Here is a 461,373-nt window from a genome sequence, read left to right as displayed (position 1 = left end):
ATGAAATTGGTTTTGTAGATACTTCGGATGCCAATAAACTACTCAATGATACCTGGAGAAATCGTTTTACTGATGCTTATTTAGTTGCACTCGAAAATGATTTAAATACTACTTGCTCAGGAGGAGGAAACTCTGGAGATACAGTTGCTCCAACTACTGCTATTTCTGCCACAGGAGGAAATACACAATCAGGGGATTTTACAGCTAATTTTAATGACAATGACAATGTAGGAGTCACTCGAAGATTTTATCAGGCACTAGAAAAGTACGGTAATAACTGGTATGCCAATAGAGGTAATGGATTCTTTAACGACAACTTTAATGTTTTCTACTCTGGGTATACTCAAGGTGCAGGCAATTGGTCCATTAATGACGGACACCTGCGTCAGACTAATACCTCATCAGATAATACTAAATTGAATACCTTTTTGTCTCAGAACTCTGGTTTACCGTACTTATATGAATTTTCGGCCAAAACAATTTCTACTACAGGCCCTCGAAAGTTTGGCATCCATATTATGTCGGATGATGTGACACAGAGTCAAAGAGGTAATTCCTATTTAATCTGGTTTAGTGGAGAAGACAACAAATTAAGAATTTATGAAACCGTAAATAATGTTTTAAACTTTAGAGCTATTACAGATGTTTCTTTAGATAACCAATGGGCTAATTATAAAATTACCTATAGTCCTGCTTTTGGAGTGTTAGAAATTTTTAGAAATAATGCTTCTTTACTGAGATGGACCGACACATCTCCTATTAAAAATGGAAGCTCAATTTCTTTAAGAACTAACAAAACCAGTATAGAATTCGACGATCTTAAAGTATATAAATTTAGGGCGAACCAGACTCAATCCATTACAGCAGGATCTGCCGTTACAAAAGATATTAGAAGACAGAATGGGAAAATTAAAAGTTTGGTTAGGGATGCAGCTGGTAATTGGTCTACACCAGGAAATCTGGACATAACCATCAGTTCTCTTTCCAGACAAAATCCTAATCTTGTTGATGACACAAAACTTAAGAATAACACCCCAATCATTTATCCAAATCCAACAACAGGCGAACCTCTTACACTTACTTATAATGCAACTTCTAATCAGCAGACAGAGATTTCGATCTGGGATATTACCGGTAAACTATTAAATACAATGAATGATAAACCTTCAGAAAACAATCAAAGAAATTTAGATATTAGTGGCTTATTAGAAAATGTAACCTCCGGAAATTATATAATAAAAGTGAAAAATGGTAAAAACATATTTTACTCAAGAATATTGAAACAATAGATAGGTGTTAAATTCTATATACAATAAAACCGACTATCTTTTAGTCGGTTTTATTGTATATGTTATATGCAGGAGCTTTGTGAAAACTATTTAACCAAAGTCTTCCCTTTATATTTCCATTCTGTAATCCCGCCATCCAGATCATATATTTTGGTAAACCCTGCTTTTTGCATATAAGCAGAACACTTACCGCTTCTTCCTCCACGACCACAATACACGGCTACAGGTTTTGATTTATCTACTTCAGAAATCAAAGTTTCAAAGTTCTCATCACTAAAGTCTATATTAATCGCACCTTCAATATGTCCTTCGGCATATTCTTGTGGCGTGCGAACATCTACTAATTGAACTTTTTCCATTTCCAGTAAAGAGTCCATTTCTTCTACCGTAATAAGTTCTACAGCAATATCTTTAGTATTATTATCTTTACAATTAAACAATAGAATTGAAAGAAAAATTACAGTTAGTATCGTTTTACTTTTCATAAGTATTATTAGATAATATTATTCGGCAACTTCGCCATCCCAATTCATAAATCCACCGATTAAATTATACGTAGTTTCGAAACCCATCTGATTCATTAAAGTACAGGCTTGTGCGCTACGAGCTCCCGAACGACAATATACATAATAGTTTTTGGACTTATCTAGCTTCTCTACCTCATCGAGAAACCCCTGCCCCATACGTATATCAAGATTAAGCATATTTGGTATAAAACCATCTTCTACTTCCTCTTCTGTTCTTACATCCAGAATTATCGCATTATCGTCTTTAGAGATAAGATCTTCCCACTGATCTTGAGTTATATCTTCGGCCATTTTATATTTTCTTTTTTTTAATTGAACTTTTATCCATACAATTCCCTACAAATATAAGAGTACTAAATGAAATGTACGAAACCATACATTCATTTATCCAAAAATATAATATTAGATTCACTTATGCTTTTATACTACAACCAATAGCCTTTGTAGTTTCAACAGGAACTTTTTCTCCTTTGAGTAGTGCATTAACTGCATCTTCTACATATTTTTGATCAGCTGACGATGCATCTTTGTAATTATTATCAATTGCTCCAATATAGCGAACGACATTACCGTTTGCAGTCTTTTCCAGAATATATACATGCGGAGTTTTTGTAGCACCATATTGCGGATAAATCTTTTGTTCATCATCAAATAAATAAGGAAATGTAAATCCTTTCTCCTTAGCTCTAACCTTCATATTATCAAAACTATCCGTAGGATATGCTTTAGGATTATTAGGATTAATTGCAATTACGGGATAGCCTTTTGATTTAAAATTTTTATCTAATTCAATAATTCTATCTTCATAAGCCACAGAATATGGACAATGGTTGCAGGTAAAAATGACAATAAAACCTTTAGCATCTTTATAATCCGTTAAGGAAACCATGGTATCATCAATATTCTTAAGTTTAAAATTTGTTGCAGTATCTCCTATACTATATCCTGCATCAGTCTTAGATACCTTAACTTTATCAATCGCAAATGCGCTTATGGCAAGTACTAAAACAACCGCTACTAAAATCTTTAAAGTTTTCATTTGTTTGTTCTATTAAATTTTACTCATTAAGATCGGAAACTCTTCCTAATATTATAACATCTTTTTCAGTTCTCTTTCCAGCTCGTCATATGTAAAAGATCGTTCATAAAAATTTGAAGTATTTCCTTTATATATAATAGTTGCAGGAATAGAACCTGACCAATTTTCATTTACTTTAGGAATCCAGCTATTAGCATCTGGATCATCTAATAGTACAATTTTACTTTGTATCCGCTGTTTTCTAACAAAAGGGATCAGTTTAGATTCTACTTGATTAGGAAGATCTAAACTTACCAAAACTACTTCGACTTCATTATCCGGATACCTGCTATTAATCAATTCGAAATAAGGTAATTCAGCAACACAAGGTTTACACCAAGTAGCCCAGAAATTAATAATCCGAGTTTTTCCATCATTAATACTCAGCAAATACTCAAAATTTTTAAAATCGTACACCGGTATTTCCACACCTTTACCAGAAAACACATTAGAAGCCTCTATAGCTACCTTCTGTTCTCCCTTACAGTTAACCAACAATATGGTCAATCCTATATATATCCACTTCTGCATTATACTAATGTATTAAAACGTGTCATTACCAAAAAGGAAATTAACAAGGTTTATGTAATTCATAAAGAGAATTTTAGGATTTTGGCTTTTTTTTAATCGAACAATAATAATATTTAACAATAGTAATCCTGAGAACTTTAACAAAGAATTAGTATCTATTTATAGTTTAGTAAACATCTTACAACATATATTTGTATATACAAATATTGTATAGACAAATGAATATCGAAGATATTATAAAAACTAAAAAAGAGCTTCCACTTTCCAGAAAAGCGATTGTAAACCTATTATATACCGAGAACTGGATAAGTGATCATATAAATTCTGAACTTAAGGTTTATGACATCTCTATTCAACAATTTAATGTACTTAGAATTCTGAAAGGTCAAGAAGGTAAACCTGCTAATCTATCTACCATACAAGAAAGAATGGTAAGCAAAATGAGTAACACCACAAGGCTAGTAGATAAACTTATTAAAAAGGATCTAGTAAAAAGAGTTATCTGCGAATCCAATCGAAGAAAAGTAGAAATTACAATCACGGAACAAGGTTATAAGTTCTTAGAAGAAGTAAGTCCAGCCATGAATAATTTCGAAAAGAAGATAACATCTAATCTTTCACAAGAAGAACTAATTATACTAAACAATCTATTAAATAAACTTAGAAATTAATTAACTAACACAATTATATAATCATTAAATTTTAAAAATCATGAAAACTAAACTTAAATCATTATTATTAGCATTCACCCTAATAGCAACTGCATCCATCTATGCACAACAAAAACAAATCAACGCTGCGGAAAGCTCTATTAACTGGACTGGTAAAAAAGTTACAGGCCAACATACAGGAACACTTAATTTCTCTAGCGGATTCTTAACCTTCCAAGACGGCGCTTTAAGCGGAGGAGAATTTGTAGTAGACATGACTTCTCTTACAGTTACGGATCTAGAAGCAGGAAAAGGAAAAGAAAAGTTAGAAGGACACCTTACCTCGGATGATTTCTTTGGTATTAAAGACCATAAAAATGCCAAACTAGTAATTAAAGAGGCTTCAAAAATGGATGGAGGTTATAAAATTAAAGGAGACCTAACCATTAAAGGAAAAACACATCCGATCACTTTTGACCTTGCAGTAAATGGAGATACCGCCTCGACTACACTAAGCGTAGACAGAACTAAATATGATATCAAATACGGATCTGGTAGTTTCTTCGATAATTTAGGAGATAAAACCATTTCTGATGAGTTTGAATTAGCAGTTAACTTAAAAATGTAATTTTTTGTTTTTTGAATTATAATAAATTTATATCTTTGACTCAAGAAATTAGAAAATGAATTTAATCTTAACAAATACTTGGTGGTGGTCATCTTATAACGAAAACGTCGTGAGATAGCTCCTGTCATATAGTTAAGTAAACATATCAAAGGCTTGTCAAATCACGACAAGCCTTTTTTTTGTTCGTATAAATAAAGGGGTTTTATAAATTATTAATATTAAAATATAACATGAGTTATACATTAACGACACATTTCAAACAAATTCTCGCAGATACTATCACTCCGGTAAGCGTGTATCTAAAAATAAGAGATCGTTTTCCTAATAGTTTGTTATTAGAAAATAATGATTATAGAGGTAGTGAGAACAGCTTTTCGTATATCTGTTGTAACCCTATTGCTACAATTAAAATTGAAAACGAAATTATTTATGAATCTTTTCCTGATAAAACGAACAAAAAAACTCCGATAACTAAGGATACTAATATCCCTCAAATTATCGAACAATTTGGGCAGAAATTTAAAACATCCAAAAGTGACTTTAAGTTTATAAACAATGGTTTATTTGGATATATCTCTTATGATGCTGTGAGATATTTTGAAGATATTGATATCACTAAAAAAGAAAGAGGTCTAAATATCCCCGACATGCAGTATACTGTTTATCAAAACATTATTGCAATTAGCAACTTCACAAACGAAGCTTGTATTTTTGCACACTGTTATGAGTCAGACAGTAATATTGATGAAATAGAATCTTTGTTAAAAGTTAAAAACTTTGCGTCATACAACTTTACTACTATAGATGAAACCACCTCTAACTTGGATGATGAGCAATATAAAGCACACGTCGCCCTAGCTAAAAAACATTGTCTACGCGGAGATGTTTTTCAACTAGTTTTATCCAAACGTTTTTCTCAGAAATTTAAAGGAGATGAATTCAATGTGTATAGAGCATTAAGAAGTATCAACCCGTCTCCTTACCTATTTTATTTTGACTATGGCGATTTTAAAATATTCGGTAGTTCACCAGAAGCCCAATTGGTAGTCAAGGATGAAATAGCTGAAATCCATCCAATCGCAGGAACTTTTAAACGAACAGGAAATGATGAGCAAGATGCAGAACTAGCTAAAAAATTATCCAAGGATGAAAAAGAGAATGCAGAACATGTGATGCTGGTAGATCTTGCTCGTAACGATTTAAGCCGTAATGGAAGTGAAGTTACTGTAGACACATATAGAGAAGTACAGTTCTACTCACATGTGATTCACTTAGTAAGTAAAGTAACTGGTAAAAAGCATAAGGATACGACAACGATGCAGGTAGTTGCAGACACATTTCCTGCAGGAACACTAAGTGGCGCCCCAAAACATATGGCAATGCGGCTTATAGAAAAATATGAAACCGTAAATCGTGACTTCTATGGTGGTGCAATTGGTTTTATGGATTTCTCCGGAAATTTTAATCACGCCATTATGATCAGAACATTTTTAAGTAAAAACCATCAACTACATTGGCAAGCAGGAGCTGGATTAGTTAACGAATCCAATGAAGAAAACGAATTACAAGAAGTATATAATAAACTAGGAGCATTAACCAAAGCATTAAAACTAGCTGAAGAAATATAAGGAGCTGATAAACTCCTGAACAATGAGATGAAAAAAGTATTAGTAATTGACAACTACGATTCATTTGTCTACAATCTAGTTCATTATTTAGAAGATCTAGGTTGCGAAGTAATCGTAAAACGTAATGACCAACTAACATTAGAGGAAGTAGCTTCTTTCGAAAAAATATTACTTTCACCGGGACCTGGAATTCCTGATGAAGCCGGGCTCCTAAAAGACATAATCAAAACCTATGCAGATACCAAAAGTATATTTGGAGTCTGTCTTGGCCAACAAGCTATTGGTGAAGTATTTGGCGGAAGCCTTATTAATCTGGATGAAGTCTATCACGGTGTTGCAACCGAAGTAAAACTCACCGTATCAGACGAAGTTCTTTTTAAAGGACTTAATGAAACTTTTGATGTGGGTCGATACCATTCATGGGTAGTAGCAGATACTAATTTACCTTCTTGTCTGGAAGCAACCTCTTTTGATGAAAACGGACAAATTATGTCTATACGACATAAAGAGTTTGATGTTAGAGGTGTGCAATTTCATCCCGAATCTGTACTTACTCCTGATGGAAAAAAAATGTTAGAAAATTGGATAAATAATTAATCATGAAGAATTTATTAAACAGATTAATCAATCACGAAACCATCTCTAAAGAAGAAGCCAAAGGTGTTTTAGTAAATATTTCTAAAGGAGCTTATAACCAAAGTCAGATTGCCTCTTTTCTAACTGTTTATATGATGCGTAGTATTACGGTAGACGAATTAGAAGGATTTAGAGATGCATTATTAGAGCTTTGCATTGCAGTAGATCTTAGTGAATACAATCCTATTGACCTTTGTGGTACCGGAGGAGATGGAAAAGATACTTTTAATATTTCTACACTTTCATCTTTTGTCTCTGCAGGTGCTGGTATTAAAGTAACCAAGCACGGAAATTATGGAGTTTCTTCGAAATGTGGTAGTTCTAACGTAATGGAACATTTAGGTATTAAATTCAGTAATGATAAAGATTTCCTAAAACGAAGTATTGACGAAGCAGGAATTTGTGTGCTGCACGCTCCCCTATTCCATCCGGCTATGAAAAATGTAGCCCCAATACGAAGAGAATTAGGAGTAAAAACATTTTTTAACATGCTTGGACCGATGGTGAATCCTGCATTTCCAAAAAATCAAATTGTAGGTGTTTTTAACTTAGAATTAGCCAGAATGTATGGCTATTTATATCAGAATACTGATAAAAACTTTACCATCATTCATGCCTTAGATGGATATGATGAAATATCACTTACAGGAAGTACAAAGACCATATCTAATCATACGGAAGGAATACTAACTCCACAGGATTTTGGTGTAAATGCTCTAAAAATGGAAGAAATAGTAGGTGGAGATTCTATCTCAGCATCTGCATCAATTTTTATGGATATATTAAATGGAAAAGGTACTGAAGCGCAAAACAATGTAGTTTGTGCTAATGCAGGTATGGCCATTGCTACTGTAGAAGGATTAGAACCCATACAAGGATTCGAAAAAGCCAAAGAATCATTGCTTTCTGGAAAAGGATTAGAAGCGCTTAAAAAAGTACAGGAGTTAAGTAAGAATTAAACATTAAACTGGCATTCCAATGCAGACTGGAATCCAAAAGAATATTAACTATTAAAAAGATCCTGAAACAAGTTCAGGATGACATATATGAACATACTAGATAAAATAGTAGCAGACAAATACAAAGAAGTTGAACTTAGGAAGGGCTTGATACCTATCCATCAACTAGAAAACTCGGTATTATTTGATCGAAAAAGAAATTCTTTGGCAGACGCTTTACGTAATAGTAACACAGGAATCATTGCCGAACATAAACGAAGATCACCTTCTAAATCAGTAATCAATCAAAAAGTAAGTGTGCAAGACGTAACCATTGGTTATCAAGAAGCTGGAGCTTGTGGAATGTCTGTATTAACGGATGGAAAATATTTTGGAGGTTCTCTAGATGATTTAGTACTTGCTCGTGCTTCTGCAACCATGCCTTTACTGAGAAAAGAATTTATAATTGACGAATATCAATTATTAGAAGCTAAGGCATATGGCGCCGATGTTATTTTGTTAATAGCGGCCGTATTGTCTAGAGATGAGATTAAATCATTATCAGAATTTGCTAAAAGTATCTCTTTAGATGTATTATTAGAAGTACATAACTTGGAAGAGCTAGAGAAATCAATAATGCCTTCTCTAGATATGTTAGGAGTTAATAATCGTAATCTTAAAACTTTTGATGTCAGTACCGATGTAAGTAAAGAATTAAGCAAACATATACCGGATGACTTTGTAAAAGTTTCGGAAAGTGGCATCAGTAGTATTGAAGCTATAAAAGATCTGCAACAATATGACTATCAAGGTTTTTTAATTGGAGAAAACTTCATGAAAACGGAAAACCCAGGGGCTAGTGCCATAGAATTTATTCAAAAATTAAATTAGAAAACATGAATACAATATTAGTAACCGGAGTTACAGGAAATATAGGATCACATGTACTGTTTGAACTCTTATTTGATTTGTATTCTAAAAACGAAAAAGCACAAATTTATGTTTTGATCAGAAAACAAAAAAACATTTCTGCCAAACAACGTTTGTGGAGTGAGGTTTTCACTGAACAACTTATTCCGGAAAAGATAGTACCTTTTTATAAAGAATATGTAAAGGAATATGTAAAAATAATCGAAGGAGAAATACATAATTTCACTATTCCTAAAGAAGCTGGAAATAGCCTAATCGTATATCATTTAGCAGCCTCGGTAAATCTAAGTAATACAGAAAAGGCTAGAAATGAAATTGCAAATATAAATTATAATAACACACAAGCTTTTTTTGAAGCTATTAAACTTAGAACCAAAAAATTGGTTTTTGTAAGTACCGCTTTCTCTAGAGGAGAAATAGCTGGTAAGATTACCGATGACTATCATTCTGTTGTCAATTTTGATTTTAGAAACTTTTACGAAGCCTATAAAATGAAAGTTGAAAAATTAATCCTAGAAATTGCAAAGGAAAACAATTTCAGTTGCACCATTGCCAGACCTAGCGTAGTATCCGGCAGACTTATCGATATGCCAAAATACGTAAGCAGTAGATATATCGTTTTTTATTCTATTGGTGAATTCTTTAAAAAAATGAAGGAGACTTATCCAGAAATGGGAAAAATAAGAATGGCGCTAAATATGGAAGGTGGACTTAATATTGTTCCTGTCGATTATGTAGCCAAAGGAATTATAAAAGCAAGTGACAGTACAGAAGAACAACTAAATATTACGTTAACAAAAAACGTTCCTACACGATACATCATCCATAGCATTTTAAATAAATGCGGCGTAGAAATGGAATTAGTGCCTGATGAACCAGAGAACAAGACAACGATGGAAAAAATATTTTACAAAACTATTGGATCTCAATTACTAAAATATTCGACCTCAAAAAAACATCATTTTGAATCTAAATTAATTCGAAAGTTACTTTGTGATATCGAAGAACCTGATATGGAAGCGCATTTTAAAAAAGTATATGACTTTGCGCACGATATTAATTTTAACAATGCTAATATTACATTAGAACCAAATCTTTAACATTAAAAAGATAAAAACATGAAACTGAAGGTGTGCGGGATGAAATATCGAGAAAACATTGAAACTGTAGCTGGATTACAACCAGACTACCTTGGTTTTATTTTCTATGAAAAATCTCCAAGAAACTTTAATCAAGATATTCCTGAACTACCAGAAACTATTAAAAAAACAGGAGTTTTTGTAGATGCATCTATTGATTTTATTTTAGAAAAAGTTGAAAAATACAATTTTAAGGCAATTCAATTACACGGAAATGAATCTGCAGAATATTGTAAAGAGTTAGCTAATACAATAAATAGATCTGACGAGTCTGGAAGAAATAAAATCGAGATATTCAAAGTGTTTTCTATCAAAGATGAATTTGACTTTGAGATACTCAATCCATATGAAGGCATTGTAGATTACTTCCTTTTTGATACAAAAGGAAAAGAAAAAGGAGGAAATGGATACACCTTTGATTGGAATGTATTAAAAAACTATAATTCTACTACGCCATTTATTTTAAGCGGCGGAATTGGATTGCAAGAAATTGAAAAAATAAAAGCGATCTTAAAAACAGATTTACCGATATATGCTGTTGATGTCAATAGCAAATTGGAAATTAAACCTGGATTAAAAAATATACGTGATTTAGAAGAATTTAAAAATAAAATAGCTGTTATCCCAGCCTAAGCTGGAATCTAAAAAAATTGCAATATGAGTTATCAAGTAAACGAAAAAGGATATTACGGAGATTTTGGCGGAGCCTATATTCCTGAAATGTTATATCCTAATGTAGAAGAGTTAAGATCTACATATCTAGATATCATGAACGAACCTTCGTTTAAAGAAGAATTTGATCAATTACTAAAAGATTACGTAGGGCGCCCTTCTCCATTATACTATGCAAAACGTCTTTCGGAAAAACACAACACCAAAGTATATCTAAAACGAGAAGACCTTAATCATACAGGAGCGCACAAAATAAACAATACTATTGGGCAAATTCTAGTAGCTAAAAAACTAGGTAAAAACAGAATCATTGCAGAAACTGGAGCGGGACAACACGGAGTTGCTACCGCAACCGTTTGTGCTCTAATGGGAATTGAGTGTATCGTATACATGGGAGAGATCGACATAAAACGTCAAGCTCCTAATGTGGCGCGCATGAAAATGCTTGGTGCAGAAGTAAGACCAGCTAAATCCGGAAGTAAAACCCTAAAAGATGCTACTAATGAAGCAATCAGAGATTGGATCAACAATCCTGTAGACACACATTACATTATAGGCTCTGCTATCGGACCTCATCCATATCCGGATATGGTGACTAGATTTCAATCTATCATTTCTGAAGAAATCAAGTGGCAATTAAAAGAAAAAGAAGGACGAGAAAACCCTGATTACGTAGTAGCTTGTATTGGTGGAGGGAGTAATGCAGCGGGAACTTATTATCATTTTTTAGATGAACCAAGTGTAGGAATAATTGCAGTAGAAGCAGCTGGAAAAGGTGTAAATAGTGGAGAAAGTGCTGCTACATCTCAATTGGGTAAAGAAGGAATCATTCACGGATGCAAAACCCTTTTGATGCAGACACTTGATGGGCAAATTACAGAACCGTATTCGATCTCTGCAGGATTAGATTATCCCGGTGTAGGTCCGCTACATTCGCATTTATATAAAACAGGTCGAGGGGAGTTCTATTCGGTAACGGATGATGATGCCATGACCGCAGGATTAGAATTGTCACAGCTAGAAGGTATTATTCCTGCTATAGAAACCTCGCATGCTTTGGCAATATTTAATGACAAACAGTTTAAACCTGATGACATTGTAGTAATCAGTCTTTCTGGACGAGGAGACAAAGACCTTAACACATATATTGATTATTTTAAATTGAAGTAAAGTAATGAGTAAAGAGTACAAAGTATTAAGAATATTATATCCTGTACTCTTTACTCATTATTTAATACTCATTACTTAATACTTAGTACTATAAAAAATGAACAGAATTAACCAAAAACTAGCAGAAGACAAAAAACTGCTTTCTATATATTTTACGGCTGGATATCCATCATTTAATGACACCAAAAAAATCATTCAAGATCTTGAGGAAAGTGGCGCAGATATGATAGAAATCGGATTGCCATTTAGTGATCCATTGGCCGATGGCCCGACTATACAAGAAAGTTCTACAGCTGCTCTAAAAAATGGAATGACCACCAAATTATTATTTGAACAACTTGCAGATATTCGTCAGTCGGTAAATATTCCTCTAATTATTATGGGATACTTTAACCCAATGATGCAATATGGTGTCGAAGCTTTCTGTGCTAAATGCCAAGAAATTGGTATTGATGGATTGATAATACCTGATTTACCAGTTGCAGAATATCACGAACAGTATCAAGAAATTTTTGAAAAATATGGATTGATCAACGTATTTTTGATCACACCGCAAACCTCTGAAGAGCGTATTCGTTTTATTGACAGTGTTTCTAATGGGTTTATATACATGGTTAGTTCTGCAAGTGTTACAGGATCAACATCCGGTTTTGGAAACACTCAAGAAGCTTATTTTGAACGAATTGCGAACATGAACTTAAAAGCTTCGCAGATTGTAGGATTTGGTATTAGTGATAATGAAACATTTACGCAAGCCACAAAAACTGCAAAAGGTGCAATTATTGGATCAGCTTTTATCAAACATCTAACTCAACAAGGAGTGGAAAGTATTGATGGTTTTATAAAAGGAATTCGATAGAGGTAAATTTATTAATAAAAAAACCGGAAGTAGATTCTTCCGGTTTATCAATTAATTATCTTAAAATATAATTAATACTCTCCAAACTCTTTTGACCAATACTGCATTCCGTAGCGAGCAGTAGCCATCGTAGAAAGCACTATTTGTTTGTCTTTCCTTTCCAAAATGCTATTAACAATTAATTCTTCTGCCTGCAACGAATAATCTACAAACTCTTGAATATTATTTGAGTTTTCGAGAATCTTATAATACGGCTTAAGGATCTCGTAAACCAATTCCGTAATAAAGCCCTTTTCAAATTTATATTCTAATCCTCCTAACAGCCCATAAGTTTCTAATAAATCACTGCTAAACATTAGTTTTTCATTAGCTTCGTCTAGAGAGAAATTTTCATAATCAGAATAATCTCCCACATTATTATCTGAAAGAAACTCTTTGGTCGCTTCATAAAATTGTTCATTATCAAAGTCTTCTCCATTTAGATATCGCTCTGGATTTACTAACACATTATCTATAGAAGAGTAATGCCAATATCCGTAAGAATCATATGGATTTGTTTGGTTAGGATCAATTTGTCCAGTTGTAGAACCATTTGGATCAATATTAGTTAAAGTACTTTGCTGGCTATTGTATTCCTTAACAGATGCTGCAGCTGCTACTAGTGTAACCGAAAGAACTGTAGAACTAGGATCTGCAGATTCTCCTGCTCCTGCTGCAACATCCGCTATTGCGACTTTTTTCCAATCCGTATCTTTTTTTCCAAAATCATTTATAAAAAATCTTTCGGATAATTTAGTCATCTGATCCACGATAGACTCTTTTTGTTGAACTTCTTCGTTTATTTCGTTATCCTTTGTGCAAGCAATTATTGTAAAAATTGCACATATAACAGTTATTAATTTAGTTTTCATGATTTGTATTTTTAAAAGTTATTCTTGTTAGAAATTTCATTTTTTTTGTGACTATCTATCCCATACTCTAAAAGAAGAAGCTTGATCGTTCCAAGATTTTCTCCAAAACCACCAACCTGATAAAGTAGCTGTTCTTAAGTCAAATACCCCAGCATGAGCCACACTAGGCATAAAACTAAAGGTATAGCTACGCCCTCTAAAGCAGCCATGTTCAAATAGATATACTGAAGTAGTACTCCCAAATTGCTTCCTTACTTCAAAAGATGATAATCTATCATTTAATCCACCCAAGTCGAAATCTTGTCTAAAAGAGATATTATTCTGGCGAATAAAAGTCATTTCATTTTGTAAAAAAATATCATGATAGAATCGCACACTAGCCTCACCGTTCATAGTATGATCATAACAAAAAGACTTGTTTTTCTTACTTTGGCGAGTAACCAAAGTCTTTTCTTCTTCGTTTTGGTATTCTTTTAACTCTTCAAATGAGTCAAATACAACAATATCAATAACATCTTTTGATTCAGCCTCCGTTTCCGTTATGGGGAAATACAATGCCTGTTCTGGATTTTCTTTTCCAAATACTTCTTCTGCCATTGCAATATCACCTTCAACTTCTAGTACTTCTTCTCCTTTGGTATCAAATGTATAGACTACAGAGAATTTTTCACTTTTGTAAGTATAGTTATGCGTTACCTCTATCACGGCATTTTCCGTCTTTTGTTCCCCTTTGACTTCTTCTACGAACCCATCTTCTTCTTTTTCACAACTTGTAAAAAACAAAAGACTTGTAATAATTGATAGTGTAATGATTTTAAAATTTTTCATAATAAATGGTTTTAAGATTCCCTACTCTTACGATTTTCGGTTTCCTCGATCACCGTGCACTGTGATTACTTTTTGTTAACAGGAACAAAATTCAAGTTTTTTAAGTATCTAGATTGACCCTATAGAACCTTAACTTCTTATTTTATCAACCTTTATTTTTTAGGTTATTTAACCCTATTAAATCAGGTTCTTTTTTATTGCCAATACAACAATAGATTTTCGTTATTTGTAAGACATAATTTTCAACCTTTAAACCATCAAACAAATGATTTCTACAATACTCTTAGCTACCGTAGCCATTGGTTTTATTACTTATGCTTATTTTCATCCTCCTAAAAATTTTCTATCCTCCACTAAAAAGGACACTATTTGTATGAATTATGCGAATGAAACCTTTAGTGAACTAAAGGTCAATCTTGTTCATAACATGGCTAACGGCTATAAACAAAATCAGCTTAAACATATCAAAGCTGTAATGAAAGATGATGCACATTCTATATCATTTGAATTAGAAACACTAAAAAGATTTATTTATCATGTGGAGATCAATGCGAAAAGAAATGGTGTTTCTAAAGAAAGTTTAGGTTTACGTATGTACTATTCTCGTTATCCAGAAATAGAAACGTGGAGTAATCAATATGATGATCTTAAAGATTTTTTAAATGACACAACAACAGAAAAATTTCAACAACGTCATACTTTAGTAATGATACCAACATTACTAAAAAAGGGAGTGCATATGGACTTCAATCCTTTGCATAAAGAAACTTATACTGAAAAAATGAGTTTATTCTCTGAATATCAATCCACCAATACCACAAATTCAATTCCCGCTCTGACCCTGACTAAAAGATCAGATCCAGACTATAACACAACTGCTCAAAATCATGGAAGTCTTATTCCTCCAGCTGATGGCAGTGGAGAATCTTTTTAATATAAATTATGCCCGACTATTATTATATTTTAAAACCAGTCCTATTATTAGCGGAAATTATTGCTGCAATAGTAGGATTGATTTATCTCCCCAGATTAAAAAAGAGTTACTGGAGATTTTTTATATATTATCTGATTGTGATAGCTATACAAGAAATCTTCTGGCATTTTTTTACAAATTTTGATCCTAAAATAAAACAATATTACTATGCCTACTTTGGTATACCTTTACAGTACATTTTCTTCTTTTGGTTATATGGAGCTAAATCTTTAAATCGCAAAAAAACCTTTATTGTTTGTACTGTATTGTATTTGCTTACTTACCTTCCAATACAGTTGTTTTTTAAAAAATTGTATGTGGTTTACTCTCTTAATCCTAGCATTGGAACTATATTTTTAATTTTTTTAGTTCTACTAGAGTTTTTAAAACAAATTAAGAATGATAGCATACTGTATTTTAGACATAATAAAATGTTTTATATAAATCTTGGCGTAATTCTTTTATACATTGGTACTTTTCCTTTGTTTTGTTTTTATCAACTATTACGAAACCAGTATAGAGAAATTTGGACAATTTACTATGCATATTTTTTGATAGCTAATATAATTATGTACTCACTATTCACGATATCATTTATATGGGGGAAACATCGTTTAAAATAATGCTCATTTTGTTTAATATCATCTTTGTGGCTTTTGTTGCAGGGATTGTATTATTTATATTCCAATATCGAATAAAGAAAAAAGAGCATAATAAACAACTTCAGTATAAGGATGAAACCCATAAGAAGGAACTTCTTAAAACTCAAATGGAGATTCAAACCAATACTATGACCCATATTGGTCAAGAAATACATGATAGTGTTGGGCAAAAGCTGACTTTAGCTAGTTTATATCTGAAACAATTACCCATTGCAGATTTTGATCAGCTTCAAGGAAATTCCATTCAATCTATAAATGAAATTATTGATGACTCTCTAGAAGAGCTAAGAGAAATTTCTAAATCATTGACTAATAACAATATACAAAACAATGATATTATTTCATTAATTGAACAATTATGTGCTAGAATAAACAACCTTAATAAATGTAGTATTAATTTTGAGTACAATAAGAAAGTTTATTTAGATACTAATGCAACTAAGACTGTTATTTTTAGAATCATTCAAGAGTTTGTACAAAACAGTATTAAACATTCTAAATGTGACTTAATTACAATCAATCTAGACCAAAATGAAAATAATATTGTATTATCATTAAAAGATAATGGAATTGGTTTTAACATAAACACTTCTATAGAAAAAGGTATTGGTCTAAAAAACTTTAGAAAAAGAGCAGAATTGATAAAAGCGAAACTTGAATATACTAGTGAAATTGAAAAAGGAACACAACTAACATTAGAACTAGTCAATTATGAATCATAATATTGTTATTGTAGATGATCATGTTCTTATTGCCAATGCTTTGGCAGAAATCATCTCAAAATTCAAAAATTTTAATGTAATATACACCTGTGAAAACGGAGTTGATTTACAACAAAAGTTACCTTCTTCTATCAAACCGGATATTATTTTATTGGATATCAGCATGCCAGAGATGGATGGTTTTGAAACCTCTTTATGGTTACAGAAAAATTACCCTGATATTTTAATTATGGCACTTAGCATGCAGAATGATGATGCCAGTTTGATAAAGATGATCAAAAATGGAGCAAAAGGTTATATGTTAAAAAATATTCAACCTTCTGAATTAGAACAATCTCTAGAAATGATTATTAAAAAAGGGAGATACTTTCCTGAGTGGGCCGCTATTAAAGTTTTTGACTCTCTTAATACTGATGATACCGACGACACTAACAACATTAAACTGTCTGATAGAGAGATAGAGTTTCTTAAATACTCAACCACGGAAATGAGTTATAAAGAAATAGCTGAGAAAATGTTTTGTAGTCCTCGTACTGTAGAAAATTACAGGGATAGTTTATTTTCAAAATTAAGACTCAAAACTAGAGTTGGTTTAGCTGTTTATGCAATAAAAAATGGTTTCTAGCATAAAAAACGGATGAAATCAGATGTATTTCAAAGAAACATAAACTAACTTTTATTTTATTTTTTTAATCCTTGGATTTTTATAAAATTTGTTCTCAGACAATATTTTACAACTATATTTTATGTCCATTCCTTTACTAATTGCTATAATTCTCATTTTTGTTTTTATCAAATGGCTCAAACCTGATTTTTTGCAATTCAAGAAAAACATCCAACAAAAACCAGAAGGATTATTAGATATTGATGATCGCTACAATGTTAATAAAATTGAAAAGGAAAAAGAATTAAATCGCTTATTGGATAAAATAAACAATCAAGGAATAGACAAGCTTAGCAAATCAGAAAAAGAAAGATTAGAAGAGTTATCGAAGTAAGACTATTATTCTTTTGTAAATAAACTACCTAAGAATTTTTCTAATTTTTCTCTTTTTAATTGCTGAACATTTAGTTTGATTTTTGTAATAAAACCATACGAATCACCATCAATTCCGACTGCACCGGAAATATACAATTTATTTTTTTCATCCAATCGTATTTTATGAAGATCAATAATTGGATACTTCAGAAAAATAGATGCCACCCCATCAACACCATAGTCAGTATCTACATCACCATTACTTAGTAGTTTTTTAATTAGTATTTCGAACTCACTATCTAAACTTTTAGAAATAATAAAAACTTCTCCTACTTCATTCACTACAAAATCAGAGTTATAAATATCTGTACTATACCCCATTTTTCCAGCGTCTAGAAAAGAGTTATCTAGATTTCCTTTCTCGCCATATTTACGAATGCGATACACACCTTCTGCTTCATTTTCTATCTGAGATGTATATAGTTTAGAATTTGAAAAAACGATATGATCAAAAGATTGATAATCTTCTTCTATAGTAAGGCAGTATAGGTTATTAGACGCCATCTGACTACTGTCGAACCCCGCTAAATAAGTTGATTGTTCCTCTCCATTATCTACTGACTCAGAATACCCAAGTAACAAATAGTCATCTTCCATTGCAGAACAATTTAATGTAAAATGATGATCATCGTATAAACTAGATGATAAGGTTTCTCCTATATCCGAAAGCTTTAGGATGGCAATTTTTTCTTCCTCTTTCGAAGTGCTAAACCCTCTAACTTTAGCAACAACAATTATTTCATCACTAGATGATGCATAAATGTATTGACCATAATTATCATCTAGGTTGTCCAGTATATTCTTTTTATATACTCCACTACTTCCGAATTCGTCGTTAACACTTCCATCTTCATAAAATCCATTTATAGAAATCATCCAACTATGTTCATCCCAAAAATTAGATAAAACTAAAATGCTTCCATCTGATCTAGAACTCATAGCTATTGGTATCGTATTTTGATCAACTAAATCAGTAGAAGTTATATCAAAATTAATATCTTTTGCACCATTCTCATGAAGACGTACTAAGTTTTTTTTAGCATCCGCCTCATAGAGGACGTTAATTTTATCCTCTTCGATTACATCAAAATCAATTATATGAGAAGAAATCATTCCTAACTCTTTAAATAACAGCAATCCATTTCTAGAAAACTCGTTATCTATCTGCTGAGAATAGCAATCGGTTAGGATGCAAAAAGAAAAAATAAATACTTGGTAAATTCTCATAACGAAATATCGTAGTAACTTTTAATTAGTCACCTTCGCAAAAAGAGGTATATTCAGAAAAGAAGATTAGGGGGACAAAACAAACTAATACAATTTACATAAAGTAATCAGTTTATTTTTAATCAGGACCAAAAAAAAGAATTATTATATTATAATGCAAGATTTTTCTTAATAATAAAAAATTAATTTTGTTAACATTGTCAAAACAAAACCTATGAACAAGCAAATCATACGCTTACTATTTTTTATAGTTTCTTTATCTCTTTTTGCTCAGGAGGATTTTTATCATCAATTGTCTGATGCTTCCTTATCATTGACTAAACAAGACGTAACATATGATCCTGCATACTTCTCTATCGAATATCCTAACGGAGATGTTCCTAGTAATAAAGGTGTATGCACAGATGTAGTAATCAGAGCATATCGAAAATTAGGTATTGATCTCCAAAAAGAAGTTCATGAAGATATGAAAGTTAATTTTGGTCTATATCCTAAAAATTGGGGGCTATCAAAAACTGATAAAAATATTGATCATAGGCGAGTTCCGAATCTTATGAAGTTCTTTTCTCGATTTGGCAAGGTGAAATCTATTTCTAAGAATTCGGAGGATTATGTACCTGGAGATATTATATGTTGGAGTTTAGGCGGTGGACTTACCCATATTGGATTAGTAGTTGATAAAAAATCTGAAGATCAACGCAGATATTTAATCGTTCACAACATAGGAGGAGGACAGGTATTAGCCGACTGTCTATTTGACTATAAAATTATTGGGCATTATAGATATAAAAAGTAACCCTAAAAATCAAGCATAATTGATATTAGGATTACTTCTTTAGTATTTAACACAATGACCAATCTGGATTTAATGTTTCATCTTCTCCTGCTTTTTTGGTTCTATACTGAATCGAATCAGGAATATCGGTTTTGGGAATATGAACATGTACAATGAAATTATCATTAGGGTGTTTATCAATTTGTTGTAATGCTGTATCCAACTCCTCTTGTGTTTTAACTTCTAGCCCAATTCCTCCAAAAGCATCCGTAAGCTTAGCGTATTTCCAATTATTTAAATCATTGTATGGATATACTTTATTTAGATCTTCTTGTGGATAGTCAATCTTATCTTTTCCTCTGAATGGATTTGGATTGACCAACATTTGTTCGATCCCGTATATTTTATTGTCTAATACAAAAACCACTGTATTCTGTTTTAGGTGATGCTGTGTAGAAACTGCTTGACAAGTTTCCTGGAAAGCACCATCTCCCACAAACACCATCACTCTTTGATCAGGTGCTGCGCATTTAACTCCTATAGCTGCTGGAACAGAATATCCAATAGACAACCAATTGGCCTGTGCGATAAATGTATTCGGTTTCCCTCTATGTAATCCCTGAGCTCCAAGTAAAGGGAATCCTGCATCAACAACTACCGTATTAGAAGCTGTGATATAGCTATTCATTTTTGTAAAAAATCGATCATATGTTAACTCATCAGAAGTTTGAACTTGCATTGATTTTTTAAGATTATTACTGATGGCAGCATCCATAGAGAACTTGATAAACTTCTCTTTACGCTGTATCAACTCCTCTCTAAGTGCATCAATAAATGCCTCTAATGACATATTTGCATAGAACTTTGCACCTACTCTAATTCCAGAATGATTTGCCAATACAGTATTATCATCCCAAATATTAAATCCGCCTAAGTTTTTGCCAGTGGTCCAGGCACCTATTCCGATTTTAGATCCTGCTTTCGTAAATCTTTCGTAAACATCATCCGGAGAAGCATTTCCATTAAAAACACCTTTAAATAATGGATGATCTTCAGAAACAATGGATTTACCCATAATAGAGGTTGTAAACTCGATATCTGTATCTTCTACAAGTTGTAAAAACTTCTTCTGAAGTCCTTTACGTTGAATCTCTACTCCTGCCCAAAAAATTGGTTTGTCTTTTGCTTCGATCAAATCGGCAGTTGCACTGGCTGCACTTTTTGCAGTGGATATACACAGATCACTATGTTTTCGGGTAATAGGACGATCCGGAATATCGCATTCCGAACGCCAAACATCTTCAAAAACCTCTAAATAAACAGGTCTACCATAACTAATCATAGCATTTAACACACCATCTATTTTATAAGGTGCTTCTCCTCCTCCTGTAACTTGTTCCGCAGCAACAGTTATATTCCGAAAAACATTAATATTACTATACATATCTCCAGTCATATGCGAAGCCATCAAACCTTCTCCAAGGTTTTTTGATTGTTCTGCATTTGTCGGAGCTCCATTAATCACTAGTACAGGATTATGTTCTACATAAGAACCTGCTACTGGATTCAAGACACTAAATGCTCCAACACCATAGGTAACTGCCACAGCACCGATACCTTTTAGTCTGGCATAGGCATCTACGCAGTGTCCTGCATTTATTTCATTAGTATTCCCTATAATCTTAATTTTAGCTTTCGGATCCTCAATAATTGTATTTAGAAAGGGTGCCGAATAATTTCCTGCAACACCAAAAACCGTATCTAATCCAAGTTCTTCAAGTCGAAGTTGTAGATATTTTGCTACTGTTATTTTACTCATGATACTAGATTTTTAAAATTCTACAGGTGTTTCATTCACTTCTAGTGCTGCTCGAATACCAGATTCGATAGCTCCTTCTATCCACGCATGCTTTAAGGATGTGTGTTCTCCTGCAAAATGTGCTTTTCCTTCCCATTCAGGTTTTTCTATAGCTCCTTGTAATAAATTTAATTGTCCTGGAGTAAAAATAGCTGCTTCTCCAAAAGCATACGGATTCTGCATCCAGGATACCGTTGCTGCTCCTTTTATCCCATCTACATACTCTGGATCTTCTGGTGTATCTGGATTGAAGACAGATAAGGATTTAATTCTTCTTTGTTCTTCTAAATTATCTGGTGCATGTGCTACAGCAATATTATCTAATGCATATATATAACGGTCCTTATGACTCATAGAATCCCATTTTCTGGCATCATCTGCCCAACAATAGCATGCTAGCATTAATCCATTTCCTTCTCTATTTATATGTTGGCTTGGATAATAAATAAATCGATTAGACAAATCAGTAATAGTTCCACCTCCCACAATATTATATGGATCTTTTTCCCACCAGCGCTCTGTAAATTCTATCAATACTTTAGTAGCAGAATCATAATGCAGTTCTCGAATGGCTTTTCTCTTATCCTGAGAGAATTTAGGCCATACGTGCACCATTCTGAAAGCCGAGAAAGGTATCGTTACTATAACCTCATCAAACTCCATTTCACTTACCGGTACTTCCTGTTTTTTAAACCCTATTTTTTCATAATAGGATGGATCTCGCTTGATTTCTATTTCTGTAGAGATTCTTACTTTTCCATCTCTTAGATAGAGGTCTGTCATTTTGGTATCCAGATGAGTGATATCCTTTAACTCATGTTTTTCATAAAAAGATTCAGTAATAACATCTGTTCCTCCAACTACCTGCCAAAAAATAGTATCATTTTTAATAATATTCACCTCGATAAAACTCTGTAGAAAGTCATACGACATACGCGATTCTATATTTTGGATTACCGCGATCATCTCTATAGCATTCTCTGAGTAATTAGTGAATTCTTTGAGAAAGCGACGCATGGAGTATTCTCCTAGTTTCTCAATCAGTTTGGGCCAATTTGCAACTGGATCAATAGCGATAAAATCTTTAAGCGGCTGTAATGCATTATGAAGCAAAATATTAGCTGCTTGATTTTCGTCCGGAACATTTGGATCTTTATTCGTTTGTACATGATAATCCAACAATTTATTGATATCAGCACCTTCTTTATAATACTCACTCTGAACTACTTGTTCATAGTTCACAAATAACAATGAATTGAATGTTTTCTCAGGAAATGTGGCGCTATCTTTTTCATAGTTTACATAATTCTGTTCTTTATTTTTTAGCGCTTCTTCTTTATCTACAGAAACATAATAAAATGGTTCTAAAGGAACCTTTAGCTGCTTACAATACTCCAGCACCATATTATGAAAGTTTGGCAAACGCATGGCTCCTGCCTCGGCATATAATGCGTTATCTTCCCAATACTTCTTTCCTTTAGCATTCCTAAAAGTTTTTACCCTTCCTCCAATTCGGGTATTTGCTTCTACGATGGTAACATTATGTCTCGATTGTCTTAAGGCAGAAGCTGCGACCATTCCTGCCATCCCGGCTCCTACAACCAGTACATCTTTTTTCTTCCCTTTGGCTTTGGGAAATCCTGTTTTAATATATTCTAAATATTTCTGAACGATTGGATCATTGTCCTCATCTAATAAACTATGTAAGTATGTTTTCATGAAAAGTGTTTTAGTGCGGTGATAAACCACAGGGAATTAATATGATGTATGTTATGCATAAGCATACTACAATTTACTCCATATCAGGGCGAAATGAAATAGGTATTTATACGGGAAATCAGAGGGAAAATACAGTTAAAAGAATTCTCGATACTGCATCACTCTAAAATCAATGGTATTGAATGTAGGATTTTGATTTTTCTGGTCCTTATAGGATTGTAAACTTCCTATAGATCTATTTGCTGCTCCAGAAGGTGCTGTTAGAGACACCGTTTTTATTGTTCTTTCTTCTAACTGAAAGCTATGTATTCTGGGAATGTCATTCGACACCAATGCTAACTGTAATTGGTAGTCTTTAAGATGTTTTCTAAAGAAATATTCCGGGCCATTTTTACTATTACCACCTGTAAATAGAAGTGTATCGATTTTAGGATACTGATGCAAATATGACACTACGTCTCTAAGTTCTATGTATTGCATTCCCAGGTCTGAAGCATCAATTTTATCTCGTTTACAACTATGGACGATATCACAAACTCCTATTCCTCTAGATGCTAAGAAATTCTTACGCTGATTTACAGCTCCTAAGGTAGTTTCAAATTTTAGATTTAAGTCAAAAATACGATCCAAAACTGGCCATAGTAATCCACTGATACTGCCATAACAAAAATCAACATCTCCTTTTTTTAGTTCTCCTGAAGTAAAGCGTGGTGGCGGCAAAGTTCCTACTATTAATTTAGTAGCTCCCTCAGGAAAAAAAGGTTCGTATGGATGGGTGTGTTGGAACAATACGGAATAACGATTTATGAATTATGAGTTACGAAGGTAGCAAGATTTATGAAATAGTAGTGAGTATTAAGTATTAAGTAATGAGTACAAAGTAGTGAGGAGTTAATGAGTGGTGAGTTTGTGAGAAATGAGAAGACAGGAGAAAAGAAGGTTGAGGACTGAGGCTCCTCCTGAGGCGGACAAGTCTCGAAGTCCGAAGTCCGAAATTCCCCCTTCGAAGGGGGTTAGGAGGATGTTGTTTATGAGTAGTTAGCACAAAGTAAAGAGTATTAAGTAATGAGTAATGAGAAGACAGGAGAAAAGAAGTTAATGAGGGCTGAGGCTCCTCCTGAGGCGGACAAGTCTCGAAGTCCGAAGTCCGAAGTCCGAAGACCAAAACCCGATAGCCAATAATCCCCCTAATTCTTAACAGAATCAAAGTAGATAATCCATAGAATCACTATACAATTTTGTTATATGGGGAATTTTACGCTATTTTTAGAATCTATATAAAAATTAACCGTAGAATTAAACGTTTATTAAACGTTTAATTCTACGGTTATCAACAAACATAAAAAGGATATATAGTTACTTTTGGTGACTATATACAATTGTTACCACCAATTATGAAAAAGCTTCTAGCAATGTTAATCCTTTTGCTTTCTTTTAACCAATCATGGTCTCAAACAACATTGACTAAAAATATTATAGAGGAATTAAATAAAAAGAATTTATCGCTACCAGAATTAATTGACTATGCAAAAAACAACATTGCAAATGATATAGAAAGAGCAAGGTTTTTCTATCATTGGATTAGTAACAATATTGAATATGATTTTGAAGTTAAGGATAGACTAGATTCTAGTATATATACTGAAGAAGATTACATCAATAATACAAATCCAAATAAAGTCTTTGAACGGAAAAAAGCAGTTTGCGCTGGTTATTCCGAACTTTTTAAGTGGTTTATGCTTGAATTAAATATAGAAACCGTTATAGTGAGTGGATATATTAGGCATCTTACAAACCCATATGTCGAACCTGAGTTGGATCAAAGTTTCAGTCACGCTTGGAATGTTAGCAAAATAAATGATCAATGGTTAATTATAGATACAACTTGGGCTCAGCAGTTCGAGACCAATGTTCCAGATTTCTATTTTAATATTAGCCCCAAAAACGCAATTATTACTCATTTTCCATCTGATAACAAATGGCAATTATTAGAAAAACCATTAACATTGACTGAATTCAATGCTTCTCAATATTTAGATCCGCTTTACTTTTTAACAGGTTTCTCCGAAAAACCAAGTTTAAAACAAGATGAAAAATTCTATTACTTTGTCTATAAAAATAACCCTAACAAAAATTGGCTTGTAAGATTACAATTTGGAACTGATAGTATAAATTACCAATCTGTTCTGGGAATAGAGGTTATCAAACAAGATGGCTACACTTATTATAAATTTGACAAAAAACAAATCCCAGAAAAAACAGCTTTCAAAGTAGATTTGAATAATTTTAATGAGGAAGAACAAACTTTTACTCTATATGAAAACATTATATTATTCAAAATATGAAAAAGAACTGGTGGTAACATTATATATGAAATCAGAGCAAAGTTTAGTGATAGATCGAAAGGTTATTTCCTTTTTGCAATGGCGCTAGATTTTTATAAATTGAATAAGAAATAAAAATGCGCAGATAAATCGATTGGTTAAGGCTTGTTCCCTTGCTCCGATTCATATATTTGGCGTTAGGTAGCATAAACGAAATTAAAATGGGAGCTTGGGGAACTGGAATATTACAAAATGACACAACCGCAGATATTTGGGCTGAATATAAACACCTATATAATCTAAGTCATAGTGTTACTGAAATAAGAAAAAAATTGGAAAACGAATATAATCCTGACAATGATGAGGACGAATATGCAGATTTTTGGACGGGAATTGCACATAGTCAATGGATGTGTGGCGAATTAGAACCTGAATCGATATTAAAAGTAAAAGAGTGTATCGAAACTGGTAAAGGACTTAGTCTATGGAAAGAAAATGAAAAAGACTATAAAAAGAGAATAAAAACTTTAACAGAATTCATTGAAAAAATTCAAAAACCAAAAGAAAAGCCTTTAAAGAGGAAAAAGATTACTCTTTGTCCAGCCTATTTCACAAAAGGAGATATTGTATCTATTCAATTAGAGTCAAAGCAGTTTATTTTTGCTTTAGCTTTTGAACAAGAAAATGACGAGATAGATGGTGGTAATAGATTTGTATTTAGTTCGCTAATATCGGACTCTCTAATATCAGTTGAGGAGTTTCTTAATTCAGAAATAATGTACCTGGATAATGGAGGAGATCATAATTATCATCAAGGTTATTTTTGGAGTCAATTTCAAGCTAGAAATATGAAAAGGAAAATTAAGAGAACTAAAGTAATTGGCAAAATTACATTTGATGACTATTTAGGGTTTTCCAATTCTGTGCCGTTCGGAGATTGGAATAATATAAGTGATTTGTATAGCGAGCAAATAAAATTCCAAAAAAGTAACAATACAAGAAAGCCTTTTAAAATTTCGATAAAAGATTTTATTCAAGGTGAAAATAAAGAGTTTGAACTAAAGCTCCTCAAACACGCAAATGAACTTTGGAGAGAGCAATTAAAGAAAATAAACGCTACCTAACACTATATAACAAAACATAGTTGCCCTTCGGGACAACAACGTTTGTTATATTTACCGTTGTAGCAAATTAAAATAACCCTTATGAAGAGGAAGCATACTTTCGTAACATTAGTTGGAATTATTGCGATTATTGGAGTCATATTTTTAGTTAATTGGCGACCAAAAAAAAAATTGAATAAAAAGCATATATCGCTTGACAGTATAATAACATTTAAAAAAACAGATATAAAAAATTTAAAATTATTCATATTAGATGATTTTAAAGGTGACCCAATCATGATTTCTGATAATGATTTAATAATGATTTCAGAAAAAGCAACTTCAGAAATAATAAAAAATACAATATCAACGCTTGACTGGAAAAAATTTAATGTGGTACAACTTAAAAATGAAAATAATGCTATACATGTAAGCGGAAAATTCAAATATGGTTTTTATTCTGGATACACAAATGGAGATTTTAGTGTATTAAAAGAAAAACCTTTAACTTCTGTTGACGAAATGACAGAAATGCTACTTGCCTTCTTTGCTGGAAAAAATACTTGGGTGGATAAACATAAGAATAAATAACTTGCTACAACAAGATATATGTGATCATAGCTGATAATTGATTAATCGATTGGTTCTTGTTTATTTAGAATGGCGCATTGATTTTAAAGCTGAATAATGTATAAAATCTGCGCAGAAATGTCGATAGTTAGGTAACATTTTGCCCTGCTACGACACATATATTAAACGTTATGGTTCATTAAAAAACATTGTGAATATAAAAGATAAACTAACGAAAATAGAATCCGAAATAGATAGCGGATTGAAATTAAAAGCTGCGGACAGACTAAGGAATTTGATTAATCAATATCCCAACGAAATTGAACTATGGAATCGACTTGCTGAATTATACTATGAAAGTGGATTTTTAGATGCGGCGGGAAGATATTGGATTTTAACTGAACCAAGTGAAGATCGAATAAAAAAGTGTGTTGAAATTTATGAAAAGTCAGTTAATTATTCAGGAACAAAGATTTTACAAAATATTACTTTTCGAGGTGACAAATCTCAACTGAGTGAATTTGCTCAGAAAAAACTAACTGATTTAGAATCTGACAGTAAAAAGAAGTCAAATTATATCCCAAAATTTGTTCCTAAACTGAATAAACAAAAACGAAAAACAGAAAAACACAAAGACCCGTTGAGTAATAAATTAATCGGATTTATTTTAGGAGGATTCCTATTATCAATCCCTGTTTTTGCTATAATTGGTTTAATAAAAGTTATTGATTGGATCTTTTTCTAATAAAAAACGAAACCACAACATTATATATAAAATCAGAGCAAAGTTTAACGCTTGATCCAAAGGCTATTTCCTTTTTGCAATGGCGCTAAATTTTTATAAATTGAATAAGAAATAAAAATGCGCAAATAGATCAATTGGTTCAGGCATGCTTGCCTTGCTCCGATTCATATATTTGGCGTTGTGCATAATTATGAAAACATTACTAAAATCAATATTTCTGCTAATTATAAGTTTTTCGTGTTTTAGCCAAAATAGCGAAAAAGAAAACTTGAGTTTAGTTTTTTATGACAACTGTTCTAATCAAATAATTGAACCTGAATATGATATTTTTTCAAGTAAGGATTTAAATTATGACTACATAACTGTTTTTAAGAAAATAGATGATTGGGTTTTACAATACTCGACTTCAATCAAGACGATTAACGACACTATACGAATTCCGAAAATTCTCTTTGCTGGAGGGAATGAATTGCATTCCCAACGCTGGACTTATTTAAATTGTGATAAAGTTTGTAATGGAACAGAAACTGACTTTTATGCAAATGGAACTAAGAGGACAGAAGGAAATTATAAAAATGGAAAACCAATTGACATAAAAGAATATTGGGAAAACGGAGAATTAAGAGCTCATTACTTCTATGATAATTTCACTCTCGATTATAAAAGAGTAGATTACTATAATGAAAATGGAGATTTAGAAGAATATCAGCTCTATGAAAACAAAAAGAAAAAAACAATAATTAAAACATTCAATAAAAACGGAAAGTTGACTGAAACTCAAACTGAAAAGAAATATATTGAACGGAATAAATAACTATGCACAACAAGGGCTCCTATGAAAAGCTTTAGTCCAGTTCTTTAAAGATAGGTAATATTTTATTTTCTTACTTAAACCACTTTTTCTTTTTTAATATAACTTGCTCCGCATCCTATATGTGATCGATTCTATATAATGAAACGTCACCAGCATCTGTATGATTATAAGTTATAATAAACTCGGTCACTTGCTATAAAAATGTGATACTATTTAGATTATAGTTCACCCACGTTGTTTTGTGATACGAGCTTTAAATTTTATGAGCTTTGTTATGGTTTCTTTTATCTTTTTAGGAGACTACCCCTATCGTATAAGGAGTCTCCGTTTTTATAACTGCCAATGTTCTACTTAATAGTTTTCTTGCCACTTTGATAATAATACTCTTAACATTCTTTCCTGTGTGCTTTCGATAGTATGCCTGCATAACAGGATCAGCACGAATAGCTTGCCAAGAAGCTTCTACAAAATAACTCCGTATCAAACGATGCGCTCTTGGGGTAATACCCATCACTTTATAGTTAGCGCCACTTTGATGAATTCCAGGAGCTAATCCAACATATCCTGCCAAATGTTTTACGCTACTAAAACGTCGCAAATCCCCTAACTCACATAAGATTCCACAAGCGACAATACCACCAATACCTGGTATACTTCGTAACAACAGATAATCTTTCTTATAATGAACCTTGCAATACCTACGTAACTCCGTAGATATATCTCGTAACTCTTGATCTACAAAACGAAAAAAACGCATCCGGCTATCCAAAGTCGACTTTGCTGTTGGGTATTCAAAAACAATACCATCTAACCAACTCCGATACTTATGACTCCAATGATCATTATCAAATTCTAATGGCTCCTTAATACCAAAATATAGCAACTGCATCTTAATATAACTCTTAATCCTACGAAAATCTTTCACTAAATCATTGCGCCTTCTAAATAAACTACGAAGTTCTTCTCTTTTGATATCTGGAACAAAAATGCTCTCTAATCTACCATCTTTAAGCTCTCGACTAATTAACTGTGCATCGATCTTATCTGTCTTGGTGTGGCGCTCCTTGCCCTTACGATGTATATCAGCAGGATTCACAACAAATGAAGTCCAACCATAACTCTCGAAACAACGATGCGCATAATAACCACAACAACCTGCTTCGTAAGCAACACTTACAACATAATCAGAATAATGTTTTGAAACATAATGCAACAATTGCTCTGGATCTGGAGACATACTAAAACTCTTACCAGAAAATAGATCTGTACTGCAATGTACCTTCCAACTGCGTTTGTGAATATCAATACCAATGTATAACTTAGATGGGACGATAATTTGAGTGTTCATATCTTTAATTTTTAATGCATCTTAAAGATACTCGACTTATCGCTTTTTCATCGATGCTATAAAAAATAGGGCGGTTATTGCTAAAATAAAGGCTTGTGCTTTTTTGCAAAGTCCACCATATTTTTAAATTGTATTTTAGTAAAAAGTTAAAAATAAAATGAAAAACATGGCTAAGTGTAAAACCGAAAGTAAGTGCTTATCAACTGCCCTACTTTTCATATACTAACCGTTATGTACAATTCCTAAAAAATTGAATATTGAAGTTTAAAATCATTATAATATTAATTATTGGACTTTTTTTTTCTTGTAAGAAAAAAAAACAACAACCTAAAAAAATAGAGGAAGCTATAACATCAAAAACAGTAGAAAAACGAGAAAAATCTCGAAACTCTAAAGAATATTTTTATACCGTTGCAAATAGATTGTCTTTACGTAAAAAGCCTTCTCTAGCCGCGAAACGAATCGCTGTTTTAAAATACCTAGAACCTCTAGAAATCATAGAGAACTTTCCAAATAAAAAGGAAACCATAAGTGATAAAAAAGACGGAATTGTAAGAGGGAACTGGTGTAAAGTAAGATTATTAAACGGAATAGAAGGATATGCTTTTAATGGATATATCAAATCTTTTGAAGAATTACCTCAGAAATTAAACCCTAAAGGAATAGAACCGAATGAACTTTTAATTAATGGAAAATTAAAAACAACTACATCACTTAAATATTTTTTAGACATTATTGGGAAACCTGATAGTATTATGTCCTATGAATTAAGCAAAAAAAATGACTTCTCTGATAAAATTGAACGAGAAGATAGAGATGGTATCTTATATATTCTACAAAATATAAATGCATTTACCGATGCTAATAATGGTGATTTTCTTGATGCTGGTTATGGTGGGTGGGTCTATAACAATATTAGAATGAAATATTTTTACAAAAATGGAATTGAATATGAAGAATTAAACGGTGAAGTAAGTTTTTCTAATATAGATTTCGCAATTAATAATAATTTTATAACATATATAAGATTGATAGCTCTTCAACATTGAATATTATTGAGAAATTATTCCCTGTTCAATCTAGGAATAATGACCAATTACAATATGATTCTAAAATTCTATATGAGTTTGGAAATATCAGAGAAAAAAAAATCCCTAATGAAATTTACTATCAATTACATTGCTTACAAAAAGCAAAATCATTTAATGTATATTGGTATGATTAAAATAGCACATAACAATATGTAAAAATACATTAAAACGTATTTTACATTAATCGTTATAGCTAATTAAACAAAATGCAAAAATCAACCTTGACAATAATATTAATTATGCTTTCATTTTTTTCTAAAGGTCAATCTAACTTGGAAACTAGATTTTCAGAAGCGAACTCTGATTTGAGTTTAAGAAATATGTACCAAAGAATTGTTTGGAATATGCAACCGACAAATGAGTATTTGTTTGACCAAACGAAAGGAGAAGTTAAGTATATAATTGAGGAAAATGGATATGAAGTAATTGCAATACCAAAAATTTTAGGAACTTTTAATCTTGATGATAAAACATTTCTATGGGCGGACAAAAACTCTTCAATTAATAAAAATTTAAATGATAAAGTAGATTCGTTTAGAGAAACTTTACCAAAGAAATATCAGAAGAACAAATTCAAATCAGATACAGATTTTATTAAAGATCTACTATCGCTATTTAGTTTTCATATAGACGCCAATGGATTTGACAATCAACGTCAGGATAATACAATAATTTACTATTCACTTTTAGAGATTAGCATTTTTAAGAATGGAAAAGAAATTAAAGTGATTAAACCTAAAAATCATATTCAGGTTTTGGAGAATACAAATAACATCAGTCGGATTAGAGAGTTTCACAAAGAAAAATTAGCAGTAAACAAGCTTTATAATGATGGAGAGATTGAATCTGATGAAGCATTTAAAAGAATAAAAGAAGTCCATTTAAAATATTGGCTAAATGAAGATACGTATTTCTTCCCTTCATTGTCTTGGCCTTGCGACTTTGATGAAAAATCAATTCTTAAGTGGCTAGAGTTTAAGACTAATGATAATCGATATTTTGTTATGTATACAACTGACTTAGGATGGACAACCGAAAGTTATGCTTATGAGATTGATGTAAATGAAAAAGGAGATAAAACGATAATTAATGAATATTAAAAAAAACTAGCTACAACAATTTGTATATTGCATATGTTGACTTCAATAGGCAAATTCAACATTCAGGAAACGATATACCACAACTCATACGCAAGCCCCATACACCCCAACCCTATTCAGGCAAAGTCAAACCATCAACCATCAAAAAACCCAACTTTCCAAAAAAAAATTCCAAAAACACTGGTAACAATTCTATGGTTCCATACACAATGGTATAGTGACTCGCTACAAAAGCGGGTGTAATAAGAATACTAATTATAAAAAAATTGAACGTATGGCACAAGAGAACCAAATTAGTGTAGTCATTCCACAAGAAACTATTGATGAAGTAGCTACTAAACTACAAGAATGCAAAACTGCGTTAGCCCCTTTTTTACAGGCGTTAACCGCAAACGAACGATCAGGGCTTTTTAAAATGGGAGATAAATCCTTACCTACGGTACAAAAGGTAAAAGGATATACAGAAACCAATCCAGAGTTTATGCCAGGCTATATGGATAAAGACGAGTTCTTAAAAGATGAAACCGTAGTATCTCAATTAACACCTATTGCTAATGTGCTGGAACAATTGTTTTCTGATGTAGATGACACGCGACTATTAGCCGGCAGTGAAGCCCTACAAGCTGCATTATTGTACTACGGACAGGTAAATGAAGCCAACAAAAAAGGAGTACCTAGCGCCAAACCGATTTATGAGGATTTAAAAAAGCGGTTTTCTAAAAAATAATTTTTTCAATCAAGAAAATCCGGTAACATCACCAGAAAGATACGTCCTTGAGTCTTTCTGGTTTTTTTATGAATATCTGATACTGGAATTTGAGTATAAAACACTCGTCGTTGAGTATAAAACATTCAAAACTGAATATAAAAGACTCGAATTTGAGTATAAAACACTCAAACTTGAGTATAAATCACTCAAAATTGAGCAAAAAACATTCAAAATTGAGCAAAAAACATTCAAAATTGAGTATAAATCACTCAAATTTGAATATAACAGACGCGACCTCATTTTGGCAAACCATCAACTAATTATCAACTTTTTTACCCAGATAGCATCTCGATACATCCGCCAGAGGCGGACACTCGATGTGACGTATTAGTTAAGGAGTAAAGAAGGTTGAGGACTGAGGCTCTCGAAGTCCGAAGTCCGAAATCCCCCTTTAGAAGTGGGTTAGAGGGATGTTATTTATGAGTAGTTAGTACAAAGTAATAAGTACAAAGTGATGAGTGATAAGTTTGTGAGAAATGAGAAGACAGGAGAAAAGAAGTTAATGAGGGTTGAGAGCTAAGCGGTCCTCCTGAGGCGGACAGGTCTCGAAACTGTCAGTCTGAGCTTGTCGAAGACCAAGATACCCAATAACAATACGCTATCTAAAACTGAAAATAAATAAATGGTTGAAAATCGGCAGCATACGTTTGATAGCAGATAATAGCAACGATGGTTGCTATTAATCCTTTAATCACGATATTACTTTTTATAAACTGATCTAGCAACCAATCTTTTGTTTTATAGGGTAACCAATGTGTAATATATCCGATCAGCATTACAATAAAAACCACTCTATATTCCCAAAGTACTGCTAATGCATTTGTCCAATCCATATTGGTCATTATGGACTGATAAAAACGATCGATATGATCCATACTATTCCCTCTAAAATAAATTCGGGTAAAGGTGATGAAAATAAAAGTAAAGGTAATCTTCCAGATAGTCGCTAACCACGCATTAGAGTTTTCGTAAGGGCTTATTTGTCGCCAATATTTATAAGCAACAACTCCTAGACCGTTAAGTCCTCCCCAGATCACAAATTTCCAAGATGCTCCGTGCCATAACCCTCCGACCAACATGGTAATCATAATATTCACATTTCTATTAAAATGCCAGGCGATTTTAGATGAAAAAACGGTAATAACAAGTAGCCCTCCTATTATAGAAGTGGCAATAATAGCCACCCCAAAATCTGCAAATGCCAATGCTCCTAAAAATGTAAAAATAATAATAAATATATAAGAGAAAATACTTCCGTTTTGGTTCCCTCCTATTGGGATATATAGGTAATCTTTTAACCAACTGGATAGTGATATGTGCCACCGTTTCCAGAAATCTCCACAATGTATAGCTTTATAAGGTGAATTAAAGTTAACTGGTAATTTATATCCCATGAGCAATGCTAATCCAATAGCAATATCTGTGTATCCTGAGAAATCACCATAAATCTGCAATGAATATCCGAACATTGCCATAATATTAGTAAATCCAGAAAACATTTCTGGAACATCAAATACTCGATCCATAAAATTCATGGCTATAAAATCTGCAAAAAGCATCTTTTTAATCAGTCCCTTAAGAATCATAAAAGTTGCATTACCAAAATCTTCTTTGGTAATATTAATTTCTTTTCTGATCTGTGGCACAAAATCGGCTGCACGAACAATAGGACCCGCAACTAACTGAGGGAAGAAACTTACGAAAAAACCAAAATCAATAATAGAATTCAACGGTTTTATCTGTTTCCTATAAATATCAACACTATAACTTATTGTCTGGAAAGTATAAAAAGAAATTCCTACGGGTAATATAATCGTATCAACAGTAAAGTAATCTACACTTGCCCAAGTATTAGCAAACTGAGCCAGATAATTGATTACCTCATAATCTGTATTAAAAAGATTGTTATATGATTCTGTAAAGAAGTAGGCATACTTAAAATAACAAAGTGTTCCTAAATTTACGATGACACTAAAGGCAACCAGAAATTTCTTTACTATAATGGATTTGCTATGATATATTGCTTTACCCAAAAAGAAATCGTTTACGGTACTAAAAAGTAAAATCCCAATAAACAATCCACTCGTCTTATAATAAAACAATAAGCTAATGGCAAAAAGATACGCACTACGTAGGCTCTTTTTACGATATACTATTGCATACAAAAAGTAGATTACTGCAAAGAATATCCAGAAATCTGCTTGCGTAAATATCAAAGGAAAATCCTCTGAAAAAGAAAAAATATCTTTTAATCTATTCATTAATAATTTGATTCAAAACAGAATTTGGCGCTAACTGTAATTCTTTTTCCCACGAATTAGTCAATGCCTGTAATAGTAAATCTGCTTTAATTCTATATCCCAACTGTGTAAAATGTATTCTATCTCTAGGCATCAATTTATTCTGATACCAATCTTTGGAGGAATTAAAACCTCCCATTATTTCATAAAAATCCCAAACTGCCATCTTATGCTTCTTTGCCAAGTCATAGATAATCTTCTGCATCACTCTTGTTCTAGGATTTGGGTATTTCCGCTTATAATAAGAATCATTAGGTACTGTAAGTAAGACTGCACAATCAGGATTAGCTTTTTGGGCCATTAAAATAAGATTTTCATAATATTTTCTGTATTCATCTGGCTTAAAATCAGGATGGTACCCATCGTTAGTCCCAACAGAAACTATAAATAAATCCGGTTTATACAACATCAATTGATTGTCAAAATACTTACACCGATTGTAATAGTTAAAACTAGCACCATTTACCCCTATCGTCGTATATTCTACGCCTCTATTATCATTCATTAATTCCATCCCCATCATTAAAAATTCTGGGTTTTCAGGATTTCCAATCCTTTGTACACAAAACTCTAATTCTTCTAATGTTTGGGTGAGTACAAACTCAATAAAATGAGCTTCTTTATTTACTTTAGTATCTGCAATTAATCCTGATTCTTTAAAATTAATTTCATAGTCATCGCTCCAATTATCATAAAAGACTCTGATCCTATTAAAATCATATTGCTGCGCATCATACCCTCTATGATTAGCTTTGATTTTTATATTAGCAACAGAATCTTTAAAAACTGCACTAACACCTGCCATCCCCCAAGCTACACTATCTTTTTTTATGGAACAGCGATATCCTTTCCATTTCCCATCGAACTCTACATTATAATTACTTGGATTATTCGTACCAGCAATTTTATAAGGATAAATAAATCCTCGCTGTCCTTTTGCGGTCGGACTCATATGCTGTAAATATGTTCTCAATCTATTCGAATAAATATCTGCCTGAATATGTGATCCGCCAATATGAAAAATATGAACATCTTCTTCACTTCCTTTAGCAATAGTATCAAGCTTACGAAATAGCTTGGCAAAAGAAGGAGCATTTTCTACAAACTTAATCTGATTAGCTTTCCAATTCACAAAAGGATATTTATTCTGAATTGTATCCAACACATAATCCTGAGCCATTATGGAAGAACTCACTAAGAACAAACAAAATAATACTATTTTATGTTTCATCATTTGGTTCTTCTTTTAGGTCAAGGTATAACGCTGTAAAAAATAATTCCGAAATAATTTTGGTTCCTTTCCAGGTAAAATGCATATAATCGTTAGCAGTAAGCTTTTCTTCTACCCAAAACGGCATAGATCCTTTTCCTCCCATAGCATCATACATACTCCAATACGCAACATTATTCTGAGAACAAGTTTCCATTAGTTTAGCATTAAGATATGGTAGTAAAGGATATGTTTCCATCTTACCATTTACAGGAAGACACATATCTGTAGGCCCGATAAATATAAAGCTTACATTTTTAGTTCTACGTCTTAACCAGTTTATTTGATTGACGATAGATTTAGCATAATTATCCACTTTTGTAGAATCCTTAAGATACGGCATTGTATTTCCTCCATACTGCATGATGATGATCTTAGGTTTTAAATTCCTCGTCATCTGCCCATAGATAGCAGCATTTGTACTAGAAAAAATCGTCCCCGAAGAACCTCGCATAGCCACATTATCCATCTGCACTCTTGATCCTCCATCTAAGGTTACTCCATAAAAATCAGCACTTATTTTTCCTTCTAATTCAATTTTTAAATTACTAGGAGTGGTATTGGTTTTTATCTTGTATTTATGATATTTCCCATCGGGAATCAAACTATCTTGTTGTATTAACTTTCCTTCATTATAGACGGAAATTTTTATTGGAAAATTACAATTACCATAGTGCAATCCTATATTCGTAAATCTTCTGAATTTAGCATATGCTTTTTTAGATTTACCAATGGTTACAGAAGCCTTTACTACGGGTAACGAATCTAATGTAATACTGTCCGGAAGTGTCTTTTTATGTTCTGTAAATCTAGAAACAGACATATATGCACCGTACTTTCTATGCTTAAATTTTTTCTGTGTAGGATCAAATCTTGCATATCTAAACCAGTTTTCACTTGGCTTTACTATCGCTGCAATTTGTTTATATACTGGTTTCACAGGAATAAACCCAGGACCACTCCCACCATACATCCCCTGTAATCTATTTCTAACGTACCCTGTAATCCTATCTCCTTCAATCTGAGAATCTCCGTAATGAATAATTCTACAAGATCTAGAAGATAATTTAGCTTTTAATTCTTCGGCAAAATTAGGGTTATCAGCAGGATATCTGATTCTTTCAATTCTTGTGGTATCAATTTTGGAAAAATCAGGCCTCTGAAGACTATCTTTTTTGGCAACCCCATCAGCAGTTAGGGTTTCTGGTTCTATATCCGCTTCATCCGCTACGGGTATAACTGTTTCAGTAACTTTAAGAATATCTTGTTTCCTGATAAGTGATGAGTCTTGTTCTAAGGCTAAGAAAGTTTTGTATGTAGGGTACTTAACAGAAATTCCTTCGTAAGAGAAACCATCTTCTTGTATTTGCTCTTTTTGGATTCCTCCTTTTTCGCTTAAAAACATTAACCCAAATAATCCACCCAATACGAGTATCAAAAACAAGGATATTTGAATAGGTTTGATTTTCAAAGTTATCGGGGGCTATTGATTTTTGTAAAAATAGAAAGTTTTTGCGAAATGCAAAGAAATTATTAGCCTATAGTAAAGAAAAGATATAGCACATTTTACTTTATATAAAAAAAGCTGCAATGTTTCCATTGCAGCGTATAATTAAACTATAGCGTTTTATTTATGCAAATATTGGGCCTCCACCACCACCGGATCCACCACCGCACTGGCTAGCATTGTGAATAATTGCTGGGTAATTCAGAAGACAATACTGACTTGCTCCTGATGGTTGTCTAGCGGTAGTTCCTGGACAGTTGCAGTTTAATCTACAGGGGCCCAAATGAAAGAATGGGTAGCAATTGCCTCGTGACGATCCACCACCATTAATTGTTTCTTGTTCTTTTTTAGTAATTGCCTGAGCCCCGTTTAGTTTTAAGAGATTTTTAAACATAATAAAAAATGAATTAATATTAATATTCCTTGAACTATTATAAAGGCAATCAAGGTTTTGCCTCTGTAAGGAATAGTTTTAATAGATGGTTAAACTATTAATCAAAATGAAATTCCTTATACTTAAAGATAGTATAATTTAGGGAAAAATCAACCTCTATCAAGAAACATAACATTTCATTATTATAATGAAGACATTAACTTCTTTACATCGTTTACTACTTCCCGATACTTATTTTGGTTAGGTTTCGACATATTTTGGGATTCTAATATGACCTCTTCTAAAATATCTTTAGCTTCTGAAATTTTTCCTTTCTCAACAAAAAATTGAGCCAAAGTATAGCGCTCTTCATAATTAGAATACCGTTGATCAATTGGTCTTAGGTTTTCTTCTGCCTCTTCAGATCTTCCTTTTTCTTCTAACGCCAAACCATAAAGAAACTGACTTCTAGTACCTCTAAAATCTGATCTAGAGTTTATTTTCTCTGCACAAAAAATCACTTTATCGAATTGACTTGTTTTATAACACCCTTCGAGTATTTTTTTAACAACACCAGCATCCTGATCATAATTACCCTTTACAGCTATTTCGTATTCTCCTATACCTGCGTTATAGTCACCGATTTCATAGAACGCATCTCCAAGATGCACTCGATTCTGAAAGGTGTCTGCAAATTCTACTTGCTTTCTAAGATCGTTTACTTTCTTAGTAGGATTAATCACACTTACAATCTCATTTTGAACCACATCAAGATCTTTTTTATTAAAAACCTGGGTGACTAAATAGATAATACTACCGACAACCGGTAAAAATAAAATCAAAAAGTACCAATAATGCTCATTTCTATTCTTGATAGCGTGATAAATACAAAATGCTTGTAAAGCGATAATTAAAAAATATAGCATTCGGTAAAAGTAATGAAACTCAAGTATTTTACACTAGCATTTCCAAAAGCCTTGATATTAATATATATACAAAATGGAACCGCTTATCTAAACTGATCAGGATATAATTATTGACAAAATTAACCACCAAACGAGTCTATTTAACTGTTAAAGTTATTAACAAAAAATAATTATCTATCTTTACGCTGTAAATATTTAATAACCTTAGAGTCATAATAGTAGACATCCTTATATAAATAAGCCCCTATCTACATTGTTAATAACTTTTAAACACGTTGTTAATAACTCAAAAAGGTGTATTTAAAATACTTAGAAAGTGAAAAAAATTATACTTGTAATTGCAATATTCTTTATTGCACATACTAGCAATGGTCAATGTTCCACAGAAAATATTGATGAAACTCTTGTTGGCGTAACTAATGGTGCAATTGATGGTTCAACTGGCCAAAGTTTTACACCTACTTGTAACGGAATTTTAAACACTATTGGCGTTCCAGCACTAAACAATAGTGTAAATGCAACAGTCACTATACGCAGTGGTGAAGGTTATGGCGGATCTGTTTTGGGAACTTTACTTAATCAAACTACATCTCCTTCAACAGATTTTGCAAACGACTATTCCGTATTTGATTTTTCTTCATTAAACATAATTCTAATAGCTGGACAGCAATACACATTCGATATATCCAGTACCGCACTTATCGTGTTCGATGATGAGACTGATCCTGATTATCCAAATGGACAACGCTATTCTGCAGGAACTGCTCAACCCGGAACTGATTTATTATTCTCATTGGATCTTACTGCTATTCCATGTACTGATCCAGATGTACCGATGGTAACTTTTGCTCCATCAACAATTTGTGACGGCAATAATGCCACACTTACAATTTCCGGAAATCTTAACGATGCAACAGCATGGCACATATATACAGGATCTTGTGGTGGTACAGAAATAGGAACTACAACATCTACTACTTTTGTAGTAACAGCATCTGCACCAAGTACTACCTATTTTGTTAGAGGAGAAGGTGGTTTATGTGTGATTCCTGGTTCCTGTGGAAACGTTAATGTTAATGTTACTGCAAATGATATTGTTGCATTCACAACTCCTGCAGATTTATGTTTAGATGCCGGCATACAAAACGGATTAAGTGGTGGAACTCCTACAGGAGGAACGTATACCGGACCTGGTATAACGGATGATGGCAATGGAACAACCTATTCTTTTGATCCTGCAACTGCTGGTGTAGGCACACACACAATAACATATACAAGCTCCGGTACTTGCAATGATAGTGTTAGTGATACGATAGAAGTATTTGACTTACCAACCGTAACATTTACAGCTCCTGCCGATCTGTGTGTTGATGCAGGTATACAAACTGGATTAAGCGGCGGAACTGCAACTGGTGGTGTATATTCTGGAACTGGAGTGACTGATAATAGTAATGGAATGACTTTCTCTTTTAATCCTGCAACTGCTGGTGTAGGTATTCATACCATAACATACAGCTTTACGAATGCTAATGGATGTGCTAATTCAGCATCTGATACGATAGAAGTATTTGATCTTCCAACAGTAACATTTACAGCTCCTGCTGATCTGTGTATTGACGCAGGTACACAATCAGGATTAAGCGGTGGAACTGCAACTGGTGGTGTATATTCTGGAACTGGAGTTATGGACAATGGTAACGGAATGACATTCTCTTTTGATCCTGCAACTGCTGGTGTGGGTATCCATACAATAACATATAGTTTTACGGATGCTAATGGATGTGATAATTCAGCATCCGATACGATAGAAGTATTTGACTTACCAACCGTAACATTTACAGCTCCTGCCGATCTGTGTGTTGATGCAGGTATACAAACTGGATTAAGCGGCGGAACTGCAACTGGTGGTGTATATTCTGGAACTGGAGTTACTGACAATGGTAACGGAATGACTTTTTCTTTTGATCCTACAACTGCTGGTGTAGGTGTTCATACAATAACATACAGCTTTACGGATGCTAATGGATGTGCTAATTCAGCATCTGATACGATAGAAGTATTTGATGTACCAACAGTAACATTTACAGCTCCTGCTGATCTGTGTATTGACGCAGGTATACAAACTGGATTAAGCGGTGGAACTGCAACGGGCGGTGTATATTCAGGCCCTGGAGTTACTGATAATGGTAACGGAATGACTTTTTCTTTTGATCCTGCAACTGCTGGTGTGGGTATACATACCATAACATATAGTTTTACGGATGCTAATGGATGTGATAATTCAGCATCTGATACTATAGAAGTATTTGATGTACCAACAGTAACATTTACAGCTCCTGCAGATCTGTGTATTGACGCAGGTACACAATCAGGATTAAGCGGTGGAACTGCAACTGGTGGTATATATTCAGGAACTGGAGTTACCGACGATGGTAACGGAATGACTTTCTCTTTTGATCCTGCAACTGCTGATGTGGGTGTTCATACAATAACATATAACTTTACAAATGCTAATGGATGTGCTAATTCAGCATCTGATACGATAGAAGTATTTGATGTACCAACAGTAACATTTACTGCTCCTGCAGATCTGTGTATTGATGCAGGTATACAAACTGGATTAAGCGGCGGAAATGCAACTGGCGGTGTATATTCAGGAACTGGAGTGACAGACAATAGTAATGGAATAACTTTTTCTTTTGATCCTGTAACTGCTGGTGTAGGTGTTCATACAATAACATACAGCTTTACGGATACTAATGGATGTGATAATTCAGCATCTGATACGATAGAAGTATTTGATGTACCAACAGTAACGTTTACGGTTCCTGCTGATCTGTGTATTGACGCAGGTATACAAACTGGATTAAGCGGTGGAACTGCAACGGGTGGTATATATTCAGGAGCTGGAGTTACAGATGATGGCAACGGAATGACATTCTCTTTTGATCCAGTAGTAGCTGGTGTGGGTATTCAAACAATAACATACAGCCTTACGGATGCTAATGGATGTGCTAATTCAGCATCTGATACTATAGAAGTATTTGATCTTCCAACAGTAACATTTACTGCTCCTGCGGATCTGTGTATTGACGCAGGTACACAATCAGGATTAAACGGTGGAACTGCAACGGGCGGCGTATATTCAGGAACTGGAGTTACAGATGATGGCAACGGAATGACATTTTCTTTTGATCCTGCAACTGCTGGAGTCGGTATTCATACAATAACATATAACCTTACTGACGCTAATGGATGTGCTAATGCTGCTTCGGATAACATCGAAGTATTTGACTTACCAGATACTTCAGTAGACGATTCTTCTGCGCCTACTTTTACCGCTACTACAAATGGAGGATTCTATCAATGGATTAACTGTGATACGGATACACCTATTATTGGAGAAAACAACCAATCTTTTACTGCTACTGAAAATGGTAATTACGGGGTAGAAATAACAATAAATGGGTGCATGGAAAGATCTTCTTGTTTTGCTGTTGCAACTCTTAGTACGGAAGAGGAAGAACTTACGATTGATCAGTTACGTGTATATCCTATTCCTACAAAAAGTTTAATTAATATTTCAATTCCCATAAAAAAGGTGATGGTATATAATATAATAGGTAAGAAAGTGTTCGAAACACTTAATAATCCTTTTGATATTTCCGAATTAAGTTCTGGAGTATATTTTATTAATATTGAAGGTGAAAAAGGAAATATTATAAAACGAATTATTAAAGAATAGCATCTTATTAAATTAAAACAAAAGCCTCTTAGTTTTCTAAGAGGCTTTTGTTTTAATAGGTGAAAAAATATTATTTCAAGGTTATCACCAAATCATCTGCTTCTACCATCGTGCCAGATTTAAGAACTATTTTTTTAACAGTCGCATCTTCATTAGCAGTAATAGTAGTTTCCATTTTCATAGCTTCTATAATAAACAATGGATCGTTCTTCTTTATTTCCTGACCAGTCTTTACCAATACAGAGGATAAGGATCCTTGCAATGGAGCTCCTATCTGCTTAGTATCTGATTTATCTACTTTTGCGTGTACAACTTTATCTACTTTAATAGAGTTATCTTTAATCTCTACGTTTCTTGTCTGACCATTTACTTTAAAGAATATGGTTACCATCCCATCATCATGAGGCTCTCCGATTGAGATTAGTTCGATCAATAAGATTTTACCTTTATCTAATTCTATGATAATCTCTTCCCCAGGAGTCATTCCGTAAAAGAAGTTTTTAGTCGGAATATTCATGACATTTCCGTACTTAAGATGGTGATTATATGCTCCGGTAAACACCTTTGGGTATAACTTATATGAAAGAAAATCTGTAATATCCAGTTCTCTACCCATTCCTTTCTTAAAGATTTTCACAAAATCTTTAAACTCTGTTTCAAAATCTACTGGTTCCAGATGTGCATTTGGTCTATTGGTAAATGGCTTCTGATCTTTTAGTATTGATTTTTGAAGATCTTTCGGAAATCCTCCTTCGGGTTGTCCTAATTCTCCTTTGAACAGATTAACTACAGATTGCGGAAAAGAAATAGTTTCTCCTCGTTCTTTTACATCTGCTATCGTTAGATTATTACTTACCAGATATTGCGCCATATCCCCAACCACTTTAGAACTTGGTGTTACCTTCACAATATCACCAAACAATGTATTGACTTCACCATACATCTTAGTTATCTCATGAAAACGATCAGCCAATCCTAATCCTTGTGCTTGTGGTTTCAAATTAGAATACTGCCCTCCCGGAATTTCGTGTTGATATACTTCTCCTGTTCCTGCCTTCAGACCAGATTCGAAAACATAATAATATTCGCGAACGGCTTCCCAATAATTAGAATATTCATTTAGCTTTGTCATGTCCATTGAATTTTCTCGGTCATGAAACCTAAGCATTTCCATAATTGCGTTAAAATTAGGTTGTGCAGTTAATCCGGAAAGTCCTCCTAAAGCAACATCCACGACATCTACTCCTGCTTCGATAGCCTTTAAATAGGTTGCCGATTGCACAGAAGATGTGTCGTGAGTATGTAAATGAATAGGAATATTAATTTCAGATTTTAATGCTGAAACTAACTCATAAGCTGCGTATGGTTTTAATAAACCTGCCATATCTTTAATTCCTAATATATGCGCACCCGCATTCTCAATATCCTTTGCCAATTGCACGTAATACTCCAAGGTATATTTAGTTCTCTTGGGATCTAAGATATCTCCGGTGTAACATAAAGAACCTTCAGCCAAACCTTGTGTTCTAGTTCTCACATGTTCTATACATGGAGCAATAGATTTCATCCAATTTAATGAATCAAAAATTCTGAAAACATCTACTCCATTCTCCCAAGATTGCTCGACAAACTTTCCTATCAAATTATCAGGATAAGCAGTATATCCTACTCCATTAGATCCTCGAATTAACATCTGTAATAGGAGATTAGGCATTGCTTTTCTTAAAGCTCGAAGGCGTTCCCAGGGATTTTCTCTTAAAAACCTAAGGCAAACATCAAAAGTTGCTCCACCCCAAACTTCCATACTAAAAACTTCTGGATGGTTTTTAGCAAATCCTTCTGCCACTTTTTGCATATCATAAGTACGCATTCTAGTAGCCAATAAACTCTGATGCGCATCTCGCATCGTGGTATCTGTAAAATGAACTTTCTTTTCATTTTTTAACCAAGCTGCAAACTTCTCAGGTCCCAATTCCGTTAATAAATCTTTGGTCCCTTTTTTATATCCGTTCGTTTGATCAAATTCCGGAACCTTAGGAAGAACAAAAGTTTTTGTTGGATCCACTGTCTTTACATCAGGATTACCATTTACGATAATATCTCCTAAAAAATTAGCTAGTTTGGTAGCTCTATTTCGAGATTCTTTAATCGCGAATAACGTTTTTGTATCTCTTATAAAATTAACCGTAACTGCTCCTTTTCTAAAAGTGTCATGTTGCAGAATATTATCTAAAAATGGCATGTTTGTTCTTACACCACGAATCCTAAATTCTGAAAGCGCTCTGCGCATTTTTCTACATGCTCCATCTAAGGTTCTACTATTCGCAGAAACCTTTACAAGCATAGAATCAAAAAATGGCGAAATCGTCACTCCTTGATACACACTCCCTGCATCTAATCGAATACCAAATCCTGAAGCACTTCTATAGGTGGTAATAGTTCCGTAATCAGGTTTAAAGTCATTTTCGGGATCTTCGGTTGTGATCCTACATTGTACCGCATATCCATTTACTTTCAGGTTCTCTTGGCTTTCTATTTTGATCTGTTTATCAGATAACTTATAACCACCTGCAATAAAAATTTGAGCTTTGATCAAATCAATACCCGTTACTATTTCGGTAACTGTATGTTCTACTTGTACTCTAGGATTTACTTCTATAAAATAAATACTACCATCATCATCCACCAAGAACTCTACAGTACCTATATTATTATAATCTACCGCTTTACATATGGTTAAAGCATAATGATATAGGTTATCTAAAATTTCTTGTTCAACTCCATAAGAAGGAGCATACTCAATCACTTTTTGATAACGGCGCTGCACAGAACAATCACGCTCGAAAAGGTGTACCATATTACCATGATGATCGGCAACAATCTGTATTTCTATATGTTTGGGATTTTCTACGAACTTTTCTAGAAAAACGGTATCATCTCCAAAAGCATTTAAGGCTTCTCTTTGGGATTCTGGATACGCTTTTTCTAATTCTTCTACACTACGGATTACACGCATTCCTCGTCCTCCACCACCAGAAGCAGCTTTAAGCATCACTGGAAATCCAATCCGTTTTGCTTCTTTGATTGCTACCTTTACATCTGTAAGATCCTCTTTATTACTTTGGATAATAGGAATATCGTTAGCAATAGCGACTTCCTTAGCCATGATCTTATCACCTAATGAACGAAGTACTGTTACTTTAGGTCCAATAAAAATAATATCATTCTCCTCACATCTTTGTGCAAAATCAGCATTTTCCGAAAGGAATCCATATCCCGGATGTATTGCGTCTACGTTGTTCTTTTTTGCAACCTTAATGATCGCTTCAATATTTAAATACGGTTTTAATGGCTCATTATCTGCTCCTATTTGGTAAGCCTCATCTGCTTTATATCGGTGTAAAGAATATCTATCTTCATAGGTATAAACTCCTACGGTTTGTAAACCTATCTCCGTACAAGCTCTAAAAATTCGAATAGCTATTTCCCCTCGATTGGCAACTAAAACCTTTTTGATTTGCATGATAATAATTTTGTGTTTAAATAATATTTAGCGAACATTCGCTGCGAAGATATTGATTAGAAAGAATACTTCCAATACATTTTAATCAGAATAAATCAAATAATTAATTTTTATAGTAATAATTAACTAATTCTTCTACAGTGTTATCTAGAATACTTTTATGGATTCCAATTAAAAAAAATGTAGAAATTATTTCTGAATTTTATTGTAGTAAGCTTTCTCTGTTACTTCCGACCATTTTGAGATTCTATTTTGAAAATTGGAATAACTCTCATATACTTCCTTAGACAAAGCGTCATCTCCTATCATTTCCTGTATTGCTTCATCTGTAAAACCCCTTAATGCATCAAGCGTTTCTTTAGAAAATTCTCTGATCTCTACTCCTTCTTCATTCATCAACTTATCAAGATAAATACCGTTTTGTTTATCAAACTCCGATAACACCCAAACTTGAGCTCGTTTAGAAGCAGCTTGCAAAACAGCCTGTAGATGTGGCGGTAAGCCATCATGAAGGTTTTTATTAATAAAAAACTCTAACTGAGAACCCGTTTCATGCCAACCTGGTGTATAATAATATTTCGAAATTTTATGGAATCCCATTTTATAATCATGATATGGGCCAATCCATTCTGTTGCATCAATAACACCACGCTCTAAACTTGTATAAATTTCACTACCTGCAACCAAAACTGCAGCTCCACCTGCTTTTTCTAATACTTTACCTCCAATTCCAGGCAAACGCATTTTTAGTCCTTTAAAATCTTCTATTGAATTAATTTCCCGGTTAAACCATCCTCCCATCTGCACTCCCGTATTCCCTCCCATATAAGGCACCAAATTAAATTTCGCGTAGGTCTTTTTCCAAAGCTCATAGCCACCGCCTACTTCTAACCAGGAAGTAATTTGCTGACTATTCATACCAAAAGGCACTGCTGCAAAGAATTGCGCTGCCGGAGTTTTTCCTGCCCAATAATATGCAGCTCCGCATCCCATCTCAATAGTTCCCTGAGAAACCGCATCAAACGCTTCTAGCGGTGGTACTAATTCTCCACCTCCATACACTTTAATTTTAATCTGTCCATTAGAGAGTTCATCAACCCATTCTGCATACTTCTCAGCTACTTCACCAACTACCGGAAAATTAGGTGGCCAGGTTGTTGTCATTTTCCAATGAAATACTTTATTTGGTTTTGTTACATCATAAGACGCCGGATTATTCATACTTGCCGGAGGCTCTCCTAAACAGGATAAAAAAAATGAACTAATTAATAATAATACGAATAACCTTTTCATCCTACATATTTGGAATAGTTGTATTAAAATAGAGTTCATTTTTTTGATTTTCATTACGCTTTCAATTTATAATTATTCCTAATTAAATACTATTTCTTATTACAAAAATTCTCAAAAAACCTCAGCTTTCTGAAAAATAACACGTCCTTATTTCAATAAAAAAGTCATTTGGATCCTAATGAAAAATAACGAAGTGTTCTCTTCAGTTTTATATTAATTTTAATATTTAAAAACTCGATAGGGAATGAAGTTTGATCATTAGACAATGATCATTATTATACTTAAAATTAATAATTATAGAATATATACCAACATATACCCATCTAACTCCCCACTTAAAATGTATTTATTCAAAAAAAAACGTACGCCATTACTTACAAAAAGAGATGAATTGTATAAAACCATTATTTCTAAACTCCCTATTCAAAATCGCATAGATTATTGCGAATCTCTAATTTGTAGAATTCAGCTTGACTTGTTGAAATCAGAATGTAGGATACAAAAGAGAAAATTTAAAAAAATATTAAAAGCTGCCAAAACTGAAATAAACAACCTAAAAAAACTTTAATTATGACTTAAAAACACTTACTGGCTCTTCAAGTTACTTCGAATTAAAGATAATCTCAGGAAAAAATATTACTAGGCTTACAATGATTAACTGAATCACAATAAAAGGAATAATCCCTCGATATATCTGACTAGTTTTAACTGTTTCTGGAGCAACTCCTTTTAGATAAAACAATGCAAATCCAAATGGTGGTGTAAGAAATGACGTTTGTAGATTCAATGCCATCAAAATTCCTACCCAAAGCATATTCATATCAAAAGCATTAAAAATCGGAGTTACTACAGGAACTATTATGAATATAATCTCAATGAAATCAATAAAGAACCCTGCAATGAAAATTACCAGCATTACTAATAACAGAAACATTAAAGGAGTTAATTGAGAAGACATAATTAATTCCTGAAGATATTGATCTCCTCCTAATGTTCTAAATACTAACGTAAAAGTCGTTGCGCCTAACAAAATAAAAAAAACCATGGAGGTTAATTTTGTGGTTTCTTGTGCAACTTCTTTTAGGATTTTAAAAGAGAACTTTTTCTGAACAATGGTTAAGGCAGTTGCCCCCAATGCCCCAATTGCAGAGGCCTCTGTTGGAGAAGCGACTCCTGTAAAAATCGAACCCAAAACAATTACTATCAGCAAGACAGGTAACAAGAGTACCTTAAGTACCTTAGGGATGAAATTATCTTCTCTAAATGCTGCAATTTCTTCAGCTGGAATACTTGGCGCATCCTCTTTATGAATAAATGATTTTATCAAAATGTAAACTATATACAATCCAACTAAAATCAACCCAGGAAACAAAGCCGCAGAAAACAATGTTCCAACATCTACCGATGCAGCTCCTCTTGACGAACTATTGATCGTATCTGCTAATAATACTAAAACAATGGAAGGTGGAATAATCTGACCCAAAGTTCCTGAAGATGCAATTACTCCTACCGCTAACTCCGTTTTGTATCCTCGTTTTAGCATTGTAGGCAAACTAATTAATCCCATAGTTACTACAGTTGCTCCCACGATGCCTGTTGAAGCAGCCAATAAAGCTCCAACAATCACTACAGAAATTGCCAGACCACCTCGTATTCGTCCAAACATCATGGCCATAGTTTCTAATAAACTTTGTGCAAGTCCCGATTTCTCCAACATAATCCCCATAAAGATAAACAAGGGCACTGCCATCAAAACATAGTTATTAACCACTCCCATAATCCGAGCAGGTAATAAATAGAAAGTAGACATAGAAAAGTATTCTGGTGCGAAAATCGAAACTCCAAAAGCAAAAGCAACAGAAATACCTCCTAACGTAAAAGCTACCGGATACCCTTTCAGGATTAAGATAAAGATAATTACGAATAAAATAATTGCTAAAAACTCCATTAATTATCTTTATTAAAAATGATCTGAATTGATTTTAGCATCTGAGAAATCCCTTGAAACAGTAAAAATACAAAACCTAAAGTGATACAAAACTTAAGCACATATAAAGCTGGCAACCCTCCTGTTTGCGCAGAAGATTCTCTTATCATAAAAGACGACAATCCGTAATACCAAGAAGACACAATCACTACATAACACCAAGGGATCAATAAACAAGCACCTCCTAACAAATCGATCCAGGCTTTGCCTTTTTCTGACATCTTGGTATAAAAAACATCTACTCTCACATGTTTTCCATACTTAAAAGTGTATCCAGAACCAACCAGAAACAAGATTCCGAATAGATAAATCTCTGTCTCAATCATCCAAATAAACGTAAACTGAAACACATATCGTATGATAACATCTAATCCTATAAGAAGTGCTAAAAGAACAGCAACCCAACTTACCAGAGTTCCCATTTTCTCACCAATCCAATCGAGAAAGTTTATGATTTTTTGCATCTAATGATTTGTGATATCTGTCTAAGGGATGAAGATACTAAAATTAGATACATTTAGAAATTAGATAAACTATTAGTGATACTTACAGAGGCAATTAAGGGATCGTCTAAACTTTATCTAACAAAAACCAGTTCATTTGGTTTAGTAGTATGTTCTTCGCTAAAGCCATAGCCCTCATAATTGAATCCCTTTAGATCATCTATTGTTTCCGCGCCGGTATCAATGATATAACGCACCATCATACCTCTTGCTTTTTTTGCAAAGAAACTAATCATCTTTAATTTATCACCTTTCCAATCTTTAAATTGCGGAGTAATAATCGGAACTTTTAATGTCTTTTTATCAATTACACTGAAGTATTCGTTACTTGCCAAGTTCACAAATAACTCATCATCTTGAAGTTCTTGATTTAACTGCTCGGTTACCTGCTTTTTCCAAAACTCATACAAATTATTCTTTCGCCCCACTTTAAGTTTTGTTCCCATCTCTAACCGATAAGGCTGCATTAAATCTAATGGTTTTAAAATTCCATATAACCCAGAAAGTATTCTTAGTTTATCCTGCAGTATATCCAACTTATCTTCTGGAATTGTATAGCTATCTAATCCAATATATACATCTCCTTTAAAAGCATAAATAGCGGGCCTAGCATTTTCTGATGTAAAAGGAAGTTGCCAATCTTGATTACGCTGCCAATTTAGTTGTGCGAGATTATCACTAATACTCATCAAATCAGAAAGTTTCTTAGGAGTCTTTTTTTGAAGCACAGTATTTAGTTTTTCTGCTTCGTCTAAGAAAGATGGCTCTGTATATTTTTCTGTTGGTAACGAGGTTTCAAAATCTAATGACTTTGCTGGAGATACTACAATTTTCATTCAGGTAACTTTTTATTTTCCCAAAAATACAATAGTGTCTTGACAAATAAAATCAACTTGCGTAATTCTTATCTATTCGAGTATTGGAATGTTCTATTCTGGTGAATATTAGAATATATTTTTACTCAAAAAAGTCAATTAATTACAACAAAAACTTAATTATATTTTTTTTAACAGAAAAAATCCCCTAGCTTTACAACGTTATTAACGTAACATAGTCATTAAAAACTTCATAATTGTCATATAAATCTGATTAAAAATATAATCAGTTCTTCACTATTAAATCTTCACAACTCACTAAAATTGATTTAATAATAAATAATTTTATATGACATGAAACTACGATTTACAATTAAATTTAGTGCTATTATTTTTATAGTTTTCTTTTACTCTTGCGAAAAAGATCAACTCCCAAGAAAAGAAATAGAAATTATCACTTCACAAAAAATTCAGGATACTACATATACGGATGCACAACTTCAAAAAGTACTTAATGAAGAATTAGACATAATAGAACGAGTAAAAAAAGATTACATCAAAGATATATCTGGAATGAATGTGAAAAAAGAAAACCCTAAAAAAGTATATATTCATTACATGCCCTGGTTTCAGAGCAAGGATTTTGATGGCTACTGGGGACAACATTGGACTATGACTAATAAAAATCCCGAGAATATCGATATGAACGGAAAAAGAGAAATAGCTTCTTATTACTATCCGATAATTGGACCGTATTCTTCTAGTGACCCTCACTTACAGGAATATCATTTTTTAATGATGAAATTAGCCGGTGTTGATGGGGTTATATTCGACTGGTATGGCAATCGTGATCTTCATGATTATGAAAATATAAAAAGTGCAACTGAAAGTTTTATAAACACATTAGAAGATTTAGATTTTGATTTTTCTATTATGTATGAAGATAGAGTGGCAATGCAAGCTTATGATCAACAGTTGTCATCAAGTATTATAGAAGCTGCTCAAGAAGATCTACAATACATTAATGACACATACTTTTCGAGTCCGAACTATATCAAATATAATGATAAAAATCTTCTGTTTGTATTTGGTCCACATCACATTACAACACAACAGGAATGGGACTCTATTTTTAGTGTATTACCTGTAAACGATAGACCAGACTTTTTAACATTATGGGCTTCTAACAATCTAGTTGGTCAAAATGCAACCGGCGAATTTTTATGGGTAGCTCAAGATCATTTAAACGCACACGAGCATTATTATAATACTTATGATATACAAAATATGATCACCGTAGGATCCTCATATCCTGGTTTTAAAAGTTATTATGAAGAAGGTGATTGGTTACAGGGTATAAATTCTTGGAGTATCAATCACAATCAAGGGCAAACTTTTGCGGAAACATTAAATTACACTCATCATGAATTATCTGATTTTATTCAAATAATCACTTGGAATGATTTTGGGGAAGGTACCATGATTGAACCTACTCAAGAATTCGGCTTTATATACTTACAACTTTTACAACAATACACGGGCGTAGAATACACTGCTAGTGATCTAAATGTTGCTCTAGAATTATATCAAACTCGAAAAAAATTTCAGGATAACACTATAGCGCAAAAGTATCTTGACAGAACTTATAAATACATTAAAAATCAAAATCTAAAACGTGCTGATAAAATAATAAAGGCAGTTAATCGATTTCTATAAAAATTTATAAGACGAAATTTTCAATAAAAAAAGCCCGTCTATAAAGACGGGCTTATGTTTTAAAAAAGTCAATATGTATATTATAATACTTTCACGTTTACCGCGTTCATTCCTTTTTTACCTTCTTTAAGTTCAAACTCTACTTCGTCACCTTCACGAACTTCGTCGATTAAGCCTGAAATGTGTACAAAATGATCTTTGTTTGATCCTTCTTCTGTGATGAATCCAAATCCTTTGGAGTCATTAAAAAATTTTACTGTTCCTTTGTTCATTGTAAATAATTAAAGGGCGAAGATAATATTATTTCCTGAGCAATCCCCATTTATTTAAAAATAAAGTTTTTAGTAACGTTTATTTAATATTGAATACTTTGTAATCATAACACCACTTTACGAATTATTTTTTTACTTTTTTTACTTCATATTCAACTTCTTTGAGCATCAAATTAAGTTTTTTTCTGTTCATCCATTTTCCTTTAAGCATTACTCCTTCAATGGTCTTAGTATTTTGTATGTCCTGTAATGGATTTTTATTCAATAATACCAGATCTGCTGATTTCCCTTCAGCAATAGTACCGCTTGACACTCTATTTAAATAGTTAGCAGGGTTTACCGTTGCCGTCCTTAAGGTCTCATAAGGTGATAATCCTGCATTACATATCAACTCTAATTCTCTATGCAATGAGAAACCAGGTAAAAACAATCCATACGTATCACTTCCCGCTAACAATGGTACTTTTTCTTTACTCAATATCTTAGTAAATTTTTTTTGCCATTGTAACTCTTCTTGTAATCTAATCAAGGATTCTGGAGCCGTAAACCAAGAATTTGTTCTATAATGAGTACTATCAGACATACAATAAGCTGCGTATTTTTCTGGAAGATATTTTATTTCATCACTTTTTTTCAAAATCTCGAACTTCTCATCGTCAGCGTATCGACTAATCATCTCAAAAATACCCAGAGTGGGTGAAACATAAACACCACTTTTCTTTATTTTAATCGCGGCTTGCTTAAGGTAGACGGTATCTTCTTTTTGTTCAGAACTAAAAATATTCATGAACTCTTCTATATGCGCGATTGATTTCATTTTTAAGGAATATTCCAATGGCAGCTTTCTTTGACCATGTCCGATAACAGGAATATTATGTTTTGTCGTCTCTTCCAGAAGTTTCAGATATATTTCTTTTGGTAAGTTATCTGCAATTTTCAGAAAATCATATCCTCTATCTTGATGCTTCTTAACTACATTTAGAACATCAGGAATTGTTTGCAAATCTTCTGCTTTAAGATATGGGCCCGATGTTACATAATAAGGAGCTAATATTTGGTTATTATTGGCTTGCTCTCTAATTTTTATTTGATCCTGCCCATCATATTCTGCCATGTTTCTAGCTGTAGTAACACCATTAGCTATTAATAACTTAAATTCATTTTCTGCATCATTTTCTAAATGATAATGCATTTCTGCTAAACCAGGAATTAGATACTTATCCTTAGCATTGATTATGCTATCAATATCTTTAGTTCTTTTTTCTGAAACAGGTTCAATTTTAGATATTTTTCCGTCTATAATAATCACTCGTTGATTATATAATACTACTTCCCTATTCATTGGAACAACATTTACGTTTTCAAAAGCAAAACTTTTATGTTGACTAAATAATGAAGTGAAACTGATTACTAATACAATGCAAGAAATAAGGGGTTTACTAAATTTAAACATCTGGTATGATTTTATCGTTAACAGTGTCAAACCTAGTAAAAGCGATTATTTATAATGTTCGGGATTGTAAGACTCTGATAAATCCGAACCTATTTTTGTTCTTTCTTGAATGTATTTGGAGACATTCCTGTTTCTTTTTTGAAAGCAGTATAAAAAGTTGTTTTGGATTTAAACCCAGCTTCCATACCGATAGCTAATAAACTATATTTATCGAACTCTGGATCAAGAATCATCTGTTTTATATCATTTACTCTATAATGATTAATAAACTCAGAAAAATTCATATCACAATTGGTATTTATTTGCTGAGACAAATAACCACTACTTATTCCTAATCTTTTTGCAACCAAATCCCTACTTAAATCAGGATTATGATGAATATGTTCTTGTTGTATAAGGGTCATCAACTGATCTATATATGGATTAGTATCTTTCTTTATTGGAGGTCTTATATCTTTCGTTGAACGATTGAGAAGCTGCCTCACCTCGTATTGCTCATTAGACAATTTAAATTGATATAGTCCTTTATAAATTAACCAGTACATAAAAACTGAAACTGCAATCCATAAAAATGTCAATGACATCTTAGATCCATATAGAAAACGCTGTCCTTCTAAAACAATCCCATAAAGCTCTAAAAAAGATATAAATATCCAAATCCATTTAATCCACTTAATAGCAATTTTTGTTTTTGTATAAAAAATATACTTGGCAGAAAAAAGCATTAAAACAACCGGAAAAACAATTGAAGAGATACTGACTATCTTATAGAAGTAAAATATAACTTCTTCTTTGTATAAAAAGATCATTTCATATACACTAAATATGGTATCCAAAGAGATTAGAATATTGACAACACTAAGTATAACAAATGGGATATAGAGAAGTGTACTTTTCTTAGTTTCTACAAATGGATGCTTAACTTTCTTTAAGAAAAAAACAAACAATGTTACAGGATATAAAAACTGCCATAGAAAAAGGTCTAAAATCGAAATGATTATTGGGTTTCTTCCCAAATCCCAAAACCAGTTATTCATTCCTATAATGGATAATACCACAAGGGTATATCCTAGATAAGAATTATCTTTATTTTTAAAAAACCTAGAAAACAGAATGATAAGCCCTAAAACGAATCCGTGAACAATTCCTATTAGGGTAAAAATTTCTACAAAAGATATATTTTCATTTCTTTATTTGAAATCCGATATACTATACATCTAATTGATTCTTAGCATAATTTCTCCAACGCTCAACGCATTGTTCCATATCGTCAGGCACAGAAGTTTCAAAATGCATTTTCTCACCAGTTATAGGATGTACAAACCCTAAAGTCCTAGCGTGTAAAGCCTGTCTTGGCAGGACTTTAAAACAATTCTCTACAAACTGTTTATATTTAGTAAAAGTGGTTCCTTTAAGAATCTTTTCTCCTCCATAGCGCTCATCATTAAATAATGTGTGACCTATATGTTTCATATGCACACGAATCTGATGCGTTCTTCCTGTTTCTAATTTGCAAGAAACTAAGGTTACATATCCTAAACGTTCTATGACTTTATAATGTGTAACTGCTGGTTTTCCTTTATCAGCATCATCTCCTTCGAAAACAGTATTCTGTAATCTATTCTTAGGGTGACGTCCTATATTACCTTCAATGGTTCCTTCATCTTCGTTCATATTACCCCAAGCAATTGCAACGTATTCGCGTTCTGATGTTTTATCAAAAAACTGCTTTGCTAAGTGCGTCATAGCCTCTTCAGTTTTGGCAATTACCAATAATCCGCTTGTGTCTTTATCTATACGATGCACCAATCCTGGACGATCGCTACTGTTGTTCGGAAGGTTATCAAAATGATAGATTAAAGCATTAATTAAAGTACCTGAATAATTTCCGTGACCTGGATGCACTACCATCCCTGCAGGTTTATTTACTACCAACAGCACATCATCTTCGTATACAATATCTAAGGGAATATCTTCTGGGGTCAATAAATTTTCATATGGAGGATGCGAAAACAAAACCCGAACAACATCATTTGGTTTTACCTTATGATTTGACTTTACCGCCACATCATTAACAAAAACACTTCCCTCTTTGGCGGCTTGTTGTATTTTATTTCGTGTAGCATTTTCAACAAAATTCATTAAGAATTTGTCTACACGAAGAGGAACCTGTCCCGCTCCGGCCACGAACCGATGATGTTCATATAAATCATCTTCATTAGGTCCTAAATGTTCAATATCCGGATTCTCTTCCAAAAGTATTTTATTTATGATATTAGTTTTATTGGGAAAGTCTTAGGTTTCCACTCTCATCACCAACTACCAGATCGATAGTGGAAGTTTTCATTATTTTATCTCCTGGCTTTAATGCTTTTCCTTTGTATCTAAGCTCAAGCACCTGATCTGATGGATCCGGCTTAAAAGTAATCGAACCTATCTTAAACCCAAGAGCTACAAGTCTTGGCTCTACTTGTCTTCTTGTCTTTCGAATCACATTAGGGACCTCAATCTTCCGATAGCCAGATGGATTTAGCGTAACATAGATCTTTCTATTTTCTTTGACCATATTACCAGCAACGGGATTTTGTTCTATAACAGAATATCTAGGAAAATCTGGATTAAAATTAGCAGAATCCTGAACTTCATATCTCAAATCCTTAGACTCTAAAAGTGTTTTCACTTCATCCAATGTCTTCTTACTCAAGCTTGGTACTACAATTCTCTGATCGTGGTTCGTAGAACTATCCAGCCACTTTAATGCGACATAACATAATATTACAGTCATTGCTATTGCAATTACAAGTTGAATAAGAAATGTTTTACTCCAAATAAATCTCAAAAGGCCTTTTATAAAATCCATGTATCGGTTGATAGTTTCGGCAAAGATATAAAAACGGAAACTTTTTAGCTTTTGTTGTGAGATAAATGATATTTTTGTTTGTAAACAGTACTCGATGAAGAAGAATATTGCCATCCTTATGGGAGGTTACTCTAGTGAATTTGATATTTCTATCCAAAGTGGAAACGTAGTATACAAGCATCTGGATAAAAATTTATACCAACCTTATCGCATTCATATTACTAAAGATTCCTGGTTTTATGTTGATGACAATGATCAAAAAACCAATGTAGACAAAAATGATTTTTCACTATTTCTTGATGGTTCCAAAATCAATTTTGATGCTGCCTTTAATATTGTTCACGGCACTCCGGGAGAAGATGGTTTGTTACAGGCATATTTTGAATTAATCGGGATTCCACAAACTGCTTGTGATTTTTATCAGGCTGCGCTTACTTTTAATAAAAGAGATTGTATTAGTACTCTAAAACCATACGGAATTCCAACTGCCAAAAATTATTTCTTAAATAAAGGGGATGTAATACAGACCGAATCTATAATCAATACTGTAGGTTTGCCTTGTTTTGTCAAAGCTAACAAAGCTGGCAGTAGTTATGGAGTTTCTAAAGTTAAGACCATAGAAGAACTGCTACCTGCCATTGATTTAGCCTACAAAGAAGATAATGAGATTATCATAGAATCTTTTCTAAGTGGAACAGAAGTTTCTGTAGGCGTAATTACTTATAAAGGAGAAGACCTAGTATTACCAATTACTGAAATTGTTTCTGAAAATGAATTCTTTGATTACGAAGCTAAATATTTGGGGAAATCACAAGAGATAACGCCTGCCAGACTTAGTGAGGTAGATAAGGAAAAGGTTAAAAATCTCGCTTTAAAAATATATCAGATACTTAAAATGAAAGGTTTCTCTAGAAGCGAATATATTTTTCATAATGGAGAACCTCATTTTGTAGAAATGAACACTAACCCAGGATTTAGCGAAGCTAGTATTTTACCTCAACAAGCAATTGCTGCAGGTATTAGTTTGCCAGAATTATTAACCAATACTATTGAAGAAGCAATAAAAGCGGATAAATAGTTGACATCCTAAATTAGATATAAAACTAATTTTTTACTTCGTAACTTTACCTATCTTTATATAAACTATCACAAATCACTTATGAGAAGAGCTGTTTTTCCAGGTTCATTTGATCCAATTACTTTAGGACATTATGATATTATCGAAAGAGGATTGACTCTTTTTGACGAAGTTATATTAGCAATCGGTGTTAATGCCGAAAAAAAATACATGTTCTCTTTGGAAGAACGGAAACATTTCATCGAAGAAGCTTTTAAAGGCGAACCAAAAGTAAAGGTAATGACCTACAAGGGACTTACCGTAGATTTCTGTAAACAACAGAATGCTAATTTCATTCTGCGAGGACTTAGAAATCCCGGAGATTTCGAATTTGAAAAAGCTATTGCTCATACAAATAGAAAACTAACAGAAATAGAAACAGTTTTTCTACTTACCTCATCAGGAAAAAGTTATATTTCATCATCCATTGTTCGTGATGTTATCAGAAATAATGGTGATTACACGGGATTAGTTCCTGATACAGTGAGAGTAAAAAAAATATAGAATTCGTCAAACCCCAAAAATTATACTTATGCAATCTATACCTAGCCTCTTTAAATTAATACTAATCTTTTCTATTATCACAATATTTTACTCTTGTAGTAGTGATGACACAACTGGTAATGATATTAATCCTGTAGCATGTCAGGATGCTAATACTGCTATTTATGAAGAAAAAGATGGATTGATTGCTGTAGAATTTGAAAGTATTTCAGATCATAATGATTGGATAAAAGAAAACACAATTGCCGGGTTTCTAGGTACAAACTATCTGGTTTGGACTGGAGATCAATCTACAAATACTCCAGGTAATGGGCTGCTTACTTATAAAATAAAAATCAACAATCAAGGTACTTACAGGTTTATCTGGAGATCTAGAGTAACTAATGGCACATCCGGATCTGAGCATAATGACTCTTGGTTGCGATTTGCAGATGCTTCTAGTTTTTATGGTAAAAAAGGAGAAAGTATTGTATATCCCGCAGATACCGGCCAATCTCCTACTCCTAATGGTTCTAGTAAAGATGGTTGGTTTAAAATTTATAAAAGCGGTGCTGCAGATCAATGGAAATGGCAATCCTCCACAAGTGATAATGATGCACACGATATTTTTGTTCAATTTGATACACCTGGAATATATACCATGGAGGTTTCTGCGAGATCTAATTTTCACGCACTTGATAGATTTGTTCTTTTCGCTGAAAATGTAGCCCAAAATGACGCTATAAATGAAACTGCCGTTTTGAGCGAAATAACCTGTAATTAATAATGAAAAGAGGTATTGGAGCTATTACACTAGTTGTTAAAAACTATGATGAAGCTATTCATTATTATTTAGACAAGCTTAACTTCAAACTTATTGAAGACACTAAACTAAGTGATAAAAAACGTTGGGTTACCATAGCTCCTTGTAATAGTTCTGAAACTATAATTCTATTGGCAGAAGCTGCCACTTTAGAACAGAAAAAAGCGATTGGAAATCAAACAGGTGGTAGAGTTTTCTTATTTCTACATACCGATGATTTTTGGAGAGATTATAATGACATGAAATCTAATGACGTATCTTTTCTTGAAGAACCTAGAGAAGAAATCTATGGAACAGTCGTTGTTTTTGAAGATCTATATGGTAATAAATGGGATCTCATAGAGCATAAAAATTAAAACTCTTATTAAACCTTTTTCCGAAATTACAGTCCTATAGACAAAGCCTGTGATTATGAGTACTTCTTTATCGGATAAACAGATACAACATCTTTATTGGAGAACTGGTTTCGGAATTTCTTCATCAGAATTAAAATCTGTTAGGAGACTTTCTAAACAACAGATTGTAGATCGTTTGTTTTATGAAAGTAAGCTAGAAACTCCATTAGCACTTGATTTTGGTAGTTTACTTAAAAATCAAAAAGACTTATCTCGCGAGGAACGAAAAGAATTACGAAAACTTCGCAATCAAAAGATGTTAGAACTTAATGTGCTTTGGATAAAACAACTTACCGAAACAAAACAGGTACTAAGAGAAAAGATGACTTTATTTTTTCATGATCATTTTGCTGTTAGACTAAAAACTCCAAGAGCGAGTCTTCACCTCAATAATGTTATTAGAAAAAACGCATTAGGAAACTTTGGAGATATGTTAATGGAAGTCTCAAAATCTCCTGCAATGTTATTGTTTCTTAACAATAGACAAAATCGAAAAAATAGTCCAAACGAAAACTTCGCTCGTGAGGTCATGGAGCTTTTCACACTTGGCAGAGATAATGGATATACAGAAAAAGATATCAAAGAAGCAGCAAGAGCCTTTACGGGTTGGAATTTTAATAAATCTGGTTCTTTTGTTTTTAGAAAAAACCAACACGATTATGAATCTAAAACAGTTTTAGGAAAATCCGGAAATTTTACTGGAGAAGATGTTATTAAAATTCTTCTGGATCAAAAACAAACCGCCAGATACATCACAGAAAAGATCTATCGATATTTTGTAAACGAAAAAATAAATCCAAAACATATTGAAGAATTAGCAACTACTTTTTACGAATCTAATTATAGTCTGGAAACCTTAATGCGAAGGATATTCATGAGCAATTGGTTTTATGAATCTCAAAACGTTGGAATCAAAATAAAATCTCCTATAGAATTGATAGTAGGATTAAGCAAGCCATTTCAGGTAGTATATAAAGATCCGAAAGTTCTCCTTTATCTGCAGCGTAAACTAAATCAAACACTTTTCCTTCCTCCTAATGTAGCAGGCTGGCCAGGCGGAAGGTCATGGATCGATAATTCTACATTAATGTTAAGAATGAAATTGGCATCGGTAACCTTAAACAATGGAGTGATCGAGTGGCATAATGAAACGGACGAAGAAGCTACGATGATGATGAGACAACAATTTTATAAAAAGATGAAATCTCAGATTGAGAAAAAAGTAAAAGCTACACCAAATTGGGAAAGGTTCCTTACTTCTCTGGAACAAAGAGATAAAAAGGAACTAGTGAATTTTATAATCCAACCTAAGCCATCTAATGGAGCGAGCACTATTATAAAAAAGCTTGATTCGTCTGACACCAAAAACTTCATTATTGAATTAATGAGCTTACCTGAATACCAACTTTGCTAAAACTTTAAGATTATGGACAGAAGAGATTTTTTAAAACAATCCGTTTTTGCCTCGGGAATGGCATTAGTCCCTTCATTTCTGAAAGGGATGGAATTTTTAACACCTGATCAATTATCTGGATATAAAAATGTAATTATCATACAACTATCTGGAGGAAATGATGGTTTAAATAGCATTATCCCAATTAGTAATGACATATATCACAGTTTAAGACCAACAATTTCTAAAAAAGCAACGCAAACCTTAAAAATAACAAACGACCTAGCTTTTAATGATAACTTAAGAGCAATAAAAGACTTGTATGATCAAGGCGAAGTATCTATTATTAACAATGTAGGATATCCAAATCCAAACAGATCACATTTCAGGAGTACGGACATCTGGCAAACGGCTAGTGATACTAACCAGTATTTATCTACTGGTTGGGTAGGCAGATATCTCGATGCTAGTTGCCAGCATCCGTATCAAGCAATAGAAGTAGATAACTCACTATCTCTTGCTATGAAGGGAAATCAAATGAACGGCATAGCTGTTTCTGATCCTAACCAATTATACAGAACTACGAGAGAACCCTTTTTTAATAAGCTTGTAGACAACACTCATAAAGACATGTTAGACGAAGATAATCAAGGGTATCTATACAAGACAATGCTTGAAACGTATTCATCTGCATCCTACATCTATGAAACTTCTAAAATATATAAAACCAATACCGAATACCCACAGTCACCATTTGCGAAAAATCTAAAAACTATTGCTGATTTCATTGTTTCTGGATTAAAAACTAGAGTTTTCTATAGTTCGCTAGGTGGTTTTGATAGTCATGTTAATCAAGTGAATAGTCAAGATAGATTATTAGGAATATATTCTGAAGCTGTTGGCGCCTTAGTAAAAGATTTAAAAAAGAATAATAGATTTAAAGACACTCTGATACTAACTTTTTCTGAGTTTGGTCGTAGGGTAAAACAAAATGGAAGTCGCGGAACGGATCATGGCGCAGCTAATAATGTACTTGCTATAAGCGGTTCTCTTAAAAAAGCCGGCGTGTATAATGAATTACCCAACTTATCCAATCTAGATACTAACGGGGATATCAAGTACAGTGTAGATTTCAGGAGTATATACGCAACGATAATAGGTGATTGGCTAAAAGTTGATGATGAGAATATTCTGAATAGAAATTTTAAAAAACTAACGTTTATATAATAATTTCATTGAAGTAATATTAGTAAACAAAACTTTTACTATCACCTGTAGTCCACCGATTACAAGATACACATTACCCATTATTATATACAATATCTATTTCTTTAGAAATAAATCAATTTCTGACGTAAATCCTTAAGCTTAAAGGACTATAAGTCAACAAAAAGTACAAAAACGGACAAAAAACAATACTAAAAAATACGGTTAAACCGTAAAATATGTGTTGTTTATCGATATAAAATATCGCTTCATCTAAAACATTACAAATCGTTTTTTTTCATAAGTGTTTGATTGTAAATTTGCTACAGATCAAGTAATAACTTCATTAAGCCCCAAAAATTATGAAAACTATTATTCTTACGATTATCATTTTATTTTCTTTCTCTAATGTAAATGCTCAAGAAACGACTTTTACAGAAACTACTAAAGAGGAATCTAATAATGTTAAGAATACTAAGATTGATTTTTATGAAACTTTGATCGCTGTTAATAATTTTGACATTAAAATCAAAAAAACCAAAACAGTTACTACAACTACTGCAACCAAAACTGACTTTTATAAAGAATTGATGATCAAGAATGGATTTACTATAGACAGTAAAGAAAGTACTAGATTAGCAAGTAATGATAAAAAAGAAAAAGACAGCATAATTACTGATACCACACAAATTACTGGATTATTGCCATAATTTTTAACATAAATATGTTATAAACACCGCTTTTTTCTTGCTTGGAATAGCGGTGTTTTTTTATGCTCACTTTTAAAAAATAACAAAACCATCAATACTTAATAGAATATTTTTGATAATTTTATAAATCAATCGATTCTAATAGTATGCAAATCCACGAAACTGCCTTTGTAGTATCTACATATAGATCACAGCATGAAGATGTTAGTAAAGATATATATGCTAAACTTTGGAACAATCCTTCTACCGATAATTTGATTCCTGAAATTCTAGAAAATGTTTCTGTACATGAAGCAATTATGCATAGTCTTAGGAATAGATTTTTTTATGAAAGCATGAAATATTTTTTCGATAGTAATAAAGATGGAACTTTGATTAATTTTGGATCTGGTTTTAGTATGTATCAATTCTTGATGGATGATAATGTTTCAACTATTGAGATTGATAAAAAAGATATTATTGATTATAAAAAGGAAAAAATAGATCAATGGATTCAGGAAGAGAAGTTACCCAATCGTGATATACTATACGTATCATTAGATTTTAACACTCTTTCGGAAGAAGAAATCGTAAAGTCGTTAAAACCGCTTATAAAAAAAGCGCCTGTTTTTATATTATTAGAAGGAGTATTATTCTTTTTGGATCAACAAACAACGAAAAAATTATTCAAGGTTTTCAAAGGCTTACAACAACCAGGTGATATAGTAGGAAGTGTATCGTATCTTCCTGAAATAGAAAACACCAAAGTTTACAAGAGACTACTTCATTATTTTGATAGTAATAATGATACAAACGATTCTTTTTCTCATCAAACCATACCCAATTCATATTATCAAAACATAGATGGATACGCCTTAAAAGAGCATGTTGATGAATATAGTCTAGCAAAAACGTATGCTTCAGAATTTGACATCAATGATAAAAATGAAATTCTTAATGAACACATGTACCTTCTAGAAAGAGATTAATTTTGACTTATTAATGCTCCACAAATTCCTAATCCAACTACAAGATAGACCCCTGCAAGAATAAAAAAGACTTTTCCTGCTTTGCGGTTTTTAGTTCTAAAAAGAATTAGTCCTATAAGTGCTAAAAATATAGGAGGACCTAACAATACTAATAATATCAAATAAATCAACCCATCGAGATTTCCCACTTCTAATAAAATTGAATTTACAATCATACCGTTTCTTTTCTTAATTGTTCCAGATATTCTTTTTTATCATCTCTATAAAAAAGATTCATAGTCTCAAAAGGGATAATTTTATAATCCTTATTCACTATATGAACACACGATTTTTTAATAGCCCTTACATCAAAATTATACGCATCAATGAATTGCATGATAATAATTCTAAATAAATTATCATACCCTAGATCTGGTGCATCAATCTCTGGCAAACAACACATAATAGATTTAAGATTCTCTGAGGCTACATCTACAGAATTCCCTGTGCTAAACAATTCTAACATTTTACCGTGCAATTCGGTATCTTGTTCATAAACAATAGTATTCTTACCATTATCTAATAAATCAGCAGGATTAATATAGCGAGTTAAAGGAATAATACCATCTTCGTTCTTTAATGCATATCCCATTACCAAAGCATCTGGATTGCATGGTACAGGAATCAAATCATCAGATTCAAAAACAGGAAATTGTTCCAGTATTTTTCTACGAACTTCTGTTAACGTAATTCTATTTTCTTGTGTATCAAAATCTTCTAATCGACCAGCAATTTGCGTAGGCTGGAGCGTTACTCCTCTTACACATTTCTGCTTAGTAGCAAAAGTGATAATTTCTCCTATCTCTTCATCATTCAATCCTTTTTCTAAGGTAACTACTAGCGTGGTAGAGAGATTAAACTGGTTTAAGTTTTCGATTGCGCTCTTTCTTACCTTAGTAAGATCTTCTCCTCTCAATTTTTCTAAAACCTCTGCTTTTAATGAATCAAATTGCAAGTAGATTTCAAAATCCGGCATATATCCTGCTAATCGTTCCACAAATTTTAGATCCTTAGCAATTCTGACTCCATTTGTATTCACCATTAGATGCCGAATGGGTAATTGTTTTGCATAATCAAGTATCTCAAAAAATTGAGGATGTATTGTTGGCTCACCACCACTAATCTGAACCACATCGGGTTCTTTCTCATTTTCGACAATAGTGTCCAACATTTTCTTTATTTCATCCAGTGTTCTATGTCTGCCATAATGAGGTGATGAAGATGCATAACACGTAGGACAGGTCAAGTTACATCTATCCGTAACTTCGATAATAGATAAACAGGAATGCTGTTCATGATCAGGACATAATCCACAATCATATGGACATCCATAATCGGTAGCCATGTTGAATTTATAAGGAAATTCTGAAGGTTTGTTATAATTCCTGATATTCTTATAATATTCGATATCATCAGCTATCAACACTTTTGATCTGCCGTGTTCTGGACATCGTTTTAGCATAAAAACCTTGTCATCTTCAAAAACAATTTTAGCGTCAATTCTTTTAAGACAGGTAGGACATAAACTTAATGTAAAATCGTAGTACGTATAATTTCTAGTTGGCATAAAAGAATTTTCGGATAGTTTTTTGGTAGTAAATCAAGCATAAGATACATAAATACTGAATACTACTAAGTCCTAAAACGAAAAAAGTATTTGGTTTTAAAAACTCTATCAAAAAACGAAACAAAAAATAAGAAATCATAAAATACCTAAAAAGCAAACCAGATGCTGAATAGAGTTTACTTTGATATCGTTTTAAAACAACCCATAATAGTATTAGAAATATCAATTCGAAAAGTGCGATTGGATATCTTAATAAACCATCTCCCAAATCCATTCCTAAAAAAGAAGATGTCTCTTTTCCATAAGTAAACTCTTTGATTCCAGCCAAAAAACAACCTACTCTTCCTATAATAATTCCAAGTATAATAGGAAATGTAAATAAGTCACCAGACGATTTTTTTTCTCCAATTATTTTCTTGGCTAACTCAACCCCAAGCAAGCCTCCAAAAAGACCACCCATGATAGTTTTAGCACTTAGCAGCTGTACTAGATATTCTAGGTTAAATGATAAAAAGGAGGGATTTTCTAAAAAACCAATAATCCTGGATCCCAAAAATGCTCCGAATACTGCTCCTATAATTATTGACAACCTATTAGAAGAAGATATTGAGTCTGTCGTATTCTTTTTTAAAACTAGATAATACCGAAACCCAACAAAAAAAGCAGCATATTCTAAAACCAAATGGATATTCACTTTAATACCAAAAACTACAGGCTCAAAAGGAATATCCATTTATTAGTGTTTTTATTAAAAAAATTGACATCAAGAGATATACATCTAACTTACTCTAAAACAATTTTTTTGGTAATTGATGGATGATTTCCTTCCATTTTAAGTATATATACACCTCTTGATAAAGCATCATCAAATTTAAGTATTTGGGAGTTATTCCCGACATAAAAATCAGGTTCTGAAACTTTTTTACCATTGAGGTTATATAACATAAAAGTCGTATTACTAAAGTCAAAATTGGTGCTTTTAATAATTACCGTATTGTTAATTACTGGATTAGGAAAAAACAATGTATCGGCGTGAGTTCCATCGATATCATCAATAGACAATATCATAAAATCAGGTAAATCAAAAGGATGCTGAAAACCCATAACATCCAGTGGAATCGTATACAAATTCTTTTCTGCAGTAATAAAAAGTGTTTTTTTATCTACTCCTCCAAATGTGCAATTAGTTGTTTTTTCAGGTACACTTATAACCCGAGTCCGATTTCCATCTTTATCAAACACCTGTACTCCTTCTGTACTCGTTACATATAAGTTCCCCTCTACATCAGTAGCCATACCATCAGCACCTGTATTTGTTCCGTTATTAGCAGGAATTATGAGCTTTCCAAAAACTCTTTGATTAACTAGACTTCCATCTTCCTGTACATCATATGCTCTTATCTCGTCACTGAATGTATCATTGATATAAAGTATATTTCCATCATTAGAAAGTAGAATTCCGTTTGGCTTTTGCATATCATCAATAAGTCGAGTAGTTACTCCTTCTGAATTTAAATAATACACACTATTGTTAGGCTGAAATTCTGTACTCCCAAAAGTTGGATCCGTAAAATATATCCCACCTCTAGCATCTATACAAAGATCATTAGGGCTATTAAAACGAACATTGTCATATTCTGAAACAATAGTATTTATGATATCTCCATTAATACTACGCTCGGTAATTCTACCGGCACTCCCTTCACAAACAACAAGATTCTTATCTGCATTAAACATCAATCCATTTCCTCGATTAGAGTTTGTAGTAATAGCAGAAAATGTATTTTGAACTACAGAGTATTTTACAATTGTATTATTCGGAATATCTGTGAAGTAAATAAATTCTTCTCCATCCCAAACTGGGCCTTCTATAAACTGAAAAGATTCTCCAACACTTATGTTGGTCACCTGTGCTTTAAGAGTTGTACTAACAAAAAAAATAGCTAATAAAAAGTAAATAGATATTATTTTTCTCATGAATCCTTAAGTTAAGTTGGTTACTACTCAAACTATAACTATATAAAGCTTCTATTATTACTTATGAACAAAAAAACATCCGATCAAAGCTTCATAAGTTTTCAATCTAAAAAAAGATAATAAGAAAAGTATTTTTCGACTTATTTTAAAAATTGAAATAGAGCTAATCCCAAATCTTAATTTTAAGCTAAAAGTCAGAAGAGGCTTTTCGAGAAAGCATAAAACAATACGATATAATTGTCTTTTAGGATATCATTTATTTCATAACTTTAGCCATAACGTGATATCTTGGATCATCAATATCATGCTCTATAACACTAGCTAATCTAGGAGAAGCTTTAATCATCAACGCCTGACATTCTTCGCTCAGGTGTTTTACACGAACTTTTTTACCAGCTTCTTCATATTTACCAACAAGATTAAAAATAGCTTCTAGCGCAGAATGATCGCTTACACGCGATTCCATAAAATCAATTTCTACATTCTCAGGATCATTAGCCACATCAAATTTAGCATTAAAAGCTTGTATACTTCCGAAGAACAAAGGCCCCCAGATTTCATATACTTTCGTACCATCTTCTTTAATATGTTTTCTTGCGCGGATTTTCTTAGCGTTTTCCCAGGCAAAAGCCAGTGCTGACATAATTACTCCTGCAATTACCGCTACTGCCAAATCAAAAAATACAGTTAGTAAAGAAACCGAAATCAAAACAATAGCATCCGTTAAAGGAATTTTATTCAATATTCTAAAACTAGACCAGGCAAACGTACCAATCACTACCATAAACATCACTCCGACCAATGCGGCAATAGGAACTTGCTCGATTAATCCGGATGCAAACAATATAAACATCAATAATGTCACCGCAGCTACAATCCCAGATAAACGCGTACGTCCACCACCTTTGATATTAATAATGGATTGCCCAATCATTGCACAACCTCCCATTCCACCAAAAAGACCTGTCACAATATTTGCACCTCCTTGGGCTAGACATTCTCTATTAGAGTTTCCACGCGTCTCTGTTAATTCATCTATTAGATTTAATGTCATTAATGATTCTATCAAACCAATTGCAGCTAGAATTATCGCATAAGGTCCTATAAAATACAATGTCTCCCAATTCATTGGCACTTTATTAAAAATATCGAATTGAAATTGCGGCAAACCACCTTTAAGACCTTCTCCTCCACCATCTCTAATAAAACTACCTACAGTAGCCGCATCCAATTTACCGAGAATTACTATTGCAGAAACTATCAAAATAGCAATTAACGCTTCTGGCAACTTTGCCGTAGCTTTAATTTTAGGTAAGCCCCACATTATCAACATGGTTAACAACACAAACCCAAGCATAATCCATATAGAACCATTTGTTGTCAAACTAGTAAAAAACTCACTAAACCAAGTACCCATATCTCCCCAAAAGGAAACATCTTCAGACACCATATCCGGAAACATACCTAACTGAGAAAGAAAAATTACAATCGCTAAACCGTTAACAAATCCCATCATCACTGGATGTGGTATCAAACGCACGAACTTACCAAGCTTAAAAACACCTGCTAGCATTTGGATAACACCCATTAAGATTACTGTTGCAAAGAGATAATACAATCCTAATTGTTCTCCCTCTGCCCCCATTGCATTTCCTTCTGCCACAAGACTTACCATTACTACTGCCAATGCACCAGTTGCTCCAGAAATCATACCTGGACGTCCTCCGAAAATAGAAGTGATCAATCCAATCATAAATGCTGCATATAATCCAACCAAAGGATCTACTCCTGCAACAAAAGCAAAAGCCACCGCTTCAGGAACTAAAGCCAAAGCAACAGTTAAACCAGATAAAATATCATTTTTGGCATTTGCCACTCTTTTTCTTACAAACTCAGTCATAATCAGTCTATTTTGAGGCTGCAAAAATACAGTTATTTTATGGCCTGACAAGTAAATTCAATTGCTATTCTACACATCATACAAACTAAAACGTTATAGGAGTTTTAAAAATCATAAAACTTAGTATATTTAGCCCTTACACATATCACCTATGCGAATTACACTTCTCACTATCAGCTTACTAATGATTTTTTCCTGCAATATTTCGGAAAAAAAATCTACTGAAAATATAGATTTCACCACTATTTTCGAAAAAAGTAACGGCACTGAAACACCAACGTATACAGAAGTGATTACTTATTATAAAAATCTTTCTGAAGCATATCCAGAAATCAATATTCAAGAAATTGGCTTGACTGATAGTGGCAATCCTTTACATATAATTACTCTTAACCCTGATAAAGAGTTTGATTTTGAAAAAATTCGTAAAACCAAACGTATTCTACTAATCAATAATGGAATTCATCCTGGAGAAAGCGATGGTATTGACGCAACAATGCTACTTTTTAGAGATATTGCTAAAGGAACTATTGAAGCGCCAAAAAACACGGTCATAACAGCTATTCCTGTCTACAACATTGGCGGTGCATTAAATCGTAATACAGGTACTCGAACTAATCAAAATGGCCCTAAAGCATATGGTTTCAGAGGAAATGCTCGTAATTATGATCTGAATCGCGATTTTATAAAAAATGACACAAAAAATGCTCAAACCTTTGCTAAGATTTTTCATTTAGTACAACCTGATGTTTTTATTGACAATCACGTAAGTAATGGAGCTGATTATCAATATACGTTAACCCATTTGTTTACACAACATAATAAATTAAATGGTAAACTTGGTGATTATCTAAATACCGAAATGCATCCACAACTCGAAGCATCTCTAACTAATAAAAATTGGGATATTACACCTTATGTAAATGTTTGGGGAACTACTCCCGATAAAGGCTGGACGCAGTTTATGGATTCTCCTAGATATTCTACTGGATATACAACTTTATGGAATACTTTAGGAATGATGGTTGAAACTCATATGCTAAAACCTTACAAGCCAAGAGTAGAAGGTACCTATGAACTAATGAAGTCCATGATCGACATTACAGAAAAAGATGGTAAAAAAATTAGATCACTTCGCGAGCAGACTTTTATTGATTTACCAAAACAGAAAACATATTCGGTAAACTGGAAAGTAGATACAACCAAAGTCACTAAATTCAATTTTAAAGGATATGAAGGCGAGTATATAGATAGCGAAATTACAGGAGCGAAACGATTAAAGTATGATCAAAACAAACCATATACTAGAGAAATTCGATATCGAAACTACTTCTCTCCTACTTCCCAAATAACAATTCCCGCTTCTTATATAATCCCCAAAGGCTGGTGGAATATAATAGAGAAATTAGATCTAAATAAAATAACATACAAAACCTTAGAAAAAGATTCGACTATATCCGTAGAAGTATATCACATTAATGATTACAAAAGCCGAAAAACGCCTTATGAAGGTCACTATTTACATTATGCAACAACCGTTAATAAGAACGTTGAAGAAATAGTTTTTAAAAAAGGAGATTTAATCATTCCTACGAATCAAAAAGGATTTAGATATTTAGTAGAGACATTGGAGCCAGAAGCTCCTGATTCATTTTTTAATTGGAATTTCTTCGACACTATTCTACAACAAAAAGAAGGGTTTTCTCCATATGTTTGGGAGGATAAAGCGTTGGAACTCTTAAAAAATGACCGAAATCTGGAACAAAAGTTCGAAGAAAAGAAAAAAGATACTGCTTTTGCCAAAAACTGGTATAAGCAATTGGATTGGATTCATAAGCAATCTAACAACTATGAGAAAGCACATATGAGGTATCCTGTTTACAGGATTCTGAAGTAAATACAACTACAATACTTTTCTTGGTTTAATAAATGCTGCTTCTAAAATCAATCTACAGGCTTTAGAGAAATTTGGACTTCTGTTTTCACCTTTATATCCAGGAGAGTGTAATTTATATTTTATACTATTAAAAGAATTACCATACTCAATCTCACAGTGGTAACCATCACGAAAAGCCATTCCAATATTTTCATAAATCTTCGAAGAATCGATACTAGTAATTGCTTTAACTATATTTTCATACTCCTCAACCGTCAATTCGTAAGTATTCCTAGTAATCATATCCTTTGGAGCTTTCTTCATTAATTTGATAGAATCTTCTTTGGTTTGAGAAGCTTCAAGAGTACTTCTTCATTTTTCGGTTTCTGCACGGTAATATTGTCCTCTGCCATCTGTAAAGACACTAATTTTGCAATAGCGCCCTGTTCGTTCTATTACAATCTCTATTCTACTATATCCCGGTCCTGAAAAATAACCTGAATCGGAAATTTTTTGGCCTGCTCGCTGTGCTGGCATACCCTGAGTAGTAAGAACAATAAACAGAAAGAAAAGTATTTTTATAATTAACCTCATTATTTTTAAATGTTAAATGACAAAAATTCTTTTTTCTGATATATTATGGTCTGAAATATTCAAAAGAACAACCTATTTAATTTTTCAGAGCTTTAGAAAGATTTTCCAGCTCATTGAAAACGTCTTCATATTTCACAAAAAAAGATGCTTCTTCTTCATCATTTTCATCATTATATCGTATCATATCGCCTCTTACTAATTCCGAACCATAATCTTTTACATTTCGTCTAAATACATGTTTCAATCTTCCCACCACACCAGTTTCTATATTAGTAACAAAAATGTTATCAAATACGTCAGGGGCTCCAGAAAATTGAACAATTAGATACCTATCTATTAACACAACCTGTATGATGGAATCCCATCTTAATTTTTCAGGACTTCCTGTTAAACCGATATCATTTACAAGAACCCATTTTTGTAGCCCTTCTTTTTCCACAAATATCCCGTGAGAAGTTTTATATACTTTATAGGTATCAGTATTGGCTACTAACTCTGGCGAAGGTTTATTGTACAATAAACATCTACCACAATATCTCAAAAATGCTTTTCCACGATCTCCTAGGGATAACGAATCTTCTTCATTCTGAAATATATCCAGTTCATCTCCTTCTAGAATAAGACTATAATTCTCTTCAGGTATTTTAATTTTTTTAGTACTCCAATGAATTTTAGGGTGAATGATTAAATTAAAATATTCATTTTGTGAAAGCTTTTGGTTTGAAGAATACCCATTAATAATCCATTGAAGTGAAGGGTCTGGATTTTTTTTAATCACAGGAAACAATCTCTTTTGGATAACCGATAAGAAGGGTTGATTTTCTGGCTTATTCAATATTGATGGCACCAAATACACTGATTTCATCTGGCAATAACAACTGTAGTCGCTAAATTCATAGACTTCAGCAGTTTTACCATTCACAATTTTAACATCAGTTCCACCAAATGTACTTCCGCTTTCATAAAAAGAATATAACGTATCCAAGACCTTATCCTTATTGAAATCTTCAATTACTGGAGGATATTCCTTATGCGACTGAGCATACATACTGCCAACCAATAAAAGGAATATTATTAAATATGATTTCACTATAAGTTTATTAAATAGTATATACTAAATGTAAATTGCATTCTAAGACAAATAATCGTGTGAAAAAAGCTTTTTTATATTCGCATAAGAATTCGTTAATGCTTTTTTTGCTTTTTTCCTATTTTTCCATTTCACCTTGGTAATTCCTTCATTTTTCTGAGGCACCAATTCGCCATCAAACTCTGTAATCATTTCAAACCAGTAGGTAACTTTTAATCGAAATTCTCCATTTCTCTTAAAAACGTGAAACGTTTTATATAAAAACTTGGTGATTTCTAACCCTGTAACTCCAGTCTCCTCCTCTACCTCGCGGATTGCGGCAGTTTCTAAATGCTCCTTTTTCTCTACTTTACCTTTTGGTAAATCCCATTTACCATTACGCTTAATAAATAAAATTTCTTTATCAGCATTATACACCTTTCCTCCTCCTGCGACCACAACTGGTAATTTAGCATACAAATGCTCTAAAAGTTTATCCTCAATTTTATGATAGAAATGATATTTTGCTTCTACACCTTCATCTTCTTTTCGCAAAATATTTCTGATAATTTTAGGAAATTCTACTTCTTTGATATGAATTGTTTCATAATCTTCAATTCCCTTTTTTGTAGATAGAATAATAGGCGTATTATTCACAAAAACTTTATACATTTGCAACTATGATTTTTGATAAAAATACAGCAAAAAAAACTGCTGAACTATTATTGCAAATTAATGCAATTAAATTACAACCGCAAGAACCTTTTACTTGGGCTTCAGGATGGAAATCTCCAATCTATTGTGATAATCGTGTTACCCTCTCATATCCAGTTATTCGTAACTTTTTAAGAGAGAACCTCGCTAAATTTATCGAAGAAAAATATGGCAAACCCGATGTAATAGCTGGTGTAGCTACTGGTGCGATTGGCATCGGAATGCTTGTAGCTGAGCAACTAAACCTACCATTTATTTATGTTCGGCCAGAAGCAAAAAAACACGGAAGAAAAAACCAAATAGAAGGAATTGTACCTTCTGGAAAAAATGTAGTTGTAGTAGAAGATCTTATAAGCACTGGAAAAAGCAGTCTTAATGCAGTTAAAGCTTTGAATGAAGCTAATGCAAATGTAAAAGGGATGGTCGCAATTTTTAATTACGGTTTTGATATTGCTTCAAAAAACTTTGAAGAAGCGGCATTATCTTTGCACACTTTAAGTAATTATGAAAATCTTCTGGAACAAGCATTAGACACTAATTATATTACAGAAGAGCAACAAAAAACGCTACAAAACTGGAGAATTAATCCAGCAGAGTGGAATCAATAAATTTTTAATCTCAATGAACTTAGAAAGCCCTACAGTTACTGTAGAAAAAACTCAACAAGAAGTATTTGATTTTTTAACAAAGGTTGAAAACTTCGAACAATTAATGCCAGAAAGCAAACAAAAATTCGAAAAACTAAGCGACTCAAGATTTCTTTTCCAACTAAAAGGAATGCCAGAAATCGTTTTAGAACAAAAAGGAAGTACTGAGTACTCAACTGTTGTTCTTGGCGCTGCTAGCGAAAAATTACCTTTTACACTTACTGCAAATATCGTAGATACTGAAAGTGGAAAAAGTACAACTCAACTTGTTTTTGAAGGTCAGTTTAACGCAATGATGGGTATGATGATCAAGAACCCAATCCAGAATTTCATTAATACGCTAAGTGAAAATATTAGTAAACTATAAATTGAGTATGTGAGTAAAATATTAATTTAAACTTTAATAATTTAATTCTTTTCCTCATTAAGCCATTAACAAAATTAATCTCTCATTGCTTAATAAAGTAGCCTTACTTCTTTCAAATCAAAACTTTTTACGATTTCATCTTCTAAAAGTATCTGAAGTTTACCGAAAGTAGTAATGTCTTGAATAATACCAACGAAAGAATTACCCTTTGCATCTAAAAATGTAGAGGGTTTGTTTTTTCTAAAAAGTAATAATTCATATTCTTTCTTAAGAATTGTAAATACAGAAGTATTAAGCACAGAAAAACGGTATTCTAACTTTGTTAACAATAAAGACAGTATTTCATCTAAGTTAAAACTCTTTCCTAAAATTTTCCTGATAGACGCTGCACGCGGAAGATTTTCAAAATTTTGTTGATTTACATTTATTCCAACACCAACAATAGCACCTCTTAATCTGCCATTATTAACAACATTCTCTATTAATATACCACAAATTTTGAACCTGTCTGACAGAATGTCGTTTGGCCATTTTATGGATAATTTGGGGAGCATTAAAGAATACAAAACATCATATACAGCGAGAGAAACTGTGATAGAAATATAAAACTGATCCATCACATCGAGTTCATCAACAGGCATAAACACACTACACGTAAGGTTTTCTCCAGGGTTGCTTTGCCAAGTTGTACCAATTTGCCCTTTACCCTTTAGTTGTTCTCTTGCAATAACACAAACAGGTTTAACCAAATTTTTCTCGCGATTCATATCCCGAAGAAAAGTATTTGTAGAGTCAATGGCATCAACTTTGATTATATCCATAAATAACGATGTGAAAGTTTTTACAAATGTCCACAAATACGGACATTAAAACCATAAAAAGTAATAACTTTACACAAATTAAAAAAATGCATGACTAAAAAAGAAATCGGTACTGATCAATTAATAACTCAAATTATTAAAGGTATTGAAGAAGTAAAGGGTAATGACATTAGTATATTAGATTTAAGAGAAATCGAAAATACGGTTTGTAGTTATTTTGTTATTTGTAACGGAACTTCTAATACTCAAGTAAATGCCATTGTTAACTCCATCCAAAAAACAGTAAGCAAATCACTTAAAGACAAGCCTTGGCATGTAGAAGGAAGCGAAAATGCAGAATGGGTATTGATTGATTATGTAAATGTAGTTGTACATGTTTTCCAAAAACACATCAGAGAATTTTATGACATTGAAGGATTATGGGGAGACGCGAAAACAACAACTATTGAAACAAACTATTAAAAAAAGCATAAATGGCTAAAGAAAATAAAAAAGTAGAACCTAATAAAAAACCAAAATTTAGTGCATATTGGATTTATGCAATTATAATTGTTGGATTTTTAGCATTAAATTTTTTAGGCGGTAGCAATATGGGATCAGCCCCAGAAACCACCCCTTCAGATTTCAACAATTTCTTAAGTAATGGCGAAGTAGCACGTGTACTAATCATTAATAGAAGAAAAGCAAAGGTTTTCCTGACTCAGGAAGCAAAAAGCCAGGAAAAACATTCCAAGAATAAAAAGAATTCTATCTTACCTCAGAGTCCTAATGACCCTGACTATGAATTCGAATTTGGAGATCTGCAAAATTTCGAGAATGAAATTGCTAGAATAAAAAGTGATAATGGAGTATCTACTGAAGTAGGTTACGACACAGAAAGCAATATGTGGGGCGACCTTTTCATTACTTTACTGCCATTCGCATTAATCATTGGTGTTTGGATATTCATAATGCGAAGAATGAGTGGTGGTGCTGGTGGAGGTGCCGGAGGGCAGATTTTTAATATCGGAAAATCCAAAGCAAAACTTTTTGATCAGAATACAGATGTAAAAGTTTCTTTTGAAAATGTAGCTGGTCTCGAAGGTGCAAAAGAAGAAGTTCAAGAAATCGTTGATTTCCTAAAAAACCCTGAAAAATACACCTCATTAGGAGGAAAAATACCTAAAGGAGCATTATTAGTAGGACCTCCTGGTACAGGAAAAACATTGTTAGCAAAAGCAGTAGCTGGTGAAGCTAAAGTACCTTTCTTCTCTTTATCAGGATCTGATTTTGTAGAAATGTTTGTAGGAGTTGGTGCTTCTAGAGTACGTGATCTTTTTAAACAAGCAAAAGAAAAATCTCCTGCCATTATTTTTATTGACGAGATTGATGCTATTGGTAGAGCAAGAGGAAAAAGTAATTTTTCAGGATCTAATGACGAAAGAGAAAATACCTTAAATCAACTCTTAACAGAAATGGATGGTTTTGGTACAAATACAAATGTAATTGTTATTGCTGCCACTAACCGTGCTGATGTGCTCGACAAAGCTTTGATGAGAGCAGGCCGTTTTGACAGACAGATATATGTAGATTTACCTGATGTTAGAGAACGTAAAGAAATATTCGAAGTACATCTTAAGCCTCTAAAAAAAGAAGAAGGACTGGACACAGATTTCTTATCTAAGCAAACACCAGGATTCTCTGGTGCTGATATTGCCAATGTTTGTAATGAAGCAGCACTTATAGCAGCGCGTAAAGGAAATAAAGCAGTTGGCAAACAAGATTTCCTTGATGCTGTAGATAGAATTGTTGGTGGACTAGAAAAGAAGAACAAAATAGTTACTCCTGGAGAAAAACGTGCAATTGCATTTCACGAAGCAGGACATGCTACTGTTAGCTGGATGCTAGAACACGCAGCTCCGTTAGTAAAAGTAACTATTGTTCCTAGAGGTCAATCTCTAGGTGCAGCTTGGTATCTTCCTGAAGAAAGACTCATAGTGCGTCCTAATCAAATGTTAGATGAAATGTGTGCAACCCTTGGAGGTCGAGCAGCAGAAAAAGTCATTTTTAATGAAATTTCTACAGGAGCTTTAAGTGACTTGGAAAAAGTAACTAAACAAGCACGTGCGATGGTAACCATATATGGTCTTAATGATAAAATTGGAAACTTAACGTATTATGATTCTTCTGGTCAAAATGAATATGGATTTACCAAGCCTTATAGTGAACAAACAAGTGAACTTATAGACAAGGAAATATCAAATATTATTGAAGAACAATATCAAAGGGCTATTAAATTATTAGAGAACAATAAAGACAAGTTAACCGAACTTGCAGAAGTATTGTTAGAAAAGGAAGTCATCTTTAAAGATAATTTAGAGAAAATTTTTGGAGAGCGTCCATTTGATAAAAAAGGAGAGACTATAATAGAACCTTCTTAGTATATTATAGTAATTTTTACTAGTAAAATAAAAAAATCTTAATCTAATAAGAATATTGGATTAAGATTTTTTTATCTTTGGAAGTATTGTTAACCCGTAATCCCCGATCGAATTTAAAAAATGAGTCTATTTAGAAGATTATTTTCCTCAAAATCTAAATCAGACCAAAAGAGTAAGGAACGTCACGCTGAAGATCGCAGTAAATACATGCCCGAAATCAATCTTCCGGTTGATGAAAGCTTTATGATTAATTTCAAAAGAAATGGAGGCAAATTTCTGTATTGCGATAGTGAAGAAGAAGTCCTTGATTCTTTTGACAAGATCCTATTAGAAAATGATTGGTACGAACAAGATGTATGCTGTTTTGACATGGGACTGGAGCATAAGTTTTCTGGATTCAATCTTAACTATGTCAAAAAACTACCGTCATCGTTCTTTTTCGCTACTTGTGAATATCTTATTGCGGATAGCGGAGCAATCCTTATCTCTTCTAATCAATTAAGAGAAAAAAAATTAACTGAACTACCTGATAACTTTGTTATACTAGCATCTACTAGTCAATTAGTTAATACTATTGGCGAAGGTTTAAAAGGAATTAAAGAAAAAAACAAAAACTCAATTCCTTCGAACATTACTACTATTAAAAACTTCGAACCGCAAAAAGAAAAAGACTTCTTAAGCTACGGAAGTAGCTCAAAAAATCTATATTTGCTGCTGCTGGAAGATTTATAATATGAAGGAACTGCTTACAAGGTCTTTATCGGGGTTTTTATATATCTCGATATTATTAATTTCTATATTTACTCATAAATATACCTTCATTGGAGTATTCTTTGTCTTTGGTATTATCTGTATTTATGAATTTCAGAAATTAATTCATTTAAAAAAAGCCTGGCTATATTTTATATTTATTGGTTTTTTCCTCTTATTCCATACCCCAAATTTTTCCACACCATATACAGTTACTCTAGTCGTTCTAGGACTTACTATAATTACACAATTATTTTTAGTTAGAGATCTTATTACAATTCGAATAATTCCGATGTTCGAAAAAAGAAAATATTTCACCAGTATATTTTACCTTATTACATCAATAGTGTTTTTAACACTTATACCATCATATGATAACGAATACAATCCTATTATGGTAGCAGGACCTCTTTTAATGATTTGGACGAATGACACATTTGCCTATTTGGTTGGTAAAAATTTTGGAAAACGTAAGTTATTAGAACGTATATCCCCAAAAAAAACAATTGAAGGGTTTGTAGGAGGTTTTCTTTTTACTTTATTAGCTGGATACTTAATATCAATATTTTCTGATACCTTATCAATTATGATCTGGTTGATTATAAGTATAATTATGAGTATTTTTGGTACTCTAGGTGACCTTATACAGTCTAAATTCAAAAGGCAAGCTGGAGTAAAAGATAGTGGATCTATAATGCCTGGTCATGGTGGGATTTTTGATCGTTTGGATAGTATTATATTTGCTAGTCCATTTTTATATGCATTTTTACAAATATTGAAGCATGTTTCATAAAGAAGGTTATAAAATTATTTCGGTAGCAATAGTACTTTTTCTAGGTATTAATGCAGCATCTTACGTATCGATTCAGATAGATGAATGGATTATTGGTATATTTTTGGTCACATTGATCTTTTTGATCTTAATATTACAATTTTTCAGAAATCCTAAGAGACATACTGATATAAACGACAATACTATAGTAGCTCCGGTAGATGGCAAAGTAGTCGTAATAGAAGAGGTATTTGAAAAAGAATACTTCAAAGAAAATAGATTACAAGTTTCTATTTTTATGTCTCCAATTAATGTTCATGTTACCAGACATCCAATTAATGGAGATGTAAAATTCAGCAAGTACCATCCAGGAAAATATCTTGTTGCCTGGCATCCCAAAGCATCTGAGGAAAATGAACGAACTACAGTTGTTGTGAAAAATAGTTTTGTTGAGATTCTTTATCGACAAATTGCTGGGGCATTAGCAAAAAGAATCGTAAATTATGCTAAAGAAGGCGAAAAAGTAATCCAAGGTTCTGATAGTGGGTTTATTAAATTCGGCTCCAGAGTGGACGTGTATTTACCAATAGGAACGGAAATTAATGTTTCACTAAACCAAAAAGTTAAAGGAGGAGAAAGTATTATCGCTAGCGTATAGTTATGACCAATGAGGAATTAAATATCACTTTCCAAAAGGCTTTTGAAAAAGCTTGCAATACCAAAATAGAATTGCCACCTGATGTTATGCTACATTTCTATGCATACTATAAACAAGCAACATATACCGAGGGTTTTTATACTCCATCCGGAAATAGTGAGCTTAGAAATGCATTTAAACTCAATGCGCTGTTTCAGGTAAAGAACCTTACTCCGGAAGAAGCTAAATTAAAATATATAGAACTGGTTAATAAGCATATTACCGACATATAAAAAAGCACTTTAAACCATTAAGATCAAAGTGCTTTTTTTATTCACTAAAAAATTTAATAACTATCCTAAACTAGAAAGACTAGATTTCAAAGTAGCTATTTTAGCTTCCGCATCCGCTTCTTTCTTTCGTTCATTAGCAATAACTTGTTCGGGCGCATTGTTTACAAAACGTTCATTTTGGAGTTTTTTCTGAACGGATTTCAAAAACCCTTCAGTGTATGTTAGCTCCTCTGTCAGCTTTTTAATTTCATCCTCTACATTAATAGCCCCAGATATAGGTATGAAATATTCATTAGATTTTACTCTAAAAGAAAGCGCTCCATCAACCTTATCTTTTACATAATTTAAAGATGAAATATTACCCAGTTTGGCCACTACAGAATCAAAAGTGACAGGAGCATTTTCGTTATTCAATACTGATAATTCAATTGTTTCCTTAAACGATATATTCTTTTCTTTACGAATCGTTCTAATTCCGGAAATCACATCCCCAGCAATCTCGAATTCTTTTATTAAACTTTCATCAACAGAAGTCATCTTCGGCCAACTTGATATGATTAACGCCTCTTCGGGTGTTCTCTTAGTAATATCTTGCCAAATCTCTTCTGATATAAAAGGGACAAAAGGATGTACAATTTTCAAGGTATCTTCTAATATCTCTATTACTTCATTATAAGTTTTTCCGTCAATTGGGCTTTGATAAGCAGGTTTGATCATTTCTAGTAACCAACCACTAAAATCATCTCTAACCAATTTATACGTAATCATTAGCGCATCACTAATTCGATATTTAGCATAAGCATCTTCTAATTCTATCAAAGTCTTCTGAAACTTAGATTGATACCAGGCGATTGCTACTTTAGAAGCTTCTGGCTGCTCGATGGAAGCATCTACTTCCCATCCACTAATCAAATTATAAGAGCTGTGTATTTTATTTACAAAAGACTTTCTTCCTTGATCACATAAATCCTCGTCAAACATCAAATCATTTCCAGCCGGTGAACTTAATAACATCCCTACCCTAATGGCATCTGCTCCATATTTATCAATTAAATCTAATGGATCAGGAGAATTTCCTAAAGACTTAGACATTTTTCGTCTTTGCTTATCTCTTACAATACCTGTAAGATACACATTGGTAAAAGGTTTCTCTTTTCTATATTCATATCCAGCAATAATCATTCTTGCCACCCAAAAGAATAAAATTTCTGGCGCCGTTACTAGATCATTGGTTGGATAGTAATAGTTGATTTCTTTGTTGTCCGGTTCTAATACACCATTGAATACGCTCATTGGCCATAGCCAAGATGAAAACCAGGTATCTAAGGCATCAGGATCCTGGGTTAAATCAGTATCAGTCAAAGAAGTATTTCCGGTTTTTTCTTTTGCTAAAACTAATGCTTCTTCTTTACTCTCCGCAACTACAAAATCCTCTTTACCATCACCATAGAAATATGCCGGAATTTGATGCCCCCACCATAATTGACGAGAGATATTCCAATCTCGCACATTCTCCATCCAATGACGATATGTATTGATAAATTTCTCTGGAACTAGATGCACATCTTTTTCTATAACCGCATCCAAAGCAGGTTTCGCCAAGTCTTCCATTTTTAAAAACCACTGATCACTCAATTTAGGTTCTATTACAGCTTTAGTACGCTCACTTGTTCCAACTTTATTAAGATGCGTTTCCGTTTTTTCCAGAACACTTAGACTTTCTAATTCTTTTAGAATCTCTTTTCTTACCACAAATCGATCCTTCCCTTCATAATGCAATCCAAAAGAATTTAGCGTAGCATCATCATTAAAGATATCTATCACCTCTAATTTGTGTTTATCTCCTAAAATTTTATCATTTTGATCGTGAGCAGGTGTTACCTTAAGACATCCAGTACCAAACTCCATATCCACATATTCATCTTCAATTATTGGAATTGCTCTATTAGCGATAGGTACAATTGCTCTTTTCCCTTTAAGATGTGTAAATCTTTCATCGTTTGGATTAATACAGATTGCAGTATCTCCCATGATTGTTTCCGGACGTGTTGTAGCAATTGTTAATGTATCTTCACTTCCTTCTATCTTATACTTTAAATAATAAAGATTTCCTTGTTTTTCTTCATAAATAACTTCTTCATCAGACAAAGTAGTCTTTGCTTCAGGATCCCAATTTACCATTCTATAACCTCTATAAATAAGGCCTTTGTTGTATAAATCAACAAAAACTTTAATCACAGACTCAGACAAATTGTCATCCATTGTAAACGCAGTACGCTCCCAATCACAAGAAGCACCTAGTTTTTTAAGCTGTTCTAGGATAATTCCTCCATGCTTATGAGTCCATTCCCAGGCATGCTCTAAAAATCCCTCTCTAGTAAGGTCATTTTTATCGATTCCTTCTTCTTTTAACTTTGCTACCACTTTAGCCTCTGTTGCAATAGAGGCATGATCAGTACCTGGCACCCAGCAAGCATTATACCCCTTAAGACGAGCTCTTCTAATCAATACATCCTGTATTGTATTATTAAGCATATGCCCCATATGCAATACACCTGTTACATTTGGCGGAGGAATGACAATAGTATATGCCTCTCTTTCATCAACCTCGGAATGGAAATAATTGTTCTCCATCCAGTAGTTATACCACTTATCTTCTATTGATTTTGCATCATACTTTCCTTCTAAAGCCATAGTTTGGTTCGATTTTTGGAATTTAGAGTGCAAAAGTAATTATTATATACGACAACGTGAAAGTCTTTCGCAATTTTGAAGTTGGATAAAAAGTAACTACTTTTACACATTATAAAAACCTACGTTATGAGAAATGTAATGATGATTTTATTTATTGGTTTTCTGGGGATTGCCCTAAACGCTCAGGAAGCTAAAGCAAAAATCGAATTTAAATCAGAAGTGATCGATTATGGGGAAATTACCAAGGGTAGTGATGGTATTCGCCAGTTTGAGTTCACAAATACAGGAAATGCTCCATTGATCATTTCCAGAGTATATTCTAGTTGTGGATGTACCATCCCTAAAAAACCTGAAGATCCAATTGAACCTGGAGCAACAGGGGTTATAGAAGTAAAATACGACACAAAAAGAGTTGGACCAATTCGTAAAACTATTACTGTGTATTCTAACGCTGAGGAATCTACCAAAGCTATTAAGATAAAAGGAACTGTACTTGACGACACGAAAAGTGTTTTAGAAAAAAAGAACTAGAAGTACATTGACATATACTTACAAAGGCTCTACGAATTAACGTAGAGCCTTTTTTAAATGACTTTTTTAAGAAAAAACGTAAATTTCATTTCGACTCCAAGACGTTCTACTTCAATTGTAATTCTCTTTCCCTCTTCTGAATAAAACAAATCATTCAAATCCGAAAGTTTATACAGATAAGACCTTCTACCATTCACACCTAGAACTTTATCTCCCTTTAATAAACCAGCTATTGACGCAGGTGAATTCGGCCTAACCTCAGTGATTCTATATTCTGGCTGTAATGAATAGACAAAAGTGCTTGCATCAGCTTTAAGAACATTAACTAAGATCTTACCATCGTCATTCGCTATAAAGCCTAATGATGGTTTAGAAGGAGCTTTACGTATATTATAGTCTTTAGAAACTCTTACCCCACTGTGCTGAATAGTAAGACCACTCATATTATAGTGGAATGGTGTATTAAAAAATTTATTCTTTCTAAAAGTTATTTTTTGATTAGGATAATCCATAATCACATTAAACCTTCTTAACACACTACCCCCAATAGAACCTTGACGATTTTTTAATGAAATTCCTTGAATATAAAGAGAATCAGGAAAAGACGCTGTGACTTCATTAATTTTAAAATCTCCTATATGTAGGCTTTCGACCTTTGTTTTTTTTCCATATATATCTCCATTGAATCCTGTTCCTAAAAAATCTTCAAAAGAATCTTTAGGAACATTAAGGTTGATCTCTGGATTTTCAAACAACCATAACGCCGAACTAGATCCAGAATCTAATAAAAGGTTTACATCAATTAACCCCTTATCTGTTTTGTATTTAGCCTTAACTAAAGGTCTCTTTCTACCATTACTTAAATTTAGATCTGTCTGATAACATTTTTTGCATTTTCTATATTTATAGGATTTAGCATTAAATATTTTAATGAATTCTTTCGAATAATTAATATCCAGAATAAATTCTTTAAAAAAATCATACCCTATAATCCCATGAACTGGAAATCCCATCATAGGAGAAAAGTTCATAGTCTCATCAAAGATCATATACACAGTATGATCATTACTATAAGAATTTCCTATTTTTAATAAATTGCCTGTGGATTTTATTGCCTCTGCAGGTTCATCGTTCCCTAATCCTCTAAGAAGAATTTTTGAAGCATTTTTTAATTCTAAAGATTCTCTTTTATCGATACTAAAAAGAATAGTAGAACCTACTCCTGTATCTAAAATAAAAGACAATTGAACTCCATTAAGCTCTACTGGTATTATAATAAGATTATTAGCTAATTCAAACTTAATCTTATCGCTACGCAAATCATCGGGCAACTTAAACCCCTCTTGACCACTGCAAGTAAAAGAAACAATTAAAAATAGAATTAAGGCTTTTTCTTTAAGAAAATGATAAAAATCTAGGTACAAAATCTCCATTACACTAAATATAGAAAAATACTTGAAAATTCCTGATAATAATCTACTTAAATCCTAAATAATTTAAGAAATTTACTGCTATTTTATTTTAAAAATTAAAAAGAATGCCAGTAATATCAAGTAAAGGTAAAGCAATGCCCGAATCACCGATTCGTAAATTAGCTCCTTTTGCAGAAAAAGCGGTAAAAGAAGGAAAACATATTTTTCGTCTTAATATCGGCCAGCCCGATATCAAAACGCCCATAGAAGCCATGAATGCTGTAAGAAATCACAAATTAGATGTTCTTGCCTACAGTCATTCTGCAGGTTTTGAAAGCTTTAGAAAAAAATTAGCTGGATATTACGCAAAACATGATATTACAATATCTTCTGATGATATTTTAATAACTACTGGAGGGAGTGAAGCATTAATTTTCACAATGGGCAGTATTACGGATCCGGGTGATGAAATTATTGTTCCTGAACCATTTTACGCTAACTATTACAGTTTTTCTACACAGTCAACAGTAACCGTAGTGCCAGTTATTTCTAAAATTGAAAATGGATTTGCATTACCACCGATAAAAGAATTCGAAAAGCTTATTACTACTAAGACGAAGGCTATTCTTATTTGTAATCCTGGTAACCCCACAGGTTATTTATATAGTAAAGAAGAAATACAGCAATTAGCCAAACTAGCTATTAAACATGATCTATTCCTAATCTCGGACGAGGTATATAGGGAGTTTGTATATGGAGATTCTGAGCATTACTCTATTTTACAAGAAAGAGCTCTTGATGATTACGCCATAGTGGTTGATTCAGTATCTAAACGATATAGCATGTGTGGCGCTAGAATAGGTTGCATGGTCAGTAAAAACAAAAGTGTTATGGAAACGGCAATGAAGTTTGCACAAGCCAGACTGAGTCCTCCTACCTTTGCTCAAATTGCCAGTGAAGCAGCCCTAGAAGCTCCAGAATCCTATTATATTGAAACCGTGGCAAAATATAAGGCGCGAAGAGATACATTAGTTGAAGGATTAAGACAAATACCTGGGATTAAAGTAGCTATGCCAAGTGGAGCTTTTTATTGTATCGCTGAATTACCAATAAAAGATGCAGATCATTTTGCAAAATGGTTGTTAGAAGAATTCCACGTAAATAACGAAACCTTAATGTTAGCACCGGCTTCAGGATTTTATTCTAGTCCTAACGTGGGATTAAATCAGGTAAGAATAGCTTATGTTCTAAACAGAAGGGATCTAAAAAAGGCTATTAATATTCTAAAACTGGCTTTAGAGAAATATACTACCGATCAGAAAGCAATTACAGTCGCCGAAGAAAATATTACTTTATAAAACTATAAATAATCATATATTTCGGAACTTAAAGTGAAAAGAAAATAATAGTTAACTCAAATTCCATCTTTTTTGAAAATAGAACGTAACAAATCTCTTAAAAAACATAATACCTTCGGTATTAACGTAAAAGCAGCAGAGTTTATAAAAATCAATTCTGAAAAAGAGCTTACAGAGACACTTTCTATACATAAGGAAAGAAATATTTTCATCCTTAGTGGCGGAAGCAATATGTTGCTTACTCAAAATTTAGAAGCACTAGTCCTTCATATTGCGATTAAAGGGATTACAACTAGCTCCCAACCTGATAGTTCAGTATTAGTTTCTGCCAATGCTGGGGAAAATTGGCATGATTTTGTTCAATTCTGTATCGATAATGACTTTGGAGGATTAGAAAATTTATCACTAATACCTGGATATGTAGGAAGTGCTCCGATTCAAAACATTGGTGCATATGGCGTAGAACTAAAAGATAGCTTTATCAGTTGCGAAGCTATTCATGTTATCAGTGGTGCAAAAAAACACTTCACAAAAGAAGAATGCAATTTTGGATATAGAAATTCTATTTTTAAAAACGAATTAAAAGGAAATTATATAATTACAAAAGTAACTTTTAGGTTAACTACTAAAGATCATGTTTTGAATACAAGCTACGGAGCTATTGAAAACGCATTAAAAGAGAAAAATATTACATCCCCAACAATTAAAGACATTTCAGAAGCTGTTATAGCTATCCGTAAAAGCAAATTACCAGACCCCAAAGAAATTGGTAATAGCGGAAGTTTTTTTAAAAACCCTGTAATCACTTCAAAAAATTTTGCCGAGCTTCAAAAATTACACCCTGACATTCCTTTTTATCAGGTAGACAAGAATAATACTAAAATTCCGGCAGGATGGCTTATTGAACAAAGCGGGTTTAAAGGGAAACGCTGGGGTGATGCTGGTGTACACGCTAAACAAGCACTAGTACTGGTAAACTACGATAACGCAAGTGGACAGGAACTATTAGAACTCTCTAAAAGAATTCAAAAAACCGTTAAAGAAAAATTTGGAATTATATTAGAAACTGAGGTAAACATAATTTAAGTGCTCTTCTGTGTTTCTTTTAGACATGAATCTAATTTTCTATAAAACCATAATTTCGGCTATTTTTCTTTGTATCTTTGCACACTAATTTAGACAGTATTAAATTATGAAACTGGTATTACTTACAGTTGGTCTTCTATTAATAGCCTTTGCGGGAATTGCTATTAAATTATGGGCCAAAAAGGATGGGAAATTTGCAGGAACCTGCGCAAGCCAAAGTCCTTTCCTTAATAAGGAGGGCGAGTCTTGTTCTATGTGCGGCAAGACCCCTGATCAATATGCTAACTGTAATGAAACAGAGCACTCTAAATAATTGATCAAGGATTTCCTTTCAAAAAAATTTCATTGGAAAAAGAACTCTTCACACTATCTGAACATATAAAAAAGGCTAAAGAAGGCAAACAAGCATCCTTTAATTATCTTTTAGATACTTTTTGGAATGATGTCTTTAATTTTCAACTTAAGAGAACTCAAAATGAGTATGAAGCAGAAGATATATCTATTCAGAGTTTTTCTAAAGCATTCGATAAAATAGACACATTTAAAGAAGAATATAATTTTAAGACTTGGTTAATCCAAATTTCAAAAAATATTCATATCGATCTATTAAGAAAAAAAAACGCTTCAATACGTTCTAAAACAACTACCGAAGTTGATGATGTTGTTTATAAAATAATAGATGACACACCAACACCCGAAGATAAATTGATTACTGAGCAAAATCTTGCCCAATTACTTAGATATATCAAACAGCTGAAACCACATTATCAAGAGGTTATAAACCTACGATATTTTCAAGAATTGAGTTATAAAGAAATTTCTGAAGTATTAGATGAACCCATGAATAATGTAAAAGTAAAATTACTAAGAGCCAGAAAACTTCTTGCAGAAATTATTACTAATAAAAAAGAGAATTAATTAAATTTCAGAAATCTAATTAACTCTCTTTTTGTTGTTCTCAATAGATCACTTTAATCTATTTAATCTATCTAAGACTAAAAGTGGCTATTCTTTTTAAAACCTCGTGTAATGGATTAATCCATTTATCATTTATTTTTTTATCGTATTTAATAAATTTTTGTACGAGTCCTTTAGGAGCAGATATTTCTTTTTCAATACCGGTTATATTAATAAAATTTTGATTATTAATTAACCATTTTTCTACTCGTTTCCTGTTTTTTTGCAATTGTTTCTGTTGTTCTAAATCTTCTTTTGACATTTGTGTTTGGTTTTTTAACTTTTTTTTAATGAATAAAAAATGGGGTTAAGCTAATTTTAACCATGATTTAAAGTATTTCTACTCAAAATTATGTATGTCAAAAATATGAAAAGAAATTAAATTATGTATAAAAACCACAAAAAAATTACGGTTTTACCATAATTTTTATTTAAAATCCCAAAGAAAATATCCCCAAAAACATGATACCCACCCAATCTCTTCACCTCTTAATCAACTGAATATCAATTAATAATATTTTTTAATTACATAAAAAAATTCCGCAATTGTTAATTTTATGATTATCGTTTTTTTCTATCTAAAAATTCCCTCCAAAACACGTTTTGTAAGTATAATACTACCGAAATAGGTTTGTTGAAAAATCAAAACTTGTAGATAATTCATTAAAAACGACAATATTCTAATCATAATAATTCGTTTAAAGAGATCTAAATCAAAATCCAGAAGAATATCTAAAACTGTATTTTAATATAAGCTTTCTTTGTATTTTTGTACAAAATATTGCTTAGTATGAATAATGACGTTACTATTGTAGCTCCTCCAAAAGGAAAACCAAAATGGTTACGGGTAAAACTACCAACCGGAAAAAAATACACCGAACTTCGAGGTTTAGTCGATAAATATAACTTACATACAATATGCACTTCAGGAAGCTGTCCTAACATGGGAGAATGTTGGAGTGAGGGTACTGCTACTTTCATGATACTCGGTAATATTTGTACCAGATCTTGTGGTTTTTGTGGTGTGAAAACAGGAAGACCAGAAACTGTAGATTGGGAAGAACCTGAAAAAGTTGCCCGTTCTATAAAAATTATGAATATCAAACATGCCGTGGTAACCTCTGTAGATAGAGATGACTTAGCGGATGGAGGGTCTATCATCTGGGCGGAAACGATTCAGGCAATTCGTCGAATGAATCCTGAAACCACCTTAGAAACTTTAATCCCCGATTTCCAGGGGAAGACTAAAAACATAGATAGGATTATAGCTGTAAAACCAGAAGTTGTTTCGCATAATATGGAAACAGTGAAAAGACTTACAAGAGAAGTTCGTATTCAGGCTAAATATGAACAAAGCCTTCAGGTTCTTAAATATTTAAAGGATAACGGTATCAATCGCACAAAAAGCGGAATCATGCTAGGTCTTGGTGAAACTGAAGAAGAAGTTATACAGGTTCTTAAAGACCTAAGAGCTGTAAATCTGGATATCGTAACCATCGGACAATATCTACAACCGAGTAAGAAACATTTACCAGTAAAACAATTCATTACACCAGATCAATTTAAAAAATATGAAGAGATCGGGTTAGAAATGGGCTTCAGACATGTAGAAAGCGGAGCATTAGTTCGCTCTTCTTACAAAGCTCAAAAGCATCTGACTTAATTTTTCTCACAAGCAACGAGTAATGAATACACCTATAAGAGTAGCCATTAACGGATTTGGAAGAATCGGTCGTAATCTTTTTAGATTATTAATCGATCATCCAGATATTGAAGTTATAGCAATAAATGATCTTGCTGATGCCAAAACACTAAGTCATCTTCTTAAGTACGACAGTATACATGGAGTTTTAACCCATGACATATCTTATAAAGACAATTCTATTGTAGTTAATAACAAGTCAATCTATTTACTAAACGAAAAATATCCTAGTGACTGTAACTGGCAAAAACATAATATTGATATCGTTGTAGAAGCAACAGGAAAATTTAAAACTAAAGAAGCTGCCCAACAACACATTACTGCTGGAGCTAAAAAAGTTATTCTTTCGGCTCCTCCTCTAGAAGATTCAATAAAAACTATTGTATTAGGTGTCAATGAACATATTCTCAATGGTAAGGAGACCATTATATCTAATGCGTCTTGTACAACCAATAATGCTGCTCCGATGATCAAAGTAATAGATGAACTTTGTGGTATTGAGCAAGCATACATAACAACAATTCACAGCTATACGACAGATCAAAGTTTACACGATCAACCTCATAGAGACCTAAGAAGAGCACGAGCAGCAAGCCAATCCATAGTCCCCACAACAACTGGAGCTGCAAAAGCATTAACAAAGATTTTTCCCAAATTAAGTAATGTTATAGGAGGATGTGGGATTAGGGTTCCAGTTCCAGATGGATCACTAACTGACATAACATTTAATGTAAAAAAAGAAACATCTATAGAGGAAATCAATAATGCTTTCAAAAATGCTTCAGAATCTCATCTAAAAGATATTTTAGCGTACACAGAAGATCCAATCGTATCAGTAGATATCATAGGAAATCCGCATTCTTGTGTTTTCGACTCTCTAATGACTTCAGTTATAGGAAAAATGGTGAAAATTATAGGTTGGTATGATAATGAAATAGGATATAGTAACAGAATAATAGATTTAATTATCAACATTTGTAAGAAATAACTATATTAGTTGAGTTATTTCAAGGAAAATGCCAACCCAAATCAAACATTTTATATTTATACTTTTACTTAGTTGTAGTTTCATGGCTTCTTCACAAACTGGAGAAATTCAGGAAAACAGGGGAGTTAAGGATTCTATTGAGAACTATCTAACCAAAGCTTCTTATGCTATAAACACAGCTCAATTAGCAACTGCTTTAGAAAATATCACGCTAGCAAAAGAACTTGCTGTAGAAAATCAAAATAAAACATATAGAGCTAAAACAAATCGAGTTTTAGCAGAATTATATCTGGAACTAGGTGATCTCAAAAGTGCAAAAGAACAAATAACAAGCGCAATCGAGATTCAAATTAAGCAGAAAGACGAAATAGCATTAGCTAATTCTTATAATGTCTGTGGATCCATACACACAAAACTCAAAGATTTCGAAAATGCTAAAAAACACCTGGAACTTGCATACGCATTGATTGAAAAAAACAATATAGAAAAATTAGAAGGTCCTGCCAAAATCAATGTAGGTCTTTTAGCGCTGGAAATGAGTCAGCCAGAAGCAGCTATTAAGCATTTTAACAGTGGACTTCCGAAAGTTGATTATCTTGAGCAATCCTATTACAAAGCAAAACTTTACACAAATAAAGCAAGAGCCCAAATGGCATTAGATTCATTAGATGATGCCATAGCTACTAATGATTTAGCAATGCAGATAGGTTCTGAAATGGGATATTTCGAAATACAATCAGAAAGTTTTCAATTGTATAGCCAGATCTACGAAAAGAAAGAAGAATTCGAAACATCGCTTGCTAATTTAAGATCTCATCAACAATTCAAAGATTCTTTATTTAACATTAACAAAGAAATAATTGCCCAAGATGCAAGAGCAAAATTGGGTCTAGGCGATGACAAAGTAAAAATAGAAGAGCTTACAGAGGAAAATAAACAACAGCAAAAGTCACTTAAACTTGGGCGACTTACCACTATTTTGAGTATTGCACTGATAACAATTTTATCACTCCTTACGCTTTCCCTATATAAAAACAACAATCTTAGAGCAAGAGCCAACGAACTGTTGCAAAATAAAAATACTGAACTAATTTTAGCAAAAGAAAATGCAGAACGAGCTAGCGAAGCAAAAGTTCAGTTCTTATCTACTATAACACACGAATTACGAACACCTTTATATGCTGTTACAGGATTAACCCATTTATTGCTAGAAGAAAGCCCTACTCCTAACCAAAAAGAACACCTAAACTCTCTTAAGTTTTCTGGAGAATACTTACTTTCTTTAATTAATAATATTTTAGACCTAAATAAACTAGAAGCAAACAAAGTAGAAATAGAAAACACTTCGTTCAATCTACAGAAAAGAATTAATGATGTTTTAATAGCTTTAGGAAAATCAGCAAAAGACCGTAACAATAACCTTCATTACGAATTTGACAAATCAATACCCACTAAACTTAAAGGAGATCCTCTGAAAATCTCACAAATCCTGATTAATCTTATTGGAAACTCTATTAAGTTTACTCAAAATGGAGACATCTGGATCAAGGTTAAGATGATCAACCATATTGAAAATAAGGTTTTTCTTAATTTCGAAATTAAAGATAACGGAGTTGGTATATCTGACAAAAAACAACTGAGTATTTTCGAAAACTTCACACAAGGATCCGTTCAGATTAATAGAAAATTTGGAGGTACTGGCTTAGGATTATCTATAGTTAAGAATCTACTATCATTAATGGATAGCGAAATCAAATTAGAAAGCGAATTAGGACAAGGATCCAGATTTCATTTTGATCTTAAGTTTGAAGTGTTTGAAGATGTTGTCTCTAATTATCAGGAAGAAGCAAAAAAGATTGATTATAGTGTAATGATAGACAAAAGAGTTCTGGTTGTAGAAGACAATAAAATCAATCAACTTATAACCAGAAAGATTTTAGAAAAGAATAAAATGATCTGTGATGTAGCCGATAATGGTGATATTGCTGTCAATAAAGTAAAAAATAGTGAGTTTGATTTAGTCCTTATGGATATTCATATGCCAGGAATAAGTGGAATCGAAGCAACAAAACTAATTAGAGAATTTAATACAGAAATTCCTATTGTAGCATTAACGGCTGTAACACTAGATGATAATCTAGATGAATTCTATAATAATGGCTTTAATGACATCATTCCGAAACCATATAAAACGGAAGAGTTTTTCACCAAATTACATAAAGCTTTGTCAAAAAAACAAACCACTTCTTAAAGGTTTGGCATATCTATTGCTTAATATATAACTCAACGTAAGAGACATCTTTATTCTCTTTGTTTGAGTTAGCCAAAACATATAAAATGAGGTCCTAAATAGGACCTCATTTTTTTATATAGCTCACTATATAATTATCAAAAACATCTTGATTTTTGATAAATTTCATCTCAATCGGCTGATACCATAATGCATCTTCAGAAAAATTAGGAGCTAATCTCACATAATCCTTTTCTGTTGTAATGATCAAGCTGTATTTTTTTAACTCATCCAGTTCAGTATCTGTAAAGTTGTGATGATCCGGATAATTGATATGATTAAAATTAAGGCCTAAAGAATGATAATACTCTAATAAAGGTTTTGGGTTAGCAATTCCCGTAACCAATGTAAACGAGGTTCTTTTTAGAGTATCTAATGATCGTCGGTCTGATGCATTAATAATATTATTTCCATAATCAATTGTGGAAAACAACAAGGCCTGAGAAGGTTTTACTCTTAATTTCTTTTCAATTTCCTGCATGGTTTCATCTCCTAAATTGTTTGGACATTTGGTAACCACAATAATATCCGCACGATCTGCACCACTTCTAGGTTCTCTTAAATTTCCTGTCGGCAATACGATATCATTACAATATAAATCATAATATGGAGTAAGTAAAATGTAAAATCCTGCTTTTACTTTACGATGTTGATAAGCATCATCTAACAAAATAACTTCGAGATTAGGATTCTGGGTTTTTAAGCTCCTTATACCATTGCGCCTATCTCCATCAACAGCAACAGTGACATTAGTAAATTTAGTTTTAAACTGTAATGGCTCATCTCCTACATCTTTTGCAGTAGCATTGACTTCTACCTCCAGAAATCCTTTAGTTTCTCTTTTATACCCTCTACTTAGTGTTGCAAGCGACACTTTATCTTTCAGCAATCGAATTAGATATTCAACCATGGGTGATTTACCAGTTCCACCAACACTTAAATTACCCACCGCGATCACAGGAAAATCATATGAAACTGATTTTTTTAGCCCTAAATCATACATTTTATTACGTAACCAAGTAACGAAATAGTAGACAGGAACAATCGGTAAAAGTATTTTTCGTAATAAATTCAAACGCTTATACTTACTATTGATAATATTATAATGACAAATGTATAAAACGAAACTTTGATTATTGGCAAAAGTTTTTTTACATTCAATTTATATTTAAAAATATTCGCAAATGCAGATTAAAGAGGTCATACAACACCTTGAAACTTTAGCTCCAACAAACTACGCTGAAGATTTTGACAACGTAGGGTTATTAGTTGGAGACAAAAACACAACCGTTACAGGAATTCTCGTTACATTGGATACTTTAGAAATTATAATAGATGAAGCTATAGAAAAAGATTGTAATCTTATCGTTAGCTTCCACCCTATAGTTTTCAAAGGCATTAAAAAATTTAATGGTACTAATTATGTAGAGCGTGTGGTCATGAAAGCTATCAAACATGATATAGCTATTTTCGCAATCCATACAGCACTTGACAATGCCTTGCACGGAGTAAATGACATGATTTGTGAACAACTAGGATTATTGAATCGACAAGTTTTAATTCCACAAAGTGGAAATATAAAAAAACTAGTCACTTTTGCTCCCAATAAAGAAGCTGATTCGCTACGATCTAAACTATTCGATGCTGGAGCTGGTACTATTGGTAATTATGATCATTGTAGTTTTTCATCAGATGGAATCGGAACTTTTAGAGCTTCCGAAAATGCAAATCCATCTATTGGGGAAATTGGTAAAACGCATTACGAAAGCGAAACTCAAATACAGATCACCTACCCTAAACACAATGAGAGTAAAATTTTAAAAGCGTTAATAGACAATCATTCTTATGAGGAAGTTGCCTATGAAATCACAACTTTAGAAAACAGAAACCAACATATTGGGATGGGAATGATTGGTGAGTTACCCGAAGAAATGAATGAGATTGCATTCCTAAAACATATCAAAGAAGTTTTCAAAACGGGCTGTGTCAGGCATTCTACATTGCTAGATAAACCGATTAGAAAAGTTGCTGTATTAGGTGGTAGTGGTAGTTTTGCAATTAAAAACGCCCAAAACGCTGGAGCAGATGTATTTATAACAGCTGATTTAAAATACCACCAGTTTTACGAAGCAGAAAATAAGCTTATTCTAGCAGATATTGGTCATTATGAAAGTGAGCAGTACACAAAAAACCTAATTGTTAGCTATCTTAGAAAAAAAATTAGTAATTTTGCAATCATTTTATCGGATAAAAACACCAATCCCATTCAATACATATAAAATATGGCAAAGAAAGAAGTTACTGTTGAGCAAAAATTAAGAGCATTATACGATTTGCAATTAATTGACTCTAGAGTTGATGAGATTAGAAATGTGCGTGGAGAGCTTCCATTAGAAGTTGAAGATCTCGAAGATGAAGTAGCCGGATTAAACAAAAGATTAGAAAAATTAAACACAGATCTTGAAACTATCGACGAAAGTATCAAGACTAAGAAAAACCTAATCGAAGAAGCTAAATCTTTAATCAAAAAATACGGAGAGCAACAAAAAAATGTACGAAACAATCGTGAATACAACTCTCTTAGCAAAGAAATAGAATTTCAGGAACTAGAAATTGAGTTATCTGATAAGCATATAAAGGAGTTTAAAGCGCAGATCGTTCAGAAAAATGAGATCATCGATCAGACTAAAGAACGTCTTTCTGAAAGAAATAAACACCTTAGCCATAAAAAAGGTGAGCTTGATGCTATCCTTGCAGAAACTGAAAAAGAAGAACAAGCTTTAATAGCTAAGTCTGAAGATTTTCAAAAACAAATAGAAGAAAGACTAGTAGCTGCTTATAACAGAATCAGAAATAATGTGAAGAATGGACTAGCAGTTGTACCAATTGAGCGTGGAGCATCTGGAGGATCTTTTTTTACAATTCCTCCTCAAGTTCAGATGGAGATAGCTTCTCGTAAAAAAATTATTACTGATGAGCATAGCGGTCGTATCTTAGTAGATCAAGCATTAGCGCAAGAAGAAAAAGAAAAAATGGAGACAATGTTTTCTAAACTGTCTTAAATTTATTTTTTTTACATAATATTATAGCCTCAGAAATTTCTGAGGCTTTTTTATTTTTACAAAGACAACAAATGAAAAGCATTCTCATCATAGGAAACGTCTGGCCGGAACCTAATTCATCTGCAGCAGGAACCCGAATGCTACAACTAATTCAACTGTTTTTATCCGAAGGATGGAAAATCACCTTTGCAAGTGCAGCCGCAGAAAGTAATCACATGTACGATATCCAAACACTTGGTGTTACCAAAGCTAATATCGAAATCAATAATACTAATTTTGATAACTTCGTTAATGATTTAAACCCAAATATCGTAGTGTTTGATAGATTTATGACAGAAGAACAATTTGGTTGGAGAGTTTCAAAACATCTTCCAGATACTCTTAGAATTTTAAATACAGAAGATTTGCACAGTCTTCGCAAAACAAGGCAAGAAACATTTAAAGCAGGAACTATATTTAACTATTCAGATTTAAAGAATAGTGATATCGCAAAAAGAGAAATTGCCAGTATCTATCGCTGCGATCTCTCTTTAATTATTTCTGATTTCGAAACAAACTTACTAAAAGAAGAATTCAACATCGATAAAAAGCTAATACACTACCTCCCTTTTCTTTTGGACCCTATTACAGAAGAAATTAAACAACGATGGCCCGTATTCAGCAAAAGAAATCACTTTACAACTATAGGAAACTTTCGTCATGAACCAAACTGGAACAGTATTCTATATCTTAAAGAAACCATCTGGCCATTGATAAGAAAACAATTACCTGAAACAGAACTACACATATACGGAGCTTACCCTCCTCCAAAAGCTACGCAATTACACAATCCAAAGCAAGGTTTCCATATAAAGGGTTGGGCAAAAAATGCACAAGAAGTTATAAAACAAGCACGTGTATGCCTTGCTCCTTTACGTTTTGGAGCTGGAATCAAAGGTAAATTAGCAGAAGCAATGTTATGCGGAACTCCTAGCATCACTACTACAATTGGAGCAGAAGGCATGCTCGGAGAAGACTCTGACTGGAATGGCTTCATTAAAGACACACCAGAAGAGTTTGCAAACGCTGCGATAAAACTATATAACAATCAAAACATTTGGCACCAAGCGCAACAAAATGGAATAGAAATTATTAATACACTATTTCAAAAGGATAGACACACCAATCAACTCATTCAATGCATTAGTAATTTACAGAATAATCTTAAAGAGCATCGCTCTAAAAACTTCATTGGATCCATGCTACATCACCACAGTATGAAAAGCACAGAATTTATGTCTCGATGGATTGAAGAAAAGAATAAAATCAGTGACCAAGATAATTAACTATTAGTTGCTCCATACCAAAAATTAACATCATCACTCCGAAAACAAGACTAATTTTGACCAGTTTTCTCGATAAATTATTATTCATTTTTTGACCAGAACTATCCTTAACGATGGGCGCTTTCATCAACATAACTATATTCTTCTTATTATACCAAAGAATATAGAGCAAGAGCAAGAAATACACAATAGCGCTAGCTAGAGCTCCATAAGTTTCTAAAAAGATAGTATCAAAAACAATTATATTAATCAGAATCGGAAGTAGTATAATCACACCTATCAATTTGGTTTTACGAAATAAAAGAAGAAAAGCGCCAACTAATTGCGAAGTTCCAATAAACAGAATATAGGAATATGAATACCCCATAAAAGTCCAAGCTAGATCAAAGCCACCAACCTCCGATAAGGAGATTTTTGCAATTTCTTCTGGCAAGTTACCTTTTCGGTAAAATTGACCTCCTAATAGTTTCCCTGAACCATATATAGATAACAATATAAAAACGTGCCATCTTGCGGCTAGTTCCAAATAATAAGAAAATTTTGTATTCATCTTAAAGCTTTTCCATATGACAGATATTATAGCGTGCAGGTTACACAGAAACCAGAAAAACTTAATATTAAAAAACAAAAAAAGCCTCTTCACCTGAGTGAAGAAGCTTATATATCGTTAAAACTCTTTCTAACTAAAGAGCAGCTACGTGCTTAGCTAACTTAGATTTTATATTAGCGGCTTTATTATCATGGATAATATTACGCTTTGCCAATCTATCGATCATAGAAACTACAGAAGGAAACAAAGTCTCAGCTTCTTTCTTATCAGCTTCACGTAATTTCTTGATAGCATTACGTGTAGTTTTATGCTGATATTTGTTTCTAAGACGCTTTGTCTCACTATTTCTTATTCTCTTTAATGCTGACTTATGATTTGCCATCTTTTCTTTGTTAAATTTCTTTACTATAAAATTCGTAGCCCGTAGGGGAATCGAACCCCTCTTACCAGGATGAAAACCTGGCGTCCTAGCCGATAGACGAACGGGCCTTTTTCCTTTTTCAAGGATTGCAAATTTATAGCTTTCACTCTAAACTTGCAATTAATTTTTTAATTCGTAGCCCGTAGGGGAATCGAACCCCTCTTACCAGGATGAAAACCTGGCGTCCTAGCCGATAGACGAACGGGCCATAGTTGTTTGTCTAATTGCGGATGCAAAAATACAACTATTTTTTAATGGCGCAAGAGTTATTTTATTTTTTTCTAAAACTTAATACGCTTTAGCAAATAACACCCTCACTTTAGAAGGTTTACCACTATACACACAGCTACCATTTTCTTCTTTAGCATCAAAAGGAATACAACGAATAGTTGCTTTAGTCAATTCTTTTATCTTTTGCTCAGTTTCTGCGGTACCATCCCAATGAGCTGATATAAACCCTCCTTTACGCTCTAAAACATCTTTAAATTCATCAAAAGAAGAAACCTCCGTGATATGACTATCTCTATACTCTGTAGCTTTCTTATGTAAACTCTCTTGTATCTCCACAAGTAAAGACTCGATAGTACTTACAACTTCCTCTTTATCTACAAATTGTTTCGACAAAGTATCACGACGTGCTAGTTCCACTGTTCCTTTTTCTAAATCTTTAGGACCAATTGCTATTCGCAACGGAACCCCTTGTAGTTCATATTGCGCAAACTTAGCGCCCGGTCTATATGTATCTCTATCATCAAATTTTACAGAGATTCCTTTCGCTTTTAAATCACCAACCAACTCATTAGCCACTTCCGAAATTTGACCCAACTGCTCTTCTCCTTTATATATTGGAACAATAACAACTTGTATCGGAGCAAGATTAGGAGGTAAAACTAATCCATTATCATCACTATGAGTCATAATAAGAGCTCCCATCAACCTAGTTGACACCCCCCAAGATGTAGCCCAAACATAATCGAGCTTCCCTTCTTTAGAAGTGAATTTCACATCAAATGCTTTCGCAAAATTCTGTCCTAAAAAATGCGATGTTCCTGCTTGTAATGCTTTACCATCTTGCATCAATGCCTCTATACAATATGTATCTTCCGCTCCCGCAAAACGTTCACTTTCTGTTTTTCTTCCTTTAACAACTGGAATAGCCATGAAATTTTCCACAAAATCAGCATACACATTATTCATCTGCTCTGTTTCTGCAATCGCTTCCTGTCTTGTTTCATGAGCTGTATGACCTTCTTGCCACAAAAACTCGGCAGTTCTTAAAAATAAACGTGTTCTCATCTCCCATCTTACCACATTCGCCCATTGGTTTATCAAAATAGGTAAATCTCTATATGACTGAACCCAACCTTTGTAAGTATTCCAAATAATTGCCTCAGAAGTAGGACGAACGATTAGCTCTTCCTCCAACTTAGCTTTTGGATCCACAACTAATTTTGAAGGATCCTCGGGATCTGTTTTTAATCTATAATGAGTAACTACTGCACATTCTTTTGCAAAGCCTTCTGCATTTTTTTCTTCAGCTTCAAACAGACTTTTAGGAACAAAAAGAGGAAAATATGCGTTTTGATGACCTGTTTCCTTAAATTTTCGATCTAATTCAGCCTGCATTTTCTCCCAAATCGCATATCCATAGGGCTTGATTACCATGCACCCTCTTACCGCCGAATTCTCAGCTAAATCAGCCTTTACGACCAGTTCGTTATACCATTTAGAATAATCCTCACTACGTTTCGTTAGATTTTTGCTCATAACCTGCTATTTGGCACAAATGTTGTGACTTTGTTAAATAAAAAATAGTTAGCGCAAAACTAACTAAATTTGTATTGTTCAACAATAAAATAAGGAGATATGCGACTTAAAATTTATTTTCAAAAAAAAGGAGCTGTTGGGATTTTTCTCACAGCCTCTCTACTTATGTTGACATCTTGTGGTTCATATGACTATGTATCTTATGATGATGGCATTTACGGTGAAGCAAGAAGCCAAAGGAATTATGAACCTCAACCTACCAGAACAGAAACTGGGACAACCTCTAATTATTACTCTAATTACTTCTCAGAAAAATCAGCTCAAATCGATAATGCTATCGAGCAGGACGCTATTTTTACAGATGTTGATTCTTATTCTAGTGAAAATTACAATCCATCTGACACTACTGGTATAGCTCAAAATTATGAAGGCGGGCAACCTGCTTGGGGCAGTAATAGCGATGAAGTTTCTATAAATATAATTGATAACGGTTGGAATAATTGGGGCTGGAATGCTTGGGGACCTGGTATTGGCTGGGGCTGGAATAACTGGGGCTGGAATGCCGGTTGGGGCCCTGGATTTGGATTAGGATGGAACGGTGGCTTCGGATGGGGCTGGAATGCTGGCTTCGGATGGGGAAATCCTTATTGGTATGGTGGTGGATTTTGGTGCCCTCCTTATTATAACAACGGTTTTGGATTCTACGGAAGAAACCGAATTGCATATAATAGAGGTTTTAGAAATAGAGGTTACAGAAATGCATACGCTAGTAACTACAGAAGTCGTGGTGCTTACAATAGCAGATCTAGAGCATATAATAGTAGGTCTCGTAGCCGCTCCTATAATAACCGAAATTCTTACAACAATAGAAGAAGAATATCTGCTGACAACAATAGAAGAACTAGGTCTTCCTCTTACTCGAATGGAACAAGATCTCGCAGCAATAGTACATACTCCCGTTCAAGATCAAGTTCTTCTAACAGAAGTGGCTCAAGAATAAACAGCAACAGTAGATCAAGGAGTCGTTCTGGAACAAGAAGTTATTCGGGCTCCAGTAGAAGTAGAAGTTCTGGTGGTTCTATCAGAAGTCGCAGCTCTAGCCGTAGTAGCGGATCAAGATCTGGTGGTAGCCGTGGCGGAAGAAGTCGTGGAGGAAGAGGTTAAAACACTGATTAAAAGTTAAAAAACCATTGCTACTTAAACCTAAAAGTATAATTTGGATTATTCTAAACTGACAATTGTCAGAAACCTTAACCAAATGTCTTACTATTTTTGAGGCAATCAGTAATACGCAAAAAAATTAAGAATTCATAAAAACCTATTCGATCTAGATAGTTATTAACCCAAATAGGATTAAATAACTATCTAAATCGTGAAACTCATTTGCAATAAGCGAATAGGTAAACTATAATATTGAAAATAAATATATGAAGAAGATATTTTTATTAATCAGTCTGTCATTCATGTCTTGTTTACACGCTCAAGACATTACAGACGCAGTAAGATATTCTCAACAGGATATTTTAGGAACCGCACGTTTTAGAGGGATGAGTGGAGCGTTTGGAGCTTTAGGAGGAGACATGTCTGCTCTACAGATAAATCCTGCAGGTTCTGCAGTATTTCTAGGCTCTTCTGGCTCAATTACCCTTTCTACGTCTAATGTTCAAAATGATGCTGACTATTTCAATAGTTTTAGCGGAACTTCGTCTTCAAATTTTAATTTTAATCAAATTGGAGCTGTTTTCGTATACAATAACCAAAATGAGTCTTCTAAATTTAATAAATTATCATTAGGCATAGCGTATGACCAAACTACAGACTATGCCGAGGAATTCTTTGCGTTTGGTAGAAGTAATAATTCGATAGATTCTTATTTCCTATCTGAAGCCCAAGGCATTCCTCTAGATTTATTAACCAGAAGATCAGGAGAAAGTGTTGATGAACTTTATAATTTTCTGGGAGAAACAGAAGGATATGGTGCTCAGCAGGCCTTCTTAGGACGTGAATCACTTATAATTGAATCAACTGATCCTACAGATTCAAACAACTCTGTATATTCCTCAAATGTCGCACCTGGATTTTTTAACCAAGATTACTATTACGAAAGTACTGGATTAAATGGTAAGTTCACTATAAATGGTGGAGCACAAATACACGATAGATTTTATATTGGAGTTAACCTCAATTCTCACTTCATTAACTATGATAGAGTAACTGAGTTTTTTGAAGGAAACAATAACACCGGAAGCTCTATTAATGAAATACTATTTACGAATCGTTTATCTACAATTGGCGCAGGTTTCTCTGCGCAAGTGGGAGGTATTGTAAAGGTATCCAATATACTTAGACTTGGTGCTTCTTTCGAATCACCAACCTGGTATTATATCGAAGAAGAAACAACACAACGTGTAGAAACTTTTAGCAATGCTAACGGCAGAGAATTAGTAAATCCTAATGTCATTAACGTTTTCCCAGAGTACCAACTACGCACTCCAGCAAGAGCAACTGGAAGTATTGCTGTATTGTTTGGAAAACGAGGATTAATTAGTTTAGATTACTCTTATAAAGATTATTCATCTACGGAATTTGATTCTGATGGATTTGATGATTTTTCAGATTTAAATAGGCAAATTGAGAATACTTTACAAGGTGCCTCCACACTTAGAATCGGTGGAGAATTAAGAAATGGAAATTGGAGCTTTAGAGGTGGTTACAGCTATGAAGAAAGCCCATACAAAAACGAATCTATCCTAGGAGAAAGAACAGGACTATCACTAGGTATCGGTTATAACTTTGGAAAAGTAAAATTTGATATTGCTTATGACTATTCTGAGCAAGAACGTAATCAGGAATTTTATCCTAATTCTGCTTTTACGAACTTCACATCTATTGATAGCTATAGAGATAATCTTACCTTTACGTTAGGTTTAAATTTATAATAACAAGTCGCATTACATATATACAAAGGAGTTGAATAGTATTCAACTCCTTTTTTTATCTGATCAATGAAAAACTAGCATTAAATTCTTTCATGACTCCGCTTTCTGTATACCTTACTTTAAACCAATATTCACTAGATGGGAGTAGATTTCCATTATAAGTTCCATCCCATTCACCAAGAGCTCCAAGATCTTTTAAGAGTTTTCCGAATCGATTGAAAATTTGGATACCATTAATCTGTACATTATCATTACCAACTATCCCCCAAGTCTCATGAAAACCATCCCCATTAGGTGTGAAATATCTTGGATAATCAACTATAAATTCTACTGGGAGTTCTATTTCAGAACACATACGAACATCCCTAACGTATATCACATGTTCCCCTCTTGATACTCTAGTAAATATAGGAGAAGTCTGCCAATCGCCATTATCCAACCTATATTCATACTCGCCAATCGCCTCATCCGCAACTATCACCTGAACAGTGGCATTATCAGAAAAAGCACCGGAAATCAACTCTGCGGTAAAATCCTCCTGTCGTGGAGGGTATGACTCTATGACTACTGTTGATGCGGATGAAACACATGTAGTTCGGATATTTGTTACTAACACAGAATATTCACCAGACGCAGTAGGACTATAAATTGATCCTGTTTCACCAGGGATTTCATTTCCTGCTGTAGTAGCAACACCTGCATACCATTGAAAATCATAAACAGTATCATCCAATCCAGTATCAATTACATCTGTTGGCATTAAATTAATAATAGTTCCATCATTTTCAAGACAAAGAACATAGTCATCTTCTAGTGTAAAATCCGGTAATTCATTAACTATCAACTGAACTGGAACTACCCTAAAACAATCATTACCGCTCACTAGAGGGTCAAAACGAATATAAATTGTTTGATTAGACTCTTGCGTATTCTGATATGATGAAGGAAATGCAATTGTAGCCGTATTACCCGACTGAGCATCCTCTTCAATCTGATAGTACTGAATATTATAATCAGAAGCATTTAAATCATTTGAACCATCAGCGTCGTTTAAATTAAGAATATCTTGTGTCGCTGTCGTAAGATCAAAGATTCCGATACCAGCTTCATCCAACTCGCATGTTTCTAATGGGTTTGGCGTTAGATTAAAATCATCATATAAAATAGTTTGTAATTGAAGTATCACATCAGAAACACAACCATTGTCATCATCCCTACCAACTACTATGATGTCGCTTGTCAACATCATACTGGTATATGTAGTTGGATTAGCAATGGGATTGTTTGTATCAACATCATTTTGGGATTCATAATAAGTAAATGTAATATTTGTAGCACTCCCTGAAATCTGAGTTTCTCTTACCGTTAAATCATATACTGTATTCACCTGATCACTGCACAATACAATAGGATCTGGGTCTGTTAATACTGGATTACCAAGCACTCGCAAATCAAAAGAAATGGTAGACCTAAAACACTCATCGGCATCCCCTACACCATTATTATTTTCGTCAAATTGGACACGAACCCATATAGTTTGAGGGTTTGTCTGATTCGTAAACGCTCCGACAATAGCTCCCGTATTGTTATTGGCTTCTGCTTCTGTTCTATGATAGCTTATCAGCAAAACCTCAGTTTGTGTTCCAGTTACTTCAGAATCTTTCTCCGTTAAATCAAAGGTTGCCCGATTGGGATCATCACTACATAAAACAAAATCAGATACCGGATTATTTAGCGGCAATGGATCAACCTCTAATCGTATGTGTTGCCCTAAACCTAAACATTCATTATCGGTTCCATCATCTACTCTTATATACAAATCTTGAGCAAAAGGAGATACATCATTTCTATGGTTTGAAGGATCAACAATCTCATTCTCTTCTGCCAATGCATCCGCTAAATTCTCATAATAGGTAACGACTAAACTTTGACCAGGTGGGTACAATGCCTCCACTTGACTTGTTGCGCTACTAAAATCAAAAGTTGCGATTCCGTTAGCATCGTCATCATCTACATCAGTAGTATCGCATTCGTTATACACAAGATTAAAACCAGCAGGAATTTGCGTGGCAGAAACTACCAAATCAATCTGGGCAGTTCGAAAACAACCATTGTTAGTTTCTATCCTAGAGAAAACCGTACTATTGATAGGTGTTGGATTAGGATACACCGTAAAATCTACAATTTGATTTGTTACATCCTCATTAATTGCAGCAATTTCTGTTAAATAATATGTAAAAGTCTCGTTTATAGAATTCCCAGAAACCAAAATATTCGCCTCAGATAAATTAAATAAGGAAATACCATCTGTATCATCATCACATTGCAATAAAGATACCACTGGAGATATCACTGGAAGAGGATTTACAATTAATCGAAAACTTGTCGTCTCATAGCAACTTTGCTCGGACACATTTTCTATCCTCACATATATGGTTTGTGGATTCGAGATGTTTGTGTAAGTATTAGGCAATTCTGTTCCTGAAACTCCAGCATCAGCATCTACCTGGGATTCATAAAGAGAAACAGAAAAATCAGTGGTGTTTTGTGTTCCAAAAACTTCGGTTATGGCATTAGAAAGATCAAATTCTACAACTCCATTAGTATCGCTACCATCAAGATCATTATCACATAACTCTATATCCATTGGCACATTTGCTACTGGATTCTGATATACACGCAACACAAAAGACGTCACTTCGAAGCATATCTGATTCGTTCCGCCAATTCTAGCCCATATTGTTTGATCCGCAACTGTATTCACAAAATTATCAGGATCGGCAATAACATTATCACCTGCAGCACCTCTATAATTTTCAGCGTCTTCTTGAGTAAAATGATATGTCACTGTAAACTCTAAAGGATCTTGCCCCCCAATAATAAGAGGTGAATTCTGAGTAAGATCAAAAGTATCAAAACCATTTCCATCGTCATCACACAACATTAAATCCATTGGAGGATTAGCCACTATTGGTTCTGGATAAAAAGTAATTAATATCTCATCCGTTTCCGTATTGCCATCAATATCCTCGATTAATAGCTGATATCTTCCTGTTGTGGTTACGGTATATGTTGGAGCCGTTTCTCCCGAAATAACATCAAACACCATTGTTGTTTCATTGAACACAGACCATTCATAACGTACAGCTCCATCTGACTCTCCATCCAAAACTACAGGATCAGATCCACAGATATCCTGATTTGGTCCTAGGGTAGCTTCTAATATGGAACAATCAGTAGAACCTGTTCCACCAGTCTGCTGGAAATTAATAAAACCGGGGGATTGAGAAAAATTAGTAATCAATACCAAATAAAATTCTCCCGCGGTAGCACCAGGAATATTCATTGTTTCAACTGCATCTGGCAAATAACTGCAATCCACGGTATTAGCCGCTGTTAACTGAGCCGTACAAGGAGAAACAGGATCTGGAAAAGGTCCATAACATATAAAATCCACATCTAACTCATTACCAGTCCCATCTTCATTAGCAGTTTGCGAAATACGAAAAGTTAAGGCACCTGTATCATCTATCTGCAAATAATACCAGGCAGGAAAAGGTTGAGTATCCAAACATCCGTAATTAGGACCAACTTCGGAACTCCCTACACAATCTGCATTAGCACTATTACAATTTGGAAAAACAATACCTGTAGCACTACAAAATGGATCAGCACCATTATCTCCAATTGCGTCTGCACAAACCGAACCTTGTGCCACACTCAGACTTGTGTAGATAAAAAGGCACAAAAACAATATTAACTTAGGTATTCTCTTAATCATTACCAACTTTTAAAATCAATGATAAAACTGTTATTATTTCTTAAACTCAAAGCATTCCTATATAAAACAATCTTACAAAGAGAAACCCTAAGAAATACTACTATAAAATTGAAAATAATTACGTTTTAGATTTTTTCAGTTGAAACCATTGCAATTGAAGAATAAGATAATTCCCTTTTAGCAAAACCTCAAAACAGATATATTATCAAACTATAACAGTTGGCAAAAAAACAAATTCTATTTTAAAAAATTATCGAATTAAAGAAAAACTACCTGCAAAAACTTTTCTCCTTCTATCAAGATCACGGTTGGCTTGTTCATTAAATTCTACCCTAAACCAATATTGTGAGGAAGGCATTAAATTTCCATTATAAGTTCCATCCCATCCAGGCCCAGTTGGATTCAATTGTTTTAATAATTTCCCATGTCTATCGAATATATAAACCAATGCGGGAATAGGTTGATCCTCGGGATTAATTAAATTCCAAGTATCATGAAAACTATCACCATTAGGAGTAAAGTATCTTGGATATCCTAGTATCATTATATCTACGGATGTTCTCTCACTATCCGGACAATTAGCATATCTAGCAACAATTCGATAATCACCGGCAGGAACACCTTCGAAAACTGGTGAAGACTGAAAATCCCTATATTCTACAAAATTTCCATCCATATTAACATCGCGATCTAATCGATATTCAAAATCAGTAAATCCACCAGCTTCCGCCTCTGGAGTTGACAGCACTTCTGCAGTTAAAGTATAACTTACAGAAAAAGATTCTTCTTCTATACTATACCCTACGCTTATGACCGAAGCAGAGATATCAAGAACCACAACTTCGTCCCTACCTACCTCATTACCTCCAACTACATCACTATACCCTCTCAATTGATATGTCCCACTATCTGGCACTGGATAAAAAGGTGTTTCTACACCAGTAGGATCAAAATTTCCAGTTACAGGATTTAAAACAAACCACTCAAATGCTACCGCAGCAGGGATTTCGGGCGGCCCTTCTACTCGAGGAAACCTTCCCTCAACGATAACCGGAAATTCGCTTGCACCGCACACAGCAATTCTATCCTGAGGAATTCCTGGTTCTAACACGCTGCAATCTGTAGTTCCAGCACCATCTTCTCCAAGATTTATCTGTTCTAACTGAATGACTCCGGGCTCATCTGCAAAATTGGTAATTAAAATAATATAAAACTCTCCTGTTTGAGCATCAGGTATTGTAAAAGTTTCAATAAAATTGTCTTCTGACATCCTAGCATAGCTACAATCTACGATATTAGTATTATCCTCATCATTAATATAAAAATCAGGTTCATCAACATTATTCGCACATTCCGCAGGACGAATATTTTCTCCATCCCCATTACGATCACATCCCCTAGACAATTGATCTTCACAGTCCAAAATAAAAGAAGTAGGAAACGGTCCCCAAACAATAAAATCGACATCAAGTTGTCGTTCATTACGATCTAACCTTCCATCTCCATCCGTATCCATCCAATTACGAGTCTCAAAAACTAATTCCCCTGGTTGATCAATGAGGATAAAACGCCAAAACGGATTAGGAGTAGTATTCAGGCAGCCTACTTCACCCAAAACTTGCTCGGTTCCTAGTGGAATATTATCAAAAGTAAGCTCAAAAGAACTATCTGAACAAAAGGGTTCTACTGTGGTACAGGCTCTATCAAAACCTATCTGACCTTGAGCGTGAGATTGCGTGCTAGCAAAAAAAAGCAGCACAAACAATAATAAGATTTGAGGTAGTAATTTTGTCATATATAGTATAACGTAGGTTAGTTCATTTTCTTATGTAGGAATTAAATTTACAAATTTTAAAATATAGTGCTTCAATCGCAATCATATTATTTATAATTGTTAACATAGCTTTCACTAAGTAAAAAGACAAAATCGTATCTTTGCAGCCCGTTTGTCGTTGATTTTACGAGAATTCAATATTTTGTAAGGATTTAATCGTAATTTTCAACGAAGACATTGTAGGGAATTAAAAAAAGAATGAGTTGAGGTTATATATCCTAGTGAAATATTATTTCAATTTTAAAGAGAGAACACATTTTACATCGTAAATCGTATTCAGGTGTTTTTTTGTAATTCTTTTATATTTTGTAATAATAAAATTTTAAACTTTTGAAGATAGACAAGGCCCTTGAAGCTATTGAAGCGTTAGGTGATAATCATGTAGCTACTAGCGCAACTACTCCTCTGAGAGAAGATGCATTTAAATTAAGTGATAAGGAAAAGATCGCTTTGATTAAAGATGATGTTAGACATATTATGGAAACTTTGGGATTAGACCTTAGCGACGATAGTCTTAAAGGTACTCCTCAGAGAGTTGCAAAAATGTTTGTAAACGAAATTTTCTCAGGACTGCATCCTGAAAGAAAGCCAGATGCTTCTACTTTTGACAATCACTATAAGTATGGTGAAATGTTAGTAGAAAAAAATATAACGGTTTATTCTACTTGCGAACACCATCTTTTACCAATAGTTGGTCGTGCCCATGTAGCCTATATCTCTAATGGAACTGTTGTGGGGTTATCTAAAATGAATCGTATTGTAGATTATTATGCAAAACGTCCTCAGGTACAAGAGCGCTTAACTATGCAAATCGTACAGGACCTTCAGGTAGTTCTAAACACAAAAGATGTTGCTTGTGTGATAGACGCTAAACATTTATGTGTAAATTCCAGAGGAATACGGGACATAGAAAGTAGTACGGTAACCAGTGAGTTTGGCGGAAAATTCAAAGATGAAGCTGTGCGAAGAGAATTTTTGGACTATATCAAACTAGATACTACTTTTTAATTTTATCTTTAATCAATAATCAATAGCATTTACCAAAATTATGGCAGTAGCTCCGTTGTACAAAACTCAGGAACTAAAAATTTATAATTCTATTTCGAGTCAAAAAGAAGTGTTCATTCCTATTACAGAAGGTAATATAGGAATGTATGTTTGTGGTCCAACCGTTTATAGTAATGTGCATTTAGGAAATTGTCGTACGTTTATTTCTTTTGATTTAATTTATAGGTATCTTAAACATTTAGGGTACAAAGTTCGCTATGTGCGAAATATAACAGATGCTGGTCATCTGGAAAATGACGCTGATGAAGGAGAAGATAAGGTTTCCAAAAAAGCGAGATTAGAACAGCTAGAACCTATGGAAATTGTACAACGTTACACGTTAGATTTCCATAACATCTTAGCTAAGTTTAATAATATACCTCCTAGCATAGAACCCACAGCAACAGGTCATATTGTAGAGCAAATCGAAATTATCAAAACTATTATCGATAATGGTTTTGCGTATGAAGCTAATGGTTCTGTTTATTTTGATGTAAAGAAATTTAACGAAACTAATAATTACGGAAAGTTAAGCGGTCGTAATCTTGAGGATATGATTGCCAATACTAGAGAACTAACTGCCCAAAGTGATAAAAAAAATCCTCAGGATTTTGCGCTATGGAAAAAAGCAGAACCAGAACATATTATGCGTTGGCCTTCACCTTGGAGTGACGGGTTTCCTGGATGGCATTTAGAATGTACTGTAATGAGTACAAAATATTTAGGTGAAAAATTTGATATTCATGGAGGTGGAATGGACCTTAAATTTCCGCATCACGAATGTGAAATTGCTCAAGGAGAAGCAGCTTGTGGTGTGACTCCAGTTAATTACTGGATGCATGCAAATATGCTTACTCTGGATGGTAAGAAAATGTCTAAGTCTACAGGTAATATCCTATCCCCGGCAGAAATTTTTAATGGAGAAAGTGATAAATTAAATAAAGCTTTTGCTCCGACGGTTGCAAGATTCTTTATGCTACAAGCACACTACAGAAGTATCCTGGATTTTTCTAATGATGCACTAGAGGCCTCAGAAAAAGGCTTCTATAGATTAATGGAATCACTAGCAACTTTAGAAAATATAAAAGCTGGCAAAACTACAGAAGGATTTAATATTGAAAATTGGATTAAAGAATGTTATGAAGCAATGAATGACGATTTTAACAGTCCTATATTAATCGCAAAGTTATTTGAAGCTGTTAAATTCATCAATTCTGTTAAAGAAGACAAAGCTACTATTTCTGAAGTAGATTATAAGCTCATTCAAAAAACTATGAATGAATTCGTTTTTGACGTTTTGGGATTAGTAAATATAAACGAGGCTTCTTCGGATATTAGCGATAAGCTTTCCGGCACTGTTGAATTATTAATTCAGTTAAGAGCAGAAGCCAGAGCTAATAAAGATTTTGCTACTAGCGATAAGATCAGAGATGAGCTACTTGCTATGGGGATTCAATTAAAAGACGGACGTGAAGGCACAAGCTTTACTCTCAATTAATATCATAGTTTGGCTTCAAAATTAACATTAAAAAGGATTTTGATTATGCCGTTTGTAGGATTGGTGAAATTATACCAAAATTTAATTTCACCTTTAACTCCGGCTACGTGTCGATACCAACCTACTTGTTCTCACTATACTGTAGAAGCATTACAAAAACATGGACTTCTCAAAGGAGGAAAACTTGCCATAAAACGAATTTTTAGCTGCCATCCTTGGGGAGGTAGTGGTTATGACCCTGTTCCGAATACTAACGAAGAAAAAGAAAGTTAACTCATCCAAATAACACTTTAACTCATTATTATTCTATTTGTAATTTCGAATTTAATTAAATACCTATATTTACCCTTGAAAAACAGATTTCCACATGATATTCTCTAAAATAGTTTGGAATCCCATTGAAGGATTCGATCTTGGCTTTTTTGTCATTCGTTTTTACAGTCTAATGTTTGTAGTTGCATTCTCATTAGGTTGGTATTTAATGAAGAAAATATATATCCGAGAAAATATTTCTATGGAAAAACTAGATTCTGTCTTCATTTATGCAGTAATAGGTACTTTATTAGGTGCAAGATTAGGACATGTCTTTTTTTATGACTGGGATTATTATAGAAATAATTTATTAGAAATCATTTTACCTTTTAAATTCAATCCGGAGTTTGAGTTTATTGGATTTAGAGGGTTAGCAAGTCACGGAGCAGCAATTGCTTTTATTATTGCGATGTATTACTACTCTAAAAACGTTCTAAAGAAACATCCACTATGGATTATGGATAGAGTTACTATTCCTGCTGCAGTTGGAGGAATTTTTGTTCGACTAGGAAACTTTTTTAATTCGGAAATAATAGGAGAACCATCTGGTGATTCAGCTTTTGGAGTAAAGTTCATCAGAGATGGCTTGCGCAAAGCTGAAGTAATTAGGGAAACCGGAATCAAAAATGTAAATGAAGCATATTCCGCTGTAGTCAATGATACGCAGTTCTCTAACCTATTAGAAGCAATTCCATATCGTCATCCTGCTCAACTCTATGAAGCATTTGGATATATCTTTGTATCTCTAATACTTTGGCTATTTTATTGGAAAACAGACAAAAGAAACAACAGAGGTTTTCTTTTCGGAATGTATTTGATGCTGATATTTATTGTTCGTTTTATTGTAGAAAATGTTAAAAAGAGTCAAGGTGGTTTTGAAGATGCTTTAGGAGATGCATTGTCTACCGGTCAATGGTTAAGTATCCCATTTATCCTTGTTGGTTTATATTTTGTAGTTAGAGCTAAAAAAATTCCAGAAGATCCTAAATCATATACACTGAAATAACAAACTCAATAAGAGTTAAAAAAAGAGGGTAAATTTGAGAATTTACCCTCTTTTTTAGTTTTATTAAACAGATATAAAACTTCTGTAGGCTCCTTTAATTTATTCCCGTTTATCATCAAAAAAATCTAAAGAGAATACAGAAAAACCCTAAATCATGCACCTTTAGATAATAAATCAATCCTTTACAAAAAAACAGTTTATTTATTTTTTACAGCAATAGGATTTTTTTAAAATATTTTTAAAAACGAAAAAACTTTTGATTCTGTAAAATTTATTAACAATAAAAAAACAGAGACCAGTAACTAAAGCTACTGGTCTCTGTTTTTTGTAGGTTTATATTACACCTAAAAAACTTCGTTAGACTCTTTTAACTTCTCTGTATTTTCCACCAACTGAAGTTCGTCTATAATTTTTTGAATATCTCCATTAATAATATTACCAAGATCATATAAGGTTAATCCGATACGATGATCAGTTACACGTCCTTGAGGATAATTATAGGTTCTAATTTTTGCAGATCTATCGCCAGAAGATACCATACTCTTTCGTTTCTCTGAATCAGCTGCTTGTTTTTTAGCCAACTCTATCTCATATAACCTAGAACGTAATACCTTTAAAGCTTTTTCTAAGTTTTTATGGGATGATTTCTGATCCTGACAACTCACAATCATACCTGTTGGCTCATGATGTAATTTAATTGCAGAATATGTAGTATTTACCGATTGTCCTCCAGGACCTGTGGAAGTAGTTCTTTCAATTCTAACTTCTGCCATATCCAGTTCTACGTCAAACTCTTCAGCTTCTGGCAATACCATTACGGTAGCAGCACTTGTATGAACACGTCCTTGTGTTTCTGTCTGAGGCACACGTTGCACACGATGTACTCCAGCTTCGAATTTCATAGTTCCGTAAGCATCTTCCCCATTAACTTCTAATATAATTTCTTTATAACCACCACTAGTTCCTTCGCTAAGATCAACTACACTAACACTCCAGCCTTTACCTTCGCAATATTTAGTATACATCCTAAATAAATCTCCCGCAAAAATACTTGCTTCATCTCCACCTGCTCCGGCACGAATCTCTACCACACAGTTTTTAGCATCTTCTGGATCTTTAGGCACTAACATATACCTTATTTTTTCTTCTAAAGCTGGTAATTTTTCTTTGGCTTCTTCTAACTGCATTTTAGCCATCTCGACCATTTCCGCATCACTGCCATCATCAATGATTTCTTCTGCTTCTTTCTTATTATTAGTCAACTCAATATAGTGATCTCTTACATCCATCAATGCCTTAAGATCTTTATATTCTTTATTGAGCTGCACATATCTTTTTCTATCAGAAATAACATCTGGTTGGATAATAAGATCCGTCACCTCATCAAATCGTTGCTTTACAATATTTAATTTATCAATCATAATTCTATCTATCCTGTGCTTGGAATTCACAAAAGTACGCTTTTTTGTTCAAAGGTCACATTGCCTTTTAATATTCTCTAGGGGTATGATGTAACCCAAAAAATTGTATTTTTACAACTTAAATGTTAAATCATAAGCGCACATATAATAATAACCTGATTTCAAGCTGGTTCATTACGCTTCTACTTTTTCTCGGTATTGGAGGATATACTAATTATACTCCACCAATTGTTAATCAAACCACAATTGAATTAGTAATTTCTAATGAAAAAAGTTGTGACAAGACATTATCATATGCAAATGCTATAAAGGTTAATGAATATTTCAACCTTTATCACACTTACCTTAAACAACTATCAAAACATCACACTACGATATCTTTGGTTAAGACGAAAGAGTTTAATAGTACTATCTCTTTAACAATAATACATAAAGTATTTCTTATTAGAAGTAACAACTACATTGCTGAAGAAGATTCTTTTCATTTAGTATAACACCTCATTCTTGGCTTTTTAGCCAATTTTAAAAACGTCTAAACACTGCTATCATAACAGATAGTAGCTTATACTATTACCAAAAATGAAAAGATTTAAAAAAATACTAAGACGTATCGTCTTACTTATGTTTATTGTTATGGTTGCTATGATTCCGGTTCCGATTTTCTTTCAGAAAAAAGAAGGAAAATTTAACGATGATAACGCTATAGAACTTACAGAAACAAAAGAAGAAGATACAGAAACCAAAACGGTTAAATTTAATGATGAACTAGGATCATAAACACATCCTTATCAATTAATAATTAACACGAATTCGTTATAACTTAAACCTATATAAAGCAGTCAAATTGAATGGTTTTTCATTATGAAATGGAGAAAAATTAGCTTGCCCGCCTGTGGAGGGTATCGAAATTAGGCTTTATGACGAAAACCTCTTGTTTTCGATACATCCGCCCCAGGCGGACACTCAAACTGACGAGGCTTCCTTATATCGAACTCACGTTAATTATATAGATCGAGAGTCCGAAAAATTATCAAAAATTATTTTTCAGGTTTTCGAAATAAAACATAAGGATTTATAATAATTTGCGACTTTTATATATAATGAATAATTCACAAATTGGTTTAGGTGGAGGGTGTCACTGGTGCACAGAGGCAGTTTTCCAATCTTTAAAAGGGGTGACTTTGGTAAAACAAGGTTATATTTCTAGCACTGAAAAAAATAATTCTTTTTCTGAAGCTGTACTTGTATCTTATAATCCCAACATCATTAAGTTAAAAGACTTGATTAAGATTCATTTACATACTCACAAAAGTACTTCTGATCATAGTTTTAGAGAAAAATATCGTAGCGCTGTCTACTATGCTCATGAGAACCAAAAACTTGTTATCGAAACTTTTATAAATGAACTAAATGAAGACTTTGAAAACAAAGTAATTACGCAGGTTTTGAAATTAGATAAATTCAAACTGTCAAGACCCGAGCTTTTAGATTATTACAAAAAAAATCCTGAGAAACCATTTTGTAAGCGATATATACACCCTAAGCTTGACTTACTTAGAAAAAAATATAATGAAAAAACAAATTTCTAATTATACGTATATGTCCCAAATTCACTATTGATCGTAAGTTTCTTTTTATCTGCACTTTCTACACGACCAACAATTTTAGCATCTACATCAAAACTTTTAGAAATCGAAATAATCCCATCTGCAATCTCTGGAGAGACATATAGCTCCATTCTATGCCCCATATTAAAAACTTGATACATTTCTTTCCAATCCGTACCTGAGTTTTCTTGTATCAATTGAAATAAAGGAGGAACCTCGAATAAATTATCTTTAATGATATGCAAGTTATCTACAAAATGTAAAATCTTAGTTTGCGCTCCTCCACTACAATGAACCATTCCGTGAATAGTTTCGCTATCAAACTTAGATAAGATCTTTTTTATTATTGGCGCATAGGTTCTTGTTGGTGACAATACCAATTTTCCTGCATCAATTGGAGCGTTCTTCACCTCGTCTGTAAGATTGGTTTTTCCGGAATAGACAAGATCAGAAGGTACGGCAGCATCAAAACTTTCTGGGTATTTCTCTGCCAGAACTTTATGAAACACATCGTGACGAGCAGAGGTAAGACCATTACTTCCCATACCGCCATTATATTCTTTTTCATATGTTGCCTGACCAAAAGAAGCTAAGCCAACAATTACATCTCCTTCTTTTATATTCGCATTATCAATAACATCGCTACGTTTCATACGCGCCGTTACTGTAGAATCGACGATAATTGTTCTTACTAAATCCCCCACATCTGCAGTCTCGCCTCCTGTAGAATGAATCGTAACTCCAAAACTTTTTAACTCTTCTAGTAATTCTTCGGTTCCATTAATAATGGCAGAAATTACTTCTCCAGGAATTAGATTTTTGTTTCTACCTATGGTAGATGAAAGCATTATATTATCAGTTGCTCCAATACATAATAAGTCATCTATATTCATTATTAATGCATCCTGAGCAATACCTTTCCACACAGAAACATCTCCTGTTTCTTTCCAATACATATATGCCAGAGAAGATTTAGTACCAGCACCATCTGCATGCATAATCAAACAATAATCTTCATCACCTGTAAGATGATCTGGGACTATTTTACAAAATGCCTTTGGAAAAAGACCTTTATCTATATTCTTGATAGCACTATGAACATCTTCTTTTGATGCCGAAACCCCACGCTGAGCGTAGCGTTTACTTACTTCTTGACTCATTATTATAATATTATGCGGATAATAAAGCGCAAAGATAATCGAATTAATTACGAATTATGAATTCTTAATAAGTAAATCCAAAATCGTTCTTCACATATCATATATCAGATTATTCCCAATCCACCATAGAAGCATCAGTAATCAAATCAGCTCTATTAGCAATTTCTACAACTGACATCATTTGTATATTTTTTTGTGATATTCCGTCATTAGAAGTATTCACAAAAATCACAGAGGCTTCATTTGGAGAAAAACGTGCATCCAAATCATTTGTTCCTGGTGGTTTTTCTATAGAAATATCTATTATAGAGCTATCATCAAAATCATAAATAAACAAATGAGAATCTAATTGCCTGTAATCACTACTCTCAAAACCAGAAACATCCTGGGAATATAATAGCTTAGTACCATCTATAGAAAGATTCACACTTCCAGCTGCTCCAGTCGCTCCCGATAATACCATTTCTAATAAGGTACCGGAAGTATTGATCGTAAAAATCTCTACTTCATAGCCGTCAAGATTATTTGTTTTAAGCACTATAATATTATTGTTGTCGTTCTGATCAACTTCCGAAATCAAGTTTCCATTTGCAGTTTGATATATTAGAGCTAAACCACTTCCGTCTGCATTAATACTATATAGTTTATCCTGATTAGGAAATAATAATTTCGAACCATTATCAGACCATGAAAAATCAATCTCTCCTAAGTTGAATCCTGCAACTGAAACTTGAGAAGTAACTTGTCTCATCTGAGAACCATCTTCATTCATTATAAACAAATGTGTTTGCGAACCAACCGATTGCAAAAAAGCAATTTTACCAGTTCCCACGTGCCGTCTTGGTCTGAAACTATTTTTAGTTTCAGAAGTAAGCTGAATTTCAGTTCCTCCTTGTTCATTTGCTGAAAAAATAACACTATTTCCATTAACAGATCTTGTATATACAATTCGGTTATTTGGAGGACTCATCGTTTCGAAAGCAAAAATACTACTGTTAACAGGGTCATTTATTCCATCACTACTAGTCACCTGCCAGAAATACTTAACTTTATACGAAAGATTAGTCAAGGTATAAGTAGTATCTGTGATATTTTCAAAAATAGCAACTTCAGAATTCTCGTCATTACGCAATATTATTGTATAAGTAAGCGTATCATCATCATCAGGATCTGTACCGGTCCAAACCAGATCGACCTCTAATGGTTGATCTATTGAATTATCCGCTGGAGTATCCAAGATAGCTGCATCAGGAGGTCTATTACCAGCTGTTTCTATATCCATTTCGAAAACTATTTCTAACTCTCTATCGGCGATTACAGTGATCCCTTCGAATTGTGCTAACAACCCCTCTTTTTGCGCTGACAACGAATAATCTCCTGAAGGTATATTTTCTATAAGGTATTCTCCGTTTGCATCCGTAAAAACTGTACTGGTCGAGGGATTTGTAGATATCTTCACATTCTCTAAAGGTTCATTTGTTCCTATAGCAACTACACTACCCCTTACAGCACCTAAACCTTCTAAATCTATAGTATCTTCACTACAGGAGGCCATGGTGAATATTGTAAATACCGTTATTATTTTTATAATATATTTTATCATTTTCATCAGGGTTTTATCCTTTTGGAGCATCACCATTTTCAATTACTTTTCGATTTCTTTTTTTAAGCTTTCTGAGTTCTTTTTGCTCTCTCCGTTTTTGTTTACGAAGCTCTTTATCCATTTTTAAAGGATTCTTGAAATACCAGTTTAAGCCGAAAGAGAAATTAAAATACTGATCGTCTCTTTTTCCTTGTGTAACATTATCTAGTTTATCTCCCAGAACAAGGTTATGTGTTGCATTTAAAGAGACACCAATATGATCAGAAACCAAGTATTCAATACCTCCTCCATACTGAAACTTAAAAAAAGTTCTGTCAAAATCATCACTATTTACAGTTCCCATTCCTCCAAAAAAGAAAGGAGTTAATTTTTCGAAAGGTAATAGTGTTAATTCTGCGTTTACATCTATAGCATTAAATCCTTCCGAAAAAGCACCTTCATTTCTCAACTGAAATTTACTAAGACTTGCATTAGCATTTAAATATGGATTGAAATACCACTTCCCTCCTATTCTGGCAGAATATGATAAATCTGCATTATTATAGTCCCCGCTCATCAATGCTAACCCTCCATTAGCAAAAACTGCTTTTTCACCACGTCTTTCTTTAAAATAACGCTCATAAAGTCCCGTATTTTGAGCCTCATTTTTCTCTGCGTTATAATCAGCCACTAATGTATTTATTGCTTCCGGTTCAGCTTTAGAATTCCATAGTTTATCTTCTATCCCTTCTATTATTAGAGCTTCTACAGCTTTTTCAATAGCTTCAGAAACTGCAATTTGTCCTGGTTCATTTTTTGTAAAACCAGTTTCAGCTTCTAACAACCTACTAAATTTTACATACCTAAAGAAGCTTGCATCTAGCGCTTGTGATAATATAGTTTTAGAAACATATACTGTTTTCAAGATCTTACCGCTTGATGTAGATACAGCTCTTAAATAAACCGTTATCCTATCTTGTCGATATTGAGTGGAACCACCAATCCCAAAATATCTTGCTCCAAGTCCTCCTGTTATAATATTAGAGTCGTATGACACAATTCCTCCTTCTAGAATAATTCCTGCATACAATAACGGAGGTAATTGAGGCTCATTTGAGTTTTTATTTTTTCTATATTCTTTTCTAGTTGAACGTATAATATTTCGTTCGTTCAAAAGATTACTTAGATTTTCTCTTTCAATCGGCACAAACCATTTAGAATCCTCTAAAGCTTTAACCAAAATAGTGGTTGCTCCTTGAGTAACTGCAGTACTAAAGGTACTACCAGCCTCTGTGGGCTTATACTGACCCGTTTGATCTCTAAATTTATAAACACCAACTACTACTGGTTCAATTGGGAGAGGAAAATCTCTTAAAGCTTTGGTAAATCGTGTGTCTTCACCGATTCGTGCTTGCTCTATTGTGATGGGTTGATTAAAATAGGTACCACATCCAGATAGCAATATCAAACAAGAAATTACTAGAATTACTTGATAAAACTTATGACGCATTAAAAATTAATTAGGAATTATTACTTGAGATTGATCTCCTGTATTGGTATCTAAAATATTGATCACCAAACCTTCTCCAGATGGAAAAATCTCTATAAACAATGTTCCAAAACTAAAGGTTCCTTCTGTAAGACCTTCTTGTCCGAATTGTTCGTTAAATAAAGTTCTGGATATTTGACTTAACAACTGATTATTAAGGCTTTCTGTAAATCGTTCCAGTTCCGATCTATTATCTGCATTTTGGTCATTATCTTCTGTAAATGTATTCTGAGCTTCTGCTGAATTTAATAACCATTGATAATTAAATGTATCACCTCCAAAAGCAGGGTTTTTTGGTCTATACACTAAATCCTGCCCAAAGCTATATTGATACGCTGAGAAAATAAGTATAATAGTTATTATGATTGACTTCATTATTTTTTAGAATAAGTAATTAATACTGAAAAATATCTCTCTTTTGTTTCTTTAGATCTTTAAAATATTTATACACTCTACGTATTGCAACTTTAGACATTTGCTCTAGATACTCTATATCTGGTTTCCCCAGAAATTCGTGAATGACTTTATCTTCTATTTTAACCTGAATAATAGTACTTCTACCAAAACTAAGTTTTTCATAAACTCCTACTATTTTAGAACCATTTATTCTGTTTAATGTATATGAGTTATAAAAGAATTCATAAAAATCCTTTCCCGGTTTTGTCTTGGTTTCTTCGATAACAATACCCTTTAATTCTATACCATCATCTTCAGTAGATTCTTCTTCTTTTTTCTTTTTATTAGCTTCTTCATTAAAAGCGATACGATCTTTACCTACAATCGTTTCTTCTTCATAAACCAATAAAAGGATTACAATCTTATCACTTTCATCGATTCCAATAGATGTTGTAGCGAGGTTTTTCTGTTCGTTAGCTTCTAATGTAAATCTACCTTCTTGATCGTTTTTTGTAACCTTATTATTCGAATCAGTTCTGAAAATTGAAAATGTATATTTTAAACTTTTATAAACCTCCGTAGAATTTACAGCTTCTGCACTAACAGAAACTATATCATCAATTCTCTCGGTTTTAATTTTAGCAATAACCTGTGTATTTGTAAACTGACCATTTGAAAATTGAAACACTAAAAGAAATAATATGATCAGTTTAAAATTCATAAAGCAAGTAGTAAACTTTATTAGAAACTTCTAACAATAATTGTACGATCGTTTCCGGTCATTTTAAACTTTAGGTTCTTGGATAACTCATTACTCCCGAATTTCTCAAAAGAAAGATTATCTCCTTCCTGAAGAATCTCTAAACTCGTTGAGATATCAGAATTAAAAGAAAAATCAGTAACTGTATTATTATTACCATTTTGAGTAATAAACTTTTCTATTTCTCTGGATGTTTCATTTATATCAATCAGATTTTGTTCTCCATTCTGACTTAAACGAATATCCGATGATTGTGCTGTAATACTAGAAAATATCTGGTTACCTGCCCCAATCTGTTGAATAAACACTGTACTATTTCCAGCCATATTCTCCCTAGCCACTTGAACCGCTGTATTATTCTGCAATTGATTTAATGTAATAAATCGCTCCTGACTTTCTACCAATGATTCCTCTTGATTTTCTGTGTTTTGGGCATACACATTTCCAAAAAACAATAAACTACAAGCAACAAAGCAAAGTGTGATATATTTTTTCATTGATAAAGGTATTAAAAGTAGTAAAAGAGTTACACTACCTTAAAGATAGTGCAACTCTCTCAAATATATTAAAATTATTTCTTAAAGCTCTCCTCCAGAACCACTCTGTGTTACCACAGCAGCGTTTCCTGTTCCACTTTGAAGAATGATACTGCTATGAGACTCTCCTGTTTGAGTAACAAAAGTAGTATTACCTTCACCAAACTGAGTATCTCTTGCGAAGTTAGAATCACCTACTTGGAATATATCACTCACATTACTAGCTCCATTTTGGAAAGATTCTGCAATATTTTCATCTCCTATTTGTCCTTGAAGTACTAAGTTTCCTTCTCCGAAAATACCAAAATCACCTTCCTGAGATGCAGTCGCAACGTTTCCATTACCTAACTGAAACTGATCAGCAACGTTTTCTCCACCAAAGAAAGCTAAATTCTGAGTTGCAGAAACAGAGTTACCATCACCAAGTTGAGTTTGAACAATAACGTTAGCATCTTCTTCATGTTGAGCATACGCTTCATTCTCGTCACCTGATTGTAACTGATCTACTATTCCTCCTCTAGAATCAAACAAACTACTTCCTTGAAGAGAAGTCGCAACATTACCACCACCAGTTTGTACCTGAATTAGTGTATTGTTTGTTCCCCATTGCTCACCAGTACCAAGATTAGCTTCTCCTGTTTGTGCTTGGTCCGCAAAGTTGACATCTCCAACCTGAGCCATTGACGCAGTATTGAAAGAACCGTCCTGAATGATTATACTGAAATTTTCTTCACCTCCTTGAGACGTAGTAGCTGTATTAGCATCTCCGAACTGACCTTGACCCGCTTGGTTTAAAGACCCATCTCCGAAGAAACCTGCTCCCTCTTGCGAGATAGTGGCTGTATTACCGTTACCTTCTTGTACCTGCACGGCTAGATTATCTCCTCCGAAGTTTAATAAGTTTTGAGTAGCAGAAGCAGAATTCCCATTTCCTATTTGCTCTTGAAAAACTTCGTTTCTATCTTCTTCGTGCTGTGCAAATGCAGTGTTTTTATCACCTGTTTGCGTTTGCGTAACTATTCCATTTCTAGAAGTAAATGCTTCACTACCTTGTATAGCTTCTGCACTATTCCCTCCTCCTAATTGAGTAGTTGTATTAGTATTTGCTAAACCTACCTGTGTAATATTGGCTCCATTCATATCACCAGATTGATCAACACTACTAACGTTCGACTGTGCAACCATCACTGACGCGCTTAATAAAGTTGCTAGACTAAAAATTACTTTTTTCATACGTAAAATATATTAAATTTGATTAATAATTCAATTTAAGTATTAAACATTTTGGGGTGTACAAAGGAGTCGTAGGTAATTACACCTAACGCTCTTTTTCTAAAAAAATCTGGGGGATTTATCAAGCAAAAACCTATAGATCATTGCTAACACTGCAAATTTAGGAAAACATTAAGGGTATTTTTGGAAATTCTGTAAGAATTCGACAAAATGCATTACGGAAAACCCATAAAATCAGCAACTTCCTATGGATTTGTCAAGGGTTTAACAGATATTAATTTTTTGTTAATAATAAAACAAAAAACATCATTAGTCAGTTAATTCTTACCTATCTTGTAAAAAGAAGCTCTCTATATTTAGTCAAAGGCCATAATTCATCATCGATCAATAGCTCTAATTTATCACAACTATATCTAATTTCATCAAACAAAGGTTTCACCTTATTACAATAATCAGCAGCTTTTTTTTCAGCAGCTTCTAATTTATTAGCCTTTCTGCGTTCTGCCGTCATTTCATTCACTTTCGTATTTATTTTACCTATATGTTCAGAAATCTCTTCAATAATCTCCATTTGTTCTTTTGCATATTTCTTAAAATCCTTTTCATATAGATTTTTCAATCCTGAAACATTACTAATCAGCATATTCTGGTACTTAATAGCAGTTGGTATAATATGATTCCTGGCAATATCTCCTAATACTCGGCCTTCTATTTGAATACGCATTACATATTCTTCAATTTCTATTTCATAACGGGCTTCGGCTTCAATCTTGTTCATTACTCCCATTTCTTCAAAAAGATCTAATGTCTTTTTAGAAATCTTTGCTTTTAATGCCTCTGGTGTTGTCTTATTATTACTTAAACCACGTTTTTTTGCTTCCTTCTCCCATTCTTCTCCATACCCATTACCCTCAAACAGAATATCCTTAGATTTCTTAATATACTCTCTTAATACATTAAAAATAGCCTCGTCTTTCTTTAAATTTTTCTTATCAATTAGCTTGTCAACTTCTTTTTTAAATTCCACAAGCTGTTTTGCCACTATAGTATTTAAGATCGTCATTGGATTCGCACAATTGGCCTTAGAGCCAACAGCTCTAAATTCGAACTTATTTCCTGTAAAAGCAAAAGGAGATGTTCTATTACGATCTGTATTATCTAATAAAATCTCAGGAATTTTACCTACCACATTAAGTTTTAGATCCGTTTTTTCTTTTGGAGATAATTTACCATCCGTTACTCCTTCTAATTCTTTGAGGACCGACGTAAGTTGTTCTCCAATAAACACAGACATAATAGCCGGAGGCGCTTCATTAGCTCCAAGACGATGATCATTACTTGCAGAAGCAATTCCAGCTCTCATTAACTCTTCGTGCTCATTAATCGCTTTAATTGTATTAATAAAAAAGGTTAAAAACTGGAGATTACTCATCGGTGTTTTACCCGGTCCCAATAAATTTACACCTGTATTGGTACTTAACGACCAATTATTATGCTTACCAGATCCATTTACTCCTGCAAATGGTTTTTCATGTAACAAAACTTTTAGATTATGTCTGGATGCCACCTTTTCCATGATATCCATTAATAAGGAATTATGATCCACTGCTAAGTTTGTTTCCTCATAAATCGGAGCTAACTCAAATTGATTCGGAGCCACTTCATTATGACGAGTTTTTACAGGAATTCCCAGCAACATACACTCTACCTCTAAATCCATCATAAAAGCCAAAGCTCTATTTGGAATACTCCCAAAATAATGATCATCCAGCTGCTGACCTTTTGCTGAAGAATGCCCTAGCAAAGTTCTTCCTGTCATTACAAGATCTGGTCGAGATTCTACAAGCGCTCTATCAATCAAAAAATACTCTTGTTCCCAACCAAGTGAAGCATTTACTTTTTTCACGTTTTTATCAAAATACTTAGCAATTGCTGTTGCAGCAGTATCCACGGCTTGCAATGCTCTGAGTAATGGCGTTTTATAGTCTAGTGCCTCACCAGTATATGCCACAAAAACCGTAGGTATACACAAAGTTGTTCCATAAATAAATGCGGGAGAAGTAGGATCCCAAGCAGTATAACCTCTGGCTTCAAATGTATTTCGAATACCACCGTGAGGAAAAGAAGAAGCATCTGGTTCCTGCTGCACTAGTTGCCCTCCACCAAACTTTTCTATACCTTGCCCATTACCTATCGTTTCGAAAAAAGCATCGTGTTTTTCTGCAGTAGCACCAGTAAGTGGCTGAAACCAATGTGTATAATGTGTAACTCCCTTAGACAATGACCATTCCTTCATAGACGACGCAATTTGATCAGCGATCCTTCGATCAATCTTAGCACCGTGATCAATCGCATCCATTACACTGTTGTATGCGTCTTTAGTCAAATACTGAAGCATGGTAGCTTGATTAAATACATTTTCGCCAAACAATACAGATCGACGTTCGGTCTCTGTAACTATCACAGAACTACGATTTAAGGTTTCTTTTAATGCTTGGAATCTAAGTGTTGACATAATTGAGTAAGTTTTTGGCAAATATAAAAGAAGTTTTTATTGTTGATATTAAAAAAATGTTCTTTAAAAATTAGAATAAAACCAAAATACCCTGCAAAAAAGTAGGGTGTTGATAAAAATTAATAAAAAAAACACATTTGACCCCCTATTTTTTTTCCGTTATCATAAATTAAAACTAATTTTGAAACCTTTAAGAGTTCAATTTATAAAGTATTAATTATGAGTAAAGCTAAATTAGAATACATTTGGTTAGATGGTTATAAGCCAACTGCTAATCTAAGAAGTAAAACAAAAGTTGAGGATGATTTTAGTGGAAAGCTTGAAGATTGTCCTGTATGGTCTTTTGACGGTAGTTCTACAAGACAAGCAGAAGGAGGTTCTTCTGATTGTTTATTAAAACCAGTAGCTATTTATCCTGATCCGACAAGAAGAAATGGGTACTTAGTAATGACAGAAGTTCTAAATGCTGATGGAACTCCGCACGAATCTAATGCAAGAGCAACAATAGACGATGATGGTGATTTCTGGTTTGGTTTCGAGCAAGAATACTTTATTATGGATAGAAATACACAACTACCTTTAGGTTTCCCTGTTGGTGGTTATCCTGGACCACAAGGGATGTATTACTGTTCTGTTGGTGGAAGAAACACTCATGGTAGAGATTTCGTAGAAGAACACGCAGATCTATGTATCGATGCTGGACTTAACTTCGAAGGAATCAATCAGGAAGTTGCAAGTGGTCAATGGGAATTCCAATTATTTTCTAAAGGTGCTAAAAAAGCAGGTGATGAAATATGGGTTGCTAGATATTTACTAGATAGACTTACTGAAAAATATGGATACTATATTGAATATCACCCTAAGCCAGTAAAAGGTGACTGGAATGGTTCTGGTATGCACGCGAATTTCTCTAACGAAATATTAAGAACTTGCGGATCTAAAGAAGTTTACGAAACTATTTGTGAAGCATTCAGACCTGTTACTAAAGAACATATCGCTGTTTATGGTGAATTTAATGACCAACGATTAACAGGAGAACACGAAACACAATCTATTAATGAATTCTCTTATGGAGTATCAGATAGAGGTGCTTCTATAAGAATACCAATTATCACTGTAGAAAACGGATGGAAAGGATGGTTAGAAGATCGTCGTCCTGCATCTAATGGTGATCCTTATAAAATTGCAGCTAGAATCGTAAAAACTGTAAAAACTGCAGATGTTTCAGCAGTTACTGCATAATGATTCTTAGCAAGTAACTAACTAAAACTTGTTAAACGCAAAAAAAGTCTCTTGATATTTTCAAGAGACTTTTTTATTTTTAATTCTTCAATACTCATTCTCATACAATACTAGAATTTGTTTTACTATTGATCACTACTTCAGCGCCAGAAGACCTCTTTAGCTTTCTTATATAGACAATTTTAGTTTTAACAAACAACTATCTAACACATCTAAAACTTGACTCTTATCGGGTGTGTATTTAATCAAGAAATTCTTTTAGACAGCTACAAAATATTAACGAAAAATTGTTACCTCCTTTATTAGTAATGAAAAGATTTACTTTATAAATACTAAAGCTATAAACACACAATATCCAGCAAAAATCAAAAACCCCTTTAGTCTACCTAAAATCATTTTTTTTGGAATAAAAGCTAGAGGTAATAGAATCAATGCAAATCCAAGCATCCAAAAGATATCGATATTCATTAATCTTGGATCGGTAACCGCTATTGGTTGAATCAACGAAGTAACACCAAGAACAGATGCTATATTAAAAATATTAGAACCGATAAGATTACCCAAAGAAATTGCTTTTTCTTGTTTTAATGCAGCAATTACGGAGGCTGCTAATTCTGGAACACTAGTTCCTATTGCAACCATAGTAAGTCCAATTACAGCTTCACTTACTCCCATTCTAGTTGCTATGTCCTTTGCTCCTTCTACCAACAATTCTGAACCGAAATACAGTGCCACCCCTCCTATCAATAACCAAAGAATCATCTTAAAATTAGAAACCTTTTCTAACGCGTCATCTACTTCTTCGATCATTTTATCAGCATGTCTTCTTGCTCGTTTAATTAATAAGAACATATAAATAAACAAAGAAATTAATAGCGCACCACCTTCGGTTCTGGTTAATACACCATCGTTATCCAAAAAGAAATACAATGCCAAAGATAGTAGCATCATTACAGGCCAATTAAATTTATAAAAATCCTTGTCTATAGCTAAAGGCCCAATAAGCGCCGTTATCCCTAAAACCAATCCGATATTCGCTACATTAGAACCTATAATATTACTAAGAGAAAGATCTGCAGACCCACCTAAAGCTGCCTGTAAACTCACCAATAACTCTGGTGCAGAGGTAGCAAATGACACAACGGTAAGACCAATAACCATTTTTGATAGCTTTAATCTAAAAGATAAGGCTACTGAAGAACGCACTAAATACTCTCCTCCAACTACTAAGAGTACAAACCCGATTATTACAAAAACTATGCTCTGTATCATATGCTATTTATTTGTTTGCGAATATAAAATAAGAATACCATATGTCACGGATGTAACTAGCATTTTTTGATTTCATTTTATATGGTTTCATAACCAAAAAACTAAAAAAATAGTTAAATAACTACAAAAACAGTTGTATAACTATTTTTATAGTTATATATTTGAAACTACTTAAAAATCTGTAAATGGAAAAATTGACTAATAAGGAAGAAGAAATCATGCAAGTTTTATGGAAACTAGAAAAAGCATTTGCAAAAGAAGTACAGGCCGAACTAAATAACACGGCACATTACAATACTGTATCTACGATCATCAGAAATTTAGAAGACAAAGGTTATATAGGACACAAGGCATATGGAAAAACCCATCAGTACTATCCTATCATTACTAAAGAAGCGTATCGAAATAATTTTGTAAGCAAAGCGATGACACAATATTTTAATAATTCTTATAAAAACATGGTCTCATTTTTCGCCAAAGAAGAAAAAATTACAGCAAAAGAATTACGAGAAATTTTAGATGTAATCGAACAAAAAAAATAACACTATGGAAGCTTTTTTAATCTACTTACTTAAGTCAAGTGTTATATTATCTTTATTCTACCTTGTTTATTTCTTTCTTTTAATAAAAGACACATTTTTTAAAGTTAACAGGCATTTCTTACTTACAGGAATACTAAGCTCATTATTGCTTCCATTTTTGGAGTTTACTACAATAGAACTTATAGAACAACCCATTTTCCAAACAATAGAATACAACTCTTCACACTCAGACATTATAGAAAACCAACCCGAACCAATACATTGGTTGTTAATTGTCTTTAATATATATATCACTTTCGTACTGATTCTATTGGGACGTTTTGTTCTTCAACTAATATCCCTATTAAAAATCTTTAAAAGGAGCCAGAATAGAAAAAATGAAGGGTTTTCTTTTTTAAAAACAACAGAAGATATTGCTCCATTTTCTTTCTTCAAATACATCATATTTAACCCAATACTCCATGATGTTAAGGAATTAGAAATGATTTTGAAGCATGAAAAAATACACGCAAAACAATACCACACAGTAGACATATTAATAACCAACATTTTTGCAATATTTCAATGGATTAACCCATTTATATGGCTTTACAAAAAAAGTTTACAACAAAACCTAGAATTCATTGCTGATCAAGAAGCAACCCGCGATCTTACTTCAAAAAAAGAGTACCAATTAACTTTAGTTAAAGTATCATCAAGTAATTACTCATCAATCACGAATAATTTTTATCAATCATTAATCAAAAAACGAATCGTTATGTTAAACAAGAAAAAATCAAATCAACAGAATCTCTGGAAAGCAACAATTATATTGCCTCTATTATGTTTGTTTTTATGGAGTTTTAATACTAAAACAGAGATACATTATATTCAAAATAAAACTCCAGATCAAGTTACTTCTGTGATGGAAGATTTGCGCAATGATGCCGATATTATTTCCGAAAAAATTAAATTTCCTACTAAAAAGGAAGATGATACTAAAATTAGTGAACATTTGCTTCCTTCTAAAAAAGAGCATCCCAATATAATACAGCATCAAAATGTAATGGCTCATAATCTTGCTGTTAGTAAGTCCACCGTAAAAATCACCTCTCCAATAGAAGAAAAACCTTTGACAAAGTCAAAAAACACCAAAGTCAAAAAAAATGCAATCGAATTCATTATAAACAAAAGCGCTACAAAAGATCATTTAGAAAAAGTTAAAAGGATTTTTAAAAATGAATATGATGTAACAGTAACATTTAGTGATCTCAACAGAAATAGCAAGAATGAAATTACCAGCATCAGCGTTAAAGTATCATCCAAAAAGAGTAATGCTAATTTCTCTATTGCTAACGACACTCCAATAACTCCGTTTGTTTTGTCTTATGACAGTAAAAGCGATAAGATTAATATAGGACAATCTAGCAGTGGTCATAAAAATATTAGGATTAGTAAAAACAAACACAATAAACATAGCGACGGTCACGTAATAGAAATCAATTCAGGTGATGAAGGAGAAAGTCTTTTTATTGTAGAAGGTGACAAAAAGCATAAAAGAAAAGTAATCAGAAAAAAAGGTGATAAAAACAAGTTTATTATAAGAAGTGATCACCATGATGATGAAGATCATATATTCATCAATTCAGATGATCACAAAACAATTTTTGATTTTGATGGTAATTCGAGAAAAGATCCTTTATTTTTTATTGATGGAAAAAAAGCCAGCAAAAAAGAAGTAAAAAAACTAAAATCCGAGGAAATTCAAAGTATTGATATCTCCAAAGGTAAAGCTAGTGTTAAGAAATACGGAAAAAAAGCAAAAGATGGTGTCATCAATATTACCACAAAAAAACTCGAAAAAAAAGGCACAGGTTTTAATCTAAATATTGACAAAAATAATATGAGTATCGGTGAAGTCGATACAAAACCATTAATATTTGTTGACGGAAAAGAAATTAGTCGTAAGGAATTTGAAGAAATTAAACACAAACAAATCGAATCAGTAAATGTTTATAAGGCAGAAAAGGCAATAGAGAAATATGGTAAAGGAGCAAAAAATGGTGTTGTAGAAGTTATTTTAAAAAAATAAACATACTGTACCATACATAAACAAGTAACCAAAAACTCATCATAATTCGATGAGTTTTTTTATTTTAGATATATGGAAAAACAGCTTTTTATCTTTATCGCAAAACTAAACAAACTACTACTTCCCAGCTTTACCAAAAAACGTTTAGACCTTAGTAAAGCCAGCAAATTACAAATGCTAATTTTTGGTTGGAGGTTATACGTAACTAAAAGAGCTCTTTAAAAGCATTCTTAAACCGTTAATAAAGGAATTCTAAGGCTACTATATCAAATTCACCGAACTCACCTCCATTAAATGGGAAACAAGCATTCATGATTGAGCCTGGATCCTGACTAGCTCCTGGGGTACCAGGAATATAAATTGCTCCATTCGGATTTACGGGTTCTCCGGTTTGTCCGCAGGATTGACGAGTATCCCAATCAGTATGTCTTAATCCAAAACAGTGTCCTAATTCATGAGTGAATAACCCCTCTAGTAGTTGATCATTATTATTAGTATTTGCTCCACCATTAATGATTACTCTTTTAAAAGGTTCTCCTCCACTTGGAAACCCAGCCCTTCCTCTCACTCCATCTTGAGCTATCTCCGATGCACTGGTTTGTGTATAAGCCACAATATCATTATCATTAAAATTAGTTGTAAACACTAATTCAAGCTGAAAATCCACATTAATAGCATTATAGTTATTCACAGCATACCTCAAACCTGTCTGAGCAATATCACTTAGACCAAAACGATTATTTCCGTTGTAGCCCACAACACGAATGGCTCTTGGAGTAGTTACAAGATTAGTAGTATGATACTGTTTACTATGCACACCATCTCCATTATCCATTTGCATAATTTGATCGTAAGTAAAAGCAATATCGTCTTCTATAAGATACATCTCGCTTTGACTACCATCGATATCTGTCAATATTTCTTTAGTGACTTGGGTATGATTAAAGTTCAATTCTGAAATTTTCTCTACTATTTCTTTAGGAATATCTTGAGAAGATTCATTGATCGCGGTCACTGGTTCTTTTTCGCACGAGAAAAACGAAAAAACAAATAGCACTAAAAGTGTCCTTGTTAAAATTTTTAAATTTTTCATAAAATTAGAGTTTGTGTTTATACTTAAATTAGTTCCTCCAAAGCTAGAAAAATCAACACCAAATTATTGATACTAAATCCACTATTACATACATTAAATTACCCAAAACTCCTTATTACAATGCTCTTTAAAGATTCACTTTGCAACATTGATTTCTATTTTTCGTATTTAAAAAAGAATACATTTCAATTAAAATCGAAAACCGAAAAACAATATTTAGTATGAAAAAATGGATCATTCTAGGAATGGGTATACTAGGTATACTATCCCTAACAGCATTTACTTCTGGCACATATATTAATAGAATGCAGAACGAATCTCAACCTAATGAGATCATTGCCACTATCAATAAAAACACTACAGAAAAGGAGCTCGAGGATCTTAAAACTTTTTTCTCTGAAAATGGTATTGAATTTATCATAGAAAGAATAGAGTTTAACAAACAAAATGAAATTACTAGTTTAAGCATTATTCTTAAAAAAGGAAGCGCTAAAAGCAAGTACTCTTCCTCTTCTTCAGAACCTATATCGGATGTAGAGCTTGGCTATAAAAATGGCAATTTATATATCACTAATTCTGGAATGTTTGATATTGCTTCCTGGAAAAATCAAATTGGCTTTAACCATCAGAATATTGACCTAGATAGCATTTTAAAAAATCAGAATTTCAGATTTAACTTCGATTTTGATCAAGAAGGAGATTCCATATTTTTTAACGGCCAGCATTTTGATATAAGTAAGCTAAAAGATCAAATCACGAATTCTTTTGAATTTAATGAAGATGAAGATGGAAACTTTATTTTTAATGGTCAACAATTCCCATCTCACTTTAGTAAATCGAAGAAATTTAGCTTTGTAGATGATCCAGATATTGATAAATTAATCATTATCGATGGAGAAGAATCTAATTTCAAAACATTAGATGAATTAGCCAAATCAGATAAATTAGATGAAGTTGATTTCCTAAAAGCTACAACGGCGATCAGTATTTACGGAGATAAAGCAAAAGATGGAGCTATTATTGCAACCACCAAAAAATAATCCTGTAATAAATTGTGTACAAAATGAGTCTTCAAAATACTGAAGGCTCTTTTCTTTTCTATCTATTAATAATTTAATAAAGAAGCCACCTTAGTCTCTAACTTTTCTCTTCCTTTAAGAAAGTTCAACTCCATAATAAAATTACATTGCACTACAATACCTCCTAACTCTTCTACGAGTTCACATACAGCTTGTGCGGTTCCTCCAGTAGCCAAAACATCATCATGAATTAATATATGTTCCCCAGCTTTAATAGCATCTTTGTGAATTTCTAAGACATCTTCTCCATACTCTAATCCATACCTTTTAGAATTTACTTTTGACGGTAGTTTTCCTTTCTTTCGAACAGGAATAAAACCTGCATCTAATCGCTGTGCAATCATACCTCCCAAAATAAACCCTCTAGCCTCAATACCAATTACTTTATCAACTTTTATGTCGGTTGGACATAATCCAGCCAATTGATCTGCACAATGCACTAAAGCTTCAGAATCTGCTAAAAGTGGAGTGATATCTTTAAAAACAATTCCTGGCTTTGGAAAGTCTGGAATATCTCTTACTAAATCTCGTATGTTCATGTCTGCAAAATAACCAAAATCAAAAAAGAGCCCTAAAAATGGAAAAGAAATTTTAAAATAGTTTCATAATTTATAAAATAGCCATATATTTGCACCCGCAAAAAAGGCCTCGTAGCATAACTGAATAGTGCACTTGATTACGGCTCAAGAGGTTGCAGGTTTGAATCCTGCCGAGGTCACATCAAAATTAAAGCGTTACAGAAATAAATCACTGTAACGCTTTTTTATTTGCATAAAATTCTTGTTTTAAATCCTGAACTAAAACCTTCTTTAATAAGATTCAGTAGATCCCAGATTGAAACCTACGTAGGCTGCTTTTAAATAAAAAAACATTGATAGAATATTATCTAACAGGAATATGCTAATCGTAGATAATACTATTTTTTGAAAACACATCTAGGCAAAACTAAAATCATGTTACCAAAAAAGATATCCGTTAACTTTTAAAATGTAAATGATAATGTCTTAAAAGAAATTCTAAAAAAACCTCTATTCGAGGATATGTAGATAGTAATGTTGTTAATTTTTCTAATGCAGACCTTAAAAAGAAAAAATTACAATACACCTGTAAAAGTTATGAATAATAGTTTTCCATACTAGAATTGCTAAATCTAAATTGAACTATTGTTATTCTTAAATAGAGATAATTTTTTCCTATTCATTATTCTTTTTCCGATTAATCAATTTTTCTGACAAGCCGATCCAAAAGGGACTAATTATTAGAGTTAAAGAAATTAGACTTATAGTGAAGTTATAGGAGAATTCTTCTATAATACCTAAACCTAATGCAGTGGAACTAATCAAAAAACTTAATTCTCCTATTTGAGCCAGAAGAGCCCCTCCTAAAAATGCCTCTTTCCAGGTGTTTGAAAAAACCTTTAATATTACAGTATTCAATAAATGATTGGTTATATACACTACAAAAATAACAGAGAATATGGTCCAAAGATTATTGTACACAAAACCAAGATCTATTTGTAATCCAACACTAATAAAAAATAAGGATACAAACAATACTCTAAAAGAATGTAATGTGTCGTGTATCCAATCTGTTGCCTTTGCTGCATTAATAATCATTCCTCCAACAAAAGCTCCCAAAGCAGGAGATATGCCGAAAAAAGATGTTGCTAAAGCACCACCAAAACATAGAAAAATAGCCATAAAAACTTGTAATTCATGATCTCGGTATATTTTTTTTGAATACGGTAATACAATTACACCTTTTATATAAATATATACTAGTGTGGCAACAATCACTATTGCTCCAATAATCATTAATACAATACTTTCTGTAGATTCAGCTTTACCTCCAAGCTGGGAGATAATTATTAATAGAGGTACAAAAACTATATCCTGAGCTAACAAGATACTTAACACATTTTTCCCTATTCTAGTATCAATAAGATGCTTATCCTGTAGAAGTTTGATTACCACTGCAGAACTACTTAAAGCAATTACAAATCCTAATACTACCGACCTAGCTAAACTCCAATCGTAAAAACTCCCAATAAAAAAGACTAATAATACACTTAAAATAATTTGCAGCAAGGTGCCAAGTACTGCAAGTTTCCATCGTTTAAGAAAATCAATAAGATTAATTTCCATGCCTATAAAAAACAGTAAAAGAATCACTCCCAATTCTCCTAAAAGTTCAACCGATTCTTTATCATCAACAACTGCCAATCCTTGCTCTCCAAGAAGGATACCTGCCAAAATATATCCAATAATGTATGTTTGATTCATTTTTCTTAAGATGATGCTAAGAACAATGACAAGTATCGCCAGAACAGAGATTATTTGAATAATTGGTTCGATCTTAGAAATTAAAAACATACAAAAAACATTTATTCAAATGTAACTGTAATTGCTAATTAATGCATACTATATTTCAAAAATGTACGGCGCTTATAAATATTAATAACGAGTTATTTAGTACTTTTTATAGTAGTATAAATCTCAAGAAAAAATGAAAAATGTTTTGATTCCTATAGATTTTCCTAAAAAGTTTTATTTTTCTTTTTTCATTGATGAATAAAAAATAGTTTTACCAAAAACTATAAAACATTTGTTATGTTGATATTCAAACATGAGTTACTATTCACTATCATATTATTAGTTATTATGATTTTAGTAATATTTCTTACTCAGAGAGCAATCAAGAAGTTTAGTTTCGTTAAGTCAATTGATGTAAACCGAAGAAAAATTATATTTAATTTAAGCTATCTTCTTATTTATATAACCGGAGGCTCTTTCTTGGCCATCATTTGGGGTGTAGATCATAAACAATTTGCGCTATTTATTTCTTCGATTTTAGCTGTTTTGGGTGTTGGTTTTTTTGCACAATGGTCAATTCTATCTAATTTAACTGCAAGCGTAATTTTATTTTTTAGTCATCCTATGCGAATTGGTGATAGAATTAAAGTTTTAGACAAGGATTTTAACTGGAGTGGAGAAGTTAAAGACATCACGGGGTTTTATCTTTTTATGAAAACAGATGATGGATGTGATATCACACTTCCTACCTCCCTTGTAATACAAAAAGGTATTGAGATTTTAGGAAAAGAAAAAACTCAATTAGAAGAACCTAAAAAACAATCTTCGTAAACCAATGTTTAAGTAAGTAATAATTAAAAAAAAGATAATTTGTTACGTATTGCCAAGCGCCTATTCTGAAACAACAACTCCACCAGTAGTGAATGCAAATCCTTGTTGACCAGAGATTCCAACCATAACTCCTTGAAAAACTGGTTTAATAATTTTATTAGTCCCCAAGTAATCAAAAAATTAGCTCCACTCACACCCAAAGTATCCTTCTCTTCAATCACATATTCGATAGATTCTAGTGGTTTAAGATAGCTGTAAGTAGAAATCGAGAATCCTTGGTATTATTATAGATGTCAGAATAAATTGGCACATCTATTTGTTGTTTCATCGGATAACTAAATTGCGTTATTCTCTATTTTATTTTCTTTAAGTACACCTTGTTATAATTTTTTGTTAGGATTTTGTTTAATACACCCCGATAAAACAAGAAAAAAAACTGATACAGCACAAAAGTTTTTATATATATCCATGATCTGAAATAATTACTATTAATTTAGATTGAAATTATATTTTTTAGAATTTAACTGGGTATTGTTATCGAAATTTTATGCAAAATTTCTTTTTAATACATTTACAGTACAACCGTTACACTATGAAGAAAAACAAACCTATTCACAAAAAAAGTAAGAAACCTAAATCCTCACAAAGTCTGGGGAAAGCACCTGGAACTGTAGTGTATATTGGTGAAAAAGAACATCTCGAAACCAAAGTTGAGATTCAAGATTATACAAGGGATACCCATAATATTTCTGAAACAGACAATATTGAGGATGCATTTACTTTTAAAGGCAACGATCATGTGAGTTGGATTAATGTAAATGGTCTAAATCACACCAAAGAAATTATTAGCATTGGAGAATTTTATGGCCTACATCCTTTAATTCTGGAAGATATAGTAAATACTGATCAGCGACCAAAGATAGATGAATACGAAAATTATATCTTTTTGGTGCTAAAAATGATGTATTTTAATAAAGAAAAAGAATTTATTGTAGAGCACATTTCTATAGTACTAGGAAAAGATCATGTTATTACTTTTCAAGAATCTGACGAAGATATTTTTGATCCTGTAAGAATTCGAATAACGAATGCCAAAAGCAGAATTCGAAACTCTGGAGCAGGGTATCTTGCATATTCTTTACTTGATGCTATTTTTGACAATTACTTTGTAGTTATTGATGACCTTGGTGATAAAGTAGAACAATTAGAAGAAGAGTTATTTAATGAAAAGGAAGGAGATCATATCACACAAGAAATACAATCGCTTAAACGCGAAATCTTACGCATAAGAAGAAGTATTTTACCACTTAGAGAGGTTATCGGCAGGATTGTTAAATCTGACACGACTCTGATCCTAGAAAAAAACAAAGACTATTACAGGGATTTGTATGACCACATCATTCATATACAAGAGAACATTGATGTTTATCGAGAAATGATCTGGGGGCTCATGGATATGTACATGACCACCATCAGTAATAAAATGAACGGTATTATGAAGGTATTAACCATTATAGCGACCATATTCATTCCTCTAACTTTTATTGCAGGAATATACGGAATGAACTTTGAGCATATGCCTGAACTTAAATATCGATATGGATATCACGCCCTAGTGAGTATTATGATTATCATTTTTATTGGGCTATTGATTTTCTTTAGAAAAAAGAAATGGTTATAGCCTTATACTGTATAGCTTGATAATTACTTACAAAACATCTATTTATTAACGTAAAATATCTTGTTGCATTTGAGGTACTATTTTGGTCAAATGCGTTAACATAATCTATAGAATTTCATTTACTTACATATACTAATCAACCTACGTTTGAATTTCTTTTCAAAACTTAGTTGATTAAAATTAAAGTGTAAGGTAAAAATATAGAAATGAAGAAACTAGTTATGTTAGTTGTAGCGGCAATATTATTGATAGGTATTACCATTTTTACATTACAAAATTCTCAAGTGGTAGCCATTCAACTATTTTTTTGGGAAGCTGAAGCATCTTTATCCATGATTCTGTTTACTACATTTTCAACAGCTATTTTAGTTACAGTAGTAACTATTATACCAACGATCTATCATTTAAAAAAGCTTAGAGATCAATCTCAAAAAAAAGTAAAATCGCTAATAAAGGAAAATGAAACGTTATCAGAACCTGAAGCAAAAAGCATACTATCTGAAGGTCAAGTAGAAAAATAATCTAAAACATAAAATGAATATGTCAGAAACAATGAAAAAACAAAAATCTTATAAAAAATTAGGATTCACCTATTTGGAAACAGCAGAAATAGTTGTGTCCCTAAATCAACTATTATCAAATTATATTGTGCATTATCATAAGTTGAGGATGTTTCATTGGAATGTAGAAGGAGGAGACTTTTTTGAGTTACATGAACAATTTGAAATTGAATATAATGAAGTAAAATCACAAATAGATATTCTTGCCGAACGCATTAGGGTATTCGGTTTAAAACCAAAAAACACTCTAAAACAGCATATAGCTCTATCTCAAATTGAAGAAGTAGAGGGAGAATTGATTCCAATAGCAATGGTGCAAGAAATCTTAAAAGATTTTAACGTACTGCACCGTGCTTTATTAGACCTTATCGACGCCGCTCTAAACACGGGAGATTCTGCTACAGAAGAATTGGCTACAGAATTTTTAAGAAGATTAGAAAAGAGACACTGGATGTTTACTGCCTGGTCTAAATCATCATAAAATTTAGATATTAGGAAAATAAAGCAGACTGATAAAAAAAGAATAGTCCATTACAGAAAATAGGCTTCAGAGTATTATAAAATAGTCAGTGTTTTTTTACAATACTCCTCTATTTATTCTACATTAGCCTATAAATCGTTCATCATATAATTAATTGCATTGTAAATGAAAAATAAAAATAACATTCAAAGACCAGGTTTGCGTAGAAAAAAATTTGGAAGTAAAGCATTTTTAAGAAATGTTAGAAAAAAAATAGGTAAGATCACGAAACCCCAAAAAATTACAATACTATAAACCTCAATAATCTCTTCGTTAAAAATTTAATTGCTGATATCAATTTTGATGATTTTAAAAAATATTTTTTATGAATACTAAAAAAGTATCTAAGATCAAAGCCTACTTTTTTAATCAGCACTATTTAAAAATGTATACGAGTTAAGGACTAAACGTTTTGAGTTAAATTCTTTCTTCAACTAAAAGTATCTTTAAAATAAAAAGAAATGACAAAAGAAGTTGTTGAAATGAAAGACACAAAGTTTGAAATACTCCCTATTTTAAAGGAAAGGTATAGTCCAAGAATATTTTCAGAAATTCCAATTACAGAGCCTGAGTTAAGATCTATTTTCGAAGCCGGAAGATGGGCACCAAGTTCTTACAATCGACAACCATGGAGGGTAATCTGGGGTATAAAAGGTAGTAAGACGTATGATAGAATTTTTAGTTGTCTAAGTGAATTTAATCAATCTTGGGCGAAAAACGCCCCTGTATTACTACTAAATGCTTACAAAACAACAACTGAAGACGGTAAAGAAAACTTCCACGCATTACACGATCTGGGTTTGTTTATGGGAAATGCCTCAGCACAAGCACAACACCTTGGTATAGCCTTACATCAGATGGCTGGAGTAGATCATAAAAAAGCCAGAAAAGAATTTAAATTTCATGAAGAGTTTCACGTAGCTACTGCAGTTGCAGTGGGCTATTACGGCGGAAATATAAATGATTTACCAGAGAATTTAAGGGATGAAGAAAAACCTGAAAATAGAACAAGAATGTTGCAACGAGAATTTACCTTTAATGGCGATTATATGAATGAACCTGGGTTAGACTCTTCTAAAAGTGGATTAAACAATTCTAAATAGGGGCTTATTAAAAAGATTAATAATTAAGATTAAGCACTTAGCAGAAATAATATGATAGAAGATCAAGAATTGAAAATTGATAAAGATATAAAAAGCGAATCTGCAGAAAATTCACCCATGTCACATTCTGAAATCTTGCGAGAACAAGTATCGGAAGCATTAATCATTTATGACAAAACAAACTCAAGTATTCTATTGAGTTCATTCTCTGCGGGCTTAGAAATTGGGTTTAGTTTTCTACTCATCTGCGTAATGACCGCTTTTTTCACTGATGGAACAAATAGTGCTGTAGTATGGAAGATAAATGCACTGGTTTATCCAGTTGGATTTATTCTTGTTGTTTTGGGAAAATCCATGTTATTTACTGAGCAAACATCTTTGCTTACACTACCTGTATTAAATAAAAAATCAAAAATAATAGATCTTTTCAGGTTATGGGGATTGGTACTTACGGGTAATATTTGTGGAGGAATATTAATAAGCTCGGTCGCCATTTGGATTGGTCCTAAATTGGGAATCTTTGATCTAAAAATTGTTGAAGAAGTTGCAGAACACGTACTTCATAGCGATCTAGCTGTCATATTCGTGAGTGCAATATTAGCAGGTTGGTTAATGGGATTATTATCTTGGTTACTCACATCTTCAGACAGTACGATTAGTAGAATTTTGGTTATTTATATCATTACAGCAGTAATTGGTGCGATGGGCTTACATCATAGTATTGTAGGGAATATTGAGGTTTTCTCAGGACTAATCGTATCAAAAAATATCACAATGATAGACTATCTTTCCTTTCAGGGAATTGCGATTGTAGGAAATGCTATAGGTGGAGTGGTATTTGTAGCCCTATTGAAATACAAAGCTTTTGCCTACAACGGTAACAATTAATAAATACAAAAAATAAAAATAAATGAAAACAGTTTTTGAATACACTAACGTAAGTGCAAGTGATCGATTAGAATCATTTGTAGAAGAAAAATTAGGCAATTTATCTAATAAGTATCCTTTCGTAATTCGTGCAGATATCTTCTTTAAAAAAGAGAACAGAGATGACAACTCTGGACACATTTGTGGTATCCGATTAAGTGCTCAGGGACCAAGATTGTACGCCTCATCTGATAAAGTAAGTTTTGAGGAAGCAATTACCGAAACTATTAGAGACCTCAACGATCAATTAGAAAGAAGGAAAGACAAAATGAAAACTTATTAATATTAAAAAACAAAAAGGATGAAATTTTTATTTGTATTAACATCACATGACAAACTCGGAGATACTGGAGAAAAAACAGGATTTTGGATTGAAGAATTTGCTGCCCCTTATTATTATCTTACCGGCAAAGGTGCAGAAGTTACGTTAGCATCCCCAAAAGGAGGCCAACCTCCGATAGACCCGAGCAGCGACAAGCCGGAAAATCAAACGGAAGCTACGAAACGCTTCCATAATGATAAAAAGTTACAGGAAAAACTGAGTAAAACTTTACAACTTTCTGAAGTTAAAGAAAAGAATTATGATGCCATTTTCTACCCTGGTGGTCATGGTCCTTTATGGGATCTTGCCAATGACAAAGATTCTATTAAATTATTGCAATCATTCTACGAAAGTAATAAACCCACAGGTTTGGTATGCCATGCACCTGCAGCTCTAAAAAACGTAAAAACTAGTGACGGTGAATTTCTTGTAAAAGGCAAAAATGTAACCGGATTTACCAATAGTGAAGAAGCAGCGGTTCAATTAACAGATATTGTTCCGTTTTTAGTAGAAGATATGTTAAAAAACAATGGCGGAAACTATAGTAAAGCCGACGATTGGCAATCCTATTCAGTGCAAGATGGAAACTTAATTACTGGACAAAACCCAGCATCTTCTGAAGAAGTAGCCGAAAAACTATTTAATATACTGAAGAATTAATTCTTTAACAACAAAATATATCTTACAAAAAATGCAGGATTTAAAGTTCCTGCATTTTTTATGATAATATAATTAAGTATAATAGATCATTCAATACCTTAGTGAAATATGAAATTGCTAGCCATCATAATATTTTTTTCAGCTCTATCTTTTCTTTTGTATGGATTCAGTTGTCTACTTTCTAGCCATATGAAAAATGAATTTATTCGGTTTGGTCTTGAAAAGAAAAGGAATTTGACTGGTGTATTACAAATACTAGGAGGCTTAGGATTAATTGTAGGTTATTTTTATTCTCCCATTCTTATCTCAGTGTCCTCCGGTTCTTTGGCCTTATTAATGCTACTTGGTTTTGGAGTACGAATAAAAATCAAAGATTCTATACTCGCTTCTTTACCATCATTGTTATATGCTATTCTTAATTTATATATATTTCTTCAATATACTTTTATTTAGAACTGTTTTAAAAATAAATATTGATATGACTACTAGCTGCGATAAGAGTACACATTACAAAAAACAAAAAAGCTGGAAAAGATTTATATAATGGATCTTTAATTTTAAAATGCATTAGTATTGATCCTAATAAAAGAGTTGCCAAACCAAGTGCTGAAAATTCTTTTAGTTCAGGATACCAAATCGATATTATTAATAAAACTGCCAAAACAACCTTTAGCGCGCCTATAAAATAACAAGACCATATTGGAAGTCCGTACACCTGAAACTCTTCGATAATATTACCGGCAGTGCCTCCTCTCCATTTTGTAGCTCTTTTATTCTGAATGAGCCATACGTTTAATATACTTAGTCCTACGACAACCTGCATAGCAATGATTACATAATTCATAATTATTAGTTTTAATTATTCCATAGTGCCTTCGACTCGATAGATTCTATATTCAAATTTATGAATCTTTCTTTTCGGCGTTCTGTATTGATTTATTATCTGAGATCATACGGATTTCTCTCTGCGGGAATGGTATAGATACACCTTTATCTTCCAGGCGTTTTTTAGCTTCTTCGATAGTATAGAAATGAACTGCCCAAAAATCTTCATTTGTCGCCCAGTAACGCAATGACAATGTTACTGCACTATCTCCTAAATCAGAAACGTAAATTTCTGGAGCTGGGTCTTTCAAAACTTTTTCCTGATTGTTAATCAAATCAAGTAATATATCTTTTGCTTCTTTAATATTACTCGTATATGCTATTCCTATCTCTATTTTATCCCGTCTTTTATCTTCTGATGAGTAATTTATAATATTACCATTAGATACCTTGCCATTAGGAATTACTGCCAATTGATTACCAAAAGTATTTAGTTTGGTAGTGAATATAGAAATTTCTTTTACTGTACCAGAAACTCCTTGGGTTTCTATAAAATCTCCTATTTTGAAAGGTTTAAAAAACAGAATCAACACACCTCCAGCAAAATTAGCCAGAGAACCTTGAAGCGCTAAACCTACGGCTAAACCAGCTGCACCTAATATCGCAACAAGAGAAGAAGTCTGAACTCCTAATTGAGTTACTACCAAAATTATCAATAAAATCTTGAGACCTATATTAATAAGGTCATATAGAAATCTTTCTAATGTCTCGTCATAATCTTTTTTCTGAAAGAATTTACGAAGCCCTCTACTAATAAGGTTAATAACCCATATACCAACAAAGAAAATTACAATTGCAGAAAAGAGCCCCGGTACAAAATCCCAAACCCATTTTACAAATTGCTCCCAATTTTCTCCAGTAAGTCCTAATTTTTCCATTTTATTTTATCCTATCTATCTATCTATTTATTAATATTGATTTGTTATTCTGATATGCTTTTCATTTCTATCAATTGTCACTTAATCTAATCAAAATAAGCTTCTATTTCTTGTTTAATATTTTCCCACTGTTCTTTTTCTCCATTAAATGCTCTAAATATTTCTTTAATTTTTGACAGTCCAAAACCCTTAGCTTCTTCGAAACCTATCTTAGGAGATAAAGATAGTTCTGCATTTGTAACTACTGCATCAATGATGAAAGGCTTTTTAGAGTTTTTTGCCATTTGTATAGCCGCCAAAATGTCTTTTGCATGAGTAACTTTTATTCCATCGCCTCCACAAAGCTTTGCGTACTCTGCAAAATCGAAATTATCGACCTTGAGAGCTTCAAAATTAGGTGCTAATCCAGCTTCTTCCATTTCTATTTTGACAAAACCTAATTGAGAATTATTGAATACAATAATCTTAATTGGCAATTCATACTTCACTGCTGTAGAAAAATCTTGTAGTGACATATTAAAAGCCCCATCCCCGATTAATGCCCAAACCTCTCGATTGGGAAATTGAAGTTGTGCTCCAATAGCTGATGGAAGACCTACTGCCATTGATCCATGATTAAAAGAACCTATGATTCTCCGATCAGAATGAAAATTCATAAAATTAGAAGCCCATATGGCAGCGGTTCCCGTATCGATAGCAAAAATAGCATCATTGGAAGCCAGATCGCTAGCAGCTTTTGCAAAAATGTGAGGGTGCAAAGGTTCCATGTCCCTAGCTGGATTTGCTTTTTCATCGTTAGATTTTTTCCAATCAACGAATTTTTCCGTTAAGGTATTTAAAAAGGAATCATCTTTTTTTTCTGAGCATAAACTATGAAGTGAAGTAATTGTTGTTTGAATATCACCGTGAAGACCTAAAGTTACAGGTGAACGATTACCAATATTCTCTGGTCTAATGTCAACCTGAATAGTTTTAGTGTTTTCAGGAAGAAAATCGGTATATGGAAAATCTGTCCCTAACATCAATAATAAATCACAATCCATCACCGCTTTATAACCTGAAGGATTACCAATGAGTCCTGTTAATCCAACGACATTATCAGTTGAGTGATCAAATACATCTGCTGCTCTTAGTGTATGCGTTATTGGAGCTTTTAATAATTGTGAGAAACTAATCACTTCTTCTCTAGCTTCTCTACACCCGGCTCCTGCTAAAATTCCTATTTTTTTGGATTCGTTGATGAGTTTTGCAGCAAGGTTCAACTCCTCTTGACTAGGAATAATGTTACTTTTTGATCTGAATATCGTATGAACAAAATTTCTATTTTCGGCTTTCATTTGCGCAATATCTGCCGGCAATTCTATTCTACAAACGCATTGGTGATTTACTGCAATCCTGATAGCCCTAAGAATAACCCTTGGCGCTTCTTCAGGAGATCTAATGACCGCTTGATATTCACATATGTCATCATATATTTTTTTAAGATCAGCTTCTTGATGATAGTTTGTCCCTAAATGCTCGATTGGTATTTGCCCAGTTATCGCAATTACAGGAGATCGTTCTTTTTTTGCATTATATAAGCCATTAATCAAATGTAACGCACCAGGACCTACAGTACTTGCGCAAACCCCAAAATTATGATTAAGTTCTCCCTGAGCAAACGCTGCATAAGATGCATTACCTTCATGATGTACTCCAACCCACTCAATAATATCCTGTTTACCAATAGCATCTATAAGAGGATTTAAAGCATCTCCTGCAACTCCAAAAATATGTTTCACTCCTTCATTTTGCAATATTTCCAATAACTGTTCAGATACATTCATTTTTTTATTTTTAAATTAACTATTCAACCTCAGCATCATTCTTTGTTTTTAAAAAACTAGCTGGGATTCAAAAGGTTTTGACCATTTTGATACTCTATCTATCGCTGGAATAAGTGTGGCAAAAACTTCAAATTTTCTAGTATATACCGAAGTATTGCCTTGTAATTTCCCCAATCTGATAGTCATAGGTGTTTTAATACTTATATTTTCTTTATTTGCTTCTTCTGATCTTATCAAAATACTTTCCTTGCATAAAAAATCATCCTTCCGTTCATTTCTAACTACTCGCAACACTTTGGTATCGTCCCAATTAGAAATCAATACAGGGACATCTTTCATGCCATGAACATCGTAGACAAATAGATGTAATAAATACTCCATATTACCAGATATATCCAATGGATGAAACTGTATTTCAGTTTTTACGATGATAGTGTTTGTTTTAGCATCATCTACCTCAATATATTCTGGAATTTTATCAAGGGTCACTTCAGTTATTTTTGCCATATTGTTATTATTTACCTATTAAAAAAAAGATTGTGATTTCTACTTATTCACTATTTTGCCGTGATTATTACTTTCAAAAGCATCAATAAACATTAAAATACATCTAAGAAAACTCCTGAAGCAACAACTCCAACTATCAATAAAATCAATACCAATACAATAAACTTTGTCCCTACTTTTGTCTTTGTGTTTTTCTGAAAAATATAATCTCTTCTTTCCTCGTCTTCTTCTTTTACGAATTTCATTTTTTATATGTTTTAATTAAACTTTTATTATTTATGTAAACCATTTTCTTATTTGTAAAGTCAAAATTCTCTACCGTATCCTGTAATCTCAATACCAACAAAAAATAATCTTTGAGCAGAACATGCTTCCTACATTTTTCACGGAAGTACCAACATCATTTACGTAAATACGATAATTTCTCCTGTAGAAGGTTAAATTCTTGTGATTGTACTTGCCATCCAACATCATTTTAACTACATTCCAAAGATAGATTGAGAGATGTAAAAGGATGAACGCTTTTGATATAAATGTTAGTTCGTTTGCCAAAAATCATTTCCGTTAACATCCTTATGGTTTGAGTCAAAGCTTACAACTATTTTTGATGAATTTTGTAATAAATATTTTAACAACATAAAAAACAATAACAATGAGTAATAGTGGAAATACATTTTTAGGAATTTTGGCAGGAACCGCAATTGGTGCAGCCTTAGGGATTCTATTTGCGCCAGATAAAGGTGTAAATACCAGAAAAAGATTAGCAGATGAAGCGCAAGCGACCAAAGATCATTTAGCAAGAGAAGCTTCTAGTTTAAAACATCAGATAGCAGATACTGTATCTACCCAAAAAGAAACGTTAGACACCAAAATTGAGTCTCTAGTTTCTGATGCAAGTTATAAAGCAGATGATGTTATTACTTCCCTTGAAAAAAAATTAAGCGAGCTGAAAGCTAAGAACAAGAAATTACAAAAATCGTAATGGGAGTAATTAACGCATTAAACGAAACCTCTAATAAAGCTTTTGATTCTGGAGAAAAGTATGTAAAAGCCTCTCAAGAATATTATAAGCTTAAAGCTTTCCAGCAATTGGCAAGAGCATTTTCATTCTTAAGCAAGCTGGCCATTATTGGTGGCTTGCTTTTCCTTGGATTAATATTCTTGACGGTGTCGGGAGCAATTTGGCTAGGACAACTTATTGGCAGTACTGCATTAGCTTGTTTAATAGTGGCTGCAGCACTGTTTACTATTACAGGTATAGCATATCTTATTCGCCAAAAAATTGATAAAAACATTATAAGAAAAATGTCTCAAGAATTTTTTGATTAACGCTATGAAAAAGACATACACTTCATTCAAGGAAATAGAACAAGATCTGCGTAAATTGAGTTTACAACGTCAAATATCCTTAGAAGAAATGAAACTTCTAAAATCTGAGTTCAAAGATGATTTACAACCGTATCAGTGGGTTTCCACAGTTCTTAGTGCGGTAAAGAAATATAGTATATTTTATCTGATTAAAAAGTTCTTTAAATAGTATCGTTAGGACACACCTACGACTTCGTCTAAAGGCAATTCAGTTCTGTTTTTGAAATTATTAGGGCTAATATCATACTTTTCTTTAAAAATTTTAGAGAAATAACTTCTACTACTAAATCCTATAGAATAAACAATCTCTGAAATATTCATGTCAGTTGTTCGTATCAAATCCCTGGCAGCTTCTAATCGTACGTGTCGAATATATTCTGTTACCGTTCTAGCATATAATAATTTAAATCCTTCCTGAAGCTTTGCCTGAGGTAAACCTGTTTCTTCGGATAATTGTTCTAAAGAATAATCTTTCGCTACATCCTTGATAATTTTCTTAGCCAAACCTCTAACTAACTTTAATTCTCTTTTTAAAAGCGTAGTAGGTAATACTTTCTCTTTCATTGCTCGATCATGTTGTTGAATATGCATAGATAAAATTTGATAAATCATACCTTCTATTTGTAATATCCTTATCATACCTTTTTGCTTTATTTTCCGTAAAGCACTTATCTGGTCTGCTAATTTTAAATTAAAAGTACCAAAATAAGCAAAGGCTTTTTCGTGATCTTCATCCATAAAAACCTTATACAGCCTTTCATTAAGCTGTGATACATTATTAAGTCGCTTTTTTAAATATTTCTTTCTAGCAATTTGTATTACATTAATTTCTAATTTTTCTTCTTTTGGAAAATACCCGTAGTTATATCCTCCATCTCGGCTAGTGACAATAACTGACTGAAACTGTTCTAAAGTATGTACTTCATTTTGGAATCCAAATCTATGTCCACAATGTCCTGTAAGGCAATATGCAAAGTGAATTGGATTGTATTCTGAAGCATCCATTACTAATACAAATTCTTTATGAAATATAATATCATATTCCAATAAGTTTACTCCCCAATCAAACGTAATAAATCTAATGGATCCATGAGCATTTAGATTATTAACAGTGAGTTCGTACTCTCCCCATCGTTCCTCTATTCTTCCCCCTATAACTTCCTGAATTTGCCTAACTGTTCCTTCAGTATCCTTAGCAGTAATATTAATTTCTATAGCGGTTGTTGGTTCTGCGTACATCTTTAAAAAAATGATTAGAATGTTATTTTGTTGAGCGTTATCGTAAAATTAACAAACAAAAATAATTTATTCTTGATTTGAAGTATAAGATTTTGTTAAGGTACATCAAAAAAGAAAGGCTATTACAGATAGCATCTTATAAAATCAAAAAAAAACTCCCGAAAAAGGGAGTCTTTAAAAACAATTATTTCTTTAAATATTTTTTTAGATCGAATCAAATTCATCTACAAAAAAGTAATCTTTGTCTGCGTTATTCACGAAATATACTCCTTCTCCAAAAATATATTCTACATTTTTATTATCAACTATTACTTTAAAACCCTTTTCTGTAGGCTTTAATTCAAAACTATCATTAGCATCTTTGGTGTATCGTAATACAATATATTTATCATAATCACTATATAGATCATTATCTACATAAATCAATTTTGTAACTTGTTGCGGAGTGGCTTTTATATCTTGATTCAACTTTCCTTTATCAGATTCATCCAACATTACTTTTGACTTTCCTGTTTTGTACACAGTGATTCTGTAAGGCACTGTTTTACCGTCTTTCTTGAACTCGTATGTTTTAGTAGTTCTAGTTTTTACAACCTGTTTATTACTTTGTGCAATAGCACCTGTAAGTGTAAATGTGATTAACAATGTTGTTATTAATTTTATCATTTTCATTTTATATAATTTTAAAAGGTTATTATTTATTAATTTGGTTATTTGGTTATGCTTTTCTAATCATACTAGTATCCAAATGGTCTGAGGTATTTTTAGACCAAGCATTTAACATCCAGCTTGACTTTTCTAACTCTCTAATATAAGCTCCTACCATATCTATTGTACCTTCGTCTCCTGCCTCTCCAGCATGTTCCAGTATCACCCTCATTTGAGTTAGTAATTTTTTATGATCTCCAAGTAATTCTGTAACCATTTCTATATCTTTCATCAAAGGTGTCACTTCTTTTAAATCTGATAATTTGATATACTCTGCAAACTGACTTACTGGATGATGCTGTAATGTTAAAATACGCTCTGCGATTTCATCAATTTTTATTTTAGCATCATTATATAATTCTTCAAATTTTATGTGGAGATCAAAGAAATTTTTTCCCAAAATATTCCAGTGGAACCCTCTTAATTTTTGGTAGTATAAATTGTAATCGGCTAAAAGTATATTTAATTCTAATACTACTGGTAAAAGCTTTTTCTCATCCATGTTCAAATAATTCATAGCAATTTTTTAAGATTAATAATATAGTAAAGTCGAACAATAGAATTGTATTATTCTTTTTTTGTTCATTACAAAGATACCTTGAGTAGAATGGCATCTTTTGCTCATATACTATTTATCTTAACTCTATCGTAAAGAGAGCAAACATAAGATGGAAATTATAAGAATATGGTTTTAGAAATTTAGTGTTACTTGAAAAAAAGCACCCTTTTCGGATTTGACGAAACTATATAAAATTCAAGTAAAACGAACCTTAATCAACCAAAGGTTCAAGATTAATATAGCTATAGTTAATTTCTCCTATATGCTTATATTCAGTTTCTCGATCGTGAAGTTCTCCCCATCCAAAATTTCGTTCGATAGTCTTATCTTTATATTCCGATAACAAATCTTCAGAAAGTAAAATATATTCATCTATTGGTATTTTGTTTTTTAGTAATCTATGGGCGATAATAACATCTTCTCCCATAAGTTTTATGTTTTTACCAATTGGAACCGCACTAATTTCCTGACCATAATGTAACACAATTTTAAGACCAAGCATCTCCGGAATATTTCTTCCTTCTTCTGTATCTTTATATTTTTTATGGAGTATTTTTAACTGTTCATAAAATTCTGTGTAAAATAATCTGCACTGATACACCAATTCTGCGAATGTTGGTAATGGTCCGGTTCTATAAAACAAAATAGCATCACCTTCAATTTCTGAAACTTTAAGGTCTAATTTATTTGCATAGATTACTTTATTAAGTAGTGATGGTATGACTTTAGAACTTAATTCTATATTTGTGGAACTCATAAATTCAGTAAAACCACTGATATCCGGTATACATAGTAAGGTTGGTGTTGCTTTCATATATTTTGAAGAAAAAAGTTAAGTCTCTAATAACTCTAAGATACGTTTTAGATCTTGATTATTACTTATGTGTTTTTTTAAATCATTACCTAATGCTATAATTTCATTTTGTACAGCTTTTGCATATTCAGGATGCATCTCTTTACTTTTTCTAATAAAAATCAATGCGCTCAATAGTTCATAAGAAACCGTGCTATCTGTTTTTGCATATACACGAATCGGTTCAATCACAATACGCATTAATTCTGAAGCACTTATCTTATTATGTATAACCGTTATTTCACAATCCGCTATACATAAAATAGTTTTTGGTTCAATTTTTAGCGCCTGTTGCACTAACTGACCTAATTTAGAAATAGCATTGATTGCAGTTCCTGGATCATTAATACCTGGAGACAAGGCTTTTACGGCTACCTCTGTTAATTTTATCATTCCTCCAACACCACTATCATCTTCATGTCGATTAGACAGAATATAAAGACAGATATGTAAAGAAGTTAATTCTTCTTCAGAAATAGGTTCTTTAATTCCAAGAACAGGGTCTCCTTTCCAGATATGTTGATCTGCATAAGGGATAATTTCTATCGTGTTTTCTTTACTTTTCAAAGAATCCTGTAATAGTGTAATATCAAATGATCGATAATAACCAGTTTTTTTACTAAGTATCGTTTTCCAATATTGACATGAGGTATTTTGATCTTCAGAACTGTTCTCTTTTTGTTCTTGTTTTTCCTTTTCAAGCAATTTAGTACTGGACACATAAATCTTGTCTATAATATTATGTATTTGTATCGCTTGAGATATACTATGAATAAAATACACAAACAACCCAATACAAAATGCTCCCAGCACTGCTGATACCATTACAGAGAATCCTACAGCGTTTGTGGATGAACCATAAGCGCCTAAAGACATTAAAACCAATATCGAAAACAATATCGTTCCTATATAAAATCCTAATATAATTTGATGCTTTTTGTTAGAGATCAATCCCGGCAAAAGTCTTGGAGAAAAGTTAGAAGAAGCTTGATTTAATACTACCATTACCATAGTAAAACTAAAAACAGTCAACGACAATATCCCTCCAAACAATGTAGAGAGAATTGTTCTAGCAGTTTCGTTATCCTGTACCAAAAGATAAGGCACTTCTTTTTTCAGCGCATTAGTAACCTCTAGATTTTCCACAAATAATAAAATGATTGCTAAAAAAAAGAATCCTGCACTAATTAAAACAGGATAAAATGCAATGCTATGAAAAACGGCGCTTTTTACTCTTTTCAAAAACTTCAATGTGGATTTCATAACAGTCTGTCTATTTTTCTTAAGATAATAGATTATCGATATTCAGGGTTTTCAAAACTCCAACGTGTTCCATCATCCCAATCTTCTCTAGAATTACCATATCCGCTATAACCATCATTATTCTTTAACATCGCAGCTAAATGAAGTAAATTATACGTCATAAAGGTAGTGTTTCTGTTAGTAAAAGCATTGTTCTTTGCACCAGACTCTTCATCCAAGTAACTTGGTCCGGGACCTGCTTCACCAATCCATCCACAATCTGCCTGCGGAGGTATGCTATATCCTAAATGCTGTAAGGCGTATAAGACACCCATTGCGCAATGTTTTATCCCATCTTCATTACCAGTGATGACACACCCACCTACCTTTCCATAATAAATATACTGCCCTTTTTTATTAGTTTTACCGCTCATTCCGTACAATCTTTCAATTAGTTTAGTGGCGACAGATGATTTTTCTCCTAACCATATAGGTGTTCCTACAATTAGAATATCAGCATCCATTATTTTTTCATAGATTTCCGGCCAATCATCTTTTTCTTTTCCTTCCTCCTTCATATCCGGCATTAATCCATAAGCAACATCATAATCTACTAATCGAAGATACTCTACTCTTACATTTTCGGATTTCATAATACCCATAGATACATTCATAAGTCCTTCAGTGTGACTTTTTTGGTTGGAGCTTTTTAAAGTACAATTAATGTATAATGCTTTTAGATTAGAAAAATCAGGTTGTTTCGTAGTACTCATGCCATTTTAGTTTTAAGAATTATGCTGAGTCACAAGTTGAGGAATTAATCTTCGATATTGGTGTGCAATCACTAGATTTATTAACTCAATACCTAATAGAGAATATTCCTTGCCCAATCTTACTTGACTATCAAAACAGTCAAGGAAAATTGTATATGCGCACAGTTTATCAATCTTCGAAATCTACCTTTGTCTTGTAAACAAACAGAAATAAGGGCTACAAAAAATTAAAAACGTAAAATATCATTAGGGCAAATGTGATGTGTTAAAATAAGTAGCCCTTAATTTTTAAACTAAAAAACCTTTTAACTATGAAAAAAATTACAGGAATATTTATGATCATTCTTTTAGTAACCAGTTGTGATGTGCAACAAAAAAAAGAAGCAAAATTACCTGAGGTAGATGTAGATATTGATACAGAAGCGGGGCAGCTTCCAACATTTGATGTCGATTGGGCTGATGTAAATGTAGGAACCAAAACTAAGATGGTTAAAATCCCTAAAGTTGTTGTGGTTATGGAAGAAGTAGAGGTTGAAGTACCTTATGTTGATGTAGACATGCCAAACAGTGGAGAGAAAGAAGAATTGACATTGACTGTTGAAGCAGAAGTGACTGATAAAGAACATTCTATTGATATCAAAGAGATTATTGCTTCTAATGACAAATTGTATGTGATTTCCAAATTGAAAGAACTAGATCAAGATCTGGGTGACAAAAAATTAAGAGTTTCTGATCGTGTAATTCTTAATGCTCCTGACCTTAATGTAAAACATATCATTATGGGAGAAAAGCCGGATAGAGTGTTTAATGATCAGTACAAATATGTGAAAGACATTAGTGCTTTTAAAGCAGACTTAAAAGAATCTAAAGTGATTTTCACTAAATAGTATATCTAATTCCAGATAGATATAGTTAGTTGATGAAATGGCCTCTTTAGATATATTTAAAGAGGTCATTTTTATTTTATGAACGTAACGTAATGAATACAGATTTTACAGATGCAACATTTTTAACTCAGATCATCAAAGAACCCGAATTAGTAATTGATCAACTAAATCTAGTATATGTAAAAGACGATGCACTAATAATAACTAGAGTAAAACACAAGAAAGGTTTTCGATATCTTCAGAATGGTATACCACTGTCAACTAAAAAAGAGTTGGAAAGAATAAAAAAAATAGTAATTCCTCCTGCCTGGAATCACGTCAGAATTTCTTCTATAGACAATGGACATCTACAAGCCATTGGTAGAGATCTAAAAAACCGAAAACAATATAGATATCATCCACTCTGGAATACTATACGCAACCAAACAAAATTTTACAAAATGGCTGTTTTTGGTAGACAACTTCCTAAAATAAGAAAACAGGTAGATCAAGATTTAGAACAAAAAAAATGGTCCAAAACTAAAGTACTAGCACTCATCATAAGGCTAATGGAAGAAACTCATATTCGTATCGGCAATGAGCAGTATGCTAAACGCAATAAAACCTATGGTTTATCTACAATGAGAACTCGACATGTAAATATAGAAAAGAACAAACTTAAATTTGAGTTTGTAGGTAAAAAAGGGAAAAAACATTCTGTAACGCTTCGAAACAAAAAACTCATACGCCTAGTCAATCGCTGTGAAGAAATACCAGGTTGGGAGCTATTCCAATATTATGATATGCAAGGAGAAAAACACAGTATTGAAAGCAACATGATTAATGAATATCTTCATGAAATTGGAGGTGAACTTTTTACGGCAAAAGATTTCAGAACCTGGGGTGCTACTACAATTTTTTTTGAAACTTTAATGGATTTGGGAGTTAGTAAGAAAGAAAAAGAAACTCAAAAGAATATTCTAAAAGCATACGATATGGCTGCAACTAGTTTAGGAAATACGAGAAATGTATGTCGTAAATACTATGTACATCCCTTTGTAGAATCATCATATAAAAATGGTTCTATAAAAAAGGTATTTAACAAAATTGATACTTCTAATCAATCAGCAGATTATTTTACCAATACAGAACACGCCATTTTAAATTTATTGACGGACTATACACCTACATTTTTAAAAAATGTTAAACACTAAAAAACAAAAAACATGAATGATAAACTGATCGATGCTTGGAATAAAATGTATGAGAAACTAGAATCTTGGTTAAATTCGATTGTAGTGAACTTACCTAATATCTTGATAGCTGTTCTTGTTTTCGTAATGGCACTTATCGCTTCAAAATACATTAGCAAACTAGCGCGAAAGATATTAGATAAAAGTAGACTTCAACCATCGATGAAAAATCTGATTGCAAAATTTATATCTATTGCTGTTGTCATTATAGGATTATTTCTGATTTTAGGCATTCTTAATCTGAACAAAGCACTCAACACTATTCTTGCAGGTGCGGGGGTAGCTGGTCTTGCCGTTGGTTTGGCATTACAAGGAGCGTTAGCGAACACTTACTCTGGTATAATCCTATCTTATATCAAGCATATCAAATTTGGTGATTGGATAGAGACCAATGATTTTGAAGGAGAAGTTATAGATATAGATCTCCGTGCTGTTACTATAAAGCAAGTGGATAATAATTTGGTATACATCCCTAATAGGTTGGTAGTTGAAAATCCAATCAAAAATTATTCAACGACCGCACAATCGCGTGTAATTCTTGAATGTGGTGTTGGATACGAATCAGATCTACGATTTGTCGAAAAGCTTACAAAAGAAACTATTGTTTCTAATTTTGAAGCAGTACAGAAAAAAGACGACGTTTTATTCTTATGGAGAGAATTTGGGGATAGTTCAATTAACTACGAACTCCGTTTTTGGATTAATTCTACCTCTGCTTTGGAAGTTGCTAAAGCTAAAAGTGAAACCATGATGTTAATGAAAGAAGCATATGATAAAAATAACATCAACATCCCATTCCCTATACGAACATTAGATTTCCCTAAGGGTTTTGATTTAATAAAAGAAGAAGAAGAGGAAAAATAGGATATCTTTAGAGAATAAATTACAAATCATAAATGAAAAATATTAGCCCAAACATTATACGGCAAGTTTTTGTATTACTTCTTATATTTTTAATTGGCGGACTTATCTTTAGAGAAATCCTCCCGTATCTATCCGGTATTTTGGGAGCGATCACCATTTATGTCATTTTACGAAAGTGGATGGTGTTTTTGATTCGCAAAGGCTGGCATCCAGACCTTGCAGCAGTAACACTATTAATCGGCTCCTTCTTAGGAATATTAGTACCTGTAGTGGGTTTAATTCTTATGTTGAGCAACAAAATTGGACACGTTGCAGATAATTTTGAAAAAGTCATTGTGGCACTTAAGGGAAGGTTGGACACTTGGGAGAATGAAATTGGCTACGATCTAAGCGAACAATTAGACGCAGAAGCCATTTCTAATTGGACTACAGAAAACTTGCAAAACTTTGCTGGAGGCACTTTTAATGTGTTTATTTCTATTGGTATTATGTATTTTCTACTCTATTATATGTTTACGAACAGAAGAAAACTAAGGGAATCACTTTTTGAATATATACCAATCAATAATGATAATTTAAAAATCATAGGCGACGAGAGTCAGAAAATGGTTCGATCTAATGCCGTTGGTATTCCATTGGTTGCCATTACACAAGGAGTCGTTGCGCTTATTGGATTCCTGATATTTGGTATAGAAGATCCTTTGTTTTGGTTCGTTATCGTAATCGTTGGATCTATGATCCCTTTTGTAGGTACGATCATAGGTATATTACCCGTTTTTATAATTACTCACTCAACCGGAAACGTTTTTCAGGCTTGGGGGATTTTAATATATGGATTAGTAGTTGTTGGGTTTTCTGATAACATAGTCAGACTATATATTTTACAAAAATTAGATAATGTACACCCAATAATAACTCTTATTGGAGTTATTGTAGGTGTTCCCTTATTTGGCTTTATAGGACTCATTTTTGGTCCGCTATTAATTAGTCTGTTTTTAATAGTGGTTCAAATCTATAAATCAGAATATGGAAAACCAACACCGGATGGTGAAGAAAAATTATAAGTACAATGAGATGCAGATTTTTTTACTTACGCTGTTAGCAGGACACTACCTCTTTTTCATATCATACAACTTCATCAAAAGAAATTGTTTCAGTAAATTTATGAGCGTATTTGTTTTTTTAGCATACTCCGGTAATTCAAAAATCAAAAAAGCAATACAACCAGAACCTCTATTGCTCCTCTGAAATATCTTATTCCCATCGTAAAAAGAACGTTTAATCCTTTTGTAATTCGCCTCTGATATTCATACCACTGACTTTATTTATTAACTATAAAGGCGTGAATAACACCTGGCAACCATCCGATTAAAGTTAATACCAGGCTAATTAAGAACGTAGTTCCGAGTCCGTGTTTTAAAAAGACAGCTAATGGTGGTAATAAAATGTTTAACAGTATTGTTAGTAAAGACATAGTTTTATGATTTATTAGTTATTAATTCTTTATTGGTTTACTAAAATTGCTTTCTTCAGCTATTCTAATTATCTACATAAAACAACCTCCGTATCATTTTTCAACACGTGTGAACCATCGGAACTTTTAATGTATAGCGCCATATTAGCACTACTAAAACGGACCAATGAATTCTCCTTTATTTTTCTTGTAATCTTGTATACATACGTTTCTTCGACAATACCGAATTGGGTAGTTTGATCTTGAGTCCACCTTACTTTTTCTCCTTTTTTTATCATGTCTTAATTTTTAGCTGTACCAATTTAGCTATATACGATCAACCTCGTTTTCACTTTTCAGGACATAATCCCCATCATCTTGTTTTATATAAAGCACTTTATTTCCTTCCTCCCCAATTCTGGTTACTTCAGTTCCTTTTATTGTTTTGGTTACCTTAGTAGTATACGTTTCCACTACCTTTCCTATTGCTTTACCCTGACCCCATTTCCAAGAAACTTCACTGCCTTTACGTATCATATTTTTTTCACAAGATCAATTATAAACATCAGGCACATTAATCCAATCAAAAAAATTATTAACTCAAACCCATTGAAAAATCTATACCTAGTTAAAAAAAGTTAAATTCTAAATGAGTCAATTTTTCGTTTATCTGAGCAAAAACAAAATACAGAACGATTTTATCTTCGTGTAAAATCAAATAAATATGATGCTTCAATTTCTATTAATATTTGTTAGTGGATTTGCTTCGGGTGTGATTACAGTTGTCACAGCAGGAATGCGGAAAAAAAGAAACAGAAGATAGGATAATACAATTACCAGTATTTAAAATAACTGGTAACGCTAAACATAAGATGTTAATCGGTAAGCATCTTTAAACAATTATCGTTCACTTAAAACTAAAATTTATGGCAACTTATTCTGAAAAAGTTGGAAACAAACTTAATGATTTATTAGAAAAGACGTATGATGCAGAAAAGGGATTTAAAAAAGCTGCTGAAAATAGTAATCACTCTGGATTAAAAAATTATTTTAATCAAAAAGCTCAAGAGCGTTATGATTTTGGTCATGAGCTTAAAACAGAACTCACATCCGTTGGTCAAGAAATTGAAAAAGGAGGAAGCATAGCAGGGTCAGCACATCGAGCGTGGATGGATGTAAAATCGTTTTTATCATCCGACAATGAAGAGTCCATGCTAGAAGAGGCTATTAGAGGAGAGAAATCTGCATTGGAGGAATACAACGATGTTCTTTCTGAAACTACATTACCACCAACTACACAAACGGTATTAACGCAACAAAAAAATAAAATATTGCAAGGATTATCTTCTATTAAAAGATTAGAGGACTTACACTAGATGCATTGTTTTTTACATACAAAAAAAGATCATTAACCTATTAATGATCTTTTTTTGTATGTAAAATTAATTAGTCAAAGAGCTTTTATTGCCAAAAGAAAAAGAAGCAATAGTTTCCTCTATAATATAACATCTACTTTAGCTCTAATCACAAAATACTTTATAACAAATCAGAATACTATTAACTATCTTGATTTGTATTCTTTTGGGCTACAGGAGTATTTTTTCTTAAAAATTTTACAGAAATAACTTCTACTAGTTAAACCAACGGAATACACAACTTCAGAAATCGTTAACTCAGTAGTTTTTATTAATTTTTCTGCTTTTTCTAAACGTACATTTCTCACAAAATCAGAAACAGTTCTCTGAAACATAAACTTAAAACCTTCTTGCAGTTTTGCAGGAGAAAGTCCGGACTCTAAACATAATGATTTTATACTGTGCTGTATCTCCGGATGCTCTTTAATAAAATCACTAACTTGAGAGATAGCCATTAATTCATTCTTTAACAAACCACTTGTGTTAGAGTTATTCTCAATTTCTGCATGGAATTGTTCAATATGCTCTGCCAAAATCAAATAGTATCTCCCTTTTTGAGATAATAATTCGGAAACTTCATTGCCATACTCTATTCCAAATAACAATTTTAATTGCTCTGCAATTTTTAAGCTATAGCTCCCCAAATGAAAGTGTTTTGATTTGGTTCCGATATCATATAGTAAACCTTGAAGTTTTTTACCAAACGGATTATTCTCTTTACTAAATTTATCAAAATATTCTTTCTTATTTACACAGATGATATTAAGTGTCAAATAGGCATCTTTCTTAATTATAATTTTGCTTGCTAAACTTTTATCGCTATGAGCAACTGCAGTTTGGAATTGCTCAACAAGCGTAGCTTTTTCGAAAGTTTCAAATTGATGATAACATTTGCCATCTAAACAATATAAAAATTGAATGGATTCTGACGTTATAGAATCGATAGGAATTTCTATATCCTTTATTAGTTTTAAATTGAAATCAAAAGTTTGTAAACCACTTTGTAAATTTGTGTATCGTACTTGCCCTTTCCCAACTTTCGAATCTAAAGTTAACGTATGCATATCATAGTTTACTGTAATATTTCCTTGGAGATGTTCTTTGAGATCATTTAACTCAGAAGGAACGCTCACCAAATCATTTTCTATTTTTTCCATAATACCCTTCTTAATAATTTAACAATTGATTATAAGATAGTTACGCAACATATCCACACTACAAAAGTAGTAAGTTGACAAACCATTGTTTAACGTTTTTGGGTATTTACTTATCGTTATTGTGTAAATCAATAAATAATTATTAAATTTTCACGTCCAACTTATTAAATGCGTTATTATTTAATTGATACGCGCTAACTTAGCACCTAGTTTTTTATTTACTTGCACAAGTAATTAATAATAATGTATAAAAAGATTTCAAATATTGCGGAGAGAGAATTCATCGAAAATGAATTAGGTATTAAGTATAAGTTTCCGAGGTTATATACCCCAAGTTCAGTAATCGATGGTACTCAAGAGGCTACATTATCTATTATTACCATGGATAACCCAGATCATATATTATATGCTATTTGGGGACTACTGCCTGATAACTATGAAGGTGAATGGTCTGATTTTCAAAAAGCGCTGGACACCTTAAATGTCCCTAAAGAAAATTTAAATTCTAAAGGTATATTTAAAGAGCCTTACTATAAAAGACGTTGTCTCATTATTGTGACTGGTTTTTTTATATATCATTTACACAACGGTACGCTATATCCTTATTATGTCTATCTGGATGATAAAAAACCTTTTTATATTGCTGGAATTTATAATATACTAGATGATGGATTTATTACTTGTTCAATGCTAATGACAAAAACGTCAGGTGTTGTAAACAAAATACAAAATCTAAGCTCTACGATGCCCATATTTGTCCCTAATAACCTAAGTGATGTTTGGTTAAATTCTAAAACTGATATGGATGAAATCGATTATATCCTAAATCTTCCTAATAAGCTTAAATTAAGAGCACATCCCATCGCTAAAGAGTTCTTCAAGAATGATATCTCTTATGAATCCATGCTTGAACCTGTTTATTATGAAGGTATTCCCCTAGTATAATAATAAGGAGCTATTCTATATTATCTCCTTTTATTTCACCTTTTAGAGAACCAATATCTATCTTTAATGTAACCGGAATTATTCCATATTTTGGACCGATACCCTCAGTCAAAAATTTTCCTAAATATTGATGTGCTAGATGTATATTTTCAAAAATATAAGTACCACCAATCGTTTTAGTCTCTTCGTTTGTATAACAAAATAAAGAAATCAATCCTTCTGTATTTTTTAGTATCTCTTTACGGTTTGTTGATATTTTACAGACCTCATCGGTTGGTAGATTTGATTTAAATCTGAGGTTCACAATTGTTTTTTTATTCTCCATTTTCAATGATTTCGATTTGGGTTATGAATTTATCAATCAAAAACCTGATCCAGTATTAAATGATATCAAGCTTAAATTCTGAAGTAAATTTAAAGTAGAAAACAGTGTTGTTTTTAATCCAAAAAAGTAAATTATTGACCTTAATCCTTTGCTTTGATTTTTTTTCTGTATTCCGTTGGTAAAATTCCATAACGTTCAGAAAATATTTTCGAGAAGTAGCTTCGACTTTTAAAACCAATATTATACACTATCTCAGAAATAGAATCATCTGTATTTTTTATGTAGTCCCTGGAGATTTCTAGTTTTAACTGTCTTATATATTCGTTTACAGATTTAGAATATAAAACCCTGAATCCAAGTTGTAATTTTTTAGGACTCATACCTGCCTTGGTTGCCAAAGATTGTACTGACAATGGTTCTGAAATATTATCAATGATAAATCCTGATAAATTATGAATCTTTTTGATATCCTCTTTAGAAAGTGATTCCGGCAACGCTAAATCGTTTTCATAATTGTTATGCTCTAGCATCTGCATGGCCAGAATCAAATTGAGTTGCCCCTCGATAGAAAGCGTGCGTACGATACCACTTTCATAACTTTCCTGTAACTGCTTGATCTGATCCGCTATCTTAAGGTTATAATTACCATAATGTTTATATGGCGATTTTTCGTTTTCTTCAGTAAAAGCAGCGAATAAACTTTTACTCAAATAAGATAAGTTGTTGTTCTTTTTCTTAGCATATTCGCCTGGTAACACATAAATAAAATTGACTTTAACAGCTGCAGTTTTAGGAAAAATATAGGTTTCCTTAGAAAACTTTTGGGTAGATATAATTATATTCTGATATCGTTCGAAAGTATATGGCCTTTCCTCGGTATTATTCGTATAATCAAGTTTACCTTCGGATATAAAAATAAATTCTATAGGGTTGGCTTTTTTAATACTGAATACAATTTTAGTGTCTTGAACAAAACTAACATCATAATCTACTAAAGAAACTCCCCAATCAAATACAATACTACGCACAACTCCTTTTCCGAATTCATTATCGAATTCTAGAACATGTTCTCCCCATTGATCGGTTAATTTCCCTTTCAAATGGGCATTAAGTTGTTCTAAAATTTCTACACCATCTATGCTATGTATCTCAATTTTTTGCATTCTATTTCTAAATTCTATGCTATATTTTATGCTTTGTGCAAAGAAATTAGATTTAGAGTAAACAGATTAACAATTTTGAAACATATACTAACACTATTGATCAGTTTAAGACTAATGGGATAATGAATTTTTGCAGTTAAAAAGAGTTTTATTGATTATTTTATTAACGTTAAACGTTTTATGCAGATTTGGAATCATCTTTTTTATTCCGCACCTGATTTAAGTATTGTTTTGGACTTATACCAAAACGTTTTTTAAATAGTTTAGCAAAATAACTTCTGGAGTTGATACCTACTTTATACGTAATCTCAGTAATATTAAGGTCAGAAGATTCTAGTAATTCCTTAGCTGTATCTATTCTGTAGTTTTTGATATACTCGTTTACTGATGTTTTGTATAGTTGCTTAAAACCATTTTGCAATGTATTTTGATTAAGCCCCACACGCTTTGCTATATCTACGATATTACCGATGCTATCAATTTCATCCCTAATGATAGAAACGGCATCTTCTATACTCTCTATAGTAGCTTGCCGTAAAATTAATCTTTTATCCGGTTCATTAAGGTCATCAAGATATTGTTGTAATTGATGTGTTAATATTTCGTACGCCTTTCCTTCTAGATAAACTTGGCGCATAAAGCCGGTAAGCTCACACTCTGTGAATTCTGAAATAAACTTAGAAATCTCAAGACTATAATAATTCTTATAATAAAATTGATTGATCCCATTTACATCTCTAAACAACTCTATAAGATCTTCGTTCATATTCGGTAGAAAAGATTCTATTTTTTCCTCAAATAATTTTCTATTGATCTCAATACTAAAAATACAAATAGGCGTATTCGCTGGAGTTTTAAAAATATGATTGTTTTTGGAAGTACTAGAAATCATTGCATTTTCTAGTCTACGTATTTCATGAAACTCTTCGCTATTTTCAAACTTATGATAAAAACCAGATTCCCTGTTAAACATGATTTTTAAAGGATGAACAATTCCTTTGGCCAATTCATAGTTAAACTCCTTTTTCAATAAATAATCAGTTTCTACAACTCCGATTCCAAAATCAAACTGATAAGATTTCATATATCCGGAACCAAATTCCTCAGGTAATCGCACACAATATTCGTGTTGAGAATTCTCATAATCTATTCCAAGACTATCAGCTAAATCAATCACTAAATTTTTAACGTGATAGTCTTGCACTTCTATTTTTTTCTTCATCTATCTTGATTGTTGAAAGCTATGCGTATAAAGATACTTCTAATTTAACCATTTCGAGTGAGAAATAGGTCTTACACTGTAATGGAGTTAACAATCTTAGTGATACAGTTAATGCTATACCTAATAATTTAAGAAATTTACATTGTAAAAATTTGAGAATCGAATTGCTCTAAAGTAAAGAGCTATTACTAATTAAAACTATCACTATGTTACGTTACACTATTATCTTTGTTATTCTGGCAATTGTTGCCGGTATATTCGGTTTTGGAGGTATTGCCGCAGGAGCAGCCAGTATTGCTAAAATCTTATTCTTTATATTTATAGTGCTCTTTATTTTATCTCTAATATTTGGTAAAAGATTCAAAGCATAACTAACCTTAAATTTAAAAATCATGAAAAAAATAATAATATCATTTGCAGCACTTTGTTTAATTGTTGCAAGTACAAGTTGTAGAGAAAAGAAAAGTACAGGAGAAAAAATAGAAGATGCAGTAGAAGAAGTAGGTGATGCAGTAGAAGATGGTGCAGAAGAGGTTAAAGATGCTGTTGAAGATGTGACTGATGATAATTAACCATAATAAAGCAAAGCCATTAGTACAAACAGGTAAATTCAAGTAATTACCTGTTTGTACTAATTGTTTTATGAATTAATAATTATGTTAAGACTAAAAAGGATACTTCTTTTTAAAGTAGGATATAAAAGAATAGCAACCTATGCTATCCTTTTCTTTTTTCTACTATTTTTCTTAATGTGCTTCTACTTTCTTATCATTTTTAACATCATAGGATAATAAAAAAACAAATTAATGGAATCAAATTTTGATGTCAACGAAAATAAATATAAAGAGATTTATAAAAAAAAAGGATATACGTCAGATTATATTTTACATCAAAATAAACTTATCGATGTTTCTAATTCTAAAGAATTTAAACCTAACGAAGTATATGTAATCGCAAGATACCTGTTCGAAGGAATTAAAAATCCTGGAGATACTTCTGTTCTATATATACTCAAAACTATCAACGGATCAAAAGGAACTTTTATTCAAAGAAATAACCTCAAAGAAGATCGAGATTTAGTAGCAAACTTCTTTGATGATATACCAGAGGAAAACATTTCAAAAAAAGATAATTTACTTTAATTCCGAAGGAAATTATCTTTTTTTTAAGATAATTTTCTTGACATATCGGCGCTATTTGAATCGGTTAAATTAATAAAATCAGAAGGAGCTTTAATTAGATAGAAACTATTTCCCATAATTAAAATAGGGAACCAAACCACCTCTGGATGATTTTGAATGATCTTTATCCAATCTTCTGGCTTAAGTTTAACTTTTGGATCGTACAACTTTCTATAGTTAGGAAATTCTTTCTGGATCAAATCCGAAATATCCAAATTAAGACCATCTGCAATTTCCAACCATTGTGTTCCGGTAATATTGGTTTTTGAAGTGTCAATGGCTAAGATATCTTTATCAGATGATTTTACGTAACTGTAAGTTTGCTTACCTAATGAAATACCTGAGTTATAAATTAGTGTAATTTTATTTTTATCGGTAGAAATGACCCCCATATTATTTAAATTTTTACTTTTAATAAAAATAAAAATCACTACCAAACTTTAATAATCCAATAGCTATAAATAGTAACCCATTTAAAAATCATAGCAATTGTCACACTCATTTAAAATATTATTAATATGATCATCACAATTGGCCTATATAGCACTATTACTCTTTTAGCTATTCTACATATTATTCTTTACGGATCTAGACCTACAAAATCCTTAAGTTGGCTTCTTATTGTCTTAATTTTTCCATTTTTAGGAATCATATTATATATTGTTTTTGGCATAAACCGAAGAAGATTTAAGTTTTTTAAACTCAAACAGACCGTTAGAAGGCGTTTATATGATGAAAATTTTCGAAATCGATTGGTCAAAGAACAAAAAATAGAATTTGAAAACAAGAAGAGCTCGAAGTTATCTAAATTATTACGAAATAGTTCAAATTTTGCTACCCAACCCGCAAATCAAGTTAAAGTGCTCCAAAATGGGAAAGAGACTTTTGATTCTATTTTTAAAGAACTTCAAAAAGCTGAGAAATTCATACACCTCCAATACTACATTTTTGAAGAAGGAGAATTATTTGACAAACTTTATTCTTTATTAAAAGAAAAACTGGAAAACAATGTCGAAGTACGAATTTTATATGATGCTATAGGCAGTTATTCATTACGCAAAAAAGCGATTAAAAAATTTAAGGATATAGGAGCGAGCGTATATCCAATAATGCCCCTACATTTTGGGAGTATTTTGTTTACTTTAAATTATCGAAATCATCGTAAAATTATAATCATAGATGGTAAAGTTGGTTTTACAGGAGGTGTTAATATTTCTGACAAATATATTAATCCCAAATCAGAACTGGGAATTTGGGATGACACACACTTATATCTGAATGGTCCAGCAGTGGATAGCCTACATCGAGTGTTTATCAAAGATTATTATTTTGCTAGTAATGAAGAGTTATTATTAACTAATAAATACCTCCCCGAAACTAAGAAACAGGGAGATGTAGCGGTCCAGATTGTAGCAGGTGGGCCTGATGCAGATCATCCTTCGATTATGCAGCAATATATTACCATGATTAATCTCGCTGAAGAATATATTTATATTTCTAACCCATATTTCATTCCAAACAATGCGATGCTTGAAGCTCTTAGAATAGCGGCTTTAAGTGGAGTAACCATTAAATTATTAGTGCCAAAAAAATCAGATTCCTGGTTGGCTAAATATAGTATGCTATCCTTTTTTGAAGAATTATTGTTTCTAGGAATTGAGATCTACCAACAAAAAGATGATTTCTTACATAGCAAAGTCATTATAATGGATGGTGAAATTGCTTCTGTAGGTTCAGGTAATTTTGATCACCGAAGTTTTGAACATAATTTTGAAACTAACGCCTTGATCTATGACACACCTATCGCAGAAAGCATTTGTCAAGATTTTATCGCAGATTGCCGAGAGAGTATATTATTGAAGTATGATACTTATAAAAGACGGGGGATAAAACGAAAATTATCTGAAGGTATTGCAAGATTCTTTAGTCCTTTATTATAGTTAGCATCAAAGTATTCTTTTATAATTTCTTAAATTCTGTTAAACTATATCTCCCTAATGAAATGGGTTAAAAACTCCGTTTTTTGAGTCAATCATCAATATGCGTTAACTGTAATTTTGAGCAAATAAAAATTACAAACAAAAACGTAAAATGATGAAAAAAACAACTTTATTTTTAAGCTTTATTTTCTGCAGTATCAGCCTATTTGCACAAGAAATAGAAAATAGATTTCAATTTGGAGCGCGTGCTGGTATCAACTTTTCAACGATTACAGGAGATGATTTCGAGGATCCAAATTCGAGAACTAGTTTTTATGCAGGTCTTGTCGCAGAAACTTTTGTTACAGAAAAATTTGCGTTACAAGGAGAAGTTTTCTACTCTGGGCAAGGATTTGATATTGAAGAAACAACTTTTGCCGGAGTAACAGTAACTCCTGAAGCGGAATTCCAAATTGATTACATCCAAGTGCCACTTTTAGCAAAAATCTATTTGATCGAAGGATTAAACATTCATGCAGGACCTCAATTTGGATTTAAAATTAATGAAGAGATTGATACTGATCCAACCGGAGATGGCGGAGATTTTGACACTGATCGAATTAAAGATTTTGATTTTCAATTGGCTGCTGGTGCAGAATTTAAATTTGCCAAAAGCTTTTTTATCCAAGCAAGATATACCTATGGCTTTTCTGAAGTGGTAGAAGATACTGATGCACATAATTCTACTTTCTCGGCTGGTATTGGATTCATGTTTTAGAAAGTTTTTACTATTATAATTATGAATAATGAGGCTCGCCAAATGGTGGGCCTTTTTGTTTACTAAATCCCCGAAAAGGTTAAAGAATATGGTATTTGAGTTAATCAATAAATCTGATTTGTTTTAATTTAAAATTTCTTAATCTTATAGTACAAAATGAAACAAAGCCACTTATTCCTTATAATAACCGTACTCTCATTCTAAACCTTGAACGCTCAAGATTATCCGCTACAACCTACTTTAATGGGCGTTAAAGGAGGTGCGAATTTTTCTACTGTCTATTCAGAAAATATCAATGATCTTGATTTCAGAACTGATTTTTATGCCGGATTAGCGGTGGAAGCAATGTTAACTGACAAATTTGGATTTCAGGTGGAAGCATTCTACTCAAGGTAAGGGTTTACATCTAACGAATCGCTTCAAACAGAAAAGATAGCGGTAAAAATAGATTATATTCAATTTCCTATTCTGGCAAAAGCTTACCTATTAAAAGGACTTAATATACAAGCAGGAATACAACTCGGGTTTAAAACTGATGAAGAAGTGAATAATAGTTTATCAATAAATGACGTAGATCTAGAATCAGATACTATAAGAGATTTTGACTTTCAATTAGTCTCTGGGATTGAATACAAATTCAAAAATGGATTTTTCATGCAAGCCAGATATAGTTATGGACTATCAGAAATTATTAATGATTTAGAAGTATATAGCTCTGTGTTATCCGTTGGAATTGGGTTTATGCTCTATTAATGAAATAATTTATGCTATATTTTAAACTTTAACCCACCTCGAATATAAAAACTATTTTGATCATTAATTGTGAGTACATTTTCCTGATCATCATTACGTAAACGTATATCATTTACAACCGTAAAACCAGCATAAGAATATAAAACCAAGTGATCCGAGAGATATCTTTCATATCCTAGTCCAGCAAGTACAATTGTCATTGAAATATTGTTCGCTATTTTCTGTTCGGAGGTTACGATATCTGTGAAATTTCGATTATTTTGAATATTAGCAAAGAAGCCATCTAATGTAACAAAGCTCTGGAAAGCATTTTTCTTTTTAAAGCGATATTTAATATTAGATTTTGGGACTCCTAAAACAAACGACCAATTAGGACGAAACTCCCGATAGTAATTTATAAAGGGTAATGGAAAAGGTCTTCCAGCAGTTGTAGAATATCGCATCCCCAAAATAAGGCGCCAAGGTTTTGAGACAGCCTCTTTTGTTTTATCCTTTACGAAAAAAATCGAACCTGTAAACAAAATATCTTCCGCACCTACCCCTTCTCCCTCAAAATTAGAAGCTACTATAGCTCCCGTCTGTGCTGCAAAGCGCCAGTTGTTTTTTAACAAAAAAGTGTATGTCAGACTACCCTCAAACGAACTGAACCGTTCTAATTCATTAGTATCAAAAGCAGTTTCATCTCTATAAATAAAATTCACGTTTCTATATTCGATACCAGGTACCAGATAGCTTCCTTTGTTATTCAATTTTATTGGATATTTAGCAAATACTCTGAGTCTCCGAAAAGAGTTATCGCTATCCTTTTGCGGAAAAAAAGTATATTCTACTCGTGCAAGATCAGAAACCTGAGATTTAACAGATACTGTAATAACCAATAATATAAGAAGTAGTATATGCTTAATCATAAAATGTTTTAAAATTTAAAAGCAAAAGAAAATGAAAATCTGGCTCCGTCTTCTCCAGTAAATAGATTAAAAGTTCCACTCATGGCATTCGCACTATTTATCCAAAAACCACCTCCATAATCACTATGCCATTTATCAGAAGTATCATTATCGGCAATCCACACTCGACCTGTATCGCCTCCAACAAATATTCCAATTTGTAATGGTAGAATTCGAGTTTTAAATTGATTAAAACTATATCGAATATCTGCACTACCAGCCAGTGAAGATTGTCCAGTAAAACGTTCCGTTCGATAACCTCTTAACAAGTTCTCATCCCCCAATTGTGCCGCTTGATAAAATTCATAATTTTCTCCGATATTAAATTGTCCTTGAGCTGCAGTTTTGAGAACCAACTTACGATTACGGGTTAGTGCGTTATAAAACCCAAGGTGTGGTTTGATATACCCAAAAGTTCGATCAGTATCTTCCACATTCATTCTTCCCCCGACGTTAACTTCAAGTTTCATTCCCCTGGTAGGATTGACAACCACATCATAACTTTCATATCTATAGGTTCCATCCAATCCAGCGAACCATTTGCGATCAAAAGCTTCTGGATTTTGTAAACCTGCTTCCTGAGTGATAAAACGATCTGGAGTATCATCCACCTCTATACCTTCTATAGAACCTTTATATTCAAAGTAACTACCTAAACGTCCATTTTTAACTGCTCCTAGAGAAACTCCATAAGTACTTAATCTCACTCGATTATAATCAAAATCTAATTCGTCTTGATTATTTTCTGTCTCATTTCCAAAACCAAAGAAATTTATTGCAAAACTAGGACTAGTGTATTTAAGACCGATCAACATATTATAATCTCCTAATATCCCCGCAAATTCACCACGATATCCAAGGTCAAAACCTTGTGTCGCAAAATAATATCCACCAGAAAGACTATGACTACTGGAAAAAGGATTTCTATGGAATCCATTAATTGTATACACTGCCATCGGACCTATACGCACACCGTCATCTGGATTAAAACCAATGACTGGTAATACAGAAGAAGTAGTTAACACACCTTCATTCTTATCAAAATTATTAATTTGATAATTATCTGTAAATCTAATTCTTGCTCCACCTTTTTTCTCAATGGTATTAGGCTTACTCTTGTGATCATACACAGCAATTTTACGACCTTTTTTAAATCGATAAATGTCGTTATTCTGCCCTCCAATAATATTGATTTTTATAGGATTATCTACTTTTCCACTTGACTCAAAAACATCATCATCATCTAGCCCATAAATCCAAATTTCTTTGGTTTCTTTCTTATCAAATATTTTATCACTTACAATTTTCCCTTTTAGACCATCCTTAATTCTGGAAACTGTTACTCTAGTCTTCCCTTTCTTCATCCGATAAATCTCTATAAGATCATCTTTATCCGTACCCATTACAATAGCTAGACTAGTAAGATAATCATAGTATCGATCTGCGATATCAACTATATTTTGTCTTCTTCCTTTTAGGTTCTTCTTAATATTATCTAAGTCCTCTCCTTTTGCTTCAGTAGGAATATTCAGAAAAGCACTTTCTATAGCTGTATCTGTAAGATTTTGTTGTATGTATGTTGCTTGCTTTAGCCACTCATCTCTTCCACTATTTCTAATCAAAGTACGATCTAATCTAGTAGCAGAAGAATTAATCCACTTTACATCTTTTAATTCCTCATCATAAACCTGAAATTGATTTGCAAATCCCATTAATCCTCTCAAAGTTCCTAAAAACCCTCCATCAAAATTAGAAAAGGCTTGATCTCTATCCCTTGGTATAGGTTTAAAAATATGATCTCCATTTTCCCGTTCATATTCTGCCCATCTCCATTGATCTTGATGGCGATCCCAATCTCCAATTAACATATCAAAAATTCTGGCTCTTATATACGATGATTCATCTATTTTATATTTTTCATCTCTTCTCAATCTTTCATATACATCCGAAGTACTTTCTATGTCATCAGGTTTTCCAAAGGAAGCTAAATCTTTATGATTCTCTTCAGGTCGTTCCTCAATCATATACAATTCGTCTCCATAATCAACGTTGTATTTTCCTAAAGCATTTTGTTTTGGGACATAATACAGCTTAGGATTCGTATGAAAAACTCCAACAGCATCTGATAATTCAGGAATTACTGTAAAAATATATGGATGTCCTGCTGTATAAAAATCCAACAGAATATCTTCTGAAATAGTGTTTTCTAAAGATTCTTCTACATAGTTATTCTGAAAAACAGTAGATTGTAGAAATTTTATACCACTCTTTTTTAGAGCTCGCATATTGTACTCTTTACCATCTTTTCTTTTTAATCGTAATGATCTAGTTTGATGTCCTCCTCCTTTACGCACAACTTCTAACCCTCCATATAATGTATCCAAAATAGCAACTTTAGTTTGGATTTTTGTACCATATAAATCTCTATAATGATCCCCCCAAATGCTTTCATAAAACTCGGTTCGATCAGTACCTTCTTTTTCATAAATCGAAGCAGCAATAGTTGGTTGGGTTATTTCAGAAATAGAAGAAAGATCATATGTTGGAGTTTTTTCATAAATTTCTTTCTTGAAAAGCAATTCTGGCTTATTATTTTTACTGCCAAAAAACGAAGCCCATACAGCTCCATCTTTATAAACATCTAGCTTTACAAAACCTTGTCCTCCATAAGCAAAAAGTCCATCATTACTTAAAGTAGCGTATGAATTTTTAGCTCCAGCTCCAGAGACAATCTGCTTGATTCCATTATGTTCTATATACTGCAAAGAATGTTCGTGACCCGAAGCAAAAATGATTCGTTCTGATCCTTTAGCCAATGTTTCTAATCGCTTCACCAAAGATTTATATTGCTTGTTCTGATTATCCTGAGTGGATATTGCTCCTGCTGTACGGATTTGCATGGCCAGTGATCCCAAAATAGGTACTGGCACTTTTTTTTGTGATGGATATAGGTGTTTAACAGGAGCATATTTACCTCCGTGAACGCCATTAGTATATAAGGGATGGTGTAAAGCAAAAAGAATTGTTTTATCTTGATTTTTCTTGAATTCACTTTCTACCTCAAGAAACATCGCCTCGCGAGTTTTGATCTCTGGACAATTATCATTAACTGTTGGGTGTTTATCCCAATCTTCAAGATACCATTGTGAGTCTAGAATAATCAATTGGATATTATCTGTAATTTCTATACTTTCCAGTGCACAACCTTTTGATGGCCTAAACACTTTCTTATCTTTTAATTTCTCCTCAAAGTACTTTTCCTCTCGCTCTAATCCTTTTAAGCCCTCATTATACCAATCATGGTTGCCAGGAATGAAATAAACTTGCCCATCAAAATTTTTTACAGCATCTATTTGAGCATCTAAACGATGTTCTGCTATTTTTCTGTCTTTTTTATCCTTTTTAGGCATTCCATCAGGATATATATTATCCCCAAGAAAAATGGTATAGTTTCCTTTTTGTTTATGATTCTCTAAATATTTTTCTAAAGCTAATAGTGCAGAGGTACTCTGATCTGGTTTTGCATATCCAGCATCTCCAATTAGATAAAAAGTTTTTTCTATTTCTTTTTCTTCCAGTGCAACAGAATCATCAAAAGGTTCTCTGTATTTTGGTTCATACAATGCACAACCAGAAACAAAAATAGTAAGTATAATAAGAGTTATATATTTATAGTTCATAGACCGATCTTTTTAGTTTGAAATATTTTCTGACACAAAGTTTTCCCATTCGGCAAACTTTTCTTCGGACATAACACGTTCCATTTTTACTTGCCCTCCCTTTTTCTTTTGTGCCCCACTCCATTCTGAAAATATTGACATCGGCACTGTGGTCACTTTTACTCCTTTTAAAGCCTTACTTCTGGCTACTCTGTAATTCTTATTAGCCTTTTTAAGTACCTCATCTAGTGTTTCCGCTAAAACGTTGTTTTCTACAGAAGTTTCCGTACCCAAATACCAATGATGATGAAACTCGTCATTAATCCGTGTCGCTGCTAACGTAAACTCAGGAACTTCGATATCAAACTTTTCTTCAATCTCTCGTAAAGCGGTATTCATTTTATTAACTGATAATTGCGAACCAACAACATTTAGAAAAAACTTGGTGCGTCCTGTAATTCTAATTTCAGCTCTTACTACATCAGTAAACTCTATAGTATCTCCAATGATATATCTCCAAGCACCAGAAACAGTACTTATCAATAACACATAATCCTGATCTGTTTCTACTTCTGCTAATGTGATTGAGGGTGCATCTTGTTTTAAGGACCCATCTTGGTTGATATACTCCGGTTGAAAAGGAACGAATTCGAAATAAATACCATTATCTGTAATTAACTTCATCGCATCAGTTTCTGGACGTTCTTGATAGGCTATAAATCCTTCTGAAGCGAGATATGTATCGATTACGGTAATGGGATGTTCCAATAAATTATTAAAGCTTTTCTCATAAGGTGCAAAAGCTACTCCTCCAGAAGTATAGACTTGTAAGTTTGGCCAAATATCGTGTATAGTTTCAGCATTGTGATAGTCAATAACTTTCTGAAGCATTAACTCCATCCAGGATGGGATACCACTCAATGCTCCAATATCCCAATCTTTTGCTTTTTCTGCAATACGCTGAACACGTTTATCCCAATCATCAATTTTTGCAATATCACGACCAGGTTTATAAAACCCTTCAAACCAAAAAGGAATATTGCTAGCACTAATACCACTGATTTCTCCTTCGAGATGTCCATCTTTTTCTTGTAAATCAGTAGAGCTCCCCAACATCATGATTTCTTTTTCAAAGAATTCTGCAGGTAAATCAAAATTAGATAATGCTTCAACTTGTTTAATTCCCGCATTACGAATGGCTTCAATCATATCATTTGTAACCGGAATACGTTTACTTTTTTTTCCAGTAGTACCAGAACTCAATGCGAAATAATCAGGATTACTTGGCCAGGTTACATCCTCTTGACCATCAATCACTCTAGACCACCATTCTTTATGTAACTGATGGTAGTCGAAATAAGGTACTTTATCAGCGTATGCTTTTTGTAAATCTTCTGATTCGAGAACCTTATTGAACTCATATGTTTTACCAAAGGCAGTATCAGAAGCTGTTTTTAATAGCATCTCCAGTATTTTTTGTTGCGCTTCTACATGATTGGGTTCAGAGGTTAATGCCCCTTTTAAGTCAATTGCTCCTTTTATTAATGATCCTATAATTGCCATGTTTATTCTGTGATTTTATCTAAAATTTCTGGATTACCTACTTGTTCTACTAAATCTATACCTGTAAAGGCTATAATAAAAGCTAGTACCGATAGTATAATTCCTATGGTAAATACGATGTATGTTATTTTTAATAAAGTGTACTTCTTCTTCAACACCAATCCCAATAAATAAAGATCTTTGGTTAGCATTTTATATACATAGGACTTATCATTAATGATTTCATCAATTGCCCATTGATATCTTTCATAAGGCATTTTGTAAAAATTCCCAAAAAATAATAAGTTTACTTTTCTATTCTTTACCTGCTCTGTAGTAAACTCTCCTCCAGTTACTTTTGGTTGTGTAGACATTATTGATAAAATAATAGAGGCCACACTAAAGAGTACTAAAATTAAACTAGGAATCATTAAGTGACGATTGCTTGCTGCATCAAGTTTAGGAATTAGATTTGCTAGCGCCAATGAAATAATAATCGCGTTTACAGAAAGTAAGATATTAGCCTTCGTATCCGCTATATCACTTAACTTAATATGATTTCTTAGGGTGACTCTAAATAAGGTCTGAATACTTCTCTCCGGGCTTTCGTCTTTGTATTTTGCCTTAAGTTTTGCTTTGACAACCTCTTTTTTGTGTTTCTTTTTATTTTTCTTTTCTCTTTTAAGAAGATTTAATAAGTTTTTATTTTTTTCTGGTTCCCAATTTTCGACTGCATATCGGGTGTAGTATTTGTGTTGTTTAGAAAATAATTTTACATTTTCAGCTCTCCATTCTTTTCCAGAAAGTTCCGAAATACCTAGGAGTATTAGCTCCTGATGCAGAAGTTCACTCACTTCAGCAAAATAATCTTTAGCCAAATGAGAGCTGTCAGCATCTTTGATAATTTCTTCAAGAATAGTATTTGGCTTTTTCTCAAACTCTGTCGCCAAAATACAGTTTTCTATTATCGATATTGCCTTGTCACTTATTTGATGTTCTGATAAAAATTCTGATGCTATTCGTACACTTTCTTTTTCGTGGTTTTCTTCACCTTTAATATATCCTGCATCATGAAACCAAGCGGCAATCTGAACAGCTTCTGAGTCTTCATTACTAATATCAGTTTTTTCGATAATCTCTTTTACACTTTCTACAACTCTTTGTGTATGCAGAAAATTATGGTATAAATACGTCGTGGGTAATTGTTCCTTAAAGAGTTCGAATATGTAATTTTCTGCTTTTTCCAGTATAGCTTTCATTAGTATTCTTTTTAGTTAAATGATAGTTAGTTGAGTATATTCAAAGTTTCAATTTGTTTGTCTCTTGCTCCTTAACCAAAAGCAATATTTCATCAGGAGATAGATATAGTCTTCTAATACGTGCTTTATATTTTTCAGATAAGGAACTATGGTTAAGGATAAACTTTTTAGTTGCTAAGATGTAATCTTGCATCGCATGTGTTATTGCATAGGTATCTGCTATACGCTCTGCCTCTCTTATGTAATTTGGAGAAATCCAGTATTGTATTCCAAATAGCATAAGATTCAAACTACTTCTTCTATGATAATCCATAATATGACCTAACTCGTGCCCCAACCAACCTATCAATACATTTTCTGGGACATCTTTAATAGAGAGTTGTAAACTGTCTATTTTAAAAATTTCACTCATCAAAATGACATAAGCTCTTTTCTTTTTTGATCTAAAAATCGAAGAAAACTTTGGTTGCGCCTTCATAAATGACTTCTTAAGAGAAGACTTAAACTTAAATTCGATTCTCACTTCTTCTAATTCTGGATAATGTGATAATGCAATTCCAGCCTCCTTTATAATTGATAAAGGAATAATTTTGTTATTCAAATGTGAAGTGTCGAATGAAGCCATAATATTACTTATAGTCACTAAGTAGAGACTAAGAATTAAAATTATTTTTAAACTTTGTGAATATCGCATTACTGTTAGCAAGATAAATTAGAACTAGCAGAGACATTAATGCATATGATATAAAGGGTAACTCTTTTGATGGATATGGCTACTTTTTCATTAAAAGGAGCTTTTTTTTTGAATGTTATAATCAAAAATTACTGTAAATCATTGAAATAACTATCTAAATATAGAAGACGATCGGACAACCAAGATTCCATATAACTTAAATGATCAGATAATGCTACGTCCGAGGGCCAAATTAATGATTCTCTTTCGTACACTTTATTATTTGCGAAATAATCATAAGACTTCTTCAAGTTTTTAAATAACATTTCATTACTAAATTGTTCTTCTCTTAGAGAGAACCAGCGAGCTTTTAATCGGTTTCGATAGTTACTTGGATTCATTTTAAGCAATCTATCGAACAACCCATTGCTTAAAATATCATTTGTAGTTGGAATTCTTTTACCATCCTGAATAGTTCCTAAAACACCATCTAAATCCCAAGGCACATTAAAGTAAGGTGTTTTCTTATCATATCTCGCAACATAAAAGTTTTTCCCCAGATTATCCGTAGCACGAACAAGATTAATAAACAAAAAATAATCAATGGCATTATCTAAATCAAACTTTTTTGCTATTCTTTTCTTGAATGTGGAATCTTTAGATTTGATCACGAATTTTGTAAATCGATAAATGTTTTTCCATTGAGCTTTATAGTTTACAAAAGGATACTCTACCTCGTATCCTGCCCAATGGGGGAAAATATTTTTATATTTTGGTACCATCTTATACGCAGGAGCCCCATTATGACTTCCTGCCTTAAATAGCTCACCTCTTACTTTACCTTTTTTATACTTTTTGAGTTGTAAGAGTTTTCGATCTACTTGCTCCGTCAGCGCATGTATTCCGATATATTTTGAATCCAAAAAGACTTCTGCAAACATTAAATCAATACCACTTTTTGCCTTCTCTTCTTGAATTATATATGAAGGCTTGTAAATCGATAACCAAAGTTTATTGCAGAAATAAGATCGTAAACGAAGTGGTTCATTATACAACCCATCTAGAATCCAATCATCATCTTCTCTTAGGTCTCCAAACATCATATCAACCGAAGTTTCTCCTTGAGAGGTTTCCCAAAACTCTAAATCATAAGATTTTTTTGGGAATTTTAGTGAAATGTTACCTCGCAATTCAACGCCTGCTATAGCACTTTTAATACTATCTTGGTTAGCAAATGTAAATTGAGAAGGAACTTTTGGATCATCTTCTATAGCTTCTTCTGTAGTTATTTTAATAACAGGCAGTTGCGTAATATATAATTTAAATATTTCTCCATTATAGTTCACATCATAACTTTTTTCGTATGACAAACTATCTAATGATGAAGAAAATAAATAATCACCTTCAAAATTTATATTTAGCATATTGCTGTTAGAATCCGGAACGTCTGGGATCTTAAAATTCCATACAATAATTTTATGTTTCTGATCAATACCATAATTCTCTTTTTTAGGAATCATCATCTCAATATTTTGAGAATGCATTTGAGAATGATTTACAAGTATCAATATATATATGAGTAGTCGTTTTTTTTTAAACTTCATTGAGTTTATTTAGTAGACATTTTTTTCTAAGACAAATATTGAAACAAATAGTGTTTAAATATGACGTAATCCCTAGAAGTTTTGACTGTATCCATAAATCACCATTAAGTTACATACTTTTTGACTACTTTGAAGTTTATTATGAGTTTGATTTTATGATTTTCAAATTAACTAATATCATTATCCTACTTTTCTAAACAACATATGCTCAAGAAAAAATTGAAAACGATACAAAAAAAATAAAACCAAAACTCATCATAAGTATTTTGATCAATTAAATGCGTTATGATTTTTCATCCTCCTTTTATAATTGATTTAATGAGGACGGGTTAAAAATATTGATAAAGTGTATAGAATAAATCAATTAGAAAACAGAAGCGATACATATAGAGCAGAGGTGCTAATCCCTGTAGAATTTTATCAAAAGAAAAGTGTATCTATTCTTTATACACTTACCTCATCAATAATTGCCTGTTCTAAGACTTATTCTTCTCAAAGAATTGAACCCACCTACGATTCCCAAACCTCTGTACTATTTTACAGGAAAAGGGATACTACGGGAAGTAACAAATATAAGTACATGAAATATTACAAATGAAATCATCGATTAACTTACCTTAGTATTATGAATCATATACTGATACCTTTAAAATCATTCTTTAAGATTCTCGTAGCTACCTATAAAAATTGGAATGCTAATGAGCCTTTCCAAATGAGTGCAGCGGTAAGCTATTATGCGCTGTTTTCTTTTCCTGCCTTACTTATTATCATCATCCAGACGACCGGACTGTTTTATGAAAAAAATGAAATAAAAAGTAAAATTACTAAAGAAATATCAATTGTTTTAGGAACAGATGCAGCTCAAACTGTAGAAATTATGCTAAAAAATGCTATTGACCAAGAACAACCTACCTTATTAATCATCATTGGTATTTTCACACTTCTTTATGGAGCAACAGGAATGTTTATTGCTTTACAAAAAGCATTAAATACGATTTGGGGTGTTAAGCCTAAACCCAAAAGCGAAATATTAAAAATGGTTAGAGACCGAATTTTTTCCTTAGGATTGATCCTAATGATTGGTCTTTTGCTATTAACATCATTGGTATTGACAACTTTGGTAACTGCAACTACAAATTGGATAGGCAGGCATTTCCCAGATATTATCATTTATGTTATTCTCATTATCAATTTTCTACTATCTATTATTTTAACCACAGTACTATTTGCAATGATATTTAAAGTCTTACCTGATGTGAAAATGAAATGGAGGTACGTGTGGTTAGGCGCTTTCGTAACTACAATTTTATTTAGTATTGGTAAATATGCTTTAAGTATTTATTTTGGAACCGTCAATCCTGGATCCACGTTTGGTGCCGCAGGATCTGTAATATTAATACTGTTGTGGGTTTCGTATTCTAGTCTAATTTTATTCTTTGGAGCAGAATTCACAAAAGTGCTTGCCCTAGCATATGGATCAGGAATAAAACCTTCTTCGTATGCAGAGAAAGTTTCTTAATCATATAACTTCTTATCATAATGATTTGAAATATTTATAACACAATCTCTTCAAACAATAGGAGAAAACTGCTTCTTTTCTAAAAGGAATGGAAGTTATAGTCTCTTAAGTATTTTTTTTTAATCAGTCATAAATTGAAAATAATTAATTTTTAATCTAAAAAAAGTAAACTTCTCTATAATTAAACTAAAAAAAGACCCTCGCATATCTATTGCAAGGGTCTTGGATTTGTAAAATAAATTGTACTTAAAGCCTGTTCTTTTTAATTTCGAACTAACTTCATTGTTTTATCAATTCCATCTAGAGATACACTAAGAAAATACATACCTTTTGAGTAACCAGATAAATCAATTTGTGCAGTATTCTCTGAAGAATTCAATCCACTTCTAGAAGAAATTAATTTTCCAGCTAGATCAGTAACTCTATACGAAACTTTTGTAGCATTTCTCCATTGGATATTGAATATATCACTAGAAGGGTTAGGGAACAAACTAAACGCTGGCCTGTTCTCAAAATCATCTATACTCAGCGTATTACCTTCTATCTGAAGATCATCCACAATTACTCCTTCTTCATTAACTCCTCCATCAGTTACAAAATTAAATCTAAATATGAAGCTCTCTTCGTTAGCAAAAGCTGCAAGATCATAACTATATTCTTTCATAGTAGCGTCTCTTCCTGTCCATTGTGCTCCAGGGCAAGTAAAGCAATTAGAATTATTTGGCAAAGTATTACTATTATACCAATTTGGATCATTTGCTGTTCCTAAAATATTCCAATTTAAACCGCCATCAGTAGAGTATTCTATGTTTACAAAATCCCAATCTAACTCAATATCAAATGCCATATTAAATTTTAAAATTGGGCTCCCGATAGTCGTAAGATCATAACAATTAGATACTAAAAAACTAGTATTAGAATCTGGATAATTACCATCTAAATTAGTTCCATACACATTTTGTCCTGATGTAGCTGTATTAAGATTAGTTCCTGTAGGAATTCCACGTTCCCAAACACCTCCTACAACCAAAACATCATCACCTGAATCTTCAAAATCATTAATATCTATACCAACTGCACTTGCATTAGTAATAAAAGTACCAGATAGTGCATTATTACCCGGATTAGTATCACCAGAAGTTGTAGTTATTATGTTCAAAGTATGCTCCCCAAGGTCTACACTTAATTGAGGTAAATCAATAGATTGTGTTTCACTAGGATTAATATTTCCAGTCCAAGTAGTTGTATTAGAGTTACCATCGACAACATATTCTATATCTAGAGACGTAATTGCATTAACTCCATTATTTCTAACTTCGATAGAAGGAGTTACGTCTCCACAGTTAATTTCGATACCTGGAGCATTTATAGCAAGTAAACGCACATCCTCCTGAGCTAATTGAGTAGGTATTTCTGATTGCCAAACTCCTCTACCATAAGTTGCAGCGGTTATATTAGCATCATTTACATTAATCTCTAAATCTCTAACTGGAACATTTGGCAAGTTATTATCAAAAGCCTCCCAAACTCCTGGAGTAGTATCATCGGTTCTGTATACACCTGTAGATGTACCTACAAACAACGGATCATCAGAATGTGATCCTTGATGCTTTATAACTAGCTTCGGAACATTTGGTAAATCTCCGGTAATATCCGTAAAATCAAGACCCCCATTCACCGATTTATAAACTTTTCCTGAAGTACCAGAAGTGGTAACATATAAAATATTACTATCACTATTATGTATATTAACAGATGTAATCGATCTTCCAAAACTTTCAGCTACTTCAAATGTAATTCCTCTATCTATACTTTTGTACAACACTCCGTTAATAGCAACAAACATATTATCCGAATCAGAAGGATCTATTTCTAATCTATCAACACTACCTCCAAAAAAATCAGGAGAAACTCGTACAAAACTAGAACCGTCAAGCTTGTAAATTGCATTATACCCCGCATATAACTCACTTTCTTTATTCATAACAAGAGGAGTTATCCAATTTCCAGAACTACCAGTTGGTTGGGATACACTTGCAGCCTGACTTACCCCTCCATTATTTGAGATCCAAAGGTTCTGTCCAAACTGCATAAACCCATAATAATTATTATCATTATTAGGATCAATCGCCGCATCCATTCCATCTCCTCCTCCATAAACATTCCATTCACCAGAACTGGTTAATCCAAAACTTCCATTATCTTGTAATCCACCAGCCATTTTCTTGGACTTTCCATTAGACTTAGAAACAGCAATTTTATAAAACTGTCCTATCTGCATTTTTTCTGTCAAATCAGAAAAAGTATTACCTCCGTTATTTGACTTAAAAATACCTCCATCACTTCCGCAAAATAATTCTCCATTAAAAAATCGTAGGAAGTGAATGTCAGCATGAGTATATGAAGCAGTTCTAGATGACCAGTTGTTTACCTGTGTAAAATTATCTCCTCCATTAGTAGATTTCCATACATCTAACTCTCCAGTGTATAACTCTTCCGGATTGGTGTCAGAAACAGCAAGTGCCATGTCATACCAAGCCTGACCTGCCCCAAAAACATTTTGAGTAGTCAATGTTCTTGTAAAAGAACTTCCGCTATCTGTGGATTTATATATCCCTTGAAAAGAACTTCCTGATCCTGCGCTTAAAATATATACGTAATTAGGGTCAGCCACAGTCACATCAATAGCTAATCTAGTTGACGAACTTGGTAAACCGTTTGTTATGATAGAAAAAGAATCTCCATTATCAGTAGATTTATATATCGTATTATCAGAAACTGCATATATAATATTTGAATCTCCTGGTTTCAATTTCATGTCATTTACATCCGCACTTAATGTTCTAGTAAAATTTACACCAGCATCGGTAGATTTATAAAAACCACTACTTGTTCCAACAAAAACTTTGTTTCTATCTAATGGATCTAAATATATTTCACCTATTTTACTTCCATTTGAAATAGTAAAACTTAAACCTGTAGTATTCCAAGTCTGCCCTCCATCTGTAGATTTTAACAATCCTACGCTAACTGTATCATTGGCATCATCATCACCTGTACCGATATAGACTATATTAGTATCTACAGGATCTATCGCAATTGCTGAAACTCCAATTTGCGGAAGCTCGTCTGATAATGGAACCCAGCTTGCACCAGCATCTTCTGATTTCCATATACCTCCTGCAGGAGTACCTGCATAATATTTATTTGGATCTACTGGATCTACAATAATAGTATTTACACGACCTATATTGGCACTAGAAAAAGATCTATCAATAAAATCATCTGGTCCTAAAGCGATCCAATTACTCTGATCCGCCATTTTATTAAAAGAAGCTTTTTTCTGTAACCCTGCATCCCATATTTGCTTTGCGGTCATTAATGTACCATCATCATTTAAACAATCTTTCCAGAAATTCTCCCATCTTTTAAAAGGCTTATATCCTGATCCCTTTTTGGTATGATCCTTATCTTTCCAGTACTCATTAAATGCATCTACAATCTCATGAAATTTTACCGGTTCTTCTATTCCAGCAGATCTTTTTTGTGCAGTTAGCTCTTTCATCCAAGGAGCATTTGAATTAAACTGCGAACTACCTGAAAAACAAACACATAATACGACAATTAAAAGAATATTTTTTTTCATTTTAAAAATTTTGTTGAGTTACTTCTATAGTAAACAACTAAATACAAGGAAACCCTAATTAAATAACCGTTTTTTTTTCAAAAATTCATAAACATATTTTATTTATTTAAATCATCAACTAAAACAGCACGTAAACCAGCTTGTCTTTAATTCAGTCTCAAGAATGAACCAAAAAAAATCCATCAGTAAAGCTGATTCAAACAAAAACTATAAACCATTAAATTTTAAAATCTCAATAAAATAAATATCTTCGAAAAATATATGGAAAAGAAATCTGTTTGTGATGAAAAAAATTTTGAATCAATCTTTGATGATTGTTCAGAATCGTTACGGAATCTTATCTACTATAAATGTGGTGATATTGCTTTGGCAGAAGATATAATTCAGGATGCTTTCATTAAATTGTGGCAGAACTGCAAAAAAGTCATCTATTACAAAGCAAAATCGTACGTATTTACTGTAGCTAACAATACTTTGTTAAATCATATCGCTCATAAAAAAGTAGTGCTTAGATATGAACAAAAACCACATTCAGAACTTAATAATCAGGATCCACAATTCATTATTGAAGAAAAAGAGTTTATGTCTAAACTTAAAAATGCAATAGACGAACTTCCTGAAAAACAAAGAGAAACATTTTTATTATCTAGGATTGACAAGAAATCATATAAAGAAATTGCAGAAATTACAGGGGTATCTGTAAAAGCTATTGAAAAAAGAATACACTACGCATTACTAAGTTTACGGCAAAAGTTAGGTAATATTTTATAATCATATGTAGGGTAATATAGTATAAGGCTGTTATTATTATTAGAAAGCATAAATAAAGAAAGTAAAAAATAACTGATGGAAAATCCATATTCTGATGAAACGTTTTTAGCAAGATGGCTTAATGGGACTCTAGATGCTAAAGAAAAAATAGAATTTGAAAAATCGGAAGATTATCAGAAATACGTGACTATTATAAATAAAATAGATACGCTGGATTCTCCTGAATACGATAAAGAGAACATATTCCAAGCGATTAAAGATGATATCACTAAAAACAAAAAGACAATACCTTTAATTCCGAACTGGAGCTACGGTATCGCGGCTACCCTATTAGTATTAATAGGGTTGTTTTTTTTCTTTGATACGGCTACTACACATACAACTGATTATGGTGAACAAATTACCATAGAACTTCTAGATGGATCTGAAGTAATCCTGAACTCTAAATCAGAATTATCATATAAAGAGTCCAACTGGAAAAATAATAGAACAGTTACCTTGACTGGAGAAGCATTTTTTAAAGTAAAAAAAGGTTCTGATTTTTTAGTAGAAACATCATCCGGAAATGTAAAAGTAATAGGAACACAATTTAACGTAAATACCCAAAAAGATTTTTTTGAAGTTATCTGTCACGAAGGTAAAGTAAAAGCAATAGGATACAATTCTAAAGAAGCTATTCTTGCTAAGGGAAGAGCGTTTAGAGTAGCCAACAATATTGTCGAAAACTGGGAAACTGAAACAACAAAACCAAGTTGGATATCTGGAGAAACTACATTCACCAATACTCCCTTAAAACAAGTAATACTTTCTCTAGAGAATCAGTTTAATATTACTTTTAACAAAGACAAAATTGATCAAAATCAACGTTTTACTGGTAGTTACAATCACGACAATATTGAACTAGCTTTAAAAACAATCTTTGTTCCTATGGAAATTTCATATACTTTTAAGAACGAAAACCACATAGTTCTCGTTAAAGAATAAATGAAGTCATTTTTTTTCTATTTTTTTATATTCATATACTTTAGCTCTTTTTCTCAAAAAGCAGCTGGTTTAGAATATGATGACACTCCTTTAAACAATATTCTTAAAGTTTTAGAAAAAACACATGACATTAAATTTTCTTTCAACCCTGAGATTATTAAAAGTGAAAGAATAAGTATTTCTACTAAAGATTCGCTAAAAAGAACTCTCCAAAAAATACAATCTCAAACTTCTATATTTTTTCAAAAGATCAATAACAGATATTATGTTATTCGACAAAAAAACAAAGAAGGAAGAATTTCGGTCTGTGGATACTTACTTGATAGTACTACCAAAAAACCTTTAGCTGAAGCTTTTGTAAATAACAGGACTCAATCTAAATCAGTGATCTCGGATGCTAACGGTTATTTTCAATTATTCTTATCCGAACCTAATGACACGATTAATATTAGACTTTTAGGATACAAAAAACAGCAATTTATTGCTAAAGATCTTGAAAAGAATGACTGTATTAAAATTTTTCTACCTGAAGATGATTTTCAGTTAGACGAGGTTCTTATTACGGAATATGTGACGTCGGGAATATCACGACAAGGTGCTAGTAGTGCCATAAATATTGACCCAAGCAAGTTAGGCATTCTGCCCCGATTAGTAGAACCAGATGTGCTACAAACCCTGCAATTTTTGCCTGGGGTACAAAGCCCTACTGAGACTGCTTCTTCTTTACATATTAGAGGAGGAACTCCTGATCATAATCTGATTTTGTGGGATGGCATAAAAATGTATAGTACAGGGCATTTTTTTGATCTACTGTCTATTTTCAATCCATACATTACAGAAAATATAAAACTTTTTAGAAGCAGTTCAGAAGCTAAATATGGAAACAGAATTTCGGGAGTTATTGATATAGAATCTAAAAGTGAAATCCCAAAAGATTTTGGTTTTGGTGTTGGCTTTAACATGACCACAGTAGATGCTTATATCGAAGCTCCCATTGATGAAGGTTTTGGAGTAGTTATATCCGCAAGAAGATCATTCACTGATCTTCTTGAAACATCTACTTTTCGAAGTTACTCGGATCGAGCTTTTCAAAGCATTCGTTTCTTTATAGATAATCAAAAGTTAGATCAGGAAACTGTAGAAAATGAGAATGTGTTTTACTTTACAGATCTTACAGTAAAAGGAATTTTTAAAATATCTAACAATGAAAAGTTTACCATAAGTTCTATATTCACAAATAACAATCTGAATTACACATTAAACATCAAAAACATTCTGGGATTTAGTGAACCATTTGATGATAATCAAAAAGACAAATTAGAATATGTAAATCAAGGAATTAATATGAAATGGGAAAAAAGATGGACTCCACATTTCTCTCATTCAACTAATATTTACTTTTCAAACTATGAATTCGACTATAATGGACTGAGAGAATCTAGAGCGAGTAGTGATGGATTCCTATTTTTTGAAAATAATATTGTAGAAAAAAATACAATACGAGATGCAGGTGGATCTATTCACGGAAATTGGTCTATACACCCCATGCATAGTTTTACTTCGGGTTATGATTTTTCTAATAATGATGTAGCCTACACTGCTGATTATTCTGCTAATGACATTTCTTTCGACGAAAGTGATAACAATATGACACACGCCATATTTGGAGAATATAAATTTAATTCTAATGAAAAGCTAAAAATAAGCGCCGGTATACGAGGTAATTATTTCTCTGTCCTTGAAAAAACATATTGGGAACCAAGAATTAATCTGGAAGTCAATTTGTCTAAAAATATCATAGCCAAATTATCAGCAGAAAGAAGAAATCAAGTGATTAGTCAAGTTTCTAATTATCTACCAAATGATTTTAGTCTGGATAATCAAATTTGGTTATTAGCTGATTCAGAATTTGTTTCAATGCTTGCGAGTAATCAGGTTTCTAGTGGTTTCAGTATTAACAAAAATGATTGGTATATTGATATCGAAGGCTACTATAAATCCATAGATGGTCTCACATCCTTTGCAAATGGTTTTAATGGAGTTCTTGCTTTAGAAACAGGAGAAAGTGAAGTTCTTGGTTTAGACGTATTGATCAAAAAAAGAATAAGAGATTATAGAACCTGGATCTCCTATTCCTTAACCGATCAGGATTTTAAATTTGCAAACGTTAATGAAGGAGCATCTTTTCCAGGTAATTTCGACATCAGCCACTATCTATCCTGGATTCATAGCTATCAATGGAATAATTTCGAGTTCTCTTTAGGATGGACAATTAGAACCGGAAGACCTTTTACTCCTGCAGAAAGCATTACTGAAACTGATGAATTTCTTTTTATCGATTATGGAGAAATTAATAGTGAACGATTAGACACTTATCATCGATTAGATTTTTCTGCCTCTTATAAATTAAATTTGTCAAAAAAAGATACATGGCGAAGCAAAATTGGGTTTTCCCTGTTTAATCTATATAATAAAGAAAATATCTTAAATCGAACATACAGTATCAGATTTGATAATAATAATTATTTATTACAAGAAGTAAATACATTCTCTTCCGGTATTACTCCTAATGTATCTTTTAGAATCGATTTTTAATAACCATAAAGCATCAGCATCTATTTAGTTGTGCCTAGTACTTCTATTTTAATTTTTACTTCACTATCAATTAAAAAAAATACGTTATCTACTTTATCAAACTTATTCTTTATTCAGGTTTAGACCTACTCATTATATAATTCTAAAAACATCGTTTATAATTTCATCAGTTTAACCGTTTTCTATAAAAAAACCATCCGTCTTGGACGGATGGTTTATAAAAAGATTCAAAGTTTATTATATTATGATAATATATACTTAGTTTTAGTATAAGAAGTTTAAAGCAGTAATATCAAAACTACTAAATTCTCCATCTTCACTTCCGTCGAAGCAAGAAATCATTATAGAATCAGAATCTAAACCATTCTGACCCCACTGATTAGCAGTTGGAGTTCCTGGAATGTTGATTGCTCCAACACCTCCACTACCTTCGTTTCCTCCACCACATCTTCTACGTGCGTAGTCTGTGTGTCTGAAACCTATAGAGTGTCCTATTTCGTGACCAATTACGTGCTCATTCAGGTTATTACTAGCGTTACTTAATCCGTTTAAAATCTGAACAAATTTAAAAGGAGCTCCACCACTTGGGAAACCAGCAGATCCACCTTGACCAGACTGATTATTATTATACACTACCATATCAGCAGCTTGGAAATTAGTCCCAAAAGTCAATCTAAATGTTAAACTATTATTTAATCTGTTGTAATTGTTAACAGCCCATTGTAATCCAGTTCGCATATTGCTTGAAAGTGCGTTTCCAGAACCAGTAAATCCTAAAATATCAATAGTTCTTCTAGAACCTGTTACAAGGTTAGAGGTTCTATACTGCTTAGTATCTCCATCGTCTTCAATACCTAATTTATAAACATCGTTTTCTAATAAACCTAAGTTTAAAGTAATATCACCAGATTTTACATACTGTGTAGGATTACCATCTAAATGGGTAATTGTTACAATTTCTGCATCTCCAGGATTTACTCCAGCAGCTAACATTTTGTCCTGTAAATCTTTACTAAGTTCTAATGAAACTGGTTGAGCGTCGTTGGCGATTTCGTCTTTTTGGCAAGATGTCATAACACCAGCTGCGATAGCGCAAAGCGCTAAAAATTTGATTTTTTTCATTTTTAAAAAGTTGAGTTTGTGTAGTTACTATTAAACAAAACAGATCTACTACAGTTTCTATTTTGTTGAAATAAATTTAGTAATGCTTTGAACCTTTTTAAAATTTAAGCGGGTTGAAGATATGATAATTTTTTTTAAATATCAGTTAATTATTTAAATTATTCTCTGGTTATATACAAAATACATACATTAAATTCAATAAATCAAGCTTTTACTTAACAAATATATATCCTTAAATTACACAATAAAATCGATTAAATGCATCAAGATTATCATTATACATATCCGTTAGCAAGTAAAGAAACGTAGGATTATCAATGATCTCTACAAATCCAATGCAACTCTTTTTTCACAATATTTTGTAAGTTATTTCTTATAAATCATAAATTTTTAACTAAAAAGTGTTAAGAAAATACTAATGGATGTTTTACCGTAAATTATTTAAATAATAATAATGAAATCCAATAAGACAAAATCGTATTCCTAAAACCATAATTACAAAAAAGAACATAAAAAAACCCAACTTATAAGTTGGGCTTTTATCTATCAATAAATTAATAAGTAGCGTATATTAACATTATGCTAGTACAGGTAGTTTAATGCGGTCACATCGTTTCCATTAAACTCACCATCAGCACTTGTACTGAAACATGCTAACATAATAGAAGTGGAATCATATCCTGTTGGTGTTCCTGGGATATGGATAGATCCATCAGATCCAGCACTTTCTCCAGACTGCCCACAACTTTGGCGGCTAAACCAATCTGTATGACGGAAACCAATAGAATGACCGATCTCATGTGTAATTACGTGTTCATTTACATTATTAGAATATCCTCCTAAACCGTAAATTGCAACCCACTTATTTGGTCTTCCTTGTGAGTCAGGAAATCCTGCTACTCCTCCTTGCTCTCCTGCAGCTTCTTCATTTGGATCATGATAAACTACCATATCCTTAGATTGATAATCCGTACCAAATGTTAATCTAAAACTAACTGACAAATTCAATCTATTATAATTATTAACTGCCCATTGTAGTCCTGTTTGTTCTTTACTATTCAAACCATTACTATCATTTCCTGTATAGCCAATAATATCAATCGTTCTGTTTGAACCTGTCACTAAGTTATTGGTTCTATACTGCTTAGTATTGGCTTCGCCAGTACCTAAAGCAGGAGTATTCATAAGATTTTCTAGAGTAGAAAAGTAGTCACCTGATCTAACTCCTGAAACCTCAGAACCATCTAAAAATGCTCTAGTTTGTATAGTAGCATTATCAGGATTTACTCCAATTGCTTCTAATTGTAGTTTTACTTCTTTAGAAACTTCTTTGTTTACTGTATCGATTTCTGTTGAAACGTCTTCCTTTTGGCAAGATGTAACAAGACCTGCCGCAATAGCACAAAGTGCTAAGAATTTAATTCTTTTCATTGTAAAAATGTGTTGAGTTTGTATAAATTATTTTGGGAAAGTACATTCAAAACCAACGAATTGCGCTAGCTTAAAAATCAATAAGAAAGTTTTGGGGCGTACAATTTTTCCGATCCAAAGATATGATAATTTTTTATTAAAAAAAGTTAATCTGTTGAATTATTCTCTGTAAAATCAAATAATCATTAAATATTCATTAAGATAATGATGTTTTTTCGACAAATGACACAATTCAAAGAAAACCCTCAAGACCTTACTATCATTGTGTTATAACCACAATTCTGTTTTTCGGATAAAAAAAATCGCTCAATAAACAATTTAATTGAACGATTATTCCTACAAATATTATTGTATCTAAACGATTTCTGCACTTAAGCCCGCCTGTAATAACTTAGAACATCTAGGAACTAATTCTTCGTAAACACCTGTTTTTACAGTGCATTTACCTTTATAATGAACTAACATTGCACATTGTTCTGCCTGTACCGGAGTGTGCTCACACGTATAGATCAAAGTTTCAATTACGTGATCAAATGTATTGACATCATCGTTATATAAAACAATCTCATTATTATTTTTCTCTACCGTTTTTTCTAAAACCTCCTCTAAAACTTTTTCTTGAGTGCTCATCACATTAATTTTATACAAATATACTATTTCGAAAAGAAAAATTAATCGTCTATTAAATTATTTTAACTTGTAATTAGCTGCTATCCAATTATTTCGATCAAAACTTTCTTGAAGTTCCAAATTATGAGCAGCACATTCTTTGGTAATCATCTCCAAATCTTCCTTATAGAAACCACTTAGAAAAAGACTTCCACCTGGAGTCAATGTTTCGGCATATACGGTGATGTCGTTTAGCAATATATTTCTATTTATGTTAGCAATAACAACATCATATTGATTACCCACTAACAATGATGAATCGCCTTCATAAGCGATTATTTCTTTACAATTATTGCGTTCCACATTTTCGATAGTATTCAGATAACACCAATTATCAATATCAATAGCATCAATAGGTTTTGCTCCTTTCATTTCCGCTAATATTGCCAAAACTCCTGTTCCGCAACCCATATCCAATACCTTTTTACCTTCTAAGTTGTTCTTTAACAGATGTTGAATCATCATATGAGTCGTTTCGTGATGACCTGTCCCGAAAGACATTTTAGGTTCTATCACAATATCATATGCCACCTCTGGTTTTTCGTGAAATGGGGCTCGTACACTACAAATATTATCCACCGTAATAGCAGTAAAATTTTTCTCCCACTCTTTATTCCAGTTCACTTGTTCTATTTCCTCAGAAGTATATGTTATTTCGAATTCATCTGAATTCAGAATATGAATATCATTCAAAATATTATCATTCCATTCTTCCTTCTGAATAAAGGCTTCTACTCCTTTCTCTGTTTCTACAAAACTCTCAAAACCTGCATAACCTAATTCTGCAATCAAAATTTCTGTAGCTGGTTGTAAAGGCTCTATAGTAAAGTAATAGCCTATATATATAGGAGTTGTCTTCATCATCATTTAAAATTAGGTTGCAAATTTACTATTTTGACTAACAAAAAAAGGTATTCGCACAAACGAATACCTAATTATTTATTCTCTAAATTTTTATTTAGAATGAATTTGCTATAGCTGCAAAACTCTGAGGATCTAAAGCTGCTCCACCTATTAATCCTCCGTCAACATCTGGCTTAGCAAAAATCTCTTTTGCATTGGCTGGTTTTACACTTCCTCCGTATAGTATAGAAACTTCTTCAGCAATTTCTGCATTAAATGCATTGGCAATCGTTTTACGAATAAACGCGTGCATTTCTTGAGCTTGTTCAGGACTCGCAGTTTCTCCTGTTCCTATTGCCCAAACTGGCTCATACGCCAAAATGATATTCTTCCATGAATCTGCATCAAGTTTAAATAAGGCATTTTTTAACTGACTCTCTACCAAATCAAAATGGTTACCAGCCTTACGATCTTCTAATTCTTCTCCGAAACAAAAGATAACCGTCATATCATGTCTTAACGCCGTATTTACTTTTTCCTCTAGCAATGCATCTGTTTCTCCAAAATACGCTCTACGTTCACTATGCCCTAATATAACTGTATCTACTCCAGTGCTTTTTAGCATGTCTGCAGAAATCTCTCCGGTAAATGCTCCATTTTCCGATTGATGCATATTTTGTGCCGCTACCTCGATATCAAACTCTTTTAGCTCTTCAAAAGCATAATATAAATTGGTAAATGTTGGGGCAACAATGATTTTTGCATCTGGTGCTTCCTTGAGTTTTGTCTTTAGCTCTGAAAGTAAAACTCCGGTCTCCGCGAGGTTTTTATTCATTTTCCAGTTTCCTGCTACAATTTTTGCTCTCATTAATTTTAATTTATGTGTGTGGTTACTATTTGGTTACAATTTTAAAACACGATAATTACACCCGGATTCTTGGGTCTAACCATCTATAAATAACGTCTACAAATATATTGATTAGAATGAACACTGAAGAGATTACAATTACCGCTCCCATAATAATAGGAAGATCCGATGTATTCAATGCATCCACTATCTCCTTACCCAGTCCATTCCATCCGAAAATATACTCTACGAATACTGCTCCTGCTAACATGGATGCGAACCATCCTGAAATTGCTGTTATAACTGGATTTAAGGCATTTTTTAACGCATGCTTTCTAATAACTTGGAGTAAAGACAAGCCTTTCGCTTTAGCAGTTCTTATATAATCCTGGCTCATTACTTCTAACAAAGAGTTTCGCATTAATTGAGTAACTACCGCTAATGGTCGTACTCCTAAAACTATTGCAGGTAGTATTAAATTTTTCCACTGGATATAAGTACCTTCTCCAAAATCATCCACTTCATACAGGCTTCCGGTCATATTAAGGTTGGTATATTCATGTAATACATACCCGAATAGCCAAGCAAAAATAATAGCACTAAAAAAAGAAGGAACACTCATTCCTATAGTACTCACGAATTGAATTAATCGATCCGGCCATCGATCTTTAGTCAATGCACTAACAACTCCCATAGAAATGCCCAAAAATATAGCTATCAAAATTGCAGATACTGCCAATACAGCTGTATTAGGCAATGTTTCTTTAATCACCTGACTTACTTTTTTTCCGTTTTTCTGAAAAGATTCCCTAAGATAAGGGTACTTAAAGACCGTTCTTATAGTACCTATAGTAAATAAGGAAACCCCAGAATATTTTTTAGAATTGAAATATGAAAAGTCCTCCTCCTTGGTACTATGAAATGAAATAGGTGAAAGATCATTTAAATAATAACGATATTGAGTACTAATAGGAAGATCGAAACCATATTTTTTATTTATGATATCTAACTGTTCTTTATTTTCGTTCTGCCCCATCATCATTTGTGCTGGATCACCCGGAAGAATAGTAAACAATAAAAAAATCACAGTAATTACTCCTAGTAAAGTAAGTAACGCATACCCAAATTTATAGAAGTATTTTATCATAGTTAATTAGACTTTTCTGAATCTACAGACAAAGTATCAACCGATAAGGTGTCTATTTCTACTTCTACTGTTTCCTTAATAATTGGCTTTGATCGTTCTACCTTGTCTAAAATTAATTTATCAGCATCATTCCAGTGCAGTTTTTCTGTGATGATCCCTTTATTCAATTTTACGATTCCTGGATTAGATCGTAAAATAGTTTTAAGCGCAGTCTCATCAGTGCTATAAAAATCAAAACTTAAATCATACTGTGCTTTTTTCTGAGAAACTTCCTGAGGAGAGGATGCTGTAAGTCCTATTACATCATAGCCTTGAGATAAAGCTTTATCAGTAAGCCCTTTTATCGCATTCATCCCTTCCCCTTCACTTTTAGAAAGGTTATACATAACAATAAGGACCACATTTTCTCTTTCTAGAAACTCCGCGGTATAATCCTGACCATCTTTTTCTATTGCGAAATCGTGGATAGGTGGAATATATCCTTCATTAATCATTTTAGTTTCCACTTCAATATATTTTCCTTTGACTTGTGGGTATTCACCACTAGTTTTTATGATTTCTTCTTTACCATCTATATCGAACTTCCAAAAATATTCAAACTCTGCTTCTGGAGCTCCTTCGGGAACTGACATTCCTTCTTGTATGTTTGTTCCTATTTTATAGGCTCTGAAATCAAAAGTTGGCAAATGCATCAGTACGTGGTATGCAAATCCTAAACAAGCAGTAAAACACGCAAAAACAATCCATTTATGAAAAGACACCTGTAAGATTGGTGTTATATATTTTCTTCCGAAGAACAAAATCAAAATAAACACAAGTAGAATAACGTCTTTTGTAAAAGACTCCCAAGGAGTCAGCGGTAAAGCATCCCCAAAGCAACCACAATCTGTCACCTTATTAAAATAAGCTGAATAAAAGGTTAGAAATGTAAAAAAGACGATCATACCCAGTAAAGACCATACTGTAAATTTTGGTAGATATCCTAACAATAATGTCACTCCTACTATGATCTCAAAAACACATAAGAACACTGCCAATAATAATGCGAATGGAATCAAAAACTCCATATTTAGCACGCCTTCACTAAAGTATTCTTGTAGCTTATACGAAAATCCCAAAGGGTCATTAAGCTTAATAAATCCTGAGAATAAAAAAAGAGCAGCTACAAATATTCTGGAAAAACCAACAAGTATCTTCATATGTTTATAAGATTATTTTAGATGTCATACGTAACTCGCCAAACCATAAGTTCGATATGAATCAAAAGTCTTAGCATGGCTCGTTTCATCTTTAAAATGGTAATTATAATTTATTTCGAACAAGATAATAGCTTTATATCTTGTTGCTTTTAGTTTAACAGTATTTTATAAAATCACAAATCAATTAGCTTCACCTAAATGAATCATTGCAAAAACAGCATAGTTAATCATATCTTGATAATTAGCATCTATACCTTCACTTACCAGTGTTTTACCTTTATTATCTTCAATTTGTTTAACACGTAGTAATTTCTGAATAATTAAATCTGTGAGAGAACTAACTCTCATATCTCGCCAAGCTTCACCATAATCATGATTTTTATTCATCATCAATGTTTTTGTGATTTCTATATGCTTATCATACAAATCCGTAGCTTCTTCTGTAGACAAATCGGGCTGTTCTGCAATTCCCTCCTCTAGCTGAATTAGGGCCATCAAACTATAATTTATGATACCGATAAACTCAGAAACCTCACCTTCATCCACCTTTCGAACCTCATTTTCTTGTAGCCCTCTAATGCGTTGTGCTTTTATAAAAATCTGATCTGTGAGTGATGGTAATCTAAGGATTCTCCAAGCACTCCCATAATCTTTCATTTTCTTAATAAACAGATCACGACATTTCGTGATTACCGCGTCATATTGTGTTGACGTATCTTGCATATAACTGTTGAATTTTGCGTAAATTTCGCTTTAATATGGCAATTATACCAAATAAACATTAAAAATATAGTATAAACTCTTATATGACCATTAATTGCAAAGGTTCCCTGATAGATCTCTCCTCTCCAAAAGTAATGGGGATTTTAAACCTAACACCAGATTCATTCTATGATGGAGGAAAATATAAAGACGAATTACAAATTTTACATCAAGTAGAAAAAATGCTTCTGGAAGGAGCTACTTTCATAGATATTGGTGCATATTCTTCCAGACCTGGTGCGGATCATATTTCTATTGAAGAAGAAGAGAAAAGAATTTTACCAGTAGTAACGTTAATTCTCTCCAAGTTTCCAGATACTATCCTATCGATAGACACATTTAGAAGTGAAATTGCAAAACAATGTATTGATATAGGAGCAGCAATAATTAATGATATTTCTGCAGGAAATCTGGACAAAAACATGATTGAGACTGTTGGACAGCTTAAAGTACCATATATTATGATGCATATGAAAGGTACTCCGCAAACTATGAAATCGTTAAATCAATATGAGGATTTAGTAAAAGATATTCAGTTTTATTTTTCTCAAAAAGTAATCGAAGCAAGAAAAAAAGGTATTAATGATATTATTATTGATCCTGGTTTTGGTTTTGCAAAAAATATAGATCAGAACTTTGAACTTCTTAGAAAGCTGGACTTATTAAAGTTTCAAGGGTTACCAATTTTAGCAGGAATATCCAGAAAATCTATGATTTATAAATCTTTAAACATTAACCCATCAGAATCATTAAACGGAACGACTTCATTAAACACTATAGCATTGCTTAACGGGGCTTCGATTTTAAGAGTACACGACGTAAAAGAAGCAATAGAATGTATTGCTCTTACTAATAAGTATCACAAACAATCTTAACGAACTAATATGAATGCTCTGTCTAAGGTGGATTTTCTAATCAGAGTTTCACTAATTTTCCTATTTTTACAAAAACTCCCAACATTTGGATTTAATCAACCTTAGAATATTAGATATCCTAGATATCGTACTCGTAGCGCTCCTACTTTACTATATCTACAAGTTGGTTAAAGGAACCGCAGCCATCAATATTTTTATCGGTATTGTGATGATCTACCTAGTTTGGAAACTCACACAGTTTCTAGCTATGGAAATGCTTAGTAGTGTACTAGGCGAGTTTATTGGTGTGGGAATGTTTGCATTAATCGTTGTTTTCCAACAGGAAATTCGAAAGTTTCTATTAATGATTGGCTCCACAAATTTCGGAAGAAGAAGGAAATTTCTTCGCCAACTAAAATTCATCCGGGACACTCCAGAAGATAGTCTTACCGATGTAACCGCAATTGTTAAGGCCTGTCAAAAAATGGGAACTACTTTTACAGGAGCTTTGATCGTAATTAAAAGAAGTACTTCTCTAGATTTTGTAAAAACCTCTGGTGACGAATTGGATATTTTGGTAAAAACTCCAATTATAGAAAGTATTTTTTATAAAAACAGTCCATTACACGATGGTGCTATGATTGTAGAAGATAATAGGATTGTGGCTACTCGTGTTATTCTACCAGTAACTAATGATAGAGATATTCCTTTACGTTTCGGATTAAGACACCGTGCCGCTATAGGTATAACAGAAAAAACAGACGCACTAGCCCTTATAGTTAGTGAAGAAACTGGTCAAATGTCTTACATCAAAAATGGTGAGTTTGTAATTTTTAAAACACCCGAAGAGTTAATAGAAAAAATAAAGAGAGATCTTCAATAATGAGTAACAATCTTACTAACATAAATCACTGTAAAAACTGTGGTTTCCAAATTGACAACTACTCTTTTTGTCCAGCTTGCGGAGCTAAAAAGATAACTAAACGAATTACTTTTAAAAACCTAACTCAGGAATTTAGTGATCGTTTTCTAAATCTTGACAATTCATTCATAAGAACTTTTATCCAATTATTTACTAAACCAAAGTATGTGATTGATGGTTACATTCACGGCGTCAGAAAAAGGTATATAAATGTTTTTAGTTACTTCGCCATCTCTCTTACTATTGCTAGTTTGTATACTTTCGTCTTAGGAAAATACAAAGACACAATTTTCTCAAATGTTTTTACTGATGCTAGTCAAATTGAAGTTTCCAAAGTAGCTTCGGATTTATCTTTTGATTATCAATCTCTGATCTCATTTTTAACGATTCCATTTTTAGCCTTCATATCAAGAATTGTATTCTTTAATTATAAAAAATATAATCTAACGGAACATTTCGTTATCCATTTATATGCCTATTCGCATATTACAATGGTTATAAGTTTTATCACTTTACCACTACTTCTAGGCTTAAAAAATATATTCTTAATTCTCTGGATTCAATTTCCTGTTTCCATAATATACATCGCATATGTTCTTAAAAGTCTTTATAATCTTAGTCTGAAAAAAATAGTAATCAAAACCTTATTATTTTCACTAATTATGGCCGTCTTATTTATAATTTTTTCAATAATTAGTGGCATTATTATGATAAAAATGGGTTTAATACCTACTAGAGAACCTGCTACCATATAAACTCTAATTTGGGTTGAAAAATATTTTTAAAATCAAAAAAGGAGATTAATACCAAAATAAAATGGCTAAGACTATTATGATTAACAATTGCAAAAATTGTGGAAATAATATAGAAGACGTTAATTTTTGTTCTAATTGCGGAGCCAAAAAAATCACAAAACGTATTACTTTTAAAAACCTAATCACGGAAATAAGTGAGGTATATCTTAATGTCGATAGCACATTTATTAATACAATAAAAGACTTAACCATAAAACCTCATATCGTAATAGATGGTTATATTAATGGAGTAAGAAAGAAATATCTAAATGTAGCTTCATACTTCGTATTATCAGTTACATTAGCAGCCATACTTTCATTCGTAAAAGAAAGAGGATTTGACATACCATTAGATTCAGGAAAATTCGATGAGTCACCTAAAATAGTTCAACTTTTTATTGATGTAACAGAGAAATTCCCTACGTTAGGGTATTTTATTTTAATTCCATTCTATGCGATCATATCACGCTTCATATTTAGGAAGTATAAAAAATATAATTTCACAGAACATGTTGTTATCAACTCCTACCTCACATCTCACCTTACCATATTAACTTTTATCCCTTACATCATAACTTTTATTTTCGGAGATTATATAGAAGAAAGTAGTTTTATCTTTCTATTAATTCAGTTCATATATGCTACTTTTTTATTCAAAAATTTATACAAGATCAGTTACAAAAAAGTAATAGTTAAAGGATTAATTGGGTGGTTCCTCATTGTGTTAATAACGATAGGCGTATTAATACTTGCGGCTCTAGCGTCCAAATTTCTAAAAGAATATGGATTGATAAGCTAAACCTCTCTCACTTCTGCAAACTGAACATCATAAAGATTCTTATAATATCCATTTTCTAATTCTAGCAGTTCATTATGATTACCTTCTTCTACTATTTTACCGTTATCCATAACGATAATCTTATCAGCATTTTTAATAGTAGCCAATCTATGAGCGATTACTATAGAAGTCCTACCTTCAGTTATTTTATCCGTAGCATCCTGGATGAGTTGCTCGCTATGTGAGTCAATAGAAGAAGTTGCTTCATCTAAAACTAATATCTCAGGATTTGTAACATATGCTCTCAAAAAAGATATTAATTGTCTCTGACCAGAAGAAAGCATTACACCTCTTTCTTTTACATTATAATGATACCCATTAGGAAGACTCATTATAAAATCATGAATTCCAATCTCCTTAGCAGCTTTCTGAACTTGTTCTTCTGTAATATCAGGATTATTAAGCGTTATATTGTTCAGGATCGTATCAGCAAAGAGAAATACATCTTGCAATACTACGGCGATATGACTTCTCAAAGATTTTAGATCAATAGTATTAATTGGTTTTTTGTCAATTGAGATTGTTCCACTATCTATTTCATAAAATCTACTTAACAAATTAATAATAGTAGACTTACCAGCTCCAGTAGCTCCAACTATAGCAACGGTCTCTCCAGATTTTACAGATAGGGTTATTCCTTTCAACACTTCTTCTCCTTCTAAATAACTGAATCTTACGTTATCAAAATCGATATCCCCGTTAATCGATGGCAATTCTAATTGGCCAAAGTCATTAATTTTTGATTCGGTGTCCAAAATTGCAAATACTCTATTGGCAGCTACCATACCCATCTGCAGTGTATTAAATTTATCAGCAATCTGACGTAATGGTCTAAATAGCATTTGGGATAACTCGATAAACGCAATGACTACTCCCAATGTGATTACATCACCTTGTGCAGCTCTCAATCCACCGTACCAGACAATCAATCCAATAGTTATAGAGCTAGACATTTCTGCAATAGGAAAGAATATAGAGTTATACCAAACTGTTTTTATCCATCCCTTTTTATGCTTATCGTTAATTTCTTTAAAATTAGCATACTCTATTTCTTCTCTGGTAAATAGCTGCACTATTTTCATTCCAGTAATTCGTTCCTGAACAAAAGAATTCAAATTTGAAACCTGGGTCCTCACTTCCTCAAAAGCAGTTTTCATTTTTCTTTGAAAAACCCTAGTAGCAAAAACTATAAAAGGTAGTACTGCTAGAACTATTAAAGTAAGTTGCCAGCTATAATAGATCATAAAACCAAGAATAACCATCATCTTTAGAAGATCACTAATGATCATAAAAAGACCTTGACTAAAAATACTGGCAATAGTTTCGATATCACTCACCGCTCTTGTAACCAAACGACCAACCGCAGACTTATCATAATACTGCTTTTTAAAACCTAGCATATGATCAAAAAGTTTTACTCTTAAATCTCTAATCACTTCTTGCCCTAACCAATTGGCAAAATAAATAAATAGGAATTGGAATATCACTTCTAATAATAACACCCCTAACATCAAACTGATATAAAACAGTATCAGCTCTTCATCTTTTGGGATAAAACTTTTATCAATGGCTTTTTGTAATAAAAGAGGCCTAAGTATTGCAAATACAGATAATAATATTGCAGATAAAGCCACAAAATAAAATGTAATACGATATGGATTGGTAAAACCAATCAATCTCTTAAACAATTTAAAGTCAAATGCTTTACCGTTTTTTTCTGCCATTATTATATAAGGTATATAGTTTTTGGGTATTGTACTTCTGTTAAATATAAACCATGTGCTGGCACAGAATAACCAGCTTCACTTCGATTTTCGCTTTTTATAATACTCTTTAAATCATTCAGATCAAGTTTATGTTCTCCAATTTCAATTATGGTACCAACAATAGCTCTAACCATATTTCTAAGAAAGCGATTTGCCGAAATCTTAAAAATCAATACGTCACCAGTCTTCTCCCAGACAGCATCGGTTATGTTACAATTATACGTTTTTACATCGGTTTTAGACTTACTAAAACATTTAAAATTAGTGTAGTTTAACAGTAATTTAGCAGCTTCATTCATCAAGTCTACGTCTAATTCTTTCTTAAGATAATACGCACTATTTATTCTAAAAGGATCTTTAGACACTGATACAATGTACTCGTAAGACCTACTAACTGCATCGAATCTAGCATGCGCATCTTCTCTTACTAAACTCACTTTTTGTATTGCAATTTCCTTTGGAAGAAGTGAATTCAGCTTGTACTTGAACTGAACAACATCCAATTCTGTTTCACTATCAAAATGCGCCATTATCTGTCGTGCATGAACTCCTGTATCTGTTCTACCTGCACCCACTACATCAATTTTACATCTCAATAATAATGATAAAGCATCTTCTAAAACCTCCTGTACAGAAATTGCATTAGGCTGGCGCTGCCATCCATGATAAGGTGTACCATTATATGAAAGTTCTAAAAAATATCTCAAAGCTTTATGCTATTTTTGTTCAAAATCTGATGGCAAATATACTTCATATAATAGAGATGAATTGTAAAGTACCGTTTCAGTTTATTTATAACATTATAAATCATTCCTATTACCGATTTGAAAAAAATACTTTTACTTAGCGACACACATAGTTATATCGACGAACGTATTTTACATTATGTAAAAGAATCAGATGAAGTATGGCACGCAGGAGATATTGGAGATCTAAAAGTCACCGATGCTATTGAAGCTCTTAAACCGCTTCGCGCCGTTTATGGAAATATAGATGACGATAAAGCGAGAGCTACCTTTCCTTTAAACCAGAGATTCTCATGCGAAGATGTTTCTGTTTGGATCACGCATATAGGAGGATATCCACCAAAATATAATATAAACACTAGAGAAGAGATCAAAACCAATCCACCTAAACTATTTATTTGCGGTCATTCTCACATTCTTAAAGTAATTCCTGATAAAATTAACAATGTATTACACATGAACCCTGGTGCTGCGGGAAAACACGGATTTCATAAAGTAAGAACCATGTTAAGGTTTACATTAGATCAAGGTAAAATCGAAAATCTAGAAGTTATTGAATTAGGTAAAAAATAAGACCCGAAGTTGGCATACTTCGGGTCTTAACGCACTAATACTACTAAGATTTTAGGTTTATCGTAATCGATCAACAGATTTTACAAGATTCTCATCCTTTCTGATAGCCTTGTTGGCTACTACTAATAAAACGATAGAAATAACAGGAATTAACATCCCAATACCTTTCTCCGAAACCAAAGTTTCTCCAGATAAAGTTAGTGACCAATAAACAAATACTCCTAGTAAAATAAAGTTTAATAAGATATTGATACGCCCCAATACAAATTGAAGCTGTCTATTTTTAAATAAAAAAATACTTACCAAAGCTAACACAGCAACTCCAGTAAACATTCCTAAAACCAAAAAATTATTCTGAGACAATAAAGCTTCTCCATCTTGATTTAGTCCATACGGTAATATCGTGGATATCCCACCAGATATTACTACTACTAAAAACAAATAAACAGATTGGATTCTTTGTATCATTGCCCCTTACTTCTTTTGGAAATGCAAAAATAAGAGTTTCTTTTTATAAATATGTGTAAAAAATCAAAAATAAAGTCGTATACTTGCAACACAATTTATGTAACCCATTCTATTTAGGTTACTTACCTTCAAAATAAAATTTTCCTAGAATTCTTCTTTAGAAAATTTAATACCAGAACCTTAAATTATATAACAAATTTAAATGTTAGAGATTTCTGAATTAAAAGCGAAAAAGCTTCCTGAGCTACAGGAAATTGCGAAAAATTTAAAAGTACCTAAATTTCGCACCATGAAAAAATTAGATTTGGTATACCAAATCTTGGACTATCAAGCTGCAAATCCCAGCAAAGTAAAAGAAGTTATTACTGAAGAATCTTCCGGTAAAACTGAAAACGAAAAGCCAAAACAAGCTCCTCGTCAGAGAAGACCTCGTAAGGCACCGAATACTCAGAACCCTTCTAGTAAAAACCAAAATCCTCCTAACAAAAAGGAAACTAATGTCGTTGTAGAAAAGAGCCCAGCTCCAAAAACGGAACATAAAGAACCCAAAACACCCAAACCTACAGAAGTTCCGGAAAACAAAAAACCTCAACAAAAAAGAGAAGACAAAAAGGACGACAGAAAGGACGACAGGAAAGATAATCGCAACAGGAATAACGATAAATCTCAAAATAAAAACCGAAATACCAATAAAAAGGAGAATAACGGAAACAGAGATAGCGGTAATAGAGATAACCGAAATCGCTATAAAGAACCAGATTACGAATTTGATGCAATTATCCAAAGTGAAGGAGTACTAGATATTATGCAAGATGGATATGGTTTTTTAAGATCCAGTGATTACAACTATCTTTCTTCTCCAGATGATATATATGTATCTCAATCACAAATAAGACTTTTTGGACTTAAGACAGGAGATACAGTTCTTGGACAAGTAAGACCTCCTAAAGAAGGGGAAAAATACTTCCCACTGATTAAGGTAAATAAGATTAATGGTCTTGACCCACAAGTAGTAAGAGATAGAGTATCTTTTGAACATCTTACACCGCTTTTCCCACAGGAAAAATTCAAATTAGCAGAAAGACAAAGCACTATTTCCACAAGGATAATGGACCTGTTTTCTCCTATTGGAAAAGGGCAACGTGGAATGATTGTATCTCAACCAAAAACAGGTAAAACAATGTTATTAAAGGATGTAGCAAATGCAATTGCCGCAAATCATCCTGAAGTATACCAAATGATATTACTAATCGATGAACGTCCTGAAGAAGTAACGGATATGCAACGTAATGTGCGTGGGGAAGTTATCGCTTCTACATTTGACAAAGAAGCACACGAGCACGTTAAAATTGCAAACATCGTATTAGAAAAAGCAAAACGCTTAGTAGAGTGTGGTCATGATGTAGTAATACTTTTAGACTCTATTACTCGTTTAGCAAGAGCATACAATACTGTACAACCTGCCTCTGGTAAAATCCTTAGTGGTGGTGTTGATGCCAATGCCCTGCACAAACCAAAACGTTTCTTTGGAGCAGCGCGTAATATAGAAAACGGAGGATCACTTACCATTATAGCCACAGCTTTAACGGAAACGGGTTCTAAAATGGACGAGGTTATTTTTGAAGAATTTAAAGGAACTGGTAATATGGAATTACAGTTAGATCGTAAAATATCTAATCGTAGAATTTTCCCTGCTATTGACCTTACATCTTCAAGCACACGTCGTGACGACATTCTTTTAGATGAAAACACCATTCAAAGAATGTGGGTAATGCGTAAATACCTTGCAGATATGAATCCTGTGGAAGCAATGGAATTTATAAATGAAAGATTTAAACAAACTCGTAATAATGACGAATTCCTTATTTCCATGAATGGATAAATTTTAAATCACACAATATATAGGTAACGGCTGTCAAAAAATTTGGCAGCCGTTTTTATTTAAAACTTCTTTAAGATTCAAGCTCCTTTTATCTAGTTAATTTTACATTTTAAAATTATAAGTAGAAAGGTTTATAAACAAATCCAGACTAAGAGTTACTAAAAAGACATTTATTATGAAGACCTTATTATATAGTACATTTATCACTTTACTTTTATTAACAAGCTGTCAAGGCAACAGTCAAACACAGGATCAAAAAAAAGCCACCTTACAAAACCAAAATATAACCCCAGTTCAAACCAAACCAATTAACGGGATAGAGCGCGCTTATTTTGCCAGTGGATGCTTTTGGTGTGTAGAAGCAATTTACGAAAGTGTAAAAGGAGTAAAAGAAGTTGTCTCAGGATATTCAGGAGGACATACAGAAAATCCAACGTACGAATCAAGTAATACAGGACGAACCGGTCATGCAGAAGCTGTAGAAGTTTTATACGACCCTAAAATCGTCTCCTTCTCCTCTTTAGTTGATGTTTACTTTGGATCACAAAACCCAACACAGATAAATGGACAAGGACCAGATAGAGGATCTCAATACAGATCTATTATATTTTATCAAAATGACAATCAAAAAAACATAATCCAAAAAAAGAAAGATTTACTAGGTAAAACACTAAACAGAAAGATTGCAGCAGAAGTTACTCCTTTTCAAAAATTTTGGAAAGCAGAAGGCTATCATCAAGATTATGAAAAAAGAAACCCTTATAACAGATATATCCAAAATGTTTCTATTCCAAGACTGAAACGTTTTCACAAAAAATTCCCCGAACTAATTAAAGAAATCCATTAATCGATTTCTCATTACACATTTACAAATTCTTTATCAAAAGAATCGTATTCTCAATAAAATCGTACAGATAAAAAAGGTCAGCAATTTCTGACGACACCATAAATCATTAAAAAAAAGTGAAGTAAATTCTCCTTTTTTGAAGATGAAACAAAAGATTAATTTTGTTAAATTTTACTGGAAATTTAACACTAAAACAGTCTTTCAAACTTTACGAAAAATAAAACCACACAATACCGTAAGCACCTTACTATCAAAATTATACACATCCACTTCATAAGGCCTTATATCTAAAAAATCAGGAAAATACCATGCAAGCATAGCAATAAATGTTAAAATATTGTAAAAAAGCTCAATTTCGATGGTGAATATTTTCTCATAAAAAAGTTGAGGAAATCGAGTTTACAGGTAAATTATCCTTAACCGACTTCAACCCTTGTAAATTCAGCATAAATCAGATGTAATACACAAAATAATCGTTGAAAAACACAAATTGTTTAAAAAAAAAGTAGAATTTTATACAAAAAAAATGGAAACAAGTTGTGTTTTTCATATTAATAACTTACTTTTGTTTATAGTTTAAGAGTTTTCAACTCAGTTAATTAATTAACAAGTTTAAACTTATACTAAAGAAAAACATGTGTAAGTCATTGAAAAACAAATATTTAAACTAATAAAAGTTCTTTAAAAGATTGTAAATTTTAACACAATATAGAAATTTGTTAATAATTTATAAATGCCAAAAAAAATGTTTGGCATATTTTTTGAGAATGAAATTTTTGAACAATAATTTTAACAAAAACTTATAAAACGGATAAAAAAAAGAAGACATTAAAGCAAGAAAGATTAACATCTTTTATACAAGAACCCTAATCTGCTTTATTTTTTGAATTTTAATTATGTAAACACAGAAAGATTATGAAATCAATTTTTACATTTATTTTACTATTGGTGATGACATCCTCGACTTTTGCTCAGATAAGGTCGTTGGATCGCTATTTAATGGCAACCTCCAAACTAGAATTACGAACTGGACCAGGTGCAAACTTTGACATTATCGCAGAGATTCCTCAGGGAACGCAGGTATATGTTATTAGTTCTGGATACGGAGACTGGAGTACAGTCCAACACAAAAACGGTAATGGTTTTGTACAAACGAAATTACTAGCTGAAGATAGTAGTATTGCAGATGCTGAAAGAGCTGCAAAAGCTGCTGAAGCTAGAAAAAATGCTGCGAAACTTGCCGCTGAAGAAGCGATAAGAAAAGCAGAAGCTGCAAAAATTGCTGCTGCAGAAGCCGCAAGAAAAGCTATTGCTGAAGCAGAAAGATTGCAGAGACAGGCTGAAGCTGAGGCTACTGCCGCTGCCGCTGCCGCTGCTGCTGCAAATCAAAATAAAAGTGCCGCTGAACGTAGACGATTAGCAGAACTTGCTGATACGCAAAGAGCTTTAGAAGCAGCAAACAGAAGAACATTAGGTAACACGGATACAGCGTACAATCCTATAGAGTCTAAAACTGCTTCAAATGGCAGTAATGCTAGTTCCTCAAGAACTACTGCTGCTCCATCTAGAGTTACTAGAGAAAATAAGTTCGCTAGTTGGGAGAAAAAAACCTATAAGTCAGGTGCTACTCCTAAATCGTTCAACTTCAAAGGTAAATTCGAGTACAAGTTAGATAACTACCTTAAAGTAGATGTTGGTAATAACACAGATGTTGTTGTTAAACTTGTAAAAATGGGTAAAACCGAAAAAGATGATGAAACTGTGAGAATTGTTTACATTAATAGTGGATCTACTCAGTTTATCAGAAATATTCCTCAGGGTGAGTACTATTGTGTAATTGCTTATGGAAAAGAATGGAAAGAATCCCCTAGTAAAAACGGAAAACGTCAAGGAACTTTCACAAAAAATCCTTTATATGAGAAAGGACAAGATATCTTAGATTACAATACAATTAAGACCTCAGAAGGTATCAATGTACCGTCTTATAGCTTGTCTTTAGATCTAATGCCTAATGGAACATTATACAATAATGATGCAGAAGATCAAGATAATATTGATGCAAGTAAATTCAATGCATTCTAAGAAAATAATCTAAATAAAAATATATTTTATTATCACCAATAATAAATGTAAAGTAAAAAGGCACCATTAAATGGTGCCTTTTTTATTTCTAAATTGTCCCGTCCTGAAATATCGATACACTAAAATCTTAGTGAAATGAAAAAATCAGTAACGACAGGTTCTGTCAAGCGGACACAAAAAGACTACTCGCTCTCTTTTAAACTTCAATTAGTCGAAGAAGTTGAGTTAGGTTTGTTGTCAAAATCTCAAGCAAAGTTAAAATATGGTATTCAAGGCGATTCTACAGTCACAAAATGGTTACAAAAATATGGTACCTTTGATTGGGAAAACCAAGCTCCTAAAACAATGTCAAAAACTCCTGAACAAAAAATTTTAGAACTTGAGGCAAAAGTTAAACTTTTAGAAAAGCAGAAAGCTAGAGCAGAACACCTAGCGGAGCGTGCAGATAAGAAAGTAATTATCTTTGATATGCTTGTTGATATGGCAGAGAAGGAATATGACATTCAGATAAGAAAAAATTACAAACCCGAGTTATCGATTACTTCAAAGAACAACACAAAGAAACCTTAGTTTCTACCTGTGATTTACTCGGGGTAAATAGACAGGTTTATTACAGATCTATTAAATCAATTCAGCATAAACAATTAATCGCTCAGCAAGTTATTGACCTAGTACGCTCTATTAGAAATCTGATGCCTAAATTAGGCACTAGAAAACTATATCATCTACTTGAGCAAAAACTAATGGTTTTAAAAGTTGGTAGAGACAAACTTTTTAGAATACTTAAAGCTAATCATATGCTCATAAAACCCAAAAGAAGCTATCATATTACCACAGACTCACATCATAGGTTTAGAAAACATAAAAATATAGTCAGTGATCTAGAGATTGTTAGACCCGAACAAGTATGGGTAAGTGATATTACTTACATAGGAAATAGAGCAAATCCATCCTATTTAGCTTTAATTACTGATGCTTATTCCAAAAAAATAATGGGGTATAATGTATCTAATACTTTAAATATGGAAGGTTCTTTGCAAGCTCTAAGTATGGCATTAAAAAACAGAAAATACCAAGCAAAGTCTTTAATACATCACTCCGATAGAGGCTTGCAATATTGTTCTAACGAGTATCAGGTTTTACTGAAACTAAATAATATAAAAGCCAGTATGACTGAAAAGTATGACCCATATGAAAACGCCATCGCAGAAAGCATCAATGGAATATTAAAACAGGAATTTGATATTGCAAAACATAGTAGTAATCTTGAAATGAAACAAAAAATGGTGAAAAATGCAGTCGAAATCTATAACCAAATTAGACCTCATTTATCAAATGCTATGCTAACTCCTATCAAAATGCATAATCAATCCGTACTAAAAAGAAAACAGTACAATACAAAAAAGCTTAAGGATGCTAGCATCCTTAAGCTTTAAATTATAAATTTAATCCTTTAATAATCTGTATCGATTATTTAGGACTAGACATTATATTTAAAACAACAAAAGACAATTCAATTCATAATAAGATATACAATTACAAATTCAATCTAAAGTAATTGTATTAGGTTGATCTTTTCAACCTTAATCCACCATAATAAAGGCCTTAGTGTTTATAATTAAACTACTAAGGCCTTTATTAAAATTTTATTGATTTCTAATTAAATATAGCGAGTTTTACTCTTAATTTAAACACTACTACTTTAACTATAACTATACCTATCCATTATTACGGTGTCTTTCCCTAGCTAATAATGTATTTTTAAGAAGCATTGCTATAGTCATTGGACCAACTCCTCCGGGAACCGGTGTAATAAAAGAAGCTTTTTTACTAACATTTTCATAATCCACATCACCTACAATCCGATACCCTCTCTCTCTAGTATCATCTGCAACTCTCGTTATACCAACATCGATAATAACAGCATCATCTTTAACCATTTCAGCCTTCAAGAAGTTAGGAACTCCTAAGGCAGAAATAACAATATCCGCTTGAGAAATAATCTGAGTTATATTTTTAGTATGACTATGGGTTAATGTTACCGTAGAATTACCAGGCCATCCTTTTCTTCCCATTAGTATACTCATAGGTCGTCCTACAATATGACTTCTTCCTATCACCACTGTATGCTTCCCTTTGGTATCAACATTATAACGCTCCAATAGTTCCAAAATACCAAATGGAGTAGCAGGAATAAAAGTTGACATATCTAATGCCATTTTACCAAAATTCATTGGATGAAAACCATCTACATCCTTATCAGGATCTACTGCCAACAATACTTTCTGTGTATCAATTTGTGGTGGTAAAGGAAGTTGAACAATAAAACCATCAATATCCGAATTTTCATTCAATTCTTTGATTTTAGCTAACAGTTCAATCTCACTTGTAGTACTAGGCATTTTAACCAAAGTAGACTCAAAACCTATTCTTTCACAGGCCTTCACTTTACTTCCAACGTAAGTTAGACTTGCCCCATCATTTCCTACTAATACAGCTGCAAGATGCGGAACTTTTTCGCCTCGATCTTTCATTTTCTGAACCTCTACAGCGATTTCATTTTTTATATCATTACTTACTTTTTTTCCGTCTAAAACTTCCATATTAAACCCCTACTCTATTTTTAAATTATATATTGTTTATACAAATTATTTCATTTTACCCATCATCTGCATCATACGCTTTCCGCCCCCACCTTGCATCATCTTCATCATTTTACTCATTTGATCAAACTGCTTAAGTAATTGATTGACTTGCTGTACAGAAGTACCAGAACCTTTGCCTATGCGCTTTTTTCTGCTTGCATTTATAATTTGAGGTTTTGTTCGTTCATCTGGCGTCATAGAATGAATAATTGCTTCTATGTGCTTAAAAGCATCATCATCTATATCTACATTCTTCATCATTTTACCAGCTCCAGGAATCATGCCGACAAGGTCTTTCATGTTACCCATTTTCTTAACCTGCTGAATTTGCTTCAAAAAGTCATCAAAACCAAATTGATTTTTAGCAATCTTTTTCTGTAATTTTCTCGCTTCCTCCTCATCAAATTGTTCTTGAGCTCTTTCTACAAGGGAAACTACATCTCCCATTCCCAAAATACGATCAGCCATACGAGAAGGATAGAACACATCAATAGCTTCCATCTTCTCTCCAGTACCAATAAACTTAATCGGTTTATTAACAACAGATTTAATAGAGATAGCTGCACCACCTCTAGTATCACCATCAAGCTTGGTAAGTATTACTCCATCAAAATTTAAAACATCATTAAATGCTTTTGCCGTATTCACTGCATCCTGACCTGTCATAGAATCTACAACAAATAATGTTTCATCTGGGGTAACCGCTTTATGAATATTCGCTATCTCGGTCATCATTACTTCATCAACAGCCAAACGACCTGCTGTATCAATAATCACCACATTAAATCCATTAGCTTTAGCGTGAGCAAGACCGGCTTTAGCTATTGCTACAGGATCATTATTACCTCTATCACTAAATACCTCAACGCCTATTTGCTCTCCTACTACGTGTAATTGATCTATCGCTGCCGGTCTATACACATCACAGGCTACTAAAAGAGGTTTTTTAGTTTTTTTAGTTTTCAGAAAGTTAGCTAGTTTTCCAGAAAATGTAGTCTTACCAGAACCTTGTAATCCTGACATCAAAACTACAGATGGGTTTCCTGATAAATTAACTCCTGCAACTTCTCCACCCATCAATTCGGTCAACTCATCTTTTACAAGTTTCACCATTAATTGTCCAGGCTTAAGACTTTTAAGTACGTTCTGACCTAATGCCTTTTGCTTTACAGTAGCTGTAAAATCTTTTGCGATTTTATAATTTACGTCCGCATCAACTAACGCTCTACGAACTTCCTTAAGTGTCTCAGCAACATTTACTTCTGTAATTTGACCGTGGCCTTTTAGAATATGTAACGCCTTATCTAACTTATCACTTAAATTATCAAACATATGCTTTCTTCAGGTTTTTCTACTTCTGCTTTTTTAGCAGACAGGTGCAAATTTAATGATTTGAAGTGTATTAATAAAGAATGGTTAAGACAGAATTCTAAATATCCTAAGAGAAATTAGCTTAAAATAAAAAAGCTATTAGAAAGAATATGAATTCTCTTTCTAATAGCTTTCTGGACATAATAATTTTGGCTAATTCAAATTTACGTCCTTTACTTTATAAAGATGGAGGAATTAATACTCCGTTAATTACATGTACGACACCATTAGACGCCTCAATATCGGCTATATCGACTCTTATAATTTCGTTTAAAAATACTTCTCCATTGATCATTTCAATAGTAACTTCATCTCCTTGAACCGTAGCAACAGTCTGACCTGCAAGCAAATCAGCTGCAGTAAATTTACCTGCTGCAACATGATACAAAAGCACTTCTGTTAATGCTTCTCCTTGAGGAATCGCATCCAAAGCATCAAATGCATCATTAGTAGGTGCAAATACTGTAAAAGGACCTTCGCCATTTAAGGTATCTACCAAATCCGCTACTTGTAATGCTCCAACCAACGTAGAGAGTTCTGGTGTTGCAACTGCTATCTCTACAATAGACTGCAGATCAGCTGGAGGAAGTAATACTCCTTCAATTACGTGCACGATACCATTAGACGCCTCAATATCAGCAATACTAACTTTTATATTTCCATTCAAAAACACTTCCCCATCGATCATCTCTATGGAAACTTCATCTCCTTGAACCGTGGTTACAGTCTGACCATCAATCAAATCAGCTGCAGTAAATTTGCCTGCCGCAACATGATACAAAAGCACCTCTGTCAATGCATCTCCTTCGGGAATCGCTTCCAAAGCGTCAAATGCATCGTTAGTTGGAGCAAATACGGTAAAAGGACCTTCACCGTTTAATGTATCTACTAAATTAGCAGCTTGTAACGCTCCAACTAATATAGAAAGCTCTGGCGTCGCCACTGCAATCTCTACAATTGATTGCAAATCAGCTGGAGTAAGTAATACTCCATCAATAACGTGCACAATACCATTAGAAGCTTCAATATCAGCGATACTAACCTTTATATTTCCATTTAAGAAAACGTCTCCGTCAATCATCTGGATAGTAACCTCATCACCTTGAACAGTCGTAACTGTCTGACCGGAAAGTAAATCTTCTGCTGTGAACTTACCTGCAGCAACATGATATAAAAGCACCTCTGTTAATGCATCTCCTTGTGGAATAGCATCCAATGCATCGAACGCATCGTTTGTAGGAGCAAATACTGTAAAAGGACCTTCGCCATTTAGCGTATCAACTAAATTAGCTGCTTGTAACGCACCTACCAAAGTAGAAAGCTCTGGTGTTGCTACTGCAATTTCTACTATAGAAGGTAATGGTTGAAAAGATGGTGGTATTAATACTGCGTCAATAATTTGGATTACTCCATTAGATCCGCCAATATTAGCAGAAAGAAGTTTTACTGTATCATTGATAACTATTTCATTATTCTCGTTTAGACTAACTTTTACATCTTCTCCTTGTAGTGTTGTTATCATCTCTTCTACTAACAACTCAGGTGTATTAAATCTTCCACTGGCAACATGATATAAAAGAACCTGCTTCAACACTTCTAATTCTGGAACTTCATCTAAGGCTGCGAAAGCTTCATCTGTTGGTGCAAAAACTGTAAAAGGACCTTCGCCCGATAATGCCGCTACTAAATCTGTAGCTTGTAAAGCTCCTACTAAAGATGTAAATCTACCATCCTCAACAATTAAATCAACTATAGTCTTATCCGGAAAAGTGATTTCTATCAATTCTGCACTCCACTCTCCTCGTCCTATACCGTTACCAAAAATTCTAAATCCTCCTTGTAGATTACCTTCTGCATTCACTCTTCCAATTCCGAAAATAAAACCTCTACCGGGTGGATTGATTATTAAATAAACAATTCCATCACTTACAATAGCTCCTCTTGCTCTTGCTCTAGTTCCATCAGGCAATAACAAATTTCCTCTTACAATTGTAAAACTTGCATGATACAAAGTGAAATGTAATCTAAGCTCACCTTCAATCTCGGTTCCAGCTCCCGCTCCACTATTTACTGTAGCTGAAAAATCATATACTCTTCTTTCTCTGCTAATATCGAATCTAGAATTTTTAGAATCTGAAAAAGATTTTCCATCATTTTCAGGTTCTGAAAGCTCTCCATCAATAATGTTTTGGGTCATTTCTTCAATTTCGTCAAAGCTTATAATCTTTGACTCTTCAAATTGGATCTGATCAGGGTTTGATTGGTCTAACTCGTTATTATCCGTTTGGCAAGAGACCAAAAGAGACGTTACAAAAAGGCACAAGAACGGTACCGTTAATCTTTGGATTAGCGTTTTCATTAGTTTTAATTTAAATTAGTTAATACTTAAAATGAGTGTGAAAAAAAAGGGCATTTAGTTTTGAAAAAATTGGAGGTTCCAATTTCTAAATGCCCTTTCGGGGGAATTATATTTTGAAGAAAATTATATTAGTTTAATGGATTTGGAATCATTACTTTATTGATCACGTGAATAATTCCATTACTCGCTTGCACATCAACAGCAACAACTTCTACATCGTCATTTCCTGCTCCATCGGTTAAATTAGCTATAGCACCATTAGTTCCTGGAATACTAACCGTAAGAGCATCTCCTTCTAGTGTACCTGGTGTAACCAAACCATCACTTAAATCACTAGAACGTACATTAGCCGCTCCAATTACATGGTGAAGTAATATTGGTGTTAAACCACTTTCGTCAGGAATTGATGCAAGTGCATCAAATGCCGCATTCGTTGGAGCAAAAACTGTGAAAGCAGGATCCAAACCATCCAAATTGCCCGCTTCAGTTCTAGACAAAATGGCAGCAAAATCTGTCATTGGAGTTAAATCTGTTAATGCGGATACTAAGGTAGAAAAATTAGCATCAGCTGTTGCAAAAGTTACTACGGTAGGCAATTCAATTACTGCATCTACCTTATGAATTACTCCATTAGATGCTACAATGTCTGCTTCACTAACGTCAGAAATACCATTGAACGAAACACCATTATCTGTATTGATATAAATACTTAGGTTATCCGCAGTATCACCATAAGTAGCTAATGTATTAGCGTATGTTGTAGTTAGTGCTGTAGAAACATTTGTTCCTGCGATTACGTGGTTTAATAATATCTGTTCTAAAGCAGCAGCCGAAGCTCCTGAAATATCACCCAAATCCGTGAAAGCATCATTGTCTGGAGCTAATAAAGTTAAATTACTATCTTCTCCACTTAAAACAGCAGCAAAATCTGTACTAAATCCTGCAGTTGTAGTAGCCACCGTTGCTAGTGTAGAAAAATTACTATCTATCCCAACGAATGTAAGCATTGTTGGTAATGGAATCACTTTATCAACTGCATGTATTACACCGTTATCTCTCATTATATCCGGTGCAGTAACTGTAGACTCTCCATTAATAACTACACCATTGGTAGTATTAATATACATACTGATGTTTGCTCCAGAATTAGCCTCAGTAGCTATATTTTTCACATAACCAGTTGTTAAATCTGTAGAAGTTTCAGTAGTACCTAGTACATGATTTCGTAAAATTTGTTCTAGAGTTGCAACAGGCACATCATCTAGGGATGCTCCATCTAAGAATTCGGTGAATGCAGCATTATTTGGCGCAAATACAGTAAATGTACCTGTTCCGTTTAAAGCAACATCCAGCCCCGTTCGTTGTAATGCTGCTAACAATGAGCTATAATCTGCATTATCTGCAACGAAATCGGCTATAGTCATCGAATCTGGAATAAATGTAGTATCATCATCATCACTACAAGAAGCGATTGAAATTATACATAATACTAAAAAAGCTTTTTTGAAAAAATTTTTCATGTTATTGGTTTTAATTTTTATGATTAATTGTTCGATGATTAAACAACTGATAAAAGAAAAGTGCTACCTCAAAAATTGATTTTAATACTTTTTTAACTTTTTGTTTAATGTTTTAGTTAAAAAAATTAAACAAAATTTATCCATCATTTTCTTCACAGGATGTCTCAAAGGCAAGAATTCTAGACAGTAGCTCATCGTTATGTGTTGCATCCAGATACTCTCCATTACTAAGTAGTAATCTAATAGGGTAATTTATTGCCACCAAAGTATTTTCATCAAGATTCTCCATAAACCCAAACACTTGAGCGTCATGCAAAACCTCTAAAGTATTAATTACATTATTATTAGAATTAAAAGTTGCAAATCGAAAAGGATACACGAAATCCACGCATTCAATATCATCATCCTGCAGTTCGCAGCTATTGGCTAACAATTGCAACTCTATATCATTTTCAATAATTTCTTCTACGTGATTATCCCTAGTTACAGTAATAGGAAATTGAATTTTAATATCATCAGATTGATTTAATCGATTATAATCTCCTATTTGATCGATTACAATTTCCTCTGTCATATTTCTTATTATGGAATACGGTAAATTAATACTATAGCAATTACCTCCATCTACCAAATCGTCGTAAGATCCGTCATGAGTAACAATATTCCTCATTAATCTTGCTAATTGTGAATCTTTCGGAATTGTATTATCAAGCGTCGGATCAATAAGCTCTCGCTCTTCTTCTTGGCAAGAAATCATAAAAAAAGCACAACTAATAAACACACCTACAATACAATACCTTAACTTTTTCATATCCCTATTCTTTATACAATTTACTATAATAACAATTTAAGTGCTCAAATTCCCACTAGCTTAAGTTTTTTTTTAATTTTGAAGAAAACTAAAAATGCCTAAAGACCTATTCGAAAATGTTTGTGAAGAAAGATTGTTTTCAGAACTTTTCGTAAAACATTCAAAAAATCTTCACGACTTTATCTATTATAAATACGGTGAACATATCAATCCAAAAGATCAAGTTCAGGAAGCATTTATTAAACTTTGGGATAATTGTAATAAAGTTTCTTTGGAAAAAGCAAAAAGTTTTTTGTTCACAGTTGCCAATAATCTTTCGTTAAACCAAATAAAACACGATAAAGTAAAATTAAAGTACCAGCAAATAGAAACAAAGGGCTCAACCAACGAAAGCCCACATTTTGTATTAGAAGAAAAAGAATACCTTCAAAAATATCAAACAGCACTTACAAAATTAACGGAAGCTCAGCGAGTGGCTTTTCTTATGAATAGAGTTGAAGGAAAAAAACATAAAGAAATTGCTGAGTTACTGGGGATTTCGAGAAAAGCTGTAGAAAAAAGAATTTATGGTGCTTTGGAGAAATTAAGAAAAGATATTGAGGGAATTTAAAAAAACATAACGTAAGGGGTAGGAATTAATGCCTTTCGATTGTTATAATATTAAGAATCTTGTTATGAAAAAGAAGGATCTTATTAAAAAGTGGTTGAACAACGAACAACTCACTAAGCATGAATCACAGGCGTTTGAGAAATTGGACGCCTATGATTCTTATTTGAAAATATCTGAAACTGCGAAAAAATTCAGTGCTCCGGATTACGATATTACAGGTAATCAGGAAATACTTAAACAGAAATTATCAGAGCGAAAAAGAATTACACCTAAAAACTCTTATCGAAAAACGTTTTTGCGAATTGCTGCGGTTTTCGTTCTCGGACTTGGGTTGTATTTTTCTTTCTTTAAAGAATACGATACAACAATAGATACTATCGCAAGCCAAAAAACTACTCACGAGTTACCTGACAAGTCTATTATAAATCTTAATGCGCTTTCTTCCATATCTTATGATAAAGAAAATTGGGATGATGAGCGCAAACTATCTTTAAAAGGAGAAGCATATTTTAACGTAGCAAAAGGTAAGAAGTTTGACGTTTATACACCATCCGGAGTTGTAAGTGTTATTGGAACTCAATTCAACATTAAGCAAAGAGATGATATTTTCGAGGTAACTTGTTATGAAGGAGTAGTAAGTGTTACTATTGCTGATCAAACAAAATATTTAAAAGCAGGAGACGCTTTAGAATTAGTTGCAGCACAGATAAAAGAAAAGAAAATTACGGATAAAGAACCTATTTGGTACTCTTCTAATAAAAGTTATTTTCAGGAAACTCCATTCATAAGAGTGTTGAAAGAACTAGAATGGCAGTATGGAGTAACAATAAAAACAAAAAATATTGATCATTCTATACTTTTTACGGGTAATTTTGTACATTCAGATATTCAAAACGCACTAAAGGCAATTACGATTCCGATGCGTTTAAAATATGTGATTAATAACAAAACCGTAACTTTATACAAAGAGTGATTAAACCCAAAATCCTCGTTTCCAGTCTCCTAATATTTTTTGTTCTTTTTACGGCTACATCCCAAACCGAAAAAGACACATATTCTCTTATATCTATTTTAAAGACTATCCAGAAAAAATTTGGATACGATTTTTCATATATTAATCAAGAACTAGAAGGAATTCATATTCCCAAACCTTTGGATTCAATAAATTTTGAAGAAACCATAAGGCATCTTGAGACCAACACACCTTTTAACTATACTATTTTAAAAAATAATACTGTCGCATTAAGTTTTAAACCTGTAGAAATTTGTGGAATTCTAAAAGGCACTGATAATCTTATTATAAGTGATGCGACTATCCAGAGTTCGGAGCATGCTACAATTAGTGATCCTGAAGGTAAATTCATACTTAAAATTGAATCACCTAATGAGAAAATCAAAATTAGTTATCTAGGATATGTACCACTAATACTTTCTTCACTAGACTTTATTAAGGAACCTTGTAAAAACATTACTCTAACGCAAAAAGTCGAATATATAAATGAGATTATACTTAATAATTATTTAATTAAGGGGATAGATAAGCAACTAGATGGTTCTGTTCGTATAGATTATAATAAGTTTGGCATTCTACCAGGCCTTACCGAACCTGATTTATTACAGACTATCCAAGCCCTTCCCGGTATTCTGAGTGCAAATGAGACTGTTTCTGATATTAATGTTCGTGGTGGAACTAATGACCAAAATCTTATACTATGGGACGGGATAAAGATGTACCAATCCAGTCACTTTTTTGGACTTATTTCTGCATTTAATCCATATCTAACCAAAAACGTTCAAGTATTCAAGAATGGTTCTAGTGCAAGGTATGGAGATGGAGTTTCGAGTGTGATCGCTATGAATACTACCAACAACATTAATGATGAATTAGATGCTAGTATTGGTTTAAACTTAATAAGTGTGGATAGCTATATTGACACTCCTATCAACAAAAAATCTTCCATTCAATTAGCCGTAAGACACTCGATCAATGACATCTTGAAAACCCCTACCTATAATAGATTTTTTGATAGAGCTTTTCAGAATTCTGAAGTAATTATTAGTAATAATTCTGATGAACGATTTTCTTTTTATGACGCAAGTATGAGATGGTTGTATCAACTATCATCCAAAGATCTTATTAAAGTGAACGCCTTGGTAACGCGTAATAATCTTGTTTTTCAGGAAAATAATATGGATAGTCAGATTGATATTTCTAGAGAAAGCAGTGCTAAACAAAAAAATATTGTAGGCGGTATTCTGTACCAACGTAATTGGAGCGAAGTTTTTCTGAGTGAACTACTCCTCTATGGAACAAACTATACACTAAAAACGGTTAATTCGGATATACCAAACAATCAAAGGCTTTTACAAGAAAATGATGTTTTGGAAAATGGTGTAAAACTGAATACATTACTTAAGACTAATTCAAATATTAATTTAAAAAGTGGATATCAATTTAACGAAACAGGAGTATCATATCTACGGGATTTAAATAATCCAACGTTTAGAGATCTTACAAAAGAAGTCGTTCGAACGCATGGTATATTCTCTGAGATAGAATACAAATCTGACAGTAACTCTATATATGCCAATTTGGGAGCTCGTCTTAATTATTTAGAGAAATTTGACACCTATATTTTTGAGCCCCGTATAAATCTTTATAAACGATTTACGAATCATTTTACATTAGAACTTCTCGGTGAAATAAAAAGCCAATCAAGTTCTCAGATTATTGATCTTCAAAATGATTTTTTAGGGATAGAAAGTCGAAGGTGGGTATTATCAAATAATGAAGATATCCCTATCCTAAAAAGTAAACAAGCATCTATTGGTCTAAGTTACAACCATAATAATTGGCTAGTTACAACAGATGTTTATTATAAAAATGTTGAAGGTATTATTACGCGAAGTCAAGGTTTTCAAAATCAATTTGAATTTGAAAATGATCATGGTAGTTATTCTGTCTTAGGAATTGATTTTTTAGTCAACAAAAGATTTAAAAACTTTAGTTCTTGGCTTAGTTACTCCTATGCGGACAATGAATACACATTTAATAATTTAAGCCCTTCTAATTTTCCTAATAATATTGATATACGTCATAATATAAACTTTGCTGTTGCATATAATAAGAACAATCTAAAAATCTCTGGTGGTATTAACTGGCATAGTGGAAAACCGACTACTTTACCTAACCCTAATAATATGATCGAAAATGAGACTATAGATTACTTAAATCCCAATAGCGAACGGTTGGATAGTTATATTAGATTAGATATTTCCTCTACCTACACTTTTAAAATTACAGAAAAAATAAATGGCCTTGCGGGAATTTCTATTTGGAATATTACTGATCAGGAAAACCCTTTTAACACATATTACACTATAAGAGATCAAAATGATATGGAAGAAGTCGAAGAAGTAAAAGAATTAGGTCTTAGTATTACCCCAAATGCGGTTTTCCGTCTAAATTTCTAAAGATTCTTTACTCCATTGTAAGTAACTATATCTTCTCCTCCAGCTACTTTCTCTATACTTTTGATTATTTCAAAACCATTTTTCTTAAAAAAATCTCTTGTGCTAATATTAATTCGAGTTGTTAAGACTTCTATGTTAGCATCTTCCGCGACGTTCTCTAAAGTTTTATATAACTCTTTTGCAATGCCTCTACCTTGATAATTCTGATGGACAAAAATATATTCTATTACTCCATCTTTACTAAGAGAAAATGAACCAACCACCTCTCCATTTAGTTTTGCATTGTACACAAAATCTTCAGTAAACTTTTGAATCCAATGTTTTTTATCTAAAGCTAATCTAGAAAATATTTTTACTTCTTCTTTAGTAAAAATTTTGGAACCATAAATAGTAACTGTCTGATAAAACAGACGCTGCATTAAAGGTAGATCACTATCAGTAGCTCTAGAAATTTGATAATTCATTTCGTATAGTAGAAGAAAACTTCTTTTATTATGGGGTAAAACAACTTTTTCCTAAAATAAACAAAAAACACTTAGAAATAAAAATTTTTGTTAAAAAAAACATAAAATTAGATGAAAATATTGTAATTTATACCTGCCCTAAATAATATACATGAAACATCGCTATAATTATCTGACATTGATATTACTCTTTTTTAGTAATATTTCTCTTTGTCAACAAAAACAATTAGACAGTCTTATTCTAGTTACTAATTCTGTATCGGATTCATTACATATTAACTTAGCAGCTGACCTAATTTATGAATTGGGCTTAAATGAACAATTTGAAGAAGGTTTAAAATATTGCGACTCTTTTATAAGAATTTCTAAAAACATAAAATATGACAAAGGAGTTGGTCAATTACACAATGAAAAAGCATCTATATATAACCAAACTGATGAACTCTATGAATCATTGAAATGTTTTGATCAGGCGGCTTTATATTATGGAAGAATCAATTACACCAGAGGACTTGCAATGATTCAAAACAACAAAGCTGTTATAGAACAGCGATTAGGGAATCCAGAAAAGAGTATTACCCATCTCTTAGAAGCAAACATATACTATGAAAAACTAAAAGACAGCGTTAGTCTATCGACAACTATCAATAATATTGGCAATGTATATGGAGACCTTAATGAATTTGAAGCAGCTAAAAAATATTACTACCAATCATTACAACTTAAAAAGAAAACGAATTCAAAAACTATCGGTTCCACACTAAATAATTTAGCTATAGTTTATACAAAAGAAAAGAAGCTAGATAGTGCATTAGTATTACTTAATCAATCTTTAAGAATAAACAAAGAAGAAAATGATAGTAAAGGTATCTCTGAGACATATAGCGCATTGGGAAAAATCTCTTTTATTAAGAAAGAATATCATCAGTCCAAAAAGTATTACGAGTCTGCACTTTTTCTCGGTGGAAAAATAACTTATAAAGAACGGCTTACCCGAACAAAACTATCACTAGGCGAAATTGCTATCAAAACGAACAAATATCAAGAAGCAGACACATATATATCAGCAGCTAGGAAAGAAGCTGAAAATCTTAACTCTACCCCTTTATTACTTCATAGTTATGATCTATCTTCTGTATTAGATTCTGCTAGAGGTAATTATGTAAGTGCCTACAAGTGGCAAAAAGAATACAAAAATCTATTTAATGAACATACACTTAAAGAAACCAGCCAGAAAATAGACCTAGTTAAAAAAAGGCTTGAAAACGAAAAAAGACAACAAGCTGTTTTGGATAAACAAAAAATAGCAGAACAAGGAGTTAAGGAAGAACTATTTAAACAAAAAATTTACACATACGTTGCAATTGCTGCTTTTGCTGTGGCATTTATTTTTATCATTGGTATCGTAAAAAGTAGATTACAAAGGGCAAAATATATTAAGGAACTTAACGAATCTAATCAGGTAAAAAACAAACTGTTTTCTATAGTCTCCCACGATTTAAAAAATGAAATTCACGGACTTGATAATACTCTTAATTTATTAAGAGATGATGTGATTTCCGAAAATGAATTTAAGGAAATAATTCCACTATTGTCTAATAGTGCTCATCAGACATCTTTACTGCTAACTAATCTTTTAAACTGGTCTAAGTCTCAAATGAATGAGCTTAAGGCCAATCCCAAAACTTTTGATTTCTCTGAAATAATAAAAGGTAAATTTGTGTTTTTTGCATCCAAAGCTTCTAAGAAAGGAATTAGACTTATTAATAATATGAAAGAAACTACGATAGTCTATGCAGATAAGGATATGTCCACGATTGTAACTCAAAACCTAATTGCTAATGCTATAAAATTTTGCAACTCGGGCGATACAATCACCATTTATAAAAAGGAAGAAGAAGATAGTACCAAAATTTATATTGAAGATACAGGAATAGGGATTTCTAAAGAAAATATAGTCAAACTTTTTTCTGATGAAAACCTAACTACTAAAGGCACGAACAATGAAACAGGTACTGGGTTAGGATTAAAAATCTGCACAGAGTTAATTACCCTCAATCGAGGAACCCTAGACGTTGAAAGCAGTCAAGGAGAAGGAAGCACTTTTTGCATTGCACTTCCTAAAACACAAGTCTCATAGATTATTACATACGCTCTGGAACCTGAATTCCTAATAGTCCAAATGCTGATTTAATAGTAGCACCAACTACTCCCGAAAGCTGAACTCTAAAAATCTTTTCTGCTTTAGAATCTGCCCCAAATATAGATACATTCTGAAAAAATGAATTATATCCCTTTACTAGATCATAGGTGTAATTAGCTATAATTGCTGGACTTAAATCCTTTGCTGCATTCTGAATAATTTCAGGATATATTTCTAATAATTTTATTAATTCTTTCTCTTTTCCATCCAATGATATATTTTTCGAAGAATCATTCAAATCAAAATCTGCTTTACGTATTATAGCTTGAATTCTTGCATATGTATATTGGATAAAAGGTCCAGTATTTCCTTGAAAGTCTACCGACTCGGAAGGATCAAAAAGTATTCTTTTTTTAGGATCTACTTTAAGAAGAAAATATTTTAACGCCCCTAAACCTATAGTTTTGTAGACATCATTTTTTTCTTCTTCAGAATACCCTTCTAATTTTCCTAATTCTTTAGAAATCTCTCCTGCAGTTTCTGCCATTTCTATGATAAGATCATCTGCATCTACTACAGTACCTTCTCTACTCTTCATTTTCCCACTTGGTAGATCAACCATTCCGTAACTAAGATGGTGTAAATTCTTGGACCAATCATATCCAAGTTTTTTAAGAATCAGAAACAGCACTTTAAAATGATAATCTTGTTCGTTACCAACGGTATAAATCATTCCTCCGATATCTGGATTATCTTTAACACGCTGTATGGCTGTACCAATGTCTTGGGTCATATATACTGCTGTACCATCACTACGTAATACCAATTTTTCATCCAGCCCTTCATCCGTAAGATCACACCAAACTGATCCATCTTCTTTCTTAAAGAATACGCCACTAGTAAGACCTTCTTCTATATTATCCTTTCCTAAAAGATAGGTGTTACTTTCATAATAATAACTATCAAAATCAACACCTAATGCTTTATAAGTCTGATCAAAACCAGCATATACCCAATTGTTCATGGTTTTCCAAAGTTCCACAACATCTTCATCACCAGCCTCCCATTTTCTAAGCATTTCTTGAGCTTCTATTAAAATAGGAGCTTCTTTTTTTGCTTCATCCTCTGTTTTACCAGAAGCAATCAACTTTGATATTTCACTTTTATATTCCTTATCAAACTTTACATAATAATTCCCTACTAGTTTATCTCCTTTTAATCCACTAGACTCTGGAGTTGCGCCATCACCAAATTTTTGCCAGGCCACCATACTTTTACAAATATGAATTCCTCTATCATTAATAATCTGGGTTTTATATACTTTTTTACCACTAGCTTTAATGATTTCTGATACCGCATAACCTAATAAATTATTTCTTATATGGCCTAGATGTAATGGTTTATTTGTATTAGGAGAAGAGTATTCTACCATAACAGCTTTATCTCCATCTTTTGGAGTTACAAAACCATAATGTTCGATATCTTTTATTTCTGTAAAAAAGTTAAGATAATATTGATCAGCAATTACAAGGTTTAGAAATCCTTTTACCACATTAAATGATGTAATCTCTTCTACCCGTTCCACCAAATACGTTCCCACAGCTTCCCCAATCTGAACGGGATTACCCTTTACGACGCGTAACATAGGAAAAACTACTACTGTAATATCGCCTTCGAACTCCTTACGAGTGCCTTGTAATTCTACAGATTCTAAGTTAGCACTATATAGTTCTTTTATTGCTGCTTTTACCTGTCCTGAAATGGTTTGCTGTAATGTCATTTTATAAATTGTATTTGATACAAAATTTAGGCAGCAAAGATAATAGAAATATAATCTTCTGCCACTTCAATACGCATCAATTCGTATCTTATAACAAAAGCCAGTTTACAACAATTTAAACGGTTACTATATAAAACTTAGCCCTAAAGGTATTTTAGTAGGTGTTAGAGTTCGCTTAGAAACATATGTATTAGCTATTCCTAGTTCTAAAGTGAACATTTACAAGAAAAAGCAAAAGAACATAGTGTTGGCAAGGATAAATATTTTATTAAATTTTATGCAAAAAGTACTGATATCTTAATCCATAGACATAAAAAAAATAGTAAGCTACGAAGCAAATAATAGGTTCACAAACATGGAAGATTTATTATAAAAAATTACTAAATCTTTAATCACTACCATATATAAAATCCTTCTCCTCCCAGTTAGTAAAACCAATTTATTTCTTCGTATCTTTTACCTAAAAAGATGCGGATATTACTTACTGGTGCCAATGGCTATATTGGTATGAGATTGCTACCTCTATTATTAGATTCTGGTCACGAAGTCATCTGTACTGTTAGAGATAAAGACAGACTGTCAATCGATCAAGAGACTGTGAAAAAAATTTCTGTTGTAGAGATCGATTTTTTAGAAGATCCGGACATTAAAATTCTACCAAAGGACATTGATGCAGCCTATTATCTAATTCATTCTATGAGTTCATCAACTTCTGACTTTGACAAAAAAGAAGAGATTTCTGCTCAAAACTTCAATACATATGTTGCTCAGACCAATATTAAACAGGTAATCTATCTAAGCGGCATTGTAAACGAAAAGAATTTATCTAAACACCTTTGGTCGAGAAAGAATGTTGAAGAAACCTTATATCAAGGAAATTTTAATCTAACCGTTTTACGATCAGGGATTATCGTTGGATCTGGAAGTTCTTCTTTTGAAATCATAAGAGATCTATGCGAAAAATTACCTGTTATGATAACCCCAAAATGGGTCAACACCAAAACGCATCCTATTGCCGTTAGAGACGTTCTAAGTTTTATGACAGGAGTGTTAGGCAACTCGGAATGCTACAACCAATCATTTGATATCAGTGGGCCTAATGTAATTACCTATAAACAAATGTTATTGCTTTATGCAAAAGTAAGGGGAGTCAAACTATTTATTTTTACGTTACCTGTTATGACTCCTAAACTTTCTTCTTATTGGTTGTATTTTGTAACCTCTACTTCTTATAAACTTGCATTAAATCTGGTCGATAGTATGAGCATACCAGTAGTTGCTAATGACAAACGATTACAAGAAATGTTAGGAATTGAGCCAATGACATATACCAAAGCGCTGGAATTAGCATTTATCAAAATTGAACAAAATCAGGTTGTATCAAGTTGGAAGGATTCTATGATTAGCGGCCGTTTTGATAAAGATATTCAGAAATATGTTACGGTTCCTAAAAAAGGATGCCTTAGAGACAAGAAGAAGATTAAAATTAGTGATCCTAATCTGGTGGTTGAAAGAATATGGGCAATAGGTGGAGAAACCGGTTGGTATTATGGAGATTGGATGTGGAAAATAAGAGGACATATTGATAAATTTTTTGGAGGAGTTGGATTAAGAAGAGGAAGGACAAACCCTGATAAAATTTACTCTGGAGATGCTTTGGATTTTTGGCGAGTTTTGGTTGCTGATAAAAACGAAAAGCGCTTACTACTTTTTGCTGAAATGAAGGTGCCGGGAGAAGCCTGGTTAGAATTTGACATTGACGAAAACAACATCCTCCATCAAACCGCTACATTTAGACCTAGAGGAATTTGGGGCAGATTATACTGGTATCTGATGGTTCCTTTTCATTACTTTATATTTGGAGGAATGATACGCAATATCGTATCACTAAATAAAAAATAATATAGACAAAAAGCGTTATTTATCGATAAATAACGCTTTTTTGTTAAAATATTAGTATTTTTGTACAAAAATCACATGCAGAGATCATTACTTTTTCTAGGCTTATTAATTACTACAATTAGTTGTAGCAATAAGATAGAACAAGGCTCTCAAATTAATGATCTCACAGAAATATTATCAGGGAAATTTTCTTCAAATAAACAAGCAAAGGAAGAATCTGGTTATTCTGCAGTATGTTTGGTCAATATTCCCATCTGGGATGATAGACCAGGGTATTGGTTTTATCAAGAATTGTATGATGAAAAAAACAGCACCTCAATTTATAACCAAAGAATAATAAACTTTAAGAAATTAGATAGCTTAACCATTAGCAGTGTTAATTATATTATTCCCGATCGAAAAAGATATGCAAATGGCTGGAAAGACATTTCAATTTTTGATCATTTAACTATTGATAGCCTCAAAATCAGAGATGGATGTGAAGTGTATTTCAAAAAGAAGACATCTACTATTTACCATGGAAAGACAAAGAAAGGAACTTGTTCGAGTAGTTTCAGTAATAAAATATCTTACACAACAAGTAACATAGTTATCAGTAAAAATAAAATCACTTCTTGGGATCGAGGTTATGATACACAAGGAAAACAAATATGGGGCAAAATTCAAGGGCCTTATAAATTCATTCGAGTCCAAGAAGACTAAGAAATTAATTCATAAAATCTCCTAGTGTTTTATTTTCTAAAACTTTTAAGGTATTATCTCTTACCTCAATCATAAGCTTATGCACTGTACAAGCATCTTCATCAGGACAATCATCACATTTTTCATAAAAGTTCAAACTTACACAAGGTAACATTGCTATTGGTCCTTCTAAAACCCTTATTACCGAAGCCATTGAAATTTCTTTAGGTTCTTTAATCAGGTAATACCCTCCTCCTTTTCCTTTTTTAGAACCTAAAAAACCATTCTTACGAAGGGTGAGTAATATACTTTCTAAAAATTTTTGAGAGATATTTTCACTTTTAGCAATCTCAGATATTAAAACAGGATGTTCACACCTTTTTCTTGCTATATAGGTTAGTGCCTTTAATCCGTATTTTGTTTTCTTCGAAAGCATTTATTCATTTATTCTATCAAAAATAGTTAAAAGATATCACTTCGTATTTTAACAATATCTTTCAACTATTTTTCTGATCATAATTATCTTTTAGGGAGAAAAACTTCCGCCATCATACAACGGGCACTCCCACCGCCTAATCTTTCAATTGTTTCAAGATTGCTATGCAGAATATCACAATGCTTCTCTATTTTAGAGACTTGATCTTTTGACAAACTATTATATGCTGCAGAAGACATTACTAAATATTGTTTTTCATCAGCACCAACTACTTGTAACATATTCCCAGCGAAGTTATTTACCTGAGCTTCAGTTATAGCAATTATTTCTTTACCGTCATTCTTTAGGTGATTTACTAAGCTTTTTCGTTCTTTTTTATCATCTACACAATCTAAACACACTACAGCAAAAGTCTCACCGACTCCCATCATAACATTAGTATGATAAATTGCCAATCGCTCACCTTTCACCGTTTGATATGCTGTGAAAATTACTGGAGTATATTCAAAATCTTCACAGAACTCAATAAGCAATTGTTCATCTGCTCGTGGCGAAAGTGCGCAGTACGCTTTTCTATGAAATCTATCTAAAACTAAACTTCCTGTACCTTCAAGAAAAACATCATCTTCCTCCGCTGTGGTATAGTCTATTACATTTTTTATTTCAAATCCAGCGTCTTCAATCATATCTAATACTTCCGGACGACGTTCCCTTCTTCTATTAACAGCAAACATAGGATATAAACCTACATCTCCATTTTCGTGAAAAGAAACCCAGTTATTTGGGAAAATAGAATCTGGTGTATCATTTTCTGGCTTATCATCTATTACAATAACATTCACACCTACTGATTTTAGTTTTTCGACAAAACTATCAAATTCTTTTTGTGCTATTATATTGACGTCTTCCTTACTATTATTATCAGTAGTATCCTGATAGTAGTTGTTAACCGCTGTTTCCTCATTCATCCTAAATTTAACTGGACGAATCATTACTATGGTATTTGTGATTTGTTTCATTATCTAATCTCTTATCAATGGCATAGTAGAACAACGTAAAAGACCTTCTTGTTTTGCTATTTCTGAATAAGGAACCTCTTCTACAGTTATATTTAAGCTACGTAGCCACGTATTTAATCTAGTAAAACCTTTCTCCGAAATCACTATATCTTCTGATATAGAAAATATATTAGAGTTCATATAATACATTTCATCTTTATTGATATGAAATAAATTTTCATTTCCAAAAAAGTCAACTAAATATTTATAATCGTTTACATTTCTGAATCCTTCTTTATGAATTATAGCTTTATTCTTACCAACAGGTTGAAAACAACAATCTAAATGTAAAGCATTATCTCTTGGGTCGTCCATTGATTTATTAAGATCAAACTCTTTCACTATTTTGTTGGGAAAAAGCGACTTAATATATTCTACCCCTTTCATGTTTGTTCTTGCTACAATGCAATCACTATAATCTTCTCCTTTATAAGTACCTATAAAAACGTGATCATTATGGATCATAATATCACCACCTTCAAAATGAATATCATCTGATGGGGCTTTATAGACCTTGTCTGGATGAATTTGATCAATTACATATTGAATTGCCTTAATCTCTTTTTCTCGATCTGGGAGTATATTTGATTTTATAAATGCATCATCTATTACTAACCCAATATCTCTAGCAAAAATTTGATTATAGTCCTGTATTACTTCAGGTCTAAATACTTTTACATCGTATTTTGCAAAAACCTTGGCTACAGCTTCCATCTCTGAAACCATATCAGACTCTTTGGGATATGTCCCCGCTTTAATATGCTCTATAGATTTAGGGTCGTAAGCTTCTTCAATTTTTGGAACAGCACCATTACTTATGGCCGTCCCTAAAACGACTGCTCTAAGTCTTGAAGTTTCATTTTGAATATTTAGTTTCAATCGTTTAATTTTAAGGTAAAACTATAGTTATCATATGATTTTATGATCCAACAAATATAGGAAGAGGGGCTATGTAGATACTAATTTTATTCAAAAAAAATGTCAACTTTTTATCAAATCCCTAAAGTAAGCTTCTTTAAAAACAATGTACTGATGATTTCATAAAAAAAGGGTGTTGAAATATTTCAACACCCTTTTTACTTTTATTAGCCTTATTATCTTTCGGAAACTGATTTAAAAGCTCTGTATGTTTCTCCAGTATATATTTGTCTTGGTCTTCCTATTGGTTCTTTACGAAGGCGCATTTCTCTCCATTGTGCAATCCAACCGGGTAATCTTCCTAACGCGAACATAACCGTGAACATTTCAGTCGGTATCCCTAAGGCTCTATATATAATTCCGGAATAGAAATCCACATTCGGATATAATTTTCTTTTTACGAAATATTCATCTTCTAAAGCTACTTTTGCAAGACCTTTAGCAATATCAAGAACAGGGTCTTCTATTCCTAGATCGGCCAGTACCTCTTCCGCAGCTACTTTTATAATTTTTGCTCTTGGATCAAAGTTTTTGTATACTCTATGTCCAAACCCCATTAGTCGGAAAGAATCTTCTTTGTCTTTAGCCTTAGCAATATATTTTGCTGTATCACCTCCATCTTCTTTGATTGCTTCGAGCATCTCGATAACTGCTTGATTTGCTCCTCCGTGTAACGGTCCCCAAAGAGCAGAAATTCCTGCTGATAAAGAAGCAAACAATCCTGCATGAGACGATCCTACAATTCTAACAGTTGAAGTAGAACAATTCTGCTCGTGATCTGCGTGTAGGATTAGCAATTTATCTAAAGCATCGTTAACAATCTTATTAGCTTCATATGTTTTATTAGGCCTAGAAAACATCATTTTATGCAAGTTCTCAACATACCCTAAAGCATTATCTCCATAATCTAACGGAAGACTTTTTCTTTTTCTCATTGTCCAAGCTGCTAATACAGGAAACTTGGCTAAAATTTTAACAATAGCACCATACATCTCTTCCTCAGAATCAACATCTACAGATCCTGGATTAAAGGCTATCAGTGCACTTGTTAAAGATGAAAGAACTCCCATAGGGTGAGCACTTTTTGGAAATCCATCAAGAATTTTTTTCATGTCTTCATCTACATGAGACTCTTCCTTGATGTCTTTGCCAAATTTATTGAGCTGCTCAGCTGTTGGTAACTCTCCAAAAATTAATAAATAAGCTACTTCTAAAAAATCGGCTTTCTCAGCTAGCTCTTCTATAGAATATCCTCGGTATCTTAGAATTCCTTTTTCTCCATCAAGAAAAGTAATCGCACTCTCACAACTCCCTGTATTTTTATATCCAGGATCTATAGTAGTTACGCCTCCTGTGACACCTCTCAGAGTTTTGATATCAATTCCTAATTCTTTTTCAGTTCCTTCTATTATTGGGAACTCATATTTGTTACCGTCTATTTCTAAAGTAGCTTTTTTTGACATTGTGATTATTTAGAATTTTGCTGTTATAATAAGGATTGCTAAATTACAAAATATAGTGTTAATATATTATTAATCATACCATCTATTTTACAATAGAAATCTCTCTTCGGTATTATGAATAAAAAAAGAGGATTCTCAATGAATCCTCTTTTTAAAATCGATGATTTTTTATAAAAAATCAACTTATAAATTATAGAAGTTGACTAATTATTTTCAAATACATAAAACTCTATGAATAAGAACAATCCTACAAAGAGCTATTCTATTCTTGCGTCTATTATTTTTTAACTTTAAATGCTTTTTCCTTAGGATAATAAGCTACCACACCAAGTTCTTCTTCTATGCGAAGTAATTGATTATACTTTGCCATTCTATCACTACGTGATGCTGAACCTGTTTTAATTTGCCCAGTATTTAAAGCCACGGCTAGATCAGCAATAGTATTATCTTCAGTTTCGCCAGATCGGTGAGACATTACAGAGGTATATCCAGCATTATGTGCCATATTTACTGCTGCGATTGTTTCTGTAAGCGTTCCTATTTGGTTTACCTTAATTAAGATTGAATTAGCTATGCCGTTTTCAATTCCTCTTGATAACCTTTCTACATTTGTAACAAATAAATCATCTCCAACCAATTGCACTTTATCTCCAACTTTGTCTGTTAAATATTTCCAACCATCCCAGTCATTTTCATCCATACCATCTTCTATTGAAACAATTGGGTACTTAGAAGCTAATTCTGCAAGATAATCAGCTTGTTCCTCGCTCGTTCTTATTACACCTGTTTTTCCTTCAAATTTAGTGTAATCATACTTTCCATCAACAAAAAACTCAGCAGCAGCACAATCTAAAGCAACCATTACTTCGTCTCCAAACTTATATCCTGCTTTCTCAACAGCTAACGCAATCGAATCCAAAGCATCTTCTGTTCCGTCTAATGTAGGTGCAAAACCACCTTCATCTCCTACAGCAGTACTTAATCCTCTGTCGTGAAGTACTTTCTTTAAATTATGGAAAATTTCCATTCCCATTTGCATTGCATGAGTGAAATCTTTTGCCTTTACTGGCATCACCATAAATTCTTGAAATGCAATTGGCGCATCACTATGAGATCCTCCGTTAATGATATTCATCATCGGAACAGGCAATGTATTTGCACTAACTCCACCTACATAACGATATAGAGGCATATTAAGTTCGTTTGCAGCAGCTTTTGCAGCTGCTAAAGAAACACCTAAGATTGCATTTGCTCCTAATTTAGATTTGTTAGGAGTTCCATCTAATTCGATCATCGTTTGATCCAATAAATTTTGGTCAAATACAGAATATCCCAATAATTCTTCAGCGATTATAGTATTTACATTTTCTACGGCCTTTTTAACCCCTTTACCCATATAATCACTTCCACCATCTCTTAGCTCCACAGCTTCATGTTCTCCTGTTGAAGCTCCAGAAGGAACCGCAGCTCTACCTAAAACACCATTTTCGGTAATCACGTCTACTTCTACTGTAGGGTTACCACGTGAATCTAAAATTTGTCTGGCGTGAATATTTATAATTACACTCATTTCTTGATTTGTTTTTGTTGGATAATTTTAATTCTTCGCAATATACAAAACAGGTAAATTTAAATACCTCAGAAAACCTCTTAATTTATTGCCTAAGCCACAGTAAACACCACAAGTTATCAACTATAACGTTATAGATCAACTTCTTGCTAAACACGAGGTATTTTGCAACAAACCCAAAAGTTTTAAGCTTCTACCTTTGCTTTTTTAATGTTATTAATAAACTGATCAAATAAATAGATTGAGTCATTTGGACCAGGGCTAGCTTCTGGATGATATTGTACCGAAAAACAATTTTTGTTTTTCATTTTAATTCCAGCTACTGTATGATCATTTAGATGCACATGAGTTATCTCTACATCAGGATTATTTTCTGTTTCTTCTCTGTTGATTGCAAAACCATGATTCTGAGATGTTATTTCTCCTTTTCCTGTAATTAGATTTTTTACCGGGTGATTGATACCTCTATGACCATGATGCATTTTATATGTACTGATACCATTAGCTAAAGCAATTACTTGATGCCCTAAACAAATTCCAAATAATGGCAAATCTCTTTTGATGATTTCTCTAGCCGTTTCAATAGCCTGCGATAATGGCTCTGGATCACCTGGTCCATTAGAAAGAAAATATCCATCAGGAGCCCATTCACTCATTTCCTCGAAAGTTGTATCATAAGGAAAAACCTTAATATAGGCATCCCTTTTTGAAAGATTACGAAGTATATTCTTTTTTATCCCAATATCCAAAGCAGAAATCTTATAAGTCGCATTAGGATCACCAACAAAATAAGGTTTTTTAGTTGAAACCTTAGACGCCAACTCTAATCCATTCATATCAGGAACTGCTGCTAATTGTTTTTTTAATGAATCAATATCCTCTATTTCTGTGGAAATTAAGGCATTCATTGCGCCATTATCTCTTATATAGCTAACCAAAGCACGTGTATCTACATCTGACACTGCTAACAAATTATGCTTTTCCAAAAATTCTTGCAGAGAACGATCCGCAAGATCTCTAGAGAATTCATAACTGAAATTTTTAACAATCAAACCTGAAATTTTAATCGAATCTGATTCTACTTCTTCATCATTAGTTCCATAATTTCCAATATGAGCATTGGTAGTAACCATTAACTGCCCGAAATAAGAAGGATCTGTAAAAATCTCCTGATATCCTGTCATTCCTGTATTAAAACATACTTCGCCGAATGCCGTACCCTCTTTTCCGACAGCTTTTCCGTAAAAAATAGTTCCGTCTGCTAATAAGACAATTGCTTTTTTTCGAGATTGATATTTCATCTTATATACTTTTTGCTATTTAATTTCCTATAATAGGTTGTAAACTTTTTTTTCAAAAATATTCAAAAAAAAAGGATAAACGACGAACGTTTATCCTTTTATAATTATGTGTAAATCACATTTCTCATTTATTCTTCTTCAGAACTAGGAGTTTCAACTACTGGTGCAGTTTCAGTTTTCTTAGTTCTACCTCTTCGAGTAGATTTCTTTTTAGCTGGCTTACCTGCATTATAAAGCTCATTGTAATCAACTAACTCTATCATTGCCATATCAGCATTATCTCCAAGACGATTACCTAATTTAATAATTCTGGTATATCCGCCTGGTCTATCACCAACTTTAGCAGCTACATCTCTAAACAATTCTGCTACTGCATACTTGTTACGTAATTTACTAAATACGATACGACGATTGTGTGTAGTATCTTCTTTAGACTTAGTTACTAATGGTTCTACAAACTGCTTAAGCGCTTTAGCTTTTGCAACTGTAGTATTTATTCTCTTATGCTCTATAAGAGAACAAGCCATATTAGCAAGCATAGCTTTACGATGCGCTGTTTTTCTACCTAAATGGTTTACTTTTTTTCCGTGTCTCATGACATTAAAAATTTAAGCATCATCTTGCTCAATCTACCTCGTGTAGAGAGCAAAATATGATGTGTTAGTCTTTATCTAATTTATATTTAGAAAGATCCATACCAAAATTAAGACCTTTAACATTTACAAGCTCTTCAAGCTCTGTTAAAGACTTCTTACCAAAGTTACGGAACTTCATCAAGTCATTTTTGTTATAAGATACTAAATCACCTAATGTATCTACTTCTGCAGCTTTCAAACAGTTAAGAGCTCTTACAGAAAGATCCATATCGATTAACTTAGTTTTCAATAACTGTCTCATATGTAATGACTCCTCATCATATGTTTCAGTCTGAGCAATCTCATCAGCTTCTAATGTAATACGCTCATCAGAGAATAGCATAAAGTGGTGAATCAAGATTTTTGCCGCTTCAGTCAACGCATCTTTAGGATGTATTGATCCATCAGTAACAATTTCGAAAACTAATTTTTCGTAATCCGTTTTTTGCTCTACACGGTAATTCTCAATACTATACTTAACATTCTTAATCGGAGTATAGATGGAATCTGTAAAAATTGTACCTATCGGAGCATTAGCCTTCTTGTTTTCTTCAGCTGGAACATAACCTCTACCCTTTTCGATAGTAATCTCAAGGTTAAGCGCTACTTTCTTATCCATATTACAGATAACTAAATCTGGGTTAAGAACTTGGAAACCTGAAATAAATTTCTGGAAATCTCCTGCAGTTAATTGCTCTTGACCAGAAATCGAAATTGTAACAGATTCGTTATCGATATCCTCAATCTGACGCTTAAAACGTACTTGCTTAAGATTTAGAATAATTTCTGTTACATCTTCTACAACTCCAGAAATAGTAGAAAACTCGTGATCTACTCCTTCAATCCTTAATGAAGTTATAGCGAATCCCTCTAAAGAAGATAGCAAAACTCTTCGCAAAGCGTTACCAACTGTTAATCCGTACCCTGGTTCTAATGGTCTAAATTCGAATTTACCATCAAACTCACTAGAGTCGATCATGATAACTTTATCGGGCTTCTGAAAATTTAATATTGCCATATTATTGTTTCTTCTAAGAGTTATTACTTCGAATATAATTCGACGATGAATTGTTCGTTGATGTTTTCCGGAATTTGAATTCTTGCCGGAACAGATACGAAAGTACCTTGTTTTGTGTCATTATTAAAAGTAATCCATTCGTATACCTTGCTATTATTAGCAAGAGAATTAAGAATAACTTCTAATGACTTTGATTTCTCTCTTACCCCTACAACATCTCCAGGCTTTAGCTGGTAAGATGGAATATTTACTAATTCTCCATTTACAGTGATATGTCTATGTGATACTAGTTGTCTAGCACCTCTACGAGAATTTGCTAATCCCATTCTAAAAGCTACATTATCTAAACGCGATTCACATAATTGAAGTAAAACCTCACCGGTAATACCTTGTGATCTTGTTGCTTTTTCGAACATATTACGGAATTGACGCTCTAGAACACCATACGTATATTTAGCTTTTTGCTTTTCCATTAACTGGATAGCATATTCACTCTTTTTACCTCTACGTCTGTTATTACCGTGCTGACCAGGAGGATAATTTCTTTTCTCGAAAGACTTATCGTCTCCGAATATCGCTTCACCAAACTTACGAGCGATTTTAGTTTTTGGACCAGTATATCTTGCCATTATATTATTAATTTAATTTTTAGAGGAGGTTATGAATTAAGGTCTCTTTCCTTCGATAATCCTTTGTTCCTCTTTTAGACTTACTTTTAGTTATTATTTATGAAGTATAAAAGATCCCGAAAAAAATTCGGGATACAATTATTATACTCTACGTCTTTTTGGAGGACGACATCCGTTATGTGGCATTGGAGTTACATCAATAATTTCTGAAACTTCAATTCCTGAATTGTGAAGAGATCTTATCGCAGATTCTCTACCATTTCCAGGTCCTTTAACATAAACCTTTACTTTCTTTAATCCAGCTTCGATTGCTACCTTAGAAGCATCTTCTGCGGCTAATTGAGCAGCATATGGAGTGTTCTTTTTAGAACCTCTGAATCCCATTTTTCCAGCTGAAGACCAAGAAATAACGTCTCCTTTTTTATTTGTTAACGATACAATAATGTTGTTAAAAGAAGCTGTTACGTGCGCTTCCCCTACTGATTCAACAATTACTTTACGTTTTTTTGAAGTTGACTTTGCCATACTACTTATTATTTAGTCGCTTTTTTCTTATTAGCAACTGTTTTTCTTCTTCCTTTACGTGTTCTAGAGTTATTCTTAGTACGTTGTCCTCTAAGTGGTAAACCAGCTCTGTGACGAATACCTCTATAACATCCTATATCCATAAGACGCTTGATATTTAACTGTACTTCAGAACGTAATTCTCCTTCGATAGTAAAGGTTCCTACAGCTTCACGTATACGACCAATTTGATCATCATCCCAGTCAGAAACTTTAATACTCTCATCTACTTTGGCAGCCGCTAAAATTTCTTTAGCTCTACTTCTACCAATTCCGAAGATATAGGTTAATGCTATAACTCCTCGCTTTTGTTTAGGTATATCTACCCCTGCAATTCTTGCCATAATTACCCTTGTCTTTGTTTAAATCTAGGATTCTTTTTATTAATTACGTAAAGACGGCCTTTTCTACGCACAATCTTGCACTCGGCACTTCTCTTTTTTATTGATGCTCTAACTTTCATCTCTTTGTGTTTAAATTCTGAAAATACATATTAAGCATTTCAGAAGGTCTCGTTAACAAGATTTTCAGCCCGCAAAAGTACGTAAAAAATCTTAATTAACTAATATTCTTAAAATTATTAGTATCTGTATGTTATACGAGCCTTTGACAAATCATAAGGACTCATTTCTAACTTAACCTTATCTCCAGGTAGTAATTTTATATAATGCATACGCATTTTACCTGAGATATGAGCTGTCACTACGTGACCGTTTTCTAGCTCTACTCGGAACATTGCATTAGACAATGCTTCGATTATACTTCCATCCTGTTCTATTGCTGGTTGTTTTGCCATTATGCTACTGCTTTACGGTTTTTACCAGTTTTCATTAATCCATCGTAATGTCTATTCAATAGATATGAATTGACTTGCTGCATTGTATCGATCGCTACACCTACCATAATAAGTAGTGACGTTCCTCCAAAAAACAGTGCCCAACCTTGTTGTACATTTAAAAGTTTTACAGCAATTGCTGGAAAAACTGCAATCAACGCTAAGAATATAGATCCCGGCAAGGTTATTTGTGACATTATTTTATCCAAATACTCTGCAGTTTCACTACCAGGTCTAATTCCAGGAATAAAACCACCGCTTCGCTTTAAATCATCTGCCATCTTATTGGTTGGAACCGTTATGGCTGTATAGAAGTAAGTGAATATAATGATCAATAATCCAAATAATAAATTATACCATAGTCCAAAAATATCACTAAATGCAGCTGCTATTCCTTGTGAAGTTTCCGACTCCGAAAGACCCGCAACCGCAGCTGGAATAAACATAATCGCTTGAGCAAAGATAATTGGCATTACACCTGAAGCATTAAGCTTTAAAGGAATGTACTGACGTGATCCGAAAACATTCTTTTCATATCCTCCGCTAGCAGTTCTTCTAGCATATTGAACTGGTATCTGACGCACAGCCATTACCAATAACACCGATGCTAAAATGATCACAAACCATATCACTAATTCAATCAATACCATAATAATATCTCCACCTTCTCCAGAAGTTCTAGAAATAAAATTCTGAACAAATGACTGTGGCAATGTAGCAATGATACCCACCATAATTAATAATGAAATACCATTACCTATACCTTTATCAGTAATTTTTTCACCTAACCACATAGCAAAAATACAGCCAGTAGTTAAGATGATTACAGATGATACAACGAAAACAGTTTGACTGATCTCTGTACTAAAAGCAGCAGGAGGAAGTGTTGCAAATAAATTATAAATATACCCCGGCCCTTGAACTAATGTAATTCCAATAGTCAACCACCTTGTAATTTGATTAATTTTCTTTCTTCCGCTCTCCCCTTCTTTTTGTAATTTTTGAAGATATGGAATAGCTATTCCCATCAATTGCACAACAATCGAAGCGGATATATAAGGCATGATTCCTAAAGCAAATACTGAAGCGTTTGCGAACGCTCCTCCTGTAAAGGCATTAAGTAATCCTAGTAAACCATCTTGAGTCTGAGTACCCAAATTAGCTAACTCTGCCGCATCTACTCCTGGTAGTACAACTTGCGCTCCAAATCGATATACTAAAAGTAATCCCAGTGTAACTAAGATTCTATTCTTTAGTTCTTCGATTTTCCAAATGTTTTTTATTGTATCAATAAATTTCATGAAATGTCTTTTATAAGGTTACTGCTTCACCACCTGCTGCTTCAATAGCTGCCTTAGCAGTGGCTGTAAATTTATGAGCTGAGACTTTTAACTTAGCCTTCAATTCACCTCTACCCAGTATCTTAACTAAATCATTTTTTCCTGCGAGACGTGTATCTAATAACACGTCGAAATCAACGGTATCAGTTATTTTACCAGCATCAACTAATTTCTGTAAAGTATCTAAATTGATTCCTTGATACTCTTTTCTATTGATATTTGTGAAACCAAACTTAGGCACACGTCTTTGAAGTGGCATCTGCCCACCTTCAAAACCAATTTTTCTAGAATATCCAGAACGTGATTTTGCTCCCTTATGACCACGAGCAGCAGTTCCACCTTTTCCGGAACCCTGACCACGACCTAATCGCTTACTGTTATTTTTTACTGAACCTGCAGCAGGTTTTAAGTTACTTAAATCCATGTGCTTATATTATTTTGTTTCTACGGAAACTAAATGTTTAACTTTATTTACCATCCCAAGGATATTAGGAGTGTCATCATGCTCTACAACCTGACCGATCCTTTTTAGCCCTAAAGCCTCCAAAGTTCTTTTTTGTCTTTGCGTGCGGTTAATAGCGCTTTTTACTTTCTTAACTCTAATCTTTGCCATCGTTCCTAATATTTATCCTTTAAACACTTTTTCCAGTGAAACACCTCTTTGTTTTGCTACTTGCTCTGCACTTCGCATTTGCAATAAAGCATCAAAAGTTGCTTTCACCACATTATGTGGGTTAGACGATCCTTGATTTTTAGATAGTACATCGTGTACACCAACAGATTCTAATACTGCACGGATTGCTCCACCAGCAATAACTCCTGTACCAGTTGCAGCAGGCATTAATAATACTCTTGCTCCACCGTACTTACCTTTTTGTTCGTGAGGTAAAGTTCCTTTAGTTAAAGGTATACGAACTAAATTTTTCTTCGCATCTTCTACCGCCTTTGCAATAGCTTCAGCAACTTCTTTAGACTTACCTAAACCGTGACCTACAACACCATTTTCATCTCCTACAACTACAATAGCAGAAAATCCAAATGCTCTACCACCTTTAGTTACTTTAGTAACACGTTGTACTCCAACTAAACGGTCTTTTAATTCAAGTCCACTTGGTTTTACTAATTCTGCGTTTTTATATTTTTGATACATAATTTCTTAGAATTTAAGTCCTGCTTCTCTAGCTCCTTCAGCTAATGATTTTACTCTACCATGATATAGATACCCACCTCTATCAAAAGACACAGTATCTACACCTGCTTTTTTAGCTTTTTCAGCAAGAGCCTTACCTACCAAGCCTGCTTTTTCTGCTTTATTTCCTGATGCAGCAGCAATGTCTTTATCTCTTGAAGAAGCTGAACCAATAGTTTTACCGGTTACATCATCTATGATTTGCGCATAGATCTCTTTATTACTTCTAAAAACAGATAATCTAGGACGTTGTTCTGTTCCGCTTACTTTACCGCGGATTCGCTTTCTGATTTTTAATCTTCTTAAATCTTTTGAGAATGCCATAACTTCGTTATTATGCAGATTTACCTGCTTTTCTTCTTAATTGTTCTCCTACAAACTTAACTCCTTTACCTTTGTACGGCTCTGGCTTACGGAAACCTCTAATTTTAGCTGCTACCTGTCCCACTAATTGTTTGTCGTGAGAAGTTAATTTTACGATCGGGTTTTTACCTTTTTCAGATACAGTTTCTATTTTTACCTCTGGAGCAACATCTAATACGATATTGTGAGAAAAACCTAGAGCTAGATCTAATTTTTGTCCTTGGTTAGAAGCTCTATAACCTACTCCTACTAATTCCAATTCTTTAGTAAAACCTTCAGAAACACCTTGCACCATATTATTTATCAAAGCTCTGTATAAACCATGCTTTGCTTTATGATCTTTAGTCTCACTAGGTCTTTCTAGAACAACCTTACCATCTTCTACTTTCACACTGATAGCATCTATCTCTTGCGAAAGCTCTCCTAATTTTCCTTTAACAGTAACAACATTACCTGTCACTTCTACAGTGACACCAGACGGAATAGTTACTGGATTTTTTCCTATTCTTGACATTTCTTTTGTCTTTTATACTGTTAATATACGTAACAAAGTACTTCTCCACCTACATTCTCTTGCTTAGCCTGTTTACCAGTCATTACACCATGAGAAGTAGAAACAATCGCTATACCTAATCCATTAAGAATTCTTGGTATTTCACTTGATCCTGCATATTTACGCAAACCAGGCTTACTGATTCTTTGTAATTGTTTTATTACAGGCTCTTTAGTCAATTTATTGTATTTAAGAGCTATCTTAATACTACCTTGTGTTGTATTATCTTCAAATTTATAACTTAAAATATATCCTTGGTCGAATAATATTTTAGTGATCTCTTTCTTAACCTTAGATGCAGGAATCTCAACAACTCTATGCTGAGCACTATTTGCATTACGTATTCTGGTTAAATAATCTGCTATAGGATCTGTATTCATTGTATATAATTTATGATCTTGGTTTTCCACTAGTTTAGCAGAACCTTAGACCAATTAATTTTTTATTATTACCAACTAGCTTTAGTTACTCCTGGAATTAATCCTTGATTAGCCATCTCTCTAAATGTAACACGAGAAATACCAAATTGACGCATATATCCTTTTGGTCTTCCTGTTAATTTACAACGATTGTGCATACGGATTGGAGACGCATTTTTTGGTAGTTTCTGTAATGCTTCATAATCTCCAGCTTCTTTTAAAGCTTTACGTTTTTCAGCATATTTAGCAACTGTTTTTGCTCTCTTCACCTCACGGGCTTTCATTGATTCTTTAGCCATAATTAATTCTTTTTAAAAGGTAACCCTAGTTCTGTTAACAATGATTTTGCTTCTTTGTCTGTATTCGCCGAAGTTTCAAAAGTGATATTCATTCCTGAAATCTTATTCACTTTATCGATATCAATCTCCGGAAAAATGATCTGTTCAGTAATTCCTAATGAATAATTACCTCTACCATCAAAACCAGTAGCGTTAATTCCATTAAAATCTCTTACACGAGGTAAAGCTGAAGTAATCAGACGATCTAAAAATTCGTACATTCTTTCTCCTCTTAACGTAACTTTTGCACCAATTGGCATTCCTTTACGTAATTTGAAAGTTGCAACATCCTTTTTAGAAATTGTAGCTACGGCTTTTTGACCTGTGATCATTGTTAATTCATCTACTGCGTAGTCGATTAACTTCTTATCTGCTACAGCCGCACCAACACCTCTACTTAAAACAATTTTTTTAAGTTTTGGTACTTCCATTACATTACCATAGCTGAATTCTTCTGTAAGAGCTGACATTACTCTGTCATTATACTCTTGTTTTAGTCTTGGGATATAAGCCATAACTATATTACTTCATTAGATTTTTTAGAAAATCTTACTTTCTTATCTCCTTCTACTCTATATCCTACTCTTGTTGCATCACCATTAGATGTTAACAACGTTAAGTTAGAAATATGAATAGCTGCTTCTTGCTTCACTATACCACCTTGTGGATTAGCAGCGCTAGGCTTCTGGTGCTTTGAAACTAAGTTCACACCTTCTACGATTGCCTTGTTCTTATCTTTCAATACTTTCTGTACAGTTCCCTGTTGACCTTTATTGTCTCCAGCAATAACCTTTACTGTATCTCCTGATTTAATTTTTAGCTTTGTCATCTTTGCTATACTATTAAAGCACTTCTGGCGCTAGTGAAACAATCTTCATGAACTGTTTATCACGAAGTTCTCTTGCTACAGGACCAAAAACACGTGTTCCTCTCATCTCTCCGGCTGGGTTCAAAAGAACACAAGCGTTATCGTCGAAACGAATATAAGAACCATCTGGTCTGCGCACTTCTTTTTTGGTACGAACTACAACTGCAGTAGAAACGGCTCCTTTTTTAATGTTTCCATTAGGAGTTGCTTCTTTTACACTGACAACTATCTTGTCTCCTACAGAGGCGTATCTTCTTTTTGTACCACCTAAAACACGGATAACTAAAACTTCTTTACCACCTGTGTTGTCTGCTACTTTTAATCTAGACTCTTGTTGTACCATAATTACTTCGCTCTTTCAATTACTTCTACTAATCTCCAGCATTTGGTTCTACTCATAGGTCTTGTTTCCATGATCTTTACAGTATCACCAATATTGCAGTCATTTTTCTCGTCGTGTGCAACGTATTTTTTCGTTTTTAACACGAACTTTCCGTACATCGGGTGTTTTACTTTTTTTACTTCAGCAACAACAATTGATTTTTGCATCTTGTTACTAGTAACTACACCTATACGCTCTTTTCTTAAGTTTCTTTTTTCCATCTTTCAGCAGAATTAACCGTTTAATTCTCTTTTAGTTAACTCAGTAGCCATTCTAGCAATAGATCTTCTCACTTTACGTAATTGTAAAGGGTTTTCTAATGGAGACATAGCGTGAGCCATTTTTAAATCTGAATACTCTTTACGAGATTTACCAAGTTCTTCTTGCAATTCGGCTGTAGACGATTCTTTTACTTGTGATTGTTTCATAGTCTCTTTTGAATTTTAACCTTGATAGGTTCTTGACACGATAAACTTAGTTTTTACTGGTAGCTTCTGTGCAGCTAAGCGCAATGCTTCTTTTGCTACATCATATGGCACACCACTGATCTCAAATAAGATTCTTCCTGGTTTTACAACTGCCGCCCAATATTCCACAGCTCCTTTTCCTTTACCCATACGTACTTCAAGAGGTTTCTTTGTTATAGGCTTGTCTGGGAAAATTTTAATCCACAGAGAACCTTCTCTTTTCATATAACGTGTAGCAGAAATACGTGCTGCTTCTATTTGTCTAGCAGTAACAAAACTTGAATCTAATGATTTAATTCCGAAAGTTCCGTTAGAAAGTGTATGTCCTCTTTGAGAAAGACCTTTCATACGTCCTTTTTGTTGTTTACGGAATTTTGTTCTTTTAGGCTGTAACATTGTTAATTTACTTTAAAAAATTACTTTCTACGACGTGATTTATTATTTCCACCTCGTCCGGCTCCTCTATCGCCTCCTTTTCCTTGTTTCTTAGAAAGACCAACTAAAGGAGAAAGTTCTCTCTTACCATATACTTCGCCTTTCATAATCCATACTTTAACACCTAATCTACCATAAGTAGTATGTGCCTCAACCAAAGCATAATCTATGTCAGCTCTAAATGTTGATAAAGGAATACGACCATCTTTATACGACTCTGAACGTGCCATCTCAGCACCATTCAAACGTCCTGAAATCTGAATTTTGATACCTTCCGCATTCATTCTCATTGCAGCCGCTATAGCCATCTTGATCGCACGACGATAAGAGATACGACTCTCTATCTGTCTTGCAACGCTAGATCCAACTAAAAACGCATCAAGTTCTGGTCTTTTGATTTCAAAAATATTGATCTGAACTTCTTTATCAGTAATTTTCTTAAGCTCTTCTTTTAGCTTGTCTACCTCTTGACCACCTTTTCCGATAATAATACCAGGTCTAGCAGTAGTGATAGTAACGGTTACAAGCTTAAGCGTACGCTCAATAATTACTCTAGATACACTAGCTTTAGATAAACGTGCGTGTACGTACTTTCTAATCTTATCGTCTTCGGCAAGTTTATCACCGTAGTCATTACCTCCATACCAGTTGGATTCCCATCCTCTAATGATACCAAGGCGATTTCCGATTGGATTTGTCTTCTGTCCCATACTATTTATATTAGCTTTGTGTATTATTTTTTGCTGCAACCACGATCGTTACGTGATTAGAGCGTTTTCTTATTCTGTGTGCACGACCTTGTGGAGCTGGACGTAGTCTTTTTAACATACTACCTCCATCTACACGGATCTCTTTTACAAAAAGATCTGCATCTTCGATGCTAGCGTCTTCATTTTTCGCCTGCCAGTTTGCTATTGCAGAAAGCAATAACTTTTCTAAACGACGTGATGCTTCTTTAGGGTTAAATCTAAGAATATGAAGTGCTCTTTCAACTTTTTCACCACGAACTAAATCCGCTACTAAGCGCATCTTGCGAGGTGACGTAGGACAGTTATTAAGTTTAGCGAAAGCAATTTGCTTTTTCTCTTCCTTAATTCTTTCTGCCATTTCTCTTTTACGAACTCCCATAGCTTAAATTATTTTTTACCTTTATTTTTAGCACCAGCGTGCCCTCTAAAAGAACGTGTTGGCGAAAACTCTCCTAACTTATGACCTACCATGTTTTCTGTAATATATACAGGAACAAATTGGCGACCATTATGTACTGCTATTGTCTGACCAACAAAATCAGGTGATATCATTGATGCTCTTGACCAAGTCTTTATCACAGTCTTTTTATTAGCCTCTACATTTGCAGCTACTTTCTTCTCTAATTTATAGTGAATGTAAGGTCCTTTTTTTAATGAACGTGCCATATCTTATTATTTCTTTCTACGTTCTACAATATACTTATTACTCGCTTTCGTCTTAGAACGGGTTCTGTATCCTTTAGCAGGAAGACCTTTTCTAGAACGTGGATGACCACCTGAAGACTTACCTTCACCACCACCCATTGGGTGATCGACTGGATTCATCACAACTGGACGTGTACGTGGACGACGACCTAACCAACGACTTCTACCTGCTTTACCACCAACTAATAATTGATGATCACTATTAGAAACCGCACCTATGGTTGCCATACAACTCATCAGCACCAATCTCACCTCCCCAGAAGGTAATTTTACCGTAGCAAATTTACCATCACGAGCCATAAGCTGCGCAAATGATCCCGCACTACGTGCCATAACAGCACCTTGACCAGGACGTAATTCTATACAAGAAATGATTGTACCTAAAGGGATATCACTAAGCGGCATTGCGTTTCCTATTTCCGGAGCAACATTACTTCCAGAAACAATGTTCTGACCAACTTGTAGACCATTTTGAGCTATAACATAACGCTTCTCACCATCTTGGTAGTTCAAAAGCGCTATAAAAGCAGTTCTGTTTGGATCGTATTCTATTGTCGCAACGGTAGCAGGAATTCCTTGCTTATCACGTTTAAAATCAATAATACGATACCTTTTTTTATGACCACCACCTTTGTAGCGCATGGTCATTTTTCCTTGATTGTTTCTACCTCCAGATCTTTTTTTCGGAGCTAATAAACTCTTCTCCGGCTTATCAGTAGTAAGGGCATCATACCCGTTAACTACTCTAAAACGCTGACCTGGGGTAATTGGTTTCAATTTTCTTACTGACATTTTTTAGTCTTAAAGATTACTATATAAATCAATTACATCACCTTCCGCCACCTGTACAATAGCTTTTTTAATAGCTTTTGTTTTACCAGTGACCATTCCCGTTTTTGTATAACGAGTTTTACGGTCTGGACGGACATTAATTGTACGAACCTTAGTAACAGATACACCATAAGCAGACTCAACCGCTTTTTTGATCTCTACCTTATTCGCTTTTTTATCTACTACAAAACCATAGCGGTTATACACCTCACTATCAGCAGTAGCCTTTTCCGTAATAATAGGTTTTATTAAGATACTCATGGCTTCTATTTACTTAAATTCGTTTCAATTCCTTTCAAAGAACCTTCCAAAAGAACAACATTCTTCGCATTAAGTATTTTATAAGTACTTAATTCTGAGGAAGTTATAACTTCGGAGCTTTTTAAATTGCGTGACGACAAATATACATTTTTATTTGACTCTCCCAACACAAATAAAGATTTTTTACCATCAAGCCCTAAAGACTTTAAAACAGTAGTAAAATTCTTAGTTTTAATCGTATCAAAAGTAAAGTCTTCTACAATTGTAATTGCCTTCTCATTTGCTTTAATACTCAGTGCAGATTTACGCGCTAATCTTTTTAAATTTTTATTCAATTTAAAAGAATAATTACGAGGTCTTGGACCAAAAATTCTACCTCCACCTTTGAAGATAGGAGATTTAATACTACCTGCTCTAGCCGTACCAGTTCCTTTTTGTTTCTTTATCTTTCTTGTACTACCTACAATCTCAGCACGCTCCTTAGCTTTGTGAGTTCCCTGACGTTGATTTGCCAAGTACTGCTTCACATCTAAGTACACAGCATGATCATTAGGCTCTATACCAAAAACAGCATCAGAAAGGTCTACCTTTCTTCCTGTTTCTTTTCCGTTAATATCGATTACTGCTACCTTCATTACTTCTGAATCGTTACATAAGCGTTTTTATGTCCAGGAACACACCCTTTCACAACAAGTAAGTTCTTTTCAGCAACTACCTTTAACACTTTTAAGTTTTGAATTTTTACCTGATCTCCACCCATTCTTCCGGCCATTCGCATTCCTTTGAATACTCTAGCAGGGTAAGATGCTGCACCTATCGAACCTGGAGCTCTTAAACGGTTGTGCTGACCGTGTGTTGCTTGACCAACACCAGCAAAGCCGTGTCTTTTAACAACACCCTGAAAACCTTTTCCTTTAGAAGTTGCTGAAACATCAACAAACTCTCCTTCAGCAAAATGATCTACTGTTACTGTATCTCCTAATTTGTACTCCTCATCAAAACCTTGAAATTCGACAACTTTACGTTTAGCAACAGTTCCTGCTTTTTTAAAGTGACCTAAAGCCGCTTTAGTAGCATTTTTGTCTGCTTTGTCATCGAAACCTAATTGAATAGCTTCATAACCATCCACTTCTTCAGTTCTGACTTGGGTAACCACACATGGCCCAGCTTCGATAACCGTACATGGAATATTCTTTCCATTTTCGTCGAAGATGCTAGTCATGCCGATCTTTTTTCCTATTAACCCAGACATATTTATTAATTATTAATTAGTATTCTACTTATTGTTTTGCAAAAAAACAGGGTCAAAATACTTCAACCCTGAATGTATTTTTTTGCCGTTTTTCCCTCGCACGCAGCTTGGGACATTTATCGTAAGATTTTCTTACTTAGAAAGTTCTATCACACTTTGATCTCAACTTCTACTCCACTCGGTAATTCTAGCTTCATTAACGCATCAATCGTTTTTGAAGATGAGCTATAAATATCCAAAAGTCTTTTATAAGAACTTAGTTGAAATTGCTCTCTAGATTTTTTATTAACGTGAGGAGAACGTAATACTGTAAAAATCTTCTTATGTGTTGGCAATGGAATTGGGCCAGTAACCACAGCTCCAGTACTCTTAACGGTCTTAACAATCTTCTCTGCAGACTTGTCTACTAAGTTATGATCGTAAGATTTTAGTTTTATTCTAATTTTTTGACTCATTTCTGTAAAATTAAGCGTTAACTCCTTTTGCTGCTGCAATTACTTCTTCTGAAATATTAGAAGGAGTCTCAGCATAGTGAGAAAATTCCATAGTAGATGTTGCTCTACCAGATGACAATGTTCTTAACGTTGTAACATATCCAAACATTTCTGAAAGTGGCACAGTAGCTTTTACAGTTTTTGCACCAGCTCTATCACCCATATCACTAACCTGTCCTCTACGTCTATTAAGATCACCTACGATATCACCCATATTCTCTTCTGGAGTAATAACTTCTAATTTCATAATAGGCTCCATTATAACCGCTTTCGCAGCTTTTGCAGAGTTTTTAAACCCTAATTTAGCAGCCAATTCGAAAGATAATTGATCCGAATCCACATCATGATAAGATCCATCTTTCAATGTCACTTTCACAGCATCAACTTCATACCCCGCTAATGGACCATTTACCATAGCCATTTTGAATCCTTTCTCAATTGAAGGAATGAATTCCTTAGGAACATTACCACCTTTGATAGTAGACTCAAACTGAAGACCTACTACACCTTCATCAGCTGGCTCAATTGTAAATACAATATCAGCAAATTTACCACGACCACCAGACTGTTTTTTATAAACCTCTCTATGATCAGCAGATTGCGTAATAGCTTCTTTATATTCAACCTGTGGCTGACCCTGATTAACTTCTACTTTAAACTCACGCTTCAAACGATCTACAATAATATCCAAGTGAAGCTCACCCATTCCAGAGATAATAGTCTGTCCTGAAGCTTCATCAGTTCTTACCGTAAACGTAGGATCTTCTTCTGCCAATTTAGCCAAAGACATACCCAATTTATCTACATCTGCTTTCGTTTTAGGCTCAACAGCAATACCAATTACCGGATCAGGAAAATCCATTGATTCTAAAACAATAGGATTTTTTTCATCAGTCATTGTATCACCAGTTTTAATATCCTTAAAACCTACAGCTGCACCAATATCTCCTGCCTCGATATAATCGATAGCATTTTGTTTATTAGAGTGCATCTGGTAAATACGTGAAATACGCTCTTTCTTACCTGAACGGTTATTCAATATATAAGAACCAGCATCTAAACGACCTGAATACGCACGGAAGAATGCCAAACGTCCCACAAAAGGATCCGTAGCAATCTTAAACGCTAAGGCAGCAAATGGCTCCTTTACATCAGGCTTACGAAGTTCCTCTTTATCCGTATTAGGATTAACTCCTACTATACCCTCTTTATCTGTTGGAGAAGGTAAGTAACGACATACCGCATCTAAAAGAAACTGTACTCCTTTATTCTTAAATGCAGAACCACAAATCATAGGAATGATTGACATATCCATTACAGCAGCTCTCAATGCAGCATGCACTTCATCCTCTGTAATAGAATCCTCATCTTCCATATATTTTTCAAGAAGATTTTCATCATAAGCTGCAACCTCTTCAATTAGCTTACCTCTTAATTCAGCTGCTTCTTCTTTTAATTCTTCAGGAATATCAATAACATCAAAAGTAGACCCCTGTGTTTCATCATGCCAAACAATTGCACGGTTTTTCACCAAATCTACGATCCCTTTAAAATCCGCCTCATCACCAATATTCATTACGATTGGGACAGCATTGGAACCTAACATATCCTTAACCTGCTGACAAACCGCCATAAAGTTAGATCCTTGACGGTCCATTTTATTTACGAATCCTATACGAGGAACTTTATAATTATCAGCAAGCCTCCAGTTAGTTTCTGATTGTGGCTCAACACCATCCACAGCACTAAACAAGAAAACCAACCCATCAAGTACACGAAGAGAACGATTTACTTCCACCGTAAAATCAACGTGACCCGGAGTATCAATAATATTAAAGTGATATCCTTTTGTATCATCTATTGCTTGACCATTTTCTGTCGGGAACTTCCACTCACAAGTGGTTGCAGCAGAAGTAATTGTAATACCTCTTTCTTGCTCTTGTTCCATCCAGTCCATTGTAGCAGCACCATCGTGCACCTCACCAATCTTGTGACTAACTCCCGTATAATATAAAATACGCTCAGTTGTCGTAGTTTTTCCTGCGTCAATGTGCGCAGCAATACCAATATTTCTTGTATATTTTAAATCTCTAGCCATTTCTGTTCGTGATTAAAATCTAAAGTGTGAGAATGCTTTATTTGCTTCAGCCATCTTATGAGTATCAACTCTTTTCTTAACCGCAGCTCCTTCTTCTTTTTCTGCAGCAAGAATTTCTGCAGCAAGTTTTTGAGCCATAGACTTTTCATTTCTCTTACGAGAAAACTGAATCAACCACTTCATAGCAGTAGATATCTTTCTATCAGGTCTAATTGGGTTAGGAATCTGGAAGGTAGCACCTCCAACACGACGGCTTCTTACCTCTACATGTGGCATTACGTTAGACAACGCATCTTTCCACATTTCCAAAGCAGTTTTTTCTTCGTTTTGTTTTTTCTCTTCTACGATATCAATTGCATCATAGAAAATTTTGAAAGCAACCGATTTCTTTCCGTCCCACATCATCATGTTTACAAAACGAGTCACTAACTGATCGTTAAAACGTGGATCCGGCAAAATAGGTCTTTTTTTAGCCTTTCTTTTTCTCATGTCTTCTTCTTAAAGTTTTTTAATTACTTCTTAGGGCGTTTTGCACCATACTTAGATCTACGTTGCGTTCTTCCTTCAACACCAGCGGTGTCTAAAGCTCCACGAACAATGTGATACCTAACTCCTGGTAAATCTTTTACCCTTCCACCTCTAACTAATACTATCGAGTGCTCCTGTAGATTGTGACCTTCACCTCCGATGTATGCGTTTACTTCTTTACCATTTGTTAACCTAACACGAGCTACTTTACGCATAGCTGAATTTGGTTTTTTTGGTGTAGTAGTATAAACACGCGTACAAACACCGCGGCGTTGCGGGCACGAATCCAAAGCAGCCGATTTACTCTTCTTAGTTATTTTGGCTCTACCTTTTCTTACTAATTGTGAAATTGTTGGCATAATTTGCTTTACACTATTATTTAAATATATTTTACAATACCTCTTTTATGAGGGCTGCAAAGGTAGAAATATTTTTCAGCAATTCAAATCCTAACGCATTAATTTTCAAATAGATTTAAAATCATATTATTAAACCGTAAGAAATCCCTCTATTTTCCGTTATTTTAGCACTATTAAAAAGCAAATTGAAAACATCTTTATTTTACATTGTACTCCTTAATGTATGTATACATTCATTTTGTAATGCACAAAACCCAATTCTAAATCTATCTATTAAAGGACAGGATTCCATTGAAACTTTAAAAATCGATAGTATTGGATACAAAAAGCATTTTAAGAATTTTCTAAATTTAAAAGCAGAAATCAATATCACCCAAAAAAAGCTTTTAAAATCCGGATATCTCGACATCAGATTGGTTAAAGTTGAAAAAACATCTGATTCGCTGTTTACAGGTCTTTTTGAACTAAATAAGGAATACACCAAACTAACCATTTCTTACAACAAGGAATTAATCCCAAAAGAAACCTTACACCAAATATCAACCAAGGTAACTGACAAACACTTCTCTATACCCTTTAAAAAAACAGAAGAAACACTTCAACTTCTAACAAACTACTTAGTTAATCAAGGAAACACATTTAGCAACTTATCACTTATTAATATTAAAAAAAATAAAGATGAAATTTCAGCAAAACTCATAAGCACAAAAAGCAAAACCAGAATAATTGATGACATCATTATCAAAGGCTATAACAAGTTTCCAAAATCCTATTTAAAATATAATAGTAGAATACGAAAAGGAGCTGTCTTTAAAAAAAATAGCATTATTGAAAAATCTAAGAAAATCGATAATCTTGGTTTTGCAAAAAACATTAAAGCTCCAGAGGTTTTATTCGAGAAAGACTCCACCAAAGTATACCTATATCTTGAAAAAAAATCAGCAAATACTTTTGATGGTTTTCTTGGGTTTTCTTCAGATACCGAATCTGGTGATCTAGAATTAAATGGCTATTTAAACTTAAACCTAATCAACAACCTGAATTATGGAGAACAGCTTAATCTCATATACAAAAGTGACGGAAACGAGCAACAAAGATTTCAAGCCAACATTTCACTACCCTATATACTAAAAACTCCTATTGGCATAGAGGCTGGTTTAGATATTTTTAAAAAAGATTCCAGTTTTCTAATTACTGAGCAAAAAGCAAATCTTAACTATCTCATCAATGACAAGAAGAGTGTTTTTGTCGGATACAAAGCTATTTCTTCGAATAATCTTCTCGACAACCCACAACCATCCTTAAACATTAGCGACTATTCATCATCTTTCTTCACAGCTGGATTTAACCACACTAGAAGACAAAATAACAACTTATTTCCAATCAAAAATAAATACGCTATTTCAGGTGAGTTTGGAAACAGAAAAACGGATACTGAAAACATCAACCAAATAAAAGGAAGCATAGATATCAGCTACACTTTTGAACTAAACCGAAGAAATTCTATTCTAATAAAAAATACTGCTTCCGCAATTTTCTCTGACAACCTATTCACTAATGAATTATTTAGGTTTGGAGGCATTAATTCAATACGAGGTTTTGAAGAAAACAGCATCAATGCATCCTTATTTAATGTCTTAAATACAGAATACCAATACATATTATCTTCAAACTTATATATTCATTCTATCATAGACTATTCATATTTCGAAGATGAAAGCTCTAAACTATCTGAAAACCTAACAAGCTTTGGGTTTGGCTTAGGGCTAAACACTCAAACAGGATTATTCAGAATAATCTTTGCAAATGGAAAAAACAGTGATTCGAACTTCAAATTCTCTAACACAAAAGTTCATATTAGCCTTAATGCGTCATTTTAAAAAACAATAAGCAACCACATTAGAACTAAAAAATCTACGACAACATTATAAACAAACACTAAATCCAAAATTCAATATAACAATCAACTAACAAGACTGCCAATAGCTACTTAAACCATATAATATTTAAAAAAAAGTCGATTACCCTTAAAATACAAGAACGACAATAACGAAAAAGCCAATACCCACGACACTCCAGAAACAAAGATTAACAAATTAGCAAAAAAAAACACTGATTACTAAAATTTAGTAAGGATTATGTCCTGTTTTAACATGGTAAGAGTAATAATCTGATTTCAACCAAACAAAAGTTGTTTTATTAAGATATTATTAAGAATTTTGGAATAGGCTAATTCTAATAATTAAAACAATAATGAAATCACAAACAAATCGAATTCTGATGCTTTTTCTAGCATTGGTCACACAAATCTCGTTTGCGCAAGAAAGCACTGTAACAGGTAAAGTTACGGACGACACAGGCATACCACTACCTGGAGTAAACATAATAGTAAAAGGAACAAATAGTGGAACTCAGTCAGATTTTGACGGTAAATACACTATAAATGTTAACTCTGGAGCAGTTTTAACTTTTAGCTATCTTGGTTTTGCTACTAAAGAAGTTACTGTTGGAAGCAACAATGAAATTAATGTTCAACTTTCGGAGGATGCGGCAGCTCTTGAAGAGGTTGTAGTAACTGGTGTTGCCTCCGGGACCAGCAAACGGAAATTAGGTGTTTCAGTAAATTCAGTTAAGGCTGAAGATTTACAAGTTCAGGGCGCCCAATCAGTTGATCAGGCCTTACAAGGTAAAATTGCTGGTACCATCATCCAGTCTACAACAGGTCAACCCGGACAACAACAAAATATCATACTACGATCAATTAATAGTTTGAACTCTTCTCAACCAATGATATTAATTGATGGAATTCAAGTTTCCACCTCCCAAACCAGTGTAGGTGGTGCTTCCAATCAGAGTTCTCGTTTGGCAGATATTGACTTCACTAACGTAGAAAGAGTAGAAACAATCTCAGGTGCTGCGGCTGGTACCATCTATGGTGCTCAGGGTGCCAACGGTGTTATTAATATTATTACTAAAAAAGGTAAAGCTGGAGCTCCAAAAGTATCCATTAGATCTAACGTTAGTATCGCTTCTGCTATTACAAATGACGATGCAAATAGAGCAACTTTACATCATTATTCGACCAATTCAGATGGCTTCTTAATCGACCTAAACGGAACCCCTGTTACGAATCTAAATGGGAACGCTCAATATTTAGCAGTTGATCCAAACGAAAGAGATGTAAATGGAACGATGCTTGGAGCACAAGGTATTAACGACACACCATTCGCCGAACCAATCTTTTTAGCATCCGATATTTTATTTACTGACGCATTTAATACTACAACAGGAATAACAGTTTCTGGAGGATCCGAAAATATTACATACTTAGTTTCAGGTAATCGATCAGAGCAGGAAAGTGTTCTAGTCGAAGGTAAATACATAAAATATGATGCGCGATTAAACTTAGGGTTTGATTTGGGTAAAAAAATAAAAATAAACACCCGATTTGATGTTATTAATAGCACCAATGATACAGGAACTAATACAGACAATGCAAATGCAAGTAACCTAATCAATAATGTATTTCAGAATTTACCTCACGTAAATTTCTTTAATAGAAATTCTGATGGTGACTTAACGGTTTCTCCTGATGCAACTGATCCAAATTCTATTAATCCTTTTTTCTTTAGAGAAACTCAAACAAGACAAGATAATATCACCCGTTATCTTGCTAATTTTGACTTGACATACAAACCTTTGAAGGTGCTTTCATTAAACATGAAATATGGATATGACACCTACACACAAAACTTTACTTTCTTTCAGGAAAACCAAAGCAGTCATTTGCAATCAGGTTCGATCCCTACAAATATTACGGGAATCATAAACCAGATAGATACTCAAGAATATTTTCAAAACTTATTATTATCAGCAAATCTAACGCTGGATTTCGATGAAGACCTAAAGCTGAATGTACCAATTACATCTACTACCACTTTTAATTTTGATTGGAGAGATCAGGAATTGAGGCAAACTCTTGTAACAGGTACTAACCTTCCAGCAGGCCCTTTTGGCTCTTTCAACATAAACCAGGCTGTTGTAAAAACCTTCAATGGTTTTCTTGAATCCCCTTTTAGAACCTATGGATTTTTAATCAACCAAAAATTTGATTACCAATCATTATTTGGGTTCTCAGGTGGTTTTAGAAGAGATTTCTCCAATAGATTCGGGAATGGTTTAGACTTTACGTTCCCACGTGCTGATGCATATTTTAATATTGCAGAACTTTTCGATTCTAGTATTATGAACTCATTAAAGTTAAGAGCTGCTTACGGTGAAGCGGGTATACAACCGCTATTTAGCCAAAATATCTTTACGTTTGCTTTAACAACAGTGGGTAGTGAAGCTTTATCTAGTATTCCTTCTACAGTTGCCAATCCAGATCTTGAAGTTGAAACATCTCAAGAAACTGAAGTTGGTATCGACTACACCTTTACTCCTAATGATGGTGCTTGGTTTAGTAGAGTTGACGGTTCTATTAACTACTTTGATCGTAAAACAGAAGGGGCTATTTTTGATTTAGGAATCCCTACAAGTACAGGTGGTTCTGCAGTTTTCGACAACTCTTATGATATTAGTAGTGATGGTATTGAAGCCTCGATAGACCTTGGCTTGTACAATTCTCAAAAAACTAAATGGGATTTTGGGGTACGTTTTACAAAATCTACAGCCACATTAGACAGAATAGAAAATGGCCTTCCAGTAGTAGTTAATGACAATTTTGTTTTACAAGAAGGTGAGGAAATAGGTACATTCTCTGTTTTTCCTGTTATTACCAGCCTAGATGCTGTAGACAACAGCGGAAATAGAATTATCCCTGCTGCGGATGTAGATGATTTTACCATAGCAAGTTCAGGGTATGTTGTAAATAAGAATACGGGTAATGTAGTTATCGGCCCAGACAAAGAAGTAAGAGGTAGTACACAACCAGATTTTGTTTTAACTTTTTTAAATGACATTTCTTTATTTAACGATATTGTAGGGCTTTCATTCCAAATTGATTGGTTCCAAGGTTTGGATGTATATAATAGAGCAAGGCAATGGCTATACAATAATGGATTGCATGCTGACACCGCCGTACCAGTTTCTATTGAAGATCCTACCGGAGCGGTTCAAACAGGTGCTTTCGTAAGTTATTATACATCTCTTTATAACACCAATGTACCTACTTCAGAATTTGTTGAAGATGGATCATTTATACGTTTCAGAGACATTAGTCTTAGATTTAAAATTAATAAGTTACTTAAGACAGACACCTTCGATCAAATAAACTTGACCGTTTCAGGAAGAAATCTTATAACTATAACAGATTACAAAGGTTTAGATCCTGAAGCAGCAAGAGGCTTTGGAAATACCTTCCAAAGAGGATTTGATGAATTTACGCACCCAAACGTAAAGAGCTATAATTTTGGATTAAATCTTACATTCTAAAAAATAAAAACTATGAAAAGTTTATTTAACTCAATAGTATTTATATTAATACTAACCTGTTTAACAGGATGTCAGGATAATATCCTTGACACGGACATTGACCCAGTAGATAATAATCTACCGACTGTTGCTTCATTGAGAAATGTTGATGGATTAACTACTTTTTCTAAAGGAATTTATGACTTTATTTCTTCTGAAGATGTTTTCGAAAGCGTAGGGCCAGAAAAAGAAAGTCCAATGCTATGGTTTACGTATGGATATCATGAAACCATGGGAGATGTACTTACTATGCCTTGGGGTAATTTTGGCGGAAGATGGATAAATCAAACAGAATCTGTTATTTTAGATGATGGAACTGTTGTTACTCCTCCTGCAGGAGGTCCTCAACCTGGTGAGATCGCAATTAGAAACACCCGAGATGCCGGTAGTGACAATGCTTTGCAATACGAATGGAGAGATATGTATAGCGTTATAGTGCAAAGTAATACGATTGCAGAAGCTTTACCGGAGCTACCCGCTGACGACGTTACCAAAGATGCTTTTCTTGCTTGGTCCTTATGGTGGAGAGCGTATGGCTACAGCAGATTAGGGTCGCTATACGAACTTGGTGTAATCAATGATAGCGGATTAATTACAAACCCTACTTCTATCCCAAGTACAGCGTTTGTTGCAAATACTGCCATAATTGCAAAGTCAAATTCTTTATTAGATGAATTAGAATCTCTTTTAAATAGTGTTACAGACGACAGTGGTTTTGACAGTACTTTTACATCTTTCTTCCTTGGTCATATTGGAGGTTTAGGCAAGGCTGGTTTGCTCGAAAACATTAACACTTTAAGAGTTCGGAATCTGGTATACAACACCAAGGTGGATGATATGAGTACCGCTGATTGGAATGAAGTGATTACTCTAGCAAACAATGGTGTTTCCTTAAATAGCAATGCTTTTGTAATGAGGTCAGAATCCTCGTTTATTGCAAATGGTTGGTTACCATCTGCGGTATTAGGTTTTTGGTACTTTCCGAGTGATCGTTTAATACAAGATATAAATCCTGGAGATGAGCGGTTCGACGAATACTTTATTCAAGACCCAGATGATGGATTTCCTTTCCCTAACCAAAGAGGTAGAGGAATACAATATGGAGCCTCTTATTTTTGGCAGGTAGAATCACCAATCCAATCGAATGAAGCTGAAGAAATAGCAATGTATTATGCAGGTAGTTTTGAAGAAAATCAATTATTTTTAGCAGAAGCCAAAGTGAGAACCAATGATATCGAAGGCGGCCTTGTTCATTTAGATGCTGTAAGAACCCTTCAAGAATCTGGACTAGCACCTACAGTTGGTACAAATTTGACCCAGGATCAAGCTTTGGAAGAAATTAGAAAAGAACGTCGTTTAGCACTAATTTTTAGAGCTGTTTCCTTTTATGACGCTCGTCGTTACGGCATAGCATCCGGTTCTAGAACAGGTGCACGTGTACTAGATCAAAATGCTGTACTAAACACAAATGCTACGATTAATTATGGATATCTGGAATACTGGCCAGTACCAGCATTCGAATCAGATTTTAATAATATCCCATCATCTTTGGAATAATATAATAAGTTAAACTTTTTTACACAATAAAAGAGGTTGTTTATAAACGACCTCTTTTTTACTTTTAAGTAATGAAAAATATCATTAAAATCCTGATATTACCTCTTTTCTTAGCTTCATGCAATGAAAAAGAAACTTTACAGTCTTCCTTTTTATTTTCAAAATTGGATCACGAATCTACAGGGATAAATTTTCAGAACAATATTTTAGAAGATAGTAAGTATAATATTGTAAACTACTTATACTATTATAATGGAGGCGGAGTGTCTGTTGGAGATATTAATAATGACGGTTTACCAGATATTTATCTAATTTCTAACAGAGGTAAAAACAAGCTTTATCTAAATCAAGGAAATTTAAAATTTAAAGATATTACTGAAAAATCAGGAACCGGCGGAAACTCTGACTGGAATACAGGCTCAACGATGGCTGACATTAATGGAGATGGCTTGCTTGACATCTATGTCTGCGCAGTAACTAAAATACTCGGGTTTAATGGAGGTAATGAGTTATTCATTAATAATGGAGACGGAACCTTCAAAGAAGAATCAAAAAAGTACGGATTAGACCTTAAAGGATATGCCACACAAGCATATTTTTTTGATTATGACAAAGATGATGACTTAGATGTTTACATAGTTAATCATGCGTTACACACTAAAAACTCTCATGGGCCTTCGTATATTAGAAGAAAAAGAGTTGACTTTATAGGAGATAGATTATTAAGAAATGATGGTTCGACGTTTAATGATGTAAGTCTTGATGCAAAGATTTATGGAGGAGCAAATGGATATGGACTAAGCGCAGCAATTGCGGATTTCAACAATGACGGATGGGATGATATTTATGTCTGTAATGATTTTCATGAAGATGATTATTATTACATAAACAATAGAGATGGAACTTTTAGTAATGAATTATCCAAAAATTTCGCCTATACCAGCAGATTTTCTATGGGTAGTGATGTTGCAGATATAAATAATGATGGATATCAGGACTTAATTACTTTAGATATGCTTCCTAATAATGAAAAAGTATTAAAAGAATCAGACGGAGATATCTCATACAATACTCAAGACTTTCTTATTAAGCAGGGATACCAAAAACAATATGCCAGAAACATGCTTCAATTAAATAATAATGGAATGTATTTCACCGAAACCGGATTATATAATAATATAGCCGCGACCGATTGGAGCTGGTCCCCACTTTTTGCCGACTTTAATAATGATGGGCATCAAGATTTATTCATAACCAACGGGGTTTCTAAAAGACCAAATAACCTAGACTTTATGAGGTATCTTTCTAATTCATTTAAAACCAAGCGTACAAACAAAAACAATGACTGGCTCCTTAAATCATTAGATGCAATGCCTACAGGAAAAGCCTCTAACCAAATATTTGAAGGAAATTCCAAAACCTTTGCTAATAGAACAGGAAAATGGATTAACAGTATTCCTAACCTATCTAATGGAGCCGCGTATGCTGACTTAGATTTAGACGGAGATCTAGATATTATCACCAACAACCTTAACGATTTTGCCAGTATTTATGAAAATAATTCCAGTTCCATAAACAACAATTCTAACTTATCTATAAAACTCGACTATATAAAACATAACAAATTAGGTATAGGCTCAAAAGTATATTTGTATTCCAAAAAAAACACTCAATACAAGCAACTCTTTTCTTCAAGAGGATTCATTTCTTCTGTAGAGCCCAAACTTCATTTTGGCTTAGCTCATAACGATAGACTCGACTCCATTGTTGTTATTTGGCCCAACCAAACAAAACAAAAATTTCATCCTGAAAGCCCTTCGAACAATATTACCATTAATTATTGCAGCGAAACTAAACCTATATCGGTTATAACAAAAAATACACCTTCACTATTTACAAAAGAAAATCTTATTCAATACAAACATCTAGAAGATTCTTATAATGATTTTAATAATGACAAATTAATTCCTTATAAAGTTTCAACTCAAGGCCCTGCTATTGCGATAAGTGATATCAATAATGATGGAATGGATGATATTTTTATAGGAGGCGCCTCCTATAAAAAATCTAAACTGTTCATTAGTTCTACTAACGGTTATAAGGAAACATCTGCACCCGAAATAGAAAAAGATTCTATAAGTGAAGATGTAGATGCTGTTTTTATTGATATTGACAACGATAATGACAAGGATCTGTTGGTCGCATCTGGCATTATTTTGAAAAAAGATTCTTTATACCAAAACGATAGAATATACATAAACAATGGGAATGGGGTTTTTAAAAAAGGTAAAAATATTCCTAAAAACCTATTAAACACTTCTACCCTAAGACCCTATGACTATGATCAAGACGGAGACATTGATATTTTCGTAGGAAATAAGTCAAATCCCGAAAGTTTTGGGGAAAAACCACCAGCTTACATCCTTAAAAATAAAGGGAATGGAATGTTTGAAAAAGACTCAAGTTTTGTTCTAAACAGTATGGTTACCGATGCTACTTGGGCTGACGTTAATAACGACGGGATAAAAGATTTATTAATTACTTCGGAATGGGATCAGCCAAGGATATACATAAATCAATTAGGAAAACTAAAAGAAATAGAAGGATTAAGTACCCTAAAAGGATTATGGCAAGCAATAACGACTTTTGATATTGATAAAGACGGAGATCAAGATATTATGCTCGGTAACTGGGGATTGAACACGAAATTTAAGGCAACGCCACAAACCCCAATAAGAATGTATTATGCTGATTTTGATCAAAACGGAAAAAAAGAAACGATCCTAGCTTACGCAATAAATCAACAATATTATCCCGTAAATTCTAAAGACGAATTAGCATCCCAATTACCACTTATTAATAAATTGTATAAAGATTACAAGAGTTACGCAAACGAAACAATCGAAAACATCATCAAAAAACTGAATACATCTTCATCAATAACCGTTTATGACGTTAATACACTTTCGAGTGGTTATCTTATTAATAATGATAATAATTTCAGTAAATTTAGAAAATTCCCTTCTTCACTTCAGTTATCACCGATAAATTGTTTTATAAAACACGATTTCAAAAAAACAGGATCTGAACAATTATTAACCGCAGGTAATTTTAATGGTCTTAGTACATATCATGGTGTTTTTAACGCTAATACTAATTTTTTAATCCATCAAAACGAACATATTTCGAATAAAAATTACCAATTATTAACTGAAATTGGCATAAATTCATTCAAAAAACAGATTGAAAAGTTAAGATTAACTAAATATAAAGAAAAGGAATATCTAATATCCGTTTCTAACAACGATAGCTTATTTACATATAAATTGGAATAACACAATAATATCTTTATAAAACATAATCATTTTAAAACTAAGGTTTTCCAAAAGAATTATACTACAAAAAAAATTAATTTACAATTTGTTAAAACTCATAATAAAGTCTATTCTAGAAATAAACAAAATTAGTAAAACCCTTCTACTACAACGTTATAGAAGGGTTTCATATTTTAACACACCTCTTTAACAATATTTTAAATTTTAGGATCAAAAAGTTGTTTTATAAAGATATTATTGTGATTTTTGGCATTGGCTAATTCAAATAAATTATAAAATGAGAACAAAGTTTAGAGGAATTCTAACGCTATTGCTGGCGTTTGTAGTGCAACTAACGTTTGCACAAGAAAAAACGATCTCAGGTAATGTGACCGACAATAGTGGTCTACCGTTACCAGGGGTAAATATCGTTGTAAAAGGTACTAGTAAGGGTACGCAATCTGATTTTGATGGTAATTATACTATCGAAGTAAGCAGAGGAGCAGTTCTTTCATTTAGTTATCTAGGTTTTACAACAAAAGAAGTTGTAGTTGGAGATGGAGACTCCATCAACGTGCAACTTGCTGAAGATGCTGCTACCTTAGAAGAAGTAGTAGTAACTGCACAAGGTATTCGAAGAGAGAAAAAATCTTTAGGATATGCCGTTACGGTGGTGCAAAGTGATGAAATTGAGCAAAAACCTGAATCTGATATCAACAGAGCATTAAATGGTAAAATACCGGGTGTTCAAATTACAGGAGCAGGTGGTGCTACAGGTAGTTCTACAAACGTATTTATTAGAACAAGCGTTTCTATTACTGGTAACAACCAACCACTTTATATTGTAGATGGGGTTCCTTTCGAATCTAATCCTAATACGACTGGTGGTTTTACAGCTGGTACTACGAGTACTAGTAACCGTACATTAGACTTAAACCCAGATAATATCGCGAACATAAGTGTTCTTAAAGGTTTAAGTGCAGCCAATCTATACGGATCGCGTGGTAGAAATGGAGTTATATTGATTACTACAAAAGCAGGTTCTACTGAAAAAAGCAACAAGAAATTTGAGGTAAGCTTTTCTAACACTACATATATAACTCAAATATCTAACTTACCTGAGTTTCAAAACACATATGGACAAGGAGCTGATCAAGCTTTCAATCCAGGTTTCGTAGGTAACTGGGGTGCCGCTTTTTCTGACATAGATACTGTTATCCATCCGTATGCAAATGGAAGAAATCCAGGGTTTGACCAATTATTTCCACAGTTTTTTGGAATAGAAATTCCTTACCAAGCTGCAGAAAATAATGTAAAAGATTTTTTCAGAACTGGTCTTGGTAGATCTACATCTGTTGGTGTATCGAGTGCTTCTGAAAAAGGAAATTTCAGTATAAACTATAACAATACTGATGAGGATGGTTATATCGAAAGTAATAATTTAAGAAAAAATAGCTTTAGTGTTGGTGGTAATTTAAAATTATCAAATAATTTTAATGTTGGTGGTACTTTAAACTACGTTAACACTACTCTTAGAACTCCACCGATTAGTGCGAGTAATGGTATTGGAGCACTTACTATTTTCCAAAGATTATTATTTATTCCTAGAAATATAGATTTAACAAATTTACCATTTCAAAATCCTGTTGACGGTTCTAGTGTTTACTATAGACCTGATATCGAAAACCCATACTGGTTACTTGACAATGCAGGTACTTCTTCTGATACCAGAAGAGCATATGGATCTTTCAATGCAGGATATACTTTTAACGATCATATCAGTTTACAATATACATTTGGTCTTGATACATTTACTGACTTACAACGTTTTTCTGTAAACAAAGGAGCAGTTGCAAGAGCAGAATATCAGGTAGGTTACTTAAGAACAACTACATCAACTAACGAAATTTTGAATCATAGAGCAATTTTAAACTTTGATGGTTATCGCGCTGGTGGATTCAGATTTGGAGCACTTGTTGGATTTGAAAGTAGAAGAGATGAGTTTTCAAGAGACGGAATTGCGAGTACGAATCAAGTGGTTTTTGGACGACAAAATCATGACAATTATATTAATCATAATAGTCTTGATCCTGTAACTGGTGTAGATTTACAATTTAATGACGAGAGAAATGTAGTTGGTTTCTTTGGTGAAGTTAAGGTAGATTACAATGATTACCTATACGCAACAGTATCAGGAAGAAATGACTGGGTATCAAATGTTCAACCACAAAATAGATCAATATTTTATCCAAGTGCATCTTTATCCTTTATCCCTACTTCAGCATTTGAAGGTTTAAGAGGTGATGTTCTTAATTTTTTAAAATTACGTGGAGGTTATGCAACATCAGCAGGTTTCCCAACGTTATTTAGAACAGCGCAACAGCTAAACTCTACAGCTAATGCATTTGGTCCAAGTACTAGTCCTACTACTACAAACACATTTTCTGGTTTTTTAGCTAATCCAGACTTGAAGCCAGAACTACATAGAGAAATAGAATTAGGTATTGAAGCAAACTTCTTTAACAGCAGAATAACATTAGATGCTAGTGTTTATTCCAGAGTATCAAAAGATCAAATCTTACAAAGAAACTTAGCTCCATCCACAGGATTTTCAGCACAATTTTTTAATGCTGGTCAAATTGATGGAGAAGGTATAGAAATTGCCTTAGGTTTAACACCTGTAAAAACGGATTCTTTTTCTTGGAATATACAGAATAACTTTACTGCTGCTGAAACAGAAGTTGTAGAGATTCCTGAAGAAAGAATTTTAACATCAGGATTCGGAGGATTAGGTAACTATGCAATAGAAGGTTTACCATTGGGTGTGATCGTAGGAACTTATTACATAAGAGATGACAATGGCAATATACTTGTGGACGCTACAAATACAACTACACAAGGAAGATATTTAACGAGTAACGATGTTCCTGTTGAAGACAATTTAGCTGTTATTGGAGATCCAAATCCAGACTGGAGAATGACTACTATCAATACCTTTAGCTATAAAGGACTTTCTCTATCAGCACAATTAGAGTATACTCACGGTGGTGATATCCTTTCGAATACTGCCTCTAACCTACTAACAAGAGGTGTTACTAGAGATACAGAAGATAGAGAATCTACAACAATATTACCGGGTGTTGTCGGAAATCCTACTACAGGACTTCCTGTTTTAGATGCTAACGGACAACCAGTACAGAATACAGTTCAAATTGGTGCAAATGACATCTATTTCCAGAATGTATTCAGAGCTAATGAAGGTCAAGTTTTTGACGGTTCAACATTAAGATTAAGAGATGTAACCTTAGCATATAAATTATCAGAAGAAATGTTAGCAAAGACTCCTTTCGGAAGTATTTCATTTGCGATATCTGGTCAAAATATCTGGTTCAAAGCTTACAACTTTCCTGAATATCTAAATTTTGATCCGGAAGTATTAAGTACGGGTGTTGGTAATGGACAAGGATTAGACTTCCAAACTGCTCCTACATCTAAAAGATATTCTTTTAGTATAAAAGCTACTTTTTAATAATAAATTAAATTGAAAATGAAAAAAATTAAAAATAATATAAGTAGATACTTTGTAGGGGTTGCTACATCTGTTGCCATCCTATTAGGATCTTGTGATACAACAGAGTTAGACCTTACAGTTTCGCCAAATACGCTTTCTCCTGAAAGTGCCGATCCAAACTTTATCTTAAACCAAATGCAAATTGATTTAAATCGATTGTTTGAAGGGGTTAGAGATGAAGCCACAACTACTATGAGATTAGCTAATATGTTTGGCGCATATCAGAGTAATATAGAGAACACTACATTTAATGCTTTTGCCCCTCCTTCTGATGATAATGTTTGGACAAGAGGCTATCGTATAAATGGAAATAGATTGTTATTAGAATCTTTAGCTGAATCTAATCCAGATATAGTTCAACAAAAAGCAATAGGAGGATTGATAACTGCATATACGTTTACTCTGTTTGTAGATATTTTTGGAGATATTCCATTTAGTGAGGCAAATGATCCAGTAATTCTTAATCCTTCACCTGATGATCAGGTTGCGATTTACGAAGAGATGTTCACATTGATTGACGAAAGCATTAGTGAATTGCAAGGAGAAACTAGTAGAGTAATATCTAACGATTTGTATTTTCCTAATGGAGATTTGACGAATTGGATTAAATTCGGAAATACATTAAAATTAAAAATGTATAACCAAATTAGTACTATAGATGCTGTTAGAGCAACAAATGGAATTAATGGTTTAATTGCAGGTGGTAATTTAATGGAAAACGCAAGTGATGATTTCCAATTTAATTACACAACTGACAGTGCTCCGGCTGAAAGTAGACACCCTTATTTTACGGAAAATTATCTTCCTGGAGGTGCAGCCATCTATATGAGTAATGACTTAATGAGAACAATGAGAGATAGTGATGACCCTAGGTTACGATACTATTTTTATAGACAATCTTTAACCGATCCATCTGGTGATGACTTGCCGTGTACAACCACTTTAGCTCAATGTTATATTGGTGACTTTTATTGGGGAAGAGAACATACTAATGCGCAAGGAATTCCAGCTGATAACTTAGCCAGAACTATTTACGGAGTGTATCCTGGCGGAGGAGCATTTGACAATGACAATAACACGCCAGGTACTTTGAATACAGGATTAGACGGAGCAGGAATTAACCCTATCCTTTTATCTAGTTATGCAAAATTCATACAAGCAGAGGCTGCTATAACTTTAGGAACTACAGGTGATCCTAGAACTCTTTTAGAAGAAGGAGTAAGAAATCATATCGCTAAAGTAATGGCTTTTGGAGCTGCAGATGCTGAAGCTGCATTTATACCAAGTACAGCTGATGTAGATACTTTTGTTAATAGTGTATTAAGTGATTATGATGCTGCTACTACCGATACGGAGAGACAGACTATTATTATAGAGCAATATTACATTACTACCTATGGTAATGGTATAGAGGCATTTAACTTCTACAGAAGAACTGGTCTTCCTGAACTTGAGGATCCAATTGATGCTTCACCATTCCCAAGATCATTTATAGTACCAGGAGATGAGGTAAATGTGAATCCTAATTTTAATTTTAATCAACTTACAGATCAAGTTTTCTGGGATAACAATCCTGCAGGCTTCATCGATTAATTTAATTTACAAAAGACATGAAAAACTTACATAAAATATTAGTCTTATTGTCATTAACCATGATTATTTCATGTACCGATGACAGTAAAAATCCTTTGCCTGATTTTGCAGCTTCGCAAGGCGCATTTATACGCTTTGTAGATGAGATAGCGCCTCCTACTGTTAGTTTTGCAGTTCCTGCTGAAGCAAGTATATCTTTGCCTGTAGAAGATGTAAACGGAAACACCACTAGCTACTCATTAGACATGATAGCAACTGTAGGTGGAAACGTTTCTATTATAGATGATTTTATTACAATTGACAGTTTTCCAGCTACATTAACAATTAGTGCACAAATGATAGCTGATGCTTTAAATATTCCATTAAATGATTTAGATTTTGGTGACAACTTTGCTTTTGTTGCCGAAGCCGTGAGAAATGACGGTGTTGCATTTACTGGACAAGTTCCTGTTTTTGATGGGGATACTGGCATTCTTTCAGGTGGTAACACTTCTGCAAATCTATTAACTGGAGTATACAGAAATGCAATGGCCTTTAATTTTACTTTTGCATGTCCTGTGTTTACTACTGCAGATGTAGTAGGTACTTATGATGTTCTTAATTTTAGTTTTGGAGCTACATTTCCTATCACAACTGCTACTAGAGAAATCATAGCTGGACCTGGTGATGGTCAAATCACTATTGTTGGTGGAGAATACCCTGATTATGGTGCTGATGACTTAGTACTTAACGTAAATTTCACTACTGGAACTGTATCTCGTGGAGCTGATGGAATAGCTTTTGATGCTGCAGCTGGTGCCTTTGCTACTGATAATTATGGTGATGTATCAGGATTAGTACTCCCATGTGCTGGTGGCTTAATCAATTTAGTAGTTGATTTTGATGCATTTGCAGGAAATGCGCATCCATTTAACCTTCAAAAACAATAATAATATGAAAAACTATAAATATATATTATCGCTATCTATCATTCTTGCGGGATTTACATCTTGTGATGAAGATAACGAACTAAATAACGTCGTATTGCCAGAAGCACCATCTGTAAGTGTAACAGCTACTGTTACTCCTAGCGCTACTTTTACTAGTATTGGTGGTGATCTAGATTTTGATATCACGGTTCCTCAAGGTTTTTCTAGTGATGCAATAATCCAGGTGGATTCAAAATCTGCTTCTGTTCTTTCAAGTACACAAGTAAGGTTATTAGATGGTGAAACAACTGGTTCCGGTACAATCACTCCATTAAATATAGGCGGAGGAGTTGCATATGAACCTCAAAAAGTGGCTCTTACAGCTGCTGGTGTAAGATTAGTAAATATAGAAGGGGAAGATGATGAGGAGACTATTACTCCGGTAGATAATGACAATACAGCTTTAAGCTCTGAGCCAGTTATCATTGATATTTATAATCGATTGCCAGCAGTATCGGCTGATGGTAATGCAGTTATATTAATAGATTGGAATGGTGCTCCAGCTAACGACCTTGACTTAAGAGGTACTCTTACTGGACTTGGTGATATAGATCCTCCTTCTCAAACAGGAAGTAGATATGAAACTTTATCCATAGCATCTAATTTTCCTGATGGAGAATTTATTTTTTCAGTACAAATTTTTAACACTACAGAAACTCAAACAACTGAGGATATAGAATACACACTATTTTACTCATTACCCGATGGAACTGTGAATTTGTTTACTGCTACACTACCTGCTGGGTCTGAAACTTGGGATGGTACACCTGGCGATTATGATTCAGCATCCATTTCTGTTGCAAGAGTCATAAAAGATGGAACTACATATACTGTTACTTCTCTTTAATATACTAGAAAAGAATTAACATTATTAAAACAGTAAAGGTTGCCTATAGTTAGGCAACCTTTACCTTTTAAAACCAATACGTATTCATGAAAAACGAATCACAAATCTTTGGAATAAGAGCCGTTATTGAAGCAATTAACTCTGGAAAAACAATTGATAAACTTTTTATTCAAAAAGGTTTACAAGGAGAACTGGCCAAGGAGTTGATGAGTTTACTTAAAAAAGAAAATCTAAACTTTTCCTCTGTACCTATAGAAAAACTTAATAGACTAACTCGCAAAAATCATCAAGGTGTTGTTGCACATATCGCACCAATTGAATTTCAGGATTTAGAAAACTTGGTACTACAGGTTATCGAATCTGGCAAGACTCCTTTATTTTTGATTCTTGACCAATTATCCGACGTTCGTAATTTTGGTGCAATTATTAGAACTGCAGAATGTACTGGTGTGCATGGAATAATTATTCAGAAGAAAGGTGGAGCTCCAGTAAGCGCTGATACTGTAAAAACTTCTGCCGGAGCTATATTTAAAATTCCGATTTGTAAAGTTGATCATATCAAAGATGCTATGTTTTATTTACAAGCATCAGGGATTCAAATAGTGGCAGCTACGGAAAAAGCGGCCTCCCCTATTTATGATATTGATTTAACCAATCCTACTGCTATTGTTATGGGTAGCGAAGGCAAAGGAATTTCTAACTCTGTATTAAAGATTGCTGATCATATGGCCAAATTACCTATGTATGGAGAAATAGCCTCCCTAAACGTTTCTGTCGCCTGTGGCGTGTTCTTATATGAGTCTATTAGACAAAGAATCTAAGAACTAAAATATTACTAATCCTCTTTAGAAGAATCGTCTTTAGCCTTATATTCATATACTATTTCGATATTATCTTCTATTTCTTCTTCGGGTAGTTTTTCTATAAAATTACCATTTTCATCAAAATGCTTTAGAAACTCATCATCATCGGGGTTATAATCTGAAGATTCCCAATAATACGCTTTTGGTTTAGCAATTCCTTTTTTTATAAAAAAAGCCAATACTACTCCAACTATTAAACCAGATAAATGCCCTTCCCAAGAGATTTTCGGATCCACTGGCAAAGTATACCAGATCATGCTTCCGTAAATAAAGACAACTACAAACGATAACGCTATTAACCTAAAATGCTTTGCTATTATTCCTTTAAAAAACAGAAAACCAAAAAGCATATAAATAATACCACTGGCTCCAATATGATTCGCTGGTCGCCCCAATAACCACGTCATACCACCGGTAAGCAAAGTTCCTAAAAGTAATACCTTCCAAGAATTTTTCGGATAAAAGAAAAAGAGCGCCATCGACAAAATTAACAACGGTAATGTATTATGCCATAGATGTGATAAATCTCCGTGAATAAAAGGAGAAAAAAACACTCCTCTAAACCCAGTTAAGGTTCTGGGGTATATCCCGAAATGATTAAAATCAAAGCCAAAGCGAATCTCAAACCAAAAAGTAATCCAGATAGCCAATACAAATAACAGTGGATATCCAATAACTCCCGTACTAAATCTAAAATCGTTACTTCTTTCCATAAGTATTTGATACAAATCAAAAAACCATCCAAAAACCAAACACCGCTAATTTGTCAGTAATTCGAAATTAAAATCAAAAAAAAATTGCCATAAGCTAATTGAATAACGAAGAAAGTTACTAATTATAATATATCTACTTAACTCTCTTTAGTACCTTTGTGATTATGAATAAACCGCTGGCAGAAAGAATACGCCCTAAATCTTTAGAAGAATATTTGAGCCAAGAGCATTTAATTGGTGATGATGGTTCACTAACTAAACAAATTAAAAAAGGAATCATCCCTTCACTAATTCTTTGGGGCCCTCCTGGCGTTGGAAAAACTACCTTAGCTAATATCATTGCTAACGAGTCCGATCGACCATTTTACACTCTTAGCGCTATTAATAGTGGTGTAAAAGAAGTACGTGAAGTTATTGATAAAGCTAAACAAAGCGGTGGATTATTTACTTCTAAAAATCCAATTTTATTTATTGATGAGATTCATCGTTTTAGTAAGTCTCAGCAAGATTCTTTGTTAGGAGCTGTAGAAAAAGGTTGGATTACATTAATAGGAGCCACTACAGAGAACCCGAGTTTCGAGGTAATCCCTGCTTTGCTATCCCGTTGTCAGGTATATGTTCTTAATCCTTTCGGAAAAAAAGAATTAGAAGCCCTACTTGATAGAGCAATGCAACAAGATGACTATTTACTATCAAAAAAGATAAAACTCAAGGAAACAGAAGCATTACTTAGATTAAGTGGTGGAGATGCTAGAAAATTATTAAACATTTTTGAACTAATAGTCTCCAGTCAGGATCAAGATGAAATTATAATTACCAATGATCTAGTTTTAAAACTTGTACAACAGAACACAGTACGATACGATAAAACAGGAGAACAACATTATGACATCATTTCAGCATTTATTAAATCTGTTAGAGGAAGTGACCCAAACGCAGCGCTGTATTGGTTAGCTAGAATGATTGAAGGAGGAGAAGACCTAAAATTCCTAGCACGTAGGATGCTCATACTAGCATCCGAAGATATTGGCAATGCCAACCCTACCGCTTTGATTATGGCTAATAATACTTTCCAAGCAGTTACTACTATAGGCTATCCCGAAGCTAGAATCGTATTAAGTCAATGCGCTGTATATTTGGCAACTTCTCCGAAAAGCAATGCATCATATATGGCTATTAATAAAGCTCAACAATTAGTGAGACAAACCGGAGATTTGTCAGTGCCTTTACATATAAGAAATGCTCCAACTAAGTTAATGAAAGAATTAGGCTATGGCGAGGATTATAAATACGCTCACGATCATAACAATAATTTTATACATCAAGAATTTCTTCCTGAATCTATCGAAAATACAAAACTTTATGAGCCAGGTAACAATCAACGTGAAAATGCATTAAGAGCCTTTCTAAAATCACGTTGGGGTGATAAATACAATTACTAGAATTACTGACGGGCAAAAATATCTGTAATCAACTTATTAGTAACTGGGTTAATTCTTTCCAGAACAAAATTTCCGTATGCATCAAAATATCCAATACCACTTAAATCACCAGCCTGTATAATATAATTATTCTTTCTACTCGATTTAAAAACTTTCCCAATAGAAGTAGATTTCGCATTTTTCTTTTGTACTAATTCAAACCCGTATACTTTATTTTCAAAAAAGAATATTTCTTCATTATAGATAAAAGAAACCTCTTTTGTTACTGACAAATTTTCTGAAATTTTATCTTGAGCTTCATTTAATGTCTCTACCACATCTTTTTTGCTCACCACAGCTTGTTCTGATACGACTGGTTGAGCTGAAACCTTAGGCTGCTGAACTGAATTATTTTTATTTTCTACAGAACCTTCCTGTTTGCCATTATACTTATAATTTAAGTAATCTACATCTTTAAATGCATCTCTAAGAGCTTCATGATAGGATTTTTTAAAATCTTTTTCTCTACTTACGCCTTCTTTAGAACTAAAAATAACCTTACCATTACAATCAATTAAATCAACAATAAGTTTTGTTTTCAATAATCCTGGTTTTTTTTTCACATCAGCTCTTAACCCCTTACATCCATTCCTCTTTAGGTCATCCGGCAATTCATCTCCTCGCATATAAGACTCAAAACCATACTTTTTAAATAAAAATTTCGTCAATGAGTTTAACTGATACCCATCATTTTCCTTTAAAAACATATACCCTTCCGGAACAATGACGTATTTATAATCATTTACACTCTGTTGAGCAGAAAAGTTGATAGTAAAGAAAAGCGCAAGCCCAAAAAATAAAATACGTGTCATATTCATTACATTATTACATTAAATCCTAATTGAACCGATACTCCCCTAGCATCAGCAAGATTAGAATATTCTAAAAGATTATTTGCCGAAATATAGAAATTAATTTTGTTAATATGAGTAGACATTAAAAAACCAATATTCTTATAAGAATAATCATCGACTGTATATGTCAATTTTGTTCTTAGAAAACTAGATAAGCGCTTATAATAAAACAGTGATGCTGCATACTGTGGTCTTTTTGGTCTAAACTGCGTAAAAATCTGTAATCCAAAAGCGTCCTGATAAGGAGGATCATTACAATCGCAGGTACCGTCATCATATTTATTATAAGAATACTTAATAGAACCATTAAGTTTTAACGGGCGTAAAGCTGCATAACTTGTATTAAGAGTATCAATAGGTATTGCATCTTCTAACTCGTCTAAAACATCCTGACCATTCTCATCCGTAATCGGAGTCTCTAATCCTTCAAAAACAAAATTACCTCTGGCTCTGTAAGTCTCGACATCTTTTGTATAAAAAATCATTCCTAAATCAGTCATACTGCCAGTAACGGTCCACTGATCTTCTAATTTATAGCTAAATCCAACATCTACACCAACGCCTAAATTTCCTCCTAGAAATGCTCTTCCTAAAAACTTATTAAGTACTTGTTTCGCCCCATCAGCATTATCTTCAGATTCAATGTCGCGCAAAGAAGCATATCCAGCTGTTTGTAAACTCACATCCGCATCACTAATTATATGCTGATATATGTTATTTCCCTGCGGCGTCTCTATCGTAGTAAAAGTTCCTCTATTTTTTGTGCTTCGAAAATTAAATATACTAGAATAGAGTTTTGCTCTAGCACCAAACGTAAGTTTCTTATTTACTTTTTTATTATAACCAAAATGGTATACGGTCAAGAACTCTCCTGTAGTGCTAATATTAGAAAATCGAAACGGAACATTAATAAAATCTTGATTCCCTTGATATGCCAATACTGCAAAATCTTTTGGAAAATAGACAATCAAATCAAGCTCTTGATACACACCTCCAGAATAATATAAACTTTCATCATTTTTACTCCTCCAACCAAAATTTATGAGATCCAATTGTTGTGTAAGCGTAAAAAAATCATTGCTTCCTAACTTGTTTATTGTATTTTCAATCTTATCATTTATATCTCTGCCGTCATCAGCAAAAACATCATAAATAGAAGCTCCTTTAAATCCAACATTAAAATGTATCTGAGATAGAAATGGAACTCCTGCGTGATACTTAAAATCTACATCCGCACCTGGATTAAGCATTAACGATTGAGGCAAATCTGTAAAATCGTATAAGGTTTCTTTATTCTGAGAATATAATGAGCATCCCAACAAACCTAAAAGGCATAGTAGGACTCTCATAATTGATAATTTACATAGTAACTAGCCTTTGATCTTATCTGCAAAGCTCCTCTTAGATCAGAATTTAAAGTTGGAACAATAATCTCTGTAGCTATTTTTTGAGCAGAAGCTAATTGATTTAAGGTAGCATTATCTAAAACTATTGGATTCGGATCAGAAAATGATATCACAGGCTCTGTTCCTTCTCCTAATCCCGCTTGTACCGGGATACTATATAATTGTCCAATGGGTTGACCAGCTTGTGTTAAAAACTGAAACTGGATCGTGAATGCAGCTGGAATAGTGTTTCGAACCTCCATGGTTAACTCTACTCTATCTAAATTATCTATAGCGAAATCCGTACCTACTAAATCGTAATTTATGGTATCTCTTAAAACTTCTGGAGGAATGGTAAATTCAGTATTTGGAGGAGTACCCTGAGGAATATTATCTTCTACATCAAATTCTGAATAAATAAAATCTGCTTCAAACACAGGTGTAAGAACAACATCATCGAGTTGCTCAAAATCTAGCTCCTTGACGCAAGAAGCAGTTATTAAAATTGCGCCAACAAATAGCAGCAATGCATAGGTTTTTTTTGTTTTCATCTGGGGGGAGTTGTTTAGTAATAACGAAAATATACAAATATTTATTACTAAATGTAACTTTTTATCTGATTTAATGCAGAAACTTGTATGGCTTTTGCCGGTAATTGCTCTTGATGATAGTTAAAACATATTGTCTTGATTCCCAAAGTTTCTGCACCGATAATGTCCGCTTCATAATTATCTCCAATCATCAAACTTCTATCAACATCAGCGCCGGAAATCTTTAGTGCATGTTCAAAAATAATAGGATTAGGTTTTTTAACACCAACCTCTTCACTATTGGTTACGGTCTTAAAATAATGTTTAATTTTAGCATTAGTAAGTTTTGTATGTTGCACTTCTCTAAAACCATTAGTAATAATATGCAACTTATATTTTGGCATTAAATACTCTAATAATTCTTTTGCACCATCTATCAAATAATTATTAAGAGGTAAAAAATTAATATAATCATCAGACAAAGCATCTATAACCTCTAATGACAATTGTTTACCAAAAACAGCAAACGCTTCTATAAGACGTCCTCTACGAAGTTCTGTTTTCGTTACTTGTTCTTCTCTATACAATTTCCAGTAACGTAAATTTATCGGTTGATATACTGATAAAAATTGATCAATAGAAATCTGAATTTCAAATTTATCGAACATCAACTGAAATGCTAAAGCCGAATTTTTGTCAAAATCCCAAAGTGTATGATCTAAATCAAAAAATATGTGATCAAGTTTTTCTATTTTCATCTTTGTTCCAAATAAATTCCAATATCGATTTCCAATAAGTTTGTTCATTAAGCTCACTAAACAAACCATTACTAAAAACCGGAATAAATAACCCGTTTACTTTTTTAATTTTCTCTATATAAGCATCTAACTCTTGCTTTACAGCATATTCGTTTTCGGCATTCTCAAAACTTTTGGGAGTACAACAAAAAGAATGTATTACCAATGGTGTTTGTACCTCATAATCCAGATCATAAAACATAAAAGGTGTACAGGTTCCTGCTCTAAAACCAGAATGTCCTGGATACCCCATAGAATAGTCCTCTTTTACCTCTAGTTCTATAAAATTTCTGTAGGCTTCGGGTAACTTTATTTTATAAAAAGCGCATAACGAATATTGCAACTGTCTGTTTACAATATTCTCAATTCTCATTTTCTCTTTTTTTAACACCACTAAATCCGAAATAGCTTCATAAGACACCTTAAGTCCAATATCTATATAATCCGAAACGTGTTTAATGATTCCTTTATGTTCTGGATTATTATGATTGATATTTTTCTCATAATTAGTATAATCACCTAGACCAAAAAACATAATACATTTTTTGACATTCTTTTTTTGTAAGTCAATAACAAAGTCAAAAGTATTATATGGATCTTTTTTCAACCCTAACATTACCTTAACCCTGTCGGTTACCTCACTAATTTTTAACTGCCAAAGATCGCGTACCCCTCCTCCTATTGATCTTAAAATTCCTTTTTGCCAATATGCAAAAGTTTGATTTATGTATAAAATTGGAAGAATACTAAATTGCTTTTCCTGAAATTCTATATTTGGATATTTTTCTTTTAAAACATTCTTGAATTTATATACCCATATATCAACAACCGGTTCTTCCAAAAATCCGTTTGTGTACGCGATACTTTCTGTAGCCGTAAATCTTCCAAGTTCATCTTTTACATGCGGAAGATACTCCTCGTATCTAGTTAAAAGATAAAACGTAGCTGCAAAAATATCGAATGGCAATACTGCATCAGAGTGTTTTACCTGAAAAAAACACTGAGTATCTTCCCAAGGAAAAACTTGAATATCTACCTCATTAAATCCGTGCTCAAAAAGCAAATCAACACTCTGAAAATAAAGTTCTTTTCCCAATGGCTGCTTACCATATGACAGTTTAGGTCCGTCATGCGCAATGAATGATTCTATCTTAGAAGCAAAATCAACTTCTAATCCCAAAATTCGTTTACAAATATGCCGAAACGTATAAGATACTCTGGGAGTTATTTTTTGAACATAAACTAATAGCATACTTCTAATTATAGCATTACTTCATCTGCAAAGCTAAAATACTCCTTTTCTGTTATTATTAAGTGATCTAATAATTTTATATCTAAACTTACTCCTGCGTGTTTTAGCTTTTGAGTCAGTGCTTTATCTGATGTACTTGGGATTAACGATCCACTAGGATGATTATGAGCCAGTATTATAGAAGTTGCACCAAACTCTAATGCATATCTGTATACAATTCTGGGATCCACTAATGTTCCTGTCTTCCCTCCAATACTAATCTGTTTTTTCTGTAACACTTTATTTGAATTGTTCAAATAAAGCACCCAAAACTCCTCGTGCTCTAAATCTCCTATAAAAGGATTGAGAATATTATATGCATCTTTACTACTAGTGATTTTATACATCACCGGATCGTCTTCTTCCTTCCTTCTTCTACCTAGTTCTAATCCAGCAACAATAGCAATTGCTTTTGCCTCTCCTATACCTTTAAATTTCATTAACTGTTTTACCGAGAGTTTTCCTAATGAATTGATTTGATGATCCACACTAGCTAAAATTCTCTTACTTAATGCTACAGCACTTTCATCGCGATTACCTGAACCTATCAAAATAGCAATCAATTCAGAATCACTCAGCGCATTCTTCCCTTTAACCATTAATTTCTCTCTTGGACGATCATTTTCATCCCATTCCCTGATAGAAAATGAAGAATTATGTTCACTCATAAAATTTTTTAACACAGTTTTATTCCCTAAACATTTTAAGCCATAAGTATAAACTATTTATCTCAAATACAAGATATTATTATCCAAAATATAGCAATAAATGTTGCTTATTATATCCATGTTTACAGATTGATTAAATATATATTTGTTTGAAAATGAAAGTTTTACTATATTTGACCACCCATAATCTAAAAACATTGAATTTAACAACTTCAAATTAACCTATTTATGAAGAACATTTTTACTTTCGTATTATTACTAGTTACTATTGGTTTCTATGGACAAGACACTAAGCGTATCAGCTTTTTAAACCTAGTAGGAAACCACATACAAGTACCCAGAGGATGCCAAGCACAATCGGAGTTTGAATTACAAGCTTGTAATGGAACATCTATAAAATGGGATTATTATAGCGATGATATGTTAAAAGATGTCTTTTACGCTACCATTAGTGCTTTTGCAGAAGGAAAGAGTGAAGACGAACGAAGCGAAGTTATTTTTACTTCTTTTGGAAGTGAATTGAAAGGTTTCAAATTTAAATTCGGTAATACTTTTCAATACTTTTTACAAGGAAAAATTAAGGATCAACCCTTGATGATGAATCTAGGAACACCTGCAGATATTTCTGCTAATGGTGATTTAGAGGGTATACTAAAACTTGTTTTCGAAAAAGTAGGTTAGTAAAATTCATTTATTTTTTATCTTATTGAAGAGTTATTTAATAATAGCTTAGGATTTCTATATCCAATCTTTAAAATAATTCTGTTATTTTTGAGTATTGGATACTAAACAATATAAAATATGAAATCCCTCTTTGATGAAACTGTAAAAAACGAAATAGAAGATCGTATTCATAAATTGTCTAATAACAGTGTTCAGGCGTGGGGCAAGATGGATATTTCTCAAATGTTTTATCATTGTCAATTTCCACTTAAAATCGCGTTGAAAAAGGAACACCCCCCAATGAAACCTAGTTTACTGGCTAAGTTATTCTTTAAAAAAGCAATGTATAATGATAAACCTTGGAAGAAAAGCTTACCAACACATCCAAAACTTAAAGTAGTAGACGCAAAAGTTTTTGAAGAAGAAAAACAGACTTTATTAAAATTGATAAACGAATTCTCTGAAAAAAGAACTATTTCCGAATGGGATCCACATCCTATGTTCGGAAAGTTCACAAAAGATCAATGGGGTAAAATGCAATACAAGCATTTGGATCATCATTTACAACAATTTAATATATAGTCTGTGTATCCACCAAAACATCACCAAGACTATAATGTAGAAAATATTAAAAGTGTAGCAGTTGCACATCCATTTGCTACCATAATTTCTGCACAAGGAACAAAACCTTTTATTACGCACGCACCTCTTATATTTCATGAGGATAAACTTGTGGGACACATCGATGCCAATAACCCGCATGTAAACTTATTAAAGAATAACTACCCTATCACTAGCATTTTTCAGGGACCACAAACTTATATTTCGCCATCTATTTATACTACAAAACAATTACCTACCTGGAATTATATAATCGCACACGCAACAGGAATTGTAAAGGAGGTTAAAGATCCTGAGTCTATAAAAAAATCTATAGTCATTATGACCGAGTTCCTAGAAGCTCCCAATCAAGATTTTAAATTATCACTAGATGATCCACGCATGGATCGTTTAGTTCCGTATATACATTGTTTTGAAATTGAAGTACAACAATGGGAAGGGAAGTTTAAACTTAGTCAGGATAAAGTTCCTACTGATATTGATAATGCTAAACAAGAATTAATCAAAAACAATCAGAAAAGTGTTGCTGATTTTGTTAATGGATTGTTTGAAAAGCATTTTTAAACCTAAATCATCTCTTTCACCTCATCAAAATCCAATCCTCCATAGTTACCACTGCTCATAAGCAACAAAGCAGAATCGCTAAAATCCTTTTGTTTTAGGTATGATTTAAATTCGTCTGGATTGGTATAAATAATAAGATCATCCCTTTTAAAAGCCTTTTCGATCTGATCTACAGAAACCTCTTCTAACTGTTTAATTTTTACAGCATGAGGAGAATAAAAAACTACAGCTTCATCGGCAGCATTTAGCGCGCCTTCATATTCCTTTAGAAACTCCGCATTGAGACTGCTATATGTATGTAATTCAAGACATGCCACTACCTGCTTATCCTTATACTGTTCCTTAACAGCATTAGTTGTTGCACTTACTTTTGATGGACTATGTGCAAAATCTTTATAAGCAACAGCCGTTGCACTCTCTGCAATTTTCTCCAATCGCTTAGAAGCTCCTGTAAAAGATGCTATGGCCTCGTAAAATTCATCCTCATCAATCCCCATATGTTGGCAAATCCATTTGGCTCCAGCCAAATTACTCAAGTTATGCGCCCCAAAAACTTCAATAGGCATCTCTCCCTCTGGGGTTTGTAGTAAAGTTTCTCCATTTTCTACTCTATATTCTGGTGTAGTGTATGGTATTTTGCGAATCTGATTTTCTGAGTTTTCAACAACGTTAACTACTTCAGGATCTTCTGCATTATAATTGATGCTACCGCCACGAACAATACTATCTACAAAAATCTGAAACTGTTCTACATAATTATCAAATGTTGGAAATACATTAATATGATCCCAGGCAATACCACTTATCAATGCAATATTAGGTTGATACAAGTGAAATTTTGGTCTTCTGTCTATAGGTGAGGAAAGGTATTCATCTCCTTCTAGCACCATAAAATCATTGTCTTCCGTGAGATGAACCATTGTATCAAAACCTTCCAGTTGAGCTCCAACCATATAGTCCACTTCTTTTTCGTGATAATGTAATACATGCAAAATCATAGAAGTTATGGTAGTTTTACCGTGAGAACCACCAATGACTACGCGAGTTTTATTCTTAGACTGTTCATAAAGAAACTCAGGGTATGAATATATTTTCAATCCTAAATCCTGTGCTTTATTTAATTCTGGATTATCTTCCTTAGCGTGCATTCCCAAAATAATTGCATCAATATCTTCGGTAATCTTTTCAGGATACCAGCCAAAAGTTTTGGGTAGTAACCCATACCGATCTAATCTAGATTTTGATGGTTCAAAGATCACATCATCACTTCCAGTTACCTGATCTCCTTTTTGATGCAGTGCCATAGCTAGATTGTGCATAGCACTACCTCCTATTGCAATAAAATGTACACGCATAATTATATTCTTGATTCGAAATAGTAAAGATAAAATTAATTGTGAAGTTAGAATTATGATTTACGATAAAACAAGTCTAGTTAAGTTTTGGAGTTTATTTTTTTGTTCTAAAAAAAAATAAACTCCAATTATCCTACACACCTAATAATCAACTGCTCAAAAACTATCTTACTCGAAAAATCAACTCATTTACTAAACAGAACAAGGTTTTCCCTAATTTATCGTTGCAATTATGTAGCTTTATATAGTTATTTACTTTCTTCAAGTTTTTATTCAATGAACATTTGTATAAGACTTGTATTATTGTTTTAACAAACACAAAAAATCAAACAGATGAAAAAATATATCATTCTTGTTTTCATACTCTTTATTACAAACCTAAATTATATGATGGCTCAAGACAACTATCAAAACGATTGGAAAAAAGTAGAAGGTTTTGATCAGCAAGGGTTACCAAAATCCTCCCTAGAAACGGTAGATGCAATCTATAACAAAGCTAAGAAAGCAAACAACACCAACCAGATCACAAAAACCCTGATTTACAAAGCAAAGTATAATCTTGTATTAGAAGAAAATGCGCAATTAAATATCATTAAGGAATTTAAAAGTGAAATCGAGAATAGTGAGTTTCCCAGAAGAAATATTCTAGAAAGCATTTTAGCCAATCTGTATTGGCAATATTTTCAGGAGCATCGATGGCAATTTTATAACAGAACTAAAACTTCAGAAAAAGTAGACAAAGAAGACTTTAGAACCTGGGATTTAGAAACTTTATTCGCCGAAATCCATTTGTATTATGAAAAATCATTGAATAACGGCCTATTAGCCCAACAAACAGATCTTGCAGAGTTTAATGATATGCTTACTCTATCCAAAGATTCTAAAATATATAGACCTACACTTTTTGATTTTTTATCACACAATGCATTAGCCTTTTATAAAACTTCGGAAACCAACATTACCAAACCGGCATATGCTTTTGAGATAGACTCACCTGATTATCTAAAAAGTTATGAAGGTTTTTCTAGATTGAATATTACAACGGAAGATTCATTATCGTTACAATTTCACGCATTAAAAATATATCAAAACCTTATCAATTTTCACAAAAGAGATAAGCAACCTGATGCTTTAATCGAAGTAAATATAGAACGCCTTAAGTTTATCTACGATAATGCTATATTTGGTGATAAACAAGAACTACTATTAGCAACTTTGGTTTCAGAAAAAGAAAAACACCAAAATAATGCTGCTTCTACCTTGTATGATTATGAAATTGCTATACTATACCAAACGCAGGCATTAACGTATATTCACAACGAAAATGAAACACATCGATGGACATTACAGAAAGCCTTAAAAGTTTGCGAAGAAGCTATTACTAAATATCCAAAATCTAGAGGAGCTAATAATTGTAGCCATTTAAAAGATCAAATTCTTGAGAAACAAGTGAACTCTATTAAATTGGAAAGTTATATTCCGATTAACAAGTCATCTAGAATTCTAGTAAATTATAAAAACCTGGAGCTACTCTATTTTAAAGTTCTAAAAGTTAAGCAAAGTCAATTAAAATCATTTCAAGAAATTTATAAGGAAAAAGAAAAAATCGCTTTTCTGAATAAATTATCCGTTGCCCATTCTTGGAGTTCCACAATTCGTGACGAAAAAGACTATCAAAATCATACTACCGAAATTGCTGTTCCTGGATTAGAACAAGGAAGTTACATTATCGTAGGATCAACCACAAAAGATCTAAGTGAGGAACACACATTTTCTTTTGGAAATCTACAGGTTACCAATATCACCCTTGTTGAAAACAACACAGCAAGCGAAACAAGATTTCAGATAATCGACAGGAATAATGGTGCTCCAATTCCTAAGGCTACTATAAAACTAGTTTCTAACAACCAAAGAAATAGCTTAAACCAAACCTTAATCACTAATGAAAAAGGAGAAGCTTCTTTTTCTAAAGAAGGTTATTATTACAATGTTTTAGCAACAGTAAGCAAAGGAACTGACAAAGCTTATTTTAATGGATTATATCTTAATCATTATCCAGATTATAGCAAACCAGATACCAGCACCAGACATACCACGTTCCTTTTCACAGACCGAAGTATTTATAGACCAGGACAAACAGTATATTTCAAAGGAATTATGATGGCATCTAAAGGAAAAGAAAATCCTAAAGTTGTCGCCAATGCACCAGCTTTTGCAAAATTAATAGATGTAAATGGGCAAGAAGTGAAGTTATTGAATTTCACAACGAATACATATGGATCCTTTGCAGGTGAATTTATAGTACCATCTTCAGGATTAACCGGTAACTATAGTATTCAAACAAACAATTATAACAGTACTTCCATTTCTGTGGAAGAATATAAACGTCCTAAATTTGAAACAAAATTTAACCCGGTTACTGAAACTTACAAGATTAACGACAGTATAAAACTTACGGCAACCGCAACCGCTTATGCCGGAAGCAATATTACAAATGCCAAAGTAGTATATCGAGTATACAGACAAGTACAATACCCTCGCTGGTGTTATTGGTATCCTAGAAACAGAACTGAAGAACAGGAAATTACATATGGAGAAACCAAGACGAATGATACGGGTGAATACAATATTACATTTGCCGCATTGCCGGACAAGAGTGTTGCTAAAGAAAATCAGCCAATTTTCACCTATAAAGTAATTGCAGATGTAACAGATATTAATGGCGAAACAAGAAGTACCGAAACCTACGTTAATGTTGGATATCACGCTTTAACTGCATCCATAAATATCACTTCCGAAATTGATAAAACCAAAAAGGATAATACGCTTAGTATCGCTACGCAAAACCTAAACAATGAATTTGTAGCAAATAGTGGAACGATAAAGATTCATAAGTTAGAAGCTCCAGATTGTCCTTTACGCACTCGCCCGTGGAAAGCACCAGATTATAGTAGCTTTACCAAAGAAGAATTCAAAAAATTATTCCCTCATGATGCATATGGAAATGAAGACGATTTTAGAAACTGGGAAAAGGGAAGCATCGTTTTTGACAAAACCTATGACACTAAAGAAACCAAAGACAATGCTAAAGGCAGCAAAGATATATCCCTTGGAAATATTAAAAAATGGGAAACCGGTAAATATATCATAGAACTTACTACTAAAGATAAATTCGGACAAAAGGTAAAAGACATCAAATATATTACTGTATTTGATCAATCAGACAATACCATTCCGGATAATAAATTGTTTGAAATTACAACAAACAAAAGTTCTTATACTATCGGAGATGAAGTAATCCTAAAGCTAAGCTCTGCTTCAGAAGATATGATTGTTACAGTCGATATAGAAAAGAACCAAAAAATTATCGAAACCAAACTTGTTACCTTATCCAATAATAGTAAAACTATAAAAATCCCAGTAAATAATGACGATCTGGGTGGATTTGCAGTTACCTATAGTTTTGCAAATTACAATGCTTACAAAAGTGGTACAGTAGCTATTGCTGTCCCTTATAAACCCACAGAACTTAGTATAGAAACAAAAACATTTAGAGACAAACTACAGCCGGGACAACAAGAAACCTGGAGTTTTACTGTTAAAGGTCCAAAGGGAGATAAGGTAACTGCCGAATTACTAGCAAGTATGTATGATGTTTCTTTGGATCAGTTCAGACCACATCAATGGTATTTCAATCCGATTAACAGGCCTATTTATTATTCATATTCGCAGCGAAAAGCTACCAGAAGCTTTACCCAAGGAAATTTCAATATTTATAACGGATATACCAGAAAAACCAGTTTCCGTTATCAAGGGTATGATCAATTAAATTGGTTTGGTCTATATTTTGGACAAAGTTATCGTTATAACAATCTCGGATCTCAAAAAAGAAGTAGACTGAGTAAATCTGCTCCTGCTCCAATGGCATCCATGGAAATGGTTGCAGAGGATGCAGAAATGGAAGAAGTTGCTATCGCCGGAAGTGCTATGAAAGAAGAAAGTGAAGCAGATTCAATTGGTGTCGAAAACAAAAGCAATAAAAAAGACGATAAGAAAGAACAATCTCTAGAAGGGGTTAAAATTCGTAAAAACCTGCAGGAAACGGCTTTTTTCTTCCCGAAGTTAACTACGGATGCAGAAGGGAATGTAAGTTTTAATTTTACAGCTCCAGAAGCCTTAACCAAATGGAAGTTACAGCTACTTGCACATACCAAAGAACTAAATGCTGGTACACAAGTATTAGAGACTGTTACCCAGAAAGAGTTAATGATCTTACCTAATCCACCAAGATTCCTGCGAGAAGGTGATCAGATTATTCTGAGTTCTAAGGTTTCTAATATTTCTACCAAAGATCTTACGGGTATTATAGAATTACAATTGATAGACGCCTTAACAGGAAAGTCCATTGATGCAGATTTACAGAACACCAATATTCGTCAGGATTTTTCTGTAAAAGCAGCAGGAAATACTAATGTATCTTGGGAGCTTCAGATTCCAGACAATGTACAGACAGTTCAATATAAAATTGTAGCCAAAGCAGGGGATTTCTCTGATGGTGAACAGAATGTATTACCTGTATTGTCTAACAGAATGTTGGTAACAGAGACATTACCGATGTGGATACGTTCTGATCAGACTAAAACATTTACACTAGATAAGCTAAAGAATAATACGTCTACTACCTTAAAAAATCATAAGCTTACCTTAGAAATGACTTCTAATCCTGCTTGGTATGCTGTACAGGCTCTACCTTACTTGATGGAATATCCGTATGAATGTGCTGAACAGACATTCTCTAGATATTATGCCAATTCATTGGCTAGTCATATCGCCAATTCTAATCCCAGAATCCAAGAAGTATTTAATCAATGGAAAAATACCGATGCTTTATTAAGTAATCTGGAAAAAAATCAGGAGCTAAAATCTTTGATTATCCAAGAAACTCCTTGGTTACGTGATGCGCAGAGCGAAACCGAACAAAAGAAACGCATCGCACTACTTTTTGATCTTAATAAGATGAATAACGAATTGCAGAGTGCATTAAACAAGTTACAGCAAGTACAATTTGGATCAGGAGCATTTCCTTGGTTTAAAGGTGGAAGAGAAAATCGCTATATCACACAACATATCGCTGCTGGTTTTGGGCACTTAAAAAAACTAGGCGTTACAAAATTTGAGGGTAAAACTCAGAATATGCTGCAAAAAGCAGTACGATATCTAGATAAGGAATTTGTAAAAGAATACAATGAGCTAAAGAAATACTGTGAGCGAAATAAGATCGATATCAATAAAGATCACCTTAGTTATACACAGACTCACTATCTATATATGCGTAGTTTCTTTTCGGATATCAAAAGAGCTAACAGCACTAACGAGGCTTGGGAGTATTATATGGGACAGTCCAAAAAGTATTGGCTGAAGAGAAACTTATATTCGCAGGGAATGTTGGCTCTGATATTAAATAGAAATAATGATGCTACTACCGCTACCAAAATTATTAGATCATTAGATGAAAAAAGTATCACTAGCGAAGAATTGGGTATGTATTGGAAATCGAATACCGCAAGTTGGTATTGGTATCAAGCGCCGATAGAAACTCAGGCATTAATGATTGAAGTTTTTGCAGAGATTGAGCAGGAGCCTAAAAAAACAGAGATCGTAGATAATCTTAAGATTTGGTTATTAAAGAACAAACAGACCAATCGTTGGAAAACTACCAAAGCCACTACAGAGGCAGTATACGCATTATTATTACAAGGAAGTGATTGGTTATCTGTAACTGACATGGTAGAGATTGTATTGGGCGATCAGAAAATTGATCCAAGCAAGATGGACGATGTAAAAGTAGAAGCCGGAACGGGATATTTTAAAACTTCATGGAATGGTGGTGAAATAAAAAAAGATATGGCTACGGCCAAAATCACCAAAAAAGGAAAAGGGATTGCATGGGGAGCCTTGTACTGGCAATATTTTGAAAATCTAGATAAAATTACCTCTGCAGAAACCCCATTAAAACTTAAGAAAAAATTATTCCTTAAAAAGAATACAGATACTGGTGAGGAGATTACTGAAATCACTGATAAAACACAATTACAACTAGGAGATCTGGTAAGAGTTCGCATAGAATTGCGATCAGATCGAACAATGGAGTTTGTGCACATGAAAGATATGCGTGCATCCGGATTAGAACCGATCAATGTGATCTCGCAATACAAATATCAAGATGGATTAGGATATTATGAAAGCACCAAAGATGCTTCTACTAATTTCTTCTTTGACTATTTACCAAAAGGAGTATACGTTTTTGAATATGATCTACGTGTTAACAATAAAGGAGATTTCTCTAACGGTATCACTACGATCCAGAGTATGTATGCGCCAGAGTTTAGTAGTCATTCTGAAGGAGTACGAGTGAAGGTAGAGTAACAGTAATCAATACCTGTTAGTTTGCTAAAATAAACTGACAGATATAATTATAAGAATTGATTAGTGACTTTGTCTTGTGGGAAATTTTATACTACTTTTAAAACAAAAAACAAAAGCTAGCCGTAGAATTAAACGTTTAATAAACGTTTGTGAACGGTTGTTATGATAAAAATAAAAACAATTGCTGTTATACAGTAGTTACCCAACATTAGAAAAATGAGATTACCTAAAAATATAAATGAAGTTTCTGCTAACTCTGAAATAGAAGTTGGTGTATATCCTCCAAATGGATTTTTACAGTTTGAAGAAGCAAGTTTGGGGAATGGAGATTATTTTGGATTTTACTGGGAATTTGGAAAAGAAAATCAAGAACCTATAATCTGTGAAATGATTCACGATGAGGGAATTATTAACCCAAGATTTTCGAATTTAGACAAATTCTTAGAATGGTATAAATTAAATGATTTTGATTGGGGAGAAGAAGAAATTGATGACGAAAATTTTGTCTTGAATTTACTGAGCAAAGGAAACGAACAATTGAAACAAAATAATCCTGAAAAAGCTATTGAATTCTATAAAGATAGTACAAATAGTTTTGGAGAATTAAGTGAGAATTGGTTTAAGTTAGCTTCTCAATATAAACGAATCGGAAATGAATTAGAATTTCAAAAAAGCATCATCAATTCGATTATTTCAAATTGGGCGATTGAATTTCCTTCTCAAAATGCTTTAAGAATGATTAAAACTCTAAATCCTGTTGAGGAATTAAAAAATCATCCTCTGATTATAAATCGCGAAAAAATTGATTTTAATTTTGGAGGTAAAAAAGAGAATAATGATTACTTGATAATAAGTGAAATAATTTCTGGACTTACTGACATTGGAGATATTAATAGAGCATTATTAATGGAACAAAATTATGCTTTAATGATGTACTGGGAAACATCTTCTTTCCAAGAAAGGTATAACTTCAATCTTAATGATTGGAAAAAGAGGTTTGAGCAAAAAACTAAAGAAAGATTAAATAAAAACGTTGGGTAACAACACCTATGCTATAATGCGGAGTTTAGGTTTAATCGAAAGATCATTGTCTATTTGGTTTGTCGCCAAAGATTTAAATTTAGTATTTTAAAGAATATAAAAACAAAACATAAACTTTGGCTAAGTGCTTGCTCGAAAATCTTTGTTTTTTTGCTCCCGCACTACGCATAGCTAAACGTTACCACCAATTATGAAAAACATCCTGCTAATATTAATAATCCTATTTTCAAATCAAGTTTTTAGTCAAGAAAAATTGGACGAAGAGATTGATAAAGGAATAGATTTATATCAAGAAGGAAAAAAAAATAAAGCACTGAAAATCTGGAAAAAGATTGAGAAAAAAGCAGATAATCCTTCATCAACCTACGGAACGACTTTAGGAAATATACTCTATTATTATATTGAAATAGATGATGAGAAAAACATACTGAATTACTATCAAAAAATAATTGACTCTGATTTAAACGATAAGGACTTAAACAACGAAATTGGCAAACCTTATAAGAATTATCGTTACCACGCAACTATGCGGTTGGCGAGCTTCTATGGGAAAAAAGGAGACTTCAAAAAAGGATTAAGTTACGTTGAAAAAGCGGATAAAGAAATTGCATTTGAGACAACTTCATTAACATCTTTCATTTTTCAAAAGGTAGATTTAGCCTTTTGGAAATACAGATTTTTAAATGATTTAGGAGAAAAAGACAAGGCTATTTCAAAATTAATTGAAAGAGCATTTGAATATGATTATAAATCAATGTACCCTAATTGGGCAACAGTTTCTGCAAGTAATGACGAAACCGAATTAGCCGAAACTATTTGTTCAAAATTTGATGACTTAGAACTACTAAAATCTAAAATTGATAACGGAATTGAGAATCTAACCTTTGACAAAGAAAATAAGATTATTGAATTGAAAATTAACGGAATTGATTATGAAATAAACTTGTATTCGGAATTGACTGATATTGAAAAATGTAAGCTATACTTGAAAAGTTCTTTCTTTTATAAGTATTTAACTGAAAAAACAGAAAAGTAACTGGTGGTAACATTTTATATAGCAAATAGGGCGATTAGTGTTTAACCGAAAGGTTGTCATCTATTTGCAGAGTCACCAATCCGAAACGTATAGCTTATCACCTGCCCCATGTTACATACACTGAGTCGTTATGCCACATAAAAACAAACGTCTAAAACAACTTTAACATATAGATAATGACAAATACAGAGAAAACAAGAATATACAGAGTTGAAGCTATGATGCACCGCTTTTTTTCATTGTACGAAAGTAAGAATACGGAATTTTCATTGGTTCGGGAATTACTTTATGAAGATGGATTTGAATGGTTAAGTCCAAGTGGAAATCTTGTCGGAATTCAAGCTTTCGAAAATAGTTTCAACGAATTGAACAAAGATTGGGGATATTCTCACCGACCATTTGAAATGACAGTTAAGCTAATAAATGATAAAAAAGCTTCATTAAGCTTCAATTATATATATCAACCCGTTCAAGACGGAAATATAGTGTTACACGCAAAAGGACATTATGAAATTGAATGCATTGACAATGCTGAGAAATTTCCACGAATACAAAAATGTGACCTTACATTATTAGAAATGATTGAAGTTGGTGGATTTATCGATATGTACAATATGAATAATGCATTATTTAACGATTACAAATTAAAAGCAGAGCAAATCTCAAAAGCGTAATTTAAATCGAAAATTATAGAACAATTGGAAAGTAAATCAACAAATATGGATTGGATAACCGAATTTTTTAATAGCGAAAAAACATTATACCTGTTCGCAGGAATAATAGGTGTTGTTTCAGTAATAGTTGGCTTACTTTTTCTATTATTATCTAATCATAAGAGTTTTGCCATAACTATGATTGTTATCGGAATTTTGGAAATGGCAGTAATGTTTCCGACATATTATAAATACCAACAGAAAATTAATGACAAGATATCGACTTATAAAAGCAACGAAACGGAATTTTTAGTAAGCGAATCTAAATCTACTGAAAAGGCATTGAAATCTTTCTTTTGGCTCAAATTAACTTATGGTGTTTTGATTGTTGTGCTAATTCTGGCGATGTCATTTTTAAGCCCAAAGTCTATCCTTTTTGGGATATTTACGGCACTTATTTTACATTTCGCCTTTGCAATTACGATTGACAATTTTGGAGAAAAGTACACCAAAGAATATCTGACTGAATTAACAACCATAGTAAAATAAGGTGGTATAATAATGTATATAAAAAATAGTATGAAAATCATTAAACTATTAGTACTTGTATTTACACTATTTCTGAATGCTTGTAATACAAAAACACAGAATTCAAATAATAACAATAATTCATCAACTAAAGAAAAAAAATATTTTGACCAAAAACCACCTGGTCTAACTCCAGAAATTTTTGCTCAAGGTCTCGTTTCGATTGATGGGCGATATGAATTTGGAATTTCATTTTCTCCTGATTTAAATGAAATGTTTTTTTAAGCTAAGGAAGTAGATGAAAAAACAGCCATTTATTATTCAAAATTAAAAGGTAATAAGTGGTCACCAATCAAAAAGGCTAACTTTACTAAAGGTGAAAAAGATACTGAAATGAAGCCATTTGTTAGTCTTAATGAGAATAAAATATACTTTACAGCATATAACGAAGATTCAAGAAATACGAAAATTTGGTGTATATCTCGTACTAAGGACTCTTTAAGTACTGCAAAGGAAATTGAATCACCAATAAATGGAGATAGAGTGTTTTATTTAAATCAAGGAAAAAGCGGAGATTTTTATTACACCAATATTGCAAAGCGAAAAATGTATTATACAAAAAAAATAAATGGTGAATTTTCAGAAGTAAAAGAATTAAACATTGAATTTGGTATTCAGGGTTTCATTTCACCATCACAAGATTATCTAGTCGTAAATGCAAAGAATACAGAAGATGATACACGAAAAGACAATGATATATATGTCTACTTTAAAGAAATTGACGGAACGTGGTCTAAACCTATTAATCTTGGAAAGCAAGTGAACTCTATCTTTTCAGAAACCGTTCCAAGTATTACACCAGATGGAAAATATTTATTCTTTAGTAGGTATAACGAAGAAGATGGATTGTCAAATTTTTATTGGGTAAGTACAAGAATCATTGAGAAGTTGAAAATAGAGTACTTTAAGAAGGAACAATAAATTTGACTCAACATAATATACGTTTGGTAACAATGGCTATAATCAATAAGAGTTTTAGTGTTTAATTCAAAGTTTAGTTTATTTTTCACTAAGTTCGGTTCATTGAATTCCCGTACTAACCATAGCCGAGAGGTTACCTACAAGTAAAATCAACAACTTCTGAAAGAATTAATATAGGAATTTATATCTTTGAAATCTGTTATACTAATTAAACATATTATCTGAGTCTTTCCTAAAAGACCAACTCGAAAAAGAGTAATTAAAACATAGAAATCTATTGGTTTTTAATGTTCAGATAATCACGTCCATTTATTTTATAAAATTTTAAACAAATCAATTTATCACAAACTGATTGTGTTGCATTTGTAATGTTTTAGACATTTCATTATGTGATGGTAATACAATAATTGAAAATGAATAGTAAACATTTAATTAGTAGAGACATAGAACTATTCTACAATAAAGTATCTGAAGAAACCCGACTGAACAAAGGAATGGGGATATTCGAATTTGAAAGAATTAAATCACTTATAGAAAAATATTTATCATCCTCAACTTCAAAAATAATTGATGTTGGAGGTGGTACTGGAAAATATTCAGAATGGCTTGCTAAAAAAGGACATCAAGTTCATTTAATAGAACCTATTTTAAAACATATAGAAATAGCAACAAATAGAGCTAATAAATTAAAGAATAAGTTTTCAATTCAATTAGGCGAATCTCGTAAATTGGAATTACCTAATAATTATGCTGACTTGATAATTTTACACGGACCCCTTTATCATCTCCAAAAAAAAGAAAACAGAGACTTAACCATTCGTGAAGCCAAACGCGTTCTTAAAAACAATGGAATTATTTTAGGTTTTGCTATTAATTATACTGCATCAACTTTGGTTGGGTTATTGAACGGTTTAATTCACAAAAAGACATTTTTTGATATGTGTAAACAAGAATTAACGAATGGAATACATAATCCGCCAGATGATTTTCCTTGGCTTTTAGCTGAGGCTTATTATCACAAACCAGAACAACTTAAACAGGAGTTTGTAGCTCAAGAGTTAACTTATCTTAATACATATGCAGTCGAGGGAATGTCTTGGTTAGATAAAGATTATTTTGCTAGTATGTTAAATGATGAAAAGAAAAAAACACTACTAGAACTTATTAAATTAACAGAAAACGATAATCATCTATTATCATTTAGTCCCCATATGATGATAGCTGTAAAAAAATAAAACCATTATGAAAAACAAAAAACGCTATTACAAAGCACTAATAAAAAATGATGGTCAACTGAATGAAATTGACCTTGGAGAAAAATTATATCTTGACGAGAATGAAACGAGAGAAATAATTTCTCAACTCTTATCCGAGCATAAAATTGAATATGTAGAAAATAGAGCTTGTAATTACAGACCTGCGAAAAAATAACTAACTTTCAATATATTATTAAAAATGTTACTTAGAATATGAAAAAACTAATTCCAATAGAAGAAAGAGAATCTGAATTAATAAAGTTTGGAGCTATTAAAGATTTCCTTGAGAATATTGGAAAAATAGACAAACTAAAAGATATAGATATTGATGCTGCTTGGACATAAAATTCATAAAAGGAAGTATCAACTTTCGTAAACTCCCTTTCTTAATCTAAATCCCTAGTTCATTTATTCCTTATAGCTTGATTATATTAACTTGAGTACTTCGTAGTAAACTAACAACTATGAAAAATCAATACTATACCCTATCGTTATTAATCTTCATAAGTTTTATTACAAATGTGCAATATAAATACGATAGATTAAACCTTTTTCATGAAGTTTAGTCCAAGAGTTTTTAAACTCTTTAACTATGAAAAAACTAATCTTATTTCTGTTTACAATTAGCATCACTATTTTTAGTTATAGCCAAACAACACAAGAATTAAAAGATACTGCCAAACTGTTTCCGCCAATGCCTAGAGCTACGGAAGATTTAATACCATTCGTTCAAGATCAACCAACATTTTCGTCTGGAGCACCTTTCAATGACCTTGATTTCACGATTTTAGATACTGACTATATGGATGGAGAAAATAGTGGTGGTGATGTTTTTATGCCCGTGGATCCTTCAGACACTTTTCCTGGTTCTAATAAAGTAAAATATATAAGATGTGTAACAAATACTGATCTAAATGAAGTTTACAATAGTGCAAACAGAGATAGAATTATTCTTGGAACTCACGAAATAGAAGTTCCTTTTTTCATAAAAGGAAGTGATGGAATTGATAATGATTATTTGGTAATTCAGCATCTTGATTTTGAGGCTGGCGCAATTCAATTAAAAGGAGTAGCCACAGATTACAACTTAATCTATTGTACCCTAGCTGAAGGTTGCCAAACAGAAGGTTGGTATTTATTTTATACAAAAGATAATAATATTGATCTTATAGCATTTATTTTTCCTTGTGATGCTATTGAATCCCCTTTGAGCGGAAATCCACCAAACAATCTCAATCCACTCTGCAATTCGAACAATATTTTAAGTTTAACAGATCCAATACAATTTGCCTATGCCCAACCTATAGAAACTACATTTGCTGTACCAAATGGCATTACACAGTTCGGTTCTGATGGCAAAGAAGTTATTGGCGGATTTACGGTCGATGAACTTAACAACTCATATTTGTTTGGTTCAACTGATGGGAATTTAGACGAAGGTACAGATGCAGAAAATGAAATATTCATTGTAAAAATAAATAGTAATGGAGTGCAACAATGGGTTACAGAATTGCCCTTATCCGAAGGATCTATGTTAAAAGATGGAATTACAGATGATCAATTTCTATACGTTTGTGGTAGAACACTTGGCAATTTACCCGGGTTCACGAATGCTGGTAGATGGGACGGAATACTATTAAAGTTAGATTTAAATTCTGGACAAATTGTAGCAATGGACCAATGGGGTAATGCGGGAATTGATGGTTATGGAAATATAACACAGGATGACGATGGAAATATTTTTGTTTCAGCCCAAGGTTCACCAGATGGACCAGCAGGTTTTGACGATGTGTATTTAGTAGCAAAGTATAGTAAGGCAAATTTATCTAATATTTGGAGAGAACTTAACCCGCCCAATACCACAAATTTTATTTCATCGGCAGAAGCTTGGGGTGGATTGACTTATGTTCCTGGAACAACACCTGGCAATGGAAGACTGATCGCTGGTGGTTGGTATTTTTCTAATATGGGTGCAGATGCATTTGTTTCCGTTTATGAAAATTTAAATACAAGTAACCCAAGCCGTCCAAACTCTGTAACAATATCTTCGCAAGGTGCGAGAGCAGATTGGGTTTTAGATAATGCAGTTGATAATAACGGTAATATTTATGTGGCAGGTTTCACGACTGGTAATTTGGGTTCTGCACCAAATGGCGAGGGGGACGCATATCTTATAAAATTCTCACCACAATTAACAAACCCAATTTATAAACAATTTGGAACTCCAAAATCAGACCTCATTAGAAAATTGGAAATCAAAGATGACGTTTTATATGCTGTTGGTTATACCTATGGTAATTATATAGGAACAAATGCAGATACTAATCAAGAAAGCGGAGACATTTTTGTTCAAAAATTTGAAACTGATCTTAATCCATTAACAGGAATACAGTTTGGGACACCACATGAAGACAGAGCTTTTACATCAATACTAGGAGATTATTTGTTTTTAGGAGGAATGACCGAGGGATATATGACAGGTAATAGCTTTGGTTCATTTGATGGTTTTGTTTTATCGGTAAATACAAGTGATTTAAATTTTACACAACCAATATTATCCATAGAAGAACATACTTTAAATCAAAATTTAAATGTATATCCAAATCCAATAGATAATACTTTACACATTGATATAGGTTCAATAAATAAAGAAAATATTACTATGTCGATAATGAATGTAGTAGGCCAAACCATAAAACAATTTAAAAGCTTTGAACCAATAATAGAATTCGATAATTTCACTAATGGAATATACTTCTTAAGTATTCTTGTGGACGAAAAGAAAATAACAAAAAAGATTGTAAAGAAATAACTGTATCTAACAATGTAATAGCGGTTAAGAGATAACCCAAAGGTTCTTGTAAACCTATTATGACGCTAAGATTTTATAATGAAAAAGTTATAAAATATGCGCAGAAAACTTAGATGGCAAGGTATCATTTTACGCTGCTACAACACTATAAACTTAACCTTGTGTGTAATGTAAAAAAATATCGAGCAAGTTCTTAGGCAACTATTTACTCAAAAGCTTCGTCTATATGTATAGAACCGTAATTTGAAATTTAAAATGAACAAATCAACCAAAGCCTTATTTATCATCATAATTTCATTCGCACTATACTTTATTTTCGATGATTTTTTTTTCAAAGACATCAGGAACTGGTTCTTTGACTTTACTAATCAACTCGGAATTAGTCATATAATTTCTTATTTGATTACTGGAATTCCTTTATTTGTCGGCACTATACTGATTGGAAAAAGAGCGGACTTTTTTCGAAATTTAGGGTTTGACAAATCAATAGTTAAAGGATTTTTGTTTGCTCTTTTATGCACTTTACCCATGTATATCGGATTTAGTATAATATTTGAATTAAATTCAAAGATCAAGATGAATACGATTTTAATTGGAGTTGTTTCTGCTGGCTTTTTTGAAGAACTTTACTATAGAGGGTTTTTATTCGGATTACCTTTTAGAAATACAAAACTTGGATTTATACTTTCCGTGTTGTTCGGTGCTCTCTATTTTGGATCATTGCATTTGTATCAAAGTACAGAAGTTAATGAGTTGTTGGGTATATTCTTGATTACTTTTTTAGGTGGTATCCTATTTGCCTGGGTATATGCAGAATGGAATTTCAACATTTGGGTTCCAATTTTTCTGCATATGTTAATGAATTTGGCCTGGGAACTATTCTCCGTGAGTGAAAATGCACTTGGCGGAATTTATTCGAACGTTTTCCGATTTATGACCATTGTATTAGTAATCGTCCTGACTATACTTTACAAAAAAAGAAAAGGAATAAAATTCACAGTAAATAGAAAAGCACTTTTAATTAAAAAAGAAACCTAATTCGGAACAACAGAAAAAAGTACTACATACAAGTGTATAAAAATAATTGCAGTTTCGGTTCTTGATCGAAATGTCATTTCTTTTTTGCTACGGTGCTAGATTTTTATATCTTGAATAAGAAATAAAAAATGCATAGAAAAATCGAAAAACATGGTGCATTCTGATCTACTTTGACACATATATTAAACGTTGTAGCCAATTTGAAACACCAGCTTACAAAAGTAAATGATACACTTATTTAACTTAAAAAATCAATCTTCGAATATTATTATCAAGATTGATAATAATAAGCTTTCTATCAACGAAATTATTCTTGAACTTCCTATGGATTGGAAAGAATTTAAAAAGTGTTTTGGTGAACCTACTGATATCAAAAAAAATGGAATTTATTGGAAGGAACTAGGTATAAGTACCAATCCATACGGAAACGGAATAACAAATCACTTATCACTTCATATAGACTATAACCCTATGGAAGTCTATTCTAAATCTGAGCAAAAGCCATTTTTCAAAGGCAAAATAATTGTAGACGGGATTGAAATCAATAAAAAGAAATTTAAAAACATCACAATGCGGAAATATGAAATTAAGCAGTTTACCTATACTGGTAAAAAAAGTCCCTGCTTAGTTAGTATTTCATACAATCGGATATTTGACAAAAGTTTTATAAAACCTAAACTAACAAAGGACAAGTACACAATTAGGGAATTAGATGAAGAACAAATAGCGTTTAGCGATTTTGGATTTAAACTTTCTATTATCCAAGAACTGATGTATAATAAAGAACTATTAGAACCCAAATTTGACTTATCCGAATTTATAGAATGGTATGACAAAAGAAAAATTGATATAGAAAAAGAAGGATATGAACCAATACCCGAGGTTACGCAATACTTTAAAGATTTACAAATACCAAAAAAATTAGCAGCCGAAATAACCGAAATCTATCAGGATGGTGGAAATGAGATATATCTAAATTTATTACGTTTTGCTGAAGGTTGGGAAAATTACTGGGATATAGAAAGCTCTGAAGACGCCAAAAACTTCCCAAATCTTAAAAAAGTAACATTATGTTATGCTAAAAAAAATATCGTTGATGAGCTAAAAGATATAGGTATTGATGCTGATTGGATATAAAATTCATAAAAGGAAGCTTCAATCTTCGTTAATTCCACTTCCCTAACCCAAATACCTAGTTCACTCATTCCTTATGGCATAAATTATATTGATTTAAGTACTTCGTAGTAAACTAACTACTATGAGAAAGCAATACTTCATCCTACCGCTATTAATCTTCCTAAGCTTTGCTGTTAATGGCCAATATAAATATGATAAATTATGGGCCAAGATTGAGAACCTAGAAATTGAAGGCAAAACAAGATCTGCCTCTAAAAAAATTAATCAAATCTATAGCTTAGCAAAAGCAGAAAGCAATCAATCGCAAATTATCAAATCCTTTTTGTATAAAGTAAAGTATACACTCTTATTAGAAGAAGACGCTAATAGCAATGTCTATCAAATGCTGCTTTCTGAAGTAAAAAACACCTCTTTCCCGACTAAGAATATCCTAGAATCTATTCTCGCCAAAAGCTTAGAAAGTTATTTAGATAGTAATGCTTATAAAATCCGAAAACGAACAGCTACTGATACTATTATTTCCACAGATTACAGAACCTGGGATATCAAAAAATTAAATAAACAAATACATTCACATTTTCAGAACTCATTGAAGCAATCTGCAGAACTTATAAAAATTAAAGATACCGTATTCTCTGAAATTTTAAAGTTCGGAGATAATGATCAAAAATATCGCAACACCCTTTATGACCTCTTAGCTAATAGAGCTATTAGTTTTTATAATGCAAATAACTATTATTACAACAAGAAAGACAGCTTCGCAATACAAAAAGATCATTATAGCATTCCTTCAATTTTTATTTCTAACCAGATAGGTAATGATCTTAAATACTCATCTATACAAAACGCTCTAGAATTATACCAAAGAATTGAAAAAGCCCATTATAAAAGAAAAGACTCCGTATCCCTTGTCCATGCATCATTAGATCGTTTAGAATTTCTTAATAGTAAAAACGATGTTTCGGACCTATTATATTTCGAAGCACTTAAGAATTTACAATCTCAATTTACAGGAACATCGCGTCTGCCCATCTTGTTACACTTAGCACACTACTTTAAGAATCATATGAGTCTCTCCTCCCATCCCGATTATAACGAAAAAGCAATAGAAATATGTAACCAAATTCTGGAAACCACGCCAAACAGCATTATAGGAATCGAAGCACTAAAACTTAAGGAACTGATCACCAATCCTAGTCTAAGTATTACCACAGAAAAGTTTATACTTCCTAACAAAAAGAGTAGAGCTTTTATCGAATATAAAGACATAAACAGTATTCATATTTCTTTTTATAAGGTTCCGTTTACCTATCAATCGATAAAAGATAGTTATTATGATATTGATTCTTTAATCACTGATTTCACAAAAAATCACATTCCGGCTAAAAAAACTGCGTATGCACTACCAAAAAATAAATATCATATAGAAAGATCAACCGAGATCATTTTACCAGCATTAGCACCTGGCAAATACATTGTTATTGCTAGAAAAGATCCGCAAGCCACTTTCGAAAATGATATTTATGGAATTAATTATGTTCAATCAACCTCATTGGCCTTAATATCCTCTTCTAGTAACAAAAAAAGCGGTTATCAGGTGGTAAATCGACATAATGGTTCGCCTATAGAAAATGCTACTATACTATTACAGGATAATAGACAAGAAAGTCCTTTTTTCAGAAAACTTATTACTGATAAAAAAGGAAGTACACGCATCAACTTAGAAAAAAAGTCTCATGAATTAAATACTTTGGTTTCTAAAGATAGTGACTCTCTTTTTTTGGAAACATCCATAGATCAACGATATACACCTTACAGTTATCGTTATAAAGGTTCTGATGATTTTGAAGCGAAAGCAAAAATATTTACAGATAGAAGCATATATCGTCCTGGACAAAAAGTATATTTTAAAGGAATACTAACACAACGGAGAAAGAAAATTTCTAGCCCGGTTTCTGGAGAATACGTTATCGTCACATTATATGACGCTAATGAAGATGAAATTAAAGAACTACGCCTGAAAACGAATGAATTTGGATCTATTCATGGAGAATTCATATTACCTACCAATAGATTAAACGGAGAATTTACAATAGAAATAGATGAAGATTACGAGGAAGATTCAGATTTTTGGGAAAACATGTATGATTTTGAGATCGCAGAACACAGGATCAAAGTAGAAGAATACAAACGTCCTAGATTCGAAATTACATTTGATAAAATAATCGAGACATATACCTTAAACGATTCGATAAAAGTAAAAGGAACTGCCAAGGCATTTTTAGGATCAGCTATATCTAAGGTCCCAGTAAATTATACCATTACCAGAGAAACGAGTTATCAACTACCTTTTGATCAAGAAGAAAAAGTTGTTACCGGAAAAACCAATACGAACTTAAAAGGAGATTTTACAATTGGGTTTATCGCTACAACTGATTCCAGAGCTACACCAGTATTAAGACCCGTTTATAGATATCGTATCGATGCGGAGATCACAGATATTAATGGAGAAACAAGAAATGAAACACAATATGTACGAGTGGGATATCATAGCCTGGAAGCTACTATTCTAATGGATCAAAAGTTATCTTCGGACAAAACAGATAATAAACTTTACGCTAGTATAAAAAACCTGAACAATCATCCAATAGGATATGAAGGAACCGTATCTATATATAAACTAAAACATCCAGATAGAGTTTTACGAAAAAGACCCTGGAGTATTCCGGATGTTCAGCAAATTCCTAAGAACACTTTTTTAAAACTATTTCCTAACGACACTTACACAACAGAATATGGCGAGCAATATGATGATACGAATCCGGTAGAAACGTATACCGTGAACACAAAAGAAGATGATAAAATTCCTTTAGGTGATATAACCAATTGGAAAGGTGGAAAATATATCGCTAAATTTCATACCAAAGATGCATTTGGTTATGACATCACTACAGAACAGCAATTTACACTTGCCAATCCTAAAGAAAAATATCTTGCCGATAAACAATTATTTGATTTAAAAATAAATGATGAGCAGGTAAGCGCTAAAAATATTTTACAAATTGAATTAAGAACTGCCGCAACATCGTTATTTGTTAATGTAGAAGCTTATCAAAAAAATAGAATCATCTTTAATGACATTGTCCAGATTATTGATGGTCAATATAACATACCTATTCGCTTAAAACAGAAAAAGGATCAAATTGATGTACAGGTTTCATTTATAAAATTCAACTGTATCTGGACAGATCAACTTAGATACTATTTCCCCCAGCAAATTGAAAATACTGATTTAAACATTGAACTAGAAACCTTTAGGAACAAGCTACAGCCTGGTACCGATGAAACCTGGAAACTTAAAATTCTAAATAGCACTGGTGATGCGGCTTCAGCAGAAGTATTAGCTTCTATGTATGATATGTCACTGGATACTTTTATTGGACACGAATGGCGAAGTGATATAAAAATACACGGACAAGAATCCTATTATTATAATAAGCTCCCAAGGATAGATACACATACTTCATTTCAGAATATTTCTATCTGGATGAAAAATCTTCAAGTTAAATATTATCGCCCTCGCAATTTCACCTATAATTCGATCAACACCTTTGGATTTCATTTTTCTAATCCAGATCGAGGTCAGAAAAATTACCTGAGAACCCTTAGCTATCATCCAAGACCATCAGAACCTAAAGTTGGCAAACGATTAAAAGCTACAGGAGGTACAATCACAGGAATTGTAACAGATGGCTTGGGTATTCCGTTACCAGGAGTAAATGTGGTCATCAAAGGAACTACTAAGGGAACACAAACCGATTTTGACGGGGTATTTACGATTCAAGCAAACAAAAACGATCTCGTTATTTTTTCTTATATCGGATTCATTTCTTCAGAAATCAAGGTACATAACAATCAAGCCTCGGTAGTAATGAGAGAAGATGCAGCTCAACTCGAAGAAGTCGTAGTTACAGCTCAAGGTATACAAACAACAAGGAAGTCTATGGGCTATGCAGTCTCTACAATAACTACAGAAGAGATTAATAGCACCTATAATGATATTCTAAAAGGCAAAGTTGCTGGAGTAGAAGTTATATCTGCTACCGGAGCTTCTGCTACGATAAAAATAAGAGGAAACTCCTCTTTTAAAAATGATAACAAAGTACTGGTTATCGTAGATGGAGTCCCTTTTTTAAAAGGACAACAATCATTAAACACGCTAGATCTAGCAGATATAAAAATGCTTAAAGGTGCTGCTGCCGAAGCCATCTACGGTAGCAGAGGAGTCAATGGTGTTATCATTATCACTACCAAAAAAGGATTGGAAGAATTGCAAAAAGTAGTCCCCAGAAAAAACTTAAAAGAAACCGCCTTTTTCTTCCCACAGTTACAAACCGACAAAAAAGGAAACGTAAGTTTTAGCTTTAGTTCACCAGAAGCATTAACTCGATGGAAGTTTCAAGCTTTTGCCTATGATAAAAAACTGAATACGAAGTTGATCCAAAGCGAGATAGTTACCCAAAAAGAACTAAGCATTGTTCCTAACATTCCTCGTTTCCTTAGAGAAGGTGATACCGTTACCATATCTGCTAAAATTGCTAATCTGGATATTAAAAAAATGAAAGGTTTGGTATCTCTAAGTTTAACTGATGAAATTTCTCAAAACGACTTAAAAACAGTATTTGTAGACAATAATAATGTGCAGAATTTTGCCATAGATGCCAGAGGAAACACATCTATACATTGGAAATTATATATTCCCTCATCTGTACAAGCTATCAGATATAAAATTGTCGCAAAAGCCGGTAAATTTAGTGATGGCGAAGAAAGCATTATTCCGGTATTAACAAACAGAATGCTAGTAACAGAAAGTGTTCCTATGTGGGTCCGTGCGGGAGAACAGAAAACCTTCGGATTTGCTAAAATGAACGATCAACCTTCTGCGACCAGACAAAACCACCAGGTCACACTAGAATACACGACCAATCCTGCATGGTTTGCTATTAAATCCATTCCGTACTTGATGGAATATCCCTACGAATGTGCAGAACAGACCTTTGCCAGGTATTACAGTAATGAAATTGCAAGTCATATCCTGAATAGCAATCCAAAAATTAAAGAGGTTTTTGATAGCTGGAAAACCAATGAACAATTCGTATCTAATCTAGAAAAGAATCAGGAGCTAAAAAACATATTGATACAGGAAACACCATGGCTCAGAAACGCTCAAAGCGAAAAAGAACAACAAGCTAGATTAGCAGAATTATTTGATCTTGCCAAAATCACTACAAAACAAGAAGCTATTTTAGAAAAGTTACAAGGAATTCAGGATGCATCCGGTGGATTTCCATGGTTTAGCGGTGGTAATGTTAACCTCTATATTACCAGACATATTGTATCCGGATTGGGACATCTAAAAAAATTACAAATTGATACAGAACACATATATACCTCGAATGTAATAGCCAAAAAAGCAATCGCCTATCTGGACAAAAAATACTTAGAAAATTATAAACGTGAGCTATTATTTGATAGCACCTACACTTTTTCTAGAAGTGATTTACACTACTTCTACGCCCGAAGTTTTTGGAAAGAAAAGTATCCAACGAGTAAAAAAATAGATAGTATTTATAAAAAACACATTCCTAAAGAACAAAAAAAGTGGATGCAGAAAGGTTTGTTTGATAAAACCATCTTAGCGTTAATTCTACAGCGAAATGGAGATCAACAAATTGCCAAAAACATTATCAAAACCTTAGAAGAAAATGCAGTGATGTCTAAGGAAAACGGAATGTATTGGAAAGAAAATAAATCTGGCTGGTATTGGCATCAATCCCCTATAGAATTACAGGCACTAATTATCGAAGCCTTCTCTGAAATTACTGGAGATACTGAAACGATCAATGAGCTAAAAACCTGGTTATTGAGAAACAAACAATTACAGAGTTGGATTACTACCAAAGCTACTACAGAAGCGATTTATGCGCTATTATTACACGGTAGTGATTGGTTATCTGTAGAAGAAGGTGCCGATATTTCTTTTGGAAAAAAATTGAATCCTGAAAAACTATTACCGATGAATTCTACAGAAGCTGGAACCGGATATATCAAAAAACAGTGGAATACTAAAGAGATTACTGATACAATGAATTATGTAACCGTACAGAACAAAAGTAGCGTACCCCAATATGGAGGATATTACTGGCAGTATTTTGAAGATTTGGATAATATCACAGCTCCAACAGCACATCAAATCATGATCAAAAAAGAACTTTTTCTTAAACAAAATGATGATGAAGGAACTGTGTTAAAAAAAATTACTGACCAAGAACAACTTAGCATAGGTAACCTAATCACAGTACGTGTGGAACTGAATGTAAAAAACAACTTTGAGTTTGTACATATGAAAGATATGCGTGCTTCTGGACTAGAACCTATCAATGTAATCTCACGATACAAACATCAGGATGGATTAGGATATTACGAAAGTACCAAAGATGCCTCTACCAATTTCTTCTTTGACTATTTACCAAAGGGAGTCTATGTTTTTGAATATGACTTACGTGTTAACAACAAAGGAGATTTCTCTAACGGAATCACTACAATCCAAAGTATGTATGCTCCAGAGTTTAGCAATCATTCTAAAGGTACGCGAATAAAAGTGGAGTGATACTCAACCTGAGTTCGACATAAGAAAATTTACTTATCATCCTAAGCATCCGCCCAAGGCGGACGGACAGGTTAATTTTTCTTCGTTTCACTATGGAAAATTATTCAGTTTGACGGCTTTTTTAAACCTTGTCCTTAGATCGAACTCACGTTATATCACAGATAGAATGAACACCTTCAAAGTCTAAGCGAAGTACCATCTAAGCATTGAGCAGTTAATATATAAAGCGCAATACGTAAATATCTTTTGAATCAATTTCATGCAATCCCAAATTTTCTAATAGATCAAGTAACATTATCGATCATCGGCACGAGGGAGTACGTAAAAGAGTCCGCGCACCGCTTTTGTTCCCATCCAGAAACCGATGGTCGATGATTGTACTCCGCGGACGTATCATATACCTTTCTGCAATACTCAAAACATACCGCTGATCGATAAAAAACAACACCTTATATATAAAAATATACGCGAGACACCAACAGATTACCGCTGGCCGATACATCATACACGATTATATACATAAGATTGCAGCGAGCGCCTAAAACCTAACTACGAATCACCAAAAGAAAGGATGATATATAAAAAAGTATATGAGGTAAGATTAATAATCCCCGATGATCCCTACAAACACATAAAAACAATGACAGTGAAACCTATCAAAACTACCTGTTTACTGATACGTCGTTTTGTTATATGGGGAATTTTATACTACTTTTAAAACAAAAAACAAAAGCTAGCCGTAGAATTAAACGTTTAATTCTACGTTTATAAACGATTACAATTGGATATATATGCAACAGTGCATATATTTGGCGTTAGGTGCAATTGTCCCATTTTGATCTGACAATTTTTTCGAAGGGATACGCTGGTATTACGGAGTTTTATTCTGATATGCAGTACGGACAAATACTTTGCTAAAAGGAATTGCCCAAGTATTTTGCGATGGTATCGTGGAGAGTTACACTATCCAAACGCTGTCACGTTATAAATACTTGATCAAGGTCGCGAAAATTTTTTACAAAGTCAAATTTGAAGCGGAATTGCGGAATGTTTATCAGAATGGAAAACGGAGTATTAAGTTCCCTGCACCAACAGATTATAGACTGATCTATAAATCCATAGGTTTGGGTAGCTCCGAAAAAGTTGGGAGTTTTTTTGCCTGCCAAAATAGAACAACTGAGATTTTATTTTTTAATTTTACGATAAATTAATCAAAAAAGAAAAGCACATAACATTATGTAAGAATGCATTGATCAAATACTTTGTCTTCGCTAACGCTGCGCAAACGATTTAATCAACGACGCTATCGCTCTTCTTACACTTATTGTTGGCGGTCATTTCAGAAAACTATTCACTTTTATCTGATTCCTTAGAATTTTCAATCTTTTTTATATACTCTGTAGGAGTGACTTTTGTAATCTCTTTAAACGCTTTGTAAAAGGTAGATTTAGAATTAAATCCAACTTCATATGCTATAGAAATTAATGTAAATTCTTTATGCTTATTTTCGTTGATTCTTTGTGAAAAATCGGCAACACGATATTCATTAACCAGTTCGTAAAATTTTTTTTTATAGATGTTATTTAAAACCCATGATAACTTATTCGTTGTCGTATTAATTTCATTCGCTAAAATAGACAAACTTAATTCTGATCTACGATATCCTTTATTTTCTTCGAAGTAAGCTTTAACCAAATTTTGAATCTTATTTATTTCTTTTTTGTCAAGTTTAGTTTTCTTTTTAGACTCATTTTCATTATTGGAGGGAAATCGAATTTTAAATATCTCAGGGTATTTTAGGTTATAAAAACTAACAATATAAATTTGGACACCAAAGATTAAACAGGATATATCATGAATTAACGGCCTTTTAATCCCTGTAATAAGATCGAACAATTCAAAAACACCTAGTAACCAAAAAAACATATACATTGCCAAGCAAAAGAGCATTACTTGTATGTATTCTATACTATTTGGACTAAAGGATAACTCTTTAGTTTCATTCTTCTTATAATAATTAAAAAGGCTGTAAGATTTAATCAGGTAAACGGTAATAGAGATAAAAAATGAGATTTCAATTGTTAAATATAAAGTGTCCGCATAATTACTTAAGTTTTCTATAGAATCATAATTGTAAATATGAAAAAAACCATATATCAAATAAAATATTACTGGTAGATAATGGTAGTATGCTAAGTGGTATTTGTCATTTTCATAAAACAACAACCGACGAATATAAGTATACACCAAAGGACCAATAAAAAGATAAAAAACATTAAATAGATATCGATATTTATAGACAACAAAATATCCTATTTCAGAACTAATAACCCTCTCAAGTAAGTAGAAGCTATAAATAGCTAATAAGTACTGTATAATTCTATTTGTTCCTGAATTTTTTTTCGGAATATACTGTATTGCAAAAATTAAAAAGATACACTGACCTATAATTAATATAAGGAAAAACTCATATAGAGATATATGCATTTGCTTAAGATTTATTTTTGAGTTCAAATATTGTTATAATTTATTCTAACAAAAAAATAAGTTTAATACTTTATCACCCTTAAAGATTAACATTCTGTTTTGCTATAATGATCTTTTCATCTAAGTAAAGAGTCAAACGAAAGGACATAATCAAAAAATAGTCTGAAACTATAGTTTAGGACATTTAATGATGAAAATTCAAAACATCTTACGACCAAAAAAGTTTTCTTTACCAGAAAAACGCAAAAATATTTACAGCTCTAAATATTAAACTTTATAATCAAATTCAAAAAAAACAAGTATGCTACGATTTAAACAAGTTTTAATCATATTATTAATCTTACAACCTATTTTAATTTATTCTCAAAAATCCATATCAAAGAGCGAAAAAAATATTGTGATTGAAAACATCAAAGTCTTAATCGATTCAAATTATGTTTTCAATGACAAAGTTAAGTCTATAAATAATTCATTAGATAGTTTAAATTTAACAGGGAAATATAATGATATTAGAGACTACAAAAAATTCGAAAAGGTTTTAACCGATGACCTTGTAGAAGTAACCAAAGACCTTCATTTTAAAGTTCGATACCACCCCGAATATGTAAAAAATAGTCGTGAACAACTCAACCGACAGGCTGCACACGAGAATGAAAAAAAACCTAAGAAAGAAGTAAGAATCGATTGGGACTTATGGTACGCAAAAAAAGAGAATTTTGGCTTTGAGAAAGTTGAAATACTTGGTGGAAATATCGGATATATAAAATATAACTTTTGGCACCCTTTAGAGTGGACAAAATCTACTCTTGATGCTACAATGAAATTCATCGCCAATACAGACGCATTAATAATCGATTTAACTGAAAATGGAGGCGGATATAGCCCTACTGATACTTACTTAGGAAGTTATTTTTTTGATGAAGAATCCATATTATGGTCATCTAACTATACTAGACCCACAGAAGAGACAGAATCCGAATACACCTTTAAAGAAGTTGGGGGAGAACGTTATCTTAATAAACTTATATTTATTTTAGTCAGTGAGGAAACTTTTTCTCTTGGAGAAAAATTCGCATATTGTATGAAACATTTTAATAAAGCAACAATCGTTGGACAAACCTCTGCTGGCGCAGCGCATGGAATTGATTATATAGAAGTAAATGATAATTTTATGATTCAACTTCCAATATCACATAATATTCATCCCATAACTCAAACAGATTGGGAAGGAACGGGTGTAATTCCCAATATAGCCACTAGCAGTAATACCGAATCTATAAAAACAACACATCTTAACGCATTAAATAAGCAAATCGAAATTTTGAAAAAACAAACAATTGTCGGGCCAATATTAAAAAGATATGAAAAAATTAAGATGGAAATAAACAACCACTAACAATGGTAACCGTTGCACAAGTACTTAACTTTTGATGGGGTTGACATTAAAAATACTATTTTAAACCTCTTTTATTTTGAAAATGCTTGTTGAAATTTCAAAAATTTGAGTGCTTAAAATGAAGGCTAGTGTTTGTATTAAGACCAATTTTTCAAAAAAAAGAGGAGCAAGTGCTTTTGCTTCACTTTTTACTCGTTTTTCTGTGAATTTTAGATATTTCTTTAAATTATAAGCCATTGCCGATAGATGCATCACTTTGTTAGCCTGCTTTATGCCAATAGTGTTGATCTTGCGCAGTCCCATAAACTGGGTGAGGGTTCCAAAAACAGGCTCTACAGTACTTTGCCGTTTGGCTTTCATTACTTTGCCTTTGGGAGTGGCTAGTCGAGCATTGTTACGCTCATATTCCTCCCGATAGTAGGTTACACTAAATTTCTTTTCTTTAGCTGTTTTTCCCAAACAGCTAAGTGATAGTGGACAGTCTCTACATATTTTACTGGAAATACGGTATTCTTTCTTTAAGGTTTGGGTACGGTAGTCTTTGAACACTTTCTTGAAAGGTACTATTGCTCTGTTGGGACAGATATAATGATCTTCACTTTTTATATATTCAAAGCCATCTGGACCACCTTTGTAAGTGCCATGTGGTGGTATGTAACCTTTGATCTCTTTATTTTCTAAATAAGCGTACACCTCTCCGCTACTATATCCTGTATCTGCCAGTACGTTTTCTAATTGAAATCCTGACTTCCACAACCGCCGTTGAACACGATCTACAATGTCCTCCATATATTGACTATCCTTACCATCTGCATGATAAGCTTTGATGTCAGTAATCACATGATTTGCCGTGTCTACACTAAGTTGGCTGCTATAATTGAGTTTTCGAGCCTTGCCTGGCTTCACACTTATTCTAGCATCTGGATCGGTTGGACTGTAGTGTGTCTTGTTGCTTGTATAACGGCTACCCTTGTTATTTGCACCTGGGCGCCTGTCTTGATTCTTGCTCCAGTTCTTGTTCCTGGACTCAATACTTTTTAGTTCTTGTTTTGTGGCAGTAATACTTTGCTGCTCTTCACTGGCTTTGTTTTCCTTGGCTTTGCGAAAAACCTCTTGATCCCGATGGCTAATATGGCGTACAGCAGCTAAGTGTGCTTCTAAATCTTGACAAGGAACTTTTAACTCCAGACTATCCATACTGGCATTTGCTTTTACGGGTGCAGAATCTATCGCTTGGGTGCGCCCTTTTACCATACCCTTGCCGATGCACATCTCCAAAATGTGGATGAATACTTGTTCAAAAATTTCTTCAGGGAACAACTGGCGTGTCCTACTGATAGTCGAATGCCAAGGTAGTGTCTCATCAATGTCATAGCCCACAAAATAGAGGATATCCAAGCGCATACTACAGTGCTCGATAAGCTTTCTATCGCTTATAATATTTTCTAGATAACCAACTAAACAAAGCTTGAAAAACACTACAGGATCAATACTACGTTGACCACTTCTACCGTAATAGGTACTGGTTTTTTTATATAAAAAGTCTAAATGCAAAACACTCTTTAAACGATAATAAAAATTGGTCTCCGCTACACGATCACTTAAACGGAAATCACTAAACAACTTCTCTTGATATATCTTTTTTCCTTGCATATCATGAAATTAATCCTTTTTACTAACTTGTGCAACAGGCACAATGGGTATAGGTAATTGCTTGTTCTCGCCTACTTTAGAAATTCCTTCGGAATTTCCAACTTGGTGTGTACTTGCAAAGTTAAGTGCTAAAACACACAACATGCTGTATAATTAATGGCCAGAAAAGCTTGATTATGAAAAGGCCTATAACCATACAGCTATACGTTAGGTGCAATTAGAAAAAATGCCGAACTCAATTTATAACAGAGGAAGTCAAGAAAATTAAACAACTGATCAACGATCTTGTAAAAGGTAGCATTTTCCTATTTAATGGAATTTTAAAATACTTTTTATTTCATCTGAAATATCTCTCACATTTTCATGTTTCTGATTTGCTTGAACTATAATAGTTAGCGCATCTTTATCTTTATAAAATCTTCTTAACATGAGTTCATAATTTCCATTTTCGCCATGATGAGAATGTTCAATAATTTTATTATTCTTCCATTCTACAAAACCTAATGGCGCTTGGATATTTCCAAGAAAATCAGCTTCTTCAGATAAAAATCTCATCGATTCTTTATTTATAATTTTATATGCATGAAGGTTATCTATCCACTGATATAAATCATTTGTAGTAAACGCAAACATAACTCCAGGGAGCGCAACATTCCAGGAATCTTCTTTATTAGCTTCATTAAAAGGAATAGCCATTAAATTTTTATCTACAAATGGAAACTCTGGAGGAATAACGGCTGTGTTTAAAGAAAAAGGAATAAATAGGTTCTCGGTTACATAATCTGTAAATGTTTGTTTGGTAATTTTTTCAACAATTTTGGACAATAACTGTGGACTATGATTGGTATATAAATAATCTTCACCCGGCTCGAAATTTAATTCTTCAATACTTTGTAAATCCTTTTTAATTTTCTTCTCAGTTATTTTTTCATTTTTTCCTAAATACTTTTCCCATTCAACTTTTGGAAGTCCACTTGTGTACTGTAATAAGTTTTTAATTGAAATTTTTGATGCCCAACTTGGAAGGTCTTTTAAATATTTATCAATTTTATCTTCGACATTTAGCAATCCTTTTTCTTGAAGTTGCATAATTGACACAGCGGGAAACTCTTTGTACACCGATCCTATACCAAAACGAAAATCTTTTGTAAGAGACACTTTCTTAGACGGATCTGAAAAACCAAAAGAATTTTCGTAAAGCGTTACTCTATTTTTAACAACTAAAACATTTCCGTTAAAATCACCTTCTGCCGCTAACTCTTCTATATAAGAATCTATCGAAGTGGGACTTTTACAATTTATAAGAATTATTGAAATAAATAATAATAAGGTAGAAAAAATACGTTTCATGATTTTTTTTGATTGATTATATTTTAAAGACGAATCAACTTAAATTTTGCTACAGTATAAATTATATTAACATTTCAAACTGAAAAATGTCCTTACTAAAGTTCATAACCTAAACTTCATCAGAATTTAACTATAACGAAAAAGCCAGCAGATAACACTGTATAAAAAACATAGAGCACTTGTGCTAATCGAAAATTCTGTGTTTATTTAGAAAGTCCACTAAATATAAAATTTGGCGTTTATAATAGAAAAGATAAAAGCAAAATATTTATATTTAGCTAAGTAATAAAACGAAACGATAGTGCTTATCACCTGCCCTACGTTTCTATACTGGACGTTGTAAACCATTAATGAAATGAAAATATCTCAAAACTTATTACACAGAAATGTACCTAGGTGTAGGGAATTTGAGATAATATCAACTATAGTTATCAAAAATAATCGCTTAGTTGAAAATTATTTTTTAGAATATAAAACGCAAACAAAATCAAATTGGTTTATAAATGACAAAAAAGGAGAATCTATAATTTTTGATAAAAACGATTGTGAATGGTTAAGCCCTACTTTTATCAGAAATAAAGATGAGCTATATGGATTTTCATTAATTGAAAAAAGTAATTCCACAAAACTCTTTTTAACGAAAGTAAAATCTAAGATAGATTTTGATTCATTCAAACCTATTGGAAGATTTTATGCAAAAGATAAGAATCATTATTATTACGGACCAGGTGGAAAAAAGATTCGAGAAGATTACTTAGAATTATTTTTTGATGACACCTATATGAATGAATGGAAAAATTTACATCCTGAAAGAAATACTCCCTTGGAGATTAAGTTGTGGAATTCGAAAATAGCAGTTTCAAAGGAAAAAGTCTATTGGAATGGTATACTAAAGAAGGACATTCACCCTAGTCTAAAAAGAATAAGTCAGTATTTTTGGGCAGACAATTATTCTGTATTTGAATTTGATTTGCAAAGGCTAAAAAAATTAGATTCGTTTGATAGACAAACATTGGTTTTCAAAAATTTTATCAGGAATGGTTCATTAGTCTCCCTTGTAACTGATATACATAAACCTGCATATTGTTATTTTAACAACTCCAAGCCAAGTCTAAGGTATGATTTTAAAAGATTTACTCCGCTTTTTGAGGAATTAAGAGGAAAGATAAGCGGTGAGTATTGGTGGTATAAAATGGAAAACGGTTGCCAACACGGTTTATAAAACATAGCTAATAAATGCTAAACCGAAAGGGTTCTGTATATTTAAAAAGTCCACCAAATCTTTTGATTTGGCTTTAGAAATAAAAAAGATAAAACAAAATACAACGCTTTAGGTAAGTGCTTAATCGAAAGTTCATTACTTTTAATTCCCGTACTAACCATAGCCGAAACGTTGGCAGTAATTCTCCACATAAAGAAACTCTATTAATTTCTTTTGCTAACGTTACGAAGTCCCGAACTTTATTGTGATCCTATGAAAGGCCGATTTTTAAACTGATGCATAATAGCTCGGGCGTAATTCTGGTTGAAATGTAAAAGCCTCTGAATTCGTGGTTCAGAGGCTTGTTGATAATTTCAGTGGTGGAACTGATTGCTCAGTTACCCCGTTCAGAATAATTTTCAAGTACAAAGTTACATTTCCTTAGGGTCATTTTTTATGAATCTTTAATTTTTTTAAAATGGAAAGAAAAATGAAACTAGGAATGGATGTGGTGAATTTCAATGCAGCAGGAATTGATATTGGAAGTCGTTCTCATTATGCTGCTATTGGTCAAGAGTTAGAAGATGTAAAAGAGTTTGGCGTATATGCTGAGGATTTGACTTCATTATGTGAGTGGTTTGTGAGCAACGATGTAACTACTGTAGCTATGGAATCTACAGGAGATTATTGGCAGAATCTATATACGGAACTTATTAGTTTTGGTTTTGAGGTAGTACTAGTCAATGGGAAATTCACTAAAAATGCCAAAGGAAAAAAGACCGATGTGAAAGATTGTAGATGGATACAAAAACTACATACTCTTGGGCTACTTACGGGAAGTTTTCTACCAGATCTTGTTACTGAACATTTACGAACATATTGCCGACAAAGAACAAATTGGATTGAACTTGCTTCATCTGCAACACATAAAATGCAGAAATATCTAAAACTACTGAACTTCAGATTGGATGTAGTAGTCAAAGATGTTTGCGGACTTACTGGAATGAAAATCATTGAAGATATCTGTAAAGGTAATCTTGATCCATATAACCTAGCAGAACATCGGCATTTTAACTGTAGAAAACCTAAAGAAGAAATTGCAAAAGCGCTACACGGTAATAATAGAGAAGACTTCCTTTTTGGATTGCAACAAGAGCTCAAAAGTTATCAATTCTTCCAAAGAAACATAAAAGCTTGTGACAAAAAGATTGAGCAGTTTATAAAACAAGAACTCAAACAATATCCCGAAAGAAAAAAACTCAAAACAACAGAAAAAACTTATAAAAGAATCAATAAAAATGCTCCTAAAATTAAAAATATGAATCAAATTGCTTTTAGATATTTTGATGGTGTTGACCTTTTTGCAATTGAAGGATTGAGTCATTCATCCATTCTTAGCATTATGAGCGAAATTGGACCTGAAGGTTTTAAAAAATTCCCTACTGCTAAACATTTTACCTCTTGGCTAAGGTTGGCTCCCAACAACAAAATATCTGGAGGAAAAATACTAAGTAATAGAGTGCCCAAAGGAAGTAACAGACTCAAAATAGCACTCAGGCAAGCAGCAAATGCTATTGGAAACTTAAAAGATACTCATCTTTCTGATTTTTTCAGAAGAGTAGCCTACAGGAAGGGAAGGCACTCAGCGGTAAGCGCAACAGCTAGAAAGTTGGCAGTAATAATATGGAATATGATAACTAAGAAAATACAATACCAACCGCCTAAACTATATTTATTCCTCGATCAAAAAAGAAAACTAGGGCTTGTCAAAAGAATTAAAAAACAAATCGATAAATTTGACTTAAAACCCGAAGATTTAGGGTTTAACAACAGCATAATAATCAATAAACAAAATTGACGTTAGTCAGAATTAGAGAAAAATGTAGAACTGGTTAAAAAAAGGAAATCCAAAAAAATGAGTGACATAAAAACAGAATTTGAGGATGAACAAGAAGATGAAATAGTCGTTAGAAAACCAATAGAAGTTGCAGAAAGGGTTTTAGCCTTATTAGCTGTTATTGGAAAAGTTCATCAAGGAAATGACTCTAAATTTACTGATTGGTTTAATAATAATTCAATTGAAAAATATCTTTCGCATCAAGAAACTATTTTTCTAAATATGGATTCACCTAAACAAAATACAATCAGAGATTTTAGTTGGAGAGCAGAAGCGCTAACTTCGTTACTTTGGGGAATAAATATGATTGAACGTATGCCTCCATTAAACCAAAAATTTGATGTTTATTCAATAAATGGATTGTCAGAAATAATCAATGATCCCAATGAATTTAAAAACAAAATTAAATTGAGAACTGACTCCGACCTTAATAATATGGAAGAAGAACTGTATAATCAGCATTGGAGAGTTAGAGATGCTCAATTATTTGGAATTTTTGAAAAAGAAATGCCTGCTGAGTTAGACCCAAGTGTGGTTTATGAAAGAAGGTATGGAATGAGCTGGTTAGTTGGCTGGGGAGATGATTGGGATCATGTTCCAACTGATACTTAAAAACAACTATTGCCAACACGGTGTATAAAACGTAGTTAATAAGTACAAATCCAAAAGGTTTGTGTATATTTAAAAAGTCTGCCAAATTTTTAATTTGGCTTTTAAAATCTCTAAAAACAGAATCTGACTCTGATCTAATTTCTGACCTAATAAATCAAATTGAAAAAGAGACTATTCTACTAAGCCTAGCATTCACTCAACCCGTAAAAAAGAAAATATCAATTTAAAAAACAGATTATATTTTACTTTCCAAAATAAAGGCATGACGGAATCAAATTTCACTGAATCCGATAATGAATTAAGAAGAATAGAAAATACTAATTCAGAAAGTTATATCAATGTAATTTCAATGCAAATTGAAAAATGGGTTATTAAAACTTTTTGGACAAATGCTAATAACTTTAAAGGTGTAATCCGATTCCCATCTCCGAGAAGTATTTCTGAGCAAATTAAATAATATAAACACTTATAATTGCCGGGACATAAAGTTAATGAAACCGAATTTAATAAAATGATTAATAAATTGACGTTTAAATAGTACATTGCTAAAACTATATACAGCAAATATTAAAAACAAAATAATATGAAAAACAAATACTATTTTTTACTAATCTTAATTTTATTAATTTCTAATGCAGTAAAAGCGCAATTGTCAGATGTGATTACTGGCTTAAATGAGCCTACCGATCTAATAATTAATGGGAACGATCTATTTATCTCAGATCAGGATGTTATTCGAAAAATAAATATGACAGATTCCTCTCCAATTGCTATAGATTTTATAACTGGATTAGAAGGACCTTATGGAATGATTATAAATGGGACTGACCTAATTGTGGCTGAATCAACTTTAGATAAAATATTTAAAGTGGATTTGACAACTACAACGCCCGTTGCCATTGATATTATTACTGGATTAACCGGACCAACTGGAATAGCTTTAAATGGAGACGAATTATATATTGCTGAAATAGACGCAAATAAAATAGCTAAAATTAATCTAACAGATGTTAATCCTACTAAAACCGATGTTATTACTGGGCTTAGTAGTCCTGCTAAAATAATTCTAAATGGTAATGATTTGTATATCTCAGAAACTGGTGCCAATAAAATTTCAAAAATTAATATTGCTGATCCTAATCCAACAACTACTGATGTTGTAACCGGATTAAACATCCCAGTTGGAATATTTCTTGAGGGGAATGATTTATTTATTGCCGAAATTGGAGCAAACAGAATTTCAAAAGCAGATATATCAAACTCAAATCCTATTGCTACTAACTTTATTATGGGGTTGAATGGTCCTGTAGGAATTGTTAAAAATGGAAATGATTTTTTTATGTCCGAATTGAATGGATTAAAAATATCGAAATTTACTGATAACACATTAAATATCGAAGACCTAAATATAGTTGATAATGAAAAAAAACTAAACTACTATCCAAACCCTGCTTCTAATTATATAAATTTCGTGGGATTAAATAAATCCGTTAGAATAGATGTAATAGACCGTTTAGGCAAGAAAATAATGTCTAAAAATATCTCAAATAATTATAAATTAAACGTTGAGAGCTTGAAAAGTGGACTATATTTTTTGTTGTATGATAATAAACAGGTGACTAAACTTATAATCAAATAACATTTGCTAATAGTTTGTATAATTCATTTGCACCCTGCGATACATGCAAACGCAACATACAAGAAACGTTGGCAGTAATACAAAACAACTCAAAACTAAATATGAAAAACATTAATAGTATAAATCCATTTAAGTCTAGAGTTAAAAAGACCGAATTTGGAGTATTAACAAATTTAGTTACCAGCATAGAAATTTCTTCAAAAGAAAGTATTTCATTTGAAGAAAAAACTTTTTTAGCAAATTATATTTATAAAGAAGATGGAACATATAATTTAGTCTATACAGTTGTTGACACAGACGGAAATGTAGAAAGTTTTGTTGAAGGTGATGGGATTTTACCAACACTGTTTTTAAGCCCAGATCAAAAAAATTATATTTCGGTTGTTCCGTATCATCCTGACAAGGAATTAGAAATTAGCATTCCCATTTTTAATAGAGAGAATACAGAAATACCGAAAGGGAACAGACCTTTTACGGGAAATTTCATTGGAACCTCAAATCAATTTTCAATTTTTTATGACGTAGATATTTGGTCTGACAAAAAACCTGATAAACTACTCGCTATCGAATTTAAGAATGACAAAGTAAAAAAGAAGCATAATATAAAAGTTCCACTTCCGAGAAACAATAAGATATTTATATCAAATGATGAAATCCATTTATTAACAAATGATAATAATGTTTGGATACATCGCCAAATTGATGAAAAAGGGAATGTATTAAAAGATAGGACAATCAAATCAAGTAAGGACTTTTTTTGGGAGATATTAAGTTTATCATTTGAACAAGATTCATATATTTTATGTGAAGAGAACGGAAAAGTTTCTATCGAAGTAATTTCAATTAATGGAACAACTGAAAATATAGAATTAATAGATATTAAAGAGAAGTTTTATAATACTTGGCAACCTATAAAAATTGCAAAAGATACCTTCGTTACACAATTTAATAATGAGTTTGGTAATGGTTGGTTTACGATCAAAAACGAACAGGTTTTAGAGTTTTTTTACAGCAAAGGAGAGCAAGGATTTAAAAACCTTTTGACAAACGAAGTATTACAGATGGAGAATGATAAATTAGTTATTTCAAGTATTAATAAAACAACTGAATATAATTATGCTGTTGCCTTTTATCCAATGACAAATAGAGAAATTAAAAACAAGGAGTTGATAATTTTAAATAGAGGAGTTAAGTAACGGTTGCCAACACTGTTATAATTAATAGTTGGGTTCTCGCCTACTCGAAAAATCCTACAGATCCTCCTCTGGTTAGTTTTCTTTTATTATTTTATACGTAGCCAACACAACTAATCATACACTACCACGTTGTGCTTCATATAAAAGCGATGGTTTATATGCCTTAAAAATTAGCTATTAAATAAATATAAATTATACATGAAGATATATATATCTATAATTACTATTATTGGTTTTCTTTTTCAATGTTCAGGTCAAGTATCTTCAGAAAATAAATTAATTAAACTTAATCGTTTAAAAATAGGAAATATAAAACCTATGTCTGGAGAACATAATCCTCCATACTCAAAAATAAAACAATATACTTCAATGGAAGAGGCTTTAGCCAACAAAGAAAGTGTAATAAGACTTTATTTAAATCCAAAGAGGGTCTCTAGGGGAATTCCTAAATCCATTACAGAACTAAAAAACTTAGAGGAACTTGTAATTAGGGGTGGATTAGTAAAGATTCCAGACTTTATTACTCAACTTAAAAATTTAAGACGCTTATATCTAGATAATAATAGCTTTTCAAAAATACCCATAAATATTAGTGAACTAAAAAAACTAGAAGTACTAAGCATAGCTGAAAATACAATAGATCAATCACCTGACTTTTTAGGCGAAATTAAGAGTTTAAAAATACTGAACATCGCTGATAGCGGGATTAATAAGTTACCAGAAAATATAGGCAACTTAAATGATTTACGCATATTAAATATATCTCATACAAACATTGCTAGTTTACCAGAATCATTAAAAAAACTTAAAAAGCTAGAAAAATTAGACATTGAAGGAACCAAAATAAAAAGTATCCTCGTTTCTCTTGCCGACCTGCCTTTATCAAAATTACCTGAAAAAGGAAAAGAGATAAATGGAATCGATAATAATTCAAACCCTTTGGATATTAAAATATTAAATCTAAATAATAAAGACCTCGTGGAAGTTCCTTTAGAGATTAAATCATATAAAAACTTAATCGAATTAGATCTCTCAAATAATCAACTTCTAGATATTCCAGAATGGATTGGAGAATTACCAAACTTAGAAATACTTGATTTCACTAACAATAGAATAAAAAAAATACCCGAATCAATATACAAGCTTAAAAAGCTACGTTATTTATATTTTTCCAATAACCAATTAAATTTTTTACCTGAGTCCATTGGCAAATTGAAGAGCCTGGAAAGGTTAAATTTGCATGAGAATCAAATAGAAAAAATACCTAATTCCATAGGTTTATTAATTAACTTAGAATACATAAGTTTTTCTGGGAAAATAAAATTACCAAAAACATTTAGAAACTTAAAAAAATTGAGGAATATTGGTGTTAAGCCACAAGTAATTCTAGAGAATTCTGAGGAAATTAGAAGATTGAATCTAAACGAAATTAATTTATCTGAATCTGGTTTAACAGAGTTCCCTAATTGGGTATTAGATATGAAAAGCTTAGTAAAATTGTTTTTGACAAAAAATAAAATTGAAACCCTGCCAGATTTATCATCCTTAAGTAACCTTAGAGTTATTGATTTATGCAGTAATAATCTAAATTCTATACCATCCTCTTCTGTAAAAAACTTAAAAAATTTAAAACTATTTGTTTATAATAATAATAATATTGTAGGATATGAGGATTATGATAAACAGGATGAGATTAACGCTTTATACCCCGACCTATATATCATATTTCACAAACATGATAAACGTAGACACAGGTAAATGCTGTCTATACCACATTCTTGTTCTAAATATGAAATACGAAAAGACAACAATTATATTTGGCTTAGTACCAGCCCGAAACGTATCGCTCATCACCTGCCCTGTGTTTCTTATCCTAAATGTTAGCACTAATTAGGAAACCAACTATCTACTAATTCCTTAATTTCTGATTTCGCCTTATTTAAAATTGAATCTAGTCTATCTCTATTTTGGTCAACACCAAAAGCTAAAATTTGTTCCGATGTTATTCCCATAAAATCAAAATTCTGTTTTATTGTTGATGAAGCAAATTCCTTTACATCATCAGAATTACTGTAGTCAAAACCACTTACAATAATAGATAATGCTTTTTTATTAGTGCATAGACCTTTAAATCCTATTTCGGGACTAAAAGAAAATGTCTTATCACTTACTACAATAGCATCAATCCAAGCTTTAACCGTAGCAGGTAAGGTAAAGTTGTAAATAGGAAAAGCTACAACAATATTATCTACTTCTAGTATTTGATTTATATATCTATGATGATTTGATAAAAGAGAGAGTTCAGACTTTGAAAAATATCTTTTCCCTTTATTCCATTCCATTATCAAATTAAGATTTTCTACCAATAATAAATCTGGGGGCGTTTCAGATAAATCTATGTGAATTAATTCTGTTTTTCCTCTTGCCGATTTAACAAATTCGTCAAATAGGATTTTTGTGTACGAGCCATTTCTAGGTGTATAATTAATAACTAAAGTTTTTGTCATGATTTCTTTTTTTTTCAAAAGTAACTAGAACCTATTGATAATTTTAATTATTTTAGTTAGCCAATTAATAACTATAGTTATGATTAATTTAGAATGGTTGAGAACTTTTAGTAAAATATATGAATGTAAAAACATAACAGAAGCTTCTACAAAATTAAATATGACTCAACCTGGGGTAAGTAAGCATTTAGCCGCACTGGAAAATCATATTGGAAAAAAATTATTTGAAAGAACTACACGTAAATTAACCCCAACTGAGTATGGTAGGTTTTACTATTCTCAAATAAAGACCCCATTGCAAGAACTAGAGAAAGTAGAATATTATTCAAACCAAAGAGTAAAAAAACAACGCCATGCGATAACAATTGGTTGTACCACAGATATTTTCAGGAAAGAATTAAGACATGTAATATATTCTTTCGATATGTATATCGTTACATGTTTTGGTAATGAAAAAGAATTAGTTGAAGCTCTTGAGGCTGATAAAGTTCAATTACTTGTAGGAATAAAAAAGCACTTTAAATACGACCATGAATTTACTTTTTTTAAAAATGAAGAATTGATGATAATTTGCTCAAATGATATTGAAATTCCAGAAGATTTAAAAAAAGATGAAAAACAACTCATCAAATGGCTACATAAACAAACTTGGTTCACTTTTGATAATGAGCAAGATGATTTAAAAAAGTTTTGGGAAACAAGATTCAATATCACACCCAAAATTGTCTCAAGATATATATTACCATCTTATATAGATATTATAAAATCTATAAAACACAATCAAGGTTTCAGTATTGTACCAAAACATTTAATTGAAGAAGAGTTAGAAAATAGTACAATTAAAACACCATTTGAAATATCAATGTCTATTGGTCAGAAACGATTTTATTCATATAAACTGAAAAACAGCAACTTAAAAGAAATCAATACGTTTAGAGAGCGAATGGAAATAACTAATACGAACAATCTATAAAAATATAAGGCTTTAGAACTTAATCAAAAGGTCTGAGTTTATTTGCTAAGTAGCCAAATATAAAATTTGACATTTTCAACAAAAAAGATTAAAGTAAAACATTATATTTGGCTTAGTACCAAATTGAGACATATAGCTTATAACCTACCCCACGTTTCTTTGATCAAAGAAAACTAAGAAAAAAAACAAGCGACAAGAATTGAAACTAATTTAGTGTAAACCTTACTCTTTAACTTGTGTAAACCATGTCCTTTTACGAATATGCAAAAATGAGAAAGCTAATATTTACTTTATGGACTCTATTTTGGGGATTAGGATTTGTTTTCGCTCAATCTAACGATCAAACCTTAAGAGATATTAGAGCAGAATATAAAATTATCATAAATAATTTATCATCATATAAAAAAGTAAATTCTGACCTAGAAATCCAATCGACTGAAGGAGGAGAAATTATTGCTTATTCGGTTTGTCGCCAAAGTATTAAATTTAGTACTTTAGAAAATATAAAAACAAAATATAAACTTTGGCTAAGTGCTAGCTCGAAAACGAATGATTTCCTGCTCCCGCACTAACAATAGCCGAAGCCGTTGGTAACAATTAAATGAAGCATCCTCTAAAACAACATATTGAAGAAATAATTCAGCTGACAGACGATGAATTTGATTTTATTTTGAGCCATTTTGAAACTACCACCAAACGTAAGCATCAATACATTTTACAAGAAGGGGAAATTGCGGATAAAGAATATTGGATAGTAAAAGGATGCCTAAAAAGTTACTTTTTTGACGAAAACGGAAAAGAACATATTTTACAGTTTGGAATGGAAAATTGGTGGATAACCGATTATGAGTCTTTTGTAAAACAATCTAAATCTAAAATAAATATAGACTGTATCGAAGATTCCGACCTACTATACATAACTTACGAAAATAGAGAAAAACTCACTAAAGAAATGCACAAAATGGAGCGATTTTGGGCAAAGAAAAGTAAGTTTGGTAGAATAGCATTGCAAAACAGAATCTTATCGTTATTAAAAAATTCTTCAAAAGAGCGATATGAGTTACTTCTTGAACAATACCCTCAACTTTTTCAAAGGGTACCTAAAAAACTTATAGCTTCCTATTTAGGTGTCAGTAGAGAAACCTTAAGCCGATTAAATTCTTAAAAAAATCTTTGACATGTGATATTTGTCACAAATTAATAGTGACAATAGTCCTGTAGTCAGTTCTATCATTTTTTGACTTTTGTATCATAATAATTTTAAGATTTAAATGATATGAACTCTTTAGAAAGTTTTAAAAACACAGATGCGGGATTACTATTACAAAGATTGATTATTGGTATACTTATTCTATTCCACGGAATTGCAAACTTAACTTCTCATTATTCATTCATCAAAAGTTTATTAAATGGTATTGGAATTCCAGAGTTTATAGCATACTTGGTTTTCATAGGGGAAATAATTGCACCAATATTTATAATCATTGGTTGGAGAGCAAGATTAGCTAGTTTAGTTCTAACATTCAATATGTTTATTGCTATTTTAATAGGGCATTCAGCAGATATTTTTACACTTAATCAATTTGGTGGCTGGGGAATTGAACTGCAAGCCTTATATCTATTTGGTGCAATCACAATATTTTTATTGGGAGCAGGAAAATACGCAGTATCAAATATTTCTAAATGGGATTAAAAATTAGTTTTAGTTATTTTAAACAAAAAAATATGCCTTATATGAACATAAAAGTTACGGATACAAATGTAACCAAAGAACAAAAAAGACAATTAATTTTAGGAGCTACACAATTAGTAGTTACCATTTTAAATAAAAAACCTGAAACGACTCACGTAGTAATAGAAGAAATACCTATTGAAAATTGGGGTTTTAACGGAAAACAAACTTAATAAACTAAAAAAATAAATGTATCAAGATAACATTGAAGAAATTGAAAATTTAATTAATAAATACTTCGAAGGAATCTTTTACGGTAATACATCAAGTCTTGAAACTTGTTTTAGTGTTAATGCAAAAATATATGGAGATACAAATTCAAACGAATATTTTAAAAGTATTAACGAATATATTGAAACCGTAAAAAATAGAAAAAGCCCGAATGATTTGGGAGAAATTCTAAAAATGTCAATCGTAGGAATAGATATTCTTGGCAAAATTGCAATGGTAAAATTGCACGTCCCAATGTTAGATTTTAATTATTATGACTATTTATCTCTTTTCAAAATAAATGACGAATGGAAAATAGTCAATAAACTATTCACTAATGTAATTTAGTAAAATCTAAAAAGGAAAGGTAAAAGTTATGTAGACAAATAACTGTGGGCAACAATGTATAAGAAAACATAGGGCTTTTAGGCTTTATCAAAAGGCATGCGTTTACTTGCAAATTCACCAAATATAAAATTTGACATTTTCAACAAAAAAGATAAAAGCAAAATATTTATATTTAACAAAGTAATAAACTGAAACGAAAGTGCTTATCACTTGCCCTACGTTTCTTATATGGGACGTAAACAATTTATACGAAATATTTAGTAAAGTTTTAAAATATGGTTTGCTGATTCTCGGAGCAATAATCTTAATCGGATATTTCCTCAAAAAAAGTAATGCTAATGATAAATTTGATTCTAAAAAATGGAAAAACTGGACTGAATCAGAAAAAGATAATCTTCTTCGTTGGAATATGATAAATGGCTTACTGAACACGTACGAATTAAAAGGTAAAACAAAAACAGAAATCATTGAATTATTAGGCTATCCTGACTTCGAAACGTCTGAATACTATATTGGATATTGTCTTGACTCTCCGAATCATAATGAATGTGACAAAACCTCACATTCAAAATGGATAACACTAACACTGTTATTGATTTAAAAGTTCGTAATATGAATCAATAAAATTGCTTACAACAAGATATATAAAATCAGAGCAATTTAGTACCAGATCAAAATGTCATTTCCTTTTGCAATGGCACTAGATTTTTATAAATTAACAAAAAATAAAAATGCGCAGATAGATCGATTGGTTCAGGTGTGTTTGCCTTGCTCCGATTCATATATTTGGCGTTAACTGTAATTTGAATGCACGAAATGATATTACAAAAAAGCACAATAGTATTTTTACAAAAATTAGGAAAAAAATATAATTGTTCCGTAGATGAAGCTTTATCCGTTCTCACTGGAAAAAATTACTATATGCCACCTGTTGAAATTGAAAATGGAGTTATCGTAACCTTAAATGCTCCACAACTCTCATCTACCTTCGATGATTTTATATTAGACAAAAAATCAATTTCTTTTCTAGATCAGGAACCTTCTTCTAAAACTTTAAGTCCAGACGAAATTGATATTTCTGATTTACATGAGTTAACTCAACTGTTTTTTAAATCAATTGAAGATGACGAATCTCAAACTGAACAATATTCATTCAAAAGTAATTTGAAATTAAATGAATTAAGGATACATGGCTATAATGTTAAATCTCTTAATCTAAAAAACAATGTAGATCTTGTTCTACTAAATTGTTCTGGGAATAAACTAACGAAGTTAGATATTTCAGAAAATATAAACCTTGAAGATCTTAGTTGCAATGATAACAACATTACACAACTTGACTTATCTCGGAATAAAAAACTCAAATATGTATTCATTAATGATTTACCATTAAATCAAGATAATATTCAATTTCCAAAGGTAAATAACATAGAAAAACTATATATCGCTGGCACTAATATAGAAAGTATAGATCTTAGTAAATTTACAAACCTCCAAAGACTTCAAATTGGAGAATCAATAAAATCAATAAACGTTACCGTCTGTAAAAATTTGAGACAATTATCTATATTTCGAACCAAACTCAAACATTTAGATATTTCAGAATGTCTCGATCTTTGGAGCTTACATGGAATGATTGACGTAGAAATAGAAGAATTAGTATGTAATGAGTTTCAATCTTTTATTATTCCGGAAATCTCAAAAAAGCTGAAACAAAAAGCCTCGCTAGCCCAGCAGAAAATAATAAAAACTTATGAACTCCATACAAAAGCTTTATCTCATAATTGGGACGAAGGATATAGTAAACTAAAAAGAATATTAAAAAACGAAAATTGTGACAAAGCAACAGCAACAGCAATTTTTTGGTATGGACAACCTAACTATTACAGGCAATTCAATAAAGTTTCGGAAGTACCAGATCATGCAAAGGAAGGGTTTAGGTTTTTAAATCAACTCGAAAAAAAGTTGATAAATAATTCCTTTTCAATAAATTATATTTCTTACGATCCTAAAAATCATGACAATATAGATTGGACAATAGAAGTTTTAGATCCATCTAAAGTTAAAAGAGAAATCTCAGAACAATTAAAAACTAAGATCATTGGAACAACTAAAGAGTTTGATTTTACAAAAAAAACAACCCTAAAATATAGTTAACAAAGAGATATAAAAAACATAGGACGGTTTAAGACGGTCCGAAAAGTCTTTGATTTCCTATGAGGTCGCCAAATATAAAATTTGGCATTTATGAGAAAAAAATAAAAGCATAATATTTATATTTGCCTTAGTAACAATACAAAACGTATCGCTTATCATCTGCTCTACGTTTCTTATAAGAGACGTGTTGTGCAGCATATTAGATGAACGCCTGTGATGAAACTAAAACTTATTTTTATTGCATCAATGTTTTTGATTTCTTCCTATTCTAACGGACAGAATTCTAATTCTGAAATGGCATTATACAATATCGGCTTAGGCTCAATTTTTAGTGGTGTTGGGGCACTTATAAATAAAAAAGCAAATGAAAAATGGCACAAAGTACTTTTGAAAGGAATGGGCCAAGGCGCTTTAGGTGGTTATTTAATATATGAAAGTAAAAACTTGATTGGCAAAATTGAACAGAAACAATCATTAGAATATAGCTGGTACGGAAAGCTCGTCAATTCCGCAGGAATATCAATTATTGAAAATGCATCATCCAATAGGAATTTTTGGGAAAAATGGCACCTAAATATTGGTTTCAACAGATTCGAATTTTATACCAAGGATAAATTCAAAGTAAAATATAAAATCATGCCTGTTTCGTTATTCCTGACAGCATATTCGGCGATTGGAAATAAATTTGAACTTGAACGAACATTAAAAACTGGCGAAATAATATTTTCAAGTCGGGATATTTATGTAAACGGAATTTCAGCCAGAGGAATTGCTAATGGCAATATATTAATAGTAAACAGTAATTCGCTAAATGAATATGACTTATACTCTCACGAGATAATTCATATTTATCAATACTACGATTACAACTTTGTAAACACTTATTTGAATAAACCATTTGAAAATTGGAAAAGTAAATCAAATACATTTAACAAAATCAATGATTTATTTTACTTTGATATGCAAGGGGCTGTACTAAGACTTTTATACTTATTAGAAAATGAGAATAGAAATTGTTACTACGATAACTTTTTCGAAAATGAAGCTGGATTTTATTCAAACACGATAAATTGTGACTAAAATACGTTGTATAACAAATTACGTAGATCATAACCAACAAATTACATAAACGAAGTCAAAGCATATTTAGAAATAGTAAAATTTAAAAATCTAGCTTGTGCTTAACCGAAAATAATTTCATAATTTTCTTGCTACGAGCCATATACAAGAACCTTAGGTGCAAGTGATTAAAAATTATAAAAGAAATAAAACAAAGAAAAGAAAAAACACTTATCGATTTTGATTTAAATCAAGATCAATTTATTGCAAATATTGTATGGTTACTCAATATAAAAATGATTAGCAAACAGGAATATGATAATTTAAAATCAGAATTTGAATTAAAAAAGCTGATTTAAAACCTTCACCCAAAATCATATATAAATAAGACATGAAACCAAATCCAAAACTTAAAAAGTTCTTAGAGCCATATGACGAGCGAATCCAAAATTTAACAATGGAATTGCGGGATTTTATAACGGATTTGGTTCCAGAATCGAACGAATTGATTTGGGACAATTATAACGCGGTAGCAATGGCTTACTCAAAATCGGAAAATCTAAAAGATGCTTTTTGCCACATTGCAGTTTATTCTGGACACGTGAATTTCGGATTTAATCGTGGAGCGGAATTGACAAAAGAAACCGTAAAGCTAAATGGCAAAGGAAAGTTGATAAGACATATTTCAATAAAGGACTTCAAGTCTTTTCCGAAAAAAGAAATAAAAACTATGCTTTGGGAAGCTGTAGGAATTTCTGAAGATTTAAATAAAGAATTGACCGAAAAGAATTCTCGACCAAAAAGTATTGTAATGTCAATATCTGAAAAGAAAATAAGACCGAATAAAAAAGCCAGTAAGTAACAACGACTATAATTAGCACTGGTTTTAGCGCATAATCAAAACTTTAGAGTTTATAACAAAGTCCGCTAAATATAAAATTTGGCTTTAGAACAAAAAAGATAAAAAAATAAAAGTTTTGACTTGTGGCTAAACCGAAAATAATAGCTTGTTTTCCGCCCTACTTTCCATATATTTAACGTTATCTACAAGCTAAAAAACATCGCGGATATGAAAAAAAACTTAGTCCGAATAGCATCTAATTTGTTTCCAAGTGCCATTGCTTCATTTGCATATAATCAATTGACCAATCCTCAAGTTCGTAAACTTCGAAAAAACGAATTGAATACTTTAGATAAGTCTGAAAAAGAAGACTTTAAATTTAAGGAATCTAATATAAAACTATACACTTGGAAAGGTGGTCAAAAGAAAGTACTTCTCATTCATGGTTGGGAAGGTCAGGCAGGAAATTTTTCTGATTTAGTAGCAATTCTTTTGGAAAATGGATATACAGTACATTCATTTGATGCACCATCACATGGATTTAGTAGCAAAGGAGGTACAAGTTTATTTGAGTTCTCAGAATTGGTCGGTGTTCTAATTAAAAAATACAACGTCGAGTCCTTAGTAAGTCATTCATTTGGTGGAGTTGCTACAACATATGCTTTGTTTAATAATCCAGAATTACACATCAAAAAGTACGTTTTATTAACTACACCAGATAAGTTTACCGAAAGAATAGATGACGTCTCCGAAATGGTTGGAATTAATGACAATGTTAAAAGTAAACTGATTAATCGATTAGAAAAAGAAACAGGAGTACCTGTTGAAACCCTAAATGTTAGTGAATTTGTAAAAACTATCAATGTCCAAAAAGCACTCATCATTCACGATAAAAATGATAAAATTATTCCAATTTCAAGGTCGAAAAATGTACATCAAAATTGGGCTGCATCTGAGTTTCGAGAAGTTGAAGGAACTGGACATTTTCGTATATTGAGAACAAAGCAAATATTAGATACAGTCGTAGATTATTTAAATTGAGTAAAAATCTAGTAGGTAACGCTGTATATAAAACATAGCTAATAATTCCCAAACCAAAAGGCTAGGTTTTATTTGCAAGGGTCGCCAAGTTTTTAAATTTGGCTTTAAAACTGAAAAGCTAAATCAAAATATGAAAAATTGGTTCAGTAGTAAACCTAAATATAGTATATTTTTATACACTACATTTCATACAATTAACGTTGTAGCATATTTTAGAAAATCGCAAACATTTGAATGAATTTAAGAATATTTGGATTTTAATTAAATCTGGATTTTTACCAAAAAAGAAACGAAATTTTAAAGAAACTATACTTCTAGGATTGAAGCTCTACGGAATTCTCATACTGCTGAAAGCATTTTGTTTCGGACTTTCATATTTTTTAGATTCTTATGGAATTTTTGAAATGCCAAAGCATATTACTGGAGAAAAAATTAAAAGTTATGGTCCAGTTTCAAAAATTTTAATGATTGCAATTATAGCACCAATCATAGAAGAGTTCACTTACAGAATTGGGCTATTATTTACAAAAACGAATTTAACAATAACTATAATCGGAATATCTTATTTCACTTTAAAGAATATCTCGGAACTTGAAAGGCTCTATTGCATATTAATTGCTGCAGGAATAGGGGTAGTTTTATATTTAAGTCTAAATCAAAAATTTGTTGAATTATTTTCTAACTTTTGGAAAATGAATAAGCGAAAAATATTTTATGGATTACTTTTAATATTTGGTTTGTCACATATAGTAAATTACGAATTAACAACTGAATTATTGATTTTCTCACCAATAGTAGTATTACCGCATCTTGTGGCTGGATTTATTTATAGTTATGCGAGATTAAATTCTGGAATACTTTTAGCGATTTGTATACATAGTTTTAACAATGGGATTATACCTTTAGTATTATTAATAACGGAATAAAAACGTGCTACAACAACGGTAACCGTTGCACAAGTACTTAACTTTTGATGGGGTTGACATTAAAAATACTATTTTAAACCTCTTTTATTTTGAAAATGCTTGTTGAAATTTCAAAAATTTGAGTGCTTAAAATGAAGGCTAGTGTTTGTATTAAGACCAATTTTTCAAAAAAAAGAGGAGCAAGTGCTTTTGCTTCACTTTTTACTCGTTTTTCTGTGAATTTTAGATATTTCTTTAAATTATAAGCCATTGCCGATAGATGCATCACTTTGTTAGCCTGCTTTATGCCAATAGTGTTGATCTTGCGCAGTCCCATAAACTGGGTGAGGGTTCCAAAAACAGGCTCTACAGTACTTTGCCGTTTGGCTTTCATTACTTTGCCTTTGGGAGTGGCTAGTCGAGCATTGTTACGCTCATATTCCTCCCGATAGTAGGTTACACTAAATTTCTTTTCTTTAGCTGTTTTTCCCAAACAGCTAAGTGATAGTGGACAGTCTCTACATATTTTACTGGAAATACGGTATTCTTTCTTTAAGGTTTGGGTACGGTAGTCTTTGAACACTTTCTTGAAAGGTACTATTGCTCTGTTGGGACAGATATAATGATCTTCACTTTTTATATATTCAAAGCCATCTGGACCACCTTTGTAAGTGCCATGTGGTGGTATGTAACCTTTGATCTCTTTATTTTCTAAATAAGCGTACACCTCTCCGCTACTATATCCTGTATCTGCCAGTACGTTTTCTAATTGAAATCCTGACTTCCACAACCGCCGTTGAACACGATCTACAATGTCCTCCATATATTGACTATCCTTACCATCTGCATGATAAGCTTTGATGTCAGTAATCACATGATTTGCCGTGTCTACACTAAGTTGGCTGCTATAATTGAGTTTTCGAGCCTTGCCTGGCTTCACACTTATTCTAGCATCTGGATCGGTTGGACTGTAGTGTGTCTTGTTGCTTGTATAACGGCTACCCTTGTTATTTGCACCTGGGCGCCTGTCTTGATTCTTGCTCCAGTTCTTGTTCCTGGACTCAATACTTTTTAGTTCTTGTTTTGTGGCAGTAATACTTTGCTGCTCTTCACTGGCTTTGTTTTCCTTGGCTTTGCGAAAAACCTCTTGATCCCGATGGCTAATATGGCGTACAGCAGCTAAGTGTGCTTCTAAATCTTGACAAGGAACTTTTAACTCCAGACTATCCATACTGGCATTTGCTTTTACAGGTGCAGAATCTATCGCTTGGGTGCGCCCTTTTACCATACCCTTGCCGATGCACATCTCCAAAATGTGGATGAATACTTGTTCAAAAATTTCTTCAGGGAACAACTGGCGTGTCCTACTGATAGTCGAATGCCAAGGTAGTGTCTCATCAATGTCATAGCCCACAAAATAGAGGATATCCAAGCGCATACTACAGTGCTCGATAAGCTTTCTATCGCTTATAATATTTTCTAGATAACCAACTAAACAAAGCTTGAAAAACACTACAGGATCAATACTACGTTGACCACTTCTACCGTAATAGGTACTGGTTTTTTTATATAAAAAGTCTAAATGCAAAACACTCTTTAAACGATAATAAAAATTGGTCTCCGCTACACGATCACTTAAACGGAAATCACTAAACAACTTCTCTTGATATATCTTTTTTCCTTGCATATCATGAAATTAATCCTTTTTACTAACTTGTGCAACAGGCACAACGTATAAAATTAATTGCTAGTTCTAGCCTATTTACGAAAATCCTCGCGGATTTTCTATTTCGTTTGTATTTGCTAAATTAGGTGCTAAAACTACGTAACTAATCTTAATACAAAAACATCATATACAACTTACTTTTGATGCGTAGATGGGATTTCTATTTCCAAGAATGTCTTTTTTTATTGTTGAAATATTAAATGACTTATCAGTATAATTTCATAATTCTTTTTACCGCCACTCCTTCTTGAGTTATGATTTTAATAATATAATCTCCGCTTTGTACTTGACATAAGTTTAATTGAGCACTATTTATTTCTCCTGTTAGATTTAATTGCCTAACTAAATGTCCATTTATATTAAAGATTAAAAACTGTTTCATTATCCTTTCTGTAGCTTCTCCTGATAAACTTCTATTGATATAGGTCAATTTTATTTTTTGATATATGTCAATCTGTTTTCTTAACATCTGTCATATTTATCTTTTCAAGTACCAAATACCTTTACAATGTCAATTTTGACAAATGATAAAATTTACAGATTATGACTAATACACAAAAAACGAACCGTCCTGCAGTACCCCAGATAGGTTCTCAGGTCTCGCAGATCTACCGACGTAAACTAGGCTCCTACGAAATCACTGTACTCGGTGATGGATACGTAGACCTAGCTCATGAAATATGGGCCAACCCAAGCGCTGATAAACTTGATGGATACTTGGCTAAGGCTTTCCAGCCACCTGGATCTATACGTAATGGCGTGAACGCCTACCTGATCAATACGGGAAAAAAACTTATCCTGGTTGACAGTGGGGCTGCCGAGTTATTTGGTCCTGACGCAGGACTGTTTCCAGGTAACCTCTCTCAAGTTGGACTGAAGCCAGAAGACATTGACAAAGTATTGATTACTCATATGCATCCTGACCATATAGCTGGTCTTTTGACAACTGAAGGCGGCATGCTTATCCCAGATGCAGAGATTCATGTCGAAAGTACTGAATTAAATTACTGGACGAACGCAGAAGCTCAGTCTAAATCTGTAGAAATTTCGAAGCCATGGTTCGATTTGGGCCGTGGATGGCAAAAAGCCTATGACGGTAGAATCAGTACATTCCATGGCGAAACCTATCTGGGCGATGGTATTACTGCATTCCCGCTGCCCGGGCACTCCCCTGGACATACAGGTTACCGTATTGAAAGTGAAGGCGAAAGTCTGCTCATCATCGGTGATGCTGTTATTAGTGCCGCTATCCAGTTTACCGATATAGAAGCAATGGCTATCTGGGATTACAGCGCTGAAGACTCCATCAAAACTCGTAAGACACTATTTGACATGGCAGCAACAGATCGCACCGTGATCACTGCAACTCATATTCCTTTTCCTTCGTTCGGTTACGTTGATCGTCGTGCTGATGGCTCGTACGCATACGTTCCTGAAGAATGGCGTTATGGCTTATAAAAAATTTGATGAGACCTTGGTTTAAATTCCAGGGTCTCATTCATTAGATAGTTGCATTGCTTCAATAGACCTAACTCATTATTGGTCATGCTGATCGTTTTGATGGTTCCATAATACTCACGCTATCAGAAATACCAAAATAACTACCAGGTATTGACCATTTTCGTGTAAAAGTGCAAGTGGCTGGAGCGAGTCCATACTTTTATAAGATCCGTGAGAGAGACCATCTTAACTTTGAATGTTTAGATGATAATTTACACGTACTAACATCAACTAAGCAGATTGATTACGAATCTCTTTTTATACCTATTTTCTTTATATTCTGGTCTTATGTAAGTATCTTAGTTGGACAGGGGAGCGAGCAGAGTACTCATACAAGGGGCGTTGGCAAACATTTTACTAAAACTAATCTGAATTGAAAAACACTATAGAAATTAGAGATTGGGTAAAGTCTTATTCAAAAGGAATTTATAGGGATGAAAAGATATTAGATAGGTATTATGATGAAAGTTCATCGTTGATACCTGAAAACAAAAGAATTGGAGATCAAGAAAATAGTATCATATTATCTAAAAGATTTCTGAACTCTAAATTTAAAAAAATCTTTCAGCTATGAAAGTTGTGACGCATCTTTCATTTCTAAATTAACTGAAAAGGAACAAATAGAATTGAATAAAGTTATTTCAGAAAAACCAAAATTAGTGAACGAATTGAATGCGTATGAAATACCTACTTTGACTACTATTTATAATTCAGACTTACAAATTAACGACCAAAATGATCTAAAAAAAGTAATTAATCCGATAGAGTTCATAAAAGTCGGAAAGTAATTTTTGGAAATACAAACTGAAATGAAGAGACTTGATATATTGCGCTTAAAACCTAAATATTTCGGGAATTATAAATTTTCAGATTTATAATTTTAACGAAGAGTATATTGACAAAAAAAGAATTTGGAGAAATGCTAAATTGAGTAAAAATCAATAAAAACGATTCGCTAACACATTGTATAATAAATAAATATGAATAATAATCAAGAAAGACCAATAACAGTTCCAAAAGAAGCCATTTGGAATGCCTCACAAAATGAATGGGAACTTGGTATAAAAAATGACCAAGGCAGGCATATAGGTGAATGGAAGTGGTGGTTAGCTCCAAAAGGACATTTATGTTGTCAAACTTTTTTTGATGATAGTGGAAGCATGTTAAGTTTCAAAAGATTTCATCCTAATGGTGAAGTTTCCAGATACGGAACTTTTGAAAATGGTGTACAAATAGAAGATGTTTATTTAAAATCATCAGAACGTAGTTCAGAGGTATTTGCATTTGGTAATTCGGATGACAAAGTATACAAGGCGGTTAAAAAACCAGGAACTCCAGTTAGCTTTGATTATTACGATAAAGATGATAAACACTTGAATCCTCCAATCATACAAAAGAAGTTGATTTCTGATGAGGATACGACTATTTCTGAATCTGAAATTGCAACTATTAAAGAAGCAATTTTTGAAAACGGAAAAAGCTATTTGCTAAAGCAATTTGACACTGAATTTATTAATGAAACTATCATACCAATTTTAGCAAAAAAAACGGAAGAAAAAACGATAAATATTACAGATGTCGGAGGTATATTTATGCATTTAGCTAAACAGGCTATAGATACAGAGAAAGATATTGTATTTCATGATGGAGATTTGCATTTAAGTCAATTACATTGCATGGCTGAATTGGGGATAGGCGTATTGATAGTAAACGGAAATTTAACGGTTGATGGCACCATTTCCGTTATTGATGATCCTATGCAATTACTTTTTGTAACAGGAAGTGTTGCAGCAAAAAATGTAACAACCAGCGGAATGTTTTTTGTTTTTGAAGACTTAACTGTAACCAATTGCCTTTTGGGAGACTATAATCATGGATCAGCTTTTGTTGGGAATAACTTAAACGCTAGATTCTTTTTTCCGGAAGATTACTTTTTTGAGGTTTTAGGTTCAGCCAATTGCGCATACGCCTTTGGAAATTCTTGGCGATTAAACCAAAATCAATCCCCTGAAGCATTTAATTATAATGATAAAAAACTATCAGAATTTATTCCATTATTGCATAATAATATACACGAAGCAGCCTCCTTTAAAGAAAATGCAAGTTTATTAGATGATAATTGTTCGGAAGGTGGCTTATTTGAATACATTGACTATTATGAGTTTAGCAGTTACGTGAGAGCTAATAAACCCGTTTTCAAAGATTAAAACTATACGCAACACTGTGTGAAAAAGCACTAAAACGCTTTTTACACTTACCATTAGCCACAAGCTGAAAAATTGAAACAAAATATAACTTGAACAATGTTTAGTGAAATAGTAGAACTTATTAGGCAAGCAATAAAAATTTCTGATGAAGAAGCTAAAATAATTGAAGATTGTATTCCAATTAAAATCTTTGAGAAAGGGACAATACTGTTAAAAGAAGGTCAAGTCTCGAAGGAATCCTATCAAAATTTATCTGGATTAGTTCGTAAATATTATATCATTAATGGCAATGAGGTAACAACTAATTTTTATGAGGAAGACTCATCAATTGCTTCATTTACAAGTCTACATCAAAAAACACCTGCAAAACACTATTTTGAATGCATAGAAGATTGTAAACTTGCCATTCTAAATAAGGATAAAGAACTAGAACTTATAGAAAAAGTTCCACAGTACGAAACCTTATGTAGAACTTCAGTTGAAGAAGATTTAGGTAAGCAACAAGATTCTTTGGCTGCATATTTAATTTCTTCACCAGAACAACGTTATTTAAGCTTACTAAATGAAAAGCCAAAGCTATTAAACAGAGTTCCACTCTATTATTTAGCCAGTTATATTGGTGTAAAACCAGAATCTTTAAGTAGAATCAGAAAAAGGATTATGAAAAACAGATCATAATATTTGTTTTTTCTTTACTACCAGTACTCAAATATTTTAGATATTCTACTTTTTTTAAATTCAAAAAGAGTTACTTGTGGCTCTCCTTCTGTAATGCTTCCATTATCGTTTAACACGTAGATTCTTTGTACCACAACAACATTGAGTCCGACAATTATATTCTGTATTTTAATAGCTGAAATCCTCCCTATATAGTCTCCATTTTTTTGATTTCGAACATAACCATTATATAAATCTTTCCGAGAATAAATACCACCATATTTTGGGTGGATATAGGTAAAGTCCTCAGTAAAATATTCAAATATGCTATCAATATCACTAATTGTTGATGTAGGTCGAAATGTTTTAAGGTTTAAATCGTAATACTTTCTAACAACAATTTCTAATGAATCTTTATAAGATTGAGTAACATCTTGTGCTACTGTTTTAAACATTGTGAAAAACATTAATATTAAAGCTATTACTATTTTAATAAGTGTTTTCATAATTAATATTAGTTAGGTTTTAAAAAAATGAATTCCATTGAGTACGCACTTTGCAAGTAAAAAGCTAACAAGAATCAATATAGAATTAAAACCATAGTTTAATTCTTCTTTTTGTACTTTGTATGCAAGCCCATTTCTTTTAAAAATTGCTACTATAATTCCCATAATCATAAACCAAATAGTAAATAGGAAAGACAATTTTCCGTAGATTAAGAGACCTATTAAATCGTGTACAAAACCTGAAAAACCAAAGGTTAAGACTATGGCCGCATACGAATGACCTATCCTTTTTAATGGTTTGTAAATATATTTATTGAGGTAGTAATTCCATATAGGATTACAGTGTATCCAAAACAAATCAAAAGATTTTGCTCCCAAAGACCTTTTTAGCATATTACCTAAAGAATTCGAATGTCCAAGCGGAACACCATTTCGTCTTTTTACATAGTCCTTTAAAGAAATCATATACTAAAGTTTTTTTTGAGAAAAGTCTTTCACCAATAACCAAATTGTAAAAGACAACTCACCAATTACACCAGTAAAAATTACAATAGCCTCAAAATAAGACTGATATTCACTATAACTAGCTAAATATAATTTTGAAGATCCATCAATAGCGTAACCTAAAGCACCTAGAATCAATAGAAAACCAATGATTCTAGGTATATAATTTGATTTTAAGGCTAAAAAACCAAGTAACAATAAATGTACACCAAAAAATAGGAGACCAATCGTCCAAAGCTTATCGAAATTAGATAGTAAATCAATTATACTAGTTTGCAACTCTACAGAATTTGTTTCTTCAGAAGTAATAGTATAGACCTTAATTAATTTGACTAAAGCAATTAAAAAAAACGAAGCGTGTAAACCTCTGAATAAGGATGCTATATATGATACTGTTTTATGAGTTGGCTCAGTGATTTTAAATAATGACCAAATCAAAAACACATCTGAAGTTAGCATTACCAAAAACCCAATCAATCCTTGTCTAAACTGGATAGAATTATTAATAATATTCAAGGTTGTTTGTTCACTATTATTCAAATCTACAAGAGATGTTAGAATTGTAAAATTTGCATAAAAACCAGAAATGAAAATTAATAAGTACGCAATCCCTGAAGCTTTAGACAATGTTTTCATAGTGTCGTATTTTTAAATCATACTACAAAACTACTTTCATTTAGAGAGTTATAAATTGACTTTGGTTAAGAAGAGAAAACGTATTATTTAACTTAAGTCAATTACTGTTATAAATGCATTGTTGACCTTTGTATTTCAAAAATCTAATTATATGAAATCTTTAATTATACTTTTATCAAGTTTTGTAATTTCTTTGTTTATTATCAAGATTATCAACAAGGATTATGATTTTGCGTTATCGGCTCGAATTGCAATGTCAATAATGCTCCTATTTACAGCGATTGGGCATTTTGCATTTACAAAAGGTATGTCTATGATGATACCTAAATTTATTCCCTATAAAGAGACATTCGTTCATCTAACAGGAATATTTGAAATTTTACTTGCAATAAGCCTTCTTATTCCTCGATTGATATATATATCTGGTTGGACACTCATTATTTTTCTTGTTCTGATGTTACCTGCTAATATTTATGCTTCAATACATAATGTGAACTATCAAAAAGGAACGTTTGACGGACATGGTCTTGCCTATTTATGGTTTAGGGTTCCTCTACAAATTCTATTTGTAATCTGGACTTATTTAAGCACAATCCGAATTCATTAAAGAAGAAATCCAGTAGCTAACAACGCTATAATTCTTTACTAGTAATTACCTGCTTACTATGGATATTGCGGACTTTTTATATATAATTTATTTTATAGAAATGTATTGTTAGGATATTTTGATATTCGTACTTTCGAAAGAAAGGAACAATACATACATTTATCAAAACCAATAGTGTAAACTATCTACCTTACCATACACCATGAAAAAAATATTCAATTTTATTGCTTTTATATTAGTATTATCTTCTTGTAATCAATCCAAACCTAGAATAGGGATTGTTGAGGAAAAAGACCTTACTCAAACCCAAATAGATTCGATTTTGAATGAGTATAACTTTATATATGATGATTTAACTTTTATAGATAGCACGAATCAGGTACTATTCCCGATAACAACTCAAAAAAGTTACAACAGGAAAAGATATAGTAGTTCTGAATACGAAGTAGAAAACTACCCCAGGTATTGGAATATTCTATTTTACAACAACATTAGTAACAAAACTAGCTTACTTACAAATTCTAAAGTTCGTATTTCAGATTTCAGATGTAATATTAAAAACTCAGGTCCAATTTTGAAAGACAGAATATTATATAAAATCGGTGATACAGACTATAATAAAGATAAGAAATACAATTTCAAAGATCCTCTTCATCTATTTGTTTCCAATATTGACGGAAGTCAACTAACTAGACTTTCTCCATTAAACGAAAATTTACAAACCTATCAAATAGTTCCAAATACTGACAAAATAATTTTTAGAACCATTAGAGATATTGACTCCGATTTTGATTTTGATAATGAAGATGAGCTAATATGGTATCAGGTTGATTTATCAATTACAAATTCTCTTAAAGAAATTATCAAAACAACAGACAGAAAATTGATTGAAAAATTATATTTTGAGCAATGGCTTGTTAAAAAGTAATGAAATCGTAACACTAACATTGAAAGTTAAATTATCAATATAATAGTTATTGTATTTTTAGTAAAACGCAATGCTTAAAAAATGGAAAAATCAAAAGGGAAGGTAACATTTCGCACTACTACGATACATATATAAAATGTTCCGATACATTTATGAAATCGATTGTTTTAATAATATCATTATCATTCTCTAATTTCGGATTTGGACAGAATGCGGGAGGATACTTTGATTACGAAAAAATAAAAAGCTCTTTACCGCAATATGAAACTAACAAAAATTTTATAAGAGAATTAGAGGAAAAGTATAATGATTCTCTTTTATTAATAGTTCGCCCTTTTCAAAAAAGGATTTCAGATGCTCCGCACTTAGATTATTCCCCAACGGAATTAAAAAAAATGCAAGACTCGATTCAAAAATTGGAACTAAAAATAGAAACATTTCGTAAATCAGCTATTAAAATTATCGGAAGAAAGAGAAAAGAACTTGATAAATCAATTAATGGAATTATATTTTCCTCAATGACGGAATTTTGTAAGTTCAAGAATATTGGATTTCTTACACCAAAAACCGAATTGCTTTTTTGTGAGAAGTGTTTGGATTACACCTATGAATTGATTGAATTTATGAAATTAAAAAAGTAACGTATCACAACCCTATATATTTGATCATAGCGGTTATGGGACTATTTGAAAAGTCTGAGTATTTTTGCATTGACGCAATGGTCTCAAAAAAGAAAAGTTAACAACCAATGTACTAGAAATATCGAAAAAAAGGTAACATTTCGCACTACTCCAATACATATATTAAAGATCGTGCTTAATTAACGAAACGAATGTCTGAAGAATTTACCATAAAGAATAGAAAAAGAGAATTTGATAAAATCTTTAAAGAAATAATTGTTCCCTTTTTTAAAACAGTAAATTTTAAAAGACATACGAAAACATCAAAGCGCTTATTCAAAAACTTAGGGCATGAATTGTCAGTTTTTATAATCTTTGAATACAAAACTTTCGGATATGGGTTTTATGATACTACTATAGTGTACTACGATTCCGATATTGGCGATGTTTACAATGATCAATATCTAGTGATGGCAAAAATTAAAATTCAAACCATAGAAGGATGTAATGCTGAAGAACTCAACTCATCTGCTGATTCATGGCTAAAGCATGTGAAATCTGAAGTAATACCATTTATTGAAAATCATTCTACTCACAAAGCTATATTAGCATCTAATGAATTTTATATATCCAAAGCAAGAGAAAATGAAATCATTGAAATTTTGAAAAAAAAATCAATGAAAGACAAATAAGAAAAAAACCAAGTACAACACTGTGCAACAAAGCATTAAAACGCTTCTTACACTAAACTTTAATGCTAAGCTAGAAATTTATAAAAAAATATTAATGGAAAAAAACAAGCTATCCGAATTAACTGATGAAGAACTTTTGATTGAAAAAAAGAAATTAAAAAAGAGAAAAATTGTAAATGCTTTAATAATTGGGTTTCTAGCCGGAATCGTTGCGGTTGGAATTGTATCTTGGAGTTTAGGTGTTAGAAAAAACTTAATAGCGTTTCTTATACCAATGTTATTTCCGATGTACCTTATTTATCGAATAATAAAAAATTCAAAAAAAGATAAAGAGTTGGAAAACGTATTGAAAGAACGGAATCTGAAATAACAAAAATCGTTTTGATTTCTCTAATTATCGGACTTTACATCGGACTCCGTTTGCGATATTTTTTGGTATGAATACGATTATAGACATAGCTCTAAAAACAATCATCCAAGGACTTGTAATTTTTGTAATTATACTCATCTTCAAAGAATCCAATCTCAAATTAAAATTAATATGATTCGGAATTTACTTATGTACATTGTAATAGGAGTTTTTGCAGCAAGTTTTATGAATAATGATAGAATTTAAAACCCGCTCATAACGTATATGAGTAATGAAAATAAATAATAAAACACTTATGGTAACATCAAGTATGTGATTATAGCTGTTTCTTGCTAAATCGAATGGTCTTTGTATATTTATAATGGTCTACTGTTTTATAAAGTAAAATAATGTATAAAATAAGTGAAGACTTGTCCATAATTAGATAACATTGTGCCTTGCTATAATGAGACATATATTAAACGTTAAGTACAATTACTTATAAACCCACTAGGAGAAATGCTTTTTAATATTGTTAGAATAGTTTTAGGCATATTCTGTGTTGGATTATCGATACTTTTTCCAATTGTATTTTTTCTTGTTGCTTCCTCTAGTCATAATCCGGGAAGCACTTCTCAACTATTATTAATTATTTCCTGTTGTGTGTTTGTAGGTTATAGCCTCCTGAAAATAAATAAAATCTTAAATGATAAAACAAAAAATAATTGGATTATCTATACGACACTTTTTATATTGACAATAACCAAAATATTTATAATTCTAGAAATATATACCGAACTTCAAACCAAACCTGAATTAATTTTTATTACGATAATGTGTTTAATTTTTGTAGTTCTTCTCTATGTATCTATTGAAATAGCTTTGAGGTTAAAGAGACTAAAATCGATGAAAAAATAAAAAATACTTAACACTATATGTATGATCATAGCTGTTTCTTGCTAAATCGAATGGTCTTTGTATATTTAAGAAAGCGTAATGCTTGTAAAAAGAAAATATAGCAATCAATGCGTAGATAATGTCCAAGACTAGGTAACATTTTACCTCGCTACGACACATATATTAAACCTTGGCAACAAGCTGAAAAAATTAAGAATGAAAAACAAAATACTGATTTTACTACTGACTTTATCACCTATAATTTCCTTCAGTCAGAATCAAAATGAGAACGTCTTATACGTTGTCGATTCAATTCCAGTTATCGAAGAACCAAAGGAAGAATTTGCGACATTAACAGAAAATGAAATTGATAATGTAGTTATCGTAAAAGACAAAAAAGCTATGGAATCTTTAGGCTACAAAGATTTCGATGGAATTATTTATGTTTTCACAAAAGAATATATCAAAAGACCAGATAGCATTAAAGCAATTCCCACAACTAAATTAATGACCAAAAAAAATGGGAGTTGGTATTTAAAAAATAATTCAACACCTTATTCGGGAAAATTTATTGACTATTATCTAACCGGGAAAAAAGAAGGTGAAGGATTTTTGTTTAATGGTAAATTAAAAGGGAAGCGCCTACTCTACTACATAAATGGAAATGTGTCTAATGAAATTGAATACGAGAACGGAATTTCAAACGGACTGGAAAAAAGATTTTACAAAGATGGAACTTTAATGCAAAAAGGGAGTTTTAAGAATGGTAAAGAAATTGGAATTTGGGAAATGTATCATCCAAATCAACAATTAAAACAGCGGACTACATTTAACGATAATGGAAAAATGGATGGCGAATCTGTTTCATATTACTCAACTGGAAAAGAAAAAGGTAAAACCGTTTATATTAAAGGAGTTTATCAAAAAGATAAGATAAATGATAAGATTTTTGAAATTTATAATCAAGCTCAAACATATTATAAACAAGGAAACTTTAAATCAGCCATAAAAAAATATTCAAAGTGTATTGAGCTTAACGAAAATTGGGCTGACGGATATTTTGCACGAGCTACTGCAAAACTTAACAATTTTAAATTTGATGAGGCAATCAAAGATTTTGACAAAACTTTGGAGATTGAGCCCTATTTTACGAATGCATATTCGAATCGAGCTTTTGCATTAATTAGAAAGCACGAACTTGGAAATGGAAGAACCTTATCAAAATCAAAAGACATCCAAATAATCGCAACAAAAAAAGCTAAAATTCCAGAATCAGAATCGGACAAAATTTGTGCAGATCTAAAAAAAGCTGTGTCACTTGGAGATAATAATTGGATGGTTTTAGAAGCATTAGAAAAACATTGCAAATAGTAAAACTAGTTCTAGACTGTTTACGAAAATTCTCACGGATTTTCTATTCAATTTCTATTTGCTAAATTAGGTGATTAAAAACACCCAACAATCTATTTACAAACATGTTAGCACCAATCAATTCAAAAGAAAATAAAAATGGAAGTTACAGCCGAAAAAAATGAAAAGGTTGCCAATATGATATTTGCATCCATTTATCCACTTTACCTCAATAGACTGGAAAAAAACAGAAGAACAAAAGAAGAACTCAATCAAGTAATTAAATGGTTTACTGGTTTTGATAAAGATGCTCTACAAACACTTATTGATGAAAAAGTAACCTTTAGAACATTTTTTCAAAAAGCTAAAATACATCCAAACGCACACTTGATTAAGGGAGTCGTTTGTGGGTATCGAATTGAAGAAATAGAAGATGAATTTGAATTATATAAACAATGTAGACGCATGGAAAAGTTGATTGATGAATTGGCAAGAGGTCGTAAAATGGATAAAATCTTGCGAGAAGAAAAAAAGTAACAACTACCTAAGGAGCATTTCTACTTGACCCAAAAATTCAGTAGACCTTAATTAAGCCTGCTAAGTAACGAACTAAAGCGAAAAAGCTTATTACACTCTAATATTTCTTCTACCGAACACTATCGGTCAGCAAGAAAAAATGCTATATTAACATAGCATCAAACAATAATAGGATGAATAATAATTACGAATGAAACAATTAAGTCAATTCATCAGAGAAACTATTACTGTAATAATTGGAATTTTGATTGCTTTATTTATCAACAATTGGAATGAGGATAGAAAGGACAAAGAGTATTTGAATCAAATATTTTCCTCTATCGAAAAAGAATTAGAAGAAAGCCTGATAGATCTAAAAAAAGTAATTCCTAAGCAATTGGCATCTGCCGACAGCATAGAAGTTTACATGAATAATGAAGAAGTATCTATATACGATATAATTATAAGAGCAAATGGTGTTCATGCTCCAAGGATAAAAACTAATTCGTGGAATGCTATTGCCAATTCTAAAATTGAATTAATAGAATATGAAAAACTATCCGCATTAGCCGATATTCAAGAAAGAAAAGAAAATCTTAGTTGGAGAATTGAAAAACAAATGGATTTTATGTTTCAAAACATTGAAAAGACTGATAAAGAAAAAAAGAAAGTTCTTAAAATGACAATTTTAGATATAGTTGGTGCAGAAAAAAGCTTACTATCTCAAATCGAAAAAATATTAAAAGATGATACTATTATCGATAATGATTAAAAAGAGAAAGTTCATAAGTTCGAACCAATACTACTGTATCTATAAGTACAGCATACTTCAGAGGTGCTACGCTCCTTATAATTAATGTTCTACGTCATACCTTTAGAACCGAATTAAATAAAAATCTAATTGTAAAATGACAGAAATATCATACGGAAAAGCTAAACTCCCAGATTCATTGAGGATATCCGTTCTATTAAAAACAGTTTATATCCAAACTTATGCGGTAGATGGAGTAACATTCGAGTTTGCAAATTTTATAACCAAGAGATTCTCTCCAGAACTTATTGAAACAATAATAAAAGAAAATCCAAGTCGGCTAATTATAGCTTATCATAATGGAAATCCTATTGGAGTAGCCGAAATAATTTATAATAGTAATTGTCCAATTAGAAAAATAGCTATTCCCGAGCTAAACAAATTGTATGTTTTGGAACGATTTTACGGAAACGGAATTGGTTACGGATTAATGAATCAGGCTGAAAAAGAAGTTCGCGAAAGCGGATTTAACGAATTTAATCTGGAGGTTTATATTAAGAACGACAGAGCAATTGCTTTTTATAAAAGACAAGGTTATGTTTCAATAGGCAATGTGGATTTTCCAATGGAATCTAATACTTATGAAAATTTGGTAATGAATAAAGTATTGAACTAAAAAAGTACGAACACACAATTTCATATATAAAATTAAAGCAAAGTTTGATCCCAAATCGAAAAAGTCTTTTTTCTTTTCAGTAGTGCTAGATACCAATTTAGGCCAAGTAAAGCTTTTATAAATCAATAATGAAATAAAAATATTCGGATAAATAAATTGATTCAGGTATACGTACCCTGTTTCAAGTCATATATTTAGTGCTAGAATTCTCCGAAAAAGAACCATATTCACTAAAGATAATAGCAGAATTATTTTTAAAATTGTATCAAAACCATAACTGATTCGTCTTCAAAATATGAGCAAAACTTATATCTACTCTTTTATCCTATTGTTTTTTTCTTTAACAATCACAGCACAAAAAAATACCAAAAGAATTTCGGGTCAATTACTAGATAAAGAAACGAGGACACCTATCGTATTCGCTTCCATCTATCTTAAAGGACAAACAATCGGAACAACCTCTAATGAAGAAGGAAATTTCACCTTTCATTTCTCATCGATTGAAGATCCGAATATGGTAGTAATATCAAGTATAGGTTACGAATCGGTTCAAATAAATGTTGATGACTTTGTTTCTAATCAGAAAATATTTCTTAGTTCCAAAATTGATGAATTAAGTGAAGTAACAATCATCGCAACCAAAAAGAAGAAACTAACGGCAAAGGATATTGTAAAAAAAGCATATCTGGAAATTGAAAATAACTATCCTACAAAACCTTATATATCTGAAGGTTTTATTCGTGATGTCCAAAATGAAGATGGTACATATGTAGAATATCTAGAGTGCGCAGCTAGATTTTATAACGAAGCACACAATATTGACAAGGAACCAAAAGTAGAATTAGTTGAAGTAAAGAGTAATTACATTGCCCAAAAAAATCCTTGGAATGAAAAATGGGATAGGAAAAACTCAATTGTTGATTTAATAGAAGATGACTTCATTAGGTTTGACTATGGACCTATCAAAAGTAAAAAAGGATGGAAATATGAATTAGAAGATGTATTACTTTACAATAATAAATACGTTTATAAAATTATAGCAACCGATAAACCTTTCCAAAAAGCGATATTATATATAGATACAGAATCTTTTGCTTTCGTTAAAATGGAACTTACAAGAACAACAAATAAAGGAAAACCTTGGAAAAGGCGATTAACAAACGGACAGCAGGTAGTATACTACAACGTTGTTTTTGAATATCAGGAATTTAATGGAAAAATGTATTTGAAGTATCAAAAAGAAGAGGATACTTGGGAAATATATGATGTTAAAAATCCTTCAAAGCTTTTATTTACTAAGAATCCTAAAAAAGAACTTTTCATTAACAAAATAGTAATTGAAGATATTGAAAACTATCCTTTTGCAGAAAATATGCAAATTGGAGTAAGTCTTGAAAATCAAGCAAAACCTTATAATCCCGAATTTTGGTTAAATTATAATGCGCCTGAAAAAACAAAGGCGATGAGTAAAATAGAACGATACTTAAAAGAAAATGTTGATTGATTTAGTAAATAAAAAGCATAGCTAAAGAATACTAAATCAAAAAGTTTGTGATTATTCTAAAAAGCAAAAAAATAAAAACCGTTGATCAAGGATTTCACTAATATCGAATACCTAAAAACTGGAAATAAAAGACAGCAGCAAGCCTATATACAATTGTCTGAGCTCGAAATTTTTGATAAGTTAAATACATATAACCCTATCCTTACCGGAACTATACCAATTGAGATTGATACACCAAAAAGTGATTTGGATATCATCTGTCATTGTCCTAATCACCAAGAGTTTCAGACGACTTTAACCAAATTGTATGCTGATCAAAATGATTTTGAGATTAGAACCAGTTTTTGGAATGGTCTAACATCTGTTATCGCTAAGTTCCAATCAGAAAGATATGTGATAGAAATTTTTGGGCAAAATCAGCCAACTCAAAAACAATATGCATACAGGCATATGATTAAAGAGTATAAAATCCTACAGGCAAAGGGACTAAGATTTAAAGAAGAGATACTAAAACTAAAAAAACAAGGATTAAAAACAGAACCTGCTTTTGCTAAGCTATTAGGGTTAACCGGAGATCCGTATGAAGAACTTTTAAAGTTTAAAATACAATAACTTTTGATCCTATCTCTCTTCATAACCTTCGTTATTTTATTGTTTTAATATTTCCACACTCACCAAAAAGAATGCTTTACGAATCAAAAAGAGGTGTTCGCTAATTCCACATTTCATATCATCTACTGTAACAGTAGGTTTGAAGTATTAACTATAAAGAATAATACTATGAATGATCAATTTAGTTTAAACATCAAAAGTCCTTGTACTGAGAATTTCAATAGCTTTTCTCCAACAAAAAAAGGTGGATTTTGTAATTCTTGCACAAAAGAAGTTATCGATTTCTCTACCATGAGTTCTAAGCAAATAATACATTACTTCGAAACAAATACCACTAAAAACACCTGTGGAAGATTTAACAATGAGCAATTAACAACCTATACTCACACTGCTCATAAAAGAAAGAACATTAGTTTCATTAGTGGAATTGCCTTTGCCTTTATAGCATTACTTTCTTTTACTAAAACACAGGCACAACACATCAAAAATCAAATAAAAACTTCAGACGACAACTCTTCAAAATTTCAGAAAGATATCAATGAAAATAACATTACAGTAAAGGGTATCGTTTCTGAAAACGACATTCCGTTGCCAGGTGCCAATGTAGTTTTAGAAGGTACTGCGGTAGGAACATCTACTGATTTTGATGGTAATTTTGAGTTTCCTGTACAACTTAAAAAAGGTGATGTTTTAGTGTTTAGTTATATAGGTTTTACTTCTAAAAAAGTAGTAATTCAGGATAAAAACTCTGCTAATGATATCGCCTTAAATGTAAACCTAAAAACATCTGGTTGTGTCCTGATGGGAAAAATAGCGGTAAAAAAAGTATATAGTTCAAAAAAGAATTAATTAGCATCGTTATGAGAACCAGCCTTTATATTTTTTTTCTTGCCGTTTTCACCAATTGTCTATATGCTCAAATCTCTGATTTTGCATCTGTAGATTTTACAAGAGCGGACAACATTGTCCAATTGAATAAAGGAGCTTCTTTAGAAAATCTTCCTGTTTTAGCACATCAACTAACAAATACATTACCCAATGATGTAGAAAAATTTAGAGCTATCTACAAGTGGGTGTGCCAAAATATTAAAGGAGATAATACACAGTTCACTGCAGTAACTAAGAAACGAAAAAAGCTTCAATATGATTCCATTTCATTTATGAGATGGAATCACGAATACAAGAAAACTGTTTTTAAAAAGTTACTGAAACACAAAAAAACAATGTGTACTGGCTATGCCTATTTGATTAAAGAACTGTGTTTTCTAGCAAACATACAATGCGAAATTGTAGATGGATACGGAAGATCTGTAACGTCGAATATAAAAGAACTGGAAATGGCCAATCATTCCTGGAATGCTGTGCGCTTAGATGGCAAATGGTATTTATGCGATGCTACCTGGGCAAGCGGATACCTAAACGAATATAATACTTTTGTAACAGCATATAATGATGGGTACTTTTTGACAGATCCAGTTTTATTCGGGAAAAACCACTTTCCTTTAGAAAAAAAATGGCTACTCGACGACAATATAACATCTACAGATTTTATAAAAGCTCCGTTAGTTTACGCAGAAACTTTCCGAAACAACATTACTCCTATGTATCCGCAGAACATGGATGTTTCTATCAATAAGAATGATGAAATTATATTTAGTTTTAAATCAGCTAACCCAGTTATGGATAAAAATATCGCCTTAGTCCATTATGTAGGGTCCAAAGAAAAGAATTTAAAGATTTACAATACTGAAAATGTTGATAATATCATATCCTTTACTCACGCGTTTACCCGAAAAGGCTTCTATGACATGCATCTAAAAGTTAACGGTAATATCGTGGCTACTTATACGATTACAGTTACTAAAGGTTAGGTATAATTTGCATAGCTAGGTCGTAGCAAACTGATATTAGTTCCTGGATCATCCAAAAGAATTCATTGATTTTTTGTAACTAGTACTATGCAACTGGTAAAAAAGATACTGAAATGCTTAGGAGTGGTACTCCTAATTCCGATCACATATTTAATTGTTGCCTTAGTTTGTTCTTATATTCCCGTAACTCCAAAAACGAATAGCGAGGAACAAAGTAAAAGTATTTATTTAGCCACCAACGGTATTCATCTAGAAATCATCATCCCGAAAACGGAAATAGGTTCTTTACTTCATAATGGTTTAAGAGATAGCGAGCAAACGCAATTCTTATCCTTCGGTTGGGGAGACAAGACTTATTATACAAAGACTGCGAAATCAATGGATTTCAACAATCTGAACAGATTTCAGGCTGCACTACTAAATTCTCCTTCTTTAATCCATGTGACGAGATATACCAGAGCGCAATGTCATTGGATAGAAATCAAAATAACAGCTACACAACTTATAAAACTACAAACCTATATTAAAGAATCATTCAAAACCAATACTAAAAACACTAAAGCCATAGTTCCCGAAATAAGTTATGGTAGTATGGATAATTTTTATAAAGCTAATGGAAGTTATAATTGCCTAAACACCTGTAATACATGGGTAAATACAGGTTTCAAACAAAGTGATCTAAAATCTTGTCTTTGGACTCCTTTTGATTTTGGATTATTAAAGATTCATAAAAACTAAACAACACCGTTTTGAAGTATGATTCACAAAATTCAGCAATTAATTGACACCTTCAGAAAGAAACCAAGACAACTTTTCCTTGTCGATGGATTGGGTGCATTGCTTACCTCGTTTTCTCTGGCTGTGGTGTTAACTACATTTCAGGAATATATTGGAATGCCTCAAAGAATGCTTTACTTTTTGTCTATAGTAGGTCTAATATTTGCTACATATTCCATCTTATGTTATTTCCTAAATCCAAAAAATTGGCAGTCTTTACTTAGAATTATTGCTTTTGCTAATTTAGGATATTGCTTGTTAACCATTAGATATATGTATCTATTCTATGAAAGTTTAACCACTTTAGGATTACTCTACTTCATCTTAGAAATCCTCATCATATTCGCAATAGTAGCTTTAGAACTTGGAACTACTAAATCTTAGTTTATTCTTAAATATTCAAATAAAAATGCATTAAACCCAGTTCTTGAACAACTCACTATCGTATTTTGAAGTTACCAATATTGACTAGAATGTAGAAAATTATTCCATTCCTATTTTACCTTAACCCATAAAAAAAACCTCACAACTCTATCTAATTGTGAGGTTCTCCGGTTTTAAACAAACACATTAAATTATGTCTTTCTATTTTCTGGGCATCATTACGGTTTCTAGCGTATGGATCATTCCGTTAGTTGCTTCAATATCAGTTGTCATCAAACGACCAGAATTACCATTCTTATCGATTAAATAGATTTTACCTCTTTTTCTACTTGCTATTAGTTTAGTACCGCCCAAGGTTCTTAGCTTTACACTTCCTCCTCCTTCATTAATAGCTTTAATAATATCTTGTTCATTGATAGTTCCCGGAATAATATGATAATTCATAATAGAAGTCATATCATCCTTGTTTTCTGAGGACATCAATTTATCTTTAGTTTCTTTTGGTAATTTCTTAAATGCACCATTTAACGGAGCAAATACAGTATATGATTTTTGACCACTAAACTTTTCGGCATATTCTGAAGATTGAACAATTTTATTCAACTCTGTAAATGCAATATCATAAGATATCAACTCATTAATTGTAGAAACATTAGTTTCTTTAGAACCAACATTAGCTTGAGCTATCAGCTTGTCATTTTCTAAAGTTCTATCTTCTTTCTTAACAACAAGATTTTGGCAAGAAACAAATGTAATAATCAGAATAAATGCAAAAACGTTAAATAAACTATTAATCTTCATTTTAAAATTGATTTTTATGGAGTAATTCTTATGTTATTTATAACAGTTATATAATCAATGTATTACTTGAATATGGGTTAAAACTATTGTAATTAACGTTAACAAATGTTAACAAATGAGTATTCGTAAGAACTCAATTAGTAAACGTTTTTTAATACATGTGGTTGTGCCGTAAAAGACCTAATTACGAATATTAAAAATCGAAAAGTAAACGCTTATAAGAATGTTTTAAAATGCAATTATCAACATAAAAACATTATTTTTAAGGTAATCATCTTAATCAAACTCATTAAACACCGGGCTATTATGAAATCAAACAACTTTATTTACTTACTACTGTGTTCTATGTTGATCATTCCAATTTATGGTCAAAAAAAACCATCTGAAAGTAAACAAGCAATCATAAAATCGATAGAAAAACATCAACAAGAACTTATCAGTATCAGTGATCAAATTTGGGCATTAGCAGAAACTGCTTTTGAAGAAAACCAATCTTCAAAATTATTAGCAGATTATGCGGAGAAACAAGGATTTACTGTAGAACGAGGTGTTGCTGGGATGCCAACAGCTTTTGTAGCCATCTACGGATCTGGAAAACCCGTAATCAGTGTATTAGGAGAATTTGATGCATTACCCGGAATCTCACAAAAAGCGCAACCCACAAAATCTCCTCTCACAGAAGGTGCCGCAGGACACGGTTGTGGACACAACCTATTTGGAGCAGGAAGTTTAGGGGCTGCCATCGCCATAAAAGAACTTATCCAAAGTGGTAAAATAAAAGGCACAGTAAAGTTTTTTGGTACACCAAGTGAAGAAAAATATTTTGGTAAAATATGGATGGTTAGAGAAGGTTTATGGAATGATGTAGATGCTAATATTAGCTGGCATCCATCGGCATCTACCAAAGCAGATGTACAAAGCTCTCTAGCACTAGTGGATTTTAAAGTTGAATTTTTTGGACAAGCGGCACACGCCTCTGCAGATCCATGGAATGGTAGAAGTGCCTCCGATGCATTAGAATTATATACAACAGGAATTAACTATTATCGTGAGCACGTAAAACCAACCGTTCGTATGCACTACCACATTCAGGATGGTGGACAGGTGGTTAATGTAGTTCCTGATTACTCAAGACTATGGATGCGTGTTCGAGATACAAAAAGATCCGGTATGATGCCAGTATATGAGCGTGTACAGAAAATGGCAGAAGGAGCGGCTATTATGGCAAATGTAGATTACAAAATTTCATTAATATCCGGAATTTATGAAGTACTTGTAAACCGTGAAGGAGGTAAACTAATGCAGAACAATCTGGAACTTCTTGGGCCGATTACCTATACCGATGAGGAAATTGCTTTTGGAAAAAAAATTCAGGAGATCACCAAAAAAGAACAAGTAGGCATGGATAGTGCTATTAATCCACTTGAAGAAACCAAAGAACATCCTGGAGGTGGTTCTACAGATGTAGGAGATGTAAGCTGGAACGTTCCGAACATTAATTTAGGTGTAACGACCGCGCCAAAAGACACACCTTGGCATTCATGGGCCGTAGTAGCCTGTGGAGGGATGAGTATTGGTCATAAAGGAATGTTATATGCATCGAAAGCAATGGCAATGACAATGACAGATCTTTATGAAAATCCAGAAGCTTTAAAAAAAGTAAAAGCCGAATATAAAGAGCGTAAAGGAGATCAAGTATATGAGGCAATCGTGCCAGAAGGGCCACCTCCAATTCCTAGCGATACTAAAAAGCAGTAAAAACGAGCATTTATGAAGCGTATTATACAGAGAATAGCACTTGTTCTTTTAATAGTAATCATTGCCTTTGTTGCTCATATTTTAATATCTACCGGTTTTTTCAGAACTGTCGAAAATAAATTTGAAGGAACAATAGTAAAGAAAATATCTATTCCTGGTGCCGAGGATATTACTATAAGTCAATCGAATGGTTTTGCTTTAATTTCCTCTACAAATAGAGAAATCTATCCTCCTGTAAAAGAAGAAAAAGGTGGATTATACCTGATGGATTTAGAAAATGAGAATTTTAACCTTACTCATCTAACCGCTTCTTTTAGCCAATCTTTTGCTCCTCACGGAATTTCAATGATCAAAAAAAATAAGGATAGTGTTTATAAAGTGATGGCAATTAATCATACTCTTAATGGACATTCAATCGAAGTTTTCACTTTGCAAGATAAAAACCTAGTTCACGAAAAAACACTGAAACATACTTCTTTAGTTAGTCCTAATGATCTTGTGCTAATTGATGAAAACCGTTTTTATATAACAAATGATCATAAATATACAGACGGATTTGGCAAAATACTAGAAGAGTATTTAGGACTTTCTATATCCAATGTCTTGTATTATGATGGTAAAAACTATACGGAAGTTGCCAACGGAATTGCCTATGCAAATGGAATTAATTATGACCCCAAACGAAACTTATTATTTGTAGCATCTCCCAGAGCTTTTTTGGTTAAAGTATATTCGAGAAATGTAGATGGTTCTTTGGAATTTATAGAAGATATCCCTTGTAGTACAGGAGTAGATAATATTGAAATAGATGTCAATGGCAACCTCTGGATAGGAGCGCATCCTAATTTATTACGATTTGGATCCTATGCCAAAGGGAAAAAAGAGACTTCTCCTTCAGAAATTATTAAGATTACGTATAGAGGGAAAAATGATTATAATATAGAGCAGGTATATACAAATGATGGAACTGTAATGTCCGGATCAACCGTTGCAACTCCTTTTAAAGACCTCATTATATCAGGAAATGTTATGGATGATCATTTTTTAATACTAAAAACAAAAAATTGATAGATTAGTAGCTTTGAACAGCGCGTAATTTTTTACTTAGCAATGACAGCCTCCTTAAAAAAGCATATCCTAAGATTCGTAAGTCCTTCTAAAAAAGAGATAGAGGATTTCCTAAACATTATTGAGTTAGAGAATATTCCTGCCAAGCATTATATATTAAAAGAAGGGCACTATTGTAATTACAATCATTTCATTGTAAAAGGTTGTTTCAGATCATTTTTTATCAATAAAAAAGGAGTTGAAAAAACCATCAATTTTGGGATTGAAGATTGGTGGCTTACAGATTTTGACAGTTTTATGAATCAAACCCAAACACAACTTAATATACAGGCTACTGAAGATGCTACAGTTCTAAAAATTAGTAAAACGAAATTAGACACTATTTTACAAGACTCTTTAGAAATCAATAAGTACTTCAGGATTATTCTGGAACGTGTACGGATAGCGGATCAAAGGAGAATTCAGTACATGTTCAATCTTTCTGGAGAAGAACTTTATAACACCTTTTACGAATATAACCCAGAATTTGTACAACGAATCCCACAATATATGTTAGCATCTTATCTTGGTTTTACACCCGAATTTCTAAGTAAAATAAGAGCAAAAAAACACTCTTAATGTATTTCTTAATCTAGATTAAGTTTTTCATCATTTCATATGTTGAATTTTGTCTTGAACAAATAATCTTACACATATGAAAACCGAGAGAATAGATATTAGTAAAGTAAATCCAAACGCGTATCAACCGTTATTTGATTTATACAATAATTGTAAAAAAAGTACATTAACTGACCAAGAATTTTTACTAATAGAAATTAGAGCTTCGCAAATTAATGGTTGTGCATATTGCATACAAATGCATATTAAAGAAGCTATTGAAAAAGGTGAAAAACAATATCGAATCCATGCACTGTCCATATGGAAAGACTCTCCCTTTTTTACTAAAGAAGAACAGATCATTTTAGCAATGACTGAAGAAATCACTAATATTTCGGATTATGGTTTATCAGAGAATGTATATCAAAAAGCTATTGAAACATTCGGAGAAAGAAAAGTAGCAGATATTATTATGGCTATTTGTGGAATCAATTCCTGGAATAGAATTGGAATAGCAACTTTACTTGTACCTGCACCTTCACAAGAATAAATTTCAGAAACTATTTTATTATGAAAATAATCTATATCAAACTCTTCTTGAGAGTTAGTATCGCTGTCGGATTTATATCAGCAGTTGCAGACAGATTAGGCTTTTGGCCAAAAGAAAAAGCAACCTGGGGTACTTGGGATAGTTTTTTAGAATATACAGGACTACTGAATCCTTGGGCACCAGAGTTTATGATCGATAACCTTGGAATAGCAGCAACATTTTTAGAAATACTATTAGCAGTTTTTTACTTGTTGGTTTTAAAACCTCATCATCAGCAAAAGCAAGTGGATTTTTATTATTGATTTTTGGTGTTGCGATGACAACAACATTAGGTATAAAAGTTCCTTTGGATTATTCTGTATTCTCTGCTTCCGCTGCAGCATTTGGTCTAAGTCTTATAAAAGAACAATATCTAGAAATCGACCTGTTATTTGGCAAAGAGATAAATTAAAACAATTACATCGAGTTTTTAACCATTCGTTAAGTCATTGATAATCATTTATATCATAATTTTGAGATATAACTTCAAAAATCACTTATGGCAAAGAATGACTGGTCACAACTGGAATTAATAAATAACACAGATCGTCCTAAAAAGAGATTTGAACTTCAGGTAGAAAATGAAATTATATTTATAGAGTATATACTTACTAACGACAATTCCATATACTTAACTCATACAGAGGTTCCGACATCTATGGAAGGAAAAGGATTAGGTAGTACGATCGTAAAGAAAGTATTAAAATACATTCAGGAAAAAGGATATAAAATGATTCCGCTTTGTCCCTTTGTAGCAGCTTATCTAAAAAAACATCCAGAAGCAGCAGATGGAATACTAAAAGAAGGGTACTCTGTTAAATGATAGCTCTAATCATTAAGCATTTTCCAAAGTTTATCCTTTAATTCTTGTAACCCCTGTTGTGCGACAGACGAGATGAATAAATAAGGGGCATTTAGTTGTGTATCCAACTCTGACTTTAACTCCTCTTTTAATTCATCATCGAGCATATCACATTTAGAAATCGCTATCAATCGCTCTTTATCCAATAAATCCGGATTGTATCTTCGTAATTCGTCTAATAATATCTCGTATTGCTCCTTAATATCCGGAGCATCTGCAGGAATTAAAAAGAGTAATGTAGAGTTACGTTCTATATGTCTAAGGAAACGATGACCAATACCCTTACCTTCTGCAGCTCCCTCAATAATACCAGGGATATCTGCCATCACAAAAGTTTGAAAATCTCTATACTCTACAATCCCTAAATTAGGTTTAAGCGTTGTAAACTCATAGTCTGCAATTTTTGGTTTTGCAGAAGTAATTACAGATAGTAAGGTAGATTTTCCGGCATTAGGAAAACCTACCAAACCTACATCTGCCAATATTTTAAGTTCCAGTGTGATATCAAATTCCTGACCTTCTATCCCTGGTTGTGCATATCGTGGTGTTTGGTTTACTGAATTTTTAAAATGCCAGTTTCCACGTCCACCTTTTCCACCTTCTGCAAGTACGATTTGTTGTCCTTCTTCTGTAATTTCATGAAGAATTTCCTGAGTTTCAGTATCTCGAATTACAGTTCCTAAAGGAACATCCACATATACATCTGCTCCATCTGCACCACTACTTCTACTTTTACTTCCGTGCCCTCCATGTTCTGCTCTAAAGTGACGTTTGAACTTAAGATGTAGTAATGTCCACATATTTGGATTACCTCTAACAATAACGTGACCTCCACGACCACCATCACCTCCATCAGGACCTCCTTTGGTAATATATTTTTCTCTATGTAAATGTACAGATCCTTTACCACCATTTCCTGAGGTAACGTGCAACTTTACATAATCTACAAAATTCCCTTCTGTCATAATACTTTACATCTTATTCAGGCTTAAACCAGAATCTTTTCAATTTAATCCTTTTACAATCTCGAGTGAAGTTTTCATACCACCCGAATAGTAACTATAATTTATCTATTACCGTACTTAAACGTTCAGTAATCTCTGCGATATCACCTACTCCATCAACTCCAAAGTACTTATCTTGCTTCTGATAATAGTTTTTTAGAATTGCAGTTTCATCGTAATATACTTTGATTCGATTGCGAATCACTCCTTCATCTGCGTCATCAGGACGACCAGATGTTTTACCTCTCTCCAATAAACGTCCTACCAATACCTCATCATCTACTTCTAGAGCAACCATAGCACTTACTTCTGTTCCTTTAGAAGATAAGAATTCTGCTAATGATTCTGCTTGTGCTTCAGTTCTTGGGAAACCATCAAATATAAAACCTTTAGCATCAGGATTTTTATCTACCTCAGCGTTTAGCATATTAATAGTTACCTCATCAGGTACCAATTGCCCTTTATCAATATATGATTTAGCTAATGTTCCTAATTCAGTCGCATTTTTTATGTTATATCTAAATACATCTCCTGTGGAAATATGTACAAGATCATATTTTTGTTTTAAAACTTCTGCTTGTGTTCCTTTTCCTGCTCCTGGAGGTCCGAATAACACTAAATTTGTCATGTTGTTTTGTTTTAATTGGTAAACATCTGTAAGATTTCGACCTAAGCCATCATAGTCTAGTCCGTATCCTACAATAAATCTATTTGGGATTTCTATCCCTATGTAATCTAAAGTAATTTCTTTGGTATATGCTTCTGGTTTAAAAAATAAAGTTGCAATTCTTACCTCTTTACATCCTTTATTCTGAAGCATTTTTGTCAACTCCACAATCGTATTACCGGTGTCCACAATGTCTTCAAGAACAACAACAGTTCTACCTGATATATCTTCTTTTAGTCCTATAAGCTCTTGGACTTTAGCAGTCGTTTCTGTCCCTTCGTAAGAAGCTAGTTTCACAAAACTTACTTCGCAATCGTGATTGAACCGCTTCAGTACTTCGGATACAAACATAAAAGCACCATTTAGCACCCCGATAAAAAGAGGTTTTTTAGCTGATAAATCTTCATTAAGATTGTCAGATAGTCTGTCTATTGCTTTAGATATTTTTTCCTCAGCAATAAAGGGTTTAAATTGTAAGTCGTGTAGTGTAATCATTGTATTATAAGATTATCACAGTATCCGTTTCGTTTTTAAAGCGGCAAAGATAGTGATTACAAACAAGACTTATGATAGATCTCTACTGCATTTACTGTCCAATATTGCGGTTTTTACTTATTAAAAATTTATTTTTGTTGCCTAAGGTAAATTAGATACTCCAAAAAATGACAAACTATTTTTCGTCAGACTTTAAGTTAGGTATCCTGGGTGGCGGTCAATTAGGCAAAATGATGCTCTACGAAACCCGAAAATATGATATCCAAACCTATGTTCTAGATCCCAACCCCGATGCCCCTTGTAGAATAGCTTGTGATCACTTTCAACAAGGTGATCTCATGGATTATGAAACCGTTTACAACTTCGGAAAAAAAGTAGATATACTTACTTTCGAAATTGAAACCGTTAACATAAAGGCTTTAGCTCGATTAGAGCGAGAAGGGAAAAAAGTATATCCTGATTCTAAAACTTTAGAGAAAATTCAGAATAAAGGAAGACAGAAACTTTTCTACAAAGAACAAGAAATACCAACAGCCGATTTTATGCAGTTTTCTAATAAAGCTCATTTGGCAGAAGGTATTACCAGTGGTAAAGTAAAACCTCCTTTTGTATGGAAGAGTACCCAAGGTGGGTATGACGGCAAAGGAGTTTCTATTATACGAACCGGAGCGGATATCGCTAAACTTCCTGATACAGAATGTATAGCGGAAACCTTAGTCGATTTTAAAAATGAACTTGCAGTAATCGTTGTTCGTAACCCCTCAAATGAGATAAAAACGTATCCTGTGGTAGAAATGGAGTTTCATCCAGAAGCCAATCAGGTAGAGTACGTAATTTGTCCGGCTAGAATTGACGATAAAATTGCAGAAAGGGCAAGAGAAATTGCAGAACGAGTATCCAAAGCCTTTTCGCATGTTGGTATATTAGCTGTAGAAATGTTTCAAACGAAAGATGATAATATTCTGGTGAACGAAGTAGCTCCAAGACCTCATAACAGTGGTCATTACAGTATCGAGGCTAGTTACACCAATCAATTCGAGCAACATATAAGAGCCATACTGGATTTACCGCTTGGTGCTACTGAGAATAAAGTTGTCGGAATTATGGTAAATCTTGTAGGAGCTGAAGGACATACAGGAAATGTTGTTTATGAAAACATGGAAACTATTATGAAACTGAAAGGTGTTACTCCTCATATCTATGGCAAGAAGCAAACTCGACCTTTCAGAAAAATGGGACATGTAACTATTGTTCACGAAGATATTGCTGAAGCAAGAAAAATTGCAGAAAAAGTAAAGAAAACTATTAAAGTAATCACTGGTTAGTACCTAATAGAAATCAAGTATTACGATATCTCTGATTAAAATATAAAACTAGCTTTTAACAATAAGAAATAGCAGACAAATGAGTAAAGTAGGAATTATCATGGGTAGTACAAGCGATATGCCCGTTATGGAAAAGGCAATTGAGATACTAAAAGGCTTTGATATAGAAGTTGATGTTGACATTGTATCTGCACATCGCACGCCAGAAAAATTATTCGATTACGGAAAGAATGCCCATACCAGAGGAATATCGGTAGTTATCGCCGGAGCTGGTGGAGCTGCTCATCTTCCTGGGATGGTGGCTTCTTTATCACCTTTACCAGTAATAGGAGTTCCTGTTAAATCGAGAAACTCAATTGATGGTTGGGATTCTGTTCTTTCTATATTACAAATGCCAGGCGGTGTGCCTGTAGCTACTGTAGCACTAGATGGCGCATTGAATGCTGGAATTCTTGCTGCTCAAATCATTGGCGCGTCAGACAAATGTGTATTGGACAAAATTCTAATATACAAAGAAGGGTTAAAACAAAAAGTGATCGAGGGAGCTAAACAGATAAAAAAATAACTTCTAAAAATTAGTAAAAAAAAAAGAGTCGCTCCTCAGCGACTCTTTCCAATATCAGGTCTTACAATAGAATATAACAATATTTATTAACCAACTTAAATATATTACACAAAAAATTCATCGTAAGACCATACTCTTAAAACCTGGTACAAAGGTAATCCCTTACTTTAATTACGCAATAATTATCTGTCAAAACTTATTAACATTTTCGATAAAATGCGATTTTTATCGTTAATAAGTTCAAAAATTACTTTTATTTCATTTTTTTTCCCATAGAAAAACATACATTTTACACATTTCTCTATTAAAATTGTAGATTTTTAATCAAAATAGAAAAGAAAAGAGCTACAATTATTGTAGCTCTTTCAATATATTTGATCTTTACAAAGATTACTTATTGTTGCCATACCCCTACAGCAATAATGTAATTTGATTCTTTGTTTAGATCATTACTAATAAACCTAGACAAATGTATGCGTATCGCCTTTAGATTAAACAAAATATAATATTATTAAAAAGGCAATCATCGATAAAAAACACACTTTTTCGACAAGTGAACATAAAACATAAAGAAAACATTTTTAGATAATGAAAAACCCATTATTAGAATTATTTGACCTTGCTCCTTTTTCTCAAATACAATCGGAGCATTTTTTACCTGCTATAAAAAACGCAATAACTATTGCAAAACAAGAGGTAGATGCTATCGTATCGAATGCAGAAAACCCTTCTTTTTCTAATACCATAGAAAAACTGGAATACAGTGGAGAATTACTGGATAGAGTAACCAGCATCTTTTTTAATCTTAATAGTGCCGAAACTAACGAAGAAATTCAGAAGATTGCACAAGAGGCTTCTCCATTACTATCTGAATTTAGTAACGATATTGCTTTAAACTCGGACTTATTCAAAAGAATAGAAACTGTTTATAAGAATAAGAATTCACTAGATCTTTCTACAGAACAATCTACATTATTAGAAAAAAGATACAAATCATTTTCTAGAAATGGGGCAAATCTTCCAGCGGATAAAAAAGAACAGCTCAGGGAAATCGATAAGGAACTTTCTCAATTGAGTCTTAAGTTTGGCGAAAATGTACTTGCCGAAACCAATAAGTTCGAGATGTTATTAACAGATGAAGCCGATCTTTCTGGTCTACCGGACGGAGCTAAAGAAGCAGCTAAAGCACTTGCAGAATCTAAAGAAAAAAAGGGATGGTTGATCACCTTGGATTACCCAAGTTATATTCCTTTTATGACCTATGCAAACAATAGAGAATTACGAAAAAAATTAGCACTTGCTTTTGGAGCGAAAGGATTTTATAAGGATGATCTGGACAATCAAGAAATTGTACTTAAAATAGCTAATTTACGTCACGAACGTGCTAAAGTTTTGGGATATAAGTCTCACGCCGATTACGTACTAGAAGAGCGCATGGCAGAAACTCCCGAAAAAGTGTTCTCCTTTCTTAATGAAATACTGGAAAAAGCAAAACCTGCTGCAGAAAGAGAATTTAAACAACTAGAAAATTTTGCTAAAGAATTAGACGGAATCGATCAACTGCAAAAATGGGATGGAGCTTACTATTCAGAAAAATTGAAGCAAAAACTTTTTGATCTGGATGATGAAAAATTAAAACCATATTTTAAACTAGAGAATGTTATTGAAGGTGTTTTTCAAATAGCTACTAATTTATTTGGGTTACAATTTGAAGAAACCGATCAAGTAGACAAATATCATGAAGAGGTAAAAACCTATCATGTTACGGATACTCAAGGAAATTTTATTGCCGAATTTTATGCGGATTTCCATCCAAGACCTGGAAAACGAAATGGTGCCTGGATGACATCGTATAAACCTCAGATGAGAAAGGATGATATAAATGTAAGACCACACATCTCCATAGTGTGTAATTTTACCAAGCCTACACCAAGCAAACCTTCACTTTTAACTTTTAACGAAGTAACCACCTTGTTTCATGAATTTGGTCACGCATTACATGGGATGTTAGCTAACACTACGTATCCTGGACTATCAGGAACGAGTGTATATTGGGATTTTGTAGAACTACCAAGTCAGGTATTAGAGAACTGGTGTTATGAGAAAGAAGCATTAGAATTATTTGCTAAACACTATGAGACCAGCGAAGTGATTCCTATGGAATTGGTACAAAAAATAAAAGAGTCATCTACCTTTATGGAAGGAATGACAACAATGCGTCAATTGAGTTTCGGATTATTGGATATGTCTTGGCATTCACAAAATCCTGCCAATATTAAGGATGTAAAAACCCACGAAAAGAAAGCATTTTCTGGTACTTCTTTATATCCTGATGTTGCTGAGAACTGTATGAGCACCTCTTTTTCTCATATTTTTCAGGGAGGTTATTCTGCTGGATATTACTCCTATAAATGGGCTGAAGTATTGGACGCAGATGCTTTTGAGTATTTTAAAGAAAATGGGATCTTTAATAAAGAAGTAGCCACTAAATTTAAGGACAATGTACTATCCCAAGGAGGAACAGAAAACCCTATGATCCTATACAAGCGTTTCCGTGGTCAAGAACCAAAACCAGAAGCACTATTAAAACGTGCTGGATTGATAAAGGAATAACTTCTAAGAAATAAACAAATAAAAAAGGTGCTTCAAATTGAAGCACCTTTTTTAGATTACGGTTTTAAGTTATTGTTTCGATTTATTTTGGGATTATTGAATTATCAATTTGCGTACAGCTAATTTTTCTCCTTCACTTTCTATTCGTATAAGATATATTCCTGATCCTAATGATAGATTACTAGCCGAAATATTGTTAGCTCCAGAATTTAACTGAATTCTAGATGCTTTTTTCCCTAAAATCGTATAAATCGTCGCTACAATACCCTTTTTAGTGGCTCCGTTAACATTTAGCACAAAACTATCTTTAGTAGGATTAGGAGCTATGGTAATTATAGACGCGCCTAACTCATCTTCATCTCCCAGTATTGGGGTTTTAGTTCCGAAAGCTACTGCAGCTGTCGAAGATCTTGTACAAGAACTTTCATAGATTTTCACATTAGAAAAAACAGAATTATTACCATTTCCTGCATCATTATCATTTACAAATACCAATCTATCCATAGCGCCAGTATAAAAATCCCCAACTGGTATTACATATGATGTTGTACCACTTGAATAATTGTCATAGTTAGTTAAGCCGTAGTTTTGAGAACCGTGAACTTTAAAATATCTATTAGAGGTTAAGGTGTTATCATTCTCGAAACCTATTCCATGAATTTCTCCTTGCGTAGTACTACTAAAATCAAACTCTAAGACTGTAGAGGATGTCACGGTATAGTTAAGTGAGATGTATTTCCAAGTGTTATTTTGTAAAGAAACTCCTGACCCATTACTTAGGACAGAGAAATCACCTACCGAATCCTGATTAGAAAAAGCTGAAATCGTGTAATCATTAAAATCTAAAGCAACACACGAATCTGGATCTGGATCTACAGAAGACTCTCCTATTCTAAAATCATCTATTGCAACATCTCCTTGCCAGCTAGATCCTGTTACGGTATTGAATCTAAGCTGAATACTTGTTCCGTTATAAGATGCCAAATCTATATCGGCTGCATTCCAATCACTTCCTTGTGCACCTGATTTACTAAAAAGACTTGTCCAATTAGCTCCATCATCAGTAGTTATATCAATTGATAGGCTACCGATTGCACTTCCTTCCATATGATATTTAAAACCAATACTAGGATTGGTCAATCCATTTAAATCAAAACACGGAGAATTCAATATTGCTCTTTTGTTTGGAAATCCTGTTCCATTTCCAGAAGCTTCTACATAAATATAAGAAGATCCATCTGCCGCACTTACCGGACCAGTGCCATTAGATGGTGTACCATTAGCATCCACTGTCCAATTAACATCATCATTTGTGGATTGCGTCCAAGCGCCGACTGATCCTTCAAAACTTTCCGCGTTAGGAAAACTCGTAATACTAATATTACATTCTCCTCCACCTCCACCTGTGTTTACTCCGTTGGAAATTTCTATTAAATATTCTAATGCTAGTTTACAAAATTTAGCTGCGTGAGTTGCATTAGGCGTTGGAGACCTATCAAAAGTATCTCTTGTTGTATGAATATTTGGATTACTTTGATTAAATGTTGCTTCAAAAGGAAAAGCCACCGCGTATCCTTCTTGCGCCCAACTATAGTGATCAGAGCACCCATAATTACATTGAGAAGTCCCGTAAGTAATCCTATGAGTCCCCGAGGCATTATAATAATCCATCAACTCTACCAAAAAGTCATTTAATGTATCATCATTATATGAATCTGTAGAAACATAGACGTCATTGGTGGAGCCTTTATAGTTTGTCATATCTAATTGCATATAACTAACTACATTTACATTTCTATTTCGATAATCTTCGGCTATTTCTCTGGAACCTCTAAGCCCAACTTCTTCTGCTGCAAAAGCCATAAATTCTATGGTTCTTTTAGGTCTAAAATTCATATCGAACAAAACTCTTGCTGCTTCAGTAATTGTAGCAATCCCTGATGCATTATCATCAGCTCCAGGAGCATCATTATTATTGCCTCCAGAAGTAGAATCTATGTGACCACCAATGATTACGAATTCTTCAGGAGCTTCAGTTCCCGTAATCGTCATAACCACAGAAGGCATATTGGTGCTCGTATGATCTACAATACGAACCGACACATCACTTCTACCACTAGCCAAGTTTTCCCATTTTGTTTTTAGATCTAAAACAGCTTGGGTAGCATTACTTTTTGTATGATAGCGAGTCCCATAATTTTCTAATTCTTGAATTTGATTTGCAATATTTAGGTTATTCACTAAATCAAGACTTTGGCGTACCAATTGATCCTGGGTAATAGAAAATCCTCCAGCAAGTTTCTGAAATAATCTTCTCTGTTGTATCGCCGAAACTGCACTCTTCTTTGAGTTTTGGTAGATAAAACCAGGACCATGAACTAATACCTTATGGTGTAATTCATGAGCGGCTTCGTCACTAAGCATCACTGCACTATAACCATTTTTTGATTCGATAATTTGTATATCTTCAGGATGGTTCTTTTGAAGCCCCAAGGCATCTTTTGTTTCCATCGTGGCATAAAACATATCTGATGGTTCCTGTGCATGACTATTATACATAAATAGACAAAGCAAAATTGTTGAAATAATTAAGTTAAACTTTTGCATTTTTAAATGAGTTTGTGTTAGACTAATAACTTACACAAAACCAAACTATTACCAAAGTGGCTAATCCACAAAAAAACAACTGCACTAACACCTGTTAGTTTATGGTTTTAACATAATAAACAAATTAAACTTTCAATAATTACTGAAAGTTTAAAATTTATTGTATATTTGTCCTATGAATTACACAGAAGCAAAAGAAAAGTTTATATCCACTTGGGGAGCCCTAGGCACTTTGTGGGGAATTAATAAGGCAATGGCACAGATCCATGCATTGTTATGGATCTCACCAGAACCACTTTCTATGGAAGACATTATGGAAGAGTTACATATTTCTAGAGGAAATACTAGTATGAATCTTCGTCAATTAATGGATTGGGGTATTGTTTTTAAAGAAAGTAAACCAGGAGAGCGTAAAGAATATTTTGTTTCTGAAAAGGATGTGCAAGAGTTAGCAAGACAAGTAGCCAAAGAAAGAAGCAGAAGAGAAATAAAGCCTGTTATAAAGGTCTTAAGAGAAGTATCCGGGATAGAAGAAGATGGGTCAAAAAAGACAGAAGAATTGATTAAACAAACTAAGGCTTTATATGAATTAGCGGATAATGCAGATACGATGATGAATAAAATCGTAAATCAAGAATCTAATTGGATTACAAAAACGCTAATGAAACTTATTAAATAATAACCTAAAACGTAATCAATAAGATACAAGGAAGAAATTCCTTTTCTTTTTCAAATTATGTTTCAAAAATTATTGAAACTTTTAAATTATTAGAATTATGAAAACAATACATAACATTAACAAATGGAGTTTTATCATAACCTTATTACTATATATGACTGTAATTTTGGGGTTATTATCTCAGATTCTCTTAGGCTTCATTCAGGTAATTATTGCTATAATTATTTTTTCAAAATGGAAACAACATACATATAGAATTAGAAAATACCTAATTATCTATTTTAGTATAGTCGCTCTATATGGAGTTTTTTGGTTATTAAGAATCGCAGAAACATTCAATACAAATTCAATGGTTATGGATCCTAGCATATTATATCTGTGCATTATACCAATGTCTATCGCCGCATATTTTGTTTATGTCACTTACCAAATCAAAAAAAGCGCCCATGAACTTAAACTTGATTACATATAGTATATACATATTGATAACTGTCTTTATCATTATAAAAGTAGGATTGATTTGTTATAAAAACGGAAACATATTTGTGGCACATCTTGTTCCTGATGACAAAGATTTCTGTTTACGAATAAACAATATGCTTTTAATAGGATATTATCTCATCAATATCGGATACACAGTAATAACATTATCCGGATGGACAACAATTAATTCCATTTCGCAAATGGTCGAAAGCCTGTCTAAACATACAGCAATTATAATCTGTATACTGGCAATTTTACATTATTTCAATCTGTTCTGGATTACAAAATTTATTAAAAACATTAAATAATTATAAATACAAACTTTATGGAAACTTCTAAAATTTTTATAGGATATATTATCTACTTACCCATAGCAATTGCCCTTACCTATTTTGTATCTAAAACGCTTTTTAAGAATGGGAAAACTTTTATGATCGATATTTTTAAAGGCAAAGATGATATTGCAATCGCAACAAATCGTCTATTCGAAGTAGGTTTTTACTTACTAAATATTGGTTGGGCATTATTAATCCTAAAGATTGATAACTATCACTTTAATGATACCTATCAAAATTTAATAGAAATATTAAGCTTTAAAATTGGTGGATTTTCAATTTACCTAGGGTTAATGCTATTCCTTAACATGTATCTATTTTTTAGAGGAAGAAAAAAATCTAAACAAAGACCACCAGTTGTTACTCAAACAATAAGACCAAAAGGGCCTCAGGTTCAATAAATATATTATGTTTTTTAATCATTAATAAAAGCATCCAGTTATGAATACTACACTCCCACTCTTACGTAAAATCAGATTTCAAAAATCTAATAGAGAAAATCTTATAGAACTCTATGATGAAGCTACAGAAGACTATGAATTCTGGAGCAAGGATTTCAATATGCATTTTGGATACTACATCCCTTTTAAAACAACACTTCTTAAAAGAGATACTATGCTAAATGAAATGAATAACCAGGTATTTAATCGACTACATTTCAACAAAAAGAATGGACTGATTGCAGATTTGGGTTGTGGGATTGGTGGTACTATGAGACATGGTTTACGTAAATATCCGCGTCTTAGTATTATTGGAGTTACACTTTCTCGTTTTCAGATTCAGGAAGGTAATAAAAGACTCCAAAATATGAACGGATTGATTCTGGAAGAAAATTATTGTCGCACATCTTTTGCATCTAATAGTATTGATAGTGCATATGCTATAGAAAGTTATTGTCATTCTGGTCATAGCGAAACTGCCTTAAAAGAAGCTTACAGAATAGTTAAACCTGGTGGAAAACTGGTTATAGCTGATGCTTTTCTAAAAAAAGATGAAGATCAATTATGCCCAGGAAGTCATTATTGTTATGATCAATTGTGCAAAGGATGGAGTCTAGAAGGGTTAGGCAGTGTACAGCGGGTTAAAAAATCTTTAGAGGAAATTGGTTTCAAAAACGTTCTTATAGAAGATATCTCTTTTAGAGTAGCACCTTCTGTATTGCACGTGCCTTTTGCAATAACTGGTTTTATTTTTAAAAAACTATTTAAAAAAGAAACACTGAAAACTCAAAGTTGGAAAAACCTTAAGGGCTCTCTCTTTGCACTGCTATCAGGCTTGCATATGAAAAGCTTTGGATATTATATCATAACAGCAGAAAAATAAATTTACCATTTTTGTCTGTCTAAGCCTATCAGAGACATTTCAAACTTAGAAACCCGTCCACTTCGATACTTGTGCGCCTATGGAGGAAGCTCAGTGTGACAATAATAAATTATATAAAATGTAACGTAAGCCATGAATCTAGCTCAGATCACATATCAATGGATGTATATCATTATCGCCACCGTAATATCAACCGTTGTTTTGTTTTATTACGCAAAAGCACTTCCGGAATTGATTCCTAATGATAATCTAACCAAGGAAATGATCATGTGTTCTGGTCAACTTTTATGGCAAGGAAGTATCATATTGATTTTTATAAAGAGGAAACTTCATACTTACTTATATAATATGATTACGGTCTCTTTGTTTGGTTCGTTAGCCTTAATTCCGATGATATTTTTGTTTCAAAAAGAGTCGATATCAATAGAAATCCGGATCATTTTATTCTTACTAGTTGTTCTACTAATGATTATTGAACACGCAAGAAGAGTTAAAAAACTAGCATTACCATCTTATTTGACCATAACCTGGATAACATACAGAATCCTATGGTTACCAATATTATTATTTTAATTTTAAAGAATATGAAAAAACTAATTATAGCAGCAGGAACAGGTTTCTTAGGAAATGTATTAGTTGAGCACTTTAAAAACAAAGCAGAAACTATTGTAATACTTACTCGTAGTAAAAAAAAATCCATCGGAAATATCAAATATGTACATTGGGATGCCAAAACGCTAGGAGAATGGAAACAAGAACTTGATGATGCAGATGTTCTTATCAATATGACAGGAAAATCGGTCGATTGCAGATATCATCAAAAGAATAAGGATCTCATTCTTTCCTCTAGAGTAGACTCTACGGCTATTTTAGGCGAAGCTATTTTAGCCTGTAAAAACCCTCCTAAAGCCTGGTTAAACTCTTCTACAGCTACCATCTATAGACATTCTTTGGACAAAGAAATGGATGAAACCGATGGTGAGATCGGAACAGGGTTTTCTGTAAATGTAGCTACCAATTGGGAAAGTGTTTTCTTCTCCCAGCAAACCCCAAAAACCAGAAAAGTAGCATTGAGAACATCCATTGTTTTAGGAAAAAATGGTGGAGCTTTGCAGCCTATTCTCAATTTAGTGAAAATTGGTTTTGGTGGAAAACAAGGGAAGGGAAACCAAAAATTTAGTTGGATTCATGAACTTGATTTTACGAGAAGTTTGGAGTTTATTATTGAAAACTCTGCCATACAAGGTCCTGTAAATATAGTAGCTCCTAAACCAACAGATAATAATGGTCTAATGAAAACACTGCGAAATGTTACCAAAACTCCCTTCGGAATTCCATTACCAAAACTCCTTTTAGAGATCGGAGCTTGGATTATTAAAACCGAAACTGAATTGATTCTGAAAAGCAGAAATGTTATTCCAAAAAAACTACAAGATGCAGGTTTTAAGTTTAAACAGCCTAACCTGACCCAAGCGTTAATAGATTTAACTTCATGATTATGACTACAATTCAATTATGCACCATTATTCAAGCTCCTTTAGAAAGTGTTTTTGACGCAGCAAGAAATATTGATCTTCATATGAATTCCGCAAAGAAGACAAAAGAAAAAGCTATCGCAGGAAGAACCTCTGGATTGATAGATTTATATGAAACCGTGACTTGGAGAGGAAAACATTTTGGACTATATCTGACTCACCAAAGCAAAATTACTTCTTTAAGATATCCAACCTACTTTATTGATGAAATGGTTCAAGGTCATTTTAAAAGTTTTAAACATCAACATATTTTTAAAGAAACAATAAGCGGAACTGAAATGATCGACTTTTTGGAGTACAAAACGCCTTATGGCTCTTTTGGAAGATTTTTTGATAAATTATTTTTAAAGAGACACTTAACCAAATTTCTTTCCACGAGAAACCAATTCATAAAAACTGAAGTAGAACGATCAACAATTGGATAATTATCTTTAACTATTGCATACAGCTGTTTTTATCGAATCATAACAGTAGTCATAAATCACAAATACATTCAAAGAAAAATGCCTACACCTATATATCGTATGGTTTCTTTTGCAAATTCTTCTACAATTCAATGGTTTAAACTTATTTAAGATTCAACTTTTTATCCTATTTTTGAGGAAAAGAGCTAATACACTATGTCGACAAACACAATAGACCCCAATTCGTGGATAGATAAATACAGTGACTACTTGTTTAACTATACGATAGTCAGGGTTGATGATAGGGAAATTGCACAAGATTTAGTGCAGGAGACCTTTTTTGCAGGTCTTAAATCAATGAAAAACTTTAAAGGAGAAGCCAGTGAACGTACTTGGCTTATTTCGATCCTCAAAAGAAAAATCATTGATCATTACAGGAAAATAAATAGTAATAAAGGTAAAGCAGAAGTGCGTATCAATTACGCTAACGACGGTGAGACCGAAGGAGATTGGCTAGAAGAAAGAGTAGCGGATCCCTTTGATCAAAACGCCGAAGGTAAAATTGAGAATAAAGAATTAGGAATTGCCATCCATGATTGTCTTGATAAATTACCAGAGAAACAAGCTCGTATTTTCTCTATGAAAACGATTCAAGGATTTGATACAGAAGCGATCTGTAATGAATTCGATATTACTGCGTCTAACTTATGGGTAATCATACATCGAGCACGTACAGCGATGGCAGGGTGCTTGGAAAAAAACTGGTTTTAATAAAATGAGTAAAGAAAACAAAATATTTGTAAGCTGTGATAATGCCAATCACATTTGCGATAAAAATCAATATAAGGAAGCCTCTTTTTGGGAGAAAGTAAAATTAAATATTCATTTAATTTATTGTAAGGCTTGTAGAAAATATTCGTCAAAGAATACGAAACTAACTAATTTGGTCAAAGATCCTAAAGTCATAAGTATCAACCAATCGGCTAAGGATGCAATGAAAGAACAATTAAAGAAAAAAATGGCAGAGCATGAATAAATAAGTTAGTAACCCCAAAATAAAAGTATTTTAAAATTGTAATGAAAACAAGTAATAATTTATTAGTTTCCTGTGAGGAAGCAAAGTTTATCTGTGATAAAAATCAATATGGTGAGGCATCCATTATGGACCTCATTAAATTGAATATCAGGTTAATGTATTGCACAGTAACAAGAGCATATTCTAAAAGGAATAATAAGCTTACTAAAGCAATTAAAAAATCTAAACTACAAATTATCGAACCCTCTAAAAAAGAACAAATGAAGGAACAACTACGAAAAGAATTAGCCGAATAAATTTTGCATCAAAACCCATATAAACAACCACATAATCGGAATACTTTCGACCCAAAAGGAACAAAAGTATTCCGATTGTTTTTTATCGGTACCCCATAAAAATAATAAACTAATAATAGTAATAGATACAGTACTTAGAATTTCTGTAGAAAAAAGCTCGCCTTTAAACACAGTAACTAGTAAAAAAACCACCAACAAAATACTCCCAAAAACCTTAGTTCTTGTAATACCTATTTTCTGAGGGATCGTTTCTAATTCTTTTCCGTCATATTCCAAATCTCTGATTTCAAAGGGGAGCATGATCACTACAACAAATAAAAAACGCTGTATGATCTCTATAATCATATTAAACTCTAAACCCCCTTCGGCATATATAATAGGTATCAATACGGTAATTCCAGTCCAAGTAACACCGATAATAAAAATCTTAATTCCCGCTACACTTCTTAAGTTCTTTTTATTTGGAAAAATAGGAACCGTATAAAGAATTGTTAGTAACACAAAAGGCAACATCCAGATCAACGTATCTATCGACAGCTGATACCCAAAATACAAGAAAATTATAGCACAAACAGCAGTTAATATTTTGATGCCATTCATTGATTTTGTCAATCGCCGGTGATATAATTCCGAGATATTAGCATACTTCACAAAATTATACGCTACAATAGCACCAACAAAACTGAAATATATATACGCGTCTCCACCTAAAATTTCGAACTTTAAAAAAGTAAGTTTAACTAAGGATGTCACAGCTAGTGCCACATGGATACTACTATTTACATAAAAACTAAATATACTTTTTAGGGTTTTCACACTGCTAATTTAGGGGAATCTGTTAATAACAGTGTAAATTGGTTAAAAACTTGGTAGGGTTAGGTTAATTTATTGTGAAAATTTTAGGGATTAAATATGTACTTTTGCGCTTTCAATCTCAACTGTTTTTTTGCTATGAAAACTGACTCATTTAAACTGCGTCATATTGGTCCTTCAGAAAAGGACCTAGATAATATGCTGAATACAATCAAGGCTGATTCTATGGATCAACTTATCCACGAAACTGTCCCTGATGACATTCTACTAAAAGCCCCGCTAAAACTTGACGAGGCCATGAGCGAGCAAGAGTATTCTGCTCATATCCAGCAGTTAGCTGCTAAAAATAAAGTGTTTAAAACCTACATTGGTTTAGGATATCACGAAGCAAGTTTGCCAGCAGTAATACAACGTAACATCTTAGAAAATCCAGGATGGTATACCGCCTACACACCATATCAGGCTGAAATTGCTCAAGGTAGATTAGAAGCATTGTTAAATTATCAAACTATGGTTTGTGATCTTACTGGAATGGAATTAGCCAATGCCTCTTTGCTTGATGAAAGCACTGCAGCCGCAGAAGCAATGACCATGCTATTTGCAGTTAGATCCAGAGCGCAGAAAAAAGAAAATATTCATAAGTTTTTCGTTTCGGAAGAAATACTACCGCAAACACTTTCTTTATTAAAAACCCGAGCAATTCCATTAGGTATTGAACTGGTAATAGGTGATCATACAAAATTTGATTTTTCGACAGGCTTTTATGGTGCAATTTTACAATATCCAGGTGTATCCGGTCAAGTATTTGATTATGCAGCTTTTGTAGAAAATGCACATCAGTCAGAAATTAAGGTAGCAGTCGCTGCTGATATTCTTAGTCTTGTATCACTTAAGTCTCCTGGTAGTTTTGATGCAGATGTAGTAGTAGGTACTACACAACGATTTGGAATTCCATTAGGATATGGAGGACCTCACGCAGCATATTTTGCAACCAGAGAGGAATACAAAAGAAATATTCCTGGTAGAATCATTGGAGTTACTCAAGATATGAATGGGAATCGTGCCTTACGTATGGCACTACAAACCCGTGAGCAACATATTAAAAGAGATAAAGCAACTTCTAACATCTGTACGGCTCAGGTATTACTGGCGGTTATGGCAGGAATGTATGCTGTATATCACGGTAAGGATGGGTTACAATACATCGCGAATAAAGTAAATACCTCAGCAACTGAGCTAGCCAATGCTATCGAATCATTAGGATACCAACAATTAAATACAGTGTTCTTTGACACGATTCGAATTAAAGCTGATTCAAGCAAAATTAAAGAAATAGCTGAAGCGCAACAGGTAAATTTCTACTATCCAGATACTGAAACAGTATCTATCTCTTTAAATGAAGCTACAACAATTAAAGATTTAAATACTATTGTATCGATTTTTGCAAAAGCAGCCGGAAAAGAAAGTATAGAAATAAGTATAAATAATAATTCGGTAACTATTCCGGATACAATAAAACGAAATACTGAATTCTTAACGAATGAAGTATTTAACACCTATCATTCTGAAACAGAATTGATGCGTTATATCAAAAAGCTGGAACGCAAAGACCTTTCTTTAAATCATTCCATGATTCCGTTAGGTTCTTGTACAATGAAGCTTAATGCTGCATCAGAAATGCTACCCTTAAGTAATCCACAATGGGGAAATATTCATCCATTAGTTCCTATAGAACAGGCACAAGGATATCAGGAAGTACTAAACAAGCTAGAAGATCAACTAACGGAAATCACAGGTTTCTCGGGAACTTCTCTACAACCTAACTCAGGAGCGCAGGGAGAATTTGCTGGCTTAATGGTCATTCGTGCATATCACGAATCTAGAGGAGATCATCACAGAAACATTTGTCTAATCCCTTCTTCTGCTCATGGTACCAACCCTGCATCAGCAGTGATGGCTGGAATGAAAGTAGTAGTAACAAAAGCTACCGAAGAAGGAAATATAGATGTAGAAGATCTAAAAGAAAAAGCAGAAAAATACAAAGACAATCTTTCTGCATTAATGGTAACGTACCCTTCTACTCACGGAGTTTACGAATCCGCAATTAAAGAGATTACTAAAATCATCCACGATAACGGTGGACAAGTATATATGGATGGCGCTAATATGAACGCTCAAGTAGGATTAACACATCCGGGAGCTATTGGCGCAGATGTATGTCACTTAAATCTTCATAAAACATTTGCTATTCCTCACGGAGGTGGAGGACCAGGTGTAGGACCTATCTGTGTTGCAAAACAACTGGTGCCTTTTTTACCTGGCAACCCTGTTATTACTACAGGAGGAGATCAAGCAATTACTGCTATTTCTGCGGCACCTTGGGGATCAGCATTAGCGTGCTTGATATCTTATGGATACATTACCATGTTAGGCGAAGAAGGTCTTAGAGAATCTACAGAATATGCTATCCTGAACGCTAATTATATCAAGGAGCGACTAGATGGACATTACAGTACCTTATATTCTGGAGAACGCGATCGTGCTGCTCACGAAATGATTATAGATTGTCGCCCGTTTAAAGCAAATGGAATCGAAGTAACAGATATCGCTAAGCGATTAATGGACTACGGATTTCACGCGCCTACGGTTTCTTTCCCTGTTGCAGGAACAATTATGATTGAACCAACAGAAAGTGAAAGTAAAGCAGAACTAGATCGTTTTTGTGATGCTATGATTAGTATCCGTCAGGAAATTGCAGAAGCGACGGCCGATAACCCTGATAATGTAATGAAAAATGCGCCACACACCTTGGCTATGTTAACAGCAAACTCTTGGGATTTTCCTTATAGCAGAGAACAAGCTGCGTATCCATTATCATATGTAGCAGATAACAAATTCTGGCCAACAGTAAGACGTGTAGATGATGCTTATGGAGATAGAAATCTTATTTGTACCTGTGCTCCTATTGAGGAATATATGGAAGAGGTATAGTTTTTCTTATTACAAATCAAATACATACTAAAAAAGGCTGGTGTTTTATAACATCAGCCTTTTCTAATATCTATACATTAAAAAGATATGCTTTCATTACTCTACAAGCATCTTAACAGTGGATTTCGTTTTACCTATTCGGAAAGTAACAAAATACACTCCCTTAGTTAATGTACTAATATCTAACTCTTTTTCATTTTCTTTTATACTTGTGCTCAATTGCTTTTTACCTAACATATCATAGATATCTACAGAAGTAACCTCAGCACTCTTTTCTGTGTTAAAATACACCACAGAGCTAGCTGGATTTGGGTATAATTCCACAGAAAACACATCTTCTTCTAAATCAGTTACCGACAATACTGCATTATCAGTAGCATCTGAATCAATAATTTCTGAATCAGCACCGTCAATAGGTCTCAAATCCACAACAATTGCATAATTATCTGCTGGCAAATCACTACCAATATCAATATTTAAATCATTAACACCATATCCTTCTAGAGCATCCATTTTTTGGGTAAACACTTCTACACTGGCACTATTATATATATGAATTTGTAGTTCTCGATCTATATTTGCTTTATATGTATAGGATAAGTTTAATTGATTTCCTTGAGCATTTAAAACTGGATCATTTACAAAGCTAAACTCTTCTGTAAAGATTGCCGGCTTTGTTGGTCTATTATCACCACCTAAGCTGGTAATTTCGAAATTATCCCCAAAACCCTCATCTGTAGCTTGTTGCGCAAACAGGAAGAGTTTCAGATTTGTTTCTGAACCTGTCGTAAAACTTAGTTCTACTTTCTGATACTCAGTATTATTTAATGTAGTACTTGCTATAGCCTGCGCATTTGCAGTATTTTCTTTAATTCCAAATATGATATTCCCGCTGGCTACTTTTATATAAGCGGATAACACGTATTGTGTATTTGGCCTAAGAGAAACCTCTTTTTCGTGTGCTCCGGCTCCTTTGATATGACCTGCAAAACCTCCTTCATACGCATTTGTAGCTGTTATATCTCTTATAGTACCACCCCAGCCAGTCCAACCACTCAGGTTTCCTGTTTCAAAATCACCATTAGGAATCTGCACGTCTCCATTTCCTGAAAATTCTGGTTCTAAGATGGGCAGTAATCTATACGAACGTATCCAATCATAATAAGAAGTATTAATTGCATTATCAGCCAATTGATCATCATTAGGATATGGTGTTGCCCAATTGTAAGTCTCGGTTACCATATTAATTCCCATAGGTTCCGTAAATGGCTCATCTACAACATCTGTTCTTCCTATAACTGTTCCTGCGAATTTATCGTCTACATAAAAGTCAAAAGTTTTATTGTCTTTCCAATAGCATCCATACGTATGATAATCCTCCCAAGACTCACTACCAATTAAATCCGCATCTGCATCCTGCCCGTTGCCTTCTACCGCATTATTCCCTGCAGAATAAAAAACTTCTGGAGCACCATTACAGTCTATGTATCGATAATGCGTGTTAAAATTCATCTGTGTTCTAAACTTAGAACCCCCATTAAAAACTCCACCAATACTTTCGCAGATATCAAGTTCCTGACTCCATTTATCATTTGCACAATCACCTGTTAAGTTTGTGGGTCCTAAAATAGGTTTCTTAGGATTAGACATCCAAAAAGTGGTAGACATGGCTATTCTAGATGCTTTAAATTTACATTCATAATATCCAAAATGAGCGGTTTTCTCTATAGATTGAACTGCTCCTCCTGCCATGGTATACTGTCCTTCTGGTACTTCTAATTTCTTGTTTCTAATTTGTAAATCACCATTTCGAACCGAAATTGTAGACGGATCGAATTTTGCAGGTGCTCTACCATTCCATCCCTGAAAATAATCCCTCCATTTAGATCGATCCAAAGAGTTTCCATCAAACTCATCAGAATACTGATCCCAGAGAACCCATCGGTATCCTGTTGCTGGGGCAGGTGGTTGCGCGTAATTGTACGCTGTGGCTATAAACAGCAGAAAAAATAAAATCTTGGTTTTCATAATACATTTGTGTGTGTTGCGTTAGTTAGTTTTTTAAAACCAACTCTTTAATCCGTAATTTAGTATACGACACAATTAAAAAATTTACGAAACTTACAAAAATTAGTAAGGATCCTCCTTTTACACCTCATTTTTTATAACCCACCTCGTATTTTTATCTCCCTTTAATACATCACCTCTTTTATAATCTTGTTTATTTCTATGTTTATAAAAAGGTATGGGTTCGCACTAAATCTTAGCTTGATTCCATGAAATGCCTAGATTTAATTTTTCATTTTTCACGTAAAATCATTAAGAAAGAATTAAAACACAGCTGAAAAATATTTTATAATCTTTATTTAGATGATCGTAAATCACATTCAACTGCTTAGTTCAACGCTTCAATTAAATATAAGTAAATAATAAACTTATATTTTAATTAAAAAACTCTTTACTGCTTCCCAATAACTTTCATTATCAGAGAATTTCTCCCAAAGCGCTCTTGATCCATGATTTCCTTTTGTTTCCGGAAGAAAAAATTGCTTTTTATCCGACGTAATTGCGTCATAGATTCCCGACCAACTCTTTTTTTCGTTTTGTGCAGAAGTAATAAATACCGGAATCTTAATGTTAGCAGCACTGCTAGTAATATAATTCTTTTCGCCAAAATATTCCCCAGGAGAAAACGACAATACTCCGTTCACAACATCTGGATGATCTCCTGCATATTTTAAGACTAACGAAGAGGAATAAGAGCTTCCCCAAATAATAATTTTCTCAGGCTTATATGTCTTTTTCACATATGCAATAGCAGATTCCACATCTTGATAAGCATCTTTAAATTCAGTTTGCTTGCCTTCTGTTTTAGCCGCAGCATTCGTTTTATTTGTTATATCATTTACGGAACCTCCAGATCGCTGATCAACTGCCATACAATGATATCCTAATTCGGTAAGTTTTGGAGCAATCTCTAGATATTCTCCACGACTCCATCCCGCCTGATGAAAAAGAATGATAAACTGATTACTGTCTTTAGCTTCATACACATCGGCCGTTATCGTCAATCCATCTTCGGAAGTAAAATCAATAGTTTTTTGACCATATATAGATACAGTCAGAAATACAATTACTGAGGTAATAATACTTTTCATAAAAAACAAATAATTAGTTAAAACCATGGTGTCGTTAAAATACTAAATTACTTACTCCATTGGTCTTATTGTTTTGTTATAGTTTCTAAAAAGGTATTAAGAGTATTTATATTGCAACGATATTCCTATCTCCATTTTTACGTAGATAGCTTTTGATTATTTTGGTAGTGTGATAGGTGTGTTTCTGAAGATTCAAGAAATTATCGAAGTCTTCTATCTTAGTAATTTGTTCATCTTCCTGTATATATCCAAAACCTTTATAAACACCATCTTGGATCATTACGAAGCTTTGCTCATTAAATGTTCTACCTTTTTCTTTGATAAAATAACTCTTTTGATCTCTTCGTAAAGAAGATAAAGCTTTTTGGACTCTCATATTATACAAGGCAACAGATTCTTCTCCTATGCAAATACCTTTGCAATTCTTAATCTTATAATGAGAACATTTTTCTGTCGTACTCTGTAAACTACAATATCGTGGGCATAATTGATGATCTTCACAAAGTTGTTCAAGTTTTTCTACTGCTTCTGCCCTGCTATAAAATATTTCTACCGAATGATCTATAGAATGCGATCTATCAATTGCCAATTGGACCACTCCTTTTCTATTCGTGTAAAACATAATACAATAAGGAGCTACTGGTCTTTTCTGAGCTTTGTTAAACTTCGGATAATGTTTTTGGATTTTTTCTGATTCTAGTAATAGAGCAACTAATTCATTACCCGTTACCTCATAATCTATCGTATATGTAGCCTGACCCAGTGCATATTCTTTATTCTTTTTATCATAAAAATGACTAATCACCCGCTGTTTAATGTTTTTCGCTTTACCGGCATATATTACTTTTCCCTTTTGATCTTTAAATAAGTAAATACCAGTTTCTTCTGGGAGTGTATCTATATTTTCAGCTTTAAGATGTGGTGGTAATGTAGCTTCCTTAGAGCGTGCATTTAAGAATTTATTAATGACCAAAAACTCAGGATCAAGACTTAGAATTCGTTGAAAAAGAATCACAGTCGCATCCGTATCGCCTTCTGCTCTATGTCGATCTTCTAAAGGAATATTAAGAGAAGAGCATAATTTTCCTAAGCTATATGAAAACATACCCGGTATTAATTTTCTGGATAAGCGAACGGTACAAAGTTTCTTTCGAACAAATGAATACCCGAGGTTTTTAAACTCTCCTCTAACCACATTATAATCAAAAGTTACATTATGCGCCACAAAGATGGCTCCTGTAGTCATCTGTACAACACGTTCTGCTATTTCGTGAAACCTAGGTGCATTTCGTACCATATCATTATCAATCCCTGTAAGACCCGTAATAAAAGGTGGAATATGACATTCGGGATTTACCAGAGAAGTGAATTTATCTATAACCGTACTGCCTTGTAACAATACAATACAAATTTCCGTAATGCGATTCCCTTTAATGCCTTTACCGGTGGTTTCTACATCAATAACAGCATATAATTTTTCTGACATTACATTTTTTTTGAGGTACAAATTTAAAAGAAATAATTGATATTTGGAATTTTTCCTTCTATAATGGAATTTTTCCTATTTCAGAACATCTAAAAACTATCCCTTTAATAAATAAGCCGCCAATCTAGTAGCATTTTCCTGATAAGCATTATCAAATGTTACAGGGAGTACATTCTTTTTATAATAAGCAGTCAAAGTTTGTTTAGAGACAAAACTCATTTCTGTATTTGAATAACATTGTATCAATGCTTCTAATTTAAAGGAAACAGCTGCCGCTGCAAACTTCCCTTTAGTTTGTCTACTAATAATAGCAACATGCGCTGGCTCTATAGCATCAAAAAAAGCACGAATCTCTTTTAGAAAAGCTTGAATATCCTGATTGCTCTGATCATCTTTAATTTCAATATACTTGATCTTACCAGTAAGGTTGATATATTCACCTTGCGGATCTTTAGATAATACCACGCATATTGCTCTTTTTTTATCTATTTCTATTCCGATTACTTTCATAATTTTACATTAGTTCTATTTAAAGATTCTTAATTCACCGAAATCAATGTAATATCAAATAGTAATACAGAACCTGCCGGAATCGGCCCTACAGATCTGCGACCATATCCCAAATGTGCAGGTATCAATAGTGTACCGCTACCACCTTCTTTCAAATATCTAATCCCTTCTCTCCAGCCTTTTATTACCTCTTGTAAATCAAAAGAAATACCGTTTGCATCACTTTTATCAAACACCGCACCGTTTGTAAAATATCCTTTATATGCCACAGTAACCTTATCTGATCTTCTGGGCCTGATTCCGGTTCCTGGCTCACGAATAACAAAATGTAAACCTGTATCACTTTTTCCTGCGATCAGACCATTATCCTCTATATATTTTATAATCTCTTTCTCGTTCTCTGCTCTAAGATCCGCTTTTACTTGACCTGCATTACAAGAAACAAAAAGAACGATTATAAAAGTGAATACGGCGTATTTCATCTATACTATTATTTTTTTTTATTAACCACAAATCTAATACTATACACTTTCTAATTCAATAGTTAATGATATTATTTCACGTAACACTATCATAGAATTAGGGATACCTTTTTTTTTAAGATTATTAATTTACAACAAAGTAAAAAGCAGTGAAACATTGATTATCTAAAATTCAAAGAAAAAGTCTACGAAAAATTTCCTTTTTTGCATGATGGATTGCAGTGAAAATCTCATAGCCTTTTCCACCGAGGCCAAAAAGCACGAGGAATTATAGTTCTATGACTTCGCTCACGATAAACTACAAAATATACCCTTGAGGTCACGCCCAAATCTTTACAATAGAGCATCTGTACTAAGGTTAAAAAACTCTAAATGAATTCTATAAAAAGAACCCCGCTTAGTTTTAATAATTAAGCGGGGTTCATCGGTAAAATTTTATGTTATATCCAGTTTACTATAGATCGAAACGATCAAGTTTCATAACCTTATTCCAAGCATTCACAAAGTCTTTTACGAACTTCTCTCGAGCATCATCCCCAGCATATACCTCAGCCAATGCTCTCAATTCTGAATTTGAACCAAAAATAAGATCAGCACGTGTAGCTGTCCACTTAACCTCTTTTGTTGCTCTATCTCTTCCTTCATATTTTTCCTTCGCATCAGAGACAGCTTTCCATTCTGTGCTCATATCCAAAAGATTGACAAAGAAATCATTCGTCAGCGTTCCTGGGTTTTTGGTAAAAACACCATGTTTAGAGTTATCGTGATTTGTATTTAAAACGCGCATACCTCCCAGAAGAACTGTCATTTCGGGAACAGTTAAGGTTAATAACTGAGCTTTATCTACCAGCAATTCTTCGATTGTTAGTGTATATTTTGTTTTTAGATAATTTCTGAATCCATCTGCCATGGGTTCTAATAATGCCATAGATTTTACATCAGTTTGCTCTTGTGTAGCATCCATACGCCCTGGAGTAAAAGGAACTTCGATAGGATATCCGGCCTTTTTAGCAGCTTCTTCTACAGCTGTAGATCCTCCCAAAACAATCAGATCAGCGATTGATACTTTTTTACCTTTTGCATTAAAATCACTTTGAATCTTTTCTAAAGCGGTTAATACTTTATTCAATTGTTTAGGATTATTGACTTGCCAGTTTCTCTGAGGCTCTAATCGGATACGTGCACCATTAGCGCCACCCCTTCTATCTGAGTTGCGATAGGTAGATGCAGAAGCCCATGCTGTAGAGATCAATTCACTATTCGTTAAACCCGAATTTAGGATACTTGATTTTAAATCAGCAATATCTTTTGCATTCACTAATTTATGATTAACCGCTGGAATTGGATCTTGCCAGATAAATTCTTCTTTAGGAATTTCAGGTCCAAGATATGTCGTACTCGGTCCCATATCTCTATGCGTTAGTTTAAACCACGCACGTGCAAAAGCGGCATTAAATTCTTTTGGTTTTTCTAGAAATCTTCTTGAAATCTTCTCATAAACCGGATCAAAACGTAAGGAAAGATCCGTAGTTAACATCGTGGGTTTATGTTTTTTTTCTGAATCAAAAGCATCTGGGAATATTTCTCCTACATCCTTTGCTTCCCATTGATGGGCTCCTGCTGGGCTTTTGGTCAACTCCCATTCAAAATTAAATAGATTAGCAAAAAACGTATTATTCCATTGCGTAGGTGTCGCAGTCCAGATTACTTCTAAACCTGATGTAATCGCATCTTTTCCTTTTCCTGTACCGTAATCATTTTTCCAACCAAACCCTTGTTCTTCTATCTCAGCTTCTTCTGGTGAAGCACCTAAGTGAGAACCGGGCGCAGCCCCGTGAGTTTTACCAAGTGTATGACCACCTGCAATAAGCGCTACAGTTTCTTCATCATTCATACCCATGCGTCCAAATGTCTCTCTTATATCAATCGCTGCCGCAACAGGATCTGGATTCCCATTAGGGCCTTCCGGATTCACATAAATAAGTCCCATCTGAACGGCTGCTAAAGGTTTTTCGAGTTCTCGATCACCAGTATATCGTTCATCATCTAACATTTTGGTTTCTGAACCCCAATACACATTGCTTGCAGGTTCCCAAACATCTTCTCTACCTCCTGCAAAGCCAATGGTTTTAAATCCCATGGATTCGAAGGCTACATTTCCTGTAAGTATCATTAAATCTGCCCATGAGATCTTGCTTCCATATTTCTTTTTAATAGGCCAAAGAAGTCTACGTGCTTTATCCAAGTTACCATTATCTGGCCAGCTGTTAAGTGGGGCAAAACGTTGTTGTCCTTCCCGAGAACCACCACGGCCATCTCCTGTTCTATACGTACCTGCACTGTGCCATGCCATACGAATGAATAATCCTCCGTAGTGACCATAATCTGCTGGCCACCAGTCTTGAGAATCTGTCATTAAATCGGTAAGATCTTTTTTTAATGCATCATAATCTAAGCTTTCAAACTGTTCTGAGTAGTCAAATTCATTCCCCATAGGATCTGATTTAGCCGCATGTTGTCGAAGCACACTTAGATCGATTTGATTAGGAAACCAGTCTCTATTGGTTTTACCATCATTACTAACATTAAGACCTCCTGATGGTCCTTCTGATGTGAAGCCAAAAGGGCATTCGCCTTTTGCAGGCGCTTCTCCTGCTATTGCTTTTACTTCATTTTGCTGGCATCCAACTAAGAGAAATGCCACGCAGATTAAGGTTATTAAGAGTGGTTTTTTCATTTGTGTGTTTTTTTTAATTAATAAACTGTTTAAGTACCGATTTTTAAAAATAGCAGTACTTTTTTGTAACTAAAAAGGGAATATTATTTATAAAATTATAAGCAAATAGATATTATCTATAATTACGGTAAATCCCTATATAAAAATCATATAAAGGAAATAGCCATTTTTTATTAAATTATTTAGAAACCTATTCCAAAATGCAATGCGGCAGTAAATGATATTTCCTGATCATTCCCTACTCTTACAGGTAATACTAGTTCTGCAAAAACATTGGTTTTTCCTATAAGGAATCCTCTATTTAATAATGGAGTGATACCATACCTCCCGCTCCTGGTTTCATAAGCAATCCTATTTCCAAACGTAAGTTTATTACCGATACCCCAGAGTAAACCCGGATGTATTAGCAACTCACTTACAGAACTAACATTATCTCCGTTAGCATTCTTATTAGAACTTATAAATGGTACGAGTTCTACATCAAAAGCAAATTTTTCACTTTTCCGGATTGTTACCCCTATTGGAAATCCGATGGTGTATGGATCAAATCCATCAGAGACCTCTCCATCCTGAATAGTTATTATAGGTTGTACAAAGCCAAAGTGTCCTCCGATAGTATTTTGTCCTTTTACACTATAAATACTTAAAGACGCGAATAGAATACTTGCAATAAAAATGGTTTTTTTTAGAGTCATGATATTTGTGTTATGAATTAATAAAAAATAAACGTGGTTAACGGTACTGTATAGAATTGATTAAGTGTTTGTATATCACGTTGATTTTTTTCACGCTTCGTATTTTCAATATCAGACGAATAAAAGATTGACTGCAATTTGAAAAAAAGAATAAAAAAGGAACGGTATATATTCTATGCCATGACATTGGTCCAATAGATGACTAAAACTATACTGAGTTCAGGTTAAACTAAATATAATTCTAAATCACTTTTTTAGAGGATTCCATAAAAAGATAAAAAAATGGCGCACTTAACTATCTAAAATAATTTCAATGGAGATTAAAATAGCAATACGTATTATGTACTAAGAAGACGGAGGAGTTAATTAGATTTTTCATATAAATTGGTTATTTAAATTGGTGAATGAAATATAATGTTATAAAAAAAATCAATTTGTTAGATAGCTAACTTATTATCTATATAATCTTACTAGTGAAGTGTAGATTATAAAGATCCATATAGTGTTACACAAATCCTCAAACTCTTTAAAAATATATACCCACAAACATATAGTTAATATTTTCATAATTAATTAACAAAATCAATGTAATGATAACATTTATAAACATAAAATATTTGTATATCATCAAAAAACATTAAATTGGTCAACCAATTTAATTTATCATTACTAGAAACTAACATATTTACGTATCTAATAAAAAATCATACTAGTTTTTAGAACCTAAACATCAGAATCAAACCAACACTAGGGCTAACTCATTTTGTAACTAAACTATTTAACACATTTTATATGAAAAATCTTCACACATTTTGGTCTGTAAAAAAACAAAAAGAACACGATCCCGATGATTTGCCACTCAAAAATCTTCTAAAAAAAAGAGGTCTAAAAGCACTATTCTTCTTTATTTTTCTCTTTTCTAGTCAGGTTTTTGCTACTGACTACACAATTAATTCAATAAATGAATTTAACAACTTAAACCTATCTCCGGGGGATGTTGTCATTTGGGAAAATGGAACGTATAATAGTGATGAAAGACTTACATTCAGAGCTAATGGAACTGCATCCAACCCTATTACTTTAAAAGCTGAAACACCTGGTGGAGTTATTTTTAATAATGGACTACAAATGAATATTGCCGGAAACTATCTTATAGTCGAAGGTTTTCACTGGAAAGGCGGCTATGGAGCTAGTAATTTTATCCAATTCAGAAATGGAACTACGTATGCCCAAAATTCTACAATTCGAAATTGTGTAATTGATGGTTTAGGTGTTGAACCTGGTGATGCTGCAGAAGCTGAACAAGATGGAGCTATCGTTAAGCATAGATGGATCGTATTATATGGGAATAATAACAGTGTTTTAAATTGTTCTTTTCTAAATAAATCTACAGCAGGAGCCCTAGTATTAGTAGAATTAGAATACAATGCAGAAGTTAATCGCTGCGACATTGTCGGCCATACCATAAGCAATAATTATTTTTATAAATATGAAAAAATGGATCCTTCATTATCAAACTCTGGCGATAGTGAAACGATTCGTGTAGGAACTAGTGAATTCCAAAATGTAGATTGCAGAACAACAGTAAGCAACAACTATTTTGTCGAGGCAGACGGTGAAAATGAGATTATAACAAACAAAAGTGATAACAACACCTATCAAAATAACACTTTTAGAAGATGTAGAGGATCACTAACCTTGCGTCACGGTTCTGGTGCTACTGTACAGGGCAATTACTTCTTAGGAGAAAATGTTGATGGAACCGGAGGAATCCGAATAGTAGATAGTGACCATACGATAACTAACAATTACATTCAGGATTGTATTACCGTTATTGATCAAGCAAAATGGAATAACGGAATTACATTTATGGGAGGTTCTACCAATTCACAGGATGATTGTAACGCTACAAATGTATCTAATGGTTATCAAAAATCTGAAGATATTACTGTTGCTAACAACACTATTGTAAATACCAATGCCCCTTTATTTTTTAATGGAGATAAAGGTACTAACAGAAACACCGGTGACGTTAATAACAATGTTATTTTCTTCTCGAGTAATTCATCTAATATTACAGATGTTATTACAGAAGATGATAATGGTGATTTTTCATCTATTGGCTCCACCTTATCCTATTCAGGAAATGTATATAATAACACAAACTTAGGAGCATCAGTAAATGGGTTCTCTTCTACAAGTTTATCAGCGAGTAACAATGGTGAAATTTTTAGTATTTCTGGAACCAATGCGGGATCAAACATATCTCAACCTCCTTTCACCGATAGCGATGTAGCGGTAAGCGTTGGCGCTTGTTTTGTTAATTCTACCGGAAATTCTTTGAATTCTTGTAGTAATACTCCTCCAACAGATGTACTAACACTATCTGCAATCAATGATTTTGCAGCTACTGCCGGAAGTCAGACACTTACTATAGCATCCAATGTAAATTGGACAATATCCGATAATAGTTCTTGGATTACTGTAAGTCCTACATCTGGAGTAAATAATGGAAATGCTACTATATCAGTTACTACCAATTCAGAAAGTAGTACCAGAACGGGCACTGTAACGGTTAGCGGTGGAAATTTAACCAGAACAATTACCATAACTCAGTTAGGTGTTGCAGGAACAGTATCTGTAACCGGGGTAGCTATTTCTCCGAGTAGTTCTATTATAGAAATCGGAAACACACAACAATTGACAGCCACGATATCGCCTAACAATGCAACCAATCAAAACACCACATACAATAGTAATAACCCTTCTGTTGCGACTATCAATTCTAACGGAGTTATCAACGCCATCAGTACGGGTGAAGCCATTATTACAGTAACCGCAGAAGATGGAGGATTCACTGATACCGCCACTATAACTGTAATCACTCCTACTACTGGTGATAATCTTGCTTTAAACAAACCGGTAACCGCTACAGGAACACCAGATGGCAACAATATTGCAGACAATTTAGTCGATGGATCCACTAATTCTCGCTGGTCGGTAAATGGTTTTCCTCAGTCATTTACTGTAGATCTTGGAGAAAGTTTTAGTATTAATAAAACCGAATTTGTTTTTCACCAAGACAGAGCATACCAATATATTATTGAAACTGCTACTAGCGCTAACGGAACCTATACAGAAATAGTTGATAGAAGCAATAGCTCAACTCCAGGAACAGTTTCGGCTCCTGTAACTGATTCTTTTTCTTCGGTAAATGCTCGTTATGTTAGAGTAACAGTATCAGGTGCATTTGGCTATTCTGGACCTTGGATTAGCATCCTCGAATTTAGAGTCTTTGGTAACGCTATTGATATTCCTAATTGTACCGCAGGAAGTAATCTATCATTAAATGCGAATATTTCTTCTTATAGTAATCAACAAACAGCAAATCCGGCGAGCAATATTATCGACGACAATACCGATAACAGATGGTCCGCAGAAGGGTTCCCTCAAAACGCTGTAATAGACCTGGGAGAAGAATATGCTATCAGCGAGATCGAAGTATACCCATATAACAATAGAGCCTATCAGTTTGTTGTAGAAGGCTCCAGTACTTCTGCCACTTCGGGATTCTCTATACTAACCGATGCCTCTAATAATACATCTGGCGGTTCCGTAATTACCAGAAGTTTTTCTACACAAACCGTTAGGTATGTAAAACTAACCGTTACAGGTGCATCTGGATATTCCGGAAATTGGTCGTCAATAAATGAATTTAGGGTAATTTGTGCTGGCAGTAGCCAGAGTTTATCTAATAGAATTGGATATCAAGAGGATCCTAATATCTCAATATATCCGAACCCTTTTACCACTAGTCTTACAGTTCAATTATCAAAAAACAATACAGAAATCACCAGCGTACAACTTATAGATATGTATGGTAGAGAAGTTTCTAATCAACTCATAGATAACTCCTCTAACAGTATACATTTTTCTACGAGCTTGCCTAAAGGTGTTTATTTTCTTAGGTTATTGAACTCAAACAATAGACTAATTAAAACAGAAAAAGTGATTAGTAATTAGGATAAATTATCCGAAAAGACAGGAATATAACAGTTTATATTCCTGTCTTTCTATTGATACCATAAGAAAATGTAAGTAAGCTTTGGAAAAGAATAAAGGCTATCAATTAAATTCAACATAGGTATTACTTTTTTTCACACTAACAGTTTGTTGATTAGCCTAGATATCACCTACTTTTGATAGTAAAGGTATATGATATGATTGAAGTACGACATTTGAAATTAGTAGATATGGTTGCCAAGGTTGGTTCTCTGAGTAAAGCAGCAGATGAGTTGTGTTTAACGCAATCTGCATTGAGCCACCAGCTAAAAGAACTAGAGTCTAATCTCGGTGTTCAGATTTTTCATCGTATTAATAATAAATTACATTTTACACCAGCTGGAAAAGAATTTAGAGATGCCGGAAGAGAAATTTTAGAGCAATTTGATCATCTTGAAAATCGTATTTCACAAATCAATCAACAACAATTAAAAACATATGTTCACGGATATTCTGATGAAGAATCGATACGATTGAATAATCAAGCAAGGACAATTTCTGATTTATTACATTGGGATACAATCTGGGAAGATGGATCCTTGATTCTGGAAGCGGGATGCGGAGTAGGCGCACAAACCAAGATCATTAGTTCCAAAAACGCTACTTGTAATTTTGTTTCTATTGATTTATCCGAAAAATCATTAAAACAAGCGCAAGAAACAATTACCTCTTTGGGAATTGAAAATGTTGTATTTCAACAAGAAAATATTTTTGATTTACCATTTGACGACGAATCATTTGATCACGTCTTTGTGTGCTTTGTTTTAGAACATATAGCAGAACCTCATCTGGCACTACAAGAGTTAAAACGAGTCCTTAAAAAACAGGGGACTATTACCATAATTGAAGGTGATCACGGTTCTACTTTCTTTTATCCTGATAGTAATGCAGCAAAAAAAGCCATTCAGGCGCAGGTCGATTTACAAAAACAAAATGAAGGAAACGCCAATATAGGACGGCAGCTTTTTCCGTTACTATCTGATTCTGAATTTATTGATATACATGTTAATCCCAGACAAGTTTATGTAGACGCATCAAAGCCCGAGATGGTAGAAGGTTTTATCAAAAACACCTTTACCGCAATGATCCAAGGAATAAAAGAAGAAGCACTACTTAAAAAAATAATATCTAAGTCAGAAATAGAAGACGGTATCCGTGATCTTTATAAAACAGCACAAGCAGGAACTTTTTGCTATACTTTCTTTAAAGCTACAGCCCGAATACCATAATTTAGTTTAAACATAGCGTCGTACCAAGCTAGTTTAAAAACTTTAATAAACGAATGCCAGTTATAGTACTAAACCCTTGTCCACTTTTACTTTTTAGAAAGCTCAAGAATATGGTCTAGATTAGATTGTAGTTCATTTAATTGCCATTGTCTTGCCTTTACCTCTTTAGCATACACTATAGCTTGGCGACTTGACTCGGCTGCTTTTTTAAATTCTTTTCTGGCGGTATGTACTTTTGATAAACCATCATGAGCACGAAATGAATTCGGTCGTTTTACTAAGCACTTCTTATAAGTCTTTTCTGCTTCCTCATACTTTTTAGCATCGAGATGATAACGTCCTAAAACATTATAAAACTCATCCACAGAATTAGGAAAATGAGTTGCTATTTCAGATTCCAGCAAGGCAATATCTTCTGTTAAGTTTTTGCTATAATAGTCCAAAATTATACGCAGGTAACGAAAACTGAGTAGCAAACTTAGTATTTAGTTTCTTGTAATGATCTATCAAATCTTTTGAAGATGCAAAAGTGTAGAACTTCTCTCGACTCACTTCCCAATCTTCAAATAATTCTAATAAAGCTTCTTTAATCGCGATCATATGCACAGATCCATGATTCTCACCCTTATAATGTGTAAAACTCCACTTAGGATCATATGGAAAATACGTGTCTAACACACCAACAAATCCTCTAACGCCCATACCTTGTGTATTAGCCAATGATATAAACAAATTAGCACTTAGCTCTTTTTGATCTTTAAAAATCGTGTCCGCTTTTTTGGTAAGCGCATAGTCTTTCCACCATAGCGAAGGATCAATTGCAATAAAACTATCAAATGCAGTTGGTTTTTCTAGATAATGATTCGTTACAAATAAACCGCCCATAGAATGACCTATTAAAATATCATAAGCCGATGTTCTGTATTTTTTATTAACCAATGGTTTTAATTCTTCTTCTAAAAAAGACATAAATATATTTGCACTTCCTCCTTCTGATCCTTCTGCATTAGGCCGACAATATTCCCTATACTTAGTACTGCCTTTATCTGAAATCCCTACGACAATAATTTCTGGAATTTTACCTGCTACGGAAGACAAAAATTCAATGAGTCCAGTATCGTGATAAAAATTATAATCTCCGTCCATAAGATACAATACCGGAAAGTTACCTTCATCACTATAAAAATAACTAGGTGGCAAATACACCTGAAAACTTCGCTCTTCTTTTAAAATCTTCGAAGAAAAGGAATGACGCTCTAGAGATATCAATGCATTATTTCCAACTTGACTAAATGCACTATTGACAACAATCGATAACAGGAAAAATATATAATATTTCATAATGATACTTTTGCGATTCATCTAAAATGTCTTTGCTCACAAAATAAGAAAGATACCGATGATACACTTAAAAATAAAGAAGGTTTTAACTAAACAATTACATATTCTCACGTTCGTGTGTTAACAACCATTGCTTTCGTTCGATACCACCGCCATATCCGGTCATACTTCCATCTTTTCCTATGACTCTGTGACAGGGAATTATAATCGAAATTCTATTATAGCCATTTGCAGAAGCTACTGCCCTGATTGCTTTTGGATTCTTTATTTTTTCTGCCTGCTGTTGATAGGTAGTTACCTGCCCATATTGGATTTGTTGTAAACTACGCCAAACGGTATTCTGAAAATCTGTTCCCGGTGTTTCTAAAGCAACCTCAAAAACCTTTCTTTTCCCTTCAAAATATTCGGTGATCTCCTTTTTAGTTTGCTTGATGTGTTCATTTTCTCCTGCTATGATCTGTGCTTGTAATCGTGTTTGTAAATCTTTAAATTCTGTTTCTAGCATGCGCCTATCCACAAATTCTAACAGACAAATCCCTTTTTCGGTGGCACATACAAACATTGGACCTAAAGGCGTTGTCAATCGACTAATTAAAATCACATTCCCTCCCGTACTTTTCTGAGGAGATGCTCCTATAACTTTCTTAAAAGTATACCCAAAACCACTTAAGGATTCATACCCCGAATCAAAGGCAGTATGTGTAGCATTTTTTCCTTTTTTTAATTCCTGAAAAGCATTATTAATTCGGTACATCCGCTGATACGCCTGAAACGTCATTCCGTAGTTTTTCTTAAACCATCTTCTAACTACTTCTGGACTAATTGCTAGTTTTCGTAATTGATCATCTGTGATTTTCTCCTTTGGATTTTGCTTGACCAGCGTAATTGCTTTTTCTACGGATTCTGGTGCTTCATTAGCATTTTCGGTGGGCTTACAAATCTTACATGGTCGGTATCCATTATCCAGCGCTTCTTTAAACGTAGTGTAGAACTCTACGTTCTTTAATTTTGGTTTTCTGGCTCTGCATGTAGCGATACAAAAAACAGAAGTTGTTTTTACACCCACAAAAAAGATCCCTACAAAGTTTTCTTTGCGTTCCAGCAATGCCTTGTAATATCTTTCTATTGTTTTGTTTTCTGTAATCAACATCTTAAAAAATAGATTGAAATGATTGTTGGTCTACGATCTTTTTGGTAATGCTTTCTAACTGACTATACATCTTATCAAACAGAAAATTGCCCATACTAATTCGTTGTACTCCAAGCTTTGATAAGGTATTAAAATCCAGAAGATCGGGCATACACATCACATTGATCGGTAACTGCGTACAAGTTACAATTTCTCTGATATCCGATTCGTTTTCTATGCCTGGAGTGAAAATTCCATCAGCACCTGCTTGTTCATATAAGTGGATTCTTTTTTTGGTGGCTGCTATTGGGTTTGGATCTCCCAATAAAAAAACATCCGTTCGTACATTTATAAAAACATCGATGCTTCCTTTTGATAGTAAGTTGTTTACTGCCGTGAGTGTATTGGTAAACTCTGCTGCATCTAGTAGTATTCTTTTATTATCAACAATACTATCTTCTATATTGATGCCTACCACGCCTATATCTACAAGTGCTTTGATATGTTTTGTAATAATTTTTGGATCACGACTATAACCAGATTCCAGATCCACAGATAATGGTAGCTGAGTATTTGCAGCAATTCGTTTTACAAAATACAGAAGTTCAGAGAAATCCATTTCTTCTCCATCTTGGTACCCCAAAAGACTTGCGATAGCTGCGCTGGAAGTTCCTATTGCTCGAAATCCTAGTTTCTCGGCTGCTTTGGCACTAGGCACATCCCAAACATTTCCTAATAGCAAAGGTGTTTTCTGATGATGTAAGTCTTTAAAATTCATGGTTCTTTGTTTTTATACAAAGAACCGATCATCCTATTCGATCAGCAACCGAAAATTAGACATGTATTTTTTTATCCCTCTTTATCAATCTCGTTAAGTAAAGACTAATAAGCACCTATCTTCCAACTACGCTTCGACAAGCTCAGGACAGGCTTGTCGAAGGGCTCAATGTGACATTTTTATTCAATTTTATAAACTTAACGACATTGCTTGCTTAATGTATACCTTGATTAGATACGTTCGGATATATTTAGATGTAGTTCTGGTTTTTAATATTTACAATGAGCGTAAAAAAAAAGCCTTGAATTCATATAAATTCGAGGCTTTTTATATTTGCAAAAAATCACTTTCGCGTTATTTGATCTTATACTCCTATCAAATTATTGAAAGTTAATTGAAAGGTTGTGAATCAATAAATAATTATCTCCTTGGATTTCATCTACAGTACTGTAATTATGAAAATCTACTGAGTTTTCGAAAGTTGCAGGAAAAAAATCAACATCATCCGCATCTTCATAACCTCCAGAAGCTCCTGATGAACCATTTTCTCTAACCGAAACCAACGCGGATAACCTATAAGCCAATGCTGTTTTATCACCTTGACCATATAAGAATTTGTCGTTATCCTCTAGTAAATACAAGAAACCTTCTTCGAACACATAATCCACAGTAAATACTTCTCCACCTTCAGAAACTTCAACTTCAGTATCACTTAAAAATTTAAAATAATCGTTAGCAGATTCAACTTCGAACTCTTCTTTACTTAGTGAAATATTAGTATCACTATTATAGCTATTCAAAGCTTCATCCGTAATGGCTGTTTCAGCTCCATTTTGAAAGAACGTAAAGTCCTCACTAACATTAGCAAAATTAAGAGTGATAGGATAGGTAGTTCCAGAAGCGTCGGAATCATCAGAGCTACAAGATACAATAGCAGCACTACTGATAAGAATAAAAAGAATTTTAATAGTTTTCATCATCATTTTTTGTTTTATCTAAAAAATTTAAGGCGCGAATATAAAAAAACTGTTTAAAACCTTTGTGTTTATCCTCTGTATTGTTTTCAAAACGAATTTGATCAGGTCCTTTACATACAAATAATCACTACGTTTTATCGCGTAACAACAACCATTCTTGCCAAACCTTTGGACAATCATATTTTGTTTGATACACTTCTTTTTGATGTTGATTCAGGCTCTTCCAAAAAGGAATCCAATGTCCTACGCAGTAGTCTTCTTCATACCCTTGATTCCATCTTGGCGCTCCCTGAAATGAATGCGGAAGTACTACCCAAGGAGGAATAAGCTCTTTATAATTACTCACAAATTGTCTGAAGCGTTCTAATTCTCGCTCAGTTTTAAAAGCAAGCTCCACATATATCAGAGAAGTTCCTATTTCCTGTATCTTAAACTTTCTTTTTGAAAAGGAAAATCCCTTAGAAGAAAAATAAGAAAGGATTCCCTCTTTTGCGATTTCATTGTGTATCGTAGTAATGTCTTCCATTAGTTTTACAGGGAGATAAAAACGGTATATATATTTATAAAACAACCTCATCCATACTTTTTTTTAGCTTACAGGGAACAACCTTAAGAATACAAATTTCCGTTTTAATATCGTAACTTTAAGTGCTATTCTGTATTTCTGCACACAAATTATTACTACAAAATGAAAAAAATTGTTTGTCTATCATTATTACTGTCTTTTCATACTAATTAGTTATCTGCTCAAAAAGAAAAAACACTTACTACCTTAGAAAAAAAGCAAATCGCATTTAATACGAAAGCGTTGACCTCTATGAATAGTTTGTTTCACGAAAAAGCTACAATTTCGCTTTTTCCAAAACAAAAAATAGCAAAAGGTACTCAGGAAATCAGTGGCTATTATCAAAACACCTTTTCTGAAAATAAAACTGATGCCATAGAACTTTTAGACCGTATTATCTTTAGAGGGATCATTATTGATAAGGAACTTGTAAAAACTCCAACCAAAAATCTGGAGCGTATTGTTTTTTATAAATTCAAAAAAGATAAGATCAAATCAATGACCATTCTTTTGGGAGAAGCCATCACCAATCCTGACCCTCGGTTTATAGTTGACAAACAACTGATGGCCTATAATGGAAGAAATATCGATGCTTTTGTAAACACATACTCAGAAGACATAAAGATATACGACTTTCCGGATAGATTTAAAACATCAGGGCATAGTGAACTTAGACGAATCTATGGTATGTTATTTAAAAACACACCCAGTTTACATTGTATAATAAAAAAACGCTTAGTGATGGTTACCATTGTGATTGATCAAGAATTGGTTCAGCTTAATGCAGGAATTACTATACGGGCCGTTGCTGTTTATGAAGTAAAAAATGGACTGATCGATAGAGTAACATTTATTCAGTAAAGGTATTGGCTATATCCGTGGGATTTACAATATCAAATAAGAGATATGTATACAAAAAAGGCAGCAAATTCGATTTGCTGCCTTTTTCTCTTATATCAATTCTGGTAACGCTTGTGTAGGACGTTACAGAGGTACTATGTAGCTATTATTCTTCAGTGCTACTAGTAGTCGTTGTGGTTTTATTAAACAATACTTTCATATCGTTATACACTGTTTTTGCACCTGGTTCATTCTCACCAGCCAGATACCGTACCATACGATAAAAACTTAATGCATTGTTATAATTATCGTGATCAAGCAATGTTTTGGTATCGATCAATTGCTGACTCAGGTTTTCTAGCATCTGCGCTCTGCTCTCCACCTGTATACGTGCCAGATAATCCTTATCAAACTCTTCTTTATCTAAAAACCTAGGCATCCAATCCGGATGTTGCTCCATATAATTTTTGGATTTATCTACCACCAATTTGTTTTGATTGGCAATACGCCCATACTGCCTACGCTGATCTGCAGTTAGGTTTATTGTTTTACCCGTAAGGATTTGTTTGATCCCATCCAGATGCCCGTCTAAGGTGGTTAACTCTTCTTCTGTAAAGCTTATACTAATTAAATTCTCTAATGCCATACTTTTTAATTTTTAATAGTTATTACAATTTTTCCTAATATCTCTCTAAAGACATGACACTCTTAAGAGGATACTATTAGCATGTGTATGAAGTATTAAAATTGTTACTATGGGTTTTTGGATTTTTTTTATGCGATCCTTGGTTTGTATACCAATGCGACGGGAAAATATTTCTGAGAGATCAGGTTTATAATGTTCTCTAATCTTTGATGCTATGAAGTTATAAGCTTTGTAGAGCGGAAGTCTTACTCATACTCGGCACGGAAAGCATTTCCGCACTATCCTATCCGAGTATTCTATGATTAAAACAAGCTTTTTTCAAATTATTTTTTAAGCGAATTTCATTGTATCCACATATGGAGTTTGTCTATCAATTACTGCAAAAATGCGAGCTATTAACTTGTTTCTAATAATGTTAATTGTGCTCATTTTATTTTTACCTATTTCAATTCTTCTTTCATAGTATTTTTTCATCTCTGGATTATGTTGAATTGCTACCATTGAACACATATGAATCAATACTTTTATTTTTTTATTAGCGAGTTGTGAGACTTTATTACGTCCTTTTACACTTGTTCCTGATTGATAAGGGAAAGGAGCTACACCACAATATGATGCAAATTTTCGCCAGTTCTTAAATTTGGTAAAGTTTTCTGTAGCAATAATCATCGTTGTAGCCATTTGCATTCCAACACCTTTAATACTTAAAATTAACTTTAAACTTTGTTTCAATGCCTCTTGACTTTTTATAACTTCCAAAATTTGATATTCAAGAGTCTTGATTTGTTTTGTTATGTAACGAATCATCTTTTCCTGGACTTCAAAAATGATTTTAAAGTCTTTTGTTTTATATATGTTTTTTTGCTCACTTAGAGTACCCTTATAAGCGGCTCGTTGTTTTATTAGCTTAGCTTTAAGACTCATCAATGATTTCAATTGAGTAATGGATTTTGAGTAGCTTTTTGTTGGAGTTATTTCATCTTTTAATCGATAACCGTATAAAGCAATTCTTTTAGAATCAATTACATCGTCTTTGCCTCTTGTGATTCCCATTGAACGCTTTATATCTAAAGCAGGTGCAATGTGATAATGGCATTCTTTATCTGTTAAAAACTCGGTTATTAAATGCGAATACATACCTGTATGTTCATACACAAAAAGCACATCTTCGATTTCATTTTTTGAACTTTTGACCCACAAATAAAAGTTCTGTAAACCCTTCTTGCTATTACTAAATTGAGCATTTTTCTGATCTAAATGATTACATACATCAATGGTATTTTTACTAATATCAATACCAATTACATTTTTAAAATTCATAACTTTAATTTTAAGATAATAATTGAGTTACTTTAACTAAGACCTTTAATAAGGACAAACTAAAATTCTATATGGTTCTAAGTAACTTGAAAAAAGGACGGAGACTAATACGCGGACTGGATCTTATAAATCTAGCGATCGGGAAAGTTCACTCCGTTCTTTTTAAATTTAATCATAAAATTATCTTGATACGAATCTAAAGGCGATCGGGGTTAGCTGATATGCCGCTTTATATCTTAAGCAACCAACCCGTATTAATTATATCTATTGTTGGCAAGCGTTTTTTTAGTTGTCCCAAATCGATAAATAAACAGTTTTTGAATTTGGGTTAATTATCAATAGGGTACCGTTGTGAAATCTTAAATCATTATATCTTTCCGAACAGCATCTTTCTTCATATGAATAGTAGTTATCTTTGTCAGTAAGAATTGATATCATTTTTTCGCTTCCACTGTAAAATGTACTATCATTCACCGTTGTAACAGAAATATTACCCTGAGAAATTCCAAAATTAGTATGTAATCCTATTTCAAAATCAACAATTCCTCTTTTCCATTCTGAGAGTGACCAAGGAGGTGAATTTGAAATCCATCTTTTCATCTGTTTTTCACTAGTTTGAAAAATGAGAGAAGTATGGCCATCTCCGTTAAAAAGATAATTCTCAGATTTACTAGTTAAATCAATAGATTCTAAAATTTCCAGTCCAGTTAGTCTAGTAAAATATTCTTCTCTACTTTCACTTATATTACAACTAACTAAAGCGATTGATATTAAAACTAATAATATTACTTTCATTTGTCTTAATGTTGCACAACGTTTAATATATGTGTCGTAACAGGGCAAAACGTTACCGAGCTTTTCGACTTTTCTGCGCATTGGTTGCTATATTTTCTCTTTCAGCAAGCATTGCGCCATACCAAAAACACACAAACCATTCTATTGATCACCAAAACCTGTTATGATCACATATATGGTGTTATCTACTTTTTTAATACCTCATTAAGTTTAAATGCATCATAAAACCTGTTCCATTCTACCTTTGAAGGATCTCTTTTTGAAATTCGTTCAGAAATGACTTTAACTAATTTTTCATAGTTTGAAACTATAGAATGAAATTCAGGTCGAGGGAAAAATTTTTCGTGTAAATTCACTCTTCCAATTCTTTGAATTCTATTTGTTTCTTCATTAAATAGATCATCTGGTATGGTAAATACATCATATTTAACTCCGTTGTATAATTCGGATGGGTTGTGTTCTTTACTTGTCCAAGCAAGACTATTCATTAGGTCAGAAGTTTTATCAACGAACTTATATCCCAAAATTTTTCCAAATTCGATTTCTTTAAGTGTTGGTGTGTTCGAGTACTGGTCTCCAATAACTACAAATGCATGAAATAATTCTCCATCATCAAAGGTTGAGTGATGAAGTATTATTGCAAAATATACATCGTTATTTTTTAATATTAAGCAATCACCTTTTTCCATTCATTCTTATTCTGAGTAATGTTTTTTCAATTATTTTAAAGTCAGTTTTTGTAATTCAATCTCTTCCGTAAAACTTTTCCATCAAGTAATTAATTTTTTAGGAAATAGAAGGGATTGTAGATAACAACTGCATATAGTTACCCTAGTAACCATATCCCTAATATAAAAGACATATAATCACCAATTTCTATTAAATTCTCCCCACCAAATTACCACAACCACCAACCAATTCCTTACGGAAATCCACAATGGGGATATTTTAGTAGATAAAATGAGGAAATAATAACTCATTTTGGTTTTTAAATATATAAAAATAAATTAACTGTTGTTGTTTTGATGATTGTCCTTCTTATTATTATTCTGGATTCCGCTATACAGCGGGATGACAGGTCATTGTTTTGCTTATTTATAATTGTCGTTTTATCCGGGATTCCAGCCTCCGCTGGAATGACGGGTTCTTTACTTTTTTTTAGAGACTCTGGATTCTGCTTTAGGCTTCCACAGGCATGCAAACCAGGTTTTTTTGAGTTGCCCCCTGAGCGTATACACTGAACGGAGTCGAAGTGTAGCGGTTACTCTATTGATTCCGAATATTCTAAAAACAATTGGCATCCTGCTATGCACCAGGCATAGGTTTCTGCTAACGTTCTCTCTCCTGCTGTTTCGGCACGTTCTCCTTCTGCCGTACAGATCACAACTATATGCTTTATCGCACCGACCATTAGCTTATACAATCTATCATCGGATTTGGAGATAAATGGTGATTGATTGGCTATTTCTAAATCGTTTTTTATCGCTGCGATTTCACTACCAACACCGATCTTGATTACTTGCATCATAGATACAAATCGGATCAATCCTGATAAAAAATCAGTGGGTACACATAAATACCCAGAGCGAGCAGGATCAGGAATTGCCCCGCTATTACTCTCTCTTACAATCTGTTGTATTATCGCAGAAAATGTGGCTGACATATAGGGGAAATTTCTCTCGTTACAAATGTATTTTATTTTTGCAAAGTACTGCTTCCTCTACACGAAAAAAACAGGTACTATTACCTGTTTTTTAATACCCATAGTTGCAATCCGATAAAATGTATAGTTGCTATATTCTCTTGATCATCTCATGAAATATTCCCTAATTCCGAATACGATTTTATCGCTATTGATACGCATCTCTTCTTGTACTGGAGGTGCTTTTACCTTAGCCACTAAACTTTTAAAGATTCTGGGAAATCCAGCAGAAAATATAGCAATTGTTAGAAAATCAGAATCTGTATCCAACATCGTGAAATACAAAAATGAGGCTGTAGAGAATATAATGACCGCAATTATCGTAATCACCCAATAAGCTTTAGAGCTTAGTTCTGCAGGAAAATTACCTTTTGCAATATCACTTCTAAGCTCGAACCAATAAATGAATTCTTGCAAAAAGCAACCGATAAAAGCGGCCATAAGAATATTCCAATTCCAGATATTCCCAATTTCTAATGCAGGAGTATCTGCTTCTCCTTGTCCGAAAGCAGCATACCCCATGCATAGTACTCCTAATGTTAGTATTGTTTTCATGTCTTCTTTTTTTATTAGTAATTGTACTCTATACTATTTTGTCCCCAATCGATATTGGATTTGCGATCTTCTCCATTATTAATTCTAAAAATAATTGGAGTTAATTTCTGAGTAAACGGCTCCATCTCATAAGCGCCAACTGCACTTCCTTTTAATAACAATTGTAGCTTAGGATCTTTTATTAATCCTAATACGGCCGCAGCTCCTCCCGCTATTCCGCCAGCAAGCAATGTGGAATATAAAAATGGACACTTTGTTGCTAACAACGGATCTCCGAGTAACTCGTGTAGCGGACTCATATCTGCTTTTGCTTTGTATCCAATAGGTGCTACATGACCCGTAAGAATAATATCGTCTCCAACTTTTACAGGATCAAAATTAATTTCAGAAAACTGAGTAAAAATATCTCCCTTTAATCTTGTCGTAATACGCTTGTCGTAATTAACCGAACACACTGCTAAATGTCCTATATCTTGCGGTTGTATTTCTAATGAAGATTTAAGAGTAAGACGCACATTGCCTTTCGTTTTTAAATGCATAGATGATAAATCATTGCTCATGGCGATATTGTTAATATTTAATTGAGCCACACCTTCTCCTTCGCTAGATGTTTTTAGGCGACCTAGATTTACAAGTTCACTCGCTTCTACTGCTATCTTACAGGCTGCAACTCTTCCTTCGTTATATACCTGGTGGGCGATCCTGGCAGTTTCTCGAGAAGTTTGCCAGGCTACTCTAGCCGTTTCTCTTGCTACCTTACAGGCGGTCCTGGCAGCTGCACAGAAAGGATCTTCTATCCTTTTGGTAATTTTTATAAAACCTATTCTAACTTTAATCTTTTTCATACAGCTGTACTTGCACGATTTACCATATTTAAAATCAGGAAAACTAAATTTTTCTCTTACCGAATTACAATCCAATTTTAATCTATCGATTTCGAGTTTATCATTACTAGCACTCTTAGGGATATTAATTGGATGATTGACATTTAATGAAGCTGTTGATAACACATCATTAAAAATTCCGGCTATTGTGGATTTCGTAATACCTACAGATAAGCGGGTAGAATCTCCATATGTTTGGAAATTTTTTAACCATAATTCAGTAAATGTGTTCTGATAGGTTTTATAATACTCCTGTAACTGAGTATTACTCGATTTATTTGTTGCTACTACGACCGAATCTGAAACACGCGTCTGTTTTCTTTTTTCCAGCTCCAATAGTATAGAAACACCTTTAGTGTCAACTAGCAAAGAAGTTGTTTTTATATACCTCCCGATATCAACCGTTGGACCAGTAATCGTAGTTTCGTTATTACTAAACAATTCACTAGTATTCAATTTAGTAACCGCTCCCCATCCGGTATAGATTGAAGGCATTTTCTTTATAAAATGTCCATTTAGGTTATCTAAAAAATGTTTGGCTGCTGGTTTTATAAGAGCAGCAATCGCTCTATTGGTTAGTTTCGGTTTGCTATCTGTAAATTCTATATCCTGAACTTTTAATGTTTTTAAAGCCGGAAGTAAGAAGATACTATCTTTAACTGATGATATTGCTATATATCCTTTGAGCTTACCTTTTATTTTTGTCTGTATTTCTAAAAGGGAGGCGCTAAAATCTGCCTCGATTATTATGGCTTGCTTTGTTAGATCAACGGAAGGTTTAAATTCATGTACTTTAAAATTCGGTTCATTCATCTCTTTCGCTCCCTGTTCAATTTCTTTGGGTAAGAATTCTTGTAATATATCTTTACCAATCCGAATCCCTATGTTAGGCTCTAAAGAATCAATATTTTTAATATTCTCTTCTAAAGATTTGATTTGCTGATCTTTCACTGATAATGGTTCAAACTCCTTATTCACAAAATGCTTAACAGTTTTGCAGCTTGCTAAGGAAATCAAGAATAGGAATAGGTAGAGCTTATGTATTTTTTTTGTCATTTTAAAAAAAGTTTTAGAATTTGTTATGATATCATCATTATGAATACCCCTTGTAGCGTAGTAGTTTCTATGCTAGACTAAAGACAAACTTGTGATTAGTTCTAATAAATATTCACATTGTACTGCCCAATTGTATTTTCTATAAGTTCCCGCATGGTGTAATCCTACCACTTTTCCGGATTGTAGATCAATTACCGGAGATCCAGAATTTCCCCCTAGCGTAGAACAGTCGTGATGATATTCATAATCATAAGAATTCGTATTGATGAGTTTACCAGGAGCTAACCTTTTTACATTATATACACTCTTAAAGATTCGTTCCATCAGACTGGAATCTCGTATTCTAGAATCTTTTGCAGGATATCCCAGCGTATATACATATGAATTTAAGGAAGCAGGTACGTCAGAAATTTTTAATCCTTCGGGAAGTATTTGTCCATCTAAATTGTTCGGATTTACCCTCATAATAGCTACATCAGGTTCATTAGGCTTTGCTATATGTACGATCTCATCTATTCTAAAAGAAGATTCTTCATCTACACCAAATTCTTCTTTATAATCAATAAATGATTTTATCGTTCTTCCTTCTAAGTTCTGCTTGAAAACAAATGAGTTTCCGTTCTTTTTTGCAAAAACCTTTGCTACATGTCTATTGGTAATTAAATACTCAGAATTTTCTAATAGCCATCCTGTGCCTACCCAATCATAAGTAGCATGGTTCTGAAGTTCGATTCTCCCAACACTTGGTATATTATCCAGGATGGAGTCATGATGGAGCCTCCCTTTCCAAACATCGCTTTCTGGCTTTTCGAATTTTCCATTTTGTATAAGTAATGAAGGCCGACCGTATTTCATTACAATCGTTTCTGCGGCTATCGTATAAATTTGATCCGCATCTAATGCCTCTATATCAACATCAAATAAGGTTCTATTAAAAATAGAAGAGTTATCTATATTTGATGTATAGTTTTCTTTAAAACTTTCGATAAAGCTCTTATCCCCAGAGAAATTAAATTTTTCATTAATCTCTGCCATGATTTCCGCATCGTTTACTCGCCTTGTGATTTCATCAAAAACCTTTTCTGGGTCCGTACTCTTTCTAAAATTTAAACTAGATAATTGCTTTTCCATAATTCAAAAAAATAATAGTTAACATTATAATATGATGTAAAACTACCGTACGAATGATCGGATCTCAATACCCATTACCCGGTATTTTAAGGCATCACCCCTTACCGACACACCCTTTACCCCTCGCAGAGGTAGTTCGAAGGATTGATTTAATAGTTATAAGAGATGATATAATGCATACAAGGCATACAATGAAGGTAGGAAGCCCTAAAATTAGGGGTAACTGCCCTTCCTAAAGGGGTCTGAGCCCTAATTTTAGGGGTTAGAGGTCATAGAACAACCCTTCGAAGGATTAAAACAATGCTTCGAAACATTGTTTTAATCCTTCGAAGCTGTTCGCTAATGGGTAGAGGCCTTATGTTAATGAGTAAACGCACTTGAGCAGGCCTACACTTCGACAGGCTCAGTGTGACACTCAGTGTGAATACTATTCCGCAATTAAGACATAAAAAAGACCGAGCCCTTGGGCTACGCTCAGGGCTCAGTGTAAATGCTCAGTATAACCAGAATTATTCTTCGATATCTGGTAAAGAAGATAAATTGTCTTCGGTATCATAGTTAGGATAGGTCGTCATATATTCTACCAATCGGAGATCAGTTTCTCCTTCGGCTGTTCGGATATAATAGCGTCTGTGACCATGTTCTATATCTAATTCTGCACGTTGTATCGGCATCTGTATCCCCAGAGCATCATTACATAGATAACTTACCCAGCTTTCCCAGGGAGTACGTCGCGAACCTCGGATTCGTATATGGGTCACCTGAAAACTATTTCCTAAACCGGCAGTACCTACGGACTCCCCTGGCGGTGGTGCTGGTAATGTACTTTCCGGTAATGATCGCAAGTTATTATCCGTAGTTTCATCTGGCAGTGTGGTAAGGTATCTTTTTACATAAATACTAGTACGAGCACCATCAGCTCCGGCTACGTAATACTGTACTCTATTGTACTTAATATCTTCTAAGGCATCTGCTGCCGAAACGGTTTTAAACATTGGTCCAAAATAAAGCTCGGTAATCCTTCCTTCTTCTCTGCGAACTGCTGTTACAGTATGTGCATATTGCTTACAAATAAATTTATGAATCTCTGCTGCTAGAAAATTAGGTCGTTCTACATGCATAGAATGCCCTGTATCTGCTGCATAAACTGCTCTGCCCGGATTATTAATCATTCTGGGTGCCAGAAACTGAACACCTTTATAGATATTAAATCCGGTTTGATCATCTACTACATCATTTTCGCCACCTATTAATAAAGTAGGAACAGTAGATGCCTCATAACAAGGTACACCTCTACTCGCTGCAATTTCATCCTGATGACTAAACAGTAATTGCTCATACGCCACACGCCAGTGCATTCTTCTACGATCGGCAGAATATATTTCTAATAGATGTGCTAAGGCAGCTCGTGATGCCACTGTGGCATCCCATCCGGGGCGACACTCTGGTTTTAATTCACTTAACCAGGTATCGGATTGTTTAATAACAACAATATTGGCAACTCCTTCGAATATCGAGGAACCAAATACTGTAGAACCCGTAAGTCCAGCAGCTAGCGGGGCTACCAAACCTCCTACAAAAGGTATAAATGGAACTACTCCTCCGACCAATGCTGCCAATAATGGTTGGGCCAGTACGGAGATCAGTCTGGTTACCGCTTCGAATCCTGGTGTTCCGTCATTAATAATGCGTTCTCCAGCCAATTGAAGTGCTATAAAATTTTGCCGTGCTTCATTATTTTCAGTTTCTGTAGATCGTATTCTGGTTCTTTCTATCGCTTCTTTTCCGATAATATCGATATGCTCTCCGGGGCTGGGAATAAAATAATCTTTCCGCCCAAAAGACCCATACGAACTCGCAGGTGACCAGGAAACTGTTGCAGTAAGCCATTCGGGATTTGTGACTAATTTTTCTGATAACCTCAGCGCCAGATTTCCGCCCATACTTCCACCCATTACTGCTGCAATGCGATTGAGAATTCCCGGTCTTCCGTAAGCGACCATCATTCTATCTAATCCTTCTATAAAAGACACTGTAAAGGCTTCATAATACTCCAGAATTCCAAATCGACGATCTAAAGGACGATCCGGAACAAATCGTGTGGTGGTATCTAACGGCGAAATCACATCGTGATCAAAATACTGCGAATATCCATTCGATGGATAATCAAAGGCAATCATTACCAATGGTCTTACCAAACAGGATGCTTCTGAGTTTACCAAATGTTCATAAAAGGTATATCCTTCTTCTATATTAGAACTATGTCCGTGCATAAAAACTACCACTATAGCATCATCAGGAATTTCTGGTGGAACATCTGTTGCCGGTAAATTATCAAGAATATTAATTAGTGGTGCTGTATCATCACCACCTGCTATTGCGTATCGCGTTCTACAATTAACAGGTGTACCATTATGGGTAACTCCTACCACGAGATCACGTGTTGCCCAATCGGCAGCTGGAACATTGACGGGTCGCGATGGCTGATCATTTTCTGCATCGACAGCAATCCAACCCAATCCAGGACGCAATGATTCTCTATACGCAACAGGACCGTGCAATGCCCAGATGACAGTTAATGCTCTATTGACGACGGTATCAATTGCATTACGGATGACCGTTTCTTCTGTGGGAAGTGTTACCACCATTCTGGTAGCTGCAGTTTCTATTTCTGTAAAAATTAATTCTTTGATAGCACTAATACTATAACTAAAAACACCTCCCGATTGTACAGTTGCACTGCCACGAAAACTAGACAGATTCGTTACGCCACTAACTGCGAGATCCGCGATTGCCATGGGAATATCAGGATTATCCGCACCACCAAAACCGGGTCTAACCGTAGCTTCTTCTTCTACTACTAATTGAAAAGCGGCTGCAGAAGCCAAAGTGCCCACAGCATCTCCTGATTGTACGAATGATCCATCCCGAAATGATTGATTTAGTCGGCCATCTACAGAAAATAAGGTGTTCTGCTGGTTTTCATTAGGAAAGTAATAGCCTATTAGATTGGTAGCCGGACAAGGTTCTTCTATAGCGTTAAGAACCGTTGCATTTAAAATTGAAATATCCATTGTTACGATTTTTTACGAATGTTGGTTTATATTCCATTAGTGTAAAAAATCGTAGGATGGTAAACTTTTTTATGCACTCAATTACAGATAGTTATGATTTTTAAGCTATACTAATTCGAGTTGCTTAAGAGACTATTACCCTGTAATTCTCAATGGGAGCCCTTAGACTATGCTCAGGGCTCGGTGTAAATGTAAAGTGTTACACTGGCTGTGAACGCCCTTCGACTATGCTCAGGACTCGGAGTGCATACTATGCGGCAATTCAGGTATAAAAAGACTGAGGTTCTCGAAGTCTCTTTCTTTAAAAACAATGTATTAAACTACTACAGGTTCTCTGGATTGACGGCTAGGTTCTTAAACAACTTCGCTTTAGTACTAAAATACTTGTTCTGTAATTTGTTACTTTTTAGCTCTGCATCAATCAATTTACTTTCTCGAGAATTGATCAAGAACAAAGAACTCTCCCCAAAACTAAACTTGCGTTCTTCTGCTTTTAATAAGGTGGTATAATCATTTACAATATTGGCGATTAAACCATTTTGAGTTTTAAAGGATTCTAACTCGTTATAGATCGCATTTACTTTATTTTCTATCTGTAGTTGTACGCTTGCTAATTCATACTGGCTATCCTGTATTTTATACTTGGCTAATTTTACCGCTCCACGTTCTTTTCGTAAAAACAATGGAAACTGAAAAGTGACACCTCCCTTATAGTCTGCAGTATTAAAGGAGTTAGCTACTTCTGGTGAAGCTGTTATAAAATTGTATTCTAGATTAATTTTAGGTAGCAGTTTATTCGCTTTAAGTCTACGATCTATTTCTAATCCTTCGATCTTATAATTTAATGATCTTAGTTTAGGATGGTTTACCAGGTCTACATCTGTCAATAATGCTTGTTGTATCTGTAATGTCTTATCAATAACTTCATCCACCTGATTATCCGGTATCACATTAGGCTGCAACTCTACCGGAATATTATTTCCGATCCATAGATAATTAGAAAGATCTAAGGTGGATTTCATTAGTTTTACCTTTGCTTGTTCTAAACTTAATTGACGGTTTTGTACTGTGATTTTAGCTTCTACAGTATCAATGATCGCTTTATCTCCAGCTAAGGCGCTCTTTTTTACACCTTCGAAACGCATCCTGGCATTGGTTAAAAAATTCTGATAGATCTCTTTTTCATTAAATGCTTCTAACCAATCAAAATAAGCTAAAGATGCATCATATAGAATCTCATTGACCAAAAGATCACGATCAGCCTTGGTTTGTTCTCTGAACAATCTAGCTTTTCTTAACGATGCCATACGATCGTTAATTAATAATCCTTGTGCAATTGGTACTGATATTCCGGCACTATATAATCCATCATCAGGCACTGTTCTTTCTTCATTAAGAAAAACTCCTTCATTCTGCTCGAAATTAGCTTTCAACTCGATTCCATACCAAGTCGGCACTTTGAATGTAGCATTCAGTAAATCATAATATTCGTCTCCTTTAAACTTTTTACGATCATAATCTACTTCAATTTTAGGATCAAAACCACCTCTGGATTTCAGTAAATTCGCTTCTCCAACACTTATATTCAATTCCGCTTGTTTGGCAACTGGATGATGTTTTTTTACAAAACCCAGATACTCTTTAAAGTTAAGCGTAATGGTATCTTCTTCCTGTGCATATAGCACCGTGGTCAAAAAAAGAAAACTGTACAACAAGTATTTGTTCATAGATTATTTTTTCTTTTTGGTAGTTGCTACTTTACCTTCTGGTTGGTAATAATTAGGTGGGAAACCGTTTAACTGTCGCCATAATTCGAACCAGATCGGCACATCCTCTAATAATGCAATAGTATATGCTCCTGATCCTACCCGTACTCCTTCTGGCCATTTGTGATCATTAGGATCTGGGGATATTAATACTCTATATTTTCCATTATCACTAATAAATGTTTCTACTGCAACTACTTTTCCTCCGTAGGTTCCGTAGGACACGTTAGGCCAACCACTAAATATGATTGCTGGCCATCCATCAAATTGTACTCTTACCTCTTCTCCAATATGTACCAAAGGTAAATCTATAGGCCTTACGAATGTTTCTACCGCCATATCATACTCTGATGGCATAATCCCTACTAATTGATCTCCCTCTTTAAAGGTTTCTCCTATACCAGACTGGATTGCTTTATTGATATACCCGTTTTGTGGTGCTCTGATGTAATACAAATCGTTTCGCATCTCATAATTGGTATATTCATTCTCTAACTTGGTTACCTGTGCTTCTGCATCAAACTGACCAGATTGTGCAGTAAACCGATCGCTTTGAGACTTTGAAATTTTCTCTGCATACTCAGCCTGAATCCGGTTCATCTCTATCTGTGCATTGATCACATTATTTTTACTAGCCAATAATTTGTTTTCTTGTGATATTAGCTTGGCTTGCGTCTCTTGTAGCTTCAATCGTTTTGTTTCTACATCCGTCAGTGATTTGAGCCCTTCTTTTTCTAACTTAAGCGTACGATCATATTGTCGCTCGGCAATACGAATATTAGTATTAGCTGCTTGCAGATCAATACTATCACTCTTTACTTTTAATTTAGATTGTAATAATTTGTTATTGGCTTGCTTCAATTTTAACACTCGTTCCTGCACCAAAGCATTTGCTTGATTGCCAAGCGCTTTTACCTTTTCTTCATAGGAAGTAACTGACATCGATTTTGCTTTGATCTGTTGCCCTGTTCTTGCTACTAGATTAGGATCAAAATATTCGTTTTTAATCTCAGAGATTCGTAGGATCGTATCTCCTTGTTTCACATAATCTCCTTCCTGAACATACCATTCTTCTATTCTTCCTGGTATTGGTGACTGAATCGTCTGTGGTCGCTGACCTGGTGTTAGTGTGGTAACAAAACCATTACCCGTAATATTCTGAGTCCAGGGAAAAAACAATATGATAAAAACAATGATGGTAAATGTTAATAAAAACCGGTTAAAGTATTTATAATGCTCCTTACCAAATACCTTCTGTGACGCTTTATATCCTAAAATATCCACAGTTTTGTTTAGCTTGTTATTTGAAATATTTAGCATATCTTCTATTTTTCGCTTACTATTTTTCCGTTATCCATTGTAATAATTCTACCGCAGCGTGATGTCCATTTATTATTCTCACTCACTACAACTAATGCCCAAGGGTTATCGGGATGCGCCAGAAAATCCATAATTCTGGTAGCTTCTGCCCCATTAAATTGATCTAATGGATCTTTAAGAATCAGTAGTTTTGGTTTTCTAACAATTCCACGAGCCAAAACAATCTTTTTAGCAATGGTATATGGAATTTGTCTTCCCTCTGGATATAACATCGTTAGTAATCCCTTTGGTTGTTCCTTAACAAATTGGAGTAATCCTACTTTCTCTAGTGCCCAATACACCTGATCACTAGTGATACTTTTATCTCCGAAAGTGATATTCTCTATAATCGTCCCTTCGAAAGGGGATTCTTCTGTTAGTGACTGTCCTAAATACCCTCTGTAGTAATTAAGGTTTACTCCTTTTAGTGATACATTATTAATATAAATACTACCGCTATCCGGCTCTATCAAACCAGCCATCAATCGCAAAAGTGTTGTCTTACCAGAACCATTAGATCCTTGTATCAATATGGTACAAGTCTCTGAAATATTAAGAGAGATATTATCTATGATTTTTTTATCTCTATCCGGAACCGCATAAGAGACTTGATCTAGCTCTATCACAAATCCTTCATCTTCTTTGAAAGGTTTTTCTCCTTCTTGTGGTTCTAGTTCCTTATCGACTACCTGTCCTATTTTTTCTAGAGAAGTTAGTACGTCATAAAAAGACTCCAATCCTACAATTAGTTTTTCTACAGAACTGATCACTAATAAAATGATGATCTCTGCCGCTACAAACTGACCGATATTCATTTGCTGATTTAAAACTAGTACTCCACCAATTAATAAAAGCCCTGCTGTTACCAGTACCTTAAAACCAATCATCTGGATAAATTGTATTACTAATATCCTAAAATGACTCTCTCTAGAATCTAGATAATCAGCTACCAATGTATCATTCTTATTTAGTGCCAGGCTAGTTCTTCCTGATAGTTTAAAGCTTACTATAGAACGAGCAACTTCCTGAATCCAATGCGCTACTTTGTATTTACTTTTGGATTCGCTCAAACTTGTTTCTAATCCCTTGGTTGCTGTATACTTAAAAACAATATAAATTAACACCAATAACAACAAACCATAAATGATAAAGAATGGATGGTAGAAAGATAGTAGTAAGAGTCCAAAAATGATTTGCACCAATGCTGTAGGGAAATCCACTAGTATTTTGGATAATCCCTTTTGAATTGTTAGCGTATCAAAAAAACGATTAGCAAGCTCTGGTGGATAATAATTACGTAGCTCACTCATTTTGATTTTAGGAAATCGATAGGTAAACTCAAAGGAAGCTCTGGTAAAAATCTTCTGCTGTACATTTTCAATAATTCTGATTTGCATAAACTGAAGTATCCCTACAAATAACACACCTGCAGTAACTAAAATCACCAGAATCACCCAAGAAGTACTAACCTGAGCCCCCTGAAGTAAATTGATAATCGCTTGTATTCCTAAAGGAAGTGACAAACTTACTAATCCAGCAAAAATTGCATAATAAAAAATTTGGAGGATATCTCTCTTATCCAGTTTTAAGAGTCCCATTAGACGCTGCCAAGCAGTCAATATGTTTTTAGCCATTCTTTTGGTTATTTAAAGAATTAAATACTAGGTTAATAAAGTATGTTGTGGGTGTGACATTCTCATCACAATCGGTTAATGAAGAAAAATGATCCTTTAAAAAATGCTGGTGCAAAGCACCTTCGGTAACAGTACTAGCTAGACTAGTAGGATATTTATAATCACCATCTACTTCTGTAATCATATCCTTGATTCGATTTACCAATCTTTTATATATAGAAAAGTATCCATCTTTATTCTCACTATCAACTTCCTTGGTTAAATATGATTTAGAATATTCATTAATGACAATCTTGTTAAGCAGAATTTCATTAATATGCGAAAACGAAGAATCTTCTTTTGTTGTCTGAGTGATAATCTCTACAGCCTTCGTTAGTTTTTCTTTGGAATCAGAAATACTATTTGTGGTAAATACCAATTGATACTCTAACCATCCCCAATACCAAGAAGTAAGATATAAGAGTAGTTTATGTTTGTTTTCGAAATATCGATAAATCGAGCTTTCATTTGATCCTATTTTCACTCCCAACTTTTTAAAAGTGAAACTATCAAAACCAATCTCATCAATTAATAGAATACTAAACTCAACAATTTTTTTCCCTAAAGCCGAAGATTCTGGATCCTTAAGGTATATGTTATTATTGATATTAACCTTTAAGTCTTGAAGTATGTATTTCATAAATAAAACTATTTGCCTCAAAATTAATAGTAATACTATCAATAATTAATACATTAACTATTATTTAACCAAATTTTATGTTTTATTGTTAATCAAATATTGGTATTTTAGGAATGCATAACAACAATATTAAACTATACAGCCATGAGAAATCTATTATTATTTATTACATTTTTATCGATAGTTACGATGAATGCACAAGATTCCAAACTTTTGTCTCCAGACACTATAGCCATTGGTGATGTTCTTACCTTAGGAGCGCCTTCGGGACAAGTCTATCAACACATTTTCTTTCCACGTCTGAATTTTATCATCAAAAAGGGAGGTACTACTAATTTCAAAAAATTACAAGGCACAAAAGTAGTGGTCACTGATAAACAAGCGACTGAAGGAAAAACGCATATTACCATTAAACGAAAAGATGGAAAGAAATTTCTTAACAGTATAGCAGTGGTAAAAGTAAATCTTGAAGCTGCCGCTGGTGCTAAAGAAATATTATGATATTTTGAGAAATGAGTGAGAGGAATTCAATCTATGTCGAGTTCCTCTTTCTTTTTTATTTCTGCGAGTTTATCTCTGATATCTTGATCATCTAGGTATCGGAGCAAAGCTTGTTTGAAGTAATCCTTTTTGCCATAAACTGTCTCAGATTCTTCTACAAGATGACCTTCCTTAAGCATATTTCCCTCTCCGGTGACCAACCATGTAGGATTAATCTCTGTATACAATTGTATAACCTTTTCTATAAAGTCACCTCCAATATTACTATTAGCCGATTGCAGTCTATGCAAATACCCTGCACTCGCCCCAATGGAAAGGCTAAAACTTCTAAGACTAATTCCTAAATGGGCTGCAAAAACAATAACTCTATCTAAAATTTTATCTTTTTTATCCAAAATATTGACTATTATTTGTGTATATCCAATATTTTATATAATATTGTATAACAAAACGATAACATTACATTCACAAAGATACTTATACCAACAACATTAGCCAACTTATTTATGATCACACCTGAAGAACGTACTGCGATCTTAAAGGTCATAGGAAGTAAGCACGTAAAAAAAATACAAGCTTACTTAAACCAGAACAAGATTTTAAGCCCCAATAAAAAATCATATTCCAAAACAAGTATTTCCTACATTCTATCAGGAGAAAGAGAAAATGAGGTTGTAGAAAATGCAATTTTTGCCTATGCCCATCAAAAAATGATTGAGAAAGAAAAACAGCAAGAATTACGAGACCTTATTGTCTCTAAACAAAAATTATAGCCCAAAACCAAAGTACTTGTCCGAATACCTTGTAATTTTGCATCTATACATTAATGTAAATCAAGGTATTTTTGGACAAGGATAATTTAAAAGATATAACTAGCCGTGAGGATATTGAGTTTCTGATGTGGGCGTTTTATAAAAAAGCATTGAAAGATCCTACCATTGGTTTGTTTTTTACCGAAATAGCCCAAATCAATCTAGAAGATCATATTCCACATATTACTGATTTCTGGGAGCAACAACTATTTTATACAGGCAATTACAAAAAGAATGTATTACTAATTCACCAGAATCTGCATCAAAAAAAGATTATAGAAAAAATCCATTTTGATACCTGGTTAGGAGTATTTACTACAACAGTAGACAGTAACTTTAGAGGAGTCAAAGCGGAATTAATGAAAACACGAGCATTATCCATCGCTACTGTAATACAGTTAAAAACTAAACAAAATTAATCCGCCTTTACTACATTCTATAGTAATTATAAAAGCTTAGCCATCGTAAATTTTATTATGCAAGCATAATAAAGTGGTTTTTAATAGCTACCTTCTCTTCTACAAAAAAAGAAAAGGGAAGATGAATATCAAAATAACAGGTACAGGAAGCTATATTCCTACAGAAATCATACAAAACGTGGATTTTGAAAATCATCAATTTCTCAATACGGATGGTAGTCAAATCAGACATTCATCCCCTGTTGTTATAGACAAATTCAAAAAAATTACTGGTATTGAAGAGCGTAGATATGCTTCTTCAGCATTAAACACCTCGGATATTGCTTTTCTTTCTGCCGAAAAAGCCATTACCGATTCAGGTATTGATGCAGAAACCTTAGATTATATTATTGTTGCTCACAACTTCGGAGATGTTACTAAAAATTCATCACAAGCCGATACCGTACCTAGTCTTGCTGCCAGAGTAAAGCATCTTTTAAAAATAAAGAATCCATATTGTGTCGCCTATGATGTACTATTTGGTTGTCCTGGTTGGATAGAAGGAATTATACAAGCAGTTTCTTTTATAAAAAGTGGTATGGCAAAAAAATGTTTGATAATCGGTGCAGAAACCTTATCTCGTGTTATTGATAAGCACGATCGAGATTCTATGATTTATTCAGACGGATCGGGAGCTTCTATTATGGAAATTACAGAAAACACAGGAGGAATTATATCCTCTGCAAGTGCCTCTCACACCTATGAAGAGGCTAATTTTTTATACTTCGGAAGCACCTATGATGCTACCTCAAACGATACTACAAAATACATTAAAATGTATGGCCGTAAAATATATGAATTCGCTTTAACCAATGTGCCCAAGGCAATGAAAAGATGTTTGGATCAAGCGAATATTGATATTTCTCAAGTTAAAAAAATTCTCATACATCAAGCGAATGAAAAAATGGATGAAGCCATCGTAAAAAGATTCTATGAATTGTATGAGCAGGAAGCTCCTGATGGTATCATGCCTATGAGCATACAAAAACTAGGAAATAGTAGCGTGGCTACTATTCCTACACTATTTGATTTAATATTAAAAGGAAAAATAGCAAATCAATATATTCAGCCAGGAGACATATTATTATTTGCCAGTGTTGGTGCTGGCATGAATATTAATGCTTTTTTATATCAATATTGAACGGGTCACAAGTAGCACGTAATTCGGCATAAATCAAAAATACACGGCTTTATCTTAGCATTTAATTAGCATTTAATTAGCATTTAATTAGCATTTAAAAAAGAAGCTTTATATTTTCAGCAATTAAAAAAAGCTCAAGATTTAAAAAATTAGGAAGAAGAATTTAAATAATTCTTTGGAGATTCTCCTACTATGATTGAAAAGTACGGAGATAAAATCAAGTGTCAGAATTTGCTAAACACAGATATGAATATACAAACGAATGTAATTAGGCTTTTAAAAAAATAAATAAAAAGGATACTATATTTATGGTATCCTTTTTTGTTTAGAGTAATTTTGTCTTTAATTAAGAAAAGTTAAAATTAATATGTACGAAGGAACGTTTCCTCACAAACGATATAAAGAAACATTAGAGTTCTTAAGAGAACACGTTTCTGCTCCTGCAACTATACTAGACCTTGGTGTCCATAATCCTTTTGTGGAGTTTATGGAAAAAGAAGGATACTCCGTAGGTAATACTTCTGGAGAAGATCTTGATGTAGAAACTGAAGCTGTAAAAACAAGTGAAGCAGAAGTTGTAACGGCTTTCGAAATTTTTGAACATCTTATCGCACCTTTTAACGTATTACGTGATATTAAAGCAAACAAAATAGTAGCTTCCATTCCGTTGAAATTATGGTTTTCTCCTGCATATAGAAGTAAAACAGATCCTTGGGATCGTCACTATCATGAATTCGAAGATTGGCAGTTTGATTGGTTACTAGAAAAAGCAGGTTGGGAGATAAAAGCTAGAAAGAAATGGACACATCCAATTAAAAAAATTGGCTTCAGACCTTTACTTAGATATTTTACTCCTAGATATTATATCATTTATGCAGAAAGGAAATAGCTTAGATTAAAATACTACTATCTTGAACATTTATATTGTCATACCAGCGCATAACGAAGAATTATTGATTTCTAAAACTTTAGAATCATTAGTTGCTCAGACAATACTTCCTAAAAAAATCGTAGTCGTTAATGATAACTCTACCGATGGTACAGAAAGCATAGTCAAAGAATTTATTGATAGGTATGAGTACATTTCTTTAGTAAATACAAGTTCCTCTGAAGATCATATGCCGGGTAGCAAAGTTATCAACGCATTCTATAAAGGATATAAAACACTAGATGATGCATACGATGTAATCTGTAAGTTTGATGCAGATCTTATCTTTCCGAAAAACTATTTGGAAACATTAATAAACCATTTCGAAAAAGATAAAAAAACTGGAATGGTAGGTGGTTTCTGTTATATCAAAAAAGATGACAATTGGATTCTGGAAAACTTAACAAATAAAGATCATATTCGAGGGGCATTAAAGGCTTATAGAAAATCCTGTTTTCATGATATTGGAGGACTTAAATCTGCAATGGGCTGGGATACAGTTGATGAACTATTGGCGCAATACCATAATTGGGAAATCAAAACCGATGAATCGCTAAAAGTAAAACACCTGAAACCTACAGGAAACACCTATAACCCAAAAGCAAAATACAAGCAAGGTGAGGCTTTTTATAAAATGCGATATGGTTTCGCCATTACTTTGATTGCATCTATCAAATTAGCTTTACTGAAAAAACAACCTCGATTGATTAATGATTACATAGCTGGCTTTTTTAAAGCCAAAAGAGCACAGCACCCCTTCTTAGTCACCAAATCTGAAGGTAATTTTATCCGCAAGCTTAGATGGGGAAAAATCCTCCAAAAGTTATTTTAATCCTAAAATAGCTTCCTTCTGGCTACAATACCTTTTCTTTTAATACATTTAAGTAATATCAATTTTTAAAATCTTAATATGTTACACAAAATTTTAAACTTAGAAGGGATTGAAATTCTCAAAAAAGAAAAGCAAAAAACAATAAAAGGAGGAGAACCACCATGTCCTGTTTGGGTTTGTAACTCATTAGAAACTTGGCCTCTTCAACCAGCTTGTTATTGTGACTAGGAATCTAAAAGCAAAAAGTGTTTAGGTTAACTTTTAACCTAAACACTTTTTATACACTTTACGAATTCAATCATTCATTGGAAACCGACTTGGTTATTATAAAAAATAGACCTAAATTGCTCCCCACACACGACTTACAAGTATCTACTTTTAGCTAAGCATTAGACTGTTTTTTAAAGTTTAATGGGAATGTTTAATACAAATATTTCAAAACAAACAAATGAAAAAAAGTAGGCTCTATAGCTATCTATTAGCTATTTTATTAACTGTAAGTTCTTGCACACAAACTAGTACTACAAAACAAACCGATGGGACCAACCTTGTTACTACCGTCGAAGAATTCAATAAAGCTATTGCCGTAGCCCAACCTGGAGAAGAAATCACCTTGAGTAATGGTATCTGGAATGATGTTCAATTTGTTATTACAGCAACTGGGACAGAAGAAAAACCCATTATAATTAAAGCAGAGGAAAAAGGAAAAGTAATTCTATCAGGTAATACTTCTCTAAAAATCGGAGGGAAACATGTGATCATAAAAGAACTAGTTTTTAAGAATGGTTATACCAAAGAAGATGCCTTGATTGTCTTTAAAACCGATGACGGGAAGTTAGCAGAAAATTGCAGACTTACTGAAATAGCAATTGATCATTTTAATCCAGCCAATAGATTCGATAAATCCGAATGGATCCATCTTCATGGAAAGAATAATCGAGTTGATCATAACTATTTTGGAGGAAAACTTAATGCTGGTGTTACGCTCGTGGTAAAATTAAATAACAAAAACAGTTTAGAAAATCGTCACAGAATTGATCATAACTATTTTGGATACAGACCTAACTTAGGATCTAATGGAGGAGAAACACTTCGGGTTGGAGTTTCTACGTATTCATTAAGTCCATCTAGAACATTGATTGAGAACAACTATTTTGAGCAGTGTGATGGCGAGGTAGAAATTGTTTCTCTTAAATCAAGTGATAATATTGTGCGTAACAATGTTTTTTATGAATCTGCAGGTGTATTAGCACTAAGACATGGAAACCGGAACTTAATAGAAAATAACTTTTTTATTGGAAATAATAAACCAGGTACAGGAGGAGTTCGGGTTATTAACGAAGGCCATACCATTAGGAACAACCATTTTCAGGAACTAAAAGGAAAACGTTTCTTTGGAGCACTGCCTGTAATGAACGGAGTTCCTAACTCGTTAATTAACAGATATCACAGAGCAGAAAACACTGACATAACGGGAAACAAATTTTTGAAATGTGATCATATTCAGTTTGGTGTTGGCGCAGATAACGAAAGAACTGATCCTCCACAAGATATTAGATTTACTGACAATGTTTTCTATCATCCCGAAAGAAAACAAGTCTTTGAAGCAATTTCGGATTATAGCACCTTCTCCTTTTCAGGAAACGAAGTAGTATCTGCGGATTCGAAATTTAATCACAAAGGATTTACACAAGCCGAAATTACATTCTCGAAAGATTCTGCTGATGGCTTACTAAAAAATCAAACCTATCAACCTAAACTTCCTTTTACAAAAAATGAAGTGGGACCGAATTGGTATACACCACAAAAGAAATATTTTGATATTACTAATAAAAACTCGAATGCAGCACAAGTATCCGGTAATGAAAATGATACTTTGTTTACTATGGTAAAAAGTGCTTCATCAGGTGATAGCATTCAATTAAAACCGGGAACTTATACTTTTACGAAACCTTTAGTCATAAACAAAACTCTTACAATCATAGCTGATGAAAGTGATAACCCCACAATCTTTACATATGATAAAAACGAATCGCAAAAGCCATTGGTTATCATAGAAAATGGAGGAAGTCTCTACGTTAAAGGGGTTATCTTTGATGGTGCTTCAGAAAATGGTATTGCGCAATCCGCTATCGCAACCTCATCAAAACCTATGATAGAACACTATAAACTAAAGGTAGTTTCTTGTGAATTTAAGAATTTTAATGCCAGTCGTAAGACTGCCTTCAGAGCCTATAAAAACACCTATGCAGATACGTTGATTTTTAAGAATTCTACTTTTCATAATATTTCCGGAAACGCTATTAGTTTAGATGGAGAAAATGAAAATAGAGGGCGGTACAATGCAGAGTACGTAAAAATCGATAACTGCCATTTTAGCAAAGTAATGGGTAATGCAGTCTCACTATTAAGAATGGGCAATGACGAAAGTACTACAGGACCTTACCTAGAACTAAAAAACTCTACTTTTATTGATGTCAATAATAAAGATTTAGGGAGTGTTGTTCTGCTTTGGGGAGTTCAAAAACTAAATATAGATAATTTACTGTTCATTAATTCTGGAAAAGGTGGAAGAGTTATAAAATACGAAGATCCAGGATGGGCAATTAGTACAATCGATCGTATTAGCTTAATCAATTCTGGTCGGATAGAATCCTTCGGAAAACGTACAGGCAATAATATCGAAATCATAAAAACTGAAAAACCATTGAAATATCCTGCAAAATATAAAGGGTATAAAACCATAAATTAAAAAAGTAATCGTAGAACCTAATAAATTGTCAGATAACAATTCAATTTCTATTAAAAATCTTTCAAAACTAGACAGACTTGTCTAGTTTTGTTTTTTTGTATATATTTGCAATATGAAACACTCCAAGGTAAGAGATCATATTGTGGCAACTGCTTCTACTTTATTTTACGAAAAAGGATATAACCTAACCGGAATTAATGAAATTATTAAAGAAGCAGGAATTGCCAAAGCTACTTTATATAATCATTTCCCTTCTAAAGAAGATATTTGTATTGCTTATCTTCAATTTAAGAATGATACTTTTACTAAAGACATAAGAGATTTTGTATATAAAGCTTCTCCAGGAAAGGATAGAATATATGCATTGTTCGATTTTCTCACAGTTTTCTTTGATCAAAAAGATTTTAATGGATGTTGGTGTTTAAATACATACTCCGAAATGCCGAAAGAAAATGAAACAGTACGCATTGAAATTCAAAAACAGAAGAATAACTTCATACATTTTATCAAGGATCTTGTTATCGAAAATTGTAATCAAAACTCAGAGCAAGCTAATGAAATGCTCGCCAAAAAAATTTACTTATTATATGAAGGAGGGATTTCAGAAAGTAAATTACATCAAAACGCATGGCCAATAGAAGCATCTTTATCTTTATGTAAGAAAATCATAGAATAAAAAAATTTACATCAATACAGACAGACTTGTCTGTTCAATTTTAACTATTTAAATATATATACAATGACAGAATTCAAAAACAAAACAGCTCTAGTAATTGGAGGAACCAGTGGAATCGGTAAAGCTACAGTGGATTCCTTAATAGAAGGAGGAGCTACTGTTCACGTGGTAGGTAGAAATACATCTAAAATTCCTGATGCAGACAACATCATTAAACATCAAGTAGATATTACCAACAAGGATAGCGTTGATCAACTTAACAAAACTATTGCAGACCTAGATCGCTTAGATTATCTGGTAAATGCATCTGGAATTTTTGGTCCAAAAGCATTTTTAGATCACACGGTAGAAGACTATGACTCTTACCAAGATTTAAACAGAGGGTTCTTTTTTATTACACAATCCGCCGCTAAGAAAATGAAAGAAAGTAATAGCGGATCCATTGTCAATGTAGGTTCTATGTGGGCCAAACAAGCTGTAAAAGCAACTCCTTCTTCGGCATACTCCATGCAAAAAGCAGGATTACACTCGCTAACACAACACTTAGCAATGGAATTAGCAGATCACGGAATCCGAGTAAATGCAGTATCTCCTGCCGTAGTAGAAACTCCTGTATACAATAGTGTTTTCGGAGGAGCTGATGAAGCCAAAAAAGCGTTGGTTGGTTTTAATAATTTTCATCCAATAGGAAGAAACGGAACTGCACAAGATGTAGCCAACAGCATTACCTTCTTACTATCAGATCAAACCTCATGGGTGACCGGGGCTATTTGGGATACCGACGGCGGTGTAATTGCAGGAAGAAATTAATTCAAAAAAACATCAACTATGTATGATATGAATCACCTAAAAAAATTAGGTACACTTAGCAAAAATGCATCAGAAGCTATGAAAGCCTTTCAGGCTTTTGATAGCATTGCATTACAAGAAGGAGTCATTCCAGTAAAATATAAAGAACTAATGGCTGTTGCTGTAGCATTAACTACGCAATGTCCATATTGTTTAGAAATTCACAAGAAAAATGCAATCAAAGCTGGTGCCACTCAAGAAGAACTGGCAGAAGCTACATTTGTTTCTGCAGCACTTCGCGCGGGAGCAGCTGTTGTGCACGGAACACATCTCATGGATGAATAAACTAATAGTATAAAGAAGTTATCTAAAAGTCATTTAATATTGTCAAACTGAGCGTGTCGAAGTTTTTACTCTTTGATTTTCAAATTATCTTCGACAAGCTCAGACTGACAATTTCACATATTAGAGACTTTTTAAACATCCTCTTTATATATTTATATCGAACATGAAATCAAAAGTACTTATTATAGGAGCTGGATTAACCGGCTTATTACTAGCTTACAGATTAAAAAAAAATGGAATCGCCGTAAAGGTTGTTGAAGCTAGAAATAGAATCGGAGGAAGAATCCACACACTACATTCCAAAAACGAAACCCCAATAGAAATGGGAGCAACTTGGTTAAGTGCTCAACATCGTGAATTGTTTGCGCTGTTAGAAGAACTAGGGCTTCCTGTTTTTGAACAATTCATGGAAGGAATAGCACTTTTTGAACCATTGTCCACTGCTCCACCCCAACAAATACAATTACCAACTAATCAACAACCTAGTTATAGAATACAAGGCGGAACTGTTTCTCTTATTGACAAACTTGCTGAATCTCTTGATAAGGAAGAATTAATCCTAAATGAAAAAGTAACACATATTGAGTATCTTAAAGATCAATTCGAAATTAGTGCTACCACTCAGACATACCAAGCTCATAAAGTAATTTCAACTCTACCTCCTTTCCTACTTGTTAATTCGATAAAGTTTACTCCCGAATTACCAAAAGACATAATTTCTGTCGCTAACAAAACACATACCTGGATGGGAGAATCTATAAAATTTGGAATCTCTTATGAACGAGCTTTTTGGAAAGAAAACAACTTTTCTGGAACGGTTTTTAGTAATGTAGGACCTATCACTGAACTATATGATCATTCTAATGTAGAAAATACGCGTTTCGCACTAAAAGGATTTCTACAAAGTGGAATGTATATGCAAACAAAAGAGCAACGAAGGACTAAGGTATTAAGTCAACTTCAGAAATTATTTGGAACTCAAGCTTTGGAATATTTAGCATACGAAGAAGTTGTTTGGAAACAAGAACCAAATACTTCTATTCATTCCGAAAAGTTTATATTTCCACATCAGAATAATGGGCACGATTATTACCAAAATGTTTTCTTTGATAACAACTTCTTTATTGCAGGATCAGAAACTGCTATAAGACATGGAGGATATATGGAAGGTGCAATACATAGCGCACAATACATATATCAACACTTATTAGAAATATAAACCAACTTTCTTGTTTATAAAAAATTAAATTAACCCATTTTACTTTGAGATTACAAGAATAAAATAATTCAAACTTATCTAGATATAAGACTTTTAACTGTATTTTTTAAAAAAATGTAGATTTTTAGGGTAACATTTTAGCCGCTTATGTTACTATCATTACATATAAATTTTTAAAACCATTATTATGTTAAAAAACATTTTAGAATTACGCGGTGTTCAAACATTGAACAAAGAATCTCAAAGATCAGTAAAAGGAGGCGTTCGTCTCTGCCATCCTTCAATTTGTGCTATCTGGGACACATTAGTTCTGATGCCAGCCTGTACTTGTGATGTCTAACACAAAAGGAGGTATTCGTGATGAATACCTCCTTTTATTTTCTGTTCACAATAATTAATATTTTACTTCAATACAAAAGGCAACACATCTCCTGTTGCACCATTAGGAAATGTTATTCCTAATAACGCAGAAATAGTTGGAGCAATATCGGGAATGGTTGTTCTCTCTGTAGTGCTTCCTTGTTTAATACCTTTACCCATAAACAATAAAGGAGCATGGGTATCATAATTCAATCCACTTCCGTGTGTAGATCCTGTCCTAGAATATAGAATAGTCGCAGGGTCCAATACAAAAACAACATCGCCACTTCTTTTCTGATTAAATCCTTTTTGAACTAGGGCGGCAATTCCTTCAGTATATGTCCCCATTAATAATTGTTCTCTGGTAAATACTTTATCTATTTGATCATATTGTAAGACGTAATGGGCAATAGCTTTCTGTAAATTCTGAGCATCTATATTATTTTTATTTAAAACATCATATGCAAAAAAGACTTGATCATTATCTACTTTCTCTATCAATCCATCCACTTTAAACCTTTCCTTTACAAAAGTCATAATCTTAGTTGATAAAGTATCCTTTTTAAAATAACCTGACGGTATTTTTACTGTCTGCAAATACGATGGTACGTGAACAGCTCCGTGATCTGCGGTTAAAAAAACCGTATAATTTCTTTTTCCAACTTTAGCATCTAATGCATTAAAAAATCTTTCCAAATCTTTATCCAATCTCAAATATGTGTCCTCTATTTCTTTGGAATTTACTCCAAAATTATGCCCAACATAATCCGTACTAGAAAAACTCACTGTTAGAAAATCAGTAATTTCATCTTTACCTAAAGCCTCACCATCGATTGCTGCAATGGCAAAATCCGCAGTTAAGCTATTACCGTAAGCAGATCCTTTAATAATATCATAGCCTTCATTTTGATCCTTTAGATTAGCTAAGTCATAGGGAAATGTAGCAGTTTCTTTTCCTTTGAACCCTGCCTCAAAATTATTTAGGTCTGATCCACTTTCTGTATATGAATTAATATCATATAGGGTATTCCACACTTTTAGATAGGATTCAGCCTTGTCAGAATCATTAAACTTTTGTACCCAGTTTGGCAAGTCCTTTCTATAATATGTACTGGTAATCCATTTTCCTTCATCTTTCCCTCTAAACCAATACGCGCCATTTGCGGAATGTCCTGCAGGTAAAATTGCTCCTCTGTCTTTTATTGCAATCCCAATAGACTTTCCTTTTAATTGTGTGTGCAATCGATTCTGATCTGCAACTGTTGTCGTTTTCATACGATGTGGAGACATTCTCTCCATCTCACTATCCGAACCAACTGCTCTTACTGATGGATCACTAGCGCAGTACACACCCTTTTTACTAAACTTATCATACCAATAATTAGAGATAATCCCGTGATTCTGAGGAGTCGTACCAGTAAACACCGATGCATGTCCTGGACCAGTATACGTAGGAACATAATTAAAATGATTGTTTTTACAATTAAATCCTTCTCTGATCATTCTCTTAAAACCACCTTCTCCAAAACGATTATAAAAACGTGTTAGATAATCATATCTCATTTGATCCACCACCATCCCAACTACTAGTTTTGGTGAAATATTTATAGTCTTTTCTCTAGAAAATTCATTAGAATTTGGGTCTGGTTGTACTTGCTGTGACTTACATTGTATAGAAAACAGAACCGCTCCAAGAATTAAGAATACTTTCTTTATCATTACCTTTCAAAATTTAGATGGTCAAAATACCATTTGTGCAAATGTAAAACTTTAATAGAAGGTTACATGCTGTCCCTAATTTTTTTTCTATTTTAGCCCTTCTAATGTAACGTATATGTTTTATCTGGACGATATCGGTCGTTATTTTTTAATGTTGAAAAAAGTTTTTAGCCGCATGACTAAAGGCTCAGTACTTAGAAGCTTGATTTTTAAAGAAATAGATGACCTTATCATTGGTTCATTAGGGATTACCATATTTCTTGCTTTCTTTATTGGTGCTGTAATTGCAATACAAACTGCTTTAAACCTTACCAATCCACTAATTCCAAAACAATTAATTGGTTTTGCATCTAGGCAATCGATGATTTTAGAATTTGCGCCTACCTTCCTTTCCGTAATTATGGCTGGTAAAGTAGGCTCTTTTATCACATCTAGTATCGGAACCATGAGAGTTACAGAACAAATCGATGCATTAGAGGTAATGGGTATTAACTCTCTGAATTATCTTGTTTTTCCCAAGATCATAGCAATGTTAATGTACCCTTTTATTATAGCAATAGCGATGTTTGTTGGTGTATTTGGAGCTTATATAGCGGGTGTTTATGGAGGGTTCGTTTCTGGCTCTGAGTTTTTAACAGGGCTGCGTGAGGAGTTCATCCCATATCACTTAGTTTATGCATTTATTAAAACTTTTATTTTTGCCTTTCTACTAGCAACCATCCCATCTTTTCACGGGTATTATATGACAGGTGGAGCATTAGGAGTTGGTAAAGCAAGTACTTCTGCGTTTGTTTGGACAACAGTGGTTATTGTAACTTCTAATTATATACTAACTCAATTATTGTTAAGCTAATGATAGAAGTAAAGGATATTCATAAAAGTTTTAATGGAGAACAGATTCTTAAAGGAATCACCACGACTTTCGAGCGCGGCAAAACGAATCTAATCATTGGAACCAGTGGTAGTGGTAAAACTGTTTTTCTAAAATGCATGCTTGGTTTGTTTACACCAGAAGAGGGATCTATCTGTTATGATGGAGCTACCTATTCTGATCTTTCTACAGAGGAACAGAGAAATCTTAGAGAACAAATGGGGATGGTATTTCAGGGGAGTGCATTATTTGATTCTATGACGGTAGAAGAAAATGTAATGTTCCCATTGATGATGTTTACCAAACAGAAAAAAGAAGAAATGCGTGAACGGGTAAATGAAGTATTAGCTCGTGTAAATCTAGAAAACGCAAACAATAAACTTCCATCAGAAATAAGTGGTGGTATGCAAAAACGAGTAGCGATTGCAAGAGCGATTGTAACGAGGCCGAAATATCTATTTTGTGATGAACCTAACTCTGGATTAGATCCCAGAACGGCTATAGTAATTGATAATCTGATAAAAGAAATTACAGAAGAATATGACATCACTACGGTGATCAATACCCACGACATGAATTCAGTTATGGAAATTGGAGAGAAAATTGTTTTCCTAAAATATGGCCATCTAGAGTGGGAAGGTGATAAAACACAAATTTTCAAAACGGATAACGAAGCCGTAACAGAATTCGTATACTCTTCTAACTTGTTTAAGAAAGTAAGAGACGCTCAATTGAAAGGACTTTAGAAAACTTGATTTTAAAACTCTTAATTCTGCAGTAATTTATTTTAGTAGAAGTGTCCAATTTCTTACCAACTAACTTTCGGAACATCAATCCGATATTTTTAAGAATTAGTTAAGATTTTGATTATTAAAACTTTAACATCAATTACGGCATTGCCGTAAATAGGTTTTCATGAGTTTATTTACCTTTAACTTGATAAATCTTAAAACCTTTTTATATCATGTTAAAGAATGTTTCAAAATTCGGAATTAAACTAAGTAAAAATCAGCAAAAGGAAATCAATGGAGGAGGATTACGTCCATCCAGATGTTGTAACCCATCACTTTCTTGTTGTGTACCTAATCCAAATTATAATGGGTCTAATTGTCAATTCGTTCAAGGAAATCCAAACTCTTTTCCGGTTCCTTTTTGTATTTAATATTTAAACTTATTTAAAGCTGCTGATTTACTTTAGTACATCAGCAGTTTTATTTTTAAGTAATGAGTCGCTTATTTCTTAATGTTTTATTTAGCTATTAAAACGTTTTCAGGAATTACATTTTGCATCTTAGCAAAAGCTAAACTTAAATCATCATTTTTAATATCATCTAGCAACCATTTACCTTCTACATATTCCATTACCCATATATGACTTTCATTCTGAAAACCTATTCCTCCTTTTATTATCTTTCCGGTTTCTTTATCTATCAAATAATCTTCAATACTACCTGAAATACTAATCACAATTTTCGATCCCTCATAATTGTCATTATTCGTTAATTCCAGATATAGTGGTCTGATTTTATTTATCTCTTGAAGATTACATATATTCTTTAAGTTATTAGATTTCCATTTATCAAGATGAACGGACTGTTGATTTTGCCAGTACCAATGATTTACATATTCTTTAACTTCGCTCATATTCTCATTACTCCAAGCATCATAGACTCGGGTGATAATATTAGAAAAATTCTTTTCAAGATTTAACCAGGAAAAATCCTTGTTTTTTAAACCTATTTGCCCTAACTGTTTTTTTGTTTTTTTTACTTTAAAAAACTCAACAGATTTTATATAAATGATAAATGGTAGCAAAATAACAACCAATAATAACATCAAAATTTTGCCCCACCAAGTTTTAAATAAACCTTTGGCTATTGCTCCACCTGGGCCGGCATATATAGGATCAATAAAGAACAATAAACCTATAAGAACTAATAATACTATAAACTTCGAATTTTTCATCATTCTATTCTGTTTAGTTACTATATGTATGTGTCGTAATAACTAAAAATGTTATCCTAAAAATTAAAAAAAATTACTTCACCAATAATGTATCCGCTTTCAGTTCTCCCGTAATCCACTCTCTTAAGTCCTTATTTCTAATATTATTTAAGCTATCCGATACCTGGAATTTCCATTCAGGAAAAATCACTTTTACCGTATCTACTTTTAAGAAATTGGATTGTAATACTTCTCCATATCCCAGTTCTGATAAATCCGGGAAACGGATTTTAGCATCTTTGGCAATATTATTATACGGTAGAATTTCCACAGGAACTACTTTTTGTGCTTCGGTTAATTGAGTTTCCATCAATGCCAATCGTATCTTTAGATCTTCAACCTTATCCAGTAATGCTTCATTCTCTGTTTCTAGGCGATTTAACTCCACAATATATCGATCGTTTGCTTTGGAGATTTGTTCAATCCCTCTCGCTTTGTTACCACTAATTTTTAATGTAAAATCTCTTATGCTTTCATAATTCTTAAGCTCATTTTGTAAATCACTCACAGTTGCTTCAGCGATTTCACCATCAAAATATAATTTGATAGACTTATAATCATACTCATAGAATTCTTTACGGAGATATAAGTTAGGGTTTGCGTCAATTTCATTTGCCAAAAAACTTTTATAATCTCTTTCGGCATTACTCATGTTCAAGGTAACGTAAAAGGTCCAAATCGCTGGAATTATAGCTATAATTGCCAAAGCAGATGCAATTCTTGCGATACGCTTTCTTTTTGCAGAATTTGCATAACGTAGCATCGGAAAACGTAACAACTTAGCTACAATAAAAGTAGATAATGCAATAAAAATGGCATTAATGCTAAAAAGATATATTGCGCCTAATGCATAATCAAGATTTAATTCTGCAATACCATATCCTACCGTACATAAAGGAGGCATTAAAGCTGTAGCAATTGCAACTCCTGCTATAGCATTTGGCATCGTCCCTTTTTTGGATTTAGCTATAATCAGTGCCAAACCACCAGAAATTGCCACAAAAACATCCAGAATCGTTGGAGCCGTTCTGGATTCTAATTCTGGGGTAAGTTCTGTTAAAGGTGAAACTGCAAAATACAAAGTGGCAGTTAATACACTAAGCCCAACCATAACTCCCAAATTCACCAAAGATCGTTTAAGTGTATCGATATCATTTATTGCAATAGAAAGTCCAACACCTACAATTGGTCCCATTAATGGAGAAATTAACATCGCTCCTATCACTACAGCTGTAGAACTTACATTAAGCCCTATGGATGCAACAAATACAGAAAATATAAGAATCCATGCTGTATGTCCTTTAAACGGGATATCGTTTTTGACATCTTCTATGGTCTGATCCCTATCCGTATCGGATCGTATATCCAACAAGCCGGAAAGAAACAATTTAACACTCTCAAAAAGGCCTTTGGCATCCCTTTTTACAGATTCTTTAATTTCTTCTTGTTCTGAATTTACAGGCTGGTTTGTATTTTCTTCCATTCGTATTATCCGTATTTTTCTCCGTAGGTCTCTTTTACTTTTTTAAGTACTTGTTTAATATCCTGTTCTTTCTTTTTAGGATAAATCAACAGTACTTCTTCTTTATCCACTATAATATAGTCTTCTAGTCCATCAACAACAACAATTTTATCTGTAGTGGTTCTAATCATATTACCTGATGCATCTTCTGACAAGACTCTGGCATTTACCACTGCATTATTAGCATCGGTTTTATCAAGCTTATCATATAGCGAACCCCAGGTACCGAGATCATTCCAATCAAAAGTAGCAGGAAGCACATATACATTTTCTGCTTTCTCTAGGATAGCATAATCTATAGAAATATTTTCTGCCAGTGGATAATTAACCGCTATAAAATCATTTTCTTCTTCTGTATTGTATGCATCTAATCCTTTTTCAAACAAAGCAGTCATCTCTTTTTGGAATTTAGAAAAGGCTCCTACAATACTTTTCACACTCCAAATAAAGATCCCTGCATTCCATAGATAATTACCTTGATCTAAAAACTGTTTTGCAGTTTCATAATCAGGTTTTTCTGTAAACTGAGCTACTTTTTTAATAGCATCCGTTTCTTTATTGTATTGTATGTATCCGTACCCTGTATTAGGAAACGTAGGTTGGATACCCAAAGTCATTAGTATATCTTTTTCTGAGCAAGCATCAAAACTTTGCTTTAAATTCCCTACGAATGCATCCTCATCTTCAATCCAGTGATCACTTGGTGCCACTACCATCACTGCATCTGGATTTTCTTTTTGAATTTTCAGTGCAGCATATAAGATACAAGGAGCTGTATTACGCATTGCAGGTTCTGTTACAACCTGTCGTTGTTCTGCTTCCGGTAATTGTTGTAAAACCAAATCGTTATATCGCTCATTGGTTAATATAAAAATATTTTCCTTTGGGATAATCTTTGATAGTCTACTAAATGTTCTTTGAATTAGAGTTTCTCCAGTACCCAACATATCGTGAAACTGTTTTGGGAACTCTGTAGTACTAACAGGCCAGAATCTAGATCCTACTCCCCCAGCCATTAAAATGGCATAATAATTTTTTTCCATAAATTAATTTAATAGCTCGACTTCTGCATTGGGGTTAAACAGGTATACTCTACCTGTGCTTAGTTCGACACATTCATAACGTTTAACTCTTTTATTTCCTCTTTGGAAAATCTTTCCATTATATAATCTAAATCGACCTCCTAATGGTATTTCAAAGATATAATTTTTATCATTCTCTGGGTCATATTGTTTTAGTGCAAGTGATAATTTTGAATCCGTATCGCTACTTGCTTTTGGATTTTTAAAATGATTAGCAATCACAGGTAACAATCTAGAAGGAAAAACATCCGGATTTATATATGGTAGCATCAATTGCTGAAAAGTCCGTTTCCACTCTAATCCGTGAGGTTTGATATAGCGCCCATATTTTTCGAAAGCTACAAGATGAGCAATTTCGTGGATTAATGTTATCAAAAAACGATAGGTATTCAAAGATGCATTAACAGTAATTTGATGTCTACCATCTGGCATTTTGCGATAATCGCCATGGCGAGTGACACGTTCATTAACAATTTTGAGATGAACATTACATTTCACAATCAAATCAAATGCCGGTTCTAAAGCACGTTCAGGGATGTATCTTGCCAGGATTTCCTTCATTGCTGCAAAATACAAAAATAAGCGCATCGGAAAGATGCGCTTACTAAAGAATTCTTATCAAATAGCATTAATTTGTTTTATCATAACTATTCATTAATCGTATAAACTCTGCTCGATACCCTTGTTCATCATTCCCCCTACTATTTCTTGCTAAAGAGACCACATCCTCAACATTTTGATTCTGTATATATTTTGAGTTTTTCAAAATCATTCCATACCAAGCTACAGAAGAGGCAAATTGAAAGTCCGTTGATATTTGTTTTTCGTTAGCTGTTTTATGTATATGCACCATCTCAATACTTCGATCTTCTTTTGGCTTTTTATATCTGAATTTTACAGTAAACAACTCGTCTCCATACTTAGCTTTTTCAGTTTCATCATTTTTTTCGGAATATTTTAAGTCTGAAACCTCCTTAAGATATTTGCTTTGTACTCCGGTTGGTATCACCTCATATAATGCGGTTACTGTATGTCCGCTACCAAGTTCTCCTGCATCTTTAGTATCGTCTATAAAATCTTCATCATTAAGTAATCGGTTTTCATATCCAATTAACCTATATGCTTTTACCTTAACTGGGTTAAATTCTACCTGGATTTTTACATCTTTTGCAATGGTATATAATGTTCCTCCAAACTCAGTTCCCAATACTCTCTGCGCTTCTTGCATGGTATCGATATAAGCGTGATTACCATTACCAGTATCTGCTAGCGTTTCTAGTTTGCTATCTTTATAATTACCCATTCCGAAACCTAAACAGGTTAAGAATACTCCAGATATCCTTTTTTCCTCAATCAATTTCTTCATGCCAGTATCACTACTAACTCCTACGTTAAAATCACCGTCGGTTGCAAGAATCACTCTGTTATTACCGTTTTTAATATAATGTTCTTCAGCTATTTTATAAGCTAGTTTAATTCCTTCTCCGCCAGCAGTAGATCCTCCAGCCTGAAGATTATCTAATGATTCCATTATCTTTTCCTTATTTTTTCCACTTGTTGGTTTGAGCACTACACCAGCGGCACCTGCATACACAACAATAGACACCTTGTCCTTAGCCCTCAATTGGGACACCAACAGTTTAAAAGCCTTTTTTAGCAATGGTAATTTATTGATGTCATTCATAGAACCCGAAACATCAATTAAAAATACAAGATTGGATGCAGGAAAACTTTCTGCAGGTATTTCTTTGCCCTTTATTCCTATTTTGACCAATTGTGTTTCTTCGTTCCAAGGAGTACTTCCTGATTCTGTATGAATAGCAAAAGGATGCTGGTCTAATGGTTGCTTATACTCATACTTAAAATAGTTGATCATTTCTTCTATCTTAACAGCATCTTCCGGAATCTCTTGACCATTATTAATCATTCTGCGAATGTTACTATATGAAGCTTTATCTACATCTATAGAAAAAGTAGATAGTGGAGCCAGACTCACTCTTTTAAAAGCGTTCTCCACTACTTCTGCATATGATTCATTATTGGTTTCTCTAATAAAACTAATAGGACTTTCCATAAAAACCTCATCATTTGCTACTTCCATCATAAACGCCACTGGCTCCGGAGCTTCTTCAATTTCCGAAACTTCTATATCCTCAATCATAAATTGTTCAATAAAAACCTCTTCGTTTACTTCGTTAATCTTAAGTATCTCTTCTTCTGAAATAACTAAGTCGGTTTCCTCTTTGACATCAACAACTATATTAGCAGGTGTCTTCGTTTTAGGATCACAAGAAGTGATCAGTAAAGCAGATAATCCTATTATCCACCATCTGTTTTTTTTAATACTCATTGTTTTCATACTATTTAGTTTTGTTACATCTAATACTGAAACAAACATAATACCACAATGAGATCCAGATAAAATATATTATCATCGTTTGTCTTTGTTATACAAATTACTCGAGGGTGGTATTATTAAAATTGAAAAAACCTTATGCTGTTTTAAAATGCCTACTGCTATTTCCTAATCCATTTAAAGTAGATAAAAACTGAAATTCCTAATAGCACTAATGGCCAAACATAAAAGAGTAGTAGAAATAAATGTTGTAAAAGATTCCAGCCAAAAGACAATCCATCCTCAGCCTTTTCTATAAAGCTTTTCACATACTTCTGAGGCTCATCTTTAGGAACAACTGTTTCATAAAGATCAAACTGAATTGTACTATAGGATACTCTATTAGTCAGATAGTTTAATCGCCCTTGAGCAGCTTCTATTTCCTCTTGGAGCACTCTTAATTTATCTTCCGTCAACAAAATATCTTCCACGGTCTTTGTACTAGTTTTTAGAATTGTCTCATAGCGCTGCTTCACTTCTAACTTTGTTTTTAATCGTGATTTAATATCAATATATTCTTCAGTGACATCTAGAGTCGATATGTTTTTATAATCTACAAAATCAGCCAAAGCACAAATACTATCCAAAACTTCATCAAAATTTTCCTGTGGGACTCTAATTGTAAACTTATTTTCTTTAGCGTAATTAGTGTGTGTAAAGTGTTCATTAGAAATATAACCTTTATACGTAGAAACGATTTTTTTTGATAGCATAGTTGCTTGTCCCACATTATTTACTTTAATACGACAATCTGCATTTTTAATTATCTTGAGCTTATCGGTTACAATTTCGTTTTCGGAGATGTTCGAAACTGAAGTCTCTATAATTTCTTCCTTAGGAATACTTTCTAAAACATCTCCATAATTCTTTTCTGCTTGAGAGCAAGATAGCGCGAGAAATAAAAAACATAAAACCTGAAGTATCTTCATCTGTTTCATATTACTCTGCTTTATCATAACTATTCATTAATCGTATAAACTCTGCTCGATATCCTTGTTCATCATTCCCTTTGTTATCTTTCGCCAAGGTGATGATATCTTCTATATTTTCATTCTGTATATACTTTGAGTTTCGTAATTTCATTCCATACCAAGCTACAGAAGCAGCGAATTGAAAATCCGTTGATATTTGTTTTTCGTCAGCTGTTTTATGTATATGCATCATCTCAATACTTCGATCTTCTTTTGGCTTTTTATATCTGAATTTTACAGTAAACAACTCGTCTCCATACTTAGCTTTTTCAGTTTCATCATTTTTTTCGGAATATTTTAAGTCTGAAACCTCCTTAAGATATTTGCTTTGCACTCCGGTTGGTATCACCTCATATAATGCGGTCACTGTATGTCCGCTACCAAGTTCTCCTGCATCTTTAGTATCGTCTATAAAATCTTCATCATTAAGTAATCGGTTTTCATATCCAATTAACCTATATGCTTTTACCTTAACTGGGTTAAATTCTACCTGGATTTTTACATCTTTTGCAATGGTATATAATGTTCCTCCAAACTCAGTTCCCAATACTCTCTGCGCTTCTTGCATGGTATCGATATAAGCGTGATTACCATTACCAGTATCTGCTAGCGTTTCTAGTTTGCTATCTTTATAATTACCCATTCCGAAACCTAAACAGGTTAAGAATACTCCGGATGCTCTTTTTTCCTCAATCAATTTCTTCATGCCAGTATCGCTACTAACTCCTACGTTAAAATCACCGTCGGTTGCAAGAATCACTCTGTTATTTCCGTTTTTAATATAATGTTCTTCAGCTATTTTATAAGCTAGTTTAATTCCTTCTCCGCCAGCAGTAGATCCTCCTGCTTGCAGATTATCTAATGATTCCATTATCTTTTCCTTATTTTTTCCACTTGTTGGTTTGAGCACTACACCAGCGGCACCTGCATACACCACAACAGACACCTTGTCCTTAGCCCTCAATTGGGACACCAACAGCTTAAAAGCCTTTTTTAGCAATGGTAATTTATTGATGTCATTCATAGAACCCGAAACATCAATTAAAAACACAAGATTGGATGCAGGAAAACTTTCTGCAGGTATTTCTTTACCTTTTATTCCTATTTTGACCAATTGTGTTTCTTCGTTCCAAGGAGTACTTCCTGATTCTGTATGAATAGCAAAAGGGTGCTGGTCTAATGGTTGCTTATACTCATACTTAAAATAGTTGATCATTTCTTCTATCTTCACAGCATCTTCCGGAATCTCTTGACCATTATTAATCATTCTTCGAATATTACTATATGAAGCTTTATCTACATCTATAGAAAAAGTAGATAATGGAGCTAAACTCACTCTTTTAAATGCGTTCTCTATAATTTCTTTATATGCCTCGTCATTTTCATCATCCTCATTAGGAATTTCAAAATCTTGTGTAAAAGATTCTCTATCTTCTAGCACGATACTTTCGTGAACAGTGTACTTTCTGGTAGCATATTGGTTGCAAGAACTTATTCCTAAAAAGAATAATCCAAGAAGTATAAATCCGATTTTTTTAATAGTCTTTGTTTTCATATTTATTGTTTTTACCTTGTTAAACTGAAAACAAACATAGTATCATAAAAACCCGTACACTTGTATAGCTTTTGTAAAACTATTGTAAACCGTTTTACAAGTCATATTTGCTTAATAATCAAATAAATACAATTATCAATCCTGAAGAACACATAGCATTCTCTCTTCTTAAAAAAGCCGTTACCAGACGGTTTTTAAAAGAGAACACCGCCTCTAGTGATGATATATCTCAGTGGAAAGGTCAGGATATTATAATGTTTCAGGAAGATTTACGAAAACAAGTAAAAGGTAGTATTAGCGAAAAATCTTTCTACAGTTATTTTAAAAACACTACGGAAAAATTACCTCGAGTCGACATTCTTAATATACTGTCAGAATACTGTGGTCATAAAAATTGGGCAGATTTTAAAGCAATGAACTCTCAAAAGAAAATTCAGAAGAAAAACCCTGTGGTTTCTAAATTGATTGTTTTTTTGTTAATTGGAATTGTATTTATCACCTCCGCTTATTTTTTAATTCCAAAAGCACACACCTTTAGCTTTTGTTTTATTGATCAAGATAGAAATCTACCTATTACCAAAACTCATATCGATATTATAGTCTTAAATGATAAACAGTCTCCCTTTTATGCAAAAAGTGACAGCTTGGGCTGTTTTAAATGGAATACAAAAGATGATTATATTCATTTTGTAATCAAATCTCCATATCATAAAACCGATACTATTTTTAGAACTGTTTCATCCTTAACTAATGAAAACATCCAAGTTAGTACAGATGATTACGCCTTAATGCTACATTATTATGCGAATGGTAAACTTGAGGATTGGAAAAACAGAAAAAATGAATTATCTAGAATGATTGCCGATGATGCAACCATTTTTCAGGTACTACCATCGGGATTAGGTATAGAAGTATATTCTAAAAACGAATTCATTAACAAACTGACTACGCCAATCAAAAGTTTAAGAAATATTGAAATTATTGAATCCAAAAGATCCAAAGGGCAAATTGTTAAACTAAAATTCCGAGTGAAGTCATGAAACAGTTTGTATATCTCATAGTAATTCTTGTTATAATTGGTGGTTGTTCAAATATCGCGCGTAATAACATGGAGCCTACCGCCAACAGAGGAGGAGATGATTTTGTTACGGAAGAAGCTTCATTTGCCGCATTGGAAGATGCTTATGCAGTGTTAGTCTCAGAAAAGCTTCAAGATTATCTAGATAAACAGCTACTTGCTAAACAGCATCCGGAATTTATAAACAGAGTAGATGATATAAAATTATTTCATGTAAAAGACGCAAAAGAAATACTGCAAATTAAATTTATTGGAAAACCTGAAGTACTCTCCGATTCGATTACGAAAATAATTACTCAGGTTCATTTTAGCAATACTAAAACCGACACTATTATTTCCTATATAAAGACCTCTTCTACAACGATCGATGGTGTTAAATTTAAAACATCAAAAGCTATGTTCGAAAAGATAAAATCATCAAAAAAAATAGATTAAGTCATTAGTTTTAACATAGTTATTACGGTTTTTCCGCCTTACAATAAGATTAAAACCCTTTAATTTTTGGTTTTTCAACGAAAAAAAAATAGTGTTTGTCGAGTATTTTGAGTTTTTAACTCGTTGTTAATCAATTATTAATATTTTTGACTTCCTATTTTTAACATTTCGTAAAGAAAAACTTAAAGGTGAGACGTCATGAGAGCTTTTACAATTTTACTACTATTTTTTATTTGTACTACTAGTATAGCACAAGACCAAATTGAAGATCAAAATCAAGATCTACAAGAGATCACAGAATTAACTGAAGAGCAGCTAGAAGCAGAAAAAAAACGATTTGCCGATCTTGCAGAGCAAAGAGCAATTCTATTACAACAAGAATTGAACCTCAGTAATTATGCTAGTGATCGTATTAAAAAGGTAATCATAAAATATTCCATTAGGGCAAACAAAATAATTCAATCTAATGCGCCTGCTAACGAAAAAACAAAAGACTTAAGTAATATTGTTTATTTTCAGAATGAAGAGTTTAAAAAAGTACTTACTGTGCATCAATTCTATAAGTATCTTAAATTAAAAAATATTTGAAAGACATAACTTCGATTAAGGCGTACTACTAGATACCTGAAGTACTTTACCATTATAAAACTTATTGGCAGTTAGCGCAAAATTCTTAATATATTCCGCCATTTCTATAGCCGTTAATGGTGCCTGATACCCGGGAAACGCTTCTTCTAACATTTCTGTTTGTACAGCTCCAAGCGCTAATACATTAAAGGCTATACCACTTTCTTTATATTCTTCTGCTAAGAGCTCACTTAATGTTATAACAGCCCCTTTACTAGAACTATAAGCTGCTAACCCAGGAAACTTCATACTTCCCTGAATACCTCCCATACTACTAACAGTAACTACATGGCTTCCGTTTGTCATAAAAGGCAGCACTAGGCGAGTAATTTCCGCAACACCAAAAACATTCACCTTATATACTTCTTCAAATTCTTGTGTAGAAATTTCTGCAAAGGGTTTATTCAATAATTTGCCAGCATTATTAATCAGAACATCCACATTCTTCCAGGTTTTTGTTATATAATTTGTCATTTTTTCCAGATCAGACGAATTACATAAATCGCAAGAAAATGTATGAATATTTTTGTTATTAAGAGCAGTAATTGGTTTCTCATTTCTTGATAAAGCTAGCACCTGATGCCCTGCATCTGCAAACATTTTAGCCATCTCATATCCTATCCCTCTACTTGCCCCGGTAATTATAATGTTTTTCATGTTTTTTAATAAAAAAAAGACCTTTAAGCTTTTATAAACTCAAAAGGAGTGAAAATTTAATTTAACTTAATTTCTTTTGTTGGCGTATTTAATATCCTAGTAATTACAGGAGCACAATCATTGATGAGCTCTGCCATAAATTCGAAATTCATCTCAGAAACCTCGTCATCTACATGGTGATAGTAATCATAATTGGTAAAATCAAAGGTAGAAACCGTCTGACAAGGCACATTGAATGCCGAATAAAAAGGATAATTATCACTTCTCCTAAATAACTGAAATTCCTTCGCTTTGGGCAGAAAACCTATCAATTCTTTTCCTGAATATTCATTGATTTTTTCTGCCATATTTGAAATCTCATATCCTGTAATGTAGGCTTTGTATGTTTTATCGTTTAGTGGCACTCCTATCATTTCGAAGTTTATCATTGTATATAAATCAAGATTCTTCTCTTTTAAAACTTTTGCTAAATGATCAGAACCTAGCAATCCTTTTTCTTCTGCTCCAAATAACACAAACAATACACTGCGTTTATTATTTTTCACCTCTGCAAAATGTTTTGCCAATGAAATTACTGCGGTACTTCCTGCTGCATTATCGTTAGCTCCATTAGCGATTGTATCGCCATTTACATCTTTTCCATTTCCTATATGATCAAAATGCGCTCCTATTACTACAAACTGATCAGCTAAGTCAAGATCTGTACCTTTAAGATAACCCACTACGTTATAGGTTTCAGTTCCTTTAGCATCAAAAGTATTAAGATACGATTCAAAATAAGGTTTTATTCCGGACTTCTTAAACTCCTGTTCTATAAATTTTGCCGCTTTCTCCAGTCCCTCGCTTCCCGTATCTCTACCCCCTAATGCATCGCTTGCTAAAAAATTCATGATAACTTCTATATCAGAAGCTGTAATATTAGATATAGGGGATTGCGCCGTAGTTGCTTCCTTACACGTTATAAATAAAAGAGTAATGATAAAAAATGCTATTTGTTTCATGTTTTTATAATGTTGTTTTGAATGTCAAAAGGAACTCGTCAAGTAATCATTTTTGAAATGTATTAAAAATTCTGTTATGACTCGTTTCAGGTTCTTGTTTTTCGGGTAATGAATGATTTTTGATAAAGATACTTAAAAAGTGTACTCTTAGGCATTCAATTAAGATACCATTATATCTTTTATTTTTAGAAATTGTAACAACATAACCGTCCTGGCATCTTTGATTTCACCCGTTTGTATCATATCAAATGCTTTTTCAAAATCTAATTCTAAAACATCAATATACTCTTCTTCATGATCAAGCCCACCTCCTTTTTCTACCTTCATTTCATCTGTATACTCTGCAATAAATAAATGCGCTATTTCTGTCATGATAGCTGGAGATGCATACACCGAAAATGCTTTTTCAACAGAACTAATTGCATATCCTGTTTCTTCTAATGCTTCTTTTTTTACACATACTTCCGGACTATCACCATCAAGCGATCCAGCACAAACTTCAATACTCATTCCTGACCCACTACCATTTAAAAAAGTTGGTAATCTGAATTGCTGCGTAAGCACAATAGTTTTCTTAGTTATATTATATAATAAAACAGAAGCTCCATCACCATGATCATACACTTCTCTAAGATGTGTTTCCGGAGTATGAACATCTGTATGGGTATATTCGTAGGTGTATTCCTTTAATAAGAATGTTTTATCTGATAACGTTCTCGATTGTAAATTATGAATTCTATTCTTCATTTTTTAAATATAAAAAAATCCCACTTCAAAAGAGGTGGGATCTGATTCATTATATATCCTTTATAAAACTATGCTAACATAGTTACTGGATTTTCTAAATAATCTTTTAAAGTTTGTAAAAACTGAGCACCTGTAGCTCCATCAACCGTTCGATGATCACAAGCCAATGTTACTTTCATTGTATTGCCTACAACAATTTGTCCGTCTTCAACCACTGGCTTTTGTACAATAGCTCCTACGGATAAGATTGCAGAATTTGGTTGATTGATAATAGAAGTAAACTCCTGTATACCAAACATACCTAAATTAGATACTGTAAACGTACTTCCACTCATTTCTTGCGGAGTTAACTTTTTATTTCTTGCCTTACCTGCAAGTTCTCTAACATTAGCACCTATCTGAGTAAGTGACATTTGATCCGTAAAAGGTAAAACAGGAACTACTAAACCGTCAGGAACTGCAACAGCCACTCCAATTGCAATATGCTTAGCATACTTCATTGCTGTATCTGTCCACTGAGTGTTCACCTGAGGGTGCTTAGTTAATGCCATCGCACAGGCTTTAACCACCATATCGTTAAATGACACTTTCGTATCAGGTAATGCATTAATTATTTTTCGTGAAGCCATCGCATTTTTCATATTTGCCTCAATTGTCAAATAATAATGCGGTGCTGTAAATTTGGACGCTGAAAGGCTTCTAGCAATTGCTTTACGCATTTGTGAATTCTTCACTTCTTCAAAACTTTCTTCTCCAGCAGGAATATATGTCTGAATTGCCGGAGCGGATGTAGTTTCTTTAGAGGATGCAGGAGTACTGACGGCCGCAGCAGGTGTAAACGTCTCTACATCTTTCTTTACAATTCGTCCATTCTCACCTGTACCTTTTACCTGAGATAAATCTATTCCCTTGTCTTCTGCTATTTTTTTAGCTAATGGAGAAGCAAATATTCTACCTCCAGTAGAAGATTCACTTCCAGAACTAACAGGAGTTGCTTCTACTTTTTCTTCTTTGACCACTGCTTCTTTAGGAGCTGAAGTACTAGCTGCAGGTACACCATCTTTAAGACCAGAAACATCTGTTCCAGCTGGACCAATAATAGCCAGTAATACATCTACCTTAGCTGTCTGACCTTCTTCTATGCCGATATACAATAGCGTACCGTTATAAAAGGACTCAAACTCCATTGTAGCTTTATCTGTTTCTATCTCAGCAAGAATATCACCTTCCTCGACAGTATCGCCAACCTTTTTCAACCAAGTCGCAACAGTACCTTCTTCCATCGTATCACTAAGACGAGGCATCGTAATTACTTCTACTCCTTCAGGAATAGTTGTGGCTGCTGCGGAGCTTGAAGTTGATTCTTCAACTTTCTCTTCCTTAGGAGTTTCTGTTTGTGGTGCCGAACTTCCATTCAACAAACCAGAAATATCTTCTCCTTCTTCACCTATGATTGCTAAAAGCTGATCAACTGGAGCAGTTTCACCTTCTTCAATTCCAATATGAAGCAACACTCCCTCATAAAAAGATTCGAATTCCATTGTTGCTTTGTCGGTTTCAATTTCGGCAAGGATATCTCCTTCACTAATTGTATCACCTTTCTTAACAAGCCACTTCGCGACAACTCCTTCTTCCATGGTATCGCTCAATCGCGGCATATTAATTACTGTAGCCATAATCTATTGTGGTTTGTGTGGTAAAAATGGATAATCCTCTTGTTCGTATACAACGTCATACATCAAATTCTTCTCTGGGAACGGAGAATCTTCTGCAAATTTCTGGCATTCTGCAACCTTATCTTTCACTCTTTTATCAATAGTAGCGATTTCATCATCTGTTGCATATTTTTTATCCTTAATTATATCCAAAACCTGAGTAATTGGATCAATCTTTTGATATTCTGCTACTTCTTCTTTAGTACGATACTTCTGAGCATCACTCATAGAATGTCCTCTGTAACGATATGTTTTTAATTCCAGGAAAGTAGGACCTCCACCCGTTCTAGCTCTGGTAATTGCTTCATCCATCGCTTCTGCAACTTTCACCGGATTCATAGCATCTACGGGACCACAAGGCATCTCATATCCTAGTCCAAGTTTCCATATATCTGTATGGTTAGCTGTTCTCTCTACGGATGTCCCCATAGCATATCCGTTATTTTCTACACAAAACACTACAGGTAAGTTCCATAACATCGCTAAATTAAAAGTCTCGTGAAGCGATCCTTGTCGTGTCGCCCCATCACCCATAAACGTTAAAGTTACAGCATCCCTTTTATGATATTTATCTCCAAAAGCTAAACCAGCACCTAAAGGAATCTGTCCTCCAACAATACCATGCCCTCCATAGAACCTATGTTCCTTAGAAAAAATATGCATCGAGCCTCCCATTCCTTGAGAAGTACCTGTACCTTTTCCATACAATTCAGCCATTACTCGTTTAGGATCTACGCCCATTCCGATAGGCTGAACGTGATTACGATATGCAGTAATCATCTTATCTTTGGTAAGATCCATTGCGTGCAAAGCACCAGCTAGGATAGCCTCCTGACCGTTATATAAATGTAAAAATCCTCTTACTTTTTGTTGGATATATACTTGAGCAAGTTTGTCTTCAAACTTTCTCCAGAAAAGCATATCCTCGTACCACTTCAGGTAAACTTCCTTGGTTACTTTTTTCATCTAAAATGTAATGATATTTCAAAATTAAGTCAGCTTTATTGCTAACATCCTCTAACAACTACCGGTTTGAATGCTTATTTTTCAATTAAGCGAAAAACAAAAATAATATATTAGTTATTAAGGAGAAAGGAGTTAGGGATAAAAATGTACGAAAATGTTATAAATACGAATTATCAAAAATAAGAGGCAATAAATTAGCTAAAGAACAAGATTTTACTACTTTTCCTGTTTCTCCCATAAAATAAATTTCGATTGGCTTCTTTTGATTTAGCTCATATTCCGCTATTGATTGTCTACAAGCACCACAAGGTGGAGTAGGTGTTATTAACTGATGTTTTAAGGATTTTGCAGAAAGTGCCATTCTAACAATTGGAACACCAGGGAAATTTGCTCCCGCTGCATATATAGCTACACGTTCTGCACATAAACCAGAAGGATAGCAGGCATTCTCTTGATTATTACCAAGAATAACTTTCTCATTCTCTAATAGTAATGCAGCCCCAACTAGAAATTCAGAATATGGAGCATAGGCTTTATCCCTAATATTAAAAGATTGCTGCATTAAATCCTGAATATCTTCTGGAAGCTCTTCTAATGAATCATATACTTGTAAAGTGGATTTGATTTCTATTTGTTTCACGCATTCAAAGTTTTATAATTGTATTACCAATAAATTAGAACTTGTATTGGTAATCAATCCTATTTTATAATTAAGAATCCACAATGTACTATAAACAAAAAAAGTATCAAACATTAGCGCTTGATACTTTTTATTATTGTTTAGATATGTTCGTCTATCTATCGTAGTAATCCTCTCCAAAATTAAATGAGAGACCAAAACGAAGTGTTCCTTCTAGTGGACTTCTTACTGCAGAAGTAGAGAATAAATAAGAAATATCTATGTTAACGATAGTATATTTAAAACCAGCACCCATAGATACAAATTTACGCGCTCCTTTTTCCTCTGCTTCATTAAAATAACCTGCTCTAAAAGCGAATACATCACGATACATATATTCTGCACCTAATGACCAGGTAAATTCTTGTAACTCTTCGCTAAAACCTCCATCTGCATCACCCCAAGATGAGAAGATTGCTCCAAATGAACTTATTTCTTGATACTCTGCATTATCTGAAGCATCTATATCGCCATCGCCATCAAAATCCTGAGGACTTGGTACTAATAATTTTGCGAACTCTATAGATGGTGTAATTCTGTTATACTCATCTAAAAGGAAATCAAAACCTGCTCCTAATCTGAAAGTAGTAGGAATAAAATCTTCTTGCCCTGCATCATCATATTTTAGCTTAGGACCAATATTAGATATAGTTAATCCTGCTCTCCACCTACCATTAAAAGAGTTGTAGGCAATTTCTTCACTTTGATAATATGCAGAAACATCTACTCCGAAACCATTAGCCGCTTCTGCTTCGGATACTTGATCTAATTTTAGATCAGATCTCAAGTAACGCCCAGTAACCCCCATAGAAAAAGTAGGACTCAACTGCGTCACATAAGATACATCAAAGGTTAATTCGTTTGGTTTTTGGATCAACCCTAAATCATTAGCGTTCTGTCTAAACTCTATTTCCCCAAGACTAAAGTATTTAAAACTAGCTGCAAAAGCACTACGCTCATTAAATCTATTGTAATACGTAAGGTTTCCCAATCCTATATCGTTTACTAGACTACTCAAATAAGGAGTATAATTTACACCAACTCCCTGTTGTTTGGATATAAAAGCATATTTAGATGGATTCCATTGTTGTGAAAATGCATCCGGAGTTGTTGCAACCCCTTGATCAGCTAAACCTGCAGCTCTAGCATCTGCTGCAATTAGTAAAAATGGAACGGCTGTTGTTATTGCCGTTTGACTTCTTTCATCTTGTGCATTCATTCGAAAATTCAAAAGCGAAACGAACGCCAAGCTGATTATAAAGATCTTCTTCATGTGAAAATTGATTTTGACAAATATATAGTTATTTAGTAATTTATAGTATAACGAGTTTTTCAAATTTCTCAACCCGCTGATTTGTTAACGTTGATTTTACAGATATCTTATACACATAAACGCCTTTTCCCAATTTATCCCCAAAATCATCTCGCCCATTCCATTGAATATCCTCTCTATAACTTGTTTTTCCTGACAGTGTTTGATTATTTGTCCAAACCACCTTTCCCGATACCGTAAACACCTGAACTTGAACCTCTAAAACATCACTGATTGCACCAGAATGCTCAAACCAAAACTCAGTATGACTTACGAATGGATTTGGATAATTTAATACATTATTCAATGCAAAACCACTAGCTTCTGCTACTACAAATTGAATTTCCTGAGTAGAAGAATTATTATAAACATCCCAACCTTTAAATGTAAGTGTATGTAAACCTGGCTCTAAATCCTTAAATTTAAAATTAACAAGTCCCTTCGTGAAGTCATCGACCTCCGTCTCGTAAAAGTCGTTAAGAATAAACGGATTAGACTCGTCTCCATCAAGTATTGCAGAAATATCGTGACCTATACCACTAGCTGTATTGATACCATTTTCATCTTCAAGTTTTGCAATTAATATTGGAGAATCATTCGTAACACCCCCTGAAACAAAACTCTCGTCATTCATAAATAATTGGATTTGTGGCCCCACATTATCCTCTGGTGCATTTTCATTTAATCCACCAACAAGAATTGTCTGATCAGCACCTGTTTGATTTTCTAACACACCATTTCTTGCAGAATAAAAACTTATTCTTCCTGTATCAACAGGAATACCAATATCCCTTGGCACAATAAATTCGAAATTAAAAATACCATTCGTTACTGATGCTTTTCCTCTAAAAATAATTACTCCTAAGGTTTTAAAATCCAATACTACAAGTTCTCCTGAATCAAAAGTCCCATCATTAGCAAGCGTCTTCCTATCGATTTCCTTATCATAAATAGTCGCTGATAAAACGCCATTATAATCGGATAAAAAAGTGCCTGATTCACTAACTACTTCTCCTGAAATTTTAATTCTACTTAAAGCTTTAAGTGTATCAACAGCTTCCGTTATGGGTGTATCATTGATACTAGTTAAACGAATATTAGGTTTAGGAATGGCCATTTTCATAGCTGGATCTCCAAAGAAGAAAACCACTCTTTTTCTAGTCCCAGACAGCGAATTCTTCATTAACCTAACAGCTTCTGCAACTGTTGGAAACTCGGTGTTATCTGGAAATAAAAACTCAGATAATCTATTATTTACTAATATCCCATCACCTACAAACACATCTCTAGTGGTACTAATAAGCGATATAGCACCTCCCTGTGGGTTTTTAAACATCAGTTCTCCCGCAGTTTCCCTACATGGATTGTCAAATTTTGCAAACTCACAAGTAACAGTTATAAAAACCGGAAGTTTATTAGTATTTGCCAGCGCAGTAACATCTGACTTATTATAAATAAATTCTTTTGCTAAACCATCTTCACCTCCATGTCCAAAATAATCAACAACCACAGCTCCTGTCTCAATAGCGCTAGAAATCGCTTCATTTACCTTTGGATATCTACTTCCAGATGCAGAAGATTCTTGTTCAAAAGCATCTGCATATATTTTGGTTAAATTAAGATATGGTTTTCTCTCCACTAATTCATCACCTAATTCATCCAGAATTCTTTGAATCTGCTCCTCCCAATCTTCATCGACATCATCAGCTATTAACAAAACAGAGTTTCTCCATCTACCAAAAGATTGCTCTCCGGAATAATCTATAATTTTAGTAACCATAGTATCGGCTAACTGAGGAGTATCGGCTAATATTCTTCCCACGGCGATATCTAACTGATCAGCCGCTCCCATTTGCCCTTCAGCTGGATCCATAGAACCAAAGAAATCGTCAGTGGCAAACGAACTAACTAAAGAAAAACTATTTAAACTCTGAAAAGTAGGTACAATATTACTATCAGAACAATTTTCCTTTAATAATAAACGCTTATAATCAACTGAACCATCTCCAAAAAGACATACATATTTTAACTGCTCATTAGGGCTTGATGCATTCTCATATACATATCTAACTAAGTTTCTAATAGCAACTATATCTTGTTTACCACTTCCAAATTCATGATAGATTTGATCCAGGGTTACTACTTTAACATTATAATTATTCAAAGTTCTATGGTGATCTGCAAGTCTATTTGCAGATTGTACCAATGAATTATTAGCGATAATTAAATAGTCGATATCTTCAAACTGCCCTTGATTATTTAAAAAAATGGTTCCTTTAATATCCTGATTATCTACCCTTGCTGTTTGATCCACTAACGGATCGAAATAATCTGTAGACACAAGAGCAACATATTGACGAGACTCTCCCAAAGTAGCTTTAAAACTGAAAGTAGATGATGCATTGTTATTAGCAATACTAGCTATAGCTTGTGGATTCGTCACATCCCATACTTGAGACACATCACCACTATTTGAGATATTATATTGCCCAATACCGGTTAATGTGGCAGCTTCTTCATAAGAAAATTGCATTTGAGAATTCACACCTATTAGAGCTCTTTCTGCCTTTAGACTTATAAAATCAAGATAACCTATTGCAGAAGGGTTTCCATTATTGTTATAATTCAAATTAACTGCTACCTGATCAGAACTAGAAGAAACGTTCTGAATAGTCTCTCTAGGAGAAACCAATGATGATCCAGAAATTTGAGAAAAATTCAAAGAACCAACCTGCCCTCCATTCACATTAATTCTTAAACTTGACGCAGAAGTCGAAGTGGCCGCAGCGAGCACCCTTAATTCAATCGGTTCTGATGTAATTAAATTAGGAAAATCAAAATTATAATTTCTACTACTCTCTATATCAAAACGATCTCCAAACCAACGCCTTCCTATTTTGGCGATATTATACTCATCTACTTCATAAAATTTATAATCTGTAAATGAATTTATCTGAGTATCCGCAGCTCCTGCAGGCTCCGTATAATTAGATACTCTTCTTCCATTTGTACCCCCAGCAGTCACATAATAATACGATTTATCAGCGTAAAGATTAATATTCGTTAGATTTTCTTCACTATATCCTGTAGTATCTTCTCCATAAAAAAGAATATAATCATTTCCTGAAAAATTACCATCTTCCCCTCCTACAACTTGAATTGCGTTTTCTCTTAAATCAAACTCTGTATTTTCTTGATTAGTAAGGGGCAACATTTGCCCTCCATTACCGTAAATCTTTATAGTATTTGGATCTACAGAAGATACATCCATTCCTAAACTACTTAAAAACCCTGGTGTTATTCTAAAAATTCCGGTCTTATTTACATAAAAACGAAACCAATCTCCCGAAGCTAACACCGAGTTGCTTATAGGAAACCTCTTAGCATTTGTTTTACGAGCACCTGTTTGATAAACAATATCAAATGACACTATTTTTTTAAAAGTATTGCCATTTCTTATAATCGGCGACAAACTTCCAAAACCAGCTTTCTTGTTTCTGGTATTAATAGAGCGTATTTTGTAGATAAGTTCTTTTGGAATTAAATTCACATCTAAATCCTTTAGTTCTGCTTTCGAAATATTCTTGTAGACTATATTATCTAATCTAGCAGTTCCTGAATTAATTTCTCCCGATTCTTTCCATTTTGTTGTGAATCGCACTCCAATATCATCCCGATATTCAAAGTTTTCCTCATCAAATCCTGGAATAGTAAACGAAACATCACTTGATGTACTAATTTCGACATCCTTCCAGTCAATATCAACATGTACCGTTTGCTGAGCAGAAATGAGAGCAGAAATCAGTAGTGCATATAAAATTGTAATTTTCTTCATCATAGCGTATAACGGGTTTAACACAGTTTTAGTGTTCCGTAAATTATGGTTTTTATTCAAAAATAATAATAAACATAGAAATATTGCGTTAAACCAAAGTCAATCGTAAAAAGATAAATTTCACACGATTTGATATTATTTTAAAAATATTAGGGTAAATTTAACGTTAATTATTATATTGCGAGCCCTAATTTCTACTTTAACGAACTTAAAATTATGAAAAACGCGTTAGTTTTTAAGTCGCTAATGGTTCTTACCATTAGTACCTTACTGTTTAGTTGTAACAAGACTGATTACGGCAACAGTTCTAGAGCCACCGGATGGAAATACAACTCCAAAGATGGTGGATTCCAAGTAAACACTAATTACAAAGAACAAGAGACAGGACCGGGTCTAGTTTTTGTTGAGGGAGGAACCTTCACCATGGGACGAGTACAGGACGATGTAATGCATGACTGGAATAATACTCCAACTCAGCAGCACGTTCAGTCTTTCTATATGGACGAAACTGAAGTCACTAATGTGATGTACCTGGAATATCTTGATTGGCTAAAAGGAGTATACCCTCCTACTGAACCAAAATATAAAAACATATATCACGGAGCTCTTCCTGATACATTGGTTTGGAGAAATCGTTTAGGTTTCAACGAAATGATGACCAACAACTATCTACGTCACCCAGCTTATGCTAACTATCCTGTAGTTGGTGTTAACTGGATTCAGGCTGTAGAATTTAGTAAATGGAGAACGGATCGTGTGAACGAAAGAATTCTGGAAGAAGAAAGAGTTATAAAGAAAAATGCTCCTTTTGAAGATGTTTCGGCAGAAAGTACTTTTAATACTGATACATATTTAAATGCACCTTCACAGACTTATGGAGGTAATGACGAAGCAACCAGAGGAGGTAAAGAATCAGAGAATTACGAAAAAAGAAATGATTCTACAGGATTATATATCCAACGTAAGGATGGATTACTTTTACCAAAATACAGACTACCAACCGAAGCAGAATGGGAATATGCTGCTTTAGGATTAGTAGAATTAAGAAGCTATAACATCTACAGAGGTAGAAAAAAATATCCTTGGGATGGACAATATACTCGTTCAGGAAAAAGAAGAACACGTGGAGATCAATTAGCTAACTTTAAGCAAGGCGATGGTGACTACGGTGGTATTGCTGGATGGAGTGATGATGGCGCTGATATTACGGCTCCAGTAGCATCTTATGACCCTAATGACTATGGTCTATATGATATGGCCGGTAATGTTGCAGAATGGGTAGCAGATGTATACAGACCAATTGTAGATGACGAGTATAATGACTTCAATTACTATAGAGGTAATGTATATACTAAAAATGCAATTAACCCTGATGGAACTGTAAAGATCGTAACGACCGATTCTATTATTTATGATACTTTAAGTAATGGCAAGATTGTAGCAAGAGTATTACCAGGAGGTATATTACAAACTCCTGTTGATGAAAATGAAACATACTTAAGAACTAACTTTACTCAAAGTGACAACCGTAACTTTAGAGATGGTGACAAAAGCTCTTCAAGATATTATGAAGGATTCCAGGATGAAAGTATCCCTAACAGAAGAATGTACAACTCTCCTATTCACAGTGTAGAGCCAAGCGCAGAAGATAGCACGAAGCTAGACAGAAGATACGATGAATCTAGTAAAAGAACTACGATTGTCGGTGAAGAAGTGAGAGTATACAAAGGAGGTTCTTGGAAAGATAGAGCATATTGGTTAGATCCTGCGCAGAGAAGATTCTTCCCTCAGGATATGTCTACCGATTATATCGGATTTAGAAATGCGATGTCTCGTGTAGGTGAAAAGGCTAAAAATAAAAAGACACCTAAACATAGAGCACCTAGATAAAAAATAAATTTTATTTGTTCGTTAATAAATACAAAGCCCTGACATTTATGTACAGGGCTTTTTAATACAATTATAATAAATGAATACCGCTGGAATACATAAATTATTCATAGAAAGTAGTGGAGTTTGTACTGACACCAGAAAAATTAAGAGCGACAATCTCTTTTTTGCCTTAAAAGGAGATAACTTTAACGGCAATACGTATGCGCAACAAGCAATTGAAAATGGTGCTTCTTATGCTATAATTGATGATGAAAAATTTTTGGTTTCTGAAAAATACATTCTGGTTGACGATGTCCTAAAAACACTTCAAGACTTAGCTACATACCATAGAAAACATCTAGATATTCCTATAATAGCTCTTACCGGAAGTAATGGTAAGACAACAACAAAAGAATTAATCAATTGCGTTCTCTCATCCACTTATAACACAACAGCAACTGCAGGCAACTTAAATAATCACATAGGTGTTCCTCTTACTCTTTTATCCATGAATAAAAGCACTGAAATTGGAATTGTAGAAATGGGAGCCAATCATATAAAAGAAATAGAATTCTTATGTAATATTACTTGTCCGGATTTCGGTTATATAACAAACATTGGAAAAGCACATATAGAAGGATTCGGAAGTTTAGAAGGCGTTTTACAAGGAAAAACTGAGCTTTATCAATACCTAAAGAAACATGACCATCTTATTTTCCTAAACGCAGAGGATCCTAAACTTTCTAAAGCGTCAGAAGGAATTGATACATTTACATTCTCCCAAACTCTGGATAGTAATATAAACGTAAAACTTCAAGCAGTTAATCCAATGGTAAGTGTAAACTACAAAGACGACGTCATAAGTAGTCACCTTATAGGTTCTTACAATTTCACTAATATCGCAGCGGCGATAGCAATTGGTCACTATTTTAAAATAAAGCCAGAACAGATCAAAGTTGCCATAGAATCTTACATCCCATCGAATAACCGTTCACAGATTATAGAAAAAAACAAGTCTACCATCATACTGGATGCATATAATGCGAATCCGTCGAGTATGAGCGCTGCAATAAACAATTTTCAGGAACTAACATACAACTACAAAACAGCATTCCTTGGTGATATGTTTGAACTTGGTCATACTGCTCCAGAAGAACACCAAAGAATAGCAAACCAACTCATCCAAACATCCTGTAATGCTATTTACCTGATCGGTGAAAACTTTTTTAACACCACAATAGAAGATACACGTATTCGAAAATATAAGTCCTTTGAAGATCTTAAAGAAAATGAATCTTTAGAACAAATCCAGGATCAAGGTGCCATTCTTATTAAAGGATCTAGAGGAATGAAACTCGAACGTATTTTGGATTTAATTTAATAGAATTAACCTGTTTTTATTACTTACTATTTATATAGCTTTCAAGATTATTAAGAGAAACTTTTATTGACTTCCTAAAAGCTCTTTTCATAACCAAATGCAGCATAATTTTTTTAAAAATTGATTTTGCTTGCGGATACAATTCCATAATCAAACTACAGGAATTCTCTGAAGTTGGAATAATTATATAAAATTGATGTATAGAATCAATAACCGGAATATCTGTTGTATACTCTCCGTATACCAAATGACCAGATTGAACAGTTTTAGTCACTGTAGTAAAATTCAATCTTTTACCATCTATAACACAAACATGTTCGGTTCCTAACCTAGTCACCTCTTCCGGATTATACTCAAATTCATCAACTCCTTTAACCCAGTGATGTCGATAACTGTAATTTGTAATATACTCTAACAATTCTTGTGCAGGAACCTTATAATCCTTTTCTATCACCAATCCAGGAGAACCTGTAAACTGAACTTCATAAGGAGTTTCATAAGAAGTAAGTTTCAACTTTTTCTTATCCATTTCGGAGAACGAATACCTTATGTTTTTCCCATCATAGACATCTCCATTCGTAGAAAAATCAAATAACTGACTTTTATAATGATACGGAATACCTATCACATTAGACAAGTCCTCACTTAGTAATACATAATTATTACTAGAAATTGAATTCTTAAGCAACCTATGCGCCTCTATAACCACCTGTCCAAATGGCTTGCTTTTGTTCTGAACCGTAATGAATTGTAATTCTCCACAATGCGCTATTATCTTCAGTTGAAGATTAGGAGCTGTCGCACACGCATTACAAGGACAAACACGATTCTTCTCCAATAACTTAAGATGGCTATAAAAAGCCGTAAACATGGTCTCTATTTGCGCCAACAATTTTTCCTGAGAAGGAACCTCTCCATCTTTATAAAAAAACAATGCATCTCCTTCCACTTCTGCCAATCTCAATTTTTGAGTATTCGCTTTAATCAAAATCTCTAGTAACTCTGCTATTACGTGCTGACTATGGGCCACTTCTGTAGTCTGTACAAACTGTGTATAACCTGATATATCAGGAATAAAAAGTAAAGAATTAGACATTACGTAAAAATGTTAGTAGTGGATATGGAATAAATCTAATGATTTCTATCAAACACTAGATGCTTTTATGTAATATTTAGGAATTAAAGCATTCATAAACAGGTTCTATTTCACCTAAAACTAAAATTCAAACTATTATCATTTGGATTCTTTAGTATAAAGATGCACATCGCTTTGTGGAAAGGGTATAGAAATACCATTAGATTCTAGGCGTTTTTTCGCTTCTTCTAATGTATAAAAATGAACTGCCCAAAAATCCTCATTAAGAGCCCAAAAACGCAATGATAGCGTTACAGCACTATCTCCTAATTCTGAAACATATATTTCTGGAGCAGGATCTTTAATAACCTTCTCCTGACCATTGATTAAATCAAGTATAATTTCTTTCGCTTCTTTGATATTACTATCATAAGAAATTCCAATCTCGATTTTACCTCTTCTTCTATCCTCTGATGAGTAATTAATAATATTACCATTAGATATTTTTCCATTCGGAATAACGGCTAACTGATTTCCAAAAGTATTTAACTTAGTCGTAAATATCGAAATTTCTTTTACCGTACCAGAAACACCTTGAGCTTCTATAAAATCTCCGATCTTGAAAGGTTTAAAAAACAAAATTAACACACCTCCCGCAAAGTTAGAAAGAGACCCCTGAAGTGCCAATCCTATCGCCAATCCTGCCGCACCTAATATCGCTACAAGAGAAGAAGTCTGAACTCCTAATTGAGTAACAACCAATACAATCAGTAAAATCTTAAGACCTATATTTATTAGATCATATAAAAATCTCTCTAATGTTTCATCATAATCCTTCTTTTGAAAGAATTTACGAAGTCCTCTACTAAAAATATTAATAATCCATATCCCTACAAAGAATATGATTATCGCAGAAATTAAGCCTGGCAAAAAGTCCCAAACCCAAGTCACGAATTGATCCCAATTTTCTTTTGTAAGCCCTAGTTTGTCCATTTTATATAAAATAATTTATTTTTCAACTTTCAAAAATAATTGTTATTACCTAAAGTTCATACTATAACTTATAAGTTTTCATTTCTATTACTCTTAATTTTTTCTTCAAAAAATATCAATAGCATTCTTACTGAAAATTGCTCTTTTTATCAATCAACTTATTAAATCACTATCATATAAACACAAAAAAACCACTCAAATGAATGAATGGTTTTTTTTATTTAAGTGGGCAATGAGGGATTCGAACCCCCGACCCCCTCGGTGTAAACGAGGTGCTCTGAACCAACTGAGCTAATTGCCCTCTATGTTTTTCACAACCCTTATTCCTGATTGCGGATGCAAATATAAGACAGTTTTACAGTCTACCAAAAGTTTTTTAAAGAAAAATTAAATTATTTCTGCCACTACAAATGTGCTACCGCCTACATATACTAAATCATCCTCGCTAGCTAGCTGTAAAGCAGTCTTGTAAGCTGATTTTACCGAAGTATAGCTTTCTCCTTTTAAATTAAATTTTAATGCTTCTTTTTTTAATATTTCTTCATCCAACCCTCTTACTATTTCGGGTTTAGCAAAATAGTATGTCGCATGAATCGGAAATAAAGGTAATATACCTTTCAAATCTTTATCATTAACAACTCCTAGAACAATATGAAGCTTATCATAGCTCTCACTTGACAATTGCTCCATAACCAATTGTAAACCATCCTCATTATGTGCTGTATCACATATCACTTTAGGGCTATCTTGCAAAATTTGCCATCTCCCTAGCAAACCTGTATTATTTACCACCTTACTAAGACCATTACGAACATCTTGCTCGCGAATATCCCAACCTCGATCTTGTAAAACGGAAATGGTCTGCAATACCGTTTTTACATTCTCCTTTTGATAATCTCCCTTTAGATCCGTATCAAATACATTTCCTACATAATCCGACGCAAAGAAAATATCACTTTGAAGTGACAACGCCTTATCTCTGAAAACTTTCTTCGTTTCAACCGTAGTTCGCCCAATCACCACTGGAACATTCTTTTTAATAATTCCGGCTTTTTCTGATGCTATCTCCGGCAATGTATTTCCTAAAAATTGTGTATGGTCTAATCCGATATTAGTAATAACTGATATTGCTGGTGTTATAATATTGGTAGAATCTAATCTTCCCCCCAAGCCCACTTCTACTAGCACTACATCAACTTGTGAGTCCGCGAAATATCGAAATGCCAATCCTACAGTCATCTCGAAAAAAGAAAGTTGATTTACTTCAAAATATTGTTTGTGAGACCTAATAAAATTTACAACATATGCTTCACTAATCATCTCTCCATTAATACGGATTCGTTCTCTAAAATCTTTAAGATGAGGAGACGTATATAAACCTACTTTATATCCTGACTCTTGTAAAATTGATGCAAGCATATGGCTAGTAGATCCTTTACCATTGGTTCCTGCAACATGAATACTTTTAAACCTAGACTCAGGATTATCAAGATATGAAGCAAGTTTAACCGTATTTGTCAAATCAATTTTATAAGCACTTGCACCTTGACGCTGATACATTGGCAACTGTGCAAACATCCAATCTAAAGTTCCTTGATAGTCGATAATTATCTATTTATTTACCTTGAAAAAATGCAACCAAATCTTAAAAATATAAGGAGTTACTTTTATAATGTTTAAAATCAATTAAAGGTACTAATTCTTATTTAGGAAAAGTTCTTAGAAGTGTAATTACCGTCTTAATTATTTGTGATTATTCCCCTAATCCAAAAGTTACTTCTACAAATCCGATTTGCTTAACAGGAGCTTTCTGATCGGCTTTCCATCTAAAGGTAAGGGCGGTTTTTTTAGCAGGATCCAAAAGACATTTTGCACTATTGGTAGTTCCCTTAACACCTGGGATTGCCTGAATAACTTTACCATCTCTATTTACTACTATTTTAACAACTACTCGACCCGCTTCATTGCATTCCTGTACAACCTTAGAATTAGTAGGACGTCCTCTTCCATTAAGACCATAACCAACTCCACCTGTTCCTCCAGGACCTGGTTGCCCATAATAACTAGTTGCATAAGGGTTTCCGTTTGGATTTCCTTTATCACCTGGTTTACCGTCATCACCTTCTCCTCCTTTTGCTTTTCCATCGCTTTTTGGGCCATTGGAAAAACTATCTAATATATCTAAAGTTGATTTATCCGGCTTAGGATCCGGCTTCTTTTCTTCTACTTTCTCTACGGGTTTTTCTATAGGTTTCTCAACCGGTTTTTGCTCTTCAGGTTTATCTTTTGGTTTTTCTTTTGGCTTCTCGACCTTTTTTTTAGGTTCTTTTTTCGGTTTTTCCTCTACCACCGGAGCATCTTCTACATCTTGCGTAACTACCTCTTCAGTAATCTCTGGAGTTTCTGGTTCCGGTTCTGGCGTCACTGGAGTTGGTTCTGGAGTAGTTTGTTTTGGTGAAGACTTAATAGCTTCTTTAGGTTGTATATCTCCAGATCCAGTAAGTGTAGTTCCAAAATTAACTGCAATACCTCCTTCTGGAGTAGGATCCAAAGCGCCTAACCCCAAATAAAACAATAGAAAAATAATAGCCACGTGCAATATTGTCGTGATTACAAAAGATTTCTTTTTATGTTTAGTATCTAACTTCAGCATTAATTATTCTGGTTTTACCGCCAGGATTACTTTAAATCTATTTCTATTAGCTATATCCATTACACCTACAGCTTTCTCTATAGGCACTCCTTCTTCTGCTCTAAGAATAATAGTAGGCTCATTTTGACCCGATAATTTAGATTTCAAGGTAGATTCTAATCTACTTTGACTTATACGCTCATTATCCACATAATATTGCAATTTATTGGTAATACTAACCGATATATTCTGCACGTTAGAGCTTTTGCCCTTTGCCTTAGGCAATATCAAATCTAATGCTTCTGGAGTTATCGTCGGTGATGTCAATAAAAAAAACACCAACAACAAAAACACAATGTCTGTCATAGAAGACATGCTAAATTCTGGACTTACTTTATTTCTTCCTCTTAAATTCATATTAAGCAGGTTCGTTTAACAAGTCAAGGAAATCTACAGCCGTAGCTTCCATCTGGTGTATTACTTTATCTGTTCTAACTACCAAATGATTATATCCTATATACGCTATAATACCTACCACAAGTCCCGCAACTGTAGTGGTCATCGCTGTATAAATACCTTCTGCTAAAGTTCCCATATCTGCACTTCCCGAACTTGATGCCAGATTATGGAACGCTAAAATCATCCCAATTACTGTACCTAAAAATCCAATCATTGGTGCAGCACCTGCTACCGTAGCAAGAATACTTACATTTTTTTCTAGTTTATACACTTCTAATCGGCCTGCATTTTCTATTGCCTTATTAATATCCTCTAAAGGATTACCTATTCTGGAAATTCCTTTTTCCGTCAATCTAGACACAGGGTTATTAGTTTGTGCACACAAGATTTTAGCCGCTTCAATTTTACCACTTGTCACATTATCTTTAATTTGATCCATAAAGCTTTCGTCAATTTTCGAAGCAGCTTTTATAGCAAAAATTCTTTCAAAATAAATATAAACCGCAACAAATAACAATACAAAAAGGATTGCAATAATTGTTACTCCAGCGGCTCCACCACTGAGCAATAAATCAATAATTGATAAAGTTTTCTCTTCTGCTTCCGGATCAATTTCTTTGGTATTTTGGGCCAACATACCAAGCATTAATAAATGGGTCATATATGTTTCTGTTATTTTAGTGTTAGTATACTAACGTTATTTCTTTAGGTTAAGTATATCCTCAATTGTCGTTATAGTACATAAATTATTCCTAAAAGACCTACCCCTCCAAGAATAATTGTATACGGTAATGCCATTTTCACCATTCTTCCATATGACAATCCTATCAACGGAGCCAAAGAAGAGGTTAGTAAAAATAAGAACGCCGCTTGACCATTAGGTGTTGCAACACTTGGTAAATTTGTACCTGTATTTATTGCTATTGCCAATTTCTCAAACTGTTCTCTTGTTATTGCTCCATTATCAAACGCTTGTTTAACTTCTCCAATATATACTGTTGCCACAAATACATTATCACTAATCATAGATAATAGTCCATTAGCCACATAAAACATAGAAGGTTGTTTACTTGGGTCCAGGGTTAACGCCCAATCAATGATCGGTGTAAAAAGATGTTGATCATGAATCATAGCTACTATTACAAAGAAAACCACTAATAAAGCCGTAAATGGCAAAGCTTCTTCAAAAGCTTTCCCTAATTGATGTTCTTCTGTAATTCCCATAAAAGCCGTTTGCACAATAATTAATGCCAAACCTATAAACCCTACAGGAGCTATATGTAATGCTAAACCAAGAATTAATAATATCGCTGATATTGCCTGTATAATTAATCCGTATTTAGATTTATCCGATCGATTAGCATCCTCCTGATCGGTATAATTTTCTATTATTCTTCTTGCTACTTCAGGTAATTTTGCTCCAAAACCAAACCAACCTGTAAATTCTAAAACTATCGTTGTTAATAATCCTGCTGCTAAAACTGGTAATGTTATAGGCGCCATTTTAATAAAGAACTCTATGAAATCCCATCCCATACGTTCTCCTATCAATAGGTTTTGAGGCTCGCCAACTAACGTACAAACCCCTCCTAATGCAGTTCCTACAACACCGTGCATTACTAAACTCCTTAAGAAACTCCTAAACTGTTCTAAAGTCTCCCCACTTAAATCTTTTCTATCAAGCGTTCCATCCTGATCAAAATCTGAAGCCGGCATCGAATGAATTTTATGATATACCCCATAAAAACCTACCGCAACACTTATTAAAACAGCTGTTACAGTTAAAGCATCCAGAAAAGCAGAAAGTATGGCTGAAAGAAAAACAAAGAGCAAGGATAATATCATCTTTGATTTTATCTTAGTAAAAACCTTACTAAAAATATACATTAGCAAAGGTTTCATAAAGTAGATACCCGCTACCATAAACACTAATAAAAGAACTACCTCTAGGTTTTGATCCACTTCGTGGTACGCATTCTTGGGTGTGGTAAGGTTTAATGCTAAAATCTCTATCGCTAATAAACCTCCAGATTGCAAAGGATAACATTTTAATGCCATGGCAAGTGTAAAAATAAACTCTCCTATAAACAACCATGCAGTAACGGTAGGACCTAATACAAAATAAGAAAACACATTAAAAATGAGAAATCCTATCATTATTGTTTTAAACCATTTTGGACTATTGCCCAGAAAATATTTTAACATAGTATACGCTATTATTTGTGTTACAATTATACCAACTGTTTGAATGCTAGTTCAAACGCTGTTCTACTTATATTGGTTTTAGAAATATTCTTATCAAAAATTCTCTGCACTGCATCTTTAATGGTTTGTGAGGTATCATTAAAAATTGCTTCGTCAGTCATCAATACTCTACGCTCCATGAAATACGCAAATACTCTAGCCATTCCACAATTAGAAATAAAATCAGGAATCAAACTCACTTGCTCATCTGTATACTCCATAATAGAACCGAAAAATATCTCCTTATCGGCAAAAGGAACATTAGCTCCGCAAGAGATAACTTCTAATCCCGAGCTTATCATTTGGGTTATCTGATCTTTAGTAATCAATCTTGATGCTGCACAAGGTGCAAATACTTCTGTCTGAAGCGACCAAATTTTGTCATTCATCTCTTCAAACGGGGTCAAATTTTCACTATATAACTTGTTCCCTTTTTTATTAAGGTACAGTTCTTTAATTTCTTCAAAAGAAAAACCTTCTTCATTTATCAATCCTCCAGCGTGGTCAATAATACCAACAACTTTTGCTCCCATTTCGGAGAGATAATAGGCTGCCGCAGATCCAACATTACCAAACCCCTGAACTATAGCCTTTTTACCCTTCACAGTTCCACCGTAGATATCATAATAGTGTCTAACCGCCTCAGCAACCCCATACCCAGTAATCATATCGGCTACTGTATATTTTCTTGATACGTCAGGCGAAAACGTTGTGTTCTCTAAAACTTTTATCACTCCCTGACGCAACTGTCCTATTCTATTTATCTTATCCGCTTCTGTAGGCTGAAAATGACCGTTAAAAACACCTTCTTGAGGATGCCAAACTCCACAGTTCTCTGTTATCGGAATCACTTCATGGATTTCATCAACGTTTAAATCTCCACCCGTTCCGTAATAGCTCTTTAATAATGGTGAAACCGCTTTATACCACCTCTCTAAAACTCCTTTTTTTCTTGGATCGTTAGGATCAAAATTAATTCCTGATTTTGCGCCACCTATATTTGGTCCAGAGACAGTAAACTTCACTTCCATAGTTTTTGCTAAAGAAAGAACTTCATTTATATCCAACCCTAAACGCATTCTTGTTCCACCTCCAGCAGCTCCTCCTCTTAATGAATTAATAACCGTCCAGCCTTCTGCTTCAGTTTCAGAATCTCTCCAGTTAAAAACTATTTCCGGGGCTTTATTTTCGTATTTCTTTAATAATTCTTTCATTTTTTAAAACTTCAATTTATACACATACTTTTACCATAAGACAGATCTTTATCCAAATTTCTAATTAAATACACCTCCATTACGGAGTTAGTGCTGCCTCATAAAAAATGTTCTTTAATAAATTGAAAATAATGTCCAATAAGGAACTTCACAAATATAAAAAACTTAACAGGGCGAAAGCTTAAATTAAAAAAATAATAATTCAAAAATTATTTCCATTTTTTAAGTTGATAATGTATGTCAAAAATTAGGTCAAATAAAATTCAAGAAACCAAATATTGCTAGTCTTACAAAAGAGTATATCAAAAAATGAAAAAAACACAAAAACTATCCTATTATAACTTATATTTGTAGAATTAATAAAAATATCGAGTTTATCTCGACTTATTTTTATCAAAAAGTTGAATTCGCGTGTTATGCACGCACAGTAAATTAGGATCAAATATGGACTTTAAACTATCCGAAGAACAATTAATGATACGCGATGCTGCTCGTGATTTTGCAAAAGCAGAGTTATTACCTGGAGTAATCGAAAGAGATAATAAACAAGAATTTCCTGCCGAGCAAGTCAAAAAAATGGGTGAGCTTGGATTTTTAGGAATGATGGCATCTCCAGAATACGGTGGTGGCGGCATGGATACTCTTTCTTACGTATTAGTTATGGAAGAATTATCTAAAATAGATGCTTCTTGTTCTGTAATTGTATCTGTAAATAATTCTTTGGTATGTTGGGGCCTCGACACTTATGGAACTCCAGAACAAAAAGAAAAATACTTAAATAAGTTAACGACAGGAGAGTCGATCGGAGCATTTTGTTTATCAGAACCTGAGGCTGGAAGTGATGCTACTTCACAAAGAACAACAGCAATAGACAAAGGTGATCACTATATTCTTAATGGAACCAAAAACTGGATTACCAATGGTGGAACTTCTGATTATTATTTAGTTATTGCTCAAACAGACAAGGAAAAGAAGCATAAGGGAATCAACGCTTTCATCGTAGAAAAAGGATGGGAAGGTTTTGAGATTGGTCCTAAGGAAGACAAATTAGGAATTAGAGGTAGTGATACACACTCTCTTATTTTTAATGATGTAAAAGTTCCAAAAGAAAATAGAATTGGAGAAGATGGATTCGGATTCAAATTTGCTATGAAAACATTAGCTGGTGGACGTATCGGTATTGCTGCACAAGCATTAGGTATTGCTCAGGGAGCATACGAACTAGCTAAGGAATATTCTAAAGTTCGTAAAGCATTTGGTACGGAAATTATGAATCATCAGGCAATTGCATTTAAACTTGCAGATATGCACGTACAAATTGAAGCTGCAAGGATGTTAGTTTACAAAGCTGCTATGGATAAAGACAATCATGAAAATTATGATTTATCCGGAGCAATGGCGAAATTGGTTGCTTCTCAAGCTGCAATGGATGTAACAATTGAAGCAGTGCAAGTTCACGGTGGTAATGGCTTTGTAAAAGAATATCACGTAGAACGTTTAATGAGAGATGCTAAAATTACTCAGATATATGAAGGTACTAGCGAAATACAGAAAATTGTAATTTCTAGAGCTATTCTTAGAGACTAATTAGTACAATCATCTCTATTTAAAATCCCCAAATCGTTATTACGGTTTGGGGATTTTAATTTTACTCATATCATATTCCGAAACACCTTAACTCTATAGCTTCTGCATAAAGATGAACCTCTATCTAGAAGAACATAAGTTTATTACTACTATTTAATAGCTATTACGTTTAAGTATATATTCTTAGTCAACATCAACTAGAGTTGACATTAATTTTTAAGTATTGAAATCATAAAGATTGTTAAACAAGATTATATTCAAGATCCAAGGTATGCATAACATCTATAGAAGACGGTTGTTATTTTCGGGATTTCACCTTTGTTTTTTGGGTATAAAAAAACCCTTCATTGTTATAATGAAGGGTTTCAAGGAAGGCGGCGACCTACTCTCCCACGATTGTAGTACCATTGGCGCTAACGGGCTTAACTTCTCTGTTCGGAATGGTAAGAGGTGAGCCCCGATGCTATAACCACCTTAAGCTGTTATTAGTATTAAGTCCTAAGTAGTCAGTATTAAGTTTAAAAACTC

At 33.1% G+C, this 461,373-nt stretch carries 439 protein-coding genes, 4 tRNA genes, 1 rRNA gene and 1 pseudogene (1 of these 445 running past the window's edge); 227 read left to right on the top strand and 218 right to left on the bottom strand.

The window, feature by feature from the left end; genetic code table 11:
* A protein-coding gene (locus D1818_RS21135) for an N-acetylmuramoyl-L-alanine amidase (protein ID WP_118461556.1) crosses the window boundary here: on the top strand, positions 1 to 1,289 show its 3' portion. Its footprint begins 520 nt before the window's first position; 1,289 of the gene's 1,809 nt are visible here — the last part of the coding sequence; the start codon falls outside the window, past its left edge; its stop codon occupies positions 1,287 to 1,289.
* A gap of 86 nt (positions 1,290 to 1,375) precedes the next feature.
* On the opposite strand, the gene D1818_RS21130 is transcribed toward D1818_RS21135, so the two are convergent.
* The 4 genes from D1818_RS21130 to D1818_RS21115 form a co-directional block, all read right to left on the bottom strand.
* The gene (locus D1818_RS21130; protein ID WP_118461553.1) at positions 1,376 to 1,774 is read right to left on the bottom strand and encodes a rhodanese-like domain-containing protein; all 399 of its coding nucleotides are present in this window, start codon (positions 1,772 to 1,774) and stop codon (positions 1,376 to 1,378) included.
* Positions 1,775 to 1,792: 18 nt separating this feature from the next.
* Positions 1,793 to 2,107 carry a rhodanese-like domain-containing protein gene (locus tag D1818_RS21125; RefSeq protein WP_118461551.1) on the bottom strand — a complete coding sequence of 105 codons (315 nt, stop codon included), beginning with the start codon at positions 2,105 to 2,107 and terminating at the stop codon, positions 1,793 to 1,795.
* 121 nt (positions 2,108 to 2,228) lie between these two features.
* On the bottom strand, positions 2,229 to 2,855 hold the full coding sequence (locus D1818_RS21120; protein ID WP_118461549.1) for a thioredoxin family protein: 627 nt from the start codon (positions 2,853 to 2,855) through the stop codon (positions 2,229 to 2,231).
* 51 nt (positions 2,856 to 2,906) lie between these two features.
* Positions 2,907 to 3,425 (bottom strand): TlpA disulfide reductase family protein, encoded by a 519-nt coding sequence (locus D1818_RS21115; RefSeq protein ID WP_118461547.1) that lies wholly within the window; start codon positions 3,423 to 3,425, stop codon positions 2,907 to 2,909.
* 218 nt (positions 3,426 to 3,643) lie between these two features.
* On the opposite strand from D1818_RS21115, the gene D1818_RS21110 reads away from it, so the two are divergent.
* From D1818_RS21110 to trpA, 10 genes are all read left to right on the top strand, one after another.
* A complete protein-coding gene (locus tag D1818_RS21110) occupies positions 3,644 to 4,096 on the top strand; it encodes a MarR family winged helix-turn-helix transcriptional regulator (protein WP_118461545.1) in 453 nt (150 codons plus the stop codon).
* Positions 4,097 to 4,136: 40 nt separating this feature from the next.
* Positions 4,137 to 4,703: a YceI family protein gene (locus D1818_RS21105; protein ID WP_118461542.1), complete on the top strand. Its 567-nt coding sequence runs from the start codon at positions 4,137 to 4,139 to the stop codon at positions 4,701 to 4,703.
* A gap of 230 nt (positions 4,704 to 4,933) precedes the next feature.
* Complete coding sequence (locus D1818_RS21100; protein ID WP_118461540.1) at positions 4,934 to 6,331, top strand: anthranilate synthase component I family protein; 1,398 nt, start codon at positions 4,934 to 4,936, stop codon at positions 6,329 to 6,331.
* A gap of 27 nt (positions 6,332 to 6,358) precedes the next feature.
* A complete protein-coding gene (locus tag D1818_RS21095; RefSeq protein WP_118461538.1) occupies positions 6,359 to 6,928 on the top strand; it encodes an aminodeoxychorismate/anthranilate synthase component II in 570 nt (189 codons plus the stop codon).
* A 2-nt stretch (positions 6,929 to 6,930) separates the two neighbouring features.
* Positions 6,931 to 7,926 carry an anthranilate phosphoribosyltransferase gene (gene trpD / locus D1818_RS21090; RefSeq protein WP_118461536.1) on the top strand — a complete coding sequence of 332 codons (996 nt, stop codon included), beginning with the start codon at positions 6,931 to 6,933 and terminating at the stop codon, positions 7,924 to 7,926.
* Positions 7,927 to 8,013: 87 nt separating this feature from the next.
* On the top strand, positions 8,014 to 8,796 hold the full coding sequence (trpC, locus tag D1818_RS21085) for an indole-3-glycerol phosphate synthase TrpC (RefSeq protein WP_118463984.1): 783 nt from the start codon (positions 8,014 to 8,016) through the stop codon (positions 8,794 to 8,796).
* A 5-nt stretch (positions 8,797 to 8,801) separates the two neighbouring features.
* Positions 8,802 to 9,935 (top strand): SDR family oxidoreductase, encoded by a 1,134-nt coding sequence (locus D1818_RS21080; protein WP_118461534.1) that lies wholly within the window; start codon positions 8,802 to 8,804, stop codon positions 9,933 to 9,935.
* Between the two features lie 18 nt (positions 9,936 to 9,953).
* Positions 9,954 to 10,607 carry a phosphoribosylanthranilate isomerase gene (locus D1818_RS21075; RefSeq protein WP_233558593.1) on the top strand — a complete coding sequence of 218 codons (654 nt, stop codon included), beginning with the start codon at positions 9,954 to 9,956 and terminating at the stop codon, positions 10,605 to 10,607.
* Positions 10,608 to 10,631: 24 nt separating this feature from the next.
* Positions 10,632 to 11,816 (top strand): tryptophan synthase subunit beta, encoded by a 1,185-nt coding sequence (gene trpB, locus D1818_RS21070; protein WP_118461530.1) that lies wholly within the window; start codon positions 10,632 to 10,634, stop codon positions 11,814 to 11,816.
* Positions 11,817 to 11,913: 97 nt separating this feature from the next.
* Positions 11,914 to 12,675, top strand: coding sequence for a tryptophan synthase subunit alpha (gene trpA, locus D1818_RS21065; protein ID WP_118461528.1), 762 nt, complete (start codon positions 11,914 to 11,916; stop codon positions 12,673 to 12,675).
* A gap of 71 nt (positions 12,676 to 12,746) precedes the next feature.
* Here trpA and D1818_RS21060 read toward each other — a convergent pair whose 3' ends face one another.
* Together D1818_RS21060 and D1818_RS21055 are read right to left on the bottom strand one after the other, a co-directional pair.
* A complete protein-coding gene (locus tag D1818_RS21060; protein WP_118461526.1) occupies positions 12,747 to 13,586 on the bottom strand; it encodes a hypothetical protein in 840 nt (279 codons plus the stop codon).
* A gap of 51 nt (positions 13,587 to 13,637) precedes the next feature.
* Positions 13,638 to 14,414 (bottom strand): hypothetical protein, encoded by a 777-nt coding sequence (locus D1818_RS21055; RefSeq protein WP_118461524.1) that lies wholly within the window; start codon positions 14,412 to 14,414, stop codon positions 13,638 to 13,640.
* Positions 14,415 to 14,679: 265 nt separating this feature from the next.
* Between D1818_RS21055 and D1818_RS21050 the strand changes: the two genes are divergently transcribed.
* The 4 genes from D1818_RS21050 (at position 14,680) to D1818_RS21030 (ending at position 17,769) form a co-directional block, all read left to right on the top strand.
* Positions 14,680 to 15,348: a hypothetical protein gene (locus D1818_RS21050; protein ID WP_118461522.1), complete on the top strand. Its 669-nt coding sequence runs from the start codon at positions 14,680 to 14,682 to the stop codon at positions 15,346 to 15,348.
* A gap of 661 nt (positions 15,349 to 16,009) precedes the next feature.
* Positions 16,010 to 16,771: a sensor histidine kinase gene (locus D1818_RS21040; protein WP_158597027.1), complete on the top strand. Its 762-nt coding sequence runs from the start codon at positions 16,010 to 16,012 to the stop codon at positions 16,769 to 16,771.
* Positions 16,761 to 17,396: a response regulator transcription factor gene (locus tag D1818_RS21035; protein WP_118461516.1), complete on the top strand. Its 636-nt coding sequence runs from the start codon at positions 16,761 to 16,763 to the stop codon at positions 17,394 to 17,396. The genes D1818_RS21040 and D1818_RS21035 overlap by 11 nt, the downstream gene beginning before the upstream one ends.
* 121 nt (positions 17,397 to 17,517) lie before the next feature.
* On the top strand, positions 17,518 to 17,769 hold the full coding sequence (locus D1818_RS21030) for a DUF6576 domain-containing protein (protein WP_118461514.1): 252 nt from the start codon (positions 17,518 to 17,520) through the stop codon (positions 17,767 to 17,769).
* A gap of 5 nt (positions 17,770 to 17,774) precedes the next feature.
* On the opposite strand, the gene D1818_RS21025 is transcribed toward D1818_RS21030, so the two are convergent.
* Positions 17,775 to 19,037 carry a hypothetical protein gene (locus tag D1818_RS21025; RefSeq protein WP_118461512.1) on the bottom strand — a complete coding sequence of 421 codons (1,263 nt, stop codon included), beginning with the start codon at positions 19,035 to 19,037 and terminating at the stop codon, positions 17,775 to 17,777.
* 214 nt (positions 19,038 to 19,251) lie between these two features.
* Between D1818_RS21025 and D1818_RS21020 the strand changes: the two genes are divergently transcribed.
* Positions 19,252 to 19,833 carry a DUF1287 domain-containing protein gene (locus tag D1818_RS21020; protein ID WP_118461510.1) on the top strand — a complete coding sequence of 194 codons (582 nt, stop codon included), beginning with the start codon at positions 19,252 to 19,254 and terminating at the stop codon, positions 19,831 to 19,833.
* A gap of 46 nt (positions 19,834 to 19,879) precedes the next feature.
* Here the strand turns inward: D1818_RS21020 and D1818_RS21015 are convergent, their stop codons facing one another.
* The 3 genes from D1818_RS21015 to D1818_RS21005 all read right to left on the bottom strand — a co-directional run bounded on the left by D1818_RS21015 (position 19,880) and on the right by D1818_RS21005 (position 24,178).
* A complete protein-coding gene (locus D1818_RS21015) occupies positions 19,880 to 21,631 on the bottom strand; it encodes an alpha-keto acid decarboxylase family protein (RefSeq protein ID WP_118461508.1) in 1,752 nt (583 codons plus the stop codon).
* 12 nt (positions 21,632 to 21,643) lie between these two features.
* On the bottom strand, positions 21,644 to 23,389 hold the full coding sequence (locus D1818_RS21010) for an FAD-dependent oxidoreductase (protein ID WP_118461506.1): 1,746 nt from the start codon (positions 23,387 to 23,389) through the stop codon (positions 21,644 to 21,646).
* Between the two features lie 135 nt (positions 23,390 to 23,524).
* Complete coding sequence (locus tag D1818_RS21005; RefSeq protein WP_118461503.1) at positions 23,525 to 24,178, bottom strand: uracil-DNA glycosylase family protein; 654 nt, start codon at positions 24,176 to 24,178, stop codon at positions 23,525 to 23,527.
* Positions 24,179 to 24,783: 605 nt separating this feature from the next.
* Between D1818_RS21005 and D1818_RS21000 the strand changes: the two genes are divergently transcribed.
* From D1818_RS21000 to D1818_RS20980, 5 genes are all read left to right on the top strand, one after another.
* Entirely contained in the window at positions 24,784 to 25,734 is a 951-nt protein-coding gene (locus D1818_RS21000) for a transglutaminase domain-containing protein (RefSeq protein ID WP_120752571.1), read from the top strand.
* Between the two features lie 200 nt (positions 25,735 to 25,934).
* Entirely contained in the window at positions 25,935 to 26,837 is a 903-nt protein-coding gene (locus tag D1818_RS20995) for a DUF4259 domain-containing protein (RefSeq protein WP_118461499.1), read from the top strand.
* Positions 26,838 to 26,918: 81 nt separating this feature from the next.
* Positions 26,919 to 27,407: a hypothetical protein gene (locus D1818_RS20990; RefSeq protein ID WP_118461497.1), complete on the top strand. Its 489-nt coding sequence runs from the start codon at positions 26,919 to 26,921 to the stop codon at positions 27,405 to 27,407.
* A gap of 190 nt (positions 27,408 to 27,597) precedes the next feature.
* Positions 27,598 to 28,131, top strand: a complete 534-nt coding sequence (locus D1818_RS20985; RefSeq protein WP_118461495.1) for a DUF6584 family protein — start codon at positions 27,598 to 27,600, stop codon at positions 28,129 to 28,131.
* 190 nt (positions 28,132 to 28,321) lie between these two features.
* Positions 28,322 to 28,945 (top strand): toxin-antitoxin system YwqK family antitoxin, encoded by a 624-nt coding sequence (locus D1818_RS20980; protein WP_162897293.1) that lies wholly within the window; start codon positions 28,322 to 28,324, stop codon positions 28,943 to 28,945.
* 292 nt (positions 28,946 to 29,237) lie between these two features.
* On the opposite strand, the gene D1818_RS20975 is transcribed toward D1818_RS20980, so the two are convergent.
* Complete coding sequence (locus D1818_RS20975; RefSeq protein WP_118461491.1) at positions 29,238 to 30,293, bottom strand: IS110 family transposase; 1,056 nt, start codon at positions 30,291 to 30,293, stop codon at positions 29,238 to 29,240.
* 257 nt (positions 30,294 to 30,550) lie between these two features.
* On the opposite strand from D1818_RS20975, the gene D1818_RS20970 reads away from it, so the two are divergent.
* The 3 genes from D1818_RS20970 (at position 30,551) to D1818_RS20955 (ending at position 33,211) form a co-directional block, all read left to right on the top strand.
* Entirely contained in the window at positions 30,551 to 31,342 is a 792-nt protein-coding gene (locus tag D1818_RS20970) for an SH3 domain-containing protein (RefSeq protein WP_158596991.1), read from the top strand.
* Between the two features lie 248 nt (positions 31,343 to 31,590).
* Positions 31,591 to 32,484 carry a DUF6882 domain-containing protein gene (locus D1818_RS20960; RefSeq protein ID WP_120752529.1) on the top strand — a complete coding sequence of 298 codons (894 nt, stop codon included), beginning with the start codon at positions 31,591 to 31,593 and terminating at the stop codon, positions 32,482 to 32,484.
* A gap of 274 nt (positions 32,485 to 32,758) precedes the next feature.
* Positions 32,759 to 33,211 carry a hypothetical protein gene (locus D1818_RS20955; RefSeq protein ID WP_118461482.1) on the top strand — a complete coding sequence of 151 codons (453 nt, stop codon included), beginning with the start codon at positions 32,759 to 32,761 and terminating at the stop codon, positions 33,209 to 33,211.
* Between the two features lie 644 nt (positions 33,212 to 33,855).
* On the opposite strand, the gene D1818_RS20950 is transcribed toward D1818_RS20955, so the two are convergent.
* The 5 genes from D1818_RS20950 to D1818_RS20930 form a co-directional block, all read right to left on the bottom strand.
* Positions 33,856 to 35,514 carry an MBOAT family protein gene (locus D1818_RS20950; protein WP_118461479.1) on the bottom strand — a complete coding sequence of 553 codons (1,659 nt, stop codon included), beginning with the start codon at positions 35,512 to 35,514 and terminating at the stop codon, positions 33,856 to 33,858.
* The gene (locus D1818_RS20945; protein ID WP_118461477.1) at positions 35,507 to 36,787 is read right to left on the bottom strand and encodes a GDSL-type esterase/lipase family protein; all 1,281 of its coding nucleotides are present in this window, start codon (positions 36,785 to 36,787) and stop codon (positions 35,507 to 35,509) included. Before D1818_RS20945 ends, D1818_RS20950 begins: the two co-directional genes overlap by 8 nt.
* Complete coding sequence (locus D1818_RS20940; protein ID WP_147406179.1) at positions 36,774 to 38,261, bottom strand: lipase; 1,488 nt, start codon at positions 38,259 to 38,261, stop codon at positions 36,774 to 36,776. The genes D1818_RS20945 and D1818_RS20940 overlap by 14 nt, the downstream gene beginning before the upstream one ends.
* A 193-nt stretch (positions 38,262 to 38,454) precedes the next feature.
* The gene (locus D1818_RS20935) at positions 38,455 to 38,724 is read right to left on the bottom strand and encodes a hypothetical protein (RefSeq protein ID WP_118461473.1); all 270 of its coding nucleotides are present in this window, start codon (positions 38,722 to 38,724) and stop codon (positions 38,455 to 38,457) included.
* A gap of 182 nt (positions 38,725 to 38,906) precedes the next feature.
* On the bottom strand, positions 38,907 to 39,629 hold the full coding sequence (locus D1818_RS20930; RefSeq protein WP_118461471.1) for a hypothetical protein: 723 nt from the start codon (positions 39,627 to 39,629) through the stop codon (positions 38,907 to 38,909).
* Between the two features lie 316 nt (positions 39,630 to 39,945).
* On the opposite strand from D1818_RS20930, the gene D1818_RS20925 reads away from it, so the two are divergent.
* Positions 39,946 to 43,374 (top strand): T9SS type A sorting domain-containing protein, encoded by a 3,429-nt coding sequence (locus tag D1818_RS20925; RefSeq protein WP_118461469.1) that lies wholly within the window; start codon positions 39,946 to 39,948, stop codon positions 43,372 to 43,374.
* 70 nt (positions 43,375 to 43,444) lie between these two features.
* Here the strand turns inward: D1818_RS20925 and D1818_RS20920 are convergent, their stop codons facing one another.
* From D1818_RS20920 to yaaA, 5 genes are all read right to left on the bottom strand, one after another.
* Positions 43,445 to 46,897 carry a pyruvate carboxylase gene (locus tag D1818_RS20920; protein ID WP_118461466.1) on the bottom strand — a complete coding sequence of 1,151 codons (3,453 nt, stop codon included), beginning with the start codon at positions 46,895 to 46,897 and terminating at the stop codon, positions 43,445 to 43,447.
* Positions 46,898 to 47,086: 189 nt separating this feature from the next.
* Positions 47,087 to 48,190 (bottom strand): TRAP transporter substrate-binding protein, encoded by a 1,104-nt coding sequence (locus D1818_RS20915; RefSeq protein WP_118461464.1) that lies wholly within the window; start codon positions 48,188 to 48,190, stop codon positions 47,087 to 47,089.
* Between the two features lie 601 nt (positions 48,191 to 48,791).
* Positions 48,792 to 50,138 carry a TRAP transporter large permease subunit gene (locus D1818_RS20905; RefSeq protein ID WP_118461460.1) on the bottom strand — a complete coding sequence of 449 codons (1,347 nt, stop codon included), beginning with the start codon at positions 50,136 to 50,138 and terminating at the stop codon, positions 48,792 to 48,794.
* Complete coding sequence (locus D1818_RS20900) at positions 50,138 to 50,641, bottom strand: TRAP transporter small permease subunit (protein ID WP_118461458.1); 504 nt, start codon at positions 50,639 to 50,641, stop codon at positions 50,138 to 50,140. The genes D1818_RS20905 and D1818_RS20900 overlap by 1 nt, the downstream gene beginning before the upstream one ends.
* Before the next feature lie 113 nt (positions 50,642 to 50,754).
* On the bottom strand, positions 50,755 to 51,516 hold the full coding sequence (gene yaaA, locus D1818_RS20895; protein ID WP_118461455.1) for a peroxide stress protein YaaA: 762 nt from the start codon (positions 51,514 to 51,516) through the stop codon (positions 50,755 to 50,757).
* A gap of 333 nt (positions 51,517 to 51,849) precedes the next feature.
* On the opposite strand from yaaA, the gene D1818_RS20890 reads away from it, so the two are divergent.
* The gene (locus D1818_RS20890; RefSeq protein ID WP_118461453.1) at positions 51,850 to 53,211 is read left to right on the top strand and encodes a glycoside hydrolase family 71/99-like protein; all 1,362 of its coding nucleotides are present in this window, start codon (positions 51,850 to 51,852) and stop codon (positions 53,209 to 53,211) included.
* Between the two features lie 80 nt (positions 53,212 to 53,291).
* On the opposite strand, the gene D1818_RS20885 is transcribed toward D1818_RS20890, so the two are convergent.
* The 5 genes from D1818_RS20885 to D1818_RS20865 form a co-directional block, all read right to left on the bottom strand.
* Positions 53,292 to 53,483: a cold-shock protein gene (locus tag D1818_RS20885; protein WP_027392365.1), complete on the bottom strand. Its 192-nt coding sequence runs from the start codon at positions 53,481 to 53,483 to the stop codon at positions 53,292 to 53,294.
* A gap of 124 nt (positions 53,484 to 53,607) precedes the next feature.
* The gene (locus tag D1818_RS20880; RefSeq protein ID WP_118461451.1) at positions 53,608 to 54,936 is read right to left on the bottom strand and encodes an amidohydrolase family protein; all 1,329 of its coding nucleotides are present in this window, start codon (positions 54,934 to 54,936) and stop codon (positions 53,608 to 53,610) included.
* An 89-nt stretch (positions 54,937 to 55,025) separates the two neighbouring features.
* Positions 55,026 to 55,973, bottom strand: coding sequence for an AraC family transcriptional regulator (locus D1818_RS20875; RefSeq protein WP_120752455.1), 948 nt, complete (start codon positions 55,971 to 55,973; stop codon positions 55,026 to 55,028).
* Positions 55,974 to 56,145: 172 nt separating this feature from the next.
* Positions 56,146 to 57,192, bottom strand: coding sequence for an RluA family pseudouridine synthase (locus D1818_RS20870; RefSeq protein ID WP_233558566.1), 1,047 nt, complete (start codon positions 57,190 to 57,192; stop codon positions 56,146 to 56,148).
* A 25-nt stretch (positions 57,193 to 57,217) separates the two neighbouring features.
* Positions 57,218 to 57,796, bottom strand: a complete 579-nt coding sequence (locus D1818_RS20865; protein ID WP_118461446.1) for a PASTA domain-containing protein — start codon at positions 57,794 to 57,796, stop codon at positions 57,218 to 57,220.
* A 94-nt stretch (positions 57,797 to 57,890) separates the two neighbouring features.
* Between D1818_RS20865 and D1818_RS20860 the strand changes: the two genes are divergently transcribed.
* From D1818_RS20860 to D1818_RS20825, 8 genes are all read left to right on the top strand, one after another.
* On the top strand, positions 57,891 to 58,874 hold the full coding sequence (locus tag D1818_RS20860) for a D-alanine--D-alanine ligase (protein ID WP_118461444.1): 984 nt from the start codon (positions 57,891 to 57,893) through the stop codon (positions 58,872 to 58,874).
* A gap of 81 nt (positions 58,875 to 58,955) precedes the next feature.
* Entirely contained in the window at positions 58,956 to 59,417 is a 462-nt protein-coding gene (gene coaD / locus D1818_RS20855; RefSeq protein ID WP_118461442.1) for a pantetheine-phosphate adenylyltransferase, read from the top strand.
* Positions 59,418 to 59,445: 28 nt separating this feature from the next.
* A complete protein-coding gene (locus D1818_RS20850) occupies positions 59,446 to 60,180 on the top strand; it encodes a hypothetical protein (RefSeq protein WP_118461440.1) in 735 nt (244 codons plus the stop codon).
* 2 nt (positions 60,181 to 60,182) lie between these two features.
* On the top strand, positions 60,183 to 60,575 hold the full coding sequence (locus tag D1818_RS20845; RefSeq protein ID WP_118461438.1) for a VOC family protein: 393 nt from the start codon (positions 60,183 to 60,185) through the stop codon (positions 60,573 to 60,575).
* Between the two features lie 55 nt (positions 60,576 to 60,630).
* A complete protein-coding gene (locus D1818_RS20840) occupies positions 60,631 to 62,028 on the top strand; it encodes a DUF1800 family protein (RefSeq protein ID WP_118461436.1) in 1,398 nt (465 codons plus the stop codon).
* 12 nt (positions 62,029 to 62,040) lie between these two features.
* A complete protein-coding gene (locus D1818_RS20835; protein WP_118461434.1) occupies positions 62,041 to 63,234 on the top strand; it encodes a DUF1501 domain-containing protein in 1,194 nt (397 codons plus the stop codon).
* Between the two features lie 341 nt (positions 63,235 to 63,575).
* Positions 63,576 to 63,923, top strand: a complete 348-nt coding sequence (locus D1818_RS20830) for a hypothetical protein (protein ID WP_118461432.1) — start codon at positions 63,576 to 63,578, stop codon at positions 63,921 to 63,923.
* Positions 63,924 to 64,069: 146 nt separating this feature from the next.
* Positions 64,070 to 64,891 (top strand): class I SAM-dependent methyltransferase, encoded by an 822-nt coding sequence (locus D1818_RS20825; RefSeq protein ID WP_118461430.1) that lies wholly within the window; start codon positions 64,070 to 64,072, stop codon positions 64,889 to 64,891.
* Here the strand turns inward: D1818_RS20825 and D1818_RS20820 are convergent.
* The 5 genes from D1818_RS20820 to D1818_RS20800 form a co-directional block, all read right to left on the bottom strand.
* A complete protein-coding gene (locus D1818_RS20820; RefSeq protein WP_118461428.1) occupies positions 64,888 to 65,106 on the bottom strand; it encodes a hypothetical protein in 219 nt (72 codons plus the stop codon). The two genes, D1818_RS20825 and D1818_RS20820, sit on opposite strands and share 4 nt — an antisense overlap.
* Positions 65,103 to 66,497 carry a radical SAM protein gene (locus D1818_RS20815; RefSeq protein WP_118461426.1) on the bottom strand — a complete coding sequence of 465 codons (1,395 nt, stop codon included), beginning with the start codon at positions 66,495 to 66,497 and terminating at the stop codon, positions 65,103 to 65,105. The genes D1818_RS20820 and D1818_RS20815 overlap by 4 nt, the downstream gene beginning before the upstream one ends.
* Complete coding sequence (locus tag D1818_RS20810; protein WP_118461423.1) at positions 66,487 to 67,230, bottom strand: prolipoprotein diacylglyceryl transferase family protein; 744 nt, start codon at positions 67,228 to 67,230, stop codon at positions 66,487 to 66,489. The genes D1818_RS20815 and D1818_RS20810 overlap by 11 nt, the downstream gene beginning before the upstream one ends.
* Positions 67,231 to 67,280: 50 nt before the next feature.
* Positions 67,281 to 68,474: an SMP-30/gluconolactonase/LRE family protein gene (locus tag D1818_RS20805; protein ID WP_118461421.1), complete on the bottom strand. Its 1,194-nt coding sequence runs from the start codon at positions 68,472 to 68,474 to the stop codon at positions 67,281 to 67,283.
* Positions 68,475 to 68,730: 256 nt separating this feature from the next.
* Complete coding sequence (locus D1818_RS20800; RefSeq protein WP_118461419.1) at positions 68,731 to 70,374, bottom strand: SulP family inorganic anion transporter; 1,644 nt, start codon at positions 70,372 to 70,374, stop codon at positions 68,731 to 68,733.
* A gap of 151 nt (positions 70,375 to 70,525) precedes the next feature.
* On the opposite strand from D1818_RS20800, the gene D1818_RS20795 reads away from it, so the two are divergent.
* Entirely contained in the window at positions 70,526 to 72,271 is a 1,746-nt protein-coding gene (locus D1818_RS20795; protein ID WP_118461417.1) for a M14 family metallopeptidase, read from the top strand.
* Positions 72,272 to 72,277: 6 nt separating this feature from the next.
* On the opposite strand, the gene D1818_RS20790 is transcribed toward D1818_RS20795, so the two are convergent.
* From D1818_RS20790 to D1818_RS20775, 4 genes are all read right to left on the bottom strand, one after another.
* On the bottom strand, positions 72,278 to 72,574 hold the full coding sequence (locus tag D1818_RS20790; RefSeq protein WP_118461415.1) for a hypothetical protein: 297 nt from the start codon (positions 72,572 to 72,574) through the stop codon (positions 72,278 to 72,280).
* Positions 72,575 to 72,622: 48 nt separating this feature from the next.
* Positions 72,623 to 72,844 (bottom strand): hypothetical protein, encoded by a 222-nt coding sequence (locus D1818_RS20785; RefSeq protein ID WP_118461413.1) that lies wholly within the window; start codon positions 72,842 to 72,844, stop codon positions 72,623 to 72,625.
* A gap of 76 nt (positions 72,845 to 72,920) precedes the next feature.
* Complete coding sequence (locus D1818_RS20780; RefSeq protein ID WP_147406143.1) at positions 72,921 to 73,934, bottom strand: hypothetical protein; 1,014 nt, start codon at positions 73,932 to 73,934, stop codon at positions 72,921 to 72,923.
* Positions 73,935 to 73,976: 42 nt separating this feature from the next.
* Positions 73,977 to 74,585, bottom strand: coding sequence for an NUDIX hydrolase (locus D1818_RS20775; protein WP_118461409.1), 609 nt, complete (start codon positions 74,583 to 74,585; stop codon positions 73,977 to 73,979).
* A gap of 8 nt (positions 74,586 to 74,593) precedes the next feature.
* On the opposite strand from D1818_RS20775, the gene pyrE reads away from it, so the two are divergent.
* Both pyrE and D1818_RS20765 read left to right on the top strand, forming a co-directional pair.
* Positions 74,594 to 75,235 (top strand): orotate phosphoribosyltransferase, encoded by a 642-nt coding sequence (gene pyrE / locus D1818_RS20770; protein ID WP_118461407.1) that lies wholly within the window; start codon positions 74,594 to 74,596, stop codon positions 75,233 to 75,235.
* 13 nt (positions 75,236 to 75,248) lie between these two features.
* Positions 75,249 to 75,641 (top strand): SRPBCC family protein, encoded by a 393-nt coding sequence (locus tag D1818_RS20765; RefSeq protein ID WP_118461405.1) that lies wholly within the window; start codon positions 75,249 to 75,251, stop codon positions 75,639 to 75,641.
* 89 nt (positions 75,642 to 75,730) lie between these two features.
* Here D1818_RS20765 and D1818_RS20760 read toward each other — a convergent pair whose 3' ends face one another.
* Positions 75,731 to 76,462, bottom strand: a complete 732-nt coding sequence (locus D1818_RS20760; protein WP_118461403.1) for a biotin--[acetyl-CoA-carboxylase] ligase — start codon at positions 76,460 to 76,462, stop codon at positions 75,731 to 75,733.
* A 90-nt stretch (positions 76,463 to 76,552) separates the two neighbouring features.
* Here D1818_RS20760 and rsfS point away from each other — a divergent pair, with 90 nt between their 5' ends.
* From rsfS to D1818_RS20730, 6 genes are all read left to right on the top strand, one after another.
* Positions 76,553 to 76,924 carry a ribosome silencing factor gene (rsfS, locus tag D1818_RS20755; RefSeq protein WP_118461401.1) on the top strand — a complete coding sequence of 124 codons (372 nt, stop codon included), beginning with the start codon at positions 76,553 to 76,555 and terminating at the stop codon, positions 76,922 to 76,924.
* A gap of 11 nt (positions 76,925 to 76,935) precedes the next feature.
* Positions 76,936 to 78,882: an ATP-dependent zinc metalloprotease FtsH gene (gene ftsH / locus D1818_RS20750; RefSeq protein WP_118461399.1), complete on the top strand. Its 1,947-nt coding sequence runs from the start codon at positions 76,936 to 76,938 to the stop codon at positions 78,880 to 78,882.
* A gap of 120 nt (positions 78,883 to 79,002) precedes the next feature.
* On the top strand, positions 79,003 to 79,614 hold the full coding sequence (locus tag D1818_RS20745) for an LUD domain-containing protein (RefSeq protein WP_118461397.1): 612 nt from the start codon (positions 79,003 to 79,005) through the stop codon (positions 79,612 to 79,614).
* Between the two features lies 1 nt (position 79,615).
* Positions 79,616 to 80,425, top strand: coding sequence for a phosphatidate cytidylyltransferase (locus D1818_RS20740; RefSeq protein ID WP_118461395.1), 810 nt, complete (start codon positions 79,616 to 79,618; stop codon positions 80,423 to 80,425).
* Positions 80,415 to 81,062: a phosphatidylserine decarboxylase family protein gene (locus D1818_RS20735; protein WP_118461393.1), complete on the top strand. Its 648-nt coding sequence runs from the start codon at positions 80,415 to 80,417 to the stop codon at positions 81,060 to 81,062. Before D1818_RS20740 ends, D1818_RS20735 begins: the two co-directional genes overlap by 11 nt.
* Positions 81,063 to 81,064: 2 nt before the next feature.
* A complete protein-coding gene (locus tag D1818_RS20730; RefSeq protein ID WP_118461391.1) occupies positions 81,065 to 81,334 on the top strand; it encodes an acyl-CoA-binding protein in 270 nt (89 codons plus the stop codon).
* 60 nt (positions 81,335 to 81,394) lie between these two features.
* Here the strand turns inward: D1818_RS20730 and D1818_RS20725 are convergent, their stop codons facing one another.
* Complete coding sequence (locus D1818_RS20725; RefSeq protein ID WP_118461389.1) at positions 81,395 to 84,028, bottom strand: valine--tRNA ligase; 2,634 nt, start codon at positions 84,026 to 84,028, stop codon at positions 81,395 to 81,397.
* A gap of 126 nt (positions 84,029 to 84,154) precedes the next feature.
* Between D1818_RS20725 and D1818_RS20720 the strand changes: the two genes are divergently transcribed.
* Complete coding sequence (locus D1818_RS20720) at positions 84,155 to 84,559, top strand: DUF1573 domain-containing protein (RefSeq protein WP_118461387.1); 405 nt, start codon at positions 84,155 to 84,157, stop codon at positions 84,557 to 84,559.
* A 53-nt stretch (positions 84,560 to 84,612) separates the two neighbouring features.
* Here the strand turns inward: D1818_RS20720 and D1818_RS20715 are convergent, their stop codons facing one another.
* Positions 84,613 to 85,992 (bottom strand): aspartyl protease family protein, encoded by a 1,380-nt coding sequence (locus D1818_RS20715; protein ID WP_118461385.1) that lies wholly within the window; start codon positions 85,990 to 85,992, stop codon positions 84,613 to 84,615.
* Positions 85,993 to 86,096: 104 nt separating this feature from the next.
* Here D1818_RS20715 and D1818_RS20710 point away from each other — a divergent pair, with 104 nt between their 5' ends.
* The 4 genes from D1818_RS20710 to D1818_RS20695 all read left to right on the top strand — a co-directional run bounded on the left by D1818_RS20710 (position 86,097) and on the right by D1818_RS20695 (position 89,333).
* Entirely contained in the window at positions 86,097 to 87,329 is a 1,233-nt protein-coding gene (locus D1818_RS20710) for a pyridoxal phosphate-dependent aminotransferase (protein ID WP_118461383.1), read from the top strand.
* A gap of 72 nt (positions 87,330 to 87,401) precedes the next feature.
* On the top strand, positions 87,402 to 88,415 hold the full coding sequence (gene murB, locus D1818_RS20705; RefSeq protein WP_118461381.1) for a UDP-N-acetylmuramate dehydrogenase: 1,014 nt from the start codon (positions 87,402 to 87,404) through the stop codon (positions 88,413 to 88,415).
* A 106-nt stretch (positions 88,416 to 88,521) separates the two neighbouring features.
* A complete protein-coding gene (locus tag D1818_RS20700) occupies positions 88,522 to 88,728 on the top strand; it encodes a membrane or secreted protein (protein WP_118461379.1) in 207 nt (68 codons plus the stop codon).
* Positions 88,729 to 88,754: 26 nt separating this feature from the next.
* Positions 88,755 to 89,333, top strand: coding sequence for an RNA polymerase sigma factor (locus D1818_RS20695; protein WP_118461377.1), 579 nt, complete (start codon positions 88,755 to 88,757; stop codon positions 89,331 to 89,333).
* 67 nt (positions 89,334 to 89,400) lie between these two features.
* On the opposite strand, the gene D1818_RS20690 is transcribed toward D1818_RS20695, so the two are convergent.
* A complete protein-coding gene (locus D1818_RS20690; RefSeq protein ID WP_118461375.1) occupies positions 89,401 to 89,634 on the bottom strand; it encodes a hypothetical protein in 234 nt (77 codons plus the stop codon).
* 528 nt (positions 89,635 to 90,162) lie between these two features.
* Between D1818_RS20690 and lipA the strand changes: the two genes are divergently transcribed.
* The 3 genes from lipA to D1818_RS20675 all read left to right on the top strand — a co-directional run bounded on the left by lipA (position 90,163) and on the right by D1818_RS20675 (position 94,313).
* The gene (gene lipA, locus D1818_RS20685) at positions 90,163 to 91,035 is read left to right on the top strand and encodes a lipoyl synthase (RefSeq protein WP_118461373.1); all 873 of its coding nucleotides are present in this window, start codon (positions 90,163 to 90,165) and stop codon (positions 91,033 to 91,035) included.
* Positions 91,036 to 91,057: 22 nt separating this feature from the next.
* Entirely contained in the window at positions 91,058 to 92,062 is a 1,005-nt protein-coding gene (gene gap / locus D1818_RS20680) for a type I glyceraldehyde-3-phosphate dehydrogenase (protein ID WP_118461370.1), read from the top strand.
* Positions 92,063 to 92,144: 82 nt separating this feature from the next.
* Positions 92,145 to 94,313, top strand: a complete 2,169-nt coding sequence (locus D1818_RS20675) for a response regulator (RefSeq protein WP_118461368.1) — start codon at positions 92,145 to 92,147, stop codon at positions 94,311 to 94,313.
* A 106-nt stretch (positions 94,314 to 94,419) separates the two neighbouring features.
* On the opposite strand, the gene lpxK is transcribed toward D1818_RS20675, so the two are convergent.
* Positions 94,420 to 95,427, bottom strand: a complete 1,008-nt coding sequence (gene lpxK, locus D1818_RS20670; protein ID WP_118461366.1) for a tetraacyldisaccharide 4'-kinase — start codon at positions 95,425 to 95,427, stop codon at positions 94,420 to 94,422.
* 109 nt (positions 95,428 to 95,536) lie between these two features.
* Here lpxK and D1818_RS20665 point away from each other — a divergent pair, with 109 nt between their 5' ends.
* The 3 genes from D1818_RS20665 to D1818_RS20655 all read left to right on the top strand — a co-directional run bounded on the left by D1818_RS20665 (position 95,537) and on the right by D1818_RS20655 (position 98,739).
* Positions 95,537 to 96,631, top strand: coding sequence for a Nif3-like dinuclear metal center hexameric protein (locus D1818_RS20665; protein WP_118461363.1), 1,095 nt, complete (start codon positions 95,537 to 95,539; stop codon positions 96,629 to 96,631).
* A 3-nt stretch (positions 96,632 to 96,634) separates the two neighbouring features.
* Positions 96,635 to 97,414 carry a zinc ribbon domain-containing protein gene (locus D1818_RS20660; protein ID WP_118461361.1) on the top strand — a complete coding sequence of 260 codons (780 nt, stop codon included), beginning with the start codon at positions 96,635 to 96,637 and terminating at the stop codon, positions 97,412 to 97,414.
* A gap of 71 nt (positions 97,415 to 97,485) precedes the next feature.
* Positions 97,486 to 98,739, top strand: coding sequence for a glycosyltransferase (locus tag D1818_RS20655; RefSeq protein ID WP_118461359.1), 1,254 nt, complete (start codon positions 97,486 to 97,488; stop codon positions 98,737 to 98,739).
* On the opposite strand, the gene D1818_RS20650 is transcribed toward D1818_RS20655, so the two are convergent.
* The 5 genes from D1818_RS20650 to proS all read right to left on the bottom strand — a co-directional run bounded on the left by D1818_RS20650 (position 98,720) and on the right by proS (position 101,477).
* Positions 98,720 to 99,289 (bottom strand): hypothetical protein, encoded by a 570-nt coding sequence (locus tag D1818_RS20650; protein ID WP_118461357.1) that lies wholly within the window; start codon positions 99,287 to 99,289, stop codon positions 98,720 to 98,722. The genes D1818_RS20655 and D1818_RS20650 overlap by 20 nt on opposite strands.
* 133 nt (positions 99,290 to 99,422) lie before the next feature.
* Positions 99,423 to 99,671: a 30S ribosomal protein S20 gene (rpsT, locus tag D1818_RS20645; protein ID WP_118461355.1), complete on the bottom strand. Its 249-nt coding sequence runs from the start codon at positions 99,669 to 99,671 to the stop codon at positions 99,423 to 99,425.
* A gap of 35 nt (positions 99,672 to 99,706) precedes the next feature.
* A tRNA-Glu gene (locus D1818_RS20640) sits at positions 99,707 to 99,778 on the bottom strand.
* Positions 99,779 to 99,846: 68 nt separating this feature from the next.
* Positions 99,847 to 99,918 (bottom strand) — tRNA-Glu (locus D1818_RS20635).
* An 80-nt stretch (positions 99,919 to 99,998) separates the two neighbouring features.
* Positions 99,999 to 101,477 (bottom strand): proline--tRNA ligase, encoded by a 1,479-nt coding sequence (gene proS, locus D1818_RS20630; RefSeq protein WP_118461353.1) that lies wholly within the window; start codon positions 101,475 to 101,477, stop codon positions 99,999 to 100,001.
* Positions 101,478 to 101,576: 99 nt separating this feature from the next.
* On the opposite strand from proS, the gene D1818_RS20625 reads away from it, so the two are divergent.
* Both D1818_RS20625 and D1818_RS20620 read left to right on the top strand, forming a co-directional pair.
* Positions 101,577 to 102,641 carry a hypothetical protein gene (locus tag D1818_RS20625; RefSeq protein WP_118461351.1) on the top strand — a complete coding sequence of 355 codons (1,065 nt, stop codon included), beginning with the start codon at positions 101,577 to 101,579 and terminating at the stop codon, positions 102,639 to 102,641.
* A 263-nt stretch (positions 102,642 to 102,904) separates the two neighbouring features.
* Positions 102,905 to 104,416: an OmpP1/FadL family transporter gene (locus tag D1818_RS20620; RefSeq protein WP_118461349.1), complete on the top strand. Its 1,512-nt coding sequence runs from the start codon at positions 102,905 to 102,907 to the stop codon at positions 104,414 to 104,416.
* Positions 104,417 to 104,471: 55 nt separating this feature from the next.
* On the opposite strand, the gene D1818_RS20615 is transcribed toward D1818_RS20620, so the two are convergent.
* Together D1818_RS20615 and D1818_RS20610 are read right to left on the bottom strand one after the other, a co-directional pair.
* Positions 104,472 to 108,197 carry a T9SS type B sorting domain-containing protein gene (locus D1818_RS20615; RefSeq protein WP_118461347.1) on the bottom strand — a complete coding sequence of 1,242 codons (3,726 nt, stop codon included), beginning with the start codon at positions 108,195 to 108,197 and terminating at the stop codon, positions 104,472 to 104,474.
* A gap of 250 nt (positions 108,198 to 108,447) precedes the next feature.
* A complete protein-coding gene (locus D1818_RS20610) occupies positions 108,448 to 109,992 on the bottom strand; it encodes a T9SS type B sorting domain-containing protein (protein WP_118461345.1) in 1,545 nt (514 codons plus the stop codon).
* Positions 109,993 to 110,361: 369 nt separating this feature from the next.
* On the opposite strand from D1818_RS20610, the gene folE reads away from it, so the two are divergent.
* From folE to lgt, 4 genes are all read left to right on the top strand, one after another.
* Positions 110,362 to 111,039, top strand: coding sequence for a GTP cyclohydrolase I FolE (gene folE, locus D1818_RS20605; RefSeq protein ID WP_118461343.1), 678 nt, complete (start codon positions 110,362 to 110,364; stop codon positions 111,037 to 111,039).
* Positions 111,040 to 111,079: 40 nt separating this feature from the next.
* Entirely contained in the window at positions 111,080 to 112,576 is a 1,497-nt protein-coding gene (gene cysS, locus D1818_RS20600) for a cysteine--tRNA ligase (protein ID WP_118461340.1), read from the top strand.
* A 45-nt stretch (positions 112,577 to 112,621) separates the two neighbouring features.
* Positions 112,622 to 112,849 (top strand): membrane protein insertion efficiency factor YidD, encoded by a 228-nt coding sequence (yidD, locus tag D1818_RS20595; protein ID WP_118461338.1) that lies wholly within the window; start codon positions 112,622 to 112,624, stop codon positions 112,847 to 112,849.
* A 94-nt stretch (positions 112,850 to 112,943) separates the two neighbouring features.
* On the top strand, positions 112,944 to 113,894 hold the full coding sequence (lgt, locus tag D1818_RS20590; RefSeq protein WP_118461336.1) for a prolipoprotein diacylglyceryl transferase: 951 nt from the start codon (positions 112,944 to 112,946) through the stop codon (positions 113,892 to 113,894).
* Positions 113,895 to 114,238: 344 nt separating this feature from the next.
* Here the strand turns inward: lgt and prfA are convergent, their stop codons facing one another.
* The gene (gene prfA, locus D1818_RS20585; RefSeq protein WP_118463978.1) at positions 114,239 to 115,315 is read right to left on the bottom strand and encodes a peptide chain release factor 1; all 1,077 of its coding nucleotides are present in this window, start codon (positions 115,313 to 115,315) and stop codon (positions 114,239 to 114,241) included.
* 122 nt (positions 115,316 to 115,437) lie between these two features.
* On the opposite strand from prfA, the gene D1818_RS20580 reads away from it, so the two are divergent.
* The 3 genes from D1818_RS20580 (at position 115,438) to D1818_RS20575 (ending at position 116,904) form a co-directional block, all read left to right on the top strand.
* Positions 115,438 to 115,809 (top strand): hypothetical protein, encoded by a 372-nt coding sequence (locus D1818_RS20580; RefSeq protein ID WP_118461334.1) that lies wholly within the window; start codon positions 115,438 to 115,440, stop codon positions 115,807 to 115,809.
* A gap of 85 nt (positions 115,810 to 115,894) precedes the next feature.
* Complete coding sequence (locus tag D1818_RS25510; RefSeq protein WP_147406164.1) at positions 115,895 to 116,092, top strand: hypothetical protein; 198 nt, start codon at positions 115,895 to 115,897, stop codon at positions 116,090 to 116,092.
* Positions 116,093 to 116,415: 323 nt separating this feature from the next.
* The gene (locus D1818_RS20575; protein ID WP_118461332.1) at positions 116,416 to 116,904 is read left to right on the top strand and encodes a peptide-methionine (S)-S-oxide reductase; all 489 of its coding nucleotides are present in this window, start codon (positions 116,416 to 116,418) and stop codon (positions 116,902 to 116,904) included.
* Here D1818_RS20575 and D1818_RS20570 read toward each other — a convergent pair.
* The 8 genes from D1818_RS20570 to D1818_RS20535 form a co-directional block, all read right to left on the bottom strand.
* Positions 116,901 to 118,082 (bottom strand): AIR synthase related protein, encoded by a 1,182-nt coding sequence (locus D1818_RS20570; RefSeq protein ID WP_118461330.1) that lies wholly within the window; start codon positions 118,080 to 118,082, stop codon positions 116,901 to 116,903. The two genes, D1818_RS20575 and D1818_RS20570, sit on opposite strands and share 4 nt — an antisense overlap.
* 109 nt (positions 118,083 to 118,191) lie before the next feature.
* Positions 118,192 to 119,685, bottom strand: coding sequence for a carboxypeptidase regulatory-like domain-containing protein (locus D1818_RS20565; RefSeq protein WP_233558589.1), 1,494 nt, complete (start codon positions 119,683 to 119,685; stop codon positions 118,192 to 118,194).
* Positions 119,686 to 119,698: 13 nt separating this feature from the next.
* Positions 119,699 to 121,174, bottom strand: a complete 1,476-nt coding sequence (locus tag D1818_RS20560) for a CsgG/HfaB family protein (RefSeq protein ID WP_118461328.1) — start codon at positions 121,172 to 121,174, stop codon at positions 119,699 to 119,701.
* Positions 121,175 to 121,180: 6 nt separating this feature from the next.
* Complete coding sequence (locus tag D1818_RS20555) at positions 121,181 to 121,588, bottom strand: curli production assembly/transport component CsgF (RefSeq protein ID WP_118461326.1); 408 nt, start codon at positions 121,586 to 121,588, stop codon at positions 121,181 to 121,183.
* A 19-nt stretch (positions 121,589 to 121,607) separates the two neighbouring features.
* The gene (locus D1818_RS20550; protein WP_118461324.1) at positions 121,608 to 122,330 is read right to left on the bottom strand and encodes a CsgE family curli-type amyloid fiber assembly protein; all 723 of its coding nucleotides are present in this window, start codon (positions 122,328 to 122,330) and stop codon (positions 121,608 to 121,610) included.
* 20 nt (positions 122,331 to 122,350) lie between these two features.
* Positions 122,351 to 122,866 carry a hypothetical protein gene (locus D1818_RS20545; protein WP_118461322.1) on the bottom strand — a complete coding sequence of 172 codons (516 nt, stop codon included), beginning with the start codon at positions 122,864 to 122,866 and terminating at the stop codon, positions 122,351 to 122,353.
* Positions 122,867 to 122,947: 81 nt separating this feature from the next.
* On the bottom strand, positions 122,948 to 124,138 hold the full coding sequence (locus D1818_RS20540) for a hypothetical protein (RefSeq protein ID WP_118461319.1): 1,191 nt from the start codon (positions 124,136 to 124,138) through the stop codon (positions 122,948 to 122,950).
* A 328-nt stretch (positions 124,139 to 124,466) separates the two neighbouring features.
* Entirely contained in the window at positions 124,467 to 126,653 is a 2,187-nt protein-coding gene (locus tag D1818_RS20535) for a glutamine synthetase III (RefSeq protein ID WP_118461317.1), read from the bottom strand.
* 219 nt (positions 126,654 to 126,872) lie between these two features.
* On the opposite strand from D1818_RS20535, the gene D1818_RS20530 reads away from it, so the two are divergent.
* On the top strand, positions 126,873 to 127,895 hold the full coding sequence (locus D1818_RS20530; protein WP_118461315.1) for a glutamine synthetase beta-grasp domain-containing protein: 1,023 nt from the start codon (positions 126,873 to 126,875) through the stop codon (positions 127,893 to 127,895).
* Between the two features lie 318 nt (positions 127,896 to 128,213).
* Here D1818_RS20530 and D1818_RS20525 read toward each other — a convergent pair whose 3' ends face one another.
* Positions 128,214 to 129,167, bottom strand: coding sequence for a calcium/sodium antiporter (locus D1818_RS20525; RefSeq protein WP_118461313.1), 954 nt, complete (start codon positions 129,165 to 129,167; stop codon positions 128,214 to 128,216).
* Positions 129,168 to 129,352: 185 nt separating this feature from the next.
* On the opposite strand from D1818_RS20525, the gene D1818_RS20520 reads away from it, so the two are divergent.
* The 3 genes from D1818_RS20520 (at position 129,353) to D1818_RS25765 (ending at position 132,002) form a co-directional block, all read left to right on the top strand.
* Complete coding sequence (locus D1818_RS20520) at positions 129,353 to 129,709, top strand: BlaI/MecI/CopY family transcriptional regulator (protein WP_118461311.1); 357 nt, start codon at positions 129,353 to 129,355, stop codon at positions 129,707 to 129,709.
* Between the two features lie 4 nt (positions 129,710 to 129,713).
* Positions 129,714 to 131,780: a M56 family metallopeptidase gene (locus D1818_RS20515; protein ID WP_118461309.1), complete on the top strand. Its 2,067-nt coding sequence runs from the start codon at positions 129,714 to 129,716 to the stop codon at positions 131,778 to 131,780.
* Between the two features lie 72 nt (positions 131,781 to 131,852).
* Positions 131,853 to 132,002, top strand: a complete 150-nt coding sequence (locus tag D1818_RS25765) for an SsrA-binding protein (protein WP_118461307.1) — start codon at positions 131,853 to 131,855, stop codon at positions 132,000 to 132,002.
* Between the two features lie 16 nt (positions 132,003 to 132,018).
* On the opposite strand, the gene D1818_RS20505 is transcribed toward D1818_RS25765, so the two are convergent.
* Entirely contained in the window at positions 132,019 to 132,873 is an 855-nt protein-coding gene (locus D1818_RS20505) for a M57 family metalloprotease (protein WP_118461305.1), read from the bottom strand.
* A 221-nt stretch (positions 132,874 to 133,094) separates the two neighbouring features.
* Between D1818_RS20505 and D1818_RS20500 the strand changes: the two genes are divergently transcribed.
* Positions 133,095 to 133,913 (top strand): hypothetical protein, encoded by an 819-nt coding sequence (locus D1818_RS20500; protein ID WP_118461303.1) that lies wholly within the window; start codon positions 133,095 to 133,097, stop codon positions 133,911 to 133,913.
* A 65-nt stretch (positions 133,914 to 133,978) separates the two neighbouring features.
* Here D1818_RS20500 and D1818_RS20495 read toward each other — a convergent pair whose 3' ends face one another.
* On the bottom strand, positions 133,979 to 134,491 hold the full coding sequence (locus tag D1818_RS20495) for an adenine phosphoribosyltransferase (protein ID WP_118461301.1): 513 nt from the start codon (positions 134,489 to 134,491) through the stop codon (positions 133,979 to 133,981).
* Positions 134,492 to 134,596: 105 nt separating this feature from the next.
* On the opposite strand from D1818_RS20495, the gene D1818_RS20490 reads away from it, so the two are divergent.
* Positions 134,597 to 134,670 (top strand) — tRNA-Arg (locus D1818_RS20490).
* Between the two features lie 475 nt (positions 134,671 to 135,145).
* Here the strand turns inward: D1818_RS20490 and D1818_RS20485 are convergent.
* The gene (locus D1818_RS20485) at positions 135,146 to 136,324 is read right to left on the bottom strand and encodes a cation:proton antiporter (protein WP_118461299.1); all 1,179 of its coding nucleotides are present in this window, start codon (positions 136,322 to 136,324) and stop codon (positions 135,146 to 135,148) included.
* A gap of 237 nt (positions 136,325 to 136,561) precedes the next feature.
* Between D1818_RS20485 and D1818_RS20480 the strand changes: the two genes are divergently transcribed.
* Positions 136,562 to 137,095 carry a mechanosensitive ion channel family protein gene (locus D1818_RS20480; RefSeq protein WP_118461297.1) on the top strand — a complete coding sequence of 178 codons (534 nt, stop codon included), beginning with the start codon at positions 136,562 to 136,564 and terminating at the stop codon, positions 137,093 to 137,095.
* 60 nt (positions 137,096 to 137,155) lie between these two features.
* On the opposite strand, the gene D1818_RS20475 is transcribed toward D1818_RS20480, so the two are convergent.
* Positions 137,156 to 137,263, bottom strand: coding sequence for a DUF3124 domain-containing protein (locus D1818_RS20475; RefSeq protein ID WP_120752501.1), 108 nt, complete (start codon positions 137,261 to 137,263; stop codon positions 137,156 to 137,158).
* 424 nt (positions 137,264 to 137,687) lie between these two features.
* Here D1818_RS20475 and corA point away from each other — a divergent pair, with 424 nt between their 5' ends.
* The 7 genes from corA (at position 137,688) to D1818_RS20440 (ending at position 142,868) form a co-directional block, all read left to right on the top strand.
* A complete protein-coding gene (gene corA, locus D1818_RS20470; protein WP_118461293.1) occupies positions 137,688 to 138,776 on the top strand; it encodes a magnesium/cobalt transporter CorA in 1,089 nt (362 codons plus the stop codon).
* A 206-nt stretch (positions 138,777 to 138,982) separates the two neighbouring features.
* Positions 138,983 to 139,297: a lipopolysaccharide assembly LapA domain-containing protein gene (locus D1818_RS20465; protein WP_118461291.1), complete on the top strand. Its 315-nt coding sequence runs from the start codon at positions 138,983 to 138,985 to the stop codon at positions 139,295 to 139,297.
* A gap of 31 nt (positions 139,298 to 139,328) precedes the next feature.
* Positions 139,329 to 139,817: a Dps family protein gene (locus D1818_RS20460; RefSeq protein ID WP_240338269.1), complete on the top strand. Its 489-nt coding sequence runs from the start codon at positions 139,329 to 139,331 to the stop codon at positions 139,815 to 139,817.
* 500 nt (positions 139,818 to 140,317) lie between these two features.
* Complete coding sequence (locus D1818_RS20455) at positions 140,318 to 140,959, top strand: nitroreductase family protein (protein WP_118461287.1); 642 nt, start codon at positions 140,318 to 140,320, stop codon at positions 140,957 to 140,959.
* Between the two features lie 51 nt (positions 140,960 to 141,010).
* Positions 141,011 to 141,847: a formate/nitrite transporter family protein gene (locus D1818_RS20450; protein ID WP_118461285.1), complete on the top strand. Its 837-nt coding sequence runs from the start codon at positions 141,011 to 141,013 to the stop codon at positions 141,845 to 141,847.
* A 22-nt stretch (positions 141,848 to 141,869) separates the two neighbouring features.
* Positions 141,870 to 142,169, top strand: coding sequence for an HPF/RaiA family ribosome-associated protein (locus D1818_RS20445; RefSeq protein ID WP_118461283.1), 300 nt, complete (start codon positions 141,870 to 141,872; stop codon positions 142,167 to 142,169).
* 18 nt (positions 142,170 to 142,187) lie between these two features.
* A complete protein-coding gene (locus D1818_RS20440) occupies positions 142,188 to 142,868 on the top strand; it encodes a type 1 glutamine amidotransferase domain-containing protein (protein ID WP_118461281.1) in 681 nt (226 codons plus the stop codon).
* Between the two features lie 460 nt (positions 142,869 to 143,328).
* Here the strand turns inward: D1818_RS20440 and D1818_RS20430 are convergent, their stop codons facing one another.
* The 5 genes from D1818_RS20430 to D1818_RS25505 form a co-directional block, all read right to left on the bottom strand.
* On the bottom strand, positions 143,329 to 143,712 hold the full coding sequence (locus D1818_RS20430) for a DoxX family protein (protein WP_118461277.1): 384 nt from the start codon (positions 143,710 to 143,712) through the stop codon (positions 143,329 to 143,331).
* Positions 143,713 to 143,770: 58 nt separating this feature from the next.
* Positions 143,771 to 144,631 (bottom strand): mechanosensitive ion channel family protein, encoded by an 861-nt coding sequence (locus D1818_RS20425; protein WP_118461275.1) that lies wholly within the window; start codon positions 144,629 to 144,631, stop codon positions 143,771 to 143,773.
* Between the two features lie 86 nt (positions 144,632 to 144,717).
* Positions 144,718 to 146,457 carry a thiamine pyrophosphate-dependent enzyme gene (locus tag D1818_RS20420; RefSeq protein WP_118461273.1) on the bottom strand — a complete coding sequence of 580 codons (1,740 nt, stop codon included), beginning with the start codon at positions 146,455 to 146,457 and terminating at the stop codon, positions 144,718 to 144,720.
* A 48-nt stretch (positions 146,458 to 146,505) separates the two neighbouring features.
* Complete coding sequence (locus tag D1818_RS20415; RefSeq protein WP_118461270.1) at positions 146,506 to 146,964, bottom strand: hypothetical protein; 459 nt, start codon at positions 146,962 to 146,964, stop codon at positions 146,506 to 146,508.
* 92 nt (positions 146,965 to 147,056) lie between these two features.
* The gene (locus D1818_RS25505) at positions 147,057 to 147,209 is read right to left on the bottom strand and encodes a hypothetical protein (RefSeq protein ID WP_162897291.1); all 153 of its coding nucleotides are present in this window, start codon (positions 147,207 to 147,209) and stop codon (positions 147,057 to 147,059) included.
* 407 nt (positions 147,210 to 147,616) lie between these two features.
* Between D1818_RS25505 and D1818_RS20410 the strand changes: the two genes are divergently transcribed.
* From D1818_RS20410 to D1818_RS20400, 3 genes are read left to right on the top strand one after another with little or no spacing between them, the layout of a single operon-like run.
* The gene (locus D1818_RS20410) at positions 147,617 to 147,946 is read left to right on the top strand and encodes a YtxH domain-containing protein (RefSeq protein WP_118461268.1); all 330 of its coding nucleotides are present in this window, start codon (positions 147,617 to 147,619) and stop codon (positions 147,944 to 147,946) included.
* Complete coding sequence (locus tag D1818_RS20405) at positions 147,946 to 148,293, top strand: phage holin family protein (RefSeq protein WP_118461266.1); 348 nt, start codon at positions 147,946 to 147,948, stop codon at positions 148,291 to 148,293. Before D1818_RS20410 ends, D1818_RS20405 begins: the two co-directional genes overlap by 1 nt.
* A gap of 4 nt (positions 148,294 to 148,297) precedes the next feature.
* On the top strand, positions 148,298 to 148,501 hold the full coding sequence (locus D1818_RS20400; RefSeq protein ID WP_118463972.1) for a DUF6327 family protein: 204 nt from the start codon (positions 148,298 to 148,300) through the stop codon (positions 148,499 to 148,501).
* Positions 148,502 to 148,506: 5 nt separating this feature from the next.
* On the opposite strand, the gene D1818_RS20395 is transcribed toward D1818_RS20400, so the two are convergent.
* From D1818_RS20395 to D1818_RS20370, 6 genes are all read right to left on the bottom strand, one after another.
* Positions 148,507 to 149,571 (bottom strand): response regulator transcription factor, encoded by a 1,065-nt coding sequence (locus tag D1818_RS20395; RefSeq protein WP_118461264.1) that lies wholly within the window; start codon positions 149,569 to 149,571, stop codon positions 148,507 to 148,509.
* 204 nt (positions 149,572 to 149,775) lie between these two features.
* Positions 149,776 to 150,243 (bottom strand): hypothetical protein, encoded by a 468-nt coding sequence (locus D1818_RS20390; RefSeq protein ID WP_118461262.1) that lies wholly within the window; start codon positions 150,241 to 150,243, stop codon positions 149,776 to 149,778.
* A 46-nt stretch (positions 150,244 to 150,289) separates the two neighbouring features.
* Positions 150,290 to 150,796 carry a Dps family protein gene (locus D1818_RS20385; protein ID WP_118461260.1) on the bottom strand — a complete coding sequence of 169 codons (507 nt, stop codon included), beginning with the start codon at positions 150,794 to 150,796 and terminating at the stop codon, positions 150,290 to 150,292.
* Positions 150,797 to 151,049: 253 nt separating this feature from the next.
* Positions 151,050 to 151,652: a DUF2652 domain-containing protein gene (locus tag D1818_RS20380; RefSeq protein WP_118461258.1), complete on the bottom strand. Its 603-nt coding sequence runs from the start codon at positions 151,650 to 151,652 to the stop codon at positions 151,050 to 151,052.
* A gap of 18 nt (positions 151,653 to 151,670) precedes the next feature.
* On the bottom strand, positions 151,671 to 152,954 hold the full coding sequence (locus D1818_RS20375) for a DUF2254 domain-containing protein (RefSeq protein ID WP_118461256.1): 1,284 nt from the start codon (positions 152,952 to 152,954) through the stop codon (positions 151,671 to 151,673).
* Positions 152,955 to 152,986: 32 nt separating this feature from the next.
* Positions 152,987 to 153,706 carry a flavodoxin family protein gene (locus D1818_RS20370; protein ID WP_118461254.1) on the bottom strand — a complete coding sequence of 240 codons (720 nt, stop codon included), beginning with the start codon at positions 153,704 to 153,706 and terminating at the stop codon, positions 152,987 to 152,989.
* Between the two features lie 311 nt (positions 153,707 to 154,017).
* On the opposite strand from D1818_RS20370, the gene D1818_RS20365 reads away from it, so the two are divergent.
* From D1818_RS20365 to D1818_RS20350, 4 genes are all read left to right on the top strand, one after another.
* Complete coding sequence (locus D1818_RS20365) at positions 154,018 to 154,593, top strand: hypothetical protein (RefSeq protein ID WP_118461252.1); 576 nt, start codon at positions 154,018 to 154,020, stop codon at positions 154,591 to 154,593.
* 92 nt (positions 154,594 to 154,685) lie between these two features.
* A complete protein-coding gene (locus D1818_RS20360; protein ID WP_118461250.1) occupies positions 154,686 to 155,786 on the top strand; it encodes a DNA topoisomerase IB in 1,101 nt (366 codons plus the stop codon).
* 12 nt (positions 155,787 to 155,798) lie between these two features.
* Positions 155,799 to 156,689 (top strand): mechanosensitive ion channel family protein, encoded by an 891-nt coding sequence (locus D1818_RS20355; RefSeq protein WP_118461248.1) that lies wholly within the window; start codon positions 155,799 to 155,801, stop codon positions 156,687 to 156,689.
* Between the two features lie 32 nt (positions 156,690 to 156,721).
* A complete protein-coding gene (locus D1818_RS20350) occupies positions 156,722 to 157,753 on the top strand; it encodes an AI-2E family transporter (protein ID WP_118461246.1) in 1,032 nt (343 codons plus the stop codon).
* A gap of 257 nt (positions 157,754 to 158,010) precedes the next feature.
* Here the strand turns inward: D1818_RS20350 and D1818_RS20340 are convergent, their stop codons facing one another.
* The 3 genes from D1818_RS20340 to D1818_RS20330 all read right to left on the bottom strand — a co-directional run bounded on the left by D1818_RS20340 (position 158,011) and on the right by D1818_RS20330 (position 158,679).
* Entirely contained in the window at positions 158,011 to 158,163 is a 153-nt protein-coding gene (locus tag D1818_RS20340) for a YqaE/Pmp3 family membrane protein (RefSeq protein WP_118461241.1), read from the bottom strand.
* Positions 158,164 to 158,231: 68 nt separating this feature from the next.
* Positions 158,232 to 158,441 (bottom strand): HVA1 family protein, encoded by a 210-nt coding sequence (locus D1818_RS20335; protein WP_118461238.1) that lies wholly within the window; start codon positions 158,439 to 158,441, stop codon positions 158,232 to 158,234.
* A 28-nt stretch (positions 158,442 to 158,469) separates the two neighbouring features.
* On the bottom strand, positions 158,470 to 158,679 hold the full coding sequence (locus D1818_RS20330; RefSeq protein ID WP_118461235.1) for a DUF2945 domain-containing protein: 210 nt from the start codon (positions 158,677 to 158,679) through the stop codon (positions 158,470 to 158,472).
* 389 nt (positions 158,680 to 159,068) lie between these two features.
* Between D1818_RS20330 and D1818_RS20325 the strand changes: the two genes are divergently transcribed.
* On the top strand, positions 159,069 to 159,518 hold the full coding sequence (locus tag D1818_RS20325; protein WP_118461233.1) for a PA2169 family four-helix-bundle protein: 450 nt from the start codon (positions 159,069 to 159,071) through the stop codon (positions 159,516 to 159,518).
* 185 nt (positions 159,519 to 159,703) lie between these two features.
* On the opposite strand, the gene D1818_RS20320 is transcribed toward D1818_RS20325, so the two are convergent.
* Positions 159,704 to 160,714 (bottom strand): helix-turn-helix transcriptional regulator, encoded by a 1,011-nt coding sequence (locus D1818_RS20320; RefSeq protein ID WP_118461231.1) that lies wholly within the window; start codon positions 160,712 to 160,714, stop codon positions 159,704 to 159,706.
* 243 nt (positions 160,715 to 160,957) lie between these two features.
* On the opposite strand from D1818_RS20320, the gene D1818_RS20315 reads away from it, so the two are divergent.
* Positions 160,958 to 161,659, top strand: coding sequence for an SOS response-associated peptidase (locus D1818_RS20315; protein WP_118461229.1), 702 nt, complete (start codon positions 160,958 to 160,960; stop codon positions 161,657 to 161,659).
* Between the two features lie 10 nt (positions 161,660 to 161,669).
* Here D1818_RS20315 and D1818_RS20310 read toward each other — a convergent pair whose 3' ends face one another.
* From D1818_RS20310 to D1818_RS20300, 3 genes are all read right to left on the bottom strand, one after another.
* Positions 161,670 to 161,984, bottom strand: a complete 315-nt coding sequence (locus tag D1818_RS20310; RefSeq protein WP_118461226.1) for a YdhR family protein — start codon at positions 161,982 to 161,984, stop codon at positions 161,670 to 161,672.
* 140 nt (positions 161,985 to 162,124) lie between these two features.
* Positions 162,125 to 163,147: an AraC family transcriptional regulator gene (locus D1818_RS20305; RefSeq protein WP_118461224.1), complete on the bottom strand. Its 1,023-nt coding sequence runs from the start codon at positions 163,145 to 163,147 to the stop codon at positions 162,125 to 162,127.
* Between the two features lie 178 nt (positions 163,148 to 163,325).
* Entirely contained in the window at positions 163,326 to 164,369 is a 1,044-nt protein-coding gene (locus D1818_RS20300) for an AraC family transcriptional regulator (protein WP_118461222.1), read from the bottom strand.
* Between the two features lie 206 nt (positions 164,370 to 164,575).
* Here D1818_RS20300 and D1818_RS20295 point away from each other — a divergent pair, with 206 nt between their 5' ends.
* The 3 genes from D1818_RS20295 to D1818_RS20285 all read left to right on the top strand — a co-directional run bounded on the left by D1818_RS20295 (position 164,576) and on the right by D1818_RS20285 (position 165,511).
* On the top strand, positions 164,576 to 164,740 hold the full coding sequence (locus D1818_RS20295; RefSeq protein WP_118461219.1) for a DUF1328 domain-containing protein: 165 nt from the start codon (positions 164,576 to 164,578) through the stop codon (positions 164,738 to 164,740).
* Between the two features lie 21 nt (positions 164,741 to 164,761).
* A complete protein-coding gene (locus D1818_RS20290; protein WP_118461217.1) occupies positions 164,762 to 164,941 on the top strand; it encodes a hypothetical protein in 180 nt (59 codons plus the stop codon).
* A 234-nt stretch (positions 164,942 to 165,175) separates the two neighbouring features.
* The gene (locus tag D1818_RS20285) at positions 165,176 to 165,511 is read left to right on the top strand and encodes a hypothetical protein (RefSeq protein WP_118461215.1); all 336 of its coding nucleotides are present in this window, start codon (positions 165,176 to 165,178) and stop codon (positions 165,509 to 165,511) included.
* A gap of 23 nt (positions 165,512 to 165,534) precedes the next feature.
* Here D1818_RS20285 and D1818_RS20280 read toward each other — a convergent pair whose 3' ends face one another.
* Positions 165,535 to 165,942: an arsenate reductase family protein gene (locus D1818_RS20280; RefSeq protein WP_118461213.1), complete on the bottom strand. Its 408-nt coding sequence runs from the start codon at positions 165,940 to 165,942 to the stop codon at positions 165,535 to 165,537.
* Between the two features lie 126 nt (positions 165,943 to 166,068).
* On the opposite strand from D1818_RS20280, the gene cls reads away from it, so the two are divergent.
* The 4 genes and pseudogenes from cls to D1818_RS20265 form a co-directional block, all read left to right on the top strand.
* The gene (gene cls / locus D1818_RS20275) at positions 166,069 to 167,490 is read left to right on the top strand and encodes a cardiolipin synthase (protein WP_118461211.1); all 1,422 of its coding nucleotides are present in this window, start codon (positions 166,069 to 166,071) and stop codon (positions 167,488 to 167,490) included.
* Positions 167,491 to 167,644: 154 nt separating this feature from the next.
* Entirely contained in the window at positions 167,645 to 168,247 is a 603-nt protein-coding gene (locus D1818_RS20270; RefSeq protein WP_118461209.1) for a porin family protein, read from the top strand.
* A gap of 207 nt (positions 168,248 to 168,454) precedes the next feature.
* Positions 168,455 to 168,643, top strand: a complete 189-nt coding sequence (locus D1818_RS25500; RefSeq protein ID WP_147406205.1) for a PorT family protein — start codon at positions 168,455 to 168,457, stop codon at positions 168,641 to 168,643.
* A 21-nt stretch (positions 168,644 to 168,664) separates the two neighbouring features.
* Positions 168,665 to 169,000 (top strand): annotated as a pseudogene (locus D1818_RS20265) (porin family protein); the annotation flags it as partial.
* A gap of 14 nt (positions 169,001 to 169,014) precedes the next feature.
* Here D1818_RS20265 and D1818_RS20260 read toward each other — a convergent pair.
* The 6 genes from D1818_RS20260 to D1818_RS20235 all read right to left on the bottom strand — a co-directional run bounded on the left by D1818_RS20260 (position 169,015) and on the right by D1818_RS20235 (position 178,624).
* Positions 169,015 to 169,908, bottom strand: a complete 894-nt coding sequence (locus tag D1818_RS20260) for a hypothetical protein (protein WP_118461205.1) — start codon at positions 169,906 to 169,908, stop codon at positions 169,015 to 169,017.
* A gap of 8 nt (positions 169,909 to 169,916) precedes the next feature.
* Positions 169,917 to 173,627 carry a metallophosphoesterase gene (locus tag D1818_RS20255; protein WP_118461203.1) on the bottom strand — a complete coding sequence of 1,237 codons (3,711 nt, stop codon included), beginning with the start codon at positions 173,625 to 173,627 and terminating at the stop codon, positions 169,917 to 169,919.
* A 12-nt stretch (positions 173,628 to 173,639) separates the two neighbouring features.
* Entirely contained in the window at positions 173,640 to 175,169 is a 1,530-nt protein-coding gene (locus D1818_RS20250) for a GH3 auxin-responsive promoter family protein (RefSeq protein ID WP_118461202.1), read from the bottom strand.
* A gap of 2 nt (positions 175,170 to 175,171) precedes the next feature.
* Positions 175,172 to 176,407 (bottom strand): Pycsar system effector family protein, encoded by a 1,236-nt coding sequence (locus D1818_RS20245; RefSeq protein ID WP_118461200.1) that lies wholly within the window; start codon positions 176,405 to 176,407, stop codon positions 175,172 to 175,174.
* A 40-nt stretch (positions 176,408 to 176,447) separates the two neighbouring features.
* Entirely contained in the window at positions 176,448 to 177,032 is a 585-nt protein-coding gene (locus D1818_RS20240) for a M48 family metalloprotease (RefSeq protein ID WP_118463969.1), read from the bottom strand.
* A 197-nt stretch (positions 177,033 to 177,229) separates the two neighbouring features.
* Positions 177,230 to 178,624 (bottom strand): CotH kinase family protein, encoded by a 1,395-nt coding sequence (locus D1818_RS20235; protein ID WP_162897290.1) that lies wholly within the window; start codon positions 178,622 to 178,624, stop codon positions 177,230 to 177,232.
* A gap of 406 nt (positions 178,625 to 179,030) precedes the next feature.
* Between D1818_RS20235 and D1818_RS20230 the strand changes: the two genes are divergently transcribed.
* Positions 179,031 to 179,282 carry a hypothetical protein gene (locus D1818_RS20230; RefSeq protein WP_118461196.1) on the top strand — a complete coding sequence of 84 codons (252 nt, stop codon included), beginning with the start codon at positions 179,031 to 179,033 and terminating at the stop codon, positions 179,280 to 179,282.
* 27 nt (positions 179,283 to 179,309) lie between these two features.
* Positions 179,310 to 180,203: a YihY/virulence factor BrkB family protein gene (locus tag D1818_RS20225; protein WP_118461194.1), complete on the top strand. Its 894-nt coding sequence runs from the start codon at positions 179,310 to 179,312 to the stop codon at positions 180,201 to 180,203.
* Positions 180,204 to 180,465: 262 nt separating this feature from the next.
* On the opposite strand, the gene D1818_RS25855 is transcribed toward D1818_RS20225, so the two are convergent.
* Positions 180,466 to 183,849, bottom strand: coding sequence for a T9SS type A sorting domain-containing protein (locus D1818_RS25855; RefSeq protein ID WP_118461192.1), 3,384 nt, complete (start codon positions 183,847 to 183,849; stop codon positions 180,466 to 180,468).
* 261 nt (positions 183,850 to 184,110) lie between these two features.
* Here D1818_RS25855 and D1818_RS20215 point away from each other — a divergent pair, with 261 nt between their 5' ends.
* From D1818_RS20215 to D1818_RS20205, 3 genes are all read left to right on the top strand, one after another.
* A complete protein-coding gene (locus D1818_RS20215; protein ID WP_118461189.1) occupies positions 184,111 to 184,620 on the top strand; it encodes an RNA polymerase sigma factor in 510 nt (169 codons plus the stop codon).
* Positions 184,621 to 184,695: 75 nt separating this feature from the next.
* Positions 184,696 to 185,604 (top strand): FecR family protein, encoded by a 909-nt coding sequence (locus D1818_RS20210; RefSeq protein ID WP_118461186.1) that lies wholly within the window; start codon positions 184,696 to 184,698, stop codon positions 185,602 to 185,604.
* Complete coding sequence (locus D1818_RS20205; RefSeq protein WP_118461184.1) at positions 185,605 to 188,199, top strand: TonB-dependent receptor domain-containing protein; 2,595 nt, start codon at positions 185,605 to 185,607, stop codon at positions 188,197 to 188,199.
* A gap of 264 nt (positions 188,200 to 188,463) precedes the next feature.
* Here D1818_RS20205 and D1818_RS20200 read toward each other — a convergent pair whose 3' ends face one another.
* The 8 genes from D1818_RS20200 to D1818_RS20165 all read right to left on the bottom strand — a co-directional run bounded on the left by D1818_RS20200 (position 188,464) and on the right by D1818_RS20165 (position 196,180).
* Positions 188,464 to 189,321, bottom strand: coding sequence for a M57 family metalloprotease (locus D1818_RS20200; RefSeq protein ID WP_118461182.1), 858 nt, complete (start codon positions 189,319 to 189,321; stop codon positions 188,464 to 188,466).
* Positions 189,322 to 189,903: 582 nt separating this feature from the next.
* Positions 189,904 to 190,752, bottom strand: coding sequence for a M57 family metalloprotease (locus D1818_RS20195; protein WP_118461180.1), 849 nt, complete (start codon positions 190,750 to 190,752; stop codon positions 189,904 to 189,906).
* Between the two features lie 354 nt (positions 190,753 to 191,106).
* Positions 191,107 to 191,382 (bottom strand): ATP-dependent Clp protease adaptor ClpS, encoded by a 276-nt coding sequence (locus D1818_RS20190; protein WP_118461178.1) that lies wholly within the window; start codon positions 191,380 to 191,382, stop codon positions 191,107 to 191,109.
* Between the two features lie 57 nt (positions 191,383 to 191,439).
* Positions 191,440 to 192,285, bottom strand: coding sequence for a 50S ribosomal protein L11 methyltransferase (gene prmA, locus D1818_RS20185; protein ID WP_118463966.1), 846 nt, complete (start codon positions 192,283 to 192,285; stop codon positions 191,440 to 191,442).
* Positions 192,286 to 192,379: 94 nt separating this feature from the next.
* Entirely contained in the window at positions 192,380 to 193,132 is a 753-nt protein-coding gene (gene tpiA / locus D1818_RS20180; protein ID WP_118461176.1) for a triose-phosphate isomerase, read from the bottom strand.
* Positions 193,133 to 193,187: 55 nt separating this feature from the next.
* Positions 193,188 to 194,258: an ABC transporter permease gene (locus D1818_RS20175; RefSeq protein ID WP_118461174.1), complete on the bottom strand. Its 1,071-nt coding sequence runs from the start codon at positions 194,256 to 194,258 to the stop codon at positions 193,188 to 193,190.
* A gap of 2 nt (positions 194,259 to 194,260) precedes the next feature.
* A complete protein-coding gene (locus D1818_RS20170) occupies positions 194,261 to 195,457 on the bottom strand; it encodes a BT_3928 family protein (protein WP_118461171.1) in 1,197 nt (398 codons plus the stop codon).
* A gap of 180 nt (positions 195,458 to 195,637) precedes the next feature.
* Positions 195,638 to 196,180: a DUF1599 domain-containing protein gene (locus tag D1818_RS20165; RefSeq protein WP_118461169.1), complete on the bottom strand. Its 543-nt coding sequence runs from the start codon at positions 196,178 to 196,180 to the stop codon at positions 195,638 to 195,640.
* Positions 196,181 to 196,263: 83 nt separating this feature from the next.
* Here D1818_RS20165 and folP point away from each other — a divergent pair, with 83 nt between their 5' ends.
* The 4 genes from folP (at position 196,264) to D1818_RS20145 (ending at position 199,588) form a co-directional block, all read left to right on the top strand.
* Positions 196,264 to 197,094 carry a dihydropteroate synthase gene (gene folP, locus D1818_RS20160; RefSeq protein ID WP_118461166.1) on the top strand — a complete coding sequence of 277 codons (831 nt, stop codon included), beginning with the start codon at positions 196,264 to 196,266 and terminating at the stop codon, positions 197,092 to 197,094.
* Between the two features lie 85 nt (positions 197,095 to 197,179).
* Entirely contained in the window at positions 197,180 to 197,956 is a 777-nt protein-coding gene (locus D1818_RS20155) for a diadenylate cyclase (RefSeq protein WP_118461164.1), read from the top strand.
* Entirely contained in the window at positions 197,956 to 198,750 is a 795-nt protein-coding gene (locus D1818_RS20150) for a DUF3667 domain-containing protein (protein WP_118461162.1), read from the top strand. Before D1818_RS20155 ends, D1818_RS20150 begins: the two co-directional genes overlap by 1 nt.
* A gap of 61 nt (positions 198,751 to 198,811) precedes the next feature.
* Positions 198,812 to 199,588, top strand: coding sequence for a DUF3667 domain-containing protein (locus tag D1818_RS20145; RefSeq protein WP_118461160.1), 777 nt, complete (start codon positions 198,812 to 198,814; stop codon positions 199,586 to 199,588).
* On the opposite strand, the gene D1818_RS20140 is transcribed toward D1818_RS20145, so the two are convergent.
* Together D1818_RS20140 and truA are read right to left on the bottom strand one after the other, a co-directional pair.
* Entirely contained in the window at positions 199,585 to 201,351 is a 1,767-nt protein-coding gene (locus D1818_RS20140) for an ABC transporter ATP-binding protein (protein ID WP_118461157.1), read from the bottom strand. The two genes, D1818_RS20145 and D1818_RS20140, sit on opposite strands and share 4 nt — an antisense overlap.
* A 2-nt stretch (positions 201,352 to 201,353) precedes the next feature.
* Positions 201,354 to 202,100, bottom strand: coding sequence for a tRNA pseudouridine(38-40) synthase TruA (gene truA / locus D1818_RS20135; protein WP_118461155.1), 747 nt, complete (start codon positions 202,098 to 202,100; stop codon positions 201,354 to 201,356).
* Between the two features lie 117 nt (positions 202,101 to 202,217).
* Here truA and D1818_RS20130 point away from each other — a divergent pair, with 117 nt between their 5' ends.
* Entirely contained in the window at positions 202,218 to 202,712 is a 495-nt protein-coding gene (locus D1818_RS20130) for a metallophosphoesterase (protein ID WP_118461152.1), read from the top strand.
* A 57-nt stretch (positions 202,713 to 202,769) separates the two neighbouring features.
* Here the strand turns inward: D1818_RS20130 and D1818_RS20125 are convergent, their stop codons facing one another.
* Complete coding sequence (locus tag D1818_RS20125; RefSeq protein ID WP_118461150.1) at positions 202,770 to 203,180, bottom strand: DUF4293 domain-containing protein; 411 nt, start codon at positions 203,178 to 203,180, stop codon at positions 202,770 to 202,772.
* A 202-nt stretch (positions 203,181 to 203,382) separates the two neighbouring features.
* On the opposite strand from D1818_RS20125, the gene rho reads away from it, so the two are divergent.
* The 5 genes from rho to D1818_RS20105 all read left to right on the top strand — a co-directional run bounded on the left by rho (position 203,383) and on the right by D1818_RS20105 (position 209,427).
* A complete protein-coding gene (gene rho, locus D1818_RS20120; protein ID WP_118461148.1) occupies positions 203,383 to 205,062 on the top strand; it encodes a transcription termination factor Rho in 1,680 nt (559 codons plus the stop codon).
* Positions 205,063 to 205,237: 175 nt separating this feature from the next.
* A complete protein-coding gene (msrA, locus tag D1818_RS20115) occupies positions 205,238 to 205,909 on the top strand; it encodes a peptide-methionine (S)-S-oxide reductase MsrA (protein ID WP_118461146.1) in 672 nt (223 codons plus the stop codon).
* Between the two features lie 915 nt (positions 205,910 to 206,824).
* Positions 206,825 to 207,991 carry an SH3 domain-containing protein gene (locus D1818_RS20110; RefSeq protein WP_118461143.1) on the top strand — a complete coding sequence of 389 codons (1,167 nt, stop codon included), beginning with the start codon at positions 206,825 to 206,827 and terminating at the stop codon, positions 207,989 to 207,991.
* Between the two features lie 135 nt (positions 207,992 to 208,126).
* The gene (locus D1818_RS25645; protein WP_199726272.1) at positions 208,127 to 208,561 is read left to right on the top strand and encodes a transposase; all 435 of its coding nucleotides are present in this window, start codon (positions 208,127 to 208,129) and stop codon (positions 208,559 to 208,561) included.
* Entirely contained in the window at positions 208,525 to 209,427 is a 903-nt protein-coding gene (locus tag D1818_RS20105; protein ID WP_199726273.1) for an IS3 family transposase, read from the top strand. Before D1818_RS25645 ends, D1818_RS20105 begins: the two co-directional genes overlap by 37 nt.
* 282 nt (positions 209,428 to 209,709) lie before the next feature.
* Here the strand turns inward: D1818_RS20105 and D1818_RS20100 are convergent, their stop codons facing one another.
* From D1818_RS20100 to D1818_RS20080, 5 genes are all read right to left on the bottom strand, one after another.
* Positions 209,710 to 210,594 carry a bifunctional 5,10-methylenetetrahydrofolate dehydrogenase/5,10-methenyltetrahydrofolate cyclohydrolase gene (locus D1818_RS20100; protein ID WP_118461141.1) on the bottom strand — a complete coding sequence of 295 codons (885 nt, stop codon included), beginning with the start codon at positions 210,592 to 210,594 and terminating at the stop codon, positions 209,710 to 209,712.
* Between the two features lie 45 nt (positions 210,595 to 210,639).
* Positions 210,640 to 211,968: a signal recognition particle protein gene (gene ffh / locus D1818_RS20095; protein ID WP_118461139.1), complete on the bottom strand. Its 1,329-nt coding sequence runs from the start codon at positions 211,966 to 211,968 to the stop codon at positions 210,640 to 210,642.
* 217 nt (positions 211,969 to 212,185) lie between these two features.
* On the bottom strand, positions 212,186 to 214,366 hold the full coding sequence (locus D1818_RS20090; protein ID WP_118461137.1) for a fasciclin domain-containing protein: 2,181 nt from the start codon (positions 214,364 to 214,366) through the stop codon (positions 212,186 to 212,188).
* A 128-nt stretch (positions 214,367 to 214,494) separates the two neighbouring features.
* On the bottom strand, positions 214,495 to 215,886 hold the full coding sequence (locus tag D1818_RS20085; protein WP_118461135.1) for a fasciclin domain-containing protein: 1,392 nt from the start codon (positions 215,884 to 215,886) through the stop codon (positions 214,495 to 214,497).
* 136 nt (positions 215,887 to 216,022) lie between these two features.
* Positions 216,023 to 216,697: a hypothetical protein gene (locus tag D1818_RS20080; protein ID WP_118461133.1), complete on the bottom strand. Its 675-nt coding sequence runs from the start codon at positions 216,695 to 216,697 to the stop codon at positions 216,023 to 216,025.
* 94 nt (positions 216,698 to 216,791) lie between these two features.
* Here D1818_RS20080 and D1818_RS20075 point away from each other — a divergent pair, with 94 nt between their 5' ends.
* The 3 genes from D1818_RS20075 to D1818_RS20065 all read left to right on the top strand — a co-directional run bounded on the left by D1818_RS20075 (position 216,792) and on the right by D1818_RS20065 (position 220,781).
* A complete protein-coding gene (locus D1818_RS20075; RefSeq protein ID WP_118461131.1) occupies positions 216,792 to 217,307 on the top strand; it encodes an RNA polymerase sigma factor in 516 nt (171 codons plus the stop codon).
* Between the two features lie 64 nt (positions 217,308 to 217,371).
* Positions 217,372 to 218,280, top strand: coding sequence for a FecR family protein (locus D1818_RS20070; RefSeq protein ID WP_158596923.1), 909 nt, complete (start codon positions 217,372 to 217,374; stop codon positions 218,278 to 218,280).
* Positions 218,277 to 220,781: a TonB-dependent siderophore receptor gene (locus tag D1818_RS20065; protein ID WP_118461127.1), complete on the top strand. Its 2,505-nt coding sequence runs from the start codon at positions 218,277 to 218,279 to the stop codon at positions 220,779 to 220,781. The genes D1818_RS20070 and D1818_RS20065 overlap by 4 nt, the downstream gene beginning before the upstream one ends.
* On the opposite strand, the gene D1818_RS20060 is transcribed toward D1818_RS20065, so the two are convergent.
* On the bottom strand, positions 220,778 to 221,245 hold the full coding sequence (locus tag D1818_RS20060) for a GNAT family N-acetyltransferase (protein WP_118461125.1): 468 nt from the start codon (positions 221,243 to 221,245) through the stop codon (positions 220,778 to 220,780). The two genes, D1818_RS20065 and D1818_RS20060, sit on opposite strands and share 4 nt — an antisense overlap.
* Before the next feature lie 151 nt (positions 221,246 to 221,396).
* On the opposite strand from D1818_RS20060, the gene D1818_RS20055 reads away from it, so the two are divergent.
* Positions 221,397 to 223,385, top strand: coding sequence for a tetratricopeptide repeat-containing sensor histidine kinase (locus D1818_RS20055; RefSeq protein WP_118461122.1), 1,989 nt, complete (start codon positions 221,397 to 221,399; stop codon positions 223,383 to 223,385).
* 4 nt (positions 223,386 to 223,389) lie between these two features.
* Here the strand turns inward: D1818_RS20055 and argS are convergent, their stop codons facing one another.
* Entirely contained in the window at positions 223,390 to 225,168 is a 1,779-nt protein-coding gene (gene argS / locus D1818_RS20050) for an arginine--tRNA ligase (protein WP_118461120.1), read from the bottom strand.
* 468 nt (positions 225,169 to 225,636) lie between these two features.
* On the opposite strand from argS, the gene D1818_RS20045 reads away from it, so the two are divergent.
* Both D1818_RS20045 and D1818_RS20040 read left to right on the top strand, forming a co-directional pair.
* The gene (locus D1818_RS20045) at positions 225,637 to 227,070 is read left to right on the top strand and encodes an SDR family oxidoreductase (RefSeq protein ID WP_118461118.1); all 1,434 of its coding nucleotides are present in this window, start codon (positions 225,637 to 225,639) and stop codon (positions 227,068 to 227,070) included.
* A gap of 75 nt (positions 227,071 to 227,145) precedes the next feature.
* Entirely contained in the window at positions 227,146 to 227,772 is a 627-nt protein-coding gene (locus D1818_RS20040; protein WP_118461116.1) for a chromophore lyase CpcT/CpeT, read from the top strand.
* A gap of 4 nt (positions 227,773 to 227,776) precedes the next feature.
* On the opposite strand, the gene D1818_RS20035 is transcribed toward D1818_RS20040, so the two are convergent.
* From D1818_RS20035 to rpsL, 38 genes are all read right to left on the bottom strand, one after another.
* A complete protein-coding gene (locus D1818_RS20035; RefSeq protein WP_118461114.1) occupies positions 227,777 to 228,187 on the bottom strand; it encodes an Rrf2 family transcriptional regulator in 411 nt (136 codons plus the stop codon).
* Between the two features lie 83 nt (positions 228,188 to 228,270).
* On the bottom strand, positions 228,271 to 229,206 hold the full coding sequence (gene ctlX / locus D1818_RS20030) for a citrulline utilization hydrolase CtlX (protein WP_118461112.1): 936 nt from the start codon (positions 229,204 to 229,206) through the stop codon (positions 228,271 to 228,273).
* A 3-nt stretch (positions 229,207 to 229,209) separates the two neighbouring features.
* Positions 229,210 to 230,124: a dimethylarginine dimethylaminohydrolase family protein gene (locus D1818_RS20025; RefSeq protein WP_118461109.1), complete on the bottom strand. Its 915-nt coding sequence runs from the start codon at positions 230,122 to 230,124 to the stop codon at positions 229,210 to 229,212.
* Positions 230,125 to 230,339: 215 nt separating this feature from the next.
* Positions 230,340 to 231,626: a citrate synthase gene (locus D1818_RS20020; protein ID WP_118461107.1), complete on the bottom strand. Its 1,287-nt coding sequence runs from the start codon at positions 231,624 to 231,626 to the stop codon at positions 230,340 to 230,342.
* Between the two features lie 277 nt (positions 231,627 to 231,903).
* Complete coding sequence (gene eno / locus D1818_RS20015) at positions 231,904 to 233,196, bottom strand: phosphopyruvate hydratase (protein WP_118461105.1); 1,293 nt, start codon at positions 233,194 to 233,196, stop codon at positions 231,904 to 231,906.
* A 185-nt stretch (positions 233,197 to 233,381) separates the two neighbouring features.
* Positions 233,382 to 234,497, bottom strand: coding sequence for a glutamine-hydrolyzing carbamoyl-phosphate synthase small subunit (carA, locus tag D1818_RS20010; RefSeq protein ID WP_118461103.1), 1,116 nt, complete (start codon positions 234,495 to 234,497; stop codon positions 233,382 to 233,384).
* Positions 234,498 to 234,625: 128 nt separating this feature from the next.
* Entirely contained in the window at positions 234,626 to 235,093 is a 468-nt protein-coding gene (rplQ, locus tag D1818_RS20005; protein ID WP_091411313.1) for a 50S ribosomal protein L17, read from the bottom strand.
* Positions 235,094 to 235,157: 64 nt separating this feature from the next.
* The gene (locus D1818_RS20000; RefSeq protein ID WP_027392530.1) at positions 235,158 to 236,150 is read right to left on the bottom strand and encodes a DNA-directed RNA polymerase subunit alpha; all 993 of its coding nucleotides are present in this window, start codon (positions 236,148 to 236,150) and stop codon (positions 235,158 to 235,160) included.
* 23 nt (positions 236,151 to 236,173) lie between these two features.
* The gene (rpsD, locus tag D1818_RS19995) at positions 236,174 to 236,779 is read right to left on the bottom strand and encodes a 30S ribosomal protein S4 (protein ID WP_118461101.1); all 606 of its coding nucleotides are present in this window, start codon (positions 236,777 to 236,779) and stop codon (positions 236,174 to 236,176) included.
* 141 nt (positions 236,780 to 236,920) lie between these two features.
* Complete coding sequence (rpsK, locus tag D1818_RS19990) at positions 236,921 to 237,304, bottom strand: 30S ribosomal protein S11 (protein ID WP_091411316.1); 384 nt, start codon at positions 237,302 to 237,304, stop codon at positions 236,921 to 236,923.
* A gap of 8 nt (positions 237,305 to 237,312) precedes the next feature.
* A complete protein-coding gene (gene rpsM / locus D1818_RS19985) occupies positions 237,313 to 237,687 on the bottom strand; it encodes a 30S ribosomal protein S13 (protein WP_118461098.1) in 375 nt (124 codons plus the stop codon).
* 2 nt (positions 237,688 to 237,689) lie between these two features.
* Positions 237,690 to 237,806: a type B 50S ribosomal protein L36 gene (gene ykgO / locus D1818_RS19980; RefSeq protein WP_013621733.1), complete on the bottom strand. Its 117-nt coding sequence runs from the start codon at positions 237,804 to 237,806 to the stop codon at positions 237,690 to 237,692.
* Between the two features lie 117 nt (positions 237,807 to 237,923).
* Complete coding sequence (gene infA / locus D1818_RS19975) at positions 237,924 to 238,139, bottom strand: translation initiation factor IF-1 (protein WP_010181908.1); 216 nt, start codon at positions 238,137 to 238,139, stop codon at positions 237,924 to 237,926.
* Positions 238,139 to 239,479, bottom strand: coding sequence for a preprotein translocase subunit SecY (secY, locus tag D1818_RS19970; RefSeq protein WP_118461096.1), 1,341 nt, complete (start codon positions 239,477 to 239,479; stop codon positions 238,139 to 238,141). Before secY ends, infA begins: the two co-directional genes overlap by 1 nt.
* Before the next feature lie 10 nt (positions 239,480 to 239,489).
* Entirely contained in the window at positions 239,490 to 239,942 is a 453-nt protein-coding gene (rplO, locus tag D1818_RS19965) for a 50S ribosomal protein L15 (protein WP_118461094.1), read from the bottom strand.
* A 9-nt stretch (positions 239,943 to 239,951) separates the two neighbouring features.
* Positions 239,952 to 240,131, bottom strand: a complete 180-nt coding sequence (rpmD, locus tag D1818_RS19960) for a 50S ribosomal protein L30 (RefSeq protein WP_118461092.1) — start codon at positions 240,129 to 240,131, stop codon at positions 239,952 to 239,954.
* A 12-nt stretch (positions 240,132 to 240,143) separates the two neighbouring features.
* Positions 240,144 to 240,668, bottom strand: coding sequence for a 30S ribosomal protein S5 (gene rpsE, locus D1818_RS19955; protein WP_027392537.1), 525 nt, complete (start codon positions 240,666 to 240,668; stop codon positions 240,144 to 240,146).
* A 6-nt stretch (positions 240,669 to 240,674) separates the two neighbouring features.
* Positions 240,675 to 241,031 carry a 50S ribosomal protein L18 gene (gene rplR / locus D1818_RS19950; RefSeq protein ID WP_118461090.1) on the bottom strand — a complete coding sequence of 119 codons (357 nt, stop codon included), beginning with the start codon at positions 241,029 to 241,031 and terminating at the stop codon, positions 240,675 to 240,677.
* Positions 241,032 to 241,041: 10 nt separating this feature from the next.
* On the bottom strand, positions 241,042 to 241,584 hold the full coding sequence (rplF, locus tag D1818_RS19945; protein ID WP_118461087.1) for a 50S ribosomal protein L6: 543 nt from the start codon (positions 241,582 to 241,584) through the stop codon (positions 241,042 to 241,044).
* A 20-nt stretch (positions 241,585 to 241,604) separates the two neighbouring features.
* A complete protein-coding gene (gene rpsH / locus D1818_RS19940) occupies positions 241,605 to 242,003 on the bottom strand; it encodes a 30S ribosomal protein S8 (protein WP_118461085.1) in 399 nt (132 codons plus the stop codon).
* Between the two features lie 68 nt (positions 242,004 to 242,071).
* Complete coding sequence (gene rpsN, locus D1818_RS19935) at positions 242,072 to 242,341, bottom strand: 30S ribosomal protein S14 (protein WP_010181917.1); 270 nt, start codon at positions 242,339 to 242,341, stop codon at positions 242,072 to 242,074.
* Positions 242,342 to 242,343: 2 nt separating this feature from the next.
* Positions 242,344 to 242,895, bottom strand: coding sequence for a 50S ribosomal protein L5 (rplE, locus tag D1818_RS19930; RefSeq protein ID WP_118461082.1), 552 nt, complete (start codon positions 242,893 to 242,895; stop codon positions 242,344 to 242,346).
* 2 nt (positions 242,896 to 242,897) lie between these two features.
* Positions 242,898 to 243,209: a 50S ribosomal protein L24 gene (rplX, locus tag D1818_RS19925; protein ID WP_118387124.1), complete on the bottom strand. Its 312-nt coding sequence runs from the start codon at positions 243,207 to 243,209 to the stop codon at positions 242,898 to 242,900.
* A gap of 13 nt (positions 243,210 to 243,222) precedes the next feature.
* Positions 243,223 to 243,591, bottom strand: coding sequence for a 50S ribosomal protein L14 (rplN, locus tag D1818_RS19920; RefSeq protein ID WP_027392543.1), 369 nt, complete (start codon positions 243,589 to 243,591; stop codon positions 243,223 to 243,225).
* 2 nt (positions 243,592 to 243,593) lie between these two features.
* On the bottom strand, positions 243,594 to 243,851 hold the full coding sequence (rpsQ, locus tag D1818_RS19915) for a 30S ribosomal protein S17 (RefSeq protein WP_027392544.1): 258 nt from the start codon (positions 243,849 to 243,851) through the stop codon (positions 243,594 to 243,596).
* A 12-nt stretch (positions 243,852 to 243,863) separates the two neighbouring features.
* A complete protein-coding gene (rpmC, locus tag D1818_RS19910; RefSeq protein ID WP_027392545.1) occupies positions 243,864 to 244,058 on the bottom strand; it encodes a 50S ribosomal protein L29 in 195 nt (64 codons plus the stop codon).
* Between the two features lie 15 nt (positions 244,059 to 244,073).
* Entirely contained in the window at positions 244,074 to 244,493 is a 420-nt protein-coding gene (gene rplP, locus D1818_RS19905; protein WP_027392546.1) for a 50S ribosomal protein L16, read from the bottom strand.
* A 20-nt stretch (positions 244,494 to 244,513) separates the two neighbouring features.
* Positions 244,514 to 245,242, bottom strand: a complete 729-nt coding sequence (rpsC, locus tag D1818_RS19900) for a 30S ribosomal protein S3 (protein WP_027392547.1) — start codon at positions 245,240 to 245,242, stop codon at positions 244,514 to 244,516.
* Positions 245,243 to 245,252: 10 nt separating this feature from the next.
* The gene (gene rplV, locus D1818_RS19895) at positions 245,253 to 245,660 is read right to left on the bottom strand and encodes a 50S ribosomal protein L22 (protein ID WP_118461079.1); all 408 of its coding nucleotides are present in this window, start codon (positions 245,658 to 245,660) and stop codon (positions 245,253 to 245,255) included.
* An 8-nt stretch (positions 245,661 to 245,668) separates the two neighbouring features.
* Positions 245,669 to 245,947, bottom strand: a complete 279-nt coding sequence (gene rpsS, locus D1818_RS19890) for a 30S ribosomal protein S19 (protein ID WP_027392549.1) — start codon at positions 245,945 to 245,947, stop codon at positions 245,669 to 245,671.
* A 6-nt stretch (positions 245,948 to 245,953) separates the two neighbouring features.
* Positions 245,954 to 246,778 carry a 50S ribosomal protein L2 gene (gene rplB, locus D1818_RS19885; RefSeq protein ID WP_118461077.1) on the bottom strand — a complete coding sequence of 275 codons (825 nt, stop codon included), beginning with the start codon at positions 246,776 to 246,778 and terminating at the stop codon, positions 245,954 to 245,956.
* 9 nt (positions 246,779 to 246,787) lie between these two features.
* Positions 246,788 to 247,078, bottom strand: coding sequence for a 50S ribosomal protein L23 (rplW, locus tag D1818_RS19880; RefSeq protein ID WP_118461075.1), 291 nt, complete (start codon positions 247,076 to 247,078; stop codon positions 246,788 to 246,790).
* 5 nt (positions 247,079 to 247,083) lie between these two features.
* A complete protein-coding gene (gene rplD, locus D1818_RS19875; protein ID WP_118461073.1) occupies positions 247,084 to 247,713 on the bottom strand; it encodes a 50S ribosomal protein L4 in 630 nt (209 codons plus the stop codon).
* Positions 247,713 to 248,330 carry a 50S ribosomal protein L3 gene (gene rplC, locus D1818_RS19870; RefSeq protein WP_118461071.1) on the bottom strand — a complete coding sequence of 206 codons (618 nt, stop codon included), beginning with the start codon at positions 248,328 to 248,330 and terminating at the stop codon, positions 247,713 to 247,715. Before rplC ends, rplD begins: the two co-directional genes overlap by 1 nt.
* 149 nt (positions 248,331 to 248,479) lie before the next feature.
* Positions 248,480 to 248,785 carry a 30S ribosomal protein S10 gene (rpsJ, locus tag D1818_RS19865; protein WP_010181931.1) on the bottom strand — a complete coding sequence of 102 codons (306 nt, stop codon included), beginning with the start codon at positions 248,783 to 248,785 and terminating at the stop codon, positions 248,480 to 248,482.
* Between the two features lie 10 nt (positions 248,786 to 248,795).
* On the bottom strand, positions 248,796 to 250,922 hold the full coding sequence (gene fusA / locus D1818_RS19860) for an elongation factor G (RefSeq protein ID WP_118461069.1): 2,127 nt from the start codon (positions 250,920 to 250,922) through the stop codon (positions 248,796 to 248,798).
* A gap of 12 nt (positions 250,923 to 250,934) precedes the next feature.
* Positions 250,935 to 251,411, bottom strand: coding sequence for a 30S ribosomal protein S7 (gene rpsG, locus D1818_RS19855; RefSeq protein WP_118461067.1), 477 nt, complete (start codon positions 251,409 to 251,411; stop codon positions 250,935 to 250,937).
* A gap of 23 nt (positions 251,412 to 251,434) precedes the next feature.
* Positions 251,435 to 251,809 carry a 30S ribosomal protein S12 gene (rpsL, locus tag D1818_RS19850; RefSeq protein ID WP_024770883.1) on the bottom strand — a complete coding sequence of 125 codons (375 nt, stop codon included), beginning with the start codon at positions 251,807 to 251,809 and terminating at the stop codon, positions 251,435 to 251,437.
* A 185-nt stretch (positions 251,810 to 251,994) separates the two neighbouring features.
* On the opposite strand from rpsL, the gene D1818_RS19845 reads away from it, so the two are divergent.
* The 9 genes from D1818_RS19845 (at position 251,995) to rlmB (ending at position 269,952) form a co-directional block, all read left to right on the top strand.
* Positions 251,995 to 253,689 (top strand): ShlB/FhaC/HecB family hemolysin secretion/activation protein, encoded by a 1,695-nt coding sequence (locus D1818_RS19845; RefSeq protein ID WP_118461065.1) that lies wholly within the window; start codon positions 251,995 to 251,997, stop codon positions 253,687 to 253,689.
* A 373-nt stretch (positions 253,690 to 254,062) separates the two neighbouring features.
* Positions 254,063 to 257,242, top strand: a complete 3,180-nt coding sequence (locus D1818_RS19840; protein WP_118461063.1) for a SusC/RagA family TonB-linked outer membrane protein — start codon at positions 254,063 to 254,065, stop codon at positions 257,240 to 257,242.
* Between the two features lie 12 nt (positions 257,243 to 257,254).
* Positions 257,255 to 258,838 carry a RagB/SusD family nutrient uptake outer membrane protein gene (locus D1818_RS19835; protein ID WP_118461061.1) on the top strand — a complete coding sequence of 528 codons (1,584 nt, stop codon included), beginning with the start codon at positions 257,255 to 257,257 and terminating at the stop codon, positions 258,836 to 258,838.
* A gap of 71 nt (positions 258,839 to 258,909) precedes the next feature.
* The gene (locus D1818_RS19830; RefSeq protein ID WP_118461059.1) at positions 258,910 to 262,173 is read left to right on the top strand and encodes a VCBS repeat-containing protein; all 3,264 of its coding nucleotides are present in this window, start codon (positions 258,910 to 258,912) and stop codon (positions 262,171 to 262,173) included.
* Positions 262,174 to 262,450: 277 nt separating this feature from the next.
* Complete coding sequence (locus tag D1818_RS19825; RefSeq protein ID WP_118461057.1) at positions 262,451 to 265,681, top strand: SusC/RagA family TonB-linked outer membrane protein; 3,231 nt, start codon at positions 262,451 to 262,453, stop codon at positions 265,679 to 265,681.
* An 18-nt stretch (positions 265,682 to 265,699) separates the two neighbouring features.
* The gene (locus tag D1818_RS19820; protein ID WP_118461054.1) at positions 265,700 to 267,316 is read left to right on the top strand and encodes a SusD/RagB family nutrient-binding outer membrane lipoprotein; all 1,617 of its coding nucleotides are present in this window, start codon (positions 265,700 to 265,702) and stop codon (positions 267,314 to 267,316) included.
* A 17-nt stretch (positions 267,317 to 267,333) separates the two neighbouring features.
* Entirely contained in the window at positions 267,334 to 268,245 is a 912-nt protein-coding gene (locus D1818_RS19815) for a hypothetical protein (protein ID WP_147406098.1), read from the top strand.
* 4 nt (positions 268,246 to 268,249) lie between these two features.
* Entirely contained in the window at positions 268,250 to 269,131 is an 882-nt protein-coding gene (locus tag D1818_RS19810; RefSeq protein WP_118461049.1) for a hypothetical protein, read from the top strand.
* A gap of 86 nt (positions 269,132 to 269,217) precedes the next feature.
* On the top strand, positions 269,218 to 269,952 hold the full coding sequence (gene rlmB, locus D1818_RS19805) for a 23S rRNA (guanosine(2251)-2'-O)-methyltransferase RlmB (protein ID WP_118461047.1): 735 nt from the start codon (positions 269,218 to 269,220) through the stop codon (positions 269,950 to 269,952).
* A gap of 14 nt (positions 269,953 to 269,966) precedes the next feature.
* Here the strand turns inward: rlmB and D1818_RS19800 are convergent, their stop codons facing one another.
* Positions 269,967 to 270,707 carry a rhomboid family intramembrane serine protease gene (locus D1818_RS19800; RefSeq protein ID WP_118461045.1) on the bottom strand — a complete coding sequence of 247 codons (741 nt, stop codon included), beginning with the start codon at positions 270,705 to 270,707 and terminating at the stop codon, positions 269,967 to 269,969.
* A gap of 164 nt (positions 270,708 to 270,871) precedes the next feature.
* On the opposite strand from D1818_RS19800, the gene D1818_RS19795 reads away from it, so the two are divergent.
* Positions 270,872 to 272,149 carry a replication-associated recombination protein A gene (locus D1818_RS19795; protein ID WP_118461043.1) on the top strand — a complete coding sequence of 426 codons (1,278 nt, stop codon included), beginning with the start codon at positions 270,872 to 270,874 and terminating at the stop codon, positions 272,147 to 272,149.
* 2 nt (positions 272,150 to 272,151) lie between these two features.
* On the opposite strand, the gene D1818_RS19790 is transcribed toward D1818_RS19795, so the two are convergent.
* From D1818_RS19790 to radC, 6 genes are read right to left on the bottom strand one after another with little or no spacing between them, the layout of a single operon-like run.
* Positions 272,152 to 273,000 (bottom strand): hypothetical protein, encoded by an 849-nt coding sequence (locus D1818_RS19790; RefSeq protein WP_147406097.1) that lies wholly within the window; start codon positions 272,998 to 273,000, stop codon positions 272,152 to 272,154.
* A gap of 5 nt (positions 273,001 to 273,005) precedes the next feature.
* The gene (locus tag D1818_RS19785; RefSeq protein WP_118461039.1) at positions 273,006 to 274,391 is read right to left on the bottom strand and encodes a DUF5723 family protein; all 1,386 of its coding nucleotides are present in this window, start codon (positions 274,389 to 274,391) and stop codon (positions 273,006 to 273,008) included.
* Positions 274,388 to 274,978, bottom strand: coding sequence for a hypothetical protein (locus D1818_RS19780; RefSeq protein ID WP_118461037.1), 591 nt, complete (start codon positions 274,976 to 274,978; stop codon positions 274,388 to 274,390). The genes D1818_RS19785 and D1818_RS19780 overlap by 4 nt, the downstream gene beginning before the upstream one ends.
* A gap of 47 nt (positions 274,979 to 275,025) precedes the next feature.
* Positions 275,026 to 275,715 (bottom strand): YjjG family noncanonical pyrimidine nucleotidase, encoded by a 690-nt coding sequence (locus D1818_RS19775; protein ID WP_118461035.1) that lies wholly within the window; start codon positions 275,713 to 275,715, stop codon positions 275,026 to 275,028.
* Positions 275,696 to 277,006: a polysaccharide deacetylase family protein gene (locus tag D1818_RS19770; protein ID WP_118461033.1), complete on the bottom strand. Its 1,311-nt coding sequence runs from the start codon at positions 277,004 to 277,006 to the stop codon at positions 275,696 to 275,698. The genes D1818_RS19775 and D1818_RS19770 overlap by 20 nt, the downstream gene beginning before the upstream one ends.
* Before the next feature lie 8 nt (positions 277,007 to 277,014).
* Entirely contained in the window at positions 277,015 to 277,713 is a 699-nt protein-coding gene (gene radC, locus D1818_RS19765) for a DNA repair protein RadC (RefSeq protein WP_118461031.1), read from the bottom strand.
* 228 nt (positions 277,714 to 277,941) lie between these two features.
* On the opposite strand from radC, the gene D1818_RS19760 reads away from it, so the two are divergent.
* The 3 genes from D1818_RS19760 to D1818_RS19750 all read left to right on the top strand — a co-directional run bounded on the left by D1818_RS19760 (position 277,942) and on the right by D1818_RS19750 (position 279,561).
* Positions 277,942 to 278,394 (top strand): hypothetical protein, encoded by a 453-nt coding sequence (locus D1818_RS19760; protein WP_118461028.1) that lies wholly within the window; start codon positions 277,942 to 277,944, stop codon positions 278,392 to 278,394.
* A gap of 120 nt (positions 278,395 to 278,514) precedes the next feature.
* Positions 278,515 to 278,958: a DUF1569 domain-containing protein gene (locus D1818_RS19755; RefSeq protein WP_118461026.1), complete on the top strand. Its 444-nt coding sequence runs from the start codon at positions 278,515 to 278,517 to the stop codon at positions 278,956 to 278,958.
* Positions 278,959 to 278,961: 3 nt separating this feature from the next.
* Positions 278,962 to 279,561: an FMN-binding negative transcriptional regulator gene (locus D1818_RS19750; RefSeq protein WP_118461024.1), complete on the top strand. Its 600-nt coding sequence runs from the start codon at positions 278,962 to 278,964 to the stop codon at positions 279,559 to 279,561.
* 2 nt (positions 279,562 to 279,563) lie between these two features.
* On the opposite strand, the gene murC is transcribed toward D1818_RS19750, so the two are convergent.
* Positions 279,564 to 280,916: a UDP-N-acetylmuramate--L-alanine ligase gene (murC, locus tag D1818_RS19745; protein ID WP_118461022.1), complete on the bottom strand. Its 1,353-nt coding sequence runs from the start codon at positions 280,914 to 280,916 to the stop codon at positions 279,564 to 279,566.
* A gap of 333 nt (positions 280,917 to 281,249) precedes the next feature.
* On the opposite strand from murC, the gene D1818_RS19740 reads away from it, so the two are divergent.
* From D1818_RS19740 to D1818_RS19685, 14 genes are all read left to right on the top strand, one after another.
* The gene (locus tag D1818_RS19740) at positions 281,250 to 287,342 is read left to right on the top strand and encodes an alpha-2-macroglobulin (protein WP_118461020.1); all 6,093 of its coding nucleotides are present in this window, start codon (positions 281,250 to 281,252) and stop codon (positions 287,340 to 287,342) included.
* Between the two features lie 216 nt (positions 287,343 to 287,558).
* Positions 287,559 to 288,383, top strand: a complete 825-nt coding sequence (locus D1818_RS19735; protein ID WP_118461018.1) for a hypothetical protein — start codon at positions 287,559 to 287,561, stop codon at positions 288,381 to 288,383.
* A gap of 190 nt (positions 288,384 to 288,573) precedes the next feature.
* A complete protein-coding gene (locus D1818_RS19730; RefSeq protein WP_118461016.1) occupies positions 288,574 to 289,419 on the top strand; it encodes a hypothetical protein in 846 nt (281 codons plus the stop codon).
* 176 nt (positions 289,420 to 289,595) lie between these two features.
* Positions 289,596 to 290,093, top strand: coding sequence for a hypothetical protein (locus tag D1818_RS19725; RefSeq protein WP_118461013.1), 498 nt, complete (start codon positions 289,596 to 289,598; stop codon positions 290,091 to 290,093).
* Between the two features lie 45 nt (positions 290,094 to 290,138).
* Entirely contained in the window at positions 290,139 to 290,621 is a 483-nt protein-coding gene (locus D1818_RS19720; RefSeq protein ID WP_118461011.1) for a hypothetical protein, read from the top strand.
* A gap of 30 nt (positions 290,622 to 290,651) precedes the next feature.
* A complete protein-coding gene (locus D1818_RS25640) occupies positions 290,652 to 290,885 on the top strand; it encodes a hypothetical protein (RefSeq protein WP_199726258.1) in 234 nt (77 codons plus the stop codon).
* Positions 290,886 to 290,993: 108 nt separating this feature from the next.
* Positions 290,994 to 291,581 (top strand): PD40 domain-containing protein, encoded by a 588-nt coding sequence (locus D1818_RS25635; protein WP_199726257.1) that lies wholly within the window; start codon positions 290,994 to 290,996, stop codon positions 291,579 to 291,581.
* A gap of 413 nt (positions 291,582 to 291,994) precedes the next feature.
* A complete protein-coding gene (locus D1818_RS19710) occupies positions 291,995 to 292,816 on the top strand; it encodes a bifunctional 2-polyprenyl-6-hydroxyphenol methylase/3-demethylubiquinol 3-O-methyltransferase UbiG (protein ID WP_118461009.1) in 822 nt (273 codons plus the stop codon).
* 7 nt (positions 292,817 to 292,823) lie between these two features.
* Positions 292,824 to 293,012 (top strand): hypothetical protein, encoded by a 189-nt coding sequence (locus D1818_RS19705; protein ID WP_118461007.1) that lies wholly within the window; start codon positions 292,824 to 292,826, stop codon positions 293,010 to 293,012.
* Between the two features lie 38 nt (positions 293,013 to 293,050).
* Positions 293,051 to 293,182, top strand: coding sequence for a hypothetical protein (locus tag D1818_RS25820; RefSeq protein WP_255424747.1), 132 nt, complete (start codon positions 293,051 to 293,053; stop codon positions 293,180 to 293,182).
* A gap of 247 nt (positions 293,183 to 293,429) precedes the next feature.
* Entirely contained in the window at positions 293,430 to 295,649 is a 2,220-nt protein-coding gene (locus D1818_RS19700) for a T9SS type A sorting domain-containing protein (RefSeq protein WP_118461005.1), read from the top strand.
* Positions 295,650 to 296,225: 576 nt separating this feature from the next.
* Positions 296,226 to 296,687 carry a CPBP family intramembrane glutamic endopeptidase gene (locus tag D1818_RS25495; RefSeq protein WP_158596879.1) on the top strand — a complete coding sequence of 154 codons (462 nt, stop codon included), beginning with the start codon at positions 296,226 to 296,228 and terminating at the stop codon, positions 296,685 to 296,687.
* A gap of 225 nt (positions 296,688 to 296,912) precedes the next feature.
* Positions 296,913 to 297,824, top strand: a complete 912-nt coding sequence (locus tag D1818_RS19690; RefSeq protein WP_118461001.1) for a hypothetical protein — start codon at positions 296,913 to 296,915, stop codon at positions 297,822 to 297,824.
* Between the two features lie 121 nt (positions 297,825 to 297,945).
* Positions 297,946 to 304,494, top strand: coding sequence for an MG2 domain-containing protein (locus D1818_RS19685; RefSeq protein ID WP_118460999.1), 6,549 nt, complete (start codon positions 297,946 to 297,948; stop codon positions 304,492 to 304,494).
* A gap of 1,347 nt (positions 304,495 to 305,841) precedes the next feature.
* On the opposite strand, the gene D1818_RS19680 is transcribed toward D1818_RS19685, so the two are convergent.
* Positions 305,842 to 306,981: an AraC family transcriptional regulator gene (locus D1818_RS19680; protein WP_118460996.1), complete on the bottom strand. Its 1,140-nt coding sequence runs from the start codon at positions 306,979 to 306,981 to the stop codon at positions 305,842 to 305,844.
* Between the two features lie 301 nt (positions 306,982 to 307,282).
* On the opposite strand from D1818_RS19680, the gene D1818_RS19675 reads away from it, so the two are divergent.
* Positions 307,283 to 308,377, top strand: coding sequence for a S41 family peptidase (locus D1818_RS19675; RefSeq protein ID WP_118460994.1), 1,095 nt, complete (start codon positions 307,283 to 307,285; stop codon positions 308,375 to 308,377).
* 60 nt (positions 308,378 to 308,437) lie between these two features.
* Here the strand turns inward: D1818_RS19675 and D1818_RS19670 are convergent, their stop codons facing one another.
* Both D1818_RS19670 and D1818_RS19665 read right to left on the bottom strand, forming a co-directional pair.
* Positions 308,438 to 310,030: an IS1182 family transposase gene (locus D1818_RS19670; RefSeq protein ID WP_205487257.1), complete on the bottom strand. Its 1,593-nt coding sequence runs from the start codon at positions 310,028 to 310,030 to the stop codon at positions 308,438 to 308,440.
* Between the two features lie 309 nt (positions 310,031 to 310,339).
* Positions 310,340 to 311,380, bottom strand: a complete 1,041-nt coding sequence (locus tag D1818_RS19665; RefSeq protein WP_118460992.1) for a serine hydrolase — start codon at positions 311,378 to 311,380, stop codon at positions 310,340 to 310,342.
* A gap of 355 nt (positions 311,381 to 311,735) precedes the next feature.
* On the opposite strand from D1818_RS19665, the gene D1818_RS19660 reads away from it, so the two are divergent.
* The 7 genes from D1818_RS19660 (at position 311,736) to D1818_RS19630 (ending at position 319,683) form a co-directional block, all read left to right on the top strand.
* Positions 311,736 to 312,602 carry a DKNYY domain-containing protein gene (locus D1818_RS19660; protein ID WP_118460990.1) on the top strand — a complete coding sequence of 289 codons (867 nt, stop codon included), beginning with the start codon at positions 311,736 to 311,738 and terminating at the stop codon, positions 312,600 to 312,602.
* A 457-nt stretch (positions 312,603 to 313,059) separates the two neighbouring features.
* Complete coding sequence (locus tag D1818_RS19655) at positions 313,060 to 314,439, top strand: IS110 family transposase (RefSeq protein ID WP_118456823.1); 1,380 nt, start codon at positions 313,060 to 313,062, stop codon at positions 314,437 to 314,439.
* A gap of 57 nt (positions 314,440 to 314,496) precedes the next feature.
* Complete coding sequence (locus tag D1818_RS19650; protein ID WP_118460988.1) at positions 314,497 to 315,090, top strand: DUF4272 domain-containing protein; 594 nt, start codon at positions 314,497 to 314,499, stop codon at positions 315,088 to 315,090.
* 262 nt (positions 315,091 to 315,352) lie between these two features.
* Positions 315,353 to 315,547 carry a hypothetical protein gene (locus tag D1818_RS19645; RefSeq protein WP_118460986.1) on the top strand — a complete coding sequence of 65 codons (195 nt, stop codon included), beginning with the start codon at positions 315,353 to 315,355 and terminating at the stop codon, positions 315,545 to 315,547.
* A 126-nt stretch (positions 315,548 to 315,673) separates the two neighbouring features.
* A complete protein-coding gene (locus D1818_RS19640) occupies positions 315,674 to 316,729 on the top strand; it encodes a T9SS type A sorting domain-containing protein (RefSeq protein ID WP_118460984.1) in 1,056 nt (351 codons plus the stop codon).
* A gap of 101 nt (positions 316,730 to 316,830) precedes the next feature.
* Positions 316,831 to 317,925: a hypothetical protein gene (locus tag D1818_RS19635; RefSeq protein WP_118460982.1), complete on the top strand. Its 1,095-nt coding sequence runs from the start codon at positions 316,831 to 316,833 to the stop codon at positions 317,923 to 317,925.
* Between the two features lie 318 nt (positions 317,926 to 318,243).
* The gene (locus D1818_RS19630; RefSeq protein ID WP_162897289.1) at positions 318,244 to 319,683 is read left to right on the top strand and encodes a leucine-rich repeat domain-containing protein; all 1,440 of its coding nucleotides are present in this window, start codon (positions 318,244 to 318,246) and stop codon (positions 319,681 to 319,683) included.
* Between the two features lie 128 nt (positions 319,684 to 319,811).
* Here D1818_RS19630 and D1818_RS19625 read toward each other — a convergent pair whose 3' ends face one another.
* A complete protein-coding gene (locus tag D1818_RS19625; RefSeq protein WP_118460978.1) occupies positions 319,812 to 320,432 on the bottom strand; it encodes an FMN-dependent NADH-azoreductase in 621 nt (206 codons plus the stop codon).
* A 79-nt stretch (positions 320,433 to 320,511) separates the two neighbouring features.
* Between D1818_RS19625 and D1818_RS19620 the strand changes: the two genes are divergently transcribed.
* The 12 genes from D1818_RS19620 to D1818_RS19565 all read left to right on the top strand — a co-directional run bounded on the left by D1818_RS19620 (position 320,512) and on the right by D1818_RS19565 (position 329,719).
* Complete coding sequence (locus D1818_RS19620; RefSeq protein ID WP_118460976.1) at positions 320,512 to 321,405, top strand: LysR family transcriptional regulator; 894 nt, start codon at positions 320,512 to 320,514, stop codon at positions 321,403 to 321,405.
* A 269-nt stretch (positions 321,406 to 321,674) separates the two neighbouring features.
* Positions 321,675 to 321,977 (top strand): hypothetical protein, encoded by a 303-nt coding sequence (locus D1818_RS19615; protein ID WP_147406235.1) that lies wholly within the window; start codon positions 321,675 to 321,677, stop codon positions 321,975 to 321,977.
* Between the two features lie 29 nt (positions 321,978 to 322,006).
* Positions 322,007 to 322,570 (top strand): Crp/Fnr family transcriptional regulator, encoded by a 564-nt coding sequence (locus D1818_RS19610; protein ID WP_118460972.1) that lies wholly within the window; start codon positions 322,007 to 322,009, stop codon positions 322,568 to 322,570.
* Positions 322,571 to 322,681: 111 nt separating this feature from the next.
* Positions 322,682 to 323,098, top strand: coding sequence for a DoxX family protein (locus D1818_RS19605; protein WP_118460970.1), 417 nt, complete (start codon positions 322,682 to 322,684; stop codon positions 323,096 to 323,098).
* Between the two features lie 41 nt (positions 323,099 to 323,139).
* On the top strand, positions 323,140 to 323,310 hold the full coding sequence (locus D1818_RS19600; protein WP_233558651.1) for a 4-oxalocrotonate tautomerase family protein: 171 nt from the start codon (positions 323,140 to 323,142) through the stop codon (positions 323,308 to 323,310).
* 16 nt (positions 323,311 to 323,326) lie between these two features.
* Positions 323,327 to 323,695, top strand: a complete 369-nt coding sequence (locus tag D1818_RS19595) for a nuclear transport factor 2 family protein (protein WP_118460968.1) — start codon at positions 323,327 to 323,329, stop codon at positions 323,693 to 323,695.
* Between the two features lie 199 nt (positions 323,696 to 323,894).
* Complete coding sequence (locus D1818_RS19590) at positions 323,895 to 324,296, top strand: hypothetical protein (protein WP_118460966.1); 402 nt, start codon at positions 323,895 to 323,897, stop codon at positions 324,294 to 324,296.
* Between the two features lie 215 nt (positions 324,297 to 324,511).
* Complete coding sequence (locus tag D1818_RS19585) at positions 324,512 to 325,852, top strand: DUF4274 domain-containing protein (RefSeq protein WP_162897288.1); 1,341 nt, start codon at positions 324,512 to 324,514, stop codon at positions 325,850 to 325,852.
* Positions 325,853 to 326,068: 216 nt separating this feature from the next.
* Positions 326,069 to 326,932 (top strand): hypothetical protein, encoded by an 864-nt coding sequence (locus D1818_RS19580; RefSeq protein WP_233558658.1) that lies wholly within the window; start codon positions 326,069 to 326,071, stop codon positions 326,930 to 326,932.
* A gap of 370 nt (positions 326,933 to 327,302) precedes the next feature.
* Positions 327,303 to 327,773 carry a DUF1801 domain-containing protein gene (locus D1818_RS19575; protein ID WP_118460960.1) on the top strand — a complete coding sequence of 157 codons (471 nt, stop codon included), beginning with the start codon at positions 327,303 to 327,305 and terminating at the stop codon, positions 327,771 to 327,773.
* A 207-nt stretch (positions 327,774 to 327,980) separates the two neighbouring features.
* Positions 327,981 to 328,793 (top strand): alpha/beta fold hydrolase, encoded by an 813-nt coding sequence (locus D1818_RS19570; RefSeq protein WP_118460958.1) that lies wholly within the window; start codon positions 327,981 to 327,983, stop codon positions 328,791 to 328,793.
* Positions 328,794 to 329,023: 230 nt separating this feature from the next.
* Positions 329,024 to 329,719 carry a type II CAAX prenyl endopeptidase Rce1 family protein gene (locus D1818_RS19565; RefSeq protein ID WP_118460956.1) on the top strand — a complete coding sequence of 232 codons (696 nt, stop codon included), beginning with the start codon at positions 329,024 to 329,026 and terminating at the stop codon, positions 329,717 to 329,719.
* Positions 329,720 to 329,792: 73 nt separating this feature from the next.
* On the opposite strand, the gene D1818_RS19560 is transcribed toward D1818_RS19565, so the two are convergent.
* Positions 329,793 to 331,385, bottom strand: a complete 1,593-nt coding sequence (locus D1818_RS19560) for an IS1182 family transposase (protein WP_205487257.1) — start codon at positions 331,383 to 331,385, stop codon at positions 329,793 to 329,795.
* A 247-nt stretch (positions 331,386 to 331,632) separates the two neighbouring features.
* Positions 331,633 to 331,893, bottom strand: coding sequence for a T9SS type A sorting domain-containing protein (locus D1818_RS19555; protein ID WP_118460954.1), 261 nt, complete (start codon positions 331,891 to 331,893; stop codon positions 331,633 to 331,635).
* A gap of 74 nt (positions 331,894 to 331,967) precedes the next feature.
* Between D1818_RS19555 and D1818_RS19550 the strand changes: the two genes are divergently transcribed.
* The 5 genes from D1818_RS19550 (at position 331,968) to D1818_RS19530 (ending at position 335,809) form a co-directional block, all read left to right on the top strand.
* Positions 331,968 to 332,882 (top strand): MBL fold metallo-hydrolase, encoded by a 915-nt coding sequence (locus D1818_RS19550; protein ID WP_118460952.1) that lies wholly within the window; start codon positions 331,968 to 331,970, stop codon positions 332,880 to 332,882.
* Positions 332,883 to 333,297: 415 nt separating this feature from the next.
* Positions 333,298 to 333,498 carry a hypothetical protein gene (locus D1818_RS19540; protein ID WP_118460948.1) on the top strand — a complete coding sequence of 67 codons (201 nt, stop codon included), beginning with the start codon at positions 333,298 to 333,300 and terminating at the stop codon, positions 333,496 to 333,498.
* A 52-nt stretch (positions 333,499 to 333,550) separates the two neighbouring features.
* Positions 333,551 to 333,712 (top strand): hypothetical protein, encoded by a 162-nt coding sequence (locus D1818_RS25490; protein WP_158596986.1) that lies wholly within the window; start codon positions 333,551 to 333,553, stop codon positions 333,710 to 333,712.
* Positions 333,713 to 333,904: 192 nt separating this feature from the next.
* Positions 333,905 to 335,131: a hypothetical protein gene (locus D1818_RS19535; protein ID WP_118460946.1), complete on the top strand. Its 1,227-nt coding sequence runs from the start codon at positions 333,905 to 333,907 to the stop codon at positions 335,129 to 335,131.
* Between the two features lie 96 nt (positions 335,132 to 335,227).
* Positions 335,228 to 335,809: a Crp/Fnr family transcriptional regulator gene (locus D1818_RS19530; protein WP_118460944.1), complete on the top strand. Its 582-nt coding sequence runs from the start codon at positions 335,228 to 335,230 to the stop codon at positions 335,807 to 335,809.
* A 17-nt stretch (positions 335,810 to 335,826) separates the two neighbouring features.
* Here the strand turns inward: D1818_RS19530 and D1818_RS19525 are convergent, their stop codons facing one another.
* From D1818_RS19525 to D1818_RS19515, 3 genes are read right to left on the bottom strand one after another with little or no spacing between them, the layout of a single operon-like run.
* Complete coding sequence (locus D1818_RS19525) at positions 335,827 to 336,294, bottom strand: nuclear transport factor 2 family protein (RefSeq protein ID WP_233558599.1); 468 nt, start codon at positions 336,292 to 336,294, stop codon at positions 335,827 to 335,829.
* Between the two features lie 12 nt (positions 336,295 to 336,306).
* A complete protein-coding gene (locus D1818_RS19520) occupies positions 336,307 to 336,759 on the bottom strand; it encodes an MBOAT family O-acyltransferase (RefSeq protein WP_118460942.1) in 453 nt (150 codons plus the stop codon).
* A 3-nt stretch (positions 336,760 to 336,762) separates the two neighbouring features.
* Complete coding sequence (locus tag D1818_RS19515) at positions 336,763 to 337,434, bottom strand: DUF4386 domain-containing protein (protein ID WP_118460941.1); 672 nt, start codon at positions 337,432 to 337,434, stop codon at positions 336,763 to 336,765.
* 151 nt (positions 337,435 to 337,585) lie between these two features.
* Here D1818_RS19515 and D1818_RS19510 point away from each other — a divergent pair, with 151 nt between their 5' ends.
* The 15 genes from D1818_RS19510 (at position 337,586) to D1818_RS19435 (ending at position 349,968) form a co-directional block, all read left to right on the top strand.
* On the top strand, positions 337,586 to 338,041 hold the full coding sequence (locus D1818_RS19510) for a hypothetical protein (protein ID WP_118460940.1): 456 nt from the start codon (positions 337,586 to 337,588) through the stop codon (positions 338,039 to 338,041).
* A 202-nt stretch (positions 338,042 to 338,243) separates the two neighbouring features.
* Positions 338,244 to 338,969, top strand: a complete 726-nt coding sequence (locus tag D1818_RS19505) for a hypothetical protein (RefSeq protein WP_118460939.1) — start codon at positions 338,244 to 338,246, stop codon at positions 338,967 to 338,969.
* A gap of 152 nt (positions 338,970 to 339,121) precedes the next feature.
* Positions 339,122 to 339,610 (top strand): hypothetical protein, encoded by a 489-nt coding sequence (locus D1818_RS19500; protein WP_118460938.1) that lies wholly within the window; start codon positions 339,122 to 339,124, stop codon positions 339,608 to 339,610.
* Positions 339,611 to 339,801: 191 nt separating this feature from the next.
* Positions 339,802 to 340,281 (top strand): hypothetical protein, encoded by a 480-nt coding sequence (locus D1818_RS19495; protein ID WP_118460937.1) that lies wholly within the window; start codon positions 339,802 to 339,804, stop codon positions 340,279 to 340,281.
* A 94-nt stretch (positions 340,282 to 340,375) separates the two neighbouring features.
* A complete protein-coding gene (locus D1818_RS19490; RefSeq protein ID WP_118463957.1) occupies positions 340,376 to 340,651 on the top strand; it encodes a hypothetical protein in 276 nt (91 codons plus the stop codon).
* A 1,092-nt stretch (positions 340,652 to 341,743) separates the two neighbouring features.
* Positions 341,744 to 342,898, top strand: coding sequence for a tetratricopeptide repeat protein (locus tag D1818_RS19480; RefSeq protein WP_118460935.1), 1,155 nt, complete (start codon positions 341,744 to 341,746; stop codon positions 342,896 to 342,898).
* Positions 342,899 to 343,036: 138 nt separating this feature from the next.
* Positions 343,037 to 343,414, top strand: a complete 378-nt coding sequence (locus D1818_RS19475; RefSeq protein ID WP_118460934.1) for a DUF2200 domain-containing protein — start codon at positions 343,037 to 343,039, stop codon at positions 343,412 to 343,414.
* 190 nt (positions 343,415 to 343,604) lie between these two features.
* A complete protein-coding gene (locus D1818_RS19470) occupies positions 343,605 to 344,165 on the top strand; it encodes a DUF6090 family protein (RefSeq protein ID WP_118460932.1) in 561 nt (186 codons plus the stop codon).
* A gap of 136 nt (positions 344,166 to 344,301) precedes the next feature.
* Entirely contained in the window at positions 344,302 to 344,820 is a 519-nt protein-coding gene (locus tag D1818_RS19465; RefSeq protein WP_118460930.1) for a GNAT family N-acetyltransferase, read from the top strand.
* Positions 344,821 to 345,115: 295 nt separating this feature from the next.
* A complete protein-coding gene (locus tag D1818_RS19460; RefSeq protein ID WP_118460928.1) occupies positions 345,116 to 346,324 on the top strand; it encodes a carboxypeptidase-like regulatory domain-containing protein in 1,209 nt (402 codons plus the stop codon).
* Between the two features lie 81 nt (positions 346,325 to 346,405).
* A complete protein-coding gene (locus D1818_RS19455) occupies positions 346,406 to 346,936 on the top strand; it encodes a DUF4269 domain-containing protein (RefSeq protein WP_233558600.1) in 531 nt (176 codons plus the stop codon).
* 168 nt (positions 346,937 to 347,104) lie between these two features.
* Positions 347,105 to 347,785 carry a carboxypeptidase-like regulatory domain-containing protein gene (locus D1818_RS19450; protein ID WP_233558601.1) on the top strand — a complete coding sequence of 227 codons (681 nt, stop codon included), beginning with the start codon at positions 347,105 to 347,107 and terminating at the stop codon, positions 347,783 to 347,785.
* A gap of 11 nt (positions 347,786 to 347,796) precedes the next feature.
* Positions 347,797 to 348,807, top strand: coding sequence for a transglutaminase domain-containing protein (locus D1818_RS19445; protein WP_118460926.1), 1,011 nt, complete (start codon positions 347,797 to 347,799; stop codon positions 348,805 to 348,807).
* Positions 348,808 to 348,894: 87 nt separating this feature from the next.
* Positions 348,895 to 349,545 carry a DUF2459 domain-containing protein gene (locus tag D1818_RS19440; protein WP_118460924.1) on the top strand — a complete coding sequence of 217 codons (651 nt, stop codon included), beginning with the start codon at positions 348,895 to 348,897 and terminating at the stop codon, positions 349,543 to 349,545.
* 18 nt (positions 349,546 to 349,563) lie between these two features.
* A complete protein-coding gene (locus D1818_RS19435) occupies positions 349,564 to 349,968 on the top strand; it encodes a hypothetical protein (protein ID WP_118460922.1) in 405 nt (134 codons plus the stop codon).
* Positions 349,969 to 350,169: 201 nt separating this feature from the next.
* Here D1818_RS19435 and D1818_RS19430 read toward each other — a convergent pair whose 3' ends face one another.
* Positions 350,170 to 350,769, bottom strand: a complete 600-nt coding sequence (locus D1818_RS19430; protein WP_118460920.1) for a fasciclin domain-containing protein — start codon at positions 350,767 to 350,769, stop codon at positions 350,170 to 350,172.
* Between the two features lie 306 nt (positions 350,770 to 351,075).
* On the opposite strand from D1818_RS19430, the gene D1818_RS19425 reads away from it, so the two are divergent.
* The 7 genes from D1818_RS19425 (at position 351,076) to D1818_RS19400 (ending at position 355,604) form a co-directional block, all read left to right on the top strand.
* Complete coding sequence (locus D1818_RS19425) at positions 351,076 to 352,527, top strand: amidohydrolase (protein WP_118460918.1); 1,452 nt, start codon at positions 351,076 to 351,078, stop codon at positions 352,525 to 352,527.
* A 12-nt stretch (positions 352,528 to 352,539) separates the two neighbouring features.
* Positions 352,540 to 353,595: an SMP-30/gluconolactonase/LRE family protein gene (locus D1818_RS19420; protein WP_118460916.1), complete on the top strand. Its 1,056-nt coding sequence runs from the start codon at positions 352,540 to 352,542 to the stop codon at positions 353,593 to 353,595.
* A gap of 42 nt (positions 353,596 to 353,637) precedes the next feature.
* The gene (locus D1818_RS19415; RefSeq protein WP_118460914.1) at positions 353,638 to 354,213 is read left to right on the top strand and encodes a Crp/Fnr family transcriptional regulator; all 576 of its coding nucleotides are present in this window, start codon (positions 353,638 to 353,640) and stop codon (positions 354,211 to 354,213) included.
* A gap of 76 nt (positions 354,214 to 354,289) precedes the next feature.
* The gene (locus D1818_RS19410; RefSeq protein WP_118460912.1) at positions 354,290 to 354,742 is read left to right on the top strand and encodes a carboxymuconolactone decarboxylase family protein; all 453 of its coding nucleotides are present in this window, start codon (positions 354,290 to 354,292) and stop codon (positions 354,740 to 354,742) included.
* Between the two features lie 20 nt (positions 354,743 to 354,762).
* Positions 354,763 to 355,044: a hypothetical protein gene (locus tag D1818_RS19405; protein ID WP_233558531.1), complete on the top strand. Its 282-nt coding sequence runs from the start codon at positions 354,763 to 354,765 to the stop codon at positions 355,042 to 355,044.
* Between the two features lie 14 nt (positions 355,045 to 355,058).
* Positions 355,059 to 355,193: a hypothetical protein gene (locus D1818_RS25815; protein ID WP_255424761.1), complete on the top strand. Its 135-nt coding sequence runs from the start codon at positions 355,059 to 355,061 to the stop codon at positions 355,191 to 355,193.
* Between the two features lie 87 nt (positions 355,194 to 355,280).
* Positions 355,281 to 355,604, top strand: a complete 324-nt coding sequence (locus tag D1818_RS19400; RefSeq protein ID WP_118460910.1) for a GNAT family N-acetyltransferase — start codon at positions 355,281 to 355,283, stop codon at positions 355,602 to 355,604.
* A 5-nt stretch (positions 355,605 to 355,609) separates the two neighbouring features.
* Here D1818_RS19400 and obgE read toward each other — a convergent pair whose 3' ends face one another.
* Positions 355,610 to 356,608, bottom strand: coding sequence for a GTPase ObgE (obgE, locus tag D1818_RS19395; protein ID WP_118460908.1), 999 nt, complete (start codon positions 356,606 to 356,608; stop codon positions 355,610 to 355,612).
* Positions 356,609 to 356,702: 94 nt separating this feature from the next.
* Positions 356,703 to 357,809 (bottom strand): adenylate kinase, encoded by a 1,107-nt coding sequence (locus D1818_RS19390; RefSeq protein WP_118460906.1) that lies wholly within the window; start codon positions 357,807 to 357,809, stop codon positions 356,703 to 356,705.
* Between the two features lie 167 nt (positions 357,810 to 357,976).
* Between D1818_RS19390 and D1818_RS19385 the strand changes: the two genes are divergently transcribed.
* The 3 genes from D1818_RS19385 (at position 357,977) to D1818_RS19375 (ending at position 362,312) form a co-directional block, all read left to right on the top strand.
* A complete protein-coding gene (locus D1818_RS19385) occupies positions 357,977 to 359,134 on the top strand; it encodes a 5-(carboxyamino)imidazole ribonucleotide synthase (protein WP_118460904.1) in 1,158 nt (385 codons plus the stop codon).
* A gap of 79 nt (positions 359,135 to 359,213) precedes the next feature.
* Entirely contained in the window at positions 359,214 to 359,699 is a 486-nt protein-coding gene (purE, locus tag D1818_RS19380) for a 5-(carboxyamino)imidazole ribonucleotide mutase (RefSeq protein ID WP_118460902.1), read from the top strand.
* A 588-nt stretch (positions 359,700 to 360,287) separates the two neighbouring features.
* Positions 360,288 to 362,312 carry a M3 family metallopeptidase gene (locus D1818_RS19375; RefSeq protein WP_118460900.1) on the top strand — a complete coding sequence of 675 codons (2,025 nt, stop codon included), beginning with the start codon at positions 360,288 to 360,290 and terminating at the stop codon, positions 362,310 to 362,312.
* Positions 362,313 to 362,405: 93 nt separating this feature from the next.
* On the opposite strand, the gene D1818_RS19370 is transcribed toward D1818_RS19375, so the two are convergent.
* Positions 362,406 to 364,919, bottom strand: a complete 2,514-nt coding sequence (locus tag D1818_RS19370; RefSeq protein WP_118460898.1) for a M20/M25/M40 family metallo-hydrolase — start codon at positions 364,917 to 364,919, stop codon at positions 362,406 to 362,408.
* A 175-nt stretch (positions 364,920 to 365,094) separates the two neighbouring features.
* Between D1818_RS19370 and D1818_RS19365 the strand changes: the two genes are divergently transcribed.
* The 11 genes from D1818_RS19365 (at position 365,095) to D1818_RS19315 (ending at position 371,010) form a co-directional block, all read left to right on the top strand.
* On the top strand, positions 365,095 to 365,598 hold the full coding sequence (locus D1818_RS19365; protein WP_118460896.1) for a GbsR/MarR family transcriptional regulator: 504 nt from the start codon (positions 365,095 to 365,097) through the stop codon (positions 365,596 to 365,598).
* Positions 365,599 to 365,695: 97 nt separating this feature from the next.
* Positions 365,696 to 366,070, top strand: a complete 375-nt coding sequence (locus D1818_RS19360; RefSeq protein ID WP_118460893.1) for a hypothetical protein — start codon at positions 365,696 to 365,698, stop codon at positions 366,068 to 366,070.
* Complete coding sequence (locus D1818_RS19355) at positions 366,045 to 366,389, top strand: hypothetical protein (RefSeq protein ID WP_118460891.1); 345 nt, start codon at positions 366,045 to 366,047, stop codon at positions 366,387 to 366,389. The genes D1818_RS19360 and D1818_RS19355 overlap by 26 nt, the downstream gene beginning before the upstream one ends.
* Before the next feature lie 17 nt (positions 366,390 to 366,406).
* Positions 366,407 to 366,817, top strand: coding sequence for a hypothetical protein (locus D1818_RS19350; protein WP_118460889.1), 411 nt, complete (start codon positions 366,407 to 366,409; stop codon positions 366,815 to 366,817).
* Positions 366,818 to 366,857: 40 nt separating this feature from the next.
* Positions 366,858 to 367,739, top strand: a complete 882-nt coding sequence (locus tag D1818_RS19345) for a methyltransferase domain-containing protein (protein ID WP_118460887.1) — start codon at positions 366,858 to 366,860, stop codon at positions 367,737 to 367,739.
* A 132-nt stretch (positions 367,740 to 367,871) separates the two neighbouring features.
* Complete coding sequence (locus tag D1818_RS19340; RefSeq protein ID WP_118460885.1) at positions 367,872 to 368,312, top strand: hypothetical protein; 441 nt, start codon at positions 367,872 to 367,874, stop codon at positions 368,310 to 368,312.
* 11 nt (positions 368,313 to 368,323) lie between these two features.
* Positions 368,324 to 369,235, top strand: a complete 912-nt coding sequence (locus D1818_RS19335; RefSeq protein ID WP_118463947.1) for a TIGR01777 family oxidoreductase — start codon at positions 368,324 to 368,326, stop codon at positions 369,233 to 369,235.
* A gap of 2 nt (positions 369,236 to 369,237) precedes the next feature.
* Positions 369,238 to 369,699 (top strand): SRPBCC family protein, encoded by a 462-nt coding sequence (locus tag D1818_RS19330; RefSeq protein ID WP_118463944.1) that lies wholly within the window; start codon positions 369,238 to 369,240, stop codon positions 369,697 to 369,699.
* A 195-nt stretch (positions 369,700 to 369,894) separates the two neighbouring features.
* The gene (locus D1818_RS19325; RefSeq protein ID WP_118460883.1) at positions 369,895 to 370,449 is read left to right on the top strand and encodes a sigma-70 family RNA polymerase sigma factor; all 555 of its coding nucleotides are present in this window, start codon (positions 369,895 to 369,897) and stop codon (positions 370,447 to 370,449) included.
* 4 nt (positions 370,450 to 370,453) lie between these two features.
* A complete protein-coding gene (locus D1818_RS19320; RefSeq protein ID WP_118460881.1) occupies positions 370,454 to 370,714 on the top strand; it encodes a hypothetical protein in 261 nt (86 codons plus the stop codon).
* A gap of 41 nt (positions 370,715 to 370,755) precedes the next feature.
* Entirely contained in the window at positions 370,756 to 371,010 is a 255-nt protein-coding gene (locus D1818_RS19315) for a hypothetical protein (protein WP_118460879.1), read from the top strand.
* On the opposite strand, the gene D1818_RS19310 is transcribed toward D1818_RS19315, so the two are convergent.
* Entirely contained in the window at positions 370,999 to 371,826 is an 828-nt protein-coding gene (locus D1818_RS19310) for a hypothetical protein (protein WP_118460877.1), read from the bottom strand. The genes D1818_RS19315 and D1818_RS19310 overlap by 12 nt on opposite strands.
* A 135-nt stretch (positions 371,827 to 371,961) precedes the next feature.
* Between D1818_RS19310 and gcvP the strand changes: the two genes are divergently transcribed.
* The gene (gene gcvP, locus D1818_RS19305) at positions 371,962 to 374,814 is read left to right on the top strand and encodes an aminomethyl-transferring glycine dehydrogenase (protein WP_118460875.1); all 2,853 of its coding nucleotides are present in this window, start codon (positions 371,962 to 371,964) and stop codon (positions 374,812 to 374,814) included.
* 96 nt (positions 374,815 to 374,910) lie between these two features.
* Here gcvP and D1818_RS19300 read toward each other — a convergent pair whose 3' ends face one another.
* The 7 genes from D1818_RS19300 to D1818_RS19270 form a co-directional block, all read right to left on the bottom strand.
* On the bottom strand, positions 374,911 to 376,842 hold the full coding sequence (locus D1818_RS19300; protein WP_118460873.1) for a T9SS type A sorting domain-containing protein: 1,932 nt from the start codon (positions 376,840 to 376,842) through the stop codon (positions 374,911 to 374,913).
* Between the two features lie 407 nt (positions 376,843 to 377,249).
* On the bottom strand, positions 377,250 to 377,972 hold the full coding sequence (locus D1818_RS19295) for an alpha/beta hydrolase (protein ID WP_158596920.1): 723 nt from the start codon (positions 377,970 to 377,972) through the stop codon (positions 377,250 to 377,252).
* Positions 377,973 to 378,078: 106 nt separating this feature from the next.
* A complete protein-coding gene (locus D1818_RS19290) occupies positions 378,079 to 379,458 on the bottom strand; it encodes an exonuclease domain-containing protein (protein WP_118460868.1) in 1,380 nt (459 codons plus the stop codon).
* A gap of 96 nt (positions 379,459 to 379,554) precedes the next feature.
* Positions 379,555 to 379,968 (bottom strand): DUF3010 family protein, encoded by a 414-nt coding sequence (locus D1818_RS19285; RefSeq protein WP_118460866.1) that lies wholly within the window; start codon positions 379,966 to 379,968, stop codon positions 379,555 to 379,557.
* A 29-nt stretch (positions 379,969 to 379,997) separates the two neighbouring features.
* Positions 379,998 to 380,450 (bottom strand): FKBP-type peptidyl-prolyl cis-trans isomerase, encoded by a 453-nt coding sequence (locus D1818_RS19280; RefSeq protein WP_118460864.1) that lies wholly within the window; start codon positions 380,448 to 380,450, stop codon positions 379,998 to 380,000.
* 454 nt (positions 380,451 to 380,904) lie between these two features.
* Positions 380,905 to 383,187 carry a catalase/peroxidase HPI gene (gene katG, locus D1818_RS19275; RefSeq protein WP_233558532.1) on the bottom strand — a complete coding sequence of 761 codons (2,283 nt, stop codon included), beginning with the start codon at positions 383,185 to 383,187 and terminating at the stop codon, positions 380,905 to 380,907.
* 182 nt (positions 383,188 to 383,369) lie between these two features.
* Positions 383,370 to 383,882 (bottom strand): hypothetical protein, encoded by a 513-nt coding sequence (locus D1818_RS19270; RefSeq protein WP_118460862.1) that lies wholly within the window; start codon positions 383,880 to 383,882, stop codon positions 383,370 to 383,372.
* Between the two features lie 792 nt (positions 383,883 to 384,674).
* Between D1818_RS19270 and D1818_RS19265 the strand changes: the two genes are divergently transcribed.
* Together D1818_RS19265 and D1818_RS19260 are read left to right on the top strand one after the other, a co-directional pair.
* Positions 384,675 to 387,905 (top strand): chondroitinase-B domain-containing protein, encoded by a 3,231-nt coding sequence (locus D1818_RS19265; protein WP_118460860.1) that lies wholly within the window; start codon positions 384,675 to 384,677, stop codon positions 387,903 to 387,905.
* Positions 387,906 to 388,102: 197 nt separating this feature from the next.
* Positions 388,103 to 389,173 carry a methyltransferase domain-containing protein gene (locus tag D1818_RS19260; protein ID WP_118460858.1) on the top strand — a complete coding sequence of 357 codons (1,071 nt, stop codon included), beginning with the start codon at positions 388,103 to 388,105 and terminating at the stop codon, positions 389,171 to 389,173.
* A gap of 86 nt (positions 389,174 to 389,259) precedes the next feature.
* Here D1818_RS19260 and D1818_RS19255 read toward each other — a convergent pair whose 3' ends face one another.
* From D1818_RS19255 to D1818_RS19230, 6 genes are all read right to left on the bottom strand, one after another.
* Positions 389,260 to 389,616, bottom strand: a complete 357-nt coding sequence (locus tag D1818_RS19255) for a hypothetical protein (protein WP_118460856.1) — start codon at positions 389,614 to 389,616, stop codon at positions 389,260 to 389,262.
* On the bottom strand, positions 389,603 to 390,514 hold the full coding sequence (locus D1818_RS19250) for an alpha/beta hydrolase (protein ID WP_158596921.1): 912 nt from the start codon (positions 390,512 to 390,514) through the stop codon (positions 389,603 to 389,605). The genes D1818_RS19255 and D1818_RS19250 overlap by 14 nt, the downstream gene beginning before the upstream one ends.
* A 97-nt stretch (positions 390,515 to 390,611) precedes the next feature.
* The gene (locus tag D1818_RS19245) at positions 390,612 to 391,664 is read right to left on the bottom strand and encodes a bifunctional transcriptional activator/DNA repair enzyme AdaA (protein WP_118460851.1); all 1,053 of its coding nucleotides are present in this window, start codon (positions 391,662 to 391,664) and stop codon (positions 390,612 to 390,614) included.
* A 1-nt stretch (position 391,665) separates the two neighbouring features.
* Complete coding sequence (locus D1818_RS19240) at positions 391,666 to 392,421, bottom strand: isocitrate lyase/phosphoenolpyruvate mutase family protein (RefSeq protein ID WP_118460849.1); 756 nt, start codon at positions 392,419 to 392,421, stop codon at positions 391,666 to 391,668.
* Positions 392,422 to 392,801: 380 nt separating this feature from the next.
* Complete coding sequence (locus D1818_RS19235; protein ID WP_120752416.1) at positions 392,802 to 393,398, bottom strand: hypothetical protein; 597 nt, start codon at positions 393,396 to 393,398, stop codon at positions 392,802 to 392,804.
* A gap of 127 nt (positions 393,399 to 393,525) precedes the next feature.
* Positions 393,526 to 393,924 (bottom strand): hypothetical protein, encoded by a 399-nt coding sequence (locus tag D1818_RS19230; protein WP_118460845.1) that lies wholly within the window; start codon positions 393,922 to 393,924, stop codon positions 393,526 to 393,528.
* A 291-nt stretch (positions 393,925 to 394,215) separates the two neighbouring features.
* Here D1818_RS19230 and D1818_RS19225 point away from each other — a divergent pair, with 291 nt between their 5' ends.
* Complete coding sequence (locus D1818_RS19225) at positions 394,216 to 394,824, top strand: nuclear transport factor 2 family protein (RefSeq protein ID WP_118460843.1); 609 nt, start codon at positions 394,216 to 394,218, stop codon at positions 394,822 to 394,824.
* Between the two features lie 145 nt (positions 394,825 to 394,969).
* On the opposite strand, the gene D1818_RS19220 is transcribed toward D1818_RS19225, so the two are convergent.
* The 13 genes from D1818_RS19220 to D1818_RS19160 form a co-directional block, all read right to left on the bottom strand.
* The gene (locus D1818_RS19220) at positions 394,970 to 395,449 is read right to left on the bottom strand and encodes a hypothetical protein (protein ID WP_118460841.1); all 480 of its coding nucleotides are present in this window, start codon (positions 395,447 to 395,449) and stop codon (positions 394,970 to 394,972) included.
* Positions 395,450 to 395,779: 330 nt separating this feature from the next.
* Positions 395,780 to 396,769, bottom strand: a complete 990-nt coding sequence (locus tag D1818_RS19215; RefSeq protein ID WP_118459826.1) for an IS110 family transposase — start codon at positions 396,767 to 396,769, stop codon at positions 395,780 to 395,782.
* Positions 396,770 to 397,054: 285 nt separating this feature from the next.
* The gene (locus tag D1818_RS19210; protein ID WP_118460839.1) at positions 397,055 to 397,564 is read right to left on the bottom strand and encodes a hypothetical protein; all 510 of its coding nucleotides are present in this window, start codon (positions 397,562 to 397,564) and stop codon (positions 397,055 to 397,057) included.
* A gap of 185 nt (positions 397,565 to 397,749) precedes the next feature.
* Positions 397,750 to 398,253 carry a hypothetical protein gene (locus D1818_RS19205; protein WP_118460837.1) on the bottom strand — a complete coding sequence of 168 codons (504 nt, stop codon included), beginning with the start codon at positions 398,251 to 398,253 and terminating at the stop codon, positions 397,750 to 397,752.
* Positions 398,254 to 398,825: 572 nt separating this feature from the next.
* The gene (locus tag D1818_RS19200; RefSeq protein WP_118460834.1) at positions 398,826 to 399,227 is read right to left on the bottom strand and encodes a hypothetical protein; all 402 of its coding nucleotides are present in this window, start codon (positions 399,225 to 399,227) and stop codon (positions 398,826 to 398,828) included.
* A gap of 144 nt (positions 399,228 to 399,371) precedes the next feature.
* Entirely contained in the window at positions 399,372 to 399,821 is a 450-nt protein-coding gene (locus D1818_RS19195; RefSeq protein WP_147406110.1) for a hypothetical protein, read from the bottom strand.
* Between the two features lie 14 nt (positions 399,822 to 399,835).
* Positions 399,836 to 401,761 carry a hypothetical protein gene (locus D1818_RS19190; protein ID WP_118460829.1) on the bottom strand — a complete coding sequence of 642 codons (1,926 nt, stop codon included), beginning with the start codon at positions 401,759 to 401,761 and terminating at the stop codon, positions 399,836 to 399,838.
* A gap of 72 nt (positions 401,762 to 401,833) precedes the next feature.
* Positions 401,834 to 402,892 (bottom strand): serine protease, encoded by a 1,059-nt coding sequence (locus D1818_RS19185; RefSeq protein WP_118460827.1) that lies wholly within the window; start codon positions 402,890 to 402,892, stop codon positions 401,834 to 401,836.
* A gap of 509 nt (positions 402,893 to 403,401) precedes the next feature.
* Positions 403,402 to 405,966, bottom strand: coding sequence for a DUF3892 domain-containing protein (locus tag D1818_RS19180; protein ID WP_118460825.1), 2,565 nt, complete (start codon positions 405,964 to 405,966; stop codon positions 403,402 to 403,404).
* Positions 405,967 to 406,289: 323 nt separating this feature from the next.
* Positions 406,290 to 407,693, bottom strand: coding sequence for a TolC family protein (locus D1818_RS19175; RefSeq protein ID WP_118460822.1), 1,404 nt, complete (start codon positions 407,691 to 407,693; stop codon positions 406,290 to 406,292).
* Positions 407,694 to 407,696: 3 nt separating this feature from the next.
* Positions 407,697 to 409,052 carry an HlyD family secretion protein gene (locus D1818_RS19170; RefSeq protein ID WP_118460820.1) on the bottom strand — a complete coding sequence of 452 codons (1,356 nt, stop codon included), beginning with the start codon at positions 409,050 to 409,052 and terminating at the stop codon, positions 407,697 to 407,699.
* Positions 409,053 to 409,057: 5 nt separating this feature from the next.
* Positions 409,058 to 410,725, bottom strand: a complete 1,668-nt coding sequence (locus tag D1818_RS19165; RefSeq protein ID WP_118460818.1) for a peptidase domain-containing ABC transporter — start codon at positions 410,723 to 410,725, stop codon at positions 409,058 to 409,060.
* Complete coding sequence (locus D1818_RS19160; RefSeq protein WP_118460816.1) at positions 410,718 to 411,404, bottom strand: TetR/AcrR family transcriptional regulator; 687 nt, start codon at positions 411,402 to 411,404, stop codon at positions 410,718 to 410,720. The genes D1818_RS19165 and D1818_RS19160 overlap by 8 nt, the downstream gene beginning before the upstream one ends.
* A gap of 144 nt (positions 411,405 to 411,548) precedes the next feature.
* Here D1818_RS19160 and D1818_RS19155 point away from each other — a divergent pair, with 144 nt between their 5' ends.
* On the top strand, positions 411,549 to 411,905 hold the full coding sequence (locus tag D1818_RS19155) for a hypothetical protein (RefSeq protein WP_118460814.1): 357 nt from the start codon (positions 411,549 to 411,551) through the stop codon (positions 411,903 to 411,905).
* A 26-nt stretch (positions 411,906 to 411,931) separates the two neighbouring features.
* On the opposite strand, the gene D1818_RS19150 is transcribed toward D1818_RS19155, so the two are convergent.
* Positions 411,932 to 412,300: a hypothetical protein gene (locus D1818_RS19150; protein ID WP_118460812.1), complete on the bottom strand. Its 369-nt coding sequence runs from the start codon at positions 412,298 to 412,300 to the stop codon at positions 411,932 to 411,934.
* Positions 412,301 to 412,411: 111 nt separating this feature from the next.
* On the opposite strand from D1818_RS19150, the gene D1818_RS19145 reads away from it, so the two are divergent.
* The 11 genes from D1818_RS19145 (at position 412,412) to D1818_RS19100 (ending at position 421,857) form a co-directional block, all read left to right on the top strand.
* Entirely contained in the window at positions 412,412 to 412,678 is a 267-nt protein-coding gene (locus D1818_RS19145) for a recombinase family protein (RefSeq protein WP_118460810.1), read from the top strand.
* Between the two features lie 71 nt (positions 412,679 to 412,749).
* Positions 412,750 to 413,136: a group III truncated hemoglobin gene (locus tag D1818_RS19140; RefSeq protein ID WP_233558527.1), complete on the top strand. Its 387-nt coding sequence runs from the start codon at positions 412,750 to 412,752 to the stop codon at positions 413,134 to 413,136.
* Positions 413,137 to 413,257: 121 nt separating this feature from the next.
* Complete coding sequence (locus D1818_RS19135) at positions 413,258 to 414,316, top strand: 3-oxoacyl-ACP synthase III family protein (RefSeq protein WP_118460806.1); 1,059 nt, start codon at positions 413,258 to 413,260, stop codon at positions 414,314 to 414,316.
* 367 nt (positions 414,317 to 414,683) lie between these two features.
* Entirely contained in the window at positions 414,684 to 415,205 is a 522-nt protein-coding gene (locus D1818_RS19130; RefSeq protein WP_118460804.1) for a methyltransferase, read from the top strand.
* Between the two features lie 22 nt (positions 415,206 to 415,227).
* On the top strand, positions 415,228 to 416,076 hold the full coding sequence (locus D1818_RS19125; protein ID WP_118460802.1) for a glycosyltransferase family 2 protein: 849 nt from the start codon (positions 415,228 to 415,230) through the stop codon (positions 416,074 to 416,076).
* A gap of 78 nt (positions 416,077 to 416,154) precedes the next feature.
* Positions 416,155 to 416,304, top strand: a complete 150-nt coding sequence (locus tag D1818_RS25485) for a hypothetical protein (RefSeq protein WP_158596918.1) — start codon at positions 416,155 to 416,157, stop codon at positions 416,302 to 416,304.
* 220 nt (positions 416,305 to 416,524) lie between these two features.
* A complete protein-coding gene (locus D1818_RS19120) occupies positions 416,525 to 418,828 on the top strand; it encodes a polysaccharide lyase 6 family protein (RefSeq protein ID WP_118460800.1) in 2,304 nt (767 codons plus the stop codon).
* A gap of 112 nt (positions 418,829 to 418,940) precedes the next feature.
* On the top strand, positions 418,941 to 419,504 hold the full coding sequence (locus D1818_RS19115; protein WP_118460798.1) for a TetR/AcrR family transcriptional regulator: 564 nt from the start codon (positions 418,941 to 418,943) through the stop codon (positions 419,502 to 419,504).
* Positions 419,505 to 419,567: 63 nt separating this feature from the next.
* A complete protein-coding gene (locus D1818_RS19110; protein WP_118460796.1) occupies positions 419,568 to 420,314 on the top strand; it encodes an SDR family NAD(P)-dependent oxidoreductase in 747 nt (248 codons plus the stop codon).
* 27 nt (positions 420,315 to 420,341) lie between these two features.
* Complete coding sequence (locus D1818_RS19105) at positions 420,342 to 420,638, top strand: carboxymuconolactone decarboxylase family protein (RefSeq protein ID WP_233558526.1); 297 nt, start codon at positions 420,342 to 420,344, stop codon at positions 420,636 to 420,638.
* 163 nt (positions 420,639 to 420,801) lie between these two features.
* Complete coding sequence (locus D1818_RS19100) at positions 420,802 to 421,857, top strand: NAD(P)/FAD-dependent oxidoreductase (protein WP_118460792.1); 1,056 nt, start codon at positions 420,802 to 420,804, stop codon at positions 421,855 to 421,857.
* Positions 421,858 to 422,259: 402 nt separating this feature from the next.
* Here the strand turns inward: D1818_RS19100 and pafA are convergent, their stop codons facing one another.
* Positions 422,260 to 423,936 carry an alkaline phosphatase PafA gene (gene pafA / locus D1818_RS19095; protein WP_118460790.1) on the bottom strand — a complete coding sequence of 559 codons (1,677 nt, stop codon included), beginning with the start codon at positions 423,934 to 423,936 and terminating at the stop codon, positions 422,260 to 422,262.
* 115 nt (positions 423,937 to 424,051) lie between these two features.
* On the opposite strand from pafA, the gene D1818_RS19090 reads away from it, so the two are divergent.
* The 3 genes from D1818_RS19090 to D1818_RS19080 all read left to right on the top strand — a co-directional run bounded on the left by D1818_RS19090 (position 424,052) and on the right by D1818_RS19080 (position 425,969).
* A complete protein-coding gene (locus D1818_RS19090; RefSeq protein WP_118460788.1) occupies positions 424,052 to 424,789 on the top strand; it encodes an ABC transporter permease in 738 nt (245 codons plus the stop codon).
* The gene (locus D1818_RS19085; RefSeq protein ID WP_118460785.1) at positions 424,789 to 425,553 is read left to right on the top strand and encodes an ABC transporter ATP-binding protein; all 765 of its coding nucleotides are present in this window, start codon (positions 424,789 to 424,791) and stop codon (positions 425,551 to 425,553) included. The genes D1818_RS19090 and D1818_RS19085 overlap by 1 nt, the downstream gene beginning before the upstream one ends.
* Positions 425,554 to 425,771: 218 nt before the next feature.
* Positions 425,772 to 425,969, top strand: coding sequence for a hypothetical protein (locus tag D1818_RS19080; protein ID WP_118460783.1), 198 nt, complete (start codon positions 425,772 to 425,774; stop codon positions 425,967 to 425,969).
* 86 nt (positions 425,970 to 426,055) lie between these two features.
* Here the strand turns inward: D1818_RS19080 and D1818_RS19075 are convergent, their stop codons facing one another.
* The 7 genes from D1818_RS19075 to D1818_RS19045 form a co-directional block, all read right to left on the bottom strand.
* Positions 426,056 to 426,775 (bottom strand): hypothetical protein, encoded by a 720-nt coding sequence (locus D1818_RS19075; RefSeq protein WP_120752413.1) that lies wholly within the window; start codon positions 426,773 to 426,775, stop codon positions 426,056 to 426,058.
* Between the two features lie 70 nt (positions 426,776 to 426,845).
* Entirely contained in the window at positions 426,846 to 428,294 is a 1,449-nt protein-coding gene (locus tag D1818_RS19070) for a DUF389 domain-containing protein (protein WP_118460779.1), read from the bottom strand.
* A 5-nt stretch (positions 428,295 to 428,299) separates the two neighbouring features.
* Positions 428,300 to 429,376: a mannose-1-phosphate guanylyltransferase gene (locus D1818_RS19065; RefSeq protein ID WP_118460777.1), complete on the bottom strand. Its 1,077-nt coding sequence runs from the start codon at positions 429,374 to 429,376 to the stop codon at positions 428,300 to 428,302.
* Between the two features lie 3 nt (positions 429,377 to 429,379).
* Positions 429,380 to 429,976 carry a SprT-like domain-containing protein gene (locus tag D1818_RS19060; RefSeq protein WP_118463938.1) on the bottom strand — a complete coding sequence of 199 codons (597 nt, stop codon included), beginning with the start codon at positions 429,974 to 429,976 and terminating at the stop codon, positions 429,380 to 429,382.
* 67 nt (positions 429,977 to 430,043) lie between these two features.
* The gene (locus D1818_RS19055; protein WP_240338268.1) at positions 430,044 to 431,774 is read right to left on the bottom strand and encodes a VWA domain-containing protein; all 1,731 of its coding nucleotides are present in this window, start codon (positions 431,772 to 431,774) and stop codon (positions 430,044 to 430,046) included.
* Positions 431,775 to 431,932: 158 nt separating this feature from the next.
* Positions 431,933 to 432,748, bottom strand: coding sequence for a DUF4349 domain-containing protein (locus tag D1818_RS19050; RefSeq protein WP_158596917.1), 816 nt, complete (start codon positions 432,746 to 432,748; stop codon positions 431,933 to 431,935).
* A 1-nt stretch (position 432,749) separates the two neighbouring features.
* Entirely contained in the window at positions 432,750 to 434,336 is a 1,587-nt protein-coding gene (locus tag D1818_RS19045) for a VWA domain-containing protein (RefSeq protein WP_118460771.1), read from the bottom strand.
* Between the two features lie 107 nt (positions 434,337 to 434,443).
* Between D1818_RS19045 and D1818_RS19040 the strand changes: the two genes are divergently transcribed.
* The 3 genes from D1818_RS19040 (at position 434,444) to D1818_RS19030 (ending at position 436,437) form a co-directional block, all read left to right on the top strand.
* Positions 434,444 to 435,376 (top strand): hypothetical protein, encoded by a 933-nt coding sequence (locus D1818_RS19040; protein WP_118460768.1) that lies wholly within the window; start codon positions 434,444 to 434,446, stop codon positions 435,374 to 435,376.
* Positions 435,373 to 435,849, top strand: coding sequence for a hypothetical protein (locus D1818_RS19035; protein WP_118460766.1), 477 nt, complete (start codon positions 435,373 to 435,375; stop codon positions 435,847 to 435,849). Before D1818_RS19040 ends, D1818_RS19035 begins: the two co-directional genes overlap by 4 nt.
* Before the next feature lie 198 nt (positions 435,850 to 436,047).
* Complete coding sequence (locus D1818_RS19030; RefSeq protein ID WP_118460764.1) at positions 436,048 to 436,437, top strand: hypothetical protein; 390 nt, start codon at positions 436,048 to 436,050, stop codon at positions 436,435 to 436,437.
* Between the two features lie 15 nt (positions 436,438 to 436,452).
* On the opposite strand, the gene D1818_RS19025 is transcribed toward D1818_RS19030, so the two are convergent.
* From D1818_RS19025 to porU, 8 genes are all read right to left on the bottom strand, one after another.
* Complete coding sequence (locus D1818_RS19025; protein ID WP_118460762.1) at positions 436,453 to 437,133, bottom strand: SDR family oxidoreductase; 681 nt, start codon at positions 437,131 to 437,133, stop codon at positions 436,453 to 436,455.
* A gap of 56 nt (positions 437,134 to 437,189) precedes the next feature.
* A complete protein-coding gene (locus tag D1818_RS19020) occupies positions 437,190 to 438,134 on the bottom strand; it encodes a M28 family peptidase (RefSeq protein WP_118460760.1) in 945 nt (314 codons plus the stop codon).
* Between the two features lie 159 nt (positions 438,135 to 438,293).
* Positions 438,294 to 438,881 carry an NUDIX domain-containing protein gene (locus D1818_RS19015; protein WP_118460757.1) on the bottom strand — a complete coding sequence of 196 codons (588 nt, stop codon included), beginning with the start codon at positions 438,879 to 438,881 and terminating at the stop codon, positions 438,294 to 438,296.
* Between the two features lie 68 nt (positions 438,882 to 438,949).
* On the bottom strand, positions 438,950 to 440,557 hold the full coding sequence (locus D1818_RS19010) for a pyruvate dehydrogenase complex dihydrolipoamide acetyltransferase (RefSeq protein WP_118460755.1): 1,608 nt from the start codon (positions 440,555 to 440,557) through the stop codon (positions 438,950 to 438,952).
* A 3-nt stretch (positions 440,558 to 440,560) separates the two neighbouring features.
* Positions 440,561 to 441,562 (bottom strand): pyruvate dehydrogenase (acetyl-transferring) E1 component subunit alpha, encoded by a 1,002-nt coding sequence (pdhA, locus tag D1818_RS19005; RefSeq protein ID WP_118460753.1) that lies wholly within the window; start codon positions 441,560 to 441,562, stop codon positions 440,561 to 440,563.
* A 157-nt stretch (positions 441,563 to 441,719) separates the two neighbouring features.
* Positions 441,720 to 442,202, bottom strand: a complete 483-nt coding sequence (locus D1818_RS19000; protein ID WP_118460751.1) for a cytidine deaminase — start codon at positions 442,200 to 442,202, stop codon at positions 441,720 to 441,722.
* Between the two features lie 154 nt (positions 442,203 to 442,356).
* Positions 442,357 to 443,514, bottom strand: coding sequence for a type IX secretion system outer membrane channel protein PorV (gene porV / locus D1818_RS18995; RefSeq protein WP_118460749.1), 1,158 nt, complete (start codon positions 443,512 to 443,514; stop codon positions 442,357 to 442,359).
* A gap of 40 nt (positions 443,515 to 443,554) precedes the next feature.
* On the bottom strand, positions 443,555 to 447,391 hold the full coding sequence (porU, locus tag D1818_RS18990) for a type IX secretion system sortase PorU (RefSeq protein WP_233558524.1): 3,837 nt from the start codon (positions 447,389 to 447,391) through the stop codon (positions 443,555 to 443,557).
* Between the two features lie 213 nt (positions 447,392 to 447,604).
* Between porU and gldJ the strand changes: the two genes are divergently transcribed.
* Both gldJ and murF read left to right on the top strand, forming a co-directional pair.
* Positions 447,605 to 449,278 (top strand): gliding motility lipoprotein GldJ, encoded by a 1,674-nt coding sequence (gene gldJ, locus D1818_RS18985; RefSeq protein ID WP_118460745.1) that lies wholly within the window; start codon positions 447,605 to 447,607, stop codon positions 449,276 to 449,278.
* A 79-nt stretch (positions 449,279 to 449,357) separates the two neighbouring features.
* On the top strand, positions 449,358 to 450,641 hold the full coding sequence (gene murF, locus D1818_RS18980) for a UDP-N-acetylmuramoyl-tripeptide--D-alanyl-D-alanine ligase (protein ID WP_118460743.1): 1,284 nt from the start codon (positions 449,358 to 449,360) through the stop codon (positions 450,639 to 450,641).
* Between the two features lie 19 nt (positions 450,642 to 450,660).
* Here murF and D1818_RS18975 read toward each other — a convergent pair whose 3' ends face one another.
* From D1818_RS18975 to D1818_RS18935, 9 genes are all read right to left on the bottom strand, one after another.
* Positions 450,661 to 451,737 (bottom strand): DUF2652 domain-containing protein, encoded by a 1,077-nt coding sequence (locus D1818_RS18975; RefSeq protein ID WP_118460741.1) that lies wholly within the window; start codon positions 451,735 to 451,737, stop codon positions 450,661 to 450,663.
* Positions 451,738 to 451,875: 138 nt separating this feature from the next.
* Positions 451,876 to 452,709: a mechanosensitive ion channel family protein gene (locus tag D1818_RS18970; RefSeq protein WP_118460739.1), complete on the bottom strand. Its 834-nt coding sequence runs from the start codon at positions 452,707 to 452,709 to the stop codon at positions 451,876 to 451,878.
* Between the two features lie 226 nt (positions 452,710 to 452,935).
* Positions 452,936 to 453,010 (bottom strand) — tRNA-Val (locus D1818_RS18965).
* 86 nt (positions 453,011 to 453,096) lie between these two features.
* Positions 453,097 to 454,314, bottom strand: coding sequence for a folylpolyglutamate synthase/dihydrofolate synthase family protein (locus D1818_RS18960; protein ID WP_118460737.1), 1,218 nt, complete (start codon positions 454,312 to 454,314; stop codon positions 453,097 to 453,099).
* 148 nt (positions 454,315 to 454,462) lie between these two features.
* Positions 454,463 to 455,362, bottom strand: a complete 900-nt coding sequence (locus D1818_RS18955; protein WP_118460735.1) for an energy transducer TonB — start codon at positions 455,360 to 455,362, stop codon at positions 454,463 to 454,465.
* A 3-nt stretch (positions 455,363 to 455,365) separates the two neighbouring features.
* Positions 455,366 to 455,758: a biopolymer transporter ExbD gene (locus D1818_RS18950; protein WP_118460732.1), complete on the bottom strand. Its 393-nt coding sequence runs from the start codon at positions 455,756 to 455,758 to the stop codon at positions 455,366 to 455,368.
* A 1-nt stretch (position 455,759) separates the two neighbouring features.
* Positions 455,760 to 456,446: a MotA/TolQ/ExbB proton channel family protein gene (locus D1818_RS18945; protein WP_118460730.1), complete on the bottom strand. Its 687-nt coding sequence runs from the start codon at positions 456,444 to 456,446 to the stop codon at positions 455,760 to 455,762.
* 86 nt (positions 456,447 to 456,532) lie between these two features.
* Entirely contained in the window at positions 456,533 to 458,005 is a 1,473-nt protein-coding gene (gene nhaB / locus D1818_RS18940) for a sodium/proton antiporter NhaB (protein ID WP_118460728.1), read from the bottom strand.
* Positions 458,006 to 458,031: 26 nt separating this feature from the next.
* Entirely contained in the window at positions 458,032 to 459,258 is a 1,227-nt protein-coding gene (locus D1818_RS18935; protein ID WP_118460726.1) for a Glu/Leu/Phe/Val dehydrogenase dimerization domain-containing protein, read from the bottom strand.
* Positions 459,259 to 459,702: 444 nt separating this feature from the next.
* On the opposite strand from D1818_RS18935, the gene D1818_RS18930 reads away from it, so the two are divergent.
* Positions 459,703 to 460,845, top strand: coding sequence for an acyl-CoA dehydrogenase (locus tag D1818_RS18930; protein WP_118460724.1), 1,143 nt, complete (start codon positions 459,703 to 459,705; stop codon positions 460,843 to 460,845).
* 369 nt (positions 460,846 to 461,214) lie between these two features.
* Here D1818_RS18930 and rrf read toward each other — a convergent pair.
* Positions 461,215 to 461,322, bottom strand: a 5S ribosomal RNA gene (gene rrf / locus D1818_RS18925).
* Positions 461,323 to 461,373 lie beyond the last annotated feature (51 nt).

It is taken from the genome of Aquimarina sp. BL5 (genome assembly GCF_003443675.1).
Classification (GTDB): Bacteria; Bacteroidota; Bacteroidia; order Flavobacteriales; family Flavobacteriaceae; genus Aquimarina.
The sequence above is the reverse complement of the archived record's forward strand: the minus strand, read 5'-3'. Positions and strand labels throughout refer to the sequence as shown.

What these genes read in the sequence shown, in the direction of transcription:
- D1818_RS19655 (WP_118456823.1), top strand. Translation starts at nt 313,060, where the DNA reads ATGGAAAGAAAAATGAAACTAGGAATGGATGTGGTGAATTTCAATGCA.
- D1818_RS20930 (WP_118461471.1), bottom strand. Translation starts at nt 39,629, where the DNA reads ATGCTATATTTTTTAATTATCGCTTTACAAGCATTTTGTATTTATCAC.
- D1818_RS21125 (WP_118461551.1), bottom strand. Translation starts at nt 2,107, where the DNA reads ATGGCCGAAGATATAACTCAAGATCAGTGGGAAGATCTTATCTCTAAA.
- D1818_RS20520 (WP_118461311.1), top strand. Translation starts at nt 129,353, where the DNA reads ATGGAAAAATTGACTAATAAGGAAGAAGAAATCATGCAAGTTTTATGG.
- D1818_RS20960 (WP_120752529.1), top strand. Translation starts at nt 31,591, where the DNA reads ATGCAAAAATCAACCTTGACAATAATATTAATTATGCTTTCATTTTTT.
- D1818_RS25640 (WP_199726258.1), top strand. Translation starts at nt 290,652, where the DNA reads ATGAAAATCATTAAACTATTAGTACTTGTATTTACACTATTTCTGAAT.
- D1818_RS20850 (WP_118461440.1), top strand. Translation starts at nt 59,446, where the DNA reads ATGCAATCTATACCTAGCCTCTTTAAATTAATACTAATCTTTTCTATT.
- D1818_RS19615 (WP_147406235.1), top strand. Translation starts at nt 321,675, where the DNA reads ATGAGAAAGCTAATATTTACTTTATGGACTCTATTTTGGGGATTAGGA.
- D1818_RS19340 (WP_118460885.1), top strand. Translation starts at nt 367,872, where the DNA reads ATGAATCTAGCTCAGATCACATATCAATGGATGTATATCATTATCGCC.
- D1818_RS20365 (WP_118461252.1), top strand. Translation starts at nt 154,018, where the DNA reads ATGAAAAAAATTACAGGAATATTTATGATCATTCTTTTAGTAACCAGT.
- D1818_RS19325 (WP_118460883.1), top strand. Translation starts at nt 369,895, where the DNA reads ATGTCGACAAACACAATAGACCCCAATTCGTGGATAGATAAATACAGT.
- D1818_RS20765 (WP_118461405.1), top strand. Translation starts at nt 75,249, where the DNA reads ATGAACTTAGAAAGCCCTACAGTTACTGTAGAAAAAACTCAACAAGAA.
- D1818_RS19175 (WP_118460822.1), bottom strand. Translation starts at nt 407,693, where the DNA reads ATGAACAAATACTTGTTGTACAGTTTTCTTTTTTTGACCACGGTGCTA.
- D1818_RS20070 (WP_158596923.1), top strand. Translation starts at nt 217,372, where the DNA reads ATGAAAAAGAAGGATCTTATTAAAAAGTGGTTGAACAACGAACAACTC.
- D1818_RS19280 (WP_118460864.1), bottom strand. Translation starts at nt 380,450, where the DNA reads ATGAAATACGCCGTATTCACTTTTATAATCGTTCTTTTTGTTTCTTGT.
- D1818_RS19065 (WP_118460777.1), bottom strand. Translation starts at nt 429,376, where the DNA reads ATGGAAAAAAATTATTATGCCATTTTAATGGCTGGGGGAGTAGGATCT.
- rsfS (WP_118461401.1), top strand. Translation starts at nt 76,553, where the DNA reads ATGACTAAAAAAGAAATCGGTACTGATCAATTAATAACTCAAATTATT.
- cls (WP_118461211.1), top strand. Translation starts at nt 166,069, where the DNA reads ATGATCATCACAATTGGCCTATATAGCACTATTACTCTTTTAGCTATT.
- D1818_RS20715 (WP_118461385.1), bottom strand. Translation starts at nt 85,992, where the DNA reads ATGGAGATTTTGTACCTAGATTTTTATCATTTTCTTAAAGAAAAAGCC.
- D1818_RS19790 (WP_147406097.1), bottom strand. Translation starts at nt 273,000, where the DNA reads ATGACACGTATTTTATTTTTTGGGCTTGCGCTTTTCTTTACTATCAAC.
- D1818_RS20270 (WP_118461209.1), top strand. Translation starts at nt 167,645, where the DNA reads ATGAAAAAAACAACTTTATTTTTAAGCTTTATTTTCTGCAGTATCAGC.
- prfA (WP_118463978.1), bottom strand. Translation starts at nt 115,315, where the DNA reads ATGATTGATAAATTAAATATTGTAAAGCAACGATTTGATGAGGTGACG.
- D1818_RS20480 (WP_118461297.1), top strand. Translation starts at nt 136,562, where the DNA reads ATGTTGATATTCAAACATGAGTTACTATTCACTATCATATTATTAGTT.
- rplD (WP_118461073.1), bottom strand. Translation starts at nt 247,713, where the DNA reads ATGAAGGTAGCAGTAATCGATATTAACGGAAAAGAAACAGGAAGAAAG.
- D1818_RS20690 (WP_118461375.1), bottom strand. Translation starts at nt 89,634, where the DNA reads ATGTCAAAAGAAGATTTAGAACAACAGAAACAATTGCAAAAAAACAGG.
- D1818_RS19400 (WP_118460910.1), top strand. Translation starts at nt 355,281, where the DNA reads ATGGCAAAGAATGACTGGTCACAACTGGAATTAATAAATAACACAGAT.
- D1818_RS19660 (WP_118460990.1), top strand. Translation starts at nt 311,736, where the DNA reads ATGAAAATATCTCAAAACTTATTACACAGAAATGTACCTAGGTGTAGG.
- D1818_RS20880 (WP_118461451.1), bottom strand. Translation starts at nt 54,936, where the DNA reads ATGTTTAAATTTAGTAAACCCCTTATTTCTTGCATTGTATTAGTAATC.
- D1818_RS20305 (WP_118461224.1), bottom strand. Translation starts at nt 163,147, where the DNA reads ATGCAAAAAATTGAGATACATAGCATAGATGGTGTAGAAATTTTAGAA.
- D1818_RS21000 (WP_120752571.1), top strand. Translation starts at nt 24,784, where the DNA reads ATGAAAAAGCTTCTAGCAATGTTAATCCTTTTGCTTTCTTTTAACCAA.
- gldJ (WP_118460745.1), top strand. Translation starts at nt 447,605, where the DNA reads ATGAAAAACGCGTTAGTTTTTAAGTCGCTAATGGTTCTTACCATTAGT.
- D1818_RS20085 (WP_118461135.1), bottom strand. Translation starts at nt 215,886, where the DNA reads ATGAAAAATTTTTTCAAAAAAGCTTTTTTAGTATTATGTATAATTTCA.
- D1818_RS19300 (WP_118460873.1), bottom strand. Translation starts at nt 376,842, where the DNA reads ATGAAAACCAAGATTTTATTTTTTCTGCTGTTTATAGCCACAGCGTAC.
- D1818_RS19250 (WP_158596921.1), bottom strand. Translation starts at nt 390,514, where the DNA reads ATGAAATATTATATATTTTTCCTGTTATCGATTGTTGTCAATAGTGCA.
- D1818_RS19180 (WP_118460825.1), bottom strand. Translation starts at nt 405,966, where the DNA reads ATGGATATTTCAATTTTAAATGCAACGGTTCTTAACGCTATAGAAGAA.
- lipA (WP_118461373.1), top strand. Translation starts at nt 90,163, where the DNA reads ATGAATAATGACGTTACTATTGTAGCTCCTCCAAAAGGAAAACCAAAA.
- D1818_RS20535 (WP_118461317.1), bottom strand. Translation starts at nt 126,653, where the DNA reads ATGTCAACACTTAGATTCCAAGCATTAAAAGAAACCTTAAATCGTAGT.
- trpD (WP_118461536.1), top strand. Translation starts at nt 6,931, where the DNA reads ATGAAGAATTTATTAAACAGATTAATCAATCACGAAACCATCTCTAAA.
- D1818_RS19575 (WP_118460960.1), top strand. Translation starts at nt 327,303, where the DNA reads ATGAAACCAAATCCAAAACTTAAAAAGTTCTTAGAGCCATATGACGAG.
- rplW (WP_118461075.1), bottom strand. Translation starts at nt 247,078, where the DNA reads ATGAGTATCTTAATAAAACCTATTATTACGGAAAAGGCTACTGCTGAT.
- D1818_RS19330 (WP_118463944.1), top strand. Translation starts at nt 369,238, where the DNA reads ATGACTACAATTCAATTATGCACCATTATTCAAGCTCCTTTAGAAAGT.
- D1818_RS19630 (WP_162897289.1), top strand. Translation starts at nt 318,244, where the DNA reads ATGTCTGGAGAACATAATCCTCCATACTCAAAAATAAAACAATATACT.
- rplF (WP_118461087.1), bottom strand. Translation starts at nt 241,584, where the DNA reads ATGTCAAGAATAGGAAAAAATCCAGTAACTATTCCGTCTGGTGTCACT.
- porU (WP_233558524.1), bottom strand. Translation starts at nt 447,391, where the DNA reads ATGATGAAGAAAATTACAATTTTATATGCACTACTGATTTCTGCTCTC.
- D1818_RS20800 (WP_118461419.1), bottom strand. Translation starts at nt 70,374, where the DNA reads ATGACTGAGTTTGTAAGAAAAAGAGTGGCAAATGCCAAAAATGATATT.
- D1818_RS19025 (WP_118460762.1), bottom strand. Translation starts at nt 437,133, where the DNA reads ATGAAAAACATTATAATTACCGGGGCAAGTAGAGGGATAGGATATGAG.
- D1818_RS19235 (WP_120752416.1), bottom strand. Translation starts at nt 393,398, where the DNA reads ATGAAAACTATTAAAATTCTTTTTATTCTTATCAGTAGTGCTGCTATT.
- D1818_RS19345 (WP_118460887.1), top strand. Translation starts at nt 366,858, where the DNA reads ATGAATACTACACTCCCACTCTTACGTAAAATCAGATTTCAAAAATCT.
- D1818_RS20665 (WP_118461363.1), top strand. Translation starts at nt 95,537, where the DNA reads ATGCAGATTAAAGAGGTCATACAACACCTTGAAACTTTAGCTCCAACA.
- D1818_RS19665 (WP_118460992.1), bottom strand. Translation starts at nt 311,380, where the DNA reads ATGAAACGTATTTTTTCTACCTTATTATTATTTATTTCAATAATTCTT.
- katG (WP_233558532.1), bottom strand. Translation starts at nt 383,187, where the DNA reads ATGAAAAAACCACTCTTAATAACCTTAATCTGCGTGGCATTTCTCTTA.
- D1818_RS20330 (WP_118461235.1), bottom strand. Translation starts at nt 158,679, where the DNA reads ATGATACGTAAAGGCAGTGAAGTTTCTTGGAAATGGGGTCAGGGTAAA.
- D1818_RS19415 (WP_118460914.1), top strand. Translation starts at nt 353,638, where the DNA reads ATGACAGCCTCCTTAAAAAAGCATATCCTAAGATTCGTAAGTCCTTCT.
- rpsS (WP_027392549.1), bottom strand. Translation starts at nt 245,947, where the DNA reads ATGGCACGTTCATTAAAAAAAGGACCTTACATTCACTATAAATTAGAG.
- D1818_RS19780 (WP_118461037.1), bottom strand. Translation starts at nt 274,978, where the DNA reads ATGAAAACAAAAAAAACCTATGCATTGCTGCTATTTGTTGGCGCAATT.
- D1818_RS20170 (WP_118461171.1), bottom strand. Translation starts at nt 195,457, where the DNA reads ATGAAGATACTTGTTGGTTTTTCCAGAATATTTGTAGCTGCTCTTTTT.
- D1818_RS20955 (WP_118461482.1), top strand. Translation starts at nt 32,759, where the DNA reads ATGGCACAAGAGAACCAAATTAGTGTAGTCATTCCACAAGAAACTATT.
- D1818_RS19580 (WP_233558658.1), top strand. Translation starts at nt 326,069, where the DNA reads ATGAAACTAAAACTTATTTTTATTGCATCAATGTTTTTGATTTCTTCC.
- D1818_RS21035 (WP_118461516.1), top strand. Translation starts at nt 16,761, where the DNA reads ATGAATCATAATATTGTTATTGTAGATGATCATGTTCTTATTGCCAAT.
- D1818_RS20385 (WP_118461260.1), bottom strand. Translation starts at nt 150,796, where the DNA reads ATGAATTATTTGAACATGGATGAGAAAAAGCTTTTACCAGTAGTATTA.
- D1818_RS20040 (WP_118461116.1), top strand. Translation starts at nt 227,146, where the DNA reads ATGCAGAGATCATTACTTTTTCTAGGCTTATTAATTACTACAATTAGT.
- D1818_RS19840 (WP_118461063.1), top strand. Translation starts at nt 254,063, where the DNA reads ATGAAATCACAAACAAATCGAATTCTGATGCTTTTTCTAGCATTGGTC.
- D1818_RS21020 (WP_118461510.1), top strand. Translation starts at nt 19,252, where the DNA reads ATGAACAAGCAAATCATACGCTTACTATTTTTTATAGTTTCTTTATCT.
- D1818_RS20290 (WP_118461217.1), top strand. Translation starts at nt 164,762, where the DNA reads ATGAAAAAAATAATAATATCATTTGCAGCACTTTGTTTAATTGTTGCA.
- D1818_RS20580 (WP_118461334.1), top strand. Translation starts at nt 115,438, where the DNA reads ATGTTAAATCATAAGCGCACATATAATAATAACCTGATTTCAAGCTGG.
- D1818_RS20655 (WP_118461359.1), top strand. Translation starts at nt 97,486, where the DNA reads ATGAAAAGCATTCTCATCATAGGAAACGTCTGGCCGGAACCTAATTCA.
- D1818_RS19605 (WP_118460970.1), top strand. Translation starts at nt 322,682, where the DNA reads ATGAACTCTTTAGAAAGTTTTAAAAACACAGATGCGGGATTACTATTA.
- D1818_RS20760 (WP_118461403.1), bottom strand. Translation starts at nt 76,462, where the DNA reads ATGGATATAATCAAAGTTGATGCCATTGACTCTACAAATACTTTTCTT.
- D1818_RS20875 (WP_120752455.1), bottom strand. Translation starts at nt 55,973, where the DNA reads ATGAATAACTGGTTTTGGGATTTGGGAAGAAACCCAATAATCATTTCG.
- D1818_RS20235 (WP_162897290.1), bottom strand. Translation starts at nt 178,624, where the DNA reads ATGCATTCTCAAAATATTGAGATGATGATTCCTAAAAAAGAGAATTAT.
- ftsH (WP_118461399.1), top strand. Translation starts at nt 76,936, where the DNA reads ATGGCTAAAGAAAATAAAAAAGTAGAACCTAATAAAAAACCAAAATTT.
- tpiA (WP_118461176.1), bottom strand. Translation starts at nt 193,132, where the DNA reads ATGAGAGCAAAAATTGTAGCAGGAAACTGGAAAATGAATAAAAACCTC.
- D1818_RS20810 (WP_118461423.1), bottom strand. Translation starts at nt 67,230, where the DNA reads ATGGATATTCCTTTTGAGCCTGTAGTTTTTGGTATTAAAGTGAATATC.
- D1818_RS20450 (WP_118461285.1), top strand. Translation starts at nt 141,011, where the DNA reads ATGATAGAAGATCAAGAATTGAAAATTGATAAAGATATAAAAAGCGAA.
- D1818_RS19375 (WP_118460900.1), top strand. Translation starts at nt 360,288, where the DNA reads ATGAAAAACCCATTATTAGAATTATTTGACCTTGCTCCTTTTTCTCAA.
- D1818_RS19520 (WP_118460942.1), bottom strand. Translation starts at nt 336,759, where the DNA reads ATGATTTCTTTAAAGGACTATGTAAAAAGACGAAATGGTGTTCCGCTT.
- fusA (WP_118461069.1), bottom strand. Translation starts at nt 250,922, where the DNA reads ATGGCTAGAGATTTAAAATATACAAGAAATATTGGTATTGCTGCGCAC.
- D1818_RS19810 (WP_118461049.1), top strand. Translation starts at nt 268,250, where the DNA reads ATGAAAAACTATAAATATATATTATCGCTATCTATCATTCTTGCGGGA.
- D1818_RS21060 (WP_118461526.1), bottom strand. Translation starts at nt 13,586, where the DNA reads ATGAAAACTAAATTAATAACTGTTATATGTGCAATTTTTACAATAATT.
- radC (WP_118461031.1), bottom strand. Translation starts at nt 277,713, where the DNA reads ATGAGTGAACATAATTCTTCATTTTCTATCAGGGAATGGGATGAAAAT.
- D1818_RS19470 (WP_118460932.1), top strand. Translation starts at nt 343,605, where the DNA reads ATGAAACAATTAAGTCAATTCATCAGAGAAACTATTACTGTAATAATT.
- D1818_RS20545 (WP_118461322.1), bottom strand. Translation starts at nt 122,866, where the DNA reads ATGAAAAAATATATCACACTTTGCTTTGTTGCTTGTAGTTTATTGTTT.
- D1818_RS18950 (WP_118460732.1), bottom strand. Translation starts at nt 455,758, where the DNA reads ATGAATTTAAGAGGAAGAAATAAAGTAAGTCCAGAATTTAGCATGTCT.
- D1818_RS19505 (WP_118460939.1), top strand. Translation starts at nt 338,244, where the DNA reads ATGAAAAAAATATTCAATTTTATTGCTTTTATATTAGTATTATCTTCT.
- lgt (WP_118461336.1), top strand. Translation starts at nt 112,944, where the DNA reads ATGATATTCTCTAAAATAGTTTGGAATCCCATTGAAGGATTCGATCTT.
- D1818_RS21055 (WP_118461524.1), bottom strand. Translation starts at nt 14,414, where the DNA reads ATGAAAAATTTTAAAATCATTACACTATCAATTATTACAAGTCTTTTG.
- D1818_RS20805 (WP_118461421.1), bottom strand. Translation starts at nt 68,474, where the DNA reads ATGAGAAAAATAATATCTATTTACTTTTTATTAGCTATTTTTTTTGTT.
- D1818_RS20835 (WP_118461434.1), top strand. Translation starts at nt 62,041, where the DNA reads ATGGACAGAAGAGATTTTTTAAAACAATCCGTTTTTGCCTCGGGAATG.
- D1818_RS20260 (WP_118461205.1), bottom strand. Translation starts at nt 169,908, where the DNA reads ATGATTAAGCATATACTACTTCTTATATTATTGGTTATTACAGTATCT.
- D1818_RS19045 (WP_118460771.1), bottom strand. Translation starts at nt 434,336, where the DNA reads ATGAAAACAAAGACTATTAAAAAAATCGGATTTATACTTCTTGGATTA.
- argS (WP_118461120.1), bottom strand. Translation starts at nt 225,168, where the DNA reads ATGACATTACAGCAAACCATTTCAGGACAGGTAAAAGCAGCAATAAAA.
- D1818_RS19770 (WP_118461033.1), bottom strand. Translation starts at nt 277,006, where the DNA reads ATGCTATTAGTTTATGTTCAAAAAATAACTCCCAGAGTATCTTATACG.
- D1818_RS19315 (WP_118460879.1), top strand. Translation starts at nt 370,756, where the DNA reads ATGAAAACAAGTAATAATTTATTAGTTTCCTGTGAGGAAGCAAAGTTT.
- D1818_RS20515 (WP_118461309.1), top strand. Translation starts at nt 129,714, where the DNA reads ATGGAAGCTTTTTTAATCTACTTACTTAAGTCAAGTGTTATATTATCT.
- gap (WP_118461370.1), top strand. Translation starts at nt 91,058, where the DNA reads ATGAATACACCTATAAGAGTAGCCATTAACGGATTTGGAAGAATCGGT.
- D1818_RS19120 (WP_118460800.1), top strand. Translation starts at nt 416,525, where the DNA reads ATGAAAAAAAGTAGGCTCTATAGCTATCTATTAGCTATTTTATTAACT.
- D1818_RS20625 (WP_118461351.1), top strand. Translation starts at nt 101,577, where the DNA reads ATGCGACTTAAAATTTATTTTCAAAAAAAAGGAGCTGTTGGGATTTTT.
- D1818_RS18975 (WP_118460741.1), bottom strand. Translation starts at nt 451,737, where the DNA reads ATGTCTAATTCTTTACTTTTTATTCCTGATATATCAGGTTATACACAG.
- D1818_RS20400 (WP_118463972.1), top strand. Translation starts at nt 148,298, where the DNA reads ATGAAAAAGACATACACTTCATTCAAGGAAATAGAACAAGATCTGCGT.
- D1818_RS19355 (WP_118460891.1), top strand. Translation starts at nt 366,045, where the DNA reads ATGAACTTAAACTTGATTACATATAGTATATACATATTGATAACTGTC.
- D1818_RS20370 (WP_118461254.1), bottom strand. Translation starts at nt 153,706, where the DNA reads ATGAGTACTACGAAACAACCTGATTTTTCTAATCTAAAAGCATTATAC.
- D1818_RS19570 (WP_118460958.1), top strand. Translation starts at nt 327,981, where the DNA reads ATGAAAAAAAACTTAGTCCGAATAGCATCTAATTTGTTTCCAAGTGCC.
- rpsE (WP_027392537.1), bottom strand. Translation starts at nt 240,668, where the DNA reads ATGTATCAAAAATATAAAAACGCAGAATTAGTAAAACCAAGTGGACTT.
- D1818_RS20340 (WP_118461241.1), bottom strand. Translation starts at nt 158,163, where the DNA reads ATGTCTTTACTAACAATACTGTTAAACATTTTATTACCACCATTAGCT.
- D1818_RS19115 (WP_118460798.1), top strand. Translation starts at nt 418,941, where the DNA reads ATGAAACACTCCAAGGTAAGAGATCATATTGTGGCAACTGCTTCTACT.
- D1818_RS19645 (WP_118460986.1), top strand. Translation starts at nt 315,353, where the DNA reads ATGACGGAATCAAATTTCACTGAATCCGATAATGAATTAAGAAGAATA.
- D1818_RS25855 (WP_118461192.1), bottom strand. Translation starts at nt 183,849, where the DNA reads ATGAAAAAAAATATTCTTTTAATTGTCGTATTATGTGTTTGTTTTTCA.
- D1818_RS20000 (WP_027392530.1), bottom strand. Translation starts at nt 236,150, where the DNA reads ATGGCAATATTAAATTTTCAGAAGCCCGATAAAGTTATCATGATCGAC.
- D1818_RS20205 (WP_118461184.1), top strand. Translation starts at nt 185,605, where the DNA reads ATGAAGTCATTTTTTTTCTATTTTTTTATATTCATATACTTTAGCTCT.
- D1818_RS20325 (WP_118461233.1), top strand. Translation starts at nt 159,069, where the DNA reads ATGGCAACTTATTCTGAAAAAGTTGGAAACAAACTTAATGATTTATTA.
- D1818_RS20710 (WP_118461383.1), top strand. Translation starts at nt 86,097, where the DNA reads ATGCCAGTAATATCAAGTAAAGGTAAAGCAATGCCCGAATCACCGATT.
- D1818_RS20165 (WP_118461169.1), bottom strand. Translation starts at nt 196,180, where the DNA reads ATGCAAGATACGTCAACACAATATGACGCGGTAATCACGAAATGTCGT.
- D1818_RS25495 (WP_158596879.1), top strand. Translation starts at nt 296,226, where the DNA reads ATGAATACGATTTTAATTGGAGTTGTTTCTGCTGGCTTTTTTGAAGAA.
- D1818_RS20570 (WP_118461330.1), bottom strand. Translation starts at nt 118,082, where the DNA reads ATGAGTCAAGAAGTAAGTAAACGCTACGCTCAGCGTGGGGTTTCGGCA.
- D1818_RS20350 (WP_118461246.1), top strand. Translation starts at nt 156,722, where the DNA reads ATGAAAAATATTAGCCCAAACATTATACGGCAAGTTTTTGTATTACTT.
- eno (WP_118461105.1), bottom strand. Translation starts at nt 233,196, where the DNA reads ATGAGTGTAATTATAAATATTCACGCCAGACAAATTTTAGATTCACGT.
- D1818_RS19085 (WP_118460785.1), top strand. Translation starts at nt 424,789, where the DNA reads ATGATAGAAGTAAAGGATATTCATAAAAGTTTTAATGGAGAACAGATT.
- D1818_RS19105 (WP_233558526.1), top strand. Translation starts at nt 420,342, where the DNA reads ATGAATCACCTAAAAAAATTAGGTACACTTAGCAAAAATGCATCAGAA.
- D1818_RS20465 (WP_118461291.1), top strand. Translation starts at nt 138,983, where the DNA reads ATGAAGAAACTAGTTATGTTAGTTGTAGCGGCAATATTATTGATAGGT.
- D1818_RS19555 (WP_118460954.1), bottom strand. Translation starts at nt 331,893, where the DNA reads ATGTTAAGAAAACAGATTGACATATATCAAAAAATAAAATTGACCTAT.
- D1818_RS20225 (WP_118461194.1), top strand. Translation starts at nt 179,310, where the DNA reads ATGAATCATATACTGATACCTTTAAAATCATTCTTTAAGATTCTCGTA.
- D1818_RS20245 (WP_118461200.1), bottom strand. Translation starts at nt 176,407, where the DNA reads ATGAAAGCTATACTGGAAAAAGCAGAAAATTACATATTCGAACTCTTT.
- D1818_RS19680 (WP_118460996.1), bottom strand. Translation starts at nt 306,981, where the DNA reads ATGCATATATCTCTATATGAGTTTTTCCTTATATTAATTATAGGTCAG.
- prmA (WP_118463966.1), bottom strand. Translation starts at nt 192,285, where the DNA reads ATGATGAAGACAACTCCTATATATATAGGCTATTACTTTACTATAGAG.
- D1818_RS21040 (WP_158597027.1), top strand. Translation starts at nt 16,010, where the DNA reads ATGCTCATTTTGTTTAATATCATCTTTGTGGCTTTTGTTGCAGGGATT.
- pyrE (WP_118461407.1), top strand. Translation starts at nt 74,594, where the DNA reads ATGATTTTTGATAAAAATACAGCAAAAAAAACTGCTGAACTATTATTG.
- D1818_RS19685 (WP_118460999.1), top strand. Translation starts at nt 297,946, where the DNA reads ATGAGAAAGCAATACTTCATCCTACCGCTATTAATCTTCCTAAGCTTT.
- D1818_RS19110 (WP_118460796.1), top strand. Translation starts at nt 419,568, where the DNA reads ATGACAGAATTCAAAAACAAAACAGCTCTAGTAATTGGAGGAACCAGT.
- rpsH (WP_118461085.1), bottom strand. Translation starts at nt 242,003, where the DNA reads ATGAATACAGATCCTATAGCAGATTATTTAACCAGAATACGTAATGCA.
- D1818_RS19220 (WP_118460841.1), bottom strand. Translation starts at nt 395,449, where the DNA reads ATGGCATTAGAGAATTTAATTAGTATAAGCTTTACAGAAGAAGAGTTA.
- D1818_RS19735 (WP_118461018.1), top strand. Translation starts at nt 287,559, where the DNA reads ATGAGATTACCTAAAAATATAAATGAAGTTTCTGCTAACTCTGAAATA.
- D1818_RS20415 (WP_118461270.1), bottom strand. Translation starts at nt 146,964, where the DNA reads ATGGCAAAAATAACTGAAGTGACCCTTGATAAAATTCCAGAATATATT.
- D1818_RS21015 (WP_118461508.1), bottom strand. Translation starts at nt 21,631, where the DNA reads ATGAGTAAAATAACAGTAGCAAAATATCTACAACTTCGACTTGAAGAA.
- D1818_RS19720 (WP_118461011.1), top strand. Translation starts at nt 290,139, where the DNA reads ATGGATTGGATAACCGAATTTTTTAATAGCGAAAAAACATTATACCTG.
- D1818_RS20700 (WP_118461379.1), top strand. Translation starts at nt 88,522, where the DNA reads ATGAAACTGGTATTACTTACAGTTGGTCTTCTATTAATAGCCTTTGCG.
- D1818_RS19035 (WP_118460766.1), top strand. Translation starts at nt 435,373, where the DNA reads ATGAAACAGTTTGTATATCTCATAGTAATTCTTGTTATAATTGGTGGT.
- D1818_RS19705 (WP_118461007.1), top strand. Translation starts at nt 292,824, where the DNA reads ATGAAAAACAAAAAACGCTATTACAAAGCACTAATAAAAAATGATGGT.
- D1818_RS20090 (WP_118461137.1), bottom strand. Translation starts at nt 214,366, where the DNA reads ATGAAAACGCTAATCCAAAGATTAACGGTACCGTTCTTGTGCCTTTTT.
- D1818_RS25820 (WP_255424747.1), top strand. Translation starts at nt 293,051, where the DNA reads ATGAAAAAACTAATTCCAATAGAAGAAAGAGAATCTGAATTAATAAAG.
- D1818_RS21095 (WP_118461538.1), top strand. Translation starts at nt 6,359, where the DNA reads ATGAAAAAAGTATTAGTAATTGACAACTACGATTCATTTGTCTACAAT.
- D1818_RS20410 (WP_118461268.1), top strand. Translation starts at nt 147,617, where the DNA reads ATGAGTAATAGTGGAAATACATTTTTAGGAATTTTGGCAGGAACCGCA.
- D1818_RS19460 (WP_118460928.1), top strand. Translation starts at nt 345,116, where the DNA reads ATGAGCAAAACTTATATCTACTCTTTTATCCTATTGTTTTTTTCTTTA.
- D1818_RS18930 (WP_118460724.1), top strand. Translation starts at nt 459,703, where the DNA reads ATGGACTTTAAACTATCCGAAGAACAATTAATGATACGCGATGCTGCT.
- rplE (WP_118461082.1), bottom strand. Translation starts at nt 242,895, where the DNA reads ATGGCTTATATCCCAAGACTAAAACAAGAGTATAATGACAGAGTAATG.
- D1818_RS19610 (WP_118460972.1), top strand. Translation starts at nt 322,007, where the DNA reads ATGAAGCATCCTCTAAAACAACATATTGAAGAAATAATTCAGCTGACA.
- rplQ (WP_091411313.1), bottom strand. Translation starts at nt 235,093, where the DNA reads ATGAGACACGGAAAAAAAGTAAACCATTTAGGTAGAAAAACAGCGCAT.
- D1818_RS20075 (WP_118461131.1), top strand. Translation starts at nt 216,792, where the DNA reads ATGCCTAAAGACCTATTCGAAAATGTTTGTGAAGAAAGATTGTTTTCA.
- D1818_RS20420 (WP_118461273.1), bottom strand. Translation starts at nt 146,457, where the DNA reads ATGAATGTATCTGAACAGTTATTGGAAATATTGCAAAATGAAGGAGTG.
- ykgO (WP_013621733.1), bottom strand. Translation starts at nt 237,806, where the DNA reads ATGAAAGTTAGAGCATCAATAAAAAAGAGAAGTGCCGAGTGCAAGATT.
- secY (WP_118461096.1), bottom strand. Translation starts at nt 239,479, where the DNA reads ATGAAATTTATTGATACAATAAAAAACATTTGGAAAATCGAAGAACTA.
- D1818_RS19155 (WP_118460814.1), top strand. Translation starts at nt 411,549, where the DNA reads ATGAGAAATCTATTATTATTTATTACATTTTTATCGATAGTTACGATG.
- rpsJ (WP_010181931.1), bottom strand. Translation starts at nt 248,785, where the DNA reads ATGAGTCAAAAAATTAGAATAAAACTAAAATCTTACGATCATAACTTA.
- coaD (WP_118461442.1), top strand. Translation starts at nt 58,956, where the DNA reads ATGAGAAGAGCTGTTTTTCCAGGTTCATTTGATCCAATTACTTTAGGA.
- D1818_RS20730 (WP_118461391.1), top strand. Translation starts at nt 81,065, where the DNA reads ATGACCAATGAGGAATTAAATATCACTTTCCAAAAGGCTTTTGAAAAA.
- rplN (WP_027392543.1), bottom strand. Translation starts at nt 243,591, where the DNA reads ATGGTACAACAAGAGTCTAGATTAAAAGTAGCAGACAACACAGGTGGT.
- rho (WP_118461148.1), top strand. Translation starts at nt 203,383, where the DNA reads ATGTTAGAGATTTCTGAATTAAAAGCGAAAAAGCTTCCTGAGCTACAG.
- D1818_RS19295 (WP_158596920.1), bottom strand. Translation starts at nt 377,972, where the DNA reads ATGAAAAGTATTATTACCTCAGTAATTGTATTTCTGACTGTATCTATA.
- D1818_RS20935 (WP_118461473.1), bottom strand. Translation starts at nt 38,724, where the DNA reads ATGTTTAAAAATCTCTTAAAACTAAACGGGGCTCAGGCAATTACTAAA.
- D1818_RS20980 (WP_162897293.1), top strand. Translation starts at nt 28,322, where the DNA reads ATGAAAACATTACTAAAATCAATATTTCTGCTAATTATAAGTTTTTCG.
- D1818_RS19090 (WP_118460788.1), top strand. Translation starts at nt 424,052, where the DNA reads ATGTTTTATCTGGACGATATCGGTCGTTATTTTTTAATGTTGAAAAAA.
- D1818_RS19620 (WP_118460976.1), top strand. Translation starts at nt 320,512, where the DNA reads ATGATTAATTTAGAATGGTTGAGAACTTTTAGTAAAATATATGAATGT.
- rplX (WP_118387124.1), bottom strand. Translation starts at nt 243,209, where the DNA reads ATGACAAAGCTAAAAATTAAATCAGGAGATACAGTAAAGGTTATTGCT.
- yidD (WP_118461338.1), top strand. Translation starts at nt 112,622, where the DNA reads ATGCCGTTTGTAGGATTGGTGAAATTATACCAAAATTTAATTTCACCT.
- rplP (WP_027392546.1), bottom strand. Translation starts at nt 244,493, where the DNA reads ATGTTACAGCCTAAAAGAACAAAATTCCGTAAACAACAAAAAGGACGT.
- D1818_RS19700 (WP_118461005.1), top strand. Translation starts at nt 293,430, where the DNA reads ATGAAAAAACTAATCTTATTTCTGTTTACAATTAGCATCACTATTTTT.
- D1818_RS20565 (WP_233558589.1), bottom strand. Translation starts at nt 119,685, where the DNA reads ATGATAAAATATATTATAAAAATAATAACGGTATTTACAATATTCACC.
- D1818_RS19600 (WP_233558651.1), top strand. Translation starts at nt 323,140, where the DNA reads ATGAACATAAAAGTTACGGATACAAATGTAACCAAAGAACAAAAAAGA.
- D1818_RS20405 (WP_118461266.1), top strand. Translation starts at nt 147,946, where the DNA reads ATGGGAGTAATTAACGCATTAAACGAAACCTCTAATAAAGCTTTTGAT.
- D1818_RS19165 (WP_118460818.1), bottom strand. Translation starts at nt 410,725, where the DNA reads ATGGCTAAAAACATATTGACTGCTTGGCAGCGTCTAATGGGACTCTTA.
- D1818_RS19480 (WP_118460935.1), top strand. Translation starts at nt 341,744, where the DNA reads ATGAAAAACAAAATACTGATTTTACTACTGACTTTATCACCTATAATT.
- D1818_RS20380 (WP_118461258.1), bottom strand. Translation starts at nt 151,652, where the DNA reads ATGAAAGCAACACCAACCTTACTATGTATACCGGATATCAGTGGTTTT.
- D1818_RS21025 (WP_118461512.1), bottom strand. Translation starts at nt 19,037, where the DNA reads ATGAGAATTTACCAAGTATTTATTTTTTCTTTTTGCATCCTAACCGAT.
- D1818_RS19820 (WP_118461054.1), top strand. Translation starts at nt 265,700, where the DNA reads ATGAAAAAAATTAAAAATAATATAAGTAGATACTTTGTAGGGGTTGCT.
- D1818_RS19080 (WP_118460783.1), top strand. Translation starts at nt 425,772, where the DNA reads ATGTTAAAGAATGTTTCAAAATTCGGAATTAAACTAAGTAAAAATCAG.
- D1818_RS21100 (WP_118461540.1), top strand. Translation starts at nt 4,934, where the DNA reads ATGAGTTATACATTAACGACACATTTCAAACAAATTCTCGCAGATACT.
- D1818_RS20550 (WP_118461324.1), bottom strand. Translation starts at nt 122,330, where the DNA reads ATGAATTTTAAACTGATCATATTATTTCTTTTAGTGTTTCAATTTTCA.
- D1818_RS19515 (WP_118460941.1), bottom strand. Translation starts at nt 337,434, where the DNA reads ATGAAAACATTGTCTAAAGCTTCAGGGATTGCGTACTTATTAATTTTC.
- rplC (WP_118461071.1), bottom strand. Translation starts at nt 248,330, where the DNA reads ATGTCTGGGTTAATAGGAAAAAAGATCGGCATGACTAGCATCTTCGAC.
- D1818_RS25505 (WP_162897291.1), bottom strand. Translation starts at nt 147,209, where the DNA reads ATGAAATTCGTAAAAGAAGAAGACGAGGAAAGAAGAGATTATATTTTT.
- D1818_RS19730 (WP_118461016.1), top strand. Translation starts at nt 288,574, where the DNA reads ATGAAAAACATCCTGCTAATATTAATAATCCTATTTTCAAATCAAGTT.
- D1818_RS19270 (WP_118460862.1), bottom strand. Translation starts at nt 383,882, where the DNA reads ATGACTCTAAAAAAAACCATTTTTATTGCAAGTATTCTATTCGCGTCT.
- D1818_RS20775 (WP_118461409.1), bottom strand. Translation starts at nt 74,585, where the DNA reads ATGTATAAAGTTTTTGTGAATAATACGCCTATTATTCTATCTACAAAA.
- D1818_RS19135 (WP_118460806.1), top strand. Translation starts at nt 413,258, where the DNA reads ATGAATATCAAAATAACAGGTACAGGAAGCTATATTCCTACAGAAATC.
- D1818_RS21030 (WP_118461514.1), top strand. Translation starts at nt 17,518, where the DNA reads ATGTCCATTCCTTTACTAATTGCTATAATTCTCATTTTTGTTTTTATC.
- D1818_RS21080 (WP_118461534.1), top strand. Translation starts at nt 8,802, where the DNA reads ATGAATACAATATTAGTAACCGGAGTTACAGGAAATATAGGATCACAT.
- trpC (WP_118463984.1), top strand. Translation starts at nt 8,014, where the DNA reads ATGAACATACTAGATAAAATAGTAGCAGACAAATACAAAGAAGTTGAA.
- rpmD (WP_118461092.1), bottom strand. Translation starts at nt 240,131, where the DNA reads ATGGCAAAGATTAGAGTTAAGAAAGTAAAAAGCGCTATTAACCGCACG.
- D1818_RS20020 (WP_118461107.1), bottom strand. Translation starts at nt 231,626, where the DNA reads ATGTCAAAAAAAGCTACTTTAGAAATAGACGGTAACAAATATGAGTTC.
- D1818_RS19385 (WP_118460904.1), top strand. Translation starts at nt 357,977, where the DNA reads ATGACAAACTATTTTTCGTCAGACTTTAAGTTAGGTATCCTGGGTGGC.
- D1818_RS20300 (WP_118461222.1), bottom strand. Translation starts at nt 164,369, where the DNA reads ATGAAGAAAAAAATAGAAGTGCAAGACTATCACGTTAAAAATTTAGTG.
- D1818_RS20395 (WP_118461264.1), bottom strand. Translation starts at nt 149,571, where the DNA reads ATGTACGCAGAACCAACAACCGCTATAGAAATTAATATTACTGCTAAG.
- D1818_RS19390 (WP_118460906.1), bottom strand. Translation starts at nt 357,809, where the DNA reads ATGATTACACTACACGACTTACAATTTAAACCCTTTATTGCTGAGGAA.
- D1818_RS19410 (WP_118460912.1), top strand. Translation starts at nt 354,290, where the DNA reads ATGAAAACCGAGAGAATAGATATTAGTAAAGTAAATCCAAACGCGTAT.
- D1818_RS19405 (WP_233558531.1), top strand. Translation starts at nt 354,763, where the DNA reads ATGAAAATAATCTATATCAAACTCTTCTTGAGAGTTAGTATCGCTGTC.
- D1818_RS20785 (WP_118461413.1), bottom strand. Translation starts at nt 72,844, where the DNA reads ATGAGGTTAATTATAAAAATACTTTTCTTTCTGTTTATTGTTCTTACT.
- D1818_RS19815 (WP_147406098.1), top strand. Translation starts at nt 267,334, where the DNA reads ATGAAAAACTTACATAAAATATTAGTCTTATTGTCATTAACCATGATT.
- D1818_RS19200 (WP_118460834.1), bottom strand. Translation starts at nt 399,227, where the DNA reads ATGTCAGCCACATTTTCTGCGATAATACAACAGATTGTAAGAGAGAGT.
- D1818_RS18970 (WP_118460739.1), bottom strand. Translation starts at nt 452,709, where the DNA reads ATGGACAAACTAGGGCTTACAAAAGAAAATTGGGATCAATTCGTGACT.
- D1818_RS20495 (WP_118461301.1), bottom strand. Translation starts at nt 134,491, where the DNA reads ATGAACATACGAGATTTAGTAAGAGATATTCCAGACTTTCCAAAGCCA.
- D1818_RS19365 (WP_118460896.1), top strand. Translation starts at nt 365,095, where the DNA reads ATGAATTACACAGAAGCAAAAGAAAAGTTTATATCCACTTGGGGAGCC.
- D1818_RS19675 (WP_118460994.1), top strand. Translation starts at nt 307,283, where the DNA reads ATGCTACGATTTAAACAAGTTTTAATCATATTATTAATCTTACAACCT.
- D1818_RS20425 (WP_118461275.1), bottom strand. Translation starts at nt 144,631, where the DNA reads ATGGAAAAATTAGGACTTACTGGAGAAAATTGGGAGCAATTTGTAAAA.
- D1818_RS19795 (WP_118461043.1), top strand. Translation starts at nt 270,872, where the DNA reads ATGAATAAACCGCTGGCAGAAAGAATACGCCCTAAATCTTTAGAAGAA.
- D1818_RS20815 (WP_118461426.1), bottom strand. Translation starts at nt 66,497, where the DNA reads ATGCCAACTAGAAATTATACGTACTACGATTTTACATTAAGTTTATGT.
- D1818_RS19420 (WP_118460916.1), top strand. Translation starts at nt 352,540, where the DNA reads ATGAAGCGTATTATACAGAGAATAGCACTTGTTCTTTTAATAGTAATC.
- D1818_RS19195 (WP_147406110.1), bottom strand. Translation starts at nt 399,821, where the DNA reads ATGAAAACAATACTAACATTAGGAGTACTATGCATGGGGTATGCTGCT.
- D1818_RS20035 (WP_118461114.1), bottom strand. Translation starts at nt 228,187, where the DNA reads ATGCTTTCGAAGAAAACAAAATACGGATTAAAGGCACTAACCTATATA.
- D1818_RS19370 (WP_118460898.1), bottom strand. Translation starts at nt 364,919, where the DNA reads ATGCAAAAGTTTAACTTAATTATTTCAACAATTTTGCTTTGTCTATTT.
- D1818_RS20175 (WP_118461174.1), bottom strand. Translation starts at nt 194,258, where the DNA reads ATGATAAAATACTTCTATAAATTTGGGTATGCGTTACTTACTTTACTA.
- D1818_RS25765 (WP_118461307.1), top strand. Translation starts at nt 131,853, where the DNA reads ATGGAAAAACAGCTTTTTATCTTTATCGCAAAACTAAACAAACTACTA.
- D1818_RS19215 (WP_118459826.1), bottom strand. Translation starts at nt 396,769, where the DNA reads ATGAATTTTAAAAATGTAATTGGTATTGATATTAGTAAAAATACCATT.
- D1818_RS19210 (WP_118460839.1), bottom strand. Translation starts at nt 397,564, where the DNA reads ATGAAAGTAATATTATTAGTTTTAATATCAATCGCTTTAGTTAGTTGT.
- D1818_RS21105 (WP_118461542.1), top strand. Translation starts at nt 4,137, where the DNA reads ATGAAAACTAAACTTAAATCATTATTATTAGCATTCACCCTAATAGCA.
- D1818_RS19190 (WP_118460829.1), bottom strand. Translation starts at nt 401,761, where the DNA reads ATGACAAAAAAAATACATAAGCTCTACCTATTCCTATTCTTGATTTCC.
- D1818_RS25645 (WP_199726272.1), top strand. Translation starts at nt 208,127, where the DNA reads ATGAAAAAATCAGTAACGACAGGTTCTGTCAAGCGGACACAAAAAGAC.
- D1818_RS20725 (WP_118461389.1), bottom strand. Translation starts at nt 84,028, where the DNA reads ATGGCTTTAGAAGGAAAGTATGATGCAAAATCAATAGAAGATAAGTGG.
- D1818_RS19560 (WP_205487257.1), bottom strand. Translation starts at nt 331,385, where the DNA reads ATGCAAGGAAAAAAGATATATCAAGAGAAGTTGTTTAGTGATTTCCGT.
- D1818_RS19785 (WP_118461039.1), bottom strand. Translation starts at nt 274,391, where the DNA reads ATGAGAGTCCTACTATGCCTTTTAGGTTTGTTGGGATGCTCATTATAT.
- D1818_RS20390 (WP_118461262.1), bottom strand. Translation starts at nt 150,243, where the DNA reads ATGAAAATGATAAAATTAATAACAACATTGTTAATCACATTTACACTT.
- D1818_RS20675 (WP_118461368.1), top strand. Translation starts at nt 92,145, where the DNA reads ATGGCTTCTTCACAAACTGGAGAAATTCAGGAAAACAGGGGAGTTAAG.
- D1818_RS19640 (WP_118460984.1), top strand. Translation starts at nt 315,674, where the DNA reads ATGAAAAACAAATACTATTTTTTACTAATCTTAATTTTATTAATTTCT.
- D1818_RS20975 (WP_118461491.1), bottom strand. Translation starts at nt 30,293, where the DNA reads ATGAACACTCAAATTATCGTCCCATCTAAGTTATACATTGGTATTGAT.
- D1818_RS20860 (WP_118461444.1), top strand. Translation starts at nt 57,891, where the DNA reads ATGAAGAAGAATATTGCCATCCTTATGGGAGGTTACTCTAGTGAATTT.
- D1818_RS19755 (WP_118461026.1), top strand. Translation starts at nt 278,515, where the DNA reads ATGAAATCCCTCTTTGATGAAACTGTAAAAAACGAAATAGAAGATCGT.
- proS (WP_118461353.1), bottom strand. Translation starts at nt 101,477, where the DNA reads ATGAGCAAAAATCTAACGAAACGTAGTGAGGATTATTCTAAATGGTAT.
- D1818_RS19075 (WP_120752413.1), bottom strand. Translation starts at nt 426,775, where the DNA reads ATGATGAAAAATTCGAAGTTTATAGTATTATTAGTTCTTATAGGTTTA.
- D1818_RS19435 (WP_118460922.1), top strand. Translation starts at nt 349,564, where the DNA reads ATGATTCACAAAATTCAGCAATTAATTGACACCTTCAGAAAGAAACCA.
- pdhA (WP_118460753.1), bottom strand. Translation starts at nt 441,562, where the DNA reads ATGAAAAAAGTAACCAAGGAAGTTTACCTGAAGTGGTACGAGGATATG.
- D1818_RS20295 (WP_118461219.1), top strand. Translation starts at nt 164,576, where the DNA reads ATGTTACGTTACACTATTATCTTTGTTATTCTGGCAATTGTTGCCGGT.
- porV (WP_118460749.1), bottom strand. Translation starts at nt 443,514, where the DNA reads ATGAAGAAGATCTTTATAATCAGCTTGGCGTTCGTTTCGCTTTTGAAT.
- D1818_RS20335 (WP_118461238.1), bottom strand. Translation starts at nt 158,441, where the DNA reads ATGATAAAAAAAGGAGAAAAAGTAAGGTGGACTCAAGATCAAACTACC.
- D1818_RS20355 (WP_118461248.1), top strand. Translation starts at nt 155,799, where the DNA reads ATGAATGATAAACTGATCGATGCTTGGAATAAAATGTATGAGAAACTA.
- rpsT (WP_118461355.1), bottom strand. Translation starts at nt 99,671, where the DNA reads ATGGCAAATCATAAGTCAGCATTAAAGAGAATAAGAAATAGTGAGACA.
- D1818_RS20525 (WP_118461313.1), bottom strand. Translation starts at nt 129,167, where the DNA reads ATGATACAGAGCATAGTTTTTGTAATAATCGGGTTTGTACTCTTAGTA.
- rpsK (WP_091411316.1), bottom strand. Translation starts at nt 237,304, where the DNA reads ATGGCAAAGTCAACTTCAAAAAAACGTAAAGTAATTGTTGAATCAGTA.
- D1818_RS21130 (WP_118461553.1), bottom strand. Translation starts at nt 1,774, where the DNA reads ATGAAAAGTAAAACGATACTAACTGTAATTTTTCTTTCAATTCTATTG.
- D1818_RS20280 (WP_118461213.1), bottom strand. Translation starts at nt 165,942, where the DNA reads ATGGGGGTCATTTCTACCGATAAAAATAAAATTACACTAATTTATAAC.
- D1818_RS20915 (WP_118461464.1), bottom strand. Translation starts at nt 48,190, where the DNA reads ATGAAAAGGTTATTCGTATTATTATTAATTAGTTCATTTTTTTTATCC.
- D1818_RS20190 (WP_118461178.1), bottom strand. Translation starts at nt 191,382, where the DNA reads ATGAGCACTCAAGAAAAAGTTTTAGAGGAGGTTTTAGAAAAAACGGTA.
- D1818_RS20865 (WP_118461446.1), bottom strand. Translation starts at nt 57,796, where the DNA reads ATGGATTTTATAAAAGGCCTTTTGAGATTTATTTGGAGTAAAACATTT.
- D1818_RS19450 (WP_233558601.1), top strand. Translation starts at nt 347,105, where the DNA reads ATGAATGATCAATTTAGTTTAAACATCAAAAGTCCTTGTACTGAGAAT.
- D1818_RS20720 (WP_118461387.1), top strand. Translation starts at nt 84,155, where the DNA reads ATGAGAAATGTAATGATGATTTTATTTATTGGTTTTCTGGGGATTGCC.
- D1818_RS20140 (WP_118461157.1), bottom strand. Translation starts at nt 201,351, where the DNA reads ATGGCAGAAAAAAACGGTAAAGCATTTGACTTTAAATTGTTTAAGAGA.
- murF (WP_118460743.1), top strand. Translation starts at nt 449,358, where the DNA reads ATGAATACCGCTGGAATACATAAATTATTCATAGAAAGTAGTGGAGTT.
- D1818_RS19690 (WP_118461001.1), top strand. Translation starts at nt 296,913, where the DNA reads ATGATACACTTATTTAACTTAAAAAATCAATCTTCGAATATTATTATC.
- D1818_RS19710 (WP_118461009.1), top strand. Translation starts at nt 291,995, where the DNA reads ATGAATAGTAAACATTTAATTAGTAGAGACATAGAACTATTCTACAAT.
- D1818_RS19225 (WP_118460843.1), top strand. Translation starts at nt 394,216, where the DNA reads ATGAATAGTTTGTTTCACGAAAAAGCTACAATTTCGCTTTTTCCAAAA.
- D1818_RS20445 (WP_118461283.1), top strand. Translation starts at nt 141,870, where the DNA reads ATGAAAACAGTTTTTGAATACACTAACGTAAGTGCAAGTGATCGATTA.
- D1818_RS20460 (WP_240338269.1), top strand. Translation starts at nt 139,329, where the DNA reads ATGAAAAAACAAAAATCTTATAAAAAATTAGGATTCACCTATTTGGAA.
- murC (WP_118461022.1), bottom strand. Translation starts at nt 280,916, where the DNA reads ATGCGTGTACATTTTATTGCAATAGGAGGTAGTGCTATGCACAATCTA.
- D1818_RS20560 (WP_118461328.1), bottom strand. Translation starts at nt 121,174, where the DNA reads ATGCGTCATAAGTTTTATCAAGTAATTCTAGTAATTTCTTGTTTGATA.
- D1818_RS20080 (WP_118461133.1), bottom strand. Translation starts at nt 216,697, where the DNA reads ATGAAAAAGTTAAGGTATTGTATTGTAGGTGTGTTTATTAGTTGTGCT.
- D1818_RS19500 (WP_118460938.1), top strand. Translation starts at nt 339,122, where the DNA reads ATGAAATCGATTGTTTTAATAATATCATTATCATTCTCTAATTTCGGA.
- D1818_RS20920 (WP_118461466.1), bottom strand. Translation starts at nt 46,897, where the DNA reads ATGCAAATCAAAAAGGTTTTAGTTGCCAATCGAGGGGAAATAGCTATT.
- D1818_RS19550 (WP_118460952.1), top strand. Translation starts at nt 331,968, where the DNA reads ATGACTAATACACAAAAAACGAACCGTCCTGCAGTACCCCAGATAGGT.
- D1818_RS19800 (WP_118461045.1), bottom strand. Translation starts at nt 270,707, where the DNA reads ATGGAAAGAAGTAACGATTTTAGATTTAGTACGGGAGTTATTGGATAT.
- D1818_RS20455 (WP_118461287.1), top strand. Translation starts at nt 140,318, where the DNA reads ATGACAAAAGAAGTTGTTGAAATGAAAGACACAAAGTTTGAAATACTC.
- rpsM (WP_118461098.1), bottom strand. Translation starts at nt 237,687, where the DNA reads ATGGCAAGAATTGCAGGGGTAGATATACCTAAACAAAAGCGAGGAGTT.
- D1818_RS19430 (WP_118460920.1), bottom strand. Translation starts at nt 350,769, where the DNA reads ATGAAGATTAATAGTTTATTTAACGTTTTTGCATTTATTCTGATTATT.
- D1818_RS20885 (WP_027392365.1), bottom strand. Translation starts at nt 53,483, where the DNA reads ATGAACAAAGGAACAGTAAAATTTTTTAATGACTCCAAAGGATTTGGA.
- rpsN (WP_010181917.1), bottom strand. Translation starts at nt 242,341, where the DNA reads ATGGCTAAAGAATCAATGAAAGCCCGTGAGGTGAAGAGAGCAAAAACA.
- pafA (WP_118460790.1), bottom strand. Translation starts at nt 423,936, where the DNA reads ATGATAAAGAAAGTATTCTTAATTCTTGGAGCGGTTCTGTTTTCTATA.
- D1818_RS20440 (WP_118461281.1), top strand. Translation starts at nt 142,188, where the DNA reads ATGAAATTTTTATTTGTATTAACATCACATGACAAACTCGGAGATACT.
- D1818_RS19725 (WP_118461013.1), top strand. Translation starts at nt 289,596, where the DNA reads ATGACAAATACAGAGAAAACAAGAATATACAGAGTTGAAGCTATGATG.
- D1818_RS19465 (WP_118460930.1), top strand. Translation starts at nt 344,302, where the DNA reads ATGACAGAAATATCATACGGAAAAGCTAAACTCCCAGATTCATTGAGG.
- obgE (WP_118460908.1), bottom strand. Translation starts at nt 356,608, where the DNA reads ATGACAGAAGGGAATTTTGTAGATTATGTAAAGTTGCACGTTACCTCA.
- D1818_RS20125 (WP_118461150.1), bottom strand. Translation starts at nt 203,180, where the DNA reads ATGATACAAAGAATCCAATCTGTTTATTTGTTTTTAGTAGTAGTAATA.
- D1818_RS20610 (WP_118461345.1), bottom strand. Translation starts at nt 109,992, where the DNA reads ATGACAAAATTACTACCTCAAATCTTATTATTGTTTGTGCTGCTTTTT.
- D1818_RS19010 (WP_118460755.1), bottom strand. Translation starts at nt 440,557, where the DNA reads ATGGCTACAGTAATTAATATGCCGCGATTGAGCGATACCATGGAAGAA.
- D1818_RS25635 (WP_199726257.1), top strand. Translation starts at nt 290,994, where the DNA reads ATGAAGCCATTTGTTAGTCTTAATGAGAATAAAATATACTTTACAGCA.
- D1818_RS19285 (WP_118460866.1), bottom strand. Translation starts at nt 379,968, where the DNA reads ATGAAAGTAATCGGAATAGAAATAGATAAAAAAAGAGCAATATGCGTG.
- D1818_RS20660 (WP_118461361.1), top strand. Translation starts at nt 96,635, where the DNA reads ATGGCAAAGAAAGAAGTTACTGTTGAGCAAAAATTAAGAGCATTATAC.
- msrA (WP_118461146.1), top strand. Translation starts at nt 205,238, where the DNA reads ATGAAGACCTTATTATATAGTACATTTATCACTTTACTTTTATTAACA.
- cysS (WP_118461340.1), top strand. Translation starts at nt 111,080, where the DNA reads ATGGCAGTAGCTCCGTTGTACAAAACTCAGGAACTAAAAATTTATAAT.
- rpsG (WP_118461067.1), bottom strand. Translation starts at nt 251,411, where the DNA reads ATGAGAAAAAGAAAGGCTAAAAAAAGACCTATTTTGCCGGATCCACGT.
- ctlX (WP_118461112.1), bottom strand. Translation starts at nt 229,206, where the DNA reads ATGAAACAAATCACAAATACCATAGTAATGATTCGTCCAGTTAAATTT.
- D1818_RS19595 (WP_118460968.1), top strand. Translation starts at nt 323,327, where the DNA reads ATGTATCAAGATAACATTGAAGAAATTGAAAATTTAATTAATAAATAC.
- D1818_RS19170 (WP_118460820.1), bottom strand. Translation starts at nt 409,052, where the DNA reads ATGCTAAATATTTCAAATAACAAGCTAAACAAAACTGTGGATATTTTA.
- D1818_RS20890 (WP_118461453.1), top strand. Translation starts at nt 51,850, where the DNA reads ATGAAACTACGATTTACAATTAAATTTAGTGCTATTATTTTTATAGTT.
- carA (WP_118461103.1), bottom strand. Translation starts at nt 234,497, where the DNA reads ATGAAATATCAATCTCGAAAAAAAGCAATTGTCTTATTAGCAGACGGA.
- D1818_RS20820 (WP_118461428.1), bottom strand. Translation starts at nt 65,106, where the DNA reads ATGATTGTAAATTCAATTTTATTAGAAGTGGGAAATCTCGATGGGTTG.
- D1818_RS19530 (WP_118460944.1), top strand. Translation starts at nt 335,228, where the DNA reads ATGTTTAGTGAAATAGTAGAACTTATTAGGCAAGCAATAAAAATTTCT.
- folP (WP_118461166.1), top strand. Translation starts at nt 196,264, where the DNA reads ATGACCATTAATTGCAAAGGTTCCCTGATAGATCTCTCCTCTCCAAAA.
- D1818_RS20485 (WP_118461299.1), bottom strand. Translation starts at nt 136,324, where the DNA reads ATGTTTTTAATTTCTAAGATCGAACCAATTATTCAAATAATCTCTGTT.
- D1818_RS20045 (WP_118461118.1), top strand. Translation starts at nt 225,637, where the DNA reads ATGCGGATATTACTTACTGGTGCCAATGGCTATATTGGTATGAGATTG.
- D1818_RS18945 (WP_118460730.1), bottom strand. Translation starts at nt 456,446, where the DNA reads ATGCTTGGTATGTTGGCCCAAAATACCAAAGAAATTGATCCGGAAGCA.
- gcvP (WP_118460875.1), top strand. Translation starts at nt 371,962, where the DNA reads ATGAAAACTGACTCATTTAAACTGCGTCATATTGGTCCTTCAGAAAAG.
- D1818_RS19495 (WP_118460937.1), top strand. Translation starts at nt 339,802, where the DNA reads ATGTCTGAAGAATTTACCATAAAGAATAGAAAAAGAGAATTTGATAAA.
- D1818_RS21120 (WP_118461549.1), bottom strand. Translation starts at nt 2,855, where the DNA reads ATGAAAACTTTAAAGATTTTAGTAGCGGTTGTTTTAGTACTTGCCATA.
- D1818_RS20200 (WP_118461182.1), bottom strand. Translation starts at nt 189,321, where the DNA reads ATGAAAAAAATCAAATTTTTAGCGCTTTGCGCTATCGCAGCTGGTGTT.
- D1818_RS20375 (WP_118461256.1), bottom strand. Translation starts at nt 152,954, where the DNA reads ATGAAATCCACATTGAAGTTTTTGAAAAGAGTAAAAAGCGCCGTTTTT.
- D1818_RS20740 (WP_118461395.1), top strand. Translation starts at nt 79,616, where the DNA reads ATGAAGGAACTGCTTACAAGGTCTTTATCGGGGTTTTTATATATCTCG.
- D1818_RS20900 (WP_118461458.1), bottom strand. Translation starts at nt 50,641, where the DNA reads ATGCAAAAAATCATAAACTTTCTCGATTGGATTGGTGAGAAAATGGGA.
- D1818_RS19290 (WP_118460868.1), bottom strand. Translation starts at nt 379,458, where the DNA reads ATGTCAGAAAAATTATATGCTGTTATTGATGTAGAAACCACCGGTAAA.
- D1818_RS20195 (WP_118461180.1), bottom strand. Translation starts at nt 190,752, where the DNA reads ATGAAAAGAATTAAATTCTTAGCACTTTGTGCTATTGCGGCAGGTCTT.
- D1818_RS19185 (WP_118460827.1), bottom strand. Translation starts at nt 402,892, where the DNA reads ATGGAAAAGCAATTATCTAGTTTAAATTTTAGAAAGAGTACGGACCCA.
- infA (WP_010181908.1), bottom strand. Translation starts at nt 238,139, where the DNA reads ATGGCAAAACAACCAGCAATAGAACAGGATGGAAGTATAATCGAAGCA.
- D1818_RS20110 (WP_118461143.1), top strand. Translation starts at nt 206,825, where the DNA reads ATGAAATCAATTTTTACATTTATTTTACTATTGGTGATGACATCCTCG.
- D1818_RS20145 (WP_118461160.1), top strand. Translation starts at nt 198,812, where the DNA reads ATGGCTAAGACTATTATGATTAACAATTGCAAAAATTGTGGAAATAAT.
- D1818_RS19100 (WP_118460792.1), top strand. Translation starts at nt 420,802, where the DNA reads ATGAAATCAAAAGTACTTATTATAGGAGCTGGATTAACCGGCTTATTA.
- D1818_RS20905 (WP_118461460.1), bottom strand. Translation starts at nt 50,138, where the DNA reads ATGGAGTTTTTAGCAATTATTTTATTCGTAATTATCTTTATCTTAATC.
- D1818_RS20320 (WP_118461231.1), bottom strand. Translation starts at nt 160,714, where the DNA reads ATGGAAAAAATAGAAAATGATTTGGTGAGCGTTCCTTCTGAGTTAAAT.
- D1818_RS20620 (WP_118461349.1), top strand. Translation starts at nt 102,905, where the DNA reads ATGAAGAAGATATTTTTATTAATCAGTCTGTCATTCATGTCTTGTTTA.
- D1818_RS20945 (WP_118461477.1), bottom strand. Translation starts at nt 36,787, where the DNA reads ATGATGAAACATAAAATAGTATTATTTTGTTTGTTCTTAGTGAGTTCT.
- rplB (WP_118461077.1), bottom strand. Translation starts at nt 246,778, where the DNA reads ATGTCAGTAAGAAAATTGAAACCAATTACCCCAGGTCAGCGTTTTAGA.
- D1818_RS19825 (WP_118461057.1), top strand. Translation starts at nt 262,451, where the DNA reads ATGAGAACAAAGTTTAGAGGAATTCTAACGCTATTGCTGGCGTTTGTA.
- D1818_RS19265 (WP_118460860.1), top strand. Translation starts at nt 384,675, where the DNA reads ATGAAAAATCTTCACACATTTTGGTCTGTAAAAAAACAAAAAGAACAC.
- D1818_RS19830 (WP_118461059.1), top strand. Translation starts at nt 258,910, where the DNA reads ATGAAAAATATCATTAAAATCCTGATATTACCTCTTTTCTTAGCTTCA.
- trpA (WP_118461528.1), top strand. Translation starts at nt 11,914, where the DNA reads ATGAACAGAATTAACCAAAAACTAGCAGAAGACAAAAAACTGCTTTCT.
- D1818_RS20950 (WP_118461479.1), bottom strand. Translation starts at nt 35,514, where the DNA reads ATGAATAGATTAAAAGATATTTTTTCTTTTTCAGAGGATTTTCCTTTG.
- D1818_RS19320 (WP_118460881.1), top strand. Translation starts at nt 370,454, where the DNA reads ATGAGTAAAGAAAACAAAATATTTGTAAGCTGTGATAATGCCAATCAC.
- D1818_RS19055 (WP_240338268.1), bottom strand. Translation starts at nt 431,774, where the DNA reads ATGAAAACAATGAGTATTAAAAAAAACAGATGGTGGATAATAGGATTA.
- rpsQ (WP_027392544.1), bottom strand. Translation starts at nt 243,851, where the DNA reads ATGGAAAAAAGAAACTTAAGAAAAGAGCGTATAGGTGTAGTTACTAGT.
- D1818_RS18955 (WP_118460735.1), bottom strand. Translation starts at nt 455,362, where the DNA reads ATGCTGAAGTTAGATACTAAACATAAAAAGAAATCTTTTGTAATCACG.
- D1818_RS20615 (WP_118461347.1), bottom strand. Translation starts at nt 108,197, where the DNA reads ATGATTAAGAGAATACCTAAGTTAATATTGTTTTTGTGCCTTTTTATC.
- D1818_RS20795 (WP_118461417.1), top strand. Translation starts at nt 70,526, where the DNA reads ATGCGAATTACACTTCTCACTATCAGCTTACTAATGATTTTTTCCTGC.
- D1818_RS19020 (WP_118460760.1), bottom strand. Translation starts at nt 438,134, where the DNA reads ATGAAACAAATAGCATTTTTTATCATTACTCTTTTATTTATAACGTGT.
- D1818_RS19130 (WP_118460804.1), top strand. Translation starts at nt 414,684, where the DNA reads ATGTACGAAGGAACGTTTCCTCACAAACGATATAAAGAAACATTAGAG.
- D1818_RS20840 (WP_118461436.1), top strand. Translation starts at nt 60,631, where the DNA reads ATGAGTACTTCTTTATCGGATAAACAGATACAACATCTTTATTGGAGA.
- rpsL (WP_024770883.1), bottom strand. Translation starts at nt 251,809, where the DNA reads ATGCCAACAATTTCACAATTAGTAAGAAAAGGTAGAGCCAAAATAACT.
- D1818_RS20830 (WP_118461432.1), top strand. Translation starts at nt 63,576, where the DNA reads ATGAAAACTATTATTCTTACGATTATCATTTTATTTTCTTTCTCTAAT.
- D1818_RS25510 (WP_147406164.1), top strand. Translation starts at nt 115,895, where the DNA reads ATGAAAAGATTTAAAAAAATACTAAGACGTATCGTCTTACTTATGTTT.
- D1818_RS20315 (WP_118461229.1), top strand. Translation starts at nt 160,958, where the DNA reads ATGTATAAAAAGATTTCAAATATTGCGGAGAGAGAATTCATCGAAAAT.
- D1818_RS20100 (WP_118461141.1), bottom strand. Translation starts at nt 210,594, where the DNA reads ATGGAAGTTTTAGACGGAAAAAAAGTAAGTAATGATATAAAAAATGAA.
- D1818_RS20255 (WP_118461203.1), bottom strand. Translation starts at nt 173,627, where the DNA reads ATGAACTATAAATATATAACTCTTATTATACTTACTATTTTTGTTTCT.
- rpmC (WP_027392545.1), bottom strand. Translation starts at nt 244,058, where the DNA reads ATGAAACAATCACAAGTAAAAGAATCGTCTACAGCCGAATTGCAAGAA.
- D1818_RS20250 (WP_118461202.1), bottom strand. Translation starts at nt 175,169, where the DNA reads ATGGCAATTATAGGATCATTAATAAAAGGAGCAATTGACTTAAAAGGG.
- rpsC (WP_027392547.1), bottom strand. Translation starts at nt 245,242, where the DNA reads ATGGGACAGAAGACAAATCCAATCGGAAATCGCCTTGGTATCATTAGA.
- nhaB (WP_118460728.1), bottom strand. Translation starts at nt 458,005, where the DNA reads ATGTTAAAATATTTTCTGGGCAATAGTCCAAAATGGTTTAAAACAATA.
- D1818_RS19030 (WP_118460764.1), top strand. Translation starts at nt 436,048, where the DNA reads ATGAGAGCTTTTACAATTTTACTACTATTTTTTATTTGTACTACTAGT.
- D1818_RS19445 (WP_118460926.1), top strand. Translation starts at nt 347,797, where the DNA reads ATGAGAACCAGCCTTTATATTTTTTTTCTTGCCGTTTTCACCAATTGT.
- D1818_RS20500 (WP_118461303.1), top strand. Translation starts at nt 133,095, where the DNA reads ATGAAAAAATGGATCATTCTAGGAATGGGTATACTAGGTATACTATCC.
- D1818_RS20215 (WP_118461189.1), top strand. Translation starts at nt 184,111, where the DNA reads ATGGAAAAGAAATCTGTTTGTGATGAAAAAAATTTTGAATCAATCTTT.
- D1818_RS25815 (WP_255424761.1), top strand. Translation starts at nt 355,059, where the DNA reads ATGACAACAACATTAGGTATAAAAGTTCCTTTGGATTATTCTGTATTC.
- D1818_RS19760 (WP_118461028.1), top strand. Translation starts at nt 277,942, where the DNA reads ATGAAGAACATTTTTACTTTCGTATTATTACTAGTTACTATTGGTTTC.
- D1818_RS20285 (WP_118461215.1), top strand. Translation starts at nt 165,176, where the DNA reads ATGGAATCAAATTTTGATGTCAACGAAAATAAATATAAAGAGATTTAT.
- D1818_RS19775 (WP_118461035.1), bottom strand. Translation starts at nt 275,715, where the DNA reads ATGAAAATAGAAAAACTTGATCACATATTTTTTGATTTAGATCATACA.
- D1818_RS19160 (WP_118460816.1), bottom strand. Translation starts at nt 411,404, where the DNA reads ATGAAATACATACTTCAAGACTTAAAGGTTAATATCAATAATAACATA.
- trpB (WP_118461530.1), top strand. Translation starts at nt 10,632, where the DNA reads ATGAGTTATCAAGTAAACGAAAAAGGATATTACGGAGATTTTGGCGGA.
- D1818_RS19360 (WP_118460893.1), top strand. Translation starts at nt 365,696, where the DNA reads ATGAAAACAATACATAACATTAACAAATGGAGTTTTATCATAACCTTA.
- D1818_RS20240 (WP_118463969.1), bottom strand. Translation starts at nt 177,032, where the DNA reads ATGGCTTCATTCGACACTTCACATTTGAATAACAAAATTATTCCTTTA.
- D1818_RS19535 (WP_118460946.1), top strand. Translation starts at nt 333,905, where the DNA reads ATGAATAATAATCAAGAAAGACCAATAACAGTTCCAAAAGAAGCCATT.
- D1818_RS19740 (WP_118461020.1), top strand. Translation starts at nt 281,250, where the DNA reads ATGAAAAAATATATCATTCTTGTTTTCATACTCTTTATTACAAACCTA.
- D1818_RS20575 (WP_118461332.1), top strand. Translation starts at nt 116,416, where the DNA reads ATGAATAATTCACAAATTGGTTTAGGTGGAGGGTGTCACTGGTGCACA.
- D1818_RS20360 (WP_118461250.1), top strand. Translation starts at nt 154,686, where the DNA reads ATGAATACAGATTTTACAGATGCAACATTTTTAACTCAGATCATCAAA.
- D1818_RS20650 (WP_118461357.1), bottom strand. Translation starts at nt 99,289, where the DNA reads ATGAATACAAAATTTTCTTATTATTTGGAACTAGCCGCAAGATGGCAC.
- ffh (WP_118461139.1), bottom strand. Translation starts at nt 211,968, where the DNA reads ATGTTTGATAATTTAAGTGATAAGTTAGATAAGGCGTTACATATTCTA.
- yaaA (WP_118461455.1), bottom strand. Translation starts at nt 51,516, where the DNA reads ATGAAAATTGTAGTATCTCCAGCAAAGTCATTAGATTTTGAAACCTCG.
- D1818_RS20990 (WP_118461497.1), top strand. Translation starts at nt 26,919, where the DNA reads ATGAAGAGGAAGCATACTTTCGTAACATTAGTTGGAATTATTGCGATT.
- D1818_RS19070 (WP_118460779.1), bottom strand. Translation starts at nt 428,294, where the DNA reads ATGGAAGAAAATACAAACCAGCCTGTAAATTCAGAACAAGAAGAAATT.
- D1818_RS19440 (WP_118460924.1), top strand. Translation starts at nt 348,895, where the DNA reads ATGCAACTGGTAAAAAAGATACTGAAATGCTTAGGAGTGGTACTCCTA.
- D1818_RS20060 (WP_118461125.1), bottom strand. Translation starts at nt 221,245, where the DNA reads ATGAATTATCAAATTTCTAGAGCTACTGATAGTGATCTACCTTTAATG.
- D1818_RS20745 (WP_118461397.1), top strand. Translation starts at nt 79,003, where the DNA reads ATGAGTCTATTTAGAAGATTATTTTCCTCAAAATCTAAATCAGACCAA.
- D1818_RS19510 (WP_118460940.1), top strand. Translation starts at nt 337,586, where the DNA reads ATGAAATCTTTAATTATACTTTTATCAAGTTTTGTAATTTCTTTGTTT.
- D1818_RS19625 (WP_118460978.1), bottom strand. Translation starts at nt 320,432, where the DNA reads ATGACAAAAACTTTAGTTATTAATTATACACCTAGAAATGGCTCGTAC.
- D1818_RS20310 (WP_118461226.1), bottom strand. Translation starts at nt 161,984, where the DNA reads ATGGAGAATAAAAAAACAATTGTGAACCTCAGATTTAAATCAAATCTA.
- D1818_RS20540 (WP_118461319.1), bottom strand. Translation starts at nt 124,138, where the DNA reads ATGAAAAAAGTAATTTTTAGTCTAGCAACTTTATTAAGCGCGTCAGTG.
- rplV (WP_118461079.1), bottom strand. Translation starts at nt 245,660, where the DNA reads ATGGGAGTTCGTAAAAGAGAAATGGCAGAAAGAATTAAGGAAGAGAAA.
- D1818_RS19585 (WP_162897288.1), top strand. Translation starts at nt 324,512, where the DNA reads ATGATATTACAAAAAAGCACAATAGTATTTTTACAAAAATTAGGAAAA.
- D1818_RS19650 (WP_118460988.1), top strand. Translation starts at nt 314,497, where the DNA reads ATGAGTGACATAAAAACAGAATTTGAGGATGAACAAGAAGATGAAATA.
- D1818_RS20530 (WP_118461315.1), top strand. Translation starts at nt 126,873, where the DNA reads ATGAGTAAAGCTAAATTAGAATACATTTGGTTAGATGGTTATAAGCCA.
- D1818_RS19350 (WP_118460889.1), top strand. Translation starts at nt 366,407, where the DNA reads ATGGAAACTTCTAAAATTTTTATAGGATATATTATCTACTTACCCATA.
- D1818_RS20210 (WP_118461186.1), top strand. Translation starts at nt 184,696, where the DNA reads ATGGAAAATCCATATTCTGATGAAACGTTTTTAGCAAGATGGCTTAAT.
- D1818_RS20845 (WP_118461438.1), top strand. Translation starts at nt 60,183, where the DNA reads ATGAAAAGAGGTATTGGAGCTATTACACTAGTTGTTAAAAACTATGAT.
- D1818_RS19060 (WP_118463938.1), bottom strand. Translation starts at nt 429,976, where the DNA reads ATGAAGGAAATCCTGGCAAGATACATCCCTGAACGTGCTTTAGAACCG.
- rpsD (WP_118461101.1), bottom strand. Translation starts at nt 236,779, where the DNA reads ATGGCAAGATATACTGGTCCAAAAACTAAAATCGCTCGTAAGTTTGGT.
- D1818_RS20150 (WP_118461162.1), top strand. Translation starts at nt 197,956, where the DNA reads ATGAGTAACAATCTTACTAACATAAATCACTGTAAAAACTGTGGTTTC.
- D1818_RS21075 (WP_233558593.1), top strand. Translation starts at nt 9,954, where the DNA reads ATGAAACTGAAGGTGTGCGGGATGAAATATCGAGAAAACATTGAAACT.
- rplO (WP_118461094.1), bottom strand. Translation starts at nt 239,942, where the DNA reads ATGGATTTAAGTAACTTAAAACCTGCTGCAGGTTCAGTAAAAAATAAC.
- D1818_RS19260 (WP_118460858.1), top strand. Translation starts at nt 388,103, where the DNA reads ATGATTGAAGTACGACATTTGAAATTAGTAGATATGGTTGCCAAGGTT.
- D1818_RS19205 (WP_118460837.1), bottom strand. Translation starts at nt 398,253, where the DNA reads ATGGAAAAAGGTGATTGCTTAATATTAAAAAATAACGATGTATATTTT.
- D1818_RS20735 (WP_118461393.1), top strand. Translation starts at nt 80,415, where the DNA reads ATGTTTCATAAAGAAGGTTATAAAATTATTTCGGTAGCAATAGTACTT.
- D1818_RS21010 (WP_118461506.1), bottom strand. Translation starts at nt 23,389, where the DNA reads ATGAAAACATACTTACATAGTTTATTAGATGAGGACAATGATCCAATC.
- D1818_RS25485 (WP_158596918.1), top strand. Translation starts at nt 416,155, where the DNA reads ATGTTACACAAAATTTTAAACTTAGAAGGGATTGAAATTCTCAAAAAA.
- rlmB (WP_118461047.1), top strand. Translation starts at nt 269,218, where the DNA reads ATGAAAAACGAATCACAAATCTTTGGAATAAGAGCCGTTATTGAAGCA.
- D1818_RS19525 (WP_233558599.1), bottom strand. Translation starts at nt 336,294, where the DNA reads ATGAAAACACTTATTAAAATAGTAATAGCTTTAATATTAATGTTTTTC.
- D1818_RS20995 (WP_118461499.1), top strand. Translation starts at nt 25,935, where the DNA reads ATGGGAGCTTGGGGAACTGGAATATTACAAAATGACACAACCGCAGAT.
- D1818_RS20430 (WP_118461277.1), bottom strand. Translation starts at nt 143,712, where the DNA reads ATGAATTATGTAATCATTGCTATGCAGGTTGTCGTAGGACTAAGTATA.
- purE (WP_118460902.1), top strand. Translation starts at nt 359,214, where the DNA reads ATGAGTAAAGTAGGAATTATCATGGGTAGTACAAGCGATATGCCCGTT.
- D1818_RS19490 (WP_118463957.1), top strand. Translation starts at nt 340,376, where the DNA reads ATGGAAAAAAACAAGCTATCCGAATTAACTGATGAAGAACTTTTGATT.
- D1818_RS21110 (WP_118461545.1), top strand. Translation starts at nt 3,644, where the DNA reads ATGAATATCGAAGATATTATAAAAACTAAAAAAGAGCTTCCACTTTCC.
- D1818_RS19425 (WP_118460918.1), top strand. Translation starts at nt 351,076, where the DNA reads ATGAAATCAAACAACTTTATTTACTTACTACTGTGTTCTATGTTGATC.
- D1818_RS20505 (WP_118461305.1), bottom strand. Translation starts at nt 132,873, where the DNA reads ATGAAAAATTTAAAAATTTTAACAAGGACACTTTTAGTGCTATTTGTT.
- D1818_RS19635 (WP_118460982.1), top strand. Translation starts at nt 316,831, where the DNA reads ATGAAAAACATTAATAGTATAAATCCATTTAAGTCTAGAGTTAAAAAG.
- D1818_RS19230 (WP_118460845.1), bottom strand. Translation starts at nt 393,924, where the DNA reads ATGGAAGACATTACTACGATACACAATGAAATCGCAAAAGAGGGAATC.
- rplR (WP_118461090.1), bottom strand. Translation starts at nt 241,031, where the DNA reads ATGGCATTCTCAAAAGATTTAAGAAGATTAAAAATCAGAAAGCGAATC.
- D1818_RS20055 (WP_118461122.1), top strand. Translation starts at nt 221,397, where the DNA reads ATGAAACATCGCTATAATTATCTGACATTGATATTACTCTTTTTTAGT.
- D1818_RS20790 (WP_118461415.1), bottom strand. Translation starts at nt 72,574, where the DNA reads ATGAAGAAAGCTCCAAAGGATATGATTACTAGGAATACTTACGAATTG.
- D1818_RS20825 (WP_118461430.1), top strand. Translation starts at nt 64,070, where the DNA reads ATGCAAATCCACGAAACTGCCTTTGTAGTATCTACATATAGATCACAG.
- D1818_RS19245 (WP_118460851.1), bottom strand. Translation starts at nt 391,664, where the DNA reads ATGTTGATTACAGAAAACAAAACAATAGAAAGATATTACAAGGCATTG.
- D1818_RS21050 (WP_118461522.1), top strand. Translation starts at nt 14,680, where the DNA reads ATGATTTCTACAATACTCTTAGCTACCGTAGCCATTGGTTTTATTACT.
- D1818_RS19835 (WP_118461061.1), top strand. Translation starts at nt 257,255, where the DNA reads ATGAAAAGTTTATTTAACTCAATAGTATTTATATTAATACTAACCTGT.
- D1818_RS19335 (WP_118463947.1), top strand. Translation starts at nt 368,324, where the DNA reads ATGAAAAAACTAATTATAGCAGCAGGAACAGGTTTCTTAGGAAATGTA.
- D1818_RS19145 (WP_118460810.1), top strand. Translation starts at nt 412,412, where the DNA reads ATGATCACACCTGAAGAACGTACTGCGATCTTAAAGGTCATAGGAAGT.
- D1818_RS19670 (WP_205487257.1), bottom strand. Translation starts at nt 310,030, where the DNA reads ATGCAAGGAAAAAAGATATATCAAGAGAAGTTGTTTAGTGATTTCCGT.
- D1818_RS20555 (WP_118461326.1), bottom strand. Translation starts at nt 121,588, where the DNA reads ATGAAGTCAATCATAATAACTATTATACTTATTTTCTCAGCGTATCAA.
- corA (WP_118461293.1), top strand. Translation starts at nt 137,688, where the DNA reads ATGAAGAAAAACAAACCTATTCACAAAAAAAGTAAGAAACCTAAATCC.
- D1818_RS19240 (WP_118460849.1), bottom strand. Translation starts at nt 392,421, where the DNA reads ATGAATTTTAAAGACTTACATCATCAGAAAACACCTTTGCTATTAGGA.
- D1818_RS21115 (WP_118461547.1), bottom strand. Translation starts at nt 3,425, where the DNA reads ATGCAGAAGTGGATATATATAGGATTGACCATATTGTTGGTTAACTGT.
- D1818_RS19050 (WP_158596917.1), bottom strand. Translation starts at nt 432,748, where the DNA reads ATGAAACAGATGAAGATACTTCAGGTTTTATGTTTTTTATTTCTCGCG.
- D1818_RS19475 (WP_118460934.1), top strand. Translation starts at nt 343,037, where the DNA reads ATGGAAGTTACAGCCGAAAAAAATGAAAAGGTTGCCAATATGATATTT.
- D1818_RS19015 (WP_118460757.1), bottom strand. Translation starts at nt 438,881, where the DNA reads ATGAAGAATAGAATTCATAATTTACAATCGAGAACGTTATCAGATAAA.
- D1818_RS18935 (WP_118460726.1), bottom strand. Translation starts at nt 459,258, where the DNA reads ATGAAAGAATTATTAAAGAAATACGAAAATAAAGCCCCGGAAATAGTT.